Origin of the sequence: Aromatoleum evansii (assembly GCF_045689615.1) — a bacterium.
GTDB lineage: Bacteria > Pseudomonadota > Gammaproteobacteria > Burkholderiales > Rhodocyclaceae > Aromatoleum > Aromatoleum evansii.
In genome coordinates this window covers 3403101-3864473 of sequence record NZ_CP141259.1, presented here as the reverse complement: position 1 = coordinate 3864473, position 461373 = coordinate 3403101, and the positions used below count along the sequence as shown (strand labels likewise).

Genomic DNA, 461373 nt, shown 5'->3' with positions numbered 1-461373 from the left:
CATTTGTGTCGAGGATCGCGTCGCTCTCGGGCGAGCGGCTGGTGAAATTGCCGCGGGTGGCGGCCGGCATGTCGCCGGTGAGGGTGCCGGCGCCGAAGATCAGGGGGATCTCGGGGTCGAGGGCTTCGCGGCCGTCCTGCAGCAGGTTGTACAACAGGTACATATTGGCGCCGCGTCCGCCGAGGTAGGTGCGCAGCACTTCGAGCGGCAGGTACTTGCGCTGCGTTTCGCGCTTTTCGAGGTCGACGAACAGCACGGCACCCTGAGTATCGTACTGCGGCGTGTCGTGCAGGCGTGCACACAGTTGTTCGACCTTGTCCCTGATCCCCATAACTGTCTCCTGTTTTCCTGTTGGCTGGATGTAGTGTGGCTGTAAAACAGTTTGAAGTCAAACAAAAAGGGGGCGATTTCTTCGCAGGAGAATGCAGCGTACGCCGGATCGCGGGGCGCGACGGACGGGGATCTGTGGTGGATTCGGAGCGGTTGCGAGGCGTGGTGCAGGATGCGCTTCGGCCGGGGTCGGGAAATTGCCGCGTGCGGAATTTTAGTGCACTGCAAGATAATTTGACATCCATCAAAACAGGTGGAGAAAGTTCCCCCGGCGTATTGTGGGCCTGTCGCCACGGACCTATTGTGCGCAACAACCAGTTGCCGACAGACGCAGCAGGAGGAGGAGACAAATGAGCACACGTATCGGGAAGGCAAGAAGGATTTTCGGGGTTCTCGCTGGCGGGCTGCTGGCGGCGGTGTGTGGCGTGGCCGGCGCGCAGGAGGTGACGCTGAAGGTCGCGCATTTCCTGCCGCCGGGCTCGACGGCGCACGCGAAGTTCATCACGCCGTGGTGCGACAAGATCAACAAGGAATCCGCGGGGCGCTTGAAATGCCAGATCTACCCGGCGATGCAGCTCGGCGGCACGCCGCCGCAGCTGATCGACCAGGTGCGCGACGGTGTCGCCGACATCGTGTGGACCCTGCCCGGCTATAGCGCGGGGCGCTTCCCGGCCGTCGAGGTGTTCGAGCTGCCTTTCATGATCAACAAGGCGGAGGCGTCGAGCCGCGCGCTGTGGGAGTACGTGCACGAGAACAAGCTCGACCAGAGCGAGTTCAAGGACGTGCATCCGATCCTGTTCCATGTGCATGACGCGGGGCAGTTGCATCTGGTGAAGGGGCCGATCACGAAGCAGGCGAACTTCCGCGGACTGAAGCTGCGGGCGCCGACGCGCCAGACCAACAAGTTCCTTGCCGCCTTGGGTGCGACACCGGTCGGCATGCCCGTGCCGCAGGTGTCGGAGGCGCTGTCAAAGGGGGTGATCGACGGCGCGATGCTGCCGTGGGAAGTGGTGCCGGCGGTGAAGGCGCAGGAGCTCGTGAAGTACCACAGCGAGGGCGATGCGAAGGCCCGCGCGCTGTACACGACGGCCTTCATCTTTGCGATGAACAAGGCGAAGTACCAGTCGCTGCCTGCGGACCTGAAGGCGGTGATCGATGCCAACGGCGGTGCCGAGGCGTCGGCCTGGGTCGGCAAGGTGTGGGACGAGTCGGCGGCCAACGCGCGCAAGCTCGCCTCCGACCGTGGCAACCAGTTCAACGTCGTCCCGGCAGTCGAGCTCCAGGCATGGGAAAAGGCGGGGCAAGTGGTGTACGACTCGTGGGTCTCGGAGGTTTCGGGCAAGGGCTACGACGGCAAGGCGCTGCTGAAGAGCGCGCAGACGCTGGTCGGGAAATACGACCCGCTCTGAGTGCCGAGCAGGGCGGATGCGCCTGCGGGCGTCATCCGCCGCACGCACGTTTCCGGGCGTCGTTCGACGGCAGCCGATCCGGGCTGCCGTCCGGCGCCCCATCTCACGGGAGTGCCCGCACATGTCGGAACCCATCGCAACACCGATTTGCGCGCCGCCGGATCCGGTCGGGCGCGCCTTGTTCTTCCTGTCGCGGGCGTTCGCGGGCGCGGGTGGCCTGGTCCTGCTGTCGGTGGCGGTGATGTCCGTCGCCAGCATCGGCAGCCGGGTGTTCGTGGGCACGGCCCTGCTGGGTGACTTCGAGCTCGTCCAGATCGGCTCGGCGATCGCGGTCACAGCCTTCCTGCCGTGGGGGCAGATGCGCGGCAGCCATGTGCTGGTCGACTTCTTCACCACCGGCGTGTCGCCGCGCTGGCGCGCACGCCTGGACGGTGTCGGGGCGCTGCTGCTGGCCGCCTGTGCGGGACTCGTCGCCTGGCGCATGGCGATCGGCACCGTCGGGCTGAAGGACAGCGGCGAGACCTCGATGCTGCTCGGCGTGCCGATCTGGTACGCCTACGCCTGCATGACCCCGTCCTTCCTGCTGCTGGCGGCGACGGCCCTCTATACGGCGCGCTCGAAATTCCGGGGAGAAGGCGCATGAGCGGCATCGCGATCGGCGGAATCTTCTTCGGCATCCTGATAGTGCTTCTGGCGCTGCGCGTGCCCATCGCGATCTCGATGCTGCTCACCGGCATGGCCGGCTACGTCACGCTGGCGGGATGGGATCCGCTGCTGAGTTACCTCAAGACCGCGGCCTACGGGCGCTACTCGATCTACGACCTGTCCGTGGTGCCGCTCTTCCTGCTGATGGGCGGTTTCGCGTCGCGCGGCGGCTTGTCGAAGGCCTTGTTCGGCGCGGCCGAGTCGCTGATCGGCCATTACCGCGGCGGCGTCGCGATGGCGGCGGTCGGCGCGTGCGCGGGCTTCGGTGCGATCTGCGGCTCCTCGCTCGCGACGGCGGCGACGATGGGGCAGGTGGCGCTGCCGGAGCTGCGGCGACTGAACTATTCGCCCGCGCTGTCCACGGCGGCGCTGGCGGCCGGCGGGACGCTGGGCATCCTGATTCCGCCGTCGGTGGTGCTGGTGATCTATGCGATCCTCACCGAGCAGAACATTTCCAAGCTCTTCGCCGCCGCCTTCCTGCCGGGCATCCTCGCCGCGATCGGCTATATGCTCGTGATCGCGCTGTACTGCCGCGCCGTGCCCGATGCCGGCCCTGCGGGCGAGCGCAAGCCGTGGAGCGTCCGCCTCCGGGCACTGATCGACGTCTGGCCGGTGCTGGCGATCTTCGTCGTCGTGATCGGCGGCATCTACGGCGGCTTCTTCACGCCGACCGAGGCGGCCTCGGTCGGGACGATCGCCGCAGGCATCCTCGCCGTGGCGAAGGGAATGCGCTTCGCCGGGCTGATGGAGGCCCTCTACGGCGCCGCCGAGGCGACGGCGATGATCTTCCTGATCCTGCTCGGCGCGGACGTGCTCAACGTCTTCCTCGCCCTCACGCAGATGCCGGCCGAGCTCGCCGCGTGGGTCGCCCAGTCGGGCCTGCCGCCGCTGGTGGTGCTGTTCGCGATCATCACGATCTACGTCTTCCTCGGCTGCGTGATGGACAGCCTGTCGATGATCCTGCTGACCATCCCGATCTTCTTCCCGATGATCATGGGCCTGGATTTCTGGGGCCTCGACCAGACGGACAAGGCGATCTGGTTCGGCATCCTCGCGCTGATGGTGGTCGAGGTGGGCCTGATCACGCCGCCGGTTGGGATGAACGTCTACATCATCAACAGCCTCGCGAAGAACGTCTCGATGGCGACGACCTTCCGCGGCATCGTGCCCTTCCTGGCGTCCGATGCCCTGCGCGTGGTGTTGCTGGTGTTCTTCCCTCCGATTTCGCTGTTCCTGGTCCAGTACACCGGTTGAATCCGCGGACGCGCGCTGCCGCGTCCGCCTTGAATGGAGAGATGCGAATGAATGCTGCTGAGATCCTGCTGTCGGTCGGCGCCGATGGCGCAATAGCCATCGAATGCGACGAGCGGCGGGTGAGCTACGCCGAGCTGCGGGAGCGTGTGCGGCGCGCGGCCGGAGCCTGGCAGGCGCTGGGGCTCGCTCCCGGCGAGCGCGTCGTCGTGTTCGCGCCCGACAGCGATGACTGGGTCGAGGTCTACCTCGGCGCGATCTGGGCCGGCGGTGTCGCCATCGGCGTCAATCCGCGGCTGTCGATGGCGGAGCTCACGCCCATCCTGAAGGAATGCGAGGCACGCTTCGTGTGGTGCGAGCCGGCGCAGGCGGACGACCTGCAGGGTCTGGTCGCGACCCTTCCCGGTGCACCCGCGATGGTCGGCAGCGGCGTCGCCGACCGGGACTGGACGCAGGCGCTCGCACGTGCCGAAGAGGTCGAGCCCCTGCAACTCGACGCCGAGGCGCCCGCCCTGTGGATCGGCACCTCCGGCACGACCGGCACGCCCAAGGGGGTGATCCACGTCCAGCGCGTCGTCGACAACGCCCACTCCTTCGCCTGTAAGCTCGCCGGTCTGACATCTGCGGACCGGCTGTATGCAAGCTCCAAGCTGTTTTTCGCCTACGCGCTCGGCAACAGCCTGTTCGCGGGCCTGCGTGCCGGCGCCACCGTGATCCTCGACCGCGACTGGCCGACGGCCGAGCGCGTCGAGGAGATGGTCGCGAAGCATCGCCCGACGCTGCTCTTCAGCGTCCCGACGCTGTACAACAAGATGCTGCAGACGGGTGTGGCGGCACGGCTCGCGGATCGCGGCATCCGCCATTTCGTGTCGGCCGGCGAGGCGCTGCCGCTTGCGATACGCCAGGGCTGGCGCGAGCAGACCGGATGCGGCCTGATCAGCGGCTACGGCACCTCCGAGACGCTGTGCCTGATGCTCTACAGCGACGACGACTCCGGCTTGATGCGCCCGACGCCGCTGACCGAGGTGCGCTTCAATCCCGACATCGATGCGGATCTGCCGCAGCGCATCTGGGTGCGTCACACCACGGTCGCCGTTGGTTACTGGAAGCGCCCCGAGGCGCAGGTGGATTTCGACAACGGCTGGTTCTCGCCCGGCGACATGTTCCTGCGCCACGCAGATGGCCGTCTCGAATACGCGGGTCGCAACGACGACATGCTGAAGATCGCCGGCCAGTGGGTCAGCACGCTGTGGGTCGAGCAGGCGCTGGCGGCGCATTGCGGCGACGCCCTGCAGCAGATCGCGGCAGTCGGCGTCGATTCGGCGGACGGCCTGACGGCACTGGCGGTGCTGGTCGTGGCCGCGCCGGGACGCTGGGCCGAGGCACGCCAGCGGTTGGAGGACGGCATTGGCGCACTGCCGGGCCATCGACGTCCGCGCTGGGTACACTGGGTTGATGCGCTGCCGCTGACGCCGACCGGCAAGCTGCAGCGCGGCCGGCTGCGCGCGCTGCACGAGCGTCACGCCGCTGCCGCCGCCTGACGACCTCCATTGGGTGGCCTGGTTGCGGGCCGCCCACTGAAGCATAGAAGGCTGTCGCGGGAAGGCCACCCAGCAGCTGCCAAACCATTCGACCACCGAGGAGACAACATTGTCCAGTAAAGACGCCGTCGACGTTCAGTCCTTCATCGATCATCAGCCCTTCTCGGGCTTCCAGTGGCTCGTCTTCATCCTGTGCTTCCTGATCGTGCTGCTCGACGGTTTCGACACCGCGGCGATCGGCTACATCGCGCCGTCGCTTATCCAGGAGTGGGGCGTCACCAAACCGGACCTGGCGCCGGTGTTGAGCGCCGCGCTGTTCGGGCTTGCAGGCGGGGCGCTGATGTCCGGCCCGCTGGCCGACCGCCTGGGGCGCAGGTTGGTGCTCAATGTGGCCGTGCTGGTGTTCGCACTCGCGAGCCTAGTGTCCGCATTCGCCTCCGATCTGCAGAGCCTCACCGTCCTGCGCTTCCTCACCGGGATCGGCCTCGGCGCGGCGATGCCCAACGCGGTGACGCTGATCAGCGAATTCTCCCCGACGAAACGGCGCGCGCTGATCACCACGGCGATGTTCTCCGGCTTTCCCCTCGGTGCGGCGTTCGGCGGCTTCCTCGCGGCGTGGATGATCCCGCATTTCGGCTGGCGCAGCGTGCTGGTGCTCGGCGGGGTCGCTCCCATCCTGTTGCTCGCGGCGATGCTGGTGTGGCTGCCGGAGTCGGTGCGTTACATGGTGGCGAAGGGCGTGTCGACCGAGCGGATCCGTTCCGTGCTCGGCCGCATCTCCGCCGCCGCTGCCGGCGCCAGCGCATTCAGGCTCACGGAGACGGTCGCCGTGGCGCACGGCAAGAGCGGCCTGGGCGTCGTGCTGTCGCGCTCCCGCATCGTGGGGTCGGTGATGCTGTGGTTCGCCTATTTCATGGGGCTGGTGATCTTCTACGCGCTGATCAACTGGATGCCCATCCTGTTCAAGGAAGCCGGCCTCGATCCGAAGACGGCCACGCTGATCTCCGCGCTGTTCCCGCTCGGCGGCTGCGCGGCAGTGTTCGTCGGCTGGCTGATGGACCGCTTCAACGGCAACCGCATCGTCGCCATCGCCTACGCACTCACCGCGGTCTCGGTGTATTCGATCGGGCAGGTGGTCGGCAATGTCGGGGCGCTGGTGGTGGTGGTGTTCCTCGCGGGCACCATGATGAACGCCGCCCAGGTGTCGATGCCGGCGCTCGCAACCACCTTCTATCCGACCCAGGGCCGCGCCACCGGCGTTGCCTGGATGCTGGGGATCGGCCGCTTCGGCGGCATTGCCGGCTCCTTCCTCGTGGCCGAGCTCGCACGCCGGAAACTCGGGTTCAGCGAGGTGTTCATGGTCGTCGCCATCCCCGGCCTGCTGGCCACGGCGGCGCTCATCCTCAAGCAGTTCTTCCATCCCGAGACGGCCGCCGAGCAAGGCGAGACGCCGGAAGGCGGCGCACTGTACCTCAAGGAACAAGTGCAGGGCGCCCACTGAGCCCATTTTGCTTGCCGCCTCGATAACCGGGCTATGATCCGACCTGAGTCGTGAGAACCGGGACAAGATGCGCGCCGATCAGCTGGATTTCTACTCCCTGGTGGAGTTCTCGCCCGACAGCGGGGCGATACAGTTCAGCGGCCGGCGCGCGATCCTGCTGCACACCGACGCGATGGGGGCGCTGCGCAAGGAGCTGGTCGAGACGCTCGGCGCCGACATCGCGAAGGTCATCCTGACCCGCTACGGCTTCAGTTGCGGCTTCGAGGACGCGGGCCTGCTGCCCGGCTTCATGCACCCCGACACGCTGGAGGAGTTCGTCCGCGGCGGGCCGCGGGTGCATATGTTCTCGGGCATCGCCGAGGTCGAGACGCATAGCGTCGAGGTGGACCGCGAGCAAGGGCATTACCGCATGAGCGGCAACTGGCGCCGCTCGTACGAAGCCGAACAGCACCTCCGTCTCTTCGGGCGCTCCGACGAGGCCGTGTGCTGGACGCTGGCCGGCTACGCGTCGGGCTTCGCGTCCTACGTGTTCCAGACCGACATGATCTGCGTCGAGCACGAATGCGAAGGGCGCGGCGACGAGCACTGCTCGTGGACGCTGATGAACGCCGCGGACTGCGCGCCGGAATTCGAAGGCCTGCGCAAGTACTTCCAGCCCCTCAACATCAAGGACCGCATCAACGTCCTCGAAGGCAAGGTGTACGAGCGCACGCGCGAGCTGGAAGCGTCGGAACAGCGCTACCGCAACCTCATCGAGGACCTGCCCGAGATGGTGTTCGCGCTGCACGTCTCGGGCCGCATGCTGCAGCTCAACAAGGCCGGGCGGACGCGGCTGGGCATCACGCCGGAGCAGCTGCCCAACATGCGCCTGCGCGACCTCGTCCTGCCCGAATACCACGTGGCGGCGTCCAACTTCCTCAAGAGCATCGCCAACGCGCGCGCGGCTACGCGGCTCGACGTCGTCATGCGCGACGCCGCCGGGCTGCCGGTGCCGATGCGCCTGCAGGTCGAGCCGGTGTTCAAGGACGACAAGATCGTCGGCTACAGCGGACTCGCCATCGACATCACCGCGCAGCAGGAGCGCGAGCGCAAGCTCACCGAGTACGCCGCGCGCCTCGAGAACCGCGAGCAGCAGATCCAGGACATCATCAACGACGCGGTGTATGTCCTCGATCTCGACGGGCGCTTCAGCTTCGTCAACGCACGCATGGCCGAGCTGCTGGGCGTGCCTGCGGATCGCGCGATCGGCCGCAGTTGCGCGGAGCTGATGCTGCACTCCTCGGCATTGCGCGTCGAGCGCGACTTCCGGCGGCGTCTGTCGGGGGAGGGCGGGCCGCCGTTCGAGATCATGCTCGCACCGGGCGGCGCCCCGAACCGTCTGCTGGAAGTCAGCTCGGCCGTGCTGTCGACGGACGAGCGCCCCGAAGGCGTCATCGGCGTCGCCCGCGACATCACCGCCCGGCGCGAGATGGAACGCCAGCTCGCGCAGGCCAACCGGCTCAGCGCGCTCGGGCAGTTCGCGTCGGGCATCGCGCACGAGATCAACAACCCCCTCGGCCTCGTCTCCGGCTTCGCCGAGGAGCTGCAGGCGCTGATGGAGTCCATCCCCGGGGCGCAGTCGAACCCGGACTTCGACGTCCTGCGCCAGGGGCTCACCACCATCCAGGAACAGGCGCAGCGCTGCAAGGCCATCACCGACAACCTGCTGCTGTTCTCGCGCAAGCAGGCCGTGCCGCTGGAAATCGTCGATGTCGCGATGCTCGTGCGCGAGCGCCTGGAGTCATATCGAGAACTCGGCCTGACCCGCGGTCTCGACGTCGAACTGCGCACGGAAGGGCCGCTACCGCCGGTCGCGACCAACCCCACGCTGCTCGATCAGGTGCTGCGCAACCTCGTGAAGAACGCCCGCGACGCGATGGACGGGCGGGGCCGCGTCCTCGTCGCGCTGCGCCCGGCGAGCGGCGCCGTGGAACTCGACGTCCTCGACGAAGGCCCCGGTCTGCCCTCCGGCGTCATCGACCACGTCTTCGATCCCTTCTTCACCACCAAGGCGCCCGGGCGCGGCACGGGGCTGGGCCTATCGATCTGCTACGGAATCATGTCCGAACTTGGCGGGCGCATCGAATGCGGCAACCGTCCCGAAGGCGGCGCATGGTTCCGCATCCATCTGCCCGCCGACGAGGCGGGCGCCGACGGGGGCGCCGAGGCATGCATGCAATGAAAGGCCATGTACTGATCGTCGATGACGAAGCCCTGTACCGGCAACTGCTCACAAGTCGCCTCGGGCGAGCCGGCTACCGCCTGAGCGAGGCCGCCGACGGCGAAGCCGCGCTCGAATGCGCGCAGCACGGCGGCGTCGATCTCGCGCTCGTCGACATCAAGATGCCCGGCATCGACGGCATCGAAGTCCTCAAGCGCCTGAAACAGCTCGATCCCCTGGTCGAAGTCGTGATCCTCACCGGCCACGGCAACGTCGACAGCGCGATTGCTGCGATGAAGCTGGGCGCTTTCGACTACCTCTCCAAGCCGTACAAGCTCACCGAGCTCGACATCATCGTCGAGCGCGCGCTGGAAAAGCGCATGCTCGCGCGCCGCTGCGCAGCCCTCAGCGCCGAAGTCGCACACCTGCGCGGCGCTGACGACACCGCCGTGATCGGCGAGAGCGAAGTGTGGCGGCGCACCCTGGAGCTCGTGCGCCGCGCCGCGCCACTCGACCTGCCGGTACTCATCACCGGCGAGAGCGGCGCGGGCAAGGAGATCGTCGCCGGCCTGCTGCACCGCTGGAGCCCGCGGGCGCAGGAATCCTACGTCCCCCTGAACTGCGGCCTGCTCGACGACGACCTGGTCGAAAGCGAACTCTTCGGCCACAAGCGGGGCGCGTTCTCCGGCGCAAGCGCCGACAAGGAAGGGCTTTTCGACGTCGCGAGCGCCGGCACGCTCTTCCTCGACGAGATCGGCGAACTTCCTGCCGCCTGCCAAGCGAAGCTGCTGCGCGTGCTCGATTCGGGCGAGTTCCGGCAACTCGGCGCCACCGCGCTGCGACGCACCAACGCACGGGTCATCGCCGCGACCCACCGCGACCTCGACGCGCTGGTGGCCGAAGGCAAGTTCCGGCACGACCTGCTCTACCGGCTCAACGTCGTGCACATACCGGTGCCACCCCTGCGCGAGCGCACCGAGGACATCCCCCTGCTCGTCGACCACCTGATTCGCCGCAGCGCCCGCGGCGCGGCGCCTCCCCGGCTCGCGCCCGCTGCGCTTGCGCGCCTGTGTGCCTACAGCTGGCCCGGCAACGTGCGCGAACTGCGCAACGCCATCGAGCGACTCGTCGCCTTCAGCGATGGCCCGATCATCGACGAAGACAACGTATGCGCGATCCTGCGCCTGCCGCTCGAAAACCGCGCGCCGGAGCCGTCGCCCACGCGCATCTTCGGGGAAATCCTGCCGCTCGAACACATCGAGCGCGACTACGTCACCTGGGTGCTGGAGCAGCTCGGAGGCAACGTCAGCGCCGCCGCACAGGCGCTCGGCGTTTCGCGCTCCACCGTTTACCGCGTGTTGCGCTCGGCGGCGGTCGAATAGGAAAAGGGCAGGGCGCTCACTCCGCCGCGAGGTTGCGGCAGATCCGCTCGAGCAGCGCGATCGTCTGCGCGCGCTCCGCCTCGGTCATGCCGGCGAGCGCCTTTTCCCGCACGACGACCCCGGTCTGCGCGATGATCTCCAACTGCGGCCGCGCCGCCGCGGTCAGGTACAGCTGGTGCGCCCGCCGGTCAGCCGGATCCGGCCGCCGCTCCACCAGCCCCTCGTTCGCCAGCTGGTCGATCATCCGCACCAGCGTCATCGGCTGAATCTCCAGCCGCTCGGCAAGTGCCACCTGCCGGATCCCTTCGTTGCGCTCCAGGTGGATCAGCACGCGTGCCCGCGCGAGCGTCAGCGGGCTGTCCTGGAGCGTGGCGACGAAAGCGTGCCGCATCAGGCGGGCGGCGTCGGCAAGCAGGAGGGTGAAGCTGGTTTCGCTGAGGGTCACGGGAGCGGCGTCGAGATAATAAGCTCGGCTGATTATAAAACCGTGCAGAGGGCGCGTGAAGGGCGATCGACCTGCAAGGGCCGTGGCGCGGCGTGTCCGGTGTGCCTCCGCGTTCAGTGATCAAGGCGACAATCGAGAGCACCGTTTGCGCAGGGGAGTCAATGCTCGCTGGCTTAGCTCGCGGCCTCGAATGCAGGATGAAACTGAACATTGCCGCGAGCTGAGGAAGCACCGAGCGCGAGCGACAGGCAAAACTCCTGGGGCACACCATCAACCGTGAGCGCAGGATTGCTCTCAAACCCGAAATGCCTGTAGAACGCTGGGTCGCCTACGAGCACACACCCACTTGCTCCGATCTTCCGGAGTTCGGCGAGGCCCGCTTCCATCAGCGCATGCCCGATCCCTCGGCGCTGGTACTCCGGTTCCACCGAAATGGGGCCGAGCCCGTACCAGCCAACGGCGCCATCACTCACCCCTACTGGAGAGAGCGCGATATGCCCAAGGATGCGACCGCCGTCTTCGGCAACGAGCGAGACGGTCAGCGCGTCAGCGGCTCGCAGGGCACGGATGATGAACTGCTCCGTTTGATGGCTGTATGGATGAGAGAGAAAGGCTCGCCGAGTTAGCTGTTCAATTGAAGTCTCGTCGGCAGGTGTTTCAGAGCGGATAGTCAGAGTCATAGGAAAGGAGCGCTACCGTACCTTGGGCCAAGAATGGGCTGCATGTCGAGTCATTTGTGTTATTCCATTTGCTCAATAATTCAGTCCGCCCTGCGGCCTCCCGGAATACGGTTCCAGAGCCACCTTATGACGCGCAGGAAATAGTAGTCTGCCCTTATTTTTGTCTTTGCGTCCGGTCCTTCCCGTCAGTCACGAGGGGGATGCGGGCAAGCTCCGACAATGCACGAAAGTTATCACGATCTCCACGCATGGTGACAAGATGCGAACCTGCGGGGCCACGTAGATGCAGATCAAAGTAACTGATCTTCTTGAAGGCATTCGCCCGGGTGTATTCGCGAACATCGAAAAAGTATGGCGTACCGACCCTCGTTCTCAAGGAAATGCCGAGAACGTCTCGCGTCACCGTTCCGTCTCTGCGGATCGATAAAGTGGCTGGCAAATATACGAGGGCGAACATTGTGATCAGCAGTGCCAGGAAAACAGAAAATCCAAAAAATATCAGCAATGCTTTTTCAGCGCCTGGAATCGCGCCGAATCCTCCAGTCTTTCTCGTCATCAAATTCCATACGAACTCAAAGAGGTAGGCATAGAATGCGACTGAAAGTGGTGCGAATGCGAGGCATACAGTCCGCTCAGTGTGGCGGATCTCGCCGCCATTGAAATTTCGATTCCATTTCAAACTCATGATGGTGAGGTGGCCTTAACTGCTATGTGCTGCGTTGAATGGTCCGGTGCATTGTAGGGGTAGACGAATTATTGAACGTCATGGCTTTCCGCGCATTTCAGACACCCCGCAAGCTTCTCGTTCTTTCGTCCGATCATGTGGTAGAGGCCAAAAACAAGAAAGCCAGCGATCAACACAATAAATCTGGTTGCAGGTCCGCTTGATTCAAGAAAAATGAAGCAGATGAGTAACAATAATGGCACGCCAACCAGCGCCGCTCCAATCATGTCGGTAATGCAGTACCTATGCTTTACGGAGCTATGTAAGACGCCTCCGCACTTGGGGCACTTTTGATCAGCGACAGGTGGGATTTTTGCCATGCATATTGCCTAAAGTATGACATAACCGGCGCTGCGCGGCATCATCGCGCAGCGTCCGTGTTGTTGGATGGGTTAGCCGTTCGCCTCTTAGTCATTTGACCGACCCAAGCAAGCTCGTCACGTCAAGGCCGTCAAAGTCAGCAATGTCTCTCAGCTTTATAGGTTTTGAGAGGCTGAATTTCTTCCAGGTTTCTTTGAATTTCTCGTCTCCGCCTTCCTCTGCGTCTTGATTGACGTTTTCTTTTATCAACATCTTTTTCGTCATAAGGTTGATGCTGACCGATTTTTCAGTTATCGGCCCACGACTCTGATCGCTATCGAAACCAATTAGCTCGAAATCGGAATTCTGATACCGAAAGTTGTACGTCCAATAACCATACCTGCCATGCGCGTAGTGAACGAGTAGATTGCCTTTCTTTATAGAGACGTCGAGTTCAGGAGGAAAGTAAACGCCGCCATCTTCATTTTCAGATGAAAAACAGTCGCGATTTTCCAGCGCAAGCTCGTAACGATCATTATTTTTGAGTGCAATGATGATCCCTCTTCGGTTCCGATCCAATTCCCCGCGATACTCATCCTTGACGAAGCCGGCTTTATCCGTACCCTTGATAATTAGAACGTAATCCACTTGATTATCTTTGTTTAGGTCTCCCTGAATTTGCTGAAAAACAATATGTCCGACAGGGACAAACTCTGTAGGCGATTTTGCTGTTTTTGGTGTCACCTGTCCGAGGGCATTTGTTCCAACTCCTAGGAGAACGATAAATACAAGGTTTTTCATTCCATATCTCGATGGTTGGTAGAGATAAGACGGCTAACGTGGAATCTATGGACTCCCCCGATATTGCAAGACGATCTTGCGGATGTTCCGAACAAACCCAGCTGCAACAATCTATCCGGCCTACTGTGCAGCCCGTCGGCTGCGGCCCTGATGAATTTCGTGCCGCGCACGCCTCATTAGCTTAGCGGCCTGGTATCGGCCAACCACGTTATCAGGCTGGTGTGCGCGTCGGCTGGCGCCGTCATCCCATCAACACGTCTCGCTCGCAATACTCTGGCAGGAACCTCCTGGTTGAAATTTGTCTCTCGCTCATGCCGTCGCGGTCGCCGCTACACGGTAGTCGGTGCCGCGGGTGAGCATCGCCCAGATGATACGGGCATTTTTTGCGGCCAGCGCAACGGCCGCCACGTTGTTGCACGCGCGTGCCTTCAGGCGTTCCACCCACAGGCTCTTGCGGTCGGTTCGCGCCCCCGTCAGTCGCAGCGCCGAGCGGGCGCCGTGAATCAACAAGGTGCGCAGCACCACATCGCCGCGTTTGCTGATTCCGCCCAGCACGGTTTTGCCGCCGCTGGAATGCTGGCGCGGCGTGAGCCCCAGCCACGCGGCAAACTGCCGGCCGCTGGTAAAGGTGGTCGCCGGGCCGACGCTGGCCACGATGGCCGAGGCCGTTACCGGGCCCACGCCTTCGATTGCCATGAGCCGCCGCGCGGCTTCGCTCTGTTGCGCGAGGGTCGAGATCTTGCGGTCGTAGTCGAGGATGCGTTCGTCGAGGGTGCGCAAGCGGTCGTGCAGCTCGCCGAACGTTTCGCGTGCGAGTACCGGCAAGTTGCGCGCCCCGGCACCGATCTCGGCGAGCAGTTTGCGCGCACGAGCGATCCCGGCGCCGGCGACGATGCCGAATTCCCCGAGCAGGCCACGCACCTGATTGACCAGCGCGGTGCGCTCCGACACCGTCAGCGCCCGCGCCCGATGCACCGCGAGCACCGCCTGGGCTTCCTCGGACTTGACCGGCACGAAGCGCATGTTCGGCCGCCCGACCGCTTCGCAGATCGCTTCAGCGTCGGTGGCGTCGTTCTTGCCGCTCTTGCGGTACGGGATCACGAACTGCGCCGCCATCAGGCGTGCGTCATGGCCGAGCCTGATCAGTTCGCGCGCCCAGTAGTGCGAACCGGCGCACGCTTCGATGCCGATGAGGCAGGCGGGCCGGTTGGCAAAGAAACCGAGCACCCCGCCGCGCGCGAGCGTCTTGCGCAACACCGTCCTGCCATGCGCATCCACGCCATGGAGCTGAAAGACGGACTTGGCGATATCGAGACCGATGCGGGTAATCGTCATGGCACACCTCCTTCCTGCAGACCAGCAGCGGCTCACGCTGCGATACCGCCAGTTTCCCGAAGACGGGAGGGGGAGTCCATTTCATTAGCTTCAGCCGACGGCAAAAAGCAAAGCTTTTTGGCGGTCGGCTGCAAGCGCTTGTTAGGCAAAACGTTTCGCTCCATTGAAGGGATCGGCTATCAGAGTGTCCAATGCAGGCACCAAGTGCGATGGTATTTGGGCCATACCGGGCTGCTTGCTGGCGAGCCATTCGCGTAGGGCCCCGTGCTCAATGAGAACAGGAGAGTCGAAGTAAACACCATGGGCACCGGCTCCTGGAACGGCCGAGTTTTTGAATTTGAACTCGCCCTTCCATCGCCCACCGCCGGCGAGAGAGAATTTCTCTTGGGCTCTGTACATATAGCCGAGTGCGTAGGTTCGACCGCCATTTTCCGCGCGGACCTCAATAACGTACACGTCGCCGCCGCGGGCCGCGTGGGTGGCTTCAGGCTCCTTCGATGTGTACGAGTACGGCGTTTTCCGAACATCCTTCATGATGTCGGACAGGGGGCCGTGGTCGGAAACGATGTGCTTTACAGCATATGCTGGCAACTTGGCCTCCACTCTGTTCGCCTAAGGCCACAATGCGGCGGCGAAGCCGTCCGCCTTGACGTAATGTCTGGCACCGAAAGATCAGTAACTAGTTTCGCTAATATCCCAACCACCCCAACCCCATGCTGAAAGCGTTAAATGGATGTAGGTTGTTTTTTTATCACTAATTTCAGCCGCAATCTCTCGCGACGGCCTATTCTCAACGGTCTGAGTGCCAAATAGATGCCTCCCTGAAGGCAAATATGCCGTCAATATTTCGCCGCCACCAATTGATCCCAATTTGCGGCCATCAAAATAAACGTCAATCCGATAGGCATGCATCGGCCAGCTGTCGCGTTTGAATACGACCTTACCAGTCCCTTCTCGATATTCAGTGATATTCTTGTCTAGAATATTTGATTTGTCAGTTGCTATGGCGATTCTTTCGTCCGGTACTGATGCACATCCGACCAATCCGCCTAGCATTAACATTGCGACCAATGTGCGCATTATAGACTCCTCGTTGAATACAAAATTTGATATGGCGGGCGCAATAGGCACGAGTGCTTTGCGTGCGCTGGTTCAATCAATGCAGGCCATGAATAACTGCAAATGCCGTCATTTCTAGAACTGCCTAACGTGGAAATCACCGGACGGCAAAAGCGCAGCTTTTGACGGTCCGGTGCATTGCAGGGTTAGACATTAACTTCTTGGAGAGAAAGGACGCGCATCTTCCCGTTGCTTGAAATATTTTCTTCCGTGAGCATTGATCCGAATCGATCCATCCACTCGATTTGATTCTGTCTAATGCGATCTGAGCCGCCTTTTACCTCACAGAAGAACCAATCCTTCGTCACTGGCTGAAAAACGAAAAGATCCGGCTGTCCAGACTCGTTTTCGCAAAGCCATTGAAACGTTTTGGGTGTAAGGATTTGCTGCAGCGTCTTACGCTTGTTGGGATGGCTCTTTGATGTGTATTTTTCAACGAGGCTTATATAGCCAGTTGCCTCGAACAACAAGACTGCACTGAGCCACTCAAAGAAATGGTAGCGTCGTTGATGCTCGGTGTTCAGAACACGCTCATCATCTTCGTCGAAAATCTGTGGATACCGCCGTCGCCAGTCTCTTACCAAAGTTCCGTCACGAAAGCGCTCTCGTTGATCTGTATGAAAAGAAAAGAGAAAGTCTGACTGCATTTTTTCGAGTGATGTCTAACGTTCAAAATCACCGGCCTGCGCGGCTCTTCGCGTAGGTCAGGTGCATTGCAGGGTTAGCCGTTGCGTGCTCATACACCGAACTGAAGATCAGAGACTTTGAAGCCTCCGAGATACGGTAAAGGATTCAGCCATGCCCCCTCGACATTGCTGGTGGCAACGGTCAAAAGGACAAACAGGGAAAGCAGACTTCCCCGTTCAGAATTTGCAATTGCCCACCGGATTTCAGGATGTGTCTTTCGAGCCTCGGGCCGAACAAACCCGTATGGAGCATTGTCGTAGTTGAGAAAACCCTTACCGAGCACGAAGACGCCCTCAAGGGCCGGGCTTGCGATCGCAGAACGATCACCTTCCGCAGGCATTGCTGGCTCCACAATTCCTCCGACCTGATAGACCTCTTTGACCCAAGTATGAACAGTCTCCATCTTTGCAGGGCCATCGTACGCGACAACAAAGGAAAGGATACTTGGTGGAATATATCCGCTTGAAAAGCTCTTGATCTCATGCTTCTGGAGCGCCTTCGCGTTCCGGGCTGCGCCAACCGCCTGCGCGACCCCCGCCTTATCAAGAGTCGACTTAACTTCGATTGTCGCTACGACCGACTCGGCGAGAAAACCGCTTATGCCGCCGCCGAAATCAAGGCGCGGATAGTTTCGCTTGTATATGACAATATCGAATTGATTGCGCTTCCCACCGGGTTGGGATTGAGAGTCGATGATCTCGCCACTGCCGATAGCGACTGTGGAATTCAAATGCGATTCGAGAAATTCGCGAATAAAGGCTTCGCGCGGCGTCCCCTTGTGTAGAGAATGGCCAGAATTGGCAGGTATTTTCGAGATTGCGAGAAGGTGATCCTCGACGGCATTGATGTGAGCGATGAGCATCAGTGTTCTCTTGAAGAGGGCTAACGACGGTGTAGAAAAACCCGATTTCCGGGCAAGCGATCGATGTCGGCGATAGCCGACGATGACTTGTTCGTCATGTTGCGGTCCGGGTCAGCCTGATTCCGTCATACGATCGGTTTCCGTCGTTCGCACGCTGTCGCCCTGTATGTGGAGCGGCATGCTGCCGTGGCGTGCCGCCCTCATTGCGCATACCCGTGGTGCGCCAGCTTCTCGATGTTGTGCACGAGGCAGTAGAGCTTCCATTGCCCGTCGACCTTGCATCGGCCGCGCAAGGTGAAGCGATGGAGGCGCTTGTTGTTTCTCAGATTGCCGAAGACCGGCTCGACGGTGGCAAAGCGCGCGGTGATCATGCGCTTACCCGTGTCGGTGTCGATCCGCCGTTTCATCCGCTCGGTGTGACTCTCTTCGCAGGCGCGCTTGCCCTGGAAGAAGGCGACCTGGCGCGTCTTGGTCTTGGCGGGAGTGCGCAGGCACTGGTCGCGCAGCGCGCACGGCACGCAGTCGCGTTCGGCGCCGCGAAATTTCATCGCCGCGTAGCCGTTGAAGGTGCAGTTCGAGCCGTTCGAGTACAGTTTCTTGCCCGCCGGGCAGAGGCAGTGAGAGCGGTCGTCGGCCAGCGTGAAATCGGCAGGCCGGAAGCAGCGCGTCTTCCCGTCCACCTTCCGTTTGTCCCACAGCGGATCGGGCTTCGCCTTGTGACGCGCTTGCCCGGTATAACGGGCGTCTCGGCTGCGGTAATCGTTGTCGCAGATGTAGGCGTCGATCCCGCTGTCGGCCAGCGCCTTCAGGTTCGCTTCCGAGTGGTAGCCCGCGTCGGCACAGATCGTCGTCTCGGGCGTGCGGAACGGCCCGGTCGCCTCGACCACTGGCAGGAGCAGTTCCTGCTCGGAGCCCGTGCCGTGCGCCTGGGCGTCGACGACGATCTGGCTCTTCGCATCGACTGCGGCCACCCCGGTGTAGCCCTGGATCACGCCTTTGCCGGTCGCCATCTTGGCCGACTCATTGTCGGTGCGATTGCTCAGCCGCGGTTTGCCTTTGGCGCTGCGCCGCTCGTCGGGATGTGCGTCCAGCCAGGCGCGGATCTTCGCCGCCTCGGTGTTGAGGCGCGCGACGGTGCGTGCGGCGCGCGCGGCCTCGGGGTCTTCGCCGTTCAAGTCGGCCGTGGCGTGGCTGACCATGATGCGCTTGACGGCCGTCTCCATCTTGTCGGCCTCGCGCAGGAAGTCCGCACGGGTACCGCTCCTGGCCTTGCTTGCGTTGGCCGGCAGCTTCACCCCATCGATGGCGAAGAGTTCGCGTCCGATCAATCCTTGCCGATCGCAAATCATCAGCACCCGGGCAAAGATCCGGGCCGCTTCGTCACCAAGCTCGGCGACGAAGCCGGCGATCGTCGTGAAGTGCGGTGCGCTGTCGCCCGAAACCGCCATGAACAGCACGTTGTCGCGGCAGGCTGCGGCGATGGCACGCGAACTCACCAACCCGCGCGAGTACCCGAGCAGCACGATTTTCAGCAGCACGGCCGGGGAGAACGCCGGCGCGCCCGTCGTCTCATTGCGGTAGCGCGCGTGTAGTCCGGAAAGATCGATCTCGTGGTCGACCAGATGACAGAGTGCGTGCTCGAAACTCCCCGCAATCACCTGCCGGTCGAAGTCCACCGGGATCATTTTGAGACCATAGTCGGGTGTCTTGAAGCGGGGCATCGCGGAACTCCGGGAGGCGTTGCCGAATTATACCGGAGGCATTGACGCGTGCGCTGCGAACGGGGTTTTTCTACAGCCTCAACGTCGGGCTTCAGCGGACGGCGAAATGCGCAGCATTTTGACGATCCGCTGCAAGCAATTGTTAGACTTGATCGTTCGATTTCTCTTTGTTAACAAGACGTTTGATAACCTGCTCGACTATCTTTGCTTCGGTTTCCGTAAACTGGGCTTCATCACCACTTCCGGTGGTAGCGACTTTTTGTTTCAGTTTGAATAGCCGATAGCCCCCATAGCCAAGCCCTGCCGCTCCGCCAATTGCAGCACCGCCGACGGCGACAGGTACCCAGATGGGAGTGGAAGAAATTATTCCGGCTGACATCAGCGCGCCAGTGACGCCAGTTGCCCCGACCGTTGTTCCAAATATTCCGGCACTACCGATAACGCTACCCGCAATACCGGAAAGATATAAGGCTCCTGCTCCAAGTGCGGTAGTGCCAGCAGCGAGGAGGCTTCCGATAGCTGCGGTACTCAAATACGTTCCCGCGACATACCCGGCTGCCGAGGTGACGATCATGCCGCCGGCAGCATGTGGAACGAGCGTGCCACCTGCAGCAAGCGCGGAGATTATCGGGATAAGTGGCAGTGACATATGTACTCCTCCGAGTCGTTCTTTGCGCCTAACGTTGGGTGCAAGCACCGGTTAGGTAGCACGCATTACGGGGCAACGCATTTGAACTGAAGCGTCGCACTACTGGTTCTGACGAACGGGATCGCGTCTTTGAGCTCAAGATTCATCGTTTCGACGCCCTTGTTCGTGCGCGCACAAAATTCGTTGGCTTCTGTATAGATGTCGGCGCGAACGCCTCCTGATGTTCCGAAAATGCCGGCAGCGCTCTGCTTGGAGATCATGTAGGTACCACGATCCGCAGGGACGACGCCGGTAGACGCACAGCCAGCCAAGGCGATAGAAAGCAGAAAGACGGTGAATCGCATCTGCGGCCCCAACGAATGATGTAGTCGACGAAGGGTAAATAGTGTCATACGGGTTTTGCCTAACGACGGTGTAGAAAAACCCGATTTCCGGGCAAGCGATCGATGTCGGCGATAGCCGACGATGACTTGTTCGTCATGTTGCGGTCCGGGTCAGCCTGATTCCGTCATACGATCGGTTTCCGTCGTTCGCACGCTGTCGCCCTGTATGTGGAGCGGCATGCTGCCGTGGCGTGCCGCCCTCATTGCGCATACCCGTGGTGCGCCAGCTTCTCGATGTTGTGCACGAGGCAGTAGAGCTTCCATTGCCCGTCGACCTTGCATCGGCCGCGCAAGGTGAAGCGATGGAGGCGCTTGTTGTTTCTCAGATTGCCGAAGACCGGCTCGACGGTGGCAAAGCGCGCGGTGATCATGCGCTTACCCGTGTCGGTGTCGATCCGCCGTTTCATCCGCTCGGTGTGACTCTCTTCGCAGGCGCGCTTGCCCTGGAAGAAGGCGACCTGGCGCGTCTTGGTCTTGGCGGGAGTGCGCAGGCACTGGTCGCGCAGCGCGCACGGCACGCAGTCGCGTTCGGCGCCGCGAAATTTCATCGCCGCGTAGCCGTTGAAGGTGCAGTTCGAGCCGTTCGAGTACAGTTTCTTGCCCGCCGGGCAGAGGCAGTGAGAGCGGTCGTCGGCCAGCGTGAAATCGGCAGGCCGGAAGCAGCGCGTCTTCCCGTCCACCTTCCGTTTGTCCCACAGCGGATCGGGCTTCGCCTTGTGACGCGCTTGCCCGGTATAACGGGCGTCTCGGCTGCGGTAATCGTTGTCGCAGATGTAGGCGTCGATCCCGCTGTCGGCCAGCGCCTTCAGGTTCGCTTCCGAGTGGTAGCCCGCGTCGGCACAGATCGTCGTCTCGGGCGTGCGGAACGGCCCGGTCGCCTCGACCACTGGCAGGAGCAGTTCCTGCTCGGAGCCCGTGCCGTGCGCCTGGGCGTCGACGACGATCTGGCTCTTCGCATCGACTGCGGCCACCCCGGTGTAGCCCTGGATCACGCCTTTGCCGGTCGCCATCTTGGCCGACTCATTGTCGGTGCGATTGCTCAGCCGCGGTTTGCCTTTGGCGCTGCGCCGCTCGTCGGGATGTGCGTCCAGCCAGGCGCGGATCTTCGCCGCCTCGGTGTTGAGGCGCGCGACGGTGCGTGCGGCGCGCGCGGCCTCGGGGTCTTCGCCGTTCAAGTCGGCCGTGGCGTGGCTGACCATGATGCGCTTGACGGCCGTCTCCATCTTGTCGGCCTCGCGCAGGAAGTCCGCACGGGTACCGCTCCTGGCCTTGCTTGCGTTGGCCGGCAGCTTCACCCCATCGATGGCGAAGAGTTCGCGTCCGATCAATCCTTGCCGATCGCAAATCATCAGCACCCGGGCAAAGATCCGGGCCGCTTCGTCACCAAGCTCGGCGACGAAGCCGGCGATCGTCGTGAAGTGCGGTGCGCTGTCGCCCGAAACCGCCATGAACAGCACGTTGTCGCGGCAGGCTGCGGCGATGGCACGCGAACTCACCAACCCGCGCGAGTACCCGAGCAGCACGATTTTCAGCAGCACGGCCGGGGAGAACGCCGGCGCGCCCGTCGTCTCATTGCGGTAGCGCGCGTGTAGTCCGGAAAGATCGATCTCGTGGTCGACCAGATGACAGAGTGCGTGCTCGAAACTCCCCGCAATCACCTGCCGGTCGAAGTCCACCGGGATCATTTTGAGACCATAGTCGGGTGTCTTGAAGCGGGGCATCGCGGAACTCCGGGAGGCGTTGCCGAATTATACCGGAGGCATTGACGCGTGCGCTGCGAACGGGGTTTTTCTACAGCCTCAACGTTTGAATTCACCGGCCTGCGCGGCCTTTCGCGCAGGTCCGGTGGAATGAGAGGTTAGCCATCATGAGGTTACAGAGAGGGATCCGATGCGCTCACGAATCAACTCACAACATGCGTCGATTGCCTCAACGATCTTCTTGTTGTTTTCTCGGCTCTTCTCCCAATACTCTTTATGCCAGCCGGACTCCTTGTATTGGTATTCAATTGACTCGGTATGGCAGAGGTTGAATATATCTACCAAGGATTCATAAACAGAATGAGCGTAGAAGGGCCTGTTCTGTTCCATGGCATCTCTGAAGGAAAAGAACGCCTCTCCAAATGCCTTGAGGCGTCTTTGCATCCGATCTTCTTCAGATTCATTCGGATCGACATGGTCCATGACCGGACGCAGGGAGAGAGTTCTTCCCCGAAGCTCTACAAGCAATGCCCAAATAGTCTGGTAGATCGCGAATTCCTTATCGAATTGAGCCTTGCTGACATGAATAGAACTATCCATGGCTGCTTTCAACTTAGTGTTGGTTTCGGCCAAATCGGCTTTGAATTTCTCCATGCGCAGATTGCCAAAGTAGGCGATAAGCCCAGTAACTACGGCTGAAGCGCCACCGAGTGTGCCAAGAACGATGGATAAGAGTTCCATGGTGAGTGTCGTTGATGGCTAACGACGGTGTAGAAAAACCCGATTTCCGGGCAAGCGATCGATGTCGGCGATAGCCGACGATGACTTGTTCGTCATGTTGCGGTCCGGGTCAGCCTGATTCCGTCATACGATCGGTTTCCGTCGTTCGCACGCTGTCGCCCTGTATGTGGAGCGGCATGCTGCCGTGGCGTGCCGCCCTCATTGCGCATACCCGTGGTGCGCCAGCTTCTCGATGTTGTGCACGAGGCAGTAGAGCTTCCATTGCCCGTCGACCTTGCATCGGCCGCGCAAGGTGAAGCGATGGAGGCGCTTGTTGTTTCTCAGATTGCCGAAGACCGGCTCGACGGTGGCAAAGCGCGCGGTGATCATGCGCTTACCCGTGTCGGTGTCGATCCGCCGTTTCATCCGCTCGGTGTGACTCTCTTCGCAGGCGCGCTTGCCCTGGAAGAAGGCGACCTGGCGCGTCTTGGTCTTGGCGGGAGTGCGCAGGCACTGGTCGCGCAGCGCGCACGGCACGCAGTCGCGTTCGGCGCCGCGAAATTTCATCGCCGCGTAGCCGTTGAAGGTGCAGTTCGAGCCGTTCGAGTACAGTTTCTTGCCCGCCGGGCAGAGGCAGTGAGAGCGGTCGTCGGCCAGCGTGAAATCGGCAGGCCGGAAGCAGCGCGTCTTCCCGTCCACCTTCCGTTTGTCCCACAGCGGATCGGGCTTCGCCTTGTGACGCGCTTGCCCGGTATAACGGGCGTCTCGGCTGCGGTAATCGTTGTCGCAGATGTAGGCGTCGATCCCGCTGTCGGCCAGCGCCTTCAGGTTCGCTTCCGAGTGGTAGCCCGCGTCGGCACAGATCGTCGTCTCGGGCGTGCGGAACGGCCCGGTCGCCTCGACCACTGGCAGGAGCAGTTCCTGCTCGGAGCCCGTGCCGTGCGCCTGGGCGTCGACGACGATCTGGCTCTTCGCATCGACTGCGGCCACCCCGGTGTAGCCCTGGATCACGCCTTTGCCGGTCGCCATCTTGGCCGACTCATTGTCGGTGCGATTGCTCAGCCGCGGTTTGCCTTTGGCGCTGCGCCGCTCGTCGGGATGTGCGTCCAGCCAGGCGCGGATCTTCGCCGCCTCGGTGTTGAGGCGCGCGACGGTGCGTGCGGCGCGCGCGGCCTCGGGGTCTTCGCCGTTCAAGTCGGCCGTGGCGTGGCTGACCATGATGCGCTTGACGGCCGTCTCCATCTTGTCGGCCTCGCGCAGGAAGTCCGCACGGGTACCGCTCCTGGCCTTGCTTGCGTTGGCCGGCAGCTTCACCCCATCGATGGCGAAGAGTTCGCGTCCGATCAATCCTTGCCGATCGCAAATCATCAGCACCCGGGCAAAGATCCGGGCCGCTTCGTCACCAAGCTCGGCGACGAAGCCGGCGATCGTCGTGAAGTGCGGTGCGCTGTCGCCCGAAACCGCCATGAACAGCACGTTGTCGCGGCAGGCTGCGGCGATGGCACGCGAACTCACCAACCCGCGCGAGTACCCGAGCAGCACGATTTTCAGCAGCACGGCCGGGGAGAACGCCGGCGCGCCCGTCGTCTCATTGCGGTAGCGCGCGTGTAGTCCGGAAAGATCGATCTCGTGGTCGACCAGATGACAGAGTGCGTGCTCGAAACTCCCCGCAATCACCTGCCGGTCGAAGTCCACCGGGATCATTTTGAGACCATAGTCGGGTGTCTTGAAGCGGGGCATCGCGGAACTCCGGGAGGCGTTGCCGAATTATACCGGAGGCATTGACGCGTGCGCTGCGAACGGGGTTTTTCTACAGCCTCAACGTTCGTGCTCAGCGGGCGGCAAAAGCATAGCTTTTGACGGTCCGCTGCAGCTAATGGTTAGCAACGGTTTTCCCCTGTTCGTCACCTGAGGACAAGTGAAACCTTACGAGATGAATGGCCAAGAGAAATGCTGGGAAAGTCCAGATTATGGGGGCTATTAGCGCGAGAAAAAGTTTGCCGATTGTCAGAGATGCCCCGCCGGTGGACGACAGGACGTTCGCAAAATACAGAATGCTAAGAAGGGCAGCAACAGATCCCGACGCTGGCCAATAGGTCTCTAATCGCTTGTTTGCGATCCAGTTGATGCACATCACGAGATGAGCTATCCAGGCATAAAGTACGACGAAGCCGGCTAGAAAGAATAAATAACTTTGAGGAGAATCAAACATTGAGGGTCTGGCGATCATTACAAGGGAGAGTCCTGTTGCTCCCAAAGAGGAGAAGATCCCGACGGATGAGGTCGCATAGGCGACAATGGCAAGTAGTATTCTCATTTTGGCTAACGTATGGTCGACACCAAGTGTCGGCGTAAAAGTGTTATTGGACATGGCGGATAAACCGGCCACGGCTGGCAAGTCATTGGTCTAGCAGGTATGATGTGTATATCCATGCAGCATGCTGTCCGATAACATGGATCAAGACCTTCCTTCTGTCGGTTCGAGTGCGCCGTGCTTGCTCGATCTTGTTCGGGATCGGCTGCGGCTCAAGCACTACAGCCTACGTACCGAGCAGGCGTATGTTGGTTGGATCAAAAGATACATCATTCATCAGGGTCGGCGCCATCCGACGGACATGGGAAAGCGGGAGGTTGAGGCATTCTTGACGTCTCTCGCTGTCGAGCGCGACGTGAGTGCGGCGACGCAGGGGCAGGCTTTGTCGGCGATCCTGTTCCTTTACCGGGAGGTGCTCGAGCAGCCCTTGCCGTGGCTCGATGAGGTGACGCGGGCGAAGCGGCCCGCGCGCTTGCCGTCGGTGATGTCGCGCGAGGAAGTGCAGCGGCTGATTGCGGCGGTCGACGATCCACTGGTGAACCTGATTGTCGCGCTCCTGTATGGAACCGGGATGCGCCTGCTGGAGGGATTGCGGCTGCGGGTGAAGGATCTCGACTTCGCGCGCGGCGAGATCGTGGTGCGCGAGGGGAAGGGCGACAAGGATCGCGTGACGATGTTGCCGGGGAGCCTGGCCGAGCGGTTGCGCGCGCAACTGTCAGTGGTGCGTGCGCTGCATGCGGCCGAATTGCAGGCGGGGCGAGGGGAGGTGTGGCTGCCGCATGCGTTGGCGACGAAGTATCCAGCCGCCGGGAAGTCCTTGGGTTGGCAGTAGGTGTTTCCCGCGGCTGGACTGTCGGTGGATCCGCGTTCAGGGGCGGTGCGGCGGCATCATGTCGGTGAGAAGCGGGCGCAGCGCGCGGTGAAGACGGCTGCGGTGCGGGCCGGGATCGTCAAGCCGGTGAGCCCGCACACCTTGCGGCATTCGTTTGCAACGCATGTGCTGGAGGCGGGCTACGACATCCGCACGGTGCAGGAGCTGCTCGGGCACTCGGATGTGTCGACGACGATGATCTACACGCACGTCCTGAACCGGGGCGGGCGCGGCGTGCGGAGTCCGCTCGACGTGGTGGGCTGATCCGGTCGGACGCGCCTGTCGCAAATCTGGACACTGTCTGAATTTGCGAATCGAGCACCCCGGTCCGGCGGCGGCCCGTGTCACGGTAGCGAGGCGGTGCTGCCGCGGTGCAGGAGTGTCTGTATTTCAGACACGGTCACCGTCTTCCTGGTGCCGCGTGGTCGGCCGCGCATTAATCCCAAGTATCTGTAAATAAAGCAGAAGAGCGCATCCGTGCAAAACGGGCATTGCTCTTGCGTTGTCTCGTCCGAACAAGTTGGAAGGCCAACAATCAGGAGGAGACGAAGATGTACGCAAGGAGATTGGCCGTTTGCCTGGGAAGCGTGGCGGCGCTAGTGGCCGCGGGCGGGGCGCAGGCGGCGTGGCGGGACGGTGGCGAGGTGTACGACAAGGTGTGCCGCTATTGCCACGAGGCGAACGTGGGGCCGGTGTTGAAGGGGCGCGCTTTGCCGGTGGAGTACATACAGCGGGTGGTGCGCATGGGCAACCGGGCGATGCCGGCGTTCCGGCCGAGCGAGATCGACGAGGCGACGCTTGCGGACGTGGCGCGGCGGGTCAGCGGTAGTGCGGCGCTTGCGCAGGAGTGATGCGTCATGGATAGACGGATTTTCCTGAAAGGGGTGTTGGGGGGCGGCGCGCTGGGAGCGGTGCCGCTGGCTGCCACGGCGAAGCTGGGCGAGGTGGGCACCATGGAGTCGGCGGTGATGGTGGTGGCCCAGGCGGAGTCGCCCGAGGCTCTGGCGATGGCGCGTGGGTTGGCGGCGGAGCTGGGTGTGCGGGCGGTCGTGGCGAGCGTGTGCGAGCTGGGCAGTTTCCCGGGCGTGACGGCCTTGCTCGACCGCGCTGGGCAGGGGCGCGTGATCGGGGTGATGGACGACGCTTCGGCGCTGATCTTCCAGCAGATCGCGGCGGCGCGCGGTGCGGGCCTCGTGATGGATACGCATCAGCGCATCGGGGCGGCGAGCCTCGTTTCCTTCGCGATCAACACCTGACGCGACGCGCGGCAGGCACAAGTACAACGGAGACAATCGAATGGTTTCGAAGAGCAAGGCGCTACCGAAAGGCGTGAGTGCGGCGGATTTCGACAAGGCGGTGCGCGAGATCAGGGCCATCGTGGGCGACGAGCATGTGGTGGTCGATGAGGACAAGCTCGCGCCGTACCGCAAGATCATGATGCCGGTTCCGGACGAGCAGCACGAGCTGTCGGCGTCGGTGATGCCGGACGGCGTCGAGCAGATCCAGCGCATCATGAAGGTCGCCAACAAGTACCGCATTCCGGTTTATCCGGTGTCGACCGGGAAGAACCTGGGTTACGGTTCGGCGGCGCCGGTGCAGCGCGGGCAGATCGTGATGGACCTGCGGCGCATGAACCGCATCATCGAGGTCGATCCCGAGCTGTGCACGGCGCTGGTCGAGCCGGGCGTGACCTATCAGCAGCTCTACGACTACCTGCAGGAGCACAAGCTGCCGCTGTGGTTCTCGTGCCCGGCGCCGTCGGCGATCGCGGGGCCGGTGGGCAACATGGTGGACCGCGGTGTCGGCTACACGCCGTACGGCGAGCACTTCCTGTTCTCGTGCGGGATGGAGGTGGTGCTGGCGGACGGGAAGGTGCTGCGCACCGGCATGGGCGCGATGGAGAACTCGAACACCTGGCAGGTGTTCAAGTGGGGCTACGGGCCGACGCTGGACGGCATCTTCACGCAGTCGAATTTCGGCGTCGTGACCAAGATGGGCATGTGGCTGATGCCGGCGCCGCCGGATTTCCGCCCCTTCTGCATCCAGTACCCGAACGAGACCGACATCACCAAGATCGTCGAGGCGCTGCGTCCGCTGCGCATTGCGATGGTGATCCCGAACGCGGTGGTGATCGCGCACACGCTGTGGGAGGCGCCGTGCACGCCGGTGAAGCGCGCTGACTACCACACGGGGCCGGGCGCGATCAGCGACGAGGCGGTGAAGAAGATCCAGGCCGACCACAACATCGGCGCGTGGAACGTGTATGCGGGCCTGTACGGCACCAAGGAAACCAACGACGCGAACTGGAAGATCATCGAGGCCGTCGCCGCGGGCACGGGCGGCAAGATCATCACGCAGGAGCAGTCGAAGGGCAGCAAGGCGCTGGAGTACCGCTTCGACCTGATGAAGGGCAAGCCCAACCTCGGCGAATTCGGCCTGTACAACTGGCGCGGGGGCGGCGGCTCGATCTGGTTTGCGCCGGTGTCGCAGGCGAAGGGCGCGGAGACGCTCAAGCAGATGCAGATGGCGAAGACCATCCTCGGCAAGTACGGCTTCGACTACGTCGGCGAGTTCATCGTCGGCTGGCGCGACATGCACCACGTCATCGACCTGCTGTACGACCGCTCGAAGCCGGAGGAGATGGAGAAGGCGTACGCGTGCTACGACGAGTTGCTGCATACCTTCGCGAAGGAGGGATACGGCATGTACCGCGCGAACACGGCTTTCGCCGAGAAGGTCGCGGCGACCTACGGGCCGGTGAAGCGCGACGTCGAGAAGCGCCTGAAGAAGGCGCTGGACCCCAACAACATCATCGCGCCGGGACGGTGCGGCATCAGCCTGTAAGCGACGGTCTTGTGAGAGCGGCACAGTCGGATCGGCGCTGCGGGAGCTTCCCTGTGGGAGCGGCTTCAGCCGCGAACGGGCCGCGCAGCATGGAACGACGCCGATTCGCGGCTGAAGCCGCTCCCACGAAATGCAGGCATTAAATCGGGAGTGAATACATGAAGGAATACAAGCTGTTCATCGACGGTGAGTGGGTGCCGTCGTCGACCGAGACGATCCTGGACGACATCAACCCGGCGACCGGCGAGGTGTGGGGCCGGGTGCATCAGGCCTCGGCCGCGGACCTGGAGCGGGCGATTGCGGCGGCGTATCGGGCGCGCGAGGGCTGGGGCAACACCCTGGCGAACGAGCGTGAGGCGGTCCTGCTGCGTGCGGCCGACGAGCTGCAGAAGCGCATCCCGGAAGTGGCCGAGGTGCTGATCGACGAGGCTGGTTCGACCTTCGGCAAGGCGATGTTCGAGGCGAGCTTCGTCGTGAATCTGCTGCGCAGCGCCGCGGGCGAGTGCCGCCGCATCACCGGTGAGACGATGCCGTCGGACAGCCCCGGCGTGTTCTCGATGAGCGTGCGCCGTCCGCTGGGGGTGATCGCCGGCATCGCGCCGTTCAACTTTCCCTTCCTGCTCGCGACGAAGAAGGTGGCGCTGGCGCTGGCGGCGGGCAACACCTTCATCCTGAAGCCGGCGACGTACACGCCGGTGACGGGTCTGAAGATTGCAGAGATCTTCGAGGCGGCGGGGCTGCCGAAGGGCGTGCTGAACGTGGTGCCGGTGCAGGGCTCGGTGCTGGGCAACAAGTTCGTCGCCGATCCGCGCGTGCGCATGATCACCTTCACGGGCTCGACCGAAGTCGGGCGCGAGCTGTCGGCGGAGGCCGGCAAGCACTTCAAGCGCATCACGCTGGAGCTGGGCGGCAAGAGCCCGCTGATCGTGCTGAAGGATGCGGACGTCGACTACGCGGTGAATGCGGCGGCGTTCGGGATCTTCCTGCACCAGGGGCAGGTGTGCATGGCGAATTCCCGCCTGATCGTCGAGGCGCCGATCTTCGATGCCTTCTGCGACAAGCTCGCGACCAAGATCCGCGGCTTCAAGGTCGGCGATCCGCGCGATCCGCATACGGTGATCGGGCCGCTGATCGACCGCAAGCAGTGCGCGGTGCTGGACCGGCATGTGGCGGACGCGGTGGCGAAGGGGGCGAAGCTGCTGTCGGGCGGCAAGAGCGATGGCGCGTTCTACCAGCCGACCATCCTCGCCGGCGTGACGCCGGACATGGTGGTGTTCCGCGAGGAGAGCTTCGGCCCGGCGGTGTCGGTGATCCGCGCCGCGGACAGCGAGGAGGCGCTGCGGCTCGCCAACGATTCCTGCTACGGGCTGTCGTCGGGCCTCATCACCAACGACCTGCAGAAGGCCTTCGACCTGTCGCTGCGACTGGAGGCGGGGATGGTGCATATCAACGACGCCTCGATCATGGACGAACCGCATGTGCCGTTCGGCGGTATCAAGGACAGTGGCATGGGGCGCGAGGGCGGGCATCACTCGATGGACGAGATGACAGAGCTGAAGTGGATCACCGTGCAGATGGGCAAGCGGGCTTTCCCGTTCTGACCGGCATAAGAATCAGGGAGGAGACACGATGAAATTCAGATACATCACCGCAGCAGTCGCACTCGCAGTCCTCGCCGCCGGCAATGCCGTCGCGAAGGAGGGCGGCGACCAATATCCCAACGGCGCCGAAAGCTGGCTGGCGGGGGCGGTGCCGCCGCCGGGCAACTACTTCCTCAACTATTTCGGCCACTACAGCGGCAAGCTGCGCGACGGGAGCGGCGACAAGGTGCCGGGGGCCGAGGTGGACGCGTGGTTCGACGCGCTGCGCTTCATCAAGATGACTGACACGAAGATCCTCGGCGGCGACTGGGGGATGCATCTCATCGTGCCGGTCGTGCAACAGAAGGTGAAGCTGGGCGGGGACAGCAAGACGGTGACGGGGCTGGGCGACATCACCTTCAACCCGATCATCATCGCGTGGCACACCAAGAACCTGCACTGGACGGTGGCGCTTGACCTCAACATGCCGACCGGGGCCTACAAGTCGGGCGATCCGAGGAAGAGCATCGGCACGAACTACTGGAGCCTGGAGCCGATCTTCGCGGCGACCTGGCTGTCGGACGACGGCTGGGAGGTGTCCGGCAAGTTCATGTACAACATCAAGCGCAAGAACAAGGACTTCCGCCTCGCGCCCGGCATGCCCAAGATGGATTACGAGTCGGGCGACGATTTCCATATGGATTACGTCCTCGGCAAGCACTTCGGGCCGTGGGCGGTGGGTCTTTCGGGTTATTACCTGAAGCAGACCGAGAACGACAAGCTGGAGGGCGAGACTCTGCCGGAGGTCCCGGGGGTGTGGTCGAAGGGGCGCAAGGGCGAGGTGTTCGCGATCGGGCCGAGCGTGAGCTACACGAACAAGAACGGCACGATGTTCATCGCGCAGTGGCACCACGAAACGGAAGCCGAGAACCGTTTTCGCGGCGACAAGGCGTGGTTCAAGCTAGTGCTGCCGTTCTGAGGCCTGTGGCGTTCATTCCGTGCGATAGACGGTGAGGTGGTCGGTACCGGATTCCGGCGCCCACACCTCGCCGCGCCGCCCGAGGATCTGGCGGATTGCGGCGTTCGAGTCGAGGGAGGGGAAGGTCTCGAAGCGCTCGCTCGCCGGGTCGAAGCGGTGCATCGCGTTTGCGCCGAAGTCGCTGACCCACACGTGGTCGCGCGCGTCGACGTAGACGGCGTAGGGCTTGGGGCCGTCGCCGGGTACCCGCCACGCGCGCCATTCCCGGGTCTTGGGGTCGAAGCGCGAGAGTTGCCCCGAGTTCCATTCGCTGACCCAGATCCAGCCCTTGCTGTCCGACCACACGCGCCGTGCGCCCTGGTTCGGCGTCGGCGGCTCGATGACTTCGGCCTTGCCGGTCTGCGTGTCGATGCGCGCGATGTGGCTGCCGGCGAGCGAGGCGTAGTAGATCTCGCCGCCCGGTGTGGCCGTGATGCCGTAGGGGCCGCGGCCGCGCGGGGCGTCGAACACCTGCACCGCGCCGGTCCTGGTATCGAGCCGACCGTAGATGCCCGACTGGCCGGTGAACCACAGGATGCCCCTGCCGTCGAAGGCGGCGGTGTTTAGGTTGGCGTAGCCGCCTTCGGGCAGGGGGTAGCGCGTGACTTCGAAGGACCTGGGATCGACACGGACGATCGCATTGAGCCCGCTGTCGGTGATCCATGGCGCGCCGTCCGGGCCGACGATCACGCCGTGCGGCGCGGAGCCGCGGCCGAGCGGGATGTGGCGCGTCTTCCCGGTGGCGGGGTCGAGGACGCCGAGCGCGCCCTGCCGCTGCGCGGTGTACCACACCGGTCCACCGGGTTCCGATGCCGGCGCGATGTCGTGCGGGTGTGCGCCCGCGGGAACTGCAAAGCGCTCGACACGTACTTCGCCTGCCCCTGCGACGGACGTCGCGACGAAGAGCAGGGCTCCGATCCAGTTGATCCCGCGCATCGCCCGTCCTCCTTCCGCCGCTCATTGTTCCTGTGCGAGCCGGATCCACTCCTCCGGCCCCACATGTGCGACGACCTCGAATCCGCCGCGACCGTCCGGACGTAGCACAGCCGCACCGGCCTCCACCGGGCGTCGGTCGGAGACCAGCATGAATACGTTTCCATGCGCGACCAGCACGGTGTTCGTTCCCTTCGGCGGCGGAGTGGCCATCAGCCGTTTCGCGGCGTCGCGCAGCGCGGCGGTTCCGCCGGCATGGTCGGCATGGGACTCGTTGATCAATGCGCGGGTTACGGCGACGTCGCCAAGGCCGAGCAATCGTGCCGTCTCCTGGGTGCGGCAGAATTCGCTCGCGAGGACTTGTCCGACCGGGATCTTCAGTCGCCGCAGTGCGTCCCCGACCTGGCGGGCCGTTTCACGGCCGGCCTCCGAAAGCTGGCGCATTCGCGCTGGCGCGCAGCTTGCCCAGCCCGCATCCTTCGATCGGTCCGATTGCGTCCAGTCCGTCTGGGCGTGCCGGAAGTAGAGTACGTAGCCGCCCGTGCGCAGCGCTTCGATCAGCGCCGCATCGGCCGCGTGCGCCGTGGATGGCAGGGCCTGCAGCAAGAGGACAAGGGCCGCGGCAAGGCAGCGCAGCGAGGACATTTTCGACTCCGGGCCGGTCGATGTTCCGCTATAGCACAGATCGCGAACCTTGCCCGGCGCACGGGGCGCGCGCCGGGGTGAGCGGGCCTTGATCAGCCGAGGTCGAGCTCGACCTTGGCGGTCAGCGAATTGGCGATGAAGCAGCGCTTGTGGGCGCTGGCGTGGATCGCGGCGAGCGTGTCGGCGTCGGGTTGCTTGTCGACGAAGCCGACGCGCGGCGACAGGACGATGCGTGTGAGCGCCATGCCCTTGTCCGTCTTGCCGAGTTCGCCGACCGGATTGTCGCTGTAGTGGGCCACCGGGAAACCTTTCACGTCCGCGAGCGCGAGGAAGAACAGCATGTGGCAGCTGGCGAGGGCGCTGATGACCATTTGCTCGGGGTCGGCACAGTGCGGATCGCCGAGGAAGTCCGGCGACGAGGACATCTTCACCTGTTGGCCGCCGGCCATGGTGGCGACGTGGTTGCGGGTGAAGGTCTTCGGGTCGGCTTCGTGCGGGGCGCGGGACCATTCGATCGTGGCAGTGTGCATGGACATCGGGGGCTCTCCTCAACGGTACTTCTTGTAGACGGCCCGCGCGTCGGCGTGGGCGCGGTCGAGCGTGCAGATCGACGGATCGTCGTCGTGCAGCGTGAAGAAATCGTCCGCCTGGGCGCGCATCACCATGTCGATGGCGGCCTGGTCTTCGATGTTGTACTTCTCGGTGATCAGCGTCGTGACTTCATCCAGATGTTCTTCGTAGGTCATTTCGTATTCCTTGCCTGCGCGCGCAGCATGTAGAGGTACAGCGACTCCACCTTTTCGCGCGCCCAGGGGGTGCGCCGCAGGAATTTCAGGCTGGAAGGGATGCTGGGCTCGTGCGTGAAGCAACGGATGGCGATGTGCTCGCCGAGCGACGCCCAGCCATAGTGCTCCACCAGGCGGGTCAGCATGGCTTCGAGCGTGACGCCGTGGAGCGGGTTTCCGGGTTGTGGGGCTGTCACGATGGGGTCGTGGCTGCGTTCCGGATGACGCAGTCGTAGAGCACGTCGGGGCACAGGTCTGCGCCATTTGGCCAGACGATCGTGCCGAGTTCCGGAGCGACACGCACCGTGCGGAAGTAGCTGGCGTCGCTCAGCGGCGCAAATACTCCGTCGAATGTGCCGATGATGCTTGCGATGTCGACGACACCGATACTGCCGTCATCGAACCTGAGTTCGAGGCATGGTGGGGTGAGGACCTTCACGGCCGTTACGTCGTGCATCACCATGGCGTTCACTCCAATGGGGCAATACGCTTGAGTTCGGCATGAACCCTTGCAAGTTCCCAATCTTCCATCAAATCGGCGCGATGTGCTGCGGCCCATTCGATCAGGAGGCCGAGTGCCCGCGGCGGGAATGATCCGGCCAACACCGCAAGGGTTTCGATGGCGATCTCGACTTTATGTTCGCCGTACCGCGCATGAAAGTGCGGTGGCGCGTGGTCGTTGTAGAACATCGCCACGATGATGCCGAGAAAGCGGGAAATTTCGGGCATGCCCGGACGCCTCAGCGGTGCTCGGGAAAGATCTTCTGCAGCAGCGTGACCAGGGTCGTGCGTTCGTCCTCGTTGAGGTGCTCGACGAGCCGCTTTTCGTGTTCCTGCACGCGGCGCTTGAGCTTCTTGAGCAGGGCGACGCCATCGGCGGTGAGCACGAGGGAGTTCGAGCGGCGGTCGTTTTCGGCCGGACGGCGCTCGACCAGGTTGCGGCGCTCGAGGTTGTCGATGACGGAGACGACGGTCGAACGGTCGAGGTGGGCGGCGCGGGCGAGCTCGGTCTGCTTGAGCCCCGCGTTGGCCTCGATGATCACGAGAATGCCGAACAGGCCGGGGGTGACGTCGAATTCGCCGAGCCCTTCGGCAAAGTCACGGAAGATCGCGATCTGCGCCAAGCGCAGCTGGTAGCCAGCCAGGCTGGGGAGCATGCCGAAGTCGAGGCCTTTCCTTTCCGTCGATTTTTTTTGTGTCATGGAATGAATATGGGGAAAAACAAAACGTTGGGTCTCCCAAGTATGCCGTCCAAACGTTGATAAAAATAGTGGAACACAAACAATTTGACATGGAGCAATGCGATCGGTAGAGTTTGCTCATCGGGGCGCGTGCTTCACGCGCCGGTTCCAGTCGTCGCAGACGGAGGGTCGAATGAGCGGGCAGACGGTTTCCCTGGTGATGGCAGGCAGCGGCGGGGCGGGGGTGGTGACCGCGGGCAGCCTGCTGCTGGAGGCAGCGGCGCGCGCCGGCTGGTACGCGTACATGACGCGCTCGTCGGGCCCGCAGATCCGCGGCGGTGAGGCGGCGGTGATGCTGCGGCTGGGCACGGAGCCCATCGCCTCGCATGACGACTGCTTCCACCTCCTGGTGGGCGTCGACTGGCAGAACGTCGGCCGCTTCGCCGCCGAGATCCCGTTGGGGCCGCATAGCCTGATCATCGGCGACCCCGGCGAAGGCGAGACTCCTGAAGTGTTTACCCGCAGCGGCGCGCAGCAGATCGCGCTGCCGATGAAGGCGCTGGCGAAGAAGATCCCCGACGGACGCCCCAACATGGTCGCCTTCGGCGCGATCGCCGCCTTGATCGGCCTCACCGAGGATGTCGTCGTCGGCGTGCTGCGCGACACCTTGAAACGCAAGGGCGAGGAGGCGATTGCCGCGAGCCTCGCTGCCTTCCGCGCCGGCGTCGAAGCGGCGGCCGATTTCCCCGCCGTGCCGCGCCTGCCCGCGGGCAAGGCGGACACCAGCGAGCGCTGGAGCATCACCGGCAACGAAGCGACCGGCATGGGCGCGCTGCGCGGCGGCGTGCGCTTCGTCGCCGCCTACCCGATCACCCCGGCGACCGAAGTCCTCGAATGGCTCGCTCCCGCGCTGCCCAAGGTCGGCGGCGTGCTCGTGCAGGCCGAAGACGAACTCGCCTCCATCAACCAGATCATCGGCGGCTCCTACGGCGGCGTGCCCTCGCTCACAGCTACCTCCGGCCCCGGCCTCGCGCTGATGACCGAATCGCTAGGCCTCGCCGTGGCGGCCGAAGTTCCGATCGTCGTCATCGACGTGATGCGCGTCGGCCCCTCGACCGGTATCGCGACGAAGTCCGAACAGGCCGACCTCAACATTGCCGTGTATGGCCTGCACGGGGATGCCCCGCACCTCGTGCTCGCCCCGACCTCGGTCGCCGACTGCCTGTTCACGACCCAGTGGGCCGTGCATCTCGCCGAAAGCCTGCAGACCGCCGCCATCGTCCTCACCGACCAGGCGATGGGGCAGGCGCGGGCAGTTATGCCGCGCGCGGCCGCAGTGAGCTTCATCGGCCAGCGTGAGAGGCCCGCGGCGCTGGCCGAAGGCGTGCAGTACAAGCGCTACGCCAACACCGCCTCGGGCGTCTCGCCCATGGCCATTCCCGGCATGGCGGGCTTCATGTACACGGCCGATGGCCTCGAACACAACGAGACCGGTACCCCCTCGTCGCAAGCGTCCGATCACCAGGCCCAGCTCGATAAGCGCCTGAGAAAACTCACCGGCTACAACTACGGCGACCACTGGGCCGACATCACCGGCGATGAGGATGCCGACACCGCGATCCTCACCTGGGGCTCGAGCGCTGGCCCCGCGCGCGAGGCGCTCGCCCGCCTGCGCGCCGCCGGTCACCGGGTGAAACTCGTCGCCGTGCGCCTGATCTCGCCGGTGCAGCCGGAGAAATTCGCCGCCGCGCTCGAAGGCGTCGAGCGCGTGCTCGTCGTCGAGCAATCGCACAGCGGCCAGTTCCACCGCTACCTGCGCGCCCAGTACGACCTGCCGCGCCAGGTGCGCACGCTGCACCATCCCGGACCGCTGCCGTTTCGCCCCGGCGCCATCGTCGAACACATCACCCAGTGGAGCTGAGCATGGACGCCTGCGTCAAACAGCGGGAATACACCGCCAAGGACTACAAGTCGGAAGTGAAGCCGATCTGGTGCCCGGGCTGCGGCGACTACTCGGTGCTCGCCGCGATCACCCGGGCGCTCGCCTCGATGCAGCTCGCGCCGGAGAACGTCGCGGTGGTGTCGGGCATCGGCTGCTCCTCGCGCATCCCGGCCTACACCAGCGTGTATGGCTTCCACGGCGTGCATGGCCGCGCGCTGCCGGTCGCCACCGGCCTCAAGATCGCACGCCCCGACCTCACGGTGCTGGTGACGGGCGGCGACGGCGACGGCTTCTCGATCGGCGGCAATCACTTCCTGCACGCCTGTCGCAGGAACGTCGACCTCACCTACATCGTCATGGACAACCAGGTCTACGGCATGACCAAGGGTCAGGCCTCGCCGACCACCGAGCCGGACTGGGAGGGCAGCAAGCTCACCCCGGACGGCGCGGGCATCGAGTCCTTCCATCCGCTGGTGGTGGCACTGGCCGCGGGGGCGAACTTCGTTGCGCGTTGCTCGAGCTCGGACCCCAACAACGTCGCCGACATCATCACCCAGGCGATCCGCCACCCGGGCTTCTCGCTGGTGCAGGTCTTGAGCCCGTGCGTGACCTTCCGTCCCGAACAGCAGGAGTGGAAGCACATGGTGCGCACCGCGGTGGTGGATGTGACCGACGACGCCGCACGCGCCGCCCGGCGCCTGATGACCGACGACGGCTTCAACGTCGGCAAGGTGCTGTACAAGGGCAACCGCCCGGCCTGGCAGCCGGAGCCGAAGGGCGCAGTGGCGGTGGCGGAACTGGAAGCCGATTTCGCGCTGTGACGGCGATCAGCGCGGGGTGCGGGCCTATCGAGCGCACCCCCAACCCCAGCAGAGACAATCATTTCCAGAACAACGAGGAGATCAAGAAAATGGCGCTGCAAATCATCGACGACTGCATTACCTGTGACGTGTGCATTCCGGAATGCCCGAACGAGGCGATCTCGGCCGGCGGCGAATACTTCGTCATTGACGCTGGCAAGTGTACCGAGTGCGAAGGGCACTACGATACGCCGCAGTGCAAGGAGGTCTGTCCGGTCGAAGCGATCGTGCCGCTGGCGGCGTAATCACCGTGAACGTAGGGCGGGAGTAGCGCAGCGTATCCCGCCGCGCGGCCGTACCGCCATGCTCCACCCGCGAACGGCGGGATACGCCTCTGGCTACTTCCGCCCTACGAGAACATTCCCGTTACCCTTGGGCGAAGATCAATTTTCCGCCGTTTCCGTTTCCGTGGGCTCCGTTTCGAGTCCGCCGAAGCGTTTGTAGTAGTAGGGCGCCGCGGCCGGCAGTGCGCCGCTCGGTGTTTCGCACACCGCCATCAGGTGCTGCTGTGCATGCCGCCAGGTGATCTGGTAGATGGCGCGTGACAGTGCGCGTGCCGCAGTCCCGCTCCAGTCGCGCGGCATCAGTTGCACGGGGAGTTGCGGATCGTGCAGCAGCGCGCGGCGGAACTCGTGCATGGTCAATGTCTGGATCAGGAAGCACTGCTCGGGGTCGAGTGCGCGCGTGCTGCGCAGGGAGCGGAGGACGGGGCGCATGCGCTCCGAGAATTCGCTGTAGGTCGCCTCGATGGCGTCGAGATTCCAGCATTCGCGTGCAAGATCCTGCAGCGGCTTGGTCGACAGGGCGCCGATCGTCGACGCCTGCATGGGCACGACCTTGTCCTGCGTGCCGGTGTCCTGAAGGATTTCCTGCAGCGTTTCGGTGTCGGGCGATGGGTGGCCCATGACGCCCGGTGCGACGTTGCCGTAACCCGCCCACGACAGCTCCTTGCGCAGGGTGTCGCGCTCGGGCGAGCCCAGCGTGGACGGCAGCACGACCAGCTGCCATTCGCCGTTCCAGGTGTCCTGCGGGGTGTCGTAGATGCGGCGGTAGGCGTGCTCGAAGCGCCGGCGGCCCGAGGCCGTGAGGCTGTAGTAGCTCTTGCGCCCGATCTGTTCCGATTCCAGCCAGTTGTCCTGCGACAGGCGATACACGCTGGTGCGCACCATTCGCTCGTTCAGGCCTAGGGGCTCGACCAGCCGGATGAAGCTGCCGAGCCAGACGGTGCCGCCGTGCGGCGCGATGAAGTCGCCGTAGACGGTGATGATCAGGGAGTTCGCGCGCACCCGGCGCTCGGCCAGGTAGTCGTTGATCCACTGTTCGAGAAAACGGCTTTTCATTGATTTTTCACTGTTATTTCGTACGTCCGCGGGCCGCTGAGGGGATGGGGTGGGACGATTCTAACGCCATGTCGCAAGCGCTGGATACGAGCACGATGCGACGGGTGAAGTGAAGCGCGCCGGGGGTGTTGTCCGTTATTGATGTAAGTCAAACAATGAGGAAAAAAGCGATACAAAAAGATTGACCGCGTGACGTTCAGTTTGTATCGTGAACGCAAGTCGTAGGGGCCGTGGCGTCGGTATCGGCAGGCGACTCAGATCCGGTTAGCGAGGTGGACGATGCGGCACGGTGCGATTTCGATGGCAGATGCTCACGGGATTTACGGCGTGGATCGCTGGAGCGACGGCGCAGCGGTTCGCGCCGAGGATTCGGTGGCCGAGGAAGTGCCGGTCGCGCTGGTTTACAACGGTTTTTCGCATGCCGTGATGATGGCCACGCCGCAGGACCTCGAGGACTTCGCGCTCGGGTTCAGCCTGAGCGAGGGCATCGCCGGCGACGCCCGCGAGATCCTCGACATCGAGGTCCTCGAGCACGCGCATGGCACGGAAGTGCAGATGCAGCTGGCGGGCGAGCGCTTCGCCCAGCTGCGCGCCCGCCGCCGCGCGATGACGGGGCGCACCGGCTGCGGCATCTGCGGCGTCGAGAGCCTCGATCAGCTCGCCTGTCGGCCGATCGCGAAGGTCGGGGCGACCGGCATGCTCGATGTGGGCGCCCTGCAGCGCGCCCAAGGCGAGCTGCAGTCGCGCCAGCAGCTCTTCGAGCTCACTGGCGCCGTGCATGCCGCCGCGTGGTGTGGTTTCGACGGTCGGGTCGAGCTGGTGCGCGAAGACGTCGGCCGGCACAACGCGCTCGACAAGCTCATCGGCGCCATTGCCGGCGAACGCCGCTCCTTCGCCGACGGTTTCCTCTTCATGACCAGTCGCGCGAGCTACGAGATCGTGCAGAAGTCCGCGGCGGTCGGCATTGCGGTGGTGGCGGCGGTCTCCGCTCCCACCGGCATGGCGGTGCGCGTCGCACAGGCTGCGGGCCTCACGCTGATCGGTTTTGCGCGCGGCGAGCGCCACAGCATCTACTCGCATCCCGAGCGGGTTCACTAAAAAAGCAAACGGGGGAGACATGCCCACAACCACCAATCCGCAGTCGGTGCGAAAGGTCCCGAGCTACTGCTACAACTGCGTGGCAGGACCGGACTTCATGAACGTGAAGGTCGTCGACGGCGTCGCGACCGAAATCGAGCCGAACTTCGCCGCCGAAGACATCCACCCGGCGCGCGGCCGCGTTTGCGTGAAGGCTTACGGCCTGGTGCAGAAGACCTACAACCCGCATCGCGTGCTGCAGCCGATGAAGCGCACCAACCCGAAGAAGGGGCGCAACGAGGATCCGGGCTTCGTGCCGATCTCGTGGGACGAAGCACTGGACCTGGTCAGCGCCAAGCTGACGTCGGTGCGTGCGAAGGGGCTGGTCGATGATTCCGGCCTGCCGCGCGTCGCCGCGACCTTCGGGCATGGTGGCACGCCCGGCATGTACATGGGTTCGCTGCCGGCCTTCCTCGCCGCGTGGGGTCCGATCGACTACAGCTTCGGCTCGGGTCAGGGCGTCAAGTGCGTGCATTCCGAGCACCTGTACGGCGAATTCTGGCACCGCGGTTTCACCGTCGCGGCCGATACGCCGCTCGCGCGCTACGTGATTTCGATCGGGTCCAACGTCGAAGCCTCGGGCGGACCCTGTGCGGTGACGCGCCATGCCGACGCCCGCGTGCGCGGCTACAAGCGCGTGCAGGTAGAGCCGCACCTGTCGGTGACGGGTGCCTGTTCGGCCGAATGGGTGCCGATCCGCCCGAAGACCGACCCGGCCTTCATGTTCGCGCTGATCCACGTGCTGGTGTGCGAGCAGGGGCTGGACAAGCTCGACGTGGCCTTCCTGCGTGACCGCAGCTCGTCGCCGTATCTTGTCGGGCCGGACGGCCTGTACTTGCGCGACGCCGACAGCGGCAAGCCCCTGCTGTGGGACGAACGCAGCGGCCGTGCGGTGCCGTTCGACACGGAAGGGACGGTGCCCGCCGTGGCCGGACGTTTCCATGTCGAAGGCGCGATCAGCATCGACGCAGACGATGCGCGCCAGCAGTTCGACGTCGCCGAGGGCGTGACGGCCTACACCAAGCTCGTCGAGCACATGGAGAAATACACGCCGGAGTGGGCGGAGTCGATCTGCGACGTGCCCGCCGCGACGATCCGCCGCATCGCGCAGGAATACCTGGAAAACGCTTCGATCGGCGAGACCATCGAGATCGACGGCCAGACGCTGCCGCTGCGCCCGGTCGCGGTGACGCTGGGCAAGTCGGTGAACAACGGCTGGGGCGCCTTTGAGTGCTGCTGGGCGCGCACGCTGCTCGCGACGCTGGTCGGGGCGCTGGAGAACCCGGGTGGCACGCTGGGCACGACGGTACGGCTGAATCGCCCGCACGACAACCGTCTGCTGAGCGTGAAGGCAGGCGAAGATGGCTTCATGGCGCAGTACTTCAACCCGACGGACAAGGAGCACTGGGTCGCGAAGCCCACCGGGCGCAACATCCATCGCACGCTGGTGCCGATCGTCGGCAACACCGCGTGGAGCCAGGCGCTGGGGCCGACGCAGCTGGCGTGGATGTTCCAGCGGGAGGTGCCGGAAGACTGGAACATGCCCATGCCGACGCTGCCCGACGTGTGGTTCATCTACCGCACCAATCCGGCGATCTCGTTCTGGGACACGCGCACGCTGGTCGAGGAGATCGCGAAGTTCCCCTTCACGGTGTCCTTCGCCTACACGCTGGACGAGACGAACTGGATGGCGGATCTGCTGCTGCCCGAGGCAACCGACCTCGAATCGCTGCAGATGATCAAGGTCGGCGGCACGAAGTTTGTCGAGCAGTTCTGGGAGCATCGCGGCGTGGTGCTGCGCCAGCCGGCGGTCGAACCGCAGGGCGACACGCGCGACTTCACGTGGATCAGCACGCAACTGGCGAAGCGCACGGGGCTGCTGGAACAGTACAACAACGCGTTGAACCGCGGTGCCGGGGGCGGCGCGCCGCTGAAGGCGGATGGCTACGACTACAGCCTCGATGTGGGCAAGGAGCACGGTGTCGAGGAGATCTGGGACGCCGTATGCCGCGCGTCGAGCGCGAGCCTCTCCGAAGGGCGCGAGGTGCATGACCTGGAGTGGTTCAAGGAGCACGGCTTCTACACGGTGCCGATGTCCAAGGTCGAGTGGTACCTCAGCCCGACGCTGGCACAGCAGGGGCTGCGTTACGAGATGCCTTACCAGGAGCGTCTGCTGCGCATCGGCCGCGAGCTAGGCAATCGCCTGCACGAGCACGAGATGCACTGGTGGGACGAACAGCTTTCCGAATACGCCGCGCTGCCCGAATGGCACGATGTGCCGGGCCGCTGGGCGCAGCAGATCAGGAACGCCGGCGGCAAGCCGGAGGACTTCCCGCTGTGGCTGCTCGCGACCAAGAGCATGCAGTACCACACGGGCGGCAACGCGAGCATCGCGTTGATGCGCGAGGTTGCGCAGAACGTGCGCGGTCACACCGGCGTGATCATGAACGCGAAAACCGCGAAGAGCCTCGGCATCAGCGACGGCGACCGCATCGAGGTGCGCTCTCACATCGGCGCGACCTACGGCGACGCCGTGCTGGCGCAGGGCGTGCGGCCCGACACGCTGGTGATCCTGGGCCAGTTCGACCACTGGGCGACGCCGCTCGCCAAGGACTTCGGCATGCCCAGCCTGAACACGATTGCACCCATGTCGATGGAACTGACCGATGCAACCGGCTCCGGCTCCGACATCGTGCGGGTGGCGGTGCGCAAGGTCGCGCGCGAGGAGACCGCACAATGACCCGCTACGCGATGACCATCGACCTGCGCCGCTGCGTGGGTTGCCAGACCTGTACCGCCGCTTGCAAGAACGCCAACGCAACGCCGCCGGGTGTGCAGTGGCGGCGGGTGCTGGATCTCGAGACGGGCGAATTCCCGGACGTGCGCCGCAGCTTCGTGCCGGTCGCGTGCATGCACTGCGACGAACCTCCGTGTGAGGAAGTGTGCCCGACAAAGGCGACGACCAAGCGGCCCGACGGCCTGGTCGCCATCGACTACGACACCTGTATCGGCTGTGCGAACTGCGTGATGGCTTGTCCCTACGAGGCGCGCTCCATCGTGCATGAGGCGAAGTTCGCCTACGGCGACAAGCCGATCAAGTCGGAAGAGGTGCGCTTCGACCCGTCGCGCATCTCGGTGTCGATGAAATGCACCTTCTGCATCGACCGCATCGACCTCGCCGCGAAGACCGGCCAGGTGCCGGGGCGCGACCCGGAGGTCACGCCGGCCTGCGTCAATTCCTGCATCTCCGGCGCGATGGCCTTCGGCGATCTTGACGACCCGGAAAGCAAGGTCAGCCGCCTGATCGCCGAGAACAAGACCTTCCGCATGCACGAGGAACTCGGTACCGGGCCGGGCGTGTATTACATCTGGGACAAAGGATAAGCGGGCATGAAGACTCAGAAGATCCGGCCGGGAGAGCGCGTCGCGCCGCGGCAGCAGCACAACTGGGACTGGCGTGCGGCATCGAACTTCATCGCCGGTGGGGCGGGAGGCGGATTGCTCGCCTTCGCGGCCTTCGCCAGCCTGTGGGGCACGGACGTGCGCGCGCTGCTCGTCGCTGGCATGGCGCTGATCGGCGCGGGGCTCACCTGCGTGTGGTTCGAGATCGGCAAACCGTGGCGCGCACTGAACGTGTATCGCCACGCGGCGACCTCGTGGATGACGCGCGAGGCGGCGGTCGCACCCTTCGTGTTCGGCTGCGGCGTGCTGGCACTGCTGACGGAACAGCTGCTCTTCGTACTGCTGACCGGCGTGTTCGGTGCCTGTTTCGTGTACGCGCAGGCACGTATCCTGGCCGCGGACAAGGGTATCCCCGCCTGGCGCCATCCGCGCTGCCTCCCTCTGGTTGCAGCGACCGGATTTGCCGAAGGCGCGAGCCTGCTGGCGGTGGCAGCACCCTTCGTGATTCCGCAGGTTGCGGGGCAGATCGCCGTGGCAGTCTGTGCGCTGGTGCTGCTCCTCGTGCGCGTCTTGCTGTGGCGCAATTATCTGCGCGGGTTGCGCACCGACGGCGCCCCAATCGGCAGCCTGCGTGCGCTCTCGGCGATCGACGGGCAATTCCTGAAGTACGGCAACCTGCTGCCGGCCGCGCTGCTGCTGGTCGGCGTGCTCGGCGCGCCGCTTGCCGGGGCCGCGCTGGTGCTGGCCGGCCTCGCGGCGGTGGCAGGCGGATGGTGGGTGAAATACACGCTCGTGCGGCGGGCAGCCTTCACGCAGGGCTTTGCCTTGCCGCATCTGCCGGTGCGGGGGCGCGGCACCTCGGGTGCGGGCGTGAAACCAGGCTGGGGTGGCGTCTAGACGAGGGGACTAGCGCGTGAAATTGAAGCGGACAAGGTCGTCGTGACCCCGTGGGAGCGGCTTCAGCCGCGAATGCGCCCGGTGGCGCAAAGGCGGTCAATTCGCGGCTGAAGCCGCTCCCACGTGAAGCCTCTGCACAAGGTTCGCGGTACTGATTAATTACAACACAGGGGCTATCGAGCCCCGTCCCTGCACTGCAGGAGGAGACGAGATGTACGAAGTACGCTTCCATGGCCGGGGCGGCCAGGGTTCAGTGATGGCGTCCGGCATGCTGGCCGCGGCGATGGTCGAGGAGGGCAAGTACGCGGTGTCGATCCCGTCCTTCGGGTTCGAGCGCCGCGGCGCCCCGGTGGTGTCCTTCCTGCGCATGAGCGAGCGCGAGATACGCCAGCTCACCAACATCTACCAGCCCGACTGCATCGTGTGCGTCGATCCGACGCTCACCAAGTCCGTCGATATTTTCGCCGGCATGAAGGCGGGCGGCACGCTGGTGCAGGCGACGCATCATCCACTTTCCGAGCTCGCGCTTCCGGGTTGCGTCTCAACGGTCGGGCTGCTCGACGCGGTGAAGATCGCGCTCGAGATCTTCAAGCGCCCGATCACCAACACGCTGATGCTCGGCGCCTTCGCGAAGACCACCGGCGTCGTGTCGCTCGAATCGCTGAAGCGCGCGCTCGAAGATTCCGAGTTCCGCGACGCGGGGCTCGCGCAGAACATGACGGCACTGGAGCGCGGCTATGCCGAGGTGGCCGTGCATCACATCGAAAGGAGGGCCGCGGCATGAGCCGGCACCAAAGCTATCCGCTGTTCAACCTCGAACAGGCCGGCGTCCCGGACGACCTCTGTCCGGTCGCGACGGTCGTCAGCCCCATGCTGCCCGGCGACTGGCGCAGCATGCGGCCGGTGGTCGATCGCGACAAATGCGTGAAATGCGCGGTGTGCTGGCTGTACTGCCCGGTGCAGTGCGTCGAGGAGCACGCCGCCTGGTTCGACTTCAACCTCAACACCTGCAAGGGCTGCGGCATCTGTGCCAACGAGTGCCCGCAGCGGGCGATCACGATGATCGGGGAGGTGCAATGAGCACCGCGACGCTGGAAAAGGCAGTGGCGGCCGAAGCGCCGCGCAAGCAGAAGGTGATCCTCGCCGAAGGTAACGAGGCCGCCGCGCTCGGCGTCGCGCTCGCGCGGCCAGATATGGTGTCGGTGTATCCGATCACGCCGCAATCCTCGCTCGTCGAGCACGTCGCCAAGCTGATCGCCGACGGCCGCATGGATGCCGACATCGTCGACGCCGAAGGCGAGCACTCGGTACTGTCCGTGCTGCAGGGCGGGGCGCTGGCGGGCGCGCGCACCTACACCGCGACCTGCGGCCCCGGCCTCGCCTTCATGTTCGAACCGTATTTCCGCACCTCCGGCATGCGCCTGCCCATCGTGCTGACCATCGTCACGCGCGACGGCATCACGCCGCAGTCGGTGTGGGGCGGCCATCAGGACGCGATGACCGTGCGCGAGGCGGGCTGGATCCAGGTGTATTGCGAGAGCGTGCAGGAGGTGCTCGACACGACGGTCATGGCCTTCAAGATCGCCGAGCACCACGACGTGATGCTGCCGGTGAACGTGTGCCTCGACGGCAACTACCTCTCGTATGGCGCCTCGCGCGTCGAGCTGCCGGACCAGGCCGACGTCGATGAATTCATGGGCGAGAAGAACGTTAACTGGCACGTCGCGCTTGATCCGCTGCGCCCGATGGCGGTCGATCCGCTCACCGGTGGCACCACCGGCAAGGGCCCACAGACCTTCGTGCGCTACCGCAAGGGCCAGTGCCGCGGCATGCAGAACGCGCTCTCCGTAATCGAGGAGGTGCATGCGGACTGGGCCAAGCGCATAGGCCGCAGCTTCGCGCCGCTGGTCGAGGAGTACCGGCTCGACGACGCCGAGTTCGCGATCATGACGCTGGGCAGCATGACCGGCGCCGCAAAGGACGCCGTTGACGAGGCGCGCGAGGCCGGCAAGAAGATCGGCCTCATCAAGATCAAGACCTTCAGCCCCTTCCCCGTGGAGGCGCTGAAGAAGGCGCTGGGCAAGGTCAAGGCCCTGGGCGTCATCGACCGCTCGGTGGGTTTCCGCTGGAACTGCGGGCCGATGTACCAGGAGACGCTGGGCGTGCTGTACCGCCTCGGCCGCCACATCCCGTCGATCAGCTACATCGGCGGGCTGGCCGGTGCGGACATCACGATCCCGCACGTGCATCGCGTGATCGACGAGACCGAGGCGCTGCTCAATGGCGCCGTCGCGCCTACCGAGCCGGTCTGGCTCAACGAGAAGGATTAAGCCATGGCACGAACCGTAGGGCGGGAGCAGCGCAGCGAATCCCGCCAATCCAGCGGCAAGAACACGGCGGGATGCGCGTTGCTCCTCCCGCCCTACGCAACCTGCCGTGCCAACCGAGATTGAGGCCAGCATGGACCGAGCCATCGAACACACCAAATACCTGATCGCCGGCAGCAGCCACGCTGCGCTCGAGGCGATCAACGCGATCCGCATGCATGATGCGGAAGGGCCGATCACCGTCGTCACGCGCGACGCGCACCTGCCGTACTCGCCGACCGTGCTGCCCTACGTCGTGTCGGGCAAGTCGGCGCCCGAGCGCATCTTCCTGCGCGATGACGACTTCTTCGCGCGCAACAAGGTCGCCTACCGTCCGAAAGCCGCGCTGAAGGCGCTGCACGCCGATCGCAACACGGCCGAGCTCGCCGACGGCTCCAGCGTGGTCTACGAAAAGCTGCTGCTCGCGACCGGCGCCTCGCCTGCGATTCCGCCGATCCCCGGCATCGACACCGTCTCCTACCACGTGCTGCGCACCTTGGACGACGCGTTGAAGTTGCGCGGCGCGATCGCCGAGTCGAAGCAGGCCGTCGTCCTCGGCGCCGGCCTCGTCGGCATGCACGCCGCCGAGAATCTGGTGAAGGCGGGCGCCAGCGTCACCATCGTCGAGATGAGCGAACAGCTCACCTCCGGCTACTTCGACAAGGTCGCTGCGGACATGATCGAGCAGGCCTTCCGCGACGCCGGCGCGAAGATCATGACCGGCAGCCGCGTCGTGCGCCTGGAGCCGACTGCCGCCGGCGCGAAGCTGACGTTGGAGAACGGCACGACGCTCGAAGCCGACCTGCTGCTCGTCGCGACCGGCGTGAAGCCCGAGATGGACTATCTCAACGGCAGCGGCGTCGAGCACGCGCAGGGCATTCTCGTCGATGACCGCATGCAGACCACCGCGGAGAACGTCTGGGCCGCGGGCGACTGCGCCCAGGCGCGCGGCTTCTTCACCGGCACGAAAGTGATGAACGCGATCCTGCCCGACGCGACGATCCAGGGCCGCGTCGCCGGCATGGCGATGGCGGGTGACCCGGGCGTCAAGGACTACGCCGGCGGCGTGCCGCTCAACACCTACCACTTCTTCGGCCGCCACGCGATCTCGGTCGGGTCGAGCACGGTCCCCGAAGGCGGCGAGGTGGTCACGCGCTTCGACGAGGCCAGCGGCCGCTACCTGAAGGCGATCTTCGGGCCGGACGGACGTCTTACCGGCATCTTCGGCGTGAATGAATTCTTCGACGGCGGCGTCATGGCGCAACTGATCCTGCGCCGCACCGACCTCACGCCGCTGCGCAGCCGCTTCGTTGCGAATCCGCTCGCAGTTGGCCGCGAAATCATGTCGCAGACCTGGCGCTAAGGAGCCATCAATGGGACGAGCTTACAGCACCATCGCCTTCGACCCCGCCAAGTGCGACGGTTGCGGCGATTGCATGACGGCCTGCGCGCAGGCCAAGACCGGCACGGACGACATCGCGCGTTCGCGCATCCAGATCTACGGCAGGGAGGGCGCCGCTGACAAGACCTTCGAACTCGCGCTGTGCCGCCAGTGCGCGGACCCCAAGTGCGTGACCGTCTGCCCGGCCGGCGCGCTGAACAAGGACGGTACGAGCGGCGTGATCGGCTGGGATGCCACGAAATGCGTCGATTGCCTGTTGTGCACGGTGGGCTGCGCCTACGCCGGCATCGCGCTGGACGAAGCGACGGGTCACGTCGCCAAGTGCGATACCTGCGACGGCAACCCGGCCTGTGTGCCGGCCTGTCCGCACGGCGCGCTCAAGCACATCACCACCGCCAACATCTACAACGAGGTCGGCGACTGGGAAGACCTCTTCGCGCCGGGCCTCGCCGGCTGCCAGGGTTGCAACACCGAACTGCTGATGCGCCACACGCTGCGCCGCGTCGGCCCCGACACCGTGCTCGCGACGCCGCCGGGCTGCGTGCCGGGCATGGGCTCGGTGGGTTTCAACGGCACCACCGGCACCAAGGTCCCCGTCTTCCACCCGCTGCTCACCAACACCGCTGCGATGCTCGCCGGCATCAAGCGCCAGTACAAGCGTGTCGGCCGCGACGTGCAGGCGCTGGCGATCGCGGGCGACGGCGGCGCGTCGGACGTCGGCTTCCAGTCGCTGTCCGGTGCCGCCGAACGCGGCGAGCAGATGCTCTTCATGGTCGTCGACAACGAGGGCTACATGAACACCGGCATGCAGCGCTCGAGCTGCACGCCCTACGGCGCCTGGACCTCGACCACGCCGGTTGGCGAGACCTCGCGCGGCAAGACGCAGGACGCGAAGAACCTGCCGCTGATCATGGTGAACCACCGCTGCGCCTACGTCGCGACGGCCTCCACCGCGTACATGGAAGACCTGTACGACAAGCTCGACAAGGCCATCGCCGCCTCCAAGAACGGCTTCGCCTACCTGCACGTGTATTCGCCCTGCACGACCGGCTGGCGCTTCCCGTCGAACCTCAACATGGAAGTTGCGCGCAAGGCCGTTGAGACCAACTTCGTGATGCTGTGGGAATACACGCCGCAGGACGGTCTGCACTTCACGAAACCGGTGGATGACCCACTGCCGGTCACGGACTACCTCAAGGCGATGGGGCGATTCCGCCACCTCACGTCGGAGCAGGTCGAGCACATCCAGAAGAAGGTCGTCGAAAACCAGAAATTCGTTGAACGCATGACGGAGCACGCACATGTCGGCTAGGGATGGTTTTGCAGTACCGAAAGGGGCAGCACGGGACACACTGGATCCGATCGAGACCGCGAGCCGCGACGAACTCGCCGCGCTGCAGCTCGAACGGCTCAAATGGAGCCTGCAGCATGCCTACGACAACGTCGCGCACTACCGCCAGGCATTCGACGAGGCCGGCGTGCATCCGGCTGACCTGAAGCAGCTCTCGGATCTGTCGAAGTTCCCCTTCACGACGAAGAAAGAGCTGCGCGACAACTACCCCTACGGCCTTTTCGCGGTGCCGATGCGCGACATCGTGCGCGTGCACGCCTCGTCCGGCACCACCGGCCAGCCCACGGTCGTCGGCTACACGAAGAAGGACATCGCGATGTGGGGCACCGTGATGGCGCGCTCGCTGCGCGCGGCAGGCGGCACGCCCGACGACATCATCCTCAACTCGTACGGCTACGGCCTCTTCACCGGCGGTCTCGGCGCCCACTACGGCGGCGAAGCGCTCGGCGCGACCGTGATCCCGATGGGCGGCGGCAATACCGAGAAGCAGATCCAGCTGATCCGCGAGTTCAAGCCGACCATGATGATGGCGACCCCGTCCTACATGCTCACGGTCGCCGACGGCCTGCAGGAAATGGGCATCGACCCCGCCTCGACGACCCTGCGCGTGGGCGTCTTCGGCGCCGAACCCTGGACCAACGAGATGCGCCGCGAGATCGAGACGCGGCTGGGCATCGATGCGATCGACATCTACGGCCTGTCCGAGGTGATCGGCCCGGGCGTCGCGTGCGAGTGCATCGAGACCAAGGATGGCCCGCACATCTGGGAAGACCACTTCTATCCGGAGATCATCGACCCTGTCACCGGCGAAGTCCTGCCCGACGGCACGCCGGGCGAGCTCGTGTTCACGTCGCTGACGAAGGAGGCGCTGCCCATCGTGCGCTACCGCACGCGCGATCTCACCGTGCTGCTGCCCGGCACCGCGCGCACGATGCGCCGCATCGGCAAGATCACCGGCCGCAGCGACGACATGCTGATCATCCGCGGCGTGAACGTCTTTCCGACGCAGATCGAGGAAATCTTGCTGCGCCACGACAGCCTGTGCGGCCACTACCAGCTGCAGATCACGCGTCCGGGCCATATGGACGAGCTCACCGTGCTCGCCGAAATCCGTCACGACCTCTCCGACTCGGTCAATGAGGCACAACGCTCGAAGATCGCCGCCGAAGTCCGGCACGAGATCAAGAGCCGCGTGGGTGTCAGCGCGGACGTCCAGATCGTCGAGACCGGCCGCATCGAGCGCACTCAGGTCGGTAAGGCCAAGCGCGTGATCGACAAGCGGCCGAAGGAGTGATGCAGGGGTTTTGAGGCCAAGGGTCAGAAAACAAACAACGGCCACACCAGAAGTGGCACGGATGGAGACACACCAGTGAATGATCGGACCACCATCAGTCCCGGCGACGCGCTGAACGCAGCCACCGGCGATCTGTTCAAACAGGCAGCATCCGAAGGGCGCGACGCCCTCAACGCCGACGAGCTGCAGCGCTTCGTCGCGAGCTTCGGCGCAGCGCTCGCCGAAGGCGTTCCCGGCGGTGTCGACCTGCGCATCGCCCTCGAAAATACCCGCGAGTTCGGCGTGCTCCTCACGGCCGGGCAGGGCGGCCTCGACGGCGCCCTCGACCGCGCCAACTTCCGCAAGGACCGCGCCGCCGTCTCCGCGTCCGTCGAACTCACCGACGCGGCCGACTTCCTGCGTCTCTTCCGCCGCACCGTCGCCTACCAGAAGATGGCCGCGCTCGCGCAGCGCGACGGCCGCCGCGCCCCGGACCCCGTGCTCGAATTCTGCTTCGGCCTGATGCTGGGGCTCGGCCGCGAGTTTTCCGTGCAGAACCCCGAGGCCCTGTTCGTCATCCAGCGCATCGAACTCGACCAGGTGCAGTTCGCGAAGAAGCCGACCGTCGGCGCAGCACGTGTCGAGTTCGGCAAGCCCGTCGCCGGCCGCCTGCCGCGTCCCGTGAACAAGATCGACAAGCTAATCCACCCCCAGTCGATCGGCATCGTCGGCGTGTCCGCGAGCGGCATGAACTTCGGCCGCATCATCCTCAAGAACCTGATGGGCAGCGGCTACGCGAAAGAGAAGCTGACCATCATCCGCCCCGGCGAGACCGAGATCGACGGCGTGCGCTGCGTCGAGAGCCTTCGCGCGCTGCCCGCGAAGCTCGACCTCCTGATCGTCGCGGTACCCAACGACGCGGTATACGAACTCGTCGACGAGATCATCGCCACCGATGCCGTCGAATCCGTGATGCTGATCCCCGGCGGCCTCGGCGAAACCGCGAAGAGCCGCGAACCTGCTGCCGCACTGGCTGCGAAGATCAACGCCGCGCACGCCAATCCGGGTGGCGGGCCGGTGTTCCTCGGCGCGAACTGCCTCGGCGTCGTCTCGCATCCGGGCGGCTACGACTCCTGGTTCATCCCGCTCGAACGCCTGCCCAAGCCGCAGAAGAAGGCGCAGCGCAACTCGGTGATGCTCAGCCAGTCCGGCGCCTTCATGATCACGCGCATCTCGCAGAACCCCTGGCTCGACCCCGCCTACATGCTCGCGCTCGGCAACCAGACCGACCTCACGCACGGCGACATGCTGGGCTTCTTCGCCGAACGTGAAGGCATCGACACGCTCGGCATCTACATCGAAGGCTTCAAGGATGGCGACGGCCTCGACTTCGCGAGGGCGGTGCGCAAGGCGGTGCTCAAGGGCAAACAGGTCGTGGTCTACAAGTCGGGCAGGACCGAAGCAGGGGCGGGTGGCGTCATGGGTCACACCGCGTCGATCGCGGGCGATCCGGTCCTCTTCGATGCCGTGCTGCGCCAGGCCGGCGCGATCGTCGCCGAGGACTTCAACACCTTCGACGACCTCTTCTATATCGCCGGCGCGCTGCACGGCAAGAAGGTCGGCAAGCGCCTGGGCGCGATCAGCGGCGCCGGTTTCGAGGCCGTCGGCATGGCCGATTCGACCGCGACGGAAACGTCCTCGCTGGAAATGGGCGCGCTCGAAGCCGCGACCGTCGAGCGGGTGCAAACCATCCTCGCCGCCAAGCGCCTCGACGCGCTGGTCGAGGTGCGCAACCCGATCGACATCAACCCGGGCGCCGACGACGGCGTGCACCTGCAGATCACCGAGGCATTCCTCGACGACCCCAACATCGATGCCGTCGTCGTCGGCCTCGACCCGACCGCGCCGTCGATCCGCGGCCTCGAAACCAGCAAGCTGCGCCCCGGCTACGACCTCTCGGACCCGAACGGCACCGTGCATATCTACCCGCCGCTCGCAGCGAAGAGCGACAAGCCGGTCATCGGCATCGTCGACGGCGGCTCGCTCTACGACGCCATGGCCGCAAAGCTGATGGACCAGGGCGTATGCGTGTTCCGCAACTGTGGCCGCGGCACGAGGGCGCTGGCACGCTACGTCGAGGCCCGCGTCGAAGCGGACGCGATCCGCGCACGCGAAAACTAATCCGATCCGCAACGAACCCCGCGCCGGCATGGACCGGCGCCTCACACGAAGGAGACTGAAAGATGAGCGAACTGAAAGCCGGACTGACCTCCACCCGCCGCTACGACATCGACAAGGGCCGCACCATCGGCTTCATGGGCGACGACTGCCGTGTCTACTCGACCCCGGCGCTGCTTTACGACATCGAAGTCGTGTGCCGCGACCTCCTTCTGGAGAACATTGAGGCGGGCAAGGACTCCGTCGGCACGCGCGTCGAGCTCGACCACGTCGGCGCCACCTTGCTGGGCATGTGGGTCGAGATCACGGTGAAGCTGGTTGAAGTAAACGGCCCGGCCGTGACCTTCGAATTCACCGCCCGCGACGCCCTCGAGGAAGTCGCCCGCGGCAAGCACAGCCGCTTCATCGTCGGAGCAGAGAAGACCGCCCAGCGCCTCAAGGCCAAGCTCGAAAAGGCGATGGCCGCAGCCTGATCTGCCGAAACGAAGCGGGCGTCCTTTCGGACGCCCGTCGTCGATCGGCGGGGAACCTGCGCGCGTTCAGGCCGGCCTGTGCCGGCGTCGTCCGAATCCCAATCCGACAAGCCCGGCGCCGAGAAGCAGCAGCGATGAAGGCTCAGGAACCGCCTGCACCACGATCCCGTCAGTCGTCTCTGCCTCGAGCGGGGCCTTCGTCAGCCTGAACGTGGCGTAGATTTCGTTCGTGTTCGGTTTGCTCCATGTGCATTGGCCGCTGTTTCCTTCGCATAGCCAGACCGCCGGAGAGAGGCTGATCTCGATTTCGCCACCGTCGTCGAGCGCGAGCAGGAAAGAAAGGAAGGTCGCAGCAAGGTCGGTGTTCGCCGGGCCGGCGCCCTTGTCCCAGAACGGTCCCACAGTGGCCTGCACCGTTGCATCCAGATCCGCGGCGCCGCCACCAGGCGAATCGAACTCGATCAGGGCTGCGAGGTCCAGGTGATCGAGCTCCGATGCGCTGCCGTTGGCGCTGATCGCGGCATCCTCCTCGGCGAGGGTGCCCCAGCCGAAACGAATCGTCTCGAAGTCACCGTCGCCAGTGAGCATGAAGCTCGTGCCTGCAAGGTTCGGATCGATGCTCCAGGCGGCGTTGAGGTACCTATGTCCCTCATCGCAGCTCGCGCTCGTGCAGGCGGCGTCCCAACCTGAGCCCAGGCTCCAGCTGCCGCCGGAAATCTCCACACTGACGGGCGCCGCGCCGACAAATGCCGGTATCGATAGCGCTGCCGCCAGCGTGGTGCGCGCAAGCAGTCGATAAGCAGTCATTGTTCTTCTCCTTCGCGCGATCGCCCCGGGCGGTGGCCGTTCCGCGGTGCAGGCGTTCTCCCTGAAGCAGCACTGCCCCCTCAGGGGCTACTCCCGTCGTTTGAAACACTCTATTCGGGAACGGCACGAGGCAGTCGTGATATCGGCCACGGTTCCTGCAAATTGTGGATCCGTCGGCCATTTGCTGAGGATGTCGCGAGAATCTGGCTCAACGGGCGCGCGCTCCAGTAGACTTCGCCGCATGGAGAGCAAAGGATGAATGACGAAGACTACATGCGTGTCGCACTGGAGCAGGCGCGCGAGGCGGGGAGTTGCGACGAGGTGCCGGTTGGCGCCGTCGTCGTGCTCGATGGCGAGATCGTGGGCCGCGGATTCAATCAGCCCATCGGTCGGCACGATCCGACCGCCCACGCGGAAGTGATGGCCCTGCGTGACGCCGCCGCCCGGCTCGGCAACTACCGGCTTCCGGGTTGCGAGTTGTACGTGACGTTGGAACCCTGTGCGATGTGTAGCGGCGCGATCATGCACTCGCGCATTGCGCGCGTCGTGTTCGGTGCACGTGACCCGAAGACCGGCGTCGCCGGCAGCGTCATCGACCTCTTCGCCGAATCGCGCCTGAACCATCACGCGACCATATCGGGCGGGGTGCTCGCCGAGGAGTGCGGCGGCCTCCTGTCGAGTTTCTTCGCGGCGCGGCGCGGTCGCACCCTCGTCGCCTGACGCCCATGCGCATCCTGATCGACCTGGCTACCCAGCGCCTGAGCCTCTTCGGCGCCGACGGCGCCTGCATCCGCCGCTACAGCGTCTCGACCGCCCTCAACGGCCCTGGCGAAGTGCAGGACAGCGGCTGCACGCCGCGCGGACGGCACCGCATCCGCGCGAAAATCGGCGCAGGGGCTACAACGGCCGCAGTGTTCCGCGGACGGCGCCCGACGGGTGAAGTGTGGACACCGGAACTCGCCGCGGCCAATCCCGGGCGCGACTGGATCCTCTCTCGCATCCTGTGGCTCAGCGGCTGCGAGCCGGGTCGCAACCGCCTCGGCAAGGTGGATTCGATGCGCCGCTACATCTACATTCACGGCACCCCGGACGATCAGCCGATGGGCGAGGCGCGTTCGCATGGCTGCATCCGCATGCGCAACGACGACGTGATCGAACTGTTCGACCTGGTGCAGGCCGGGACGGAAGTGGATATCGAGGAGACGACGAACGTGGACGCGGCGCCGAGGGTCCGCATTCTCGACTGGGACGACGCTGCAGCGCTCGCGATGCCGCTGCGCGAACGGGTGTTCGTGATGGAGCAGGGCGTGCCCGCCGAGCTCGAGCGCGACGCCAATGACCCGCACTGCCGCCACGTCGTGGCCACGGCTGCGGCCGGCGACGTCGTGGGCACCGGCCGGCTGCTGCCCGACGGGCACATCGGCCGCATGGCCGTCGCGGCTGCATGGCGCAACCGCGGCATCGGCGGACGGATGCTCGAAGCCCTCGTCATTGAAGCCGGCCGTCTCGGATTCCGCGAGGTCGTCCTGAACGCCCAGATCGACGCCGTCGACTTCTATCTGCGGCACGGCTTCAAGCCGGAAGGCGATGTGTTCGTCGAGGCCGGCATCCGCCACCAGACGATGCGCCGCGCCCTGGTGCCGGCAGGCGCCTGACGCTTTCAGCCGGAGACGGCAGTGTTGAAGCGGTGAGTAACTTCGCTCGCGAATTCGCCGCGCTCGTTCCAGGTCCATTCGCGGAACGTCACCTTGCCATCCCGATCCTGCAGGATCAGCGTCGAGCAGCGCGTACCGTAACCCGGCGCGCGGATGAATGCCGGCGACAGCCAGCGCTCCCAGTCCGCGCTCACACCGGTTTCCGGCAGGTGATGATCGGGCGCAGGCTCGTCGTCGCGCAGCAGGCCGAGGAACGCGTCGGCGTCGGGCAGGCGGGCGAGCGCCGCGGTGAAACGTTCGCGCGCCAGCTCCACCTTGGGCCAGGGCGTGTCGAGGACATGGTTCGACAAGCCGTACACGCCGGGCTCGAGCAAGCGCACCGAACCCGTCGTGCTCTCATGGATTCCCAGCAGGCGGCCGTCGCTCACCAGCAGGTTGAAGGCCGCATATTGCGCGCTGACCTCGGCCACTAACCGCAAGCGCTGCTCCGCGTCATCGGTTCCGGTCAGGCAGTCGCGCACCAGCGTGCCGCGCGAGGGTGCGCCCGGACGGTGCCGGGTCGGATCACGGTAGTTCGTCAGCGCGGCGAAGCGGCCGCCGCGGCTGAGGCCCATCCATGTTCCACCGGCTTCCAGATCGCGCCCCGCAAGCAGCTCGGGCGCGTCGGTCCACCAGTGCGCCGGAACCGCCGGACGGGCTAGAAACTCGTCGCGATTGGCGGCGACGACCAGCGGGTAGTCCGGATGGGCGTGCCAGCCGACGACGATCAGGCACATTCGACGAAGCGTTCCGTGTGACGCGCGGCCCCGGGTTCGACGAGATCCGCGACCTGGTGCGCGTCAGTCTCGATGCGCAGGGCCGCCTCGAACGCCTCCGGATCGGCCACGCCCTCGTACACTTCCATCCACGTCACTGCGTCGTCGCGCCGCTCCAGCAGGCGTCCCGCGACGCCGGTGCGCCGTTCGAGCGCCGCCTGCATGGCGCGCACGGTCGCCTCCGCGTCCTCGTGCTCGGCATCGGCACGGACGCGGTAATAGACGTAGTAATGCACGCAGGCCACAGGGTCACCGCTCATTTTTCGGGCAGCGCGTAGGGTAGGTCGAGGAACTGCAGCTGCGGTCCCTGCGGGCTGCCCACATGGACCTCCCCGGCTTCGGCGCAGCTGATCTGCATCACCGCCAGCGCCTCGAAGCCCCCCTTGGGCGCGGGCACCACGTTCACCAGCTTGCCGGCCGACTGGTCGCCGAACTCGGGCGTGAACAGGTCGGCGCCCACTGCCGGAGCCGCATCACCGGACACATGCACGTGATACATGCGCTTCTTCAGTTTGCCGAGGTACTGCGTGCGGGCGACGATCTCCTGCCCCGGATAGCAGCCCTTGTTGAAACTCACCCCGCCGATCACCTCGAAATTGAGCATCTGGGCGACGAATTCCTCCTGCGTTGCCGCCGTAATCAGCGGCAGGCCGGCACGGATCATCGCAAGCTGCCAGGCCGCCGTACCGGCCTTTGTCGCGCCGCCCGCCGCCAGCTTCCGGAACACTTCGGGCGCTTCGGCAGTCGGCACCGCAACGACCAGGTTGCGCAGGTCGAGCCGGATGCAGCGCACTTCCCCCGCCACCGCCTGCGTCATCGGCGCGACCGGTGCGGCAATCCCGGCACTCGCGAGCGCGGCGTCCGCAGCAGCCCCGCTTACCCCGATCAGCACCGTGTCCGGCGTCGCGTCCGCAAGCTTCACCTTGCTGCGCAGCACATACATGGACAGCTTCTTCTGCAGCATCGGCTGGACGTCGGCCGAGGCTGCGATCATCTGGCCGGAGTCGTCGCTCCACAACAGCAGGCTCGCAAGCATGCGGCCCTTCGGCGTATTGAAGCTCGACCACTGCGCAGACTGCGGACCGAGCTTCTTGACGTCGTTCGACAGCAGGTTGTGCAGGAAGGTGACCGAGTCGTCGCCGGCGCAGCGGATCAGGCCGAGGTGCACCAGCGGCACCGCCACGGTGCCGGATTCCACGGCGCGCACTTCCGCTTCCGGAGCATCGAAACGGATGCCGGAGTCTTCCAGCGTGGCGCCTTCGCGTACCAGAAATTCTGTCCAGGTCGTGTTCATGTGCGTTTGTCGGGGCGGTGGAGGGATGTGGAATTGGGATGAAGTATTATAGGGCCCCGCAGACGCAATGGTTGCGGGCCAAACATTCCAGCCAGACCTCTCGCCGCGCGCCGCGCAACGATATCCGCCCTGATGAAGCCCTTCGTTATCCGCCTGCTGATCGCACTCGCGCTCGCCGTCGCGGCCGTATCCGCCGCCGCGTGGTGGTATGCGCAGCGTCCGCTGAAGCTGGCGCAGCCGCTCGTCGATTTCACGGTCCAGCGCGGACACACGATGCGCCAGGCAGCAGCGACGATCGCTGCTGCGGGCGTCGACGTCAATCCGCGGGCGCTGTACTGGATCGCCCGCATCACCGGCAAGGCCGGCCGCATCATGGCGGGCAGCTACGAAGTCCATCAGGGCATCACGCCTTGGCTGCTCATCCTGAAGCTGTCCAGCGGCGACGTCTCGCAGGCCGAAGTCCGCTTCGTCGAAGGCTGGAATTTTCGTCAGGTGCGCGCGGTGCTCGAATCCAACCCCCACCTCCTGCAGGACATCGCCGGTCTCTCCGATGCCGACATCCTGCGCGCCATCGGAGCGACCGAAACGCATCCGGAAGGTCTGTTCTTCCCCGACACCTACCTCTTCGACAAGCAGTCGAGCGCCATTGCGGTGCTGCGCCGCGCCTATTCCGCGATGAAGCAGCGCCTCGCGCAGGCATGGGAGACGCGCGATCCAAGGGTTCCGCTTGCGTCGCCCTACGACGCGCTGATCCTCGCGTCCATCGTCGAGAAGGAAACCGGCCGCCCCGAGGATCGCGGGCTGGTCGCCTCCGTCTTCGCCAACCGGCTGCGCATCGGCATGCGCCTGCAGACCGATCCCACGGTGATCTACGGTTATGGCGAGGGCTTCGACGGCCGCCTGAGGAAATGGCACCTCGAAACCGACCACCTCTACAACACCTACACGCGCGCCGGGCTGCCGCCGACGCCGATCGCGATGCCGGGTGCCGAATCGCTCAATGCAGCGGTACGCCCGGCCCAGACCGAATACCTGTATTTCGTCTCGCGTGGCGACGGGACCAGCGAGTTTTCCTCCAACCTCAACGACCACAACAAGGCGGTCAATCGTTATCAGCGGGGATCGGGAAGTTGAACCAGACGCGCGCCCGCGGGCGCTTCATCACCTTCGAAGGCATAGACGGCGCCGGCAAGAGCAGCCAGATCGCGGCCGTCGTCGCACTCCTCCAGGCACGCGGGCTGACCGTTGACCAGACGCGTGAACCGGGTGGCACGGCCCTCGGCGAGAAACTCCGCGAACTCCTGCTGCACGAGCCCATGCACCTCGAAACCGAGGCCATGCTGATGTTCGCAGCACGTCGCGAACATCTCGCCGCCCGCATCCATCCCGCGCTCGCAACCGGAACCTGGGTCGTGTCCGACCGCTTCACCGACGCCACCTACGCTTACCAGGTCGGCGGGCGCGGACTCGACGCCGCGAAATTCTCCGCCCTCGAGGACTGGGTGCACCCAGGGTTCCAGCCCGACCTGACCCTCGTCTTCGACCTCCCGCCGGAGGTCGCCGCGGCACGCGTCGCCAATACCGGCACCGCGCCGGACCGTTTCGAGCGCGAGCAGCGCGACTTCTTCGAGCGCGTGCGCACGGCCTACCTCGAACGGGCGCGCATGGCCCCCGAGCGTATCCGCGTCATCGCGGCCGATCGCCCGCCCGAACGGATCCGCGCCGAGATCGAGGCGATTGTCGCGGAGCGATTCTTCCGATGATCCACCCCTGGCTGCAGGAGAGCTGGCAGCGACTGGTCGGCCTGGGCGGGCGGCTGCCGCATGCGCTGCTCTTCGTCGGTCCCGAAGGCCTCGGCAAGCGCGAGCTCGCCGATGCGCTCGCGGCACGCCTGCTGTGCGCCGCCCCTGCCGCGGACGGCCACGCCTGCGGCCACTGTGTTCCTTGTCAGCTGCGGCTATCCGGCAATCACCCCGACCTGCTGCCCATCGTCCCCGAAGCCGACGCGGCATCGGAGAGCGAAGCAGGGGAGGGCGGCGACGCTGGCGAAGCCGGTAGCGGCAAGAAGAAATCCTCGCAGATTCGTATCGAGCAGATCCGCGACCTGCAGGAAGCGCTCTCCGTGACTGGGCACCAGAGCAGCCGGCGCGTCATCGTCGTCGATCCGGCCGAGGCGATGAACGCCTTCACCGCCAACGCCTTGCTGAAACTGCTCGAGGAACCGCCGGAGGGCTGCGTGTTCCTGCTCGTGTCGTCGGCCCCGCGCCGCCTGCTGCCCACCATCCGCAGTCGCTGCCAGCAGTGGAGCTTCGCGCGTCCGGCGGCGGACGTCGTCGCGCAATGGCTCGCCGGCCCTGACGCACCGCCCGCGGACCTGCTCGCGCTCACGGGCGGCATGCCGCTTGCAGCCCAGCGCCTTGCGAAGACCGGTTCCGATGCCCTTCTGCGGCGCTTCGTGAAGGACATTGCGGCGCTGCCCGCCGGTGATCCGCTGAAACTTGCCGGCCAGTGGGAAAGCTGGCTCAAGTCCAAGGAAGCGCTCGCGGCCGGCTTCGGCATGCCGCAGCTCGTCGAATGGCTGCAACGCTGGGTCACCGACCTTGCCTCGCTGCGCCTTGGCGGGCGCCTGCGCTTCTTCCCCGGTGAGGATGGCGTCATTGCCGCGCTCGCGCAGCGCACCAGCGTGGCGGCTGTGACGAACTGCTACAATGAACTCGCCCGGATCCGCCGGGTCGCACAGCATCCGCTCAATGCAAGGCTGATGCTCGAAGACATGCTCCTGCGCTATGCGCGCGCCGTGACCGGAACCCGCCGATGAGCGAAGCTCCCAAACAAAGCGTCGCACGCCCCAGCGTGCTGTCGCTGAACATCAACTCGAAGTCCGCGCTCTACGCCGCCTACATGCCCTTCCTGGCCAACGGCGGCATCTTCGTGCCGACGCCGCGCGTGCATGCGCTCGGAGACGAAGTCTTCATGCTTCTGCAGCTCATGGACGACCCGACCAAGCACCCGGTCGCGGCGACCGTCGTGTGGGTCACGCCCCAAGGCGCACAGGGCGGCAAGACCCAGGGCATCGGCGTGCATTTCAGCTCGGACGAGTCCGGCAAGGCCTTGCGCGCACGCATCGAGCAGATCCTTGCCGGTCACCTTGGCTCGAACCGCCCCACCCATACCCTCTGACCCCTCTGACGTTTCATCGATGTTCGTAGATTCACACTGTCATCTGGATTTCCCCGACCTGGCCGAGCGTGAAGAGACCATCCTCGCGGCGATGGCCCAAAACCGCGTCGGCCACGCGCTGTGCGTCAGCGTCAAGATGGAAGACTTCCCGCGCGTGCTCGCGCTCGCAGAGCGTCACCCCAACCTGTCCGCGTCCGTGGGTGTGCACCCGGACAACGACGGCGTCGAGGAGCCCGATGAAGCCCGCCTGCTGGCGCTTGCCGATCACCCCAAGGTCGTCGCCATCGGCGAAACCGGCCTCGATTACTACTGGCAGAAGGACGCGCCCGAGTGGCAGCGCGAACGCTTCCGCACCCATATCCGTGCCGCCTGCCAATGCGGCAAGCCGCTGATCGTCCACACGCGTTCGGCCGCCGACGACACCCTGCGCCTGATGCGCGAGGAGGGCGCCGGTGAAGCCGGCGGCGTGATGCACTGCTTCACCGAATCGCGTGAAGTTGCCGAGGCCGCTCTCGATCTCGGCTTCTACATCTCGTTCTCCGGCATCGTCACGTTCAAGAACGCCCGGGAGCTGAAGGCCGTCGCCCAATACGTACCGCTCGACCGCCTGCTCATCGAAACCGACGCCCCATATCTCGCACCGGTTCCGCATCGCGGCAAAACCAACGAACCCGCCTGGGTCGTCCACGTCGCCGAAGAGATCGCCCGCCTGCGCAACGAACCGCTCGAGCGCATCGAATCGGCCACCACCGAAAACTTCTTCCGCCTCTTTCGCCATGCCCAAGCCCACTGAATCGATGAAGCGCCTTCTCGTCTCCGCGATCCTCGCCTGCGCGTTCCTCGGTTCGACCGCGCAAGCCGACAGCTACGAAGACGCCCTCAGCTCGGCGCGTCGGGGAGACACGCCGCAACTCATGCAACTCATCAAACGCGGCGTCGATCCGAACACCGTCGACGCGCAAGGCAGCACCCTGCTGATCCTCGCCGCGCGCGAAGGCAACCTCGACACCGTGAAGGAACTGCTCAAGCACCGGCCCAAGGTCTCGCTGCGCAACGCCGCGGGCGATTCGGCCTTGATGCTGGCCGTGCTCAAGGGGGAGATCGCCATCGTCGACGTACTGCTCGAAGCGGGCGCCGAGGTGAACCACGACGGCTGGACGCCGCTGATGTACGCAGCCTTCGAGGGACGTACCGAGATCGTCGATCGGCTTCTCGCGCGCGGCGCCGACGTCGGCGCGCTTGCCCCGAACGGATCCACTTCGCTGATGCTCGCAGCACGCAACGGCCACAGCGACGTAGTCCGCCGTCTGCTGAAGGCCGGAGCCGATCTCGATCAGAAGAACGACACCGGCTTCACTGCCGAAAGCTGGGCGCTGGACAACGGCAACACCGACATCGCCGGCCTGCTGCGCGCCGAACGCAGCCGCCGGCAGGCCGCCGGCGCCCGCTGAACGCGCCTACGGGCGAGGCGGTGCGGAACTGTGTGCCGCTCGTCCGCGCACAACGGCTTGCAGCGCAGGCGCGAAGCGGGCCGCCGTCGCGATCGTCGCCGCGTGGATGGCGACCGTGTCCTCGATGATTCGCGCGTACCCGCCCGCCATCGCAATCGCGACCGGCGTGCCGTGCTCCACGCACCATTGCAGAACCATCTCGTCGCGGGCAGCCAGCCCCTCGAAGCTCAGCCCGAGTCGTCCCAGACGATCGTCGCGATACGGATCGGCGCCGGCAAGATAGATCGCCAGATCCGGCTTCATTGCCGCCTGAACCTCCTCCAGGCCACCGCGGAGCGTCGCGAGATAGGTCGCATCCCCCGTCCCGTCCGGGAGCTCGATGTCGAGGGTGGATATCGCCTTGCGGAACGGAAAATTCTTCTCGCCGTGGATACTCAGCGTGAACACATCCGGATCGCCGGACAGGATTGCCGCCGTACCGTCTCCCTGATGCACATCGCAGTCGATTATCGCCACGGTCCGCGCACGGCCCTCCGCCCGCATTGCCAGCGCCGCGATCGCCGCGTCGTTGAACACACAGAATCCCGAGCCGAAATCGCGGTGGGCGTGATGCGTTCCGCCGGCAAGATTCGCCGCGCAGCCTTCGACCAGCGCATGCCTGCAGGCGGCCAGCGTCGCCCCTGCCGAGCGCCGCGAGCGCTCCACCATTTGTAGGGACCACGGAAAACCGATCCTCCGCTGCTCCGCCTGATCGAGGGCTCCATGCGCGACGCGGTCGAGGTAGGCCGCATCGTGCGCCCGCCCGATGTCCGAGTCGCTGGCGGCTGCCGGAACGACGAAGTCGTCCGGTGAAAACCCGCCGCTGCGCATCAGCTGCTCGCGCAGGAGCGAATACTTCTCCATCGGAAAGCGGTGTCCCTCAGGCAGGGGAAGGACGAAGTGGTCGGCATAGAACAGTTTCACAAGACGAATCCTCGACGGGTTTCGAGTTGAGTGCAGCACAAACGGCTGCGACATCTCCCAAATAAAGCATGCCGCAAAAAAGCGCTTGACGGCTTGTTCAAGGTCTATATAATTCGCGCCTCTTTCAGCGCTGCAGCGGTTTCGAGGCAGCGGCGGGGAGCAGGAAAGAGGTGGTGGTGCGGTAGCGGTGTAAAAAATAAATCGCTGCGGTGCTTGACGAAGTGAAGCAAGTTTGTCAGAATCTCTTTCTCGCTGCTTCGGCGGCGGTTCTTTAAAAAATTGGACAACCGATAAGTGTGAGTGCTTGGTTGGCGCGACCGAGACTGCTTCGGCAGTTTTAATGTTGCAAAGATTGAGTGCTCAACTGTAAGTCAGTAATGATTTCTTTGAGTGCTTTGTTGGATTGAACTTAAGAGTTTGATCCTGGCTCAGATTGAACGCTGGCGGCATGCTTTACACATGCAAGTCGAACGGCAGCGGGGGCTTCGGCCTGCCGGCGAGTGGCGAACGGGTGAGTAATGCATCGGAACGTACCCAGTCATGGGGGATAACTACGCGAAAGCGTAGCTAATACCGCATACGCCCTGAGGGGGAAAGCGGGGGATCGCAAGACCTCGCGTGATTGGAGCGGCCGATGTCGGATTAGCTAGTTGGTGGGGTAAAGGCCTACCAAGGCGACGATCCGTAGCGGGTCTGAGAGGATGATCCGCCACACTGGGACTGAGACACGGCCCAGACTCCTACGGGAGGCAGCAGTGGGGAATTTTGGACAATGGGGGCAACCCTGATCCAGCCATGCCGCGTGAGTGAAGAAGGCCTTCGGGTTGTAAAGCTCTTTCAGACGGAAAGAAAACGCTTCCCCTAATACGGGAGGTGGATGACGGTACTGTCAGAAGAAGCACCGGCTAACTACGTGCCAGCAGCCGCGGTAATACGTAGGGTGCGAGCGTTAATCGGAATTACTGGGCGTAAAGCGTGCGCAGGCGGTTGTGTAAGACAGGTGTGAAATCCCCGGGCTTAACCTGGGAACTGCGCTTGTGACTGCACGGCTAGAGTACGGCAGAGGGGGGTGGAATTCCACGTGTAGCAGTGAAATGCGTAGATATGTGGAGGAACACCGATGGCGAAGGCAGCCCCCTGGGCCGATACTGACGCTCATGCACGAAAGCGTGGGGAGCAAACAGGATTAGATACCCTGGTAGTCCACGCCCTAAACGATGTCGACTAGTCGTTCGGAGAGGTAACTCACTGAGTGACGCAGCTAACGCGTGAAGTCGACCGCCTGGGGAGTACGGCCGCAAGGTTAAAACTCAAAGGAATTGACGGGGACCCGCACAAGCGGTGGATGATGTGGATTAATTCGATGCAACGCGAAAAACCTTACCTACCCTTGACATGCCTGGAATCCTTGAGAGATCAGGGAGTGCCTTCGGGAGCCAGGACACAGGTGCTGCATGGCTGTCGTCAGCTCGTGTCGTGAGATGTTGGGTTAAGTCCCGCAACGAGCGCAACCCTTGTCGCTAATTGCCATCATTTGGTTGGGCACTTTAGCGAGACTGCCGGTGACAAACCGGAGGAAGGTGGGGATGACGTCAAGTCCTCATGGCCCTTATGGGTAGGGCTTCACACGTCATACAATGGTCGGTACAGAGGGCTGCCAAAGCGCGAGCTGGAGCCAATCCCTTAAAGCCGATCGTAGTCCGGATCGTAGTCTGCAACTCGACTACGTGAAGTCGGAATCGCTAGTAATCGCAGATCAGCATGCTGCGGTGAATACGTTCCCGGGTCTTGTACACACCGCCCGTCACACCATGGGAGTGGGTTTCACCAGAAGTAGGTAGCTTAACCTTCGGGAGGGCGCTTACCACGGTGAGATTCATGACTGGGGTGAAGTCGTAACAAGGTAGCCGTATCGGAAGGTGCGGCTGGATCACCTCCTTTCAAGAGACAGGTCCGCTGTCCGAGTACTCACAACTTATCGGTTGTTCAGGCAAGAGCCTCGAGATGGACGAGAGGGTCTGTAGCTCAGCTGGTTAGAGCACCGTCTTGATAAGGCGGGGGTCGTTGGTTCGAACCCAACCAGACCCACCACCGCATCATGAGGGGGATTAGCTCAGCTGGGAGAGCACCTGCTTTGCAAGCAGGGGGTCGTCGGTTCGATCCCGTCATCCTCCACCACATGTTCAGGTGGGCTCGAGAGTAGGGCTAAGCCGTGCGCACGTTTGGTGTGCAGGGCTTAGGCCTAGTGCCAGTGTTCTTTAACAAAGTGGAAGAAGTAAAGTGTGCGATCTTCGTTGCGCTGTGTCAGCGGCGCGTGAAGACGAAGATCGAACATGGGTTGTGTGATTGCATTGCAATCGTCTGCGCTTTGAACCAGCAGCAGGCGGTTGCGCACAAGCGTGAGTTCGCCTATGACTGGGTCCCTGGCGACAGGGTCCAGGGTTATAGGATCAAGCGACTAAGTGCATGTGGTGGATGCCTTGGCGATCACAGGCGATGAAGGACGTGCAAGCCTGCGAAAAGCGGGGGGGAGCTGGCAATGGAGCTTTGATCCCCCGATATCCGAATGGGGAAACCCACTCCTTCGGGAGTATCCCGGACTGAATCCATAGGTCCGAGGAGGCGAACGCGGCGAACTGAAACATCTAAGTAGCCGCAGGAACAGAAATCAACCGAGATTCCCCAAGTAGTGGCGAGCGAACGGGGAGTAGCCTGCACGACTAAACCATTTACTTAGCAGAACGGTCTGGAAAGTCCGACGATACAGGGTGATAGTCCCGTATGCGAAAAGTAGGTGGCGGGTCTGAGCGTGCGACAAGTAGGGCGGGACACGAGAAATCCTGTCTGAAGATGGGGGGACCATCCTCCAAGGCTAAATACTCGTGATCGACCGATAGTGAACCAGTACCGTGAGGGAAAGGCGAAAAGAACCCCGGGAGGGGAGTGAAATAGATCCTGAAACCGCATGCATACAAACAGTGGGAGCCTCCTTGTGGGGTGACTGCGTACCTTTTGTATAATGGGTCAGCGACTTACGTTCAGTAGCGAGCTTAACCGAATAGGGGAGGCGTAGGGAAACCGAGTCTGATAAGGGCGACATAGTTGCTGGGCGTAGACCCGAAACCGGATGATCTATCCATGGCCAGGATGAAGGTGCCGTAACAGGTACTGGAGGTCCGAACCCACTAATGTTGAAAAATTAGGGGATGAGCTGTGGATAGGGGTGAAAGGCTAAACAAATCCGGAAATAGCTGGTTCTCCCCGAAAACTATTTAGGTAGTGCGTCGTACGGACACTTGCGGGGGTAGAGCACTGTAATCGTTGGGGGGGTCACTGCGATCTACCCCGCGATAGCAAACTCCGAATACCGCAAAGTGATATACGGCAGACAGTCCTGGGGTGCTAACGTCCTGGGACAAGAGGGAAACAACCCAGACCGCCAGCTAAGGTCCCAAATACATGGCTAAGTGGGAAACGAAGTGGGAAGGCATAGACAGCTAGGAGGTTGGCTTAGAAGCAGCCACCCTTTAAAGAAAGCGTAATAGCTCACTAGTCGAGTCGTCCTGCGCGGAAGATGTAACGGGGCTCAAGCCATGAACCGAAGCTGCGGATCTCGAAAGAGATGGTAGGGGAGCGTTCCGTAAGCCTGCGAAGGTGTCTCGAGAGGGATGCTGGAGGTATCGGAAGTGCGAATGCTGACATGAGTAGCGATAAAGGGTGTGAAAAGCACCCTCGCCGAAAGCCCAAGGTTTCCTGCGCAACGTTCATCGACGCAGGGTGAGTCGGCCCCTAAGGCGAGGCAGAAATGCGTAGTCGATGGGAAACGGGTCAATATTCCCGTACCGGTTTTAGATGCGATGGGGGGACGGAGAAGGTTAGGTCAGCCGGGTGTTGGACGTCCCGGTTTAAGCGTGTAGGCGTGCCCCGTAGGCAAATCCGCGGGGCTGAGCCAAGGCGTGATGACGAGGGCTCTTTGAGCCCGAAGTGATTGATACCATGCTTCCAGGAAAAGCCTCTAAGCTTCAGTCTAAAATCGACCGTACCGCAAACCGACACAGGTGGGCAGGAAGAAAATTCTAAGGCGCTTGAGAGAACTCAGGAGAAGGAACTCGGCAAATTGATACCGTAACTTCGGGAGAAGGTATGCCCCACTAGCTTGTAGGAGTACATCCGAAGGGCGAAGGGGCCGCAGAGAATCGGTGGCTGCGACTGTTTATTAAAAACACAGCACTCTGCAAACACGAAAGTGGACGTATAGGGTGTGACGCCTGCCCGGTGCCGGAAGGTTAAGTGATGGGGTGCAAGCTCTTGATCGAAGCCCCGGTAAACGGCGGCCGTAACTATAACGGTCCTAAGGTAGCGAAATTCCTTGTCGGGTAAGTTCCGACCTGCACGAATGGCGTAACGATGGCCACACTGTCTCCTCCTGAGACTCAGCGAAGTTGAAATGTTTGTGAAGATGCAATCTACCCGCGGCTAGACGGAAAGACCCCATGAACCTTTACTGTAGCTTTGCATTGGACTTTGACGGGACTTGTGTAGGATAGGTGGGAGGCTTTGAAGCGGTGACGCCAGTTGCCGTGGAGCCAACCTTGAAATACCACCCTGGTGTCGTTGAGGTTCTAACCTGGGCCCGTGAATCCGGGTCGGGGACCGTGCATGGCAGGCAGTTTGACTGGGGCGGTCTCCTCCTAAAAGGTAACGGAGGAGTACGAAGGTCGCCTAGGTACGGTCGGACATCGTACTGATAGTGCAATGGCAAAAGGCGGCTTGACTGCGAGACCGACAAGTCGAGCAGGTGCGAAAGCAGGTCATAGTGATCCGGTGGTTCTGTATGGAAGGGCCATCGCTCAACGGATAAAAGGTACTCTGGGGATAACAGGCTGATTCCGCCCAAGAGTTCACATCGACGGCGGAGTTTGGCACCTCGATGTCGGCTCATCACATCCTGGGGCTGTAGCCGGTCCCAAGGGTATGGCTGTTCGCCATTTAAAGTGGTACGTGAGCTGGGTTTAAAACGTCGTGAGACAGTTTGGTCCCTATCTGCCGTGGGCGCTGGAAGTTTGAGAGGACCTGCTCCTAGTACGAGAGGACCGGAGTGGACGTACCCCTGGTGTACCGGTTGTGACGCCAGTCGCATCGCCGGGTAGCTAAGTACGGAAGAGATAACCGCTGAAAGCATCTAAGCGGGAAACTCGCCTCAAGATGAGACTTCCCCGGGGCCTCGAGCCCCCTGAAGGGTCGTTGAAGACCACAACGTTGATAGGTCGGGTGTGGAAGCGCAGTAATGCGTTAAGCTAACCGATACTAATTGCCCGTGAGGCTTGATCCTATAACCCTGGATCACAGCGAACGACACGCTAAACAATCACACCCCCACACACTTCACTTCTCCCCCTTTGTCACCCCTTACAGTCTGACGACCATAGCGTCCCGGAACCACTCCTTCCCATCCCGAACAGGACAGTGAAACAGGACCGCGCCGATGATAGTGCTCTTCGTGAGTGCGAAAGTAGGTCATCGTCAGACTACCCATACCAAAAACCCGCTGACCTCACGTCAGCGGGTTTTTTGCGTCTACGTCGCCCGATTTCGCCATCAACAGAATTTGATGTATGTTGCTGTCAACTACCGGCACGCCCCCGTGCGTTTCCCTGAGCGGGTGCCGGAGATTTCGTGGCGCCATGGGCTTGCCCAATTTCAAGGAGATAGAGGATGCAACCAGTCCGTTTGCGCAAGGCGCAGGTGATGGCCGTGCTGCTTGCCGGCCTATTGGGATGTGGTTTCGCGTATGCGGAGAAACCCGATCACGCGGGTGGAGGTGGCAAGGGGGGGCATCAGGAGCGCGGCGACAAGGCACAGGGCGGCAAGGGGGGCGGGCAGCAGAAGGGCGATCGAGACGCGAGGGGACCCGCCGACCGTGATGGGCGGGATCGCGTGGTACGTTCGCGCGACGATGGCGGGCGCCATGTGGTGACGCGGTTCGAGACGCGGGAGCGGACGGTGATCCGCGAGTATTTCTCGCGCGAAGGAGCGTCGGGAAAATGTCCTCCGGGGCTTGCCAAGAAGGGTAATGGCTGCATGCCGCCGGGCCAGGCAAAGAAATGGTCGGTGGGGCGCACGTTGCCGCGGGATGTCGTGTACTACGACCTTCCTCCTTCGCTCGTCGTCGAACTTGGGGTACCACCCGCAGGCCACAAGTTTGTCCGCGTCGCGGGAGATATCCTGATGATTGCGATCGGCACGAGCATGGTCGTGGATGCAATCGAGGATCTGGGCGGACTTTGAACTGACTGCCGCGGTGCCGCGCTGGGCTAGTGGCGGAGTCGGCAGCAGTTTCGACTGCGTGTTGCCGTAGGCCGCGGGGGCGGTCGTCGTCGGTAGCGAGGGCTCGCCTGGGTTATCCCCGGCGGGCTCTGTTTCTTCAGGCGCTGCCCAGGTGCCGGCCGCCGCCGCTGGGTCGGGCGATGCCGGCGGAGTCGTAGAGCTGCGGTTTCCGGGCGGCGTCGAGCAGAATCGACATGGCGGCCTGGTTGTGCTGCAGGCGCTCGGAGATCAGCTTGCCGTTCAGTTCGTTGCGGGCCTGCGCATCGCGTGCGAGCGCGTGAATTTCATCCCAGCGCCTGATCGTGTCGGGCAGGGGCTGGCACACCTCGCGGATTGCCGCATCGGTGTTCGGGCGGCGCAACTTGCCAAGCAGCAGGGCGCGGTCGTTGTGGATGCGCTGCAGCTGATGGAAGCGCTCGGTCTTTTCGCTTGTCAGTACGAGCAGACCGTCGGCGTCGCCGGCGAGAAGCAGGGCTTCCTCGCGTTCGAGCAGCGCGAGGAAGCTGCGTAGCAGCACTGCCTCGCTGTCGATCAGCTGGACGAGCCGCTGAAGTTCGGGCTGCAGGCTCACGGTCACTACTTCTGCGCGTCGAGCATCTGGCGCACGCTGTCGATGAGTCCGTCCGCGATGCGGTTGGCGTCGATCTTGAACCGCCCTTCGCTGATCGCCTGGCGGATTTCTTCGACACGGCTGCGGTCGATCTCGGGGGTCGAGGCCATTGCGGCTTCGGCCTTGTTGAGGCTGGACGAGAGGGAGGACAGTTCGACCTTTCCATCCGATGCGCCGGCGGCCGTCGTGCTGGCCGGACGTTTTTCGCGGGCCTCTGCAACGGGGGCGGAACCCGGCGGTTTGAGCGTTCCTTCGATTTTCATGGCGCTACTCCCATTAAGCGGTCTCTGTTCGTGTTTACGACCGCCCGGGCGAAAACTTTAGGCAAATATTTCGAGTGGCCGTCAGATCAGAAGTCGAGCTCGACGGTGCCGTCGGCGCGCGCTTTGCCCGAGACGACCTGGCCGCTTCCCAGTCGCACGCGGACGGGGTCCCCGATGGCTGCGGCATTGAGGGCCCGTCCTTCATTGGTTACGGTGAAGCCGCTACCGGTTCCAATGACCTTGACGTTCTGGCCCTGCCGCACCGCCTGGGGCAGGCGGAGCATGTCTGTTCGCAGCGTATTGCCTGCGGCGATGGTGAAACGGGCGTTGTGTCCGACCGCCTGGGTCATGTCGGTCAGCGTGTTGGGTGCCTCGCCGGCGAGGTCTCCGCTGCGTCGTTCCAGATCTGCCGGTGCGATCACCTGGCCGGCACGGATCGGACGTGCGGCAACCAGATAGTCGCCGACAACGGAGATCTGTGCGGGTACGTAGATCGTCCAGCCGACGGGAGACTCGCAACGGACGCCGACGTTGATCCGACCCCAGGCGCGTGTGCCCGGCGGGAGGAAGGGAATGAGTTCGGCGCACGCTGGCAGCTGGTTGCGAGGGTCGACCCCGTCCACGGTGATGCCGACCTTGCCCGGCAGGCCCGAAGTCTGCTCAACGAGAAACGCCATTACGGCTTGGCGAACCGGCGGCAGGGGCTGCTGTGCAGCGGCGATGCTGGCCGCGAGCGCGGGGCCCAGGGCCAATAGGGCCATGAGCGCGTTGCGGAAGGAAATGCATAAGAGGTGGTTCGAAGGCATGGGGCGCATTCCACCATGCGGCCGGCCGAACGGCAACCGGCAAAGTTTTCCGCCTGTGCTTGCCGGGTGCTGCCGCTGCGCCGCGGAAAGCGGCGGAATTGGCCGGTATTTGCCGGTCTTATCGCGGCTAGGGGCTTGCCGGTGCGGGACTAAGATCGCTGGCATGGAAGGTGCAATGAACCCGGTGCCAGCCGATGAAGAGCTTAACGGCCGTCGGCGACAGAACTTGAGGTGATGCCATGAAGACCCAACTCGACAGCGCGCTGCAGTTTCACCAGTCGGCCCTGAACCTGCAGGCGCAGCGGCAGCAGATGCTGGCGTCGAATATCGCGAACGCGGATACGCCGAATTACAAGGCGCGCGACATCGACTTCCGCTCCGCGCTGAAGGGGGCGCTGGGTGAGCGCATGGGCCCGCTCGCGCTGGCGAGCACGTCTTCGCGCCACCTCGATGTGGCGGAGCAGATGCCGTTCGGCGCCTACGTCGGGTATCGCCGCGAGTTCCAGTCCAGCGTGGACGGCAACACGGTGAACATGGACGTGGAGCGTGCGGCCTTTGCCGAGAACTCGGTGCACTACGAGGCGAGCGTGACCTTCATCAACGGCCTGCTGCGCAGCATGCAGACGGCGATCACCGGCCAGTGAGCGGGAGGGAGGCGTCCATGAGCATGTTCAATGTATTTGCGATCGCGGGATCGGCGCTGCATGCGCAGTCGGCGCGGTTGAATGCCACGGCGTCGAACCTGGCGAATGCGGACAGTGTCGCGGGGCCGGACGGCCAGCCCTATCGTGCGAAGCAGGTGGTATTCACCGCTGCGCCGGTGTCGGGCCCGAACAGCGTCGGCGTCACGGTTTCGAACGTCGTCGAGAGCGCGGAGCCCGGACGCTTGACCTATGACCCGAGCAATCCGGCGGCGAACGCTGAGGGCTATGTCGAGATGTCGAACGTGAATGTGGTCGAGGAGATGACCAACATGATCTCGGCCTCGCGCGCCTACCAGAACAACGCGGAAGTGATGAACACGGCGCGCACGCTGCTGCAGCGCACGCTGCAGATCGGCCAGTAAGGTTGGGGAGCGATCATGGCAACGGTGAATAACAATGTGTCCGCTGCAGCCGAGTCAGCATTGGCTTTGCTTGGGCGCAAGGACAGCGCTTCGTCAAAGGACGAGGTGGATAGCCAGGGGCGATTCCTGACGCTGCTGACGGCGCAGTTGAAGAACCAGGATCCGATGAATCCGCTCGACAACGCCCAAGTCACTTCGCAGCTCGCGCAGATCAGCACGGTCGATGGCATCGAGCGGCTCAACACGATGCTGACCCAGCTCCTCGAAGGTCAGCAGTCTTCCGAGTCGATGCAGGCGGCTTCGCTGGTGGGGCGTGGCGTGCTCGTGCCCGGATCCGGCCTGAAGCTGGGCGACGCGGGGTCGATCGGCGGCTTTGCGCTCGACGTGCCGGCCGATGCGGTGACGATGCGGATCAAGGATGCGCAGGGCCTGGAGGTGGCGGCGGTGGACCTCGGCTCCTTCGATGCAGGGACGCACAACTTCCAGTGGGACGGCACGACGAAGGACGGCAGCCGCGCAGCCAACGGCAAGTACACGGTGAGCATCGAGGCGGTGACCGGCGGCAAGCCCGTCGCGGCGGAGGTCCTCGAGTTCGGGGCGGTGACGAGCGTGGTGCGGGGCACCAAGGGTACCGACCTGCAGGTTGGGGATATGGGCATCTTCAAGATGTCCGATGTCCGGCAGATTGTTTGAGATTGAGTTTCCAGGGAGACGGCCATGGCTTTCCAGCAAGGTTTGAGCGGACTTAATTCGTCCTCGAAGGCCCTCGATGTGATCAGCAACAACGTCGCGAACGCTAACACGGTCGGTTTCAAGGCGGGCCGTGCGGAGTTCTCCGATGTGTTCGCGGCGGCGCTGAACGGCGCGGCCGCTGGCGTGCAGGTCGGTATCGGCTCGGCGATCGGTGCGGTGACCCAGCTGTTCTCGCAGGGCAACATCACGACGACGAACAATCCGCTCGACGTCGCGATCAACGGCAACGGCTTCTTCCGCATGTCGGCGCCGGACGGCTCGATCGCCTATACGCGCAACGGCCAGTTCGACGTGAACAAGGACGGCTTCATCGTCAACTCGCAGGGCTACCAGCTCACCGGTTATGCGGCGACGAACGGCGTGATCCTGACCGGCGGCGAGCCGCAGCGCCTGCAACTGGATTTCTCGGACGTGCAGCCGAATCCGTCCTCGCAGATGACGCTGGCGATGAACTTCGACTCGCGCGAGCCGATCTCGCCGTCCTTCGATCCGACGAATCCGACGCCGCTGGACCGCACGAACCCGGCGGCGGGGGGGTATAACTTCTCGACCTCGGCGACCGCCTACGACACGCTGGGCAATGCGCACACCCTGACCTTCTTCTTCCAGAAGACCGCGGCGGGCACGTGGGACGGCTTCTACCAGGTCGATGGCACGGGCGACGCGATCGCGATCCCCGCTCCCGGTTCGCCGTTGCAGTTCGACACTGCCGGCACGATGACATCGGGCGGCCAGTTCGACCTCACCTTCCCGGAATTTGCCGGTACCGGTGCCTCGGCAACCCAGACGATCTCGTTTGATCTGGCGGATTCGTCGCAGTTCGGTAGCGCCTTCGGAGTGAATACGCTGCGCCAGGACGGCTTTGCCTCGGGGCGCCTGACGGGCATCACGATCGGTGATGACGGAGTGATCCTCGGGCGCTACAGCAACGGCCAGAGCCGCGATCTGGGCCAGGTGGTGCTGGCGAACTTCCAGAGCCCCAACGGACTGCTGTCGCTGGGCGGCAACCTGTGGGCCGAGTCGCCGGATTCGGGCCAGCCGATCGTCGGCGTGCCGGGCAGCGCCAACCTCGGTCTGCTCAATGCGGGCGCCATCGAGGAAGCCAACGTCGACCTGACCGCCGAACTGGTGCAGCTCATCGTGCAGCAGCGCGCCTACCAGGCGAATGCGCAGTCGGTGCGCGCCCAGGACCAGATCCTGCAGACGCTGGTGAACCTGCGCTGATCGGCATAGCCCGATTCGCGGGATAGGGAGAAGGGATCATGGATCGGCTGATCTACACGGCAATGACCGGGGCGAAGCACACGATGGGCCAGCAGGCCGCCGTGTCGCACAACCTCGCGAACGCCACGTCGACGGGCTTTCGGGCGGAGCTGCACAAGCTGCGCGCCGTGCCGGTGCAAGGCGAAGGGCTTGCGACGCGGGCCTTCGTCGTGGACGCGAGCGTGGCGTCGAACTTCGAGCCCGGGCCCATGCAGCACACCGGGCGAGCGCTGGATGTGGCGGTCGAGGGCAAGGGCTGGCTCGCGGTGCAGTTGCCGGACGGTCGCGAGGCTTACACGCGCGACGGAAGCCTGCAGCTGAGCGCGAACGGCGTGGTGCAGACGCGCAGCGGCCTGCCGGTGCTGGGCGATGGCGGTCCGGTGACGATCCCGCCCGACAATGAGCTCCTGGTCGGCAAGGACGGGACGATCTCCGCGCTGCAGGCCGGCGGCGCCGAGAACGTCGTGAACGTGATCGGCCGTCTGAAGCTCGTGAATCCGCCCGAGACCTCGCTGGTGCGTGGCGACGACGGGCTGTTCCGCCTGCAGGATGGTGCCGCCGCGCCGCAGGACGAGAATGTGCGCGTGGCCGGCGGCTACCTCGAAGGCAGCAACGTCAGCGTGGTCGACCAGATGGTGCAGATGATTTCGCTGGCGCGCCAGTTCGAGATGCAGACCAAGATGTTGCAGACCGCCGAGGCCAACGACCGCGCCGGCGCGCAGGTGCTTTCGGTCCGCTGACGGGCGGCGGGCGAGCAGGGGAATTAGCGGGGCTTTTCGGCGCGTGTTCCGGGGATCGAGTTGATCCGCCCCGCCGTAAACTGACCCCGAGACTGCAGGCAGACCGTCTGCCTGCGTAGGAAAGGGAGTCAGGATCATGATTCGCTCATTGTGGATTGCACGGACCGGCCTCGAGGCGCAGCAGACTCAGCTGGACGTGATCTCGAACAACCTCGCGAACGTTTCGACCAACGGTTTCAAGCGTGCGCGCGCGGTGTTCGAGGATCTGCTTTACCAGACGATCCGCCAGCCGGGTGCGCAGAATACGCAGCAGAACCAGATCGGCAGCGGCCTGCAGATCGGCACCGGCGTGCGCACGGTGGCGACCGAACGCATCCACACGCAGGGCAGCCTGCAGCAGACGGGCAATCCGCTCGACATGGCGGTGCAGGGCAACGGTTACTTCCAGGTGACGCTGCCGGACGGCACGTCGGCCTACACCCGTGACGGTGCGTTCCAGCTCGATTCGCAGGGGCAGGTGGTGACCGCGAGCGGTTATCCGCTCGAGCCGGCGATCATCATCCCGAACGACGCGCAGACGATCACGATCGGCAAGGACGGCACCGTGAGCGTGCTGCAGGCCGGGCAGACTGCGCCGACGGTGGTGGGCAACATCCAGATTGCGACCTTCGTGAATCCGGGCGGCCTGTCGAGCGCCGGCGAGAACCTGTTCCGCGAGACCGCCTCGAGCGGAGTGCCGACGCCCAATGCGCCCGGGACCAACGGCGCCGGGGTGCTCAACCAGCAGTACGTCGAGACCTCGAACGTGAACGTCGCGGAGGAACTGGTGAACATGATCACGACGCAGCGCGCCTACGAACTCAACTCGCGCGCCGTGCAGACGTCGGACCAGATGCTGGGACGGCTGACGCAGCTGTAAGGAGCGGATCATGAAGCGTCATGCGCTGGGGGCGATGGTGGTCGCGATGGCAGTGCTGCTGCTGTCGGGCTGTGCGTCGATCTACTCGACGCCACCGACGGTGGTGCATCAGCCGATGAGCGTGCGGCCCGAGGCGCGCACGCAGATGGCGCCCGCGAATGGGTCGATCTACCAGGCGGCACAGCTGCGGCCGCTGTTCGAGGACCGCCGCGCGCGCCTTGTCGGCGACACGCTGACGATCAATCTCGTCGAACGCAACACGGCGCAGAAGCGCGCCAACAGCAGCGCGTCGCGCGCTTCCGACGTCACGGGCGGCATCACGGCGGCGTCGAAGGTGCCGCTGTCGGGCCTTGCGGGCATGAATCTGCAGGCGGGCGTGGAGTCGGATTTCGAGGGGGCGGGCGCTTCGGCAGCGAACAACGTCTTCAACGGCACGATCACCGTGACGGTGATCGAGGTGTATCCGAACGGCAACCTGCTCGTGTCCGGCGAGAAGCAGATGGCGATCAACCAGGGCAACGAGTTCATCCGTTTTTCGGGCGTGATCAACCCGAACACCGTGACGGCTGCGAACACGGTGCAGTCGACGCAGGTTGCGGATGCGCGGATCGAATACAAGGGCAGCGGTTACATCGACGAATCGAACACGATGGGTTGGCTGCAGCGCTTCTTCGTGGCGGTGTCGCCGTTCTGAGCGCTTCGATGCGTCGCGGGAGTCGATGATGTTGGGCAATGGCAGAGGAATTCGCGCGCTCGCGTGCGCGCTGGCGATACTGGTGGCGGGAACGGCCTTCGCTGCCGAACGGCTGAAGGATCTGGCGACCATCGCCGGGGTGCGGGAGAACCAGCTCGTCGGCTACGGTCTCGTGATCGGCCTCGACGGCAGTGGCGACCAGACCACGCAGACGCCCTTCACGGTGCAGAGCATCATCAACATGCTCGGCAATATGGGCGTGACGCTGCCGCCCGGCACGAACCTGCAGCTCAAGAACGTCGCCGCGGTGATGGTCACGGCGAGCCTGCCGCCGTTTGCGCGCCCCGGGCAGCAGATCGACGTCACGGTGTCCTCGATCGGCAATGCGAAGAGCCTGCGCGGCGGCACGCTGGTGATGACGCCGCTGAAGGGCGCCGACGGCCAAGTGTATAGCGTCGCGCAGGGCAACCTGCTCGTGGGCGGCGCAGGAGCTGCGGGCGGAGGCGCGTCGCAGACGATCAACCACCTTTCGGCCGGGCGGATTCCCGGCGGCGCGACGGTCGAGCGGGCCGTGCCGACTTCGCTTGCGCAGGGCGAGTTCGTGACCTTCGAGCTCAAGGACACCGACTTCGGCACCGCGCGCCGCGTCGTCGATGCGATCAACCAGGCGACTTCCGGCGGCACCGCGCAGGCGCTCGACGGGCGCAGCATCCAGGTGCGCGCGCCGCTCGATCCCTCCGATCGCGTGGCCTTCCTTGGCAAGCTCGAGAACCTCGAGGTCACGCCGATGTTGCAGGCGGCGAAGGTGATCGTGAATTCGCGCACCGGCTCGGTCGTGATGAACCAGGCGGTGACGCTGCAGAACGTCGCGGTTGCGCACGGCAACCTGACCGTCACGGTGGGCGTCGATACCGCTGTGAGCCAGCCGGCGCCGCTATCCGGGGGCCGGACGGTGACGACGCAAAGCGGAACGGTGGATATCAAGCAGGGTCAGGGCACGCTGCACAACGTGCGCAGCGGCGCGAACCTCGCGGAGGTCGTGAAGGCCCTGAACGCGCTCGGCGCCACGCCGATGGATCTCGTGAGCATCCTGCAGGCGATGAAGGCCGCGGGCTCGCTGCGCGCGGAGCTGGAGGTGATCTGACATGGTTGCGGCCACCCAGATCAATGCGCTGGATCCGCGCGCGCTCGCCGACATGAAGCGGCTCGCGCGTGACGGCAATTCGCCAGAGGGCCTGCGCGCGGCAGCCAAGCAGTTCGAGGCGCTGTTCATGCAGATGGTGCTGAAGTCGATGCGCGATGCGGTGCCGTCGACGGGCATGTTCGACAGCGACCAGACGCGGCTCTTCCAGGCGCTGCAGGACCAGCAGATGGCGATGAACATGGCGCAGGGACGTGGTGTCGGCCTCGCCGACGCGATCTTGCGGCAGCTCGGCGGTGAAACCCCGGCGCAAGCCATCGAGGGTGAAGGCAGCCTCGATGTGTCGCGCATTCCGCGGCGGGCGGCAATCGTTGCCGGTGGCGAGTTGCCGCCGGCAAACGCCGCCGTCGATACCGACGATCTGGCGGAGTTTGCCGCCCGGCTGGGTGCTGCGATCGGCAAACCGCGCAGCGAGGCTGGCGGGTTTCGGGGGGCGGGCGACGCAGGTGAAGCGGCGGAGGCGTCGTCGTCGCGTGCAGTTCCCGAAGGCGCACGCGATTTCGTCAATCGCGTGTGGGCGCATGCCGGCGAAGCCAGCCGCAGCACGGGCATCCCCGCGCATTTCATGGTCGGGCAGGCGGCGCTGGAGACCGGCTGGGGGCGTGGCGAGCTGCGCCGCGCTGACGGTTCGCCGAGCCACAACCTCTTCAACATCAAGGCGGGGCCGAACTGGAAGGGCGCCGTGGTCGAGGTGTCGGTCACCGAGTACGCGAACGGCCGTCCCTATACGGAAAACGCGCGTTTCCGCGCCTACGGCTCGTATGCCGAAGCCTTTCGCGACTACGCGAACCTGCTGCGCGGCAATCCGCGCTATGCGGAGGTGCTGGGGCAGACTGACGCCGCGGGCTTCGCGCGCAGCCTGCAGCAGGCGGGGTACGCGACTGATCCCATGTATGCCGACAAGCTCACGCGCATCATCGGCGGAGCCACGCTGCGCACCGCGCTGGCGGGCTGAGTCCGTCGCTGGCAAAGATCTTGCTTAGTATTGCCGTAAGAGCAGCGGTAACGAGGGAAACATCATGGCTGGACTACTGAGCATCGGTCTGACGGGCATCAACAGTTCGCAAGCGAACCTGTTGACGACCAGCCATAACATCACGAATGCGAACACGCCCGGCTTTAACCGCCAGACGACGATCCTGACCACGGCGGATCCGTTCTTCTCCGGAGCCGGATTCTTCGGCCAGGGCGTGGAAGTCGATGGCGTGCGGCGCCAGTACGACCAGTTCCTCAGCCAGCAGGTGCTCAACGCCTCGGCACGCAAGGAGGAATTTTCCGCCTACAACACGCAGATTTCGCAGATCGACAACCTGCTCGCCGACACGAGTTCCGGCCTCTCGCCCGCGCTGGCGGACTTTTTTGCCGGCGTGCAGGACGTGGCGACGAACCCGTCGAGCGTGCCTGCGCGCCAGGCGCTGATCTCGAGCGCCGAATCGCTCGCGGCGCGCTTCAATGGACTCGATACGCGTCTCAACGAGATCCGCGACATCAACGAGGGGCAGATCGTCAGCGCGGTCGATTCGATCAACGCGTATGCGCGCCAGATCTCGGACATCAACGAGCGCATCGCACTTACCCAGGTGGGTGGTCCCTCGATCCCGGCGAACGATCTGCTGGACCAGCGTGACAACCTCGTCGCGGAACTCAACAAGCTGGTGAAGGTGAGCACCACGACCGAGTCGGACGGCTCGCTCAGCGTGTTCATCGGCAGCGGCCAGCCGCTGGTGGTCGGCACCGCGGTCTCGCAGCTCGTCGTCGCGGCGGATTCGTCGGTGCCGTCCGATCCCTTCCGCGGCGAGATCCGCCTCGCGACGCCCGGCGGCGGTTCGGTGCTGATGCCCGACTCGGTGCTCACCGGCGGCCAGCTCGGCGGATATCTGCGATTCCGCAACGAGACCCTGAACGCGGCGCGCGAGCAGCTTGGCGATCTCGCGATCGCGGTCTCATCGGAGTTCAACGCGATCCATGCCGCGGGATACGACCTCGACGGGACGACGACCGGCATCGCCTTCTTCAAGGATCTGAGCAGCTTCGCCGCCACCGACCTCGGGCGGCGCGAGGCGGCCGGGGCCTTTGCCGTCGTGCTTACCGATCCGCGCAAGGTTGCCGCTTCGGGCGCACCGACGGCCACCGTCGGAGCGGGCGGGAGCAACAACGAGAATGCGCTGCGGCTCGCCGCGCTGCAGACGGAAAAGGTCATGAACGGCGACACTGCGACCTTCCAGTCGGCCTACTCGCAACTGGTCAGCTTCGTCGGCAACAAGACCCGCGAGGTGCAAATCGGCGAGCGCAGCCAGGAATCGCAGCTGCAGCAGGCGATCGATGCGCAGCAAGCCCTTTCCGGGGTGAATCTCGACGAGGAGGCGGCGAACCTGATCCGCTTCCAGCAGTCCTACCAAGCCGCGGCGCGGGTCATGTCCGTCGCCGGGACGCTGTTCGACGAAATCCTGTCGATTTCGCGTTGAGCGGGGTGAAATCATGAGAATCTCGACCGGCATGATCTTCGACGCGGGCCGCAACTCGATGATGCGGCAGAGCGCGGATCTCCTGCACACCCAGCAGCAGCTTGCCTCCGGGCGGCGCATCCTGAGCCCTTCGGACGACCCGATCGGCGCCTCGCGTGCGCTCGAGGTGACGCAATCGCAGAACGTCAACACGCAGTTCCAGACCAACCAGGGCTATGCCAAGGATGCGCTCGCATCGCTCGAGAGCAACCTTGGCAGCATCACCGAAATCCTGACCTACATCCGTACGCGCGCAGTAGAGGCGGGCAACGGGGGCTTCAGCGCGAGCGAGCACCAGGCCATCGCGACCGACCTCGAGGCGCAGTTCGGCGCCCTCCTGGGCATCGCCAACGGCAAGGATGCGACCGGGGACTTCCAGTTTGCCGGGTACCAGACGGCGCAACCGGCCTTTTCCGGCGGCGCGTCGGTTCCCTCGGCTGGTCCGGGTCCCGTGATCTACGAGGGCGACGACGGCGCGCGCGCGATGCAGGTCGGTTCGACTCGCGTGATGGCGGTTGCCGAGCCCGGCAGCAAGGTGTTCATGGCCGATCCCGCAACCGGCGAGTCGCAGGTGTTCGGTGCGATCTCGCAGTTCATCACCGAGCTGCGCAAGGATCCGGCCGATCCGACGCGCAACATCGGCGCGGCGGTGTCGCAGGCGATCGGCGACATGGATGTCGCGCTGGAGAATGTCAGCACGATTCGGGCCTCGGTCGGTTCGCGCATGGTGGAACTCGACGCGCTGGGCGAACTGGCGGCGGTGCAGGACCAGCAGTACGCCGAGACGCTGTCGCGCTTGCAGGATCTCGACTACAACGAGGCCATCTCGCGTTTCACTCAGCAGCAGACCATCCTCGAGGCGGCACAGCAGTCCTACGTGCGCGTCACGGGCTTGTCGCTCTTCAATCTGCTCAGCTGAGGTACTGAACTTGTTCTGCATGCCCGTCCGCGTCGCGCTGTGCCTGATCCTGCCCGTGTTCACGGGCTGCGCGTTGCTGCAGGATCACGGCACGAAGGTGGCCGCGGGGGTGGGAGCTGCGCTCACGGCGTCGGAACTTGACCTGTTCGAGCCCGAGTTCATCGGCGGCGCCTTGATCGCCTATGCAATCTACGACCCCTTGGCGCCGACCTGGGACATTTCGGTAACCCGGCTCGACGAGGAGCGCGTGCGCTTCGACCTGCGCATGAAGAGGCTGGCCACGGGCGGGGAGGGCGAAGCGCATCAGGTCTTCGTCCGCAATGCGCGGGAAATCGCCGAATCGAAGGGATTTGCCGGGTACGACGTGATGCGCTTCGAGGAAGGCATCGATTCGACCCGCCCATTCGCGCACCGCGTCGCGAGCGGTGAAGTGCGCTACCGCCGCTCGCGGACCTTCCCAGGTATCTGAAGCCAGCCAGTCACGGCGGCAATCAAAGACCCCGTACGTCCTGAGCCTGTCGAAGGGCACCTGCAGGGCTTCGACAGGCTCTGCCCGCACGGAATATCCAGGTCGGGTTATCCGACAAAAGCCCGCAGCAGCCTGTCTATTCCGTCGAAGCCGGATTCGAAGATGCGTTGCAGCACCGGCGCGAAGCTGCCCAGGCTCAGCAGCAGCACCACGAAACCCACCGAAAGCGTCACCGGAAAGCCCACCGCGAAGAGGTTGAGCTGTGGCGCGGCGCGTGTGAGCACGCCGAGTGCCGTGTTGGTGATGAGCAGCGCCGCGACCATCGGCAGGGCCAGCAGCAGGCCCGAGGCGAACATCACGGCGGCGTATGACGCGATCAGCATCCAGCCTTCGCCCCTGGGCAGCTTGCCGACCGGCAGCCATTCGAAGCTCGCGACGACGACGTTCACGAGCATCAGGTGGCCGTTCATCGCAACGAACACGAGCAGGGTGAGCAGGCCGAGGAACTCGGCGATCACCGAGGTCTGGCCGCCGGTCTGCGGACTGAAGAACACCGCGAAGGACAGGCCCATCTGCAGGCCGATCATCTCGCCGGCGACGTCCACCGCGGCGAACATCAGCCGCATCATGAAGCCCATCGCGATGCCGATGAAGGCCTGCTGGGCGAGGATCGCCAGCGCCAGCATCGAGTCTGCAGGGACCTCGGGCATGGCCGGCAGGGCGGGCAGCACCGCCATCGCCATCGCCATGCCGACCGCCAGGCGGATGCGCACGGGCACCATGCGGTTGCCGAACAGCGGGGCCGCGCTCACCAGCCCGAGCAGGCGCGCGAGCGGGAACATCAGCGCCGCGAGCCAGGCGTCGAGCTGGGCGGATGTGACGCTCAGCATTGCCCGTGCTACCCGATCATCGTCGGTATCGACTCGAACAGGCGCCGCGTGAAGTCGGTGATCAGGGCGATCATCCAGTGGCCGGCGACGACCATCGTGACGAACACGGCGATCAGCTTGGGCACGAAGGTCAGCGTCATCTCGTTGATCTGCGTGGCGGCCTGGAAGACGCTGACGATCAGGCCGGTGATCAGCGCGGCGAGGAACATCGGCGCGGCCAGCATCAGGGTCATCTCGACCGCCTGGCGGCCGATATCGACAACGGTACCCGGGGTCATGGCGGAATCTCCTCTCTTACACCGCGAAGCTGCCGACGAGCGAGCCGACGAGCAGGGTCCAGCCATCGACGAGCACGAACAGCATGATCTTGAACGGCAGTGAAACGATCACCGGCGACATCATCATCATGCCCATCGACATCAGCACCGAGGCGACCACCATGTCGATGATGAGGAAGGGGATGAAGACAAGGAAACCGATCTGGAAGGCGGTTTTCAGCTCGGATGTGACGAAGGCCGGCACCACCACGCGCATCGGCAGGTCCTCCGCCTTCTCGACCGGGGGCGTCTTCGACAGCTTCGCGAACAGCGCGATATCCGGCTCGCGCACCTGCTTGAGCATGAAGGCTTTTACGGGCACCGTGGCGCGCTCAAGGGCCTGGTCGAACTGGATCTCGTTGCGCGACATCGGGAGCCAGGCGTCGTTGTACACCTTGTCGGCGATCGGTGACATGATGAAAAAGGTCAGGAACAGCGCCAGGCCGAGCAGCACCTGATTCGGCGGGGAAGTCTGCGTGCCTATCGCGGTGCGCAGCAGCGCAAAGACGATGATGATGCGCGTGAAGCTCGTCATCATCAGCACCACCGAGGGCAGGAAGCTCAGGGAGGTGAGCAGCAGCAGCGTCTGCACGCTGAGGCTGTAGGTCGTGCCTCCGCCCGGTGCCGGCGTCCCGGTGATGGCGGGCAGGCCCTGTGCGCCGGCCGCGACCGGCACGAGCAGCAGCGCAAACGGAGCGAGCAGGCGGATCAGTCCGGAGCGGGCGTCATTTCGCATCGTTGCGACGCTCCATCGAACGTTTCAGCCAGCCCTGGAAGTCGCCGAAAGGGTTTGACGTCGCGGGCGCGTCGGGCGATGTGTTTTGCAGCGCTTCGGCGGGCAGGGTATGCAGCGTGCGGACATTGGTCGGCGTGACCCCCAGCACCAGCACCTGACCGCCGACTTCGACGAGCACGACGCGCTCGCGCGGGCCGACCGGCACGGCGCCCAGCACGCGCAAGCCGGCCGCGGCCCCGTGCGGGGCCGAGAGCTTCTTGATCAGCCACAGGCAGCCGAGCAGGAGGCCGAGAACCACCGCGAGGCCGAGCAGCATCTGGCCCAGGCCGTCGGTGATGCCTGGGGCGGCCGGAGTCGCCGTGTCGGCGGCGAACAGCGGCAAGGCGGCGGCGCTCAGCGCGAGTGGCATGAGACGGACTGATTTTGGGAGTTTCGGAAATTGCTTCACGGCGGATCTGCGCTTCTTGGGATGGGAGAAGCATACCCGTGCGCATGTCTTGCCGAGGGTGCAATAAGACGGGCAAAAGAGGGGCAATTCGGCGCTTTGTAGCGGGGTCTTTCGCCCTGCGAACCCCGCAAGCAAGTCGCGTTCGGGCCGAGCCCGTCGAAGCCCCAGCAGTGCCCTGCGACGGACTCAGGGCGAGCGGATGTGCTTGATTACGCCTGAGAATTCAGCCGCGGATCTTCCGCATGCGCTCGGCGGGGGTGATGATGTCGGTCAGGCGGATGCCGAACTTGTCGTTGACGACCACGACTTCACCCTGGGCGATCAGCGTGCCGTTTACGAGCACGTCCATCGGTTCGCCCGCAAGGCCGTCGAGCTCCACCACCGAGCCGTGCGCCAGCTGCAGCAGGTTGCGGATCGAGATCTTGGTGCGACCGAGTTCGACGGTGAGCTGGACGGGGATGTCCAGGATCATGTCGAAGTCGTTGAGCCCGCCAGTGCGCGGGGCGGACGCGCCGAAGTCGGGGAAGATGTGGCTGGCCGGTTTCGCCTGGTAGGGCGATTCCGCGGCCGCCGCGAGGTCCGCGGCAACGCGGCGGGCCTCCGCGTCCGGGCTGGTTTCGGCCGCTGCCTGTTCCATCATCGCTGCGGCCCAATCGTCTTCGGTGACCTGGTTGTCGAGATCGTTGTCGTTGTCAGCCATTTCGGCCTCCGAATGTTGTGGAGTCGTCGTCGTTGGCGAGGAAGCGTTCCACCCTGATCGCGTAATTCGTGCCCTGCCTGCCGTAGGTCACTTCGAGAACGGGGCTGCCGTCGACTTCGGCCTCGAGTGTCTTGGGCACGTCGATCGGGATGACGTCGCCGACGCGCATATTGACGATATCGCGCAGAGTGACCTCCGCGCTGCCCAGGTTGCACACCAGTTCGACATCGGCGCTCTGCAATTGTCGCGAGAGCAGGCTGATCCAGCGGTTGTCCTGGCTCAGGTGGTCGCTCTGCATCGTCGAATAGAGCAGGTCGCGGATCGGCTCGACCATCGAGTACGGGAAGCAGATGTGCATGTCCGCCTGCGAACCGCCGAATTCCAGCGAGAAGCTTGCCGAGATGACGATTTCCGACGGTGTGGCGATGTTCGCGAATTGCGAGTTCATCTCCGAGCGGACGTACTCCATCTCGATCTTGAACACCGGTGCCCAGGCCCGCGTGTATTCGGCGAATACGACGTTGAGCATGCCCTGGATGATGCGCTGCTCGGTGGGGGTGAAGTCGCGCCCCTCGACCCGCGAATGGAAGCGGCCGTCGCCGCCGAACATGTTGTCGACGACGATGAACACGAGGTTCGGGTCGAAGACGATCAGCCCGGTGCCGCGCAGGGGCTTGGCCAGGATGAGGTTCAGGTTCGTCGGCACCACCAGGTTGCGGACGAATTCGCCGTACTTCTGCACTTTCACCGGTCCGACCGACACCTCGGCGTTGCGGTGCATGTAGTTGAACAGCCCGATACGCAGGTAGCGGGCAAAGCGCTCGTTGATGAGCTCCATCGTGGGCATGCGCCCACGGACGATGCGTTCCTGGGTGGCCAGGTTGTACGGGCGAACACCCGCCTGGTCCCCGAGTTCCTCTTCCTGTTCCTCGGGCTCCCCGGCGACGCCCTTCAACAGTGCGTCGACTTCATCCTGGGAGAGAAAATCGGAAGACATGACGTCCTCTTACTGGATGATGAACGAGTTGAACAGCACGGCCTGGATCGGTCCCGCGGGGGCCGCGCTCTTTCCGTCACCCGTCTTGGCGGGTGGCGTGCCGAGGACACCGTTGGTGCGACGGACGATCTCTTCCGCGAGCGCCTCGCGTCCTTCCATCGTAGACAGTTCGGACGGCAGTTTGCTCGACAGCAACAGGTTGATCTGGTGGCGGATCTCCGGCATGAAGGCCTTCAGGTTTTCGCCCGTCTTCGCATCGGCGACCCGAAGGGCCATGACGACCTGGAGGTAGCGCTCGCCTTCCGCCGGCGCGAGGTTCACGACGAAGGGATCCATCGGTACGAAGGTCGGCGGCTTGTTCAAATCCACAGTCGCGACGGCCGGTGCTTCTTCCGCATCGGCGTCGGCCGACTGGCTCTTCTTCATCAGCAGCAGGCCCACCACCGCAGCCGCGAGCAATGCCACAACGACGACGCCGGCGATCAGCAGGATGAGGAGCTTCTTGCTCCGTTTCGGCGCCGGTGCGGGGGCTTCAGCTGCTGCGGGAGGGGGGGTAGGGGCCTTGGCCATGTAGTTCTCCTGTTTCCACAACTGAATTATCCGCGATAACTCGTGTTACCCAATTGCGGAAAAGTGGGGAAGACCGGCCCCAATTCATCCCTCAGGCAAAAGTGTCGACCATGCCCAGGCCCGTGCGGGACCAGGACGCAGGGGCGAGGGGAGTAGTCCGGGCGTCGCCGACCGGATTCGATCCGTCGGCGCCGCGACGCCCGCGGCCCGATCCGCTTCCCGAATCCTGCCGGGCGCGCTGGTCGCCTTGCGTGCTCACGTTCGCCTCGCCGAGGTTGATACCCGCCTGTTGCAGCACTTCGCGCAGGCGCGGCAGCGCCTGTTCGAGTGCGTCGCGGGCAGCGGCCGAGGCGGCAACGAAATGCGCGGTCGTCTGGTCGCCGTTGACCTGGATCGAGACCTCGATCTTGCCGAGATGGGCGGGCGTGAGGACGAGTTCCGCCTTCGATTCGTTGCGTCCCACCATCCACATCATGCGGTTGCCCACGTCTTCGGCCCAGGCACGTTGACCGGCCGGGGTGTGGACCTGCAACTGCGGCGGCGTCTGTTCCGTGCGCGCCGTGCCGGGCGCAAACGCCGAGGCGTGCAGACCGGCTGCCTGCGCGTCGGCCTCGAGCGCCTGCAGGCCGGGTGCCGGTGGGGCAGATTGCTGTGTCGCCATCTGCAGGCGTGCACCGAAGGCTGCGGGCGTGTTTCCGCCGGCAATGTCGGCCTTCACCTTGGCAACCGCATCGGCGACGCTCCCCGCTTCCGCGCCGGCCTTTCCCGACGCCTCGTTCTGCGAGGCGGCTTCGGCAATCAGCTGGCCGAGCGTGAAGGCTCCCGGCTTGCGTTTCGGAGTGTCGAGGAGCACATCGGAGGTCAGCAGGGCATCGCTTTCCGCCGGAGCTTCAGCTGCCGGCAAGGCGGCAACGCCCGGCATCAGGGCGGCAAGGCTTGCCGCCTGGGCGGCGGGATCCGCCGTCGCGCTGTCCTGGCGGGCGCCCGTGCCCTCCTGCGCTCCGCCCTCCGCCGTTGCTGCATCCTGCGTAGCATCATCGCCGGTCTTTTCTGCGTCGGCCGTGTCGGCGGTGGCCCTATCCGCGTTGCGCGTGTCGTCGGTCCGCGCGGGTGCATTCGCTTCGCCGCTGCGCCGCGTCTCGCCCGATGCATCGCTGCGAGGACGCTCCCCCGTCTGTGCGGCGCGTTCCTGCGGTCTTTCCCGTTCCGGGCGAGCGGGTGGGCGTTCGGCCGCGTTCATGCGGCGGTCGAGCGCGCGGGAGAAACTGTCGTCGTTCAGCTCGCTTCCGCCGGCCCGGCCTTCCTCTGCGGCACGCTGGAGCGGCTGCGCCGCAGCAGACGGAGCATTCAGGCGCAACATGCTGGTCAAGACCTGATTCGACATGGTGGATTCCCTTTCACGGCTGTATCTGCCGTCACTTCAGCAAGCTGTGTGCCAAGCTTGGAAACGGCGGGCAACGACTCAGGATTCGTCGCTGTCTTCGCGATTGACGTAGCGTTTGGCCGAGTGCTCGTCGGACTGTCGCTGTTCGCGGCGCGCTTCCTTGCGCGCCTCGCCGAGGTCGTGGCGTTTCTGCAGCGTGTCGAAGGCCTTGACCTTGTTGCGCTGGGTCATCCACGCGTGCTGGCCGGCGGCTGTCATCTGGCGGGAACGTTCGACGTTGGCCTTTTGCACGGCGATGGCGTCGTCGATGCGGCCTATGAAGGCGCTGAAGTTGCGCCATTCGTCGGGGCTGATGCCGTTGCGCGCGGCTTCATGAAAACGCGACTCGTATTCGTCGCGATAATTCTGCAGCAGTTCGAGCTTGCGCGTGCCCTCCTGCTCGCTGGCGATGAGCTCGCCCAGACGGCGCGCCGCGTCGTCCATGCGCGTCTGGCTCAGTTCCAGCAGTGGCTTGAGGGGAAAGGGGTTGCTCATTGTGCGAAACGTCCGGCGCCGGTGGACGGCCCGGTGCGATGTGGTTTTGTAAGCATTCTAAACGAGTGGGGCCGCAAGGGCCCGTGACAACGCTCACCCCGGGGCGAACAGTGCGCCAAGGCCTGCAAGGGCGTTGGGGTAGCTTTCCTGTTCGTCGATCCGTTGTTGCAGGAAGGCTTCCAGTCTGGGATACATGGCCACGGCGCGGTCGAGCAGGGGGTCGGAGCCGGGCTGGTAGGCGCCGACGGCGATCAGGTCGCGCGAACGCTGGTAGCGCGAGAACAGTTGCTTGAAGTGCCGCACGAGCTCGAAGTGCTCGGGGCTGACGAGTCCGTGCATCGCGCGCGAGATCGACTGCTCGATGTCGATCGCAGGGTAATGCCCCTGGTCGGCGAGCGCGCGCGACAGCACGAAGTGTCCGTCGAGGATCGCGCGCGCCGAATCGGCGATCGGATCCTGCTGATCGTCGCCCTCGGCGAGCACTGTGTAGAAGGCCGTGATCGAGCCGCCGCCTTCGAGCCCGTTGCCGGCTCGCTCCACCAGGGCCGGCAGGCGTGCAAACACGCTCGGCGGATAGCCGCGCGTCACCGGCGGCTCGCCGATCGCGAGGGCGATCTCGCGCTGGGCCATTGCATAGCGCGTGAGCGAGTCCATGATCAGCAGCACCTGCTTGCCGCGGTCGCGGAAGTACTCCGCGATCGTCGTCGCATACGCCGCACCCTGCAGGCGCATCAGCGGGCTGGTGTCGGCCGGCGCGGCGACCACGACTGAGCGCGCGCGACCCTCGGGCCCGAGGTTCTGTTCGATGAATTCCTTGACTTCGCGGCCCCGCTCGCCGATCAGGCCGACCACGATTACGTCCGCCGACGTGTAGCGCGCCATCATGCCGATGAGCACGGACTTGCCGACGCCCGAGCCGGCGAAGAGGCCGAGGCGTTGCCCGCGCCCGACGGTGAGGAGCGCGTTGATCGCGCGAATGCCGACGTCCAGCGCGGTGTTGATCGGCGCCCGCGTCAGGGGGTTGAAAGGGCGGCTCTGCAGCGAGCGGCTTTCGCTCGCATCGAGGGGACCGAGGCCGTCGAGCGGGCGGCCCGCGCCGTCCACGACGCGACCCAGCATGTGTTCGCCGACCGGCAAGTGCTTGGCGCGGTCGGAGGTGCGGCGTCGGGGCACCAGCCGGGCACCGAGGACGATGCGTGGCGGGGCGGGCTCCACCGGCATCACGGCGGCCCCCGGCGCGAGGCCGAAGACGTCGTCGGTCGGCATCAGGTAGAGCTTGTCGCCATTGAAGCCGACCACCTCAGCTTCGACGGTTGCGCCGCCGCTCGCGAGGATTCGGCAATCCGCACCCAGGGGAAGGCGGAGCCCGGCCGCTTCCATGACCAGGCCGTTGATGCGCGTCAGGCGGCCGGACACCTCGAAGGGATTCACGTTCGCCAACTGGCGCCGGTGGGCGTCGAGGTAGCCGGTCCACGCAGCGGCGTGCGTCGTGTTCATTTGCTGTCATCCCAGTGGGGGGCGCGTTGGCCGAGACCCTCGAGGATTCTGCGCCAGCGCGTCTCCACCGTCGCGTCGATCTCGCTCGCGGTCCCCTGCAACCGACAGCCGCCTCTCGTCACGGAGTCATCCTCGATGATCTGGTGGTGCAGGTGAGTCGGCTGCTCGGCAATGTAGGTGCGAATCAGCGCGACGTCGTCGGGATGCACGTGGATGCGCACCTGCGCCTGCGGCAGCTGGTTCAATGCCGCGCGCACGGTTTCGATGAGCGCCTCTTCCGGATTTTCGGCCAGTGCGCGGCGGACCATCTGGCGCGCGACCTCGATCGCCAGCCCGACGACTTCGTCCGCGACCTCCTGGTCGAGCTGTTTCAGCGCCCCGTCGAGCCCGTCGGCCAGTTCTGCGAGGCGGCTCGCCTGCTGGCGGGCGAGTTCTGCCCCCTCCGCATAGCCGGCCTCATAGCCCTCGCGGCGCGCATCGTCGAACATCGCTTCGATCTCGGCCGCGGTTGGCAGCTGGATGCCCGGTTGCACTGCAGGGGGAGGCTCGGGCGGCGGAGCCGTCTCTGCAACGGGTTCCGGCGGAGCAGGGGGAGGGAGGTCGGCCTCGGGCGTCTCGGGCAGCAGTTCTTCCTGTTCGCCGAACGCCGGCGGCTCCCAGCGACGGTAGGCGCCGACCGCCTGATGGCGAGAGATGCTCATGACCGGCTCCCGAGCGCTTGGGGGGGCTTACACGAAGGCATCTTCGGACCCCTTGCCGCCGAGCACAATCTGGCCTTCCTCGGCGAGGCGACGCACCACCTTGAGGATTTCCTTCTGCTCCGCTTCGACCTCGGACAGGCGCACCGGACCCTTCGCCTCGAGATCCTCGCGCAGCATGTCGGCGGCGCGCTGCGACATGTTCTTGAAGATCTTCTCGCGCAGCTCGGGCGCAGCGCCCTTGAGTGCAGTGACGAGCGAGTCGGACTGCACTTCGCGCAACAGCGTCTGCACGCCGCGGTCGTCGATGTCCAGGATGTTCTCGAACACGAACATCTCGTCGAGGATCTTCTGCGCGAGGTCGGGATCGTACTCGCGCACGTTGTCGAGCACCGCCGTTTCCGCCGCGACGCCGACGAAGTTGAGGATCTCGGCGGCGTGGCGCACGCCGCCCATCGAGGCCTTCTTGACCGTGGAGGCGCCCGCGAGCATGCGTGCCAGCGCCTCGTTCAGTTCCTTGAGGGCGGCGGGTTGCACGCCGTCCAGCGTGGCAATGCGCAGGATCACGTCGTTGCGCAGGCGGTCGGGGAACTGCTTGAGGATTTCGCCCGCCTGGTCGAATTCCAGGTGCACGAGGATGGTGGCGATGATCTGCGGGTGTTCGTTCTTGATCAGGTCGGCCGCGGTCACGGCATCCATCCACTTCAGGCTCTCGATGCCCGCGGTGTCCGAGCCCTGCAGCACGCGCGCGATGATGTGGCCGGCGCGCTCGTCGCCGAGCGCCTTGGTCAGCATCGCGCGGATCTGCTCCTCGTCGGCCTCGACCGGTGCCCCCTTGATGCGATGCTCCTCCAGCTCGTCGAGCACCGCCTCGACCTTAGAGCGCTGTTGCGAAGGCAGGCTGGCCATCGCCATGCCGAGCTTCTGCACTTCCTTCGGGCCGAGCAGCTTGAGGACCTCTGCCGCCTCGTCCGAACCGAGCGCGAGCAGCAGCATCGCGCTCTTTTCGAGGCCTTCATCCATTGAGCTCATCTCTTGCCTTCCTCATTGACGCCCATCCATTCCTTGATCAGGTTCGCGACGACGCGCGGGTCGGACGTGGCGAGTTCCTTGGCCCGGGTCAACTTCGCGTCGAAGGTGTTTTCGGGTTGCAGGTGGGACAAGCTCACCACCGCGCCTTCCTCCTCCTCTTCCGGTGCCGGGGCCGGCGGAGGCGGCGGTGCCACCGTTCGCAGCAGCGGACGCACCACGCCGAAATACACGAAGGCGAGGGCGACGAGGATCACGACATACTTCAGCACTTCCTTGCCGAGGTCCACCATCTCCGGATCCTTCCATACCGGCACCTGTACCTGAGATTCGGCACGGCCGGCGGCGAACGGCGCGCTCGACACGTTCAGGCTGTCGCCGCGCGCCTGGTTGAAGCCCATCGCCTCGCGAACCAGGCTGGTGATGCGGGCGATCTCCTCATCCGAAAGCGCTTCCGCGCGCGACTCTCCATTTGGCAGCGTTTCGTTGCGGTGGTTCACGACGACCGCTACCGACAGGCGCTTCACCTGACCCAGTGCCTGCTTCGTATGCTGGATCGTGCGGTCGAGTTCATAGTTGATCGTCGCCGCACGATTGCCCGTGAAGGCGGCCCCCGGGGCTCCGGGTGTGCCTCCGGGCGCGACCGGAGGCGAGGTGATCGGCGCGGTGGCGGGAACGGGTGGCTGGTTGCTCAGCGCGCCGGGCACGCCTTGTGCGGCCGGCTCGCGCATCCCCTGCTCGTTGATCTGCTGGCTGCGGATCGCCTGGTCGGGCGAGGGGTTCGGCTTGTAAGTCTCGGCGGTCGCCTCGACCTGGTTGAAATCGACGTCAGCGGTGACCTGGGCCTTGAAGTTGTCATCGCCGACGATCGGAGCGAGGATCGTCTCGATGCGGCGGATATAGCCCGCTTCGACCTCGCGCACGTAACTGAGCTGGGTCGCATCGAGGCCCGCGTTGCGCAGCGGGTCGGGGCGGTTCGTCAGCAGGGTGCCGTTCTGGTCGATCACGCTGACGTGGTCGTTCGCGAGTTGCGGCACGCTCGACGCGACCAGATGGACGATGCCGGCGACCTGGGCGGAATCCATCGTCCGTCCCGGGTGCAGGTTCACCATCACCGAGGCGGTCGGCTTCTGCTCGTCGCGCAGGAATCCGGATTGCTTCGGGATCGCCAGATGCACGCGCGCCGACGCCACCGACGCGATCGACTGGATGGTGCGTGCGAGTTCGCCTTCGAGTGCGCGCTGGAAATTCACCTGTTCGTGGAACTGCGACACGCCGAGCTTCTGGTTCTCCATCAGCTCGAAACCGACCAGCCCGCCCTTGGGCAGCCCCTGCGCGGCAAGGCGCAGGCGCACGTCGTGCACCATCCCCGACGGGATCAGGATCGCGTTGCCGCCCGGGGCAAATTTGTAGGGGACGTTCTGCTGCTGCAGCGCGGTGACGATCGCGCCGCCATCGCGCTCCTCGAAATTCGAGAACAGCACTGCATAGTCAGGTGCCCGCGACCACAGCCAGACCCCCACCAGCATGGCGATGGCGATTGCCACGGCGGCGCCCGCGGCAAGCTTCTGGCGCTGGCTCAGCTCATTGAAGCGCTGCAGCGCCTGCTGGGCCGGCGGCGGGGTTCCCCGATCAACGGCGGTGTCGGCGGTGGCCATGGTGGAGTCCTTCGATCACGTCACTCTTACGGATGACGGCATTGTCCGTCTGCGCGCGCAAATCGCGCGAGTGGAAAAGCGGCATTTTTTGCCGCCTATTTGCCGGTTAACATGGACGCATGGGAGCTTAATCTGCCAGCCGTGAAAACAGGTCCTGCAAGCCATGTCCGCTGAATCACCTCCTGCTTCCCCGAATGCCGTGCCCGGCGTGGGGCAGCGCCTCGACGCGGCCCAGCTCGCCGAGGCGTTCGAGATGTTTGCGCGCGCGTCCGAAGAGCTGTCCACCGCCTACAACGCGCTCCAGGGCCAGGTCGCGCAACTCACCGAACGCCTCGCGGTGCTGCTCGGCGCGCTGCCTGCGGGGGTCGTCATGCTCGATCGCGGCGGCCGTGTCGGGCAGTGCAACAGCGCGGCGGAGATCCTGCTGGGCTGCGACCTTGCCGGCCGCCCGTGGGTTGAACTTGCCGCAGCCCTGCATGCCACAGAAACGCCGGGCGAAATGACCGTCGGCGAGGAGGCGGGTGCGCGCCGGGTTTCCTTGTCCGAGGCGGAACTCGAATCCGGCGAGGGGCGCATCATCCTGCTGCACGACGTCACCGACGCGCACCGCATGCGCCTGCAGGCCGAACGCAACGAGCGGCTGGCGGCGATGGGCGAGATGGTTGCCGGCCTTGCCCATCAGCTGCGTACTCCGCTTGCCGCCGCCTTGCTTTACACGGGCAACCTCAAGCAGCCCGAGCTGGCCCCGGCCGATCGGGCGCGCGTGGCCGAACGGGCGATCGAGCGCCTGCGCTACCTCGAACGCCTGATCCGCGACATGCTGCTCTTCGCGCGCGGCGACAGCCTCGGTCGCCAGCGCTTCGGCATCTGCGACCTCGCCGGCGAGCTCGTGCATACCCTGGAACCGCTGGCTCGGGCGCGACAGATTGCCTTTTCGTCGTCCTGCGAATGCGGCGACGCGACCCTGCTCGGCGACCGCAAGGCCCTGGGCGGGGCGATCACGAACTTGCTCGAGAACGCCATCCAGGCCACTGAGCCCGGTGGCGCGGTGGAACTCACGGCCAGGCTCGATGGCGACGCGGTGTACTTCCACATCCGCGACGACGGCCGCGGCATCGAGCCGGCCCACCAGGCGCGCCTGTTCGACCCCTTCTTCACCACCCGTGCCGACGGCACCGGCCTCGGGCTCGCGATCGCGCGCGGCGTCGCGCGGGCCCACGGCGGGGATATCGCCGTCGAATCCAGCCCGGGCAAGGGCGCCCTGTTCATCCTCAGCCTGCCGCTGCCCAGTCCCGAAGAGGGGGGCGAGGTCACGGCAACGAAGGAACCCTCATGATCGAACAGATCAACATCCTCGTGGTCGAGGACGACGCCGCGCTGCGCGACGCCGTGTGTCTCACGCTGGAAATGGGCGGGCATCGCGTCACCGGCGTCGATGGAGGACCCGCTGCGCTGGTCGAGATCGGCCGGCAGGCATTCAACCTCGTCGTCACCGACCTCCGCATGCAGCCGATGGACGGCCTGCAACTGCTCGGCGAGATCCGTTCGCGCCTGCCCCAGCTTCCCGTCCTGCTGATGACTGCCTACGGCGACGTCGACAAGGCGGTTGCCGCGATGCGCGGAGGTGCCTGCGATTTCCTCATGAAGCCCTTCGAGCCCGACGTCCTCCTCGAACACGTGCGGCGCTATGCCTCCCAGCCGCCGGGCGCCGAGGATACCGTGGCCGAGGATCCGCACACGCGCAACCTGCTCGCGCTTGCCGCCCGCGTCGCCGACACCGATGCCACGGTGCTGCTCACCGGCGAATCGGGTACCGGCAAGGAAGTCTTTGCGCGCTACATCCACGACCACTCGGCGCGCAAGACAGGACCTTTCGTCGCGATCAACTGTGCCGCCATTCCCGAGAATCTGCTCGAGGCGACGCTGTTCGGCTACGAGAGGGGCGCATTCACCGGCGCGCAGACGTCCCAGCCGGGCAAGTTCGAGCAGGCGCAGGACGGCACCATCCTGCTCGACGAGATCTCGGAGATGCCGCTCGCCCTGCAAGCCAAGTTGCTGCGTGTGCTGCAGGAGCGCGAGGTCGAACGCGTCGGCGGCAAGAAACCGGTCGAACTCGACATCCGCGTGTTGGCCACCAGCAACCGTGACATGGCGCGGGAGGTCGCCGCCGGCCGCTTCCGCGAGGACCTGTACTACCGCCTCAACGTTTTCCCCCTCGCGATCCCTGGCCTGCGCGAACGTCCCGGCGACATCCTGCCGCTCGCGCGCCACTTCCTCGCACGCCACGGCGAGCGCCTCAAGCGGCGCGCGCGGCTGAGCCCCGAAGCCGAGCAACTGCTCGTGCGCCATTCCTGGCCCGGCAACGTGCGCGAGCTCGAGAACGCCATGCAGCGCGCGCTGATCCTTGCCGCTGGCGACACGATCACGGCCGAGACGGTGCATCTGTGCCTGCCGAACTGGGTCGCGACGGAAGCGGCGCGGGCGGCTGAAACGGGGCCCCGGTTCGAAACGGCACCTGTGCCGGCAAATTTTGCCGTGTTGCCGGAAAATGTTGCCGCTTCCCCTGCGCAGAGACCCGATCCCGCCGGCGTCGGTCGGCCGGCAAACATGAGGGATCTCGAGCGCGAACACATACTTTCCACGCTGCGCGAAGTCGGCGGATCGCGCAAACGGGCGGTCGAAAAGCTCGGAATCTCGGAACGCACCTTGCGTTACAAGCTGCAGCAGTACCGCGACGAGGGCTACGAGGTGTAGCGCATGACGCTGAAAGCCAGGCGCAAAGTGGCTTGGTGGGTTTGCATAACGGCCGAGCGGGTTTTTGTGGGAGCGGCTTCAGCCGCGAATCAACCGACGGGGTCCCGTCAGGCGCCAATTCGCGGCTGAAGCCGCTCCCACGGAAGCCGGTTGCCGTTACAAGCTTTTGGCACGACGATTGCTCTGCTAGACTGAGGACAACGGATACTCGGTCTCGAGGTCGAGCGTATGGATACGCGTGGAATCAACCAGATGATCGGCGAGTTGCGTGCCACTGCCCAGGCGGCAGGGGCGAAGTCGTCCGCGCCCGCCAACCAGGCGGCTGGCGGCGTCGATTTTGCCGAAGTGCTGCAAGGGGCGCTGAAGGACGTGAGCGCCGCGCAGCAGGAAGCGCGCGGCATGGCCCAGGAGTTTTCCGCCGGCGACCCCAACGTCAATCTTCAGGACGTGATGGTCAACCTGCAGAAGGCCAACCTGTCGTTCCAGCAGATGGTGCAGGTGCGCAACCGTCTCGTCACTGCGTATCAGGACATCATGAACATGCCTGTTTGACCCGGTTCGGGGCATGCAGACGCAGAAGCCGCCCGCGAGGCGGCTTCTGCGTTTTTGGCGGTCGGTTTCAGTGTTCCTCGCGCATTCGCCGGTCGCGTTCGAGCTTGAACATGTAGCGCTGGATTCTCGCCGTCGCCGGGTTCGATAGGCCCATGAACTCGCAGCCGGCACGCAGCACCTTCACCCCGTTCGCCTTCTCGACCTCGAAAAGGTTCCTGACCTTCAGGCTCACCGGCAGGGGATTGCCATCGGGCAGGCGGAGCGAGCACTGGCTGTATTCGGTGCCCGGCTCGAAGGGGAGCTCCCTCGGCGGCACGAGCACCGCCAGTCCCCCGCCGCTGATATCCACGATGCGGACCAGCACCTCCTGTCGGCGGCCGTTCTCGGGTACGTGGGTGATCACGCAGACCAGCGGTTCGGTCTGGGGCGTCGGCAGGCGATAGAACTCGCGCCGTTGCAGGCGGATGATGCTCTCGGGAAGCGCCGCGCGCAGGGCAGGCCTGCCCGCGTAGTCGATGCGTGCCGGAGTTTCCAGCGCGAACTGCAGCTTCACGTTGTCGAGGCGCGTCGTGCAGACGAGGCGTGCGGCGCTGCCGGCCTTCGCGTTGCGGATTTCGTCGGGGCAGGCATCGACGATCACGGCCCCGTCGTCGGTCACCGCGAGCGTCAGCGTGATGAAGGATTCACCCCCGTCGATGAACGCGGTCAGGAGCAGGCGTTTCTCGACGAGCGCCTTGAGCAGGTGAGCGACCTCGAGCGGGTCACGCACTGCGTAGCGGGCGAAGGCGTCTGCATCCAGCGGTCGTTGCGTCGTCGTGGTTTCGGAGGGGGCGGGCATCGGCAACGAGTTGAGGCAAAACGGTGTTTATAGCACGACTATTAACGCGGCGACGAAGGAGCCCGGAGTCAAGGGTCGAGCTCGCGCGCAACGGATCGGTACCCTGGCGTCAGGGGCGAGTCGGTCCGCCAGGCTGGCCGGCCTGTGCGCCCGGAGTGCCCTGCTCGACGCGGTAGATCCACGCAAGCAGCTCGGCCACTGCGACGTACAACTCGGGCGGGATACGCGCGTCGAGGTCGACCTGCATCAGAAGGCCGACAAGCTCTGGGGATTCGTGCACGAACACTCCCGCTTCCCGCGCACGCTCGATGATTTCGCGGGCGATCAGTCCGCGCCCCTTCGCAACCACGCGCGGCGCCGCGTCGCCCTTGCTGTAGGCGAGCGCGACGGCCTCGCCGCGCGGCCCCTGATCGTGCTCAGTGTTCGCCATCGCGGCGCTCCGCGACGAAGCCCGTAAGCGGCACGTTGGCCGCTTCGAGGGCGCTGTCGAGAGCCGCCCGGGCGTTGGCCAGCGCCGCCACCGTGGCATCATCGTCGGCCATCAGGCGCAGGGCGACGCCCGCCGGCGTCAGTATCAGGCTGGCCTCCACGCCGCCGAGCCGCGGCAGGGTGAGACGCAAGGTGGTCTTCCATTCCGGCGGCTGTTCGTCCGAACCCGATTCGTCGTCGCGCTGCGGATCCTCGATCTCCCATTCCATCGTCTGACCCGGCCATACCTGGCCCTGCCAGACGTAGTTCTGCGTCGCCATCGCGTCGAGTTGCTGGTAGACGACAGGGACGAGGCGATCGGGAATGGCCGCTGCACGCGCGCCCGGTGCCGGCGGGGGGGGGGCGCTGGTCGCGGCGTCGGTTTCACTGGCTGCCGTGCCCGTAGCATTTGCGGATTGTGCGGCGGTATTCGGCGCCATTTCGGCAGTGGTCCGCAGCAGGCTGGGCGAGCGGGCGAGCGCCGCCGCATCGGCGGCGGGGGCGCCCGACGGCGTCGCCGCGGCACGCGATTGTTCGCCCTGGGGTTCCTGCAGCAGTGCCGAAGTCGCGAGCTTGCCGGACAACCACTGCAGCTGGTGCGATTCGTAGAACAGGCCGCTCTGCGACAGCGCCTGTTGCAGGGCTGGCGCCAGCGTCGCTGCGGCGTTGTTTGCTGGTGGCGCGGCGACGATGGGCTTCCCCGCCGCGAGGGTCGCGGGTTGAGGCGCGGGTTGTCCGGTGAGCAGGAATCCGATCAGCCGCCCGGCAGCGCTGAGTGTCGGGCGCGTGCCTTCATTGCCCGTGAGCATCGGATCGGCAAGCTGGGCGAAAACCGCCTTGGGCGTGCTCTGGGTGACGACCAGTTCGAGCGTGTCGCCGGCAGTCGCGGAGTGGTTGAGGGCCAGCGTGTAATCGCGCCCGCCGACGATGGCCTTGAAGGTGCCGTCGGGCAGTTTGCGGTCGATCGTCGCGACGAAGCGCTGGCCGGGCAGAAGTTCGGGAAGGCGCGCCTGAACCTCGCGTACGCGCGCCGTGCCGTTGATTGGCGGCTCGCTGTCGAAGAGGCTCGCCTCGGTGATCAGACGCAGGCGGGCGGCGAGGTCGGACGGAATCATCGTGTGCGCTCCTGTGTCATCTGACCGTCCGGAGGCCTGTCAGATCCTCAGGGGCCGAAAGCGCCGTAGGCGGCGCGTACGGCACGGTCGCGCACGTTGCCCGACAGCAGCTTGCGCACGCTGGCGAGCCACGGTTCGACGTGTTTGCGGATCTCGACGTCGTCCTCGAGCATGGCGGCGATCAGTTCCGCCTTACGTGCCGCCTCCGCATTGCCGAGGGCCTCGTGTGAGGCGCTTGTGGTGCGCATGATCTCGTCGCGCAACGCGGCCATTTCGCGCTCCAGCGTGACGAGGCGATCCCAGTCGTTTGCCCGCGCCGCCTCGACCATTGCCGCCGAGACGGTACTCATCGATTCGTACAGGGCGAGCGAGGACATGGCGCTCTCCTTAGGCGGCCGCGGTGGTTGCCGTCGCGCCCGGCGCGATGCCAGCCCAGGCTTCGCGCAGGCTTTCGAGTAGTCCGTGGACTTCGTCCAGGGCCGGACGGCTATTGTGCAGGTTGGCGTAGACCAGTCGCTCGCTCATGTAGTCGTACAGGGCAGACAGCCGTGCGGCGAGTTCGCCGCCTGCGTTGAGATCGAGGCTAGCCTTGAGTCCGTTGAGGATTATCTCGATCGCCTTGGAGATTGCTTGACCTTTTCCGGGGATGTCCCGGTTTTCCATTGCCGCGGAGGCGGTCCCGATGGAGAGCAGCGCGCCGTCGAAGAGCATCAGGATGAGCTTGTGCGGGTCGGCAGTGCTTACGCCGGTTTCCACGCCGACCTGAGCATACGCGGCCGCGCGATTTGGGAATGAGCCGAACATTACCTACTCCGATTTACTCGCCAATCTTTGGCAAGTTAGCAAGTTGTTGAGTCAGGAAATTACTCGTTTGTGTCAGATTAGCGATCATCGAGTCGAGTGCGGTGAACTGCGCACGGTAGCGAGTCTCGAACTTCTCGAGGCGGGTATTCAAGGCCTCGCGCTGCTTTTCCAGAGCCTTGATTGAAGCGTTGATACCGTCGGTGCGGCCGGCCAGCATGCCATCGCTGCGGATGTAGTTTTCCAATTTCGACGAGATCGCCTCGGCGAAACCGGTTGTCCCACTGACCCCGGCAAAGTAGCTCCCGATGTTCTTTGCCGGATCCTTCAATGCGGCGTCAAGCTTCGTGGAGTCTATCGTAAGGGTGCCGTCGGCCTTGAAGGACACGCCGATGTCAGACAGGCGGCTGACGCCGGACAAACCCGAAATGGAGTCGCCGACGAGGTTGCGCAGGTCGGTCTGAATAGAACGAGCCGTGGAGTCGCCCGTGAGAGTCGAGGCTTTTCGTGTCTCTGCATTGAACGCGGTCAGATCCTTGATCGCCTTGTTCGTGTCGTTGTATGCCTTGACGAACCCTTCGATCGCGCTGCGTGCTCCGGTCGTGTCTTCCGCGACGGTCACAGTCCCTGCTGTCGCGGTTTCCTTCGTAAGTGTCAGGGTTACGCCCTCAATAACGTCGTCAATCGTATTGCTCGCGCGCGTGATTGAGATTCCATCGACCGTCAGCGTTGCATTCTGGGCGGGCTGGATCTGGTAAAGGCCGGTTTCGATGCCCAGTCCGCTTACGGAAAATGCATTTGCCGTGCCGGTATTCTTTCCGGTCAGGACTAGTTGCTTTGCAGTTCCGTTATCGATGACGCTCGCCGAAATGCCGAGATCACCACCATTGATCGCGTCGCGCAGTTGTTCGATTGTGCCGCCGGCGAAGTCCAGAGTTTTCGTCGATGCGCCGATCGTCACCGAGAGTTGGCCGCTGGTTGGCGGGAAGGTGGTGTTCTTGTCGGTCGCGACGCGTTGTGCCGTGGCGAGGGTGTTCACGACCACGGAGTAGCTGCCCTTCGCTGCGGATGCAGTGGAGGTGGCAGTGAAGCCCGCGTCGGCACTGACGGTTGCCTTGGTTGCGGAAAATTTTGCCGCATCCTTGAGCGCGTTCGCGGCGGTTTGCAGCGCAGACAGGACGTTCTTGAGCTGACCGAACGCCGAAAGTTTGGTCTGGTAGCTCGCCTCCTTGGTGGCAAGCCCGGCGAGGGGGCGCCGCTCGAGCGACATCAGCTGGCCGACCAGCCCGTTGATGTCGAGTCCCGATCCGAGTCCGTTTGCGGTGAGCGCCATGTCCTTCTCCTCAAGCCTCTTGCCTGACCAGCAGTCCTTTCAGTTTATCGAGTGCCTTTGCGATTGCGAGCACTTCTTCCGTCGGAATCTGTTTGATCACTTCGTCGGTGCTAGAGTCGATGATCTTCACAACCGTGCGGCCCGTATCTTCATCGATGGAGAATCGCAAATCTCGTGCCACCGGGCCGATCGCCTTGCGAACTTCCTCCAGTGCCTGGTCGACTGCTGCGGGATCCGTGATTTGCGCGGTCTCAGAAGCGCTTTGCACTGAGGTTGGCGGAGTGGTTCCGACGGTGCCCGTCGGAGATTGCTGAACGGCCGTTGGAGTCGTTGCGGCGCGAGGAATCGGCGATGTGACGACGGAACTGGTCGGTGGGGTCGATTGAATGGCCATGATTCTTCTCCCTCAAGGGGCAACGGCGCAGGGCTCTTGCGAGCCCCGCGCCGTTCGATCGTCAGACTACCGGCTCGTTTAGCCGCGGAGCAGGCTCAACACGTTCTGCGGCAGCGAGTTCGCTTGGGCGAGCATCGCAGTACCGGCCTGCTGCAGGATCTGCGTGCGCGACAGGTTCGCAGTTTCGGAAGCGAAGTCAGCGTCGAGGATGCGGCCACGCGAGGCAGCGAGGTTTTCCGACGTGGTCTGCAGGTTCGCGATCGTGGAGGAGAAGCGGTTCTGGATGGCACCGAGTTGGGCGCGGCTGCTATTGACGGCCTTCAGCGCGGCGTCCATTGCCAGAATCGCGTCATTCGCGCCCGCGGTGGTCGAAATGTCGAGACTTGTAAAGCCGGTTTGGGCCGTAGTCGTCGGATTTGTCGTGGCTGCTGTTAGGCCGGAGTTGGTGACGGTGCCGCCCACGACGATACTTGCGCCGTCGTTGGCCGTGAGAATCACCGTGTCGGTGCTCGTCGATGCGACAACGTTAGTGAGACCAGCGTCCGCCATCGCGGTATTGATCGCATTGGCCAGAGCGGTTGCACCGGCTGCGTCAGCGGTTACGGTCGTCTTGGCAACAGCTACACCGTTGATCGTCAAGCCATTTACGTCGCCAGCGGTAACGGCTGCCCCGGTTACAGTTGCTTCGGTCGTAACTTTATTCCAAGAGCCCAGCGCTGCGATATTGGCATCGACAATATTCGAGATGCCGATCGTTTCGCCTTGGTTGGCGCCGATTTGGAAGACTTGGCTTTGGAAGGTTCCATCGAGCAGCTTCGTGCCGTTGAAAGAAGTCTGGTTCGCGACCCGATCAATTTCGCTCTTGAGCTGCGCAACTTCCTTTTGCAGTGCGGCACGGTCTTCCGTTGAGTTCGTAGCGTTGCGTGACTGGACAGCCAGTTCGCGGATGCGCTGCAGGTTGTTGCCGATTTCGCCGAGCGCGCCTTCGGCGGTCTGGGCGAGTGAGATACCGTCGTTGGCATTCCGGGCTGCCTGATTCAGACCACGAACCTGGGCATTCATCCGTTCCGAGATCGCGAGACCAGCGGCGTCATCCTTCGCGCTGTTAATGCGCAGACCGGACGACAGACGCTGCAGCGAAGTGGCGAGCGAGCTCTGGGAGGTCGTCAGGTTGCGTTGTGCATTGAGGGACGCAACGTTGGTGTTGATTGTCATTGCCATGATAATTCTCCTAGAGAGAGATGACTTCGGTTATCCCGGCTTCATGCCCTGTTTGCATCTGCGCGGGCGTTTTGTCTGCCGTTGAGTTCATTAACGGAGGTGCCGGAAAAATCTTTAGGGAATTTGCAAGGAGATTTTCCCAGGGCCTGGCGATGGATCCGTGAGGCGTTTGCTGACCGTGGCAATCGGCTGCCATCGTGCTTCGGACCTGATTCGTCAGGCCGCACAATACCGTCAGGATTGAGCCCTTCGACAAGCTCAGGGCGAACGGGGCTCCCTTAGTGCCACATAAACAGTCCGTTCAGGCGAGCGGATGGGCTACGACCTTGTTCTTGCCGGTTTGCTTCGCCCGGTACATTGCCTCGTCCGCACGCTGGATGGTGCTGTCCAGCGTGTCGTCGGGTTTCCACTCGGTGACGCCGGCGCTGAAGGTGATGAGTACTTTGCGGTCGTGCGTGAGGAAGAAGTTGCGCGTGAGTTCGCGCTGCAGGCGTACCAAGGCGGCCTGGGCCTGTTCGAGCGTGGTGTCCGGGTAGAGCAGGATGAACTCCTCGCCGCCGTGGCGGGAGATGGTGTCCTGCGGTCGGAGGCTTTGCCGGATGATGGTGGCGAGGTGGACCAGGGCTTCGTCGCCCGTGCGGTGGCCGAAGCTGTCGTTGAGCTGCTTGAAGTTGTCGAGGTCCAGCAGGGCGAGGCTTAGCGGGCTGCGGTGGCGGCGGGCGCGGGCGGCTTCCTTGTCGAAGGCTTCTTCCAGCCCTCGGCGGTTGAGCATGCCGGTGAGCTGGTCGTGGCGCATCAGGCGGCTGGCTTCGTCGAGCTGGTGCTGCAAGGCGTCCATCTTTGCTTCGGCATCGCGCACGCGTTCGCGCGTGGCCTGCAGCTCGTCGCGCGAGCGGGCCGCCTCGTCGCGCATCGTGCGGGTTTCGTGCATGACTTCGAGCAGCACTCCGCCGATCTCGCCGATGTCCTTGGCTGCGGAAATGCGGTCGGCGCAGCTGCCGATGCGGTCGTGGTAGGCGCCGGTGGAGGCGGCAAAGTCGGCGAGGTGGTCGATGAAGCCGGCAAGCATTTCCTTCAGCGAGCGCTGGGCCTCGGAGTGGTTGTGCTTGAGCTGGCTCTGCTTGTAGATGACTTCGCGCAGGCGCCGCTCGGCGTCGTCGATGAGGCGGACGTTGACGGGTTTGCCGACGAGCTCACGCAGAACCTCGATCTGCCCCTGCAGCCAGGTGTCGTCGACGACGATCTGGTCGATGTTCTCGAGCAGCAGGCGCAGAAGGTTGAGGACGCCGGTGTGGATCTCGGCGCGGTCGCCGGCGACGAGCTCGAGGCGGTAGCCGAATTTCCGCAGACGGGGAGACAGCGAGGCGAAGTCTTCGACGGTGGCGCTCGTGCGCGCGGCGCCGGCGAATGCGGCGGCTTCCTGGGCGAGTTCGGGTTGTTCGACCAGAAGGGGCGGCAGGACGGTTTCCAGCACCAGTTGGAGCGCCTCGCGCAGGGCGGCGAGGAGTTCGCCCGCTTCACCGGGTGCGAGAAGCCGGGGCGCGGGGGGCGCGGCGGAAGCGTCGGCCGGAGGTGCCAGGGGGGCGGCGGCACTGGGCCGAGGCGGGAGTATGGCCGTTTCGGACGGTGCCTCGGGACTTGCCGGCAGTTTCGACCAAGCGTCGACGAGTCCGCGCAGGCGGGTGAAGAGCGTCTTGGGGTCGTTTGCGGCGAGCACGCGTTCGAGCGATTCGCGCTTGCGCGCAATGGTCCAGCCGATCTGGCGCGTTTCCCATTGCCGGAGGAGGGTGGCTATGAGCTCGTTCCAGGCGGGTTCCTGGTCCGACTTGAGGCTTGCCAGGTACAGGCCGAAGGCCTGCCGCGCGTTGTCCGTGTTGCCGTCGGCGAGCGCCTGGTCGAGCGCACGCACGAAGCGGGCCCGTTCGGCGGTGTCGCGCGGAAGCTGGCGGGCGAACGAGGCGAGGAGGCGGGCTTCGGCATGCGCTGACGCGGGGGGCGTCCCTGCGACTTCGTGGTAAAGCGCGGTGAAATTCTCGGGTGTCGGCGGAAGGCGCCGGGCTGCTATGAGACGCAGGACTTCACGGGCGATTTCCGACGGCAGGGTGGGGGGCATGGGACGGCCGGCCAGATGGGGAACGGTAGGGGCCGGATATATTAACCCGGAGGATTTCATCCGGGTCGGAGCGCGCTATTGCGGTGGTGCGAATTCGTGCACGAGGGGGCGCGGGGTCACCCGACGATCGGGGTTGCGGCTGGCGGCCGGATATGCAGGGGGCGGCGGACTTCACTCCGCCGGGGGGAGGTTCAGCAGTCGTCGCTCAGGCGGGAGCGCATGCGGAGCATGGCGACCGCGACGATCGTTGCCGCAGCGAGGGTGGTGGCTTCGACGACCTGGCCGGTGCCGAGCATCAGGCCGGAGGCGCCGCCGCAGCCCATCAGAAGGCGATTGATCCACTGTTCCATGTCGGTCTCCGTCGGGAAAGGGCCCTCTGTGGGGCCGTATTGATCGAGTACTGTAAGTATATACAGTATTAGAGCTCGGCTGCAAGTTCATGGGGCGGTGTTCGCGCGTCGGAGGCGGGTTGGGCGAGCAGAAAAAGAAAAGGGGCGCCGAAGCGCCCCTTGATCATGATCCTGCCGTCCTTACTTCTTGCGCGGCGCCGGCACGTCGGTGCAGCTGCCGTGAGCGACTTCGGCGGCCATGCCGACCGTCTCGCCCAGCGTCGGGTGCGGGTGGATGGTCTTGCCGATATCCACTGCGTCCGCGCCCATCTCGATGGCGAGGCAGACTTCGCCGATCATGTCGCCGGCCGAGGGGCCGACGATGGCGCCGCCGATCACGCGATGCGTTTCGGCATCGAAGATCAGCTTGGTGAAGCCGTAGTCGGCGCCGTTGGCGATCGCGCGGCCGGAAGCGGCCCACGGGAACTTGGCGGTCTCGACCTTGCGGCCTTCCTTCTTCGCCTGTTCTTCCGTATAGCCGACCCAGGCCACTTCCGGATGGGTGTAGGCCACGCCCGGGATCACGGTGGCGTCGAAGGCGGACTTCTCGCCGGCGGCGACTTCCGCCGCGACGTGCGCCTCATGCACGGCCTTGTGCGCGAGCATCGGGTTGCCGACGACGTCGCCGATCGCGAAGATGTTGGGCACGTTGGTGCGCATCTGCGCATCGACCGGGATGAAGCCGCGGTCGGTGATGACGACGCCGGCCTTCTCGGCGCCGATCTTCTTGCCGTTCGGGCTGCGGCCGGCCGCCTGCAGGATCATGTCGTAGCGCTGCGGGCCTTGCGGCGCCTTCTCGCCCTCGAACGTGACCCACAGGCCGTCGTCCTTCGCCTCGACGGCGACGGTCTTGGTCTTGAGCATCACGTTGTCGAAGCGGTGGCTGTTCTGCTTCTCCCACACCTTGACGGCGTCGCGGTCGGGGCCCTGCATCAGGCCGTCGAGCATTTCGACGACATCGACGCGGGTGCCGAGGGTGGAGTACACCGTCGCCATTTCCAGGCCGATGATGCCGCCGCCGATGACGAGCATCTTCTGCGGCACGAAGCGGAGCTCCAGCGCGCCGGTCGAATCGACGATGCGCGGGTCGCGCGGGATGAAGGGCAGGTGCACCGCGGCGGATCCCGCAGCGATGATGCACTGCTTGAACTTGATGACCTTCTTCTCGCCGGTCTTGTCCTGACCGTCGCCGGTCGTGACTTCGACCTCGACGTGGTTCGGGTCGAGGAAGCTGCCGTAGCCGCGCACGACCTCGACCTTGCGGCCCTTGGCCATGCCGGCGAGACCGCCGGTGAGCTTGCCGACGACCTTGTCCTTGTGCGCACGCAGGGCGTCGATGTCGACTTCCGGCTTCGCGAATTTGATGCCGGCGGCCGACATGTGCTCGGCCTCGTCCATCACCGCGGCGACGTGCAGCAGCGCCTTCGACGGGATGCAGCCGACGTTCAGGCACACGCCGCCGAGGGTGGCGTAGCGCTCGACGATGACGGTCTTCATGCCGAGGTCGGCGGAGCGGAACGCGGCCGAGTAGCCGCCGGGGCCGGCGCCGAGCACGAGCATGTCGCACTCGATGTCGGCACCACCGGCGTGGCTCGCGGCAGCCGGGGCTGCCACAGGCGCAGCAGCCAGCGCCGCAGGTGCGACGGCCGGAGCCGGCGCGGCTGCGGGGGCTGTGGCAGCGGCCGCACCTGCAGCCTCCACCTTCAGCAGCACGGCGCCTTCGCCGACCTTGTCACCGACCTTGACCAGCACTTCGGTGACGACGCCGGCTGCCGAGGAGGGCACGTCCATCGTCGCCTTGTCCGATTCGAGCGTGCAGATCGCGTCGTCGACCTTGATGGTGTCGCCGACCTTCACGAACAGTTCGATCACCGGGACGGAATCGAAATCGCCGATATCCGGAACCTTGACTTCAACTTGGCTCATGGCATGGCCTCCTTACAGCATGACCCGACGGAAGTCGGCCAGCAGTTGAGCGAGATAGACGTTGAAGCGGGTCGCCAGCGCGCCGTCGATGACGCGGTGGTCGGCCGTGAGCGACATCGGCAGGGTCAGGCGCGGCGCGAACTGCTTGCCGTCCCACACCGGCTTCATCACCGACTTGTTGACGCCGAGGATCGCAACTTCCGGCGCATTGACGATCGGCGCGAAGTAGGTGCCACCGATGCCGCCCAGGCTGGAGATCGTGAAGCACGCGCCGGACATGTCGGCCGGGCCGAGCTTGCCGTCGCGGGCCTTCTTCGCGAGCTCGCCCGTTTCCGCGGCAATCTCGAACACGCTTTTCTTGTCGGCGTTCTTCACGACCGGCACGACCAGGCCGTTCGGAGTGTCCGCGGCGAAGCCGATGTTGAAGTACTTCTTCAGCACCAGATTGTCGCCGTCGAGCGAGGAATTGAACTCGGGGAATTGCTGCAGCGCGCGCACCGAGGCCTTGATGATGAAGGCGAGCATCGTGAGCTTCTTGCCCGACTTCTCGTTTTCCTTGTTGATCGCAACGCGGAAGGCCTCGAGGTCGGTGATGTCGGCGTCCTCGTGGTAGGTCACGGCCGGGATCATCACCCAGTTGCGGGAGAGGTTCTGTGCCGAGATCTTCTTGATGCGCGACAGCGGCTTGGTTTCGATTTCACCGAACTTCGAGAAATCGACCTTCGGCCAGGGCAGCAGATCCAGCCCGCCGCCCAGGCTCGCGCCTGCGGCAGCCGGAGCGGCCTTGCCCGGGACGACGCCGGTCTGCATCGCGCCCTTCACGAAGGCGGTGACGTCTTCCTTCAGGATGCGGCCTTTCGGGCCGGTCGCCTTGACCTGCGCGAGATCGACGCCGAGTTCGCGCGAGTAGGCACGCACGGACGGGCTCGCATGCACCTTGCCGCCGAGGGTGACGGCGGACGGCGCCGCGACAGCGGCCGGAGCGGAGAGCGCCGATTGGCTGAAGGCGGCCGTCGAAGCGGCCGGTGTCGCCTGGACGGCGGTGGTGCCGGCAGCGGCGGGGGCTGCAGGGGCAGACGGAGCCACTGCAGCGGCGGGAGCAGCACCCGCGCCTTCGACGACGATCAGCACGCTGCCCATCGACACCTTGTCGCCGAGCTTGACCTTCACTTCCTTCACGACGCCGGCGGCCGAGGAGGGCACGTCCATCGTCGCCTTGTCCGATTCGAGTGTCGCGATCGCGTCGTCGACCTTGATCGTGTCGCCGACCTTCACGAACAGTTCGATCACGGGCACGTCGGAGAAGTCGCCGATGTCCGGCACGGTGACTTCGATCGGGCCGGCGGCGGCCGGAGCTGCCGCGGGGGCAGCTGCCGGAGCCGGGGCGGCAGCGGCGGGCGCGGGAGCAGCCGCCGGAGCGGGGGCTGCGGCAGGCGCTGCGGCCGCTGCCCCGTTGGCCGTCTCGACCTTGATCAGCACGCTGCCTTCGCCGACCTTGTCGCCGAGGCCGACGAGAATTTCCTTCACGACGCCGGCGGCCGACGACGGCACATCCATCGTCGCCTTGTCCGATTCAAGCGTCGCGATCGCGTCGTCGACCTTGATGGTGTCGCCGACTTTCACGAACAGTTCGATAACCGGGACGGAATCGAAATCGCCGATGTCCGGGACTTTCACTTCAATGATTTGGCTCATGTTCTTGTCTCCCTCGCTCTCTTAGACGCTCATCGGGTTGGGCTTGCTGGGATCGAGGTTGTACTTCAGCAGGGCGGCGGCGACCTTGTCGCGCTCGATCAGCCCGTCGTCGGCGAGGGCTTTCAGTGCGGCAACCGTGACCCAGTGGCGATCCACTTCGAAGAAGTGACGCAGCTTCTCGCGGGTGTCCGAGCGGCCGAAACCGTCGGTGCCGAGCGTCGCGTAGGTGCGCTTGACGAAGGGACGGATCTGCTCCGAGAACATGCGGATGTAGTCGGTTGCGGCGATCACCGGGCCGGTGGTGTCCTTCAGGCACTTCTCGACGTGCGACAGGCGCGGCGCCTCCATCGGGTGCAGCATGTTCCAGCGCTCGGCGTCCTGGCCGTCGCGGGCCAGTTCGTTGAAGCTCGGGCAGCCCCAGATGTCGGACTCGACGCCCCAGTCGTTCTTCAGCAGGTCGGCCGCGGCGATGACTTCGCGGAAGATGGTGCCCGAACCCAGCAGCTGAACGCGCAGCTTGCCTTCACCGCCCTTACGGAACGCGTACATGCCCTTGACGATGTCGGCTTCGGCGCCGGCAGGCATCTCGGGATGCTCGTAGTTCTCGTTCATCACCGTGATGTAGTAGTACACGTCCTGCTGTTCGGCGAACATGCGGCGCATGCCGTCCTGCACGACGACGGCGACTTCGTACTGGAAGGTCGGGTCGTAGCTGACGCAGTTCGGGATCATGTTGGCCAGCAGCAGGCTGTGGCCGTCCTCGTGCTGCAGGCCTTCGCCGTTCAGCGTGGTGCGGCCGGCGGTACCGCCGATGAGGAAGCCGCGCGTGCGCTGGTCGGCTGCCGCCCAGCACAGGTCCATCGTGCGCTGCAGGCCGAACATCGAATAGAAGATGTAGAACGGCACCATCTGCACGCCGTGTACCGAGTAGGCGGTACCGGCGGCGATCCAGTCGGCCATCGCGCCGGCTTCGTTGATGCCTTCCTGCAGCACCTGGCCGGTCTTCGATTCCTTGTAGAACATCAGCTGGTCATGGTCTTCCGGCACGTAGTTCTGGCCCTGCTGGTTCCAGATGCCGTACTGGCGGAACATGCCTTCCATGCCGAAGGTACGCGACTCGTCGGGGACGATCGGCACGATGTGGCGGCCGATCTGCTTGTCCTTGAGCAGCGTGTTCATGATGCGCACGATCGCCATCGTGGTCGACAGCTCGCGGCCTTCGCCGGATGCCTTCAGCAGCGCGGCGAAGTTGTCGAGTGCGGGCACGGCCAGCGGGTCGGCGGTGCGGCGGCGCTGCGGCAGGAAGCCGCCGAGCGACACGCGGCGCTCCATCATGTACTTGTATTCGGGCGAATCCTCGGCGAACTTGAGGTAGGGCAGCTCGGCGAGCTTGTCGTCCGGCACGGGGATGCCGAAGCGGTCGCGGAAGCGGCGGATCGCCTCTTCGTCGAGCTTCTTCTGCTGGTGCGAGATGTTCATCGCCTCGCCGGCCTGGCCCATGCCGAAGCCCTTGACGGTCTTGGCGAGGATCAGCGTCGGGGCGCCCTTGTGCTCGACGGCGGCCTTGTAGGCCGAGAAGATCTTGAACAGGTCGTGGCCGCCGCGGTTCAGCTGCCAGACCTCGTCGTCGGTCCAGTCGGCAACCATCGCCTTCAGTTCCGGGGTGTTGAAGAAGTGCTCGCGCACGTAGGCGCCGTTCTTCGCCTTGAAGGTCTGGTACTCGCCGTCGACGCATTCCATCATGCGCTTCTTCAGCAGACCCTTGGTGTCGCGGGCGAGGAGCGCATCCCAGTGCGTGCCCCAGATCAGCTTGATGACGTTCCAGCCGGCGCCGCGGAATTCGGCTTCCAGCTCCTGGATGATCTTGCCGTTGCCGCGCACCGGGCCGTCCAGGCGCTGCAGGTTGCAGTTGATGACGAAGACCAGGTTGTCGAGCTTTTCGCGCCCGGCCATGCCGATCGCGCCCAGCGATTCGACCTCGTCGGTCTCGCCGTCGCCGAGGAAGGCCCAGACCTTGCGGTCCTGCGCCTTGGCCATGTCGCGGCTGTCCATGTACTTCATGAAGCGTGCGGCGTAGATCGCGCACAGCGGGCCGAGGCCCATCGACACGGTCGGGAACTGCCAGAAGTCCGGCATCAGCCAGGGGTGCGGGTAGGACGAGATGCCCTTGCCGTCGACTTCCTGGCGGAAGCTGTCCATCTGCTCTTCGGTCAGGCGGCCGAGCATGAAGGCGCGCGCATAGACGCCGGGGACCGAGTGGCCCTGGAAGAAGATCAGGTCGCCGCCGTGTTCGGCGGAGGGCGCGCGCCAGAAGTGCGAGAAGCCCACGTCGTAGAGGGCTGCAGCGGAGGCGAAGGAGGCAATGTGGCCGCCGACGTTGGTGTGCTTGTTCGCGCGCACGACCATCGCCATCGCGTTCCAGCGGATGTACGAATGGAGCTTGATCTCCATGTCCGGGTTGCCCGGGTACTTCGGCTGCTGGCTGGCGGGGATGGTGTTGATGTACTGCGTCGTCGCCGAGTAGGGGATGTCGATCCCTTCTTCGCGGCCGGCTTCGATCAGCTTCTCGATCAGGAAATGCGCACGGTCCTGGCCTTCATTGGCGACGACGGCCTGGAGGGCGTCCAGCCATTCCTGGGTCTCGATCGTGTCCGGGTCCGTCTGCAGCGTTACGTTGGGTGTCGCGGCCATGCTCTGTCTCCGTGTGTTGAGCTTCGCGGTTGGCGAATCCGCCCTTGAGAGGTGGTTCGGGTCGAATCCGTGAGGTGCCGGTCGAGGTCGTCGAGCAGCGTTTTTCGCATTCTAAAACGAGATTTCAGGATGTGCAATAACTCCCGATGCTCATTTCGGGCATGGAAACGGGCACGCGGAAAGCACGGCAAAAGCCGCAGCGCGAACGGCATCTGGCGCGTTCGTGGGAGCGGTGGCGGGACGAGTGCAACGGGGAACGGAAGAACCGCCGGGGTGGCGGCGGGGAAAAAAATCGGCCGGGAGAAAGGGAGGGAGAGGAAGATCTCCCGGCCGATTCGGAAAGCGGAAAGCAGAGGGGCTAGCGGCCCGATGCCCTGCGACGGTCTTCATCGTAGGCAAATACCACGCGACCGTCGCGTACCTCGCCCATGAAAATATCATGAACGCTGGTAATCGTCTCGTGGCGGTCCTTCGAAAAGGGGGTGCGATACGTCATGACCACGCCCTCGATCTTCTCGTTCAGGTTTTCCAGCGCCTCGCGGACGCGGTCGCCATCGGTGGTGCCTGCCTGGCGGATCGCTGCGGCGAGCAGAAGGAGGGAATCATACCCCTGAGCGGCCGCCGGGGGGACAGGAATGCGCCCGCTGCCGGTCGACTCGCGCCATGCCTCGATGAAGGCCTTGCGCCGGCTGCTTGTCGGCTCCGGAATGAATGTCTGCGGCATGCGTGCGCCTTCTGCGTTGGGGCCGGCGTTGTCGATGAAGTTCGACATCGCCAGAGTCCAGCTGCCGATCAGCGGCACACGCCAGTTGATGCGCGCCATGCCGTTGGCGATCTGGGCGAGCTCGGGCCCGATGCCGTAGGTGAGGATTGCCTCCGCTCCGGCCTCGCGTGCACGACGCAGCGGCATGGTCATGTCCGTCTGCTGCAGGTTGAAGCGTTCGACCGCCACCGGCTTCAGGTTGCGCTCGGCGAGCGTGCGTTCGAGATCCTCGCGTCCGAGCTGACCATAATTCGTCGCGTCGTGGAAGATCGCCACGCGCTTCAGCCCGCGCCGCTCGACGGCTTCGCTGACGATCATCGCGGCCTGTATCGTGTCGTTTGCCGAGATACGAAAGACGAAGTTGTCCGGATGTTGCGGCGGCAGGAATTGCCGGGTCACGATTGAGCCTGTCGCGACCGAGGTGATGACCGGGATGCGCGCCTCCTGATAGAAGCGCTGGCTCGCGAGGGCGACGCCGGTGTTGGCGATGCCCAGTCCGGCCACCACGCGATGCTTGTTGATGAGCTCCTGCACCACCTGGGCGCCGCGCTCGTTGCGCGCTTCGTCGTCGCGCTCGATGAGTTCGATCGGGCGGCCGAGGATGCCGCCTTTCGCATTCAGCTCCGCGGCGGCGATGCGGATGCCCTCGCGCATGGAGATCCCCATCGGGCTGGAGCCACCGGTGAACGGTCCGGACACCCCGATGCGTATGGGGTCGGCCGCGAGCGCGGGCAGGGCGAGGAGATACAGCAGTGCGAGGAGCAGGCGCAGCACGCGGAGATCTCTCATCAGGTGAGGAAGGCCAACAATGTACGTGGGGGGGCGGCCGGGCAGAATTGGCGAAAACCCCAAGCGCAGCGGCGGTGGCCTTCCTTAGGGGAAAACCCGACTGACGCCGCCGCGCCGCCCCCATGACAATTGCGGCGGACCGCGCCTCTTGTGCAGACGCGCGCGCGTTCAAGCTGCCGTCCGTCCCCGCCGCCTGCCCTGCATTCCGATGCCCGATTCCGCCGATTCCGTCCGCCTTGCGCGGACCCGCCTGTACTGGACCGCCCCCTACGTGGCGGTGGGCATCTTCGCGCTCACGATGCTGGGGCTGGTGTGGCTGCTGCAGTTGCGCGACGCGGAAACGCAGCGCAACGCGGTCGCGCGCGACGTGCAGTGGGCCGAGCAGACGATGCGCCTGCACATGCAGGGAACCGAGGAGTTCCTCAACCAGCTCGCCCGCGACCTCGCCGTGTCGGCGCTCGACCAGAACGGCTTCCAGGTGCGCGCCAACCAGCACATCGCCAACAACGGCGAGCTCGTGAACGTCGTGTGGGTCGGTCCGGAAGAGCTGGTGCGCTGGACCGCGCCCTTCGATACCACCGACTGGCTGACCGGCGATGCGCTGTCGCGTGTCCAGGCGACCGCCATGTATCGCGCACGCGACACGGGGCATGCGACCTATGGCGAGGCCTATCAGACGCCGGGCAAGCGTTACGTGCTGGATGTGTTCGTCCCGGTGCGCCACGGGCGCGAGTTCCTGGGGGCGATCGTCGGCGTGTATTCGATCGAGCGCGTGCTGCAGTATCTCGTGCCCAGCTGGTTCGGCGAGAAGTACCACCTGGCGCTGATCGGCCCGCAGGGCGAGACGCTGGCGGTCAACTCCAGCGTCGTGGACCTCGACCAGTCGATCTCGTATTCGATTCCGCTCGATCCTCCCGGCACCGGCCTGGTGCTGCGTGCAACCGCCTTCCGCACCCCCAGCCAGCTGCCGCAGGCCCTGCCGACGGCGATGATCGTCGGCCTGTCGGTGATCGTGTTGTGGACCCTGTGGCTGCTGCGGTCGCACGTGCAGCGGCGCGTGCGCGTGGAGAAGGAGCGCGACCGGCTGTTCAACCTGTCGCTCGACCTGCTGTGCATCGTCGGCCTCGATGGCGTGTTCCGCCGCGCCAACCCGGCATTCGAGCGCATCCTCGGCTACCTGCCGGACGAACTGCCCGGGCGGCCGCTGCTCGATCTCGTGCATGCCGACGACGTTCCCTTCGCCGTCGAGCAGATGCGCCGGCTCGCGGACGGTCAGCCGGTGAGCTTCGAGATCCGCTGCCGTTGCGCCGACGGCAGCTTCCGCTGGCTGGACTGGAGCATCAACCCGGTGCGCGAGGAAAAGCTGGTGTATGCCGTCGCGCACGACATCACCGGCCGCAAGGCGGGCGAGGAGGCATTGCGCGCGGAGTCGGCCTTCCGCAAGGCGATGGAAGAATCGGTGATGACCGGCATGCGCGCCATCGATCTCACGGGCCGGATCATCTATGTGAACTCCGCCTTCTGCCGCATGGTCGGCTTCGAGGAGGAGGAGCTCCTCGGAGCCACGCGTCCCTTCCCGTACTGGGCTCCCGAGGAGCTCGAGGCGTGCAGCCACAACCTGGACCTGACCCTGCTGGGCCGGGCGCCGCCGAGCGGCTTCGAGATGCACATCCGGCGCAAGAACGGCGAGCGCATCGACGCGCGCTTCTACCTCTCGCCGCTGATCGACGCCAATGGCGTGCAGACCGGCTGGATGGCCTCGGTCACCGACATCACCGAGCCGAAGCGCATCCGCGCCGCGTTGGAGGCTGCCCACGAGCGCTTCGAGGCGGTGATCGACGGTCTGGAGGCGGCGGTGTTCGTCGCGGATGCGCGTACCGACGAGATCCTGTTCGCCAACCGCGCGTTCAAGAACATCCATGGCTTCGACGCCGTCGGGCGGACGGTGCGCGTCGTCGCCGTGCCGCAGCCCGAGCGCGGCGATTATCCGGTCGACCCGCGTGGCCTGACCGCCGCCGACCTGCCGCGCGAACTCTTCGACGGCGAACTGCAGCATCCGCTTTCCGGCCGCTGGTATCACGTGCGGGAACACGCGACGCGCTGGGTGGACGGGCGCGTCGTGCGCATGGGCATCGCCACCGACATCACCGAGCGCAAGCAGACCGCCGAAGTCTCGCGCCAGCAGGCCGAGCGCCTGCAGCGCACCTCGCGCCTGATCACGATGGGCGAGATGGCGTCCACGCTCGCGCACGAGCTCAACCAGCCGCTGTCGGCCATCGCCAACTACTGCATGGGCTGCGTGACGCGCATCCAGTCCGGCAGCGCGCGCGAGGAAGACCTGCTGGCGGCGATGCAGAAGGCGAGCTTCCAGGCCGAGCGCGCCGGCAAGATCATCCGCCGCGTCCGCGAGTTCGTGAAGAAGAGCGAGCCGCGGCGCAGTGCGGTGCAGATCTCCGACGTGCTCGACGACGCGATCGGTTTCGCCGAGATCGACGCCCGGCGCATGAGTTCGCGCATCGTGTCGGAGGTCGATCCCGACCTGCCCGCGGTGTTTGCGGACCGCATCATGATCGAGCAGGTCGCGCTGAACCTGATCAAGAACGGCATCGACGCGATGGCCGACCTGCCGCCCGAGCTGCGCGTGCTCACGGTGCGCGCGCGCGCACTGGGCCCGCGGGCGGTCGAAGTGGCCGTGATCGACCGCGGCCACGGCATCGGCGAAGAGGAGCGCAGCCACCTGTTCACGCCTTTCTACACGACCAAGTCGGAAGGCATGGGCATGGGACTCAACATCTGCCGCTCGATCATCGAGTTTCATGACGGGCGATTGATTGTGGACTCCAATCCGGAAGGGGGTACCATCTTCTCATTCACCTTGCCTACAGAGTTCGCCAGTGACCGCACCGTCCGCCGCACCTGAACAATGCATCTACGTCATCGACGACGACGAAGCCCTGCGCGATTCACTCGTGTGGCTGCTCGAATCGAGCGGCTATCGCGTGCAGGCATGGGAGTCGGCCGAGAGCTTCCTGCGTGACTACCTGCCGACGATGACCGGTTGCGTCGTGCTCGACGTGCGCATGCCCGGCATGAGCGGGCTGGAACTCTTCGAGGAGCTCAAGCGTCGGCACTTCACGCTGCCAGTGATTTTCATCACCGGCCATGGCGACGTGCCGATGGCAGTATCGGCAGTGAAGAAGGGTGCCGTCGATTTCATCGAGAAGCCGTTCAGCGAGCGCGACATGCTGAGCCTGATCTCGGAATGCCTTGCGGCCGAGCAGGAGAGCCGGGACAAGCGACAGCTCGAGGCCGATACCGCACGGCGCCTCACTCACCTCACGCAGCGCGAGCGCGAGGTGCTGGATCTCATCATCGCGGGCAAGCTCAACAAGCAGATCGCCGACGTGCTCGGCATCAGCATCAAGACGGTGGAGGTACACCGTGCGCGCGTGATGGAGAAGATGGAGGCCAACTCGCTGGCCGAACTCGTGCAGAACGTGCTGGCGGTGCCCGGAGGTGGCGGCCGCTGACGGGTGTGCTGCCTGTTGCAGGAGGAGTCATGGGCGTCGGGAAGTGTCTGGTCGCAGTCCTCGTCCTCGGGTGCATGGCCCCGGCCATTGCCGCCCCCGACCGACCCGCGGAGCAGCTGGTGCGCGAGCGCTGTCGCAAGTGCCACGGCATGAACGGCCTGAGCGGCGAGGCGGAGTTTCCCAAGCTTGCGGGGCAGGACGTCGAATACCTTACCCGGCAGATGGCCAACTTCAAGACCGGCGTGCGCACGAGCAAGCGCATGAAACAGCGCGTCGAAGACCTCTCCGGCGGTGAAATGCGCGCGCTGGCCGAATATTTCAGCGCCAAGCCGATCGTGCCGGAGCGGGACGCCGACCCGGTGCAGGTCGACATCGGCCGCCACATCTATTATTCGGGCATCCCGGCGAAAGGCGTCACGGCCTGCACGACCTGCCATGGCCCGCAGGGCCGCGGCGCAATGTACCTGCCGCGCCTCGCCGGACAGCACGCGCAGTATCTGGCCTCGCAGTTGCGGGCTTTCCGCGAGCATTCCCGCACCTCGCCCAACATGGTCATGCACACGGTGGTGGAGAACATTGCCGACGCGGAGATCGAGGCAGTCGCGAAGTTTCTCAGCGTGATGGAGTGAAGGTCGTCGGCGGACGTGCCGCCGATCGTTTCCTGTTCGTCGCTGTGGCTCAAGTTTGGGGACGTTCACCCGTTAATGGCGCTTATCAATTTAATATTTGCGGCCATTAAAATTAGAGGGGATATCTTGTGCCGAATCTTTACGGACTGAGTGTGGGATTCCGTCTGCGGCTGATCGTGATCGTCGCTTTCGTCTTGTTCGCCGCGGTGATGGTCCAGGCCGTGGTCTCCTTCCGGGGAGCAATGGAGGACGAACGCAAGGGAACCGTCCGGCATGCCGTGGAGGCCGTCCATGGCACGCTCGAGTACTTCCACAAGCGCGAGGCGGCAGGCGAGATGAGCCGCGAGGATGCCCAGGCGGCCGCGAAGGCGGCGGTCAAGGGCTTGCGCCACGGTGATGGCGAGTACTTCTTCATCACCGACATGCATCCGCATACCCTGATGCACCCGATCAAGCCGGAGCTCGACGGGCGCGACATGAGCGACGCCGCCGATCCCAAGGGAAAGCGCCTGTTCGTCGAGTTCGTCAAGGTCGTGCGCAAGGATGGCGCCGGGTTCGTCGACTACCTCTGGCCCAAGCCCGGCGAAAGCGAGCCGCAGCCGAAGATTTCCTACGTCAAGGGGTTTGCGCCCTGGGGCTGGATCCTCGGGACTGGCGTCTACGTGAATGACATGGACCGCGTCTTCTGGCGTCAGACCACCGAGACCCTGATCTTCGGCGGCGTTGCCGCGCTGCTGCTGATTCTCGTTTCCTGGCGAATCGGTCGCGGCATCCTGCGCCAGCTCGGCGGCGAGCCGTCGGAGCTGCAGCGTGTCGCCGCACGGATCGCCGAGCGCGACCTGACGTCGCACGTCAAGGTGAAGGAGGGCGATTCTCGCAGCATCACCTACGCGATGGACCAGATGCAGTCGCGGCTCGCCGAGGTCATCCGGCGCGTGCGCGACAATGCCCACGACGTGACCGATGCCGTGCGCCAGGCGGCCGACGCGGGGCAGGCGATCCACGACGCGGCGCTGCACCAGACCGAGGTTGCCGGCAGTACCGCGGCCGCCATCGAGCAGATGGCCGTGAGCATCGCCCACGTGTCCGACAACACCGACGAAGCGCGCAACAACTCGCAGCGCACCGCGGAGGTCGCCCAGCGCGGCGAGGATCTCGCCCGCGACGCCTCGGAGGGCATTGCGCAGATTTCCGACACCGTGGCGAGCGCCGCCAAGCAGATCCAGGTGCTGCGCGACCGCTCCGGCGAGATCGGCGAAATCGCCGACGTGATCCGCGAGATCTCCGACCAGACGAATCTCCTGGCGCTCAACGCGGCGATCGAGGCGGCACGCGCGGGCGAGCAGGGCCGCGGTTTCGCCGTCGTCGCCGACGAGGTGCGCAAGCTCGCCGAACGTACTGGTGCGGCCACGGCGCAGATCTCGCAGGTGATCGTATCGGTGAAGGCCGAGACCGAGAGCGCGGTGGCAAGCATCGAAGAGATCGTGCCCAAGGTGGACTCGGGCGCCCGCCGTTCCAAGGAGGCCGCCGACGCATTGCGCCAGATCCGCGAGGGGGCGCACGACACGCTGGGTCGCCTTGAAGACGTCGTGCTGTCGATGAAGGAGCTCACCGCGGCGAGCAACAGCGTCGCGACCAACATGCAGGAGGTCGCACAGATGGCCGAGCGCAGCAGCAGCGAAATCCGCAGCAGCACCGAGTCGACGGAAAAACTGAAGCACAGCGCCGAGGCGTTGGAGGCCCTCACCGCGGGTTTCCGCGTCGACTGAAATCCTTCCGGTACGGGGCATTTTGCCCCGTTTGATCCTGGTCAATAGAGCAAAGTTGACCGGTCGGTAAACTTTGCTCTCCGATTCATATCGTCCAGGGTCACCCCATGCCTGTCACTCAGACCGTTCCCGCGGCCACCCGCATGTTCCTGTCCGGCAACGACGCGGTTGCGCGCGCCGTCTGGGAGGCAGGCACCCGCGTCGCCGCCGCCTACCCGGGCACCCCGTCGACCGAGATCCTCGAAGTCCTGTCGCGCTACCCCGGCCTGCACACCGAGTGGTCGATCAACGAGAAGGTCTCGATGGAAGTCGCCCTGGGGGCCTCGATGGTCGGCGCGCGCGCCTTCTGTGCGATGAAGCACGTCGGCCTCAACGTCGCCTCCGACGCGCTGATGACGATGACCGTCACCGGCACCGAAGGCGGCCTCGTGATCGCCGTTGCCGACGACGTCGGCATGTCCTCGTCGCAGAACGAACAGGACTCGCGCTACTGGGGCCGCTTCGCGCACGTGCCGGTGCTCGAACCCGCCGATTCGCACGAAGCCTACGCGATGACGCTTGCAGCCTTCGAGCTGTCCGAGCGCCTGAAGAGTCCCGTGATCCTGCGCCTGACGACGCGCATCTGCCACGTCAAGGGCGTGGTGCAGACCGGCGAGCGCATCGAGATCGAACCCGCCGGCTTCGTCAAGGATCCGCGCCACTGGGTCATGGTGCCCGGCAATGCCAAGCCGCGCCTGCCTTCGATGTTCGAGCGCGAGGCCGCCGCGCGTGCCGAGGCCGAAGTCTCGCCGCTCAATTTCCAGGTCGATGGCAGCGACCGCCGCATCGGCTTCGTCACCTCGGGCCCCACCTTCATGCATGTGCGCGAGGCCTTCCCCGATGCGCCGGTGTTCAAGCTCGGCCTCTCCTGTCCACCGCCGCTCGAAAGCCTGCGGCGTTTCGCCGCCACGGTCGATAGCGTTCTGGTGGTCGAGGAAACCGAGCCGCTGCTCGAAACCGAGATGAAGGCCGCCGGCATCGCATGCCATGGCAAGGACGTGCTGCCGCGTATCGGCGAACTCGCCCCGGACGTGCTCGAGCCCGCGGTCAGGCGACTGCGCGGCGAGGTCGTGCCGGAACCGGAGCATGTCCCGGCGCAACAGGTCTTCCCCCGCCCGCCGACGATGTGCGTCGCCTGTCCGCACCTGGGCGTGTATTACACGCTGTCGCAGATGCGCAACGTCATCATCTCGGGCGACATCGGCTGCTACACGCTCGGCGCCGGCCATCCGTGGAACGCCCTCGACACCTGCATCTCGATGGGCGCGTCGATGGGCACCGCACTGGGCATGGACAAGGGGCGCGGCAAGGTCGACGCGAACAAGAAGGTCGTCGCGGTGATCGGCGACTCCACCTTCATGCACATGGGCATGCAGGGCCTGCTCGACATCACCTGGAACCGCGGCAACGTCACCGTGCTGCTGCTCGACAACCGCGCCGTGGGCATGACCGGCGGCCAGGACAACCCCGGCACCGGGCGCGACATCCACGGCGAGGAAACCGCGCGTGTCGATTTCGCCAAGCTGTGCGAGGCGCTCGGCGTGAAAAAGGAGCGCATCCACGTCGTCGATCCCTACGAACTGCCGGTGCTGTTCAAGGCGCTGCGCGAGGAAACGAAGATCGAGGAGCCTTCGGTCATCATCACCAACCGTCCCTGCGTGCTGATCGACCACTACCAGCCGGCCAAGTCCTTTACGGTCATCGAGGATCGCTGCACCGGCTGCGGCAACTGCGTCGAAGTCGGCTGCCCCGCAATCCACGTCACGCGCCGCGACAAGGCCGTCAAGGCTTCGGGCAAGGAGGTCGATCTGTCCTTCGTGCGCATCGAGACCTCGGCCTGCACCGGCTGCGGCCTGTGCGTGCGGCCGTGTGCGCCCGAGGCCATCGTGCATGCCGACCCCGTCCAATCCGTCCAGTCCGTGCAGTTCGTCAGGAAGTGAGCGCCGCCATGTCCCAGATCACCAACATCCTCGTGTGCGGCGTCGGCGGCCAGGGCGTCATGACGGCGACCGAAATCCTTGCCGAAGCCGCCATCTCCCTCGGTTTCGACGTGAAGAAGACCGAAGTTGCCGGCATGAGCCAGCGCGGCGGGGTCGTCACCTCGCACCTGCGTTTCGGCAAGGTCGTGCTGTCACCGCAAATCGTGCCGGGCGAGGCGGATCTTCTCATCGGATTCGAATCGGCCGAGGCATTGCGCTGGAGCCACATGCTGCGCCCGGGCGGCGTCGCGCTGGTGAACTCCGGGCGCATCGTGCCGCCTATCGTCAATCTCGGCCTGTTCGACTATCCCGAGGATCCCGTCGCGAAGATGCGCGCGCTCGGGCTCACCGTACATGCCTTCGATGCAACGACGATCGCGACGGACCTCGGCAACATCAGGCTCGGCAACACCGTGATGCTGGGCGCTTGCGCCGACCACCTCCCATTCCCCGCTCAGGTGCTGCGTGATGCAGTGCTGGCGCGCTTCGGCACGCGCAAGCCGCATCTGGTCGAAGCCAACCGTCAAGCCTTCGAGGCTGGTCGGCAGGCTGTCGGCGGCGACGCGCTGGCAGCGTAGGATGCGGGGCGTCGGGCGTAGGGCGGGACGAGCGCAGCGCATCCCGCCGATCCCACGGCCGACGCGCGCTCAAGGATCGCAGGGCGGGATACGCCTGCGGCTCCTCCCGCCCTGCTAGTCCGTGCGGATAGGAAGAATCCTGCAGTAGCCCTCACGAGCACTGCAGTCGTGCGACTGCCCGGCGTCCTGCGCATAGCCTTCGCACAAGCCCCTGATCCTGCGATAAAATGCTCGGTTTTTCATCAGGGCATTTCTTCCATGACTGCTCGCATCATCGACGGCAACGCGCTCTCTGCGCACGTGCGCGGCGAAATTGCCGACCGCGCGGCAACGCTCAGTGCGCAAGGGGTGCAACCCTGCCTCGCAGTGATCCTCGTCGGCGACAACCCGGCCTCCGCCGTCTATGTACGCAACAAGGTATCCGGCTGCGAAAAGGCCGGCATCCGCTCGCTGCGCTTCGATTTTCCGGTCGATGTCGATGCCGCCGAAGTCATGGCGAAGATCGCGGCGCTCAACGCCGACCCCGCCGTGCACGGCATCCTCGTGCAGCTGCCGCTGCCCAGGCAGTTCAACGAGGCCGAAGTGCTGGAGGCGATCAGCGTCGACAAGGACGTCGACGGCTTTCACGCCGAGAACGTCGGGCGCCTGTCGCAGGGCCGGGAAGCCTTCCTGCCGTGTACGCCGCATGGTGTCATGAAGATGCTCGAAGCCGCGAACGTGCCGGTGCAGGGCGCCGAGGCCGTCATCATCGGCCGCTCGAACATCGTCGGCAAGCCGATGGCGATGCTGCTGACGAACGCCGGTGCCACCGTCACCGTCACGCACTCGAAGACGCGCGACCTCGCCTTCCATACCCGCCGCGCAGACATCCTCGTCGCCGCGATCGGCAAGCCGCGCTTCGTCACGGCCGACATGATCAAGCCGGGCGCGGTCGTCATCGACGTCGGCATCAACCGCCTCACCGAGGGCCCGGATGCCGGCAAGCTGTGCGGCGACGTGGACTTTGAAGCGGCGAAGGACGTCGCCTCCGCGATCACGCCGGTGCCCGGCGGCGTCGGTCCGATGACCATCACCATGCTGCTCGCGAACACCGTCGAGTCGGCCGAACGCGCGCTGCGCAGGAAAGGTTAATTCTCATGAGCGACAAACCCCTGATCGGGATCATCATGGGATCCAACTCCGACTGGCCCACCATGCAGGCCGCGGCGAAGATCCTCAAGGAGTTCGGCGTCCCCTACGAGGCGCGCGTCGTCTCGGCCCACCGCACGCCGGACCTGATGTTCGCCTACGCGGACACCGCCCGCAGCCGCGGGCTGAAGGCCATCATCGCCGGCGCCGGCGGTGCCGCGCACCTGCCGGGCATGGTCGCCGCGAAGACCACCGTGCCGGTGCTGGGTGTGCCGGTGCAGTCCAAGGCCCTGTCCGGCCAGGATTCGCTGCTCTCCATCGTGCAGATGCCCAAGGGCATCCCCGTCGCGACGTTCGCGATCGGCGAGGCCGGCGCCGCGAACGCGGGCCTCTTCGCCGTTGCGCTGCTCGCCAACGAGGACGCCGCGCTGGCGAAGAAGCTCGAGGAATTCCGCACGCGCCAGACCCAGGCGGTGCTCGACATGACCCTGGATGAACAATGATCCTGCCTCCCGCAACATTGGGAATGCTCGGTGGCGGCCAACTCGGCCGCTTCTTCGTTTCTGCCGCCCATGAAATGGGCTACAAGGTCTGGGTGCTGGATCCCGATCCGAACAGCCCCGCCGGCCTGATTGCCGACCGCCACGTCGCCGCCGCCTACGACGACTACGCCGCGCTCGACGAGATGGCGCAAGGCTGTGCGGCCGTCACGACCGAATTCGAGAACGTTCCCGCGACGACGCTCGACTACCTCGCCAAGTTCGTTCCCGTGCACCCGTCGGCGAGCGCCGTCGCGGTGTGCCAGAACCGCGTCGCCGAAAAGACCTTCCTCGCCGACAACGGCCTGCCTCACGGTCCCTTCGCGGTGATCCGCTGCGAGGAGAATGTGCGTGATGCGGACGAAGCGCTCTTCCCGGCGGTCCTCAAGGTCGCCCGCTTCGGCTACGACGGCAAGGGGCAGGCGCGCGTCGCCAACCGCGAGGAGGCGCTGCACGCCTTCCACCAGTTCGGCGGCGAATCCTGCGTGCTCGAGAAGATGCTCAAGCTCGACAGCGAGATGTCGGTCGTGCTCGCGCGCGATGAGGCCGGCGCGGTGCGCTGCTTCCCGGCCGGCGAGAACAGCCATCGCCACGGCATCCTCGACGTCACCATCATGCCGGCGCGCATCGAACCAGTGCTCGCCGAGCGCGCACGCGACGTGGCGCAGGCCATTGCAGAGCGCCTCGACTACGTCGGCACGCTGGGGGTCGAATTCTTCGTCTGCGGCGGCCAGCTCTTCGTGAATGAGATGGCGCCACGCCCGCACAACAGCGGCCACCACACCATCGACGCCTGCGTCACCAGCCAGTACGAGCAGCAGGTCAAGGCCCTGTGCGGGCTGCCGCTCGGCGAGCCGCGCGCCCACAGCGCCGCCGTGATGGTGAACCTGCTCGGCGAGCTGTGGTACGACGACAACGGCGACTACCGCGAACCCGACTGGTCGGTCCTGCAGGCGATCCCCAACCTGCGCCTTCACCTGTATGCCAAGCACCATGCCCGGCCCGGCCGCAAGATGGGCCACTTCACCGTGATTGGCGAGGACGCGGCACAGGTCCTCGCCACCGCGATGCAGGCTCGCGCGGCGATCGGCATCCGCGATGACGAGCACTGAGCACGCGCAGCAGCCGGACGAGTGCGAGATCCGGCGCGCCGCGGAGTTGCTGCGCGCCGGCGAGCTCGTCGGCATGCCGACGGAGACGGTGTATGGCTTGGCCGCCGACGCCCTGAACGTCGACGCCGTCGCCAGGATCTTCAGCGCCAAGGGGCGCCCGGCCGACCATCCGTTGATCGTCCACCTTCCCGATGCCGCGCACCTCGTACGCTGGGCGCGTGCCATCCCGAAGGAGGCGATCGCACTCGCGAACGCCTTCTGGCCTGGTCCGATGACCCTGATCCTCAAGCGCGAGGAGGGCGTCCCCGACGCCGTCACCGGCGGGCAGGACACGGTAGGCCTGCGCGTGCCGGATCACCCCGTCGCGCTCGCGCTGCTGCGCGCATTCGACTCCGGCATCGCTGCTCCGTCCGCCAACCGCTTCGGCCGCATCAGCCCCACCACGGCCGCGCACGTGCGCGAGGAACTGGGTGACAAGGTTGCGTTGGTGCTCGACGGCGGACCCTGCCAGGTCGGCATCGAATCGACCATCCTCGACCTCTCGCGCGGCACGCCCGTGATCCTGCGCCCCGGCGCGATCTCCGCCGACGACATCGCCCGCGTCATCGGTCGCCGGCCGGCGACGCGTACCGCGCATGCGGAGGAGGGCGCCGCTGCCGCCGAACCCGACCAGCCGCGAGTCTCCGGCTCGCTCGCGGCCCACTACGCGCCGCGTACGCCGCTGCAGCTCATCCCCGTCTCCCGGCTGATAGAGGAGGCCGCCACGCTCGCAGGGGAGGGAAGCCGCGTTGCCGTCCTGGCGAGAACCTGCCCCGATCCCCGGGACGCCCGCCTGACCTGGCGCAACGCCCCGGCGGAACCCGCGGGCTTCGCGCATGATCTTTACGCAAACCTGCGCGAACTGGACGCCTGCGGCGCCGATTTCATCGTCGTCGAGGCCCTGCCGGAAACGCCCGACTGGCAAGCCATCGCCGACCGCCTCGGCCGTGCGGCGGTAGGGTCGGGCGACGGAGAGGCTGTGCTCGACTTACACGACGAAACCTGAGTGAAGACTCGCCCTTCCAAAATGCCGGGAGCGTCGCTATAATTCGCCGCTCTTGGGCCGATAGCTCAGCTGGGAGAGCGCTGCGTTCGCAATGCAGAGGTCGGGAGTTCGATCCTCCTTCGGTCCACCAAATTCAAAAGGCCAGACATTGCTCTGTGTGCCGTTAAGCATAAAGTGGCCACCAGGCCAGTTTATGCTTTATTTCACGATTGGCCATATTTTGGTTTATCGGGTGCGGCATAGTAGTCTGGACGGTTTGCTTTCGCGGTCTGTAACCGCGGCTGTTACAAGAGTCAAAAAAACGGGACCTCGCGGTCCCGTTTTCTTTTAAGGCGGGGCGAGCTAGCTCGGCCGACGGTCCATCACCGCGCTGATGTGCCGGAAGATGCCTGAAACTGCCTGAGCTGCTGGGTCGAGCCGATTCCAAATGTCCCGGGCACTCATCCCCTCGTAGCCGGCTCCGAGGCGCTCATCCAGAACCTGCTCAATCTGCGCGTGCAGTCTCGCTTGGCTTTGGTCACCCTGGGAGGCACGATGGCGGAGGAAGCGGTCGGCCAGAGCCCGGGCTTCGGTGTTCGCACGGAGGTAAAGGTTTTTGCGGTCGACTCCCAAGCGCTCGCTGGCCTGGTGGACGGACACCGCCTCGGGTTCCTCTAGCATGGCGCGGAGCTGAGCCCGGATGTTCTCCCAGTCGAGCTCCCTGGACTTGATACCGGCCCGGGGCGATTCGGGTAGCTCGATGGCCAACTGCATCGGCACAAGAGGTGGCTCCCAACCTTCGATGTCGCCAGCAAATAGCTTGTCGAGGCCGATGCCGCCGTGGCCGGCAATGGTAAGCCAAGCCTTCAGGGCTGGAATTCCGCCCTTGTTGAGCCAGTGCGAGATGCCGCTCTTCGAGAAACCGTATCGGCTCGCGAAGGTGCTCGGTCGCCCGTCAGCCATCCGCTCGATGACTGTTTCCAATAGGGGAACCAGGCCAGTGGATGCAACCTTCGGGGGCTCCTGAAGCATCAGCCCAACCTGGCGGGCCACCCACAGGTCCTCCGGGGATGCCGGCTCAGTTTCCGCGTCGCCCAGGAATCCGCCGCAGGATGTGCAGTAGCCCGGCACTACAATCGTCGAACGGTTTCGAACGTTGCTGCGCTTGCAGTGCGGGCATGTGGAGGTGAGCTTGACCTTGTGGTGCAGGCATACGTTGACCGGGGCGATGTCCCACGACAGACGAAGATAGGGGTTGGTCCCGTTGGCCTTGTCTTCGGCCAGGCAGCATGGGCACCAACGGTCCGATTTCGGTGCCAGGCCCGGGGTGCCCAGGACGCTGCGCCAAGGCGACAGCGTGTGCCGGTCCAGTGCCCCGACGCCAGTGAGTTCGGACAGCCAGGCCGCCCACTGCTCGCTTTCCGGTGACATGCTCGACAGGTTGCGCTGGTGCCAGCCGTATTTCTCGCATACCGCGTTGTCGAAGCGCTCGAGCACCCAATCGGCGAGCTTCTGGGCAGTCATGCCGTGGGAGAAGGCGAGGCGGCAGAAATAGCTGGTGAGGCTTTCAACGTCAGGCGTGCCTTGTCCCAGCGGGGCCAGGGCATGCAGCGTTGAGCGTGGATTGTGCACTTTGCTCATTACGCGACCCTCCGGCCAGTGGTCGCATGCGGTGCAACCAAATTGCGCTTGAGCCCCGGTGCGATGCGCTCCTCGCCTTCGACGATTTCCCGCAGGATTTGCGTCACCTGGGCCTCGGTGAGAAGGGCCCTGCACAGGGTGTCCTCCGACCACCCCTGGCGGCCTACCAGCAGGTCCAGGCGAACCAGCACGTCACGCAGGATGCCGATGCAGCCGAGCGTGTTTTGGTGGAACACTTCTGCGTACTTCAGCAGGTCGACCTGCTTGAGCGCGGGCAGCGACTGCCCGAAGTGCTTGAGGCATCCACGGAAGGCGCGGACGTCGTCTGCGACGTCCTCACGGTAGCGGCTGAAGTGGATGATGTGCGAGCGACGCGCCAGCTGGCCGCTCAACGAAATGAGCTCGAAAAGGTCGTAGGAGCCCATCAGAATCCACTGGACTCCGCATTCGTTCGACAGCGACTTGAGCGTGTCGAACTGCAGTTCGAGCAGGGTCGGATGGCACTGGCGTGCGATGTGGGCGGCTTCATCGACCACGATGAAGCGTGTGCCGCGATTTTTCAGCGACCGTTCGACTGAGGTGCGCAGGCCGGCCAGGCTGTTGGGGTTCGTGCCGCGCGGGCGCACTACTCGCCCCGTGCCCGGGTCGACTCCGTACGCCGTGCGGGGCGCATCGAGTTCGCATTCAAGTTCATCAAGGATGCGTTTGAAGAAAAGCCGCCACGAGAATTCGCGCTCACCGGACGCAGGTGCCTCGACCCGTATCGCGGGGATGCAGCCAGGATTCGCGGCGAGGTTCTCTGCGTGGTGCTTCATCTCGGCTTCTACGAGAAAATTTCCGAGTGTCGTCTTGCCCGCACCGGTAGGGCCACAGAGCAGGATGAGGTCCGCGCCGTCGCCCGCTTCGAGCAGCAGACCGCATTCATCGATGGCCGAGGCGATGCGGGGGTGACGGATACGGTGGCCGGTTGGGCGGTGATGCTCGGTCGATACGTTATTCAAGTGGGTAGTCATCATGGTCTCGGTCAATGGTTAAAAGGTGTCGAATTCGGGAAGGTCGAGGGGCTGCGGTTCCGGCAGCGTGGGCGCGAGGGGTAGCCCTGCGGATGAGGGCGACGGGATGGCGAAGATTTCGCCGCCCGCAGTAGCGACTGAGGGCTGGGCCGCGCCGTGGAGTTGGGATGCGGGTATCGGCTTGGCAATCGCGCCGATGCCAACCGACCCGTACAGCTCGCGGTTTTCGCGCTGACGCTCCAGGGCGAGCTCGGCTGCCCCCTTCGGCGTGAAGACGCGCAGGAACTCGGCAAGCTGCTGCGTCGAGACCTCATCGTCGTCGCGCAGGCGGTAATGGCTGCGCATCTCCGTGGAGAACAGCTCGCGCTCCTTCTCGGTAAGCTGCCCCAAGGCAACCAATGACTTGCACTGTGCCGGCACCCACCGCTTGTCGATTTGCACGTACACCGTTGAGCTGTCCCACGGGTCGTAACGAACGGGCACTCTGCGGCCATGCAACTTCGGGTCGCGGAACTCGGGGCACCAGTAGAAGAAGTTGTTGTGCACCTTGATGCCGCGCTGCCGGTCGACTTTGCGCTGGCCGAGGCGCCCCGCCGTCGGACAGGTCAGGATGAGAAAATCCTGAGTCAGCGTCACGATGCGGTGCTCACGCGTCCCCGCCGAAGCCATGCTGCGGTTGAAGGCTTCGTACGGGCTCATCCCCAGCGTCGAATGTTCGGCGTTGTCGTAATAGGTGAAGGCCCAGTAATCGATTCCGTAGTAGAGGTACTCCAGCGTCCACTCGGCCAGCCGCGACGGAAGGAACTTGCCGGTCGTGCGGCGCACCTCTTTCAGCGCCTTCGTGTTGCCGGCCAGGTTGTGCACGTACTCGGTGTGCAGGCGGCCAAAAATGCGCTCCATCACCGACCCGTGTCGCGGCCGTCCGGCCGGACGGTAGCGCACGTGGATGCGCATGAGCTCCGCGAAGCGCGCGAAATCGTCAGAGCGGAAATCTGCCCCGTTATCGACCACGATGAACTGCGGCAGACGCCGATGGCGACGGACGATGTCGCGCAGCAGCATCATGTTCGACCGGTACGACGGCGGGTCAAAGGAGAGATAGATGCCGACAATCCGCCGGGTATGGGCGTCGATGGCGAGCGACATCCACGGACGGCCGAGCGGCTTGCCGGTTCTTAGGGATACCAGCTCGATGTCGAGCTCGGTATGGTCCATATGCACGTACTGCAATGCCCGTGAACCGTGCACCGGGGTGTCGGCAAAGAGGACGTTTACGAACTCGGCGTTCTGGTAGGCCACGCGATTGCCGTGACGCGCCCGGTCCTGCTGCTGTTGCGGGCGCGCCTTGGCGCGGGCGATGAACGTAGGGTAGGAGGGCGTCTGAATGCCGCGTTCCGTGCAGAGGTTCTTCAGCTGCCGGTGGCAGTGCTTCAGGTTCGGCGCGCGATTGCTCTCATATTCGCTGCGGATGACTTCATCTATCGCCGCTTCCTGTTCCGCGGTCAGGCGCGGCGTCCGGTTGCCCCGGGCGCGCAGGTTCGGAATCAGCGCGACGAGCTCATCGGTACCCGCGACCTTCGCCAGGGCCAAAACCCTCAGTTGCCGGCGCTGCGTGCGATTCGGTCGGGTGATGTTCTCGAGCTCGGTCTTGCGCTCGAGTGCCATGCTCAACTCGTCCGCCGTGAAGTCCGACAGCCGGATTGATGAGCCCACCGCAGGGCCCTGAGCCATCAGCACGTCCTGCTCAAGCGCCAGCGCTTCCAGCGTCTCGAGCGACACCTCGACGGACTTCTGGTGGTCGGACTGTAGAACCGCCTTGCTACCGCCGACCATCACCACCGTGTAGGGCTGCTGGTCGTACGTCAGGCGGGCGCCGACGGCGATGTCGACGGTGCCCAAGGGGGCAAAGGGCGCTGGAAGCTGACGGGCGTGTTCGAAGTTGCGTACGGCCGTGTCGCGAAACACTCGGCAGCGTGTCGGTTCGCTGAGCGCAGCATGGTCGACTTCGGCGACGAGCAGGCCGTCTGCAATCAGTTTGAAGACGTCGTCGGGCCGGCAGTTGGCCTTCTCGAAGAGCTCGCGCAGATACAGCGTCGCCTCTTCCGCGAGCGCCTCCTTTACGCGAAGCTCGACATCCACTGGGCACGGGGGCGCAGAGGGTTCGAGGTAGTCCTCCAGAAAAAGCGTGTTCTCGATGCGGCGCTGCGGAATGTCACGGTCGCTCAGGATGCGGTAGCCGATACCTCGTTCCGCGAGCCACTGTGCGATGCCTTCGGCCTGCCAGTGGTCGTCGGCGCCGAGCCGATACCGCCATGGGTAGCGCTGCGCGAGGCGTTCGAGCTTCGTCCAGGGCTTCCACTCTTCCAGCCAGACCTCCCGCTCGGTAATGACGAGGAAGTCAGGCGTGTGGTCGACGGCGTGAATCTCACCGTCCGCATCCACGATTTCGAACTTCAACCGGCAGGGTTGGGGGAAATACTCCAGCACCTGCGGGTCGTGTTCGTGCCCGACCGCCGCAGGGAACTCGAGATGGCGGCTTTCCGTCTCGATGGTCTGCTGCATTTTCCGGCTCTGGTATGGCGTCAGGACGTTGCCCCCGCCCTTGGACGCGACCTTTCGCACCGGCGCGTACTTCGCAGCGTCCAGTATCAGCCGCCTACCAGCAACTGGTAGTCCAAGCCGGTCGAGCAATCGCTCGCGTCCGGGGGTATCAAGCATTTCTGTCCTCCAAGGTGGTTGGATGGAGGTATAGAAAGGCGGACGCGACGTGTGCCAAAATTGACTTTAATTGGTATCGTCCCGACGAACCGTCATCGATTGAACCGACAAAATGAACCGTCCAGGCAGGCCGATTTCGCCTTCCACCATGCCGCCCGTTGTGCCGACCGAGTCGGAGGCCGTCGAGATGTGGGGACTCGAGGCGGGCGAGCTCATCAAACTCGCGCTGATGAAAAAGGGGTGGGGCTACAGCGAGCTTGCCGACGCGCTGAAGGCACAAGGCATCCGGCGGAGCGCCGCGGCCATCAATCGGCGCATCAACCGCGGCAACTTCAGCGCGGGATTCCTGCTCGCCTGCCTGCAAGCGATGGGGTGCGAGTTTGAGGTGAGGGGCCCGGACTGCTGAAGGCCTTCCTCGTCGTAGCAGGCGCAGGCTATGACATACCGAACGAAACGGTCCGGGCTCGTGAAAGGCTTTGCAAACGACTGATGTGCAAGGGAATATTCGCTTCGAGCGGCATTCGTTGGTCGAGCGGGTGAGCGCATCCATGAGCCGGCCCCATTTTGTGGTTCGTTCACAAAATGGGGCCTGGAGCGTTGTTGCCCCATGAATCTATGCCAAACGCGTCGACGGGTCAGATGCCCGTGTCGACCCTAGCGCAAATCAGCATCGTTGAAAATGCCGTTGCTTCAATGCGTTGGCGATTTCCTGGTGGGATTTTCATGTAATCGGGCCATGTCCGCGCGCTCGACCGTTATTTGCCTCTAGGTCTGGGCACAAGAGGTGTCCCGCAGCCGTCTGCTCACGCGCCCGACCCTGGTCGGCAGTGCTGCGCTCTCGTCGCCGGCGGTCACCACATTCAGTTGCACGTGCATCCGGACCACCAGGGACGATGTGCGGGTCGGTGTGTACGTCCTACCAAGGTGTCTCGGGGCGGCGCGCTATACGTCCAGGACCGTGCCGTCTGGGCCGCGGCTCCCGCCAAGCAGAACTGCGCTATCAAACGGCACTCGGCTGAGGCATCGGGGGCCGCGGGGGAGCGAGCTGCGCACCCGAGGGTGGGGATTACATGGTTACGAGATTACGGAGGTATCCACACAGAACTCCTGCATTCCCGGGGGATTTTCGATGCCGGCGGGAGGGGGGCGTGTTTCAGAGTCAAGTGGCGTGTGGGGCCACGGCGAGGGGGGCGTGGTTTCAGGTCAAGCAACGCGTGTCTTCAGGTCAACTGGTCGGGCGCGGCATCAAGTTCCATCTCGCATCCCGCACCGTCGGCGCTATACCTCCACGTGGGGGCCCATTCGCCGCCCCTGGAGACTCAAAATGGCAGTACACGTCCCGGTGAGCAACGACCGCCACCGCGCCGGCTCGGTGCAAATGAAGGTCTGGCTATCGGCCGACCTGAAGAACAACTTCGCTTCAGTCTGTGCCACCCAAGGGGTCAGCGCGTCGACCGTGCTGCGCGGGCTTGTGGCAGCGTACGTCGCACGTTCGTCGAGCAGGCAGCATGGGTAGGCCGCCCAGCGCCGAGCAGGTGGCCCAGCTCGAGGCCCAAGCGGAAGGCGCGCGCCGGGCAGCCGAATGTGTGGGTGATTTCCTGACGCAGGACCTCACCTATGCGGCGGCAGCAACCATCGAGTCCATGGCCCGCTATCAGAAGCGTCGCCTGAATGCGGACAAGCAGGCGGTGCTTGTTCTGCCGGACAACGCCTCGACCAATGAGATGCGCGAGGCGCGGTTGCGTCGCGCGGTCCGGCGGGGCGAGGACGTGTTTCTTCCGTCTTGGCGGGACGCTGCGGTTGGTATCCCAAACTTGTTTCTGCGTTCGGCCCTGTTCGCGGCAGCCGAGGTCAGCAGCAAACCGCTGATGAATGCCGAGATTGCCTCGCGAGGCGATGCTTCCATCACGATGACGGGGCATCCCCTCGGGGATTACGACCGCCGGGTCTTTGCGGCATGCCTCGACTACTATCGCGGCGACCGACCGCTGGACAGCTGCGACCAGCCTCGCTGGGTGAAAGTTACGTTCTGGCAACTGGCCAAGGACTTGCAGGTGGCCTACGGGGCAAACGTGCACAGAGCCATCCGCGACAGCCTGATTCGCCTCAACGCAGCCCATCTTCGCATCCGGGTGAAATCGGTCGACATTCCGATGCCCCGCCTCATGGACGTCGTCTTCGACGACGGTTACAAGGGGGCGGATACACCGGACCGCCTTCTGCGTGGGAGCGACCTGATTTCGTTCCGCGTGCAGGAGACAATGGCGAATCTCTTCGGGCCGGAGGACTGGAGCGCGGTCAGCAAGGCCGCCCTGAATGACCAGTCTGGCCTGCCGTCCTGGTTGGCCGCCTTCTACAGTTCGCACGCGGAGCCGTATGCAGTCAAAATCGCCGACCTGTACCGCTTCAGCGGGGTGGTGTGCGACACACGGGAATTCCGTCGTCGGCTCAAGCGGGCGCTCGGGCGCCTGCAGGCGGACGATGTCCCGCCCGAAATCCGAGTAGCCTCCTTTGAGTTCAGCGAGGAGCGCGTCACGGTCGCACTTGCCCGGTGGACATCTGATACCGCGCTAACTGGCATCGAGTAGCTGTCGAAGCGTTCGCCTTGCCGACGGTAAAGTAATCCGTTTACATCGGCCCAGTATCCGCGATACCTTCTTTACAATGTAAAGACACTAATCGCTCTGGGATATTTCCATGGCAAGGCACAAGACCGAGGCTATCAACCTCCGGATGTCCCCTGAAATGAAGGCGACGCTGAGGCTTCTGGCGGACCGCGAGCATCGAACGTTGAGCAACATGATTGAGCACCTGCTCATCGATTACTGCGAACGCAACGCCATCGCGCGTCCGGCCCAGGATTGTGCAGGGGCCGGCCCGCAAGCCCGAAAGAGCTGACCCCTTACTATGACATCGAACGAATCTCTCAATAAACTGGGCTATCGGCTCGGACGCGGTGGCACGCATGCCGCGCGCACCATGATGCTGGAGGAGCTGACGCTTCTCTTCGGACGCACTGCGCCGGACGCAGCGCGAGATGACTACCGGGAGCAGATTGTCAGCCTCAATGCGCTCGGCAAGCCCACGCAGAAGTCCCGTGAGCTCACGTTTGGCCACCTTGCTGAGCTATACGCCCTCGACCCCGCCATTCCCGTATTTCGGGTTTTTCGGAACCTGTGGGAGCGTGACGAGCTTGCGCGGCCCCTTCTGACATTGACGCTCGCACTGGCACGCGACCCAGTTCTCAGGTTGTCGGAGTCCTTTGTGCTCAGCAAAGCGGAGGGGGAACAGGTCCGTCGCGAGGACGTCGAGGCGCTCATCGTTGCCGCTGAGCCTGACCGCTTCAGCCCTGCCACGCTCAAGTCCATCGCCCAGAACATTAACGGTAGCTGGACTCAGGCCGGCTTCCTGGCCGGTCGGGTAAGGAAGACTCGAACCATGCCGACGGTGACCCCAACCAACATCACTTTTGCATTATTCTTGGGGCATCTCGAAGGTTTGTCGGGGCAGCGCTTGTTCACTTCGCGGTGGATGTCGCTGATGTGTGGCTCGCCGGGTGAGCTAGAAGCCCTGGCAAACTCAGCCTCACACCGGGGGCAAATCGTTTTCCTGAACGCGGGCGGCGTCAAGGAAGTTCGCTTCCCAGGCTTCCTGACTGCTGACGAGGAGCAATGGCTGGATGAGTAGCAAGGTTGCAAGACTGATTCGTGCGTACCGGGAGCACATGTCCGTTCCATGGGCCGGCGGGCTGGCAGCCATTCAGCGCGTCATCTTCGCGGTGTACGACAAGACGGATGAGTTGCGTCTGCGAGCGCAGGTCGAAGAATTTCGCCTCGCAACACTCGAGGCCGGCCATGAATGGCTCTTGATAGATGTAACCAACGCGTTCCCCGAGTGGATGGCATCGCAGGAGTACCGGGACGCCTATTTCGAATGCCCCGAGGACCTCACCGGCTACCAAGCCGGCGAAATAGTCGAGTTCATTCAGAGCCTCATCGAGCGCATCAAGGCGCGCATTGCGAACGAAGCCACGCCTAACACGGTTGTCGCCCTCATCGGCGTGGGCAGCCTGTTCGGGCTTGCCAGGGTCTCCTCACTGGTGGAGGGGGTCAAGGACGCGGTGAGTGGCCGCCTTGTCGTTTTCTTCCCCGGCGAATATCACCCGGAGAACCATGCCTATCGCCTGCTCGACGCGCGCGATGGTTGGAACTACCTCGCCGTGCCGTTGTTGGCTACGGAAGCCTGAGTGCCGCAGGCAGCAGAACGAGCAAGAACAAGGGACAACACAGTGCTGAACCGCGACATCTACGTTAAATCGCCCGACCAGAATCGCCTCGCCAACAACGGTGTGGCTGAGGTTTCCGAAGACCACTCCGCCGCTGCCCTAGAGGTGCTGCGCTACGAACTCGAGACTTTCGTGTGCGATGGCCAGTACGAGAAGGGCATCGAAACTATCCTCGAGACATTTCTTCGCAACCTGGGAACGAAGTCGGAGCAACCGGGTGTATGGATTTCCGGCTTCTACGGCTCGGGTAAATCGCATCTTGCCAAGATGCTTCGTGCCCTGTGGACAGACCTGCAACTGCCGGGTGGTGCCTCCGCGCGCGGACTGGCGCACCTTCCCTCGGGCGTGTCTGACCAGCTCAAGGAGTTGAGTACCCAAGGCAAACGCAACGGCGGTCTGCATGCCGCGGCGGGCAAACTTGGGGCAGGTGCGGGTGACAACGTTCGCCTGGCACTGCTCGGTATCGTCTTCAAGTCCAAGAGGTTGCCCGAGCAGTTCGCTCAGGCGCGATTCGTGATGTGGCTGCACCACGAGAAGCTCTTCGATGCCGTTCAAGCCGGCCTGCAAGCCGCTGGCCGTAGCCTGGCCCAGGAGCTTCCGCATCTGTACGTGTCGACCCATCTGTCGAAAGCGCTGCTGCAGGCCAATCCGGGGCTGGCCGACACGGAACCCGCGGTGCGCCAACTCGTCAAGGCTCAGTTCCCCCAGGTGACCGACGTCACCAACGACGAAATGGTCGCCGCTATCCAGAGCGCACTCGCGGATGACGGTAAATTTCCGCTCACCTTGGTCGTCCTCGACGAAGTCCAGCAGTACATCGGCTCCGATGCAGAGAAGGCCTACAAGGTGCAGGAAGTCACCGAGTCGCTCTCGAAGCACTTCAACGGCCAACTGCTGTTCGTCGGCACAGGCCAGTCTGCCCTGTCTGGCATGCCCAACCTGCAACGCTTGATGGGGCGTTTTCCCGTGCAGGTCACCCTCGGTGATTGGGATGTCGAAAACGTCACCCGCAAAATCATCCTCGCCAAAAAGCCGACTGCTATGCCGGAAATTGACCGGGTTTGGCGCGACAACCTCGGAGAAATCTCCCGTCACCTCCGCGGAACCAAGCTCGAACACGTTACGGACGATGAGGCATTCATCACCGCCGACTACCCCATCCTGCCGGTTCGCCGTCGCTTCTGGGAAAGCGTCCTGCGCACCATCGACGCCACCGGCACCGTCGCGCAACTGCGCAGCCAGCTCCGGGTTGTCCATGAGGCCGCGCTGGAAACTGCCGACCGGCCTCTGGGGCACGTCGTCTCCGGAGATTTCCTGTACGACCAAATTGCCGCCAACTTGGTCTCGACGGCGCAGCTTTCACGCGAAATTTTCGAGGGTGTGCAAAAGTTTGCCGCCGGCGATGAGCATGCTCAGCTCAAGGCACGGCTCCTCAAGCTCATCTACCTCATCAACAAGCTGCCGCCCGAGAAGGCGCTGGCTATCGGCCTGAAGCCCACGGAGGATGTGCTGGCCGATTTGCTCGTCACCGACCTCAAGCGCGGCTCCGCAGCCCTGCGCAAGGTTATTCCCGCGCTGCTCGACGAACTGCAAGAACACGACCACCTCGTCATGGCGCTCGATGGCCCGAACGGCGCCGAGTACCACCTTCAAACTCGGGAATCGAGCGCCTGGTACGACGAATTCCGTGCTCAGGAGTCCCAACTCAAAGCGTCGCCGCAGAACATCGAGGTCAAGCGCGCGGAATCCTTCAAAGCGCGCTTCCGTTCCGTGCTGAACAAGGTTCGCCCGGTGCAGGGGGTTGCGCCTGAAGTGCGAACCCTGCATGCCTGCTTCGACGAGTCCCTGCCCAAGGACAACGACAAGGCGCTGTACCTGTGGATTCAGGACGGCTGGCAGACCGACGAAAAGTCGATGATTGCCGAGGCGCGCGCCAAGAGCGCGGAGAACCCTACGCTGTTCGCTTTCATGCCGGCGCAGAGCAAGACGGACCTCGCCAACGCTATCGTTACGTTAGAAGCGGCCAAGGCCACCCTCAGCCGTAAAGGTACCCCCTGCACGGAAGAAGGACGCAACGCTCAGCGGTCGATGGAAAGCCGGCAGCGTAACGCAGAGAAGGAAATCGAGACTCTGCTCGACGCGCTCTTTGCGGGCGTTCGCGTGTTCCAGGCCGGCGGCCAGGAAGTCACCGAAGGCGCGGACTTGGCCGAGCGGCTCAACCGAGCGGTCAAGGCCTCAGTTATCCGCCTGTATCGCGAGTTTGACATCGCCGACCAGAAGGGATGGGACAAGGTTCTGGACGAAGCGCGCAAGGGCAATGGTGAAGCCATGCGTGCCGTCGGGCATCTGCAGGAACCCAAGGCTCACCCGGTGTGCCAGAAAATTCTGAGCTTCCTCGGTGCCGGCAAGAAAGGCAGCGACATTCGCGATAACTTCGAAGCGCCCCCTTATGGGTGGCCCCGCGACACCATCGATGGCGCCATTTACATCCTGCTCGCCACGGGGGAACTCAAGGGCCGCGACATGGCGCATCGTCCAGTCGATGCCAAGTCCCTCGAACGCAGCAAGCTCACCCAGGCCTTCTTCGAGCCGGAATCGGTCAACATCACGCCGGTTCAGAAAATCAAGATTCGCAGCCTTTTCCAGAGCCTTGGTGTGCCGTGCCAGCCGAACGAGGAGCTGACGAAGGCGCCAACCTTGATTTCCAAGCTCAAGGAAATGGCGCTTGAGGCAGGCGGACCCGCTCCGCAACCGGAGCCGCCGAAATGCGCAGCCATTGCAGCCCTGGCGCAGGCGAGCGGCAACGCATTGCTTCTGGAACTCTGCTCCCGGGCAGAGGAGCTCACCACGCTCGCCAAGCAATGGGCGCAAACCGCCAAGCTCATCAAGCAGCGGTTGCCGCTGTGGCACCAACTCGAGGCCTTGCTTGAGCATGCCACCCAACTCGGCCCCTATGCTGAACTGAAGGGTGAGGTCGGCGCCATTTCGTCACAGCGTAGCCTGCTCGCGGAGCCCGACCCCGTCCGGCCTCTGCTTGAACACACCGCAGACATCCTGCGCCAGGCGCTCAATGCGAAGCTGGATGCCTACCGCTGCGAATACGAGCAGCAGATGGCGCAACTCGACGCCGACAGCAACTGGCAGAAGTTGGATGCGACGAAACGTGGTGAGCTGATTGCCGCCCATCACATCGACGCGCCGAAAGGTATCGACCTCACCACGGCGGAAAAGCTGTCCGATGCGCTGGATGCATGTGACCTGCAGCGTTGGATTGAGCGGACGCAGGCGCTTGCGACCCGCTTCAGCGCGGTACGTATGAATGCAGCGAAGCTCCTCAAACCGAACGTGATTCAGGTAAAGCTGCCGCAACGGACGTTGAACGACGCAGACGAGGTGAAGGCGTGGCTCGTCGAGGTCGAGGGACTATTGCTTGGGAAAATTCAACAGGGGCCAATCGCGCTATGACAGCAATGCCGTGGGACAAGGCAAAACTGTCTGAGAAAACCCTTGAATTAAATTTTGCCAGTCAGCTCAATCATGCATGTGGAGGCAACCTACTGTGGTTCGGTCTAACGCAGAAACAAGAGGCAAAGCAGGGTTTTGATATTGCCACCCGTATTGGCAAGGGACTCTTCATCGTCCAGATGAAGGCCTCTGCGCATGTGCTGCAGTCCGGTGAACGCCAATTCAAGGCGCCCCATGAACAACTGGAAAATCTCCGCAAGCTTACGGTGCAAGGCGGAGGAACCATTCAAAAGGGAAGCATCTACTATGCGTTTCCCGTCATCGGGACGCTGCCTGAGCTTTCCGATTACCACAGTGTCTTGACGAACACATGGCTTTGCGACGTCGCAGATATCCCAGCGCTGGGGGTGCCTACCACCTCGAACGGGACTCCGCGCAAAGATGGAAACCACTATGTGAGAGTTTCACCGGGGTCGGCTCCCTTGGATTCAAGCAAACCTGGGACGGCAACATTTCACTCTGACCCGGTGCATGTTGAGGTCGTCAATGGGGAAAAGTTCGTTCACGTCATTTCACGTGAGGGCGCTGCACGTGGCCTGCTGGAAAACATGACGCACAACCAGTTCCGTCGTTTTTGGAAACTTTGTCAGCACTTCCATCGGAAGGCCTTCGCGGTCGCATTTGTCGAATAACTATGTCAGCACTTGCTAAAACACTTCGCTCCCAACTCGAAAACACCGTCAAATCTGCTCGCGACATCGCCGAAGCCGCAGCCTTAGGCGCGCTCCAACAGCTTGCGGTCGGGGAAGGAAAGGCGCCCGATTACCTGTCCGAGGAGCAGCGCGTACTCCGCCGTCGTCTGCGCGCCCACGGCCGCAGCCTTGGCGATGTTAAGCACGCCGATGACACCCAAGAGCTGCGCCGGCTGGTGTGGGAGGTGGCCTACGAGCACTGGCACCGCATGCTGTTCGCCCGCTTCCTCGCCGAAAACGGCCTGTTGTTGTGGGACCCAGGCGCGGCAGTGTCGCTGCAGGACTGCCGAGAGATGGTCGACCAGCATCCCGAGATGGCGATGGGCGCACGCAGCGAGTGGGAACTCGCCGGCAAGCTCGCAGCCCGCATGTTGCCGCAGGTGTTCAAACCGCAGCACCCGGTGTTCGAGCTGGTGTTCGCGCCGGAGCATCAGCGCGAGTTGGAGCGCCTGCTCGCCGCGCTGCCGCGCGAGGTCTTCCAGGCCAGCGACAGCCTTGGTTGGGTGTATCAGTTCTGGCAGGCGCGGCGCAAGGACGAGGTCAACGCCTCCGAGGTAAAGATTGGCGCGGACGAGCTGCCCGCCGTCACCCAGCTCTTCACCGAGCCCTACATGGTGGACTTCCTGCTGCACAACTCGCTCGGCGCCTGGTGGGTGACTCACTACCCGGAGACTCCGTGCCCGGTACTGCTTAATTACCTGCGCCGACTGGAAGATGGCACGCCCGCCGCCGGCAAGTTTGAGGGCTGGCCCGACACCTTGGCTGACTTCAAGCTGCTCGACCCCTGCTGCGGCTCTGGGCATTTCCTGGTGGCTGCCTTCTTGATGCTGGTGCCGATGCGCATCGCAGCGGAACATCTCTCCGGCCGCGAGGCAGTGGATGCGGTGCTGCGCGACAACCTGCACGGGCTCGAGCTGGACCCGCGCTGCGTGGAAATTGCGGTGTTCGCGCTGGCGCTCGCCGCCTGGCGATTCCCGAACGAGGCCGGCGAGCCGTTGGGCGTGCGCTCGGACATGCCCGCGCCCAACATCGCCTGCTGCGGGCTGAAGGTGGCGGCGCGGGCTGCGGACTGGATGGCTCTGGTCCCCGACGAGGTGCCCAACGCCGCCTACCTGCGCCAGGAGCTGCGCCTGCTGCACGACAGCTTCTCGCAGGCGCCGCTGCTGGGTAGCCTGCTCGACCCGGCGCGCAGCCTGAAGAACGACCTCGCCACCTCCAGCTTTGACATCCTGCGCGACCTACTGGAGCGGGCGTTGTCGACCGAGCGCCCGGCCACGATGTGGGGCGAGGGCAACGAGGTGCAGGACGAGGCCTGGGACCACGCCCTGAACGCCCGTGGCCTGCTCGATGCGGCGCGGCTGCTGGATGCGCGTTACCACTTAGTGGTGACCAATGTGCCCTATCTGGGACGAAGCCAGCAAGATACTCAGCTACGTGACTACTGCGATAAGAATTACGAGCATGCAAAGCACGACCTAGCGAACGTATTTCTTGAGCGATGCCTTGAGCTTTCACTTCAAAACTGCGGCGTGTTACAAGTTGTTATGCCTCAGGCATGGCTCTATTTGGGTAGATACAAAAAGCAGCGCTTGAAATTGCTCGCGGACGCGCATTGGCTGCTCGCGGGGAGATTGGGTTCTGGTGCGTTCGACGCAATTAGTGGTGAGGTGGTCAGCGTTGTTCTTCTCAGCATAGGAAACAGCCGCGTTGTTCAAGGCGCGGTTATGTCAGGTCTCGATGCAAGCAAACCTCGTTCTGCGGCTGAAAAGTCTGCACTCCTAATTAGTGGAGAGGTGCTTCGCATTGACCAAAAGGCTCAACTTAACAACCCAGACTCGCGGGTTCTACTTGGAGACCAAATTTCAGAAACGTTGCTCAAGCAATACGCGGATAGCCGGTATGGCCTCAGAACTTCCGACGGGCCACGCTTAATCCATTACTTCTGGGAAGTGGCGAGCGAGTGGGGATGGGTTAACCACCAAAGCACCGTTGCTCGAACTGAATACTACAGCGGTCGAGAGTGCGTCGTTAAATGGGACAACGGGAGTGGGGCGCTTAATGACCTAGCCGTACTTGGCCTGGCAAGTCTTCAGGGTGCTGATGCGTGGGGGCACCGTGGGGTGGCGGTAAGCCTCACAGGGGAACTCCGCAGCACCTTGTTTGAGGGAACTAAATTTGACAATAACTGCGCCGTGGTCTGGCCCCTTGATACAGCCGACCTGCCCGCTATTTGGTGCTTCCTGTCCGCTCCTAATTACAACACCTTGGTTCGAGATATTGACCAGTCCCTGAAAGTTACCAATCAGACACTTCTAAAAGTTGAGTTCGACCTCGCCCACTGGCAGCAAGTTGCCGCCGAGCGGTACCCCAACGGTCTACCAAAACCCTATTCCGACGACCCCACCCAGTGGCTGTTCCACGGCCACCCGCAGCCCGCCACTGACCCGCTACAGGTCGCCGTCGCCCGGCTGCTCGGCTACCGCTGGCCAGGCGAAACCGACGCCGACCTGGAACTCGCCGATGCGGCCCGCGACTGGATTGCGCACACTGAGAAGCTCGCCCCCCATGCCGACGACGACGGCATCGTCTGCCTGCCCGCCGTGCGCGGTGAAAAGCCCGCCCACGAGCGCCTGCTGGCCCTGCTCATCGACGCCTGGGAAACCGTCACCCCGGGCAGCTGGAGAGCCTCCACCCTCGACCGCATGCTGGCCGAGGCCGACTGCGCCGACAAAAGTCTGGAAGTGTGGCTGCGCGAAAAATTCTTCGAGCAGCACGCTAAGCGCTTTCACCATCGCCCCTTCATCTGGCACGTGTGGGACGGCCTCAAGGACGGCTTCGGCGCGCTGGTCAATTACCACAAGCTCGACGCCCGCAACCTGGAGCGCCTCATCCACACCTATCTGGGCGACTGGATTCGCATCCAGGAAGCGGGCGTGGCCAGCGGCCTCGACGGCGCCCCGCAACGCCTCGCCGCCGCGCAAGCGCTGAAGAAGAAGCTCGAAGCCATCCTCGAAGGCGAAGACCCTTACGACATCTTCGTGCGCTGGAAGCCTCTCGCCGAGCAGCCCATCGGTTGGCACCCCGACCTCAACGATGGCGTGCGCCTCAACATCCGCCCCTGGATGACCGCCGGCGTGCTGCGCCACAACAAGGGGCCGAAGCTCAACATCAAGTGGGACAAGGACCGCGGCAAGGACGTGGAAAGCGCGCCGTGGTTCAAGGTGTTCAAGGGTGACCGCATCAATGACCACCATCTGACAGTGGATGAAAAGAAAGCAGCAAGGGAGGCTGGCCGTGGCTGACTACGAGGGCATGCGCTGGTTTAAATGCGACTTTCAGGTTCAAACCCCCGAGGACGGTGCGCACTGGGGTGATGGAGACACTCGACTAGGGGACCCACGTCGCCCAATGCGCGCGCCGGCGCCAGATGCAAATGGTGTGGTAGGGCCAGCGAAACCTGACGAGCAGAGATTGCAGGAGGTGGCACGTGCCTATTTGAGGCGGTGCCACGAAGTCGGATTGGAGCTGATTGGCGTCACCGACCACAATTTTTCCCAGAAAACTGACTCGCGTGACTGGTTCCTTACGCACTTGGTGGAACAGAACAAGGCGGTTGCAACGGAGCTAGGACGCGAACCCCTCTATATCTTCCCCGGCTTCGAAGTTGATGTCGGCTACCACGTGCTGTGTCTTTTCGAGCCTGCGAAGAAAGTAAGTCACGTATGGCGGGTCAACAAACTGCTGTGCAAGCTGGGGCTGGATGAGAACGAGCGATTTCGGCAGGGACGTCCAATGCCCCTGCGCAGAAACAACGCCAACGTCAGCTTGAAGGAACTGATTGAACTGGTGCAAGGCGAGCACAACGGCATCGTCATTGCCGCTCATGCCGACCAAAACGATGGCATCCTCAGCGACCCGCGCCATATCGAGGACTACAAGAATCAGAAGTTGTTGGCGCTGGAGGTCACCTCAAATCCGGCCGCGAAGCGCATCCTCGAAATCGTTGAAGGGCGCGACAAGGCGTGGGCTCGGTCGGCATGTCATCCGGCATGTGTGATGTCGTCGGACGCCAAGTCCCTCAAGCAGGACGACAACGGCGCTCCAGGCCCGAATGCCATTGGCTACAGACACACTTGGCTGAAGATGTCCAAGCCATCCGTCGAGGCCCTTCGTCAGGCCTTCCTGGACCCGCAGTCACGTATTCAGCTCATGGGCGATTGCCCGAGCGATTCCCTCACACACCCCCGCATCACCAAGGTGGAGGTCAAGAGCGCCAAGTTCCTGGATGACCAGGAGATTACCTTCTCCGAGAGCTTCAACTGTGTCATTGGCGGACGGGGAAGCGGAAAGTCGTCACTGTTGGAATACATCCGCTTTGCAATTGGTTATGAGGACCCTGCAGTTCAGTCCGACGAAGATGACCGTGCATTGCAGCGCAAGCGAAAGGTGCTGAAGGATTCGCTGACCGTCGGCTCCCAGGTGCGGGTGACCTTCGAAGTCGGCAACGGTGTCTCGGACACTCTGGTCTATCAACCCGGACGCTCGGGTGGCCCAGAGCGTTGGTTGGACGGCCGCGAAGTGGCCGACCTGAAGACAGTCCTGCGGCAGTTGCAACTTCAGTTCTTCAGCCAAGGGGAACTCAGTCGGATGACCAGCGGTTCCCAGGGGCAAGCTCAAGTGCTATCGCTCATCGACGCAGCAGTGGGAGCACCCTTGCTGCAGCTCAATGCGCGTGAGCGCGAATGCAAGGCCAGGCTGAAGGCCCTGTTTCAGAGTACCCGGGACGCAGCCCGCGTTCAGTCGGAACTCGATGAGGCGAAGCAGGAAGCCGTGGAGTTGGAGCGCCAGCTTAAAGCTCGCGAGGCGGTCCAGGAGGACTCTCAGCAGAACCAGCTTGCCCTGCAGGCGCGGAGGCATCTAACACGTATGCAGGAAGAGGACGCACCCATTGTTGAAGCCATAGAGCGAGTATTGGCTGACCTAGCAGAAGCGCCAGTCGCGTTGCCTGCCACGGCGAATCAATGGCCGAATGCCGCATGGTTTGAGACAACCGCAGCACAGGTAGGCGAAGTACGAACACAACTTGCTGCCGCCATCGGGCAGGCCTTGCATGACTATCAGCAAGCCAGGGCCAGCTTTCTGGGTGCAGAAGCCCTCGAAGCGACCGAAAGCGCAATCGATGCAGTCCAGGTGCGTTTCAGGGAAGCCTGCGCGGAACGGGGCATTCGCGAAGATGACATCGCACGCATGCAGGAGCTTGAGGAAAAACGACAGGCGAAGTTGCGTCTAGTCGAAGAGCGCCAGAAACGTCTGGCTGACGTGCAGAAGGAGGCCAGTCAGTTTCCTCTGGTGCTCGGCGAGCTGCATGATGTTTGGAAATTACAATTCAATGCCCGAAGCGCGACAGCTACCGACATTCAAGCGTCCGTGGCATCGCAAACAGTGCGCCTGACAACAGCGTACATGGCCGATGAGGCTTCGTTCAGGTCAGCTTGGGGACGCCTCGCACCGCCCGACAAGCGCGGGAAGCTCTCCAAACGCTGGGACGACATCGGAGAAGACCTTTTCCGCACGTGGCGACGGCGTGCCGATGCCTCTGCATGGGAGACCATTGAGGCTGCTCGATTGGACTCGACGCTGTTCGAGACGGTGCTCCGCGAAAATCTCCATGAGCCACTGCTCGCCCACCTCGACAGCGAAAACGTGCGTCCGATATGGGAGGACGTACGCATCTCGCGTGTGAGCGACGGCATCGACGTCCAACTGCTGCGTGAGGATGGCTCCGTGGCCGGCGCGATGAGCGGTGCATTGTCAGAAGGCCAACGAAACACGGTATTGCTCAACATGATGCTGGCACGTGGTGAGGGCCCCATCGTGATTGACCAGCCCGAGGACGAGTTGGACTCCAGCTTCATCTATCGGACGCTGGTCCGGGACCTCCGCGCTGCAAAGACCAAGCGTCAGCTGATAGTCGCGACACACAACGCAAACTTGCCGGTAAACGCGGATGCCGAACAAATCCATGCGCTCGAAGCACGGGACGGCCGTGGGAAGCCGCGCGCAAGAGGCGGGCTGGACCGCAAGGATGTGGCTCAGGCAGTGCTGGACATCATGGAAGGGTCGGAGCAGGCCTTCAAGCGGCGCAGCGAGAAATATCACTTCTAACGCGTCATGGCCCGAGAACAACAAGGATAAAAATGTCAAAGAAAATCAGCGGGGCAGAATACCCCTTGGCGAAAATCTTCAGCTCAGACTTCGATTACGCAATTCCGACATATCAGCGCCCCTACGCTTGGACACATGTGCAAGCAGGCGAACTTTTCTCGGACCTGCACGATTTTTTCCTGAATGAAAAGGACGACACTTATTTTCTCGGGAGCATCGTGCTCATCAAAGAGGAAGGTCGTCCTCACGCCGAGGTGATTGACGGGCAGCAACGACTGACCACCCTCACGATTTTGCTGGCCGCGCTGACGTCTATGTTTTCAGGCGAGTTGCGCACTGACTTCGAAAACTACATCCGAGAGCCTGGGCGTGCTTCCCAGGGCTTGAAGCCAAAGCCTCGCCTCGCCTTACGGGAGCGGGACCGAGCCTTCTTTGCGGACTATGTGCAGGGCTTGAAACTGACCGAGCTGGAGGCGCTCGACCCCGCCCAACTGGATAACGAATCCAAACGCAATATCCGGCTTAATGCCTTGACGATGCTGGAGCGGCTGGATTCCGCGTTTGGGGGCGACCAGGAGCGGCTGTGTGAGTTTGGCGCGTTCTTGGTTCAGCGCTGTTTCCTGGTCGCTGTTTCCACCCCCAGTCAGCAGTCGGCGTTCCGCGTGTTTTCAGTGCTCAACAGTCGTGGATTGGACCTGCTGCCGACGGACATTATTAAGTCCGATGTCATTGGAAAGATACCTGCAGACAAACAGGATGCTTTTAACGATATCTGGGAGGAGCTTGAGGTCGAGACCGGTCGGGATGGGTTCGCGGAAGTTTTCGCCCACATCCGGATGATTCACGCGAAGGAAAAGGCACGTAAGGCTTTGCTCGAAGAGTTTCGTGAGAAGGTGATGCCGAAGGTGGCGACGGCCGAGGCGCTTATCTCCGACGTCATCGAGCCCTACACCGACGCGTACCTTATCGCCAAACAGTGCCAGTACACCTCGACAGCGGATGCAGCTGAAATCAATGCCTTGCTAGGTTGGCTGAATCGCATCGACAACTCCGACTGGCTGCCTTCCGGGATGCGTTTCCTGGCAGATAAGGGCGGCGACGCCGACTACGTGCTGTGGTTCTTCCGGAAACTCGAACGGCTCGCGGCCTACATGCACGTATGCGGCCTCGATGTGAATCAGCGTATTGAACGGTACGCTGAGGTCCTACGAGGGCTGGAGCAGGCCCACAACGGCAGTAATCCGGTAACCAGCGTAGAGCTGACCGACACAGAGCGGAAGCGGATGCTCGCGGCCTTGGACGGACGCATTTACGAACTGACAGCGCGTCGTCGCAATTACTTGATACTGCGCCTCGACTCATTCCTGACGGACGGAGCTGCGAGCTATAACCCGACTCTGCTCACCATTGAGCACGTGCTTCCGCAAACGGTCGCGCCCGGCTCCCAGTGGTCCGAGTGGTGGCCCGATGCCTCCCAACGAGATGAATGGGTGCATCGCATTGCGAACTTGGTGCCGTTGAATCAGCGACGCAATTCAGCCGCGCAGAACTACGACTTCGACCGCAAGAAGACGGCCTATTTCGTGGGGCGAAGCGGAGTGTCATCCTATGTGCTGACAACCCAGGTTCTGCATGAGGCGACCTGGAGGCCGGAGGCGGTAGCGCGTCGGCAGGCGGACCTCTTGGCGTTGATGCAGGACAAATGGATGCTGTGACGAGGCGCTCATGCAGCGTGGAGCCAAGTCAAGCATGAAGTGGTAGCCGGGATGGCTGCTACAAACTCCTCGTACCAAGACTGAGGAGTCCTCAGGGGGGCAGATGGTTACCAAAGATGACGCGCTGGCACTTCTGCGCACCGCGATGGCCGATGAGTCGTCGGAGTTCCGGTCTGGGCAGTGGGAAGCCATAGAAGCAATTGCCACCAAGCGTGGACGGGTGCTCTGCGTCCAACGTACGGGCTGGGGCAAGAGTATGGTGTACTTCGTGGCCGCCAAGCTTTTGCGACTCCAGGGCGCGGGGCCAACAATCATCATCTCGCCCCTTCTGGCCCTGATGCGTAACCAGATTGAGGCAGCGAACAGGCTGGGCTTGCGCGCGGAAACCATCAATTCGACGAATACCGACGCTTGGCCTACCGTGCGGCGCGACCTGCTTCGGGGCAGTATCGACCTGCTGCTGATTTCACCCGAACGCCTGGCCAACGACGAGTTTGTGACCGATGTACTCCAACCGATTGCGGGAAGCATTGCGCTGCTGGTTATTGATGAGGCGCACTGCATTTCGGATTGGGGTCATGATTTTCGACCGGACTATCGCCGCATCGGCCAGATACTGGCACTTCTCCCTGGCAATATTTCAGTGTTGGGCACGACAGCGACGGCGAATCGGAGGGTGCAGCAAGATGTCAGCGAGCAGCTTGGTGGGAGTGTTGCCGTCCAGCGCGGTCCGTTGGTTCGTAGCAGTCTAGCCCTGCAGCATATTCGGCTGAACAATCCTGCAGAGCGGCTGGCGTGGTTGGCGGATAACCTGCCGGGCATTGACGGAAGCGGCATCGTGTACGCCTTGACTCAACGGGACGCGGACCGGGTGGCCGCGTGGCTTCGGAGCCGGGGAATTGATGCATGTGCCTATCACGCAGACAAGGAGACGGAAGACAAGCTCGCTTTGGAGCAGCGCCTGCTGGCAAACGAAATCAAGTGTTTGGTCGCAACGACGGCCCTTGGGATGGGCTACGACAAGCCTGACCTGAGCTTCGTGGTGCATTACCAGACGCCATCCTCCGTGGTGGCGTACTACCAACAAGTGGGGCGCGCGGGGCGGGGTATCTCGAAGGCGTATGGAGTCTTGCTTTCCGGGGAGGAAGAGGACGATATCAACGAGTATTTTCGGGAGACAGCGTTTCCACCTGAGTGGCAGGTTGAGCAGATTCTAAATGCGTTGGCAGAGGCAGAAAACGGTCTGACGAAGCGGGAACTCGAGGGGGCTGTGAACATCAAGCCATCCCACATCGAGAAGGTCCTCAAGCTTCTGGTGGTCGAGCAGTTTGCGCCGGTCATGAAAATTGGCTCTTCCTGGTATCGCACAGCGAATCCATATCGAATGGATAAGGCGCGCGTCGAGCACCTGACCCGACAACGGGAACTGGAATGGGCCGAGATGAAGGCCTACCAGGCAAGCCAGACCTGTCTGATGGAGTTTCTTGCAAAGGCGCTCGATGATGAAAACGCTGCGCCCTGCGGCAAATGTGCGGTGTGTCTGGGGCAACCGCTGTTACTCACTCAGCCGAGCCGAGAGAGCCTGATTGCTGCGCAGCGCTTCGTCAGGCGAAGCGAGATGCTCTTGGAACCCAAGAAACAATGGGACGTTCATGCGCTACCGCGGTACCGTGCGACGTTCGGTTGGCCCGTCAAACTAACGATTCCCGAACGCCTTCGCGCTGAGCAGGGTCGGATACTGTCGCGATGGGGTGAGCCGATTTGGGGGGAGTTGGTACGGCAGGGGAAGGCTGAAGGCTATTTTTCTGATGAATTGGTGGCGGCGGCAGCAGAGACGATTCGAGAGCGCTGGCCGATGCAGCACCCGTTGAAAGGCATTTGTTGCGTACCCTCGATGCGGCATCCACGCTTGGTACCGAATTTTGCTCAGCGCTTGGCCGCTGAAGTTGGGGTGCCGCTTGTTGCCGCAGTCGAAAAAGTTCGGGAAACCGAGGCGCAGAAGGGGATGGAGAATCGTTTCCATCAGTGCCACAACCTCGACGGCGCATTTAGGGTTCGAGACGACCTTCTACCTCCGGGAGCGTTGTTGCTGGTCGACGATGTCTCTGACTCGGGATGGACGCTTGCCTTGATAGCGGCGCTGCTGCGTCAGGCGGGTGCCACCGCCGTGTATCCCTTCGCACTATCCAGCAGTGCGACAAAATGACAGGAACTCGATGATGAGCGAAGCAGGTTTGGGTGCGGATACCGAGGTTGTGCTGCTGTTGTGCGGCCGCTTCGGCGGAGAGCGGAAGGAGCCGCACGCGCCGCTTACCGCGACTGAGTATGGTGAACTGGCGCGCTGGCTGAAGGAGCGTGAATTGCGGCCGGCGGTCATGCTAACCGAGGCCGCACGGGGGCTGTTCGGCGAACTGATACAAGCGAAGCTCGACCGAGTGCGAATCGAGTATCTGCTCGGACGGGGTACCGCTCTCGCCCTTTCGGTTGAGCGTTGGCAACGAGCGGGCTTGTGGGTCATTTCCCGTGCGGATTCGGCTTATCCGCAACGCTATCGTCAGTTGTTCCGACATTCGGCCCCACCGTTGTTGTTTGGTGCTGGCGAGCAGGCTTTGATGGGGAGAGGTGGCTTGGCGATTGTGGGCGCCAGAAAGGCAACAGATGAGGCGCTCCGGTTTACCTCCCTGGTCGCTGCCCGTTGCGCGCGGGAGGGTATTGCGGTTGTCTCTGGCGGGGCTCGCGGAGTGGACTCCGCCGCTATGCAGGCGGCGACCGAAGAAGGGGGTGTGGCGTTAGGGGTGTTGGCCTGCGACCTATTGAAATCGAGCATGAATCGAGCAAATCGGGCGGGAATTCAGTCTGGTCAGCTCCTGCTGATTTCGCCGTTTTCACCGGAGGCCGGTTTTAACGCTGGCAACGCGATGGCGCGCAACCGGTTCATCTATGGGCTCGCAGACCACGCATTGGTGGTTGACTCGACAGCCGAGAGCGGAGGCACTTGGGCCGGTGCGATTGAAAACCTACGCCACGAGTGGGTACCAACCTTCGTCCGGGTACCTGACGAGGGCGGGGGTAACTCGGCCCTGGTGTCTCGCGGCGCGAAGGCCTTCGCATACGATTTTTCGTCGGGTGAGGAGCTGAGGCGCTTCCTCGAGAGGGGCTATCTTGCGTCGGAGGCGAACGATGCTGCGGTCTCGGGCGTTTCCGGGACGAGCGAGCAGCATGACAAACCTCAGCTCATATCAGGTCCGGAAATTGAGCCCGAAGTTGCACTTGCTGAGACACCACCGACCGAGTTCGTGTCAGAAAATCCAAGCATTACCGAAGTCGCTGACGACAGCGCTACTTCTGAGCAACAGTCGATGAGCTTCGACATGTATCCCGTGTTCGAGTCAAGAGTCGAGCTCCTGATAGGCGAAGGAATGGTGACCGAGGATGAGGTTGCCAAAGCTCTTTGTCTTGAGGATAAGCAGGTTAAAGCGTGGCTTAAGCGTGCGGTGGAGGCGGGGCGCTTGAAAAAGAAGCTGGTGAAGGTTCAGGCGGATGACAAACGAGGCGCTGCCCATTATCTGCTCAACCCGCAGACATCATTGTGCTGAGGAAGGGGTGCGCATGTTTGAGCAGGTCACGATGCAGGAACTGAGAGAGCAGATGGAACAGCATCTGCTGATGGTCGAGGAGGTGCTCGGAGGTCTGGACCAGTTCGTCCAAGGGCTCGAGCAGCGTGTATCAAGGATTGAAGAGGGTTTGGGTATCGAGCCAGAAGGCATTTCATCCAGTGGCTGGGTCGCAGAGCTACAGCGGGTCAAGGCGGAAATTCAGAAGCTTCAACGTTGAGGGCGAGGTCATGAACGCTGGGGAACGGTTAATGAGGCTGCATAGGCGTTACGCGAGGAGCCGCGGGATATCTGCGGGTGAAAATTTCTTGCGTGCCTATTCGCGTTTCTCCAGCCTCAACCGAGAATCGTTGTTCGACGTACTGCTCGCCGCAACAAGCGCCCAACTGGGCGCTGGGGGCGATGCCTCTGACGTCGACCCATTATTGCTTCGCGCGGTTGCCGATACGAACCCATCGCTGTCTGCTTTTCGCTGGTTCGAGCTGGACAATGATGCGGTGCAAGGAGCGGTGAACGCGGCAAAGGGCAAGTATTTCGAGTATCTCGTTGTCGAGCGGCTCAACAATGGGGAGCAGGTAGGGCCGTTGATGCTCGAGTCGGGGCAGCGGGCTGAACTTGCCGAGAGCTTCAATCAGCCGGGCTGGGATGTTCGCATCGTTGACGACCATGGGCAGGTCCTGGATTACCTACAGATGAAGGCAACGGATAGCATTGGGTATGTGAAGAACGCGCTGGAGCGGTATCCGGATATCCAGATTCTGGGTACTACAGAAGTGGCAGAAGGCGACTTCGTGATTGACAGTGGGATGTCCAACTCAGAGCTTCGAGATGTGGTTGGCCATGCAGTTCACTCGCTCGATGATTCCGTAACCGAGATGTTCCTGGACTATTTCAGCCCCTTGCTGCCTTTGGCGGTGATTGCAGGTGTGGAAGGTTACCGAATGACTGTTGGGAACCAGTCCATATCGGATTTCAAATTGACGCTGGCTCGGCGTGGCCAGCGTGTGGTGGCCACGCAGCTTGCGGGTGCTGCTGTTTTTGCGATTGGAGGTGGCTTGCTAAGCCTGCCGGCAGCTGTGGTCGGAGGCCTCTGGTATGACAGGGTCTTCAACCAAGCGTCTATCGGGAGAGCCTTTTCGACAAGCTGCGAACGGCTGCTGTCCCTCAGGCTGTATCAGCAAGAGCGTCTCCTTGGAGGGGCGCAACTGTGAGTTTTCTTCAGCGCATAGCTAATGGTTTGGGAACCCTTCTTGGGGTCCTCGTTGAAGCGACTGTGACCGTAATCCAGGGTATCAAGCAAGGTTTTGAGGATTATCAGCGAAGAACAGGGCTGAGTTCGAGTGATGTCAGAACCCAAGCGCAACGCGACCGCGAGCGCCTGCGTGTTGTAAATGAAGAAATCATTTACCTTCGCAATCGCCATCGGAGCTCAGGCGGCCTATCGGAACGGGAGAGGCGTCGCTGGCATGACTTGAAAGAGGAGAGGGACGCCCTGAATCAGGAATTGGGGCGAGCGAAGGAAGTTCAAGCGGCTGAAAAAATCATCGACAACGAATCGGTCATCGAGAAGGTCGAGATTGACCTGAATACCACACACGTCCTCCAGTACAACGCTTTTGCCGATTCTCTCAACAAGCGTTGCAGGGTCTGCGGGCGTCCGATGAAGCTGCAGTGGCGTAGAGATTTGGCGATTGCGGGGCCGCGTGATTTCTTTTGGGGATGTACCGGATGGTACTTGCCTGGAACAAATGATGGCCACGCTTGTAAGTTTCAGGAAAAGCTGGCGCGGAACGACTTCGGCTTGATGACCGATATTTCTGAGCCGGAATTCGAGCTATCTGCGGAGGAGTTCGGGATTATCGTTGACGACCCCGGAACATCATCGATTATCGCAGAGCGTGTGAGTGACCTTCAGTCTGACCTGAAAAAGAAGAAACATGGCGTGGAGTTGGTCACGTGCCCGGTACATGGTGAGAATATGGTACTTCGAAACAAGTCGGGGGCCTCGGGACTTTTGGATTCCTATTTTCTTGCATGTCCGCACTGGCGGCCTCACGACGATAATAGCTGCCCCTTCATGGAAAAGCTCAAATCTGGAGCTCAGCTTGCAGCATTGCTGAAATCGCAGACTGGTCGTGGAGTTCTGTAGGAATGCAAGGTCGATGAATTTACTCGAAGCAGTAGTGCAAGCACTGAGGGAAACGGGGAAGGTTAATAAGGCCATCCAGTCGCAACCTGAGGCGATACTTTGGACTGATGCCGAGCGCCAGTGGGGTGCCGTGGTTCAGGCGCTAGGCGCCTCTGGGCGCTCCATCCTGACGCTCGGCGACTATAAGCCCGATACCCTGCAGGGGCCGGCCATCTGGCTGAAGTGCGCGCTGGCCGGGAATTTCGAAGAGGTGTCGTTCGAGGGTGTGCCGGTGGTGTACATGCCCGGTGTGTCTCGTGCCGACCTCCGCGCCATCGAAGCCTGTCCGCGACATCTCCAGCCCCTTGCCGAACTGCAGTACCGTGGGGTGTTCTGGACTCAGGTGAACGCCAAGGACTGGACCATCAATGCCTTCCTGACCTCGAAGAAGGGGGGCTTGGGACTCGATGTCGCGCAGGACCAGGCCACTCAGCAGGCCTTGCTGCGCGCCATGTTGTCTGGCGAGTTGTTAGAAAAACCGATTTCAGAGCTTCAGGGGCGTCATATCGATGCGACGTGGCTTGATGGTCTGCTGGCACCCAATCCGACCCGCGACATCCTGATGTGGATGAACGACCCGCAGAGGACCACTGCCGGCTGGCAGAGCGGTCGGTGGGAGGTGTTTGCCAGCCGATGTCGGAATGATTATGGCTTCGACCCGGTGAAGGATGGTGAGTTGGTCGCGGCCGAGAAACTTGCAGGCCGTAAAGGTAGCTGGACTGCGGTCTGGGAGCTGTATAAAGACGCGTACGCGAGTTTTCCTGCCATAGCGGACCTACTTTCCAAGGTTCCGTACCAGACGGGTGACCTCTTCGCTGATGTGTCGGCCTACCCGAAGGCCAACGATGAAGGCGAGGCAGAACTGCGTTACCAGCTGAACGGGCTTGCTTCGATGACTGCTGCTGATGCACGGCTGGCCATTCAGGAGGCTGAGCGCCGACACGGCGAGCGTCGCAACTGGCTCTGGGCGAAGATGGAGCGCGCGCCGCTCGCGCAGGCACTCAGGCATCTGGCGTTTGTGGCGAAGCAGACCCCTTCGACCGCCCTGGGCAGCACGCCCGAAGCGCAGGCGGATTGGTACCGAACTCAAGGTTGGCAGGTGGATGCCGAGGCTATGCAGGCGCTCGCACAAATTCACACCAAAGCTGACCAGGATGCAGTGTCCGCAGCCCTGCGTGCCGTCTACGTGCCTTGGCTGGAGGTTTTGTCCGTTTCATTTCAGAAGGCGGTCGCCGCGAACGGGGGGTTGAACCCAGCTGGGGCACCAAATGCGTCCGACGTGGCTGGGACGTGTGTGGTTTTTATTGATGGTTTGCGCTACGACGTCGCCAAGGCGCTGGAGGAGCGTTTGTCGTCTACGGGGCAGGTGGTTCTTGGGGCAGGCTGGACCGCTCTGCCGTCGGTCACGGCGTCTGGCAAGGCTTGGGTTTCCCCGGTGGCGCCCCTGATTGTGGGCAAGCCGGACGATGCGGATTTCGAACCTAACGTTGCTTCTACGATGAAGCCGTTGAATACGCACAATTTCCGGAAGTTGCTTGCCGACGCAGGTTACGACCCGCTGACGGGAAACGAGACGGGCGACCCCACGGGCAGGGCCTGGGTGGAGTGTGGCGACCTTGACCATTTCGGTCATGAGCACGGACTTCGGCTCCCTCGGGACATCGATAACCAACTCGCCCAGGTTGTCGAGCGTGTGCAAGAGTTGGTGGATGCGGGCTGGCGCCGTTTCCGTATTGTCACCGACCACGGCTGGTTGTTGGTGCCGGGTGGCATGCCGAAGGTCGAGTTGGCCAAATCGCAGGCGGAGACCCGCTGGGGGCGTTGTGCGGTGCTGCGGGAAAGCGCCACTGCTACGCCGCTGACCTTTGGCTGGGATTGGTGCCCCCAGGTCCAGATTGGATTTGCGCCGGGCATTGCGAGCTTTGTGGCCGGAGCCGAGTACGCGCATGGCGGACTGAGCCTGCAGGAGTGTTTGGTGCCCGAGCTCTTGCTTGAGGTGTCCAGCGGCGCGCCGACAGTGAGCGTTTCCATTACGAAGGTGGCCTGGCGAGGTCTGCGGTGCAACGTCGAGGTGTCCCCGGCGATGCCGGGGTTGCGAGCCGACCTACGTACGAAGGTTGCGGCGGCGGATTCGTCGCTCGTTGCTGCAGTGAAGGACATCGTGGATGGAAAGGTTTCGCTCGCCGTCCCTGACGAGGAGTGCGAGGGCGCAGCAGCCGTGCTCGTGGTGCTAGACGACCAGGGTAAGCTGCTGGCGAAGATGAACACGACCGTGGGCGAGTGAGTCGTTCGCCCGTACTTTCCACGGACCAAGAAGAAGTAAGAGCTAATGAATCTCGACGAACTTGACCGCAAGGCGGCCTCCGCCTTCGACGGCTTTATCGTGCGCAAGGACCTCGTGCGTACCTTCAGTCGCCAGTTTCCGGTTCCGACCTACGTGGTCGAGTTTCTGCTTGGGCGGTACTGCGCGACGACCGAGGAGTCTGAGATTCAGGAGGGGCTTGAGATTGTCCAGCGCCAGCTCCAATCCCGCACGGTGAAAGCGGGTGAAGAAGAGCTTTTCAAGGCGCGCGCGCGGGAGAGCGGGTCGGTCAAAATCATCGACATCATCACCGCCCGACTCGATGCGAAAAGCGATTCCTACGTTGCGTCTCTCCCAAGCCTGCGTCTGAACGATGTGCGCATCTCGCCGGAGCTCATCAAGGAGCATGAGCGCATGCTCACCGGCGGGTTCTACGCGGAAATCACCCTCGGCTACGATGCGGCGATTGCGCAGGAAAAGGGCGGACGACCATTCGGCATCGATGCGCTGCGGGCGATTCAGCTCTCCAAGCGTGATGTGCTGGAGTCGTTGGCGGAAGGCCGCCGGCAGCTGCGTACCGCCGAGTGGCGCGATTTTCTGTTGCGGAGCGTCGGCTTCGAGCCGGATGGGTTGAGCGACCGCGCCAAGGACGCCCTACTGCTTCGCATGGTGCCCTTCGTGGAGCGGAACTACAACCTGGTCGAACTGGGCCCACGCGGTACCGGCAAATCGCATCTTTTTCAGCAGGTTTCCCCTTACGCGCATTTGATTTCCGGCGGCAAGGCAACGGTGGCGCGGATGTTCGTGAACAACTCGAACGGCCAGCGCGGCCTGGTGTGCCAGTACGACGTGGTCTGTTTTGATGAGGTTTCCGGCGTCTCCTTCGACCAGAAGGATGGCGTGAACATCATGAAGGGCTACATGGAGTCGGGTGAATTCTCGCGCGGCAAGGAGAGCATCCGTGCGGATGGCTCCATCGTGCTGGTGGGCAACTTCGATGTGGACGTCGAGCACCAGCAGCGTGTCGGCCACCTGCTCGGCCCGCTGCCGCCCGAGATGCGCGACGACACCGCGTTTATGGACCGCATTCACGGATTCCTGCCGGGATGGGACGTGCCGAAGATGAACCCGTCGCTCTTCACCGAACATTTCGGGTTGGTGAGTGACTTCCTGTCGGAGTGCTTCTCGCAGCTCCGAAACCAGAGCCGTGTGTCGGCGATGCAAGGGCGCGTATTCCTTGGCGGAGCCTTGTCTGGTCGGGACATCAACGCGGTGAACAAGACCGTGAGCGGCCTGCTGAAACTGCTGTATCCGGACGGAGAGGAAGAGGTCAGCGATGAGGACCTCGAATGGGCGGTGCGGCTGGCGCTTGAGGTGCGGCGGCGTGTGAAGGAGCAGCAGAAGCGTATCGGCGCGGCCGAGTTCCGCAACACCCACTTCAGCTACACGCTCGGGGCCGAAGGCGTGGAGAAATTTGTGACCACGCCGGAACTGCGTAGCCAGGAAGGTATTGGCGATGAGCCCCTTGAGTCCGGTCAAATCTGGACGCTGAGTCCGGGAGGTGCCGACGAGCACCCCGGCCTGTTCCGGCTGGAGGTGACCGAGGGGCCCGGTAGTGGCGTGCGGGTACTGAACAAACCTGTACCTCCTGCCTTCCAGGAGTCGGTGCGCTGCGCGGAGCAGAATCTTTACACGCGGGCGACCCAACTGGTGGGAGACCGCGACCCGCGTTCTCACGAGTTCTCTGTGCAACTTCGGGGTTTCGACGCGGCGAAGAGTGGCGCAAAGACGGGTGTAGCCTGCCTCATCGCCTTGTCTAGCGCCCTGCTTCGGAAGTCAGTGCGAGGCGGCTTGATAGTTGTGGGCGAGGTGACCATCGGTGGCACCATTGAGTCGATTTACAACGCAGTAACCGTCGCCGAGATTGCTGTCGAGAAAGGTGCGAAGTCACTGCTGATGCCCGTCAGTTGTCGGCGGCAGTTGTTCGACCTGTCCGATGACATGGCGACGAAGCTGGACATTGAGTTTTACCAGGATGCCCGGGATGCACTCCTGAAGGCACTGGTGGATTGAGCGAATACCTTTGTCCGGCGCTTCAGCTTCTCGGTCCAGCAAACTAGTAGAGCGGGCTGTGGTGCGATGTGTTCTCGGACTTCAGGTGCTCACAGCAAGGTGACGCAGTCGCCACTGTCTGCTTCACCTTGCAATTAGCCTTGATGGGATTATTCAGCTAGACCTTCTTCATTTGAAAATTCCTCACGGCCTTCTTCGATTGCCGTGCGCGCGCGCCTTACAGCGGATTCAGCTCTGAAGGCGGCTTCGATGTCTGCACTGACTCTACGTTTGAACTCGTCAAAATCATTACAACTGGCGAGCGTGTTCGTGATTGTTGCCAGAGTGTTGCTCAAGTAATGCAAGTAGCCGTCGACTCGCTTTTCAAGCTCATAGATTTGCGTCGGCAGTGAGTTGTAACTGGCCTCCTCCCACCGTTTGCGTGCCCGCTTTTCGCACTCAATTTCCGTGGTAGCCATCCCAACTTGTTTCTTGTCGTATACGTCATCAAGGAACTGTGGCTGTTGGGGAAACTCCTTCCTGTATTGCGCTAACTCTTCCAGGTGTCGCTTATTTTCTGGAGCTGCGAGATAGTCATGAATTGCCTTCAATGCCCATGCAGGGCATTTCCGGCTGCTAACCCGGCTTGGGTCGATGAGCCACGCTTGAATAGTTCGTTCTGAAACTTTCTTCCCGGTCACTTGAGTGATGGCATTAGCGACCCTGTGATTCTCGCCGAAGAATTCGCGTTGAATTAGGACGGCCAGGTCGTCACGAATCCGACGGTCTGTATGATGCTCCCACAGTTTTTCCTTCACTGCATGAAGCTCCTCTTCCGTCCATTTTCGAACAGAATTTCCTGTCGGCCGAACATCGAAATCATCAACTGACTGAATGTTCCTGCTCCGATAGGTAACTGCGAACTCCGCGCCGGATTCCATATCTTTCGCGGACGCGCCCCCCAAGATGAAATTCCATGCCATAGCGCACCTCTAATTGTGTCCGCACATTGTGCGCGCACAATGTGCGTTGGTCAACGAATGGTGTGTCTGGCTAGCTACTGCCCCAAGAAAGGGAAGGTCGCTTTATTGAGGTGGCGTTCGACCTCGGCCTCGTTCTTCAAGATGATTTGCTGCGCCTGCGGCGTCACCGCTTGGCGCCCGTCGAACCCGAGGTGTTTGAGTAGGTAGAAAAGCAGTGCCTGGCGACACTGGAGACGCGCTTCCCCGTCCTCCATGCCGTAATCAAGTTCAATGACTTTCCGCTGCGGCGGGGGCAACCCCGAATGCGGCGCGATGACCAAAGTAACCGCCGTATGCCAGGCGCGGTCGTCCTCCGGTGAAACGGTCGAGGCGCCACCCGGCCGAATGGCGAGCATGCGCGCAATCACAAAATCGCGGAACGACTGCCGTGCGTGGCAGAACGCACGGACGTGCCACCGAAAACCGTCGAAAGCGAGGGCATGTGGCGAGAGGGTTCTGTCCTGAGGTTCCTCGCTCGTGAGGGACTGGTACTTCACCTTGACCGTTTCACGGTTCCGTATCGCCTGCAGCAGTCGGCCGAGGGTCTCGGTCGATACGACCCGTGTCGGAATGGGCGTTACCCCGACGGGCGGAGCCCATCCAATGAACAAGCTCCCCTCCGAACAGAGTCCGGAAACGGAAACGAGCAGGTCGTTCAGGTACCGCTGAGGATTGTCGGTGTTGTAGAGCGGCGCGAAGGAGGTACCGGAAAGGTAGGTCCGTGCTCTGGTGTCGTAACGGATGTTGTTTGGCGCAAGTTCCGTGTACCGGGCGATGTCGAGCGAGGCCTGTGGCACCGAGATGCCGAAGAACTCGATGAGGTCCGACCGGTTGAGGTGGCCATCCCAACGCAAGCGGTAGTCGATGAATTCGAGCCGGCGTTCCTGGCTCCAGCGGCCCGACGGACGGGAAGCGCTTGGAGCGGCGGGGGCAGTAGAAGTGGTGCGCGCAGTCATGGCGGCAAGTCTATCGCGAATATAAAAACTATACGAGTATAGTTTTTATGCCTACAATGCCGATGTGATTTCACCGATAGTGCCTACTGCCGTGGATTCCTATACTTGCTATGGACCAAGCTGCTGAACTTCCGCATCTCGACGATGCGGTCCCCGCGCCGGATTCGGTCGCCGAACTGCTTGACCTCACCAAGCAGCAGCGAAACCTGCTCCTGCTGCGCCCGCTGTTCCAGCTCGAACTCAACAAGCACAGCATGGGTGCCGAGGCGGCGGGCGCCGTGCCGCTCTTCAAGGACCTCGACACGCACTACCTGGTCCTCACGGCGCTGGACCAGATGATGGAAGGCACCACCATCCACATGGGCTGCACGCCGGCGGAGGTCATTGACCGCTTGATGGCGGTTGCGCAGGCGATGAAATCCAGCCTCAACGCGGCGCAGGCGCGCCGGGTGGCCGAGGTCATCCTCGATACCCTCGACAACAAGGCCAATGCCTACCGTGAGTTCGCCTTCGATTTCTTCGACGGGCCTGCTCGCCAGACAAGAACCGTGCGGTTCAGGCTAGTCAGTTACGAACCGGACCTCGAGGATGTGTACCGCTATCGTCCGACGGCCGAAGGCTATCTCGTCTATCTGGGGATGCTGGACCTTGCACCCGAGGATGCGCAGGAGCTCATGGAGAAAATGCTCGACCTGTTGGTGCAGCGCGGGCGGTTCGATGCGGCCCTCGAAATCGCCAAGCGGGCGCGCACACTTTCTCTCGAGTATCGCCAATTCATCCGCGACCGACTGATGCAGGCCTACCGGGCGCCGGGTTCAGTGAACTGGACGAAGGAGGTGGCAGGGAAGCTCAAGGATGCCCGCGGCCACGTCGGCGCCCGCCAGGCCGAGGACCAGCGCATGACCGAGGCGGTGAGGGAAGCCTTGCAGTCTGCCGAGGAGGCGAAGACGCGGCAGGACCTCGTTCAGCTATTGAAAACGCTGCAGGGCGCGAGCGTGATACGGGCAAACCTCGTGAGCGACATTACGGTTGCGCCCGAGAAGTTTCTGCTGGCGCAGCGCGCGCTCTTCCGTGCCCGACGCCCATCGGGTTTGCCAGACCTGGAAACGCGCCTCTTGCCCGACCTGCTCAAGCTGGGTCGCCACGTGTTGTCGGACCATGCGGACGACGCCATCAGCGGCTTGTACCCGGCGAAATGGCCGAAGGTGTATGGGTTGAACAATGTCTTCGGCCTGCTTCTGGAGCGGCGTGCCGAGGCGCTCGAACCCGACGACGAAGAAGGCGAAATCGAGCCCTTCGTGCCTCTGCCCGAGCAGTTTCCCGCGGCCCTTGTCGCCGAGGTGCAGGCGTGGGTCGGGCGCAAATTCGAGGAAGCCGGGGCGTGCAGTGTCGATGCCCTGTTGGGCATGGCCGAGTCGGAAGGCTTTGACCGGACCAAGCAGCGCTGTCTCGTGCTCATGATGTTCCGTAGCTACTCGCAGGCCGAAACCCTCTTTCCTGCGATGTGCGCCGACGCCGATGGGCGCTTCGAGCGCGAGGTCGCGCAAGGCTCGAACCTGCACTTCTCCCGTCTCGAAGGGACCCGGTCATGACTACCTCCCCCGACATGGCCCGCAACGCCGCGCGCCTCGTCTACAAGGCCATCCAGCCAGCCCTCTCGCCGGTCAATGATGCGCAGTACCGTGAGCTGCTCGACCTCTACCGCGCTGAACCGAGCTTCGTCATCATGGTGGAGGAAATCGCCGACGGGCTCGAGCTTGCCGTGCTCGATTTCAGTGAACGGGGGCTGGTCGTCGTACCAGCATCGCGCGAGAGCAAGTTCGCCATGCGCATGACGGACATCCGCTCCGGGCTCAAGCCTGAGCAGAAGGCGGCGCTGGTCCTCGCACATGTTGCAGTGGCGGCGGTGTTCTACCCGACCACGAGCGGATTGGAGGACGACCGCTTCGTGCCACCACCGGCAAGTCTCGCGCAGTTTCGCGACACCTTGTTGGCGTTGGCGCGGCGCCTGAAGGAGAGCGCGGAGGAGGATGCCGACCACAAGGAAATTCCGGACGAGCTGGCTCCCGGCTGGGAGCTCATCTGTTCGATGCCTCTGATGCTGCCCGGTGCCCAGCGGGCATCGCCCGCTTCGGTGACCGGGCTCATCGGCCTGGCGCTCTTGCACATGGTGAACGGCGCCTTGGTGCGCGTCGACCGGGAAGCCGCCGAGGAGGCTTTGGTGACCTATACGCCGACTCACCGCCTGCAGGTGCAGCTTCGTGAGCTCACGTTGCGGCGTCTTTTCGAAATCGCCCAGGCGGGCGCCGCGGCAGGAGGGGTCTAACCATGCAGAAGATTTCGCGCATCTACGTGGGCAGCTACGGTGCCGATATGGCCTGGTACGACGGAGTGACTTTCGACCTCACCGACCCTGCCACCGGCGAGCCGACCGATACCATCCTGAACCTCGAGAACGGCGGCGGGAAGACCACGCTGCTGAGCTTCGTGTTCTCGTGCTTCGATACGCCGCAGGAACGCTTCCTCAAGCACATCCAGAACAAGAACCATCGCTTCAGCCAGTATTTCGCACGCGACGGCCAGCCCGGCGTCATCCTCATCGAGTGGGTGATGCCGCCGCGCATTGCGGGCGGACAGCCTTACCGTCTGGTCCTCGGACAGGCGGTCGCGGTGAAGGCGGGCGCCGAGCGCGATGAGGTCGAGCGACTTTTCTTTAGCTTCGAGGCCAACAGCGCCCTGAACTTCGAGTCGGTACCTGCACCAAAACTCAACTTTGCCCCCGTTGGCAGCATGCTCGAACTGTCGCGCTGGATTCACGACGCGCACAAGCTCGCCCCGGACTTCTTCCAGACCAAGGTGCAGCAGGACTGGCAGAAGCACTTGCGCGAGGAGCGCCTCATCGACGTCGACATGCTCAAACTGCAGGTGAATTTCTCCGCAGAAGAAGGCGGCATCGACTCCGGGTTTCTAACCTTCAATTCGGAACCTGAATTCATCCGCAAGTTCTTCGGCCTGACCCTCGATGAAGGGCTGGCGGCCTCCGTGCGCCAAAGCGTGGTCGATGTCTGTGACAAGCTTCGGCGCAAGCCTCACCTGCAGAGGTGCCTGACCGAACTCACGCGTCTGCGCACTTCACTGCTCACCTTCAACGATTTCGCGGTCGCATACAACGCATCCCGCAGCGCTCAGGATGCGGTGCTGCGCCGTGGGGCCGGTCTTGCGCGCGGCCTCGAGGCGATGGCGCTTGGGTTACGGGAGGAGGAAGAAGTCGCGGCCGCCAATGAGGCATCGCAGACCCTTTTGGCCAAGAACAAGGAACTCCTCGCGAAGCGGCACGCAGGGGAGGCCACGACGCTGCGTCTGCTACAGCTCACCCGCGCCCTGGAGAAAGCCTCCGAGCGCAAGGAGTCAGCCCAACGCGGCGTCGACGCCGCGCGGACGACCCAGCAGTGCGTCAGGGCGGCCAAGACTCGCGGTGAGATTGCCGCGCTCGAGGCCCGCTTGGAGGAGTTGGTTGCGAGTTCTGCCGCCGCGCGCGAAGCGCTCGAGCCTTGGCGAGACAAGGCAGAAACCCAAGGGGCGCTGCTGCGCCACGCGCTTCGCAGCGCCGAGCAGGCGCTGCGTGACCAGATGAGCGCAGCGGGTACTGAAGAGTCCGAAGCGGGCCAGCGTCTCGGCACGCTTGTGCAACGTCTGCGCGAGCTCGAGGCGGCCGTGCGCAAGCTCGATGCCGAGGAGGCGCGCCTGAACGCGGCCGAAGACGCCTATCTCACGGCGCTCGCCCAACTCATCGAGGAAGGCGTGCTCGACGAGGGTGAGGCCCCGTCGGCGGCCCTGTCACGCTACGCTGACCTCGCCTCTGAGAAACGCAGCGAGGAGCAACAGCGCCGCACTCAGGCCGCGACGTTTCGGGGGCAGGAGCGCGATGCACGTCAGCATGCCAAACAGGCCGAGCTTGATGCCGCCACGGCCGCGGGCAGCATCGCCCAGCATGAGGCGTTTGTCGCCGATGGCGAAGTCGAGCGCGAGAAGCTCTCGCAGCTGCCGATTCTGCGGCTGGTGGCCGAGGCCGACACCGCCGACCCCGAGTCGCCGGCTTTGTTGCCCGCCCTGGAGCGACTCATGCTGGCCGAGGAGCGCTCGGTGGCGCAACACGCGGTGCAGCTCTCGACGCTTGAAGCAAGCCGCAGCGCCATTATGGAGACCGGGGTCGCGGGGGGCTCGCGCGACGTCGATGAAGTCGTGGCGAGCCTTCGCGGACTGGGCGTGAAATCGGCCAAGCCTTTCAACACCTATCTCGCGCAAGCTATTCCGGACGCCGCGGCGGCCCGCACGCTGGTCCTGAGCAATCCGGCGCGCTTCCTAGGGGTGTCGGTTGCGTCCAGCGAGCTTACACGGGCCCGCGAACTCCTCGGCCAGGCGTTGCCGCTCGATGCTCCGGTGATGGTATCGGTAGCCGCGTTGGAGCCCGAGGTGGCGGGCGAGGACCGCTTCGTTCTGCCTGCGGCCGATGACGCCGCCTTCAACCAGGAGGCCGCCCAGGTTCTGCTCCGGCAACTCGATGCCAAGCTTGCAATCGCGGAACGGCAACGTAATGCACACGCATTGCGCCACAAGGAGGCGGTGACTGCTCAAGAGCAGCTGCTGGCGTACGCCAAGCGTTTTGGCGGCGGTGCGCTCGCTCGTGCGCAAGCCGAGACTGAGCGCTTGCGTGCCGAGTCGGCGGCTGCGTTGGCGAGGGCAAAGACATTCGAGGCGCAGGCCGAGGAGTATGACCAGCATGCCGAGGCGGCGACCGACGCTGCGGCCGGTTGCGCCCGTGCCGCGCAGACCGCCGAAATGCACCTGAGCGCAGTGCGCAGCTTCAGTCGGACTCACGATGCCGACCGACCGACGCGGCTCGCTCGTCTGCAGGCGATTTCCAACGAGCGCGCCGAACAGGACGCGCAGCGGGCTCAACTCGAAGCCGAGCAGACCGCGCTCGCCGCGGCGAAGGAGCGCGCCTTCCAGCGCAAGGTAGAACTTGACGCTAAGGCGGGCGAGTTGCTCAAGGAGCGGCTGTCCGTAACGTACCGGCGAGAGGGTTTCCCGGCGGAGGAATGGTTGCAGGCAAAGCCGCAAACGTTGGAGGTGCTGCGTGTCCTGTACGCGGACGCGGAGCGAACCTATTTGACCGAGGCCAGCCAGCGGCTGGGACTCCTTAGTTTGGAGGAGGAGCAGGCTCGTAAGGGACTCACCGAACGGGAGCAGGCCTTTGCGGTGGAGTTCGAAGAGGTGTGTCCGGAGGACTACGAGTCCTACCTCGCCGTTCAGGATTTCCCAGCGCAGCTCCGACAATGTGCCGATACGCTCGCCCAGGCCGAGCATGTGCTCAAAGGTGCGGAACGCGACGAAACAGAGGCTGCGACGGAACGCAAAGTGTTCCAGAAGGACAATCGCCAAGTCGAGCCGGCCTCGGCCCTAATGCTCGCCCTCAACGACGCCGCGCTAGAGGAAACGTTGTCTCGCACCCTCTTGGTGCAACAGGAGGCGAGCGCCGCGGCGCAGACTGCGCTGGCGGCAGCCCTCCGCCATAAGAGCGCAGCTCGTGACGCGGGTGACAAGGCGAGCAGCGCCGAGCAGTCGGCGGGGACCCTGCGGGCGTCGTTGGGATTGCCGGATTTGCTCGATGCCGAGCCGGAGACCCCGGAGAGCGCATTCGCCCTGCAGGCGAGGGCGCTCATCGCCGAGTTCAATCGCAAGCGCAACGACTCGGAGGCTGCGCGCAAGGATGCCACCAAAGCCTTCGAGCGGCTGAAAGCCGAGGCGGCGACGCCCGCCATGCAAGAGGTGGAGCCCGACATCGCCAGCCAATTGCTCCGCAACGAATTCGAGGAGGCCTGCGCGGACAGCGCGCGCCTGCTCGAGGGGCTCGACGACCGCATCGGCACGACGCAGTCCAGCCTCGATGGCATGCGCGAGGACTTCGATGCGTGCCTGGGCGAACTTCATAACCTCGCCGGTAGCGCCATTACCCTGCTCAACTCAGCCTGCACCAACAAGCGGGTGCCCGCCGGGGCGCCCTATGTGGGTGGCAAGCCCATCCTGAAGATGCGGGCACGCTTCAATGAGCTTGGGCATGATGTTCGCCGGCAGCAGCTTGGCAACTATCTCGACGACCTGATTGAGTCGAAGACCGTACCGGTCAAGGGGGCCGACCTCGTCGCCGACGCATTGCTGCGCATCCACGGCAAGCCGTTGGGCCTGCAAATGCTCAAGATGGTCCCGGACGAGGCCCTCCAGTATGTCGCCGTGGACAAAATTCAGAACTCCGGCGGCGAGGGTGTCGTGATGGCGATGTTCCTCTACATGCTCACCAACCAGCTGCGCGCCGAGACCCAGGCAAAACTCAAGAAGGCGGGCGGCGGACCGCTCATCCTGGACAACCCGTTTGCCAAGGCCACCACGCCCACCCTGTGGAAAGCGCAGCGATTGCTCGCGCAGGCGATGGATGTGCAGCTCATCTTCGCCACCGCACTGCCCGATTACAACACCGTGGGTGAGTTCGGACGCTTCGTGCGTTTGCGCAAGGCGGGCAAGAACACGAAGACCGGCCGCTGGCACATCGAAGCCGTGGACTTCAAGCTGAACGAGGAGCGTCCGGTTGCAGAGGTCGCGAGATGAGCGACGCATTCCTGGAAGCGATGCGGACCGGTACCCGAAAGCGCATCTCCCTGGATGACGTCCGACGGGCCTTCTTCGCCGCGCATCCGGAAGTCCTCGCCAATCCTGGTCGCAACGCGCTCCTGCTCGAGCGCCTGCGAGCCCTCGAGGAGGCGGGCGCACTCGTATTGCCGGCGGCCGGAAGCTGGGAGAAGGTGGGTAACCCGACATTGCCTAACTGGGTGCAGCTGACGCGCGAGCCGGCGTTGGTGCCGGCGGTGGACTACGCGGCGGTACCGTGGGTCCCGGAACTCGGATTCTGGCCTGAGTTGAAGCCCCCCGCCTTGGAGGCGGCCCGGACCATCAACGATTTTCTGCTGCGCCGGCGCACCACGCTGACGATGGTGCCCATCAAGGAGCGCTCACTGGAAATCTTCGGCGACGAAAAGCGCCTCGATGCCCTGCGCGCCAGCGGCGACAACAGTCTTTTTGGCGGTCGGCTCCCCCTGTCGGCCCTGGGCGCCTTCGTGGTGCCGTCCCCCTTGCCCTACCGCCTGGCCGATGCCGCGGGTCAGCCCGTGCTCGTTGTCGAAAACCACAACAGCTTCTGGAGCTTCGGCGAGTGGAACCAACAGGCGGGGCGCTACGCCGCCGTGGTGTACGGCTCGGGCAAGGCCTTTCAGGGCAGCGGCAAGGCGCTCGAGCAAGTGCTGCACGAGGTTGGCGGAGTAGGCGCGCTCTACTTGGGTGACCTGGACCCGGCAGGCGTACGCATCCCGCTGGAGTTCAACCTTACTCGTGGAGATGGCTACACCCCGGTCAGGCCGGCGGTTGAACTCTATCGCTGGCTACTCGAAAACGGGCGACGGAGGCCGCTCGAGGAACGACAAGAAAGAGCCGGGCATATTGCACGGAACTGGCTCGGCGCGGAGCTTGGCGACGAGTTGACCGCGCTGTGGGATGCGGGGCAGTGGGTTCCCCAGGAAGCCTTGGGTTTCGAGCGCCTGACGGCGGGGACAGGGGCTTTCCCCCCAAGCTAGCACAGGCAATCACGCTGAGAGCACCAAGCCCTGTCGTAAGGTTTTCGGCGGCGGGCTGGGCCCCGTCTCATGTGGCAGGGTCCGGCGCCTTCGAATTTAGTTCGTCCTGGCCAGGCAGCAGACGTGACAACGGGCCGCGCGTGACGTCCATGGCGTCGGCTTGGGAAAGCGCCCAGGCAACCCACCGCTCGAGTTCCTCGGGATGATGCGCCGCCTCCGGATGGTTCCGGATGGCCAGCACAAACGCGCGTATATCCGCCGCGCGTCGCCAGTTCTGTGCGTCCGATATCAGCCGGTCCCTCCGTTCGGCTTCTTTTCGGAGCAAAGCTTCGCGTCGTTCCTGCTCTGCGCGTTCTCGCGCGGCGCGCGCAGCCTCGTCCCGGCTTCGTTTTCGTTCGGCGAGCCACTCGTAATGCCGCAGCGTCCCCGCACGGTACTGGAGCTCACCGGAGACGAGGAGGTGAACGATGATTTCGTGAAGTCGGTCCTCCAGGGGCTCGGTCTCGGAGTCCTTCCATTCGCTGGGCACGCTGCCGAAATACTCCTGCGGGGCGGTCACGGCAATGCGAAGGGGCAGTCGGGCCTTGGTGTCGTCGGGACCGAATATCCTGTCGTTGCGACGAGACCGCTTTAGCGGCATCACGGAGAACGCCACGGCCTGGTCGCCGACCACAGCGAAGAGCTCTTCCGCCTCGTCACCACGACAGGATGGACGGCAGCTCGCTCTGGAAAGCCCCACGAAGATTGCGTTGATGAGGCGCAGCCGTCGCTTTGCCGCCGGTGTATCGAATTTAGGCGAGTGAATCGGGTAGCGCTGCGTTTCTGCCTGCTTTCTTCGCTCTTCGTCTTCTGCGAGAAGACGGGCGATGTGCGCGTGCGGATTCGCGAGCGACCGTGGGAGCGCTGCCTTCCCCGCCTGCTTCCTGGCCCGTTCGAAGACGACGTCCAATGTTTCAGCGAATTCGGGGCGAGGGGGAAGCTCGCCTATCGGTTCGTCGTGGTACCAGCCGGTACGGCGACCGATTTCGACACTCCCGGACTCTCCGAGTCCCCGGCGGGGCAGAGGAATGCGGCGGACCGTCTTGCCAGCCGCGTGGGCCGCCCAGTAGCCGCGGGGTGGAACCGGTACGCGGGCAGCGGCACAGGCTTTTCCGAGCGCAACGTCCGACAATCCGAATTCCTTGGCTAGGGCGGTTTTTGGCTTACTCCACACCAGTTCGTACAGGTCTTCGCGTGTCAGCGTTTGCGACATGTGACGTGCTCCTCGAGGCCGTAGGCGTAATGGTCTAACTTACCGACCACTGCGACTAGGGTGAGGGTCATGTCCCGTACTCGCTGTTGTGCGTTTCACGGAACATTGAGAGTCAGGGGGGCGGCTGAAGACGGCCTCGACGAGCCGCGTCGGGCGCGGCGGCCGCTCCGACATGAGTTGGCGGGCGGCTCCGCACGGCTACCCCGGTCGTCTTCGAGCCTGAAAAGAAAAAAGCCCGAGCAACGGGGCCCGGGCTTAAATCCACACCAAGGAGGAGGGTGGAGGAGACAGGTGAACGATACGCCTACGTATTGATGCGACGCAACAAATAATTTTTATCGCCCCATTGCACAAGCTTCGGTCGTCTCCGTTCCCCTACGCCAACGTCGGCTGCACGCATCAACCCACGTGCTTCCCGCGCGTGCTCGCGGTCGGTGAATGGATAATGGGCAACACGTCGGCGAAATGCTCGTGCATCTCCCTCACCGGCAGCATGTTTTCCGCAACTCTTGACAGGATGGACTGCAGCTGCGCGGTCAGTGCGACGACCGCGTTGGAATTGCGGATGACGTCGCAAATGAGCTGCGGCGGGTAACCCGTCATGGTGCGGGACAGGGGATGCAGACCGCCGTGCGCATAGCTGTTCATCGCCTTCCACGTGACTTCCTTGTACTCCCGCAGTTGCGCGACGATGGGCGCGGGCGCATCAGGATGGGCTTCTAACTCCTTGAGCATATCGGCCAATCCCAGCCCCTCATTGGCGCGCTTGGCGGTTTCCATCGTGAGGGGCTCGGAAAGCTTGGCGACCCAGTTGTCGCTGGCCGCGTGGAGGAGCCAGACGCCTCGAACCAAGCTCTCGAACTGCGGGCGGGTCAGCGCAATCGCTGATGAGAACAGCCCTTGGTCGACCAGCATCAAGGTACTGAGTGCGTGTTCCAGCGAAAGCAGGCCGGACTGGAATGCTGCCACGAAGCGCTCGTCCGGCGCGGGCAACAGCGACTGTACATGGCGCTGCACCTCCGTGTGGAACTGGGCGGTTCGGTCGAGGAGTCGATGAAGTTTTTCGTCGGTCATCGGTGTGGAACGAGTGGTCGTCGGACGGTGTTGGGGATGTTAGCGGAGCCGGCCGTCGTCGCGCCCGCCCGGAGGGTAAATTCCATCAGGGGAAGATATCGCACAAGCGTCAGGTTACTTCGTTCGGATTGTTGACGCAGTGCGCCGCTCCTTCGTAGGCCAGCCACTACTGAATGAATCGGTCGAGTCGCCTTAGAATGAACACCGGGTGCCGCAATCAGTAGATGGGGAGGTGAATCGGATGAAGAAATTGCTGCTCGCTCCGTTACCCGAACCCGTTGCGCCAGACTACGGGGCCCAGTTCCCGAACGATATCGCACGCCTCGTTGCGACCGCTGGAAATGCGGGATACGAGGTTTCTCCGGAGGTGGCGACGCAGCTTTGGGCTCGCTACTCCGATGGCCTGTGTGCGACTTGGCTATCGATGTCCGAGTGGAGCGATGAAACGGTGCTCGAGTGCCTGCTGAAGCACGCCGTAATCGTCGACACGCGCACCGGCGTGCCTGCGGTGCCCACCGGCTATCACACGTGGCTCGACTACGCCGTCGCGACCATGGAGTTGCCAGCGTCGGAGGCCTGTGTCCTGACGGACGAAGAATTGACCGCAGCGAGGCTCGCCATACGTGATGCAGCACGCACGGAGCTGAGCATCCTGCGGCGGGCGGTAAGTTGCGTGCCGCGCTGACGTCTCCCCGCACCGTGCGCGACAGCTCGCTGACGGTCGCCGGTATCGACATTGGCGGTGTACGGAAGGGCTGCCATCTGGTGGTCCTGCGCGGCAACGCCATTGTCTGCAACATCCGCAGGGGCGACCCGGAAAATTTGGCGCGCATGTGCGAGGAGCTTGGTGCGGTGGCGGTCGGCATCGATTCGCCCTGCCGGTGGGGGCAACCGCAATCGGGCCGGCTGGCGGAAAAGGCGCTCGCCAAGGAGCGGATATTTTCCTTTGCGACGCCGACGCGGGAACGCGCTGCGGCGAACACGTCTGGGTTCTACGGCTGGATGTTCTGCGGTGAGCGCGTTTATCAGGCCTTGGCTGCCACCCACCCGCTGTTGAGTGACGTGGGCTACGCCGGGGGGAAAGTCTGCTTCGAGACGTTCCCGCATGCCATCACCTGCGCGATGCTTGGCACCGCCGAGGCCTCGGCGAAACGCAAGCGTGTGCAGCGCCGACAGCTGCTGAGGGATGCGGGCATTGACCCGACACCATTGAAATCCATCGATGCAGTGGATGCGGCCCTGTGCGCGCTGACCGCCACATATGTGATTGCCGGTCGGAGCGAGGCATACGGGGATACCGAGGGCGGCTACATTTTCGTTCCCGCCTCCCTTAGGCCATTTGATTTTTGAAGGGCCTTGACCGGGCAGCGGAGCCGGCAATAGTGATTGCAATGATTGCGGTCCGCGCTAAAATGCAAGCATTGCAATCGTCAGGAGAGCGCCATGGCGACCAATCTTGTTGTGCGCAACGTCGAGCCCGAGGTCGCGCAGGCCTTGAAGGAGGCGGCGGCTCGGCACGGGCGTAGTGCTGAAGCGGAGCATCGCGAAATTTTGCGGGTGGCCCTTTCGCGACCGGCTCGCCGAACCTTCAAGGACGTGCTTGCGAGCATGCCCGACGTGGGTACCGACGAAGACTTCAACTTTAGGCAGGGCTGATGTACCTGCTCGACACCAACATCATCAGCGAGCTGCGCAAAGGCGGGCGCGCCAATCCCGGCGTTACCGCCTTTTTTGCGACTCTGGCAGCGGAAGACATCTATCTATCGGTGCAGACCGTCGGCGAGATTCGTCGCGGCGTCGAGACCATCCGTAAACGAGGTGACCGCGAGCAGGCGAATCGCCTCGAGGCCTGGCTGGACATGGTGATTGCCGACTACCCGGACCGGATACTGGGCTTCGACCTCGACTGCGCGCAGATATGGGGAAAGCTCATGTCGCCGAGTCCCCAGCATCCCATCGACAAGCAGATTGCCGCCATTGCGCTCATCTACGACCTGACGGTCGTCACGCGTAACACGGAAGATTTCGAGTCCACCGGAGTGCGGAACATCAATCCCTTCAGCTCGCCGCTGTCGGCGACCTGAGCGGCGGTCACACCGGCGGCCGGCTCGGCCACAGGCACCCTCACATGGAAAACGAGAAAAATACCTTGGTCTCGCGCGTCGCGGCCCATATCGCCGCAAGGTTCGCAGACGAGAGCTCCGGCCACGATTGGCACCACATCAACCGGGTCTGGAAGCTTGCCGGCCGCATTGCCAGGAACGAGGGGGCAGACCAAGAGGTGGTTGAACTGGCCGCACTTGTCCACGATATCGCCGACTGGAAGTTCCATGGAGGCGATGACGCCATCGGACCGCGTCAGGCGGAGCAGTTGCTCAGGCAGGAAGGGGCTTCCGAGGAAGTCATCGACCAGGTTGTCGATATCGTGGCGACCATCTCCTTCAAGGGAGCTGGCGTCCGTACCGAGATGAAAACCCTGGAGGGGAAGTGTGTCCAGGACGCGGACCGGCTGGATGCGCTCGGTGCCATCGGTATCGCCCGTTGTTTCGCCTACGGTGGACATGCCGGCCGCTCGATGTACGACCCGAATGTGCCGCCGGTCCTGCACGGTACCGCGGAGGCGTACAAGGCCGCCAAGGGGACGAGCCTCAATCACTTTTACGAGAAGCTCCTGCTTCTCAAGGACCGGATGAACACTGCGACCGGATACGCTCTTGCGCAGGAGCGTCACCGGTTCATGGAAGAGTTCGTGGAGCGCTTCCTCGAGGAGTGGAACGGGGCGAAGGACGTCCACGTGTAACGCGGGGCTAGCGGGGGCAAGCGGGTACGCTCGACAGGTCGAGCAGGTGGAAGTCTCCCTGCAAGAGCGCCTACGCCTCATCGCGTCACGAGTTGGGCGTGCAAAGGCATGTGGCGGCCCAGGGAACGGACGCGTTCGCCTTGCCATTCCGAGGATATCGCTCAGTACGCGCCCTGGCCCCCGTCGGTTGCAGCACTCAAAATCCGAAGCACGTCAGCGCCGTGGCCCGCGCGAATCTCATCGAGGGGCATGCGGCCGGCCAGCAAAGGCTCCGGGTACGTCAAGAAGTCGTGCGCCTGCCACGCCCGGTGCTTCCCGAAAGCCGCCAGGATGTCCGGCAAAACCCGCAGGACATCGGGTTCGAACTGCCACGCCGGGTAGCGAACGCACGACCTCACGCCGCGTATCGACAGCGCCAGGACCTGACCGGCGAAACGCATGCGACGGAGGGTTCGCTTCGGAATCGCGGAGAACCGGGCCGCTTCCTTGGGTGACAACATCCCTCGGACGCGAAGTTGCGCTCGTTGTTGTCGTCGGCCGCGAGCCAGCAGTGCGCGCTCAAGCCTCTTGCAATCCTCGTCGTCCAGGGACTCCTCATCGAGGTCGGTCCGGTCATTTTCCAGCATGTCGGTCTCGCTCTCGTCTGGGATGGCTATCGGTGCAGCCACTCGAGCTTCTTGCGCAAGTCCGCTTGCGCGGCGTTCGTGCCGAGCCCGAGAAGAGGGTCCGTGAGGGCAAGGTTGGCACGGTGCTCGTCTGCCCACCCCGCGTCGTTATCATCGACAGCGAGCCAGCGGGTATGGCGATGTCGCTGGACGGCGTGTCGAATTTGTTCGTAACGGGTCAGGTTGTCCCATCGCCGCGGAGCCGTTTCGTACCACCGTGGCCCCGACGACACGGCGTCGCAGGGACTCGGGCAGGTGCGAACGGACGGTGTCGAAACCCAGCACCCGCGCCCACGAGGTCGAGAGGACAATCTGGAGCGCAGGGTAGGGTGTGAGGAGGTCCTCCAGGACATCGGTCCATTCGAAGAGCCGGAAACCGTCAGTGCGCAGAACGATTCGCTCACCCTCGCGGTACACGGCGTCCGGATGGAGCACGCCGTCGTAGTCGAGGAAGACGGTCGGGCGCTGCGGTTCTCGCTGCCGTATTCCGCCACTGCTTGCCATTCCCGGTTCCCTCCTCGGTCGACTCCCGCTGAGTGTGCGCGTGAGGTGTCGGGAAGGAAATGCGGGATTGTCCTAACGTATTGTTTAAAATAGTAGTTTTGTCAAGCGGACGAACGATTGCAGTGCAAAGGTCGCGCTGGCGGGGTGTCTCGTAGTGACGGCCGCTCGAGCCGCTCAGTGGGTGGCCCGATAAGCCACACCGAAAGGGGCTGCTACGGCGAGCACCCGTTTGTCGCGTGTCCAGATTTTCGCGCCCGGCGCCAGTCGGACTGCGGCGAGAAGATGGGCGTCCGTGTATCCGATACCCCTCCCGAAAACCGCGTTCGCTTCGATGAACTGGAGCACCTCCTCATCCGTGGCCACCGGAGCCCGCGGCGGTTCTTTCAGTGCGCCAAGAACAGCATTGCGATTCTGCAGGTTTCCCAACGCAAGTTCACCGAACACATGCGGATGCGCAAGTACCCGTCCGTCACCGAGCAACTGGACGAGGTGCTCGTCGCCTCCCCGCAGGTGGTCAATCCAGATGGACGTGCCCACCAGAATCATTCGGTCGGCTCCGGCCTGTTATGCTTTATTTTCGGCTCAGAAATGCTTAACGGCACAGACGGCGGCGTACGCTCGCTGCGCGCCCTCAACCACGAGCTCGGGCGGCTCAAGTTCGGCACCGACAGCTTCACCATCGACTGGTCGAACTGGGGGCCGGAGTTCAAGGAGCATTACGACTTCTTCAGCGCCGCCTACGACCTCGCCGATGCGCAGGAGACGGGCGGGCTGTTCGGTGACGCGGTCCTCAGCCCCGAGGATTGCGTCGTGCGCGACCGGCTGGTGGCGCTGCTGCTCTCCAACAACCAGGGCCGTGCGTTGCGGGAGCTGCAGCGCATCGCCGACTACCGCAACTACCGGCGCTACGAAATCTGGAAGGAGTCCGACAGCGGCTCTCGCGTCGCGCTCTCCGAGTGGGGTACCGGCTCGGGCGGCCAGCTCGAGACCCCGGCCTACATCGTGCGTGCGGCGGTGGTGACCAACCGCCTGAAGCACTACGAAAAGGGGCCCCACCTCCACCTACTCGTGAACGACGAGTCCTTCGCCAAGATGGATGAGCGCCGCGCGCACGACGTGATGCGCTTCATCCGCGACAGCCTGGGCATGCAGCTGGTGTGCGCGATGCCTACCAAGCACGCCGGCGCACTGAAGTCCGAGTTCACCAAGGAGTGGTGCTTCACCCGCACCGACGCCGAGGGTAACTCGAGGTGCCACTCACCGGTCCGCAACCGGCGCAGTTCAGCCTCGTTGGCAAGCTGCTTCGCGTGGAGGCGCGGTGCAAGGCAAAGTGCATTTCGCTGCAATAGCAAAGTAATTTCACGAGCTATACCAAAGTGAATTTACTACTCATGCCAAAGTAGATTTCGCCGACCATGCCCATTTTGCACGCCCCTCTCAAACGGGCTCGCCCTTGCTGGCCGCTGCGTTCCACCGCGCCTTCTCTTCGGCGAAAAGGTCCTTCGCCTCCACAACGCCGTGATGCTTGTCCTGTAGGCGCTTCAGCGCTCGCACGCGGCGAGGACTACCGAACGCCGCCGCCCGGGTGAGCAGCGCGAGCGGGCGGATGTCGCATCCTGCTCGGTGAAGAAGCGCCGTGCGTCGTCTTGCCTTGCTGTGCTCGTCGCGGCAAATAGTCCGTAATCGCAGGCTTTATAGCTATACGGACCAGGATTGCAGACATGAAGTACGACGAAACCCCAATGATGACCCAGTCCCAAGTCGCTGAAGCCAAGTCCATAGGCGAAAAACTCGCCAGGCTGCGGCTCGCTCGCCGGCTTCGGCAGTCGGACGCTGCGGCACGTGCCGGCATGTCACGGTCGACGGCGGCTCTTATCGAGAGGGGCGACCCGGGACGCACGCTCGCCCAGGTTCTGCGTTACCTAGGGGTCGTCGCGCCGGGACTCACCCTCCTGGCGCTGCTGCAGGAGGAAGACCCCTCGCTGCACGCCCTCGCCGCGCGCGAAATCACCAAGCGCGCCCGTCCGCTGAGCGAGGCGGAACTCAGGGAGCTCGATTTCAGAAAGCTGCCGTCACGGCCCCTCGAGTGACGCTGTAGGCAATCTGACCCTGTGCGACAGCAACTATCGCGCTCAATGATATTCTCCCTTCATGTAACTGCGAGGAGCAGGCAGTGAATCGGCTCGTGAAAAGATTCTTGGTGGCGGCGGTCCTCGTCGGGACCCCGTTCATCGTGGTGAACGGACTCACGGTCTTCGGGAATGGTCCGTGGAGCACGCCCGGCGTCGAGCTGCTCGCGATTCCTGTCCTCTTCGGCCTCTTCGGCGTTTTGGCCGCGCCGCTTGCAGCGCTTTTCAAGTCGATGCGTCGCGGGGCCCTTGGTGTCTTGGCCGTCTGTGCCGGGCTCGTTGTCGGTGGGCTCGTCGGAATCGGTGTCGGTGGTTCGTTGAGGTCGTACGCGTTTGAGCGCGCAGCCGAGCGAGCAGTCCCGCTGGTGGCCGCGGTGCAGGCATTCGTTGCGCAGAATGGCGCGCCTCCTGAACAACTCGCGTTGCTCACGCCCGGCTACCTCCAGTCCTTTCCGGAAGGGGTGCCCCCGCTCGAGATTGTCGTCGGGGAAAAGGCACGAGAGCGCTACCTGGGGAACCCGTGGGCCCTGGTTGCCAAGGTTCCAGGCGGGCTGCTGAACTGGGACACGTTCATCTACCTGCCGAACCAGGAGTACCCGGCAGAGGGACTTGATGGCCGGCCGCAGCGGCTGGGGGCGTGGGCGTACTTGCATGAGTAGCCTTTCGACTGCCTCCCAGATGAGTCTGGACTTGCGGGACGCGTACAAGAAGACGCTTTTGTCCCATGACCTGACCGCGATGAGCGCGAAGCGGACGGAATACTCGGGATTGTTCCTGCCCGCAGCACAGCCTGAATTTCTGCACGCCAGCTTTAAGGTGATGCTGGTCGGCCAGGAAACGAAAGGTGGGTTCGGAAAGCTTGAAGGATTCCTGAACGCTCGCGACGAGGGCAGGGTCGATGAGTACCTTCAGAAACGCTACGCCCTGTACGGGGGCTACCGCGAGAAGAAGCCTGGGAAAAGTCGCTTCGGGCAGTTCCTCAGGATGTGTGAGCGAGAGCTCAATTTGCCATCCCGCGCGGTTCACTGGTCCAACCTGTTTGCGTGCGACTTCAAGCGCAAGACGCCCCGGCACCGGCCTACCAGCGAGCTATCCGAGCTTCTGCGGCTCTCCGGCGAGCTGTTGTCGCTTCAAATCGAGCATCTGAAACCCGACGCGATTCTCTTCACCACGGGACCGCAATACGACCGGTTTCTCAGGGAGATTGTAGGAAAGCTCGGCGGTGTGGAAGCGTCACACCGAGTGGTTCCGCGCAAATTGTGGACCTTCTCCGTCCGCGGGATTCCGTGTTTTCGGACGACGCACCCGCGCTATGGGAGCGACAATAGCCATCGCGGTGACGCGTTGAGCCGGATTCGGAACCTGCAGCGACAAGCGGCCGTCGCGTAGGCGACGATAGTCATTCGTCTCGGAGACCGAGGCGCGCGGCATCGACCGGCCGCCGCCGCATGAACCGTTGCCGACGCTCAATCCTCGCGGGTTCGCAGTCGGCAATCACCGAAGGTGCAGAGCGCATGGACCAGGCGCCCATCCGTGCAACGGGCCTCGTAGAAGTTCGTGTCGTGCTGTTGCTTGAACCGGACCGGCAGTTTCGTCGGCTGGCACCCGCTACTCGCGACGGCGACGCGCGCATTTTCCGCTTCCTTCTGGTCCGCCGCCCCTGCAGAACTACCGAGCGTGTACACCGGTGCGCCACGAGCGTCCTGAATAAGGCGCGAAGGTGCGGAATTTGCGTTCTGCGCCGGAGGCGGGGTGGGGGTGGGGGTGGGCGTGGCAGCGGGTGCGGGTGCGCTAGTTTCAGTGGCGGTCCCGGTCCCGGTGCATTGGAACTCCTTGGTCACTGTCCACTGGGAGCATCCGCTGAATCCGCCGAACTTCGTGCACTGGCGGGTGACTCCGCCAAACGCTTCCGCACCAGAGTAGCCCCAGGTCTTGCACCGTTGAGCGGCGAGCTTCACCGCTTGGGCCTCGCTGACCCGGACGTCCTCCATTTCGTGAGACTCGTACGCCAGGCGTACCACCCCGTCGGCACGACTGCCCCCGGTCGCGCTCCAGTCCCTCGTCACCGCACAGCCAGAAAGCAGCGCTGCCAGCGCAAGAGCGGCCAGTATCTTCGTCATCACACACTCCTCATCCGCAACAGTTCAGCTGCATAGATTGTAGGTTGGCGGGGATGATAGGTCGATAACCGGCGGGCCGTCTGGGCAGTAGGGACTGTGAGTTGGGTCACGCATGCACACTCAATGGCACCCTGGCCCGCTCTCGTGCCGTCACGGGAAAATGGCGCCGGCGTAGCGTCAAGCGAATGCCTCCTCCAGGCACCACTCTCCCGTGCGCAGCCGGCGCAGCTCCGCCTCCTTGACGAGCTGCAGCGCGTGGATGGCCTCCCGGTGCTGTTCTGCATCGGGGGCGTTCGGCAGGCGCGCGAGCTGTGCCTCATGCGAGCGCAGCGCACGCTCGACGGCCTCGAGATACGACGCGCAGCCTGGCAGGGGCGTCAGGCGCAGGCTCGTGTGGGCGAGCTCGATGACCTCACCTGGTCGGAATCCGCGTCGGCACACTCCCGACGGCTCCCAGTGCTGCGCCGGCTCGAGCACGCCGGTGATGCGCACGCGGCCGCGTCAGGGGCTCCCCGCGACGGCCTCCAGCACGCCCACGTAGACGCCATTGGCTGCCGTCCAGGCCCATACACGCTGTCCGATGTACCGCTCCGCTTCTTGGCTGGGCATGTTCCGTCTCCTTCCGCCGGAGGGCGAGGGCGCTCCGAATCGCAAACTGTACATTTGTACAGCATAACGGATTTTCAGGGCGGGGCGTGTTGTGGCGCCCTCAAGAGACGCTGTAGCCGAGCTGACGTTCATGCTTGACGGCCAGGAGCACGACTTCAGTGGGGGAATGGGCATAGAGCACGACGTGCTGTTCGACGACATACTCGCGCAGCTCCGGCAGCCCCGCCTGGGCCGCCAGCGCGAGCACGCGCTCCGCCCGCATCCGGGCCTGCACCGAGTGTCCCGATAGGAAGCGGGCGGGTCGGCCGCTGGCTGGCGCCCAGGTGAGCATAGCGACCATCTCGCGCAGGCGGCTGCGCAGCTGACGAAACCGCGCTGGGGCGGACGTCTCGTCCTGCTCAGTGAAAAAGCGCCGTGCGTCGTCGAGATTGGCGAGGAAGTTCGGCGCGGCCTCGACCTTGGCGCGTTGCGGCAGGGTCATTGGTCGGTGGAGTCGGCCAAGGCCTGCATCAGCTCCGCGGTCGACACCCGCTCACCTGAAAGCACCTGCCGCAGTCCTTCTTCTGCCTCCTGTAGCAGGACAAGCCCGGCGTGCTCCGCCTCGAGCGCATGGTAGTAGTCGAGCTTGCGGGCATCGACCAGCGCGACGAAGCTCGAACCGTTCTTCGTGAGAATTTTTTCGGCACCCGCGCCGACAACCTCTTCGGCGAGCTCTGTCAGGCGCGTGCGGGCCTCGCTAATCGGGACAATATCGCGGCTTCGCAAATTCATTACAGTATCCGTTAATGAATCCATAAATCCATTATAGTGCCCCGGCCAACAAAGTGGGAGCCGCGGTCGAGGATGCCGTCGCCCAGCAGGTGGTCGTCGAGTTCGTGGCGGAGGACGGCGGGACCTACACGCGGGCGTCGGTCCGCGCTCGAATCTTCTTCGACTCCACCGGGTAGAACGGTACCCGCGGCCGAACGTCCCGTTGAGCTTGTCGAGGCCGGCGGCCGAACTTGGAGCGGCTGTTCGGTATTTTTCAAGCGACCCCTGCCGTTCCACTCAGCTTTGCAGCGTGGAGGGCGAAGCAAGCGCGCACGGTTCCAGTTCGACGATTCGCCTGATGCCCCCTGACGCGTCGAATTCGCGAGACAATTTCCGCAGAGGAAGTGAGGACCTGCAGTGGGGAGGGAGGCGCCAATGAGGACCGCAATCGGCAAAACTCGAGCTTCTGGTCGGATGTTCGGCCCGACTCCACTCCCGGCCCGGGACGAAGGACCTCAGTCTTACACGGGCAGTCCGCCGGTGTGCCCGGGCAACGTGGCCGTTGAGTGCCCTCAGCGGGGGGGCGAACAAGAGCGGCTGCGGCAGGGGGCGAACGATAAGCTGTGCGCGGCGCTGAACCGCTTTCACGAGGAGCACGGTTCGTTTGCCGCCGAATATTCGAATCTATGGCACACGGTTGCCCGGTAATCGCTCCGCAGTAGCCGAAGTCATTCTGGGGTTGTTGGTCACGGTAGGGGTGGGGCTCACTCGCGATGAGGGCGCTCCGCGGGCGCCCGGCGGGGGTAGAAGTTGCGCGCTCACCTTCGGGTTCGCCTGACCAGCAGTCCGCTTCTACTTCCGCAGTGCGAGGATGAAACTGTGACCAAGCCCCTCGACCTTCGGGTCAGGGGCGAATTGAGATAAGCTGTCTGGGTCGGGCGCCCCATAGCGGACCGGCGGTGGCGTCCCGTTCCCGCAGGGTGTTGCGCGGACAGCTTGGTGGGTGATTGCGACGTGATTGTCGGTCGGTCCTCATGCGGTCGGAGACCCCTGGCGTGACTTCCGGGAGTGCGCCTTCATCTCGTCGAGAACAAAAACGGGGAAAAGCCACGTCGTTTCACGGAGATTTTTTTGGCCATGAATTGCTTTATTTCGTGCCGATTGGTCAGGTTATGGTTTTCGAGGTTCGGCGGCGTGGGTGGAAGTGACTCCTCAGTGCGTTTTCAGGCCCGTTGGTGGTCGCGAGTTCGGTAGTTCTTGGCCACTTTATGCTTTATTCCGTGCCAGGAAATGCTTAACGGCACACTCTGGCCTTTTTCACGTCTGCCCGAGGCGCCAGTTCTGGCGCGGGTTCTTGTATTTGTGCGAAAGGCGGGTCCCGCGCCGGCACCCTTGTTTCGGGCGTTCTTCTGCCCTCGCTGCTCTCCGTTCTCTGTTTCTGCGAAAGGCGCCTTTCGGATGAGGGCAATATTTTTCAACGGGTTGCGAACGAAGGTTTGAGTGGCAAGTCGAGTGGCAAGTGCAGGGAGCGCCATCGTCGCGTGCGCCAAGCCCGCTCGCAAAGGCGTCGCGACTCTTGCAGCGGAACTATAGGATTCCGATTTTGCGCATGTATTCGACGACGTTGCGGCTGCGGAAGCCGATCGCGATTCTGACGCAATCGAGACCTTGGGCATCTTGCTGATACGGGTTGCCACCGCGTCGCATCATCAGATCGAAAGCGTCGGCCGAGTCGTCCTCCGCGGCTAGCATGAGGGGTGTCCGGCCGGGTGTGGGGTACTCGTGTGCGGCGTTCGGATTGGCGCCAGCCTTCAAGAGCAGTTCAACGATGCGAAGGAGATTCGGCTCGGAGAGTCGGCCGAATTCCTCCTTCACCGTTGCCGCCTCCAATTTCTCGAAGATGGCTCGATGTTGGGGAGTCAGGAGTAGATCGCGGAGGGTGCGTTCGTCTCCGAAGACCCCGCCCATGCTGACATTGTAGCGACGGAGCATCTCTCGCCGGACATGATCCGGGTCAGCCAGTAATGATTGACGTAAGTACTGGCGAAACCGTGTTGGCTTGCGGATCGCGCCAAGATTGCTCAGGCTACGGTACAAGGGCGTGACTTCATCGACCTGCCCGCGTCGATCCGGCGTCGCCCCCATCGCGAGCAGTCGTTCGACGACGTCGGGCTCTCCGTAGCGCACGGCACAGATCAGCGGTGTATGTCGCTTGCGCGTGGTCGCGCTATCGAGGGTGGCCCTCATGTGCGCGTGCGCGAGGAGCAGATCCAGCGCCCGCCGATCTCCACCATCCTCTGCATGTTGTATGGCGCAAAGCAGGGCTGAGCCCCCAGCCTCGTCAAGCTGATCGACGGAAGCTCCGTGCTCCAGCAAAGCGTGGACCGCATCGAATCGCCCAACGGACGCAAAGAGTCGCAACTGCGGCCAGCGACGCTTCTGTCCGTCCAGAGCGTGCACGGTTCTCACTCGATCAGGCTTGCGCAGGTCGGGTTCGAGTTGCGCGAGCTCATCCTCGTCGAGCATGAGGAATGGTAAGTGCTCGTGGTCGCCTTCTAGATTCGGTGCCTCCGGAAATCTTCCCTGACGCGGGAAGATTCGATGGAACTGCTGGCGGAGATGGTCAATCTCCCAATCCTCGATCACATCACCGCCTCGTGGGTCGGTGAACAGGCCGAATACGATGGCGCGGTGCTTGAGGGTCTTGAGCAGAGGCTTCTTTCCGCCGACGAAGGCGGCGAGCACCAGCGTCTCTTCAACAATCTGCTTCTGCTGGTCGCCGGCGCGGTAGTTCGCGAGGTTCGCCGCCTCCTCGTAGTAGGGCAGCGCATCGCTAAACTGGCCGCACAAGGCGTGCCAGCGTCCGAGCAGCCAGGCAAGGTGAAACCGAGTCCGTCCCTCCGGGTCATGTGTTTCGCAAAGTCGTCGAAACGTATCCAGGCCATCCTTCGTACGTGCCTGCTCGCCAGGCGCTTTCGGAGTGGTGCGCTTCAGGTCTTCATAGAGCATCAAGGCCGGCATCGTCAGAACGGAGAAACGCTCCCCGGCTTTTATGTTGGCCAGGGAAAGCACCCGTCCGATGTCGATATCCGGGAGCCCGAGTAACAGATGCCGGCGCATGAAAGCCCTGAAAGGCTGGAGCGATTCGTTTTCCAGCCACGCGAGGGCGCGGCCTACAAGCAGCCAGTATCGGAGGTTGAGAGTCTGTTCCTTCATGGTGACGTCGCCACTATCCGACAACGCGCGGACAAAGCGCTTGATGCTTTGAAGATCGGGAAGCTGTGCGCCACTCGCCCAACGGGCGATCAACTCCCGATCGGACCTGTCGGTGCCGGTTGATCCCGGAAACGCCGCTTTCGCGAGATCACGACCGCCGGCCTTGTCAAAGCAGTCGAGGACAACCGCCAGGGGGTGTTTTTCCGGATCGAGGAGTGCCATGAGATCCGGGCCGCCGAAGGCCTGCTTGATACCAAGCAGCAGACCGGTTCCATGCGGCGCGAAGTAATGCTCCACCAGTAGAGGAAGCGCATCGCCCCGATTCAGGCTGTCGAGTGGGACGTTCGCCACCACGTGAAGATAGCTGGCATGCACGTGGTCGACAAACTGGGCAACGAGTTCGGCAAAATCGTGATCGCTTGCGTCTCGCAACGGGTTCGTGACGAGCGTCTCTCGAAGCGTGGGCAGAAGGGACCAGTCGTTTTCACCTTCGCGCGCCAGGCGATCAACGACGCGATCCCGGGCCTTGGTGTCGAGCGCGCCGGCCAACGCACGATACAGTTCCCCAAGGCGTGGGTACGGCGGGCGGATTTCCGCGGTTGTCGTCTGAGTCATGCGGCGCAGAGAGTAAGCAGTTTGCGGAGGTCCCGCTTGAAGTTCTGGAAGGCGCGGTGGTCGCTTGGCGTGCAGGGCACCGGTATCCTTCGGCCAGCCGGAGATGTTAGCTTTCCGTGTCGTCCGCCCCTATGATATCGCCATCCTTCTCGGGTCAGGTTCCGGACGAGCGCAGCGATGTCCTTGTCGTTGCAGTACTTCATGACTGGCTCCCGGTTTCCGGGCGGCTTGCCCGCCCGGGTGAACTTGATGGTTACTTCTTGCCGCCGCCGGAGTTGCGAGCAGCCGCAGCCTGTGCGCGAGCGGCGAAACTGCCGGCAGGTGTCTTGCCGCCATGGCTGCGTGCGGTGGCGGATTGGATGCGAGCAGCGGCGGCCGGGGTCATGGCGCCGGCGGAGGGGGTAGAGCCGGATTTCTGAGTCATTGCTTCACCTTTCGAAAGAGTCATTGCCGGGACTGGCAACGGGGTGAAGCGTATGGAATCGGTCGCGCGGCGTCGTCCGCGTGGATGGTCAGAAAATCTGGAAAAATGCAGAACTCCGAAGCCGACTCCGTCCTATCTGGACGCAGAGATCATCTCGTGCTGCCGATACCAGTCCAGCGGCACGGTGTTTCTCTGCAAGGCTTCGAGCGTGAAGGTCGGTGCCAGGCACCCTTCCAGTATCGCAGCCACGATGTCGGGCGCGAGCAGCGTGAATCGCAACGCGTCGTTGACCGTGACCCGATGCAGTCCTTCGCGCTCGGCGATCTCGGCTGCGCTCGTTACTGTCCCGCCGTCGAGGAGCTTTTGCCAGTAGAACCCGCGGGCGAGCGCCTTGAGCAGCGTTGGATCGTGGTTGGGCGGGATGGCCGGCATGAGTGTGCCGATCTTGACTGGCGCATCGACGCCCGCCGGCGCGACAACTACCTTCTGGATCCCTCTCTTCTTGAACGTGAGGGGCACGAAGGTGGTGACCCGCACCTCGCCGGCCTCAAGCGGATGCCGGCGATCGAAGGGTTGCCCGGCAGGGACGAGCTTTTTCCGCGTCCGGTTCATTGCGCAGCCTCCACTTCCAACATCTCGCCGCCGATGGTGTTGGATGCGAGTTCACCGGCCAGTTCCTCCCAGCCGACCTCCCGCCACACGATGTCGATCCCGTCCGAGAGCAACACCACGCGCTGGATGAGGAGATTGATGAGCCGCACCTGTTCGGCAGGGAACAATGCTTTCCACACCTCTGCCAGCCGGCGCATGGCCAGCACCACGGTCGGCTCGGCGATCTCCGGGTACTGCACCCGCACCTGGTTCCAGACTGCCTGCACGGACTCGGGCGACTGCAGCGCCTGCAGCAGCAGATTCACCACCACCTCCTCGATCTGATCGGCCGGAATCAGCCCGGTGGCGCTGGTGCGATAGCCGTAGCGCTTGTCCGCCTTCGGGATGTAGTAGCGGTAGCGCTTGCCGGATTTCTTGGTTGTGAAGGTGATGTGGTGTCCGCGCGCGTTGAATTTTGACCCCCCGTGTGCACCGAATTCTGACCCCGGGGGTTTAGCCGTTCATCATTGATTGGCTGGAGTGAAGTGTAGTCGTATCGACCGAGGGGGAGGAAGCGGCGAAGGGCGTAGCCCGCAGCCGCTTCCTCCCCCTCGGGGCTCAGAATGGCGCGTCCGGCTCCGCGGTCACATCCAGGGACTCGACGGGCCGCGCCGCTCGGCTCACCTCGCGCGCCCGGACGCGCGCCTTGGCCGTCTGACTGCTTTGCTGGAAACGGAAGGATTCGTTGCCCGTTTCCACGATGTGGCAGTGGTGCGTGAGACGGTCGAGCAGCGCAGTGGTCATCTTCGCGTCGCCGAACACGGCGGGCCATTCGGCAAAGGTCAGGTTCGTCGTGATGATCACGCTGGTGCGCTCGTAGAGCTTGGAGATCAGGTGGAAGAGCAAGGCTCCCCCGGCCTGGCTGAAGGGTAGATAGCCCAGTTCGTCGAGGATCACGAGATCGACGTGCATCAGCGCGTGCGCGAGCCGCCCCTGTTTGCCTGCGGCCTTCTCCAGTTCCAGACTGTTGGCGAGCTCGACGGTGGAGAAGAAGCGTACCCGCTTGCCGTGCTCAGTGATCGCCTTGACGCCCAGTGCGGTCGCCAGATGAGTCTTGCCGGTCCCGGTGCCGCCGATGAACACGACGTTGGCGGCGGCATCGGTGAAGGCGGCGGTGGCGAGTTCATCGATCAACTTCGCATCGACTTTCGACTTGCCGAAGTCGAAGCCGGACAGATCGCGGTGCATGGGGAAACGCGCCGCCCCCATCTGATAGCGGATTGAACGCACATGCCGGTCGGTGACCTCGGCCTCGAGCAGACACTGAATGAGCCAGCCGGCGCTCTGGATGCCGACCCCGCCTTCCGCGAGCAATTCATCGTAACGCTGGGCCATGCCGTGCAGACGCAGCGATTTCAGTTCGGCGACAATCTCACGCATGATCGTTCTCCGCGTGCAGACGGTCATAGCGGCCGGCGTCGGCAAGCGGTGCCTCGGTCACCGCGAGTACCGTGTCGAGTGGTGTCGGTGGGGGCGCCTGGCGCAGGCGGGCGAGCACATTCTTGACGTGCTCCGCGCTGGGCGTGCCGGATTCGAGGATCAGTTCGACCGCCACCAGCACGTTCTCCAGGCCGTGTCGGGGGACGTGCGCCAGAATGTCGGCCATCAGCCGATCGCCGCCCGGGCGTTTGACGAGCAGCGCCCGCAGTCGCTGTAGCGGCGCCGGCAAGCCCTCGAAGGGCGCACCGTTACGCAAGGCACCCGGCTTGCGTTCGAGCAGCGGCAGGTAGTGCTGCCAGTCGTAGATGACCTGGCCGCGCTCGAAGCTGCGCGCATGGGTGGCGACCAGGCCGTCCTCGGCATGGATCTCGATCCGCTCGGGGTACAGCCGCAGGCTCACCTTCTGGTTGGCGAAGGCGCACGGGACCGAGTAGCGATTGCGCTCGTTCGTCACGAGACTGGTACTGGACACCGGCACGATCGCCTCCACGTAGCCATCGAAGCTCGGCACCATTGGCATCAAGGCATCGCGCTCAAGCGTGAGGGCGTCGGCGATGGTGAGGTGCTCGGCGTCCGGGTACGCCAGTTCCGACCACAGCGCCTGGCAGCGCACCTCGAGCCAGGCGTTCAGTTCGGTGAAGCTGCCGAAGCGCCGTTGCAGCGCCTCCTGCCACAGGCGCCGCCGGCTGTCCTGCACGTTCTTCTCGACGACCCCTTTCTCCCAGCCGCTGGCGACGTTGCAGAAGTCCGGATCGAACAGGTAGTGCGACGCCATCGCCGCGAACCGCGTATTGACGATGCGCCGCTTGCCCACGCCAACCTTATCGACGGCGGTCTTCATGTTGTCGTAGATGCCGCGTCGGGGAATGCCGCCGAACACCCGGAACGCACGCGTGTGCGCATCGAACAGCATCTCATGGCTCTGCGTCGGGTAGGCCGCGAGCATGAAGGCGCGGCTCGCACAGAGCTTCGTGTGCGCGAGCAGCACCTTGCGATGGAAGCCGCCGATCACCAGCGACTCCTCGCTCCAGTCAAACTGGAAGGCCTCGCCGAATTCGAATTTGAGCGGGATGAAGCTCGATTTCGCCGGCTTCCCACCGGCCTCGCGCCAGCGTCGCACGTACTCGCTCACCCGCGAGTAGCTGCCCGTGAAGCCCAACTCCTGCAACTGCCGAAACAGCACCAGCGCCGTGCGCCGCTCCCGCTTCGCCCGGCGGGCGTCCGCCTCGAGCCACTGAACGAGGCGCGTCTCGAAGGGCGCCAGCACCGTCTCCCGCGCCGTTCGCCGGTACTTCGGTTCGGCCCCTTCGCCCGCCCTCAGCCATTGCCGCACCGTGTTGCGCGACAGCCCCGTGCGCCGGCAGATCTCCTTGATCGACAGCCCGTCGCGAAAGTGCAACCGCCGAATCTTGCCCAGCATGTTCATGGTGATCATCTCCTCGAACCCTGCTCAAACATCGAGCAGGCAGGTTAATCACCGGGGTCAATTTTCAGCGCGCATAACCCGCGAAAGGGGGTCAATTTTCAATGCGTAGCAACATCCGCCCGCATCCGGGCCTGCACCGAGTGTCCCGATAGGAAGCGGGCGGGTCGGCCGCTGGCTGGCGCCCAGGTGAGCATAGCGACCATCTCGCGCAGGCGGCTGCGCAGCTGACGAAACCGCGCTGGGGCGGACGTCTCGTCCTGCTCAGTGAAAAAGCGCCGTGCGTCGTCGAGATTGGCGAGGAAGTTCGGCGCGGCCTCGACCTTGGCGCGTTGCGGCAGGGTCATTGGTCGGTGGAGTCGGCCAAGGCCTGCATCAGCTCCGCGGCCGACACCCGCTCACCTGAAAGCACCTGCCGCAGTCCTTCTTCTGCCTCCTGCAGCAGGACAAGCCCCGCGTGCTCCGCCTCGAGCGCATGGTAGTAGTCGAGCTTGCGGGCATCGACCAGCGCGACGAAGCTCGAACCGTTCTTCGTGAGAATTTTTTCGGCACCCGCGCCGACAACCTCTTCGGCGAGTTCTGTCAGGCGCGCGCGGGCCTCGCTAATCGGGACAATATCGCGGCTTCGCAAATTCATTACAGTATCCGTTAATGAATCCATCAACCCATTATAGTGCCCCGGCCCACAAAGCGGGAGCCGCGGTCGAGGATGCTGTCGCCCAGCAGGTGGTCGTTGAGTTCGTCGCGGAGGACGGCGGGACCTACACGCGGGCGTCGGTCCGCGCTCGAATCTTCTTCGACTCCACCGGGTAGAACGGTACCCGCGGCCGAGCGTCCCGTTGAGCTTCTTGAGGCACGGCGGCCGAACTTGGAGCGGCTGTTCGGTACTTTTCAAGCGACCCCTGCCGTTCCACTCAGCTTTGAAGCCGGCGGAGGGCGAAGCAAGCGCGCACTGTTCCAGTTCGACGATTCGCCTGATGCCCCCTGACGCGTCGAATTCGCGAGACAATTTCCGGAGATGAAGTGAGGGCCTGCAGTGGGGAGGGAGGCGCCAATGAGGACCGCAATCGGCAAAACTCGAGCTTCTGGTCGGATGTTCGGCCCGACCCCACTCCCGGCCCGGGACGAAGGAACTCAGTCTTATACGGGCAGTCTGCCGGTGTGCCCGGGCAACGTGGCCGTTGAGTTCACTCAGCGGGGGGGCGAACAAGAGCGGCTGCGGCAGGGGGCGAACGATAAGCTGTGCGCGGCGCTGAACCGCTTTCACGAGGAGCACGGTTCGTTTGCCGCCGAATATTCGAATCTATGAATCGGTCAGGCCCGTCACGGCGGGCACCATCCGGAGCACGTCCGCGGCGAGGCCCACCCGTCCTCTTCGCGGGGCACACGGTCGCGCGGTAATCGCTCCGCAGTAGCCGAAGTCATTCTGGGGTTGTTGGTCACGGTAGGGGTGCAGCACACTCGCGATGAGGGCGCTCCGCGGGCGCCCGGCGGGGGTAGAAGTTGCGCGCTCACCTTCGAGTTCGCCTGACCAGCAGTCCGCTTCTACTTCCGCAGTGCGAGGATGAAACTGTGACCAAGCCCCTCGACCTTCGGGTCAGGGGCGATTTGAGATAAGCTGTCTGGGTCGGGCGCCCCATAGCGGACCCGCGGTGGCGTCCCGTTCCCGCAGGGTGCTGCGCGGACAGCTTGGTGGGTGATTGCGACGTGATGGTCGGTCGGTCCTCATGCGGTCGGAGACCCCCTGGCGTGACTTCCGGGGGTGCGCTTTCATCTCGTCGAGAACAAAAACGGGGAAAAGCCACGTCGTTTCACGGAAATTTTTTTGGCCATGAATTGCTTTATTTCGTGCCGATTGGCCAGGTTATGGTTTTCGAGGTTCGGCTGCGTGGGTGGAAGTGACTCCTCAGTGCGTTTTCAGGCCCGTTGGTGGTCGCGAGTTCGGTAGTTCTTGGCCACTTTATGCTTTATTCCGTGCCAGTAAATGCTTAACGGCACAACTCGGTTGGTTTTTTTTCGTCCGTCCCCCGGTTGTAGCGCACTGATAGGATCGGGAAATAATGCCGGGCCAATCAGCTCCTCGGGGGTGAAGCGCGGGTTGCACTCGCGACCCGCTCACCGTATTGATTGGCTCGAGGCCGAAATGACCAACAACACTGCTACGAAGCGCAGTAGGTCATTTGATGTTTGAAGGGCCTTGACCGGGCAGCGGAGCCGGCAATAGTGATTGCAATGATTGCGGTCCGCGCCAAAATGCAAGCATTGCAATCGTCAGGGGAGCGCCATGGCGACCAATCTTGTTGTGCGCAACGTCGAGCCCGAGGTCGCGCAGGCCTTGAAGGAGGCGGCGGCTCGGCACGGGCGTAGTGCTGAAGCGGAGCATCGCGAAATTTTGCGGGTCGCCCTTTCGCGACCGGCTCGCCGAACCTTCAAGGACGTGCTTGCGAGCATGCCCGACGTGGGTACCGACGAAGACTTCAACTTTAGGCAGGGCTGATGTACCTGCTCGACACCAGCATCATCAGCGAGCTGCGCAAAGGCGGGCGGCAGATTGTCGGCGAACAGTTTGTCGAGACAAATCCCGCCGTGCAGTGCGATGGTTAGCCATGCCTTCAGGGTGGGGATGCCGCCCTTGTTGAGCCAGTGCGAGATGCCGCTCTTCGAGAAGCCGTAACGGCTCGCAAAGGTACTCGGCCGTCCGTCGGCCATCCGCTCGATGACCGTCTCGAGCAGCGGGACCAGTCCGGCGGAGGCAATCTTTGGAGAAAATCGGGAACAACGAACCGACGAAGCTGATTGCATGGCGTATCCGTTCGTAGTGCGACGCACTCGGCCGATGCGGTGATTAGCAGTCTCATTCTCCGCGCTGAACGCGGAGAATGACTTGCCTGTGCGGTGAATCGGGCGTTTAATCTCCGCATGAATTGCGGAGAAAAACTCTACATCTGGCAGGCCGGCGACTGGCCGGCCTGGCGCTATGACCTGGCGGCGCTGACTGGGCCGTTGACCGAGGTCAGCCGCGCCCAGGGCCTGTTGCTGGGCCGTCTGGCCGACGTGGGCATGGCGCTGCGCGATCAGGCCAGTCTTGCCGCGCTCACCGAGGACGTGGTCAAGACCAGCGAAATCGAGGGCGAGGTCCTCAACGTCGAATCGGTGCGCTCGTCCATCGCCCGGCGTCTGGGCGTGGACATCGGAGCGATCGCGCCGGTGGATCGACACGTCGAGGGCGTGGTCGATATGGTGCTCGATGCCACGTCCCACGCCCCCTCCCCACTGACCGCCGAGCGCCTATTCGGCTGGCATGCAGCGCTGTTCCCCACCGGCTACTCGGGCATGAACAAGCTCGCCGTGGGCCAGTGGCGCGATGATGCCGCCGGGCCGATGCAGGTGCTTTCCGGCCCGGTGGGGCGACGCAAGGTTCACTTCCAGGCACCGCCCGCCGATGTGCTGCCCGTCGAGACGGCACGCTTTCTGGCGTGGGCCAACGCGGACACCGGTGAGCCTGCGCTCATAAAGGCGGGGCTGGCGCATCTGTGGTTCGTCACGCTGCACCCCTTCGACGATGGCAACGGACGCATCGCCCGCGCCGTGGGTGATCTGTTCCTGGCCCGCGCCGACGGCAGTCCGCAACGCTTCTACAGCCTGTCGGCGCAGATCCAGCGCGAGCGCAAGGACTACTACGACGTGCTTGAGCGCACGCAGAAGGGTACGCTCGATGTCACCGGCTGGTTGTCATGGTTCCTCGACACGCTCGGGCGGGCCGTCACCAGCGCGCAGATCACACTGGATGCCGTGCTGGTCAAGGCGCGCTTCTGGCAACGCTGTGCGGGCACGCCGTTGAACGAGCGGCAGGTGGAACTGCTCAACCGCCTGCTCGACGGCTTCGAGGGCAAGCTCACCAGTAGCAAGTGGGCCTCCATCGCCAAGTGTTCGCCCGACACCGCGCTGCGCGACATCACGCAGTTGCTGGAACTGGGCGTGCTGAAGAAATCGCCCGGCGGCGGGCGCAGCACCGGCTACGAGCTGGCGGGCCAGTCACGCCCGGCAGGCCCAGGGCAGTGGCTCAGCCAAGACCTTCGTCGTGGTCGATGATGACCGGGTAGCGGGCTATTTCAGTTTAACCGTCGGCCAGATCGATACGCTCGACGCGCCGGAGCGCATCAGAAAAGGGATGGGGCAGTACTCGTTGTCGGTGGTGATCCTGGCGCGGCTGGCGGTTTCGGCGCAAGATCAGGGGCGAGGCGTAGGCTTCGGTCTGCTTACGCTGAACCATGAGCTGAAGGCGCTCCATGCCTCGTCGGCGCTCGTTGGGAACGTGTTCGGCTACTGATCGGAACGCAATACAGCACCGCTGATGGCCGCGCTCGCCTCTCGTGGCCACTGTCGGGAGTGGGGTAGGCGTGATGCATCTTCGATGCCGCGTCCATAGTGCGAACTGCACTTGTACTTAAAGCATGTTTGAAGCGTGCCGTGGCGGGCGGGGGCGACGGTGATCGAACTTATGCCGTGAGCAAAACCGTGGAGGCCACGCCCCGATGCAATTGATCCACCCGGCCGCAGCCCCGACGCAGGACAACGCGATGACAGCACCCCAGCCCAACAATCCGCTGCACGGCCTTACCCTCGAGCGGATCATGACCGAACTGGTGGCGCGCTTCGGCTGGGCGGCGCTCGGGCGGCGGATCGACATTCGCTGCGTCAACCACGAGCCGAGCCTCGCCTCGAGCCTCAAGTTCCTGCGCCGCACGCCGTGGGCGCGCGAACAGGTGGAGGCGCTGTATCTTGACACGCTGCGCGCCAGGCCGGCCGAGCGGCGGCAGGCAAGACCTGAACCACAAGGCGGACACCGATGCGCCCCCACGTGACCGTCTCGCCCGACGAAGTCGAGATCACCGCGATCCGCGCCCAGGGCGCCGGCGGACAAAACGTCAACAAGGTGTCGAACGCGGTGCATCTGCGCTTCGACATCGCCGCCTCGTCCCTGCCCGAGGAAATCCGTGCGCGGCTGCTGCAGCTCGGTGACCAGCGCATCAGCAAGGACGGCGTCGTGATCATCAAGGCGCAGAAGTTCCGCAGCCTGGAGAAGAACCGGGCCGAGGCGCTGCGGCGGCTGGAAGAACTGATCAACCGCGTGGCGGCACCGCCCAAGGCCCGCCGCGCCACGCGACCGACGCGCGCCTCCGTGACCCGGCGCCTGGAGGGCAAGGCGCGGCGCGCCTCGGTGAAAGCGGGACGGGGGAAGGTGGGCGAATAGGGCGTGGGGCCGGCCGATGGCACTGAGCTTGCCCCCGAAAAACGGGCGCAGGTGATGCAGCTTCCATTGGAAGACTTTCTCGATGCTGAACCTGCCGGGGGCATCATTCGAGCAGGAAGTTCGTCGCGGGTGCGGCGAGGCGTTCATGCGGCGCCTGCGCTTCGTCCTTGAGTAATACGCCGGACAACTGTCTGCTGCGCGCCTCGCCCATCAGCCAGTGCAACTTGTCGGCTGCGTGCTCGATGTCGAGTCCTTCGCGCCGGATGTTGGAGATGCAGTTGCGCTGCGCGTCGATCGTGTCGATGCGGGGCTGCCATGTGAGGTAGATGCCCATGCTGTCGGGGGAACTGAGGCCGGGCCGTTCGCCGATGAGGATGGCGACCATGCGGGCGTGCAGCGTCATGGCGATGTCGTCGCCGAGGGCGACGCGGGCCTGCTCGGCGATCACGAGCGGCGCGAGCGTCCAGGCGGAGGCGCTTAGGCGAGGCAAGAGGGCGTCGAGGAAGGGCAGGGCGTTCTGTTCGATGGCGAAGGCGGAAAGGCCGTCCGCGAGCACGATGGCGAGGTCGTAGGCCGCGTCGTCTGCGGCGCCGAGTGTCGCGAGCCTTGCGCGCGAGGCTTCGTCGAGGCGCCGCCCGAGATCGGGGCGCTGCAGGTAGGTGCGGCGATCGGGGGCGGCGCTGCGCACCGTGGCGACGGCACGTCCGCGTTGCACAAGACCCGCGCGCAGGTCCTCCGTTGCGAGGATGTGATGGACGGCGTCACGCGCGCGGGCGTGGGCGAGCTGGAATGCGAGTTGGGCCTGGGTCGGGATGCTGGTGCCGGCACGTCCGAGCGCGATGCGGGCCGGGGTGAAGCGGCGGAGCCTTCCCCAGGGGGAGGGGAGGATGGGCGCGTCGGCGGGTTCGTCCATCACGGCATCCTCAGTCGAGCTGCGCCAGCGCATGGCGGAAGGGAGCGGGGAGGTCTTTCGCGAGCGCGAGTGCTTCGCCCGGTGCGAAGATGCCGATGTCGCGCAGCCAGGCTTCGAACTCGGGTGCAGGGCGCAGGCCGAGGAGCTGGCGGACGTACAGGGCGTCGTGGAAGGACGTGGTCTGGTAGTTGAGCATGACGTCGTCCGAGCCGGGCACGCCCATCACGTAATTGACGCCGGCGGCCGCGAGGAGCGTCAGGAGCGCGTCCATGTCGTCCTGGTCGGCATCGGCATGGTTCGTGTAGCAGACGTCGCAGCCCATCGGCACGCCCAGCAGCTTGCCGCAGAAGTGGTCTTCGAGGCCGGCGCGGGTGATCTGCTTGCCGTCGTACAGGTATTCCGGTCCGATGAAGCCGACGACGGTGTTCACCAGCAGCGGTTCGAACCTGCGTGCGACGGCGTAGGCCCGCGCCTCGCAGGTCTGCTGGTCAACGCCGTGATGGGCGTTGGCCGACAGGGCACTGCCCTGGCCGGTTTCGAAGTACATCACCTTGTCGCCGACGGTGCCGCGCCGCAGCGACAGCGCGGCGTCGCGTCCTTCGGCGAGCAGGGCGAGGTTGACGCCGAAGCCCGCGTTCGCGGACTCGGTGCCCGCGATGGACTGGAATACGAGGTCGACCGGCGCGCCGCGGCGGATCGCCTCGATGGTGGTGGTGACGTGGGTGAGGACGCAGGCCTGGGTGGGGATGCGGTACTTGGCGATGATGGCATCGAGCATGTGGAGCAGCGTCGTCACCGTCTGCACGTTGTCGCTGGCAGGATTCACGCCGATGACGGCGTCGCCGCAGCCGTACATCAGGCCGTCGACGATGCTGGCGGCCACGCCGGCGGGGTCGTCAGTCGGGTGGTTGGGCTGCAGGCGGGTGGCCATGCGGCCGGCGAGGCCGATGGTGTTGCGGAAGGCGGTGACGACGCGGCATTTCTTCGCGACGAGGATCAGGTCCTGCACACGCATGATCTTGCTGACGGAGGCCGCCATCTCGGGCGTGAGTCCCGGCGCGAGTGCCGCGAGCGTGGCCTCGTCGGCCGTTTCGGAGAGCAGCCAGTTGCGGAAGTCCCCGACGGTGAGGTGGCTGACGGGCGCGAAGGCGGCCTTGTCGTGCCCGTCGATGATGAGGCGGGTGACTTCGTCCGCCTCGTAGGGGATCGGCACTTCGCTGAGGAAGGTTGTCAGCGGCAGTTCGGCGAGCGCCATCTGCGCGGCGATGCGCTCCTCGTCGCTGCCTGCCGCGATGCCGGCGAGCTGGTCGCCCGAGCGCGCCGGCGTGGCCTTGGCAAGCAGGCTCTTCAGGTCGGCGAACCGGTGGCTCGTTCCATCCACGGTGTGCGCATAAGGCATGGTGTCCGGTTCCGGGGGCTGGGGCGGGATAGTCGTCGTGCGCGCCTCCGGGGCCGGCATCGGTGGCCTTGGCGCGGGAACGGCATGTATGGATTGTAGTCAATGCCCGGTCCCGGTCCGGGGCGCGCACGGGCCAGCGGCTCGGAAAGCGCTCCCCGATCGAGCCGAGGCGCCCGTACGGTCGAGCGAGGGGCGGTCGCCGAGCGTTGGGCGCATAATTATTATTTGTTCCCGACGAAGGAGACGCGCATGGAGCACGTGCTGGGCGTGATTTTGCTCTTCGGCATCATCGCCTGGGCCTGTGTCCGGGCGATGCGCGGACCGCGCTCGAAGCCGTAGCCGTGTGATCGTGCCAGCTGGTGGGCGCTGGTCGCAGCAGGTCACCGAAACCAGCCGCGCGCTGGATCTCGAGCCAGGGGTCTTTGCGCTCGAGGATCCGCGGGAAATCGCGTTGTCGTTGCAGCGGTCCGCCGAGGCGAGCGTGAGGCGGAAGACCGACCCCTTCCGCTCGGCGATGTCGATGCTGAACTTCTACATCAACCGCGCGGGCAGGAATCTCTCGCCGGAGCGCCGCGCCTGCCTGGAGGCGGCGAAGCACGAGCTGCGTCGCCTGTACGGCCGGACGAGCTCGCACGAGGACGGCTGAACCGGCGCCTCAGGGCGTTTCCGCGCTGCCGGCGCGGGCATCGACGTCCTCGGCGACGTAACGGCGCATCTGCGGGGCTTCGGGCCCGACATGGAAGGCGAGGCGGCGCTCGCGCAGGCCGAGATCGGCGGCGGTGAAGCGTTCTAGGCGCCGCTGGTGCTCGACCCAGTTCTCGTCGAGGAAATACTCGATGTAGCGCTCGGGGCGCGTCGTGTCGCGGAACAGGCCCCAGGACTGCGCCCCCTGGCGCAGCCGGGCGCGGCGGGTTTCCTGCATCACGGCACTGAATTCGGCCGCCCGCGCAGGGTCGATCAGGTACTCGACGGTCACCATCACGGGCCCCTCACCGGGCTGGATCTCGATTGCCGGCGGGGGGACGCGCGTGACCGGCTTGGCGGGCGTGAGGTCCTCGTCGTGGGCGCCGATCGTGACGTGGCGGCGTGTCAGCAGCAGAACGGCCGGGCCGACGACCGAGGCGACGAGGATGCTGACCGTGACCGACGTCAGGTTCGCGACGTAGCCCCACAGGGCGGCACCGGCCGCGCTGCCGCCCATCAGCGCCATCTGGTAGATCGACATGCCGCGTGCGCGCACCCAGTTCGGCAGCCCCATCTGCGCCGCCACGGTGAGCGAATTCGCCGTGGCGATCCACGCCATGCCGGCGACGAACATCGCCGGGACCGCGACCCACAGGGTCGGCACGAGCACGACGATGACCGCGCAGGCGGCATGCGCGAGCGTGCCCCAGCGCACGAAGGCTTCGCGCTCCAGCCGCTGCCGCAGGCGCGCGAGATTCAGCGCCGCGAAGATCGCGCCGCAGCCCATTGCCGCGAGCAGCGTGGTGTAGGTGCCGGCGCCGCCGCCATGAACGTCGCGGGCGACGAGCGGCAACAGCGCGGTGAGCGACGTGGATTGCAGGAAGAACAGGAAGATGCGGGCAAGCACCGCGCGCATCGGTGGCGACTGCACGACGTGCTGCAGGCCGAGGCGCATCGCGGCGAGGAAACGCTCGCCGGGCAGCGAGCTGGTTTTCGGTTCGGGGCGCCAACGCAGGATCAGCACGAACGCGAAGATCGCGAGGACCGCGTTGAGCAGGAAGACCCACGGGCTGCCGGCGCCGGCGAGCAGGGCGCCGGCGACGATCGGCCCGATCACGCGCGACATGTTCATCGCGACGCCGTTGAGCGCGAGCGCGGCGGGCAGGTCGTGGCGCGGCACCACATCCGGGATGATTGCGGCGAACACCGGCCAGCGCAGGGCGAGACCGATGCCGTTGGCGAAGGTGAGCGCGAGCAGCAGTTCGGCGGTCAGCAGGCCCGAGAAGGCGAGCCCGCTCAGCAGCACGGCGACCGTTGCGACCCACAGTTGCGTCGCGGCGAAGTATTTGCGCCGGTCGACGATGTCCGCGAGCGCGCCGCTCGGCAGGCCGAGCACGAACACAGGAAGGGTCGAGGCTGTCTGCACCATGGCGACCATGAAGGCGCTGCTGGTCAGCGAGGTCATGAGCCAGGCCGAGGCGACGTCGTTCATCCACATCGTGATGTTCGCGGCGAGCCAGGCGAGCCACAGCATGCGGAACATGGGTTGGCGCAGCGGCGCGAGGGCGGATGGACTGACGTCGGCTTCGTTGGGCAAGGCGATCTCTCCGGTGGCGTGTGGCCGCGGCGCCCGGGTGTGGGTCTTGTCGTGTTGTCCCGGCCGCGATGAGTATAGCGAGCCCCGCGGTTGCGCCGATCGCATATGCGGGTGGGGCCGCGTCAAGCGCACATGATAATCTCGCAGGTTTGCGGCCATCGCCCGAGAAATCCCGATAAGGAGTATCCATGCTGAAGCTGAAGAACGTCGCAGTCTCTCTCGCGCTGTGCGGCGCATTCGCCGCTCATGCCGAACCGGTCAAGGTCGGCGTCGCACTCGATATTTCGGGCCCCTTCGCGACGATCGGCGCGGAGACGCGCGACGGTCTGAACCTCGCCGTGGAGCGCCTGGGCAGCAAGCTGGGTGGGCAAGCGGCGGAATTCATCCAGCAGGACTTCGCGGGCAATCCGGAGCAGGCGACCCAGCTCGTCAACCGCTTCCTGCAGCGCGACAAGATCGACTTCTTCACCGGCCCGGTGGCCTCGAACTCGGCGCTGGCGGTGGGGCCGGCCCTGTTTGCGGCGAAGGTGCCCTTCCTGTCGAGCAATCCGGGGCCCAGCCTGTTCGCCGGCAAGCAGTGCAGCCCGTACTTCTTCGGCGTGTCGTACCAGAACGACACCTATGACGAGGCTGCCGGCAAGGTCGCCAACGAGAAGGGCTTCAAGAACATGGTCCTGATCGCGCCGAACTATCCGGCGGGCAAGGACCACATCGGCGGCTTCAAGCGTCTGTACAAGGGCACGGTGAAGGAGGAGATCTACACCAAGGTCGGCCAGATCGACTACGCGGCCGAGATCGCCCAGATCCGCGCGGCGAAGCCCGACGCGGTGTTCGTGTTCCTGCCCGCCGCGATGGGGATCAACTTCCTGAAGCAGTACGTGGGCAGCGGGCTGAAGGACATTCCGCTGATCTCGCCGGGATTCACCGCCGACCAGGACGTCATCGACGCGGTCGGCGAACCGACGCTGGGCATGCTCAACACCGCGCACTGGGCGCACGACCTCAAGGTGCCGGCCAACGTCGAGTTCGTCGAGGCCTTCCGCAAGAAGTACAACGGCCGCTACCCGACCGTGTACGCGGCCCAGGCCTACGACGTGGTGATGGCGATGGACGCCGCGGTGCGCGAGGTCGGCGGCAAGGTGGACAATCGCGAGGCGGTCGTCGCGGCGCTGAAGAAGGCGAACTTCAAGTCGGTGCGGGGCGAGTTCAAGTACGGCGCGAACAACTTCCCGGTGCAGAACTACTACCTGCGCGTGGTCGACAAGGATGCGAGCGGCAAGCTGACCAACAAGCTCGTCGGCACGGTGATGGAGAAGCATCAGGACGCGTACGTGGGGGATTGCAGGCAGTAAGGGGCTGGTCCCGTCGCCCGGTCTCGCCCGGGTTGCAACGAAGATGTGATCGGTGCGGGCGGGTGTCCCTCCCCCTTCAAGGGGGAGGACAGGTGGGGGATGGGTGGACTCCGCAGCGTCTGCAAGAAACCCATCCCCATCCTGACCTTCCCCTTGAAGGGGAAGGAACCTGCTAATCGGCTTCTCCGATGCACACGCGGGAACTCCTCCAGGCCTGAATCCGCACGCGCACAATAGGCTCCTTCAGAAGCGCACCATTACACCAAGATCTTTGCACCGTCCCCTTGAAGGGGGAGGAACACAGGCATCGGTCGAATATCCCCGCAGTCCCCATGGATCCAATCTTCATCTTCGAGCAGCTCCTCAACGGCGTCGGCTACGGCCTGATGCTGTTCCTGCTCGCTGCCGGCCTCACGCTCGTGTTCGGCATCATGGACACGATGAACCTCGCGCACGGCTCGCTGTACATGGCCGGTGCCTACATCGCGGCGCGCGTGCATGAGGCGGGTGGCAGCTTCGTCGGCGCGGTGCTGGTCGCGGTCGCGGCGACGGTGCTGGTCGCCTTCCTGCTCGAACTGCTGATCGTCCGCAAGCTCTATGCGCGCGACCACCTTGCGCAGGTGATCGCGACCTTCGGTGTGATCCTGATCGCCGATGACGCGGTGAAGGCCGTCTGGGGGCCTTCGCCGCTGATGGCGACGACCCCGGCCGCGCTTGCCGGGCCGGTGCAGCTGCTGCCCGAGCTGCCGTACCCCGCCTACCGGCTGGTGCTGCTGGCGGTGGGCTTGCTGGTCGCGGTGGGGCTGTACGTGCTCGTCAATCACACCCGTGTGGGCATGCTGGTGCGCGCGGGCGCATCGAATCGCCGGATGGCGGAATTCATGGGTGTGCGCGTCGGGCGCGTGTTCTCCTTCGTGTTCGCGCTCGGTGCGGCGCTTGCGGCGCTTGCAGGTGCCTTGATGGGGCCGATCTCGGCAGTGCAGATCGGCATGGGCGAGGCGATCCTGATCCCGGCGCTGGTGGTGATCGTCATCGGCGGCATCGGCTCGGTGCGTGGGGCTTTCGTCGCGGCGCTGCTGGTGGGGCTGGTCGATACCGCGGGGCGCGCCTTCCTGCCGCCGCTGCTGCGCTCGGTGCTGCCGCCTGCGCTCGCCGCCGACCTCGGCCCGGCCTTCGCGGGGATCGCGATGTACGTGCTGATGGCGGCGGTGCTGATCCTGAAGCCGGCCGGGCTATTCCCGGCGCGGGCGTGAGGGGGCGCGATGAGTGATGGCGTGATGTCTCGCACGCTGCCGGCGTCGGCGGCGGCACGCTGGCTGCCGTGGGCGCTGCTCGGGTTGCTGGCCCTCCTGCCGGTCGTCGGCGCGGAAATCGGCCTCGATTACTATGTCGGTTTCGTGCGCCGCATGCTGATCGTGATGATCGCGGCGACCGGCCTCAACTTCATCCTCGGCTACGGCGGCATGGCGGCGCTGGGGCATGCGGGTTTCATCGGCGTCGGCGCCTATACGGTCGTCGCGCTGGTCGATGCGGGCGCGAGTTCGGCGTGGTCGGCGTGGGGCGCCGCGGTGCTGGTGTCGGGGGCGTTCGCGGCGCTGATCGGGGCGGTGACCCTGCGCACGCGCGGGGTGTATTTCCTGATGATCACGCTCGCCTTCGCGCAGATGCTGTACTACCTCGCGGTGTCGCTGTCGGCATACGGCGGCGACGATGGCTACGGGCTGTATTCGCCGCTGGAGCTGGGCTTCGGCCGCACGACGGGCGACGCGGCGGTGTTCTTCTGGGTCGTGCTCGCGCTGGCCGCGCTGGTGTTCGCGTTTGCGAGCCGCGCCGCGGTGTCGCGCTTCGGCCACGCGCTGATGGGAATCCGCGACAACGAGACGCGCATGGAGGCGATGGGCTTTCCGGTCTATCGCCTCAAGCTCGTCGCCTTCACCGGCGCGGGCGCGCTCGCCGGGCTCGCCGGGGCGCTGCTCGCGAGCCACAACAACTTCGTCAGTCCCGCGACGATGCACTGGACCGAGTCCGCGACGCTGCTCGTGATGGTGGTGCTCGGCGGGCTCGGGCGGCGCTGGGGCGCGGTGCTGGGCGTCGCGGTGTGGCTGGCGCTGTCGGAGGTGCTGAAGCTGTACACGGAATACTGGCACTGGCCGCTGGGCCTGATGCTGATCGCGGTGGTGTTCGTCGCGCCGCGCGGGCTCGCGGGGCTGTTCGAGCGGAGGAAGGCATGACCCTCTTCGTCGCACAGGATCTCGTGAAACGCTTCGGCGGGCTGCTCGCGACCGACCACGTGAGCTTCGCCGTCGAGCACGGCGAAGTGCATGCGCTGATCGGGCCGAATGGGGCGGGGAAGTCGACGCTGGTGAATCTCGTCTCCGGACTGCTGCCGGCCGACGGCGGGCGCATTGTGCTCGACGGCATCGATCTGACCGCGATGAGCGCTCATGAGCGCGTGCGGCATGGCCTGTCGCGCTGCTTCCAGATCACCAGCGTGTTCCGCGGCGATTCCGTGCTCGATAACCTCCTGCTGGCCGCGCAGGCGCACGCAGGGTCGAGCTTCCGCTGCTTCGGGCGGCGCTCGGGGGAAGCGGCGCTAGGCGAACGGGCGCTGGAACTTGCGCACAAGGTCGGGCTGGAAGGCATGCTCGATCGAGAGGCCGGCACCTTGCCGCACGGCGTGCAGCGCAAGCTCGACGTTGCGCTGGCGCTCGCGGCGCGGCCGAAGCTGCTGCTGCTCGACGAACCGATGGCGGGCATGGGGCCGGAGGATTCGCAGCAGATGGTCGAACTGATCGCGCGCCTGCGGTCGGATGCGGCGATCCTGCTGATCGAGCATGACATGGACGCGGTGTTCCAGCTCGCCGACCGCATCTCGGTGCTGGACTACGGCAAGGTGCTCGCGTCCGGTGACACGACCTACATCCGCGAGCATCCGGAGGTGCAGGCGGTGTATCTGGGCACGGAGGAGGCGCGATGAGCGTGCCCGCCCGGCCGCCCGAAGGGCACGCTCTTCCTCCCGCGGGGAGGATGTCGCGTAGCGACAGGAGGGTAGTCCAGTGAGCCGCGACGTGCTGCTGAGCTGCCTCGGCCTGGAGGCCGGCTACGGCGCGAGCCAGGTGCTGTTCGGGCTCAACTTCGACATCCGCGCAGGCGAGGTCGTGACCCTGCTCGGGCGCAACGGCATGGGCAAGAGCACGACGATCCGCGCCGTGATCGGCGGGCTGCGCGCGCGCCGGGGCGAGATCCGCTTCGATGGTCGGGCGATCCAGGGCCTGTCCGCGGACGCGATCGCGCGCCTGGGCGTTGCGATCGTGCCCGAAGGTCGGCAGTGCTTTCCGAACCTGAGCGTGCGCGAGCACCTCGTCGCCTTCGCCGACAACCGCAGCGGCGTGCGCGAGCCGTGGACGCTGGAGCGGCTGTACGCGCTGTTTCCGCGCCTGAAGGAGCGCGCCGGCCACCTCGGCAACCAGCTCTCCGGCGGCGAGCAACAGATGTTGGCGATCGCGCGGGCGCTGTCGACGAACCCGCGCCTGCTGATCCTCGACGAGGCGACCGAAGGCCTCGCGCCGGTGATCCGCGAGGAGATCTGGCGCTGCCTCGACCGCCTGAAGGCGGAGGGGCAGACGACGCTGGTCGTGGACAAGTACGTCGAGCGGCTGGTGAGGCTCGCGGATCGTCACATCATCCTCGAACGCGGGCGGGTCGCGTGGACGGGGACGTCGGCGGAGCTGGATGCCGACCGGGGCGTGTGGCACCGGTATCTGGGAGTCTGATCGGCGCCCAACGAGAAGGCCGCGTTTGGTAAGCGCGCCGCCAGTCGAAGGGCCAGAAGCCGCCCGAACGCCGCGTGGCGGGATACGCTGCGCTGCTCCCGCCCTACGAGGGGCGCCGCATTTCGATACGCCCGTCGCAGGCACGGAAAGTAGGGCGGGAGGAGCCGCAGGCGGATCCCGCCGTGCGGCACCCGGGCAACCTCCACCCCTGGATTTGCGGGATGCGCTTCGCTCCTCCCGCCCTACGGTCCGGGGCTATCCGGCCAAGGCCGCCGCGTGATGCCGCAGGTGGTCCTCGATGAAGCTCGCGATGAAGTAATAGCTGTGGTCGTAGCCCGGCTGCGTGCGCAGCGTCAGGGGGTGGCCGGCGGCGCGGGCGGCGGCTTCGAGCGCTTCGGGCTTGAGCTGGGTCGCGAGGAAGTCGTCGCGGTCGCCCTGGTCGACGAGCAGGGGCAGGCGCTCCTTGGCGTCGGCGATCAGCACGCTCGCGTCCCATTCGCGCCAGCGCGCGCGCTCCTCGCCGAGATAGCGCGAGAAGGCCTTTTCGCCCCAGGGGCAGTTCATCGGGTTCGTGATCGGCGCGAAGGCGGACACCGAGCGGTAGCGGCCGGGATTGCGCAGCGCGCACACGAGCGCGCCGTGCCCGCCCATCGAGTGGCCGCTGATGCCGCGCGCGTCGGACACCGGGAAGCTGGCTTCGACGAGCGCCGGCAGCTCTTCGACGACGTAGTCGTGCATGCGGTAGTGGCGCGACCACGGGGCTTCCGTCGCGTTGAGGTAGAAACCTGCGCCGAGGCCGAAGTCCCACGCGCCGTCGGGGTCGCCCGGCACGTCGGCGCCGCGCGGGCTGGTGTCGGGCGCGACGATGACGAGGCCGAGCTCCGCGGCGACGCGCTGGGCGCCGGCCTTCTGCATAAAGTTCTCGTCGGTGCAGGTTAGGCCCGAGAGCCAGTACAGCACCGGCAGCGCACCACCCTGTTCGGCCTGCGGCGGCAGGTAGACCGCGAACGTCATGTCGCAGGCCAGCGTGCGCGAACGGTGGCGGTAGCGCTTGAGCCAGCCGCCGAAGCTCTTCTGGCAGGAGAGGTTTTCGAGGGTCATGGACGTGCCCTGCGCCGCGTCAGAAATGGATCACCGTGCGGATGCTCTTGCCCTCGTGCATCAGGTCGAAGGCTTCGTTGATCCGGTCGAGCGGCATGGTGTGCGTGATGAAGGTGTCGAGCGGGATTTCGCCCTTCTGCGCCTTCTGCACGTAGCTCGGCAGTTCCGTGCGGCCGCGCACGCCACCGAAGGCGCTGCCGCGCCACACGCGGCCGGTGACGAGCTGGAAGGGGCGGGTGCTGATTTCCTGGCCCGCGCCGGCCACGCCGATGATCGTCGATTCGCCCCAGCCCTTGTGGCAGCACTCGAGCGCCGCGCGCATCAGCTTGACGTTGCCGACGCACTCGAAGGAGTAGTCCACGCCGCCGTCGGTCATCGCGACGATCACGTCCTGGATGGGCTTGTCGTGCTCGGTCGGATTGACGAAGTCGGTCGCGCCGAGCTGCTTCGCAATCTCGAATTTGTCCGGGTTGATGTCGACGCCGATGATGCGCGAGGCCTTGGCCATCTTCGCGCCGATTATCGCAGCGAGGCCGATGCCGCCCAGGCCGAAGATCGCGACGGTCGCGCCTTCCTCGACCTTCGCGGTGTTGAGCACCGCGCCGATGCCGGTGGTGACGCCGCAGCCGAGCAGGCACACCTTCTCGAGCGGGGCATCCTTGGGGATCTTCGCCAGCGAGATCTCGGGCACGACCGTATATTCGGAGAAGGTCGAGGTGCCCATGTAGTGGTAGATCGGCTGGCCCTGGTAGGAGAAGCGCGTCGTGCAGTCGGGCATCAGGCCCTTGCCCTGGGTGGCGCGCACGGCCTGGCACAGGTTGGTCTTGCCCGACTTGCAGAACTTGCACTCGCGGCATTCGGCCGTGTACAGCGGGATCACGTGGTCGCCGACTTCCAGCGAAGTCACGCCTTCGCCGACCGCCTCGACGATGCCGCCGCCTTCATGCCCGAGGATCGCCGGGAAGATGCCTTCCGGGTCGTCGCCGGAGAGGGTGAAGGCGTCGGTGTGGCACACGCCGCTTGCGACGATGCGTACCAGCACCTCGCCCTTCTTCGGCGGTTCGACATCCACTTCGACGATCTGCAGGGGCTGCTTGGGGCCGAAGGCGACGGCGGCGCGCGACTTGATGGTCATGGCGAGGACTCTCTCTGTCAGGGTCAGGGGAATGCGGGGAGTCTAATTGATGCTTCAGGTCTGATAATCGAATTCTAGGCAATATACTGTTGCTTGTGAGCAATAATCCGGCAACACGATGCCGTTCGGGCTGAGTCCTTCGGCTGCGCTCAGGAGGCCTGTCGAAGCCCGGCTGAACCCGGCCCTTCGACAAGCTCAGGGCGAACGGCATCGGCTGTTTCGTCGTCTCGTTGTGCCGCGCCACTGCCGGGCTTACTAAACAGGAGAGTATCGAGGGTGAACCGTTGGGAAGGGCTGGACGAATTCCTCGCCGTGGCGGAGCACGCCAGCTTCTACCGTGCGGCGGAGCAGCTGCGCGTGTCGCCGTCGCACGTGAGCCGGCAGGTCGCGCGCCTGGAGGACCGGCTGCAGGCGCGGCTCTTCTACCGCACGACGCGGCGCGTGTCGCTCACCGAGGCGGGGCAGGTCTTCCTCGCGCGCTGCCAGCGCCTCGTCGAGGAGCGCGACGAGGCCTTCCTCGCGATCAGCGACCTGCAGAGCGCGCCGGCGGGCCTGCTGCGCATGAGCGCGGCGGTGGCCTATGGCGAGCGCTTCATCGTGCCGCTGGTGAATGAGTTCATGGCGCAGCATCCGCAGCTGAAGGTCGAGATCGAGCTGACGAATCGCAACGTCGACCTCGTGCATGAGGGCTTCGACCTCGCGATCCGGCTCGGGCGCCTGAGCGATTCCAGCCTCGTCGCGACGCGCATCGCGCCGCGCACGATGTACCTGTGCGCGGCGCCGTCCTACCTCGAACGCTATGGGCGGCCGCATACGCTGTCGGAGCTCGGGCGCCACAACTGCCTGCTCGGCACGAGCGACACGTGGATGTTCCAGCTCGACGGGCGCGAGTATCCGTTCAGGCCCAGCGGAAACTGGCGCTGCAACAGCGGTTACGCGGTGCTGGATGCGGCCTTGCGCGGTTTCGGTCTGTGCCAGCTGCCCGACTACTACGTGCTGGGGCCGTTCCAGCGCGGCGCACTGGTGCCGCTGCTGGACGCGAACCGGCCACCGAATACCGCCGTGTGGGCGGTGTCGCCGCAGCGCCGCCATCCGCTGCCGAAGGTGCGGCTGCTGGTCGAGGCGCTGAAGGGTGGGCTGGCGAAGTGCCCGGAGTATGCGGGTGTGCTCGCCTGATCAGAGTGTCGCATCCGGCTCGCCGCAGCGCTCGAGGATATCCCGACGGGCGGCATCGCGCAGCGCCAGCGCGGCGTTCCAGTCCTTGCCCTGCGGCAGGAGGGGGCGGCCGATCGTTACGCTGACGGAGCCGCGGCGCGGCCGCCAGGTCTCGTCGGGGAGCACCGCGCGCGTGCCGCGGATCGTGACCGGCACCACCGGCAGATCGGCCTCGCACGCGGCGAGGAAGGCGCCGAGGCGGAACTCCTGCAGGCCGGGTCTGCGTACGAACGTGCCTTCGGGGAAGTAGAACAGCGCCGAACCCAGCCGTGCGCGTTCGGCGAGCCGCCTGGCGGCGTCCGCGCTGTCCTGCACGGCGAAGCGTTCGATGAATTCGGTGCCCAGTCCCTGCAGAAAGCGGCGGGCGATGGCGTTGTCGAGCAGTTCGCGCTTGGCGACGAAGACGAAGGGGCGGGGCAGCGCAGCGGCGGCGATCAGGCCGTCAAGGTAGCTCGCGTGGTTCGCGACGACGATGCAGGGCGCGGACGCGGGCAGGTTTTCCCGTCCGCTGACGTCGATGCGGATGCCGATCAGGGTCGCGAGCAGCCGGGCGGCGTGGCGTCCGATCTGCCAGCCGAGCGCCGGGCGGTTCAGCGTCGCCACCGCAATCCATGTCGGCACCGCGAGCAGCACGAGTGCGGTCCATGCCCAGACCGCCCACAGCGTGGCGAGGGCACGGCGCAGCCCCTGCACGGCCTTACGCGTCGCGGCGGTCACGGCGAGGTGCAGCACCTGTACCCGGACGCTGTGCTGGCGGCCGAGCACGCCGCTCTGGTACAGCTCGCGCGTCGCGGCACGCCGGATCTTGCCGCTGGAGGTCTTCAGCACGCTGTGCGGCGGCGCGAGCACGACCTCGTCGAGCGGGACGCCCAGCAGGTCCACGGCGAGATTGCCGACATCGTGTTCGAGCCGGCGGCGTTCGGCATCGTCGGTCGTCCGTGTCTCGACGACTGCGACGAGGCGTTCACTTGCCGTCGCGGGATTGGCGACCCCGAACACGGCGACGCAGCCGCGGCGCACGCCGGCCATTTCGCCGATCGCGTCTTCCAGCTCGTAGGGGTAGAGGTTGCGTCCGCCACGGATGATCATGTCCTTGACACGACCGGTCACGAAGAGCTCGCCCTCGGCAAGGTAGCCGAGGTCGCCGGTGTCGAGCCACTTGCCGTGAATCAGCTTGCGTGTCTCTTCCGGATTGTTCAGGTAGCCGGCGGTCGCGGACGGGCCGCGGAATTCGATGCGGCCGACGCGGCGGTCGGGGAGTTCGTCGCCGTTCGGGCCGACGATGCGCAGCTCGTGGTCGGGCAGCGGGCGACCGCAGCCGACGAAACGGATCGCGCTCGCGTCCTCGGCGGCGGCGTGGCGCGCCTCGGTACGGAAGAAGGCTTCGCGCACGACGCGGTCGATGCGCGGACCGCGTCCGGGCGGCGGCACGGCGAGGCCGACCGCGTTCTCCGCGAGGCCGTAGGCGGGGGTCATGGTTTCGCGATGCAGGCCCCAGGGGGCGAGGCGTGCGGCGAAGTGTTCCAGCGTGTCCGGATTCACCGGCTCGGCGCCGTTCGCGGCGATGCGCCAGCGCGAGAGGTCCAGCCCGGCCAGTTCCTGTTCCTCGACGTGCTTGAGGACCAGTTCGTAGGCGAAGTTCGGCGCAGCCGAGAGCGTGCCGCGGTAGCGGTGCAGGGCGCGCAGCCAGCGCACGGGCCGCGACAGGAAGTCCAGCGGCGACATCAGCACGAGGGGGCAGCCGTTGTACAGGCTGCCGAGCCACGCGGCGATCAGGCCCATGTCGTGATAGAGGGGCAGCCAGCTCACCGTGACGTCCGCCGCGGTGATGGCGACGCTGCGGCTCCACGCGCGGATGTTGGCGAGCACGTTCGCGTGCGTGAGCATCACGCCCTTGGGGTTGCCGGTGCTGCCGGACGTGTATTGCAGCAGCGCGAGCTCGTCCGGCCGTGGTGTGGCGATCGTGGGCGCGGCTGTGCTTGCGGCGAGCTCGCGCGCGGTGACACTGTGACGCAGGCTTCCCGACGGCGTGGAGATCAGTCGGGCGACCGGCTGCACCTGTTCGTCGGTGATCAGCACCGGCGCGTGGCAGCTTTCGAGGATGCCGGACTGGCGGCGCAGGTGGTCCTCGAGCTGCGAGGGGCGCGTGGGCGGGTACATCGGCACCGGTACGCCGCCCGCGAGCAGCGCGCCGAAGAAGCTGGTGAAGAATTCGAGCGAGGTCGGCAGCATGATCGCCACAGCGTCGCCCGCCGCGAGCCCGCGCTGCCGCAGGCCCGCGGCGATGCGCTGCGCGCCTTGCAGCAGCTCGCGGTGCGTGAGGGTGCCGACCTCGGCGTCGTCGTGCAGCAGGCGGATGTGCACGTGTTCCGGCGAACGTTCGGCGTGCCACAGCAGGACGTCGACGAGCGTGGATGCGCCGGCAGGCGCCTCGATGTGTTCGGTGTCCGCCGTGTCCGCCGTGTCGGCGAGCTCGGGCGCGGACGAGCTCGCCTCCGGTCGCGCGGCGCGCAGCGCGGCGAAGAGCTGGCGCGGGGTTTCCGCCGCGGCGAGCGTGCCTTCGGGCAGGCGCGTGTGCGCGGCGCGCTCGATGCGCGCGAGCAGCTCGACCCGCGCAAGGCTGTCGAGCCCGAGGTCGCGTTCGAGGTGGCTGTCGAGTCCGGCTTCCGGTGGATTGCCGGGGCGCAGCTCGCCGACGAGCGTGCGCACGATGCCGAGCACCTCGGCCGCGTCGATTGCCGGACGGCTTGGATTCATGATGAGGTTCCGACCGCGAGGCCCGCCGCGGCGCGTACGGGTCGGGTCATTCCCCCTTTTTAGCTCCTGGTGGCGATGCCTGCCGTGACCGCGTCGCTCGCGGGCAGGGCCCGCACGGTACGGCAGTCGGTTGCGCGGATCTGCTGCAGCATGTAGTCGGCGGTCAGTGCGGGCAGCATCGCGCGCAGGTAGCGCGCCAGGTTGAGCATCTGGCGGTTGTCGAGTTCGGTGTCGCAGTTGGTGCGGCCGAAATCCTCGTCGGGCGGGATCTGCGTGAAGCCGAGCCGCGCATTGGGGGCGATCTCGCGCCGGGTGCCGGCGGCAAAGACGAGCAGGCACAGGGTGTGGCAGGTGCTGCCGGAGGCGATGCGGGTGTCGTAGCCGCGGTTGCGCAGCATCGAGCCGACGGTGATCGCCGCGCCCACGCTGCCGTCGGAGAGATCGAGGACCACGGTCTTGCCCCGGCACGAACGCTTCGCGAGCGCGTCGCTGGCCAGCCGCAGCGAGGATACGGCGTCCGGCGTGAGCGCGCCGCGCAGCGTGAGTTCGCAGTCGGCGCCGCGTTGCGCGCTCGCGACCTCGCCGCCCTTGTAGGCGAAACGTTCCGCCTTGGCCTCGGCCTGGGGCGCTACCGTCGGGGCGACGCCGCAGGCCGCAACGAGCAGGGCGGTCGCGGTGGAGGCGAGGAGCTGCCAGAGGAAGCGGGTGCGCATCGGGTCATTCTCCTGATGAGGTATGGCAAGCCGTTTGGCGGCCGCGGGCGGCATCTGCCACCGATATTGGCGCAGTGCGAACGTGCTGCCCTGCAGCTTACTAAAATATCATGGCAGGAGGCGCCCGCCTGGCGCGTGGCGCAGGGCAATCGCGAGAGCTGATGGGTTTGGTTTTTGTGGGAGCGGCTTCAGCCGCGAATCGGCGGTATCGCACGCATCGCGGCCGATTCGCGGCTGAAGCCGCTCCCACGGGAACATCGCTCCGTGCTGGGCCGGCGAACGATCGGGAGGGCGGCGGAATGGCGTGGCAGACCTTCGAACACGAGGCGGACGTCGGCGTGCGTGGGACGGGCGCGACGCTCGCCGAAGCCTTCGCCGGCGCAGCGACGGCGATGACGGCGGTGATCTGCGATCCGGCCGCCGTCGCGTCGCGCGAACCGGTCGGGATCGCCTGCGCGGCGCCCGATCCCGAACTCTTGCTGGTCGACTGGCTCAATGCGCTGGTGTTCGAGATGGCTACGCGCCGCATGTTGTTCTCGCGCTTCGCGCTGACAGTCGAAGCGGATGCGGGCGGCTGCCGCCTCGCGGCGACGGCCTGGGGCGAGGCGATCGAGGTGGGGCGCCACCAGCCGGCGGCGGAGGTGAAGGGCGCATCGTTCTGCGAGCTCCGGGTCGAACGCGGGGCCGACGGCATGTGGTGTGCGCAATGTGTGGTTGACGTCTGAGCCATGCCGGCCGGTTTTGGCTATGCTGAAAATGACAGGCGCTCGCAGCGCGGTTCCGGTCGCTGCAAGGGCGGGAGACAGACGATGGAACTCCGCAAATTCCGGCAACGCGGCCCGTTCGAATGGGAGATGCCCTCGACGGGGCGCATGCGCGTACCCGGCGTGATCTTCGCGTCGCGCGAGCTGATGGAGGCGATGGACGAGAAGGTCGCCGAACAGGTCGCGAACGTCGCCAGCCTGCCGGGCATCGTCACAGCCTCCTACGCGATGCCCGACGCGCACTGGGGCTACGGCTTCCCGATCGGCGGTGTCGCGGCCTTCGATGCGGACGAGGGCGGCGTGGTGTCGGCGGGGGGCGTCGGCTTCGACATCTCCTGCGGCGTGCGCACGCTGCACACCGGGCTCAAGCAGGCCGACATCGAGGCGCACAAGAAGCGCCTCGCCGACGTGCTGTACGCGCGCATCCCTGCAGGGGTCGGCAGCACCGGCGCGCTGCGCCTGTCCGGCCCGGAGACCGACGCGATGCTCAAGGGCGGCGCGCGCTGGGCAGTGAAGGAGGGATACGGCAGCGAGGCCGACCTCGCGCACATCGAGGAGTCCGGTTGTGTGGCCGGCGCCGATCCGCGTGCGGTATCGGACATGGCGAAGAAGCGCCAGCGCGACGAGATGGGCACGCTCGGGTCCGGCAACCACTACCTGGAGGTGCAGCTTGTCGACGAGGTGTTCGATGCCGCGGCTGCGCAGGCCTACGGGCTGGCGAAGGGCGATGTCGTCGTGAGCATACACTGCGGTTCGCGCGGTCTCGGCCACCAGATCGGCACCGACTACCTGCGCGAGATGGTGATTGCGGCGCCGGCCGCGGGCATCGCCCTGCCGGACCGTGAACTTGCCTGTGCGCCCCTGAAATCGGCCCTCGGCCAGCGCTACCTCGGCGCAATGCGCGCGGGGATCAACTGCGCGCTGGCGAACCGCCAGATCCTCACGCAGCTCGCGCGCGAGGCCTTCGCCGAAGTCTTCCCGCATGTGCGCCTGCCGCTCTTGTACGACGTGTCGCACAACACCTGCAAGGAGGAAACCCACCGCGTCGGTGATGAGCGGCGGCGCCTGTTCGTGCATCGCAAGGGCGCAACGCGCGCCTTCGGCCCCGGTCATGCGGAGTTGCCGCGCGAATACCGCGAGGCCGGCCAACCGGTGCTGATCGGCGGCAGCATGGGCACGGCGTCGTGGATCCTCGCCGGCGCCGCCGGCACCGAGGAGCGCGCCTTCGGCTCCGCCTGCCACGGCGCGGGCCGCGCGATGAGCCGTAACGAGGCGCTGCGCCGCTGGCACGGCCGCAATGTCGTCGATGAGCTTGCCGCGCGCGGCATCCTGATCCGCAGCCCGAGCTTTCGCGGCGTTGCCGAGGAGGCGCCGCTCGCCTACAAGGACGTCGGCGCGGTCGTCGATGCGGCCCACCGTGCGGGGCTTGCGGTGAAGGTTGCGCGGCTCTTGCCGCTCGTCTGCATCAAGGGCTGAAAAATACATCCGCATTGAACGGAGGAGGGAGTGATGGAACGGACGTCGATCATCAGCAAGGCGCCATCAGAACTTCGGACGCGGCCGAACCTCGTCGACTACGAGGCGACGCGGCGTGCCTTCACGTGGGACCTCGCGCGCGAGGCGCTCGCGGGCCTGCCGGGCGGGGCGCTCAACATCGCCTACGAAACGGTGGTGCGCCACGCGGGCGGACCGTTGCGCGACCACCTGGCGTTCCGCTTCCTCGGTCAGGACGGAGCCGTGCACGACCTGAGCTACGGCGACCTCGCGGTGCTCACGGCGCGCTTCGCCAACGTGCTGCGCGGGCTCGATGTCGTGCGCGGCGAGCGCGTGTTCGTACTCACCGGCCGCATTCCCGAACTCTACGCCGCGGTGCTCGGCGGCCTGCGCGCAGGCTGCGCGGTGTCGCCGCTGTTCTCGGCCTTCGGCCCCGAGCCGATCGCGACGCGCCTGAACATCGGCCAGGGCGCGGTGCTCGTGACGACCGAGTCGCTGTATGAACGCAAGGTCGCGAAGATCCGCGGCGAGCTGACGACGCTGCGCCACGTGCTGCTCGTGTCCGACGACGGAACCCCCACCGACGTGCCCGGCACGCACGACCTCGGCCGCCTGATGGGCGCGGCCTCGGACGACTTCCCGACCGTGCCGACGCGGCCCGACGAGCTTGCGCTGCTGCACTTCACGAGCGGCACGACGGGCACGCCGAAGGGCGCGATGCACGTGCATGGCGCGGTCGCGACGCACTGGGCGACCGGGCTCTATGCGCTCGACCTGCATCCCGACGACGTGTTCTGGTGCACGGCCGATCCGGGCTGGGTCACCGGCACCTCCTACGGCATCATCGCGCCGCTGCTGCATGGGGTGACCTCGATCGTCGATGAGGGCGATTTCGACGCGGAGCGCTGGTACCGCATCCTGCACGAGCAGAAAGTCAGCGTCTGGTACACCGCGCCGACCGCGATCCGCATGCTGATGAAGGCGGGGCCGGAGCTCGCGCAGCGCTTCGAATTCCCCAAGCTGCGCTTCGTCGCGAGCGTCGGCGAGCCGCTCAATCCCGAGGCCGTGTGGTGGGGCCAGGAGGTGCTGGGGCTGCCGATCCACGACAACTGGTGGCAGACGGAGACGGGCGGGATCATGATCGCCAACGTGCCGGCGCTGGACATCAAACCCGGCTCGATGGGCCGTCCGCTGCCGGGAGTGGAGGCTGCGATCGTGCGCGAGGGCAAGGATGGCCTCGTCGAGGTTGTCGAGGAGCCCGACGTCGAGGGCGAACTTGCGCTGCTGCGCGGCTGGCCGGCGATGCTGCGCGGCTACCTGAACAACGAGGAGCGCTACCGCAAGTGTTTCTCGGGCGTGTGGTACCTCACCGGCGACCTCGCGCGGCGCGACGCCGACGGCTACTTCTGGTTCGTCGGGCGCAAGGACGACGTGATCAAGTCCGCCGGCCACCTGATCGGCCCCTTCGAGGTCGAGAGCGCGCTGATGGAGCACCCGGCGGTCGCTGAAGCCGGCGTGATCGGCAAGCCCGACGAGATGGTCGGCGAGATCGTGAAGGCCTTCGTGTCGCTGAAGAAGGGCTACGAGCCGAGCGACGCGCTGCGCATGGAACTCCTCGCACACGCGCGCAGGAAGCTCGGCGCCGCGGTCGCGCCGAAGGAGATCGACTTCGCCACGACCCTGCCGCGCACGCGCAGCGGCAAGATCATGCGCCGGCTGCTGAAGGCGCGCGAGCTGGGTCTGCCGGAAGGGGATACCTCGACGCTGGAGGCCGGCGCATGAACGCCACCCGACACAAGGCGCAGGCCGGGACCGCGCCGTCCGCGCGGCCGTTCGCGCATCGACTGCTTGCCGACATGCTGCGCATCCGCCGCATGGAGGAAAAGTGCGCGGAGCTCTACGGCGCGCAGAAGATCCGCGGCTTCCTGCACCTCTACATCGGCGAGGAGGCCTGCGCGACCGGCGCGATGCACGCCCTCGACGCGGACGACAACGTCGTCGCGACCTATCGCGAGCACGGCCATGCGCTGCTGCGCGGTGTGCCGATGGACGCGATCATGGCCGAGATGTTCGGCAAGGCGGCCGGTTGCTCGCGCGGGCGCGGCGGCTCGATGCACCTCTTCGACACCGCGCGGCGCTTCTACGGTGGCAATGCGATCGTCGGCGGCGGCCTGCCACTTGCGGTCGGGCTCGCGCTGGCGGACCGCATGCAGGGCATCCGCCGCGTGACGGCGTGCTTCTTCGGCGAGGGGGCGGTCGCCGAGGGCGCGTTCCACGAAGGCATGAACCTCGCCGCGCTGTGGCGGCTGCCGGTGCTCTTCCTGTGCGAGAACAACCTGTACGCGATGGGCACCGCGCTCGATCGCTCCGAATCGCAGACCGAGCTGTGCGTGAAGGCGGCGAGCTACAAGGTGCCGACGCTCAAGGTCGACGGCATGGACGTGCTGGCGGTGCATGAGGCAACGCGCCGCGCCGCGCAGCAGGTTCGCGAGGAGGGCGGCCCCTTCTTCGTCGAATTCCGCACCTTCCGCTTCCGCGCGCACTCGATGTTCGACCCCGAGCTGTACCGCGACAAGGCCGAGGTCGAGGAATGGAAGAAGCGCGGGCCGATCCACAGCTTCTCCGCGCAGCTGAAGGCGGCGGGCGAGCTGAGCGAGGACGGTTTCCTCGAACTCGACGCCGAAGCCGAGGCGGAGGTCGCCGCCGCTGTCGCGTTCGCCGAGGCCGCAGCGTGGGAGCCGGTCGAGGACCTGCTGCGCGACGTCACGACACCGGGAGGGCGGTCATGAGGATCAGCTACCGCGAGGCGATGCGCCAGGCGCTGCGCGACGCGCTCACGAGCGATCCGCGCGTGTTCCTCATGGGCGAGGACGTGGGTCGTTACGGTGGCACCTACGCGGTGTCGAAAGGCTTCTACGACGAGTTCGGCCCTGAGCGTATCCGCGACACGCCGCTCTCGGAACTGGGCTTCGTCGGCGCCGGCATCGGTGCGGCGCTGGGCGGCATGCGGCCGATCGTCGAGGTCATGACGGTGAATTTCAGCCTGCTCGCGCTCGACCAGATCGTGAACAGCGCCGCGCTGCTGCGCCACATGTCGGGCGGGCAGGTGTCGGTGCCGCTCGTGATCCGCATGGCCACCGGCGCCGGGCGCCAGCTCGCGGCCCAGCACTCGCACAGCCTGGAGAACTGGTACGCCCACATCCCCGGCATCCGCGTGCTCGCCCCGGCGACGATCGCCGACGCCCGCGGCATGCTCGCGCCGGCGCTCGCGGACCCCGACCCGGTCGTGATCTTCGAGCACGCCCAGCTCTACAACATGGAAGACGAGCTGCCAGATGACTCAAATGAGGAGCCAAATGAGGACTGGCGGTGCGACATCGAGCGCGCGGCGATCCGCCGTCCCGGCAGTCAGGTGAGCGTCATCACCTATGGAGGCAGCCTGCCCAAGGCGCTGGAGGCCGCCGCCGAACTCGCGCGCGACGGCATCGACGTCGAGGTCGTCGACCTGCGCGTGCTGCGTCCGCTGGATACCGAGACCATCGCCGAATCGGTGAGCCGCACGCACCGCGCGCTGATCGTTGACGAGGGCTGGCGCAGCGGCAGCCTCGCCGCGGAGGTGATGGCGCGCATCGTCGAGCACTGCTTCTACGACCTCGATGCGCCGCCGGTGCGCGTATGCAGCGAGGAGGTTCCGATCCCCTACGCCAAGCACATGGAAGAGGCCGCGCTGCCGCAGCCGGCGAAGATCGTCGCGGCGGTCAGGGAGATGCTGAATGTTTGACTTCACGCTGCCCTCGCTGGGCGCCGACATGGACGAGGGCAAGCTCATCGAGTGGAAGGTGAAACCCGGTGACACGGTGCGCAAGGGCCAGGTGGTCGCGATCGTCGACACCTCGAAGGCGGCGGTCGACGTGGAGATCTGGCAGGACGGCGTCGTGCATGAATTGCTGATCGAGCCGGGCGAGCGCATTCCGGTTGGCACGGTGCTGGCGACCCTGCTCGAACCCGGCGAAAAGGCGCCGTCGAAGGGGGCGGCGTCGAAGGGGGTACGGGCCGGCGCGACGGAGGCGAGGCATGCCGCCGGGGCCGGTGCGGCAGTGGGGGAAAGACGGCCTCCCTCCGCGGCGGCCGTTCCCGCAGAAACCGCCCGTCTGCGCATCTCGCCGGCGGCGCGCAAGCGGGCCGAGGCGCTCGGCGTCGCCATCGTGCAGCTCACGGGGAGTGGGCCGGGCGGAGCCGTGACGCTTGCGGATGTAGATGCGGCGGCGCAGGCCGGCGTGCGGAAGGCCGTCGAGGCCGCGCCGGCCGTGCGTCCCGAGGTCGACAAGAACACCGAGATGCGGCGCGCGATCGCCGCGGCGATGAGCCGCTCGAAGCGCGAGATTCCGCACTATTACCTGTACGAGACGATCCCGATGGCGCGTGCGCAGCGCTGGCTCGCGCAGGCGAACGAAGGCCGGCCGATCACCGAACGGTTGCTGATGGCGGTGTTGCAGCTTAAGGCCGTTGCGGCGGCGCTCGCGCAGTATCCCGAGATGAACGGCTTCTTCCGCGACGGCCGCTTCGAGCCGGTGCAGGCCGCGCACATCGGCGTCGCGATCTCACTGCGTCAGGGCGGGCTGATCGCGCCGGCGCTGCACGATGTCGGCAGCAAGCCGCTCGACCAGCTGATGCACGAGCTCGCCGATCTCGTGAAGCGCACGCGCGCCGGCTCGCTGCGCAGCTCGGAGATGTCGGACCCGACGATCACCGTGACCAACCTCGGCGAGCAGGGCGTCGAAGCGGTGATGGGCGTGATCTACCCGCCGCAGGTCGCGCTGGTCGGCTTCGGCCGCATCATGGAGCGGCCGTGGGTCGAGGACGGCGCGCTGGTCGCGCTGCCGACCGTCGTCGCGAGCCTCGCGGCCGACCACCGGGTGTCGGACGGGCATCGTGGCGCGCTGTTTCTTGCCGAACTGCGCGAGCGTCTGCAGCGACCGGAGGAGCTGTGACGGTTCCGTAGGGCGGGAGGAGCCGAAGGCGTATCCCGCCGTGCGGCCCGAGGGCCGCTTGGAACGGAGGGATCGGCGGGATGCGCTGCGCTCCTCCCGCCCTACGGGAGCGTGTAATTGTCCGGCGTCCCGCTAAAGGAAAAGGGAGAACGCAATGACCGAAAAATACCCGGAGCTGCGCGCGAACGTGATCGCGATCCTGCGTGGCATCGCGCCCGAGGTCGAGGCGGACGAGTTGCGCGACGATCGCCCGCTGCGCCAGCAGGTCGACCTCGATTCGATGGACTGGCTCAACTTCCTGATCGGGATCAGCGATCAGCTGAAGGTGAGCATCCCCGAGGCGGACTACGGCCGCCTCGTGACGCTGGGGAACCTGCTCGACTATCTGCGCGCGAAGCTCGGCTAGTGGCGGCAGGGGTCACACCGCCCCCGCACCGCCAGGCGTTCAGGCGCCCGGCTGCTGCATGATCACCACCTGCGCCGGCATCGGCGCCGGGAAGCCGGCTGCCGCAAGGGTCTCGCGGATGACGCGGTTGCCGTCGAAGTACACCTGCCAGTAGTGGTCGTTGTGGCAGAAGGGGCGCACGGCGAGCACCGGGCCGACGAGGTTGAATTCGAGGATGTCGACCTCCGGTGCAGGCTCGGCGAGGACGTTCGGCACGGCGAGGAGCTTTTCGCGCAGCAGTTGCATCGCGGTGAGGTGGTCCGCGCTGCCGGCGAGCTGGCATTTGAGCTCGACGCGGCGATAGGGGTTGGCGGTGAAGTTCTGGATCGTGTCGCCGAACACTTTTCCATTGCCAACCAGGGTCATGACATTGTCGGGGGTGTTGATCGCCGTGGCGAACAGGCCGATCTCCTTCACGGTGCCGGTGACGCCGGCCGCGCTGATGAAGTCGCCGACCTTGAACGGGCGCAGCACCACGACGAAGATGCCCGCGGCGAGGTTGCCGAGCAGTCCGCCCCAGGCCGCGCCGATTGCGACGCCGATACCGGCGACCAGGGCGGCGAAGGTGGTGGTCTGCACGCCGAAGTAGCCGAGGATGGCGACGACCAGGATGATGTTCAGGGTCACCGAGAGAAAGCTGCCGACGTAGCGCATCAGCGTCGGGTCCACCTTCTGGCGTTCCATCGCCTGCTGCAGCAGGCGTCCGGCGAGGCCGATCAGCCAGCGGCCGACGATCCAGAAGATGATCGCCGCGACGACCTTCAGACCGATGTCGGTGGCGTAGGTCGCGGCGAGCTGGCCGTACGTGTCCATCTGTTCCATGGCAATGCTCCGGGTCGGGTGACGGGAAGTGGGGACGGCACCTCGAATTCACGAGATGTCGTGTGCGTCATGCAACAAGACTAGACCGGAAATATTGCAAATGCACGGTCAAACGTCATGGGACGTATGCATGGCCGTCCGTGCGTAGCCGTGAATGCGGGCGGGAGAGCGTGAGGTGTGCAGACATGACGCCGGCCCGAGCCGGGCGATGGCTCACCCGGGACGGGCCGGCGTTGCGGGGGGAAGTCTTCGTGGGGGGAAGTCTTCGCGGGTAATACCTTACTGCACCGCGATCTCGATCCTGCGCGGCTGCGCGTGTTCGGCCTTGGGGATGCGCAGCTTCAGCGCGCCCTGGTTGAATTCGGCCGAGACCTTGTTCGCGTCCAGTTCCTTCGACAGCGTGAACATGCGGCGATAGCGTGGCAGGCTCACTTCGGCGTGCGACGATTCCATGCCCTCGGGCGCCGTGAGGCTGATCTCGCCCTCGATCGTCAGCGTGTCGCCTTCGACCTGCAGGTTCAGCTTGTCCTTCGGCACGCCCGGCAGGTCGGCATACAGGGTGATCCCGCCCGCATCCTCGATGACGTCAACGGGCGGCAGCAGCGCCATGTCGCTGGCCGGGGCTTCGGGTTTGCGGGTGACGTTGGTGTGGTCGCTCATGTCCGGTTCCTCCTCATTCGATGCTGATGCGGCGCGGCTGGGCAGCCTGGCGGCGCTGGACGCTGATGTGCAGTACGCCATCGCGGTATTTCGCACTCACGGCGTTGGGGTCGGCGTCGTCCGGGAGGGTCACGACGCGGCGGAAGCGGCCCGCGAAGCGTTCGTCGATATGCACAGTGGCATTGGCTTCCCTGGGCGGCAGTACGCTGGCACGTTCGCCTGCGATCGTCAGCACGCCCTTTTCGAGCTGCACGTCGATGGTGGCCGGGTCGATGCCGGGCGCGAAGGCGTAGATCTCGACGGAATGCGGCGTGTTGCCGACGTTCATCGCCGGAAAACCGCCGCGCGCGAGACCGCGGATGCTGGGAGAGAACTCGTACGCCTGCTGCATCTCGCGCTGCATGCGGTCCAGTTCGGACAGCAGGTCGCGGGGAAACACGGATCGGTAGAACATCATCATCCTCCTTCGGTCAGGGACGGGCGTCCGCTCGCAACACCCATGCTTCCGGATATAGAGGCGGCCGCCCGGACTTCAAGTCCACGCGTCGATCGTCGGCGCCGAAGGAGGAGGGGGAGCCGCAGCGCGGCTCCGCGGGGCTGGTCAGGCGTAGTTGCCGAGCGTCTCGACCGATCCGTCGAGTGCCATCAGCAGTGTCTCGACCTGCAGGCCGGGGTGCTTGTCCTTGATGGCGGCGGCGAGGCGATCCAGATGGTCGCGATGCACGTCGGCTTCGCGCAGGGGATCCGGCGCCAGGTCCTCGCCGAGGATCGCCTTGTAGGCGCCGCAGTCGCGATGGTCCATGACCACGACCTTCTTCACGTCATGGAGCTGGATCGCGACGGCGAGGTGATCCCAGAAGGTGCGGTTCCAGGCCGGATACTTGTCGGTCAGTGCGCCGAGCGAGGCGCCGGCGAGCACGATGTGGTCGTACTTGTGCGTGAGGCCGCGGCCCGCCATGTATTGCTCGACGCTGTCCATGAGGCGGAAGTCCATGCAGGTGAGCAGCAGGATGTCGGTATGGCCCCCGGCCCGTGCGGGGCGGTTCTGTGCGAGCGTGCCGAGCAGGGCGACGCCGGCGGCGAGCGTGGCGCGCGTGAGGAAATTGCGACGGGCGCCGGAGTGATCTTCGCCCGCGGCGTGCCTGCAGTTGCAGTGGTCGTGAGTGTCCATTGTTCGATGTTCTTTTGATGGAGTTCGGATGGAGGCGGACGGAATGTTATACCTCGGCGCATTCTCGAGTTATGCATTAACCATATTTAATGTGCGCTGGGGAATATCGCCAATTCATTGACGCAAAAGGCTTGTTTCAGGTGATTGGCAAATCACGGAACGTGTCTCGTGGGGCGATGGCGAGGGCGAGGCCGTCGCACGCCCTCCCGTAGGGCGGGAGGAGCGCAGCGCATCCCGCCACCGCGGCGCACGGTGAACCTCGGCGGCTGCGAGGTCACGCAAGCGCGAATCCCGCCGATCGCCCGGCCGGCTGCAGCGGGCGACGATCGGCTTACGAGGGTTTGGCGCGACGCGAGCGCGCGCGCGTGCGCGGCGCGCCGGCGGCCGTGGTTGGCGCTGTCGGCGGAGGCGTCACGGCCGGCAGCAGGAGCCCGGGGCAATCCTGCTGGCCGAGGCTGCGCGCCAGTTCCCCCAGCACGCGGGCGTGCATCGCATCGCCGGGGTGGCCGCGCAGGGCGGCCAGGCGAGCGAGCAGGCAGATCTGCTTCACGACGGAGTCGAACTTGCGCGCGCTGCGCGGCACGCTGTCGATCGCCTCTTCATAGATGCGGACGAGTGCCGGCCCGTCGTCGGCATTCACGCCTGCGAGCAGCCGCGCTGCGAGTTCGGCGTCGGCCGGCTTCACCGCATCGAAGAAGTCGCCGCTGTGCGAGAACAGCGCGCGCGCAGCCTGCGCACACATGGCCGCCTGATCCATGCCGCGCTTGCGCGCGGCGGCGTCGTCGGCTTCGAGGAGCAGCCAGTCGAGCTGCAGCCGGTTGATCATCAGGTAGGGATCGAAACCCGCATCGCCCGGCGTGCCTTCGGCGCCGAAGTAGGCCTCGCGGGCCCGCGCGAGCAGCGCGCGTACGGTCGGCCAGTCGCCGCCCTTCGCCGCGAGCACGGCCGCTTCGCGCTTGAGGGCGCTGCCAAGCAGGGCGCAGCGTTCGGCGTTGGGTGGCAGGATCGTGCCGGCAGGCATGGGTTTCGCCAAGGCGATGAGGTTCTCGAGGCGCGCGACGGCCGATTCGATCAGGGCGGCGTCGCCCTGCGCCTCGCCCATGCGTGCCTCGAGGTTGGCGAGCTGTTCGACGACGCGCACGGGCACGCGGCCGCTGCGGTCCTCGCCGGCGAGCGCGATGCGATAGGCGGCACAGGCGCGTTCGAAGCCTTCGCTGCCGAGTTCCGCATAGATCGCACCGATGGCGGCCTGCACTTCGGGCAGATCCTTCCACGCCGCCGGGACGTGCGCGAGGATGGCCGCGATGTGGCGTGCGACTTCGGCCACGCCGCGTGCGCGGTGCGACAGGTCGACGCGCACGCGGGCGAGGGCGTCGGCGAGGTCGACCGGCGAGACGATGTTGGTGGGGACGCGCGCCGTGCCGTCGTCGGCGGGGGCTTCCAGCATGTAGTGCGGATCGCCGTAAGCCTGGTAGGCGCCCCAGGTGTTGTACTGCGGGAACTGCTCCCAGGCGCTCTTGCGGGCGGCGAAGACGGCCTGGCCGAACGGTTTGCCGTCACGCACGAAGCTCTCGAAGAAGCTCGTCGCGAAGAGGCGGGCGGCCTCGTCATTCACCTGCCAGCCGGCCGCGACGACGCAGCGCACGCCGATCTCGATCAGTTCGCATGCGATGCTGTAGGCGAGGCGGTTCGCCGTCTCGGGCGCCGCCGTCATCGCGCCGAGGTGGCAGCAGTTGAGGAACACGAGTTCGGGCACGACTTCGAGCTGCGACACCTCGGCGGCGGTGAGCAGCATGCCGTCGGACAGGACGACCCCGGTGCGCTGCGTGCCGTCGCGCGCCGTGGCCTCGAACACGCCGTGGGCGGCGACGACGAGCACCTTGCACGGCTGGCGGAAGAGGCGTGCGAACACGTCGAGCGCCTCGAGGCCTTCGCCGTAGCTGAGCTCGTAGCCGCATTCTCCGAGCAGGTCGCGGATCGCCGCGCCTTCGGCGGCCGCACCGGGCAGGTCGGGCAGATGGTCGTCCGGTGGTGCGGGCAGCGTTCGCGACGGATCGCCGAACTGGGCGTAATAGCCGTGGGTGGAGGGGTTGGCGATCACGCACGCGAGCTTGCGCGTGATGCTGAGCGGGTTGCGGCGGAAGCGCCCGGAGGCGAACTGGCGCACGATCGCCGTGTTGAGCGCCATCGGCTGCTCGTCGGCCTGCAGCATCTCCCAGGGCAGGTTCGCGGTGTAGCCGTCGACGACCAGGACGAGTTGTTCCGCCTCGCGCGCTGCGGCCTTGAAGTCCAGCGGCACCATCAGCTGGAACAGCGTGCGCGACAGGTCGGCGTTGTAGTGATCCTGGGTGATCGCGTTGCGCACCAGCGCCTCGATGAGGCCGGGCTGGCGCTGGTGCAGGACGCTTTCGGCGCGTGCGCGTTCGGACAGGAAGACGTATTTCAGGCGTGCGGCGATCGCGCGACTGCCGCCCGCCGCAGCCTGCCCACTGCCGTCCGCGGGGCCGTCATCCGCGGTGACGAGCATGCGCGGCCAGTAGCCGAAGGGCGCGAACACCGACAGGCGCGGCCGGGCGCCTTCGCCCTCGTTGAGCTGTTCGGCGACCTCGATGCGCGACTCCAGGCGGCGCAGGTCGCCGGCCATGCGCTCGGGGAGCTGGCGCACCGCGCGTGCGGCGCTGATCGCGGTGTCCATGAAGAGTTCGATCAGTTCGAGACGTGCCACCCGCAGCCGCGTCAGCGGCATCGCATCGGCGAACTGGTGGTTGGCGGCGAGCACGCCGCGCACGATGGATTCGATGGAGTCGTCGACGCTGATGTGGGCGGTGGAGTTGTAGCCGATCAGCAGGCTCGCGAGCGTGAGCTCGCTCGCCCCTTCGTCCTCGCCGTGGCCCTCGGTGCCCTGGCGGTCGTGCGAGTGGAGCAGGTAGCGCAGGACGCCGGCACGCACGGTCTCGACGATGTCGGCGGCGGACAGCTCGCCGAAGCGCCCGAGGCCGACGATCACGGCGCCGCGCCCGGTACCGCGCAGGCGGTCTTCCCTGTTGCGCGCCTGCAGCACGATGGCCGCCGAGCCGATATCGCCCGCATACACGCCGAGCCGCTCGCGCTGGCGCAGGGCGCCGTCGACCAGCGCGTCGTTGATCGCGGCCTCGGCGCCGGCGATCCCGTCGCCCTGGTAGTGGCCGCACAGGATGGGCTGGCGTGCGAAGCGCAGGTCCATCGCGCTGACGGACACCTGCAGGGGATGGATCGCGGCGACGGGACGACGCCGTCGCGGCCGCGTGCCGACGAGGCTGCAGGCGAGTTCCTCCTCGGTCGGCAGCACGGGTGGCGGGGCGTCGTAAGTCGCGGTCGGGGCAGCGGCGCCGCGCGTCGCGGGCAGACGCCCGAGGCGGCTCGTGGTGCCGGTCTGCAGCAGGTCCGCGACGGCGGGGAAGTATTCCTCGGTGCCGGTCAGCGCGCCGTGGTCGACGGGCATGTACCAGTATTGTTCAGCGGGCAGGTTCGCGAGCCGGCCGGATGCCCAGCTCACCGAGCCGTCGCCCTGCGGGGTGCCGATCAGCTTGATCTGGCCGCCTTCGAGCGTGGTGCCGCAGGGGGTGTTCTCGGCCTGGCCGAAGACGTAGCTCACGCGTTCAACGGGTTGCGGCGCATCGTTCGTTGCGAGGGGCCCCTCCCAGAGTCCGCGCGCGGCCGCGAGCGTGGCGCTGCTGGGTTGTCCGCCGATGCCGTCGCCGAACCAGCGGTCGCGGTTGGCCTTGGCGGCGGCCGGCCAGATGGGGGCGCGCAGCCAGTCGTCGTGCAGCGTCGGCCCCGTGTCGATGAAGCCGGGGCGCGGCAGCAGCTGCATCGCGCCGGGGAAACCCGCGACGATGTCGAGCACGCCCTGCATGCCGTGTCCGAGGTCCATGCGCGCGAGCTGGCGCATCGTGCCGGACTTGCCCAGCAGGGTCTCGACCATCAGGTGCGAGCCATTGTTGGGCGTGCCCAGCATCACCAGTCGACCGCCAGGGCGGCGCACGACTTCCGCCCACAGGTCGGGGCGCTGCGCGATCATCGTGCGGGTCACGAGGCCGCCCATGCTGTGCGCGAGCAGGCGCACGGGCTGGTTGGGGTGCGTCTCGAGCGCCTGTTCCAGCGTGCGGGCGAGCCGCTCGGCGGCGCCGCCCGCGGCATGGATGGGCTTGCGCCAGTCGTAGGGAAAACGGATCACCCAGTGCGTCGCCTCGAGGTGCTCGGCAAGGTCGCCGTAGAACATGTCGAACAGCGCTTCCTCGCGCACGTCGGCGCGGTCCATCGCAACCTTCGCGAGGCCGCCGGTCGCGAGGTCGAGGAAGTCGAACCACACGCGGTCGCCGTCGCCCGCATTGCGTCCTTCCTTGCGCAGCTCGAGGTGCGACCCCATGATGCCCGGCAGGAAGATCACCACCGGGCGACTGTCGGGACGCGGCGTCTCGCGCAATGCCGCGCGGCTGGCGGCGCGATCGCGCGCCTCGGCGGCGCCGGGTTCGCGACGGCGGGCGATGGCACTGAACGTGGGCAGGGCCGCCGGGTCGTTGCTCGTGAGCCAGTCGCGCAGCGCGCCGCGGGTGTGACGGTTGGCGAAGTAGCTGAAGTGATTGACCGACGCGCCCTGGTCGAAGAGGTAGCGCGCCTCGTTGCGCATCGCGAGGCCCGCGTACATCGAGTCGGTGTCGACGACGAGGTCGTTGTCGTGGCGGTCGAACAGCATCCAGTCGGTGAACATCACGCCGAGGCGTTTCAGGATGCTGGTCTCCTGGATGTCGCCGCTGATGACGGCCATCGCGATGCCCTGCTTGCGCTGCGCGTTGGCGAGCAGCCCCCCCATCGGGGCGTCGGTGAGCATCGCCTCGATGCCGGGCACCAGGCGCGCATCGACACGCTTGTCGGCAATCTCCAGCACGACGCGCTTGAATGCGGACAGCACCGCGCCGCCGGCCGGCCCGGTCACGGCGCCGACGAGCCGGGTGGTGAGGCTCAGGAGTCCGGACAGGAACAGATCGAGGTTGTCGGAGAGCAGCGTCGTGCCGCGCGCCGGGCAGGCGACGCGCACGTAGCGTTCGATGCGGAAGTTCTTGTCCGCGAGCTCCTGGCGCAGCGTGCGCAGCGTGTCCTGCTCGCGCGCGGTGAGCAGGTCGCGCAGGCGCTTTTCGCGCTCGGATTCGCTCGCGTTGGGCGGTGGGGCGTGGCGATAGGCGGCGATGGCGTCGTCGCTCAGGCCCGCGAGGCACAGCAGGTCGCCGACGAGGCCGCCGCGCGAATGCGTGACGACGGACAGGCGGGCGCCGGCGGGTAGCGTGCGGGCGAGTTGCAGCGCGTTGTCGATCGGGCTTTCCGAGAAGGTGCGATGCTCGAAGCCGAAGATGCGTTCGCCGAAGCGGCGGGCGAGCGGTTCCCAGTCGGCGGCGGCGCTGCCGGCGCGCAGATCCTTGAAGCTCCCCAGCGTGTGCGAGGCGGTGCCGTGGATGAAGAGCAGCGTCGGCGCGTCGCCGATCGCGGCGAGGCGCGGGTCGTTGGCGGCGCAGCGGTCCGAACTCCCGAGGCCGTCGCCGTCGCGCCACTGGTAGAGCCCCGGTTCGCCCGCGAGGCGGCTCTCGATCGCCCACATCAGCGCCTTGGTCCCCAGCCACGACGCGCCGGCGGAGGCGAGATCCTCCGCGCGCTCGCCCAGCCAGTCCTGCAGCCATTCCAGCGCCTTGTCGCGCGCGGCGTCGGCGATCGCGTCGTGCCCCAGCGTGAGCACCGATACGCCCGACCACAGCCAGTCGGGAATGCCGCGCGCGGCCGCGCCCGGGTCGCGCAGGGCGGCAAAATCGATTGAGCCGTCGGCGCGCACGGCGTCGGGGCGCACCCGTGCGAGGTCTTCCCTGAGCTTGTCGGCGCGGATGAAGACGGTAGTGCCGTCGCCCGTTTCCAGCGCGAGGAGGCTGTCCTCGCGCAGGCGTGCGTCGGTCGCGGCGGCCGCGTCGCGGCCCGGCGCGCTCAGCGCATAGCTGGCCTGCACCGCGACGACGCCGTCGAGGAAGGGATCGGGGGCCGCAGTGTCGGCCGCGCGCGTGCCGGCCTTCAGGGCTGCGGGCAGGGCGTCGGCTTCGCGCGCGGTGCCCGGCAGGTGGAAGACGAGCTCGCTCGGTTTGCGGGGTGCCGGCATCCGGGCCTCCTGCAGCAGTGGGGAAGGACGCGCCGGCCGTCGAGGGGCCGGCGCGGGGCGTTACGCGAAGACCTTGAAGCGGCGCGCGCTGCGGGTGCCGAAGATCTGCGGATCCTGCGGCAGGCGCGTGGACGGCAGGTAGTTGCGGATTTCCTTGAACCACTGCTCGTAGGTCGCCGTCGCAGGCAGGTTCTTCAGCGTCTTCAGCGCATAGAAGGTGAAGGCGCCATTGGGGCGGCCGTTGAAGCTCGTGTCCCAGCTGAACTGGGTGTCGAGGCAGCCCGCGAGCAGCAGATCGCCGCCGGCGCGCGTGAAGCCGCCGGACAGCCGCGTCGGGCGCACCGTGTCCGCGGGCAGGGCGTCGCGCTTCATCCATACGGCCGGGGGCAGGAAGCGGGCGCGCGGCATGCCAGGGTCGAGATCGCTCTCGTCGCCGCGCGTGACGGTGCCGGAATGGCAGCTGTCGGAGATCAGCACGATGCGCACGCCGCCGGCACGCCGGCTGAAGAGGTCGTGCAGTTCGTCGTCGAGCAGCACGTTGCCGCTGTCGATGTCCCACGGGCACAAGGCTTCGTCGCGGGCATCGGGCTCGTCGCCGTCGGTGTCGGGCAGCCAGGTGCCGTGGCCGGAATAGGTGAGCACGATCGTGTCGCCCTTCAGCGCGCCCGTGACGAGGGTGTCGATGGCCTGCACCATCGCCGCCTTGGTCGCCGCGGAATCGAGCAGCTTGTTCACCGTGAAGCCGCGTTCGGTGAGGGCGGCCGCCCAGTCGCTGGCGTCATTGACGCAGCCGGAGAGGTCGCTGTCGGTGCCGGGGTAGTTGTTGATGCCGATGCAGAGTGCGCGCCTTGCCATGAGATTCTCCTTCGGATGTGGAGCATCCCCGCCTCCCGCGGCGGCCCCTGTCGCCCGCATGCCGGGGCGATGCGGGCGGAATCGGGCGCAACCTTGCTGTCGGGGTGTGTGGGCTGCAGCTCCCGGAACGGGGCGGCGCCGCGCATTTATTCTGTTTAATTATCTGTGTAGAGCCCGCTTACCCCTTTGTCAAACCTCGACCTTGTCAAAGCGTAACGTCATCGAACGAGCACAGGCGCGCGACCTGCGCGATGTCCGCGACGCCGGTCGCGGGCAGGCCGTTCTTCGCCTGCCAGGCCTTTATGCAGCGTGCGCTGGTCTGGCCGAAGAGGCCGTCGGCCTTGATGTCGACGCCGCGCAGCGACAGACCCAGCTGCAGGCGGCGCACGTCGAGCCCGCGCATGATCGGCGAGCCGACCGCAAGCGGGCGCGAACCCGGGGCGGGGCCGTCGAAGCAGCCCGGCGGCAGGGCGGCCAGCGTCGCAGGCGAGATCTCGGCGTTGCGCACGACCAGCGGCAGCTCGAGGTTCCAGTAGCCCTGGTCGATCAGGCGCTGGAAGGCATCCATCCGATACACGGTGGGGCGCAGGTCGGCGCGCGCGTGACCGCCGAGCCAGGCGCGCCGCGTCGCCACGTAGCCGGCGACCCACTTCCGTTCGCCTGCGGCGGCGACGCTGCCATGCGCGGCATTGCAGCGGTCGCGCATCGCCTTCCACGCGCCATGCACGAAGCTGTCATACACCACGGCGCAGCCGAGCGGCGAGGCGATGCCTTCGCGGGCGGCCGCGCGCATCGCCGGCTGCCAGTAGTGCTCGTCGAAGAAGGCGTCCTGCACGTCGCGCATCACCGCGTCGTCGGCGCCGGCGCGCAGGATGTTGTGCAGCGCGCCGTCGCTGTCCAGCGCAAGGTCGACGGCATCGAAGCGCGGCAGGTAGCGCTCGAGCAGCGGGGCGAATTCGGCGCCGGGCGCCGTGCAGTACTGGCGCAGCAGCTTGGCGAGGTTGCCCGAGCCGAGCGTCGTCTGCGAGCGACCGTAGGTGAGGTGGCCGGTGTCGCCGCGGATGATCGTGACCATGCCGTAGTCCCCCAGCACCTGGCCGGTCTCGAAAAGATTGACGATGCTCTCGGCGGTCTTCTTCTGCGTGGCTGTCAGCATGGACTCGACTCCTGTCGTCGGGGAAACTCGCGGGTAAGGGATGGGGATGGTGCTCAGGCGTCCGGGCTGCTCCGGTCGTCGAAACAATCGATCAGCGCGATCACCAGGTCGCGCGATGCCGTGCGGAACTTCAGGCCGGCGAGCGCGCGGCGTGCCGAGGCCTGATAGCCATGGTTATAGTCGGCCACGATCTGGCCCGCCAGCTTGTGGAAGTCCCTGTGCATGCGTGTCAGGTGCGCAAGGCGATCGGTGGGCAGGGCGTCGTTGCGGTCTATCCAGCGGCCCAGCTGGCACAGGCTCGTCGAGCTGGCTTCGGCATCGTCCAGCGCGTCGGCGCTGGATCGCCCGCTGACGTAGGCGTTGAGCCGCTTGCGCCAGTTGAGGTGGGCCTCGATGGCCTGCTTCAGGTCCAGTCCGTGCCGCCTCCATTCTTCCCGTTCCAGGAACGCGGCCAGGTCGGGCGAGCGTTCGCCGAGCAGCCGGCGCAGCCATGCGTCGATGTCGAGGTCGTCGCGCCGCAGCGCGGTGAGCAGGCGCGACTCTTCCGGGCCGAGGTCGTCGACCGAGGCCAGCAGGAAGTGCTTCTGCAGCATCGCCTCGAACGCCTCCGCCGGCAGCGGCTTGCCGATGAGGTAGCCCTGCAGGAAGTCGCAGCCGAGCTCGCGCAGGAAGCTCACCTGTTCCACGGTCTCGACGCCTTCCGCGGTGACGTGCAGCCCGAGGCTGTGCGCCATGTTGATGATCGCCTCGACGAGATGCGCGTCGTTGCGGTCGTCCGGGCAGTCGTTGATGAAGCTGCGGTCGATCTTGACGATGTCGACGGGGAAGCGCTTGAGATAGGACAGCGACGAGAAGCCGGTGCCGAAGTCGTCCAGCGCGTAGCCGATGCCCAGCGCCTTGATGTCGCGCATGCGCGCCTCCATCGATTCGCTGCCGCCCATCAGCACCGATTCGGTGATCTCGACCATGAGGCTGCCGCGGTCCATGCCGAACTCGTTCAGCACGCCGGCGACCAGGTCGGGCAGCCCCGCTTCGCGGAACTGCACGCCGGACATGTTCACCGCCAGCCGCAGCGTCCCGTGCCCCTGTTCGCGCCACGCCCGGGACTGGCGCGCGGCCTCGCGCAGCGCCCATTCGCCGATGCCGATGATGAGGCCGCTGTCCTCGGCCACGGGGATGAACTCCAGCGGCGACACCGCGCCGCGCTCGGGGTGGGTCCAGCGGATCAGGGCCTCGGCGCCGACCAGTTCGCCGCTGTCGGCATCGACGATGGGCTGGTAGTGCAGCGAGAAGGCCTGCTGCTCGAGCGCCGTGCGCAGGTCCGCCTCGAGCTTCAGTCGCGCCAGCGCGTCGCTCTGCATCTCGCGGGCGTAGAACTGGAAGCGGTTCTTGCCGGCCTGCTTGGACTTGTACATCGCGATGTCGGCGTTGCGGAACAGCGTCTGCACGTCGTCGCCGTCGTCCGGGTAAACGGTGATGCCGACGCTGCCCGACATGCGGTGCTGCATGCCGCCCAGCGAGAACGGATCGCGCAGCACGCTGACGATCTTCTCGGCGATCGCGTTCAGGTCCTCGGGCTCGGCGAGGTCATGCACGACGATCGTGAACTCGTCGCCGCCGAAGCGCGCCACGGTGTCCTGCTCGCGCACGCAGAAGGTCAGGCGGCGCGCGACTTCGACCAGCAGTTCGTCGCCGGTGTCATGCCCCAGCGTGTCGTTGATCCACTTGAAACCGTCCAGGTCGAGGAACAGCAGGCCCACCCGGGTGCGGTAGCGCCGCGCGTGCGTCATCGCCTGGTCGAGGCGGTCCTGCAGCAGGCTGCGGTTGGCGAGGCCGGTGAGCGGGTCAAAGTTGGCCTGGCGCCAGATCGCTTCTTCCTGCTGCTTGCGCTGGGTGATGTCGTTGAACAGCGAGATGAATCCCGCGATCTTGCCGCGGTCGTCATAGATCGCGGAGATCGTCTGCCACTGCGGGTAGATATCGCCGTTCTTGCGCCGGTTCCAGATCTCGGATTCCCACAGGCCCTTGTGGGTCAGCGAATCCCACATGTTCGCGTAAAAGGTCGCGTCGTGGCGCCCGGAAGAGAGCAGCGATGGCCGGCGTCCCAGAACCTCGTCGGCGGCGTAACCGGTGATCGCGGTGAAGGCCGGATTGATTGCCGTGATCTTCGCGTTCGCGTCGGTGGTCATGATTCCCTGGTTCGACGCGTTGAACACCACCATCGCCTGTTTCATGCGGGTCTCGAAGCGCTTGCGCTCGGTGATGTCCTGCATGCTCAACTGCAGCAGCGTTCGGTCGCCGTGGCGGAAGCTCATGCAGCGGATCTCGGCGTCCCACTCCTCGCCGTCCGGGCGGCGGTTGCGCCACTCGAACACGCTCACGCGCGTGTCCAGGCAGCGCGCGAGCTGCTCGTTGCCGGCCTCGCCCGACGGGCGCCCGTCCGGCTGCACCGGCGCGGCGAGGTTGAGCGGGGAGCGGCCGATCATGCTGCGCCGGTCCGGGTAGCCGCACAGGGCCGCCGCGGCGTCGTTGCAGTCGATGAAGCGGCGCGTGCCGGGGTCGAGGATCACCTGCGCGATGTGCGAATGCTCGAACAGGGTCTTGTTGTACGTCTCGCTGTCGACCAGCGCCTGCATCGCCTCCTTCTGCCCGGAGACGTCGTTCATCACGCCGACGAACTGATGGGGTTCGCCGCCGGGGGAGAGGATGGGCGCGATGCGCAGGTCGCTCCAGTACAGCTCGCCGTCCTTGCGCCGGTTGAGCAACTCGCCCTGCCAGCTGTCGCCCCGCAGGATCACGTTCCACAGGTCCGCATACACCTCGCGCGGCGTCTTGCCGGAGCGGAACAATGCCGGCGTCCGCCCGACCGCCTCGTCCGCGGGGTAGCCGGTGATGCGCGTGAACGCCGGGTTCGTATATTCGATTGCCGCCGAGCGGTCGGTAATGACGATGCCCGAGGTGCTCGCATCGACCGCCACCTTGAACAGCCGCAGCCGGTGCGCCGCGCGGCGGCGCTGCTCGAGCAGCACGCCGGCCAGCACGATCAGCAGCAGCGCAATGATCTCGACGTGCATGTGCAGCAGCGTGGTCCGGCCCAGGGTCGAGCGATCCACCACGTGATACACCGTCCATGGCGCGCTGTTCAGGCGTACGCCCGCCAGCAGCCAGCCCTCATGCTCCCTGTAGCCCGACTGCGCGCCATCGACGAGATCCGGCAAGCTGCCCGACAGCTCGCGTGGAAGCGTGCGGTCGACGAGGCGGACCTCCGAATCCCCCGGTTTCACCACCTCGGGGTCGGCGATCAGCTGGCCCTGTTCGTTGGCGACGAAAATCCGGCCGATCTCCATCCCGGGGCCGGCGAGGTAGCCGTTCAGTGTGTCGAGCGTGATGTCGAGCGCGACGATGGCGCGGAAGTGGCCGGCTGAATCGTAGACCGGTGCGGTCACCGAACTCATGATGCCCTTGCCGGCTTCGTCGACGTAAGCCTCGCTCCACTTCAGCGCCCGCTCCGGATTGTTCTCGGGTGCGGCCCGCGTGACGACAGGGTGGGTGAGCATCTCGTCGCGCCACCACAGGTACTTCCATTGTGCATCCAGCGGGTAGACGCTGACGAAGCCCGCGCGCGACGTGTAATACACCCAGGCCGCCTGGGGGACGTTCTCGCGCACGCGCTGGAACACCGGGATCAGGTGCAGCGCGACTTCGATCTCGCGCTCCATCGGTGCGGGGAGGGCTGCGGGGTCGCCGCGACCGAAGACGTAGGCACCGAGGCCGGGCGGTACATCCTCGGGAACGCGCGTCGTGGCGAACAGGCCGGGCTCGGGGAATGTCGCGAAGGCCTTGCGCAGCGGGCTGCGTGCATGGACGACCTCGTCGCGCATCGCGCGCTCCGCCTCCACCCGCAGGATCGCGACGTGGTCGGTTGCGGACTTCGCCGTGGCATCGAGCGCGCCGCTCATCGCCTGCAGGCTCTCCCCCGAAAGACGCAGCGCCGCGGCGACGCGGAAGGACCACAGCTCGTAGAAGCCGAACCCCGCCAGCCCGATCACTGCGGCGTACGCGATGAGCACGACCCGGTTGAGCTGCGGAGCTTTCACACGCCACCTGATTCGCTGGGGGAATGACCGAACCCGGCAAATCTAACTTATTACGGTGACAGGGAGATGCCGAAATGACGGCGGGGCACTCAATTTCTCACGAAACGCGGGGCGGAGATGGCTGCCGCCTCGCAGCGAGCGGCAATCAGCGCCTCTGCCCTGCGTTGTCGACGGTGCGCTCCACGATGCGGCGCAGCAGGGCGCGCGCGAATTCGCCGGAGGGCGATTGCAGCGCCGGCGGCCGCGCGGCCAGGAATACCGTGCGCGGCCGGCCGGGCAGCGTGTACAGCGCCACCGTCATCGGGCACAGCGCGATGTTGCGCACGTCCTCGGCGATCATCCGGCCCGACACCTGCGCGCTGCAGAAGGAAAAGATCTCGGCCTCGCCGTAGAAGTCCGCGCGATGGCCGAGATCCGGCGCCGTGCGCGCGAGCATCTCGCCGAACTGGCTCACCGCCGGCGGAGCCAGCCCCTCATCGACGAACGCGTCGAGCAGGGCTGCACGGGCGTCTGCGTAGGCGAGCGGCTGCAGCTCGCGCACGATGACCTCGTCCGCGGCCCGCACCGCGGCGCCGGCCATGAGCAGGGCGGCGACAAAGAAAACGAGCCCCGCCCGAACGAGCCGGGCAGGGCGGATGCGGTCGCCGTGACGGATCAGGACGCCGCGAAGGAGGAGTGCGTGGCCGGTCAGAATCGGTAGCTCGTCTTGATGCCCGCATACACGCTGCGGGTCGGGCCGGGTTCATAGAAGCGGTCGTTGCCGTCGCCGACGATCACCGAGGCGACGTGTTCCTTGTCGAACAGGTTATCCACGCGCACCATTTCCTGGAAGGTCCAGTGCCCCGAACGCTGCTCGGCAGTCAGGCGCAGGTTGGCCAGCGTGTAACCCGGCGCGGTGCGCTTGGTGTTCGTATCCTCGACGTAGACTTTGCCCCGGTGCAGGACTTCGACAGCCGTCGCCAGACCTTCGCGCGGCTTCCATTCCAACTCGGCGTAGGCCGACAGTGCGGGGATGCCAGGGATGCGCTTGCCGTCCTTCACGAGTTTCTCGTTGGGCGATCGCCCGGTGATGAAATCCTCGTCGTAGATCGCGTGCAGGCGCGTCACCGACAGCTTTCCTCGCCAGTTGCGCGAGAACTCCGTATCGGCCGCAAACTCGACGCCCTGGCGCAGGGTCGAGCCCGCGTTCTTGAACACCGTGCGCCCGCCGGCTGCGGTGTCGACCACCAGTTCGTCCTTGGTGCGGATTTCAAAAACCGCGACATTCATGCGCGTGTTCTCGCCCACGAAGGCCTTCGCTCCGAGCTCATACTGCTTGCTGGTGGCGGGCTTCAGGCCGAAATTGAAACCGTCTGTGGAGGTCGTGCCGGAATAGGAGAGTTCCGTCAGCGTCGGTGTCTCGAAGCCGCGCGCGGCGCTCGCGTAAAGGTTCACGACCGGGCTCAGGTGATAGACGACGCCCAGCGCCGGGGTCGTCTTGCGGTAGCGTACGTCGCCACTGTCGTCGGGGTTGTTCGTCACGATGTACTTGTCGTCCACCTCGAACTTCACGTCGCTGTGGCGCAGCCCGGCCTGCAGCGTCCACTTCTCGAGCTTCCAGCTCGCCTGCACATACGGATCGACGCTGGTCACGGTGTCGGTCTCGTCGCGGCGCAGGGCGCCTTTCACGCCGAATACATTGGGGTTGCTGGAAAGGAAGTTCTGATAGCCCTTGCGCGCATCCTCCGAGCGGTCGTAGTCCATTCCGCCCGTGAGAGTCAGTTCACCCGGCCCGGCCGCGAGCGTATGGGTCCAGCGCGCACCGAGGCCGTGGAAGCTGCGGTCGAAATCGATCACCCCGCCCGAGTGGCGCGGTGCCAGTTGCGGTGCTCGGGGAATCGCCTGATATTGAATCACGCTGCGCTCGCCCGCATAGGCCGAGAGCTGCAAGCGCCCCGCACCGAAGCGCCGCTCGTAGGTCGCGCCGCCCTGGCGGTGGTCGATGCTCTTGCGCGTGTCGAAGCGTTCCGCGACCGTGCGCTTGGGCGTCTGCGGATCGTTCTGGTCGATTTCGCCGTCGCGCGGATCGTCGCGGAACGTCTCCCACTTGATTCCCAGCGGGTCATCCGTGTCGTCCTGCCGCAGCGCGTTCGCCACCAGCGTCAACTTGCTTTCCTGATCGGGCCGGAACACCAGCTTGCCGAAGAGCTGGTCGCGCGTTGCGGCGCTGTGGTCGCGGTAACCGTCGGTATCGAAGCGCGACGCATCCACGACATAACCCACGCCGTTCTTCTCGCCCTCCGCACCGATATCGACCTTGGTCGTGCCCCACGAACCGCCCAGCACCCCGCCGCGCACCGTCGGCGCACCCTTCGGGTCGCGCGAGAACAGCTGGATCACGCCCCCGGCATGGTTGCCGTACACGGTGGAGAAGGGGCCGCGCATGACCTCGATGCGTTCGGCCGTGTCGAGATTGAAGGTCGCCGCCTGGCCCTGGCCGTCCGGCGTGCTGGCGGGAATGCCGTCGGCGATCAGCTTCACGCCGCGCACGCCGAAGGCCGCCCGGCTGCCGAAGCCGCGCACCGAAATCTGCAGGTCCTGGGCGTAGTTCTGGCGGTTCTGCACCACCAGCCCCGGCACCCCCGCGAGCGCCTCCGACGCGTTCACGCCGAGATTGCCCGCCTGCACCGCCTGCATATCGACCGCGTCCACCGAGAAGGGCAGGTCGAAGCTTTCGGCCTCGACGCGGCTGCCGGTCACGACCACCGGATTCAGCGTCGGGGTCGGCTCCGCGGCAAGCGCATGGGATGCTCCCACACAGGCGAGCAGCGCCAGGGGAAGGGGCCGAAGCCGGGTATGCAGGGAGGCTGCGGGCGAATTGCGGGTGGAAGCGAACATGTTTCCGGATCCTGTCGGTTGGAGTACGCCGCGTGTGGCGTTTGTACCAACTTTAAGGATCCGCGCACAGTCCCGCGTCCTTAAGTCCGCGGAATCGACCTACAGAAAATCATGAGATCGTCCGGGCGGATCGCCGCCGGGTGCGGCCTCAGCCGTACCAGATCACGAAATACTTCTGCGGCCAGCGCAAGGTGCGCCACCAACGCTCCCCCGCCTCGTAAAGGGCGACTCCGTCGGCGGACAGGGTGTAATAGTGCGCGCGCGTCCCTTCCTTCGCGCAGGGCACGATGTAACCGTTGCGCTCGAGGAAGCCGAAGTAATGCACCGCCATGGGCGCACCTTCGAGATGCGTGAGACAGGAGAGATCCCACAAGTGGATGAACGGATGCCCCGCATGCATGGACCGCAGCATCTGCAGCACATGCCAGCGATGCGGCAGGGGCTCGCGGCGCGGGGCGTCATCGGAACGTGGAAGCATCACTCTCTCCAGGGGCTGCATTTCCAGGTCGGATCGACGGAGACCCCCGTCCGTTCCACTCGCCGGGGGCGGCAGCGGGGCGGAAGTCAGCCGCAAACTGCATGCAGCCGGCTGAGCGATGCCGGGGGAGCCTTCATCCCGTTTGATTGCGCAGCCGACACTTGATTTATAGCCCGTGGGAAGTGGCTTGTCTCCGCGTCGCGGAAGCTTGTTACGGATGGGGCGACGGTAAGGTCCGCAGGGGCATTTCTGCCCGAACGAGCGTGCGGGCAAGGCGATGCAGGGCGTGCCCGGGATCTCGCCCGTTGACATTTACTGAATTCAGAATACACTCGGCCGTGTGTTAGCGAATTCTGAATACAACGCACCCAGGATATCGCACGCAGGCATTGCCACCTGATCCGGTTCGGGCACCCGCTGCCTGCCGAGTCATAACGGAGGAGATAAGCATGGTCGGCTTCACCCACCGACAATTCGTGGCGGTCGCGACCCTCGCGGGCGCAACGGCGCGGTCGCGCCGGTCCTGTTTCCCGGGATGAAGGAACGGGGCGCGAAGCCGCGTGGCCGCGTCGCGCTGCTGTCCGCGATTGGCGCGCAGACCTGGACGATTCCGCCCAGCAAGGATGCTGGCGGCGGTGGGTGATCACTGCCGGCGCCGGCCCGAATACAGATCCAAAAACGCAAAGGAGCAGGTATGGATTTCTCCCTAAGCCCGGCGCTGCAGGAACTGCAGCTGCGAGTGCGCCGATTCATCGCGGACGAGGTGATTCCGCTCGAGAAGGATGCGCGCCAGACGGTCCATGGTCCGAGCGAGGACCTGCGCAACGAACTGGTCGCCAAGGCACGTGCAGCGGGCTTGCTGACGCCCCACGCCTCACGCGAGATGGGCGGCCTGGGCCTGTCGCACGTCGAGAAGGCGGTGGTGTTCGAGGAGGCCGGCTATTCGACGCTGGGGCCGACGGCGCTGAACATCCACGCACCCGACGAAGGCAACATCCACCTGATGGAAGTCGTGGCCTCGGAGGCGCAGAAGGAGCGCTGGCTGCGCCCGCTGGTGCAGGGCAAGACGCGCTCCGCATTCGCGATGACCGAGCCCCCGCCGGGCGCCGGCGCGGATCCCTCGATGCTCGCGACGACCGCGGTGCGCGATGGCGACGAGTACGTCATCAACGGCACGAAGTGGTTCATCACCGGCGCCGAAGGGGCCTCGTTCGCGATCATCATGGCGAAGATGGAGGACGGCTCGGCGACGATGTTCCTGTCCGACATGGACCAGCCGGGCATCGAGCACGTGCGCACGATGGACGCGCTCGACACCTGCTTCACGGGCGGGCATGGCGTGCTGCGCTTCAACAACCTGCGCGTGCCGGCGACCGACGTGCTGGGCGAGCTGGGCAAGGGCTTCCGCTACGCGCAGGTCCGCCTCGCGCCGGCACGCCTGACGCACTGCATGCGCTGGCTGGGCCAGGCACGCCGCGCCCACGACGCGGCGCTGGCGCACGCGCGCAGCCGCCAGGCCTTTGGCCGCACGCTCGGCGAGCACGAAGGCGTGAGCTTCATGCTCGCCGACAACGAGATCGACCTGCAGACCGCGCGCCTGCACATCTGGCATACCGCGTGGCTGCTCGACCAGGGCGAGCGCTGCAACTTCGAGTCGAGCCGCGCGAAGGTCGCGTGCTCGGAGGCCGAATGGCGCATCGTCGATCGCAGCGTGCAGATACTGGGCGGGCAGGGCGTCACCCACGAGACCATCGTCGCGCGCATCTTCTCCGACATGCGGGCCTTCCGCGTCTATGACGGCCCGAGCGAGGTGCACCGCTTCAGCATGGGCAAGAAGATCGTCGCCGGCCGTGGCGATGCGAGCGTGAAGCCGCAGGAGCAGCGCTGATGGACAAGGACTATCTCGGCGGGCTGTTCGCGCTCGAGGGCAAGGTGGCGCTCGTCACCGGGGCCTCCAGCGGCCTGGGGCGGCACTTCGCCGCGCTGCTCGCACGCGCCGGGGCACAGGTCGTCGTCACCGCGCGCCGCGCAGATAAGCTGCAGGAGCTCGTCGGCGAGATCGAGGCCGCGGGTGGGCGGGCGCAGGCCGTGTCGATGGACGTGACGGACGCGGCGAGCGTCAGAGCCGCGTTCGACGCGGCAGCGGCCGGGGCCGGCGTGCCTGACGTCGTCATCAACAACGCCGGCCAGACGATCACGAAGCCCCTGCTGCAGCAGACCGGGGCCGACTGGGACAATGTCATGGACCCCAACCTCAAGGGCTGCTTCCTCGTCGCGACCGAGGCGGCCCGTCGCATGGTCGATGCGGGCAAGGGCGGCAGCATCGTGAACATCGCCTCGATCCTCGGCGAGCGCGTGGGCGGCGGCGTCGCGCCCTACACGATCTCGAAGGCCGGCGTGCTGCAGGCGACCAAGGCGATGGCACTCGAACTCGCGCGCCACGGCATCCGCGTCAACGCGCTGATGCCGGGCTACGTGATCACGGACCTGAACCGGGATTTCCTCACGAGCGAGGCGGGCGACAAGCTGCGAATGCGCATCCCCAGCCGGCGCTTTTGCGAGCTGTCGGACCTCGACGGCCCCTTGCTGCTGCTCGCTTCCGATGCCGGCGCAGCGATGTCGGGGGCCTGCGTGGCGGTCGATCGCGCTCACCTGGTGGGCGGACTTTGAGCATGGTGGAAGGACAAATGGAAGAAATTTCACGCAAGGCGGTCGAACGCTTCATCGCGACCTCGGCCGGTGCCTCGTCGGTGGCGATCGTCGGGTCGAAGCTGTTGTCCGGCGGGGCGGTGCAGGAAAACTGGCTCGTCGATCTGGAGATCGAAGGCGGGCCGCGCGCCGGTCGGCTGGAATGCGTGCTGCGCTGCGACTCGCCGACGGCAGGGGTGGCGATCAGCCACGGGCGCTCGCACGAATTCGCGCTGCTGAAGACGGTGTTCGATGCGGGCGTGCGGGTGCCCGAGCCCCTGTGGCTGTGCGAGGACAAGGAGGTGTTCGGACGGCCCTTCTTCCTGATGCGGCGCATCGGCGGTACGGCCGCCGCGCATGTCCTGGTCAAGGATCGCCGCCTCGGTGGCGACCGCGTGCAGTTGGCCGAACAGCTCGGCCGCGAGCTGGCCCGCATCCACTCGGTGCGCCCGCCGCAAGCCGCGCTCGATTTCCTGCCGCAGTACGAGGATTCGCCCGCGCTGCACCGCGTGGCGCAGCATCGCGCCTTCCTCGATGGCCACCACACGGCCTACCCCGCGCTGGAATGGGGGCTGCGCTGGCTCGAGCGCCACGCGCCGGCGCGCGGGCTCGTCACGCTGTGCCATGGCGACTACCGCACCGGCAACTACATGGTCGACGAAAACGGCCTCACCGGCATCCTGGACTGGGAGTTCGCCAGCTGGAGCGATCCGCACGAGGACCTCGGCTGGCTGTGCGCCAAATGCTGGCGCTTCGGCAATTTCGCGGAGGAGGCCGGCGGCGTCGGCGCACGCGAGGACTTCTATCGCGGCTATGAAAGGGAGTCCGGGCGGCGCGTGGATCGCGACGCGGTGCGATACTGGGAAGTCATGGCGCACACAGGATGGGCGGTGATTGCGGTCCAGCAGGCGGAGCGGCACTGTTCGGGCGAGGAGAATTCGCTCATGTTGGCACTGACCGGCCATATCGTCCCCGAGCTCGAATGGGAAATCCTCAACATGACGGAGAACGACTGATGCGCGAGCAACCGAAGGGCGATGCGCTGCTGGCCACCGCGCGCCAGATCCTGCGCGACGATGTGCTGCCGGCGCTGCCGGCCGACCGCAAGTACGCGCTGCTGATGGTGATGAATGCGATGTCGATCGCCGAGCGCCAGCTGCGTAACGGCGATGCGCCCGAAGTGCAGGAGCTCGCCGAACTGCGCGAGCTGCTCGACGACTCGAAGGCAAGCCCGGCGGAAGGCAACCGCCAGCTCGCGCGGCTGCTGCGCGCGGGGGCAGGCGACCCCGGCGCACCGCAACGCGCCGCACTGTTCGCCCATCTGCGCGCGGCCGGCCGCAGGCGGCTGGCGGAAAGCAATCCCAAGGTGCTCCCCGGGGAGCCGCGATGAGCATTCTGCTCTTCATGCGGCACGGCCAGGCGGCGTTCGGCGAGACACGCTACGACGTGCTGTCCGAGGTCGGGGTGGCCCAGGCTCGGGCGACCGGGGCCTGGATGCGCGAGCGTGGCGACGCGCTCGCCACCGTATGGCACGGGCCGCGCCAGCGGCACGTGGAGACCGCGGCACAGCTGCTGTCGGGCGCCGGAACCGGCCGGGAAGCCCAGCTCGTGCCCGGGCTCGACGAATTTGCCGAGGGCGAGGAAGTGCTCGATGCGGCCAGCCTGCTGTTCGGCCGTCCGATGAGCGGGCCCGGGGCCCCTTCGCGCGCCGAGCAGTTGCGCTGCTATGAGGCTGCATACGAGGCGTGGTCCCGCGGCGAAGTCGACATCGCCGGACGGGCGTCCTACGGTGAGTTCCGACGAGGCGTGCGCCAGTGGATGCAGGACGTCGTCGCCGCTCCCGGCGCTCCCTCCGGCCAGCAGATTCTGGCGGTGACCTCGGGGGGCGTCATCGCCGCCGCCGTCTGCGACGTTCTCGGCCTGCCCGATACGCAGTGGTGCGCGCTCGTCCGCGTGATCAACAACGCATCCACCACCGAGATCGTGTTTTCGAAGGGGCGCGTCGGCCTGCGCACTTTCAACGGCTCCGCACACCTGAAACGTGAGCTGACGTCTCCCATCTGACTTCCTGCCGCGAGCGGAGCGGCGCGTCTTCGGCGTCCAGTTTCGAATTCGTCGCGCGTTCGCGGTGTCTTGCGGGAATGCTCTCGGATGGTTGGCGTCGGGACAAGAACGATGGAGATGCATCAATGCTGCGACGGTTTGTGCCCGCCTGGCCGCTGCCGGCCGCGCCGCTCAGGCGAGCGATGAAACGCCGCGGCCCGCAGGGCGAAGGGTGGCTGCGCGCGGTGTCGCTCGCCGCCTTCCTTGTGCTGTGGCAGCTCGCAGCAGCGCTCTTCGCCAGTTCCACGCTGCCCCCGCCGGCCACGGTGTTCGCGCGCATCGCCGCGGAGACCGCCTCGCTCGCGCTCCCCACCCATCTGGCCATCACCCTCGCGCGCGTGGCCGTCGCCTTCGGGCTGGCGATGGCGATCGGTGCCGCGATCGGCATCGCCATGGGACGCTGGCGCCGGCTCGATGCGCTGCTCGACGGCTGGCTCGTGCTCGGGCTCAACATCCCGGCGCTGGTGACCATCATCCTGTGCTACGTGTGGTTCGGCCTCAACGACGCGGCCGCCATCGTCGCCGTCGCCGTGAACAAGATCCCCACCGTCGTCGTCACCGTGCGCGAAGGCGCGCGCGCCATCGATGCCCGCCTGATGCAGGTCGCCCACGCCTACCGGCTGCCGCGGCTGCGCACCTTCACCCACGTCTATCTGCCCCAGCTCTATCCTTACCTGATGGCAGCGGCGCGCTCGGGGCTGTCGCTCATCTGGAAGATCGTCCTCGTCGTCGAGCTTCTCGGGCGCAGCAACGGTGTCGGCTTCCAACTCAACCTGTTCTTCCAGCTCTTCGACATCGCTGGCATCCTCGCCTACACGCTCGTGTTCGCCGCCGTCGTGCTCGTCGTCGAAGCGGCCGGCCTGCGCCCGCTCGAGCGGCGGCTCACGCGCTGGAGAAGCTGAATGCTCGACATCGCCATCGACCGCAAGACCTACCCCGACCGCGCCGGCGCCCCGCACCTCGCGCTCGCGGGACTGCACCTCACGGCCGCCCCCGGCGAGTTCGTGTGCGTCGTCGGCCCCTCGGGCTGCGGCAAGAGCACGCTGCTCAACGTCGTCGGCGGCCTCGACCGCGATGTCGAGGGCCGCGTGCGCCTGGCCGGCGCCGACAGCGCCCACGACATCGGCTTCATGTTCCAGGAGCCGCGCCTGATGCCCTGGCTCACCGTGCTCGAGAACGTCCTCCTCGTCACCGACGCGAGCCCCGCGGCGCGCCAGCGCGCGCGCGAACTCCTCGTCGCGATGGGCCTCGCCGACGTGCTCGACGCCTACCCCGGGCGGCTGTCCGGCGGCATGCAGCGGCGCGTCGCGCTCGCGCGCGCCTTCGTCATCGAACCGAAGCTGCTCCTCATGGACGAGCCCTTCGTCTCGCTCGACGTGCCCACCGCCAACCGCCTGCGCGCGATGCTGGTCGAACAGTGGCAGCGCTCGCGCGCGACCGTGCTCTTCGTCACCCACGACCTGCGCGAAGCGCTCGCGCTCGCCGACCGCATCTGCTTCCTCTCGGCCGCCCCCGGGCGTGTCGTGCTCGAACTCCCCCTCACGCTCGCACGTCCGCGCGCCCCCGATGGTGCTGCCGTGCAGGCGCTGCACGCCGAGCTTCTTGCCCGGCACCCCGAGCTCCTCGCCGGGCTCACCAGCGACCCGCACGAGACCCAGGATGAATGAACGCATGAACACGGCCGTCGACGTCTCCCCCATGACCCGCAATGCGACGCAGGCGGGCGCCGCGCTCGAGCTCGCCGACGTGCGCAAGGCCTACGGCGCGCGGGAAGCCCTGCGCGGCGTCACGCTCGCCGTGCGCCGCGGCGAGTTCGTCGCGCTGCTGGGCCCCAACGGTGCGGGCAAGAGCACGCTGTTCCAGCTCCTGACCGGCCTCTTCAATGCCGACTCCGGGCGGCTCGTCGTGTGCGGCCACGACATCCGCAAGGCGCCGGTCGCGGCGCTCGCGCACCTGGGCGTGGTGTTCCAGCAGAGCACGCTCGACCTCGACCTGGGCGTCGCCGCGAACCTCAAGTTCCACGCCGCGCTGCACGGTCTCGGCGGGCGCCACGCACGCGAACGCGTCGCCGACGCGCTGGCCCGCCTCGGCCTCACCGAGCGCGCAGGCGACCCCGTGCGCGAACTCTCCGGCGGCAACCGGCGCAAGGTCGAGCTTGCGCGCGCCCTCGTGCACGAGCCCGCGGTGCTGCTCATGGACGAGGCCACCGTCGGCCTCGACCCCGCCTCGCGCCGCCAACTCCTCGACGAAGTGCTCGCACTGCGCGACCGTGGGGTGGCCGTGCTGTGGGCGACCCACCTCGTCGACGAGGCCGAAGCGGCCGACCGCGTCGTCGTGCTGCACCGCGGCCAGATCCTCGCCGAAGGGCCGCCCGCGGCGCTCGCCGCACAGGCGGGCGCGACGACTCTCGCTGCGGCCTTCCTGGCGATGACCGGCGACGAGCGCAGCGACTGAACACCTTCCCGACATAAGAACCGACATTGAAAATCCGACCCCGAGAGGAGCCCCGCCTGATGTTCCGCCCCCGACTCATCGCCGCCTGCGTCCTCACGCTCGCCGCGGGCGCCGCCGCCGCCAAAGGCACCGGCTACGTCTTCGTCAGCAGCGAGAACGACCACGCCGTGACCGTGCTCGACAGCAAGAGCTGGCAGGTCGTCAAGACCATCGCCACCGGCCAGCGCCCGCGCGACATGCGTCTCGCGCCCGACCGCAGCCAGCTCTATGTGATCGCCAGCAAGGCCAACCGTGTCGACGTCATCGACATCGCGCAGCTCAAGGTGGCGCACAGCATCCCCGTCGGCGAGGATCCCGAAATGTTCGACCTCTCGCCCGACGGCAAGCGCCTTTACGTCTCCAACGAGGAGGACGCGCAGGTGTCGGTGATCGACGTCGCGACGAAGAAGGCCGTCGCGCGCATCGAGGTCGGCGAGGAGCCCGAGGGCGTGCGCCTGTCGCCGGACGGCAAGCGCGTGTATGCGACCTCCGAAGTCGCCAACATGGTGCACGTCATCGACACCGCGACGCACAAGATCGTCGCCAACGTCGTCGTTGCCAACCGCCCGCGCCGCTTCGCGATGACGCCGGACGGCGCCGAGGTGTGGGTCACCTCCGAGCTCGGCGGGAAGGTCAGCATCCTCGACGGCGCGACCCACGCCGTGAAGGCCACGATCGCCTTCACGCCCAAGGGCTTTCGTGCCGACGACGTCACTCCGGTGGGCATCGCGATGACGGGCGACGGCAAGACTGCATATGTCACGCTCGGGCGCGCCAATCACATCGCAGTGGTGAACGTTGCCAGCCGCAAGGTCGAGGATTACGTGCTGGTGGGCAACCGCGCCTGGGGCGCGACGCTCAATCGCGACGGCAGCCTCCTGTTCGTCGCCAACGGTCTTTCGGACGACATCTCCATCGTCGACACCAAGAGCCGCAAGGTGCTGCGTTCGGTGCCGGTCGGGCGCGTGCCGCACACGGTGGTGATCGACGATTGAGGGCGGCCCCATGCGCATGAACTTTGGACGACTCCTGCGGGTGAGCCTCGGCGTCACCGCGCTCGCCTTGACCGCCTCGGCCTTTGCCGCCACCAGCGTGCGCCTCGCTCACCTCGAGCTGGAGAGCGATGCGCGCTACGACGAGACGAAGCTCTTCTTCCGCGGCCTCGCCCAGCCCCTCGGGCGCCCCTTCGCCGGCGCCGAGGTCGCGCTGCGTGAAGCGCGCTTCGTCGGCCAGGCGGTGGGCGCCGAGTTCGCGCTCGAACGCGTCACGGGCGCCGACGCCAAGGCGCTCGCAGCAGCGATCGACAAACTCAACAAGGAAGGCGTGCGCTATTTCCTGCTCGATGCCCCCGGTGCGGTGGTGGCCGAGGTCGCGAAGGCGGTGCGGGGGAGGGAGCTGCTGCTCTTCAACGTTTCCGCACCCGACGATGCGCTGCGCCAGGCGCAGTGCCAGCCGAACCTCCTGCACACCCTGCCCAACGACGCGATGCGCATGGACGCGCTGGCGCAGTACCTGGTGTCGAAGAAGTGGAGGAACGTCCTCATGCTCGAAGGCCCGCGCCCCGAGGACAAGCTCATGGCGGACGCCTTCGACCGTGCCGCGAAGCGCTTCGGCGTGAAGCTCGTCGAGCGTCGCCCCTTCGTGCTCTCCAACGACCCGCGCCAGCGCGACCAGGGCAACGTCGCGCTGCTCACCGCCGGCAGTGATCACGACGCCGTCTTCGTCGCCGACACGGACGGCGAGTTCGCGCGCAGCGTCCCCTACCGCACGGTGCGCGCGCGCCCGGTGGTGGGCAGCGAAGGCCTCGCCGCGGCGGCCTGGTCGTGGGCGTGGGAGCGCCACGGTGCGCCGCAACTCAACAGTCGCCTGGAAAAGCACGCCGGGCGCAAGATGGCCGACCCCGACTGGGCCGCGTGGATCGCGGTGAAAGCGGTCGTCGAGGCGGTCGTGCGCACGCAGAACGCTCCCTTCGCCACGGTCGCGAAATACCTCAAGGGCGAGGAGATCACGCTCGACGGCTTCAAGGGCAACCGCCTGGGCTTCCGCCCGTGGGACAACCAGCTGCGCCAGCCCATCCTGCTCGCGACCCACAACGCCGTGATCGAGCGCGCCCCGATCGCGGGCTTCCTGCACCCGACCAACAACCTCGACACCCTCGGCTTCGACCAGCGCGACAGCCGCTGCGCGTTCTGAACCGGAATCGCTGCCCATGAGACTCTCCCACGCATGGCTCGCGCTGCAGGCGATCACCGGCCGCGAGCTCGCCAAGTTCGTGCGCCAGGGCGGGCGCTTCGCCTCGGCCCTCGTGCGCCCGCTCTTGTGGCTCGTCGTCTTCGCCGCCGGCTTCCAGAACGTCTTCGGCGTATCGATCATCCCGCCCTACGACACCTACATCCCGTACCAGGTCTACATCGTGCCGGGCCTGCTGGGCATGGTGCTGCTCTTCAACGGCATGCAGTCCTCGCTCGCGATGGTGTACGACCGCGAGATGGGGATGATGCGGCTGCTGCTCACCGCGCCGCTGCCGCGCGGGTATCTGCTCTTCGCCAAGCTCCTTGCCGGCACCCTGCTGTCGGTGCTGCAAGCCTACGTCTTTCTCGTGATCGCATGGCTCTTCGGCGTCGAGGTGCCGTGGTCGGGCTGGCTCACCGCCCTGCCGGTGATCGTGCTCGCGGGCATGATGCTGGGCGCGCTGGGGCTGCTGCTGTCGGTGCAGGTGCGCCAGCTGGAGAACTTCGCCGGCACGATGAACTTCGTGATCTTCCCGATGTTCTTCGTCTCGCCCGCGCTGTATCCGCTGTGGAAGCTCGAGGAGTCAGGTGCGGCCGTCGTGCATGCGGTGGCGCAGTGGAACCCCTTCACGCACGCGGTCGAGGCGATCCGCTTCGCGCTCTACGGCCAGTTCGCCGCCACCTCGCTCGCGATCGTCGCGGGCTGCTTGGCGGTGTTCTTCGTCCTCGCGGTGCGCGGCTACGATCCGCAACGTGGGATGCTCAGGCGGGCGGGGGGCAAGCCTGCTTGAGTTGCGGCGCCGGCAGCGGGACGTAAAAAAAAGCAGACCGATTTCGCGGCCTGCCCTGTTGGAGGATTGCCAGCTTACGCCGTGATCGAGTCGTCTTCCGTCGTCGCGCCGCTTTCCTGAAGACGCGCGATCATGAAGTCCGCCGCCTGCGAGATGTGCTGGCGGCCGAGTTCCTCCGCCTTCTGCGCGTCGCCGGCCGCGATCGCTTCGAGGATGGCTTCGTGCTGGCCCCAGACGTTGCGCGGCTGTTCCTCGTTGGTCAGCACTTCGCCCATCACGCGCTGCGTGTTCGTCCAGTGCGCCTCCATCGCCGGCGCGACGAAGGGATTCTCCGACATCGCGTAGATGAAGTGGTGGAAGGCCATGTCCGCCGCGATCATTTCGTTGTACGAGCCCGCCGCCACCGCCTTGCGGCCGGCGCGGATGAGCGCGGGCCCCTTGGCCTTCGCCTGCTTGGCGTTGAGTTCGGCGGCCCGGCGACATGCCAGGCCCTCGATCACGGCGCGCATGTCGTACATGTTGCGCACGTACCGCACATCGAGCGGGGCGACGAGCAGGCCGCGGCCGGGCGCGTCGCGCAGCACGCCCTGGTTGCGCAGCAGCGCCAGGGCCTGCTGGACGGGCTGGCGTGAGACCCCCAGTTCCTTGGCGATCTGCTCCTGAATGATCCGCGAGCCCGGGCGCAGCCTGCCGCCCGAAATTTCCTCGAGGATCGCCTTATGGACTTGCTCGACGAGCTTGGGTTGGGTTTCAAGGATTTTCATGGTGCATAACTCTATCGCGTCAGTGGGAGCTCAAGCTAGAGCCGACCAGGATCTACTCTGCGGCCTTGCCGTCGCGCCAGCGTCGTTCCGCGTCGTTCCACGCCGCCAGCGGCTGCAGGTCGGGCACCCAGGCGAGGCCGGACTTGGCGTCGGACGATGCGGCATCCGGCGTCACGAGCACGTCGAGCAGGGCCGGGCGGTTCGCGAGCGCGCGCTGGATCGCAGCAGGCAGATCTTCCGCCTTTTCGACGCGTTCTGCGTGCATTCCGAATGCGCGAGCCATCGCGGCGTGATCGGCGAACTGTAGCCGGGTTCCGACGACTTTGCCGTGCGTTTCCTGCTGGTCGCGCACCTCGATCGCCCAGGAGCCGTTATTCGCTACGACAACAAGGACGGGCGCTTTGTGCCGCGCTGCGGTGTCGAGCTCCATCGCGTTGAAGCCGAAGGCGCCGTCGCCGGTCGCAACCACGACGGTGCGGTCGGGGCAGGCCAGGCTCGCGGCGACGCCGAACGGGGTGCCCACGCCGATGCAGCCCAGCGAACCGGGGTCGAGATAGGTCGTCGCGGGCAGGCCGACGCGTGCGAAGCTCAGGAAGTCGCCGCCGTCCGCGACAACGACCGCGTCCTCCGGCAGCGCGTCACGCAGCGCGGAGACGAGGCGGTTGGGATGCATCAGGCCGTCGCTGCCTGCCGGCGCGTTGCGCATCGACTGCACGAGCTTTTCTGCGCGTTCGCAGTGCTTCGCGCGCAGGGCGCGCGTCCATTCGACGTCGGTTGCGGGGACGCGGTCGCCGGCGGCTTTCAGGATCGCGTCCAGCGCGAGTGCGGGCGTCGCCATCACTTCGACCGAGCCGCGACGGTTGTCGCGCAGCTCGGCGGCGCAGTCCGCGATACGCAGGAACTTGGCGTCGCCGAAGACGGCGGGAGAGCCGTAAGCGAGCTGGAAGTCCAGGCGCCGGCCGACGGTGATCACCAGGTCCGCCTGGCCCATCACCGAGCCGCGCATCGCTGCGACGACCGAGGGATGGTCTTCCGGAACCAGGCCGCGGCTCTCGCCCGTATCGAGGTAGGCCGCCTGCAGGCGCGACAGCAACTCGCACAGCGCGGGCCCGGCGCCCTGCGCGCCGCGGCCGGAGATCACGAGCGGGCGCTTGGCCGACCATAGCAGCTCGACCGCGGCCTGCACGGCACCGGCGTCGGGGGCCTGCTTCGGCATGGGCTTTGGCGCGAAGTGCTCGGGCATCTGGATGGCCTGCGGCACTTCGCCGCGCAGCGTGTCGACGGGGAAGTCGAGATACACCGGGCCCGGCTCTCCGCCCTGGCCGACGGCGCGCGCCACCGCCTCGTCGAGTTCCTGCAGCACCAGCTCGGGCTGGCGCACGGTGCGCGCGTAGCGGGTGATGGGGCGCACAAAATCGATGTGGACCACGTCCTGCAGCGCGCCGCGGTTTTCCTGCGCCTGTGGCGGCAGGCCCGACAGCACCAGCACCGGCACGCGGGCGACGTGGGCATTGGCGATGCCGGTCATCGCGTTGGTGACGCCGGGACCTGCGGTGACCAGGGCGACGCCGAAGCCGCCGTTCAGCTGGGCTTCGGCGTGGGCCATGTACACCGCCGCGCGTTCGTCGCGCACGTCCACGATCTGGATGCCTTCGGCGTCCAGCCGCATCCAGATCGGCATGATATGGCCGCCGCACAGGGCATAGACGCGCTTGACGCCGCGCTGCCTGAGAAAGCGCGCGATGACCGCCGCCGACGACTGCTCCGAAATTGCCATGGTGCTCATGTGTCTCCTCCTGTTGTTCGTGCCTGCGCCGCTACCTTGGGGTGGGGGGGCGGGTGGGGACGGTGCAAGGCGGTGTTGCAAAAGGCGTCGTTTCGCTTAGAATCCTATCGCATTCTGAATTCAGAAGTCCATAAAATCTTCGGTGTTCAGAATTCAGAACACGATGAAACCCCAAAGGAGACACCGCCATGAGCCACCTACTGACCATTTCAGACGCCGTTTCGACCCACGCCAGGCTGACGCCGGACAAGCTCGGCACACGCGATTCGAAGCGTTCGCTGACCTACGCGCAGTGGGACGAACGCGCGAGCCGGCTCGCGGCGGGGATGCTCGGGCTGGGCCTGGGGCGGGGCGACCGCGTGGCGGTGCTGGCCTACAACTGCGTCGAGTGGATGGAGATCTACGTCGGCCTGGCGCGCGCCGGGCTGGTCGCGGTGCCGCTCAACTTCCGCCTGACCGCGCCCGAGATCGCCTACATCCTCGGCAATTGCGAGGCCGGGGCGCTGATCGCCGGCTCCGAGTTCGTCGAGACGGTCGATTCGATCGGCGCAGAACTGGGCGCGCTGCGGGGTCGCTGCGTCGTCATGGGTGGCGAGGGGCCCGCGGGGGAGGGCTGGATCGCCTATGAGGACCTCGTCGCGCGGGCGAGCGCCACGGTGGAGTTCCCGCGCGTGAATCCGGAAGAGATGTGCGCGCTGCTCTACACCTCGGGCACGACGGGCAAGCCCAAGGGGGCGATCCGCGCCCACGCCGGCAGCACGCTGATCGCTCTGGCGACAGCGCTGGAGATGGGCTTCACGCGCGAGGATACCGGGCTGCTGGTGATGCCGATGTGCCACGCGAACTCGCTGTACTTCGGCACGACCTTCATCCACATCGGCGCGACCTGCATCGTCGACGACCGCCGCAGCTTCGATCCGGAAGGCCTCGTCGCGACGCTCGCGCAGGAAAAGGTCACCTTCACGTCGCTGGTGCCCACGCACTACATCATGGTCCTCGCGCTGTCCGAAGAGGTGAAGAAGCGCTACGACGTGAGCAGCGTCGGCAAGCTGATGATCTCGTCCGCGCCCGCGCGCAAGGACACCAAGCTCGCGATCCTCGAATACTTCTCCAACGGCAGGCTGTATGAGCTCTACGGTTCGACCGAGGCCGGCTGGGTCACGCTGCTGCGGCCGGAGGAGCAGATCGTCAAGCTCGGCTCGGTCGGTCGCGAATGGGCGGGCAGCGGCGCGATCCGCATGCTCGACGAGAACGGGCAGGAAGTGCCGGACGGCGAGGTGGGCGAGCTCTTCTCGCGCACGTCCTACGTGTTCGACGGCTACTGGAAGAACCCCGAGAAGACCGCCGAGGCCTTCCGCGGCGAATGGTGCTCGGTGGGCGACATGGCGCGCCGCGACGAGGACGGCTACATCTGGCTGGTCGATCGCAAGAGCAACATGATCATCAGCGGCGGCGAGAACATCTACCCGTCGGAAGTCGAAGGCGTGCTCGGTGGCCATCCCAAGATCAAGGACGTCGCCGTGATCGGCATCCCGCACGACAAGTGGGGCGAGACCGTGCAGGCGGTGATCGTGCTGCACGACGGCCAGAGCGCCGACGCCGAGGAGATGCAGGCGTGGTGCCGGGAGCGCCTGGCGGGTTTCAAATGTCCGCGATCGGTGGTATTCATCGCGGACTCCGAGATGCCGCGCACCGCGACGGGCAAGATCCTGCACCGCGTGCTGCGCCAGCGTCTCGTTCCCCCCGAGGCCCTTTCGGCCTGACGGGGCGAGGGCGGCGGTCCGCATGGAGCGCCGCCCCACCGATTTCCCGGCCTCGCGGTGAGGAGGCGATCCCGACAAGAGAGCGTGCATGCAACAGATCCTGCTGGTGACCTTCCCCTTCTTTGCGCTGGTGCTGTGCGGCTATCTCGCCGGGCGCCGCCGTATGCTGCCGCTGGAGGCGATCCCGGGCCTGAATACCTTCGTGCTGTACTTCGCACTGCCGTGCATGCTGTACCGCTTCGCCGCCGGCACGCCGATCGTGAAGCTCCTCGACGTGGGCGCTTTCGCGCTCTGGGTGGTGTGCGCGCTGGTGATGGTGGCGCTGACCATCGTCACGACGAAGAAGGGCGCCATCGGCTGGAACGATGCCTCCTTCGGCGCGCTCGTCGCCGCCTTCCCCAACTCGGGCTTCATGGGCATGCCGCTGCTGGTGTCGCTGCTCGGCGCCCGCGCGGCCGCGCCGGCGATGGTGCCGCTGGCCGTCGACATGGTCATCACCTCTTCGCTGTGCATCGCGCTGTCGCGCCTGAGCGCCGCTAATGCGGGCGGGGCGCGGCGGGCTGCCGTGAATGCCTTGAAGAGCGTGCTGGTGAATCCGCTCCCCTGGGCGATCATGCTCGGCGGGCTGTCGTCGGCGACCGGCTTCCTGCCGTGGAAGCCGCTGATGCGCGTGGTCGAGATGCTGGCCGATGCCGGCTCGCCGACGGCGCTGTTCACCATCGGCGCGGTGCTCGCGCGCTCGCAGATGTCCGTGCAGGCGCAGCACCCGGCGCGGCGCGGTGTCGGCGACGTGCCGCTGGTCGTGCTCTACAAGCTGATCGTGCACCCGGCGCTGATCTTCGGCGTCGGCACGCTCGCGATGTGGCTGGGCCTGCCGCTGGACCCCTTCACGCTGACCGTGCTCGTGCTCGTCGCGGCATTGCCCAGCGCGAGCAACGTGCCGATGCTCACCGAGCGCTTCGGGGCCGATACTGGACGGGTTGCGCGGATCGTCCTGCTGACGACCGCGTGCGCCTTCCTGACCTTCTCTGCCGCCGTTGCGCTGCTGGTAGAGTAGGGCAGGCAGGAGATCGAGGATCGCGCCGGCCCCGGTGGCGCTTTCCTGGCGGGTCGCCCGGCCCGATTTTCCCGGCTGATCGTCCCACCGCCGGGCCCGCTTCTGCGGGGGCTGCCGAAAGCCTTACGGGCATTGTGGAGTTCTGAATTCAAAAAATTTAGAAAATTTATTGCACTCTGAATTCAGAATTTGTAGAGTGTATCCACGATACCAATCAGAAGAACTCCCGCGCAAACCCTGGGCAGGGAGTCGAACCGATGGAGACGACTCGAATGAAACGCAAGCCCTCCCGCGTGGCCCTTGCCGCGCACATTCCCCAGCGATCGGTTCTCGCGCGAGCGTCGATACCGAGCTGAGCGACGCGTCCCGGCACGGCCGGGCACGATACCTGTTCGTGTCCGCCGGTCGAGCGATGGGTACCCAATGCCCTTCGTCCTTGCCGGGACAGCTGTCGCAACACCCGTACAAATCGCCCGTCGTCCCGCCAGTGGCGGGGAAACCCTGGCTTGGCACCGGCTCCTGGGGCTGGTCGACATTGCGCCCGCGCCGCGTTCAGCGCCGGGTGCTGATCGTCACCCCTTCCAGTTCGGGGCTCGCCGGGACAAGCCGGGTGGCAAGCATCCCATAGGCAATGGCCGATTGGATTCATCGAAGAAGTGAAAATCTGGAGACATCAATGCTGAAGAAACTGCTTCTCTCTGTCGCCGGTGCCGCAGCGCTGGCCCTCACGTCGCTGACGGCCGCCGCGCAGGACGTGAGCTGGCGCCTGGCCCACGTGTTCCCCGAGCAGAGCTCGGTGGGTGAGGCCGCGAACATGTTCGCGAAGCTCGCCGCGGAGCGCAGCAACGGCCGCATCAAGATCGCCGTTTTCCCGTCCGGCCAGCTCGGCGGCGACGAGGCGATCGGGCGCGAGCTGGTGCGCGGCACGATCGAGATGGGCTTCGTGAACCCGAACTCGATGGTGGGCATGGACCCGCTGTTCGACTTCCACATCCTGCCCTTCATCGCGACGAGTTATGCGGATGCGGATCGCATCTACTACGGCGAGGACAACATCCTCCGCCAGACGCTGCGCGAGACGATCGAGCGCAATCGCATGAAGATCCTGGGCTACTTCGAGAACGACTTCCGCGCGATCTCGAACTCGAAGCGCCCGGTGAAGACGGTCGATGACCTCAAGGGCCTCAAGCTGCGCGTCGTCCCCTCGCAGTCGCTGAAGATGTTCTTCGAGAAGGCCGGTAGCCAGGTCGTCATCATGCCCTTCCCGGAGCTCTTCACGGCGCTGCAGCAGGGCACCGTCGACGGCCAGGAGAACGGTGTCATCCTCATCAAGCAGGCGCGCTTCTACGAGGCACAGAAGCACGTCACGCTGCTCAACCACTCCTACGTGATGTCGACGATCACGGCGAGCCAGCGCGCGCTGGGCAAGCTGTCCCCGGCCGACCAGGAGCTGCTGCAGAGCATCGGCAAGGAAGTCGGCGAGTGGCAGGTGAAGCGCAACCGCGCGAATTCCAAGGTCGCGCTGGATGAGCTGCGCAAGGCCGGCATCGAGATCCACGAACCGACCGCGCAGGAGATCGCGCAGTTCCGCGCGCTGGGCGAGAAGGTGTGGGCCGAGATGACGCCGGTGTACGGCGAGAAGCGCATCGCCGAGCTCAGAAAGCTCGTCGCAGCGAAGTAAGTCCCGGAGGTCGCCATGAAATCGAGTTCCCCAGGCAAGGGTTCCACCTGGTTCCGCAGGACGAGAAGAGTGGAGCACGTGGTCTATTCGGTCGAAAAGGCCATCTGCGGCGCCTCGCTCTTCGTGATGTTGTTCGCGACGGCCTTCACGGTGGTCGCGCGCAACCTGAAGCTGTCCTGGCCGAACTACGGGGAACTCGGCCTGGCGGCCTTGATTCCGCTGACCCTGGTCGGCGGCGCGATGTGCACCTACCTCGGGTCGCACATCGCCGTGGAGCTTGCGCAGGCGGTGCCGTCGCGGCGGCTGAAGAATTTCTGTCACTTCGCCGTCGCCGTGGCGACGATCGCGTTTGCGGCCATCTATGCATACAGCGGTGTCGTGCTCGTCGATGAGTTCCTCCTCACCGGCGACAAGATGCTCGACCTCGACACGCCCTACTGGATCCTCGCGCTGTTCTTCCCGATCGGCATGGGGCTGATGATTTTCCACGCGTTGATGCAGATCCTGGCGATCCTCACCGGGCATTCGCTGAATGCGGAAGCGGAGGCCGCCCGATGATCGCCCTGCTGTTCATATTCCTGCTGGTCGGCGTCCCCGTCGGCATCGCGTTCTCGCTCGCGATCCTGGTCCAGGCCGACAAGTGGAACGTTTCCCTCGAGTTCGTCGCGCAGACGACGCTCGACGCGCTGCTGAATTACCCCTTCCTCGCCATTCCCCTGTTCATCCTGAGCGGCGAGCTGATGTCGCGTGGCGGCATCACGCGCCAGCTGGTGCGCTTCAGCACGCGCCTGTTCGGCTGGTCGCAAGCCGCGATGGGCCATGTGATGATCCTCGCCAGCGCCATCATGGGCGCGATCACCGGCTCGTCCGTGGCGGCGGTCGCCGCGATCGGCCGCGCCATCGGCCCGGAGATGCTCAAGCGCGGCTACCAGCCGGGCTACGTCGGCGCGTTGAACGCCTCCGCGGGCCTGCTGGGCGTGCTCCTGCCGCCTTCGATTCCCCTGATCCTGTATGGCTCCGCGGTCGGCGTGTCGATCACGACGCTGTTCCTTGCGACCCTGGTCCCCGGTCTCATGTTCGCCGCGGCCTTCATGATCGTGCATGCCCTGCGGGCGCGGCACGTGCTGCAAGGGGGCGTCGAATTGGCCGTCGATGCGAGCGCCGAGTCGGCCTCCGCCGGCGGAAACGGCAGATTCGGACTCGTCGCGGCGCTGTTCATGCCCATCCTGGTTCTCGGGGGCATCTATTCCGGAGTCCTCACGCCCACGGAGGCGGCGTCGGTGGCGGCGCTGTATGCGCTGTTCTATGCGATCCTGAATCGCAGCGTACGGATGATGGAGCTCGGCGATGCCTTCGTGAAGGCTGCGGCGAGCGGCGCCGCGATCATGTTCATCATCGGCTTCACGACCGTCTTCAACCGCGGCCTGGTCCTGCAGCAGATACCGCAGCAGATCGCGGCGCTGTCGACGAGCTACATCGACAGCCCCCTGGTGTTCCTGCTCGTCGCGAACCTGGTGCTGCTGCTGGTCGGCATGTTCATGGAGACCAGCGCGGCGACCCTGCTGATGGGCCCGCTGCTGGCCCCGGCGGCCGTGCAGTACGGCATCGACCCCATCCATTTCGGCATCATCCTCGTCATCAACATCGAGATCGGCCTGCTGACGCCGCCGCTGGCTGCGAACCTGTATGTCGCGGCACTGGTGAACAAGATTCCGCTGATCCCGCTGATACGCCAGCTGGCGTGGTTCCTCGGCGCCTGCCTGGTGTGCCTAGCCCTGGTGACCTACGTGCCGGAGATCGCGCTGTGGTACGAGTTCCTGCCGTGGAAGCCTTGAATGAAGACCATCGACACCTCCCTGCTGCGTGTCGGCTATGAGGAGTTCAACCCCGCCGCGACCCGCTCGGTCGTGCTGCTGCACGGCTGGCCGGACAGCATCCGCACCTGGTCCGAGGTCGCGTCAGGATTGGCCGAAGCGGGCTGGCGCGTCATCGTGCCCGCGCTGCGCGGCTTCGCGCCGACACGCTTCCTGCACGCGGACACGCCGCGCGCGGGCCAGCTCACGGCGCTCGGGCGCGACCTGCTCGAGTTCATCGATGCGCTGGGCCTGGAGCAGCCGGCCCTGGTCGGGCACGACTGGGGCGCACGCGCGGCGGGCATCGCCTGCGGGCTGCGGCCGGGCGTGGCGAGCCATCTCGCGATGCTGTCGGTCGGCTACGGGACCAATGATCCCTCTCAGCCCTTGAGCGTCGAGCAGGCCCGCAACTACTGGTACCACTGGTTCATGGCGACGCCGCGCGGCGACCGCATGGTCCGCGAGAAGCGGCGCGACTTCGCCCGCATCATGTGGGACACCTGGGCTCCTGCGGGCTGGTATGCGCAGGACGAATTCGACACGACGGCCGCCGCGTTCGACAACGAGGACTGGCCGGACGTCACGCTGCACTCCTACCGGCACCGCTGGGGACACGCCGAGGGCGATCCCCGCTACGACGCCGACGAGGCCGCGATGCGCCCCGCGCCCGTGCTGCAGGTCCCGACGCTGGTGCTGCACGGCGAGGAGGACGGGGTCAATCATCCCGACATGTCGGCGGGCAAGGAGTCGTACTTCACCGGCCCCTACGTGCGCCGGCTGCTGCCCGGAGTCGGACACTTTCCGCAGCGCGAGGCGCCGCAGCAGGTGCTGGACGCGCTCCTGCAATTCCTGAGGGAAGGCCGCTAAGGCCGCATCTACCTCGTCGAACGCCTATCCTTGCTCATAATGTGGGAATTCTGAATTCAAAAAAACGCAAAAACATCTTGCACTCTGAATTCAGAATTTGTAGAGTGTGCAACACACGAATCACCCACAAGAATCCTCACGCAAGGGATCGCGCAGGGGGTCAAACGATGGAGACGAGTCGAATGGAAGAGAAAGTCGCTTGTGGTTGCGCAGCGCCTGCGCCTGTCAATACGGAACGCCGCAAGATCTTCAAGATTGCCGCGGTCGGACTTGCTGCAGGAATGGGCCTTCAGGGGCGTAGCGCCCATGCCCTCGAGACGGTGCCCGAAGCGCTGCGCCACGCAACCGGCGATCTGTTGGTCGAGGAAGATGCCGAAGGTGAGCCCGCCCCGCTGAAGGTCGCGGACCTGCGAGTCGGCAAACCGCTGCTGGCATTCCCCTATCACCCCGAATCGAAGCTGGTTCGTTCCGAGACCCGCCTGAACAAGGTCGTCCTGCTCCGTTTCAAGGAAGAAGACCTTGATGCCGAGACCAAGGCGCTGTCGGCCGGCGGCGTGCTGGCGTTCTCGGCGATCTGTACGCACATGGGCTGCGACATCAAGACCTTCATGACCAGCGAGAAGGTGTTCGCGTGCTTCTGCCACGCGTCCAAGTTTCGTCCGCTCGAGCGCGGATCGGTTGCCGGCGGTCCTGCCCCGCGTCCGCTCCCCGTGCTGCCGCTGAAGCTCGACGGCGACACGCTCGTCATCGCGGGGCCGTTCGCGACTCCGCCCGGATTCACCGCGCAGGCCTGAGCCCGCCCCGGTTTTGCATCCCCGTGGCCTCGCTTGCGGCCGCGGTTTCCAACAAAAGAGAGGAGACAAGAAGATGAAGGGTCTGATGAAGGGCATCGCCGTTTGTGCCGTCGCCGTGCTGCCCGCGGCGGTGTCCGCTGCGCTCGGCGACTACGCGCCCGTTACCGATGCGCGGCTCAAGAACCCGGAAGCCGGCAACTGGCTGCAATATCGCGGCAACTACGCGGGTTGGGGCTATAGCCCGCTGTCGCAGATCACCGACAAGAACGTCGGCAAGCTGCAGCTCGCCTGGGCGTTCGCGACCGGCCAGAAGGAAGGCCACCAGTCGCCGCCGATCGTGAACAACGGCTACATGTTCGTCACGACCCCCGGCGCCCAGGTCATCGCCCTCGAGGCCAAGACCGGCAAGGAGCTGTGGCGCTACAAGAAGGAACTGCCGGGCGAGATGCTGCAGCTGCATCCGACCAACCGCGGCGTCGCGCTGTACGGCGACCGCGTCTATGTCGCGACCGTCGACGCGCACCTCGTGGCGCTGGACGCCAAGACCGGCAAGGAGCTGTGGGTCAAGCAGGTCGGTGACTGGAAGGCGCTGCAGTACATCACCCTCGCCCCGCTCGCGGCCAAGGGAAAGATCATGGTCGGCTCGTCCGGCGGCGAGACCGGCGTGCGTGGTTACGTCGCGGCCTTCGACGCCCAGACCGGCGAAGAGGCGTGGCGCACCTACACCACGGCGGCCCCGGGCGAACCCGGCGGCGACACCTGGCCGGGCGAAACCTACAAGAACGGCGGCGGCAGCATCTGGATCACCGGCACCTACGACCCGGACACGAACCTCGCCTACTGGGGCACGGGCAACCCGGCGCCGTGGCCGACCGAAGGGCGCAAGGGCGACAACCTGTACACGGGCTCCACCATCACGCTCGATGTCGACACCGGCGCGCTCAAGAGCTACTTCCAGTACAACCCCAACGATGCTTGGGACTGGGACGAAGTTTCCGCGCCGCTGCTGATCGACACCGAGGTCAAGGGCAAGAAGGTCAAGACCGCGGTACATGCCGGCCGTAACGGCTTCCTGTGGGTCCTGGATCGCGACGGCCAGAAGCTGAACTTCGTCGATGCCTACCCCTACGTCAATAACAACACGATCAAGTCGATCGACCCGAAGACCGGCCGCCCGACCTACATCGAGGAGCGCCGTCCGGGCATGGGCAAGGGCAACGTCCATTTCTGCCCCTCGCTGTGGGGCGGCAAGGACTGGACGCCGGAGGCCTACAACCCGAAGACCGGCCTGTTCTACATCCCGGCCAACAACAACCTGTGCGCCGAGCTGCCGGAACCGGAGCCGACCAAGTACAAGAAGGGTGACCTGTACATCGGCTACCCGATCGAGGCGATCCTGACCGGCCTGCGCTGGGAATCGGGCAAGAAGGACGCGCCGAAGACGATGGGTGAGATCCAGGCCTGGGACCTGAAGACCGGCAAGCAGGTGTGGGCGCACAAGTTCCCGACCTTCAACTGGGGTCCGCTGCTCACCACCGGCGGCAACCTCGTGTTCGGCGGCGGCACCAACGACCGCATGTTCCGCGCCTTTAACGCGACCACCGGCAAGCTGCTGTGGGAAGCGGCGACCCCGTCGGGCGTGACCGGCGTGCCGACCTCGTTCGAGGTCGACGGCGAGCAGTACATCGCCGTGCAGTCGGGCTGGGGCGTCGATGCGCAGCGCATGCAGGGCGGCGTCGATAACCTGGTTGGCTATCAGACCGTCGTCCCGCAGGGCGGCACGGTGATGGTCTACAAGCTGGCGAAGTGATCCTGGACGGGCCGTCTTTCGGCGGCCCGGTTTTTTTGTCCCGGTTCAATGAATTCAGAGTTCGAGCCGTGGGGCCGCGGCGATGCCCGCGGAGCACATGAGGACAGGCAAATGAACAAGTCGTACCGCAACTTCATCGATAACCAGTTCGTGGATGCCGAAGGCGGCGCCACCCTCGAGGTGCGCAACCCGGCGAACAACGAACTCCTGGGCGTCGTCCCGGCCTCCACCCAGGCGGACGTCGACCGTGCCGTCGAGGCCGCGCGTCGCGCCCAGCCGGCGTGGGAGCGCCTGCCGGCGATCGAGCGCGCGAACCACCTGCGCCGCGTCGCGAACAAGATCCGCGACAACAAGGAGCGCCTGGCGCGCACGATCACGCTGGAGCAGGGCAAGATCCTCGATCTCGCCCGCGTGGAAGTCGACTTCACGGCCAACTATATGGACTACATGGCCGAGTGGGCGCGCCGCATCGAAGGCGAGATCATCCCCAGCGACCGTCCGGGCGAGACGATCTTCCTGCACCGCAAGCCCATCGGCGTCACCGCCGGCGTGCTGCCGTGGAACTTCCCGTTCTTCCTCATCGCCCGCAAGATGGCCCCGGCGCTCGTCACCGGCAACACCATCGTCATCAAGTCGAGCGAGGAGACGCCGCTCAACGCGGTCGAGTTCGCCGAGATCGTCGCCGAGTGCGACCTGCCGACCGGCGTGTTCAACCTCGTCAGCGGAGCGGGCGCCACCGGTGCCGCGCTGTGCGCGCACAAGGACGTCGGCCTCATCAGCTTCACCGGCAGCGTCGAGACCGGCATCCGCATCATGGAAACCGCGGCGCGCAACCTGACCCGCGTGAACCTGGAGCTGGGCGGCAAGGCGCCGGCCATCGTGCTGAACGACGCCGACCTGGAGCTCACCGCCCGTGCGCTGCATGCGTCGCGCGTGCTCAACACCGGGCAGGTGTGCAACGCCGCCGAGCGCGTGTATGTGCAGCGCGGCATCGCATCGGCGCTGGCCGAGAAGGTCGCTGCGCTGATGGCTGAGACGCGCTACGGCAACCCGATCGCCGAGCAGGGCCTGCACATGGGGCCGCTGGTGAACCAGATGGGGCTCGACAAGGTCGCCGCGCTGGTCGAGAGCGCACGCAAGCAGGGCGCGGAAGTGCTCACCGGCGGCAAGGTCGCGAACCGCGAGGGCTACCACTTCGAGCCGACCGTGCTGGCGGGCTGCCGCGCCGACATGGATGTGATGACCAAGGAGATCTTCGGGCCGGTGCTGCCGCTGCAGATCGTCGAGGACCTCGACGAAGCGCTCGCGCTCGCCAACGACTCGGAGTACGGCCTGACCTCGTCGATCTTCACGCGCGACCTCAACGCCGCGATGAAGGCCACCCGCGAGCTGCGCTTCGGCGAGACCTACATCAACCGCGAGCACTTCGAGGCGATGCAGGGCTTCCACGCCGGCCGGCGCAAATCGGGCATCGGCGGCGCGGACGGCAAGCACGGCCTGTACGAGTACACCGAAACCCACGTGGTCTATCTCCAGACCCACTGAACCGACTCATCCAACTGGCAGGGAGCAGGGACCGGGACCGCATCGCGCGGGTCCCGGCGGGATGACTCACGTCCGCGCGATTGAAAAAGCGGTGCCTTCGGGCGCCATCCAATAGAAGAAGCAGGAGACCGAAAGTGAAAAACCAGACGAGCCTGAAGAAGTCGTGTGTCACCAAACTGATCCAGGGCGCGGCGGTGGCGGCTCTGTGTGCGGGGGCAACCGTCGCGAACGCAGAGGTCACGCGAGGGTTCATCGGGGCGCACGAATATGCGCTGCCCGATCCCAGCGGCATGAAGCCGTGGAACGTGTTCGTCGAATACACCACCTTCCAGAAGACCAGCAAGGTGTGGAACGACAGCGGCAGCAAGAAGAGCTCCGACGACATCGAATCCTTCGTCAGCCTGTCCAAGTTCGTGCACTTCTGGGAGATCACCAACGGCGTCGGAATCGCCTGGGAACTGATCGTGCCGAAGGTGAGCGTGCAGAACCGCGACACCGGCGACGGCGTGAGCGGCATCGCCGACCTGCTGACCGGCCCGGCGTTCTGGATCAAGCCGAACGAGAACTGGACGCTCGGCACCGACATGGCCTTCGTGCAGGTGCCGGTCGGCGACCGCGACCTGCGCAGCACGCGCTGGAACGTCGTCGCGTCGGTGTTCTGGGATGCGCAGTACGGCAAGTTCAACTACACCGGCAACCTCGGCACGACGATCAACGGTCCGACCGAACGCAAGGGCGCGGCGGATCCTGCCAACCCGTACTACTTCAACAACCGCTTCGGCTACCGCGTGTCGCAGCTCGTCGAGCCCTACGTCGGCGTGGACTACCAGTGGCAGGACAGCAAGGACGGCGTTGCGGAAGCGCACGAGCTGGCCGGTGCGGTCGGCGTGATGTTCCACATGGCACCGAACTACCACCTTTCCGTGCATTACCAAGGTGGCATCGACGGCAAGAACATGCCGGTGTCGAACAACCTGAACGTGCGTTTCGCGTACGTGTTCTGACCTGCGTGGCGGGGGAGCCCCGGCTCCCCCGCGCGCGTGAGTACATCCGGGTCGGCGGAAGGCGCTTCCGCCGCCCGTGCCAGCAAACAAGAAGATGCCGACAATGGAACGTGCGATCCGTATCCACTCTCCGGGAGGTCCGGAGGTGCTGCGCCTGGAGGAGGTGTCCGTGGGGATGCCCGGGCCGGGCGAAGTCCGCATCCGGCACCGCGCCTGCGGCCTGAATTTCATCGACGTCTATTACCGCAGCGGACTCTACCCGCTGGACATGCCGGCCGGTATCGGCATGGAGGGTGCCGGCGTCATCGATGCGGTGGGCGAGGGCGTGTCCCACCTGAGGGCGGGCGATCGCGCGGCCTACGCGTGCCAGCCTCCGGGCGCCTACAGCAGTGCCCGCGTGATGCCGGCGAAGAACGTGGTGCGCCTGCCCGACGAGATCGATTACGAGACTGGTGCGGCGATGATGCTCAAGGGGCTCACCGTGCAGTACCTGCTGCGCAAGACGCAGCCGCAGGGCGGTTTGCAGCCCGGCGATTTCGTGCTGTTCCACGCGGCTGCCGGCGGCGTCGGGCTGATCGCCTGCCAGTGGGCGCGAGCGATGGGCCTGCAGCTGATCGGCACGGCCGGCTCGCCTGAAAAGTGCGCCCTCGCGCTGCAGAACGGCGCCACCTACGCCATCGATTACCGCAAGGAGAATTTTGTCGCGCGCGTCGCCGAGATCACCGGCGGACGCGGCGTGAAGGCCGTGTACGACTCCGTCGGCAAGGACACCTTTGCCGGTTCGATCGAGTGCCTGCGGCCCTTCGGCCTGCTCGCGGTGTTCGGCTCGTCGTCGGGGCCGGTACCGCCTTTCGGGCTGCAGATGCTCGCGGCGAAATCCCTCTACGTCAGCCGTCCGACGCTGTTCACCCACCTCGCGAGCCGTGAGGCGACGCAGGAGATGGCCGACGATCTGTTCGGGATGGTCGCGCGCGGCGAAATCGTGATTCCCGTCGAACGCCGCTATGCGCTCGAGAACGCCGCGCGTGCCCATGCGGAGCTCGAGGCCCGTCTCACCACCGGCTGCAGCGTGCTGATCCCGTGATCAAGGCGGCGCCCTTCCTCCTCTGGTCATCGCTTGCGCCCGCCCGCGGCGTCGCGGTGCCGCGCAGCCCGGTGTCGCTCTCGTCGCGCGTCGGTCTCGTGCTCCTCGCCGTGCTGCTCGCCGCGCTGGCGGCGGGCACGGCGTGGTGGGTGGGGGAGACGCGTCGTGCGATCAAGGAGGAGGTGAACGCCGCGAGCCAGGTCGCCCAGCAGTGGGTCGTCGTCCTTGTGTCCGAAACGCTGCGCGATTCCGACGAAGGACAAGTGCGGCTGATGGAGCACCTGCGCGCGGTCGGACGGCTGCGCGCCAATCGCCTCGAAGTCGTGGGCGCCGACGGCCGCCTGCTTCATGTGTCGCCCGAATCGACCTACAAGGCGGGGCGTTTTGCGCCCGTGTGGTTTTCCGACTGGGTGGAGCCGACGCTGCAGGTGCGCCGTTTCGACGCCGGCGACCGCACTATCCTGCTGCGACCCGACGCCTCGCGCTCGGTGCTCGACGCCTGGGACGACCTGCGTGCCGGCTTGAGCACGCTGCTGCTGGTGCTGATCGCCGGCGTCGCGGCGTCGCGCTGGGCGGTGCGTCGTGCCCTGGCGCCCCTCGCCGAGATCGACCGTGCGCTGGCGCGCGGTACCGAGGGACGCTTCGACCAGCGCCTGCCCAATTACCGCGTCGCGGAACTCGACCGCGTCGCGAGCACCTTCAACCGCCTTGCTGCAGCGCTGGAGCAGAGCCGCGACCTCAATCTCCGGCTGGAGGAGGACCAGGCCTTCGCCGGGGCGGTGCAGGCGCGCCTGGAGGAGGAGCGCCGCCTCATCGCCCGCGAGCTGCACGACGAACTCGGCCAGGGGATCACCGCGGTGCGCGCGATCTCCGGCGCGATCCTGCAGCGCAGCGCCGACCAGCCGCAGATCCACGGCAGCGCCCAGGCCATCCTCGCGATGACCAGCCAGATGCAGGACGGCGTGCGCGCGATCCTGCAGCGACTGCGCCCCACGATCGGCGAGGGTGGCGGGCTCGACCGGGCGGTGACCGAATACTGCCGCCTGTGGTCGGAAATCCATCCTTCCATCGCGATCGAGTGCGCGGTCTGCGGCTCGGTCGCGACAAGCGGCCGCCTCGGCATCACTGTTCTGCGGCTGCTGCAGGAAAGCCTGACCAACGTCGCACGCCACGCCGGTGCGACGCGCGTCGACGTGCGCGTCGCCATGCGGGGCAGCGAACTGGAACTCGATGTGTGCGACAACGGTTGCGGACTGGCACCGCAGGCGGAGGAGGGATTCGGGCTGCGCGGCATGCGCGAGCGGGTCGCCGAACTGCGCGGTGAATTCCGCATCGAGACCGCCCCCGCGGGCGGCCTGCATATCGCGGTGCGTTTGCCGGTTCTGCTCGATCACGAGGAAAACGAACATGGCTGCCATGCTTGAAGGTCTGCGCCTGGTCCTCGCCGACGACCATGCCGTCGTGCGCATGGGATTCCGCATGCTGCTCGAAGGGGCAGGGGCCGAAGTCGTCGCGGAAGCCGCGTCCGGCGAGGCTGCGCTAGCCGCCTTCGCCGAGCACCGTCCGGACGTGCTGGTGATGGATGTGACGATGCCGGGCCTCGGCGGCCTGGGGGCGCTGGAGCGCCTGCTGGCCCATCACGAAGGGGCGCGCGTGCTGATGCTGTCCGCGCACGACGACATGCAGATTCCGACCCGCGCGCTGAAGGCAGGTGCGGCCGGTTACCTCTCCAAGCGCGCCCAGCCGACGGAACTGGTCCGGGCGGTGGCGCAGATTGCGCGCGGCCGGCGCTACGTCGACCCCGAAATCGCCTCGCATCTGGCGCTCGCCCAGTTCGGCGACGGCGCCGACCCGCTCGCCGTCCTCACCGACAAGGAGTTCGCCGTGTTCCTGCAGCTCGCCAAGGGCCGCGACGTCCGCGAGGTCGCGGATTCGCATGGCGTCAGCGCGAGCACGGTGGGAACGCATCTGTACCACATCAAGCAGAAGCTGCAGGCGGGGAATGCGGCGCAGCTCGCGCTGATCGCCGTGCGCGCGGGACTCATCGAGACCTAGCGGCCGCCGGTTCATACACAACAATCTCAATCAACAAATGGAAGGCAGTCGAATCGTGGGCATCAGGAACGTAGGGATCGTCGGGGCGGGCACCATGGGCAGCGGCATCGCGCAGGTATGCGCGGCCGCAGGATTCCGCGTGACCCTGCTGGATGTGTCGGCCGAGGCCGTCAGCAAGGGCGTGGAGACCGTCTCCCGCAACCTCGAGCGGCTGGTGGTGAAGGAAAAGCTCGCTGCGGGCGACAAGGCTACGATTCTCGAGCGCGTCTCCCCCACCACCAGCAACGGCGACCTCGCCGCGTCGGATCTCGTCATCGAGGCCGCGACCGAGAACGAGACCCTGAAACAGCGCATCCTGCGCGACATCGACGCGATCGTGTCGCCGACAGCGATCATCGCCACCAACACCTCTTCGATCTCGGTGACCCGGCTGGCCGCCGTGACCGGGCGCGCGCCCCAGTTCATCGGCATGCATTTCTTCAATCCGGTGCCGGTCATGGCGCTCGTGGAGCTGATTCGCGGACTGCAGACTTCCGACGAGACGCTCGCGACGGCCCGCGGCTTTGTCGAGGCGCTCGGCAAGACCGCGGTGGTGGCACGCAACAGCCCCGGCTTCGCCGTCAACCGCATCCTCTGCCCGATGATCAACGAAGCGATCTTCGCCTTGCACGAGGGGCTCGCGAGCGCCGAGGAAATCGACGCCGGGATGATGCTGGGCTGCAATCACCCCATCGGGCCGCTTGCGCTGGCGGACCTCATCGGCCTGGACACGATGCTCTCGGTGATGGAGGTGTTCTATGACGGCTTCAAGGATCCGAAATACCGCCCGGCGCCGCTGCTCAAGGAAATGGTCGACGCCGGCTTCCTGGGCCGCAAGAGCGGCCGCGGTTTCTTCAATTACGCATGACCGACGGTTTCGTACGGAAAGGTGCCTCGTCTAACGCTCGAATGGTGGATTCCTTCTCTCCTCCTGCCTTCTTGCCGGCACCTTTCTCTTTTTATTCTGTAGTCGTGGAGGGCGCATTGCATGACTCGTGAGTGACGCCGCGAGGGTACGTTTCGATAACGAGGTGACAAAATGAAAAAAATCCCGGCGATTTCCCCAATCTTTTCCGCCCGTGGCTCCAGCGTCCATCAAGGCTGGAAGACGATCTTCAGGTCCGTTGGCGTCGCGCTCTTGCTGAGCGTTGCCGTCAGCGGTGGAAATGAAGCGCAGGCACGGGAGCTGTCGATCGGCGATGGCTCATTCAAGTGCCTGAACGACATGGTCAAGGTACGCCATTTCTACGTGGACAATCTCCTGGGCAATCGCAAAGCCACGATCAAGGTCGCCGAGAAGGGAACCGGCGCGTATCCGCCGGGCTCCGTGGTGCAACTGATTCCCGGTGAGGTCATGGTGAAGCACCCGAAGGGCTTCAACCCTGCGACCAAGGACTGGGAATTCTTCGAGCTCGACGTCTCCAAAGAGGGCACGAAGATCCGCAAGCGCGGTTTCGTCGATGTCGTCAATCGCTTCGGCGGGAACTGCTTTGCTTGCCACGTCAAGGCGAAACCCGAGTTCGACCTCGTGTGCGAGGTCGAGCATGGCTGCGATCCGATCCCCATCACGCGCCGCATGCTGGCCGCGGTGCAGAAGACGGACCCCCGCTGCACAGCGCCTGCCGCCCTGACCGAGGACGATCAGCTCGCGCTGAAGGAACTGGACGAGGTGTTGAAGACCATGACGATGCCCGCGGCGCCGAAGTGAGCTGGCGGTGATCACGCGTGCGGGCGCCGTCCCGCACGAGGCGGGGCGCTCCCCCAGGTCCCGCGCCATTCCTGTCGAATCATGCAGAGACTGAACTCATGCGATACAAGAAATCCCTGACCTTGCTTGCCGCCGCGATGAGCTTCGGCGCGACGTTCGCTGCCCACGCCTTCGAGCTGAAGAGCAACCTCCGGAACGGCCAGGCGGTCCCGCCGGAGTATTACCAGAACAACTTCGGCTGCACGGGCCCGAGCCATTCGCCGATGCTGGAATGGAAGAATCCGCCCAAGGGCACCAGGAGCTACGCGATCACGTTCTTCGACAAGAGCGCACCGACCGGCTCCGGGTTCTGGCACTACCTCGCCTACGATCTTCCGGCGGACACGACGAGGATCGAGGAGGGCGACCTGACGACGGCCAAGCTGCCGGCCGGGGCCAAGGAAGGAAACACCGATCTCGGCAAGCCCGGCTACTTCGGCCCGTGCCCGCCGGTCGGGCGCAAGCATACCTACGTGTATACGGTGCATGCGCTGAAGACGGACAAGCTGGACGTGCCGGCTGGCGCGACGTCGGCGATCATTTCCTTCTATATCTGGCAAAACACGCTCGGAAAGGCGTCCCTAGAGGTGTCAGCCGGACCCAGGACGGGCAAGTAGGACTGAGTACGTGGCGCGATCACGCAATCGCGCCACTCATATGCCGCTTTCGCGCCAAGTCGCACCTCCATTGCGGTTCAGCGTTGTCGGGGCGGGTCGTGCATTGGTCCGGCGTCGATGCAGGCCGTGCTCTTCCGGAGCAAATGCAGCGCAACACGCCGAGCGCGATTTCGCACTGCTACTCCTCAACTAATAACTACGACTAAAATAGTCCACGTTTTTCTTGCGAATTCAAACGCGGAGTTATATAGTCTTAGTTATGGCGCACATCACTACCAGCGTTGAATACGCGATCCACTGTCTCCTCTGGCTCGTCGGCTCGGACGGCACCGCCCTGAGCAGCCGGGATCTCGCGGAGTTGCAGGGGATCTCGCCGAGTTTTGTGGCGAAGATCCTGCCCAAGCTGGAAAAGGCGGGCATTGTCGTGGCGAACGAAGGGGTTCGCGGCGGGTATCGCCTTTCGCGCCCGCCCGAGCAGATCAGTTTTCTCCAGATCGTCGATGCGATCGAAGGCGAGAAACCGCTGTTCGACTGCCAGGAAATCCGGAGTCGCTGCGCGGTCTTCGATGAGGAGCCGCCCGCGTGGTCGGTCGCAGGCGTCTGCGGGATCCACGCCGTGATGCTGAAGGCCGAGCAGGCGATGCGCGCCGAGTTGGCCGCGAATACGCTGGCGGATGTCGCGCGCACCTTCGAACGCAAGGCGCCGACCGAATTCTTCGTCCAGGTCCATGACTGGGTCCGCGACCGGGTCGACAGTCGCCGACCGGGACGTCCCCCCAAAGTACCGAAACCATCTTCCTGAGCCCATCCGGGCCGGGTTTCCCCGGGAACATCGCATCGATCTGACTCGCGGTCCTTCGCCGGACGGACCGGGAGCGTACTGCCGCGCGTCTCGGTGGCAGGGAGTCGTTCGTCCGGATCTTTCCAAAGGAATACGCAAAATGCGACACCACATCGTTATCGCCGGGTCGGGCTTCGCCGGTACGTGGGCTGCAATCTCGGCCGCGCGTGCCGTCGCCCTCGCCGGCAAGGAGAGGGAGGTGGATATCACGGTCGTTTCGCCGTCCGCGAATATGGTGATCCGTCCCCGTCTGTACGAAGCGGCGATCGAGAACATGAACCCGGATATCAAGCCGCTGCTCGACGCGATCGGCGTGCGGCACGTGGCCGGGATGGTGACGGAAATCAGTCCCGACGCGCACCGGCTTGCGGTCGCCCGCGCCGACGGCTCTCAGGTTCCCATGTTCTACGACAAGTTCGTCCTCGCCACCGGCAGCCAACTGTTCACGCCGCCGATCCCGGGACTCAGGGAACACGCGTTCAACGTCGATCAACTGGACAACGCGCGCAAGCTCGAGGCGCATATCGCAGGCTTGCCTGCCCGCGCGGCGACGCAAGCGCGCAATACGGTGGTGATCGCCGGAAGCGGCCTGACCGGCATCGAGACCGCTGCGGACATGCCGGCACGCTTGCGGGCGGTGCTGGGCGCGGATGTCGCGATTCGGGTCATTCTGGTCGAACAGGCATCGGCGATCGGCCCACACCTCGGTGCCGGCCCGCGCGCCGTGGTCGAGGAAGCGCTAGCCGAGTGCGGCGTCGAGTTCGTGGTGGGCGCCGCCGCCGTGTCGATCGACGCACAGGGCATCGAGCTGTCGTCGGGGGAGCGCATCGAGACCGAAACCGTGGTGTGGACAGCCGGCGCCAGAGCCAATGCCCTGGCCGCGCAGATCCCCGGAGAACATGATCGACTGGGCCGTCTGGTCGCCGACGCCTACCTCCATGCCCAGGGCACTTCGGACATTTTCGTGACCGGCGATGTCGCGCGCGCGGCCGCGGACGATCTCGGCAACGTTGCGCTGATGTCCTGCCAGCACGCGCTGAGCCTTGGCCGGGTGGCCGGGCATAATGCGGCGGCCGAGCTGGTCGACCTGCCGTTGCACCCCTACAGCCAGCCGAAGTACGTGACCTGCCTGGACCTGGGCCCCTGGGGCGCGCTGTATACGGAAGGCTGGGAGCCGCAAATCTCCTTGATGCGGGAGGAAGCCAAGTCGCTCAAGCGGGAAATCACGACGAAATGGATCTATCCGCCGGCGCCGGATCGTGACGCCGCCTTCGCGGTCGCCAATCCGGACTTCGTCATCGTGCCGTGATGGCAGGCTGATCCGATGAATTGTGGCGTTGCGGCACAAGAAGGCTGTCGTGCCTGACGAGACGACCAGGCATAAGCGGGCAGCAATGACTGAGCTGCCCCACGACGGGCTTCTTGGTCGTAAGCTTGTCCAAGGTGCCGCCGAGCCGTCCGTCAGCGTGCCCGCAACAACCACTATCCGACATCGGTCGCAGCACGTTTCGGCAATACCCATCCGGCCCGCGGGAAGTGGCAGGTGTAGCCGCCAGGGTATCGTTCGAGATAATCCTGATGCTCCGGCTCGGCCTCCCAGAAGTCGCCGACGGGCTTGACTTCGGTCACCACGCGACCCGGCCAGATGCCGGACGCGTTGACGTCCGCAATCGTGTCGAGGGCGATTTGACGCTGATGCTCATCGGCGTAGTAGATCGCCGAACGGTAGGACGTGCCGATGTCGTTGCCCTGGCGATTGCGGGTGGTCGGATCGTGAATCTGGAAGAAGAACTCCAGCAGACGACGGTAACTCAGGCGCTCGGGGTCGAACAGGATCTCGATCCCTTCGGCATGCGTGCCGTGATTGCGATAGGTCGCATGGGGCACATCGCCGCCGGTATAGCCGACGCGGGTGGCGAGGACGCCGGGCAGGTGCCGGATCAGGTCCTGCATGCCCCAGAAGCACCCGCCTGCGAGCACGGCGCGTTGTGGGTCGGCCATGATCACGCCTCCACCTGGCCGATGTACTCCCCGTAGCCCTCGGCTTCCATCCGGTCGAGCGGGATGAAGCGCAGGGACGCCGAGTTGATGCAGTAGCGCAGCCCGCCGCGGTCGCGCGGACCATCCGGGAAGACGTGGCCGAGATGACTGTCGCCGTGGGTCGAGCGGACTTCGGTGCGGAGCATGCCGTGGCTGGTGTCGCGCAGTTCGCTCACGAATTCAGGGGCGATCGGCTTCGTGAAGCTGGGCCAGCCGCAGCCCGATTCGAACTTGTCGCTGGATGCGAACAGCGGTTCGCCCGAAACGATGTCCACGTAGATCCCCGGGGCGTGATGGTGAAGATACTCCCCCGTGCCAGGCCGTTCCGTTCCGCTTTGCTGGGTGACGCGGTATTGCTCCGGCGTCAAAGTGGCGATGGCGGCTTCGTTTCTCATGTAGCGCTTCATTGCGTTCTCTCTCCGGTTGCGATGCTGCCGCAGCAGCGACGGGCGTGGGGTCCGGCGCGATTGTGAGCGGGCATATGCTTTGTCGTAGCAGGATCGCTGAATCTTACAAATGGCGGCGACCGATTTTGCGCGCATCGCGGCACTCGTGGGGCATCGCCGCGGTCTGAGTTTGCGGAGGCCGAGTTGCGGTCGTGTTGTGGAGGGAGGGAGCATGTCGAGCCCGTCGTCCCCGATGAATGCCGGTCGCGCAATGACACGGGCGGAATTCCTGCGCCTTGCTGCGGGTGCGGCGGTGGGGCTTCTCGTCGGCGGCGGGGCGAAGGCGCAGGCGCATGCGCCCGGCGAGTCTTCCGGAGGTGCGATGCCGACGCGCCCGATTCCTTCGACCCTGGAGCCCTTGCCCGTGATCGGCCTGGGCACCTATGTGGGTTTCGATGTGCCGCGCGACTCGGAGGAGTATCGCCGGCTGCCGGAGGTGTTGCGGGCCCTGTTCGAGTCGGGCGGGGCGGTGATCGACACGTCGCCGATGTACGGGCGGGCGGAAGCGGTGACGGGGGAACTGCTCGCTGCGGGCGGGCTGCGCAGCCGCGCCTTCGTCGCGACCAAGGTGTGGACGCGCGGGCGGGCCGAGGGGATCCGGCAGATGCAGGAGTCGATGCGGCTGCTGCAGGTCGAGCGCCTGGACCTGATGCAGGTGCATAACCTCGTCGATTGGCGGGTGCACCTGGCGACACTGCGTGAGTGGGAGGCCGCGGGGCGCGTGCGCTACATCGGCATCACGCATTACACGCAGGGCGCCTACGGCGAGCTGGAGGCGGTGATGCGCGAGGCGCAGTTCGATTTCGTGCAGGTGAATTATTCGGTCGACGAGCGCGAGGCGGAGCGGCGCATCCTGCCGCTGGCGGCCGAGCGCGGCATGGCGGTGCTGATCAACCGGCCCTTCGGCGGCGGGCGGGTGTTGCGCCGCCTGCGCGACCGGCCGTTGCCGCCGTGGGCGATGGAGATCGGGGCGACGAGCTGGGCGCAGGTGCTGCTGAAGTTCGTGCTGAGCCACCCGGCGGTGACCTGCGCGATTCCGGGCACCGGGCGGCCGGAACACATGGCGGACAACGTGCGTGCGGCCATCGGCACGTTTCCCGATGCGGCGTTCTGGCAGCGCCATGTCGATTCGATCGGCGCCTGAGCAACGGGGCAGGGCGCTGGGGGCCGTGCGGCCTGCTTTCATGCTGCGGAGGCAAGGATGAGTGCGCGAATTAGGTCCCGTTTAGGGGGGCATCTCCGACCCGGCTTTCCCTGTGATCCCGCATGCGGTCTTCCGCCCGATGGTCGGCGCCGCGAGCTGCTCTTCGCCGCCGCCGCAATGCTCGCGCTGGCCGCGCTGCCGCGCGCGGCGACCGGCGCGTCGGACGGATTCCGCATCGGTATCATCGGCACCGGGCGGATCGGGGGCGCGCTGGCGGAGCTGTGGGCGAAAGCCGGGCACGAGCTGCTGGTCTCCTCGCGCCATCCTGACGATCTGAAGCCGCTGGCGGCGCGGCTGGGTGCCAACGTGCGGGTGGGAACGCCGCGCGAGGCGGCCGGGTTCGGCGATGTCGTCCTGATCGCGGTGCCGTATGGGGCCCTGCCGCAGATAGGGCGCGACTATGCGGGCTTGATGGCGCGGAAGGTGGTGCTGGAAACCGGCAATCCGCGGCGCGAGCGCGACGGGCCGATGGCAACGCCGGCGCTGGAGCGGGGCACCGGCGTGGCGTCGGCCGAGTATCTGCCCGGCGTGCGCCTGGTGCGGGCCTTCACGTCGGTGCCGTATCTGGCGCTGCGCAGCGAGGCGCACCGCGCCGGCGAGCGCGTCGGGGTGCCGCTGGCGGCGGACGACCGCGATGCGCTGGCGGTTGCCGCACGCCTGGTCGAGGACGCAGGCTTCGAGCCGGTGCCGGTCGGAGGGCTGGCACGTGCGCGGGATTTCGACATCGGTTCGCCGGTGTTCGGTCGGGCGCTGACGGCGCGCGAGCTGCGACAGGTGCTGGGCCTCGCGCGTTGAGGGGGCTGGCGATGGCCGCGCGGGTCGAATCCTCGTTCGGTGCTTCGGCGGGCGGGTGAGGGATGTGGGCGACGCTCGTCCGCCGGGTGGTGCCGGTGCGCGAAGGCGAGACGCTGCCCCTGCTGCTCGCGACGGCCTACGGCTTTGCGATCCTGTATGCCTACTACCTGCTGCGGCCGGTGCGCGACGAGATCGGCGCGGCCGACCGCGGCAACCTGCAACTGCTGTGGACTGCCGTCTTCCTCGTCATGCTGCTGGCCGTGCCGCTGTATTCGGCGGCCGTGGCGCGCTGGCCGCGGGCGGTGTTCGTGCCGCTGGCGAACCGCTTCTTCGCCGCCAACCTGCTCGTCTTCCTTGCAGCGCTGTACCTGTTGCCGGAGTCCGCGCGGACGTGGATAGACCGCGTGTTCTACGTGTGGACGAGCGTGTTCGCGCTGTTCGTGGTGACGGTGTTCTGGGGCTTGGTCGCGGATCTCTTCCGTCACGAGCAGGGCAAGCGCCTGTTCGGCTTCATCGCGGTCGGCTCCTCGCTCGGCGGCATCGCGGGTTCGGCGACGACGGCGGCACTGGCACAGCACGTGCCGGTGTTCCTGCTCCTGCTGTTCGCGGTGCTGCCGCTGGAGGCGGCATCGTGGTGCGCACGGGCGCTCGACCGCCATGCGCAGCGCACGCCGGGGGTGCTTGCGCGCGAACCGCAGGCGCGGATCGGCGGCAGCGCGTGGAGCGGGGTCGGGCTCGTGTTCTGCTCGCCCGTCTTGCTGCGCATTGCAATTTGGCTGCTGCTGATGACCTTTGCCTCGACGATCCTGTACTTCGTGCAGGCGCACCTGCTGGGCGAGGCCTATTCCGACCGGGCGCTGCGGCGCGTCTTCCTGGCGCGCGTGGACCTCGTCGTGAATGGGCTGACGATCGCGACGCAGATCTTTCTCACCGCCCACATCCTGCGTCGTGTCGGGGTGGGCCTGACGCTGGCCCTGCTGCCGGCCGTGGCGCTCGTCGGTTTCGCGGTGCTCGGCATCGCACCGGCACTCGCCGCGTTGGTGGCCGTGCGCGTGCTCTACGACAGCACCCGCCATGCGCTCGCGAAGCCCGCGCGCGAGGTGCTGTTCACGCTGGTCGGCCGTGAGGAGCGCTACAAGGCCAAGGCCTTCATCGACGCCGTGGTGTATCGCGGCGGCGATCTTGCGAGCGGCTGGATCTACGCGGGGCTCGCCGCGCTGGGCCTCTCGGCTGGGGCGATCGCCTTGGTTGCGGCGCCGGTCGCGGGCGGCTGGATCCTCGTCGCGCGGCAGTTGGGGCGTGTGGAAGAGCGCGATTCCACCTGAACCCCGGCTGCCGGGCCCGCAGCGTTGAGGATTTCACCGAGTGGCGGGCCGCCGAATGCTACCGTGCATTCCACGACTATAATTGCAGATCGTGTCGAGGCTGGCATATTGCATATGACATATCATCGATGTTCCGGTTTGCGGGGCTTCCGACATTTTCCGTTCGAACGGTCATCGCGAGAGCTCTGAATGAATCTGCCAGATTTCCGGTGGCGAACGCTCAACACGCGCATCACCCTCGTCACCCTCCTCATCTTTGTCGTCAGCATCTGGTCGCTGGCTCTTTATGCGAGCAGTATCCTGCGCGAGGATATGCAGCGCCTGATGGGCGAGCAGCAGTCGTCGGCGGCAACCATCATGGCTGCGTCGGTCAACGACGATCTTGCCGAACGCCTGCATGCGCTGCAGGTCGTCGCGGCAACCCTGGGCGGCACCGTCGGGCGGGACCGGTCGGCCCTGCCGGCGCTTCTCGAGCGACAGCCCGTCCTCGCGGACCTGTTCAACGGCGGCGTGGTGATCGTGGATGCCGAGGGCACGGCGGTCGCCGACATGCCGCGTGCGATGGGGCGCATCGGGCTCAATTACATGGAACGGGATCACGTCGCCGCTGCGCTCCGCGAGGGGCGTTCGACGGTCGGCCGGCCGGTCATCGGCAAGAAGCTCTCGGCACCGGTGCTCGCGATGTCTGCGCCGATTCGTGATGCACGGGGGAGGGTGGTTGGGGCGATCTTCGGCGTAACCGACCTGTCGAAACCGAATTTCATCGACAAGATTGCCGGAAACGTCTATGGCCGTACCGGAGCCTACCTGCTCGTGGCGCCGCAGTCCCGGCTGATCGTCGCAGCGTCCGACAAGAGCCGGATCCTGGAGACCTTGCCCGCCTCCGGCGTCAGCGCGGCGATAGACCGCTTCGTCGAGGGCTACGAAGGGTCGGCGGTGTTCCGGACATCGGACGGTGTGGAGGTGCTCGGCTCGGCCAGGAACATTCCGCAGGCGGGCTGGTTCGCCTGGGTCGCTTCGCCCATCGAGGAGGCCTTTGCGCCCATTCGTGCCGTGCAGCAGCGCGTGCTGGCGGGGGCGATCGTGCTCACCCTGTTTGCGGGGGGGCTCACCTGGGCGATGCTGAGGCGCCAGCTCGCGCCCATGCTCAATACCGTAAAGACGCTCGCGGCGCTCTCCGACACGAGCCACTTCCCGCATCCCCTTCCGGTGGTCCGGCGCGATGAGGTGGGGGAATTGATCGGCGGGTTCAACCGGCTGCTGGATATTCTTTCGCAGCGCGAACGAGCCGTGCACGACAGCCGCATCTTCGTTCAGGGGGTTCTCGACTCCGTGCCCAGCCAGATCGCCGTGCTGGATGGAGACGGGGTGATCATCGCCGTCAACGAACCGTGGCGGCGATTCGCGATCGAGAATGGTGTGGAGCCGGGAACGGCCGCACCGAACACGGGGGTCGGCACGAGTTACCTGTCGGTGTGCGGTGACGACGAGCGTAGTGGAGGCGACGCAAGTGACGGGATACGGGCCGTGCTCGAAGGCCGCTCGCCGGGCTTCAGCCATGAATATCCCTGTCATTCCCGGCACGAGCAACGCTGGTTCCACATGACCGTGAGTCCGCTGGAAGGCGGGCGCAAGGGGGTGGTGGTGGTGCATAGCAACATCACTGCCCGCAAGCTCGCAGACGACCGGCTGCGCCTTGCCGCAAGCGTGTTCACGCATGCCGACGAGGGCATCGTGCTCACTTCGGCAACGGGACGGATCATCGAGGTGAATGACGCGTTCTGCCGCATCACCGGTTACAGCCGCGATGAAGTGCTGGGCCGCAATCCACGCATCTTCAAGTCCGGGCGGCACGACGATGCGTTCTATGCCGAACTCTGGCGGCAGATCACCCGGGAAGGCACCTGGAAAGGCGAGATCTGGAATCGTCGCAAGAACGGCGAGATCTATCCCGAGCAGAAGACCATCAGTGCCGTGCGCGACGATGGCGGCAAGGTTCGGCATTACCTCGCGCTGGGCTCCGACATCACGGAGCGCAAGAACATGGAGGACCAGATCCGCCGCCTCGCCTTCTATGATCCCCTGACCAACCTGGCGAACCGGCGGCTGTTCCACGACCGCGCGCGGCGGGCGCTGGCGGGCAGCAAGCGCACCGGTCGTCCGGGCGCGCTGCTGTTCATCGACCTGGACAACTTCAAGCCGCTCAACGATACGTATGGGCATGACGTGGGCGACCAGCTGTTGGTGGAGGTCGCGCAGCGGCTGCGCAAGTGCGTGCGCGAGGTCGATACCGTGGCGCGTTTCGGTGGCGACGAGTTCGTCGTGATGCTGTGCGAGTTGCCGCCCGAGGGTACGGAGCCGCGCCGTCAGGCCGGGGTGGTTGCGGAGAAGATCCTGGCGCGCCTGTCCGAGCCTTACGTGCTGGGCGCCGACCCCGCTGCGCCCGACGCCGCGAAGATCGAGCATCGCTGCTCGGCAAGCATCGGCGTGACGCTGTTCACGGGGAGCGACGCGAACGAGGATGAAGTGATCAAGCGCGCGGATGCCGCGATGTATCAGGCCAAGGAGGCCGGCCGCGGCGCCGTGCGCTTCGTGGATCCGGAGGCGAGGCCGTCGCTTCAGGCAGCGAAAGCGGTCGGTTGAGCGCGGCGCGGCGCCGCCGCGCCGCCGCGCGAAAGTGCCACGGGCGGGCTCACTTCCCTTTCGCCAGTAGTGCTTTCAGATCTGCGAAGGGGTTGTGCGTCGATACCGCGCCGTTTTCCGTCTGGATCGAGCTGCCCGCCTGCGCTTCGAGCTGGCGCTGGTGTTCGTTGTCGTGGCAGTAGATGCACAGCAGTTCCCAGTTGCTGCCGTCGGGCGGGTTGTTGTCGTGATTGTGGTCGCGGTGATGCACCGTCAGCTCGCGCAGGTTGGCTACGGTGAATTCGCGCGCGCAGCGGCCGCAGATCCATGGGTAGATCTTCAGCGCGCGTTCGCGGTAGCCGTCGCTGCGCGTGTCGGCGTTGCGCCGGGCATCGGCGACGATGCGGTCGAGCTTGCCGTGGTCGAATGTCTTCATGGCTGGACGATCTGCTGGTTGTTTATGGATGTTTCGATTCAGGGGGTAGCTGCCGGTTCATCGTGAGCAAAGGTGTCAGTCCCGGCGTGCTCAGAGCAGCGCTTCGATGTCGTCGGCGATGGCTTCCGGCGGCGTCATCGGGGCGTAGCGCTCGACCTGCGTGCCGCTGCGATCGACGAGGAATTTCGTGAAGTTCCACTTGATCGCCTCGGTGCCGAGCACGCCCTTCGCATGCGCCTTCAGCCACACATAGAGCGGGTGGGTGTTGTCGCCGTTGACCTCGATCTTGGCGAACATCGGGAAGCTGACGCCGTAGTTCGTCGCGCAGAACGCGGCGATCTCGGCGGCGTCGCCCGGTTCCTGCGCACCGAACTGGTTGCACGGGAAGCCCAGCACCACCAGCCCGCGCTCGCGGTACTTCCGGTAGAGCTGTTCAAGTCCGGCGTAGTGCGGGGTGAACCCGCACTGGCTGGCGGTATTCACGATCAGCAGCACCTTGCCGGCGTATTCGCCCATCGTCGTGCTGTCGCCGGCGAGGCGTTCGACGGTGATGTCATTGAGGCGCGTATCCATGGCTTGTCCCTCCTTGTTGCCCCTTAAACCAAATACAACATAGCAGCTTGGGTCAGCGCAGATGCTCCCTCCCCTTCAAGGGGAGGGCTGGGGTGGGGATGGGTTATGCACACGCGACAGAAACCCATCCCCCTCCTGACCGGTAGTCTCGGCTGCGCCTCGCCGAAACCCCTGTTCCGCCCCCCTTGAAGGGGGAGGAACCTGATGCCCGAGCCGATCTCGTCTATTTGTATGCCACTCTAATTGCCGTCACAGCAGCCCTTCGGCCTTCATCGCCGCGACGACCGCGGGGCGGGCGGCGACGCGGGCCTGGTAGGCGGCGAGCGAGGGCCATTGCGACAGGTCGAGCTCGATGTATTTCGCCCAGCTCATCACCGTGAACAGGTAGGCATCGGCCACGCTGAAGTCGGCTCCCATCAGGTAGTCCCTGCCGGCGAGCTGGTCGGCCACGTGGCCGAAGCGGCGCTCCAGGATCGCGCGGCACATCGACTTCCACTCGGCGGGCGTCGCCGGGTTGAAGAAGGGGCTGAAGTTCTTGTGGATCTCCGTGCCGATGAAGGTGAGCCAGCCCTGCAGCGTGTAGCGCTCCATGCTGCCGTTGGCCGGGGCGAGCTTCCTGGCCGGCACCTGGTCTGCGAGGTACTGGACGATCGCGGGGACTTCGGTGATCACGTCGCCGTTGTCGAGCTGCAGTGCGGGGACGTACCCCTTGGGATTGATCTTCCAGTAGTCCTGCCCCGATGCGGTGACCTTCTTCTGCAGGTCGACGGTTTCCGTCTCGTACTGCAGGCCCGCTTCCTCGAGGACGATATGGGAAGACAGCGAGCATGCACCGGGTTTCAAGAACAGCTTCATTGATGGGCTCCTTCGTGGGGTGGAGGGATGCGAGAGAATCCGTGCCGCGCGATGCGTGCGCGACGACGCGACATCTGGCGATCACGATGTCCGCGAACGCCCGCCGCAGGCGGCGCAGGCGTGTGGCAATGACTTCCGGATTGCGTTCCGGGTTCCCCGGAGCCTACTCGCCGGCCGCGCAGGTGGCAATCGGATGAGGCGCAGACCGCGCAGGCATGGCCGCGAGGCGCGGGAGTTTGCGATACTCGCGTCTCCGCAATCACGTCCCGCCGTAGCACATGAACCATCGCGAGCGCCTTCTCGAGCTGCAATCGGAGCTGCATGCACACGAGGCGTTCTGGCGCCCCTCGCCGTTCCAGGTGCGGCGGCCTGCCTGGTGCGAGGCACACCCGGCGCTCGCCGATGCGGTGCTCGGGCTCGACGAGGCGACGCTCGACCGTTTCATTGTCGATCCCGACGCGGTGCGCGCGTGGCTCGCGCCGCGCCTGTCCGTGGCCGAAAGACTGGAGGCGCTGTGCGCCGTGCGCGAGGTTGCCCCGCGCGGCCTGCCGCCCCGCGACCCGCGCGCCGACCTGTTCATCCCCGGCCGCAAGCTTGCGCAGATCGAGGCCTTCGCCGCACACGGGCCGGCCGCCGCTGCGCCGGTGCTGGAGTGGTGCGCGGGCAAGGGGCACCTCGGACGCCGGCTGGCGCTCCTCGACCGGGTGCCGGTGCGCCTGCTGGAGATCGATGCCGCACTGTGCCACGCCGCCGAGCGGCTGGCCGAAGGAAGCGGGGTGGAACAGCGCGTGACCTGCGGCGACGCGCTGGACGAGGGCGCCCGCCGCCATGTGCGCGGCCATGCTGTCGTCGCGCTGCATGCCTGCGGCGAGCTGCATCGCACGCTGGTCCGCCATGCCGCCCACGATCATGCGCATAGCTACCGCATTGCGCCGTGCTGCTATCACCTCGGAGCGGCGGACGGCTACCGGCCCCTGAGCCGCGAGGCGACGCTTGCGCTCGATGAGCGTGCGCTGCGGCTGGCGGTCACGGAGACGGTCACCGCACCGCGCAACGTGCGTCGGCGTCTGGCGCGCGACCAGGCGTGGAAGCTGGGCTTCGTCGCGCTGCGCAACGAGCTCGAGGGCGAGGCCGTGCGCAGCTTCAAGCCGGTGCCCGCGTCGTGGCTGTCGCTCGATTTCGCCGACTACTGCCGCGCGCTGGCCGTGCGCGAAGGCGTGCGCCTGCCGGCGACGGTGGATTGGGATCACTGGCTCGCCGTCGGCGAGCGGCGCCGCGACGAGGTCCGCCGCCTCGAGGTGGTCCGGCATGCCTTCCGCCGCGCACTCGAAGTCTGGCTGGTGATGGACCTTGCGCTCGGGCTGGAGGCGGCCGGGTTCCACGTGCAGGCGGGCACCTTCTGCGAGCGCGCGCTCACGCCGCGGAACCTGCTGCTGCTGGCGCGGCGCACGGCGTGACGATTGGAAACGTGCGATCGGTTCGGGCAGGAGGATAATATCCGGTCGTAATGATCCGGCTTGCCGGCGGGCTGCAGCGATGCGGGCGCCCGGCGATCGGCGGTGTCATCCGTTCGGGAGAATGCACATGTACAAGAAGCTCGTGCTTGCATCGCTCGCGGCTCTCGTGCTGAGCGCGTGCGTCGTCGCGCCACCGCGCAGCGCGGTGGTCGTGGCGCCGGCACTGCCGGCGATCGTCGAGTTCGACGTGGAGCCGTATTACTATCACCGCGGCTATTACTACTACTACGAGAATTCCCGCTGGCGCTACGCCAGCTCGCGCTCGGGCCCGTGGGTGGAGCTGCCCCGCAGCCACTACCCGCGGGAAATCCGCTTCAAGGCGCGCCGGGAAGAGTGGCGCGGCGACCGCTACGAGCGCTTCGAGCGCGATGATCGGCGCCGGGATCGCGACGAGCGCCGCTGGGAACGAGAGCAGGAGCGCCGCCGCGATCGCGACGACGATCGCCGGCGCGACCGCCGGGGTGACGACGGCGATCGCCCCTGGTGGGATCGCAACGACGATAGGAATTGAGCGTCGGGGCCGGTCGGGCGTCGCCTGATCCGTCCTCATCTTCGCTGTCCGGGCCTTGTCGACCCGTTTCAGGCCGGAAGTCCGGATACCCGTTCTACCAGATGTTGCGCGGGCTCCAGCAGCGGCGCCGGCGGGCTGAGTCATTGGCCGCGGTGTCCGCACCGCGCAGACGCCGGAACAGTTCGGTGGTGACCTGCTCGACCTGTGCAGCCGTCAGGACGTCGGTGTCGAAGAGGATGGCCCCCAGCAGACGGTGGCCCTGGCCGCTCAGTTCCTCGCGGACCTGGCGGGCCAGTGCGTCGGTGAGTTGCGATTCGGTGATGAAGCCGAGCTCGATGGCGATCTGGCCGAACCGGGGGCAGTACTTCCGGGATAAATCCTTGCGCAGTGAGCTGAACATGGTCCTGGGCTGGCAGCAAAGTCACTCTTGCGGTCCGGCGTGGCGGCGGTGGAATGCCCCGCGATACGACGGGAAGGTGCCAGCATACTACAACGTCGGCATTGCGACTGGATGACGAAGCGCTAACGCGTGGCCGTCGCGCGAACCCGCGTAGGGCGGGTGGAGCGAAGCAGATCCCGCCAATCCGATGTCCGAAGGCACCCTGCCGCCGCACGGCGGGATCCGCCTCCGGCTCCTCCCGCCCTACCTCCCACCGCGATTGACCCGGATAACAGTATCTACGGAATCCTGCCTTCACGAACAATCCGGCAACTCAGGTGACGACAAGCGCATTCGCTCGCGAGCCTGACGTCGTCTTGCGCGCCCGCTCAGGCTTCGATCAGGCCGGAGCGCACGGCGATCAGGGCGAGTTCGGCAGCATTCGCCGCGTTGAGCTTCTGCTTGATGTGGTAGAGGTGGGTGCCGACGGTGCTGGGGCTGAGCTTGTGCGTATCGGCGACCTGGGTCACGGAATTGCCTTTCGCGAGTTCGAGGAAGACGGCGAATTCCTTGTCGGTGAGCGCGTCGGCGGGGTCGTTGCTGCCGCCGAACTGTGCGAGGGCGAGCTGCGGCGCGAGTTCGGGGTCGACGTAGCGCTGGCCGCGCGCGACCTGGGCGACGGCGCGCACCAGTTCCTGCGGCTGCGCGCGTTTGGAGAGGTAACCGGTGGCCCCGGAGCGCAGCGCGCGCATCGGGATCTGCGAGTCCTCGTGCGCCGAGAGCATTAGCACGCGGGCGCCGGGGTGGCGCGCGCGCAGGCGGTCGAGGGCGCACAGGCCGCCCAGCCCCGGCATTGTCACGTCCATCACGAGGGCGTCGGGCTGGTGTTCGCCGAATGCGGCGATCGCGGCCTCGCCGCTGTCGGCCTCGGCGACGATGGTGGCGCCGGCGCCTTCGAGCAGCATGCGGAAGCCCATGCGGACGATGGCGTGGTCGTCGGCGAGGACGAGGCGGAGGTTCTCAAGACTGTTGGCCATGGGGGCTTTCCTCGGTGCGAATCTCGGGGGGGTTGGAGTGCGGCAGGCGGGCGCTGACGCGCAGTCCGCCGCCGGGGGCGGTGTCGAATTCGAGTTCGCCGCGCAGCTCGGCGACGCGCTCGCGCATGCCGGTGAGGCCGTAGCGGCCCGGGCGCGGGTCGGAAGGCAGGCCGCGGCCGTTGTCGCAGACTTCGAGCGCGACGGCGCCGGGCTGGAAGTCGAGTCGCACTTCGACCCGCGTGGCGCCCGAGTGGCGTGCGACGTTGGTGAGGCTTTCCTGCAGCAGGCGCAGCACGGTGAGGCCCAGTGCCTCGCTGGTGGGCGCACTGGCGGGGGCGGCGCGGCAGTCGACGCGGATGTCGGGGTGGTGGCCGGACCACAGGCGGCAATAGTCCGCGACGGCGCGGTCGAGCTCGCCGGCGCCGGTGCTTGCGGGACGCAGGCGTTGCAGGATCGCGCGCACGCCGTCCTGCATCTGGCCCGTCATCGCGAGGATGGCCTGGGCGCTGCCGTGAAGCTGAGGATGGTTGTCGCTGCGCTGCAGGATGGCGCCGGAGATCGCGCGCACCGCCGTGATCGCCTGGCCGAGCTCGTCGTGCAGCTCGCGCGCGATCAAGCGGCGCTCCTCTTCGAGGCGGGCCTGAACGGCACGGGCGAAGGCCTGGTCTTCCTCCAGGCGCAGGTTGTGCGCGCGGGTGTCGTCGAGCGTGTCGGCGAGGCGGTTGTAGCTGGCGGCCAGCCGGTCGAGCTCGGCGACGCGGTAGCCGGGCAGGCGTACATCGAAGCGGCCGTCGGCGCCGCGTGCGAGGGCGGCGTCGATCTGTGCCAGCGGCGCGAGCGCGCGGTGCAGCGCGAGGCGGGCGGCTAGTGCGAGCACCAGCAGCAGCGCGAGGGCGGTGCCGAGACCGGCGGCGAGATCGTCCCAGGCGTCGAGCACGGCGCGCGAGGCGTCCGGGCGCAGCACGATCTGGCGGTCGCCGGCGTCGAAGTGGCGCACGGGCAGCGCAGGTGTCATGCGCTCGGCGAACCAGTCGGGGGCGAAGCGGCCGGGCTTGTAGGTCGATTCGGGCGACACGTAAATGCGGGCGCCGTCGGGGGCGTGCACTTCGAGCTGGTTGGCGCGCAGCCGCCCGACCGCACGCAGGTGCGCCATCAGGCGCTCGGGGCCGTCGGCGCGGTCGCGCAGGGTCTCGGACACGAGCACCGCGACCCATTGCTGCGCGACGTGGCTGGCGGCGAGCACTTCTTCGTGGATCGACTTGCGCGTCTCACGCACCCACCAGCCGGTGCCGGCGAGCAGCACGAGCGCGAGGACCGCGGCCAGCACGAGGCCGACACGGGTGCCGAGGGTGGTCGATCTAGCGCGCACGGGCTTTCTCCAGCACGGCCTGTTCCTCGGCCGGATACAGATGCACGACCGAGCGGCGGTATTCGCGCTCCACCTCGGCGAGGCCGTGGAAACGCTGCGGGATGGGGCGGGCGAGCATCTCGGTCATGTCGAGGCCGGACTCGGCGCCGTCGCGCATCGTGGCCGCGAGCCATTCGAGGTAGCTGCGCGTCTGGCGGATCGGTGCGTCGTCGCCCGCAGGGTCGCCGTGGCCGGGTACCCACCGTTTCACCGGAATCGTTTCGAGGCGGTCGAGGGCGGCGAGCCAGTGTGCGAGGTTCGCATGGGGCGTCGTCGCGGCGCGGTCGTGGAAGAGCAGGTCGCCCGCGAACACGGTGCCGGTTGCGTGGTCGATCACGACGAGATCTGCCGGAGTGTGGCCGTCGAGCGCGACGATCTCGATGTCGCGTCCGCCAACGCTGCGCCGGCCCGGCGCGAGCGTCTGGGCGGGCGTCACGCGCTCGGTGCCCTTCATCCAGTCGCCCGACATGCGGTAGAGGTTCTCGTTGAAGGCTTCGCCGTCCTTCTGGATGCCGCGCAGCGTCTCGGGCAGCGCCGCGAGCGTGGCGGCGGGGAAGGCCTGGTTGCCGAGGAAGTGGTCCGGGTGGTGATGGGTATTGATCGTCAACACCACCGGCAGCGCCGTCACGCGCCGGATCGCCGCGAGCATCTGCTCGCCGTAGCGGCGCGAGGGGCCGGTGTCGATGACTATGACGCCGTCCGTGCCGACGAGGAAGCCGGTATTGACGATGTTGCCGCCGTTGGCCGGGGTGAAGTCCTCGCGCAGGCCGACGAAGACGTGCACGCCGGGCGCGATTTCGCGCGGATCGAGGCGGTAGTCGAAGTGCGCCGCGTCGGGAACCGCGGGAACGGCAGGGGGGGCGGCGGTCGAGGTCGGTGCGGGCGTCAGCGCTAGGCCGACGAGCAGCAGTGCGCGCGGCAGGGCGGGCGGCCTCATTGTGTCACCCATGCGTCGATGCGGTTGCCGTTGTTGTCGCGGCCTTGCGCACGGATGCGCTTGCCGGCGGCGGCCCCGCCGGGCATGTCGATCGTGAATAGCGGGTTCTCCGATACGGGTTCGTAGGCGCGGATGTGCATCAGCTCGGCGCCCGATTCGTCGGAGAGGGTCAGCTCCTCGATGTGGAATACCGGGATGCCGGGCGCAAGGCCGGTATCCATCGGGTGGATCACGCGCATGCGCAGGCGTTCGCCGCCGTCGATGCGCGGGAAGATGCGGCCGCTGACCTCGTTCAGTCGCTCCTGCCACTCGGGCGAGCCCGAGCCGGTCGAGGGGGCGGTGCAGCCGCCGCCGGTCGCCGTGATCCACGTGCCGCCGACGTGCCATACGCCGTCGGCAGTGCGGGCGGCGGCGCGCACCGGCGAGGATTGCTGCAGCTTGAGGCGGAAGCCGAGGGCAGGGCGCGCCTTCTTCGGCTCGAAGCGCAGCACCGCGAGGATGGGATTGAAGTCGGCGAACACGAGCACCTCCTCCACGCCGGGCAGCGCGCTCGCATCGACGGAAACCGGGACGTTGAGCGAGTCCTCGGCGATCGCAGGGGTGGCGACCTTCACGCGTGCATCGAACACCACGCGCTTGTTCGGGAAGAAGGTCTTCACCATGTCGCCCCAGCGCGCGGAGTCGAGCGGGTCCGCCGCGACCGCCTCATCGGCCGTGGCAACGGCCGGGGGGGCGGCCGGCGCCTCCGTCAAGGGGTACAGCCAAAACATCGCCAGCACGATCAGGGTCGAACTGCGCATCGGTCTCCTCCGCGGGGGCGGTCGATGCCGCCCTCCTTGTTTGTGCAACGATATCAGCAAGGGATGTGCCACGCGGCGGAGCAGCGCATCTGTGCAGGATGTCGACCGTAGTTGCTCCAAAATGGAACAGGTGCTGTCAATCAGAGCAATGAAAATCGCTAGCTGTTCCGATTGCGCCTTGAAAAAACCGTTCCTTGGGCCATGTTTCAGGAACCGGAGCGGATTTTCGCGGGGCGCGGCACGGTGGCACGCCCTTTGCGAATCCTGTAGCCGAATCCGGTCGCCCGGTCAGGGAGGCGGTTTCCAACAATACGACGAGATTCGAAAAGGAGGATTCAAATGGAGCAGATCCGGAAACGTGCAGGCTGGTCGGTCGCGGTATCCGCCCTCGCGCTGTCCCTGGCAAGCATGGGGAGCGTGCAGGCCAAGGAGGTGACCGACGCCGACATCCTCGCGGACGGCACCGGCAACACCACGCAGATCGTGACCTACGGCCTCGGCACCAAGGGGCAGCGTTTCAGCCCGTTGGCCAAGGTCAACCCGCAGACGGTGAAGAACCTCGTGCCGGTGTGGTCGTTCTCCTTCGGGGGCGAGAAGCAGCGCGGGCAGCAGTCGCAGCCGATCATCTTCGACGGCAAGATGTACGTGACCGCCTCCTACAGCCGCATCTTCGCGCTCGACGTGAAGACCGGCGAGAAGCTGTGGAAATACGAGCACCGCCTGCCCGACGGCATCATGCCGTGCTGTGACGTGATCAACCGCGGTGCCGCCATCTACGGCAACCTGGTGATCTTCGGCACGCTCGACGCGCAACTCGTCGCGCTGGACAAGGACACCGGCAAGGTCGTGTGGAAGGAGAAGATCGAAGACTACAAGGCGGGCTATTCCTTCACCGCCGCGCCCCAGATCGTCAAGGGCATGGTCATCACCGGCAACTCCGGCGGCGAGTTCGGCATCGTCGGGCGCGTGGATGCGCGCGACGCCAAGACCGGCAAGCTGGTGTGGACGCGCCCGGTCGTCGAAGGCCACATGGGCTTCAAGTACGACAAGGAAGGCAAGCAGGTCGAGAACGGCATCAGCGGCACGACCAACGCCACCTGGCCGGGCGACCTGTGGAAGACCGGCGGCGCGGCACCCTGGCTGTCGGCCTACTACGATCCGGACGTGAACCTGATCTTCATCGGCACCGGCAACCCCGCGCCGTGGAACAGCTGGCTGCGCCCGGGCGACAACCTGTACTCGTCCTCCACCGTCGCGATCGACCCCGACACCGGCAAGATCGTGTGGCACTACCAGACCACGCCGCACGACGGCTGGGACTTCGACGGCGTGAACGAATTCGTGTCCTTCGAGTACAAGGATCCGAAGTCCGGCAAGATGGTGAAGGCCGGCGGCAAGGCAGACCGCAACGGCTTCTTCTTCGTCAATGACCGCACCAACGGCAAGCTGCTCAACGCCTTCCCGTTCGTCAATCGCATCGACTGGGCCAAGGGCATCGACCTGAACACCGGTCGCCCGATCTACGATGACGCCAAGCGCCCGGGCAACCCCTTCACCGAAGGCGGCGGCGACGGCAAGAAGGGCGAGGTGGTGTTCAACGCACCGTCCTTCCTCGGCGGCAAGAACCAGATGCCGATGGCGTACAGCCCGAAGACCGGCTACTTCTACGTGCCGGCCAACGAGTGGGGCATGGACATCTGGAACGAGCCGGTGTCGTACAAGCGCGGCGCGGCCTACCTGGGTGCGGGCTTCACGATCAAGGCGCTCAACGAGGACTACATCGGCGCGCTGCGCGCGGTCGATCCGGTCAGCGGCAAGATCGTGTGGGAGGTGAAGAACAACGCTCCGCTGTGGGGCGGCGTGCTCACCACCGGCGGCAACCTGGTGTTCTACGGCACCCCCGAGGGCTACCTGAAGGCGGTCGACGCGACCAACGGCAAGGAGCTGTGGAAGTTCCAGACCGGTTCCGGGATCATCGCGCCCCCGATCACCTGGGAAGACGGCGGCGAGCAGTACGTCGCGGTCGTTTCGGGTTGGGGCGGTGCGGTGCCGCTGTGGGGCGGCGACGTCGCCAAGCGCGTGAACTTCCTCGAGCAGGGTGGTTCCGTGTGGGTGTTCAAGCTGCACAAGTCGTAAGCGCATCGCGGGACGGCGTCGTGCCGTCCCGCGCGCAGCCCCCCGGTTCGCCGGGGTGGCCGGCTGAGCCTGCCTGGGCCTGCCCGCTGGCGCCCGGGCGGGTTCAGCCGACCATCTCGCCAACGGTTCAAATTCCGCTTTTCCGCATATCGCCCGAAAGGATCTGCACGTGAAAAAACTCCCCCTGAAGTCGTTCGCCGCCGCGACCCTGCTTGCCCTTGCCGCGCAGTCCGCCACGGCGGTCGATCGCAGCACTCCGCGCGAAGCCCGCACGCTGTTCGAGCAGGCGGTCAAATACATGGAAGCGAACGGCCCGGAGCGCGCCTTCGCCGCCTTCAACGACCGCAGCGGCCAGTTCGTGCGCAAGGATCTGTACGTGTTCGTGATCGACGACAAGGGCGTGTACCAGGCGAGCGGCGCGGCGCCGGAGGCGCTCGTCGGCCTCACCGTGCTGAACACCACCGACGCGGCGGGCAACCCGCTGTTCCGCGAGATGATCGACAGCACGCGCGTGACGCCCGAGGCGACGGTGCGCTACATGTGGCTCAACCGCGTGACCAACAAGGTCGAGCCCAAGGTGAGCTACGTGCGCAAGATCGGCGGCTACGTGCTGGGCGTCGGCTACTCGGCTCCGCGTGCGAGCGCCGACGACGCCCGCGCGATGCTAGATCGTGCCGTCTCGCTTGCCCGCGCCGACGGCCATGCGAAGGCCGCTGCCGCCTTCAACGACCGCCGTGGCGCCTTCGTCAAGGATGACCTCTACGTGTTCATGGTGAACATCGACAACGGCAAGTTCGAGGCGATGGGCATGAATCCCGCGCTGTCGGATACCGACGCGCGCGGCCTGGCGGATGCCGAGGGACACAAGATCGTCGCCGAGATGATCGAGAAGCTGAAGTCCGCCGACGAAGCCACCGTCGATTACGTGTGGCGCAATCCGGTCACCAACCGCGTCGAGAAGAAGCGCTCCTACGTGCGGCGCGAGGGCGGCTCGCTGATTGGCGTCGGGCACTACATGGAGTAAGCACCCGGCGGCACACCGGGCGCCAGCACTCCGGGCGCCCGTGGCGGGCGAGCCACGCAGGCAGGGCAAGCTTCCGGGGAGAAGCTTGCCCTGTCTCAATTGGCCGCGTAGCCCGGCGGGTGCAGGGCCCTCCGGGCGCCTCCCGGGCCGCGCTCCAGTTGGTGCCACGCCGCGGCGGCCGGGGCATCGAGCAGTCCCGCCAGCTCATCCGCCGCCATCGGGCGGCCGAACAGGTAGCCCTGGGCCTCATGGCAGCCGTGGCGGCGCAGCAGCGCCGCCTGCTCGACGGTTTCCACGCCCTCGGCGATCACCCGGTGATTGAGCGAGCGGGCGATCTGGATGACCGCGCGCGCGATCGCCCTGTCTTCCGCGTTGCTGCATACGTCGGTCACGAAGGAGCGGTCGATCTTCAGCTTGTTCAGCGGGAAGCGCTTGAGATAGGCCAGGCTCGAGTAGCCGGTGCCGAAATCGTCGATCGCGAGGCCGTAGCCGGCGCGTTTCAGCGCGTCGAGCACTTCGCGCGCCGCGTTCACGTCTTCCATGAGGGTCGATTCGGTGAGCTCGAGCTCGATCATGCCGGGCGCCACGCCGGTATCGCGCTGTACGGCAGCGAGCGTCGCGATGAGGTCCGAGCGGTAGATCTGTATCCCCGACACGTTGATGCTCACCTGCATGGGCAGCCCCGCATCGCGCCAGCACCGCGCCTGGCGGAAGGCCTCGTGGATCACGTACTCGCCGATGGGCAGGATCAGGCCGCTTTCCTCGGCGACCGGGATGAAGCGGGCCGGGCTCACCGGCTCGCCGTCGCGCGGCGTCCAGCGCAGCAGGGCCTCGGCGCCGAATACGCGCCCGGTGCGCAGATTGACCTGCGGCTGATAGACGAGGCCGAGTTCGTCGCGCCCCAGCGCCTGCCGCAGGCGGCCGTGCAGGACCAGGCGTTCGGCCGCCTTGGCGTTCATCTTCTCGTCGAAGTAGCTGAAGGTGCCGCGTCCGCATTCCTTCGAGTGATACATCGCCGTGTCGGCCTTCTGCAGCAGGGTGTCGAAATCCCGCCCGTCGCCGGGAAAGACCGCCACCCCGATCGAACCGCCGATGCTCAGCACCTGGCCCTCGATCTCGACCGGCGCCTCCATGCAGGCCTCGATCTTGCGGGCGACGCTCACGACGTCCTCGGGGCTGGGAACGTGTTCCAGCAGGATCACGAACTCGTCGCCCCCTAGGCGGCTGATCATGTCGCTGCCGTACAGGGCATGGCGCAGGCGGTCGGCCACGGCGATCAGCAGCGCATCGCCCACCGGATGGCCGAGCGAGTCGTTCACGCGCTTGAAATGGTCGAGGTCGAGGAACAGCAGGGCGAGGTGGTGACCGGTGTGCAGGGCATGCTCGGCGGCCTGGGCGAAGCGCTCGCGCAGCAGGCTGCGGTTGGGCAGCCCCGTGAGCGCGTCGTGGCGCGCGAGGAAGCGCACGCGCTCCTCCGCCTGTCGGCGCCGCGTCACGTCCGAGAAGGCCCCGACGAAGTGCGCAACGCGCCCGGCGTCGTCGCGCACGACGGAGATCGACAGGCGTTTGGGATAGATTTCGCCGTTCTTGCGGCGGTCCCAGATCTCGCCCTCCCAGCGGTTCTCCGCCAGCAGGATCTCCCACATCCGGCGATAGAATTCGCCGTCGTGGCGCCCGGACTTGAGCAGGGCGGGCGTGCGGCCGATCACCTCCGCCGCGGCGTAGCCGGTGATGCGCGTGAAAGCCGAGTTCACGCTGATGATGCGGTTCTCCGCATCGCACATCATCAGCGCCTCGCTGCTGTTCTCGAACACCGTGCCCGCCAGTTCGAGCTGGCGCTGCTGTCGCTTGTGCGCGTCGATGTCCGAATACACCCAGATCGAACCGCCGTGGGGGCGCTGGGGGTCGAGCGGGCGGCCGATGCGGTAGCACCACATCTGCTGCCCGTCGCGCCGCTGCAGCAGCACCTCGTCCTCGCTGAAACCCTGTGCTTCGAGCCGGTGATAGAGGCGGATGCCGTTCTCGCGCCAGTCGCGGTTCGACGGGTAGAGCATCGCGGTCTTCTGGCCGACCAGGTCCTGCGGTCCCGCATAGCCGAAGAGCTCCGCCATGCGCGGATTGCAGCGCAGGATCACGCGATCCTGGATATAGGCGATGCCGACGTGCGCGTTGTCGAAGATCACGCGCTGCTCGTCCAGCAGCTCCTGCAGGCGGCGCTCCGCCTCCTTGCGCTCGGTGATGTCCTGCAGGGTCTCGATCGCCCCGATCACGCAGCCGCGCTCGTTGCGGATCGGCGCCGCGGTGAAATGCAGCCACATCCCGCCCTCGCCGAGGTGGGGGAAGAAGTCCTCCGCCTCGTAGCTGCCGGGGATGCTCTTCGACGGCCGATATTTGCCCGCGTAGTACGACGGGATGAGCATCTCGATGCATCCCGAGGCGACCAGGTCGGCCATGACGGGACGGCGCTCGGCGTAGAAGGGGCGCCACTGCTCCGTCGTGCCGACGATCTCTTCCGCGGATACGCCCAGCATCAGCTCGCACGCATGGTTCCAGTAGCGGACGCGGTGCTCGCCGTCTATGACGAAGGTTGCCACCGGCGAACCGTTGACCAGTTCGCCGACTCTTGTCTCCAGAATTTGAACCATCTCGGATCGGGGTAAGTCAGTTGTTTTATAGGAATTATTTATGGGGTTATATAACGAACAGCTTACTGGCAACTTGCAGTCCGAGGCCAGCAAGTTGCGTACCTCCCTCATCTCGCCGTGAAACCCGCGAATTCAACGGCTTTTTCCGGGACAGTCGCGACCGTGGTGACAGTTTTGCGACATTTGCTATCAGCTTTGCCCCCTCCCGCGCGGACGCCGCGCCTGCGGATGTGCCGGATTGACAAGGTGAGAGCCTTGTAGCAATGAGGCTTTGCGCGGATTGGCGATTTCGCCGCGCAAACATACTGCGCTGCAAAAACGGTGGAGAGCCCTCATTGAGGTGCGGGGGATTTTTTGCCACCATGCGCAGCGTTTACTGTTGTTGATCCAATGTTGTCGTGGTCTTTCCTGCGCCCCGACCCCGGGCGCGAAGCCGCTGTGAAGAACTCATGAGGAATTCCGGATGAAAAAGACTGCACTGATCTTCGCCATGCTCGCCCTGACCGCGGGCGGCGCCTTCGCAAAGGACTGGAAGGAGATCCGCCTGGCGTCCGAGGGCGCCTACCCCCCGTTCAACATCACCGCCGCCGACGGTTCGCTGCAGGGCTTCGACGTCGATATCGGCAACGCGCTGTGCGCCGAGATGAAGGCCAAGTGCACGTGGGTGAAGCAGGAATGGGACGGCATGATCCCCGCGCTGGTCGCGCGCAAGTTCGACGCGATCATCGCGTCGATGTCGATCACCGAGGAGCGCAAGGCCAAGGTCGACTTCACCGACAAGTACTACGCCTCGCCGCTGGCGCTGATCGCCAAGAGCGGCTCGCCGCTGCGTCCCGACACCGCCTCGCTGAAGGGCAAGAAGGTCGGCGTGCAGCGCGGCACCGTGTCGGACAACTTCGCCACCAAGTACTGGGAAGGCAAGGGTCCGGAGCTGGTCCGTTACGCCAAGCAGGATGAAGCCTACCTCGACCTGAAGTCGGGCCGTCTGGATGCGGCGTTCGCCGACTACCTCGAAGCCTACGGCGGCTTCCTCACCAAGCCCGAGGGCCAGGGCTACGACGTCGCCGGCGATCGCCTGTTCGGCAAGAACGCCGAAGAGAAGGGCGTGATCGGCGAGGGCATCGGCATCGCCGTGCGCAAGAAGGACAAGGAGCTGACCGCGCAGCTCAACAAGGCGCTCGCCGCCATCCGCGCCAACGGCAAGTACGAGGAGATCCGCAAGAAGTACTTCCCGATGGACATCTACGGCAACTGATCGCCGCCAGGAAAGAAGCGCCGGATTGCACCCGCAAGCGGCGCTTTTTCTTTTCCCGTTTTCCCGGAGTCAGGGCGAGCCCTTGAAGAAATCGTTGCGAGCATGGTCGAGTGCAAGGCCTCAGTTGGCAAATGACCGAGCGAACGACGAGACATATCAGATAGATAGGCGAGGAGTGAGAGAGTGAGCAACGCAGCAATCGACCAGCGCAGTAGATTTATTCAAGGGCTCTGAGCGATGGATGCCCTGATCGAATACTCCCCCAGCCTGCTCGGCGGCGCGTGGGTCACCCTCAAGGTGGCGCTGCTGTCGCTGGTGCTGGCGGTCGCCAGCGGCCTGCTGGGGGCCGCGTGCAAGCTGTCGAACCTGCTGCCGCTGCGCCTGTGGACCATGCTCTACACCACGATCGTGCGCGGCGTGCCCGATCTCGTGATGATGCTGCTGGTGTTCTACGGCGGCCAGCTGCTGCTCAACGAGGTCATCGATTACTTCGAGTGGGAGTTCATCGAGATCAACCCCTTCGTCGCCGGCGTGCTGACGATCGGCTTCATCTTCGGCGCCTACTTCACCGAAACCTTCCGCGGCGCCTTCCTCTCCGTGTCCGCGGGCCAGCTCGAGGCCGGGCGCGCCTACGGCATGACCGGCTGGCAGGTGTTCCGCCGGATCATGTTTCCGCAAATGTTGCGCTTTGCGCTGCCCGGCATCGGCAACAACTGGCTCGTGTTGCTGAAGAGCACCGCCATCGTCTCGATGATCGGCCTCTCCGACATGACCTCGCTCGCCGACCAGGCGGGCCGCTCGACGCACCAGCCCTTCACCTTCTACCTCGCCGTGTGCGCGCTCTACCTCGCGATGACGGCGGTGTCGGGCTACGTCCTCAACCGGATGACCACGCGCTACAACGTGGGCGTGCGCGAAGCCAACGTCTGACGGAGCCATCATGGAACTGTTCGATTTCCAGGTCATCACCACCAGCCTGCCGGAGTTCTGGCGCGGCCTGCTGATGACGCTGCAGCTCACCGGCATCGCGCTGCTGGCCGGCTTCGCCGGTGCCGTGCCGCTGGCCGTGGCGCGCGTGTCGAAGAACCGCTGGGTGAGCGGCCCGGTCGCGGCCTACACCTACTTCTTCCGCGGCACGCCGATGCTCGTGCAACTGCTGCTGATCTACTACGGCGCCGGCCAGTGGCAGTGGATGCAGGACGCCTGGCAGGCGGGCCATCCCTTCTGGCTGCTGTTCCGCGAACCCTTCTTCTGCGCGCTGCTCGCCTTCGGCCTCAACACCTGCGCCTACACCATCGAGATCATCGCCGGCGCGATGCGCAACACGCCCCACGGCGAGATCGAGGCCGCCAAGGCGATGGGCATGAGCCGGTACAAGGCGCTGCAGCGCATCGTGCTGCCGTCGTCGCTGCGCCGCATGCTGCCCTCGTACAGCAACGAGGTGATCCTGATGCTGCAGGGCTCGGCGATTGCCAGCGCGGTGACGCTGGTCGACATCACCGGCGCCGCGCGCAACGTGTACTCGCGCCATTTCGCACCCTTCGAGGCCTTCGTCTTCGCCGGCCTCGTCTACCTCGTGCTCACCTTCGTGCTGGTCGGGCTGTTCAAGTACGCCGAGGGCCGTTGGCTCGCGCATCTCGCGCCGCGCAAGGCCGGAAAGAAACTGGAGGCATAATGATGAATAACACCGCGACTCTCGGACGGATCAGCGTCGATGATACGCACAACTCCCGTGCCAGGCAGGACGTGCTCAGAAGCGCTGGGCCCGCCGTCACGCAAGGAAACGCAATGAACCAGACCGCTACCGTCGAACAGGTCCGCGTCGAAGACTTGCACAAGTCCTACGGCGACAACGAGGTGCTGAAGGGCGTGTCGCTGTCCGCGAACTCGGGCGACGTCATCAGCATCATCGGTTCCTCGGGCTCGGGCAAGAGCACCTGGCTGCGCTGCATCAACTTCCTCGAGAACCCCACCTCCGGCCGCATCGTCGTCGGCGGCAAGGAAGTGGGCCTGACACGCAACCGCAAGGGCGACCTCGTCGTCGCCGACCCGAAGCAGTTGCAGCAGATCCGCACGCGGCTGTCGATGGTGTTCCAGCACTTCAACCTGTGGAGCCACATGACGGTGCTGGAGAACGTCATCGAGGCGCCCATCCACGTGCTGGGCATCCCCAAGGCCGAGGTGATGGAGCGCGCCGAGCGCTACCTCGAGCGCGTGGGCGTGTGGAATCTCCGCAATGCCTATCCGGCCCACATGTCCGGTGGCCAGCAGCAGCGCGTCGCGATCGCGCGTGCGCTGGCGATGGAACCCTCGGTGCTGCTGTTCGACGAGCCGACCTCGGCGCTCGACCCGGAGCTCGTCGGCGAAGTGCTGAAGGTCATGCGCTCGCTCGCCGAGGAGGGGCGGACCATGCTCGTCGTCACGCACGAGATGGGCTTCGCGCGCGAAGTCTCCAATCACGTGATCTTCGTCCATCGCGGCCGCGTGGAGGAGGAGGGCAATCCGAAGGAAGTGCTGGTGCGCCCGCAGAGCGAGCGACTGCAGCAGTTCCTGTCGGGCAGCCTGAAGTAATCGCGCGTTCGCGTCGGCGGACGAGCGCAGCCAAGGGGCGGCCACGATGCGCTGGGACCGACCCGTCGACGCGGAGCGCGGTGCACCGCCGCTCGATGTCGCCGTGCTGCTGCTACCGCCGGTGTCGCTCGGCACCCTGGGCGCCATCGTCGACCCCTTCGTCGAGGCCAACCGGGTGGGCGGGCAGCGCTATTACGCCGTGCATCTCGTCTCGGCCGACGGCGCCCCGGTCGCACTGCCGGGCGGCGGACGCCTGTCGGTAGGCGGGGCTCTCTCGTCGCTGGTGCGTTGCGATGCCCTCGTCGTGGCCTCGGACCTGCACCAGCCCGGCGCCAACGCGGCGGACATCGTCTCGCAACTGAAGCGCATCGCGCGCGTCGGCGCCGCCTTCTGCGGCAACCGCGGCGGCGCCGGCTGGCTCGCCGCGGCGGGCCTGCTGGAAAACCGCCGTGTCGCCGTGCACTGGGAGGACATGACGCTCTACCGCGAGCGCCATCCCGAGCTGGTGCTGTGCGCGACCCTGTACGAGATCGACGCCGACCGCCTCACTGCCTCGAGCAGCCAGGCGACGCTCGACATGATGCTGTACGTCATCGCGCAGCAGCTCTCGCCGCGGCTCGCCGACGACGTCGCACGCCAACTCGGGCTGGACCGCATCCGCCCCGGCCACGAGAAACAGGCCGTGCCGGCGACGAGCCGCATCTCGCAGCATCCCCCGAAGCTCACCGAGGCGCTCCTGGTCATGGAAGCCAACCTCGAGGAGCCGCTCGGCTCGGACGAGATCGCCGAATGCGTGGGCATCTCGCGCCGCCAGCTTGAGCGCCTGTTCAAGCAGAACCTCGACATCCTGCCGTCGCGCTACTACCAGGAACTGCGGCTCGAGCGCGCGCGCCAGCTCATCGTGCGCACGCAGCAGTCCATCGTGCAGATCGGCCTGTCCTGCGGTTTCTCGTCCGGCTCGCACTTCGCGACCGCCTACCGCGCCCATTTCGGCATCACGCCGCGCGAGGACCGCTCGCGCGCCACGCTCACCGGCAGCCAGGCAACGGAAACCCGCGCCGCCGGCACGCCCCCCACGGAGCCCTCATGCTGACGATCCGCCCCGCCCGGCTTTCCGACCTGGAAGCCCTGGCCGAGACCGCGGCGCGCGCCGGCGCACCCGACGTCTCGCTGCCGAACGACCCCAGGCTGCTCGAACGCCTGATCGCGCTGAGCGAGGACTCGTTCGCGGCCGACATCGACTTCCCCGGCGAGGAGCAGTACCTGCTCGTCGCCACCGACGACGGTGCGCTCGTCGGTGCGATGCTGGTCGCCGCCGCCGCGGGCTATCCCGGCGCCGACTACTCCTTCCGCAACGAGACCATCATCCATGCCTCGCCCGAGCTGGGCGTGAATCACCGCATGTATGCGCTGACGCTCAGCCACGAGCTCTCCGGCTTCACGCTGCTGCGCCCGCCGCTGGTGGCCCATGATGGCCGCCGCGCCCGTGTCGAGCGCGCGCTCGTGCAGGCCGCGCTGGCCTTCATTGCGGCGCACCCCGGGCGCTTTGCCGAAGACCTGATCGCGCCGCTGCCCGGCATGGTCGACGACGAGGGCGAATCGCCGTTCTGGTCCGCCGTCGGCAGCAAGTTCTTCGGCGTCTCCTACCGCGAGGCCGAGCGGCTGGCGCTGGGCAAGGACCGCAGCTTCATGGCCGAGCTGATGCCGCACCATCCCATCTACGTGCCGCTGCTCCCCGAGGGCGCGCAGAACGTGCTCGGCCAGACCCGCGCCGGCTACATGCCGACCTACGGCCTGCTGATCGACGAGGGCTTCGAGGCCGAACGCTACGTGGATGTGTTCGACGGCGGGCCGACCTTCTGCGTCAAGCGCGGGCTGGCGCGCTCGATCCGCGTCGCGCAGCAGCTTCCGCTGGTGGTGGATGGCGCCATCGGGCGCAGCGAACCCGAATGCCTGCTTGCGAACGGGGAAGCGAGCCGCTTCCGCGCCGTGCTCGCGCCCGCGCTGCGGCGCCCCGACGGCCGCCTCGCGACGACCGCGGATGCGGCGAGCCGGCTCGAACTGATCGACGACGACGAGGTGTGCTGTGTCCCGGCATGAACAGGCTTCCCTTCCCGCTTCCGCCGGACGCTTCATCGTGCGCGTCGCGCGTGCGGACGACGCCGCGGCCTTCCATGCGCTCGTGATCGAGGCGGACGGCGCGCTCGAGCGCCATGCCGAATCGCCCGAGGCCAGCCGCGCGACGCTGGAGCGGGTGGAGCGCAGCCTGGCCGGCAAGGCGAGCGACGCAGAGCGCGGCTACATGCTGCTGCTGGAAGATTGCGCGAGCGGCGAAGTCGCCGGCTGCGTGCAGCTCGTGTGCAGCATCGGCCTCGACCAGCCGTTCTACGACTACCGCCTGGGCAAGATCGTCCATTCCAGCTCGCGCCTGCAGTCCTGGCGCTGCCACGACGTCCTGTACCTGTGCAACGACCTCACCGGCTGCAGCGAACTGCACAGCCTGTACGTGCGCCGCGACGCGCGCGGCATGGGCGGCGCGGCGCTGCTGACCAAGGCGGCGCAGCTTTTCATCGCCGGCCGGCTCGCCGAATTCGCCCCGCGCACCATCATCGAGATGCACGGCGTGCGCGGTCCCGACGACACCTCGCCGTTCTGGGAAGCGGTCGGGCGGCACTTCTTCAAGGTCGACCAGCGCGGCGCCGAGCGCCTCGTCGCGCAGGGTCGCAAGGCCTTCATCGCCGAGCTGATGCCCAAGCATCCGGTCTACCTGAGCCTGCTGCCCGAATCGGCGCAGGCCACCGTCGGCGGCATTCACCCGGTCGTCGCCGGACTCGTGCCGCTGCTGGAGCAGGACGGCTTCCACTTCGAGAACCATGTGGACATCTTCGATGCGGGCATGGTGCTGGAGGCGCACACGCGCACGCTCAACGGTGTCGCCAGCAGCCGCATCCTAGCCGCAGAGGAGGGCGATCCCGGCGCCGCCGCGCACGCGTGGTGGCTCGCGGCCGGCAACGGTGGGGATTTCCGCATGTGTCTGGGTAGCGGCGTCGCGGATGCGGACCGCCTGCTGCTGTCGCCCGACACCTTGCACCGCCTCGGCGTGGGCGCGCACGCGGACGTCATCGCGCTGAGCGCGGGCTGAGGGCGCAGGAACGTAGGGCGGGAGGAGCGCAGCGCATCCCGCCACAACGGCCTTGGAGTTGCTTCCCGCGTTCGATTGGCGGGATCCGCTTTCAGCTCCTCCCGCCCTACGAGTCCGTGCCTTCACACACAAATGATCGTCTATGCGCTCGAGTTGGCGAGTGCTTGCAGCCAGCGCCGCAACAGCCCTGCGTGGAGCGGTAGGCGGCTGAAAATCGCGATCGCCAGTTCCTCGTTGTAGGTGTGCGAGGTGAGATTGCGGTCGTCGATCATGTCCATTGCGGCGCGGGCGTCGTCTTCGGTCATGAGTCCATTCTGCGCACAGGCGCGGACAACCGGCTTCGGGCTGGCGAGTTCGGTTCCGTAGCGCTCGGACAACACGCCGCGGGCCGCTTTCCAGCACGCCTCGACGGTGTATTCGAAGCGCTGGATCGCCGCGTCGCGTTCGATCAGGCTCGGCGACGCGATGCCGGCGAGCTGCTCCAGCGAAGCCAGGGCACGCGCCGCCTGTTCCAGCCGGTGTGTCAATCGGTCCATGCGACTCCCTCATTCTTGATCGCGTCGCGCAAGGTCTTGCCGGCCTGCGACAGATCGATCAGATCGACGTCCAGAAGGATGCTGGATTCGACGAGACGTTCGCGCAGTTCGGCGAGCGTGCCGGCGGGAAGCTCGGTCAGCGGCTCCACCGCGATGTCGATGTCCGACCAGCGCCGCGCATCGCCGCGCGCGCGCGATCCGAAGAGCCACAGGCGTGCGTGATCGGCGGGCAGGAGGCTCCGAATGATGTCATGCGCGGTCTGGATATCGCGATCCATGGCCATTCAATGAGGCTCGCGTCAGCAGTGAATGAGTTGATCTTACGACAGCAGCGCGCCTCGATCAAAACACACGCGAAGCGCATCATCCCCTGGTCATGCCCGCGCCGCCCCGAGCGGTTAGAATCGACCGTTTCGCCGATCCGGACGCCTCCTCGTGACCACACCCGCAGTCGACCTCTTCATCCAGCGCTGGCACGGCAGCGGCGGGAGCGAGCGCGCGAATTACCAGCTCTTCCTCACCGAGCTGTGCGCGCTGCTCGACCTGCCGCAGCCCGAGCCGGCCGGCGACGACACGCGCGACAACGCCTACGTGTTCGAGCGCCGCGTCGTCATGCGCCAGGCCGACGGTGGCGCCAACAACGGCTTCATCGACCTCTACCGGCGCGGCAGCTTCGTGCTGGAAGCCAAGCAGACCGGCAAGACGCTGGACTCCTCCGGCTGGGACAAGGCCATGCTGCGCGCCCACAACCAGGCCGACCAGTACGCCCGCGCGCTGCCCGCCGACGAGGGCCGCCCGCCCTTCATCCTCGTCACGGACGTCGGCCGCAACATCGAGCTGTACGCCGAATTCAGCCGCTCCGGCGCCACCTACACGCCCTTCCCCGATCCACGCAGCCACCGCATCCGCCTCGAAGACCTGCGCCGCGAAGACATCCGCGAGCGCCTGCGCGCCGTCTGGCTCGATCCGCAGAGCCTCGACCCGGCGCGGCGCTCGGCGCGCGTCACGCGCGAGATCGCCGACCGCCTCGCCACGCTGGCCAAGTCGCTCGAAGCGGCCGGCCATGCGCCGCAGAAGGTCGCCGGCTTCCTCATGCGCGCGCTGTTCACGATGTTCGCCGAAGACGTCGGCCTGCTGCCCGTGCGTAGCTTCACCGACCTGCTGCATAGCCTGAAGGATTCGCCGCTCACCTTCGCGCCGATGCTCGAACACCTGTGGCAGAACATGAACGTCGGCGGCTTCTCGCCCATCCTGCGCGGCAAGGTGTTGCGCTTCAACGGCGGCCTGTTCAGCGACGCCACCGCGATCCCGCTCGACCGCGACCAGCTCGAACTGCTGCTGAAGGCATCGCAGGCCGACTGGCGCTACGTCGAACCGGCCATCTTCGGCACCCTGCTCGAACGCGCGCTCGACTCGCGCGAACGCCACAAGCTCGGCGCCCACTACACCCCGCGCGCCTACGTCGAACGCCTGGTGCTGCCCACCGTCATCGAGCCCTTGCGCGCCGAGTGGCGCGAAGTGCAGACCGCCGCGCTCGCCTTCGAGCAGCAGGGCAAGCACAAGGACGCCGTCGCCGAGATTCGCGCCTTCCACCGCCACCTGTGCGCCGTGCGCGTGCTCGACCCCGCCTGCGGCAGCGGCAACTTCCTGTACGTGACGCTGGAGCACATGAAGCGCCTCGAAGGCGAAGTGCTCAACCTGCTGCACGACCTCGGCGAATCGCAGGGCCTGCTCGAACTCGAAGGCGTCACCGTCGACCCGCACCAGTTCCTCGGCCTGGAGATCAACCCGCGCGCCGCCAAGATCGCCGAGATGGTGCTGTGGATCGGCTACCTGCAATGGCACTTCCGCACACACGGCAGCGTGAACCCGCCCGAGCCGGTGCTGCGCGACTTCCGCAACATCGAGCACCGCGACGCGCTGATCGCCTACGAGCGCGAGGAGTTCGTCACCGACGAGGCCGGCCGCCCGGTCACGCGCTGGGACGGCGTCACGTACAAGGCGAGCCCGATCACCGGCGAACCGATCCCGGACGAGACGGCGCAGACGGTGCAGGTGAGATACGTGAATCCGAGGAAGGCGGAATGGCCGCTGGCGGATTACATCGTGGGGAATCCGCCATTCATCGGCGAAAAGCGTATGCGCGATGCGCTAGGAAGTGGCTATGTGGACGCTGTTCGCGACGCCTATCCAGAGCTGCCTGCTTGTGATTTCGTCATGTACTGGTGGCACATCGCAGCCGAATCGGTAACGCGCCGCGGGGCAAAACGGTTCGGCTTCATCACGACAAACAGCATAACGCAAACGAAAAACCGTCAGATTCTTGAGCCGCACCTCGCGAACGACGTGGGGCTGGTTGTCGCGATTCCCGACCATCCTTGGGTCGATGCAAGTGACGGGGCTGCGGTCCGTATTGCGATGACAGTCGCCGCTGCCGGGCAACCAGAAGGCCGGATTTTGCGGGTGATCGAGGAGACCGAGTCTGGCGACGACGCACACGAAGTGCGCTTCGGACAGGCAAGTGGAGTTATCCACGCAAATCTTCGGGTTGGCGCCGCAGTAAATAGAGCCCAATCGCTGCGGAGCAACTGCGGACTGGTGTTTCAGGGCGTCAAGCTTGTGGGAAACGGATTCTTGGTTACACCCGAGAAACGCGAGAAGTGGCTTGCTGAGAATGCCGATTGGGCGACTTATTTGCCGCAATTGATCGCCGGCACAGATCTTACCAAGGGCCGCGAACCCCGCTTTTGCATAGATTTTTTCAGCCTCTCAGCGCAGGAAGCATCTCTCCGTTTTCCCCCCGGCTATCAGCAGGTGCTGACCGACGTGAAGCCGCTCCGCGATCAAAGCAATGACCGCTTCTTTCGGGAGAACTGGTGGGTCTTCGGTCGTGCGCGGGGTGACATGCGCGCAGCGCAGGTGGGTCTTGAGTGCTCGATTATTACCAGCGAGGTGTCGAAGCATCGATTTTTTGCGTTCCTGACGACGCGGAATACGTTGGTAGACGGGTCGATGGCCGCAGTGACAAGCTCCGATCCGCTGATTCTTGGAACGTTGAGCAGTCGCATTCATGTCTGTTGGTCGTTGTCGCAAGGCGGCCGCATGGGACTGGGAAATGACGCTCGCTGGCAGAACGGGTCCTGCTTCGAAACCTTCCCCTTCCCCGACGCTACCCCCGAGCAGCAAACCCGCATCCGCGAGCTCGCCGAACAGCTCGACGCCCACCGCAAGCGCCAGCAGGCGCAGCACCCGGACCTCACGCTCACCGGCATGTACAACGTGCTCGAAAAGCTGCGCAGTGGCGAGGCGCTATCCGCCAAGGACAAGCTCATCCACGAACAAGGCCTGGTGTCGGTGCTGCGCGAGCTGCACGACGCGCTCGACACCGCGGTGTTCGACGCCTACGGCTGGAGCGACCTCGCCGCCAGCCTCGTCGGCCGCCCCGGCGCGACGACCCCGCTGCCCGACAAGCCCGAGGCGCAAGCGGAAGCCGAGGAAGAACTGCTGCGCCGTCTCGTCGAGCTCAACGCCCAACGCGCCGCCGAGGAAGCGCGCGGGCTGGTGCGCTGGCTGCGTCCGGACTACCAGAACCCCGGCGCCGCGACCGCGCCGCAGCAGGTCGAAGCCGAGCTCGGCACAACGGACGAAGCGGAAGCCGCGCCCGCCGCAGCACCCGCCAGCAAGCTCGCGTGGCCGAAGAACATGCGCGAACAGGTCGCCGCCGTGCGCGCCGCGCTCGCCCGCCAAAGCCTGCCGCCGGAGGCGGTCGCCAGCCAGTTCAAACGCTCCCCGAAAGCCGCCGTGCTGTCGGTGATCGAGGCGCTGGAAGAGCTGGGCATGGTGCAACGCGAGGGCGAGGCGTACCGGCTGCAGGGGTGAGGCCCGCGAGCCGTGGTCGCTGTCGTAGGGCGGGAGGAGCCGAAGGCGGATCCCGCCATGTGGCGTTGGAATGCCTTCGGCCGGTGGATCGGCGGGATACGCTGCGCTCCTCCCGCCCTACGAAGGTCCGTGCAATTGCCTTGGGAGCGACATCGGTTCACGGATGCGTGTCTGACTGTGTAATCAATAACCCGGCAGGCAATGAGTCTCTTGTGAGCGTTTGACGGACAGGGCCGAAAAGGCTACGTTATCACTTGGTATTACCTAGTGATAAGGGGCCCGGTATGGCAACGTCCCTGAAGATCGACGACACGCTGAAAAGTCGCGTCCAGCACCTCGCCAGTCAGCGCCGCCGCTCGGCCCACTGGATCATGCTCGAAGCCATCCGGCAATACGTCGAGCGCGAGGAAGCCCGCGAGAGCTTCAAGCAGGAAGCCTTGGCATCCTGGGCGGCCTATCAGGAAACCGGCCGGCACCTGACCGGCCAGGAAGTGCGCACCTGGTTGAACACCTGGGGCACCGAAGACGAGAAGGCCGTGCCTGAGTGCCACAAGTAATCGTCACCGAAGGCGCAGCGGAAGGCTTGGAACGATGCCGGCGGTTTCTGGCCGCCAAGGATCCGGAAGCCGCCAGACGGGCCGGCCAGGCCATCGAGCGCCAAGTCCTGTTGCTGGAAACGGCTCCCGACCTTGGCCGGCCGTTCCCTGACATTCCGGAGTTGCGCGAATTGGTGATTGCCTTCGGGGACTCCGGCTATGTGGCGCTGTACCGCCATGAACCGGCCGACGGTGCGGTGTATGTCCTGGCCTTCCGGCGCCAAAAAGAGGCGGGCTACTGACGAGCATGGACGAATTTCGCCGACTGGCCGCGAGGATGGATCAGCAGCTGTCGCAGGGCGGATGAGCCGAAGGCTTAGCGCTGCCCCACGGCAACCCCGGTCATGTAGGTGACATCCTCGTCGACACGATAGACAAGCCGGTAACCGGCGTTTCTCAGCTTGATCTTGTAACAGTGCCCCATGCCCGAGAGTGTGCAGAGAAGGCACGCACCGGTTCATCGTCTATTATTACAGGTGTTATAACTCGTCGCGGGGATGCGGCCATGCACGCGCTGAAACTCACCCAGATCGGCAATTCCGTCGGACTCGTCCTGCCAAAGGAGATTCTTGCGCGCCTGAAGCTGGAAAAGGGCGACACGGTTTTCGTCACGGAAAGCCCCGACGGCTACACGATCACCCCCTACGATCCCACGCTCGCCGAGCAGCTCGACGCAGGCCGCGAGTTCATGCGGGAGTTCCGCGACACCTTCCACGAGCTGGCGAAGTGAACGTGGGTCCGCGATGACGCGCTGGCGCTGGATCGACAAGCGGGCGCTGGTCCTGCTGCACGACGAAAGTCTCGCCGAGCATGGTGGCGCGTCGGGGATGCGTGACGAGGGTTTGCTCGACTCCGCACTGGCGCGGCCGCTCAATCTCGTCGCATATGGTGAGCCTGACTGCGCCGCGTTGGCCGCATCCTACGGGGTCGGCGTGGCGAAAAACCCCCCCTTTGTCGATGGCAACAAGCGGGCGGCGTTTCTCTGCGTCGGTCTGTTCCTGCATCTGAACGGCTACCGCTTGCGTGCGACCCAGGCCGAGGCGACGGCGGCGATGCTCGCAGTCGCCGCGGGCGAGCTGGACGAGGCCGCGTTCGCCGAGTGGTTGCGGCGCCACGCGGTCGTCCGCAGCTGACTCAGGCCTTCGCGGGCGGCAGCCGGCGTAGAAACTATTCTTCGAGCCGCCCCTGCGCTTGCGTATAGACGTAGTTTCGGTCGCGTCTCCCGACGGCGATGACCGTCACGAAGACGATGTCGTCGTCGACACGGTAGACCAGCCGGTATCCGACGCTTCTCAGCTTGATCTTGAAACAGTCGGGCATGCCCGCGAGTGCCGCCGAGGGAACGCGGGGGTTGGCCAGCCGCTCTTCCAGCTTCTTCTTGAACTGTGCGCGCAGGCTGCCGTCGAGCTTTTTCCACTCCTGCAGCGCAAGTTCGTGAAAGCGCAGCCTATAGGTCATCGAGACCGACCTCGACGAACGGGCCGTCGGCGCGCTCGCGCACCGTCCGGGCGTCTTCGAGGTCTTCGAGGTACGCCATCAGCCGCTCGTAGTGGGCGGCCGAGAGCAGGTAGGCTTCGGGCCGGTTGTGGTTCAGCACCGCCACGGGACAGTCGTCGGCCTCCCGGAGAATGCCCGCGAAGTTGCGTTTGAGCTCGGTCACGCTCACCGTCATGCTGGCGATGATCTTGTCCATCGGGCACCTCGTTGAAAAAAGACATCAAATTTGATGGCAAATATAGCATGCCGATGCGTGGACGAAGGCACGTTCGCCGAGTAGTTGCGGCGCCACGCGGCCGTCCGCAGCTAACTCAGGCCGTCGCGGCCGGCAGCGGTGCGAGCAGGGCGGCGATGTCGTCCGCGCCGAACTTGGCGAGCGCGTCGGCGTCTTCCGACAGCACGCCGGCGGCGAGCGCGGCCTTGCGGTCCTGCAGCGCGAGGATGCGTTCTTCGATGCTGCCGGCGCAGATCAGCTTGAACACGAACACCGGCTTGTCCTGGCCGATGCGGTGGGCGCGGTCGGTGGCCTGGTTTTCGGCGGCGGGGTTCCACCACGGGTCGTAGTGGATCACGGTGTCGGCCGCGGTCAGGTTGAGGCCGACGCCGCCCGCCTTCAGGCTGATGAGGAACACGGAGGCGCGCCCCCGCTGGAAATCCTCGACCGGCGTGCGGCGGTCGCGCGTGTCGCCGGTGAGTCCGACCCAGCTGATCCTGGCGCGGTCGAGTTCGGCGGCGATCAGCGCGAGCATCTGCGTGAATTGCGAGAACACGAGGATGCGGCGGCCCTCGGCGACCAGCTCGGGGAGCATGTCCATCAGGTGGTCGAGCTTGGCGCGCTCCTTGACCCTGGCCGCGGCAGCCGTGCTCTTCAGCAGGCGCGGGTCGCAGCACACCTGGCGCAGTTTCAGCAGTGCGTCGAGGATCACGATCTGGCTGCGCGCGAAGCCCTTCGCGGCGATCTCGTGGCGGATCTTGTCGTCCATCGCCGCGCGCACGGTCTCGTACAGGTCGCGCTGCCCGCCTTCCAGGCCGACGCTGCGCACGATCACGGTCTTGGGTGGCAGCTCCTTCGCGACGTCTTCCTTGCGCCGGCGCAGCATGAAGGGCTTGATGCGGGCGGCGAGGAGGTCGCGCCGCTGGGTGTCGCCGCGCTTTTCGACCGGCGTGCGCCACAGGCGGGTGAAGTCCTTGCTGGTGCCGAGGAAGCCGGGCAGCAGGAAGTCGAATTGCGCCCACAGCTCGCCGAGGTGGTTTTCCAGCGGCGTGCCGGTCAGGCCGAGGCGATGGCGGGCGCGCAGCTGGCGGATGACCTGGGCGCCCTTGCTCGCGGCGTTCTTCACCGTCTGCGCCTCGTCGAGGATCAGCAGGCTCCATTCGTGCGCCTGCAGCGCGTCGGCGTCGCGCCACAGCAAGGGGTAGGTGGTGAGCGCGACGTCGATGCCGTCGAGCTGCTCGAAACGCCTGTGGCGGTCGGGGCCGTGCAGGTTCAGCACGCGCAGGCCGGGCGTGAAGCGTGCCGCTTCGGCCTGCCAGTTGAACACCAGCGAGGTCGGCAGGATCACCAGGGCGGGCCGGTCGAGTCGCCCGGCGTGTTTTTCCGTGAGGAGGTGGGCGAGCGCCTGCGCGGTCTTGCCGAGCCCCATGTCGTCGGCGAGGATGCCGGCCAGATTGTGACGCACGAGGTGTTGCAGCCACGCGAGCCCTTCGAGCTGGTAGGGGCGCAGCACGGCGTTGAAATCCGCTGGCGCAGCGACGGCTTCGATGCCGCGGGCGTCGCGCAGGCGGCGGGCGAGCTCGGCGAGGGCGTCGCGACCGCGCCCGGGCAGGTCGAGGTCGGCCAGCCGCGCGGCGTCCAGACGCGACACGCGCAGCGTGCCTTCGGGGCGGTCGAACAGGTCCACCAATGCACCGACGAGCGGTTTGAGGCGCCCGGCCGCGATGCGCAGCCGGCCGAGGTCGTCGTGGTGCAGGATGATCGCCTCCTCGTCGGCGATGCGATGGAGGCCGCCGCCCAGCCAGCGCCCGTCGCGCCCGAAGAGTTCGGCCAGCAGCGGCGCGAGGGCGAGCGTGCGGCCGTCGACCTCGATGCCGGGCGAGATGTCGAGCCAACCGCCATCGGCTTCATCCACGTCGAGCGTCACGTCGGTGATGTCGATGGCGTGGTGGCGGAAATCGGGCGGCAGTTCGATCGCCCAGCCTTCGGCGCGCAGGGCAGGGATTTCGTTTGCCGTGAACGGGCCCCAGGCGTCCTCGCTGGCGAGGCCGAAGGCATGTTCGGGGAGGGCGCCGTAGGCGCTGGAGACGCTGCGCAGGCCCACCTTGCCCAGCCCGGCCTGACCGAGGCGCCGGAGGGCGGCCGATTCCGCCTTGGTGTCGCGCTGCAGGCGGGCGCTGCGGCCGTCGGGCAGGGTGTGGAACATCGGCGCGTTGCCGGGCGGGATCGTCAGCGGGCCGTAGCGGAACGCGAGCGTCGCGTAGTCGAACAGCGTCGCGCCATAGCGCGGGTAGTTGCGGAAGTGGATGTCGTAGGTGGAGAGCGTGTCGATGCGCAGCACCGGCACGGGCGGGCCGGACAGTTCCAGTGGCGGTTCGCCGAGCGTGCTCGGCAATGGCAGGGCAGGGGCGAGTTCGGCCAGCGTCGCGCTGATCATCTCGGCTTCGACCGGCGTCAGCGGCGGCAGCCACAGCAGGCGCACGACATGTTCGGCGGGGGCGTCGAGGGTGACGGGGCCGATCTCGTTCGCCTTGCGGTCCACGTACCAGGGCGGCAGCAGCGGCAGCACGACCTCCGCCGGAGGCGTCAGGCGCAGTCCCGGCGCGCGTCGCCCGTCCGCAGTGCTGTGCCACTCCGGCGACCCGGCGCGTGCTTCGCCCAATCTCAGCGGGGTTGTGCCAAGGTCATTGAAATGCGTGCGTCCGCAGCGCGCGAGGCGTGCCATCAACTGTTCGGCGTTGCGGCCATCGAGCGGCAGCGCGTCCTGGAAGAAGCGCCCGCGCGGCCGCTGGCTCCAGAGCAGGCCCAGGATCTCCAGGTCCGCGTCATTGACGAAGGACGGCGGCGTGTCGAGCGCCCGCTCGATGTTCTGCCAGCTCTCGGTCTGTCGAACCGAACCGTCGCGGCCGAGCCTCGCCTTGAAGCAGGTGACGGCGTACTGCTGGTAGCCGTTGTGGAAACGGATCAGATAGAGGAGCGCGTGCTGCGCGGTCGGCGCGGGCTTGCGCGTCGTCGGCGGCTGCTGCGCCGTGATGCCGCGGAACGCCTCGATCCAGGCGAGGATCTGTTCGCGCGGGCGTGACGGATCGCTGCTGCGGACCGTGAGCCAGCGGAGCAGGGTGGCGGCGACGTGCTTGCAGTCGATGGCGACGGGGCAGGAGCAGTATGAGACGGGTCGCGCGGAACGGGAATGCGAGGCGCCCATGAATTGCACCACCACCTGGTAGGGCCGCGACCGTGTGCCCTGGACGCGGGCGCGCAGGGTTTCGCCATCGCGGGCGAGGTCGGATACCGCGCCCAGATAGGCGCGCCCCTTGGCGACCTCGTGGGGCCCGAGCCAGCGTGTGATGTCGGTTTCGGTGCAGGTGTCGAGGATGCTCATTGGGTCGGAGGCGAGGAGCAGGGGAGCGGGGCGCTTGCGTGACGCCGGTGTGTCAGTCGGGGCGGGAGTCGCGGCGCCGCCGTAGAACGAAGGATGGGCGGCTCACCGCCCTCGGCTCGGCTTACGTGCAAGTCGCACGGATCAGCCCGGCCGGTCGAGCTTCGTCGATAGCAGGATCGTCGAGAAGGTATCCACCACGCCCCGGATCGCGCGCACGCGGTCGATCACCGCGTCCAGCTCGTGCGTGGTCTCGGTTTCCAGCATGCCGCACAGGTCGTAGCGGCCGCTGACCGAGTACAGCTTGGTGATCTCGTGGCGCTTCCTCAGCGCGCGCACGACGTCCGGCTCGTTCTTCGATTCGATCGAGATCAGCACCATCGCCTGGATCGAACGCGTCGACTGCGGCTTCGTCACGCTGACCGTGTAGCCGCTGATCGTTCCCGAATCTTCCAGCGCCTTCAGGCGCAACTGCACCGTGCTGCGCGCACAGCCGAGCGCCTGGGCGATCTTCACGACCGGCAGGCGGGCATTCACTTTGAGCAGCTCGATGAGCTGGCGGTCGAGGTCGTCCATGGGTTTTGCAGGGTAAAAATCAGATTGTCCGAACGTCGGTCATTTTGACCGATTCACGGGCATATTCAAAGTCACTTTGCCTGTTCAGACCGGCGCGGCCCATCCCTAAACTCGTCTTCGTCAGGCCCCCGCGGCCATTCATAACGACGAACAAGAGGGACAGGAAAATGCTGCAGAAAGTCGTGATCTCGCCACGCCAGCTGCTGACGCGCGCCGAACTGGAAGCCTACGATCCGGCTTCCGAACCCTGGCAGAAGCAGTTCGCCCGCCGCTATACCCACCACTCCGAGCTGAAGGACGTCCTGAACAATATGGAGGACGTGAACGGGACCGTGTACGAGAAGTTCGCGGTGTCGATCACGCCCTACATGGCGCAGCTGATGGACCCGAACGACCCGAACTGCCCGATCCGTCTGCAGTACCTGCCGTCGCGCCACGAGGAGCAGAAACCCGGCTTCCACACCCTGCTCGACGAACTGGGCGAGGAGGGCGACACCGTTCCGGGCACCAGCGTCGTGCATCGATACCCGCGTCGCGTGCTGTTCCTCGTGTCGAACACCTGCTCGACGCTGTGCCGCTTCTGCACCCGCAAGCGCATGGTGTCGCAGCCGAGCGGTTCCGTGCACAAGGACGAGATCGAGCGCTCGATCGACTACATCGCGAGCAACAAGGGCATCGACGACGTGCTGCTGTCGGGCGGCGATCCGCTGACCTTCGACGACGAGCGCCTCGACTACATCCTTGGCGCCATCCGCGAACGGGCGCCGCACGTGCGCTTCCTGCGCATCGGCTCGCGCATGGTCGTGCAGCTGCCGACCCGCGTGACGCCCGAGCTGTGCGCGATCCTCGAGAAGCATCGCGTGCAGATGGTGAACATCCACATCAACCATCCGAAGGAGATCACGCCGCTGTTGCGCGAGCGGGTCAAGCTGATCCAGAAGGCCGGCATCATGATGGGGCTGCAGACGGTGTGCCTGAAGGGCGTGAATGACGACGTCGCGGTGCTGCGCGAGCTCTTCATGCAGGCGATCGAGATGGGCGTGCGGCCGTACTACGTCTATTCGACCGACATGGTCGAGGGCGCGCACCACTTCATCGTGCCCTACCACCGCATGCTCGAGCTGTACGAAGGCATCCGCGGCTGGATCAGCGGGCCGGCGGTGCCGACCTTCGTGGTCGATGGACTGGGCGGGCTCGGCAAGCTGCCGATCATCCCGACCTATGTGACCGAGGAGATCCGCCGCGACGGCCAGGGCACGACGATCAAGTGCCGCAACTACAAGGGCGACACCGTCGAGATGCCGGGCCTGGGCCTGGATTTCCGCGTCCCGTCGCAGAGTCGCGCGTAAGGGGGCCGGGATGAAGCACGGTTCCCCCTATGGCACGCATCGCGTCGTCGAGCCGCAAGGCGTGCTGCCGCAAGGCGCGTGGAAGATCGACAACACGATGGCGCTGTGCGACAACGAGATCCTGATCGACGTGTCGGCGCTCAACATCGACGCCGCGAGCTTCACGCAGATCAAGACCGAGGCCGAGGGCGACCTCGGCCGCATCGCGGCCATCGTGCGCGACATCGTCGGCCAGCGCGGCAAGATGCACAACCCGGTGACGGGCTCGGGCGGCATGCTGATCGGGCGCGTCGCGGCGATCGGTCCGAAGCTGGCGGGCAAGATCGACCTGAAGGTCGGCGACAAGCTCGCGACGCTGGTGTCGCTGTCACTGACGCCGCTGCGCATCGACGCGGTCCGCGCCGTGCACGCCGACAAGGACCAGATCGAGATCGACGGCCAAGCGATCCTGTTCGAGACTGGCCTGTATGCGAAGCTGCCCGACGACATCCCGGAGAAGGTCGCGCTCGCGATCCTCGACGTCGCCGGTGCGCCGGCGCAGACCGCGCGGCTGGTGCGTCCCGGCGACACGGTCGTGGTCGTCGGCGGGGGCGGCAAGTCCGGCACGCTGTGCACCTACGAGGCCAAGAAGCGCGCCGGTCCCGCGGGCTGCGTGATCGGCGTATCGCCCTTTGAAAAGGACTGCCGGCGCATGAGCGAGCTCGGCTGGGTCGATCACGCGCTGCGGGCGGATGCGACCGATGCGGTGGCGATGATGGAGGCCGTGTCCGAACTCACCGGCGGGCGCATGGCGGACGTCGTGATCAACTGTGTGAACATCCCGAACACCGAGATGGGCAGCATCCTGTCGACGCGCGACGGCGGCAAGATCTACTTCTTCTCGATGGCGACGAGCTTCACCGCCGCCGCGCTCGGCGCCGAAGGCGTGGGCAAGGACGTCGAGATGATCGTCGGCAACGGCTACGCGAAGGATCACGCGGTGTTCGCGCTGGAACTGCTGCGCGAATCGCCCACGCTGCGCCGCCTCTTCGAGACGCTGTATGTCTGAGGCGCTGGCCATGACCGGGAGCGCGCTGTGGCGCGAGATCCGTGCGGCCGGCATGACGACGCTGGCGGTGATGGGGATGACCAAGAACACCGGCAAGACGGTGTGCCTGAACCATCTCCTCGCGCATGCGCACGCCCAGGGCACGACGGTCGGCATCACGTCGATCGGCCGCGACGGCGAGGACCGCGACCAGGTGTTCTCGATCCCGAAGCCGCCGGTGCTCGTGTGGCCCGGCAGCCTCGTCGCCACCGCGCGCGACACGCTGTTGCGCGCGAAGGTGCGCTGGAAGCAGATCGGCGCGACCGGCATCGAGAGCCCGATGGGCGAGATCCTGATCGTGCGCGCGCTCGACCATGGCGAGATGGAAATCGCCGGCGCGTCGCGCAGCTCCGACCAGCAGAAGGTCATCGCGATCCTGAAGGGCTGCGGCTGCGCGCTCGTGCTGCTGGACGGTGCGCTGGGGCGCAGCCATCACGCATCGCCCGCGATCGCCGACGGTGTCGTGCTCGCGACCGGCGCGGCGATCGGCGGCGGCATTGCCGACGTGATCCGCAAGACGCGCGACCGGCTCGCGATCCTCGGCATCCCGGCCGCGGACGAGGTGCTGACCGCGCGTTGCATGGGCGTGTTCGCGCACGGCGGCATCGGCGTGTGGAACCGCGCCGGAGACTGCGTGTTCGACGCGCGCATCCCGACGCTCAATGCCGCATCGACGCTGCTGGGCCTAGACGAACCCGCGATCCAGACGGTTGCCGTCAGCGGCGCCGTCGGCCGCGCGCTGTGGCACGCGCTCAACACGCTGCTCGCGAAGCATCCGGCGCTCGCGGTCGTCGTTGCCGACGGCACCAAGCTCTTCATCGACGCGACCGACGTCGCGAGCTTCACGGCGAAGGGCGGGCGGCTTGCGGCTTTCAGGCGCATCCGCATCGCCGGCATCACCCTCAATCCGTTTTCGCCGCTCGGCGGCAGCTTCGACGCCGGGGACTTCCTCGACGCAGCACGCCGGGCCTTCCCCGATCACGTCGTCAGCGACGTGATGCGCGAGGAACACACCATGCAGGAAGGAGTTTTCGAATGAGTCAGCTCAATCTGGACCAAGGCCAGATCGACCGCGCGCGCGAATCTGCGCGCCGTATCGCGCACCGCGTGTTCGACGACATGAGCCAGTACACGACGACCACCGTCGAGCGCGCGACGCTGCGCCTGATGGGCGTCGATGGCGTGGACGACAATCAGATCCCGCTACCGAACCGTCTCGTCGCGCATCTGCAGGAGCAGAAGCTCTTGGCGCACGGCGCTGCGAGCGTTGTCGCGGGTGCGATGGCAGAACATGCACTGACCGCCCAGCAGGTCGCCGAAGCGGTCGCTGCCGGCAAACTCGTGCTCGCCCGTCCGAAGCACGACAAGGCCGCGCGCCAGTCCGCCGAAGCCATCGCCGCGAAGATGTGCGAACACATCGCCGCCCAGCGCGCCGTGCGCTCACAGCAGATCGACAAGGTCGGCGAGGCGCGCACGCCCTGGCTCTACCTCATCGTCGCGACCGGCAACATCTTTGAAGACATCGTCCAGGCGCGCGCCGCCGCGGAGCAGGGCGCCGACATCGTCGCGGTGATCCGCTCGACCGGCCAGAGCCTGCTCGACTACGTGCCCTACGGCGCGACGACCGAGGGTTTCGGCGGCACCTACGCGACGCAGGAGAACTTCCGCCTGATGCGCGCGGCGCTCGACGAGGTCGGCGCCAAGATCGGCCGCTACATCCGCCTGACGAACTACTGCTCGGGCCTGTGCATGCCCGAGATCGCGGCGATGGGCGCGATGGAGCGTCTCGACATGATGCTCAACGACTCGATGTACGGAATCATCTTTCGCGACATAAACATGAAGCGCACCTTCATCGACCAGTTCTTCTCGCGCATGGTCAACGCCTACGCCGGCATCATCATCAACACCGGCGAGGATAACTACCTGACGACCGCCGACGCGTTCGATGCCGCGCACACGGTGCTTGCGTCGCAGCTCATCAACGAGCAGTTCGCGTATATCTCGGGCCTCAAGCCCGACCAGATGGGCCTCGGCCACGCCTTCGAGATCAACCCCGACCTCGAGAACGGCTTCCTGTGGGAAGTTGCGCATGCGCAGCTCGTGCGCCAGGTCTTCCCCGAGGCCTGCCTGAAGTACATGCCGCCCACCAAGCACATGACCGGCAACATCTTCCGCGGCCACATCCAGGACGCGCTGTTCAACGTCGTCAGCACGCTCACGGGGCAGAACATCCACCTGCTCGGGATGATGACCGAGGCGATCCACACCCCCTTCATCCAGGACCGCTTCCTCGCGATCCAGAACGCGAAGTACGTGTTCGGCACCATGCGCGACCTGCACGACGAAGTCGAGTTCAAGGCTGGCGGGCGGATCGAGAGCCGCGCCCAGCAGGTGCTCGCCGAGACCGTCGGGATACTGGCCGACATCGAGAAGATCGGCCTGCCGGCGGCGATCGGCCGCGGCACCTTCGCCGACATCTCGCGCACGATGGAGGGCGGCAAGGGCCTCGACGGCGTGATCGCGAAGTCGCCCGACTACTACAACCCCTTCCCGGACCTGATGCTGGCGGGAGCGAACTGAGATGAGCGCCGACATGAGCAAACACCTCACTTTACACACGTCCGAAACGGTCGCCGAAAACCGGGTGGAGCCGAATTTCGTCAAACCTTATGGCGACACGATGAACGACGGCCGCGTGCAGCTTTCCTTCACGCTGCCGGTCGCCCTCGACGAGAACGCGAAGGAAGCGGCGCGCCAGCTCGCGCTGGAAATGGGCTTCGACGAACCGGCCGTCGTGCACGCCGAGGACATGGGGCAGGGCTTCTCGTTCTACGTCCTCTACGGCCAGTGCAAGCACCGTGTCGACCTCTCGCGCATCAAGGTCGCCAAGCCGGAGTTCGAGACCCTCGACAAGGACGCGATCAACGCGCTGATCGCCGAGAAGATGGGGCGCAAGATGGTCGTCGTCGGCGCCTGCATCGAGACCGACGCCCACACCGTCGGCATCGACGCGATCATGAACATGAAGGGCTACAACGGCCACAAGGGGCTGGAGAGCTACCACGAGGTGCGCGCGATCAACATGGGCGCGCAGGTCGACTCCGAGGAACTCGTCGCGCGCGCGATCGAGGAGCGGGCCGATGTGATCCTCGTGTCGCAGGTCGTCACGCAGAAGAACATCCACCTCGACAACCTCACGCGCCTGTCGGATCTCCTCGAAGCCGAAGGCATCCGCGACCGCGTGATCCTCGTCGTCGGCGGCCCGCGCATCTCGCACGAGCTCGCGAAGGAGCTCGGCTACGACGCCGGCTTCGGCACCAAGTCCTACGCGGAGGACGTCGCGTCCTTCGCGATCAACGAATGGATCAAGCGGCACGCCGCATAAGGGACACAACATGAATAATGAAATCACCAGCCTCATCCGCCTGCGCATCAGCGCCCACGACGCCCACTACGCCGGCGAGCTCGTCGACGGCGCAAAGATGCTGCAGCTCTTCGGTGATGTCGCGACCGAACTTCTGATTCGCAGCGACGGCGACGAGGGCCTCTTCGTCGCCTACGACAAGGTCGAATTCCTTGCGCCCGTGCGCTCCGGCGATTTCATCGAGGCCACCGGCCGCATCGTCGCCATGGGCAAGACCTCGCGCAAGATGGAGTTCGAGGCGCGCAAGGTCATCGTGCCGGCCGGGATCAAAGGCCAGCCTTCCGCTTGCGACGTACTGTCGGAGCCGATCGTCGTCTGTCGCGCGTCCGGTACCTGCGTGGTGCCGACAGAGTGCCAGCGCAACGTGCGTTGAGCGCGCCATGGACAAGCTCATCATCACCGCCGCGCTGACCGGCGCCGAAGTCACGCGCGAGCAGCAGCCCGCGCTGCCGGTCACGCCCGACGAGATCGCGCGCGCGGCCGAGGAGTGCGCCGCGGCGGGCGCCGCCATCGTGCACGTCCATGCCCGCTACCCGGACGGCACGCCGACGCAGGACAAGGCGATCTACGCCGAGATCATCGAGAAGATCCGCGCGCGCTGCGACGTCATCGTGCAGGTGTCGACCGGCGGTGCGGTCGGCATGACCGCTGCCGAGCGTCTCGCGCCGGTCGAGCTGCGCCCCGAGATGGCGACGCTGTCGATGGGCTCGGTGAATTTCGGCGACGACGTGTTCCTCAACCCGCCGGCCGACATGGAGCATTTCCTCCACACGATGAAGGAATTTCGCGTCAAACCCGAGTTCGAGATCTTCGACGCCGGCATGCTGCACAGCCTGCAGCGCTGGATCAACAAGGGTGTCGTCGCGGGTCCGGTGCATGTCGACCTCGTGCTCGGCGTCCCCGGTGCGATGGCCGGCACGCCCGAGTCGCTGATGTTCCTGCGTTCGCAACTGCCCCACGGTGCAACGTGGACGGTTGCCGGCATCGGCGCCGCGCAACTTCCGCTCGCCGCGATGGCGATCGCGCTGGGCGGGCATGTGCGCGTGGGCTTCGAGGACAACGTCTGGTTCCGCAAGGGGGAGCTTGCAACCAGCAACGCGCAACTCGTCGCCCGCATCGCCCGCATTGCGCGCGAAATCGAGCGCGCCGTCGCGACGCCCGGCGAAGCGCGGGCGCTCCTGCGCATCGAGTCCTGAGTCTTCCCAGAATGGGCCCGTCCTTGCGCAAGATTAGTCGGAGGTTTTGATGCCATTAGAAAATACTAAAGTGCTAACGAATTGCTGAATGCATAGGTAAATGGTATTTAAATCTTGTTTATGAAATGTTGAATCACTATCATGCGGAGCCCTGAAATTATGCGATAACGATTCGGCATCGAGCATACGACTGCCGACCGGGAGGAGACTGGCGGTATGCAGATGGTCCGCTTTTCAAGAGACTCGTTTCTCTGGGCTTTGAGCAGCCTGTGTCAGCTTCATCGTCGCCCGTTTTCTGCGGAACTGCTCCTGCGCGATATCGCTCCCGAGTACGATCTGGAAAAACTGGTTGCGGCACTTCCGCGTCTGGGACTCAAGGTCAGGACGCTGAGTGTCCCGGTGCGAGGATTCGACGAGGTCGCTGCGCCCCTTCTGGTTCTGCTTCATCCCGGTTCGCCGGATGCGGATCCGCAGCCCGCCACGGAAGGTGGCATGGATGGCGATCCGGTGCTGTCCTGTACCGCAGTTCCTGCACTCCTCCTGCGTGCGGACCGCGACAGGGTTCTGCTGCTACGCATGGGGGCAAACCAGCCCGAAACGCTGAACCGGGCCGATTTCGAGGGCGCATACGCCGGAACGGCCCTTCTCGCGACCCCGGATTCGACCGCCGGGCATCCCGATCCTGATTCGCAGGGGGTAACGCGTCGATTCGGGCTGCGCACGTTCGCCGCGGAGATGCTGAGGCACCGAATCGTGTGGCGCGACGTGTTGCTTGCATCCCTCGCGCTGCAATTGGTGGCACTGGCCACACCCCTGCTCACGCAGGTCATCATCGACAAGGTGATCGTCCATCATTCGACCAGCACCCTGCAGGTCGTTGCGGCAGCGCTCGTGCTTTTCGCAGTCTTCAGTGCGGCCCTCAACTGGCTGCGCCAGTACCTCATCCTGCATACCGGAAACCGCGTTGACGCCGTTCTCGGCAGGAGCCTGTTCGAAAAGCTGGTGCGCCTTCCGGTTGCGTACTTCGAGAAGCGCGCGACCGGTTTGATCACCACCCGCATCCAGGCAATCGAGACCGTGCGCCAGTTCCTGGGCGGGGCAGCCGTTTCGCTGGTCATCGATACGCCATTCCTGCTTCTCTTCGTTGCCGTGATGTTCTATTACAGCTGGCAACTGACCCTGATCGTCCTTTGCATCCTGACCGTCATCGTGGCAGCGAGCCTGCTCGTTACGCCGATCCTGCGCGACCGCATGAACAAGCAGTTCCAGGTCGGTGCACAGAACCAGGCATTCCTCACCGAGTACGTCAGTGGCATGAGCACGGTGAAAACCCTGCAGATGGAAGCCCAGGTAACCGAGAAATTTTCACGCAACCTCGCCGATTATCTTGAGGCGAGCTTCAATGCCCGCCAGCTCAGCAATACCTACAACGTATTCTCCGGCACCCTCGAGCAACTCATGACCCTGTCGGTGTTGTGCGCCGGGGCATGGATGGCGATGACCCGTGAAGGCTTCAGTGTGGGAATGCTGGTGGCGTTCCAGATGATCGCGGGCCGGGTGTCGGGGCCGGTGATGCGCATGGTCGGAATGTGGCTGGAGTACCAGCAAGTCAGCATTGCCGCCCGTCGCCTCGGGGACATCATGGATGCTCCCGCGGAGCCTTATTCACTGACGCCCTCGCGCGCGCGCAACTCGGACTCGACCGTCACGATGTGCGACGTGAGCTTCCGCTATGGGGACGATCGTCCCTACCTGTATCGGGGCTTCAACCTGACTTTGGCGCCTGGCAAATGTGTCGCCCTCATGGGGCCGTCCGGCGCCGGCAAGAGCACCCTGGCCAAGCTTCTGTTGGGCTTCGTGCAACCGACTGACGGCCAGGTGAAACTGGGCGAACTCGACATTCGCCATCTCGGCGCCAACGAATTGCGCGGCAACTTCGGCGTGGTGCCTCAGGAAACGGTGCTCTTCTCGGGGACGATATACGACAACCTGCTAGCGGCCGACCCGCACGCCAGCTTCGATCAGGTGATCGAGGCATGCAAGATGGCAGACATCAACGCCTATATCGAATCCCTTCCCCAGGGCTATCAGACCCGCGTGGGCGAGCACGGCTCCGGACTCTCGGGTGGTCAGAAGCAACGACTGGCCATTGCCCGCGCGCTGCTCAAGCGACCGCGCATCCTGATCTTCGACGAAGCCACCAGCGGTCTCGATGCGCCCGCCGCCGAGGAGATCGCTCGAACCATCAACCGCCTCAAGGGGCGTGTCTCGGTGCTCTTCATTGCGCATCACCTGCCGCGCGGCCTGCGTGTCGACGAGGTGGTCACGCTTGGCGATATGGGGCACGGGCAGCACCTGAGTGTGTTCGACCGGCGGGAGGAGCCGGTTCCGATGGCGCCCGCGACGACCTGATTGGCAGCACCTGCAGCACCCGTTCGACGGAAATTCTCAACGCAACAACTCTTCTGCAAAGGACTTTCAATGGCGACATACACCGGCACGCCACAGGCGGACTCCCTCAAGGGCGGCGTGGGCGACGACCAACTCTGGGGGCGCGACGGCAATGACACCCTCGACGGCGGCGCAGGCAACGACACGCTCTACGGCGAGATGGGCAATGACACGCTGCGTGGCGGAAACGGCAACGACCTGCTCGATGGCGGCAGCGGTGCCGACAACATGGCGGGTGGAACCGGCAACGACACATACGTCGTCGATAATGCCGCAGACGTGGTTACCGAGTCGCTAAACCAGGGTACCGACACAGTCCTGAGCAGCGTCAGCTATGCGCTGGGAGCGAACCTCGAGAACCTTTCCCTGACGGGAGCGGAGAATCTCAACGCGACGGGCAACACCGCCGCGAACGTACTTACCGGTAATGCCGGAAACAATATTCTCGACGGCAAGGCAGGCGCCGACCAGCTCGACGGTGGCGCGGGCAACGACACGCTGCTGGGTGGGACGGGCAACGACACCTACCTGTTCGGGCGCGGCGACGGTGTGGATACGATCAGCGACTCGGACACGACCGCGGGCAACGTGGACACCATCCGCTTCGAAGCCGGAATCACGCCGCAGGACGTGCAGCTCTATCGTGACAGCGCCAGCAACCTGTACCTGGTGCTGGGCGGCACGGGCGACCGGGTGGTGGTGAGCGGCTGGTTCGCCTCCGTGTCCAATCGCGTCGAGCAGGTGCAGTTCGCCGACGGCACCACCTGGAATGCTGACGTGCTCGCTGCGGCGGCGTTTGCGATCGAGGGCAGCGCCTTTGGCGAGGGGCTCAACGGCAACGGGTCGGCAAACCTGATCCTCGGGCGAGACGGCGACGATGTTCTGTCCGGCCAGGACGGCAACGACTTGCTGCTCGGCGAGGGTGGCAAGGACACGCTCTTTGGCGGTGCCGGCAACGACGCGATGGAAGGCGGAGCGGGCAACGACGTGCTGCGGGGCGACTGGGGCGCCGACGTGCTCAACGGCGGCCAGGGCGACGACTTCCTGGGGGGGGACGGCGGCTCGGACACCTACGTCTTCAACCGCGGCGACGGCCAGGACACGATTTACGACTTCGAAGACTGGCGCTCGACCGCGGTCGATACGCTCGCCTTCGGCGCGGGCATCAAGCCCGGTGACGTGACGCTGACGCGCATCGGCACGGAAGAAGGCTCGCTGAAGCTGTCGATCAACGGCAGCACCGACAGCATCACGGTCGCCAACTGGTTCATCGGCACGGAGTACCGCATCGAGCAGGTCACCTTCGCCGACGGCAGCGTCTGGGACACGGCGACGCTGGCGGCGGCCCCCTGGGAAGTGCTGACGGCGCCGATCGTGGGCACGGACAACGGCGAAATCCTCCATGGACGCAACGGCGGGGACGAGACGCTCGAGGCCCGCGGCGGCAACGACCTGGTGTACGGCTATGCTGGCAACGATGTGCTGCGCGGTGAGGCGGGCAACGACACGCTCTACGGCGGTGCCGGCAACGACGCGATGGAAGGCGGTGAAGGCAACGACGTCCTCTATGGCGACTATGACGCCGTGGCCGGTGCGGACACACTGAACGGCGGCCTGGGCAACGACACCCTCGCGGGCGGGGAAGGAGCCGACACCTACCTCTTCAACCTCGGCGATGGCCAGGACTTCATCGACGACTACGCCGACTGGCGCTCGACCGCCGTCGACACCATCGCCTTCGGTGCGGGCATCGATCCCGCGGACGTGACCATCCTGCGTCCGGCCACCGCGACGAACCAGCTCAAGCTGGTCATCAACGGCACGTCCGACAGCATCACCGTCCACAACTGGTTCCTGGGCCTGGGCAACCGCATCGAGCAGGTGACCTTCGCCGACGGCACCGTGTGGAATACCGACTTCCTCGCCGCGGCGCCGATCGCCATCGACGGCACCGAGGGCAACGATACGCTCCAGGGCGATGCCGCAAACAATCTCATCTCCGGCCTGGGCGGCGATGACGCGCTATACGGCCATGGCGGCGCCGACCAGCTCGACGGCGGTGCGGGCAACGACACGCTCGATGGCGGCGCCGGTGCCGATACGCTCAAAGGAGGCGACGGCGACGACCGCTATATCGTCGACAACGTCGGCGACGTGGTGATCGAGACAGTCCCTGTCGCCGCTCCCGGCACCACTGCGCCTGCGATCGCGCTCATTTCACGCGACGGGACCGGCGACCAGCTTGCCGCGACCTTCGAAGGGCGCATTGGCGTGTCCGCCGACGGCCGCTATGTCGTGTTCGGCGCGCAATACGCGGGTAGCAGTGGAATTGTCTTGAAGGACACCGAGAGCGGGGCGTTGAGCTACATCGCGAGCGGCAGCGAGAAGAGCATTTCTGCGGACGGCCGGTACGTAGTATTTTCCAGCGCCGATTCGACCCTCGTTGCCGGTGACACCAACGGCACGGACGACATCTTCGTCAAAGACACGCAAACGGGCCAGGTCGTCCGGGTCTCGACCAGCGTTACCGGCGAAGAGGCCAATTCGTATAGCGAATACGCGCAGATCAGTGCCGACGGCAAGTACGTGGCCTTTGTCAGTAGTGCGAGCAACCTGGTTGCCGGCGACACCAATGGCGAGGCCGACGTCTTCCGCAAGAATCTGGAAACCGGCGAAGTTGTCCGCCTGTCGGATACGCCTGCCGGCACGGATGGCAACAGCTATGTTGGTACGGTGACTGCAATCTCGGACGACGGTCGGTTCGTTACCTTCGAAAGCCGTTCCTCCAATCTCGTTGATGGTGACACCAACAACACTTCGGATGTGTTCCTCGCCGATGCGGAGCTGGATACGGTGATCCGTGTCTCGACCACGTCGAGTGGCGCGGAAGGCAACGACAGCAGCGGCTATCCGGAAATCTCGGCCGACGGACGTTACGTTGTCTTCGATTCTGACGCCCAACTCGTCGAGGGCGACACACCCGACACGGCCGACATTTTCCGCAAGGATACGGTGACAGGCGAAGTCCTCCGGGTGTCCACAAGCTTCGACGGCTCGGCACATGACTATGGGAATTACATTCCCGACGTGTCGGCTGACGGCCGCTTTGTCGTTTTCCAGAGCAGTTCGACCAGACTCGTTGCCGGTGACACGAACGCTGCTCCCGACATCTTTGTCAAGGACATGCTCACCGGGGAGCTTGCGCGGGTATCGGTAAGTGCAACCGGAGAGCAGGCGAATTCGTGGAGCAACAGTCCCAAGATTTCGGCTGATGGCCGGTTCATCACCTTTGTCAGTGATGCCAGCAACCTGGTCGAGGGCGACAGCAACGCCGGCGTCGACCTTTTCCAGGTCGCCAATCCCTTCCTTGCAGACATTCCGGAGAGCCACGATGTGGTCGAGGCATCGATCTCCTACTCGCTGACCGATCAGGTCGAAAACCTCGTGCTTACCGGGACCGCCAGCATCGACGGTACCGGCAATGCCCTGGACAATGAAATCGTCGGCAATGCCGCAGCGAACACCTTGCTCGGAGCCGGGGGCGATGATGTGCTGCGTGGAGGAGCCGGCAATGATCTGATCGTTGGCGCCGATGGTGTCGATATCCTCGAAGGCGGTAGTGAGCAAGATATCCTGGGCGGCGCAGACAACCACGATGCCATGTTCGGCGGAACCGGGTCGGACCATATCTACCTTTATCAGGGAGATGTGGTTGCTGGTGGTGCCGGCGTCGATTGGGTGAACTTCAATGAGGGAGCCGATGTCGCGCTGTTCAATCGTGGCGACGGGGCCGACATGTTCGTTGCAGACGGCGCAGCCCAGGACACGCTCTCGCTCGGAACGGGCATCAGCTACTCCGACCTGGCCCTGCGCCGTGATGCGGACAACCTGATTCTCGATGTCGGTGCAGGGGAAAGCATCACGCTGCTGGACTGGTACGTTCCCGCGAATTTGCGCAGCGTTGCCAATCTGCAGGTGATTGCCGAGGCCATGGCCGGCTTCGATGCCGCCGGTGCCGATCCGCTACTCGACAACAAAGTCGAACAGTTCGATTTTGCGGGCCTCGCAACCCGCTTCGATCAGGAAATGGCCGCTAATCCGGCCCTGACGAGCTGGAACCTGTCATCGGCCCTGCTCGAGTTCCATGTGTCGGGCAGCGATACCGCCGCGATCGGGGGCGATCTGGCCTACCAGTATGGCAAGAACGGCACCTTGGCCGGAATCGGGGTTGGTGCGGCGCAGTCTGTCCTTGGCGACGCACAGTTCGGTGTGGCGGCGCAGACGCTACAACCGCTCGCTCAGTTGCAGGAGGGCGTGGTCAAGCTGAGCTGAAAAACATGACCGGAGGCGCCGGTCGTTCGGCCGGCGCCGTTTGCCTATTTGATGATTGATTCATGTCCAATCTGAGCCGTGTATGTAGTTTGAAGGCCGAGGTCGGCGAGTTCGCGCCCGGCCTGTTGCGTTTTGACGCTCCTCCGTCGCCATTCCCGCGAGCGGTGATTCTCGTACTGGTGTCATTGCTCGCCGCGCTGATCCTCTGGGCCTGGTTCGGCAAGCTGGATGTGGTGGCGGTCGCCAATGGACGCCTGATCCCCGTCGGACAACTGAAGGTCGTGCAGCCGCCCGAGTCCGGAATCGTCACCGAGCTTCTGGTGCGGGAGGGTGACCGGGTGGCGGCCGGGCAGATTTTGATGCGGATGGACCCCTTGCTCAACGAAGCGGATCGCAAGTCGGTGACCGCCGAGTTCATGCACAAATCCTTGCAGTTGCGGCGTATCGACGCTGAGTTGTCCGGCGAGGCGCTGAAGCCGGGCGCCGACGATCCTCCGGCCCTCCATCTGGAATATGCCCGGCAACTTGCCGCGAATCGGCAAGCGCTGGACGATGCCTTGGCGCAGGAGGCCTCGAATCTCGAACGCGCCCGGCAGGAGTTGGCGGCGGCCGAGCAGATCAGGCGGAAGTTGGAGGCGACTCTGCCGGCTTATCAGGCGAGTGAAGAGGCATTCAGCCGGCTTGCAAAGGACGGATACGCGGGAAACCTGGCGGCCATGGACCGACAGCGTCTGCGTATCGAGCGGGAGCAGGATCTGCGTGCGCAGGAGCATACGATTACCTCGCATCGCGCGGCAATCGAGCAGTCGGAGCGGCGATTGAAGGAGATGAAATCGCAGCATCGTCAACAGTTGCTTCGGGAACGCGTTGACGTCTCGGCGGCTTACCAACGGCTGGAGCAGGAGGTGCGCAAGCTCGAGCACCGGGGTACGCTGCTGGAACTGAAGGCGCCGAGTGCCGGGATCGTGAAGGATCTCGCAACCCACACGGAAGGAACGGTAGTTGCGCCGGGCACCGTGTTGATGACGGTTGTGCCCGACAGCGATCCACTGGTGGCGGAGGTGTGGATCGATAACCAGGACATCGGCTTCGTTCACCCGGGACAGGAGGTGCAACTCAAGCTGGCAGCCTTCGCATTCCAGAAATACGGCATGGTCCGCGGAAGTGTGAAACATGTGAGCCCCGATGCGACGGAACCCGGAAAGGGGGCGGCGGACGGTTCGGGCCGGGCGCAGGGGGCGCCGATGTATCGGGCACTGATTGCATTGCCCTCACCCGTGCTCGTAGCCGATGGACGGGACTATCCGCTGACGACGGGTATGCAGGTCACGGCCGAGATCAGGATTGCTGAACGGACGGTGCTGGAGTATTTGTTTTCGCCCGTCGGCGGAGCATTTCATGAGGCTGCACGCGAGCGATAAGCCGTCATGGGGCAAGGCCGGGCGCGCGGGCGGCGTGTCGAGCATGGCAATCGGCGGGTCGCCGGAGAAGGATGCGATGACAGCCATCGCCGCTCGGCGATGCTCCCTTGCATTGCTTCCGCGGCCCCCGGCAAGCGCTCCGTTCGATAGGGCGTCTGACTGAAGCAGGCTAGCGTCGCTGACCTTGCTCCTCTATAGGGAAATTGATCTAGCAACACAGACGCTCATACCAATTCCTGCACAAATGCCATCCCTCTATTGTTCAAACCGTGGAAACGGGGTTCGGACGCAGCGATACCCGTAAGGATGACCAATCAGGAAGGAGGCTATGATGAGCGCGAAACTGAATGCATTGGCGGTCGCCCTGGCGGCAATCGCGGGAACTTCGATCGCAGCCGAACCGGCCCAGCCGGCGCCTGCAGCACCCGCAGCGGCCGCGCCTGCGGCACCGGCGGCGTATCCGTGGGTCGTGCCCGACGTCGAGAAACTGCCCAACGACAAGTACGGCCAGATGGTGCGCATGGGCCGCGATCTCGTGCTGAAGACCTACCAGTTCATCGGGCCGGAAGTGGCCGATCCCGCCAAGCGCTTTGCAGGCAACAACCTCGCCTGCGGATCCTGCCATGTCGATGGCGGCACGAAGAAGAACGGCAACGGCTTCGTCGGCACCTACATCGGTTACCCGGGCTACAAGGCGCGTGAAAACTCCGTGCAGACGATGGAAGACCGCATCAACGGTTGCATGGAGCGTTCGATGAACGGGCGCCCGCTTCCGCTCGACAGCGTCGAGATGAAGGCGATGATGACGTATATGCACTTCATGTCGTCGAACGTGCCGGTCGGTGCGAACGTGGCCGGCCTGGGCTTGCCGAAACCGAGCAAGTTCCCGGATCGTGCGGCCGACCCGGTCCAGGGCAAGCAGGTCTATGATCAGTTCTGCGTGGCGTGTCATGGCCCGGAAGGCCAGGGCGTACGGGTAGGGCAGGCCGGCGATGCGCAAGGCTACGTGAATCCGCCGTTGTGGGGGGCGGACAGCTACAACGATGGCGCAGGCATGAACCGCGTGATCATGGCTGCGCGCTTCATCCGCAACAACATGCCCAAGGGGGTGACCGCGGATGCACCGGTGTTGACCGAGGAGCAGGCTTTCGATGTGGCGGCCTACATCAACAGCCAGCCGCGGCCGACAAAGGCCAACCTGGAGGTGGATTTCCCGGCGCGCTTCAACAAGCCGGTCGATGCACACTTCCCGCCGTATCGCGAAGGCTTTACCCCCGAGCAGCACAAGTACGGACCCTTCAAGCCGATCATCGAAGCGATGAACAAGGAAGTTGCGGCGGCGAAGAAGAAGTAGGCGCGCACCTGCAGCTGCGAGCTCGAAGGGCCGGGTGCGAATGCATCCGGCCTTTTTGCATCGGGAGAGACGGGGAAGGGCTCGCCGGGCTCTGCTAAAATCGCGGCCCCTCAGCCTCATCGAGCCCGCAGCATGGTGAACCCGTCCGCCCTCCAACGGCAACTGGCCTTCCTGCAGGAGATCGACCGCCTCAAGAGCGTCGTGCGCCTGTCGCCGCTGATCGACCGTTCGCGGCGCGAGAACAGCGCCGAGCATTCGTGGCATCTCGCGCTGTACGCGCTGGTGCTGGCCGAGCACGCCGCCGGCACGGTCGATGTGGTGCGCGTCGTCAAGATGCTGCTGATCCATGACATCGTGGAGATCGACGCGGGCGACGTGCCCTTCCACATTCCATCGACCCACGCCGGGCAGGCCGAGCGCGAACGGCTGGCCGCCGAGCGCATCTTCGGACTGCTGCCGGAAGGGCAGGCCGCCGAATTCCGCGAGTTGTGGTTCGAGTTCGAGGCCGCCGAGAGCGATGACGCGAAATTCGCCAAGGCGCTCGACCGCTTCCAGCCGATGCTGCACAACGCTGCGACCGACGGCGGCACCTGGGTCGAATGCGAGGTCACGCTGGAGCAGGTCGAGGCCCGCTGCCGTCCGCCCATCGAGCGCGGCGCGCCGGCCTTGTGGGCGGTGGCGGCGCAACTCGCGGAAGCGCACTTCCGCGAACCTCCGCAGGATCGGTAGCGCAGGCAGTCGGAGCCCTGCGCCTGCCCTTCGACGAGCTCAGGGCGAACGGAGGTATCGGATTGCCGACTCGATCGTCAGGACATCAGATCACGAGCTGCGTGCCGAGCTCGACGACGCGATTGTTCGGGATGCGGAAGAAGTCCGTCGCGCTGGTCGCATTCTTGGTCATGAACGCGAACAGGCGCGCGCGCCACGCCGCGAAGCGGCTGCGGCTCACGCGCGGGATCACCGTTTCGCGCGACAGGTAGAAGGTCGTCTCCATCATGTCGAACGATTCGCCGAAGCGGCTGCAGTGGCCCAGTGCGCTCGGGATGTCGGGGTCTTCCATGAAGCCGTAGCGCAGGACCACGCGGATGAAGCCCTGCTTCAGGTGGTGCAGGTAGATGCGGTCGAGCTCGCTGACGTAGGGGGTGTCGGCAGTCTGCACTGTTACGAGGACGACGCGTTCGTGCAGCACCTGGTTGTGCTTGAGGTTGTGCAGCAGGGCTGCCGGCACGCCGTCCTTGGCGCTGGTCATGAACACGGCCGTGCCATGCACGCGATGGACACTGCCGATCATGGTCATGAATTCGTTCATCGACAGGCCCTGCCTGGCGATTTCCTCCTGCACGAGGCCGCGTCCGCGGCGCCACGTCGTCAGCACCGTGAAGGAGACGATCCCCATCGCGATCGGGAACCATCCGCCTTGGGGGATCTTGATCGCGTTGGCGGCGAAGAAGGCGATGTCGACGGCGAGCAACGAGCCGGCCACGAGGGCGACGAGCAGCCGGTTCCAGCGCCACAGCAGGATCATCACGAAGGCGATGAGCACGGTGTCTATCATCATCGTGCCGGTGACGGCGATGCCGTAGGCGGCGGCGAGGTTGGAGGAGTTCTGGAAGCCCAGCACCAGCGCGATCACGGCGAGGTAGAGCGTCCAGTTGGTGAAGGGGACGTAGATCTGGCCCTTTTCCTGGCCCGAGGTATGCACGATCAGCATGCGTGGCAGCAGGCCCATCTGGACGGCCTGGCGCGCCACCGAGAAGGCGCCCGAGATGACGGCCTGCGAGGCGATCACCGTGGCGAGCGTGGCGAGGATCAGCATGGGAATCATGGCCCATGACGGTCCGAGGTGGTAGAAGGGGTTCTCGATGGATGCCGGCTCATTGAGCAGCAGCGCGCCCTGGCCGAAGTAGTTGAGCACCAAGGCCGGCATCACGAAGCCGAACCATGCGAGGCGGATCGGGAAGGGGCCGAAGTGCCCCATGTCGGTGTAGAGCGCCTCGCCGCCGGTCACGGCGAGCACGACCGCGCCGAGGGCGAGGAAGGCCAGGGCAGTGTGATTGCCGATGAAGTGGAGTGCGTACGCCGGGTTCAATGCCGCGAGCACCTCGGGATGGCGGATGATTTCGTTGATGCCCAGCACGGCCAACACAGCAAACCAGCCCACCATGACGGGGCCAAAGAACATGCCGACGGCGCCGGTGCCGCGGCGCTGGATCATGAACAGTACGGTGAGGATGAGGACTGTCAGGGGCACCACGAAGGATTGCATCCCCGGCGCAACGATGCCGAGGCCTTCGACAGCGGACAGCACGGAGATGGCCGGCGTGATCATGCTGTCGCCGTAGAACAGCGCCGCCGCGAACACCCCGAGCATGGACACGACCCAGGTGAGCCGTCGGCTTTTCGCCTTGTCGACGATCAGCGCGAGCAGCGCCAGCGAACCGCCTTCGCCGCGGTTGTCCGCCCGCATGATGATCAGCACGTACTTGAGCGTCACCAGTGCCATGATCGACCAGAACACCATCGACAGGATGCCGAGGATGTTCTCGGGGGTGACGGGGATGGGATGGTGACCGTTGAAGATTTCCTTCAGGGCGTAGAGCGGGCTCGTGCCGATGTCGCCGAACACCACGCCGATCGCACCGACCGTGAGGGCCGGCAATGCCTTGCGCGAATGCATGCGCTTTATCCTGTGTTGTTGTTTTGGGTGCAGCGGGGCGCATTGTAAGGCCGCTGCAGGATATATCGCACGTGGGAGGCAGGCGGCAGGCAGTCGTGACGGCGGCGCATGCGGGCAGAAAAAAGAGCCCTGGACGGGCAAGCCGTCCAGGGCTCGGCCGACTCGAGCCGGCGATTCCGCCCCGGTCGGGGCGGAGAGCTGTGCCTCAGTAGTCCATGTCGGGCATCGCCGGCACGGCCGGCTTGTCGTCCTTCGGCGCCTCGGCGACCGTAGCGTCCGTGGTCAGGATCAGGCCGGCGACCGATGCCGCGTTCTGCAGCGCGGTGCGCGTTACCTTGGTCGGATCGATGACGCCGATCCCGACCAGGTCGCCGTACTCGCCCGTCGCGGCGTTGTAGCCGAAGTTGCCCTTGCCTTCCTCGACCTTGGCGATGACCACCGAGGGCTCGTCGCCGGCGTTCGCGGCGATCGCGCGCAGCGGCTCCTCCAGGGCTCGCAGCACGATCTTGATGCCGGCTTCCTGGTCGTGGTTGTCGCCCTTCACCGCCTTGATTGCGGCGCGGGCGCGCAGCAGCGCGACGCCGCCGCCCGGGACGATGCCTTCCTCGACCGCTGCACGGGTCGCGTGCAGCGCGTCGTCGACGCGGTCCTTCTTCTCCTTCATCTCGACCTCGGTCGCGGCGCCGACCTTGATCACCGCGACGCCGCCGGCGAGCTTCGCGACGCGCTCCTGCAGCTTCTCGCGGTCGTAGTCGGAGGTGGCTTCCTCGATCTGGCGCTGGATCGCCGCGACGCGTGCCTTGATCCGCTCCTCGTCGCCGGCGCCGTCGATGATCGTGGTGTTCTCCTTGTGCACCTCGACGCGCTTGGCGCGGCCGAGTTCGGCGAGCGTCGCCTTGTCGAGCTGCATGCCGGTTTCCTCGGCGATCACGGTCGCGCCGGTGAGGATCGCGATGTCCTCGAGCATGGCCTTGCGGCGGTCGCCAAAGCCGGGCGCCTTGACGGCGGCCACCTTGAGCACGCCGCGCATGCTGTTGACGACCAGGGTCGCGAGCGCCTCGCCGTCGACGTCCTCCGCGACGATCAGCAGCGGCTTGCCGGCCTTGGCGACTTCCTCCAGCACCGGCAGCAGGTCGCGGATGTTGGAGATCTTCTTGTCGTGCAAGAGGATCAGCGGGTCGTCGAGGACGGCCGTCTGCTTGTCGGGATTGTTGATGAAGTAGGGGCTGATGTAGCCGCGGTCGAACTGCATGCCCTCGACCACGTCGAGCTCGTTGTGCAGGCTCTTGCCGTCCTCGACGGTGATCACTCCTTCCTTGCCGACGCGGTCCATCGCCTGGGCGATGATGTCGCCGATGTCCTGGTCCGAGTTGGCCGAAATCGCGCCGACCTGGGCGATCTCCTTGCTCGTCGTGCAGGGCTTGGAGATGTTCTTCAGCTCATCGACGACCGCCTGCACGGCCTTGTCGATGCCGCGCTTGAGGTCCATCGGGTTCATGCCGGCGGCGACGTACTTCATGCCTTCCTGCACGATCGCCTGCGCGAGCACCGTCGCGGTGGTGGTGCCGTCGCCGGCGACGTCGGCGGTCTTGGACGCGACCTGCTTGACCATCTGCGCGCCCATGTTCTCGAGCTTGTCCTTGAGCTCGATTTCCTTCGCCACCGACACGCCGTCCTTGGTGATCAGCGGGGCGCCGAAGCTGCGGTTGAGGACCACATTGCGGCCCTTCGGCCCGAGGGTGACCTTCACGGCGTTGGCAAGGGTATTCACGCCCTTGACGATGCGTTCGCGGGCAGTGTCGTGGAACTGGACGATCTTGGCTGCCATAGGTTCTTGTCTCCTGAAAATGGTTTGCGATGGGGTCAGGCGGCTTTCTTCAGCGTGCCGGCGTCGCGCTCGACGACGCCCATGACGTCGTCCTCGCGCATGACCAGCAGCTCTTCGCCTTCGACCTTGATCGTCTGGCCGGCGTACTTGCCGAACAGCACGAGGTCGCCGACCTTCACTTCCATGGGGATGAGTTCGCCCTTTTCGTCGCGGCGGCCCGGGCCCACGGCGACGACCTCGCCCTGTTCGGGCTTCTCGGCCGCGGTGTCGGGGATCACGATCCCGGATGCGGTCGTGCGTTGCGCTTCGACTCGCTTGACGATGATCCGGTCGCGTAGGGGACGAATTTGCATCTCATTCTCTCCTTTACGAGTTCACCAATAAAGCAAGGGAATGGACCGCGTCGTCGTGGGCCACGGGCACAGGTCAGCGAAGCCCCGGCGAGCAGTCCGGCCGGCTGTGGTGCCGGCGAAAACCGATCTGGGGACGGCCCGCCGGGATTTCAAGAGGGGAGAATCGTCAGCGCAGGACGATGCGGTTGACCCGCCCCAGGCGATAGACGTGGGGGGCGCTGCGAGTGATGCCCGGAGCGCGCGGCGCGACGGGGCAGGGCGGCTCGCGGCCACCGTCGGGGCCCAGCGTGTCGTCCTCGGCGATCTCGCGCCACAGGCCGCCGCGCACCGGGCGGAACATCCAGCGCAGATAACCCTTCGCGGCGGCGAAGTGCATCATCTCGGCCCGGTCCGGCGCTTCGACGAGCAGATGCGAGTCGTCGCCGGGTGCGAGCGGGTTCTCGCCGAAGGCCTGGCGGCATTCGAGGGCCTCCTGCTCGGGCGCACCGATCTGGCTGCAGCCGCGGCGCGCGCGCCGTTCCATGTCCCATGCGCCGAGCTGCCACGCCGCGTCGAGCATCGCCCGATCGAGTTCCTCGATGCCGCGCCATTGGGCGTTGAGCTGCAGCGCCGAGCCGGGGACGGGCCGCCGCCGTGCGAAGGGATCGCCCGGCGCCGCGCGCTCGTCGGGCCGGAAGCCGTGCCAGTGCAGCATCAGCAGCAGCGGCGTGTCCGGGCGGGGCAGGGCCGTGAGGGTGACGGCGTACAACGGCAGTCGCACTGCATCGATCTGCGCGGCGATACTGGGCAGGATTTCCATTGCGATCCTCCTTGCAAGCAGGACGCCTGAAAAATTAGCAGAAAATCGTGCCGGCGTGCATTCACTCGGGCAGGTCGGGGGGCGTGTCGGTTTTCCCGGGCGGACGGTCGCGCTCGTACTGCCGCCGCAGGCGCGCGAGCCCGGCGCGGAAGGCCTCGCCGTCGCCATAGTCGAAGAAATGCGGATAGCGGTCGTGGGCCTGGTGGACGCGGCGCGCGTGCTTGATCGGGCACCAGTACTGTTCGGTACGGGCGGCGACTTCGCGCGTGTAGGCGGCGACGCCGTTGCCGTAGGAGCAGTAGAAGCAGTTGAACTTCTCGATCAGGTTCAGGTAGGGAAGTTCGCTGCGGTCGAACACCATGTAGTCGGAGCGGCGCGCCTTGGGAATGCGGTAGACCGGGAAGCAGATCGCCTGATAGACGGTCACGAAGAGATCCATCAGCAGGAACGGGATCCATCCGAGGTAGATCACCGGCGAGGTCAGCGCGACCAGCAACCTGGTGCGGCGCAGGTAGCGGAACAGGCCGATCTTGTAGCGCCGCTGCTGGCGCAGGAAGTTGTCGGCCAGCTCGAGGCGCTTGCGCTCGAGTTCCTCGCGACGTTCACGGTACTCCGCTTCCAGATCCTCTTGCAGCGCCTGGATTCGCGCCAGCAATTCGTCGAGCTGCTTCATCGTGGACTCCGGTCCGTTTCGGCCTCGGGATCACCGCGCGCCGCAGCTCCTGCGCCGGATCGGGTGCCTAGTATCGCCCGAGTCGCGCCCGCATGGCGTCCATTTCCTCCAAGAGATCGGCAACCAGGGCGGCGAGTTCCGGCACGGCGTCGAAATCGCGCTCGAGTTGGCGCATGCGCCGCGCGCGCGCCAGTCCGGCGGTAGAGAAGCGCCACACACCCGACACGCTCTCCGCGTGGGGGAAGAGCCCTTCCTCGATGTGGCGCCGCAGCCATTCGGTCTCGACCGCGCAGGCGGCCGCGACCTGTTCCAGCGTCAACCAGCTGTCTTCCAGCAGGCTACCGATGAGGATGTCGTCGTCACGCATGCTCAACTCCTCGTGCCGCGGCGCGGATCGAATGCGAGTTCACGCGCCATGGTTTCATAGATCTGTCTCGCCCCGGGATTGTCGGCCGGCGGCAGCACCACCTGCAGATCGAGCAGCAGGTCGCCGGGCGGGGTGCCGGGGATGCCCTTGCCGCGCACGCGCAGCTGCTGGCCGCTCTGGGCGCCCTCGGGGATGCGGACCTTGAGCGCGCTGCCGGGCAGTTCGGTCTGGATCACCGCACCCAGCGCGGCCTCCCACGGGGCGAGCGGCAGCGTCATATGCACGTCGCGCCCGTCCGCGCGCAGGCGCGGGTGGGGTCGGAAGCGCACCTCGAGCAGCAGATCACCGGCGGGGCCTCCGGCGGGGGCCGGGGCGCCCTGTCCGGCGAGCCGGATGATCTGCCCTTCGCGCACGCCGGCGGGAATCTTCACGTTGAGCGTGCGCGTCGCGTAATGCACCCGGCCAAGCTCATCGGGCTGCGGCAGGCGCAGGCTGAGCTGGCGGGGCGCACCGGTGTAGGCGTCTTCGATGTCGAGCAGCACCTGCGCGTGGTGGTCCTCGCCGCGCGCATGGCGCGCGCCGCTGCCGTGGCGGCTGAATCCGCCCATGCCGCCCATGCCGCCCATGCCCCCGAACAGCTGGCTGAAGAAGTCGCTGAATTCCTCCGCCTCGCGGGGCGAGAAACCGTGCGTGGTGAAGCTGAAGTCGCCGCTCCAGCCCGGTGGTGGCCGGAACTCGTCGCCCGCATGATAGGCGCCCCCGAGGCGGTCGTAGGCGGCACGCTTCTCGGGGTCGGAGAGTACGGTGTAGGCCTCGTTGACTTCCTTCATGCGCGCTTCGGCCTGGGTCTCCTTCGAGACGTCGGGGTGGTACTTGCGCGCGAGGCGGCGAAACGCCTTCTTGATCTCATCGGGCGTGGCATTTCGGTCCACCCCGAGAATCCCGTAGTAGTCCTGGTATTTCATGTGTCGTTCCGATGAATGGATGCCGGCTGGTCCGGCACATCCAAGATGGGTGACATCGACCCTGCAATCAAGTCCCTCGTGTGCATCGGAGCGTGCCTGCTGCCACGGCAAAGCCCGGACGTCGATTGACCGGGAGCGGGTGCCGCCCCGATACTCGCCGCTTCGAATCGCGACCAGGGGAGTCGTGTGCAGTCGGTCACAAGAATGTGCAGCGGAACCGCCCTGGCAGTCGCGGCGGTGCTCGGAAACGCGCCGGCGACGGCAGACGACAATCTATTCTTCAGCGAACTGCCCGTGGTGGCGAGCGTGAGCCGCTTGCCGCAACGCCAGGTGGATGCGCCGACGGCGGTCACCGTGATCGATCGCGAAACCATCCGCGCATCGGGAGTGCGGGCGCTGAACGACGTGTTCCGGCTCGTGCCGGGCTTCCAGACCTTTCCGCACAACACCGATCCGGCGCGGGTGACCTATCACGGCATCACCGACGAGGACTATTCGCCGCGCGTGCAGGTGCTGGTGGATGGCCGCTCGCTGCATTCGCCGCTGTTCCGCAGCGGTGTGAACTGGGCGCTGATGCCGGTCGCGCTCGAAGACATCGAGCGGATCGAGGTCGTGCGCGGCTCAAACACCACGTCCTACGGCACGAACGCCTTCCTCGGCGTGATCAACATCATCACCGTCGATCCCGCGCTCGTGCGCGGCGTGTCGGTGGCGGCCAACCACGGCAGCCAGGGCGTTCGCGACTACACGCTGCGCGGCGGCGCGCGGCTGGGTGAGGACGGCGAGCTGCGCCTGACCTACCAGCAGCTCGACGACGACGGGCTTGAGGACCGGTACGACTGGATTGACAGCTTCCGCTCTCGCCTGCTGGACCTGCGCGCCGCCTGGCGCCTCGGCGTGCGCGACGAACTCGACCTGCACGCGGGCCGGATCGAGGGGGTGATGACCGTCGGGCGCCTGGACAAGGACTTCGTGAACCGCAACGGCGAGCTGTTCCGCAGCGATCCGGGGAATCCGATCCGCGATTTCGACCAGTCGAGCACCTGGCTGCAGCTGCGCTGGCTGCGCACCCTGTCCGAGGATTCCGACTTCTCGCTGCGCTATGCCTATTCGGTGGACGAGGCGAGCGACGACTACGTCGATCCCGGTCTTCCGGCCGGTTTCGCGCATGTCGACGAATCCGGTGACCGCGGTCACCGCAACGAGATCGAGGCGCAGCATACGTTCTCGCCCTTCGACAAGACGCGGCTCGTGTGGGGGGCGAGCTGGCGGCAGAACGCGCTGCGCTCGAAGAGCATGCTGTACGGGGAGGGCAAGGTGTCGCGCGACGTCAGCCGCGCCTTTGCGAACGTGGAATGGGCGGCTGCGGCCTGGTTCACCGGCAACCTCGGCGTTTCGTCGGAATACGATTCGATTGCAGGCAATAACGTGTCGTCGCGCGCGAGCGGCAGCTTTCACGTGAACACCGCGAATACCGTCCGCGTCGGCTACACGCGGGCGTGGCGCACGGCGAGCATCCTCGACTACCGCGCGAACTTCCGCAGCAGCGCGACGCGCGCGGAGCTGACGGGAACACGCAACCTGCCGGCCGAGAGCCTGGATAGCTGGGAAGTCGGCTACCTCGGCGACTGGAAGGACTGGCGCATGAGCCTGGACGTGAGGGGTTTTCGCGAACGCGTGGGCGACCGCCTGTTCCTGATCGACCCCAACGTGCGCGACCGCCTGGGGGATCAGGTGACGCCGATCCAGGACATCCGCATCGACGGCATCGAATACCAGTGGAAGTGGCAGCCGGTCGAAGCGACGCGCCTGATGGTGTCGCAGAGCTTCATCCGCATCGACAGCGAATACACGGACGAAGCGCTGACGCCGGTGAGCAATCTCGTGACCCGACGCGGTCGCAAGGAGCTGGTCGACGCCTTCGCCGAGCAATCCGCACCGCGACGCGCCTCATCCCTGCTGTGGATGCAGAAGCTGCCGTACGGCCTGGAGGGTTCCATCGCGCGCTACTGGGTCGATCCGATGCGCTGGACCCGCAACACAGCGGTCGGGAGCTACGTGCGTACCGACGCGCGCCTGGCTTACCCGTTCCGCATCGCGGGGCAGGGCGGCGAGGTGGCTTACACGGTGCAGTCGCTCGATGGCGACCACGGCGAGTTCAAGTCCGACGGCAGCCCGGCCGACCGCGTCGTCGGCCGTCGTCACTGGGTGTCGCTGCGGCTCGATTTCTGAGCCCGTAAGCGGGCTGGAGACTGCCGCCGCTTCAGCGTTTGCCGCGCGTCTGCCGGTGCATGCGCATCAACGTGCTCTTGCCGAACAGGCTCTCGACGAGGTCGACGGCCAGCTCCGCCGTCATGTTGCGGTGGTCGAGCGCGGGGTTGAGCTCGACGATGTCGAGCGAGGCGAGCTGCTCGGTGTCGGCGATCATCTCCATGCACAGTTCTGCCTCGCGGTAAGTGGGACCGCCGCGCACGGTGGTGCCGACGCCCGGTGCGATGGTCGGGTCGAGGAAATCGACGTCGAGGCTGACGTGCAGGTGCGTGTTTTCGTCGACGCCGGCGAGTGCCTGTTCCATCACCGCACGCATGCCGACTTCGTCGATGTAGCGCATGTCGAATACTTCCACGCCGAGTTCGCACAGGAAGCGCTTCTCGCCCTCGTCGACGCTGCGGATGCCGATCTGGCGGATCTCGGCCGGGAGCATTGCCGGGATGTGGCCGCCGATGCGCGTCAGCACTTCCGGGCCGTGGCCGCACAGGCAGGCGACGGGCATGCCGTGGATGTTGCCCGAAGGCGTCATCGTTGCGGTGTTGAGGTCGGCGTGCGCATCGAACCACAGCACGCGCAACTTCTTGCCGACGCTGCGGCAATGGCGCGCGACGGCGCTGATCGAGCCGATCGCGAGGCAGTGGTCGCCGCCCATCATCACCGGCAGGCGCCCGGCACGCAGCTCCGCGTAAACGGCCTCGTGCAGGATCTCGTTCCACTGTGCGACCTCCTGCAGGTGACGGAAGCCGCCGACCGCGGGCAGGTTGGGGTTGGTGGGGCCGGCGAGGTTGCCGCAGTCGCGCACGTCGGCGCCGAAGGCCGCGATCGCCGCGTGAATGTCCGCCACGCGCAGGGCCTCGGGGCCCATGCTGGCGCCGCGCGTGCCGGCGCCGACGTCGGTGGGAACGCCGATCAGGCTAACGTTGAGATTCGTCATGGTCTTGGTCTGCCCCGGGGCACGCGTCGTACGCGGCGGTTTAAGGATTCGGTTCGACCGGGTCCGGCGAGGAGTGGTTCGCCGGGCCCGGTCGTAGCTTCACGGCCCTGGTCGATGCCGATTTGCAGGGCCGAACTTTGAAGGATGCGGGCGTCAAACAGAATCGATAATTTTGTAGCGAAATACCACCAATCTGGCGAAATGTCAGGATCGAATGTCGATATGTTCAAATGCGGCATCTTTCGACCGTCTGCGGCTACCTCAGCTCGGGTATAAAGGCGCCTCGGCCGCATCGCGGCGAGATGAATTGTATGGGAGCCGGTGAATGAAGCGCGCGCAGGCCAACGGCCTCCTGCTGGTTGCAGCACTGATCTGGGGAACGGCCTTCGTCGCCCAGCAGACGGGCATGCGCGACGTGGGGCCCTTCACCTTCACCGGCGTGCGCTTCCTGTTCGGCGCCGTGGTGATCCTGCCGCTGGTCGCGCGCGAGCTGCGCCGCCTCGGGCGGCGCGGCGTGTGGTTGGATGGCCGCGACCTGGCCGGCGGCCTTGTGCTGGGCGTGGTGCTGTTCCTCGGCGCGGCCTTCCAGCAGATCGGCATCGCCGGCACCTCCGTGAGCAACGCCGGTTTCCTCACAGCCCTGTATGTGCCGCTGGTGCCGGTCGCGAGCGCGCTGCTGTTGCGCGAGCGCCTGCATTGGTCGGTGTGGCCGGCGAGTGCGGGCTGCCTCGGCGGCACCTTCCTGCTCGGGGGGGGCAGCCTCGCGGCGCTGTCGACGGGCGACCTGTGGGTGATCGCGAGCGCGGTGTTCTGGGCGGCACACGTGATGATGGTCGGACGGGTCGCCGCGCGCCACGGGGCGCCGATCACGATCGCGTGCCTGCAATTCGTGATGTGCGGCGTGCTGGGCATGGCGAGCGGTTTTTACGCCGAGGTCGTCAGTCTGGACGCGCTGGAGCGCGCGCTGCCGTCGATCGCCTACGCGGGCATCCTCTCGGTCGGCCTGGGATTCACGCTGCAGGTGGTCGCGCAACGCCACACGCTCGCGGCCGATGCGGCGATCCTGCTGAGCTGCGAGACCTTGTTTGCTGCACTCGCTGCGCGCATCTTCGTCGGCGAGGTGCTCACGCCGATGCAATTGGTGGGCGGCGGGCTGATCTTCGCGTGTGTGATGGCGATCCAGCTGCTGCCGCTCGCCCGGGCGCGCAGCGAGGCGGTGCAGCCAGCCTGACTTGTCGGGGCTGCGATCAGATACCACCGTTCGCCCTGAGCGAAGTAATCCCCGCCGCGGCGAGGCAAAGCGAGACGAAGAAACAGCCTCCGTTCGCCCTGAGCTTGTCGAAGGGCGGGGTCTCGGCAGGGCTTCGACAGGCTCAGCCCGAACGGTATTGGGCAGTCTGCAATGACATATGGAAGCTGTCTCTTGAGAGCGTGTCGAAGGGCTTAGGGCGAACGGTATTGGGTTGTCGGGTTAGTAGCCGAGGCTCACGCCGCGTTCTCGAACAATTCCGGCGGGATGTCCTCGGGGCACAGCTGGCTGGCCTCGTCGCCCATCAGGGCGAGCACGAGGCGGAGTTGGTTGCGCAGTTCGCGCAGGTTGCCCGGCCAGCGGTGTCGGTGCAGCAGGGCGAGGGCTTCGGGGCAGACATAGATCGACCGCCCGCCGCCGGCCTCACGCACGAAATGGCGCACCAGCTCATCGAAGTCGTCGCGCTCGCGCAGGGGCGGCAGGCTGATGATGTGGCCGCCGGACGCCTCGAAGGTGCGCAGGTCGAGTCGACCATCGCGGCGCAGCTCGGCGAGCGGCTGCCGTGCGGCACCGATCACGCGGGCGCGGCTGCCGTCGTGGGCGTCGAAGAGCCGCGCCTGCAGCGTGGCGGGCAGGGCGTCGATCTCCACCAGGAAGAGGATGCCGTTGGCGGCCTGTGCCCAGGCGCGATCGAGTTCCGCCGCCGCGGCTTCGCCGTCGGGCAGGGCTGTGCAGTCGATGCCGATCAGCGGTGCGTCCACGGTCGGTTTGTGGTCTTCATGGAAGGCGCGCACGAGATGCGCCTTGCCGGTCCCCATCTCTCCTTCGATCAGCAGCGGTGTCCATTCGGTCGCGCAGTTGCGCAGCGTGTCAACGATGCGCGCCATGCGTCCGTCGCCGTGGGCAATCGCACCCAGGCGTGAGTCGTCGCGGCGGGCGGTTCCGGCGCCGGATTCCGTGTCGGCGCGGCGCCGCGTCCGCAAGTTGGCACGCGCGATGAGTGTGCGTCCCTTCAGGTCGTAGAGCGGGAAGGGGGCGTCGGGCGCCTGCGCGGCCAGCGCGACGAGACTGCTCCAGGGCGTTGCGAAGCAGGCTTCGTAGGTCGTCGCGGGATGTCGTGCGTCCAGCCCGAGCATGCCGCGTCCCTTGCGGTTGCTAGCGACGAGCCGGCCGCCTTCGTCGAATACGACGAGGGCGTGCAGGGGATCTGCGAGCGCATCGCGGCGTGTGTGGAAGTGCAGGGTCAGGAAGCCGTCGTCCAGCGTTTCGAGCAGGCGGTGTTCGATCAGTTCGGCCGTGGTGCGCAGCAGTGCCTCGGCATGGGTCAGGTTCTCGCGCGCGTCCGACGACACATCGAGGATGCCGAGCATGCCGCCGGTCGGCGCGAGGATGGGGGTCGCGACGCAGGTCAGGATGCGGTTGCGCGCGAGGTAATGCTGGTCGCCCTGAACGGTGACGACCGTGCCGGTGTGCAGCGCCGTGCCGATCGCGTTGGTGCCCATCACGGCCTCGCTCCAGTCGACGCCGGGCCGCAGCGCAACCCGGCTGGCGCGGTCGAGGAAATCCGTGTGGCCCAGCGCGCTGAGGATCATGCCCTGGCGGTCGGCCAGCAGCACCGTGGAGGACGGGCTGCCGATCTGGCGGTACAGGCCTTCGATCATCGGGCGCGAGAAGGCCAACAGGCGGTTGTTTGCCGCGATGCGGTCCGTGAGTTCGCCCGGCGCGAGCGCCGTGTCGTTGAGCGGTTCGTCCGGCCGCAGCCCGTGCTCGCGGCTGCGCTGCCACGATGCGATGAGGGATTCCGGCCGGGATGTCGGGGGTGAAGCTGCCATCATGGGGTGCGATGAAGCATGAATCATTCCTTTCGAGCTGAAACCCTCGTGCTACCAGGGGTTTCGCGCAAGTGAGGGAATCGTCGAGCCCGCGCATCTGTCCCGCATTGGGACAGGTGTTGTCTTGTTGAGCAGCGGAGGACAGGGGCGGACACGCCTGCGGAGCGTCGCCGGAATGTCCCGTTTTGAGGCGCAAATGTTTGTGCACAAAAGGAAAACCGCCTCCCCCGAGAATATTCGACGGGGCTGGCACGCCGCCTGCGGAAGGGATGGCGACGCGAGACAGCGTTTTGACCACCCAACACTTCTGGAGACGAGTTCAATGATCTACGAGATGCCCGGCAAGGCAGGCGCCAAGGTCCAGTTCAAGACGCGCTACGACAACTTCATCGGCGGCAAGTGGGTCGCCCCGGTGCGCGGGCAGTACATGGACAACATCACCCCCATCACCGGGCGCAAGTTCTGCGAAGTGGCGCGCTCCAGCGCCGAAGACATCGAGCTCGCGCTGGATGCCGCGCATGCCGCCGCCGACAAGTGGGGCCGCACCCCCGTCGCCGAGCGCGCCCGCATCCTGACCCGCATCGCCGACCGCATCGAGGAGAACCTCGAACTCGTCGCCTACGCCGAGACGGTCGACAACGGCAAGCCGATCCGCGAGACGATGGCCGCCGACATCCCGCTCGCGATCGACCACTTCCGCTACTTCGCCGGTTGCATCCGCGCGCAGGAAGGCTCGCTCGCCGAACTCGACGACAACACCGTCGCCTACCACTTCCACGAGCCGCTGGGCGTCGTGGGCCAGATCATCCCGTGGAACTTCCCGATCCTGATGGCGGCGTGGAAGCTCGCGCCGGCGCTTGCCGCGGGCAACTGCGTGGTGCTGAAGCCTGCCGAATCGACCCCGGTCGGCATCCTCGTGCTGATGGAGCTGATCGCGGACCTGCTGCCGGCGGGCGTGCTCAACATCGTCAACGGCCTCGGCCGCGAAGCCGGCGTGCCGCTCGCGACCAGCAGCCGCATCGCCAAGATCGCCTTTACCGGCTCGACCACCACCGGCCGCCTGATCATGCAGGCCGCGTCGCAGAACATCATCCCGGTGACGCTGGAACTTGGCGGCAAGTCGCCCAACGTGTTCTTCGAGGATGTCGCCGCGGCCGACGACGAGTTCTTCGACAAGGCGATCGAAGGCTTCGTGCTGTTCGCGCTGAACCAGGGCGAAGTGTGCACCTGCCCGTCGCGTGCGCTGATCCACGAGTCGATCTACGACCGCTTCATGGACCGCGCGCTCGCCCGCGTGAAGGCGATCAAGCAGGGCAACCCGCTCGACACCGAGACGATGATCGGCGCGCAAGCCTCGACCGAGCAGATGCAGAAGATCATGTCCTACATCGATCTCGGCAAGCAGGAGGGCGCGCAGCTCCTGACCGGCGGCGAGGCGGCACGCTTCGGCGGTGACATCGCGGAAGGCTTCTACATCAAGCCGACGGTGTTCAAGGGCCACAACAAGATGCGCATCTTCCAGGAGGAAATCTTCGGGCCGGTGCTGTCGGTGACGACCTTCAAGGATGAGGCCGAGGCGCTCTCCATCGCCAACGACACGCTCTACGGCCTGGGCGCCGGCGTGTGGTCGCGCGACGGCAGCCGCGCCTACCGCATGGGCCGCGGCATCAAGGCCGGCCGTGTGTGGACCAACTGCTACCACCTGTACCCCGCGCACGCCGCGTTCGGCGGCTACAAGCAGTCGGGCATCGGTCGCGAGACCCACAGGATGATGCTCGACCACTACCAGCAGACCAAGAACCTGCTGGTGAGCTACAGCCCCAACGCGCTCGGATTCTTCTGAGCGCGTTGCCAAGGTCTCGCGCTCGCGTCCTTCCGGGCGCGAGGCCGGTCGGGCGCATCCAAACGCCCGTCTTGCTCATGGTGTTCTTCTCTCCCTCTCTTCCGTCTACAGCGGTGGAGATTCACGGGCGGCCCAGGCCGCCCGTTTTTTTCGCCGCGTCGCGGCGTGCAAGGAGTCAGTCATGGTCCAGCGTGTCATCGCCACCGAAAGTGCCGAAGAACTCATCGCACGTCTCATCACGAAGCACGGCCCGGTGATGTTCCACCAGTCGGGCGGCTGCTGCGACGGCAGCGCGCCGATGTGCTATCTGCGCGCGGAGTTCCTGACCGGTCCTGCCGACATCCTGCTCGGCGAGATCGGCGGCAGTCCCTTCTACATCAGCCGCGCCCAGTATGAATATTGGCAGCATACGCAGCTGATCATCGATGTCGTCGAAGGTCGCGGCGGGATGTTCTCGCTCGAGGGGCCGGAAGGGCTTACCTTCCTCACTCGCTCGCGCCTATTTACGGACGAGGAACTGGATCAGCTCGCAAAGGCCGCCTGATCATGCTCTATGCTTGAAGGACGTGTCCGGGCCGCTTCAACGGTCCGTGACATGCGGCTCTCCACCGGGTGTTCCGAAATGGAGCAGGTGTTCCATCGTGGAGCAGGTGAATCGGCGTGGGGGCGAATGCGAACCGGTGACGCATTGCTGGATCGAATCCTGCATTGGTACTACGACCTCGGCCGGCTCGATCCGGCAGATGGCAACACAAGAACGATGGAGACACTTCGATGCTGCGCCACTTCACGCGTGCGTGCCTTGCGGCCGCTGCGCTCTTCGCCTGCCTGATCGCCCCGCTCGGCGCCGCCGATCCGGCCGTGATCCGCATCGGCGTGCTGCAGTACGGCACCGTGAGCTGGGAGCTCGAGGTGATGAAGCGCCAGGGCTTTGCCGAACGCGAGGGCGTGCGCATCGAGGTGGTGCCGCTCGCGCAGAAGGACGCGGCGAACGTCGCGCTGCAGGGCGGGGCGGTGGACCTCATCGTGAATGACTGGATCTGGGTCGCGCGCCAGCGCGCCGAAGGGCGCGACTTCGCCTTCGTGCCGTACTCGCGCGCCGTGGGCGGCATCATGGTGCGACCGGATGCAAATGTGCGCACGCTCGCCGACCTGCGCGGGCAGCGCCTGGGGGTCGCCGGTGGTGCGCTCGACAAGAGCTGGCTCTTGCTGCGTGCCTATGCGCGCAAGACCGTCGGCGAGGACGCCGCGACGCTGGTGAAACCCGACTTCGGCGCACCGCCGCTGCTCAACGCGCTGATGCTCAAGGGGGAGCTTCCGGCGGTGATGAACTTCTGGCACTTCTCGGCGCGTCTGCGCGCGGCGGGGATGCGCGAGCTCCTGTCCCTCGACGAGGTCCTCAAGGGGCTCGGCGTCGATGGCGAGTTGCCGATGATCGGCTGGGTGTTCCGTGACGAATGGGCGGCGAAGAACCGCGCGGCCTTCGAAGGCTTCCTGCGGGCGGGCGCGCAGGCGCGGCGCCACATGCAGACCTCCGACACGGTGTGGGAGGAGCTGCGCCCGCTCACGCGCGCCGAGGACGACGCGACGCTCGCGGCCTTGCGCGACGGTTTCCGCGCAGGCATTCCCGGCGAGGACGTCGCGCACGCTGAGCGTACTGCGCGGCGCGTGTTCGCGATCCTCGCGCAGGAGGGTGGAGCTGAGCTCGTCGGCGCCGCCACGGCCTTGCCCCCCGGCACCTTCTGGCGCACGGGCGCCCCGCGCTGATGAAGGCCGGTGCCGATGAATCCGCTTCCTGGCCGCTGCCGGCCGCGCCGCTCAGGCGAGCGATGAAACGCCACGGCCCGCAGGGCGAAGGGTGGTTGCGTGCGGTTTCACTCGCCGCCTTCCTTGTGCTGTGGCAGCTCGCAGCAACGCTTTTTGCCAGCCAGACGCTGCCCCCACCGGCCGCCGTTTTCGCGCGCATCGCCGCCGAGACCTCCTCGCTCGCACTACCCACGCACCTGGCCATCACGCTCGCGCGCGTCGCCGTCGCCTTCGGGCTGGCGATGGCCCTCGGTGCCGCGATCGGCATCGCCATGGGGCGCTGGCGCCGGCTCGATGCGCTGCTCGACGGCTGGCTCGTGCTCGGGCTCAACATCCCCGCGCTCGTCACCATCATCCTGTGCTACGTGTGGTTCGGGCTGAACGACGCCGCCGCGATCGTTGCCGTGGCGCTCAACAAGATCCCCACCGTCGTCGTCACCGTGCGCGAAGGCGCGCGCGCCATCGATGCCCGCCTGATGCAGGTCGCCCACGCCTACCGTCTGCCGCGGCTGCGCACCTTCACCCACGTCTATCTGCCCCAGCTCTATCCCTACCTGATGGCAGCCGCGCGCTCGGGGCTGTCGCTCATCTGGAAGATCGTCCTCGTCGTCGAGCTTCTCGGGCGCAGCAACGGAGTCGGATTCCAGCTCAACATGTTCTTCCAGCTCTTCGACATCGCAGGCATCCTCGCCTACACGCTCGTGTTCGCCGCAGTCGTGCTCGTCGTCGAGGCGGCCGGGCTGCGTCCGCTCGAACGGCGGCTCACGCGCTGGAGATCCTGAATGCTCGACATCGCCATCGACCGCAAGACCTATCCCGACCGCGCCGGGGCCCCGCATCTGGCGCTCGCCGGGCTCAAGCTCACGGCCGCGCCGGGCGAGTTCGTGTGCGTGGTGGGCCCCTCGGGCTGCGGCAAGAGCACGCTGCTCAACGTCGTCGGCGGGCTCGATCGCGACGTCGAGGGCCGCGTGTGCCTCGCCGGCGCCGACACCGCCCACGACATCGGCTTCATGTTCCAGGAGCCGCGCCTGATGCCCTGGCTCACCGTGCTCGAGAACGTGCTGCTCGTCACCGACGCGAGCCCCGCGACGCGCCAGCGCGCGCGCGAACTCCTCGTCGCGATGGGCCTCGCCGACGTGCTCGACGCCTACCCCGGGCGCCTCTCCGGCGGCATGCAGCGGCGCGTCGCCCTCGCGCGCGCCTTCGTGATCGAACCGAAGCTGCTGCTGATGGACGAGCCCTTCGTCTCGCTCGATGTGCCCACTGCCAATCGCCTGCGCGCGATGCTGGTCGAACAGTGGCAGCGCTCGCGTGCGACCGTGCTCTTCGTCACCCACGACCTGCGCGAGGCGCTCGCGCTCGCCGACCGCATCTGCTTCCTCTCGGCCGCGCCCGGGCGTGTCGTGCTCGAACTCCCCCTCGCGCTCGCACGTCCACGCGCCCCGGATGGTGCCGCCGTGCAGGCGCTGCACGCCGAGCTTCTTGCCCGGCACCCTGAGCTCCTCGCGGGGCTCACCAGCGACCCGGACGAGATCAAGGATGAATGAGCGCATGAATGCCACCCTCGACGCCTCTCCCGTGAGCCGCAATGCGACGCAGGCGGGCGCCGCGCTCGAGCTCGCCGACGTGCGCAAGTCCTACGGCGCGCGGGAAGCCCTGCGCGGCGTCACGCTCGCCGTGCGCCGCGGCGAGTTCGTCGCGCTGCTGGGCCCCAACGGTGCGGGCAAGAGCACGCTGTTCCAGCTCCTGACCGGCCTCTTCAACGCCGACTCCGGGCGGCTCGTCGTGTGCGGCCACGACATCCGCAAGGCGCCGGTCGCGGCGCTCGCGCACCTGGGCGTGGTGTTCCAGCAGAGCACGCTCGACCTCGACCTGGGCGTCGCCGCGAACCTCAAGTTCCACGCCGCGCTGCACGGTCTCGGCGGGCGCCACGCACGCGAACGCGTCGCCGACGCGCTGGCCCGCCTCGGCCTCACCGAGCGCGCAGGCGACCCCGTGCGCGAACTCTCCGGCGGCAACCGGCGCAAGGTCGAGCTCGCGCGCGCCCTCGTGCACGAACCCGCAGTGCTGCTCATGGATGAGGCCACCGTCGGTCTCGACCCGGCCTCGCGCCGCCAACTCCTCGACGAAGTGCTCGCGCTGCGCGACCGTGGGGTGGCCGTGCTGTGGGCGACCCACCTCGTCGACGAGGCCGAAGCGGCCGACCGCGTCGTCGTGCTGCACCGCGGCCAGATCCTCGCCGAGGGGCGCCCGCAAGAGCTCGCCGCCCAGGCCGGTACCGCGACGCTCGCCGACGCCTTCCTGCACATGACGGGGGGCGAACGCAGCGACTGAACGCTTCTGCCGCCCTCATCGACCACAAGAACCAGAAACCACCCCGAGAGGAGACCCCGCTTGATCCCCCGCACCCCCCGCACCCGACTCATCGCCGCCGCTGTCCTCGCGCTCGCGGCTACCACCGCCGCCGCCAAAGGCACCGGCTACGTCTTCGTCAGCAGCGAGAACGACCACGCCGTGACCGTGCTCGACAGCAAGAGCTGGCAGGTCGTCAAGACCATCGCCACCGGCCAGCGCCCGCGCGACATGCGTCTCGCGCCCGACCGCAGCCAGCTCTATGTGATCGCCAGCAAGGCCAACCGTGTCGACGTCATCGACATCGCGCAGCTCAAGGTGGCGCACAGCATCCCCGTCGGCGAGGATCCCGAAATGTTCGACCTCTCGCCCGACGGCAAGCGCCTTTACGTCTCGAACGAGGAGGACGCGCAGGTATCCGTGATCGACGTCGCGACGAAGAAGGCCGTCGCCCGCATCGAGGTCGGCGAGGAGCCCGAGGGCGTGCGCCTGTCGCCGGACGGCAAGCGCGTGTATGCGACCTCCGAGGTCGCCAACATGGTCCACGTCATCGATACGGCAACGCACAAGATCCTCGCCAACGTCGTCGTTGCCAACCGCCCGCGCCGCTTCGCGATGACGCCCGACGGCGCCGAGGTGTGGGTCACGAGCGAGCTGGGCGGCAAGGTCACGGTGCTCGACGGTGCAACGAACGCGGTCAAGGCCACCGTCGCCTTCACGCCCAAGGGCTTTCGCGCCGACGACGTCACCCCGGTCGGCATCGCGATGACGGGCGACGGCAAGACCGCCTACGTCACGCTCGGGCGCGCCAACCACATCGCCGTGGTCGATGTCGCCAGCCGCAAGGTCGAGAACTACGTGCTGGTGGGCAACCGTGCGTGGGGAGCCACGCTCAATCGCGACGGCAGCCTCCTGTTCGTCGCCAACGGTCTTTCGGACGACATCTCCATCGTCGACACCAAGAGCCGCAAGGTGCTGCGTTCGGTGCCGGTCGGGCGCGTGCCGCACACGGTGGTGATCGACGATTGAGGGCGGCCCCATGCGCATGAACTTTGGACGACTCCTGCGGGTGAGCCTCGGCGTCACCGCGCTCGCCTTGACCGCCTCGGCCTTTGCCGCCACCAGCGTGCGCCTCGCTCACCTCGAGCTGGAGAGCGATGCGCGCTACGACGAGACGAAGCTCTTCTTCCGCGGCCTCGCGCAGCCCCTCGGCCGGCCCTTCGCTGGCGCCGAGGTCGCGTTGCGCGAAGCGCGCTTCGTCGGCCAGGCGGTGGGCGCCGAGTTCGCGCTCGAACGCGTCACGGGCGCCGACGCCAAGGCGCTCGCAGCAGCGATCGACAAACTCAACAAGGAAGGCGTGCGCTATTTCCTGCTCGATGCCCCCGGTGCGGTGGTGGCCGAGGTCGCGAAGGCGGTGCGGGGCAGGGAGCTGCTGCTCTTCAACGTTTCCGCACCCGACGATGCGCTGCGCCAGGCGCAGTGCCAGCCGAACCTCCTGCACACCCTGCCCAACGACGCGATGCGCATGGACGCGCTCGCGCAGTACCTGGTGTCGAAGAAGTGGAGGAACGTCCTCATGCTCGAAGGCCCGCGCCCCGAGGACAAGCTCATGGCGGAGGCCTTCGACCGTGCCGCGAAGCGCTTCGGCGTGAAGCTCGTCGAGCGTCGCCCCTTCGTGCTCTCCAACGACCCGCGCCAGCGCGACCAGGGCAACGTCGCGCTGCTCACCGCCGGCAGTGATCACGACGTCATCTTCGTCGCCGACACGGACGGCGAGTTCGCGCGCAGCGTCCCCTACCGCACGGTGCGCGCACGCCCGGTGGTGGGCAGCGAAGGCCTCGCCGCCGCGGCCTGGTCGTGGGCGTGGGAGCGCCACGGCGCGCCGCAACTCAACAGTCGCCTGGAAAAGCACGCCGGGCGCAAGATGGCCGACCCCGACTGGGCCGCATGGATCGCGGTGAAGGCGGTGGTCGAGGCGGTCGTGCGCACGCAGAACGCTCCCTTCGCCACGGTCGCGAAATACCTCAAGGGCGAGGAGATCACGCTCGACGGCTTCAAGGGCAACCGCCTGGGCTTCCGCCCGTGGGACAACCAGCTGCGTCAGCCCGTGCTGCTCGCCACCCACAACGCCGTGATCGAGCGCGCCCCGATCGCGGGCTTCCTGCACCCGACCAACAACCTCGACACCCTCGGCTTCGACCAGCGCGACAGCCGCTGCGCGTTCTGAACGGAAAGGATGGCCCATGAGACTCTCCCACGCCGGGCTCGCGCTGCAGGCCATCGCCGGGCGCGAGCTCGCCAAGTTCGTGCGCCAGGGCGGACGCTTCGCCTCGGCCCTCGTGCGCCCGCTGCTGTGGCTCGTCGTCTTCGCGGCGGGCTTCCAGAACGTCTTTGGCGTCTCGATCATCCCGCCCTACGACACCTACATCCCGTACCAGGTCTACATCGTGCCGGGCCTGCTGGGCATGGTGCTGCTCTTCAACGGCATGCAGTCCTCGCTCGCGATGGTGTACGACCGCGAGATGGGGATGATGCGGCTGCTGCTCACCGCGCCGCTGCCGCGCGGGTATCTGCTCTTCGCCAAGCTCCTTGCCGGCACCCTGCTGTCGGTGCTGCAAGCCTACGTCTTTCTCGTGATCGCATGGCTCTTCGGCGTCGAGGTGCCGTGGTCGGGCTGGCTCACCGCCCTGCCGGTGATCGTGCTCGCGGGCATGATGCTGGGCGCGCTGGGGCTGCTGCTGTCGGTGCAGGTGCGCCAGCTGGAGAACTTCGCCGGCACGATGAACTTCGTGATCTTCCCGATGTTCTTCGTCTCGCCCGCGCTGTATCCGCTGTGGAAGCTGGAGGAGTCAGGTGCGGCCGTCGTGCATGCGGTGGCGCAGTGGAACCCCTTCACGCACGCGGTCGAGGCGATCCGCTTCGCGCTCTACGGCCAGTTCGCCGCCACCTCGCTCGCGATCGTCGCGGGCTGCCTGGCGGTGTTCTTCGTCCTCGCGGTGCGCGGCTACGATCCGCAACGTGGGATGCTCAGGCGGGCGGGGGGCAAGCCTGCTTGACCCCTGATGTCACGCCATGGAGCAGGTGCTCCAAAACGGAACAACAAGGTAAAAAAGGAAGCCGGATGTTCGGCAAAACCTTGCATAGGTTTGATCGAGCATCCGGCAATCTTTCGGGGCGCAGAGTGCCCCGAAGTGCGTTCAGGGAACCCTGTGGGTGACGCCGTGGGCCGAGAAGATGCGAGCGAGCTCGCCCGAGCGCTGAATGTCCGCCAGCGCCTCCGAAAGGGCAGCGGCCAGATCCTTGTGGTCTGCCTTCACGGCCATCCCCAGCGGCCAGCCTTTCACGCGCAATTCGGGCATGGTCAGCGTGTCGATTGCGAACTGCCGCTGCTCCTTGAATGCGCCCTCAAGCTGGCTGCGTGGCGCCATCACCGCGCTCACTTCACCCTTCGCCATCGCCGCAGCAGCTTCGGCGACACTGCGGAAATGCACGACGTTGTCGCGCAGGCGGCCGTTCATCACGTGGAGCATGAAGTCGCTCGCGTGGGTGTCGAGTTCGACGCCGATCTTCTCGCGCGTGAAGACTTCGAATGCGACCGCGGCCGAACCGGCGACCGACGGCACGCGCTCGGGATTGCGCGCGATCGCGATCGTCTCGAGGTGGTAGGGGCCGAAGATCGCCACCTTGTCGTTCTGGGCCGCGAACTGGGCATCCACGGGCACATGCATCATCACGTCGGCCGGGCGGTGGCCGAGGTAATGCCCTTTCCACACCATGTTGCGCAGGTCGTCGTTCATGTTCTCGTCGGCCGGGAACTCGACGATCTCCGCACGCAGTCCCAGGCGCTCGGCCAGCGACTGCGCGAGGGCCACGTCTATCCCCTTGCCGCGCGCCGAGAAGGGCGCGTAGTCGGCATAGACGGCCACCCGCAGGGTGCCCGCCTGCTGCACTTCGGGCTGTGCGGCCGCATGGGCCGGGAGCAGGGCGCCTGCCATCATGGCGCCCGCTGCGATCAGGAATGCGCGTCGGTCATTTTTCACGTACGGTCTCCAGCCAGGCCTTGATTGCCCACATTGCCTCCTGCGACAGCATGCCCTCGAACGGCGGCATGTATACGGCGCCGTTGCGGCTCACGCCATTGCGGATGCGCTGCAGGAAATACTCGTCCGTTTCGGGCGCGATGTCGAGCTTGCGCAGGTCGGGCGCGATACCACCGGATACCGCGCCAAGACCGTGGCAGCGCGCGCAGTTCTGGTTGTAGGCCGAATCGCCGATGCGGATCGCTTCAGTGTTGTCGCGGTAGGGGTTCACCTCGCGCCAGTCCTCGCCGAGCTTCGGCAGCGTCGATACATCCACCGCCTGCGGCGTCACGTCGCCGTGTGCGTGGGCCAGTCCCGCTCCGAGCGCGAGTCCCACGGCCAGGGCCGCGGCGCGCAGTTTGCGGGTCAATGTCTCCTTGTCGTTGTGCTTGTCCACCTTCTGATTCCTCATCTCTGATTGACGACGCCCGGGGTGCCGGATCTGCACAGTCCTTCGCAAGCCCTGTGCCACGTCGGTCGAGCGTGACGAAAACGGCCTATTTCCTTGGTAAGGCGCCTGAAAGCTGCTGGCAGGAAAATTGCTCCTCTGTTGTTGCCGAGTCGGATGACCGATTGCTTCGACCTGGTGCAGGTGCTACTTTCTGACACAAGGGACAAACAAAAAAATAGTCCCAAAAGTGACGCGCAGGAGAGGAGGAGAAGATGGCCGTATTGCCGCAGTTGCGGGATCGCCGCGAGAACACCATTTCGGACGCGCGACGATTTTTCTTCGAGCTTGGTCAGACGCCAGAGGCCGGGCTCGCCCCTCCTGTGCTGCGTTCCTGGCAGCGCTGTCGCACTGGCGGGCTCGACCACCTCGATGCCTACCTGATCGATCCTGCAGGCCGCGCCCAGCTCTCCGATGCGCGCGATCGCAGCGCGAGGCTGCTGGAGCACGCCGGCGGGATCATGGAGCACGTGTTCGAGCAGATCCGCGCCTCCGGCAGCATGGTCATCCTCGCCGACACGCGGGGCATGATCCTGCACTGCCTCGGTGATCCGGACTTCGTCGGCCGCGCGCAACGTGTCGCCCTGCAGCCCGGTGCGTCGTGGGACGAGGCGGTTCGCGGCACCAACGCGATCGGCACCGCAATCCAGGAAGGTGCCGCGGTCGAGATCCATGGTGCGGAGCACTACCTTGAACGCAACGGGTTTTTGACCTGCAGTGCGGCGCCGGTGTTCAACGCCCAGGGGCACGTTGCCGGCGTGCTCGACATCTCGGGCGACTCGCGCAACAACCAGCGCCATACGCTCGGCCTCGTGCGCCTGTCGGTGCAGCTGCTGGAAAAACGCCTCTTCGAGGCGGAGTTCGCCAAAGAGGTCCGCATCGCCTTCCATCCTCGCCCCGAATACGTCGGCAGCCTTCAGGAAGCGATGCTCGCGGTCGATGCCGATGGGCGGATCGTGGGTGCCAACCCGGTCGCGCGCGAATGGCTGGCCCTGCCGGCCGGGCTCGCCGATGCACCCACTTTCGGCAGCCTGTTCCGTACGGGCTTCGGTCAGCTGCTCGACCGCGCCGTCAATGCCCCCGACGACCTGCTGCTGCTCGAGATGCGCCGCGGCGAAGCCGTGTATGTGCAGGTGCGCGGCCATCGCCGCCCACGCGCCGAGGTTTCTGCGCCGCGACTGCAGCAGTCCGTGGCGGACCCGGCAAGACCGGCGGGCAAACCCTGCGACCGCTCCAAGTCGCTCATCACGCTCGATTGCCTCGCGACCGGCGACGCGCGCCTGCAACTGGCGCTTGACCGTGCGCGCCGCGTGCAGGGCAAGGACATCCCGTTGCTGATCCAGGGCGAGTCGGGCGTCGGCAAGGAGCTCTTCGCGCGCGCCTTCCACAACAGCGGTGCACGCAACGACGGCCCCTTCGTTGCGCTCAACTGCGCGGCGATTCCGGAAAATCTCATCGAGTCCGAACTCTTCGGCTATGTCGGCGGGGCCTTCACCGGTGCACGGCGCGAGGGGGCGGTCGGCAAGCTGCAGCAGGCGCACGGGGGAACCCTGTTCCTCGACGAGATCGGCGACATGCCGCTGGGCATGCAGGCGCGCCTGCTGCGCGTGCTGCAGGAGCGCAGCGTCACGCCGATCGGCTCGATGAAGTCGATCCCGGTCGATATCTCCCTCGTGTGCGCGACGCACCGTGTGCTGCGCGACGCCGTCAAGCAGGGCCTGTTCCGCGAGGACCTCTACTACCGCGTCAACAGCCTCACCGTGACCCTGCCGCCACTGCGCGAGCGCACCGACATCCGCCACATCGTCACCAACCTGCTCGAGATGGAAGCCGCGGACCGCCGCAGCGGCCCGATCGGCATTAGCGAGGAGGTCATGGGCTTCTTCGAGCGCTATCCGTGGCCGGGCAACGTCCGTCAGCTGCAGAACGTTATCCGGGTGGCGGTCGCGCTGCTCGACGACGACGAGCACGAGATCGCCTCGGTGCATCTGCCCGAGGAGCTCTTCGGCATCGACGGCGGCGACGAGGTCGCGGAGCCGCTTCAACGGCCGGTGGCGCTCGCGGCACAGGCGGCCGCCTCGCCATTCGCGGCCGCGTTGCCTGCAGCGTCCGCAGCGATCGTGCCTCAGGCAGCCGCTGCAAGCACGCCGCGCAGCCTCGATGAAATCGAACTCGAAGCGATCACCACCGTGATGCGCGAGGTAGGGGGGAACGTCTCCGCCGCCGCGCGTAGACTGGGCGTCAGCCGCAACACCCTTTACCGCAAACTGGGCAAGTTGAACTGAAGTGTGAAAACCATGCTTGCGGCATGGTTCGTGGCATGATATTTGCGATCTGCGACACGTTGTCCCGAAGCGAAACAAACGACGGAGGAGTACATCGATGTGGAAATCCCTTCACATTGACCCCGCAAAGTGCACCGGCTGCCTGCAGTGCGAAATGGCCTGCTCGTATGAGCACACCGGGGTCATCAATCCCAGCAACTCGCTGATCAAGGTCTTCAATTTCGAACACGAAGGGCGCAAGGTGCCCTACACCTGTACCCAGTGCACCGAGGCGTGGTGCATGCATTCCTGTCCGGTCGACGCCATCCGGCTCGACCTGACCACGGGCGCGAAGATCGTGTTCAAGGACACCTGTGTCGGCTGCAAGGTATGCACGATCGCCTGTCCGTTCGGCACGGTCAATTACAACCAGGCCAGCGGCAAGGTCCAGAAATGCGACCTGTGCGAGGGTGATCCCGCCTGTGCGAAAGCCTGTCCGACCGGCGCCATCACCTACATCGACGCCAACTGGACGGGGCTTTCCCGCATGCAGGCCTGGGCCGCCAAGGCCAACACCCCCGCATCGGCGGCCTGAGAGGAGAGGAATACCATGGGATGGAATCGCAAGCTCCTGCGGGTGAACCTCACCCAGGGCACGTGCAAGGAAGAGCCCCTCAACATGGAGTGGGCCAACGAATACCTCGGATCACGGGGCCTTTCGGCCAAGTATCTGGTCTCCGAGATCGACCCCAAGGTCGATCCGCTGTCGCCGGACAACAAGCTGATCATGGCCACCGGCCCGCTCACCGGCACGATGGCCTCCACCGGCGGCCGCTACACCGTGAGCTGCAAGGGGCCGCTCACCGGCGCGATCGCCTGTTCCAACTCGGGCGGCTTCTTCGGCGCCGAGCTGAAGTTCGCCGGCTGGGACATGATCATCTTCGAGGGCAAATCGCCCAAGCCCGTCTATCTTTTCATCGAGAATGACAAGGCCGAACTGCGCGACGCATCGCACCTGTGGGGCACCAGCTGCTGGCACACCGAGGAGCAGATCAAGGCCGACCACCAGGATCCGCTGATCCGCGTCTCCTCGATCGGCAAGGCGGGCGAGAACCAGGTCCTGTTCGCGGTTGTCATCAACGACCTGCACCGCGCGGCCGGCCGCTCCGGCGTCGGCGCCGTGATGGGCTCGAAGAACCTCAAGGCGGTCGCCGTGCGCGGCACCAAGGGCGTTGCGGGCATCAAGGACTTCCCGGCCTTCCTCAAGGCCACCCAGGACGCCAAGAAGGTGCTCGCCGACAACGCCGTCACCGGCCAGGGCCTGCCCAAGTACGGCACCCAGGTGCTGATGAACGTCATCAACGAGATCGGCGCGCTGCCCACGCGCAACCACCGCGACGTGCAGTTCGAGGACGCCTCCAAGATCTCCGCCGAGGCAATGCACGAGAAGCGCCCCACCGACGGCAAGTCGCACCTCGTCACCAATGCCGCGTGCTTCGGCTGCACGATCGCCTGCGGGCGCATCTCGCAACTCGACAAGAACCACTTCACCGTCAAGAACAGCCCGCAGTACTGGGGCGCCTCGGGCGGCCTGGAGTATGAAGCGGCGTGGGCGCTGGGTGCCGCCAACGGCGTCGGCGACCTCGAGGCGCTGCAGTACGCCAACATGCTGTGCAACGAGCAGGGCATGGATCCGATCTCCTTCGGCGCCACCGTCGGTGCGGCGATGGAGCTCTACGAGATGGGCGTGCTGAAGAAGGAAGAGATCGGCCTCGACACTCCCTTCGGTTCGGCCGAGGCGCTGGCGAAGCTCGCCGAGATGACTGCCAGTGGCGAAGGCTTCGGCAAGGAGATCGGCCAGGGCTCCGCGCGCATGTGCGCGAAGTACGGCCATCCCGAGCTGTCGATGAGCGTCAAGAAGCAGGAATTCCCTGCCTATGACTCGCGCGGCATCCAGGGCATGGGCCTCGCCTATGCGACCTCCAACCGCGGCGCCTGCCACCTGCGCGGCTACACCGTCGCCTCCGAAGTGCTGGGCATCCCGGTGAAGACCGACCCGCTCGCCACGGAGGGCAAGGCCGAACTCGTGAAGGCCTTCCAGGACGCGACGGCGGCGTTCGACGCGGCCGGCATCTGCGTGTTCACCTCCTTCGCCTGGACCCTGGCCGACGTGCAGCCGCAGGTTGCGGCGGCTTGCGGCGAGGAGTGGACGCTGGAAAAGCTCAACGAGGTCGGCGAGCGCATCTGGAACCTCGAGCGCCAGTTCAACAACGCGGCCGGCTTCACCGCCAAGGACGACAACCTGCCGCCGCGCCTCACCACCGAACCGGCGAAGACCGGTCCGGCCAAGGGGATGGTGAACCAGCTCGACAAGATGCTGCCCGAGTACTACAAGGTGCGTGGCTGGACGCCGGACGGTGTTCCAACCGACGAGACCCTGGCGCGACTCGGGCTCTGAGCATCCCCTGACGCTCGCCTGGCGAGCGTTCGAGCCCTTCCTGGCGCCGTGCCGCCGGGAAGGGCGTCTCATCGCCCAAACGAGGACGAACCGATGAAACACGTGATACTCGGCAACGGCCCCGCCGGCGTCGTCGCGGCCGAAACGCTGCGCCGCGCCGCCCCCGCGGACGAGATCCTGATGGTCGGCAGCGAGGACGTCCCGCCGTACTCGCGCATGGCCATTCCCTACCTGCTCGAAGAGAACATCGACGAGTCGGGCACCTACCTGCGCAAAGCCCCCGAGCATTTCCGCAGGCTCAACATCGGCGAGCTGCGCGCACGTGCCGTGTCGCTCGATACCGACAAACGCCGCATCCTGTTCCACGACGGCCACTTCGAGGACTACGACCGACTCCTGATCGCGACCGGCTCACACCCGGTGCGCCCGCCCATTCCCGGCGTCGACCTGCCCGAAGTGCAGACCTGCTGGACGCTCGACGACGCCCGCGCCATCGCCCGGCTCGCCAAGCCCGGTTCGCGCGTGCTGCAGCTCGGCGCCGGCTTCATCGGCTGCATCATCATGCAGGCGCTCGCCGCGCGCGGCGTGCAACTCACCGTCGTCGAGATGGGTGACCGCATGGTGCCGCGCATGATGACGCCCAAGGCCGGCGGCATGATCAAGCGCTGGGTCGAACACAAGGGCATCCGCGTCGTTACCAACGCCGGCGTGCAGCGCATCGACCGCAGCGGCAGCGAGGGGGGCGTCGATGTCACCCTGTCGACGGGTGAAGTCCTGCCGTGCGACCTCGTGATCGTCGCTGCGGGCGTCGCGCCCAACATCGCCTTCCTCGACTCGACGCCGGTCCATGTCGCCAAGGGCGTGCTGGTCGACGACAAGCTCGAGACCAGCGTCCCCGGCATCTTCGCTGCGGGCGACGTCGCCGAGGCGCCCGACCTGTTCACCGGTGCCCACCTCGTCGCAGCGATCCAGCCCAACGCTGCCGACCAGGCACGCGTCGCGGCATTGAACATGGCGGGACGCCCGACAAAGCTCAACGGCGTGCTCGCCATCAACGTGCTCGACACGCTGGGCCTGATCTCGGCGTCCTTCGGCCAGTGGTGGGGCGAAGGGACCGAAGCCGGCGGGGCGGGGGTCGAACATGTCGACGAGAATCGCTTCCGCTACCTCAGTCTGCAGTTCAAGGACGACGTGCTGATCGGCGCAACCTCGATCGGCCTCACCCAGCACGTTGGCGCGCTGCGCGGCCTGATCCACGGCCAAGTGAAGCTGGGCGCATGGAAGGACCGCCTGCTGGCCAACCCGTTGCAGTTCGTCGAGGCCTACGTCGCGCGCTCGCAGCAACCGATGGCGCTTGCGCGTTGATGCCGGAGTGGATGCGCTCATGAAGATCGGCTTCAAGCTCTTCGCCTCCCTCACCGACCACCTTCCGCCCGATCGCAAGGGCAACCGTATCGAACTGGAGGTCGGGGAGGGAACGACCATCGCCGAACTGATCACGCGCTTCAACGTCCCCGAGCGCAGCGCGCATCTCGTACTCGTCAACGGTCACTTCGTCCCGGCTGCGCAGCGCGCCTCGCGCGCGCTCGCGGACGGCGACGAACTGGCCATCTGGCCGCCGATCGCCGGCGGATGAACTCCCGCTAGAGAACACTTCCTGCCCGGCGTGGCAGCGACGCGAGGCTGGCGCGTGCGAGGATCATGGCGCGCAATGCCTTATCCTGCCACCCGGCGCAGTGACGCGCGAAGCATCGGTGCGCCTCTCGCAGCAGCGCGAACTGCAGATGCCAGTCGAGTTCGGTTTCCGCCAGCCTGCCGCCGCAGTGCGCCCGATAACGCGCGACGAAATTCGCCGCCAGCTGTGCCCAGTCGGCCTTGCCATCGTCGCGGCACAGCAGGTTGCTGACGAAGCCGGCGACGTCGCGCGCCGGCGAATCGATGGTGAAACTGTCATAGTCGAAGAGCGCAATGCGTCCGTTCCACCACTGCATCCGGTCCACGTGAAAGTCACCGTGCGTCGTCACCACGCGACGGGGCCGTGCCGCGCCGCGCTCGAGGTGAAACAGCAGTGCGTCCAGATCGGCAGCAAAGCGCCCGTCCTCGGCCCCGAGTTCGGCGCACCACGTACGAGCCTGCGTCACGGTTGCGGCCAGCTGACGCGCCTCGCGCACAATCAGCGGACCGGCATGCAGCGCCGCCAGCGCCGCGGCCACCGCATCCAGCGTCGCTTCGGCATGCGGACCGGCCAGGCGCAACGCGAGCGGCTCGCCGCGCACTTCCGCCTGCCACACCGCGTGCAACGCCGGGCACGAGCCGAGCGGTCGGCCGACGACGAAGGCCTGCGGATCGACGCAACCGGTGCACCACAAGGAATGCATGCAGTCGCGCGCGTCGCGCCATCTTTCCCCCGCGTAGCTCTTCCCGTAGATCGCTTTCTCGTCTGCTGCGCCGGGAATGGCGATTCGCGCGAGGCAATGCTCCTCGGGCTCGTAGCGCACCACGCTCACCTCGCCGATGCCTCCCGACCCCTTGGTCCCCAGCGCACCGGAAGGCAGGTGCGGTCTGACCGCAACCGGATCGAGCAGGGCAGGGAGTTGCTCCATCACCGGATCATTCGGCAGCGGCCACACCACGAGGTCGAGTTCCGGCATGTGCATCACCGGTTCCCCCAAGCCGGGAACCACGCATGCAGCGGGCAGCGCCGCCCGGAACGCATCGGCGCTGCGCCCAAGCGAGTAGGCCTTCGCATACAGCCACAGTGCCTGCCGTGCGCCGCGGCCCCGGTCCTGCAGGGCGAGCCGGTAACATATGTCGAGCCACGCGCTGCCATCGCCGGACGCGGGCCGTGCGGCGTGCCGGCGAGCCTGCACGACGCGGCATTCATCAATGTCCCAGCGCGTGTTGCCGTCTCCCGTCAGCCGCTGCAGCAGCGGGCGGGCCATCGCGTCTCCGTCGGTCAGCAGCGCGGCGATTTCCATGTCGCTCTCGTAGCACCGCGGAACTGGCACCACATGGGTAGCGGCGTTGCCGGGGCGCGGTGCGATGGGGTTGGAGGTTTGCGACCACATGACTGTTTCGCATGCGACCGTACGGGGCAGTCTTACTGCACCTGCAACAAGCAGGCCAGCTCAATAATTCGGCAAGTGACTGATTCGCAGATCGAATATTCTGAAACGGGTTGGCCGCGTGCCCCCGCTTTCGGGTGATATGCCCAGAATGTCGGGGACTGCATCCCCCAGATCAAAGGAGAGGATTCCATGGCTTTCGTAAGCGGCCCGGTGCCCGAGCGCTTCGAGCGCGAGGTGACTGCCTCTGTGGCCGAGTTCGAGCGCGATCTGCGCAAGGCCTCGCCGTGCGCAGTCGAAACCGTCGCCCCCCGGCACTTCCGCCTGCGCGTCGGGCCGACCCGGCTCGACATTCACGTTTCCGCGCGCGGTGTGCGGCGGCTCGGCATCCTCCAGTTGCAGACCCTCGGCGTGCGCTACGAGTTTTCCGGCGGCACCGAGTCGGACCGCAGGGCCATGCTTGTTCCGCTCGACCGCGCGATGCAGCGCGGCGGCGGGTGAGGCGGTTTCCGTTCTGCATGCCGCGCAGGGCTCCCGAAACGCAGCGCTTGCGCTATGCTCCGACGCATGTACGGACTCGCCGCGACCTTCGCTGACGCCTTCGCTCTACTTGCCACCTTCGATCACCGCGCGGTCGAAATCGCCGTCCTGTCGCTGCAGGTCAGCGGCTCGGCCGTGATCCTCGGCACAGTCATCGGCCTTCCCCTCGGCGCCTGTCTGGCGGTAGGTCGCTTCCCCGGCCGCAGTGCGGCGCTCGTCGTCGTCAGTGGCTTGATGGGGGCTCCATCCGTGGTGGTCGGAGTGGTCGTGTATCTGGTCCTGTCGCGCTCGGGCCCGCTCGGCGGGCTGGGCATGCTCTACACGCCTGCGGCGATGGTCGTCGCGCAAACCCTGCTGGTCGTGCCCCTGATGGCCGCCATCGCACGGCAGATCATCGACGATTCGTGGCAGCGCTATGCCGAAGAATTCAGGGCGATGCGCTTCACATGGATGCAAAGCGTCACGACCCTCTTGTACGACTGCCGCCATTCGCTGCTCGTTGCCGTCCTTGCCGGACTCGGGCGGGCCATGAGCGAAGTGGGTGCGGTGATGATCGTCGGCGGCAACATCGACCACGCCACGCGCGTCATGACCACCGCGATCGCGCTGGAAACCAGCAAGGGCGACCTGCCGCTCGCCATTGCGTTGGGCATCGTGCTCGTCGCGGTCATTCTCGTCCTCAATGCCGCGGCATTCGCGATGCGAGGCTGGGCGATGCGCAGGTACGGCTGAACATGTTTCCCCTGCGTCTGTGCGACATCCGATTCCAGCCCAACGGCCGCAGCGTCCTCGATGGCATCGAACTCGAACTCGGCGGCGAGGGCATCACGCTCGTGCTCGGCCCCAACGGTGCCGGCAAAAGCGTGCTGCTGCGCACGATCTGCGGCCTGCTCGAACCCACGGGCGGGCGGATCGACTGGGGCGGGGGCGCGCGCCCCCATCTCGGCGTGATGATGGTGTTCCAGCACCCGATGATGCTGCGCGCCTCGGTGCTGGAAAACGTCGCCCTGGCGCTCAAGCCCCACGGCATCCCGCGCGTCGAGCGCAGGCGTCGCGCCGCGCGGATGCTCGATCGCGTCGGCCTCCTGGCGCGTGCGTCCGAGAGTGCGCGATTGCTGTCCGGCGGCGAACAGCAGCGCCTGGCGCTCGCCCGTGCATGGGTCACTGCGCCGCGCCTGCTGCTGCTGGACGAACCCACCGCCAGCCTGGATCCCTCCGCGACTGCCGAAGTCGAGCGCATCGTCCGCGAGATCCGCACCGACGGAACGCGCATCCTCATGACCACGCACAATCTCGGCCAGGCTACCCGCCTGGGCGACGACGTCGTCTTCATGAGCGCCGGACGGGTGCGGGAGCACGCCTCGGTGCAGCGCTTCTTTTCCCGCCCCGCCTCGGACGAAGCCCGCCTGTTCATCCAGGGTGAGCTGCCGTGGCGGATGACCTTCTGAGCGGGTCAGTCCCAGTACGGAACCGGTCCGATGCGCTCGGCCAGATAATCGACTAGCGTGCGCACGCGGTGCGGCACATAGCGTGTGCCGGGAAACACCGCGTAAATGTGCAATTCCGTCGTCGAGTATTCCGGCAACAACACCTCCAGCAGGCCGGCCCGCACCGCCTGCGAGGTCAGGAAGCTCGGCTCGCGCACCACCCCCAGCCCGCGGATCGCCGCATCCAGCAGGGCATCGCCGTTGTTGGCTCGGAAACGCCCCTTTACCGGCACCGAATGGGTTTCCCCGTTTACAGTGAAATTCCAGCCCAGGCTGGACCCCAGCGTGTACGTGAGGCAGTGGTGCTGCAGCAACTCGTCGGGATGCTGGGGTCGACCGTGCCGATCCAGATAATCGGGCGAGGCGACCACCGCCAGCGAACTCCGGCTGAGACGGCGGATCACCAGAGACGGATCGATCTGTTCGGAGATGCGCACGGCGAAATCCATGCCTTCCTCGATCAGATTCACGCGGCGGTCGCTGAACTCGACGTCGACGCTGACTTCCGGATAGGTGGTGATGAAGTCCGCGACCAGCGGCATCAGGTGGCGAACACCGAAGCTCATCGGCACGCTTGCGCGAATCTGCCCGCGCGGCGCCTGCTTCTCGCCCGCCAGGTCCCCCTCCGCCGCCTCGACCATCGCCAGGATTTCGCGGCACTTTTCCAGGTAGGCAGAGCCGGACGAAGTCAGGCTCAGTCTCCGCGTGCTGCGGGCGAGCAGCTTGGTGCCCAGGTGTGCCTCCAGCGCCGCGATCTGCCGCGTGATCGCCGAGCGGGCGACATTCAGGCGGTCCGCGACCGCGGTGAAACTTCCGGCTTCCGCAACGCGCACAAACACTTCCATTGCCTGCAAGCGATCCATTGTTCTCCTCGGTGCAACAAAGAGTTTGCTTGGGTCCGCTATTTTAGAACCAATCAATCCCATAAAGTGCGCTTACACGCTAAGCACGCACCCCAAGGACGCCAATATGATTCTCGTAACCGGAGCAACAGGGCAGCTAGGACTGCACATCGTGCAGCAGCTCGCCGTGCGGCTGCCGGAGGCGGGAGTCGGCCGGCTCGCCGTCAGCGTCCGCAATCCTGAGCGCGCCGCGGCGCTTGCAGCACGAGGCATCGAAGTGCGCCGTGGCAACTTCGACGAAACCGAAGCCCTGCGTGCGACCTTCGCCGGCGCAACGCGGCTGGTGATCGTCTCCACCGACGGCCCCAAGGCGCAGCGCATCGCCCAGCACCGCAACGCAATCGAAGCCGCACGCGCCGCCGGGGTCGAACACATCCTCTACACCAGCTTCCTCGGCGCCGACGCAGCGTCGCCGTCGGAATTCGCGCAGGTGCATGCCGACAGCGAAGCGGCACTTGCCGCGTCCGGCGTCGCTTACACCATCCTGCGCAATGGCATGTACGCGGACTTCCTGCCCATGACCTTTGCCGGCGCGCTCAGTTGCGGCCTGCTGCAATTGCCGGCCGGGGAGGGCAGGGCGAGCTACCTGTCACGCAGCGAGCTTGCGGGGGCGATCGCCGCCGCCGCAGTCGCGCCGCGGCTCGAGAAACGCATCTACGAACTTACCGGCCAGACTGCCCAAGACTATCACGACCTCGCTGCGCGGGTCGGTGCCGCGACCGGCAAGACGCTGCGTTACGAACCGCTCGGCGAGGACGCCTACGCCGCCATGCTCGAGGGCGCCGGCATGTCCGCCTGGCTCGCCCGCGCCATGGCGAACATGTACACCGCGGTCGCCGCGAACAACATGGCGCGCACCACCAACGATTTCGCCGCACTGGTCGGTCATCCGCCCAAGTCGATCGACTGCCTGATAGCTGAGTTCTTCCGCGCAGTCTGAGCGCCGAAACGATAACAACGGAATCAGGGGGAAACGCAATGAATGCAAGCAACAAATACTCAAAACCGGCGGTGATCGTGCACTGGATGGTCGCCATCCTGGTGCTCGTTGCACTGCCGCTCGGCTACTACATGACCGACCTGTCCCTGTCACCGCGCAAGCTGCAGCTCATCTCGTGGCACAAGTGGATCGGCTTCACCGTGCTTCTGCTGTTCATCCCCCGCCTGTTCCTGCGCCTCACGCGACCGGTGCCTGCGCCGGTCGATACCATGCCCGGTTGGCAACGCGCGGTGGCGTCGCTGACCCATGTCGTGCTTTATGTGCTGATCATCGCCGTGCCCCTCACCGGCTGGCTCATGAGTTCGGCCAAAGGCTTCCCGGTCGTCTATCTGGGGCTCATTCCGCTGCCTGATCTCGTAGGCAAGGACGAGGCCCTGGGCGACCTGCTCAAGTCGGCCCACGAAGTCCTCACTTCCGGCCTGTTGATCCTCGTCGGCCTGCACATCGCGGCCGCGCTCAAACATCACATCATCGACCGCGACGAAACGCTGGTGCGCATGGTGCCCCTGCTCAAACGCTGATCCGGACAATCAAAGGAATCCACGCCATGCAAGGCAAGAAAATTCTCGCTGCCACCATCCTGTCGCTAGCGCTGCCCCTGGTCGGGATGGGCGCCCACGCGGCGCAACCCGCAGGTACCTTCGATCAGGTGCAGCCCGCCAAGAATCGCATCGACTTCGTCTTCAAGCAGATGAACGTGCCGGTGAAGGGGCACTTCAAGAAGGCCAAGGTGGATCTCGTCTTCGATCCGGCCGCCCCGGCGAATTCCACCGTGCGTCTCGACCTCGACCTCGCCAGCATCGATGCGGGCTCCGCAGACGCGAACAGCGAGGTCGTCGGCAAGCCCTGGTTCGACATCAAGTCCTTCCCCACCGCGACCTTCGTGTCGTCGTCCGTGAAACCCCTCGGCGGCGACCGCTACGAAATGACCGGCAAGCTCACGATCAAGGGCAAAACCCGCGACGTGACGACGCCGGTAACCGTCACGCAGAACGGCAACACCGCTGCGTTCGACGGTGGCTTCACCCTGAAGCGGCTGGAGTTCGCCATTGGCGACGGCAGCTGGTCGGACACCTCGATCGTCGCCGACGAGGTCAAGGTCAGCTTCCACGTCGAAGCCGAACGCCGCGCTGCGAAATAAGCCTCCCTGCAACAAGACCCACTTCCTATCCAAACCAAACCTGAATTCAGGAGATTCAAGATGAAGCAACTCAAGCGCCTCGCCCTCGCGTCCATCCTCGCCGCCACCGTCTCCGCCCCCGCGATGGCCGCCCCGGAAACCTTCGATATCGACGGCTCGCACACCTTCGCGCGTTTCGCCTACAGCCACTTCGGCTATTCGAAGCAGGAGAGCCGCTTCAACAAGACCTCCGGCACGATCAAGCTCGATCGCGCCGCCAAGTCCGGCGTGGTCGACGTCACGATCGATGCCAAGTCGGTCGATACCGGCTTTGAAATGTTCAACGGCCACATCCAGGGCGAGGACTTCTTCCACACCGAGAAGTACCCGACGATCGCCTTCAAGTCGACCAAGCTGAACTTCAGCGGCGACAAGCTCGCCTCGGTCGACGGCAACCTGACCATCAAGGGCGTCACCAAGCCGGTGAAACTCGAGGTCACCTCCTTCCACTGCATGGAGCACCCCATGCTCAAGAAGGAAGCCTGCGGCGCCAACGCCTCCGCCGTCGTCAAGCGCTCCGATTTCGGTGCCGGCAAGTTCGCCCCCCACGTCGGCGACGAAGTCACCCTCGAGATCGCCGTCGAGGCCGTCAAGCAGTAATCCGGTTTTCCGTCTCCATTGATCCCGCCCCCTGGGGATCACTTTCGCCACCCCGTAATCCGGGGTGGCTTTTTTATCCACCGCATGAGGAGTCGACGCATGTCGAACGAAACCGCAAAGATCGCCCAGAAATCCCCCTACGCAGTCGACATCGAGGCTGGCAAGAGCTACTGGTGGTGTTCCTGTGGCAAGAGCGCCAAGCAGCCTTTCTGTGACGGGTCCCATCAGGGCAGCAGCTTCACCCCGGTCGAGTACAAGGCCGAGGAAAGCAAGACCGCTTACTTCTGCGGCTGTAAGCAGTCGGGCAACGGCGTGATGTGCGACGGCGTCCACCAGAAGCTGTAAATAATCATCGCTCCGGCGCGAGACCGCTCATTCGCGGGTCTCGTGATCGGGCAAAACTCCCGTTCGTCCGGCAATTGTGGGGAATCTCACCCGCAACACCTCCCTTCTTGTGTGCAGTTGTAAAAGCAGTCCGATCAACTCGATGTCGATGTGATAATCGCGCCACGAGCACGCTCCGGCCTGCCCTCACCGCGGGATGCCCAATCCCCGGTATCGGCAACCCTCGCCGATCGCGTACTCCGTCTCCAACTGATCGGGCTGCAAACATGAGACGTTGCGCCGCGGCCTTTGCCGCATGTCTTCCGCTCCTTGCGCATGGCGCCTGGACTGCCGGCGAGCACAATCGTGATGCAGCGCGCAGCGACGCGCACGGAGCCGAGCACTTCGGCGCCCAGCTCGTGCTCACTCCTGACGAGATGCGCTTCCTGCAGGCGTGGCGGATGGCGAGCACGCCCCTCCAGTTGCCCGCCACTGCGACCGTCAAGCGCGGATCGTCGGTCACGGCCATGCTAGTCTTCCAGGGATGTGCGAGGGATGCGACCGGCCGATGCGATGTCGTCGCCGAGCTTGCGCTCGAGGGTCCGGACGGCGGCTACATTCCCGCCGGCTCGATGTCCCTGTGGTCTGCAGAATCCATGCCGGGGCGTCTCCATCTCGGCAACGGCAGCATGCAGGTCAGTTTCGATCCGCACGACCGTACCGGCCGGTACAAGGTGATCGCAACCGTCCGCGATCGCGTGTCCGGCCAATCACTCGTCCTGAGTTCGGGACTGCAAGTCCTCGAATAGCCGGCGGGCATCGCCCCGACCATCGCCGGCGCGTCAGGCTCTTCCGACCGCGGCGTTGCCGGAAGGCAATGTGTCGGCTGCCCCCATTACTACTTCCCGCAGTGACGACCGACCGGTTCCCGGATCGGCAAGGCCGCGGTCCGCTTGCTTCATGCGAACATCACAATGTGCTAATTAAGATGTGTTGCATATACATTCAATTAGCCATCAGTAATATGCAGCGGAGCAGTGAAATACGGATCCTGTATAAAAAACCGTCAGTGTGTCAAGGTCTTGTGTTGTAACGAGGCAATTGTGTCTTTTTGTACGCTCGTGTCGAACACCCTTTCAAAATTTGGGGGTATATTCCACCAGCAAAATATCCGGAGGGTCTCGCTCCGACGCCCACGGGTATTTGGATGTGCATATATCGAAAGGAGAATCAGCGTGAAGGCACGAATTCTTGCGAGCATGATCCTGGTCGGACTGACGGCAGCCCTCGCTACCCCGGCCGCAATGGCCGTGGACGCCGACGCGGCCAAGGCCACCGCCAAGCGCAACGACTGTTTCAAGTGCCATGCGGTCGACAAGACCAAGAAGGGCCCGTCCTACAAGAAGATCTCGGCGAAGTACAAGGACAAGGCGGATGCCGAGCAGAAAATGATCGAGCAGGTCACCAAGGAGCACAAGGTGAAGCTCGAGGACGGCACCGAGGAAACGCACAAGGTGATCGACACCACCGACAAGGCCGAGATCAAGAATCTCATCGACTGGATCCGCGCCCAGTAACACGCGGCAAGAGATCCGGCGCGCACCGCCACGGTGCGCGCCACTCATCAGCAAATCAGGGGGTTAATATGAAGCTGCTAGGAAAAGCGCTGCGCACGTGCGCATTCGCCGTCCTCGCCGGGAGCCTGTTTCCGGCGTTGACTGCGACCGCTGCCGAGAAGGAAGCGCCCAAGGACATCGTCCTCACGGGCGATGCAAAATGTACGAGCTGCCACGACGAGAACGACTCGCCCGAAGCCCTGCGCATCGGCAAGACCAAGCACGGCACCGTTGCCGACAAGCGCACGCCGGGCTGTACGAACTGCCACGGCGAGAGCGAGAAGCACGTGAAGGAAGCCGGTCGCGGCACCGGCCCGGCACCGCTCGTGGACGTCGGTTTCACGAAGAAGAACACCGCGACTTCGCCCGAGGCCCAGAATGCCGCCTGTCTGAGCTGTCACCAGGGCAGCACCCGCATCTTCTGGCAGAACAGCACCCACGCGCGTCGTGACGTGACCTGTGCTTCCTGTCACACGGTCCACGACGGCCACGACAAGGTTCGAGAAGCCAAGTCGCAGCCCGAAGTGTGCTCGAATTGCCACAAGGAGCAGCGCGCCCAGTTCGCTCGTCCCTCTCACCACCCCGTGCCGGAAGGCCAGATGAGCTGTTCGTCCTGCCACAACGTGCATGGCGACAATCCCTCGCAGCTCCAGAAGGCCAGCGTGAACGACACCTGCTATTCCTGCCACATGGAAAAGCGTGGCCCGTTCGTGCATAACCACCAGCCGGTGGCCGAAGACTGTGCGATCTGCCACAACCCGCACGGTACCAACGTCGCCAATCTCCTGAAGGCGCGCGCGCCCTACCTGTGTCAGGAATGCCACAGCCACAACAGCCACCCGAGCCAACTCGCCGGCCTGCCGACCGATCGCACGACCAACACGAGCCTCTTAGGTACCGTCGGACGCGGCTGCCTGAATTGCCATACGAATATCCATGGCAGCAACAGCACTGTGAACAATGCGACCGCTGGGCGCTTCCGTCGCTGATCGGGCCGAGGGAGATTGACATGAAAACTATCAACACGACATTCAGGCTGACCGCAGTAGCGGCTGCCATGCTTGCAGCATACGGTTCGGCTTTCGCCGAGGACGATGATCTCAAGGCGCTCACGAAGCCGGATAGTTCCATCTCGGTGGGTGCCGGTTACTGGACCAACGATCGTCCGCAACAGGGCATCTTCGACGGGATGCGGGATGATCACGGTTATGCCCTTATCGACGCCGATGTGGTGAAGCGCGACGACGCCACGGGTACCTGGTTCAAGTTCAAAGGCGATAGTCTTGGACTGGAGAGCCGCAAGATCTCAGTTGAGGTACAGCAGCAGGGCAACATGGGCGGTTTCGTGAACTATTCGCGCATCCCCCGCGAGAATCCGCTGGAAATCCGCTCCGGTATCCGTGGCGTGGGATCCGAGCGCATGACCATCAGCGGCGCAGGCACCAACGCGCTGCCGTTCCACGATGTGGATCTGGCAACGTACCGCGATCTCATCCATGTTGGCTTCAGCAAGAACCTGCTCAAGGACTTCGATCTCAAGCTCAGCTTCAAGAACGAGGAAAAGAACGGCAGCCGGCACTGGGGCCTTGGCAGCGCGGCACTCTTCGTTGCCGAGCCGATCGACAGTACCACCCAGCAGCTCGACGTCACGCTGGAATATACCGGCGAGAAGCTGCAGCTTGCCGGGGGCTATGCCGGTAGTTGGTATCGCAACAAGAATGACATGGTGTGCGCGGGCGTTAAGGTCAATAACAATCCAGTTAACTGCCTTACAGCGACTGGAAGCGCGAGTTCTCCTTCTTCGACTCCCTTGTCATTGCCGCTCGACAACGAGGCGCACCAGTTCTTCCTGAATGCGGGCTACGCGTTTACACCTTCTACGCGTGGAACGCTCAAGGTCTCGCGTAGCGTGGCCACTCAGGACGAGACCATTCCGAGCATCGGACTGGCGGGTGTGAATGCGCCGTTTGTCGGTGCGCCTCACAAGTTGGATGGCGAGATTGTCACCTCGCTTGTGGAACTTGGGCTCAGCTCGCGACCGACTAGCAAGCTCTCGTTGAATGCGAACCTGCGCTATCACGATGTCGACGACAATACCCCGCTTGCGACGTTCGTCGATGTTCCCGCGACGAGAACTTCGCCACGGGTCATTGTGCACAACACTCCGCATTCGAATGAAACCAAATCTGGTAAGTTCGAGGCCTCATACCTGCTGCCGGAACGTTTCAAGCTGATCGGTGGCGTCGACTTCAAGGATCAGGATCGCTCTGCTCCGAAGTTCCTGGACGAGCGTTACGTGCCGTTCGCCGAGAGCATCGAGGAAACGACGTATCGCCTGCAGCTGCGTCGTTCGATGTCGGAAACGGTTAACGGCTCGGTGGCTTTCCTGCACAGCACCCGTGACGGATCGGTACGCGTTACGCCGCATGATCCGCATATCTTCGATGCGATCAATCCGTTGCATATCGCCGACCGTACGCGCAATAAGTGGCGGATGTCGCTGGACTGGACGCCAGCCGAGGCCTTCAGCATGCAGTTCAACGTCGAGGACTCGCACGACGACTACGCTCGCGAAGATGGTCGTCCGTGGGGGCTGAAGGACGGTCGTGCGACGCTGGTCTCGGTCGATGCGCGCTATGCCTTCTCCGACAAGTGGGAGCTGACCGGCTGGGCATCGCACGACGTGACGCGTGCCAAGCAGCTTGCGGGCCGTTGGGACCGTGTCACCGAGATCTTCGAAATGTCGAAGGACGCCAAACTCGAAGATCGTGGCAATTCTGTAGGCTTGGGTCTGCGGGGAGCTCTGACCTCGAAGCTGAAGATCGGTGCCGACGTGCAATGGACTCGCACGGAAAGTTCATATGACGAGGATACGCAACTCAGTGGCCTCGGTGGTCTGCAGGCGACCTACCCGTCTGATACCACTGGATTCCGTGCGACCGGTGCGCGTCTGCCCGACATCGAGAACACGCTCACCCGTGTTTCGATGTTCGCGCGCTACGCCATCCGGAAGAACGCGGATGTCCAACTCGATCTGATCCATGAGCGCTGGAAGACCGACGACTGGACCTGGAACTTTGCGAACGGTTCGGACTTCACCTACGGTACGACGACCGACGGTACCGTCGTCTCGAACAAGCCCAAGCAGACCGCCAATTTCATTGGCGCACGCTACATCTACAAGTTCCAGTAAGCGGATCTTGTAACGTGGCTCAGGACGGGGCGGCGTAAGCCGCCCCGTTTTTTTTAAGTGCAAGTGTGTGGAAACGCTTAAGGCGCGGCAGCCAAGGGAGCGCTTCGGCTGCGGGGGGGCGACCGGCGCTAAACGGCTAGTGCTGGAGGTTGGGTAGGGTTATTGCCCCGCGACCCAGTGCCCCGACTTCCCGCCGAGCTTCTCCATCAGCTGGATGCCATCCATGCGCATGCCGCGGTCGACGGCTTTACACATATCGTAGATGGTGAGCAGGGCCACGTTCACGGCCGTCAGTGCTTCCATCTCCACGCCGGTCCGGCCGACCGTTTCGGCGGTGACGCTGCAATCGATGCGGCTTTGCGCCTCGTCCAGTGCGAATTCGACGGCGACGCGGGTGAGCGGGATCGGGTGGCACAGGGGGATCAGGTCGCTGGTCCGCTTCGATGCCTGGATCGCCGCGATGCGCGCGATGCCGATGACGTCGCCCTTTTTCGCATTGCCGGACTTGACCATCGCAAAGGTCTCGGGCTTCATGCTGATCGAGCCGCGGGCGACGGCAACGCGGCGGGTTTCGCTCTTGTCTCCGACATCGACCATGTGGGCCTGGCCCTGGGCGTCGAAGTGGGTGAGGGCGGAAGCTTTCTGCTCGGTCATGGCTCGGTGTGCGCGGTCTCGTACAGAGGGATACATTCCGCGCTGAACGGTTGGTGGTGGGCCGGTATCATAGCACCCGATGATCAGACGAATTCTTATCCTGCTGATGTGCGCCGCCCTCGTGCCGCCGGTGAATGCGGCCGGTTTGCCGGATCTCGGCGACGTGGGCGCCTCGGAACTTTCGCCGCTTGCGGAACGCAAGCTCGGCGAGTCGATCATGCGCGAGATCCGTTGGCGCGAGGCGAGCTATCTCGACGATCCCGAGGTTGAGGATTACATCAACCGCATGGGACGTCGACTCGTTGCGGCGAGTTCGGCACCCGAGCTTGAGTTCGAGTTCTTCGTCGTGCGCGACGGCACGCTGAACGCCTTCGCGATGCCGGGCGGCTTCATCGGTGTGCATACGGGGCTGATCGTCACGGCGGAGTCCGAGTCCGAACTGGCCTCGGTGCTCGGGCACGAGGTTGCCCACGTCACGCAGCGGCACATCGCGCAGATGTTCGGCAAGCAGAGCCAGACCAGCATGGTCATGCTGGCCTCCATGCTGGTGGCGGTGCTCGCGGCGCGCGGCGACGGGCAGCTCAGCCAGGCGGCCATCGCCGCAGGGCAGGCAGGGGCGCTGCAGGCGCAGCTCGGCTATACGCGGGATTTCGAGCGCGAGGCCGATCGGCTGGGCCTGCAATCGCTCGAAGGGGCCGGCTTCGACGTGCGCGGCATGCCCAGCTTCTTCGAGCGGCTGCAGCGTTCGAGCCGCTTGTACGAGAACAATGCGCCGAGCTACCTGCGCACGCACCCGCTTACCCAGGAGCGGATCTCCGACATGGGGAACCGCGTGGCGCAACTCCGTTACCGACAGGTTCCCGATTCGCCCGAGTTCGGTTTCGTGCGCGCGAAGCTGCGCGTTGGAGCGATGCCGCCGATCGATGCCGTGCGCGAATTCGAGGCGCAAATCGCGAAGAACGGCAGCGATGTCGCACAGCGGTACGGTTATGCGCGCGCGCTGCTTGCGGCGGGCCGTCTCGACGAGGCCGGCAAGCAGGTCGAGGCGCTGAGGCGCGAGGCGCCTCCGTCGTCCTTCGTCGACATGCTGGCAGCGGAGCTGCGGCTGGCGCAGCGCGATGCCGCCGGTGCGGTGCAGATCCTCGAAGCGGCGCAGAAACGCTTCCCCGAGAGCCAGGCGCTGCGGTACGCGCTGATGGATGCCATGCTCCAGGCGGGGCGCGCACGTGATGCCGGTGCAATGGCACGGACAGCAGTCCAGAATCGCAAGGAGGATCCGCGCTTGTGGGCCTTCCTGGCCCGTTCGGAGGCCGAGCAGGGGCGTCGTGCGGCACAGCATCGCGCACAGGCCGAAGTGTATGTACTGCGTGGGGCTGTGCCGGCTGCGATCGAGCAGCTTGAGCTCGCGCGCCGGGCCGGAGACGGCAATTTTTACGAACTTTCCGCGGTCGATGCGCGCCTGCGCGAACTCAAGGAACAGGAACGCGAACGCCGCCGCGAGGAGCGCAAGAACGGCCGTTCGGAGTGATATCCATGGGGTTCCGTTGCCTGGGCAATTGCATGAAACCGCGTAGGGCGGGAGTTGTGCAGCGGATCCTGCGAGTCCCGTGGTCGAAGGCGGCCCAAGGGCCGCATGGCGGGATACGCCTTCGGCTCCTCCCGCCCTACGTTCCGTGCCTGCGCCAGGCGTGTCGGAACGCTGTGCCCTCGTAGGGCGGGAGCAGCGCAGCGTATCCCGCCACGCAGCGTTCGGGTCGTCTCCTGCGCTTCGATTGGCAGTGCACTTGCCAAACTCGGCTTTCGGCTTTACCGCCCGACATCCCACGGCGCTTGACCCGGATAACAGTATCGACGAATCGGTGCTTCCATGAGCGTTTGCGCAAGCGATCCGACGAAATGCGCATTCATGCGACTGCGCCAGTTCCGTTGCAGGCCGTCGGCGACGATATGGCCTTGGGGTAGAATTGCGGTAACTGTCAGTGAGGGTTACGCGTAATGGAGTTTCAAAAGGAAGTCGATGCGCGCGGGCTGACTTGCCCGTTGCCGATTCTGCGGGCCAAGAAGGCGCTCGCCGAGATGAGCGCCGGTCAGGTGCTGCGGGTGCTGGCCACCGATCCCGGTTCGGTGAAGGATTTTCAGGCGTTTGCGCGGCAGACCGGGAACGATCTGCTGCAGCAGGGCGAAACGGCCGACAAGGCGTTCGAGTTCTATCTGAAGCGCAAGTAGGAGCCTGATCGTTCCGGCCGGTTCGGGCTTGGGACAAGAGAAAGGGGCCGCCCGAACGCCGGGCGGCCCCTTCCTTTTTGGCGCGATGTCGCTTAGCTGCGATCGAGCTTTTCGAGCTGCGGGCGCAGTTTTTCCAGCGTCGCGACGAAGGCGTCGAGGCGATCGCGTTCCTGCTGCACGACGGCGGCGGGAGCGCGTTCGACGAAGCTGGCGTTGCCGAGCTTGCCTTGGGCCTTGCCGATCTCGCCTTCGAGACGGGCGATCTCCTTTGCGACGCGCTCGCGCTCGGCCGCGATGTCGATCTCAACGCGCAGCATCAGCTTGAAGGCACCGGACACCGACACCGGGGCGAGTTCGTCGGCGCCGATGTCAGCGACGATCTCGACGCCCGAGAGGCGCGCGAGGCCGGCGAGGTAGGGGGCGTAGACGTTCAGTGCGGCGGCGTCGCCTGCCGCGACCAGCGGCATGCGCTGGGCGGGCGAGATGCCCATTTCGCTGCGCAGGTTGCGGCAGGTGCCGACGATGGCCTTGAGCTCCGCGATCTTCGCTTCGGCAGCTTCATCGATGCGGCCGAGGTCGGCTTCGGGGTAGCGGGCGAGCATGACGCTGTCGGCGTCCTTGCGGCCGGCGAGTGGTGCGACGGTCTGCCACAGCTCTTCGGTAATGAAGGGGATCAGCGGGTGGGCGAGGCGCAGCACGGTCTCGAGCACGCGCAGCAGGGTGCGGCGGGTGGCGCGCTGTTGGGCTTCGCTGCCGTTCTGAATCTGCACCTTGGCGAGTTCCAGGTACCAGTCGCAATACTCGTCCCACACGAACTCGTACACGGCCTTGGCGACGAGGTCGAAGCGGTAGTCCTCGAAGTGCTGCGCGATGTCGGCTTCGGTGCGCTGCACGCGGGAGACGATCCAGCGGTCGGCAAAGGAGAAGTCGAGCTTCTCGGCGTTGCACGCGGGGCTGCCGGCCGTGGCGTCGATGCCGCAGTCGTGGCCTTCGCAGTTCATCAGCACGAAGCGGGTGGCGTTCCACAGCTTGTTGCAGAAGTTGCGGTAGCCTTCGCAGCGCGACAGGTCGAACTTGATGTCGCGGCCCGGCGTGGCGAGCGAGGCGAAGGTGAAGCGCAGCGCGTCCGTGCCGAAGGCGGCGATGCCTTCCGGGAATTCCTTGCGCGTCTTCTTCTCGATGCTCTGCGCCTGCTTCGGGTTCATCAGGCCGAAGGTGCGCTTCTTGACCAGATCCTCGACGGAGATGCCGTCGATGAGGTCGATCGGGTCGAGCACGTTGCCTTTCGACTTCGACATCTTCTGGCCTTCGGCGTCGCGGATCAGGCCGTGCACGTAGACGTCGCGGAACGGGATCTTGCCCGTGATGTGCTTGGTCATCATGACCATGCGGGCGACCCAGAAGAAGATGATGTCGAAGCCGGTGACGAGGACCGACGACGGTAGGTAGAGGTCGAGCGCGTCGTTCGACTTCGCCGGCCACTCTGGTGTCCAGTCGAGGGTCGAGAAGGGCCACAGCGCGGACGAATACCAGGTGTCGAGGACGTCCTCGTCGCGGCGCAGCTTGCCGGTGTAGCCGTCCTTCGCCGCGAGCGCCTTGGCTTCGTCTTCAGAATGCGCGACCCACACGCGGGCGTCGCCTTCGACGTCGGCGTACCAGGCCGGGATCTGGTGACCCCACCATAGCTGGCGCGAGATGCACCAGTCCTGGATGTTGTTGAGCCACTGGTTGTAGGTGTTGACCCAGTTCTCGGGGTAGAAGCGGATCTCGCCCGAGGAGACGCATTCGAGCGCCTTTTCGGTGATGCTCTTGCCGTCCGCGCCGGGTTTCGACATCGCGACGAACCACTGGTCGGTGAGCATCGGCTCGATGACGGCGCTGGTGCGGTCGCCGCGCGGGACCATGAGCTTGTGCGGTTTGACCGCGGCGAGGAGGCCGAGGGCTTCGAGGTCCTGCGCGATCTGCTCGCGCGCGACGAAGCGGTCGAGGCCGCGGTATTTTTCGGGGGCCTCGTCGCTGACGTGGGCGTCGAGCCGCAGGATGCTGATCATCGGCAGCTTGTGGCGCAGGCCGACGGCGTAGTCGTTGAAGTCGTGCGCGGGCGTGACCTTGACGCAGCCGGTGCCGAATTCGCGGTCGACGTATTCGTCGGCGATGATCGGGATCTCGCGGTCGCACAGCGGCAGCGTGACGGTCTTGCCGATCAGGTGCGCGTAGCGCTCGTCCTCGGGGTGCACCATCACGGCGACGTCGCCGAGCATGGTCTCGGGACGGGTGGTCGCGACGGTGAGGCCGGGCAGGCCTTCGATCGGGCCGTCAGAGAAGGGGTAGGTGATGTGCCACAGGAAGCCGTCTTCCTCTTCGGACACCACTTCGAGGTCGGACACCGCGGTGCCGAGCTTGGGGTCCCAGTTGACGAGACGCTTGCCGCGGTAGATCAGGCCTTCGTTGTACAGGCGGACGAAGGTCTCGGTGACGATCTTCGACAGGCCGGCGTCCATCGTGAAGCGCTCGCGCTTCCAGTCGGGCGAGGTGCCCATGCGGCGCATCTGGCGGGTGATGGTGCCGCCGGAGTATTCCTTCCACTCCCACACCTTCTCGAGGAACTTCTCGCGGCCGAGGTCGTGGCGCGAGACGCCCTTGGCGTCGAGCTGGCGTTCGACGACGATCTGCGTCGCGATGCCGGCGTGGTCGGTGCCCGGCTGCCACAGCGTGTTGAAGCCGCGCATGCGGTGGTAGCGGGTGAGCGCATCCATGATGGTCTGGTTGAAGCCGTGACCCATGTGCAGCGTGCCGGTTACGTTGGGCGGCGGCAGCAGGATGCAGAAGGCGTCGGGGTTGGACTTGTCCAGTCCGGCGTCGAAGTGACCGCGCGATTCCCATTCCGGATACCAGCGGGCTTCGATGTCCGCGGGCTCAAAACTCTTGGCCAGTTCCATGGTGTGCTCTGGGGCTGAAGGCAAAGGGCGGATTATAGCGGATGGAGGCCGCCTGCCTTCCCGCCGGGGTGTTTGCGGTCAGGTAATCGCACGAACCCTCGCTCTGTGTCGCGCGCGATGAATTTTTCTCCGTCCGTACGAAGATCCCCGCCGTCCCCGGCGCGCGGGCGTTTCCCTGTGGGAGCGGCTTCAGCCGCGAATAGGCCGTGTGATGTGCACTACCGCCCTTTCGCGGCTGAAGCCGCTCCCACAGCGGAATATCCGTCCTTTCGAGGCTGAAACTCCCACACGAAGCCGTTCGTGCGATTGCCGCAAGCGTTTGCGGCGCTCAGGACTGATCCGGGGGGAGAACGTCGGTGTTCTTCTCGAGGTGGCGGGAGATGTGCGCGGACAGCTCCGGCAGCAGGGTGGCGCGCAGGTGGGCGAGGGCCTGTTCGCGGATGCTGGTGCCGATGCGGTCGAGTTCGCGTGCGACGATCTGCGGCAGTTCGGCGTGGAACCAGGCTTCGACGGCGCGCGACACCTCGGTGTCGAGGCTGATGAGCTGTTCCGCGAGTTCGCTGGCGGAGCGTTTCGGTTGCGGCGGACGGGGCGAACTCAGTTCGGCGGGCAGGTCTTCCGGGGCGACCACTTCGGTCAGGACGGGAATGTCCTCGTCGTCCAGTGAGACTACTTCCTCCGGGGCGGGCGGCTGCGGCTCCGGGACGCGGTGCCGCTTGAGCAGGGCGTCGGCCTTGCCGAGGAGGAGGTCGGCGGCCTTGAGGTCGTCGTCCGGTTCGAGGCGTGGTGGTAGGGGCCAGGTGCTCACAGTGCCTCCCTGCGGATCGCGTCGAAGGCCTGCAGGGGCAGGTCCTGTTGCTTGTAGTGCATCCAGCGTGCCCGTGCGGGGAGCTTCTGCGCTTCGCCCTGGCCGATGATCTCGATCACCATGCGGAAGCGTTCGTGGCCCGGCGGGATGTCGTCGGCGAGGTTGAAGAGGATCTCGCTGTGCGGCCATTCGTTCGGCGCTTCCGCATGGCCGATGACGACCGGCGTTTCGCCCGCGAGCGGCGAGCCGGCCATCACGTGCGGCACGAAGGACTGCTGCTCGAAGCTCCACAGCAGCTGGTCGAGTTGGCGGGCGGACGCCGCATCGCGGGTGCGCAACGCGACCTTGCGGCCGCTGCCGTAGGCCCGCGCGGCGAGTTCGCAGGCGAGCGCCAGCGGGTTCTCGGCGTTGTGGTAGAACTGCACCCGCGGTGCCATCGCGACCGTTCCCCGGTTCAGGCCGCTGCGCCCAGGCTGCGCGCGATCAGGAACTCGGCGAGCAGCGGCACGGGGCGGCCCGTTGCACCCTTGGCGTCGCCCGACAGCCAGGCGGTGCCGGCGATGTCGAGGTGCGCCCATTTGTACGCCTTGGTGAAGCGCGCGAGGAAGCAGGCCGCGGTGATGGTGCCGCCGTAGCGCCCGCCGATGTTGGCCATGTCGGCGAAATTGCTCTTCAGCAGCTCCTGGTATTCGTCCCACAGGGGCAGCTGCCACACGCGGTCGCCGGAAACGTTGCCGCAGTCAGTGAGTTCGCGCGCAAGGTCGTCGTCGTTGGCGAGCAGGCCGCTGGGAATCTTGCCCAAGGCGACGACGCAGGCGCCGGTCAGGGTGGCGATGTCGACGACGCAGGCAGGCTTGAAGCGCTCGGCATAGGTGAGCGCGTCACACAGGATGAGGCGGCCTTCGGCGTCGGTGTTGAGGATCTCGATGGTCTGGCCGCTCATCGAGGTGACGACGTCGCCGGGCTTGGTCGCGCCGCCGCCGGGCATGTTCTCGGTGGTCGGGACGATGCCGACGACGTTGATCGGCAGCGCCATGCGCGCTAGCGCCTTGAAGGTGCCCAGCACGCTCGCGGCGCCGCACATGTCGAACTTCATCTCGTCCATTTCGGCGCCGGGCTTGAGCGAGATGCCGCCGGTGTCGAAGGTGATGCCCTTGCCGACGAGCACGACGGGCTTGTCCTTGGCCTTGCCGCCCTTGTAGTGCAGGACGATGAACTTGGGCGGCTGGTGCGAGCCGCGTGCGACGGACAGCATGGAACCCATGCCGAGCTTTTCCATGTCCTCGCGTTCGAGCACCTCGACCTTGAGCTTGAACTGCTTGCCGAGCTCGACCGCGGTTTCGGCGAGGTGGGTCGGCGTGCAGAAGTTGCCCGGCAGGTTGCCGAGGTCCTTCGCCAGCGCCATGCCTTCGGCGATGGCCTGGCCGCGCTTGACCGCGGTTTCCAGGGCGGCGGAGACCTTGCTGCCGGTTGCGAGCACGACCTTGCGGGCGCCGCGCGGCTTGTCGTCCTTCTTTTTCGATTTTGTGGCTTCGTAACGGTAGCTGGCGTCAGCGAGCATGCGGGCGAGTTGCTGCAGCGCCCATTCGATGTCGCGTCCCGGAGGGGCGACGTCGGCGAGGCAGACCGCGGCGTCGTGGGCGGGCGAGGCGGCGAGGGTCTTGGCGACGGCGCCGACGGCGTCGCGCCAGGCGCGATCGGCGAGTTCGTCCTGCTTGCCGAGGCTGACGACGAGCACGCGCTCGGCGGCGCAGCCCGGTAGCTCATGCAGCGCGAGCAGCGCGCCGGCTTTTTCGTCGAGGTCGCCGCGGGCGATCAGGGCGGCGAGCTTGCCTTTGGCCGCCTTGTCGAGGGCAGCTGCTGCGTCGGTGAGCGTGCCGCCGGCAAACGCTCCGACGACCAGGCAGCCGGTCTTGAGCTTTTCCGGGGCTCCGGTCTTTATGGTAAATTCCATGCCCTGTTCCTTTATAAGACGCGTCGTTCGGATTGCCGCCGATTATGGCCCGTTCGCGGCAAACGCGTCAAAAACCCCGCACTCCAACGAGATCCAGGCTTTCGCGCGATGATTTTCAGCCGCGCCCTCCGGCGTGAATTCTCCCAGTCGGCAGCCGGTGTGTTCGTCGCCCTGTTTGCGATCGTCATCACCGTGGTGCTGGTGCGCCTGCTCGGCCAGGCGGCCGGCGGCCGCGTACCCCCGGACGCAGTGCTGGCGCTGATCGGTTTCGGCGCCCTGACCGAATTGCCCATCGTGCTGTCGCTGACCGTGTTCATTTCGGTGCTGATGCCGCTGTCGCGCTCTTACCGCGATTCGGAGATGGTCGTGTGGTTCGCCTCCGGCGTGCCGCTGACGGGCTTCATCCGACCGGTGCTGCGCTTCGCGCTGCCGATGGTCGTCGCGATCGCCGCGGCGACGCTGTTCCTGTCGCCGTGGGCGCATACGAAGAACGCGGAGTTCCAGGCACGGCTCGACTCGCGCGACGACGCGTCGCGCGTTGCGCCCGGGGTGTTCCGCGAGTCGGCTTCCACCCAGCGTGTGTTTTTCGTCGAGATGGGAGCGGGCGAGAACGGCAAGGTGCGCAACGTGTTCGTCAGCTCGGAGCAGAACGGGCGCCTGAGCGTCATCGTCTCGGCCGAGGGGTCCCTGCACACCGATGCGAACGGCGACCGCTTCGTCGTGCTCGAGAAGGGGCGGCGCTACGAGGGCGAGCCCGGGACGCCCCAGTATCGCGTGATGGAGTTCGAGCGTTACTCGGTCCTGATCGAGGAACGCAAGGTGGCGAGCCAGTCCTCGCGCACCCGCGTGATCCCGACGCTGGAGCTGCTGCAGTCGCCGACGGACCGTAACCTGGGTGAGCTGCTCGGGCGCATCGGGGTGCCCGTTGCCGCGCTGCTGCTGGCGCTGATGGCGATACCGCTGTCCTTCGTGAATCCGCGCGCCGGGCGGGCGAACAACCTGCTTTTCGCGATTCTGACGTATCTCGTGTATAGCAATGCGATCAGCATCTTCCAGTCCTGGGTCGGCCAGGGGCGGCTGCGTTTCGAACTCGCCGTGTGGTTGCCGCACGTCGTCGTGCTCGCGGTGCTCGCGCTGATGTTCTACCGGCGCCTGGCGGTGTCGCCGTTCTGGAGGGCGCGCGCATGATGAAGGTGCTGACGCGCTACCTCGCACGCGAGGTCGTGGGGGCGACCTTCACGGTGCTGCTCGCCTTCCTCGGCCTGTTCGCGTTCTTCGACTTCCTCAACGAACTCGATTCGGTCGGCAAGGGCGGGTACGAGCTGCATCATGCGCTGCTGTACGTGGCGATGATCCTGCCTGGCCGGGTGTATGAGCTGCTGCCGATCGCAGTCCTGATCGGGACCCTGTATTCGCTCACGACGCTCGCGCGGCATTCGGAGATCACCGTGATGCGCGCGTCGGGGATGTCGACGCTGAAGATGTTGCGCGTGCTCGCGGCGATCGGTTCGATCTTCGTCGTGGCGACCTTCGTCTTCGGCGAATACATCGCGCCGCCGGCCGAGCGGGCAGCGCAGCAGTGGCGCCTGACCGCGACCAATTCGACGGTTTCGAGTCAGTTGAAGTCGGGCCTGTGGGTGAAGGATGGCCCGCGTTTCGTTAACGTGCGGACCATGCAGCCCGACCGCAGCATGGAGAAGGTGCGGATCTTCGAATTCGACGAGCGTCACGTGCTGGTTTCGGTGACCGACGCGGCCACGGGGCGATACTCCGCCGACGAGAACAGCTGGCGCCTGAACGGCATCCGGCAGACGCGCTTCCTCGGCGATCGCACCGAGGTCGTGGACCTGCCGGAAATGGACTGGAAATCCGAGCTGACACCCGAGGTTTTGAGCGTGCTCATGGTGCTGCCGGAGCGGATGTCGGTGGCGACGCTGGTGGCTTACGTGAATCACTTGCGCGAGAACCAGCAGAACTCGGACCGCTACGAGATCGCGCTGTGGAAGAAGCTGATCTATCCGTTTGCCGTGCTGGTGATGATGGCGCTGGCGCTGCCTTTCGCGATGACCCACGACCGCATGGGCGGGGTGAGCGTGAAGGTCTTCCTCGGCGTGATGCTGGGGGTGGGCTTCCACCTTCTGAACGGGCTGTTCTCCAACCTCGGCGTGATCAACAGCTGGCCTCCGGTCCTCGCGGCGTCGACGCCGAGCCTGATGTTCCTGCTGGCAGCCGCCGGGCTGCTGTTCTGGGTCGAGCGGCGCTGAGGCCTGTCCCGGGGGGGCCGCTTGGTGGCGCCCTTCGACCTATGTTCGTGAGGGGCGGCGCCGAAGCGGCAAGCCGGTTCAACCGGCCGACATGTTGCCGAGCGCGTGGTGCGATGCGAGGCGCACGACGTATCCGATCTTGAAGAAGGCCGCGGAGATGGGCAGCACGAGGTGCCCCGTGATCTGCATCCCCATGCCGAATCGTTCCGCAAAGGGATAGGCGACGAGGGTGGCGGCGATCATGCCGATCACGGAAAGGACCATCGTTGCGCGTCCGAGCGCAAGGGTGTGGCGGGGGTTGAGACGGTCAGGGCGCATCGCTGTTCCTCCTGGGGCAAGAAATGGCGTGCGGCAGGCGGACGGGACCGGGTGCCGGCTTTAAGAGGAATATAAAATGACTCTTTAAAAAGAGTCAACAAATATGAATCTTTTGTCCCCGTTGCGTATAATGACTTTCATCGCCTGGCCCGATGGCCGCAGCAGGAACGCTCATGCATCTGACCCAGCACACCGATTACGCCCTGCGCGTGTTGATCTACCTCGCGGTGAACGCGGATCGTCTCGTCACGATCGCTGAGGTGTCCGAGCGCTTCGACATCTCGCGCAGCCACTTGATGAAGATCGCGAACCATCTCGTGCGGGACGGGTTCGTCGAAGGTTTGCGGGGCAAGGGCGGCGGCTTGCGGCTTGCCCGTACGCCCGAGGCCATCAATATCGGGGCGGTGGTGCGCAGCATGGAGCGCGGCATGGCGCTCGTCGAATGCTTCGGGAGCGGCAGCCAGTGCCTGCTGACGCCGGATTGCAGGCTGAAGGGGGTGCTGGGTCGTGCGCTGGAGGCCTTCATGCAGACCCTGGACGGGGTGTCGCTGGCGGAGCTGGTCGATGAGCCCCAGCGCGAGATCCTTCACATCCTGCGGCGTAGCGCCTGAGGGATGTGGAGCGTCGGAATATGTTCCCGGCTCTTCCCGAATATATCGTTTCCGGCGGGTCAGGCGGCCGGGGTGAGGGCGGGCGGTTGCGCCATGGGCTGTAGCGTGCGCAGTTGCCAGGCGCACAGCAGGCCCAGGGCGACGCACAGGGTGAGGGCGGCGGTGACGCCGGTCCATGCGGCGTATTCCCATGCGAGGCCGGAGAGGGTGCCGATGAGGCTGGCGCCGAGGTAGTAGCTGCACAGATAGAGCGCCGTTGCGAGGGCGCGCCGCTCGCCCGACCGGCGTGCGACCCAGCCGCTCGCCGTGGTGTGGGCGCCGAAGTACCCGAAGGTGAAGACGGCGACGCCGGCGATGATGGCCGCGAGGTGGTCGAAAAGGGTGATCGCGAGGCCCGTGCCGCAGAAGACGATCATGATCCACAGCAGGGCGCGGCGGCCGATGCGGTCGACCAGGCGCCCCGTCCATGCCGACGACAGCGTCCCGACCACGTACAGCAGGAAGACGGCGCCGATGGCGGTCTGACCCAGGGAGAAGGGCGCGGCGTGGAGGCGGAAACCGAGGTAGTTGTAGACACTGGTGAAGACGCCCATCATCAGGAAGGCGATCGCGAAGAGGCGCCGCAGCCCGGCGTCCGCAATCAGCGCGGTGATGTCGCCGAGCACCCGTGCAGGGAGGGCGGCCCGTGCGCGGAAGTGGTGGGACGGCGGCAGGCAGCGCCAGAAGACCAGGGTTGCGACGAGCCCGAGCACGCCGAGTGCTGCCGCGGCGATGCGCCATGAGCTCATGTCCGTGAGGCCGGCGACGAGGAAGCGCCCGCTCATGCCACCCAGGGCGTTGCCGGCGATGTAGAGGCCCATTGCGCGGCCCTGGGCGCTGGGCGCGATTTCCTCGCCGAGCCAGGCCATCGCCGAGGCCGGCAGGCCGGCGAGGGCCGCTCCCATCAGCATCCGCAGCACGAGGAGCTGGGTGAAATCCGCCGCGAAGGCGGTCGCAAATGCGATTACGGTCGCGAGTGCCAGAGATGCCTTCATCAGGCGCTGTCGGCCGTAGCGGTCGGACAGCACGCTGGCGGGCAGGAGCATCAGCGCCAAAGCGGCGGTGCCGAGCGATACGGACAGGCTGGCGCTTGCCGGTGCGACGCCGAAGTCGGCGGCGAGGCGCGGGAGGATGGGTTGCGTCGCATACAGCAACGCGAAGGTCGCGAACCCGCCGAGGAACATCGCGAGGTTGGCGCGGCGGAAGGCCGGGGAGCCGGCTTCGATCGGGGCGGGGGTGGCGGCGGGGGCTTGCATGGTGGTCGGGTGCGCTTTGCGGAGGCGATGAGGTTGCGTTGCACTGCTCCGGCGAATCCTAGGTTGCGATCAATGCATACGTCCAATATATTTTTAGGTGAAAGATCATCTATGGAATATATGAATGGAGCTGCGCCATCTTCGCTACTTCGTCGCGGTCGCCGAGGAGCTCAACTTCACGCGGGCGGCCGAACGGCTGCACATCGGCCAGCCGCCCTTGTCGATGCAGATCCGCGATCTAGAGGAGGAAATCGGCACGCCGCTGTTCGAGCGCAGCAAGCGTCGTGTCGCGCTGACCGAAGCGGGGCGGCGCTTTTTCGATCATGCGTGCGAGATCCTGGCGCGCTCGCAGGCTGCGACGGAAGACGCCCGTCGCGCAGGGAAGGGGGAGCTGGGCGAGTTGCGGGTCGGGTTCACGTCGTCGCTGCCATTCACGACCATGCTCTCGGACGTGCTGCATACGTATCGGCGCGACTTCCCGCAGGTGAGCCTGTCGCTGCGTGAAATGTTTACGGTGGCGCAGGTGGAGGCACTGCAGCGGGGGGAGATCGATGTGGGCTTCGTGCGCTACCGCGGCCTCGACGTGTCGGCGGGGATCGTCACGCGCGAGATCGGGCGCGACCCCCTGCGGCTCGTCGTCAATGCGGCGCATCCCCTGGCGCACCGTGCCGAGGTTTCGCTCGCCGAGTTTCGCGACGAGGGTTTCATCGCCTATCCGACAGACGTCGGGACCGGCTTGCCGGCGATCGTCGACGAGCTGTGCCGCAAGGCGGGCTTCGCCGCGCGCATCGTACAGCGAGCGCGCGAGGCGACGACGCAGATCGGGCTGGTCGCGTCCGGGCTCGGCGTCGCGGTGCTGCCGGCGCCGCTGGAGTGCGTGCGGCTACCGCGCGTGCGCTATCTCAGGATCGGCGACGAGGGCGCTTACCTTTCGCTGTCGGTCGCGCATGCGGACCGGCCACCCACGCCTGTGCTGGATACCTTTCTCGGCGTGATCGGGCGTATCGCGGCGCAGTCGGTCTGACGGCGCTGCGTCTTGTCGTCGAGCCTACGCGCTTGCCTTGGCCCAATCGGCGAACAGGCGTGCGAGGGCGGGCAGCCCTTCGCGGATCGCGGTCGGGCCCGGCGCGAGGATGATCGCGGACTTGATTTCGTGGATCTGCGCGTTGCGCACGGCGGGCACGTCCTGCCAGCCCGGTCGGGCGACGACCTTTTCGGGCCGGAAGCGTTTGCCGCACCAGGAGCCGATGACGATGTCCGGGGCGCGGCGCGCGGCTTCCAGCGGGTCGGCGAGGCAGCGGTCCTTGGCCGACGGGCGGCTGGCGAGCTCGGCGAAGATGTCTTCGCCGCCGGCGATCCCGATCAGCTCGGACACCCAGCGGATGCCGGAGATTGCCGGTTCGTCCCACTCCTCGAAATAGACGCGCGGACGCCGCGGAAGCCGTGCGGCGGCGGCACGTGTCGCGTCGATCAGCTGCTCCAGTTCGCCGACCAGCGCCCGCGCGCGGGGCTCGGCACCGACGAGGCGGCCGACTGTTTCGATCATCGCGAGGATGTCCTCGACGCTGCGCTGGTTGAAGACATGCACGGCGACGCCGGCCTTGACGAGATCGCGGGCGATGTCGGCCTGCAGGTCGCAGAAGCACAGCACGAGGTCCGGTTTGACGGCGAGGATGCGGTCGAGGTCGCCGGTGCTGAAGGCGAAGACCTTGGGCTTTTCCTTGCGGGCCTGCGGCGGGATGACCGTGTAGCCGGAAATGCCGACGATGCGGTCCTGTTCGCCCAGGGCGTAGAGGACTTCCACGGTTTCGGTGCTGAGGCAGACGATGCGTCGGGGTAGTCGGGGCATGTGTTTTCGATCCGGTGAGAAGGTCGGTATTCTGCCGCCAAAGGCGACGGATGCCTAAGCTGAGTGCGCGCGGGTTTGCCGGCGCGTGGGAATCCTGCTAAAACGCGGCGTCGGGTGACGGTTGACGAGGGGGTTCGGGCCAGGATTCCGTTGCGGTCAGCCGCGCATTTTCTTTTCCTGTTTGCCGCCATTGCTCCGCGCTTCCTGAGATCGTGCCCCACCTCGCTCCTGCCATCGTCTACGCCGACGACGCCATCGTCGTCGCGGACAAGCCGTCCGGTCTCCTGTCGCAGCCTGCGCGTGGCGAGGACCGGCAGGATTGCCTCGAGCTGCGCGTGCAGGCGCAGTACCCGGACGCGCTGCTGGTGCATCGGCTCGACATGGCGACATCGGGACTCATCCTGCTGGCGCGCGGCCCCGAGATGCTGCGACGGATGAATCATGCGTTCGCCCAGCGTACGGTCGGCAAGCGCTACGTCGCCGCGGTGCATGGATTGGTCGCGGGCGACCGGGGGGAAATCGACCTGCCGCTGGCAGCCGATCCGGACAACAATCCGCGCCAGCGGGTCGACCGTGTGGGCGGGCGGCGGGCGCTGACCCGGTATCGGGTCGTCGAGCGCCGTGGCGAGGGCGATGACGCGGTGTCGCGCGTCGAGCTGGAGCCGGTGACGGGACGTACCCACCAGCTGCGCGTGCACCTGATGTCGCTGGGGCATCCGATCCTGGGCGATGTGCTGTATGCACCTCCGCACAGCGCACAGCGCCATGCGCGCCTGCACCTGCATGCTGCGGCGATTGCCTTCATCCACCCGGAGCGGCGCGTCCCGCTCAGCTTCGAGAGCGCCGTGCCGTTCTGAGCGGCTGCGCCGGTTTGGCGGCGGTCAGCGCAGGCGCAGGATGCGGATCGCGCCGGCCACGACGACTCCGCCGATAATGCCGCCGATGATCCAGTCCGGCCAGGGACTGGCGGTGGCACTCACGAGCAGGCCCGCCGCGATCACGCCGGCGTTGGCGATGACGTCGTTGGCCGAGAAAATGTAGCTCGCGCGCATGTGGGCGCCGCGATGCCGGTGGCGGTGGATCAGGAGCAGGCAGCTGGCGTTGGCAAGCAGGGCGAGCGCGGCGATGCCGATCATCGCGATGCTCTCCGGTTCGGCGCGCGTGAGAATGTGCCGCGCGGTCTCGGTCAGGGCGCCGAGCGCGAGGATCAGCTGAAGGACCCCGGCCAGGCGCGCGGCGGTGAGCTTCATGCGGGTGGCGCGGCCGACGGCGTAGAGGGCGACGCCGTATACCGCTGCATCGGCGAACATGTCCATCGCGTCGGCGATCAGGCCGGCGGAGCGCGCGAACCATCCCGCTCCGATCTCGACGACGAACATCAATGCGTTGATCGCCAGCAGCAGCCACAGGACGCGGGCTTCCGCCGCGGGGTCTGCCTGGTCCGCGGAAAGCGTGGCTTCGGTCAGGGGCGTCGAGCCGGTGAGCGTCGCGCCGAAGCCGAGGGGTTCGAGTGCTAGCAGGATTGCAGCCGCTTCGCCTGCGTGGTCGACGGCCAGCCTCCGCGCCGGCAGGTCGAAGTGCAGTGCGCCCACCGGAAGTGGTGCGAGCCGCAAGCGGATCATCTGCTCCTCGGATGGGCAGTCCATGCCGGGGATGTGGAAGGTGGAGCGCAGTAGCGGGCCGTCGCCGGGTTGCGCCGCGCCGGCCTCGTTGTCGCATGGCGTTGGTGAGCTCTTGCAGCTGCACGCGGAGGAACACGGAGGGGCATCCACGGCCGGCAGTCCATCTGGATAATCATCAAATGCTAATTCTTGTCGAGCTGCGTGGCTAGCCCAGGCCATGCCAATCATCGGGTCGGAGTCCTCGCGGAGATGCGGCGTTGCGTCGGAAGCGCTGCGGTGGCGGTTGCATTGACGTCACTCACGTCTATCGATACGATATTTCAACAACTTTGGAAGTGTCGAAGAGATGGACGAAAAAGCCGCCCTTGCCGTATTCGAATGCCTCTCGTCGGGTGTCCGGCTCGGTGTATTCCGGCTGCTCGTGAAGGCGGAGCCGGTCGGCATCGTCGCCGGGGATATCGCCGCAGCGCTCGACGTCGCACCGAGCAGCCTGTCCTTCCATCTGCGCACGATGACGCAGGCCGGACTGCTGCGCGTGGAGCAGGAGGGGCGATTCCTGCGTTACCGGGCGAATCTCGCGCTGATGACCGAGGTCGTCGGCTTTCTCACTGAAAACTGCTGCAGCGGGGTGTCCGGCGGGTGCCGGGACGCGGATCTCCTATCCGGAGGGATTCCCGCTTGTGGCTCATCCAACCCTGTGCGGGAATCGAAAGCATGAATGTGTTGTTCCTATGTACCGGCAACTCGTGCCGGTCCATCCTCGCCGAGGCGACCTTCAATCATCTGGCGCCGCAAGGCTGGACGGCCGTGAGCGCCGGCAGCAAGCCCGCCGGTTACGTGCATCCGCGCTCGCTCGCCCTGCTGGCACGCGAGGGGATCGCCACCGAGGGCTACCACAGCAAGTCGTGGGATGCGCTGCCCGTGACGCCGGACATCGTCGTGACCGTCTGCGCAAGTGCCGCGGGCGAGACCTGCCCGGCCTACCTCGGCCCGGCGCTGCGCACGCACTGGGGCGTCGAGGATCCCGCGCACGCGACCGGCACCGACGCCGAGATCGACGCCGCCTTCATGACCGCATACCGCATCTTGCGCGCACGCATCGAAGCCTTCCTCGCGCTGCCGCTCGACGAACTGCAGGCCGACCGTGCCCGCCTCAAGGCCGGACTCGACCGCATTGGCACGCTGCTGCTCTGAATTCCCTTTTCGCCTCATTCGTCTTCCCAAGGAGCATCCGACATGAAATCGATCCAGATCTTCGATCCCGCGCTGTGCTGCAGCACCGGAGTGTGCGGCGTCGACGTCGACCAGCAGCTCGTCAGCTTCGCAGCCGATGTCGAGTGGGCGAAGCAGCAGGGCATCGCGCTCGAGCGCTTCAACCTCGCCCAGCAACCCTTGGCGTTCGCGCAGAATGCGGTCGTGAAGGGTTTCCTCGAGCGGTCGGGCGCCGAGTCGCTGCCGCTGATCCTGATCGACGGCGAGTTCGCGTTGGCGGGGCGTTATCCGACGCGCGACGAACTCGCCCGCTGGGCCGGGGTGCAGGCTGAGCCTGCCGGCAAGGCCGCCGGCGGGTGCTGCAGCGGCGGCCGCTGCTGCTGAGCGGAGCGCCTCCGACATGCGCTTCCTCGATCAGCCGCCGCGTTACCTCTTTTTCACCGGCAAGGGTGGGGTCGGCAAGACTTCGCTGGCCTGCGCCACTGCAATCCATCTCGCCGGACTCGGCCGCAAGGTGTTGCTGGTGAGCACCGATCCGGCCTCGAACGTGGCACAGGTGTTCGAGCAGGAGATCGGCAACCGGGTGACGCCGATCGAGGCGGTGTCGGGGCTTTCCGCGCTGGAAATCGACCCGCAGGCGGCGGCCCGATCCTATCGCGACCGCATCGTCGGTCCGGTGCGCGGGATCCTGCCGGATGAGGTCGTACGCGGCATCGAGGAGCAGCTTTCTGGCGCTTGCACCACCGAGATCGCGGCGTTCGACGAGTTCACCGGACTGCTGACCGATACGCAGCTCACGAGTGGCTTCGACCACGTCGTATTCGACACGGCGCCGACCGGCCATACGATCCGCTTGCTGCAGCTGCCGGCGGCATGGTCGGGATTTCTCGCGAACAACACCGAAGGGGCGTCCTGCCTCGGCCCGCTGGCCGGGCTGCAGAAGCAGCGCGAGCAGTATTCGTCCGCCGTTGCGGCGCTTGCGGATGCCACGCGCACGCGGCTCGTGCTCGTCGCACGTGCCCAGGTCTCGACGCTGCGCGAAGTGGCCCGTACGCATGCCGAGCTGGCGGCGATCGGGCTCAGTCGCCAGTTCCTCGTCATCAATGGCGTGCTTGCCGATGATGCCGCCGCGCGCGCGGACGGGCTGGCCGCGGCCGTGCTGCGTCGCGAACGGGACGCGCTCGCCGCGCTCCCCGAGCCGCTGCGCGGGCTGCCCACGGACTACGTGCCGCTGATGCCCTTCAATCTCGTCGGCTTGCGGGCGCTCCGCGCCTTGCTCGGCACGGGCGGTTTGCCGTCCTGCGACGTGTCGCGCGATGCGCGTGCGTCGGCCGCGCTCGCGTTGCCGAATCTCGCGGGCCTGGTCGACGGCATCGCTGCGGACGGCCACGGGCTCGTGATGCTGATGGGGAAGGGCGGGGTCGGCAAGACAACGCTCGCGGCCGCGATCGCGGTGGAGCTCGCGCGCCGGGGTTTCCCGGTGCATCTGAGCACCTCCGATCCGGCGGCGCACCTCGCGGAGACGCTAGAGGGCTCGCTCGGGAATCTCGCCGTGAGCCGCATCGACCCGCAGGTGGAGACGGAACGCTATCGCCAGCATGTACTGGAGACGAGCGGCAAGGACCTGGATGCGCACGGACGCGCGATGCTGGAAGAGGACCTGCGCTCGCCTTGCACCGAGGAAATCGCCGTTTTCCAGGCCTTCTCGCGCATCATCCGCGAAGCCGGGAAGAAGTTCGTCGTCATGGACACGGCGCCGACCGGACACACCTTGCTGCTGCTCGACGCGACCGGCGCGTATCACAAGGAAATCGCGCGCCACATGGACAAGAGCCGCGTCACGCACTTCACGACGCCGATGATGCAGCTGCAGGATCCGACGCAGACCAAGGTGCTCGTCGTGACGCTCGCCGAGACCACGCCGGTGCTCGAGGCCGCGAACCTGCAGGCGGATTTGCGCCGCGCGGGGATCGAGCCGTGGGCGTGGATCATCAACAACAGCCTCGCCGCCGCACGCACCGACGCGCCGGTGTTGCGTTGTCGCGCCGAGCAGGAGTGGCCGCAGATCGAGGCCGTGCGCGAACACCACGCCAAGCGGGTCACGCTGGTGCCGGTGCAGGCCGAGGAGCCGGTCGGCGTAGCGCGGCTGCATGCGCTGGCCGCAGGAAAGAACTGAAGGAAGACGTGAAACATGTCCGTTCAATGTGAAATTACCGCCAAGCATGCGGCGGCTGCCCCGATGAGCGTCTTCGAGCGCTATCTCACGGTGTGGGTGTTCCTGTGCATCGTCGCCGGAATCGCCTTCGGCCAGATGGCGCCTGCGCTGTTCCAGGCCATCGGTCGCATGGAGGTCGCGCAGGTGAACCTGCCGGTCGGCGTGCTGATCTGGGTGATGATCATCCCGATGCTGATGAAGGTCGATTTCGGTGCGCTGCACGAGATCCGCGGCCACGCGCGCGGCATCGGCGTGACGCTAATCGTGAACTGGCTCGTGAAACCGTTCTCGATGGCGCTGCTGGGATGGTTCTTCATCCGTCACCTGTTCGCGCCGTGGCTGCCGGCGGAGCAGATCGACAGCTACGTCGCGGGCCTGATCCTGCTCGCGGCGGCCCCGTGCACGGCGATGGTGTTCGTGTGGAGCCGGCTGACCAACGGCGACCCGATCTTCACGCTGTCGCAGGTCGCGCTCAACGACGCGATCATGGTGGTCGCGTTTGCCCCCATCGTCGGCGTGCTGCTGGGCATTTCGGCGATCACGGTGCCGTGGGACACGCTGTTCACGTCGGTGGTGCTCTACATCGTGATTCCGGTCGCGCTCGCGCAGGTTGCACGCAAGGCACTGCTCGCGCGCGGGCAGGCGGTGTTCGACGCCACGATGGAGCGCATCGGCCCGTGGTCGATCAGTGCGCTGCTGGTGACGCTGGTGCTGCTCTTCGCCTTCCAGGGCGAGGCCATCCTCGCGCAGCCGCTGGTGATCGCGCTGCTCGCGGTGCCCATCCTGATCCAGGTGTTCTTCAACTCGACGCTCGCCTACCTGCTGAACCGCATGGTAGGCGAGAAGCACAGTGTCGCCTGCCCCTCGGCACTGATCGGGGCGTCGAACTTCTTCGAGTTGGCGGTGGCGGCGGCGATCAGCCTGTTCGGCTTCGAGTCGGGCGCGGCGCTGGCGACCGTGGTCGGCGTGCTGATCGAGGTGCCGGTGATGCTGCTCGTGGTGCGCGTGGTCAATGCGAGCAAGGGGTGGTATGAGGCGGGGGTGGCGTCCCCGGCCGCGGCCGGCCGCCGCGGGGGCGGCTGATCGCGGGCAAGGCGCCTCGGGGCATCATTTCGCGCGGCATCCGGATGCCGCGCGCGACCATGCGCTGTACCCCTCTTGGCGTCAGAAGAAGCGATACGTGTAATCGAGGTACACGCGATGGTCGGTGTTGTCCTGCAGGACGCCATCCACTCGACCCGTCTTGTCGGACTTGTATTCAAGGTATCGGTATCGTAGGTTCAGGCCCTTGAGTAGCGGGATCTGGTAGCGCACATCGACTTCCAGTTCACTTTCGTCCGCCTTGCCCAGCGACGAAACGTGACTGTTCCTGGCTCCCGTGCCCTGCTTGTACTTGACCGTTGTCTTGAGTCCCTTGACGTAGTCTTTCCAATCGTAGCCCGCGCGGGCCATCCAGACCGTCTCGTCGTTGTTGGTCATGTCCGCCAGCACGCCGCCCGTGGGAAAGGGGTTCATGCCGTGGTCGCCGGTGAAATTGTCCTCGATCCACGCGCCATCGAACTTCGCTACCGCAGCCCCGAGCATGACGTTTCCGGCCGTCCACTCCGCATCCAGATAGACGCCGCGCCCGTCGTTGTCGCTGCGGGTCACGCCGGCACGCGAGCCGGGGACGTCCTCGTCGTCCAGTTCCGCCCCCTCGGCGGCCGTGACGAACAGCTTGCCCGCATCTCGCGAGGTATGCAGACCGGCACTCAGCTTCAGCTTGTCCTTGTCCGCCAGACTGAATGTATAAGCTCCCATGAGACCGACCTTGGTCAGGAAGTCCTTCGAATTCAGGTACTCGAGGTTGATTTCGTAGGGTCCCTTCGCATAGCGTGCGCCTGCGGCGGCGACGTAGTCGATGTCGCCCTCGTCGGAACGATCGGTCGCGAATTTCTCGAAATGCGCTTCGCCGCGCCGTGACCATTCGTCGAACATCGCGCCGTAGAGCGTGAGCCCCGGGATGAGCGTCAGCTGGCCGCTCGCACCGGAGTAGGTGTTGGGCACCGCACGGCTCGTCGAGCTGATCAGGAGCAGGCTGTCATAGAGTTGCCGGCCGATCTTGAGCTGGGCCTTGTCCTGGTACTTCAGTTTGACGAATGCTTGGGCGACCTTGCCGAAGGAGTCGTGCAGCTCTCCGTTGTTGTCGGCGGAGAGCACGTCCGTTGTGACAAAGCCGGTCGCATCGAGCTTGGTGACACTGTAGCCCGACACGCCGAATCCAACGATGTCGCCGAAGTACGGCGACTCGTAGTTGAGCTGCAAGCCGAGCCCGGTCTGGGTGCGATCCCTCGAGGATGTCTCGAACTCGCGGTCGAAATGCACGCCGCGCACTTTCAGTTCCAGCTTGTGCCCGTCCTCTTCGGCCGCCACGCAGATTGCCGGTGCAAACAGCCCGGCCACGAGCAGGGGTAGGACGCCCGCATTGATCTTCTTCATGCCTTCCTCCTTGGTTGGATTCGTCTTCTCGCCGTCGCCCCGGACTTCGGCCAGGGTCGTCATCAGCTCTTGCAGCCGCAGTGGATTTCTTCCGAGACTGTCGAGTGCAGGCGAAGTATGGGGACCGTACTTAATTGCGTGAAATGCAAAACTGCAATTGATTCATGCGTGATTAGCATCACTAGACCGGCGCGTGCCGACGGCAGCCTCCAGGCTTCCGACGACGCGCGCTTGGCTATTTCGGGACCGTTGCGCTTATGCGGCTTGGCCGGGTTCGCACAGAGGAACGTGAACGGCTCCCCGAAACAGTGGGCGGGCCGTCCGGATCAGGCCTGCGGACTGGATGAGCGGAATGCCGTCGGCCCCCTGCGCCGCGACGTCGAGGCGGATGTCCAGCGTTCCGGCAGGCTGCTCGATGCTCACGAGGTACGGGTCGTCAGACTTCGGCAGGGCGAGACCTTGCACCACGGAGCCGGGAATGATGCTCGCGGCCGCGAGGCACAGCGCGCCGGTCACGGCATAGGCCGAATGGCAGTTCCACGGGGTGAAATAGCGCGAGGCGATCACGCCTCGGCCCTGCGGCGACGCAACCAGCGCGATCTTCGGCAAGACCTTGTCGCGCACGTCGCCGAGTCCTGCCAGCAGCGCAACCTGCAGCCGGATGGACTCGAGTCGAATCTTCAGTTTCCGGTCGGCATCGAGTTCGCCCTTCGTCTCGTGGCCGGTCTTGCCCATCGCTTCGGCCGGGACGAAGATCAGCGGCGTCGAGAAGTCGATGCAGGACACGCCCACGCCATCGACGACATCGACCACACGCCCGGTCGGCAGCAGGCGTCCGGTCTTGGCACCGGCGGCATCACGGAAATTCAACTGGATCGGCGCGCCACTGCCGGGGACGCCGTCGATTCGTGCGAGTCCGTCGTAGCTCACCTTGCCGCCAGGAGTCTGGATTACGGCCTCGACGATCTTGCCGGTGTTCACGTTGAGGATGCGCAGGGTCGTGACGGGGTCGGTTGCGGAGACCAATCCGTTCTCGATTGCGAAGGGGCCGACGCCGGCGAGCATGTTGCCGCAGTTCGGTGTCGTGTCGACCGTGGCCGTTTCCACCGACACCTGGGCAAAGAGGTACTCGATGTCGATGTCGGCCCGGGACGCGGGGCTCACGATGACCACCTTGCTCGTGAGCGTGTCGCCGCCGCCGATGCCGTCGATCTGACGTGCATGGGGCGAACCCATCGCCGCGAGCAATACCCGATCGCGCTCGGCGGGATCGGCGGGAAGATCCGCGGCGTGGAAATACGGCCCCTTCGACGTGCCTCCACGCATCAGCGTGCAAGGGATGGTCAGCATCATGGTGGTGTTCCTCCGTCTGAACGATGGCGCGATTCTGGGCGCACGACGGAAAAACATGAAATGCAATAATCGCTACGATTTGTGCGATAACGGCATTATTAGGACCGCGCGGTTCCCTGGCCGGATGCCGCCTGTTCCCCGGCCACGAATCGCCGTACATGGGCGAATGCCTCGCGAAAGTAGGCCTCGTAGGTATCCTGATCGACGAAGCCCAGATGCGGGGTGCACAGGATTGCGGGGTGGTTCAGGTAAGGTGCCGCGCCATCCGGCTCGCCCTCGAAAACGTCGAGCGCTGCGGCGCCCGGTCGGCCACGGGCGAGCGCGTCGAGCAGGGCGCCCGGCGCGAGAAGTTCGGCACGGCTGGTGTTAACCAGTAAGGCATCCGGACGCATGCACGCAAGATCGTCGGCATCGATCATGTGGCGCGTGTCGGGGCAGAGCCGCAGATGCAGGGTCAGGACGTCGAGTTGCGCCAGGAACTCGCTGCGGTCGGCGATGAACTCGTATCCTGCACTCGCTGCCGCTTCCCGTGACTGCTCGCGCCCATGCACGACGATGCGCATCCCGAAGGCCCGTCCGATGGCCGCGACGCGAGCGCCGATCTTGCCGAGCGACCAGACGCCGAGCGTTCGACCGTGCACGGCTCGTCCGAGCTGTTCATCCTCGATGTGCTCGCGGCTCCGCTGCCACTGCCCCTGCGACAGCCGGGTCGCGTAGGGCAGCAAGCGCCGCGACGCAGCGAGGATCAACGCCCAGGTCAGCTCGGCCGGGGCGATCGGATTGCCGCCGCCGTCGCGGACTTCGACGCACCGCCGCTTGCAGGCCTCGAGATCGATGCAGCCGGAAAGCCGTCCGGTCTGGACGATCAGTTTCAGCCGCGGCAGGGCTTCGACGACACGAGCGGTGATCTGCGTGCGCTCGCGAATCAGCACCAGGCAGTCGGTATCCTGCAGCGCGGCGATCAGCGCGTCCTCGTCGGCGAGGCGTTCCGTGAGCGCCTGCAGGCTTACCGGGAGACCCGAGAGCTCCTTCGTCGCCGCGAGGCGCGGGACCAGGCCCTGATAGTCGTCGAGTACCGTCACTCTCATCATGTTGCTCCGGCGTCACTCGCTGCCGACGCCGACCGGATTGGGCGCGCGCTTCTCGATGGCCCATTTCAGCAGTGCGGCGGTACGAAAGATGCCGTGCGCGAACTTGCCGTAGGGCATCGTCAGGAACAGCGCCATCACCGCGCCGAGATGTGCGGCAAGGAGGAGTGCCATCGCCGCAGTGTCGCGTCCCGCGAGGAGCGCGAGGCCCGTGGCGCTGGTGAGCAGCAGCAGCGCGATGAAGCCGCGGTCCATCGGTTTTTGCGCCGCGTCCCCGTGTTGCGCATGGCGCCGCACGTTCAGCCACAGCAGGCCTGCCGGACCGATGAGCAAGCCGATCCCGCCCAGGGTGCCGAGCACGACGGGCAGACTCGTCAGCGCGTACGGTGCCGCCCAGCCGAAGACGTAGTGGTAGATCGTCGCCACACTCGTCGCCGCAAAGCACAGCATGAAGCCGTAGAAGGTCAGGTGGTGGAAGCGGCGGCGGGCGAGGGTGCTGGCGTCGTCCGCGTTCGGGCAGCCTTGCCCGTGGCCGCCGTCGAGGTACTTGAGCTTGAGCACGTCATGCGCCGTCTCCGCGATCGCCGCGGCATTGGGGTCTCCCGCCGAGATGCCGCGCCAGAATTTCGCCACGCCCAGCCCCAGCGCGACCGCGACGAACAGGAACACCGGCCCGAACATCGACACCAGCAGGTTGTGCGGGAAGATCGCGTAGAAATCGCCGGCGAGCGGGGCATGGAACAACGTGCCATTCTTCGCCAGTGCCATCATCAGGAAGAGCGCGAGGCCGGCCGCAAGCGCCAGCGCGACGGTCAAGCCATTGTTGCGGTAGAGCGTGCCGAGACTGCTCGGCCACGCGAAGTCCGAGTAGGTCTGGCCGCGTACCTTGGCCATCGCCTGCGGGATGTTGACCGCGAATTCGTGCGGCGGCGCGTACTGGCACGCGTGGAGGCATGCACCGCAGTTGTGGCAGAGATTCGCGAGGTAATGGATGTCGGCCTGAGCGAATTCGAGCCGGCGTGTCATCGCCGGGAAAACCGCACAAAAGCCTTCGCAGTAGCGGCAGGCGTTGCAGATCTTCATCACGCGTTCGACTTCGGCTTCCGCGGCGCTGGGCGCGATGACGCCCTCGGCGAGATCGCTCGCTTCGCGGAGCAGGGCTTCAAGCTGCTGCATGTTCGACTCCTTCCTTCCTGGTCGCCGCGGCGGCCGAGGCGCCCGCGATACGACCGAATACCGTGCCGATCGTCATGCCGACGCCGGCGGTGTAGCCCTGCCCGAGTACGTTTCCGGCCATCATTTCGCCGGCGACGAAGAGATTGCGGCTGGGCTCACCCTTGAAGTGGACGGCCGCCCGTTCATCGACCTTGAGGCCGAGGTAGGTGAAGGTGATGCCGGGCTTGAGTGCGTAGCCGTAGAAGGGAGCGGTATCGAGCGGCAAGGCCCAGTGGGTCTTGGCCGGCGTCACGCCTTCCGTATGGCAGTCGTCGAGCACCGTGTGGTCGAAGGTGCCGACGCGGCAGGCGGCGTTGTAGTCGCGCACCGTGCGCACGAAAGCCTGCTCGTCGAGACCGAGCTGGCGAGCGAGACCTTCGAGCGTGTCCGCCTTCGCACCGGGGAACACAGGGGGCATGAAGCGTCCGACGGCTTTCGAGTCGATGACCGAAAAGCCGACCTGGCCGGGCTGCTGGGCAACGAGCCGGCCCCAGATCGCGTAGCGCTTGGGCCAGAAATCCTCGCCTTCGTCGTAGAAGCGCTGCGCATGCTTGTTGACGACGATGCCGAGGGAGACGCAGTCGATGCGCGTGCAGATCCCGCCGTCGTAGAGCGGCGCACGCGCGTCGACCGCGACGCAGTGCGATTGCGAGGGATCGCCGATCGTGTCCGCGCCGGCCTCCATCATCGCTTTCAGCAGCACGCCACGATTGAAGCGCGTGCCGCGGATCGCGAAATTGTCCGCCGGCCACTCGCCGTCGGCGTTCTGACCCCAGGCTTCGCGCAGCCATTCGCGATTGGATTCGAAGCCGCCGGACGCGAGCACGCAGGCACGTGCCGCGATGCGCTCCTGCCCGATCCAGGCGGCACGGAACTGGCCATCGACCACTTCCAGGCGATCCACCGGCGCCTCGTAGCGGATCTGCACGCCGAGCGCTTCGGCGCTGCGGTAATAGGCGTTCACCAGCGCCTTTCCGCCCCCCATGAAAAAGGCATTGGTGCGCGAGAGATGCAGCGTGCCCGACAGCGAGGGCTGGAAATGCACGCCGTGTTTGCGCATCCAGTCACGGCAGCGCGAGGACTCGCGGATCGCCAGCCGCGCGAGTTGCTCGTTGGTGCGACCACCGGTCACCTTCTTGAGGTCCTGCCAGAACTCTTCCTCGGGATAGGCGTCGGTGAGGACGTCCTGCGGGGCGTCGTGCATGCACCGCAGGTTGCGCGTGTGGCTGGAGTTGCCGCCACGCCATTCGCGCGGTGCGGCCTCCAGCAGCAGCACGGAAGCGCCCGCCTCGCGGGCGGTCAGCGCTGCACACAAGGCCGCATTGCCACCGCCGATGACGAGCACGTCGGGGGTGCTCGAGGTATCTTGTTTCATGTCCTGAACTCCATTCGGGGCTGGTTCCTCGTCGTGCGCTCACCGCAACCTGCGGACTCCGCACGTCGACAGCTCCACTATCGTGTCTGGCGTACCGCTTGCCCTAAGCCGCTCCGATATCGCCTCATCTCGAATCGAGATGGCTGGTCGTGACGCCGCGCCAGCGCCCCTCGTCGATGAGCTGATTCACGACGCGGGTCACCATGCCGCGCGTCGCCAGCGCGGCCGGCGACAGCTCGTCGTCGGAGAGACTGCACAGGAGATTCCGCCGGGACGTCCCGTCGTCCGTGATCTCGCTCCAGCCCAGGCGCGACATTGCATCGGACTGGCGCGCGAGCGCTGCCCAGGGCTGCAGCGTTGCCGCCATGCCGCGCGCCACCATGTCCATCAGCACATAGAGCGAATCGACTTCGGCGATGACTGCGGGGCGCACGCCGAGCGCCGTGAACGCGGCGTCGATGACCCGGCGCAGACCGTGGCGCGGAGTCGGCAGCACAAGCGGGACGTCGACGATGTCCGCGAGGCGCGTCGGCAAGGCCGAGGGGCGTGCGTTGGCACCGCAGATGAAGAACAGACGCTCTTCCAGCAGGGGCTGCACACTGCAGCGGCTCGCAGGTCCGGTGTCGAAGAGGACGGCGAGATCGAGCTCGCGGCCGTTCAACATCTGGCCAAGGTGACCGGACATGCCCTCGACGAGGTGAATGCGGATGTCCGGATAGTGCTCGCGCATCGCCTCGATCAGAGGGAAGCCGAGCACCCCGGAGGTCGATGGCGCAAGGCCGATACTGACGATGCCCGACAGGCGCGATTGCTGCGCGGCCGTCGCCGCCTCCTTGGCATGGCGCAAGGCGAGCTGCGCATGGGCGAGGAAGGCGATGCCGGCATCGGTCGGCATCACCCCGGTCGCGGTACGCTGCAACAGCCGTGTCGCGAGTTCGCCTTCAAGGCGCTGAATCTGCAGGCTCACCGCGGATTGAGCGATCCCGAGATCGAGCGCAGCCTGGCTGATGCTGCCGAGCTCGATCGTGCGCACCAGATAGCGCAGCTGTCTGAGTTCCATGCTGTAGTCCTCCCTTGGCGACTTCTCTCCGCGACGCGTGTCACGCCGTGCTAGTTCGTGCTCAGCACTGCCACGGCTGCGAGTTCGTCGGATTCCTCACATCTGTCCGGCGTACGCTTGATGACCGGGGCCGACTCGCGGGCGAGAGACTCCCTCCCGCGGAACGGTTGTGACTTGCTTTCCGGCAATGACCTTGTCCGCGTCGCGTCGCTCATTGCACTGCCCCCGCTGCACGCTGCAGCACCTTGTCGACCATCACGCCGGCCTGCCCGAGGTAGTTCGCCGGGTCGCACAGGCGCGCGAGCGCGGCACGGTTGAGGTGGACATTGATCTCGGGGTGCTCGGCAAGGATGTCGAGCAGCGGCTGGTTCGTGCGGATCGCCTCGCGGCACAGGTCGTACACCAGATCGTGGGCGTATTCGCGGCCGATGTAGGGGCCAAGGCCCATCATGACCGCTTCGGACATCACGAGTCCGTTGGTGATGTCGATGTTCGCGCGCATCTTCCCTGCGTCGACCTCGAGCCCCTCGAGCACGAAGCGCGTCTGCTTCAATGCGCCGGCAAGCAGGCAGAAGGCCTCGGGCAGCGCGATCCATTCGATCTCCCACGGGCCGGTCGAGCGCTCGTGGTCGGCGATCATCGCGTCCATCAGCGCCGCGGCGTGCTGGCGCACGACCGACACGGCGGCGTGGATGTAGCAGCTCGAGATCGGGTTGCGCTTCTGCGGCATCGTGCTGCTCGAACCGCGGCCCGGGTGGAAGGGTTCGAACACCTCGGCCACCTCGTGCTGCATCATCAGCTTGACGTCCATCGCGATCTTGCCGAGCGAGCCGCCGACCAGGCCCAGGAAGGCGCCGACCTCGGCGATCGTGTCGCGCACCGTGTGCCAGGCGATGTCCGGCTGGGCGAGACCGAGTTCCTCCATCAGGCCGGCCTGGGTCTCCATCGCGCCCCGCTCGATCGACGCGAGCGTGCCGCAGGCGCCGCCGAATTCGCCCATCAGCACGCGCGGCTTGAGCTGCGTGAGGCGCTCGCGGTGGCGCTCGATGCCTGCCAGGATCGCGGCAGTCTTGAAGCCGAAGGTCACCGGAATGGCCTGCTGCAGGTTGCTGCGGCCGATCACCGGCGTGTCGCGATGGCGGCGCGAGATTTCCACGAGGGCCGCTGAAATCGCTTGCAGGTCGGCGTCGACGAGATCGAGCGCCTCGCGGATCTGCAGCACGGTCGCCGTATCGGTGATGTCCTGCGTCGTGGCGCCCCAGTGGCAGTACTCGCCAAGCTTGTCGCGGCACAGCGCGTTGAGTTGCGAGACGACGCCGAGTACCGGGTAGCCGATGCGCTCGGTCGCCGCGCGCAGCTTGTCCATGTCGATCTTGTCGATGTCGCAGTTCTTGACGATCTCGTCGGCGGCTTCCTGCGGAATGATGCCGAGCCGCCCCTGCACGACGGCGAGTGCGCGCTCGATCTCCACGTATTTGGCGGTGCGGTTGCGGTCGGACCAGACCTGACGCATTGCGTCGGTGCTGAAGATGTTGCCGAAGATGCTTGAATCGATGATGGTCGCGCCCATGGCACGTTCTCCTGAATGCTTGAAAGGTGGGAATGCTGGATTGGGGGCGTCCGGCTAGCCGTGGCTGGAGCGGCTGCGCGCCACGATCGCCTGCGCCCTGAGCACCACCGGACGATCGATCATGCGGCCGTCGAGCTGCACGGCGCCCTCGGAGTTCTGCGCCGCAGCGAGCACGCGCTCGGCCCACGCCAGCTCCTCGGCGGTCGGGCGGCAGGCTTCGTGGATGAGGGCAACCTGCCTGGGGTGAATGCACAGCTTCGCGCCGAAACCGAAGGCGCGCGCGGACGCGAAATCCGCACGGATGCGGATCTCGTCGTCGATGGCGGGCGTCACGCCGGCGACCGGGGAGGCGAGCTCGGCGCAGCGCGATGCGATCGCGATCCGGGCCGCCGCGTAGGCGAGGCCGGCCTCGTCGCCCGACAGATCGAGGTCGACCGCATAATCCAGCGTGCCGAACGCGAGCCGCAGCACGCCCTCGCTCGCCGCGATGTCGTCCACGTTGCGCACGCCGCGCGCCGTCTCGATCAGCGGCAACACCGCGACCGTCGGCGACGTGGCGTCGACGACCTGACGGACCTGCTCGCGCCATTCGGTCTTCGGCAGGATGACCTGACGGATCCCGATGGCCTTGAGTAGCGTGAGATCGTCCGCGAAGCAGGGCGACTGGGCGTCGTTGATGCGCACGACGATGCGTGAGGCATCGTCCGCGTGGCCGGGAAACCAGTCCGCGATCGCATCCCGTGCGAGGGATTTCTCGGCGGCGGCGACGGCATCCTCCAGGTCGAGGACGATTGCCCCGGCTCCGGCAGCCAGCGCCTTGTCGAAACGCTCGGGCCGGTTGCCCGGCACGAAGAGGTAGGTGATCGGCATCTGCATGGCTCGAACTCCCGCCGCTCAGATCACGCCGTCGCGGCGCAGCGCCGCGATGCGTTCGGCTTCGTACCCGAGTCCCGCGAGGATCGCCGCGCTGTGCTCGCCGAGCGCGGGCACGGGGTCCATGCGCGGCTCGCCCTCTTCCCATGACCCGGGGGGGAGCAAGGCCGGCACGACACCGGCGGCGGTGCCGACCTCACGCCAGCGCCCGCGCGCCTTGAGCTGCGGGTGGTCCCACACCGCGTGCATGTCGTTTACGTGGGCGTTGGCGATCTGGGCCTCTTCCAGGCGCGCGATGACCTGCTCGGCGGTCAGTGCGCTAAAAGCGTCGAGGATGATCGCGCGCAGCTCGTCGCGCGCGGCGCTGCGCCGCGAGTTGGAGGAGAACCGCTCCTCGCGTGCGAGCCCGGGCTGCAACAGCACCTTCTCGCAGAAGGCTCCCCATTCGCGTTCGTTCTGCAGACCGAGCATGACGACCTTGCCGTCGCCGGCCGGAAACGGCCCGTAGGGATAGATCGTCGCGTGCGAGGCGCCGGTGCGGCGCGGCGGCGAGGCGCCGTCGAACGCGTAGTAGAGCGGATAGTTCATCCACTCGACGAGGCTCTCCAGCATCGAGATGTCGAGGTGCTGACCGCGGCCGGTCTTCTGCCGCTGCAGCAACGCCGCGAGGATGTTGCTGTAGGCGTACATGCCGGCCGAGATGTCGGCGATCGACGGCCCCGCCTTGGACGGTTCGGCCTCCGTGCCGGTCACCGACAGGAAACCCGACTCGCTCTGGATCAGCAGGTCGTAGGCCTTCTTGTCGCGATAGGGGCCGTCACTGCCGTAACCCGAGATGTCGCAAACGATGATCTCCGGCTTGAGCGCAGACAGCTCGCGGTACGACAAGCCCAGGCGCGCGGCGGCACCGGGCGCGAGGTTCTGCACGACGATGTCGGCCTCCTCGACGATCAGGCGCTTGAGGATCGCCTGCGCCTCGGGATGCTTGACGTCCAGCGTCAGGCTTTCCTTCGAGCGGTTGGTCCACACGAAGTGCGACGCCAGCCCGCGCACGCGCTCGTCGTAGCCGCGGGCGAAGTCGCCGACGCCGGGGCGCTCGACCTTGATCACCCGCGCGCCGAGATCGGCGAGCTGACGTGTCGCGAACGGCGCGGCGATCGCGTGTTCGAGCGTGATGACGGTAATGCCTTCCAGGGGTCTCATCGCGCGCTCCTCACTTGATCACCGCGGTGGCTTCCATCGCCAGCCAGCCTTCGTGGTCCTTCGCCCACAGGCGAATCGTCTTGCCGTCCGCCTGCGGCTCGCCGCAGACGAAGAAGTGGTTGATGTCGAACACCGGGCGGATCGCGCGGAACTCGTACCGGACGACCTCGGCGTCGGGCATCTGGTGGCGCAGCAGGTCCAGCAGCAGCGTGGCGATCATCGGGCCATGGACGATAAGACCCGGATAGCCCTCGACCTCGGTCACGTACTTGCGGTCGTAATGGATGCGATGCCCGTTGAAGGTCAGCGCCGAGTAGCGGAACAGCAGCACGTCGTCCGGCACCCACTTCTTCTCCCAGGTCGAGCTCGCGGGGGCGGCCTTCGGCGGCGGGGCAACATCGTCCGGCTTCGGCGCCTCGCGATAGACGATGTCGTGGAATTCGGTCAGGGCGACGTCCGATTCCCCCTCGCGGCGGATCTCGTGGCGCACCTTCACGAACACCAGCGGACCGGTGCGGCCGGTCTTCTCGGTGACGTCGTGGATCGTCGAGGTGCGCGTCATCGCATCGCCGATGCGCAGCGGCTTGTGGAACTCGAACTGGCTGCCGGCCCACATGCGACGCGGCAGCGGCACGGGCGGCAGGAAGCCGCCGCGCTTGGCGTGCCCGTCGGGGCCGATTTCCGATTGCTTGTGCAGCGGCAGGAAGTACAGCCAGTGCCACAGCGCGGGCAGGGCGGTGCCGGCTTGTGGACGCGCCGGCTCGCGGTCGAAGGTCGCAGACAGCGCGGCATACGGGGTCGCCGTCGCGATGTCGGAGACTTCCTCCGCGCGGCCGATCCATTCTTTGAGGTTCATGTCGGGTTCTCCGTGGGGTATGACGAGGCTCAGTCGCTGGCCCGGCGCCCGGGCGGGGGGCGCCGGGACGCGCGTCACATCATTCCGAGGGTCTTGGGCAGCCACAGCGTGAGCGGCGGCCAGTAGGTGACGATCGCGAGGAACACCAGCATCGTCAGCAGCCAGGGGCCGACGGCCTTGCTCATGTCCGTCAGGCCGAGCTTGCTGATGCCGCTCGCGACGTAGAGGTTCAGGCCGACCGGGGGCGTGATCATCCCGATCTCCATGTTCACCGTGATCATGATTCCGAAATGCACCGGATCGATGCCGAGGCTCATCGCGATGGGGAACAGGATCGGCGCGAAAATCAGGATGATCGACGCCGGTTCCATGAAGTTGCCCGCGATCAGCAGGATGATGTTCGCCATCAGCAGGAAGCCGATCACTCCCAGCCCGCTCGCGACGATCCATTCGGACATCGCCTGCGGGATCTGCTCGTTGGTGAGCAGGAAGGAGAACATCACGGCGTTGGTGATGATGTAGAGCAGCATCGCCGAGAGGTTCGCCGACGAGATCAACACCTGCTTGAGATCGGACAGGCGCAGATCCTTATAGACGAAGGTGGCGATCACGAACGCATAGACCGCACTCATCGCCGCTGCCTCGGTCGCGGTGAAGATGCCGGTGTAGATCCCGCCCATGACGACGATGATCAGCAGCAAACCCCAGATCGACTCGCGGAAAGCCTTGGCGCGCTGGGCCCAGGTGGCTCGTGCGGCGCGCGGATAGTTGTTCTTGCGCGCAATCCACCAGGTCGTGAGCATCAGCATCGCGGCAAGCACAAGGCCCGGGATGACCCCCGCCATGAACAGTGCGCCGATCGAACTGTTGGTCGACACGGCGTACATCACCATCGCGATCGACGGAGGAATCAGGATGCCCAAGCCGCCGGCGGAGGCAACCACACCCGCGCCGAATTTGTTCGGGTAGCCCGCCTTGACCATCGCCGGCAGCAGGATCGAACCGATTGCCACGACCGTCGCCGGACTCGAACCCGACACTGCGGCGAACAGCGAACACGCGACCACTGCGCTCAACCCGAGACCACCGGGAAGATGCCCGACCATCGAGGTCGCAAACGCGATCATCCGTTTCGCTACGCCGCCATGCGTCAGGAAGTTGCCCGCAAGGATGAAGAACGGCACCGCCATGATTTCGAACTTCTCGATGCCGGTGAAGAGCTTGAGGGCGACACTCTCGATCGGCACCTGGGTCATGAAGAACAGGAAGCTCAGGACCGTCAGGCCGAGCGAGATCGAGATCGGCATGCCGCTGATCATCAGGACCAGCAGCAGCACGAAGATGACAGCGGCGCTCATCGCACACCCCCGGTTTTGTCATGGATTTTCTTGCCGAGGTCGCGCGGATACACGTCGCTCGGATCGGGCATGTCGAGCCCGACGTCGACCTCCTCGTCCATGCCTTCGACATGGCCGTGGTCGTGATGCGGCAGCTCGCCGGTGCGGATGAAGGACCGGCATACCTGCAGGAAGCGGAAACACATCAGGGCACTGCCGAGCGGGATCGCGGAATAGACGACCCAGGTCGGCCACTCGAGGTCGACCGTCGTCGGCCCCTCCAGCGCTTCGCCCGTATCGAGGCCGAGCGTGCTGAAGATCGCGTAGTGGGCACCGTTCTCCCACACGAAATGGCCGCCTAGCGTCGCGATGATGCCGGTGAAGAACGCGCCTGCGAGCAGGCCGAAGATGACGAACTTGGCGCGCGTGCGATCGGGCAGGCGGTTGATCAGCACATCGACGCCGACGTGGATGCCGGTGCGCACGCCGTAGGCGGCGCCGAACTTGGCCATCCACACAAACATGATGATCGTGAGTTCCTGTGCCCAGCTCATGTTGATCGAGATGAGCCAGTCCTGCACGACGGGAATCGGGAGTCCGGCGCCGTAGCGATGGACCACTGCGGCGAAGGTAATGACCGTCGCGCCGCCAATCAGGAGCGTGACGAGCCATTCCTCCAGAGCATCGAGGAATTTCATGGGGGTCTCCTTGCGGAGTTAGGGGGAGCGGCAGACGGACGATCGCGTCCGGCCTGCCGTGGGGGGATGCTTAGTTCTGTGCGACCGTCGCGGTTTCCTTGCGGATCGCGTCGATCAACTCACGCCCGACACGGGGGGCCATCTCTTCCTGAACGGGCATCATGGCCTTCATCCATGCGTCCTTCTCCTGCGGGGAGGGCGTATGGACTTCCGTCTTGCCGGAGGCCTTGATCGCGGCCAGAGACTTCGCATCGTCCTCGACGGCGACCTTGCGATTGAACTCCGTCGCATCCTTGACTGCAGCTTCGAGTTCCGTGCGGATATCCGCAGGCAGCTTGTCCCAGAAGGGTTTGTTGGCGACGACCACGTAACCGCTGTAAGTATGATTGGTCAGCGTCAGGTGCTTCTGCACCTCGTACTGCTTCTGCGTGTAGAGATTGGAGAGGTTGCCGTCGGCGCCGTCGACCACTCCCGTCTGCAGCGCCTGGTAGACCTCGGAGAACGCCATCGTCTGCGGCAACGCGCCGATCGACTTCATGATCGACTGATTCACCTTCGACGAGTTGATGCGGATCTTCTGCCCCTTGGCCTGGTCAGGCGTGCGGATCGGCTTGTTCGAGCTCAGGACGCGGAACCCGGCATCCCAGTACGAAAGCCCGACGAAGCCGCGCGGTTCGAGCTTCTTCAGCAGTGACGCCCCGATCGGCCCCTGGGTGATACGGTGCAGCGCGGCGTCATTCGGGAAGATGTACGGGAGATCGAAGACCTCGAACTCCTTCACGCCCGCAGGCCCGAACTTGCCCGCAACCGGCGCCAACATATGCACAGACCCCATCTGCAGCGCTTCGAGCTCCTCCTTGTCCTTGTACAAGGTGCTGTTCGCGTAGATCTCGACCTTCACGCGGCCCTTCGTGCGCTCCTCGGCCACCTTCTTGAAGTGCTCGGCTGCGCGCCCCTTGGGCGTGTCGGCGGCTGCGACGTGTGCGAACTTGATGACGATCGGGCTCTGCGCGAACGCCCCGCCGGAAAAGGCGATACCGACTGCAGCGGTCAATGCAATGATGGTTCTCATGTTTGGTCTCCTTGGTGTGAGCGTGAAACTGTTTTGATTACGGTGATGAATCAGGTCGCCGTCCGCACGTACACCTCGCCACTGAGCAGTGGTCGGGCCGACGTCACGATCGAGGCCGAGTCGATGACCGGCACGTCGTGGATGGCATGCGGTGCGATGTGCAGGTCACAGGCCATCTGGCCGCTCGGGTGTTCGATGACGATGCGGTACGGGGTGTTTTCGTCGATCTCTGCGAGTTCCTCGGCGACGGTGTCCGGCGTGTGACATGCAGCGGCCAGTGCCAATGCGCCCGTGGCCGCGTGCACCGGATGGCAGCTCGAGGGAACGAAATAGCGCGACGTAATGCTTCCACCGTTGCGCGGCGCCGCGATCATCGCGATTTTCGGTACCCCGCGATCCGGTGAGACCTCCAGCCTCATGAGGGCCGCGGCGGCAACGCGAATCGACTCCAGGCGCCGAAGAAACTCGGTGTCGCCGTCGAGCTCTTCCTTCGACTCGTGCCCTGTCTTGCCGAGAGAGATCGCCTTCACGAAAACGATCGGAATCGCGAAATCCATGCAGGTCACGGAAAGCCCATCGATCAGATCCTGGGCATTTCCGGTCGGGAGCAGGCGGCCGGTCCGCGTCCCCGCCGGATCGAGAAATTTGAGGGTCACGGGCGCGCTGGTGCCCGGCACGCCGTCGAGATGAAAACTCCCCTCGTAGGTCACTTTTCCACCCGGCGTCTGCACGATCGCCTCGACTTGCTTGCCGCTATTGATATTCAGGATGCGAACGCGCGTGACCGGGCTGGACGCCTTGAGCAGACCGCGTTCGAGTGCAAACGGCCCCACCGCAGCGAGCATGTTGCCGCTGTTGGGCAGCACATCCACCAGATCCCGGGCCACCGAGACTTGTGCGAAGAGATACTCCACATCGACATCGGGCCGGCGCGACGGCGCCACGATCACGACCTTGCTGCTGAGATCGTTCCCGCCGCCCATGCCATCGATCTGTCGAAGATCAGGGGACCCCATCGCTGCGAGCAGAAGGCGATCGCGGGCGGTCGTGTCGTCGGGCAGGCTCTCCGCCAGGAAGAACAACCCCTTCGACGATCCGCCTCGCATCAGCACACACGGAATGTGATCCACTTGCCTGTCTCCTTGTTGCACGTTCTGCTGTTTTGTGAGGCAATGTTAGTCACGCTGTAGTGATTACTGAAATGCAACGGATGTCGGTTTTATTGCGATTTGAGCATAGCCGAATCCCGCCGCCCTGCCTTGAGTGCGAGGACATGAGATGAAGATCGATTTCGACGGCATCCAGGCGTTCGTGGTGATTGCCGAACTGGGCGGATTCAGCAAGGCCGCGGAGCACCTCCATGTCACGCAGACGGCGCTGACACGCCGCGTGCAGAAACTCGAGAGCTACCTCGGATTGCGGCTCCTCGACCGCACGACGCGCTACGTCGAGCTCACGGCCGTCGGGCGCGAGTTTCTTCCCCAGGCCAAGGCCATCGTGGGGGAGATGACGCTTGCGGTGGGCCGACTGAAGGACATGTCGAAGAATGCCCGCGGGAGCTTCACCCTCGCCTGCGTGCCGACGATGGCCTCACACGTCCTGCCTGCGGCAATCCGGCGTTACCGGGAATCCCATCCCGGCAACCGGGTGCGTCTGATCGACACGACCGCCTTCGAAGTCCGCGACGCGGTACTCCACGGCCAAGCCGAACTCGGAATCGGAATTCCCACGGAGCGCCATCCGGAGCTTATTGAAACGCCGCTCCTGGAAGACCCGCTGATGTTCTTCTGCCGCGAGGAACATCCCCTCAGTCATCGAGAGGCCGTTACCTGGTCAGATATGCGCGAAACCGAGCTGGTCGTCGTCAGCAGCATGACTGCCACACGGGTCTTCATGGACTACCAACTGGCGAAGCGCGGAATCAGCCTCAGCGGGGCCTACGAAGTTCAGCACCACGCCACCGCCATCAGCCTCGTCGCCGCGGGTGTCGGGACGGCCATTCTTCCTGCATCGACGCTCGAGGAGGGGGCCCGGCCGGGCGTGTGCCGGATTCCGCTGGTCAGCCCGGTCGTCAAAAGAAGGATCACGCTGCTTCGTCGCAAGAACAGCACCCTGTCGCCTGCGGCAAACGCATTCTTCGAATTGCTGAAGAGCAGCGCCCAGTGAGGGGCTGCAGTACGGTGGTCGCGGCTAGCGAGTGCCCGGTCGCGCGCCGGCCGAATGACCGTGCCGGCGGTCCTTCCGCTGGCCTCATCCGTAACGCGACCCCGTGCGCGGCCCGGGCGGCGTGCCGCGCGAGTAGCCGCGAGCCTCGTCGCGCTGGTCCGGCGGAATGGCGAGGTGATCCGTCGCCAGCCCCTTCTCGCGCAGGCGTTGTGCGATGAAGTCGAGGTCTTCGGGTGTGACGCCGCGGATGGCCCGGTCGTGCCTCGCCTTCGTGATCGCCTTGTGGGTCCGCGCGTCGGCGGGTGTCAGCGGCGCAGCCTCCGCGTCGCGCGCGACCGCGAGGGCCAGCAGTCGGGCGAGCGGTAGCCACGGGTTCGGGGTGTCGGCCGCTGCGAGGTCACGCACGAAGGCGGGGAGCCAGCGCGTCACGTAGTCGTGGAGAAAGTGCGCCGGATTCACGGGCAGCGGCGTATCGGACCCCCTCGCCTCGGCGCTGCACAGGTAGAGCAGGGCGACGAATTCGAGCTGTACCGAGAGGTGGTCGGAGAGGTCGTGGAAGTTCGTGCCGCGTTCGACACCGCAGCGGCGGTAGGCCTCTTCCATCGCCGCGACGGTGCCGCCGTTGATCGCGCCGTCGAGGTAGGTGCCGGTGGTGATCTGGATCGTGCGCGGCGGACTCACGAACAGGGCGCTGTAGCGCTGCAGCAGCGCTGCATGGTCGGGGATTGCGGCGATCGCAGTGCGGTAGTCGGCGAGCGCGTCGGCGCCGCCGTAGCCGAGGAGGTCATCCAGTTCGGCGAGGTCGTCGGCGAGTGCGTCGCGCATCGCGGCGAAGTGTTCCGGCTGCAGCGGCGTCAGGAAGGCGCGCGCGAGGCACAGGTAGAACTCGCCGCGGGCGGTCAGGGATTCGATGTGGCGGGTGTCCATCATGGGGCGTTCCGGAAGTTGTGTAGGTGGGGGATGGGTTCGGCTAAGTCTGGTAACCCCATCCCCACCCCAGCCCTCCCCTTGAAGGGGAGGGAGCGACTGCGCTGACTCAGGCTGCCATCATGTAACTGTCGCCGGGTTAATAGCTGGTGGCCGGAGGAAGCGCTCAGTCCTGTGGCGCGGCGTCGAGCTTGAGCATCTTCTCGCCCAGCGCCCAGCCGAAGAAGGCGATGGAGAACGCCAGCAGGGTCAGCATCCACTCCGTCGTCGAGGGCGTGTAGGCGATCAGGTCCGGCACCCAGCTGCCCTTGAACAGCGGCAGGAGCTGCCCGCCGATGACGAAGTCGTAGCGGTCGATGAAGAAGCCGCCGATCACCATCACCGCTGCGACCGCCAGCGCCTTGCGCTGCAGCAGCAGGAAGAAGGCGCCGATCAGCAGGGCGGCTTCGACCCAGTACCACGGCGAGGCGACGACCGCGTCCCACACCTGCAGGCCGTCGGCGTTGCTCCACAGGCCGATCACGGTGCGGTAGCCGATCACGAGGATGGTGAGCCCGAGCAAGGCGGCGAAGGCCATCGGCAGCGAGCCCTGCATCAGCTTGCGCACCGGCTCCGGCATGTTGTCGGGGCCTCCGTAGCTGAGGCAGGTCACCAGCACGGCAAAGGCACCGCCGGTGCACGCGGCGGTGAGGATGAAGTACAGCGGCACGAGGTTGCCGTACCACATCGGCCGCATCGCCATCGCCCCGAAGGCCATGCCCAGCATGCCGCCGGCGAGCAGTTCGGTGACGAGGGCCGCCAGCCCGATCTGCTTGCTGCCGCTGCTGTTCCAGTCGCCGCCGTGGATGCGCATGAACTTGAGGATGCCCAGCACGAGGAAGACCGCGTAGAAGATCCCCATCCAGTTCAGCGGCGACACCAGTTGCGCGTTGAGCGGGATCGCCCACAGCATTCGGAAGGGGTGTCCCAGCTCCATCGCGAGCGAGGCGAAGCCGGCCACGAGCGTGACCAGCGACAGCCACACGCATCGCTTCGCGATCGGGTACCAGGCCTTGTTGCCGAAGGTCATTGCGACCGAAGCGACCAGCGTGAGGCCGGTCGAGGTCAGCGCGAAGAACACGTAGTTGACGACCGGCAGGCCCCACGACACGCCGTCGCTACCTGTATTGAAGGCACTGTGACCGCCCGAGACGAGGTTCGTGAAGGCGATCGCGAGGCTGATCACGAGGCCTGCGAGCCCTGCCATCATCACCGCGGTCACCGCCCCGCTGCCATGTGTTTGTGTTGCCATGGTTGTTTCCTCCTCAAGCCTTCTTGTTCGCTCGGGTGCCCGGGACCGCCGCAGCGGCCGCACCGCCGCCGGTCAGGTAGTACACCTGCGGCTTGTTGCCGGTGTGGTCGAGCAGGCGGGTGCCCTGCTTGTCTGAAATCAGTCGGCTGACCTGCGAGTTCGGGTTGTCGAGATCGCCGAAGTAGCGGGCCTTGGGCGCGCAGGTGCGCACGCAGGCGGGGACGTATTCGACGAGCTCGGGATTCGCCTCGTCCAGGTCCGGCGTGCCCTTCGGGGCCTTGCTGATCTTGTGGTAGCAGAAGTTGCACTTCGACACGACGCCGTTGGGCTGGATGCCCACGCCATGCTTCGGGTCCTGTTGCGGGCCCTTGTACGGCGGGTTCCACGACAGATCGCCATCGCCCTTGAACACCTGCTTGATGTTCGGCTCGATCAACGCCTTCTCGTCGGTGTAGAAGCGCACGCCGTACGGGCAGGCGATCATGCAGTACTTGCAGCCGATGCACTTGTCCCAGTCGATGAGCACGACGCCGTCCTCGGTCTTGTAGGTGGCCTTGGTCGGGCACACGTGCATGCACGATGGTTCCTCGCAGTGCATGCAGGGCCGCGGGAACCACTTCAGTTGCGGCGTCGGCTGCCTGCCTTCCGTGTAGTACAGGACGTCTTGGTAGTTCTCGCCGGGCAGGCGGCTGTTCTCCATCTGGCAGGCGGTGCTGCAGGCCTGGCAGCCGGTGCACTTTTCCAGGTCTATGACCATTCCCCATTTAGCCATTTTGGTGATCTCCTCAAGCCTTCTCGACCGACACCTTGCCGGTGTAGTAATTGGCCATGCCCGAGATGCGGTCGGACTGGTTGTCGATGATCGAATCCACGTGCGTGCCGCGCCCCTGCGCCCAGCGGCCGTGCGCCCAGTGGCCGTGCTCGAAGGGCAGCACGATGACGTCGGGGCGGGTGAGCTCGGTGACGCGCGCGATCGCGATCACTTCGCCGAGCGTCGACTTGATGCGGATGCGGTCGCCGTCCCTGAAACCCTTGGCCTTCGCGACCGAAGGATGCACCTCGGCGTACACCTGCCGGCGCCCGCCCGCGGTCGGCTGCATCAGCGAGATCGCGTTGGGGATGTTCGCGCTGCGGCCTTCGGCGTGGAGCGCGTTCTTCGGCGTGACAAAGTGCAGATCGCCGCTGCCGGTGTACTTCGGCTCTTCCCAGTGCGGGAAGTTGAATTTCGCCGGGTCGCGGCCGGTCTTGGCGATCACCCAGTCGCGCTTGTGGTCGAGATAGGAGGACTTGAACTCGAACTTGCCCGAGTCGGTCTTCAGCAGCGTCTTCTTCACGTCCTCGGCGCTCATCGGCTTGTTCCAGCCCTGGCCGTCCCACTCGAAGAATTCGCCGCGCACCTGCCGCCAGTGGTAGGGCTTCTTGTACCAGACGCCTTTCTCCACCCAGGACTCGAAGCTGTTCACGCCGTTGTCGCCGGGTGCGGCCTCGAAGCCCTTGGCAAGGTGGCGCAGGATGTTCTCGACGTTCTCGAGCTTGGCGTAGTACTCGCTCGCCGGCCCCTTGAGGCGCTTGCCGATCTCGATCAGCGTATTGCCGAAGGTCTGGGTGTCGTATAGCGGCTTGATCGCGGGGGTGCGGATCTGCGCGAGCGGCCAGCCCTGGAAGGGGTAGGTCGGTGCGTCCTGCCAGCGTTCGAGATAGGTCGAATCGGGCAGGATCAGGTCGGCCATCATCGCGGTCTCGCCCGGGAAGGGCGAGGTGTCGATGACGAAGACTTCGGCGAGCATCTTCTCCCAGGCAGTCGCATCGGGCGACGAGAACACCGGGTTGGTCATGTAGAACATCACCGTGTCCATCTTGTACGGCTTGCTCGCGAGATGGTTCTTCGGCACTTCCTGCAGCATGTTCTTCGCGAACAGGTAGCCATCCTCGTGCCCCTTCAGGTCGATGCGCGGCACGTCCTTGTGCGGGCCGTTCTTCGCGTAGTCGTCGAGGTGATCGTCCGGGTTCGCGGGCGCCGGGCCGTAGGCCGGACCCATCTGGTAGGCGAGGCCGCCCTCGGCGAAGAGCGAGCCGACCAGCGCGTTCAGCGAGTGGATCGCCATGCCGTTGAGCACACCGTTGCTGTGGTTGTGCGCGCCACGCTCGAACAGTGCGATCGCCGGTTTGGTGGTCGCGAACTCGCGCGCGGTCTTCACGATGAGGTCGGCGGGAATCGTCGTGACGCCTTCCGCCCACTTCGGCGTGCGGTCCTTCAGTTCCACGTTCCACCACTCGGTGAGGCCCTGCGTCCACTTCTCGTTGAACGCCGCATCGACCGGCTCGCCGGCCTTGAAATGGTTCTGGCCGTCCGCGAAATTGCCGACGAAGTTGCGGTCCCACAGCCCCTCGGTCAGGATCACGTGCGCGATCGCCAGCGCCAGCGCCCCGTCGGTGCCGGGCTTGATGATGAGCGCGCGGTCCGACGCGGAAAGCGTCTGGTTCATGTGCACGTCGACGGCGGTCACGCGCGTCTTCGGCGCCTTCTCGCCGCGGATGTAGCCCCATACCTGCAGGTTGTTGTTGTACGGGCGGAAGGACTCCAGGAAGTTCGCGCCGAACATCAGCAGGTAGTTCGCATTGCGGTAGTCGTAGGAGCTGTAGGACGCGTTGCCGTCGGTGCATTGCTTCGCGAGCACCGAGCCGTCCGAGCACATCGACGAGTGGCCGATGCCGATGTTGGGCGAGCCGTATAGTTTTGCCATCGGCGCGAGCGTCACGCCGACGTCGGTGGCGCCCCAGCCGCGGCCGAAGAACAGGCCGAAGCGGTGCGATTCACCCTTGTCGCGCAAGGTGTTCATGCGGTCGGCGACGGTCTGCCACGCTTCGTCCCAGGTGATCGGTACGAACTTCGGATCCTCGTCGCGGCCTTTCTTCGGGTTGGTGCGCTTCATCGGGCCCTTGAAGCGATCCGGGTCATACAGGATGTAGGTGCCCAGGTGCATCTTCGGACAGCCCTTGCCATTGGCGATCGGATGGCCGGCGTTGCCGTAGATCGCGTGCACCTTGCCGTTCGTGGTGTAGACGTCGATGCCGCAGCGCGCCGGGCATTGTGCGCAGATGCTCTTGTTCACCACGGTGTTGCTGTCGACGGTGGCTGCGGTCGCTTCCTTCAGCGTCGACAACTGCCCGATGCCAAGTCCGCCGCTGCCCACCACCGCTGCGCCGGCCGCTGTCCCCGCGCCGCTGACCTGCAGGAAGCGGCGCCGCGAAATGAGCTTCTTGAGTAGTTCCATTTTTGCTGACTCCTCCATTGACCGTCTTGGTGTGGCGTTCATGTCCGGCATAACGGGGGCTAAGGGCCCTCGGGAACTGCCGGCGTGTCTCGGTGTTGGCGGCTGAACAGGGCAAAACCCGCGCGTGCGAGGTTCTCCGTCTTGCGGCAGCGCTCGCACAGCGCTTCGTCTTCGTGCGCGTCGAACAGCGCGCCGCAGCGCTCGCACTCGCTTTGCCTGATCGTCGCGAGCACGACCGGCACATCCGCAAAGGGACGCCAGGCGCGTGGTTGGTGATCGAGCGCATAGGACGGGCAGATCCGCGCGCAGGCGCCGCAATCGACGCACAGCCATGCGTCGAACTGCAGGCGCGCCTGGCCATCGTCATGTCCGGTTTCGAGGTGCAGTGCTCCGGTCGGGCATGCGCGCGAACAGGCACCATGTGCACGGCAGGCGTCGCTCGCCATGAGCGCGGGTAGCAGGGCCGACCGGGGATGGGGCTGGCCACTGCTGCTTGCGATGTGCTGCAGCAGCACGCGGGTCTCGGCGCCGCGATGTGCGGCGACGCTGGCGTGGCGGCGTGCTTGCGCACCGGCGGCGGAACTCGACACGCGCTCGCCCGTTGCGGCCTGGCTGATCGCCGAGGCGAGCGAACGCGAGAGCCCGGCAAAAAAGCGACGGCGACCTTCGATGGGCAACTCGGCAATCGCGGTGTTGGAGCGGTTACTGTTCGGTAACGCGTCGGGCGTCATGGCCACGGGTAGGCGATTCGGCAGCATTCCTGCTTCGGACAGGGCGCGTCGCGCAATTTCCAGAGTGCTGCGCCAGGGCGCCTCGTGCGAGGGCGCATTACTGCAGCCCGCGCAGGCGCCGTCGTCCGCCACGCGGATCGGCGCATCGCCGGCGGCGATCGTCAGGCGCAGCCAGTCGTTGACGGCGAGGGCCCCGAGGCAGGCCAGACGGAGGACGGGCGCATCGGTCGCCGCGCGGCTACGTTCGCAGGCCAATACCAGCCCCTGTGCGGGGACGTGCGTCGGCAGCGTCACGCCGTCCACCGAGAGAGCCCCAGTCGGACATGCGGCTGCGCACATGCCGCAGGCGCTGCACGCGGTCGGCTCCAGCGTCGGGCCGCTCTCGCCGATCGTGAGGCAGGCATGGGGGCAGGCGATCTTGCAGCGCTCGCACATGCCCGCTGGCCGGCTTGCGGCGATGCACATGTTGCGACGCAGCCCGACCAGCCCGAGTGCGTGCAGGCGCCGATAAGCGTCTTCCCCGGAGAGGGATGCGGAGTTGGCGGCGGGACGGTGCGGATCGTGATTCATGCTCGGCTTCCGGAACGGTCGAGCGTGTTCCGCAAGAGACGGGCCATCCACTTCAAGTGCCGGAAAAATAAGGGGATATGTCTTTGAAGACCGTGCAGCGGGGGTCGCGCGTTACGGATCGGTAACCTAAACTCCAGTCACGATCAGGGTTTTGTTACGATCCGGTAACGGGGATGCCGGCGCGAGGCGCGGAGGCCGCCAGCCCCGCTCTTCGGCGCAGATCTTGCCTTTGCATGAGTGCCCGTTCTTTCACGTGAGAACGGCAAGCGGAAGGGAGGGGGAGGGATGCTGAGCTCGGAACCGCGTGGGCGATGGGGCGGGCGATGAACCGGCGACAGGCCTTGATCGGGCTGTGCGGACTTGCACTTGCCGGCTGCGCGCGGCGGGCGATGGCCGAGGCGGGCGCAGACCCCGTGCGCATCGGCATGACCCCGGTGTTCCTCGACGACCAGGTGGGGTTTCTGGGTGCCTGGCGGGATTACCTGGCGCAGGCTCTGGGGCGCCCGGTCGAATTCATCCAGCGCGGCAGTTACCGTGAGATCGTCGAGCTGATGCGCCAGGACAAGCTGCACTTCGCGTGGCTGTGCGGATACCCCTACGTGCGCGAGCAGCGCTGGATGCGGCTGCTGGCGGTGCCTCTGCATCAGGGACGACCGCTGTACCGCTCCTATCTGATCGTGCCCGCGAAGGACACCGCGACGTCGACGATCACCGAACTGCGCGATCGCGTCTTCGCGTTCTCCGACCCGGATTCGAACTCCGGCTACCTCTATCCCAGTTACCAGCTGAGTCGCGCGAACACGTCGCCGGCCAACTTCTTCCGCCGCAGCTTCTTCACCTATTCGCACAAGAAGGTGGTCGAGGCGGTGGCGCTCGAGGTCGCGCACGGCGGGGCGGTCGACGGCTATGTGTGGGACACGCTCGCGCGCACGCACCCTGACCTGACCGGGCGTACGCGCGTAGCCGACCGCTCGCCGCCGTTCGGTTTTCCGCCTTTCGTCGCCGGGCCCGCGGCATCGCCTGCGCTGTTCAATCGGATGCAGGAGATCCTTCTTGCGATGCACGACGACGCTGCCGGAGCGGGCTTCCTGCGCCAGCTCAACCTAGATCGCTTCGCCCTCGGCACCCCTGCGTTGTATGCCGACATCGAGCGCATGTTGCGCGCCATCGGCCAGCCCGGGGCCTAGGAGGACGCTTGCTTCAATTTCGCGACATCAGCTTCCGCTACAAGATCCCGCTACGCGCGACGGTGCTGGTGTTCGTGACCGCGACGGTGCTCACGGCTTCCCTGCTGCTGCGCGAGTACCGGGATCTGCGCAGGGACATGCTCGACGGCTCGGCGCGCTGGTCGGCGGTGTTGAGCCAGACGCTCGTTACGCCGATGCTGCACGACGACCTGTGGCGTGCCTTCGAGATCATTCGCGCGGCGACGGCCCCGGGCGGAGGTGAGCAGGCGAGCGCGATCACTCTGGTCGATCCGCGCCTGCGCATCTACGTGTCGACCGATCCGGCACGCTATCCCATCCTCGCGCCGCTGCACGAGCGCGGCGAGGCGGCGCGCGAGATCGCGAGCCGCATGGACCGGACGACCGGCACCGAATCGCACAGCGTGGAGATCGGCGACAAGCTTTACGTGATCACGCCGATCGACGCGGACGGCGTGCGCCTCGGCCACATGCTCATCGAGCACACCAACACCTTCATGCAGTCGCGCTTCGCGGGTATGTGGCTGAGCGCGACGCTGGTGACGCTGTTCGTGCTGCTGCTGATCCTTCCCGTGTCATGGTTCTGGGGGCGGCGCATGGCAGAGCCGCTGGTGCATCTGGCGGACTGCATCGGCAAGGCCGGCGCGACGATTCCACCGGCCGGCGCGCTGCAGTTCGAAGATTCGAAAGACGAGCTGGGGCAGGTCGGGCGAGCGGTCGAGCGCATGTTCGACGAACTGCGCGAGAAGGAGGGGATGGAGCGCGAGATGCTGTTTTCGGAGCGCCTCGCGGCGATCGGCCGGCTCACCGGCGGCATCGCGCACGAGATCAACAATCCGCTCGGCGGCATGCTCAACGCGATCGGCACCTACCGCAAGCACGGTGCGAGCGACCCCGAGCTGGCCGCGCGCACGATGTCGCTGCTCGAACGCGGGCTGCTGCAGATCCGCGATACGGTGTCGGCGCTGCTGGTCGAGGCCAAGGCGCCCAGCCACCCGCTGGCGCCGCAGGACATCGAGGACGTGCATATCCTGCTCAAGCCGGAGGCCGCGAAGAAGTCCGCGCGACTGGAATGGAACTGCGAGCTGCCCGACGAGATCCCGCTGCCCGCGACGCTGGTGCGGCAGGTACTGATCAACCTCGTGCTCAACGCGCTGCAGGCGGTCGAGGCGGGAGGCACGGTCGCCTGCGACATCGGCTTGTCGGCGGAGGGCATGACGATGGTGGTGCGCAACGACGGCCGCTATATCGAAGAGGCGCGCCTGCCCTATCTCTTCGAGCCCTTCGTCGGGGACGGCAATGGCAAGCATGGACTCGGGTTGTGGATCACCTACCAGATCGTCAGCGAACTCGGGGGGCATATCTCGGTGCAGAGCGAGCCGGGCCTTACCGTGTTTGCCGTCGATCTGCCGCTGGGGCTGGCCGTCGAATTGGAGTCCGCATCATGAATGCCACTGTGCGCGTGTGCCTTGTCGAGGACGATCCGATTATGGGCGAGTCCCTGTCCGAGCGCTTCCGCCTCGAAGGCTTCGACGCGCATTGGTGCACCAGCGGCGCCGAGGCGATGCGCAGCCTGCGCGAACAGGCCTTCGACGTCGTCATCAGCGACATGCGCCTGGGCGATACCACCGGGGAAGCGATCTTCGACTGGGCGGCCGGTGCGTTGCCGCAGGCCCCGCCCTTCGTGTTCATCACCGGCTACGGCACCGTCGACCAGGCGGTCGCGCTGATCAAGCGCGGGGCGTGCGACTACGTCACCAAGCCCTTCGACCTCGATGCGCTCATTGCCAAGGTGCAGGAGATCGCGACAGTTGCCCGGGCGCGGGAGGAGGGCGCGCCGGGGTTGGAGCCGCTCGGCGTGTCGGCTGCGATGCAGCGCATCGAGGCGATGCTGCCGCGGCTCGCGCACGCAGCCAGCACGGTGCTGATCGTCGGTGAATCGGGCGTCGGCAAGGAGCGCGTCGCGCAGCGCCTGCATGCGAGCCTGCCTGACGCTGGGCATCGGCCGTTCATTGCGCTGAACTGCGGTGCGGTGCCCGAAACGTTGCTGGAGGCAGAACTTTTCGGCCACGAGAAGGGTGCCTTCACGGGCGCCGTGCGCAGCCGGGCCGGCGTGTTCGAGCAGGCGCACGGCGGCACGCTGTTCCTCGACGAGATCGGCGAGATGTCGCTGGCGATGCAGGTGCGGCTGCTGCGCGCGGTGCAGGAGCGGCAGGTCGTGCGCGTCGGCGGCGACCGCCCGATCCCGGTGGACCTGCTGCTGGTCTGCGCGACACACCGCGACCTGAAGGCGATGGTCGCCGAGGGGACGTTTCGCGAGGACCTCTTCTATCGTGTCAATGTCGTGCAGATCCGCGTGCCGCCGCTGCGCGAGCGGCGCGAGGACATCCCTTGGCTGATCAGGCGCTTTCTTGTCGACATCGCGCGGGAAAGCGGCGAGGTGCGCCGCCACCTCACCCCCGCAGCGGAGGAGGCCGCGCTGGCCTACCCCTGGCCCGGCAACGTGCGCGAGCTCAAGCATGCGGTAGAACGCGCCTGCATCATGAGTCCGGCCGAATGGATCACGCCCGCCGCGCTGTTTCCCGATGCCGATCTCCCGCCGCCGGCGGGCGACGTGCAGGCGTCGCTGGGCGATTACCTGCGCGAATGCGAATGCCGCTACATCCGCGGTGCGCTCGAATCCTGCGACGGACACATCGGGCGCACCGCCGAGCTGCTCGGCATCAGCCGCAAGAACCTGTGGGAAAAGATGAAGAAGCTCGATATCGGGCACGCCTGAGATCCTCTCGGTGTCTCGCGTCGGCGTAGCGCAGTGCGGCATTTGTCAGATGCTTGGCATCGCCGCCGCTGTTTCGGGAGGATAATTAACAACAACTGATATAGGGCCCGTTGGCGATCCGTCGATGGGTGACCTGCGCGAACACGTGAGGGCGCAGGAAGCCAATCACGGGAACAGCGCCGATGCGCGAGTCTTGCGCGAGGCGCTGTCGTCGGGTCGGGGAGCAATGCCATGGAAACCGTCTCATCGTGGATCCTGCCGGTGTTCTACGGCGGGTTGGGAAACCTCGCGGCGTATCTCGCGGCGCACGTGCTCTTGTGCCTGCTGCCGGCCTTCTTCATTGCCGGCGCGATGGCGGCACTGATTCCCAAGGAAACGGTCACGCGCTTCCTCGGACGCAACTCCAGCAAGGCAGTGTCCTATCCGGCCGCGGCAGCGGCGGGGTCGCTGCTGGCGGTATGCTCCTGCACCATCGTCCCGCTCTTCGCCGGCATCTACAAGAAAGGGGCCGGGCTGGGGCCGGCGATCACCTTCCTGTTCTTCGCCCCGGCGGCGAACATCCTGGCGCTGGTCTATACGGGCGGCGTCATCGGACCGGATCTCGCCGCCGCGCGCTTCCTGCTGTCGCTGACCTTCGGCATCGGCATCGGCCTGATCATGGCGCTGATCTTCCGCGCCGACGATGCCGCGCACGATCTCGCCACCGACAGCCCCTTCGCGGCGCAGGGTGAGGGCATGGGCCGCGCGCCGCTGTTCTTCCTCTTCGTGTGGGTGGCGCTGTTGCTGGCCGGCACGCTGAAGCTCGGTGTGCTGACCGGCACCTACGCGCACTTCGAGCTGCCGCTCGCCGATGCGCAGGCTTGGCAGGGCGTGCTCGATCGCCTCGTGCCCTATGACGCGACGAAGGGCGAGGAGGGCGTATCGCTGCAGGGCGCGGTGCTGATCGCGCTGCTCGCGGTGATCGGATTCAGTGCGTGGCGCGGGCTCGAGAACATCCAGGACGGCGCGAACGCATGGACGTGGACCAGCCTTGCGACGATTGCCCTCACGCTGCTCGTCGCCGCGCTGTCGGTGCAGGCGGCGCCGGAAGGGCTGCGGATCGGGCTGACTGGCAAGTTCTTCGGCGTCGCGCTCGCGCTGGCCGGGGTGGGGCTGATCGCACGCGCGCACCTGTCACCGGACGAGCTGCGCGACTGGCTGTGGGAGTCGTGGCGCTTCGTGAAGCAGATCTTCCCGCTGCTCGTGGTCGGCGTGTTCATCGTCGGCATGATCCGGGTGCTGATCCGCCCAGAATGGATCGAGATGCTGGCGGGCACCAATTCCGCGATCGGCAACCTCGCCGGCGTGGCCTTCGGGGTGTTCATGTACTTCCCGACGCTGGTCGAAGTGCCCATCGCGAAGATGTTCCTCGACCTCGGCATGCACCGCGGGCCGCTGCTCGCCTACCTGATGTCCGACCCTGAACTCTCGCTGCAGAGCATCCTGATCATTTCGGCGATCATCGGCCGGCGCAAGACGGCGACCTATGTCGGGCTGGTGGCGCTGTTCAGCGCCGTGGCCGGCTTCACCTACGGCGCTTGGGTCGACGGCGTGTCGTTGGTGCGACTCGCGCTGTGGCTGGGCGCCTTCATCGGCGTGTTGGCCGTGCTGCTGTCCTTCGCTGGCCGGCGCGCCGCATCCACCCTCGTGAAAGGAGTCTGATCATGGTGAGCATCAAGGTTCTCGGCCCCGGCTGCGCGAACTGCCGCAAGCTCGAGGAGGTCGCACGCGAGGCGGTCGCGTCGCTGGGCGTGCAGGCGGAGATCACGAAGGTCACGGACATGAACGAGATCATCGCCCACGACGTCCTGAAGACGCCGGGGTTGGTGATCAACGAAAAGCTCGTGTCGTCGGGGCGCATTCCGACGCCCGCGACCGTTGCGGAGTGGGTGCGGGCGGCAATGTCCTGAACGGGGAATGCGCTCAGCGGGCCGGGGGCGTTGTGCGGCGCAGCCGCAGCGCGTTCGTGACCACCGACACCGAGCTCGCGCTCATCGCCAGCGCGGCGACCATCGGCGACAGCAGCAGGCCGGTGAAGGGGTACAGCAGGCCGGCCGCGAGCGGCACGCCGAGCGCGTTATAGACGAAGGCGAAGGCGAGGTTCTGGTGCATGTTGCGCACCGTCTCGACCGAGATGCGGCGTGCGGCGGCGATGCCGCGCAGGTCGCCCTTGACCAGCGTGAGCTGAGCGCTCGACATCGCGACGTCGGTGCCGGTGCCCATCGCGATGCCCACGTCGGCGCGGGCCAAGGCGGGCGCGTCGTTGATGCCGTCTCCCGCCATCGCGACCACGCGGCCCTCGCGTTGCAGCCGGGCGACCAACTCGTCCTTGTCCTTCGGCTTGACCTCGCCGAGCACTTCCGCGATGCCCAGCCGTGTGCCGACCGCGCGCGCGGTCGTCAGCCCGTCGCCCGTCGCCATGACGATGCGGCCGATGCCGTGTGCGCGCAGCTCGGCAAGGGCCTCGGGCGTCGTCGCCTTGACCGGGTCGGCGACCGCGACGATGCCCACGGCGACGCCGTCGACGGCCAGCATCATCACGCTCGCGCCTTCCAGGCGTAGCGCTTCCGCCTGACCGGCGAGTGCGTGCCAGTCAATGCCTTCGTCGTCCATCAGCGCGGTGTTGCCGAGCACGAGCTTGCGCCCGTCGACCGTGCCGCGCACGCCGATGCCGGACGAGGACTCGAAACCTTCAGGCTTCGACAACGCTAGCCCGCGGCTCCGAGCCTCGCCGACGATCGCATGGGCGAGGGGATGCTCGCTGCCCTGGTCGAGGCTCGCGGCGAGACGCAGCACCGCGTCCGCCTCCCAGCCGGGCGCGGCGATCGCGGTGTGGAAGGCGGGGTGTCCTTCGGTGAGCGTGCCGGTCTTGTCGACGATCAGGGTGTCGACGCGGCGCAGGTTCTCGATCGCCGCGGCGTCGCGGAACAGCACGCCCTGCGTTGCGCCGTTGCCGGTTGCGACCATCACCGACATCGGCGTCGCGAGCCCGAGCGCGCACGGGCAGGCGATGATCAGCACCGCGACGGCGTTGATGATGCCGTAGGCCCACGAGGGTGAGGGGCCGAAGAGGCCCCAGCCGAGGAAGGTGAGGGCCGCGATCGCGACGACCACGACGACGAACCAACCCGCGACGCGGTCGGCCAGGCGCTGCATCGGCGCGCGCGAGCGCTGCGCCTGGGCGACCATCTGCACGATCTGCGCGAGCACGGTCTGCGAGCCGATCTTCTCCGCCTGCATCACGAGGGCGCCGCTGGTGTTGAGCGTCGCGCCGATCAGCTTGTCGCCGGCCGCCTTCGATACCGGCATCGGCTCGCCGGTGAGCATCGATTCGTCCACGGCGCTCATGCCTTCGAGCACGACGCCGTCAACCGGCACCTTCTCGCCCGGGCGCACGCGCAGGCGGTCGCCTGGATGCACGTGGGTCAGGGGAATGTCCTCCTCGCTGCCGTCGGCGTTGATGCGCCGTGCGGTCTTGGGCGCGAGGCCGAGCAGCGCCTTGATCGCCGCACCGGTCTCCGATCGCGCACGCAGTTCCAGTACCTGGCCGAGCAGGGTCAGCGAGACGATCACCGCGGCGGCCTCGAAATAGACGGCGACGTGCCCGCCCATGCGGAAGGAATCGGGAAAGACGCCCGGTGCGATGGTCGCGATGACGCTGTAGCCGTAGGCCGCCGCCACGCCGGTGCCGATCAGCGTCCACATGTTGGGGCTGCGGTTCGCGATGGATTGCGCCCAGCGAACGAAGAAGGGCCAGCCACCCCACAGCACGACTGGCGTCGCGAGCAGCAACTCGACCCAGGGGCGCGCGCCACCGAGCAGGGGATCCAGGATGTCGCCCGACATCGCGATCAGGGTGACGAGGATCGTCGCCGGCAAGGGCCACCAGAAGCGTCGGCGGAAGTCGGCCAGCTCCGGATTTTCGCCCCCCTCGAGTTCGGGCAGCACCGGTTCCAGCGCCATGCCGCACTTCGGACAGGTGCCGGGGCCGGGCTGGCGGATCTCGGGGTGCATCGGGCAGGTGTATTCGGCGGCGGTCGGCGGCTCCGGGGCGGGAGCGGCCTGCTCCGCAGGGTGCAGATAGCGCTGCGGCTCCGCTCTGAACCTGGCGAGGCACTTCGCGCTGCAGAAGCGGTACTCGTGACCGGCGAAACTGGTGCGGTGAGGCGAATCGGGCTTCACGCTCATGCCGCAGACAGGGTCCGTCAGGGCGGCCGATTCCTGCGGTGCTGCGGGTGAGGGGTGGGCATGCGCGTGTTCGTGGCGCGCGGCATGTCCTTCATGCCCATGGTGTCCGTCGCCGTGACTTTCATGGTCGTGATGGACATGCGCTCGCATGGATCCGTCCTCAGTCATGCTCGTCCCCCTTGCCGCGCTGGCGGCGTGCCGCGTAGATCGCCGACGGCGAACTGCAGCAGCTGTCGGGCTTCGCGTCGCGGTGCGCGCGCTCGTTCTCCGCCATCCACGCGCGCAGCCGGCGCAGCAGTACCTTCAGCGATTCGAGCATCGCGTGTTTCTCCGTGTGGGTGCGCGCGCGCGGGAGCTCACTTCGCGGGGCGTTTGCCCGACGGGGCGGCCATGCGCTCCATCATCATCTGCATCATGTTCATGCGCTGTTCCATCTGGTGCATACGCCAGGCCATGGCGTCGGGGGACGCGCCGTATGCATCCGCTCCCATCATCCCGCCCATCATGCCCATGCCTCCCATCATTCCCTTGCCACCCATCATGTGGCAGCCCATCGGTGCGCCATCACTTGCGGCCATCTGCTGGCCGAGCATCATGTTCTCGCGCATGGTCTGCATGTGCTGCATGAGCAGCGTCTGGCGTTCCTCCGGGGTTTTGGCTGCGGCCAGGGCCTCGAGCTGGGACTGCATCGTGGCGGCGTTGTCGCGCATGCGCTGGACCGTCTTTTCCGGTGTCGGGGCGGGCGCCGCTGCGGGCGTCGTTGCGGCGGCGGCCTGGTCCGGGTGATGGGCGTCTTCGGCCCAGCCCGGCGAGCTTGTGGCGAGCGAGATGGCAGCGAGCGACAGTGCGAGTGCGTTGGTCAGCAAAGGTTTCATGATCGTTCTCCTGATGAATGCTCGCCGCGGTCGCCGGCGATGGGATGAGTGCGGGATTTCGTCCGGCAAGGGAAGAAGGCCGGGGTCGTCCGCGCGTAGCGCTGCCAGTCGGCACCGAAGCTCGCCTCCGCCTCACGCTCCTCGCGACGGGCGAGACGCACATAGGCGACGACGAGGACGGGGAACATCGCGAGCGTGATCAGCGTCGGCCACTGGAGCAGGAAGCCCGCCATGATCACGACGAAGGCCGCGTACTGCGGGTGGCGCAGGCGGGCGTAGGGGCCGGTGGTGGCCAGCGTGCCGGTGGCCTGCGCCGCGTAGAGCACCTTCCAGGCCGAGGCGAGCAGCCAGAAGCCGCCGCCGATCAGGATTGCGGAGAGGATGTGGAAGGGGCCGAAATGCGGGTTGGCGCGCCAGCCGAACATCACTTCGAGCAGGTGGCCGGCGTCGTGGGAGAGGAAGTCCACACCGGGAAAGCGGGCCGCAAGCCAGCCCGACAGGAGGTAGATCGTCAGCGGGAAGCCGTACATCTCGGCGAACAGCGCGACGATGAACGCGGAGAACATGCCCAGCGTGCGCCAGTCGCGCGACGAACGCGGCTTGAAGAAGCTGGCGGCGAAGAGGATGAAGATGGCCGAGTTGATCGCGACCAGCGACCACAGGCCATAGGCGGGACTCGATTCGGTCATCGCGGCTCACCATCCCTGGGGGCGTCGTGATGAGAGCCGTGGCTGCCGTGGCCGTGGTGCATGAAGAGATGCATCAGCGGGCAGGCAAGCAGGAACAGCCAGGGGAGGATGCCCAGCAGATGGATCCGGTGCTCGAAGGCCAGAAGGATGGCGGCGATTGCGAGGAAGACGCCGAATACCCAGCCGGCGCGCTTCGGACGGGGTGCGTCCCTCATCGGGGCGGGCACGGGAGAGTGCTGTGGGCGCATGGCATCGATCCGATGTTCCGATGAATTCATCATAGACCCCGGAGATCGACTTCACCCTGACGCGATGATTACATTCATGTCAGCATCGCGCGAGATGGTTAATTTTCGGTGATTCGGGGGGCGTTCAAGGATTTTCGGGATTATTTCCTGAAAATGACGATTAGCTGAACGAAGCGTAATTCCGCAGTCATCGTCCTGTCGGGGGGGCTTTCCTAGCATTCGATCATGGTTGCTCGTCGTCGAGCGCCAGATCCGATCACAGCAAGGAGAGTCATCATGAAACACACATCGATCCGTATTGTCTTTACATCCATTCTGCTTGCCGGCCCGCTGGCGGTATCGGCCCATACGGACTACTCAGAGGCCGGCTCGACCCATTGGCTCGAGCACCTCCAGACGGTTCCCGCCTTGTCTGCGGGACCCGCGCTGCGCGAGAACGTCCGTGACGGTGACGGCGCAAATTCCCTGGAGAAATCGTACGACCTCAAGGACGGCTCGACCCTTCACGTGTTCAGCGACGGCAAGATGGCCATGGAGGACAAGTACGGCCGCGCGTACTCCATGGATCAGGGGCACCCGATGGTGACTGCCGATGGCCAGAAGATCACGATGCAAGGCAACGAGGTCTGGCGCCTCGACGCTCTGCTCGACTCCAACTACCGCGGGCGCTGAACGGCCTGTCAGGAGGTCTTGCGCGCGTGCGGTGGGCGTCGTGCGGCAGGGGCGGCGGGCAGGCATACTTGCACGCTCGCAAGAATCCGACGGGACTCATGCGCAATCGTCGCCCGGCGCGGCGGGTTGCCCAGAGTCCCGTCCTCGACCCGCCTTGAGGCCGCACAACCAGAATGAGCCGTTCCGCACCGACGACCGAAAACGCCCCCGCAACCGCACCCGCGCCGGTTTCGTTCCGCGAGGCCTTGCTGTTTTGGCTGAAGCTCGGTTTCATCAGCTTCGGCGGGCCTGCGGGCCAGATCGCGATCATGCACCAGGAACTGGTCGAGCGCCGCCGCTGGATCTCGGAGCGACGGTTCCTGCACGCCCTCAACTACTGCATGGTCCTGCCCGGCCCGGAGGCGCAGCAACTCGCGACCTACATCGGCTGGCTGATGCATCGGGCGCGCGGCGGCATCGTCGCCGGCGTGCTGTTCGTGCTTCCGTCGCTGCTGATCCTGATCGGCCTGTCGTGGGTCTATGTGGCCTTCGGCGAGACGCCGCTGGTGGCGGGGCTCTTCTACGGCATCAAGCCCGCCGTGACGGCCATCGTCGTCCAGGCGGCGCACCGCATCGGCTCGCGCGCGCTCAGGAACAATGTGCTGTGGGCGATCGCGGCGGCGTCCTTCGTCGCGATCGCCGGATTCAACCTGCCGTTTCCTGCCATCGTCATCGGTGCCGCGCTCGTCGGGGTGATCGGCGGCCGCCTTGCACCTGACCGTTTCCGGGCCGGCGGCGCGCACGGCACGGCCGACAAGTCGTTCGGCCCAGCGGTGATCGACGACGCCACGCCGAGGCCCGAGCATGCGCGCTTTGCCTGGTCGCGCGTCGCGCGCGTGCTGGTGGTCGGCGGCCTGCTGTGGCTGGTGCCGATGGGGCTGCTGGCGGGCGCCCTGGGCTGGCAGCACACGTTGACGCAGATGGGTTGGTTCTTCACCAAGGCGGCGCTGCTGACCTTCGGCGGCGCCTATGCGGTGCTGCCCTACGTGTATCAGGGCGCGGTCGCGCACTACGGCTGGCTGACACCGGCGCAGATGATCGACGGACTGGCGCTGGGTGAGACGACGCCGGGCCCGCTGATCATGGTGGTCGCGTTCGTCGGCTTCGTCGGCGGCTATGTGAAAGCGGTGTTCGGGCCGGACAGCCTGTTCCTCGCCGGCGCCGTGGCTGCCACGCTCGTGACGTGGTTCACCTTCCTGCCGTCCTTCATCTTCATCCTTTTGGGCGGTCCGCTGGTGGAGACGACCCACAACGACCTGAAATTCACGGCGCCGCTCACCGCGATCACCGCCGCCGTGGTCGGGGTGGTGTTGAATCTGGCGCTGTTCTTCGGTTACCACGTGCTGTGGCCGCAGGGGCTGGAGGGCGGCTTCGACCTCATGTCGGCGCTCATCGCGCTGGGCGCGGCGGTCGCGCTGTTCCGCTTCAGGGCGAACGTCATCCACGTGATCGCCGTGTGTGCGGCGGTCGGATTCGCGTTGCGGATGTTCATGACCTGACCATCTGAAACACCCCCGTTACCATTCTTGCTGTATTGTGCAGTGCAGCAAGAGTGTGTCCCTGCATGGAAGGGGGTGGAACATGTTGCGCAAACGATGGTGGTCGGGCAGGCGCGGCGAAGTGCCTGCGATCAGCCTCGCGCTGCAAGGCGGCGGGGCGCACGGCGCCTACACATGGGGTGTGCTGGACAGGCTGCTTGAGGACGGCTGGAAGCTCGACGGCGTCAGCGGCACCAGCGCGGGCGCGATGAACGCCGTGGCGCTGGCGCAGGGCTGGACGCGCGGTGGCGCGGAGGGCGCGCGCGAGACCCTGTCGGCGTTCTGGGAGGCGATCGCGGCCAGCGCGCCGCTGGAGCTCGACCTGCTGCACAGCATGAACCCGAATGGCAACGGCGCGCTGCCCAATCCCCTCGGGATGATGCTGGGGATGACGCGGCTGTTGTCGCCCTACCAGTTCAATCCGCTGGAGCTGAACCCCTTGCGTGAGGTGGTCCACGCGCAGTTCGATTTCGAGTTCCTGCGCCGCGAGTGTCGCCTGCGCCTGTTCATTGCGGCGACGCGCGTGCAGACGGGCAAGGTGCGCCTGTTCCGCACCGCCGAGCTCACCGAGGACATGCTGCTGGCGTCGGCCTGCCTGCCCACCATCCACCATGCGGTCGAGATCGACGGCGAGGCCTATTGGGACGGCGGTTTCAGCGCCAATCCGGCTGTCTACCCGCTGATGTACGAATGCGAGACGCCGGACATCCTGCTCGTGCTGCTCAACCCGCTGCGCATTGCGGCGCCGCCGCGCAGCGCCGGGGAGATCGCGGATCGCACGGTGGAGCTCGGCTTCTCGGCGACCTTCCTGCGCGAGATGCGCATGATCGCGCATGCCCGCGCCTATCTCGAGGCGGGTAGCGGCTTTCTCCCGCACGGGCGCCTCGAGCGCAAGCTGCTGGGCCTGCGCTTCCACATGATCGAGGCGCAGGAGCTGGCCGAGAGCGGCAGCGGCAGCAAACTCAACGCGGCGCGCGCCTTCCTGCACGAACTGCGCGACCTGGGGCGCGCCCGTGCCGCGAAGTGGATCCGTACCAGGCGGCAGCATGTGGGCAGCCGGGGGACGGTGAATCTCGGAGAGGTGTTCGCGTAAACGAAAAAAGCCGCCCCCGGGGGAGGGGCGGCCAGCATTGCAGGGATTTCAGGCGCGATTGAGAGCGGTGCGCGGGAGGATGGTGGCCTCCTTGCCGCCCTTGCCCGTCTGCGCCTGCGGGGTTTCATCATCGACCGCGGCGAGATGCGCGACCCTGGTGCGGTCGGTCAGGAACAGGGCGGACACGAAGCCCAGCGCGGCGGCGAACATCACGTAGAAGACGGGGGCGATGACGACGCCCGTGTTCTGGATGAGCCAGGTCACGATGAACTGCGCGAAGCCGCCGAACACCATCACCGCGACGTTGTAGGCGAGCGCGAGGCCGGTCGAGCGCACGCCGGCGGGGAACTGTTCCGCCATCACGGCCGAGATCGGGCCGAAGAAGACCGCGAGCAGGATGCACAGCACGATCTGCATCGTGACGAGCCGTTCGAACGATGGGGCGGCATGCACCCACGACAGCAGCGGGTAGGAGGCGACGAGCAGGCCGGCGGCGGCGAGGATCACGAGGATCTTGCGGCCGACGCGGTCGGACAGCGCGCCGAACACGGGCATCAGGATCGTCATCAGCGCGACCGCGATGACCTGCGCGGTGAAGGCATCCGACAGCACCATGCCGAGCTGCTTGGTGGCGAAGGTCGGCATGTAGACCAGGATCACGTAGAAGCCGACCGTGCCGCAGACGGTGACGCCCATGACCGCGAAGACTTCGCGCAGGTGGTTCCGGAGCATGCGGGCGATCGACTGCTTCTCCGCCGGGGCCTTGTGGGCTTCCAGAAAGGCCTCGGTTTCTTCCAGGTGACGGCGGATCCATAGGCCGACCGGGCCGATCGCGAGGCCGATGATGAACGGGATGCGCCAGCCCCAGGCGTCGAGCGCCTCGGGCGAGAGGTTGCGCGTGACCAGCGCCGTGACCCCGGCGCCGGCAAACACCGCCAGGCCCTGGCCGAACATCTGCCACGAGCCGTACAGGCCGCGCTTGTTGGGCGGTGCGCTCTCGATCAGGAAGGAGGTCGCGCTGGCGAACTCGCCGCCGGTGGCGAAGCCCTGCAGCAGGCGTGCGAGCACGATCAGCAGCGGGGCGGCGACGCCGATCGCGGCGTAGGGCGGGGCGAAGGCGATCAGTGCGATCGACACGGTCATCATCGCGATGATGAGCTGCAGCGCCGCCTTGCGGCCCTTGCGGTCGGCGTAGATGCCCAGCAGCACGCCGCCCACCGGACGCATGAAGAAGCCCACGCCGAAGGTCGCGGTGGCCATCAGCAGCGAGCTGTACTCGCTTTCGGAGGGGAAGAACAGGCGCGAGATCACCACGGCGAGGAAGCCGAAGACGATGAAGTCGTACCATTCCAGCGCGTTGCCGATGACGGCGGCGACGATCTGCCGCGTGCGCGGCGCTGCGGTATTGGTGCTCATGATGCGTGTCTCCTCTTTAAGAGTCTGAGTTGTCGTTTTGGGGTCTTCCGCCAGCCGGCGGTCAGCCGCCGAAGAACCGGTTGGCGAGGGCGACCCAGAAGGCCGCGCCCGGCGCGAGGCAGGCGTCGTTGAAGTCGTAGTGCGGGTTATGCACGCTGCACGGGCCGAGGTGTTCCCCGCCGGCGAAGCCGTTGTCGCCGTTGCCGATCAGCAGGTAGCAGCCGGGCACCTGCTGCAGCATGAAGGCGAAGTCCTCGCTGCCCGAGAGCGGCGGGGCGTTGCCGTCCACCTTGTCGTCGCCGACCAACTCGCGTGCGACCTCGGTCGCGAAGCGCACCTGCTCGGCGGTGTTGATCAGCACGGGGTAGCCGCGCTCGTAGCGGATGTCGCAGCCGACGCCGTGGGCGGCGGCCTGTCCGCGGGCCAGTTCGCAGATGCGCTGTTCCAGGCGGTCGCGCACTTCGGGGCGTAGCGCGCGCACGCTGAGTTCCAGTTCGGCCGTCTCGGGGATCACGTTGTAGGCCTTGCCGGCGGACATGCGGCCGACGCTGACCACGGCCATCTCGACCGGATCGACGTTGCGCCCGACGATGCCTTGCAGGCCGAGCACGGTCGCCGCCGCCGGCAGCGTCGGGTCGGCGGCGAGGTGGGGCAGGGCGCCATGGCCGCCCTTGCCGTCGAAGCGGATCAGCACCTTGTCGGACGAGGCCATGAAGGGGCCGGGGCGGAAGCGGAAGTGGCCGGTCGGCACGCCGGGGAAGTTGTGCATCGCGAAGATGGCATCGCAGGGGAAGCGCTCGAACAGGCCTTCCTCGAGCATGCGCTTGGCGCCGCCGCCGCCACCCAGTTCCTCGGCGGGCTGGAAGATCAGGTTCAGCGTGCCGCTGCCGGGCAGGCGGCCTTCGCGGTGCAGGCGTCCGAACACCTGTGCGGCGCCGAGCAGCATCGCGGTGTGGCCGTCGTGGCCGCAGGCGTGCATCCGGCCCGGATTGCGGCTCGCCCAGGGCAGGCCGGTTTCCTCGTGGATCGGCAGCGCGTCCATGTCGGCGCGCAGCCCCAGGCGCGGGCCGCCCTTGCCGCCGTCCGTGCCCCAGCTCAGGGTGCCGACGACGCCGGTGGTGGCGATGCCGGCAGTCACTTCGAAGCCGCAGTCGCGCAATTGGTCGGCCACCAGGCGGCTGGTCTCGAACTCGTCGAAGCCGAGCTCGGGATGCTGGTGGATGGCACGCCGCCAGGTCTTCATGGCGGCTTCGTCGGGGAGGTGGCGATCAATAGTATTCATGGATTGATAATAGAATTTGCTAACGATCGCGGAAGGCGGTACTTTTTCCGGGGTGACAACCAAACGTGTTCACTGACCGCGATGAAGGACCATCAACTGAAGGCGCTCGTGCAGGTTGCCGATGCCGGCTCGATCCGGGCGGCGGCGCGGGCGATGCATCTCAGCCAGAGTGCGCTGACGAAGGCGCTGCGCGAGCTGGAGGAAGACGTGGGGGCGGAGCTGCTGACGCGCAGCTACAAGGGCGTGGTGTTCACGCCTGCCGGCCAGGCGCTGCTCGCGCGTGCGCGTCTCGCGCTGGCAACGCTGGAGAAGGCGCGCGAGGAGGTGCGCCTGCTGCGCGGCGGGGCGGGCGCGCGCATCGCCGTCGCGCTGACGCCGCTCGTCGCGGCGACGGTGCTGCCGCGCGTGTTGGCGGAATTCCGCCGCATCCAGCCGGACGCCGCGCTGAGCCTGGAGGAGGGGCTGCTGACCAACGTGGTCCCCGGCATCATCGAAGGGCGCCTGGATTTCGCCGTGGCGCTCGCCAATGCGCAGGATCTTCCCTATGAAGTGGATTTCGAGCCACTGGCGCAGATCCCGGCCTCGCCCGCGGGCCGCATCGGGCATCCGCTGGCCGCGGCACGGACCTGGGCGGAGCTCAAGGGCGCAAGCTGGGTGCTGAACCTGACCGGGGCGAGCCAGGGCAGCCACCTCGTGAACTGGCTGATGGCCAACGGCATCGACGTGCCGGACAGCACCGTGCGCTGCGCTTCGCCGACGCTGATGCTGGAGCTCATGCGGCGCACCGACCACATCGGCTTCGGCCCGACCGTGCTGATACGCGATCCGATCTTCGGCGTCGGGCTGCAGGAGTTCGCGGTCGAACCGCTGCCGCCGCCGATGTCGCTCGGCATCCTGAGCCTGCGCGGGGTGCCGCTGAGCGTGGCCGCCCGCCCGCTGGCGGCGCTATTCGCCCGCCAGCTGCGTGCCTGATGTGGCCGGGCGCCCCGCGCTCAGCCGGCGAACGCCCAGTCGCGCAAGAACAGCGCGATCTGCGGGAAGTAGATCAGCGTGATCGACACTCCGACGAGCATCAGGAAAAAGGGAGGGGTTCCCTTGATGCAGTCGAGATAGGGGCGGCGGAAGACCGCAATGGCGGTGAAGATGTCGCAGCCGAACGGCGGTGTAGCGGCGCCGATCGCGACCTGCAGCGTGATTACGGTGCCCACCAGCACCGGGTCGAGCCCCGACGCATGCACCAGCGGCATGAAGATAGGGATCAGGATCAGCATGACAACGATCGAATCGACAAACATGCAGCCGATGAAGAACGCGATCGTGATCGCATAGAGCACGCCGACCGGGCCGATGTGGTCAAGCCCCAGCGAACCGATGATCTCCTGCGGGATCTGAGCGTAGGACAGCAGCCATGAAAAAGCCGCGCCGGCGCCGACGAGTACGAACACGACCGACGTCACAAGACCCGTCGATAGTGCGATGTCGTATAGCTCGCGCAGCCCGATCGATCGGAATACCACCAATTCGAGGATCACTGCATAGAGCGCACACACCGCGGCAGCCTCGGTCGGACTGAACACCCCGCCGTAGATGCCGCCGACGACGATCAATGGAAAGCCTGCCGGCCAGGCGGCTCGGCGGATAGCCTGCCAGCGTTGGCCCCAGCTCGCTTTCGGCTCGGTCGGGATCCCGTGGCGCGTCGCGTACCACACGCTATACAGCGAGAACAGCATAATCACGAGCAGCCCCGGTCCGATGCCGGCGATGAACAGCTGAGCGACCGAGGTGCCGGACAGCACGCCGTAGATGATCATGCCGATCGACGGCGGGATCAGGTATGCGAGGTCTGCACCATTGACCATCAGTCCGATCGTGAAATCGTCCTTGTAACCGGCCTTCAGCATTTTCGCGCGCATGGGGCCGCCGATTGCGACCACGGTGGCCTGCGTCGAACCGGACACCGCACCAAACATGCCGCAGGCGACCGTCGCGGATACCGCGAGGCCGCCCCGCAGGTGACCAAAGAAGCGCATCACGAGATCGAGCAGGCGGTCGGCGGAATGGCCGCGCGTTACGATGTCCGCCGCGAAGATGAACATTGGCACGGCGACCAGTGATGCCGGTTTGACGCCACCGATCATCTGTTGCACGACCTGCTGCAGGTTGATGTCGGGAAAATAGAACACGAAGCCGATCAGCGTTGCGCCGATCAGGGTGACCATCATCGGAAATCCCGCGACGAGCAGGATCACCATTGCACTGAGCATCACGATTGCCATGGAGGTCTCCGTCGAGTCTGCGGATCAGGATTGCACCGAGGGTACCGACGGGCCCGAGGGGGGCGGTGCTGTCGGGTCCTGGCGGCCGTGTTGCAGTGCGTGGGCGAGTTCGGGGTCTTCGTATTCATCGACCGCGCTGTAGGAAGCGAAGACGCGGGGATCGCTGAAGTCGAGGTTGCGAAGGACGGTAAGCAAGTACTGCACGCCGCTCAGGACGAAGCCGAACAGAACCGGCAGGTAGGTCAGGTACAGCGGCACCTGCAGCGCGGGCGTGACCTTGCCGCGTGCGGCGGTGCGCTGCACGTACTCTAAGCAGTACCACGCCAGCGTGAACATCACCGCCGCGGTGACGGTCGCGATGACGATCATGACGACCTTCTTCGCGCGCGGCGGCAGTTGGTCGTACAGGGCCGTCATGCGGATGTGGCGGCCCTTGCGGGTTACGTAACCGAGCCCGAAGAAGGTGACCAGCACCATCAGGAATTCGCTCAGCTCCTCGATAAAATGGATGCTGGCGTCGAACACGAAGCGTCCGATCACGTTGGCGACCGTAAAGCTCGCCAGTACGAGGATGCTCCACCCCAGGGTCCAGGCCTCGATGCGCCCGACCGCATTGTCGAGCGCGCTCAGGGCGCCACTCACGTCTTGCGGCAATCCGCTCATTGTTTTATGTCTCCTCACGCTGCATGTCTGGCCATGGCGCGGGCGTGATCACACATGGCCTTTTCTTGAGGACATCCCGGACGCCACGGCGAAAACATTCGCGCGCGACGCTCGGGATGTTTGAAGCTTATTTCGCTGACAATGCGGTCAATGCGTTGACGTCCGCGAGGAAGCCATCGAGGATCTTCTTGCCCTCTGAGCCTACGTGCTTCTGGAACTTCGCGTGCGTTGCCATGCTTGCCTTGCGGAACTCGGCGCGTTCGGCTTCGTTGAGCTGCACCAGTTGGATGTTGGGCTTAGCCGCCTTGATCTTGTTTAACCGCTCACTGTTGAAGCGTTTGACGACGTCATTCACGTAGCCATGCATGTCGGCGACCGTCGCCTCGATCATCTTCTGGCGCTGGGGCGGCAATTTCGAGAACCAGTCGTTCCCCGAGACGATCGCGGTGACGAGCTCCTGCTCACCGGCCCAGATCAGGTAGTTCGTGACCTCGTAGAACTTCATCTCTTCGATGGCCGGTATCGGATTCACCTGGCCATCGACCTGCTTGAGCTGGAGCGCGCCGTACACCTCGCCGAAAGGCATTGGCGTGGGGCTCGCGCCAAGATCGGCGTAGGCGTCTAGCAGCACGGGCGACACCATCACGCGCATCTTGAAGCCCTTGAAGTCCGTCGGTTTGCGCACCAGGCGATTGGTCGTCCACACCTGTGGTCCTTCGGAATACAAGGCCTGAAGACGCAGGCCGCGCTTGTCGAAGGCCTTGCCCAGCGCGCCGCGGACCAGCTTGTCCGATGCGAGCACCTTGTTGACCGCGTCCGAGCCGTCAGGCAACACGTAGTTCATCAGGAACACCTGCGATTCGGGAACCAGCGTGCCGAGCGCGCCAACCGCGACATTCACGAAGTGAACGGTGCCGTCGATGGCCTGTTCGGCCATCTCGGCCGACGTGCCGAGTTGGCCCATATGGTAGATCTTGACCGTGACCTCACCGTTCGAGGCCTTTTCGATGCGGCGTTTGAACTCCTGTGCATAGGAATCCATGATCGAGCCAGGGACTTCCTCGATCGCATATTTCCAGGTCTCGGCTGCGAAGGTTGACAGGGAAACCAGTGCGATCGAGATGCCGGCGAACAGATGCTTCAGGGATAGACGGGTGCGTGACATGTGATCCTCCTTAAGGTGTGCGGATTCCTGCGGGGCTAGGCTCGGCCGTTCGGCTCTTGTTGCCCTTATGCGCCCGCCTTCGCGTTGCGTGCATGGAAGATGAAGCCGATGCTGTTCATCAGAAGTTGAGCGGCCAGGATGGATGTAGTTCCGGTCGGATCGTAGGCGGGAGCGACTTCGACGAGGTCCATGCCGACGATGTCGCCGCGGCTGCGTTTGGCGAGCGCCTGGATGATTTCCAGCACCTCGTAGTACAGGAAGCCGCCGTGGCTCGGCGTGCCCGTACCAGGCGCGATCGACGGGTCGAAGCCGTCGATGTCGATCGTGATGTAGTAGGACACCCCCTGCGGGATCTTCGCGAGCACGCCTTCGGTGCCCAGCCGGCGCACGTCGCGCACCGACAGGATCTGCGAGCCCGCTTCGCGCGCGGCCATGTAGTCGTCGCGGTTCGACGATGAGACGTTGCGGATGCCGATCTGCGTCATGCCGACGATGTGATCCATCTCGGACGCGCGGCGCAGCGGGTTGCCATGGCCGTAGCGCACGCCGTGGCGCTCGTCGACGAAGTCGAGATGGGCGTCCACGTGCAGGATGTGGATCGGCCCGCGGCCTTCGAAGGCCTTGATCACCGGCGCGTGGATCGAGTGGTCGCCGCCGAGCACGAGCGGCATCGCGCCCTTCTCGAGGAGCTTGCGCACTGCGAGTTCGATGTTCGCGTTGCTCTTCGCCATGTCGGTGTGGACGATGTCCGCATCGCCGACGTCGACGATGCGTACTTCGTCGCGCGTGAGGTACATCACGTCGTCCTCGAAATCGTACGCGCCGGAATGGCCGAACGAGAACAGCGTCGAGGCCTCCCGGATGCCGCGCGGCCCGAACCGCGCGCCCGAGCGCCATTGCGTACCCATATCGTTGGGGGCGCCCAGCACCGCGACATCCGCATCAAGGGCCTCCCAGTCAAGGCAGGGAGGCGCTTTCGCGAAGGTGCAGTGCCCCACGAAGGGCAGGTTGAGGCGTCCGGATTCGTATGAGTTCTTCGACATGCTGGGTCTCCTGGTTATCGATGCGTGAGGGCGCTGGGCCCGTCCGCAGATCCAGTGTAGGAAGCCGATTGCGTCGGAAAAATATGAACTATAGGATGCTTACATCGATCGGAATCAATGTAATACGGCGCCGCACGGGAGGGCACAATGATTCAGCTCCACAACGTCGACCTGAAGCTGCTGCGCGTCTTCGACGCGGTCGTGCGCTGCGGGGGACTCTCGGCAGCGCAGGCTGAGCTGAACGTCGGACAATCGACGATCAGCGCCCAGATCGGCCAACTCGAGGTCCGGCTCGGCGTGCGCCTGTGCGACCGCGGCCGTGGCGGCTTCCGCCTCACCGAACAGGGGCGGGCGGTCCATGACGCCACGCAGCGCCTGATGAGCGCGATAGAAAACTTTCGCATCGAGGCCGACCAGCTGAAGCGTAGTGTGGCCGGAACGCTCAGTCTCGGTGTCATCGACAACACCGTCACCGACCGCGGCTCGCCCTTGCGGGGTGCCATCAGCCGTTTCCTCGCGCGCGGGCCGGACGTGCATATCGACGTGTATGTCGGCAATCCGAGCGAGCTCGAACAACGCGTGCTCGACGGACGGGTACATGTTGCTATCGGGCACTTTCCCTTTCCCGTGCATGGCATCGCCTCGGTGCCCCTTTACGAGGAGGTTCACGGAATCTTTTGCAGCGCGCAGGACCCCCTCGCCGCGCCGTCGTGGTCGGATGAAGCGCTTGCCGCCCGGTTGCGCGGGGCTCGCGTCGTTGCGCGCGGATACCTTCGGCGGCGCGATCTGGATCTGATTGGTGCCTCTGTTGCGGCTTCTACGACCGACAGTGTCGAAGCGCAGGCGATACTGATTCTTGCCGGCGGCTGTGTCGGGTTCCTGCCCCTTCACTATGCGACGCAGTGGATCGATGCTGGCGAACTGCTGCAACTCATGCCCGAGCGGATGATCCTCACTTCGCCATTCAGCGCAATCATGCGGCGGCTGCCATTACCGCCGCTGCTGCGTTGCTTCATCGATGATCTGGAATTGACCCGTCGAGGTTAGTGCTGTTGCACACGTGCAGCGTGCAGCTGTCCTCTTGAGTGAATCGACGGTGGCCTGGCGCGGTGCCGACGGGAACTCGCTCAGTTCTGCCCAAGTCCGCTGGGTGTCCTGCACCCTTCGAGGCGCACCGCTGAGCGTGGCCGCCCGCCCGCTTGCCGGGTTATTCGCCCGCCAGCTGCGCGCCTGAAGACGGCGCCGTAGCCCCGACCAGCGTGGCATCCGACGAGGCGAAGCTGCTCGTGATGTAGTCGGCGAGGCAGCGCACCGCCTCGGTGACGCTTTCCCGCCGCTCGTACAGCCGTACGTCCAGTTGCCCCATCGCGGGGAAGCCGTCGCGCTCGCCCAGTGCCCGCACGCCTTCGGGCACGGTGCTGCCGGCGAGCAGGGTCACGCCGAGGCCGGCGCGCACCGCGGCGATGATGCCGCTGTAGCTGGAGCTCATATAGGCGATGCGCCACGGCCGCTGCTGGCGACCGAGCATCTGCAGCACGCGGCTGCGGTAGATGCACGGCGGCGGGGCGACGACCAGCGACAGCGGCCGCTGCGTGTGGCGTTCGTGGTCGGGGCTGGTGATCCACACCAGCGATTCGGTGAGCACCTTGGAGCCGCCACGCTCGTCCGGGTCGTCGTGCAGGGCGATGACGAGATCGAATTCGCCTTTCTCCTGCCGGGCAAGCAGGTTCTTGCTGAGGTCGCAGGTGACCTCGAGCATCACGCCCGGGTGCGACTGCGCGAATTTCCCGAGGATCACCGGCAGCAGCGAGGCGGTGTATTCGTGCGGCGCGCCCAGCCGCACGCTGCCCGCCACCTTGGGCCGGCGCAGGCTGCTCACGGCCTCGTCGTTGAGCGCGAGCATGCGCCGCGCGTAACTCACCAGCGTCGTCCCTTCCTCGGTGAGCTTGACGCGGTGCGTGCCACGCACGAACAGCGGTGCGTCCAGCAGCTCTTCCAGGCGCCGGATCTGCAGGCTCACGGCCGACTGCGTGCGTCCGACGATTTCGCCGGCACGGGTGAAGCTGCCCGTTTCGACAGCCTTCACGAAGGTGCGCAGCAGCTCGGTAGGGATGTTTTGCATCGTGCACGGACCATTAATGGTATCAATGATTTCATTTCAACTATCAAATTCGCTCATGTCAACACATTGATACCATGCGCTCCGTAACCTAACTTGAGTTTGTATCAATCAACACGCAACCAGGAGACACCATGAGCACGATCAAATTCACCGAAGACCACGAGTGGCTGAGCGTCGAGGGCGACGTCGCGACGGTTGGCATCACCGACTATGCTCAGAACGCGCTGGGCGACATCGTTTTCGTGCAGCTGCCGGACGTCGGCGCGAGCTTTGCGGCGGGCGATGAAGCCGCGGTCATCGAGTCGGTGAAGGCTGCCGGCGAACTGAAGATGCCGCTGGCCGGCACGATCGTCGAAGTCAACGGCGCACTGGCCGATGCGCCCGCGACCGTCAATGAAGATCCGATGGGTGCAGGCTGGTTCATCCGCGTCCGCCTCGACGATCCGTCCGCGCTTGCCGGGCTGCTCGACCAGGCCGCCTACGACAAGCTGACTGCCTGATCGACCCTCTTCCGGAAAACAGCCCAAGCCATGAACATGAACGACACCCGCTTCCCCGCGACGCTCGACCAGCTCGAGCAGCGCGATGATTTCGTCGGCCGCCACGTCGGCCCGGATGCGACCGAAACGCAGGCGATGCTCGCCGCGCTCGGCCTCGATTCGCTCGACCAGCTCGTCGACAAGGTGATCCCGGCTTCCATCCTGTCGCCCTCGCCCCTCCCTCTCCCCGAGAGCCGGACGGAAGCCGAAGCGCTCGCCATGCTGCGCGAGATCGCGGGGAAGAACCGGGTGTTCCGTTCCTTCATCGGCACGGGCTATTACGACACCTACACGCCGGGTGTCGTGCTGCGCAACGTCCTCGAGAACCCCGCCTGGTACACCGCCTACACGCCGTACCAGCCGGAGATCTCGCAGGGCCGTCTGGAAGCGCTGCTGAACTTCCAGACCATGATCACCGACCTGACGGGAATGGAGATCGCAAACGCCTCGCTGCTCGACGAAGCGACCGCCGCGGCCGAGGCGATGACCTTCTGCCAGCGCCTGTCGAAGAACCCGGCCAAGGCCTTCTTCGTTTCGAGCGACTGCCACCCGCAGACCATCGAGGTGGTGCGCACCCGCGCCGAGCCGCTGGGCTTCGAGGTCATCGTCGGCAATCCGGCGACCGATCTCGACAAGCATGAATTCTTCGGCGTGCTGCTGCAGTACCCGGCGAGCACCGGCGAAGTCGTCGACTACGCCGGCATCGTCGCCGCCGCCCACGCCAAGAAGGCGCTGGTCGTCGTCGCCGCCGACCTGCTCGCGCTGACGCTGCTGAAGTCGCCCGGTGAGCTAGGCGCGGACGTCGCGATCGGCACGACGCAGCGCTTCGGTATCCCGCTGGGCTTCGGCGGCCCGCACGCCGCGTATTTCGCGACCCTCGACGCGCACAAGCGCGTGATGCCGGGCCGCGTCGTCGGCGTGTCGATCGACAGCCACGGCAAGAAGGCCTACCGCCTCGCGATGCAGACGCGCGAACAGCACATCCGCCGCGAGAAGGCCACCTCCAACATCTGCACGGCGCAGGTGCTCCTGGCGGTGATGGCGAGCCTTTACGCCTGCTACCACGGTCCGAAGGGCCTGACCACGATCGCCCGTCGCGTGCATCGCCTGACCGCCACGCTGGCGGCCGGCCTGCGTCGCGTCGGTGCCGAAGTGGTGACCAACGCCTTCTTCGACACCATCGCCGTTCGTGTCGCCGACGCCGCTGCCGTGCATGCCGCCGCGCGTGCCAAGCAGATGAACCTGCGCGAAATCGACGCCACGACCGTCGGCATCTCGCTCGACGAGACCTCCACCCGCGCCGACGTCGAGGCGCTGTGGGCGGTGTTCGCCAACGGTGCCGCTGTTCCCTCGTTCGCCGACGTCGAGAACCTCGCGCCGGAGGCCCTGCCGGCCGGCCAGCTGCGCACCTCGGCCTTCCTGACGCACCCGGTGTTCAGCGCCTACCAGTCAGAGACCAAGATGCTGCGTTACCTGCGCGGGCTGGCGGACAAGGACCTGGCGCTCGACCGCACGATGATCCCGCTGGGCTCGTGCACGATGAAGCTGAACGCGACCACCGAGATGATCCCGGTCACCTGGCGCGAGTTCGGTGGCGTGCATCCCTTCGCTCCCACGGACCAGACGCAGGGCTACGCGCAGCTCACCGCCGAGCTGGAGCAGATGCTGTGCGCCTGCACCGGCTACGACGCCGTGTCGCTGCAGCCGAACGCCGGCTCGCAGGGCGAATACGCGGGCCTGCTGGCGATCCGTGCCTACCACGCGAGCCGCGGGGAAGGCCACCGCGACGTGTGCCTGATCCCGAGCTCCGCTCACGGCACCAACCCCGCGACGGCCAACATGGCCGGCATGCGCGTGGTCGTCGTGGCCTGCGACGAGAACGGCAACGTCGACGTCGCCGACCTCAAGGCCAAGGCCGAGCAGCACAGCGACAAGCTCGCCGCGATCATGATCACCTACCCCTCGACGCACGGCGTGTTCGAGACGGCGGTGCGCGAGATCACCGAGATCGTGCATGCCCACGGCGGCCAGGTGTACATCGACGGCGCCAACATGAACGCCATGGTCGGCCTGTGCGGCCCGGGCAAGTTCGGCGGCGACGTGTCGCACCTGAACCTGCACAAGACCTTCTGCATCCCGCACGGCGGCGGCGGACCGGGCGTCGGCCCGATCGGCGTGAAGTCGCACCTCGCGCCCTTCCTGCCGGGCCATGCGTCGGGCGGCCTGAAGGGCATCGGCGCGGTCTCGGCTGCACCCTACGGCAGCGCCAGCATCCTGCCGATCACCTGGACCTACATCACGCTGATGGGCGCCGAAGGCCTGCGCAACGCGACGGTGATGGCAATCCTCAACGCCAACTACATCGCCAAGCGCCTGGATCCGCATTACCCGGTGCTGTACCGCGGCGAAAACGGCATGGTCGCGCACGAATGCATCATCGACCTGCGCCCGCTCAAGGACAGCACCGGCGTGACCGTCGATGACGTCGCCAAGCGCCTGATCGACTTCGGCTTCCACGCGCCGACGATGTCCTTCCCGGTGCCGGGCACGCTGATGATCGAGCCGACCGAGAGCGAGTCCAAGGAAGAGCTCGACCGCTTCTGCGACGCGATGATCGCGATCCGCGAGGAAATCGCCAAGGTCGGCAGCGGCGAATTCGACGCCAAGGACAACCCGCTGGTCAACGCGCCGCACACCGCGGAAGCGATCGCCGGGGAGTGGAGCCATCCGTACAGCCGCGAACAGGCCGTCTATCCGCTCGCCAGCCTGCGTGCGAACAAGTACTGGTCGCCGGTGGGCCGGGTGGACAACGTGTATGGCGACCGCAACCTCGTGTGCGCCTGCCCGCCGATGTCCGACTACGAACAGGCCTGAGGAGAGAGCTGACATGAACGCATCCCTTGTTGTCACCCTGATCGGCGCTGATCGTCCCGGTCTCGTCAACGCGCTGGCCGAGTGCGCCGCCGACTGCGGCGCGAACTGGCTGGAGAGCAGCATGGCGCAGCTCGCCGGCAAGTTTGCGGGCATCGTGCGGCTGGAAATTGCCGAAGCCGATGCCGGCAAGCTCGAGGCAGCGTTGGGCGAGCTCGAAGTGGAAGGCCTGCGCCTGACGATCGAGCGCGGCGTCGCGGCCTCCGCTCCCGCGCTGCGCGTCACGAAGCTGACGCTGGTCGGCCACGACCGCCCCGGCATCGTGCGCGAGATCTCGGCCGCGCTGGCGCGCCACGGCGCCAGCATCAGCAAGCTGGAAACCGCGTGCGAGAACGCCTCCTTCAGCGGCGAACCGCTGTTCCGCGCCAGCATCGAGGTGCAGGTGCCGGCATCCGTCGAGCCCGCAAGCCTGAAGGCGGAGCTGGAAACGCTGGCGAACGAGCTGATGGTGGACCTCAACCTGGAGGGCGAGGCTGCCAACTGACGCAGTACCGCCCGCCGACCTAGACGGCAGTTCCAATTCCCCGTTCGCCCTGAGCTTGTCGCAGGGCTCCGGCAGGGCCTCTTGAGGCCCCGCCCGGGGAGGATTTCGCCGCAATTTCGCGAGGCGGGCGCATCCACCGGGGCCGGGCATCAAAAGGAGCGGGAAAATCCGCCGTGTCCGGTCTCCGATCAAAACTAGAAGTATGACGGAGACAACCTCATGCAGTTCCTGAACCAGTTCTTCACCGCCCTGAACGACCTCGTCTGGGGCGTCCCCATGATCGTCCTGATCCTGGGTACCGGTCTGTATCTGCAGCTTCGACTCGGCTTCATGCCGATCTTCAAGATTCCCTACGGCTTCCGAATGATCTGGCGGAGCCGCACGCCCGGCGCCAAGGCCGAAGGCGAAATTTCCCCGTTCGCCGCGCTGATGACGGCGCTTTCGGCCACCGTCGGCACCGGCAACATCGCCGGTGTCGCCTCGGCGATCGCGATCGGCGGCCCCGGCGCCCTGTTCTGGATGTGGATGACGGCGCTCGTCGGCATGGCCACCAAGTACAGCGAAGTCGTGCTCGCGGTGAAGTACCGCGAGGTGGACGACAAGGGCGAGCACGCCGGCGGCCCGATGTACGCGATCAAGAACGGCCTGGCGAAGCACTGGCACTGGCTGGGCACCGCCTTCGCGATCTTCGGCGGCCTCGCGGGCTTCGGTATCGGCAACATGGTCCAGGCCAACGGCATCGCCAGCGCGGTGCACAACGCCTTCGGCGTGGAAACCTGGATCACCGGCGTGGTGCTGGTCGTGCTCACCGGCGCGGTCGTGCTGGGCGGCATCAAGCGAATCGGCGCCGTGGCCGAATGGCTGGTGCCCTTCATGTGCATCGCCTACATCGGCTGCGTCGCGGTGATCCTGTTCGTCTTTGCCGACCGCATCCCCGATGCCTTGGCGACCATCTTCAGGCAAGCCTTCAGCCCCACCGCGGCCACCGGCGGCTTCGTCGGCGCGAGCGTGATGCTGGCGATCCAGAAGGGTGTGGCGCGCGGCATCTTCTCGAACGAGGCGGGCCTCGGCACCGCCGGCATCGCGCAGGCCGCCGGCGCCACCAGCAACCCCGTGTTCTCGGGCCTGATCGGCATGATGGGCACCTTCATCGACACCATCATCGTGTGCACGATGACCGGCCTGGCGATCATGGTCAGCGGCGTGTGGGATTCGGGTGCGACCGGCGCGGTGCTGAGCTCGGCGGCCTTCGAGGCGGCGATGCCCGGCGTCGGCAAGTACCTGCTCGCGGCATCGCTCGCGGTGTTCGCTTTCACCACCATCCTCGGCTGGGCCTACTACGGCGAGAAGTGCTGGGAATTCCTGCTCGGCACGGCGTCCGAGAAGCCCTTCCGCATCCTGTGGACCGTCGCAGTGTATTTCGGCGCGGTGCTGAGCCTCGATTTCGCCTGGCTGGTGGCGGACACGCTGAACGCGCTGATGGCCATCCCCAACCTGATTTCCCTGCTGCTGCTGTCGCCGGTGATCGTCAAGCTGACGCGCGAGTATTTCGCCGAACAGCGCGGTGAGGCGCAGCAATCCGAAAACCCGTCAGTGTCCGCGGCGCGGGCGACGCACTGACATCCCAGTCCGACAACCCAATCCGGAGTACCTAGATGTTCGACAAGCAAATGCAGATCGCCGGCTTCGACCCTGACCTGTGGGGGGCCATCGAGTCCGAGCGTCACCGCCAGGAAGATCACATCGAGCTGATCGCGTCCGAGAACTATGCCAGCCCGCGCGTGATGCAGGCGCAAGGCACGGTGCTCACCAACAAGTACGCGGAAGGCTATCCGGGCAAGCGCTACTACGGCGGCTGCGAGCATGTCGACGTCGTCGAACAGCTTGCCATCGACCGCGCCAAGCAGCTGTTCGGCGCGGATTGGGTGAACGTGCAGCCGCACTCCGGCTCGCAGGCCAACGCCGCAGTGTATTTCGCGCTGCTGCAGCCGGGCGACACCATCCTCGGCATGAGCCTCGCGCACGGCGGCCACCTCACGCACGGCGCGAAGGTGAACTTCTCCGGCAAGGTGTTCAACGCCGTGCAGTACGGCGTCACCGACGACGGCGTGATCGACTATGACGCGCTCGAGGCGCTCGCCGTCGAGTGCAAGCCGAAGATGATCGTCGCCGGCTTCTCGGCCTATGCCCGCCACCTCGACTTCCCGCGCTTCCGCGCGATCGCGGACAAGGTCGGCGCGCTGCTGTTCGTCGACATGGCGCACGTCGCCGGCCTCGTCGCCGCGGGCCTGTACCCCAGCCCGGTGCCCTTCGCCGACATCGTCACCAGCACCACCCACAAGACCCTGCGCGGCCCGCGCGGCGGCATCATCCTCGGCCGCGCCAATGCGGACATCGAGAAGAAGATCGCCTCGATGGTTTTCCCCGGCACCCAGGGCGGCCCGCTGATGCACGTGATCGCGGCCAAGGCCGTCGCCTTCAAGGAAGCGCTGGATCCCTCCTTCAAGGAATACCAGAAGCAGGTGCTCGCCAATGCGCGCGCGATGGCCGGGGTGTTCGTCGAGCGCGGCTACAAGATCGTGTCGGGCGGCACCGACGACCACCTCTTCCTGGTCGACCTGATCGCCAAGGGCATCACCGGCAAGGCTGCCGACGCGGCGCTCGGCGCGGCCCACATCACGGTGAACAAGAACACCGTGCCCAACGATCCGCAGTCGCCTTTCGTCACCAGCGGCATCCGCATCGGTACCCCGGCGGCGACCACCCGCGGCTTCGGCATCGCCGAGGTCACGGAGCTGGCCGGCTGGATCTGCGACGTCCTCGACGACGTCGAGAACCCGGAGGTCATCGAGGCCGTGCGCACGAAGGTGTCCGCGCTGTGCGCCCGCTTCCCGGTCTACGGCAAGTAATCGGCAAATAAAAAAAGCAGTACGCGGCGCCTGCGGGCGCCGCCTTCCAACGCCAGAGAGAGACCGTTGAATCAACCGAGGAAGGAAGGATGACACGTATCAGCGATATGCTCGACGAAGAGCAGAAACATGAAAGCAAGGACCTCGAACGAGGGCTCCAGGACAGGCACATCCAGCTCATTGCCATCGGCGGAGCGATCGGCGTGGGCCTGTTCCTCGGCTCGGCGAAGGCGATCAGCAAGGCGGGCCCCGCGCTGCTGGTGACCTACGCCTTCGCAGGACTGGCGGTGTTCTTCATCATGCGCGCGCTGGGCGAACTGCTCATTCACCGACCGGTTGCCGGCTCGTTCGCGACGTATGCCGAAGAGTACGTGAGCCCCTGGGCGGGCTTCGTCACCGGCTGGACCTACTGGTTCACCTGGGTCGTCACCGGCATGGCGGAACTGACCGCCGTCGGCGTCTACTTCCACTACTGGTTCCCGGACATCCCGCAGTGGATCCCGGCGCTCGGCACGCTGGTCGTGCTGTACGGCGCCAACCTGATCGCCGTGAAGGTGTTCGGCGAGATGGAATTCTGGTTCGCGCTGATCAAGGTGCTGACGATCGTCGCGATGCTGGTCATCGGCCTCGTCATCATCATCTTCGGCGTGGGTGATCTCGGCAAGACCGCGAGCTTCTCCAACCTGTGGTCGCACGGCGGCTTCGCGCCGATGGGCATGGTGGGGGTGGTGCTGACCCTGCAGATCGCGTGCTTCGCCTACACCGGTGTCGAGCTGATCGGCGTCACGGCGGGCGAGGCGCAGAACCCCGAGAAGGTGCTGCCGCACGCGACCAACAGCGTGACCTGGCGGATCCTGATCTTCTACATCGGCGCGCTGATCGTGCTGATGTCGCTGGTGCCGTGGAACGAACTCAACCCGAACATGAGCCCGTTCGTGACCGTGTTCGAGAAGATCGGCATCCCGGCCGCGGCGGGCATCATCAACTTCGTGGTCATCACCGCGGCGGCCTCGTCGTGCAACAGCGGCATCTTCAGTACCGGCCGCATGCTCTACACGCTCGCGCAGTTCAAGCAGGCCCCGGCCCCGCTCGGCAAGGTGAACAAGAGCCACGTTCCGGCCACCGCGATCACGTTGTCCGCTCTGTTCATGCTGGTCGGCGTCGCGCTGAACTATGTCGTGCCCGAGGAAGCCTTCGTCTATGTCACCAGCGTCGCCACCGTCGGCGCCGTGTGGACCTGGGGCATCATCGTGTGGTCGCACCTGAAGTACCGCCAGGCGGTGAAGCAGGGGCTCGCCACCGCGGTGTTCTTCCGCATGCCCGGCGCACCGTTCGCCAACTGGTTCGTGCTCGCCTTCCTGGCGCTGGTGGTCGTGTTCCTGGCAATGGACGCCGGCACCCGCGTGGCGCTGTTCGTCGCTCCGGTCTGGTTCGCTCTCCTGACCGCGGGCTATCTGCTCTCCAAATCGCGTGCCGCCCGTGACAACGGCGCGCTCGCATCCGAAACTTCGAGGTAATCCGTCATGGCCATCAGCGTTTTCGACCTGTTCAAGATCGGCATCGGGCCGTCGTCCTCCCACACCGTGGGGCCGATGCGCGCGGCGCAGGTCTTTGCGACCGGCCTCAAGGAGTCCGGCCTGCTCGCGCGGGTCGGAAGCGTGAAGGCCGAACTGTTCGGTTCCCTGGGCGCGACCGGCAAGGGGCACGGCAGCGACAAGGCCGTGCTCCTCGGTCTCGAGGGCGAGGCGCCGGATCTGGTCGATACGGATCTGGTCGAGGGCAAGCTCGCCCGCATCCGCGGCGAGCAGCGCCTGCATCTCGCCGGCGAGCACCCGATCCCGTTCGTCGAGCGCGAGCATCTGGTGATGCACCGGCGCCAGTCGCTGCCCTATCACCCCAACGGGATGCGTATCGCGGCCTTCGACGCGGCCGGCGAAACGCTTGTGAGCAAGGTGTATTACTCGGTCGGCGGCGGCTTCGTCGTCGATGAGAGCGCCGCGGGCGCCGACCGCATCGTCGAGGACACCACGCCGCTCGCGCATCCCTTCCATAGCGGCGACGAACTGCTCGCGCAGTGCCGCGAGAAGAATCTCTCGATCAGCCAGCTGATGCTGGAAAACGAGCGCGCCTGGCGCACCGACGCGGAAACGCGCGCCGGCCTGCTGCGCATCTGGGACGTGATGCAACTGTGCGTGCGCCGCGGCTGCGAGAAGGAAGGCATCATGCCGGGCGGCCTGCAGGTGAAGCGCCGCGCCGCGGAGATGTTCCGCAAGCTCTCCAGCACGCCCGAGGCGAGCATTCGCGACCCGCTCACGACGATGGACTGGGTGAACCTGTACGCGCTCGCCGTCAATGAGGAAAACGCCACCGGCGGTCGCGTCGTCACGGCCCCGACCAACGGCGCCGCCGGCATCGTGCCCGCGGTGATGCACTACTACAGCCGCTTCATTCCCGGCGCGAGCGAGGAGGGCATCATCCGCTTCCTGCTCACGGCTGCGGCGATCGGTATCCTCTATAAAGAAAACGCTTCGATCTCCGGCGCCGAGGTCGGCTGCCAGGGCGAGGTCGGCGTCGCCTGCTCGATGGCGGCCGGTGCGCTCGCCGAAGTGCTGGGCGGAACGCCCGAGCAGGTGGAAAATGCCGCCGAGATCGGAATGGAGCACAACCTGGGCCTGACCTGCGACCCCGTCGGCGGTCTGGTCCAGGTGCCCTGCATCGAGCGCAACGCAATGGCCTCGATCAAGGCGATCAACGCCGCACGCATGGCGCTGCGTGGCGACGGCAAACATTTCGTCTCGCTCGACAAGGTCATCAAGACCATGCGCGAGACCGGCGCCGACATGAAGTTGAAGTACAAGGAAACCGCCCGCGGCGGCCTCGCCGTGAACGTCATCGAATGCTGATGACCCCCTGACACTCAGACAAAGGAAACATGATGAGCGACAACCATTCCGACGCACCGCTGCTGCGCACCCCGCTGTACGACCTGCACGTGTCCCTCGGCGCCAAGATGGTGCCTTTCGCCGGTTACGAAATGCCCGTGCAGTACCCCGCGGGCATCATCAGGGAGCACACCCACACCCGCACCCAGGCCGGCCTGTTCGACGTGTCGCACATGGGCCAGGTCTTCCTCGTCGGCCCCGATGCCGCCGCGGCCCTTGAAACCCTGGTGCCGGTCGACATCATCGACCTGCCGCAGGGCATGCAGCGTTACGCGCTGTTCACCAACGAGACCGGCGGCGTCATGGACGACCTGATGGTCGCGAACTTCGGCGACCGCCTGTTCGTCGTGGTCAACGCCGCGTGCAAGGCGCAGGACATCGCGCACATGCAGAAGCACCTGTCCGGCCGCTGCAAGGTCGAAGTGCTCGACGACCGCGCGCTGCTGGCGCTCCAAGGCCCGGCCGCCGCGACCGTGCTGTCGCGCCTCGCGCCCGAAGTCGGCAAGATGGTGTTCATGAACAGCATCACCGTCGATCTGCTGGGCGTGCCGTGCTACGTCAGCCGTTCCGGCTACACCGGTGAAGACGGCTACGAGATCTCGGTGCCCGCCGACAAGGCCGAAGCCCTGGCGCGCGAGCTGCTGAGCCACCCCGAAGTGGCCCCGATCGGCCTCGGCGCGCGCGATTCGCTGCGCCTCGAAGCCGGCCTGTGCCTGTACGGCCACGACCTCGACGTGAACACCTCGCCGGTCGAGAGCAGCCTGCTGTGGGCGTTGTCCAAGCCCCGCCGTGCCGACGGCGCGCGTGCCGGCGGCTATCCCGGCGCCGACGTGATCCTCGGCCACATCGCCAACGGCGTGTCGCGCAAGCGCGTCGGCCTGCGTCCGAATGCCCGCGTGCCGGTGCGTGAAGGCGCGGAGATCGTCGACGCGGACGGCCGCAAGGTCGGCATCGTCACCAGCGGCGGCTTCGGCCCGACGCTGGAAGCGCCGGTCGCGATGGGCTACGTCGAAACCGCGTTGGCCAAGGTCGGCACCCAGCTCTCCGCGATCGTCCGCGGCAAGCCGGTCCCGATCGAAGTCGCCAGCACCCCCTTCGTGCCGCAGCGCTACTACCGCGGCTGATGTAAAGGGCGATCCGGCTCTCGATCGCACCAATCAATCCAGCTGTCCGCGCCGAGCCGGTCGATGTCCCGCGAGGGGCTTCGACGGGCTTGCTGCGGGCGAAATATTGGATCGCGATCCCGAGAGCCGGGTCGCCCGCCGGAGTCCCCCATGCAGAACGCAAGCACCCCCACACCCCAGACCGGAATCAAGCTGCGCGGCGCCGACAAGACCGCGCGCATCCCGGTCAAGATCGTCCCGATCACGCCCGCCGAGCAGCTGCGCAAGCCTGAATGGATCCGCGCAGCCTTCCGCGGCACCAAGAGCGTGCGCCAGCTCACCGGCACGCTGCGTGAAAACCGCCTGCACACCGTGTGCGAGGAAGCCAACTGCCCGAACCTGGGCGAGTGCTTCAACCACGGCACGGCGACCTTCATGATCATGGGGGCGATCTGCACGCGGCGCTGCCCGTTCTGCGACGTGGGCCACGGCCGTCCGCTGCCGCTGGACGCCGACGAACCGAAGAACCTCGCCGAGACCGTCGTGGGGATGCGCCTGAAGTACGTCGTGATCACCTCGGTGGACCGCGACGACCTGCGCGACGGCGGGGCGCAGCATTTCGCCGACTGCATCCGCGAAGTGCGTGCCGCCAACCCCGGCATCACCGTCGAAGTGCTGACCCCGGACTTCCGCGGCCGCGTCGAGCTCGCGCTCGACCTGCTCACGGCAGAGCCGCCCGACGTCTTCAACCACAACATCGAGACCGTGCCGCGCCTGTACCGCGAAGTGCGTCCCGGTGCCGATTACGAACACTCGCTCGATCTCCTCGCGGCCTTCAAGGCGCGCCGCCCCGAGGTCGCGACCAAGTCCGGCCTGATGCTGGGCGTGGGCGAAACGCGGGAAGAGATCGAGGCGACGCTGGCCGACCTGCGTGCGCACAAGGTCGACATGGTCACGATCGGCCAGTATCTGCAGCCCAGCCTGCACCACCTGCCGGTGCGCCGCTACGTGACGCCGGCCGAGTTCGATGAGTTGCGCGTCGTCGGCGAGAAGATGGGCTTTCGCCACGTCGCCTCGGGCCCGATGGTGCGCTCGTCCTACCACGCCGACCTGCAGGCGCGCGGCGTGATCGGAGGCTGAACGATGAACGGGATCTGGAGCGTCAAGATCGAACGGCTGGAAACCCGCCTGGCGGTGGGCGTCTACGAGGACGAGCAAGAACCGCAGCCGATGTGGGTGTCCGTGACCCTGACCGGCCTCGCGCCGGCGGTGCCGGATGGCCTCGGCGACTGCCTCGACTACGAGCCGCTGTGCCGCTGGCTCGCGAGCGAATGGCCGCGCACCGCGCACACCGGGCTGCTCGAGACGCGCGTGAACGAGGTCTTCGACTTCGCGTTCGGCCTCGATCCGCGCGTGCAGGAGGTGTCGGTCGGCCTCTACAAGCAGCGCGTCAGCCGCTATGCCGCCGCAATCGGAATCGAACGCACCACCAACCGCGGCGAACACACCCGCGCGATGCAGAACGCAAGCGCACGCAACTGCGAGGCAAGCGAAAATGTCGCAAGCATCGAATGAATCCGCGCGCTTCGCGCTGACCTTCGCGTCCGCGGGAGAGCGCGGCCAGACCGCAGCCGTCACCGCGCTGCTGGAAAAGCACGGCGCCTACATCGAGGAATTCACGGTCTTCGACGACGTCCTCAGCGGACGTTTCTACCTGCGCACCGCGTTCCGTCTCGTCGGCGCGACGCCGGCCGCGGTCGAGGCGCTGCGCGGCGAGTATGGCGAATTGCGCAAACGCTTCCGCGATCCCGAGGGCGCGATCCACGACCTGCAGCGCCCGATGCGTGTGCTGCTGATGGTGTCCAAGGCCGACCACTGCCTGCGCGACCTGCTCGACCAGTGGCGCCGCGGCGAACTACCGATGGAGATCGTCGGCGTGGCGTCGAACCACCCCACGCTCGGGCCGATCGCCACCGCCGAAGGGCTGCCCTTCCACCACCTGCCGATCACGCCGGACACCAAGCCGCAGCAGGAAGCGGCGCTGAGCGCGCTGATCGAATCGAGCGGCGCGGAACTGGTCGTGCTCGCGCGCTACATGCAGGTGCTGTCGGAGGACATGTGCGAACGCCTCGCCGGGCGCGTCATCAACATCCACCATTCCTTCCTGCCCGGCTTCAAGGGGGCGCGTCCGTACGAGCAGGCGCATGCACGCGGGGTCAAGCTGATCGGCGCGACGGCACATTTCGCGACCTCGGATTTGGACGAAGGCCCGATCATCGAACAGGCCGTCGAGCGTGTCGACCACGCCTACACGCCCGACCAGCTCCTGAGCACCGGCCGCCACGTCGAATGCCTGGCCCTTGGCCGCGCCTTGCGCTACGTGCTCGAGCATCGCGTGTTCATCAACGGCCTGCGGACCGTGGTCCTGCGCTGAGCGCGAAGATGAGGCTGCGCTTCGACTTCCCGGCGGATGCCATCGGCGCCACGCCGCTGCACTTCACGGCCCCGCGCGAGCAACTCGTTGCGCGCCAGCCGCAGGACGTGCGCGCGGTGCTCGAACGGGCCGACGCACTGGCACGCGCCGGCGCGTGGGTCGCGGGCTTCGTGTGCTACGAGGCGGGCGCCGCCTTCGACCCCGCCTTCCGCTTTCGCCAGCGTCCTGCCTTGCCGCTGGCCTGGTTCGGGGTGTTCGACGGACCGGCGGAAACGATCGAGCCACCGCGTGCGGCGGCGCGTTGCGACGGCTGGCAGCCGGGCGTGGAGCGTGACCGCTACGACGCGGACATCGGCCGCATCCTCGACCACATCCGCGCAGGTGACGTGTACCAGATCAACCACACGATCCGCCTGCACGGCCGCTTCGACGGCGACCATCGCGCGCTCTACGAGCACCTGCGTGCGGGTCAGCCGACGGGCTACTGCGCGCTGCTCGATCTCGGGCGCCACCGCATCCTGTCCTTGTCGCCGGAGCTCTTCTTCCGCCGCGACGGCGAACGCCTGGTCTCGAAGCCGATGAAGGGTACGCTCGCGCGCGGCGCAACCCCGCAGCAGGATGCCGAGCACGCCGAGGTCCTGGCGGCTTCGGAGAAGAATCGCGCCGAGAACCTGATGATCGTGGATCTGATCCGCAACGACATGTCGCGGGTCGCGCGACCGCACAGCGTCAGCGTGCCGCACCTGTTTTCCGTCGAGGCCTATCCGACGGTGTTCCAGATGACCTCGACGGTGGCGGCCGAGCTGCGCCCGGACGCGGATCTCGCGGACATCTTCGCCGCGCTCTTCCCCTGCGGCTCGATCACCGGTGCGCCGAAGATCAAGGCGATGGAAATCATCGCCGGGCTCGAGGCCGAAGCGCGCGGCATCTATTGCGGTGCGATCGGCGTGCTGAAACCGGGCGGGGACGCCATCTTCAACGTCGCGATCCGCACGCTGGCGCTCGACGGCCTCACCGGCCGCGCGGAATACGGCGTCGGCGGCGGCATCACGGCCGATTCGGTCGCGCATGATGAATACGAGGAGATGCGCGCCAAGGCCCGCATCCTGCGTTGTGCCGCATGAACGGGGCCGCGTCAGGCAGGGCCGGTCGGAACAATATTCCGCCGCAGGCTGAATACCGCAAGAACATGTCGCATACCGAACATCGAAGTAGGGGCATACGGCTTTAAATTCCCGAAGGGTCGCGGCCATGACGACGGCCGTGTTCGGCATCGGACTAACTCGTCAGTAACCACAATCAGCTAGAAGCCAGAAAAGCAGGGCAGCCACATGAAACCGATCAAGAGCATCCTCGTCGCCAACCGTGGCGAAATCGCGATCCGCGTGTTCCGCGCCGCGAGCGAACTGGGTATCCGCACGGTGGCGATCTACGCCAACGAGGACCGCTTCGCGCTGCACCGCTTCAAGGCCGACGAGTCCTACCTCGTGGGCAACGGCCAGAAGCCGATCGCCGCCTACCTCGACATCGCCGACATCATCCGCGTCGCCAAGGACGCCGAGGTCGACGCGATCCACCCCGGCTACGGCTTCCTGTCCGAGAACCCCGAATTCGCCGAAGCCTGCGCCGCCGCCGGCATCGCCTTCATCGGCCCGCAGCCGCAGGTGATGCGCGATCTGGGCAACAAGGTCGCCGCGCGCAACCTCGCGATCGCCGCCGGCGTGCCGGTCGTGCCCGCCACCGGCGCGCTGCCGCGCGAGCTCGACGAGATCAAGCGCCTCGCGCGCGAAGTCGGCTACCCCCTGATGCTCAAGGCCAGCTGGGGCGGCGGCGGGCGCGGCATGCGCGCGATCGAGAACGAGGAGGAGCTCCCCGGCCTGCTCGACGTCGCCCGCCGCGAGGCGCTCGCCGCCTTCGGCAACGACGAGGTGTACCTGGAAAAACTCGTCCGCCGCGCCCGCCACGTCGAAGTGCAGGTGCTGGGCGACACCCACGGCAACCTCGTGCACCTCTTCGAGCGCGATTGCTCGGTGCAGCGGCGTAACCAGAAGGTCGTCGAACGTGCCCCCGCCCCCTACCTGGATGACGCGCGCCGCACCGAACTGTGCGACGCCGCGCTGAAACTGTGCCGTGCCGCGCACTACACCCACGCCGGCACCGTCGAATTCCTGATGGACGCCGACACCGGCGCCTTCTACTTCATCGAAGTGAACCCCCGGATTCAGGTCGAACACACCGTCACCGAACAGGTCACCGGCGTCGACATCGTCAAGGCCCAGATCCGCGTCACCGAAGGCGCCCGCATCGGCGGCGAAGACGCCTACCTCCCCGCGCAAGCGGCCATCCGCCTCAACGGCCACGCGCTGCAGTGCCGCGTCACCACCGAAGACCCGGAGAACAGCTTCACCCCCGACTACGGCCGCATCACCGCCTACCGCAGCGCCGCCGGCTTCGGCCTGCGCCTCGACGGCGGCACCGCCTATACCGGCGCCGTGATCACCCCGTTCTACGACTCGCTGCTGGTGAAAGTCACCGCCTGGGGCCACAGCCCGGACGAGGCGATTGCCCGCATGGACCGCGGCCTGCGCGAATTCCGCATCCGCGGCGTGTCCTCGAACCTGCAGTTCCTCGAGAACGTCATCGCGCATCCGCTCTTCCGCTCCGGCGAATGCACCACGCGCTTCATCGACACCACGCCCGAGCTCTTCCGCTTCCAGAAGCGCCAGGACCGCGCGACCAAGCTGCTGAAGTTCCTCGGCGAAGTCAGCGTCAACGGCAACCCCGAGATGGCCGGCCGGCAGGCGCCCAAGCTCCCGCTCGCCAAGCCCATCAAGCCGCAGGTCGACCTCGCCGCCGCGCCGCCCGCCGGCACGCGCGACCGCCTCAAGGAACTCGGCCCGCAGCGCTTCGCCGAGTGGATGAAGAACGAACGCCGCGTGCTCCTCACCGACACCACGATGCGCGACGCCCACCAGTCGCTCTTCGCCACCCGCATGCGCACGCGCGACATGCTGGAAATCGCGCCGCACTACGCGCGCCTCGTGCCCGAGCTCTTCTCGCTCGAATGCTGGGGTGGGGCGACCTTCGACGTCGCGCTGCGCTTCTTGAAAGAGGACCCGTGGGAGCGCCTCGCGCGTCTGCGAGCCGCGGTGCCCAACGTGCTGTTCCAGATGCTGCTGCGCGCCTCGAACGCCGTCGGCTACACCAACTACTCCGACAACGTCGTGCGCTACTTCGTGCAGCAGGCGGCGAAGGAGGGCGTGGATGTGTTCCGCGTGTTCGATTCGCTCAACTGGATCGACAACATGCGCGTCGCGATGGACGCCGTGAATGAAGCCGGCGCCCTGTGCGAAGGCACGATCTGCTACACGGGCGACCTCTTCGACACGAGCCGTCCGAAGTACAACCTGCAGTACTACGTGGATCTCGCCAAGCAGTTGGAGAAGGCCGGCGCCCACATCCTCGGCATCAAGGACATGGCGGGCGTGTGCAAGCCGCGCGCCGCCAAGGCCCTCGTGAAGGCGCTGAAGGAAGAGGTGGGCCTGCCGATCCACTTCCACACCCACGACACCTCGGGCATCGCCGCAGCGAGCGTGCTCGCCGCGATCGAGGCGGGCGTGGATGCGGTCGACGGCGCGATGGACGCGATGAGCGGCCTCACGTCACAACCGAACCTCGGCTCCATCGCCGCGGCCCTCGCCGGCTCCGAGCGCGACACCGGCCTCGACCTGGAGGCGATGCAGTCGCTGTCGCACTACTGGGAGGGCGTGCGCCGCGCCTATGCGCCCTTCGAGGCCGACATCCGCTGCGGCACCTCCGACGTCTACAAGCACGAGATGCCAGGCGGCCAATACACGAACCTGCGCGAACAGGCCCGCGCGATGGGCATCGACCACCGCTGGCCCGAAGTCTCGCAGGCCTACGCCGACGTGAACCAGCTCTTCGGCGACATCGTGAAAGTCACGCCCACGTCGAAAGTCGTCGGCGACATGGCGCTCTTCATGGTCGCCAACGATCTGACGCCCGAGGAAGTGCGCGACCCCGCCAAGGAGATCGCCTTCCCCGAGTCGGTGATCTCGCTCTTCAAGGGCGAACTGGGCTTCCCGCCCGACGGCTTCCCCAAGGAGCTGGAACGCAAGGTCCTCAAGGGCGCCGAGCCCCTCAAGGGCCGCGCCGGCGACTTCCTGCCCGCGGTCGACCTCGACGCCGCGCGTGCCGAAGCCCAGGCCGCCACCGGCCGCCAGATCTCCGACACCGATCTCGCCTCGTGGCTGATGTACCCCAAGGTCTTCAAGGACTACGCCGCGCACCACGCGCGCTTCGGCGACGTGTCGCTGCTGCCGACGCCGGTGTTCTTCTACGGACTCAAGGACCGCGAGGAGATCAGCGTCGACATCGAGAAGGGCAAGAGCCTGATCGTGCGCCAGACCGGTAGCAGCGACACGCCGGACGAGGAGGGACGCGTGAAGGTCTTCTTCGAGCTCAACGGCCAGCCGCGCCTGCAGCGCATCCCCAAGGCGGGCGCCGCGCCGACCGGACGGCGCCATCCGAAGATGGACGAAGCCAACCCCAACCACATCGGTGCGCCGATGCCCGGCGCGGTCGTGACGGTGGCGGTGCATGTCGGGCAGAAGATCGCCAAGGGCACGCCGCTCGTCTCGATCGAAGCGATGAAGATGGAAACGGCGCTCACTGCCGACCGCGACGGCGTGGTGAAGGCCGTGTTCGTGAAGCCCGGCGACAAGGTCGCCGCGAAGGATCTGCTGGTCGAGCTGCAATAGTCGCCGGCACACAGTGTTCTCCCCCTTCTCTCCAGAGGGGTTTTGCAGGTCCGGGTTATGGTGCCCGGACTTTTTTTTGCGCGTCCGCGGCGTATGTGATCGTGCTGCCGCCGATGATGGCCCCGTCTCGTGGGGCGGGAGCAGCGCAGCGTATCCCGCCGTGCGGCGCTCGAGCACGTCCAGTCGCCTGGAGCGGCGCTGCGATGCCGGCGAACGGCCGCACATGGATTAGTATCCCCACACTGCCATCACCACGTTGCGAGGAGTTCGGATGAGAGTCTTCCAGGTCGAAAACGCGTGGTCAGACGACAACCTGCGCATCGGCGAGCGCCCCGACCCCGTCGCCGGGCCGGGTGAGGTGCGGCTCAGGATGCTCGCTTCCGCGCTCAACTATCGTGACCTGCTCGTGCCGCGGCGTGGCTACGGATCCCGCATGCAAGCGCTGCCGCTGATCATGCTCAGCGATGGCGTCGGACGCATCGATCAGGTCGGTAGCGGCGTTGACGCGTTCCACATCGGCGACCGTGTCTGCCCGCTGTTCTTCTCGACCTGGCCCGGGGGCGAGCCGAGCTCGGAGCACATGGCGCGCAGCCTCGGCTGCGAAAGCGACGGCACCATGGCCGAATACATGGTCGTCCCGGCCGCCACGGTTGCCCACGTCCCCGCGCACCTCGACGACACCGAGGCCGCCACCCTGCCCACCGCCGCGGTGACCGCATGGCGAGCGCTGGTCACGGAAGGGCGCGTGAAGGCCGGTGACACGGTCCTGGTGCAGGGCACCGGCGGTGTGTCGCTGTTCGCACTGCAGTTCGCCAGGCTGCTCGGTGCGCGGGTCATCTGCACCTCGTCCAGCGACGAGAAGCTCGAACGTGTCCGTGAAATGGGCGCCGACGTCACCATCAACTACCGCTCGACCCCCGAGTGGGGCCGCATCGCGCGCGATGCCGCGGGCAACGGCGGCGTCGACCACGTCATCGAAGTCGGCGGGCAGGGCACGCTCGCGCAATCGCTGCGCGCAGTCCGGCCTGGGGGCACGCTCAGCCTGATCGGCGTGCTCGGCGGCGGCGCCATGGACGCGCCGCTCGGCCTCGTCGTCACCCGCCACGTCCGCCTGCAGGGCATCACCGTCGGCAACCGCGAGGACTTCCTCGCCATGTCGCGCGCGATTGCACACAGCGGCATGCGCCCCGTCGTCGACCGCAGCTTCCCGTTCGAGGAGCTGCGCGAAGCGATGCAATACCTCGCCAGCGGCCGGCATTTCGGCAAGATCTGCATCCGGCACTGACAACAGGACATTTTCATGCACATCTGGGTCGACGCCGACGCCTGCCCCGGCGTCATCAAGGAAATCCTCTTTCGCGCCACCGAGCGCACCAAACGTCCGCTCACCCTGGTTGCCAACCAGTATCTGCGCGTTCCGGCATCACCGCTGATCCGGATGATCCAGGTCCCGGGCGGCCTGGACGAGGCCGACAAGTACATCGCCGCGCACGTGCAGGCCGGGGATCTGGTCATCACCGCCGACATCCCGCTCGCCGCCGCAATCGTCGAAAAGGACGCCCACGCGCTGTCGCCGCGCGGCGAACTCTACGGCAAGGAAAACATCCGCCAACTGCTCGACATGCGCAACTTCATGGACACCCTGCGCAGCACCGGCGTGGACACCGGCGGGCCGGCGGCATTCAGCGCCGGTGATCGACAGGCGTTCGCGAATCGGCTGGATCGTTTGCTGAGGTAGCGCGAACTGCGCGGGGGCAGCGGTCGTGCCCGGCCGGAAGTTGTCCTGGGCGGCAACATTTCACTTGATAGTCATTTGTCCGACGCTATGCTAAAAGGATCGATCCGCGACCGATCCGCTTCGGCATATTCCGGTTGTGTTCCCCGTCCGATGACGGCTCAATCCGCATGACTTACTGGCTGGCCATAGGTGAAAGAATGAAGAACAAACTGGGTACCTGGACGCGCCTCCTGTCCGCTGCACTGGTCCTGGCTCTGCCGGGAATCGCCAGTGCGCAACTGGATTTCAGCAACATCGTCGTCTTCGGCACGAGCATCTCCGATCCCGGTAACGGGTTTGCGCTACTCACGCATCCTGTGGACGGCCTGGATCTGGATAGCCCGGTTCGTCAAACCACGCCACCGCATTACGAGGGCCTGGACGAAACGCTCGTGCCCAGTGCGCCCTATGCCAAGGGTGGGCATCATCTGAGCAACGGCGCGACGTGGATCGAACAGTACGCCGTCGGGCGTGGGTTTGCCCGCGATGTGGGCCCGGCCTTCCGGGACAAAGGCAAGGCCTCGAACTATGCGGTCGGCGGCGCGCGCGCGGTGGATTTCCCGGGTCGGGTAAACCTGCCGGATCAGGTGCGGGTATTCCTCGAGGACGTCGGGAACAACGCCCCGGCTGACGCCCTGTATGCAATCGAGATTGGCAGCAATGACGTGCGCGATGCCATGGTCGCGTTCGCCGCCACGCTCCAGGATACCAGCGACCCCGCTCAGGCGATGGGAGCCGCGAACACGGTCATCGCGAATGCTCTGGGCAGCATCGCCTCTCATATTGAAACCTTGTACTTTGCCGGCGCCAGGAAATTCCTCGTCGTGAATGTGCCGCGCCTGGATCTGGTGCCGGCCGTCAGCTTCCTGGAGCAGTTCGCTCCGGGCACCGCCGCGCTGGCCTCCGGCCTGACGCAAGCCTTCAACCTGGCCCTGTCGCAGAACGTGCTGGCGCCGCTTGCCGGCCTGCCCGACATTCAGATTGCACGCATGGACATCGCGACACAGATGACGAGCATCGTCACGGCGCCGGGCAGCTTCGGTCTGACAAACGTGACGGATCCCTGCGTCACTCCCAACGTGCCTCCCTATACCTGCCAGCAGCCGGACAAATACTTCTTCTGGGATGGGATCCATCCGACCAAGGCTGTACACGGCATCTTTGCGCAGCAGGCAGCGGGTATACTGGCTCGTTATCCGGCTCCCTGACGCACTGGGGACGCCTCATCCGGAAGCGGCTGGCGTTGCATAGGCGCACCCCAGGTATCGCGTCTTGCTACTCCGGAAGAAGTTCATATCCCGACGGACTGGTCGGGCATTATGATGACTTCTTTGTCATACGATCCTGATCCGCGCAAGCCGGCAACAATGCTCGCCGCGGATTCGATCGGCGGAGCCGCGAGCGATGAAGCGTCAAGGAATCCTTGCCCTGCTGGCAGGCCTGCTGGCCTGCGTTTCCCTTGCCCACGCCGGCACCGGCCGGATGAGCCCGGAGGAGGTCCCGCCGCCGCTCCGCCCCTGGGTCGATTGGGCCCGCCATAATCCGCCGGCGCCGGAGTGCCCGCGCACGGCATCCGAACCGGAACCCGTGCATTGCATCTGGCCGGCGGGCATCGAGATGCAGCTCTCGGCCCGGCAGGGCGCCTTCACCATGACGGTCGACGCCTTCGGCGACGGGGCGGTGGAATTGCCCGGCGACATCGAGACCTGGCCGCGCGAGGTGCGCCTGGACGGCGAACCGGTGGCGGTCGTGCCTGCAAACGGGCGGCCGTCGCTGCGCGTGGGACCGGGACATCACGTGGTCGCCGGGCGCTTCGACTGGCAACGTCTGCCGCTGAACCTGCAGCTGCCGCGGCAGGTGGCGAAGGTATCCGTCACCATCGACGGCGAGCGCTTCACGAGTCAGCCGGATGCTTCCGGCCAGCTCTGGCTGCGCGCCGCGCCGGACAAGGATGGCACGGACGACTCGCTGTCCACACGCGTATTCCGGCAGTTCACCGACGACGTGCCGATGCTTTCGACGGTGCGCTACGAGTTCTCGATTGCGGGCCGGCAGCGCGAGGTGCGCGTTCCGCATGCAGTGCTTGAGGGCTTCGTTCCGCTGGCCGTTGAAGGGGGGCTGCCGGCGCGCATCGACGCCGACGGCAGCCTGAAGGTGCAGGCGCGCGCCGGTTCGTGGGTGCTGAACGTCACGTCGCGCAGGATGAGCCCCGCGAGCGAGCTACAGTTGCCGGAGGGGGCGGGAGAGCAGGAGGTGTGGTCCTTCGCGCCGCGCAACGCGGTGCGCGTGGTGAATCTGGAGGGGCCGCCCGCAGTCGATCCCAAATCCGTGGGCGTACCGGCGGAATGGGCCGGCCTTCCGACCTTCGTGCTGCAGCCGGGAAAGTCCCTGAGGATCGCCGAGGTGCAGCGCGGGGATGCGGGCGGGGCGGCGGATCGCCTGCAGATTCGCCGCACGCTGTGGCTCGACTTCGACGGTGGCGGATTCTCCGTGCAGGACAGGATAAGCGGAACGATCGGCCGCAGCTGGCGGCTGGACCTGCCAGAGCAGTTCGCGCTGGGGCGGGTGTCGGTCAACGGCGTCGATCTCCCGGTGACGCGTAGTGCGGCCGGCCGCGGCGTGGAACTGCGCGAGGCGTCGATCGCGCTGGAGGCCGACAGCCGCATCGACTCGTCGGTGCGGGAGATTCCCGCGAGTGGCTGGACCGTGCCGCTCAGCGGCTGGGCGGCCGAGCTCAACCTGCCACCGGGATGGCGCCTGATACACGCCGCGGGCGCGGATTCGGTGCAGGGCGAATGGCTGATGTCGTGGACACTGTGGGACATCTTCGGCGTTCTGCTGATCGCGGCGGTGACCTTCCGGGTCGTCGGCCCGCTGCCCGCCCTGATCCTGCTCGCGGGGCTCGTACTGACGTGGCACACGTGGGGGGCGCCGAAATTCATGTGGCTGGCGCTGGTCCTCTTCCGTGCGATTGCGGCAGCGGTTCCAGCCAATGCGAAGCTGCGCGGTTGGGCGGCACGCGGCGCGCTCTTCAGCGGGGTGTTGATCGCCGTCATGCTCGTTCCCTTCGCCGTCGATCAGATCCGCCAGGCCATGTATCCGGCCCTCGGGATGAGCTATTCGCAGGCCACCGCGGGAATGAGCCGGGCGGCACGTGCACCTGCGTCCGCCCGGCCGCCCGCGCCTCCGGTCGCACAGGAGGCGGAGAACTACGTCGAGCGCAAGCTGCGCGACGAGGCGGCCTCGCTCGTGGCTCCGCTCTCCCGGGAGGATACGGCACGCACCGCGGCGAGCCGGCCCGATCCAAACCTCAAGGTCCAGACCGGGCCCGGAATCCCGAGCTGGCGCTGGACGGTGATCGAGCTTGCGTCGCAGGGTCCGATCGCGAGCGGTCAGAACCTGTCCCTGACCTTGCTGCCCCCCGCAGGCTCTGCGCTGTGGTCGGTGCTCTCGGTGCTGCTGCTCGGGCTCGCGCTGTGGCGCTGCTGGGAGTTCGATCGCGCAGCCATGATGCGCAAGCTGCGCGGCGCGCTGAGTTCCGCGGCGGTGCTGGGTGTCGTGGCGGTTGTCGGGATGGGGGCGACGACGACCGATGCACGGGCGCAATCGGCATTTCCGTCGGAAGCGCTGCTCGGGGAGCTGCGCACGCGACTCCTTGCTCCCGATCCCGCGCCGGCGTGCGCGCCGGTGTGCGCAGACCTCGCCGACATGCGCATCGAGGCCGCCGGCAACACGATCACGCTGAAGCTCGAAGTTCATGCGCAGGCCCGCACGGTGGTGCCATTGCCCAGCCCCGGAGCGAACATCCGGCCCTCGTCCGTGCTCGCGGGCGGGCAGTCGCCGGCGCTGCTGCGCGACGACAAGGGAGTGATCTGGGCGAGCGTGCGCCCAGGCATCACGTCGATCGAGATCGTCATCCCGGCCCATCAGGACGAGGTGCCGGTCCATCTCCCGCTGGCGCCGCGACGCGTGAGCACGCTGCTCGAGCGCTGGAGCCTGTCCGGCATCGATGCAAGGGGGCTCGCGACCGAAACGCTGACGCTGTCACGGCTGCGTGAAACGCAGGCGAAGGCGGACAAAGAGTTCGCGGGCGGGGCCGATTTGCCGCCATTTGCCGAGGTCGAGCGGCACGTCATCTTCGACCAGACCTGGACCGTGCGCACCGTCGTGCGCCGTCAGGGACCAAGCGCGCTGCAGACCAGCGTGCGAATTCCGCTGCTGGCGGGCGAGGCCGTTACTGATCCCGGCATCAAGGTCGAGGACGGAGAAGCGGTCGTCGATCTTGCGCCCGGCGCATCGCGGAGCTTTACCAGCGTTCTCGAGCACGCCGACAGACTGCGACTGGTGACTTCGACGCACCCCGGCCAGATCGAGCGCTGGACGGTGTCGGCAACGCCGTCGTGGCATGTCGAATCGTCCGGGCTGGCGCCGGCGGTGTGGACCAGCGGCGGCACGTGGCAGCCGCGCTGGCAGCTCTGGCCCGGCGAAGCGGTCGAACTGACCCTGTCTCGCCCGTCGGGCATGGACGGCGGAACCCTCACCTTCGACGAGGTCCAGATCGACACCACCGTCGGACAGCGCTCTTCGGACGCATCCGCCAGGCTGCGACTTCGCAGCAGCGCCGGCGGCAATCACGTCATCGGCCTGCCCGATGGCGCGGAACTCCTGTCGGTACGGATCGACGGCCAGGTGCAGCCGCTACGGGCGGAGAAGGGCCGACTTGCGCTGCCGATCACGCCCGGCGAGCATTCCGTGCAGCTCGACTGGCGCGACGTCTCTGCGGCATCGAACCACTATCGTTCGTCGCAACTGGACCTCGGTGCACAGGCGGTTAACGCAAGCATCACCCTTGCCGTGCCGCAGGACCGCGTGGTGCTGTTCACCAAGGGGCCGCTGGTCGGCCCGGCGGTGCTGCTGTGGGGCGTGCTCATCGTAGTGGTCGCGATCGCCGCCGTCCTGTCCCGCGTCGTGCCGGGGCCGCTGGGGATGGTGACCTGGATCCTCCTCGGCGTCGGGCTCGTCCAGTCGTCCGTTGCCTCGGCGTTCTTCGTCATCGGCTGGTTCGTGTTGCTTGCGATCCGGCGCAACTATGTCGATCCCTCGCCTTGGCGCTTCAACCTGTTCCAGGCGCTGCTGCTGATCTTTACCCTGCTGGCGGCGAGCGCGCTGCTGTCGGCGCTGCGACAGGGCCTGCTCGGCTATCCCGAGATGCTCGTGACCGGAAACGGTTCGACCGCGTTCAGCTTGAGGTGGTACCTCGACCGCCTCGACGGAACGACACCGAGCGCGGAGTTCTTCAGCATCCCCGTGTTCGCGTATCGACTGATGATGCTCGGCTGGGCGCTGTGGCTCGCGATCGCGCTTACCGGCTGGGTGCGGTGGGCGTGGAGCTGCGTCTCGGCAGGCGGAAGCTACTGGCGCCCGCTTGATGTCCCGAAGATGCTGTCGCGCACAACCAAGGCAACAGTTGCGACCGGCGTGGATGAGTCGGGGAGGCCGGGAAGGGTGGAATAAGCTGCCGACATCGACTCATTGCCCGGCGCACGACGATGGCTCTTGCGCCGTATCTCCCGAGAAAAAGAAGTGTGTTGCGCCTTCGGCATAATTTATTATGCCGAAGTTCTTTGTTTGTCTATCTGTTTCCCGCCACGCAATGTTTTCGTGCTGATTGCGTGTGTATGGCTCATTCCCAGCCCCGATTCACATCAGATCATTTACCCATTACCGAGTATTCAATATGCTTGATAGCCTGATCTATATCGACAGCGCCAACCATCAGATCGTCACCGCGCCGTCGATTGGCCCGAAGCAGTTGGTGCTGTACCGTGATCCCGCTTCCAATCAGTACGTCGCGAAGCTGTTGGGCTCCGATGAAGAGTTGCGTTTCTATCCGGGCTCGATCCAGCAGATCCAGTTCGGCGACGGTACCGTTTGGGACCAGTTCGCCATCGATCAGGCGGTGTGGCAGACGCAGCTGCAGCAGGGCATGGCGGGCAACGACTGGCTGTGGGGCACGGAAGGTCGTGACGTGCTGCTGGGTGGCGCGGGCGACGACCAGCTGATGGGCAACGGCGGCGACGATGTGCTCGACGGTGGCGCCGGCGACGACCGGCTCGAGGGCGGCGCGGGCGCGGACACCTACGTCCTCGCCGCAGGCGGCGGCTCCGACACCATCTTCGACGGACCCTACTGGATGGAGAACAACCGCATCGTCACCGGGCCCACCATCGACCCGAGCAAGGTGATGCTGGTGCGCGAGCCCGGCGGCTATGACCAGTATGGAAATTGGACGGGTGACCAGTACGTGCTGCGCCTGCTCGGCTCGCAAGACGAGCTGCGCTTCAACCCGGGCTCGATCCAGGAGATCCAGTTCGGCGACGGCACGGTGTGGGACCAGTTCGCCATCGACCAGGCGGTATGGCAGACCCAGCTGCAGCAAGGCAAGGCGGGCAACGACTGGCTGGCGGGCACGGAAGGGCAGGACGTGCTGCTGGGCGGCGCGGGCGACGACCAGCTGATGGGCAACGGCGGCGACGACGTGCTCGACGGCGGCGCGGGCGACGACAAACTCGAGGGCGGCGCCGGTTCCGATACGTACGTCCTCGCAGCAGGCGGCGGCTCCGACACCATCTTCGACGGACCCTACTGGATGGAGAGCAACCGCATCGTCACCGGGCCCACCA

415 protein-coding genes, 3 tRNA genes, 3 rRNA genes and 3 pseudogenes (2 of these 424 running past the window's edge) are annotated in these 461373 nt (G+C 65.7%); 250 read left to right on the top strand and 174 right to left on the bottom strand.

The window, feature by feature from the left end; all coding sequences use genetic code 11:
* Window positions 1–331: the 5' portion of an aldehyde ferredoxin oxidoreductase C-terminal domain-containing protein gene (locus U5817_RS18095; RefSeq protein WP_407278323.1), read on the bottom strand. 1994 nt of this gene lie to the left of the window's left edge; only the first 331 of its 2325 coding nucleotides appear in the window; the start codon lies at window positions 329–331; the stop codon falls past the left edge of the window.
* 349 nt (window positions 332–680) lie between these two features.
* Here U5817_RS18095 and U5817_RS18090 point away from each other — a divergent pair, with 349 nt between their 5' ends.
* The 7 genes from U5817_RS18090 to U5817_RS18060 all read left to right on the top strand — a co-directional run bounded on the left by U5817_RS18090 (window position 681) and on the right by U5817_RS18060 (window position 10319).
* Window positions 681–1739, top strand: a complete 1059-nt coding sequence (locus U5817_RS18090) for a TRAP transporter substrate-binding protein (protein ID WP_407278322.1) — start codon at window positions 681–683, stop codon at window positions 1737–1739.
* Window positions 1740–1860: 121 nt separating this feature from the next.
* Complete coding sequence (locus U5817_RS18085; RefSeq protein ID WP_407278321.1) at window positions 1861–2382, top strand: TRAP transporter small permease; 522 nt, start codon at window positions 1861–1863, stop codon at window positions 2380–2382.
* A complete protein-coding gene (locus U5817_RS18080; protein ID WP_407278320.1) occupies window positions 2379–3698 on the top strand; it encodes a TRAP transporter large permease in 1320 nt (439 codons plus the stop codon). Before U5817_RS18085 ends, U5817_RS18080 begins: the two co-directional genes overlap by 4 nt.
* 47 nt (window positions 3699–3745) lie before the next feature.
* Window positions 3746–5236 carry an AMP-binding protein gene (locus U5817_RS18075; RefSeq protein WP_407278319.1) on the top strand — a complete coding sequence of 497 codons (1491 nt, stop codon included), beginning with the start codon at window positions 3746–3748 and terminating at the stop codon, window positions 5234–5236.
* 109 nt (window positions 5237–5345) lie between these two features.
* Window positions 5346–6737, top strand: a complete 1392-nt coding sequence (locus U5817_RS18070; RefSeq protein WP_407278318.1) for an MFS transporter — start codon at window positions 5346–5348, stop codon at window positions 6735–6737.
* 67 nt (window positions 6738–6804) lie between these two features.
* Window positions 6805–8958, top strand: a complete 2154-nt coding sequence (locus U5817_RS18065) for a PAS domain S-box protein (RefSeq protein ID WP_407278317.1) — start codon at window positions 6805–6807, stop codon at window positions 8956–8958.
* Entirely contained in the window at window positions 8955–10319 is a 1365-nt protein-coding gene (locus U5817_RS18060; protein WP_407278316.1) for a sigma-54-dependent transcriptional regulator, read from the top strand. The genes U5817_RS18065 and U5817_RS18060 overlap by 4 nt, the downstream gene beginning before the upstream one ends.
* A 16-nt stretch (window positions 10320–10335) precedes the next feature.
* Here the strand turns inward: U5817_RS18060 and U5817_RS18055 are convergent, their stop codons facing one another.
* From U5817_RS18055 to U5817_RS17980, 16 genes are all read right to left on the bottom strand, one after another.
* Window positions 10336–10764, bottom strand: a complete 429-nt coding sequence (locus U5817_RS18055) for a MarR family winged helix-turn-helix transcriptional regulator (RefSeq protein WP_407278315.1) — start codon at window positions 10762–10764, stop codon at window positions 10336–10338.
* Window positions 10765–10937: 173 nt separating this feature from the next.
* Complete coding sequence (locus U5817_RS18050) at window positions 10938–11444, bottom strand: GNAT family N-acetyltransferase (RefSeq protein ID WP_407278314.1); 507 nt, start codon at window positions 11442–11444, stop codon at window positions 10938–10940.
* Window positions 11445–11598: 154 nt separating this feature from the next.
* Window positions 11599–12129, bottom strand: a complete 531-nt coding sequence (locus U5817_RS18045; RefSeq protein ID WP_407278313.1) for a hypothetical protein — start codon at window positions 12127–12129, stop codon at window positions 11599–11601.
* Window positions 12130–12579: 450 nt separating this feature from the next.
* Entirely contained in the window at window positions 12580–13269 is a 690-nt protein-coding gene (locus tag U5817_RS18040; protein ID WP_407278312.1) for a hypothetical protein, read from the bottom strand.
* 309 nt (window positions 13270–13578) lie between these two features.
* Window positions 13579–14604: an IS110 family transposase gene (locus U5817_RS18035; RefSeq protein WP_407278311.1), complete on the bottom strand. Its 1026-nt coding sequence runs from the start codon at window positions 14602–14604 to the stop codon at window positions 13579–13581.
* Window positions 14605–14745: 141 nt separating this feature from the next.
* The gene (locus U5817_RS18030; protein ID WP_407278310.1) at window positions 14746–15207 is read right to left on the bottom strand and encodes a hypothetical protein; all 462 of its coding nucleotides are present in this window, start codon (window positions 15205–15207) and stop codon (window positions 14746–14748) included.
* 69 nt (window positions 15208–15276) lie between these two features.
* A complete protein-coding gene (locus U5817_RS18025) occupies window positions 15277–15684 on the bottom strand; it encodes a hypothetical protein (RefSeq protein ID WP_407278309.1) in 408 nt (135 codons plus the stop codon).
* 185 nt (window positions 15685–15869) lie between these two features.
* Window positions 15870–16370: a VRR-NUC domain-containing protein gene (locus tag U5817_RS18020; protein WP_407278308.1), complete on the bottom strand. Its 501-nt coding sequence runs from the start codon at window positions 16368–16370 to the stop codon at window positions 15870–15872.
* Window positions 16371–16459: 89 nt separating this feature from the next.
* On the bottom strand, window positions 16460–17272 hold the full coding sequence (locus U5817_RS18015; protein WP_407278307.1) for a DUF6602 domain-containing protein: 813 nt from the start codon (window positions 17270–17272) through the stop codon (window positions 16460–16462).
* 200 nt (window positions 17273–17472) lie between these two features.
* Window positions 17473–18993, bottom strand: coding sequence for an IS1182 family transposase (locus U5817_RS18010; protein ID WP_407278303.1), 1521 nt, complete (start codon window positions 18991–18993; stop codon window positions 17473–17475).
* Window positions 18994–19135: 142 nt separating this feature from the next.
* A complete protein-coding gene (locus tag U5817_RS18005; protein ID WP_407278306.1) occupies window positions 19136–19642 on the bottom strand; it encodes a hypothetical protein in 507 nt (168 codons plus the stop codon).
* 65 nt (window positions 19643–19707) lie between these two features.
* Complete coding sequence (locus U5817_RS18000) at window positions 19708–19986, bottom strand: hypothetical protein (protein WP_407278305.1); 279 nt, start codon at window positions 19984–19986, stop codon at window positions 19708–19710.
* Window positions 19987–20225: 239 nt separating this feature from the next.
* On the bottom strand, window positions 20226–21746 hold the full coding sequence (locus U5817_RS17995) for an IS1182 family transposase (RefSeq protein WP_407278303.1): 1521 nt from the start codon (window positions 21744–21746) through the stop codon (window positions 20226–20228).
* A gap of 144 nt (window positions 21747–21890) precedes the next feature.
* Window positions 21891–22466 carry a hypothetical protein gene (locus tag U5817_RS17990; RefSeq protein ID WP_407278304.1) on the bottom strand — a complete coding sequence of 192 codons (576 nt, stop codon included), beginning with the start codon at window positions 22464–22466 and terminating at the stop codon, window positions 21891–21893.
* A gap of 198 nt (window positions 22467–22664) precedes the next feature.
* Window positions 22665–24185, bottom strand: a complete 1521-nt coding sequence (locus U5817_RS17985; RefSeq protein WP_407278303.1) for an IS1182 family transposase — start codon at window positions 24183–24185, stop codon at window positions 22665–22667.
* A gap of 133 nt (window positions 24186–24318) precedes the next feature.
* Window positions 24319–24816: a hypothetical protein gene (locus U5817_RS17980; RefSeq protein ID WP_407278302.1), complete on the bottom strand. Its 498-nt coding sequence runs from the start codon at window positions 24814–24816 to the stop codon at window positions 24319–24321.
* A gap of 82 nt (window positions 24817–24898) precedes the next feature.
* Here U5817_RS17980 and U5817_RS17975 point away from each other — a divergent pair.
* From U5817_RS17975 to U5817_RS17950, 6 genes and pseudogenes are all read left to right on the top strand, one after another.
* Window positions 24899–25894 (top strand): annotated as a pseudogene (locus tag U5817_RS17975) (integron integrase).
* 287 nt (window positions 25895–26181) lie between these two features.
* Entirely contained in the window at window positions 26182–26481 is a 300-nt protein-coding gene (locus U5817_RS17970) for a cytochrome c (protein WP_169129758.1), read from the top strand.
* Between the two features lie 6 nt (window positions 26482–26487).
* Window positions 26488–26886, top strand: coding sequence for a hypothetical protein (locus tag U5817_RS17965; RefSeq protein ID WP_407278301.1), 399 nt, complete (start codon window positions 26488–26490; stop codon window positions 26884–26886).
* 40 nt (window positions 26887–26926) lie between these two features.
* A complete protein-coding gene (locus U5817_RS17960; RefSeq protein ID WP_407278300.1) occupies window positions 26927–28474 on the top strand; it encodes an FAD-binding oxidoreductase in 1548 nt (515 codons plus the stop codon).
* A 158-nt stretch (window positions 28475–28632) separates the two neighbouring features.
* The gene (locus U5817_RS17955; protein WP_407278299.1) at window positions 28633–30075 is read left to right on the top strand and encodes an aldehyde dehydrogenase family protein; all 1443 of its coding nucleotides are present in this window, start codon (window positions 28633–28635) and stop codon (window positions 30073–30075) included.
* 28 nt (window positions 30076–30103) lie between these two features.
* A complete protein-coding gene (locus U5817_RS17950; protein ID WP_407278298.1) occupies window positions 30104–31033 on the top strand; it encodes a transporter in 930 nt (309 codons plus the stop codon).
* 12 nt (window positions 31034–31045) lie between these two features.
* Here U5817_RS17950 and U5817_RS17945 read toward each other — a convergent pair whose 3' ends face one another.
* The 8 genes from U5817_RS17945 to U5817_RS17910 form a co-directional block, all read right to left on the bottom strand.
* Complete coding sequence (locus U5817_RS17945) at window positions 31046–32008, bottom strand: lyase (RefSeq protein WP_407278297.1); 963 nt, start codon at window positions 32006–32008, stop codon at window positions 31046–31048.
* Window positions 32009–32029: 21 nt separating this feature from the next.
* Entirely contained in the window at window positions 32030–32650 is a 621-nt protein-coding gene (locus U5817_RS17940; RefSeq protein ID WP_407278296.1) for a histidine phosphatase family protein, read from the bottom strand.
* Window positions 32651–32742: 92 nt separating this feature from the next.
* Window positions 32743–33186, bottom strand: coding sequence for an OsmC family protein (locus U5817_RS17935; protein WP_169131966.1), 444 nt, complete (start codon window positions 33184–33186; stop codon window positions 32743–32745).
* A 12-nt stretch (window positions 33187–33198) separates the two neighbouring features.
* Window positions 33199–33396: a hypothetical protein gene (locus U5817_RS17930; protein ID WP_407278295.1), complete on the bottom strand. Its 198-nt coding sequence runs from the start codon at window positions 33394–33396 to the stop codon at window positions 33199–33201.
* The gene (locus U5817_RS17925) at window positions 33393–33632 is read right to left on the bottom strand and encodes a VF530 family protein (RefSeq protein WP_169131968.1); all 240 of its coding nucleotides are present in this window, start codon (window positions 33630–33632) and stop codon (window positions 33393–33395) included. The genes U5817_RS17930 and U5817_RS17925 overlap by 4 nt, the downstream gene beginning before the upstream one ends.
* Window positions 33629–33898 carry a DUF2442 domain-containing protein gene (locus U5817_RS17920; RefSeq protein WP_211167284.1) on the bottom strand — a complete coding sequence of 90 codons (270 nt, stop codon included), beginning with the start codon at window positions 33896–33898 and terminating at the stop codon, window positions 33629–33631. The genes U5817_RS17925 and U5817_RS17920 overlap by 4 nt, the downstream gene beginning before the upstream one ends.
* Before the next feature lie 5 nt (window positions 33899–33903).
* Window positions 33904–34164, bottom strand: a complete 261-nt coding sequence (locus tag U5817_RS17915; protein WP_169131969.1) for a DUF4160 domain-containing protein — start codon at window positions 34162–34164, stop codon at window positions 33904–33906.
* Between the two features lie 11 nt (window positions 34165–34175).
* Window positions 34176–34592, bottom strand: coding sequence for a MarR family winged helix-turn-helix transcriptional regulator (locus tag U5817_RS17910; protein ID WP_407278294.1), 417 nt, complete (start codon window positions 34590–34592; stop codon window positions 34176–34178).
* A 217-nt stretch (window positions 34593–34809) separates the two neighbouring features.
* Between U5817_RS17910 and U5817_RS17905 the strand changes: the two genes are divergently transcribed.
* From U5817_RS17905 to U5817_RS17895, 3 genes are all read left to right on the top strand, one after another.
* Window positions 34810–36537: a 2-oxoacid:acceptor oxidoreductase subunit alpha gene (locus U5817_RS17905; protein WP_407278293.1), complete on the top strand. Its 1728-nt coding sequence runs from the start codon at window positions 34810–34812 to the stop codon at window positions 36535–36537.
* A 2-nt stretch (window positions 36538–36539) separates the two neighbouring features.
* Window positions 36540–37379: a 2-oxoacid:ferredoxin oxidoreductase subunit beta gene (locus tag U5817_RS17900; RefSeq protein ID WP_169131972.1), complete on the top strand. Its 840-nt coding sequence runs from the start codon at window positions 36540–36542 to the stop codon at window positions 37377–37379.
* Between the two features lie 89 nt (window positions 37380–37468).
* Window positions 37469–37663: a YfhL family 4Fe-4S dicluster ferredoxin gene (locus tag U5817_RS17895; protein ID WP_407281097.1), complete on the top strand. Its 195-nt coding sequence runs from the start codon at window positions 37469–37471 to the stop codon at window positions 37661–37663.
* Between the two features lie 138 nt (window positions 37664–37801).
* Here the strand turns inward: U5817_RS17895 and paaX are convergent, their stop codons facing one another.
* Window positions 37802–38758, bottom strand: coding sequence for a phenylacetic acid degradation operon negative regulatory protein PaaX (gene paaX, locus U5817_RS17890; RefSeq protein WP_169131973.1), 957 nt, complete (start codon window positions 38756–38758; stop codon window positions 37802–37804).
* Window positions 38759–39058: 300 nt separating this feature from the next.
* Here paaX and fdhD point away from each other — a divergent pair, with 300 nt between their 5' ends.
* The 12 genes from fdhD (at window position 39059) to U5817_RS17830 (ending at window position 53237) form a co-directional block, all read left to right on the top strand.
* Window positions 39059–39856: a formate dehydrogenase accessory sulfurtransferase FdhD gene (gene fdhD, locus U5817_RS17885; protein WP_407278292.1), complete on the top strand. Its 798-nt coding sequence runs from the start codon at window positions 39059–39061 to the stop codon at window positions 39854–39856.
* Window positions 39857–39875: 19 nt separating this feature from the next.
* Entirely contained in the window at window positions 39876–42635 is a 2760-nt protein-coding gene (locus tag U5817_RS17880; protein WP_407278291.1) for a molybdopterin-dependent oxidoreductase, read from the top strand.
* On the top strand, window positions 42632–43279 hold the full coding sequence (locus tag U5817_RS17875) for a 4Fe-4S dicluster domain-containing protein (RefSeq protein ID WP_407278290.1): 648 nt from the start codon (window positions 42632–42634) through the stop codon (window positions 43277–43279). Before U5817_RS17880 ends, U5817_RS17875 begins: the two co-directional genes overlap by 4 nt.
* A 6-nt stretch (window positions 43280–43285) precedes the next feature.
* Window positions 43286–44194, top strand: coding sequence for a DmsC/YnfH family molybdoenzyme membrane anchor subunit (locus tag U5817_RS17870; RefSeq protein WP_407278289.1), 909 nt, complete (start codon window positions 43286–43288; stop codon window positions 44192–44194).
* Between the two features lie 211 nt (window positions 44195–44405).
* Window positions 44406–44978, top strand: a complete 573-nt coding sequence (gene padE, locus U5817_RS17865; protein ID WP_407278288.1) for an NADH-dependent phenylglyoxylate dehydrogenase subunit gamma — start codon at window positions 44406–44408, stop codon at window positions 44976–44978.
* Window positions 44975–45274, top strand: a complete 300-nt coding sequence (gene padF, locus U5817_RS17860) for an NADH-dependent phenylglyoxylate dehydrogenase subunit delta (RefSeq protein ID WP_407278287.1) — start codon at window positions 44975–44977, stop codon at window positions 45272–45274. Before padE ends, padF begins: the two co-directional genes overlap by 4 nt.
* The gene (gene padG / locus U5817_RS17855) at window positions 45271–46524 is read left to right on the top strand and encodes an NADH-dependent phenylglyoxylate dehydrogenase subunit alpha (protein WP_169131980.1); all 1254 of its coding nucleotides are present in this window, start codon (window positions 45271–45273) and stop codon (window positions 46522–46524) included. The genes padF and padG overlap by 4 nt, the downstream gene beginning before the upstream one ends.
* 130 nt (window positions 46525–46654) lie before the next feature.
* Window positions 46655–47923 carry an NADH-dependent phenylglyoxylate dehydrogenase subunit epsilon gene (padH, locus tag U5817_RS17850; protein ID WP_407278286.1) on the top strand — a complete coding sequence of 423 codons (1269 nt, stop codon included), beginning with the start codon at window positions 46655–46657 and terminating at the stop codon, window positions 47921–47923.
* A 10-nt stretch (window positions 47924–47933) separates the two neighbouring features.
* Entirely contained in the window at window positions 47934–49274 is a 1341-nt protein-coding gene (padI, locus tag U5817_RS17845) for an NADH-dependent phenylglyoxylate dehydrogenase subunit beta (RefSeq protein WP_407278285.1), read from the top strand.
* On the top strand, window positions 49264–50607 hold the full coding sequence (paaK, locus tag U5817_RS17840) for a phenylacetate--CoA ligase PaaK (RefSeq protein WP_407278284.1): 1344 nt from the start codon (window positions 49264–49266) through the stop codon (window positions 50605–50607). The genes padI and paaK overlap by 11 nt, the downstream gene beginning before the upstream one ends.
* Before the next feature lie 75 nt (window positions 50608–50682).
* Window positions 50683–52767 (top strand): CoA-binding protein, encoded by a 2085-nt coding sequence (locus U5817_RS17835; RefSeq protein ID WP_407278283.1) that lies wholly within the window; start codon window positions 50683–50685, stop codon window positions 52765–52767.
* A gap of 62 nt (window positions 52768–52829) precedes the next feature.
* Window positions 52830–53237: a thioesterase family protein gene (locus U5817_RS17830; protein WP_169131984.1), complete on the top strand. Its 408-nt coding sequence runs from the start codon at window positions 52830–52832 to the stop codon at window positions 53235–53237.
* A gap of 66 nt (window positions 53238–53303) precedes the next feature.
* Here the strand turns inward: U5817_RS17830 and U5817_RS17825 are convergent, their stop codons facing one another.
* The gene (locus U5817_RS17825) at window positions 53304–54044 is read right to left on the bottom strand and encodes a PEP-CTERM sorting domain-containing protein (protein WP_407278282.1); all 741 of its coding nucleotides are present in this window, start codon (window positions 54042–54044) and stop codon (window positions 53304–53306) included.
* Between the two features lie 255 nt (window positions 54045–54299).
* On the opposite strand from U5817_RS17825, the gene tadA reads away from it, so the two are divergent.
* From tadA to U5817_RS17810, 3 genes and pseudogenes are all read left to right on the top strand, one after another.
* Window positions 54300–54764 (top strand): tRNA adenosine(34) deaminase TadA, encoded by a 465-nt coding sequence (tadA, locus tag U5817_RS17820; protein WP_169131985.1) that lies wholly within the window; start codon window positions 54300–54302, stop codon window positions 54762–54764.
* 5 nt (window positions 54765–54769) lie between these two features.
* A pseudogene (locus U5817_RS17815) lies at window positions 54770–55246 on the top strand (L,D-transpeptidase family protein); the annotation flags it as partial.
* Between the two features lie 66 nt (window positions 55247–55312).
* Entirely contained in the window at window positions 55313–55699 is a 387-nt protein-coding gene (locus U5817_RS17810; protein ID WP_246262406.1) for a GNAT family N-acetyltransferase, read from the top strand.
* A gap of 5 nt (window positions 55700–55704) precedes the next feature.
* Here the strand turns inward: U5817_RS17810 and U5817_RS17805 are convergent, their stop codons facing one another.
* The 3 genes from U5817_RS17805 to U5817_RS17795 are packed head-to-tail and all read right to left on the bottom strand — an operon-like array spanning window position 55705 to window position 57808.
* On the bottom strand, window positions 55705–56475 hold the full coding sequence (locus tag U5817_RS17805; RefSeq protein WP_169131987.1) for an NRDE family protein: 771 nt from the start codon (window positions 56473–56475) through the stop codon (window positions 55705–55707).
* A complete protein-coding gene (locus U5817_RS17800; protein WP_169131988.1) occupies window positions 56466–56774 on the bottom strand; it encodes a DUF4936 family protein in 309 nt (102 codons plus the stop codon). Before U5817_RS17800 ends, U5817_RS17805 begins: the two co-directional genes overlap by 10 nt.
* Window positions 56771–57808 (bottom strand): folate-binding protein YgfZ, encoded by a 1038-nt coding sequence (locus tag U5817_RS17795; protein WP_169131989.1) that lies wholly within the window; start codon window positions 57806–57808, stop codon window positions 56771–56773. Before U5817_RS17795 ends, U5817_RS17800 begins: the two co-directional genes overlap by 4 nt.
* A gap of 132 nt (window positions 57809–57940) precedes the next feature.
* Here U5817_RS17795 and mltG point away from each other — a divergent pair, with 132 nt between their 5' ends.
* The 6 genes from mltG to U5817_RS17765 are packed head-to-tail and all read left to right on the top strand — an operon-like array spanning window position 57941 to window position 62439.
* Window positions 57941–58942 carry an endolytic transglycosylase MltG gene (gene mltG, locus U5817_RS17790; RefSeq protein WP_407278281.1) on the top strand — a complete coding sequence of 334 codons (1002 nt, stop codon included), beginning with the start codon at window positions 57941–57943 and terminating at the stop codon, window positions 58940–58942.
* Entirely contained in the window at window positions 58939–59571 is a 633-nt protein-coding gene (gene tmk / locus U5817_RS17785; protein WP_407278280.1) for a dTMP kinase, read from the top strand. The genes mltG and tmk overlap by 4 nt, the downstream gene beginning before the upstream one ends.
* Window positions 59568–60626 (top strand): DNA polymerase III subunit delta', encoded by a 1059-nt coding sequence (holB, locus tag U5817_RS17780; protein ID WP_169131992.1) that lies wholly within the window; start codon window positions 59568–59570, stop codon window positions 60624–60626. The genes tmk and holB overlap by 4 nt, the downstream gene beginning before the upstream one ends.
* On the top strand, window positions 60623–60988 hold the full coding sequence (locus tag U5817_RS17775) for a PilZ domain-containing protein (protein ID WP_169131993.1): 366 nt from the start codon (window positions 60623–60625) through the stop codon (window positions 60986–60988). Before holB ends, U5817_RS17775 begins: the two co-directional genes overlap by 4 nt.
* Window positions 60989–61007: 19 nt before the next feature.
* The gene (locus tag U5817_RS17770) at window positions 61008–61781 is read left to right on the top strand and encodes a TatD family hydrolase (protein WP_407278279.1); all 774 of its coding nucleotides are present in this window, start codon (window positions 61008–61010) and stop codon (window positions 61779–61781) included.
* Complete coding sequence (locus tag U5817_RS17765) at window positions 61765–62439, top strand: ankyrin repeat domain-containing protein (protein WP_407278278.1); 675 nt, start codon at window positions 61765–61767, stop codon at window positions 62437–62439. The genes U5817_RS17770 and U5817_RS17765 overlap by 17 nt, the downstream gene beginning before the upstream one ends.
* Window positions 62440–62445: 6 nt before the next feature.
* Here the strand turns inward: U5817_RS17765 and U5817_RS17760 are convergent, their stop codons facing one another.
* Complete coding sequence (locus U5817_RS17760; RefSeq protein ID WP_407281096.1) at window positions 62446–63402, bottom strand: histone deacetylase; 957 nt, start codon at window positions 63400–63402, stop codon at window positions 62446–62448.
* A 405-nt stretch (window positions 63403–63807) separates the two neighbouring features.
* Here U5817_RS17760 and U5817_RS17755 point away from each other — a divergent pair.
* The 6 genes from U5817_RS17755 (at window position 63808) to U5817_RS17730 (ending at window position 69690) form a co-directional block, all read left to right on the top strand.
* Window positions 63808–65343 (top strand): 16S ribosomal RNA (locus U5817_RS17755).
* A 73-nt stretch (window positions 65344–65416) separates the two neighbouring features.
* Window positions 65417–65493 (top strand) — tRNA-Ile (locus tag U5817_RS17750).
* A gap of 11 nt (window positions 65494–65504) precedes the next feature.
* Window positions 65505–65580, top strand: a tRNA-Ala gene (locus U5817_RS17745).
* Window positions 65581–65850: 270 nt separating this feature from the next.
* Window positions 65851–68734, top strand: a 23S ribosomal RNA gene (locus U5817_RS17740).
* A gap of 83 nt (window positions 68735–68817) precedes the next feature.
* Window positions 68818–68931 (top strand): 5S ribosomal RNA (rrf, locus tag U5817_RS17735).
* Together the 16S, 23S and 5S rRNA genes with 2 tRNA genes alongside form the textbook arrangement of a ribosomal RNA operon.
* Before the next feature lie 219 nt (window positions 68932–69150).
* Window positions 69151–69690: a hypothetical protein gene (locus U5817_RS17730; RefSeq protein WP_407278277.1), complete on the top strand. Its 540-nt coding sequence runs from the start codon at window positions 69151–69153 to the stop codon at window positions 69688–69690.
* A gap of 136 nt (window positions 69691–69826) precedes the next feature.
* On the opposite strand, the gene U5817_RS17725 is transcribed toward U5817_RS17730, so the two are convergent.
* The 3 genes from U5817_RS17725 to flgA form a co-directional block, all read right to left on the bottom strand.
* Window positions 69827–70300, bottom strand: coding sequence for a flagellar protein FlgN (locus tag U5817_RS17725; protein WP_339380135.1), 474 nt, complete (start codon window positions 70298–70300; stop codon window positions 69827–69829).
* Between the two features lie 5 nt (window positions 70301–70305).
* Window positions 70306–70602, bottom strand: a complete 297-nt coding sequence (flgM, locus tag U5817_RS17720; RefSeq protein WP_169132580.1) for a flagellar biosynthesis anti-sigma factor FlgM — start codon at window positions 70600–70602, stop codon at window positions 70306–70308.
* 86 nt (window positions 70603–70688) lie between these two features.
* Window positions 70689–71408, bottom strand: coding sequence for a flagellar basal body P-ring formation chaperone FlgA (flgA, locus tag U5817_RS17715; protein WP_169132579.1), 720 nt, complete (start codon window positions 71406–71408; stop codon window positions 70689–70691).
* Window positions 71409–71647: 239 nt separating this feature from the next.
* Between flgA and flgB the strand changes: the two genes are divergently transcribed.
* The 12 genes from flgB (at window position 71648) to U5817_RS17655 (ending at window position 81936) form a co-directional block, all read left to right on the top strand.
* The gene (gene flgB / locus U5817_RS17710; protein ID WP_169132578.1) at window positions 71648–72052 is read left to right on the top strand and encodes a flagellar basal body rod protein FlgB; all 405 of its coding nucleotides are present in this window, start codon (window positions 71648–71650) and stop codon (window positions 72050–72052) included.
* A gap of 17 nt (window positions 72053–72069) precedes the next feature.
* On the top strand, window positions 72070–72474 hold the full coding sequence (gene flgC, locus U5817_RS17705) for a flagellar basal body rod protein FlgC (protein ID WP_169132577.1): 405 nt from the start codon (window positions 72070–72072) through the stop codon (window positions 72472–72474).
* Window positions 72475–72489: 15 nt separating this feature from the next.
* Window positions 72490–73167 carry a flagellar hook assembly protein FlgD gene (locus tag U5817_RS17700; protein WP_407278276.1) on the top strand — a complete coding sequence of 226 codons (678 nt, stop codon included), beginning with the start codon at window positions 72490–72492 and terminating at the stop codon, window positions 73165–73167.
* 24 nt (window positions 73168–73191) lie between these two features.
* Window positions 73192–74451 (top strand): flagellar hook protein FlgE, encoded by a 1260-nt coding sequence (flgE, locus tag U5817_RS17695; protein ID WP_407278275.1) that lies wholly within the window; start codon window positions 73192–73194, stop codon window positions 74449–74451.
* A gap of 38 nt (window positions 74452–74489) precedes the next feature.
* Entirely contained in the window at window positions 74490–75230 is a 741-nt protein-coding gene (gene flgF, locus U5817_RS17690) for a flagellar basal-body rod protein FlgF (RefSeq protein ID WP_407278274.1), read from the top strand.
* Window positions 75231–75366: 136 nt separating this feature from the next.
* Window positions 75367–76149, top strand: a complete 783-nt coding sequence (gene flgG / locus U5817_RS17685) for a flagellar basal-body rod protein FlgG (RefSeq protein ID WP_407278273.1) — start codon at window positions 75367–75369, stop codon at window positions 76147–76149.
* Between the two features lie 10 nt (window positions 76150–76159).
* Entirely contained in the window at window positions 76160–76843 is a 684-nt protein-coding gene (locus U5817_RS17680; RefSeq protein ID WP_407278272.1) for a flagellar basal body L-ring protein FlgH, read from the top strand.
* Window positions 76844–76871: 28 nt separating this feature from the next.
* Window positions 76872–77987 carry a flagellar basal body P-ring protein FlgI gene (locus U5817_RS17675; protein ID WP_407278271.1) on the top strand — a complete coding sequence of 372 codons (1116 nt, stop codon included), beginning with the start codon at window positions 76872–76874 and terminating at the stop codon, window positions 77985–77987.
* A gap of 1 nt (window position 77988) precedes the next feature.
* Window positions 77989–78999, top strand: a complete 1011-nt coding sequence (gene flgJ / locus U5817_RS17670; RefSeq protein ID WP_407278270.1) for a flagellar assembly peptidoglycan hydrolase FlgJ — start codon at window positions 77989–77991, stop codon at window positions 78997–78999.
* A 64-nt stretch (window positions 79000–79063) separates the two neighbouring features.
* Window positions 79064–80509 carry a flagellar hook-associated protein FlgK gene (flgK, locus tag U5817_RS17665; protein ID WP_407278269.1) on the top strand — a complete coding sequence of 482 codons (1446 nt, stop codon included), beginning with the start codon at window positions 79064–79066 and terminating at the stop codon, window positions 80507–80509.
* A 13-nt stretch (window positions 80510–80522) separates the two neighbouring features.
* Window positions 80523–81467: a flagellar hook-associated protein FlgL gene (gene flgL / locus U5817_RS17660; RefSeq protein ID WP_169132570.1), complete on the top strand. Its 945-nt coding sequence runs from the start codon at window positions 80523–80525 to the stop codon at window positions 81465–81467.
* Between the two features lie 19 nt (window positions 81468–81486).
* Window positions 81487–81936: a hypothetical protein gene (locus tag U5817_RS17655; RefSeq protein WP_169132569.1), complete on the top strand. Its 450-nt coding sequence runs from the start codon at window positions 81487–81489 to the stop codon at window positions 81934–81936.
* 107 nt (window positions 81937–82043) lie between these two features.
* Here U5817_RS17655 and fliR read toward each other — a convergent pair whose 3' ends face one another.
* The 13 genes from fliR to fliF all read right to left on the bottom strand — a co-directional run bounded on the left by fliR (window position 82044) and on the right by fliF (window position 93394).
* Window positions 82044–82826, bottom strand: coding sequence for a flagellar biosynthetic protein FliR (gene fliR, locus U5817_RS17650; RefSeq protein WP_169132568.1), 783 nt, complete (start codon window positions 82824–82826; stop codon window positions 82044–82046).
* A gap of 8 nt (window positions 82827–82834) precedes the next feature.
* Window positions 82835–83104, bottom strand: a complete 270-nt coding sequence (fliQ, locus tag U5817_RS17645; RefSeq protein WP_050414840.1) for a flagellar biosynthesis protein FliQ — start codon at window positions 83102–83104, stop codon at window positions 82835–82837.
* A 16-nt stretch (window positions 83105–83120) separates the two neighbouring features.
* Window positions 83121–83879, bottom strand: coding sequence for a flagellar type III secretion system pore protein FliP (fliP, locus tag U5817_RS17640; protein ID WP_169132567.1), 759 nt, complete (start codon window positions 83877–83879; stop codon window positions 83121–83123).
* Window positions 83869–84288 carry a flagellar biosynthetic protein FliO gene (fliO, locus tag U5817_RS17635; RefSeq protein WP_407278268.1) on the bottom strand — a complete coding sequence of 140 codons (420 nt, stop codon included), beginning with the start codon at window positions 84286–84288 and terminating at the stop codon, window positions 83869–83871. Before fliO ends, fliP begins: the two co-directional genes overlap by 11 nt.
* A 262-nt stretch (window positions 84289–84550) precedes the next feature.
* Window positions 84551–85027, bottom strand: coding sequence for a flagellar motor switch protein FliN (gene fliN, locus U5817_RS17630; RefSeq protein WP_407278267.1), 477 nt, complete (start codon window positions 85025–85027; stop codon window positions 84551–84553).
* Entirely contained in the window at window positions 85020–86024 is a 1005-nt protein-coding gene (fliM, locus tag U5817_RS17625; protein ID WP_407278265.1) for a flagellar motor switch protein FliM, read from the bottom strand. Before fliM ends, fliN begins: the two co-directional genes overlap by 8 nt.
* 9 nt (window positions 86025–86033) lie before the next feature.
* Window positions 86034–86594, bottom strand: coding sequence for a flagellar basal body-associated protein FliL (gene fliL / locus U5817_RS17620; RefSeq protein ID WP_407278264.1), 561 nt, complete (start codon window positions 86592–86594; stop codon window positions 86034–86036).
* Window positions 86595–86685: 91 nt separating this feature from the next.
* Entirely contained in the window at window positions 86686–87978 is a 1293-nt protein-coding gene (locus tag U5817_RS17615) for a flagellar hook-length control protein FliK (protein ID WP_407278263.1), read from the bottom strand.
* Window positions 87979–88056: 78 nt separating this feature from the next.
* Window positions 88057–88512, bottom strand: coding sequence for a flagellar export protein FliJ (gene fliJ / locus U5817_RS17610; RefSeq protein WP_169132587.1), 456 nt, complete (start codon window positions 88510–88512; stop codon window positions 88057–88059).
* Window positions 88513–88605: 93 nt separating this feature from the next.
* Window positions 88606–90009 (bottom strand): flagellar protein export ATPase FliI, encoded by a 1404-nt coding sequence (gene fliI / locus U5817_RS17605; RefSeq protein WP_407278262.1) that lies wholly within the window; start codon window positions 90007–90009, stop codon window positions 88606–88608.
* Window positions 90006–90710, bottom strand: a complete 705-nt coding sequence (locus U5817_RS17600) for a flagellar assembly protein FliH (RefSeq protein ID WP_407278261.1) — start codon at window positions 90708–90710, stop codon at window positions 90006–90008. The genes fliI and U5817_RS17600 overlap by 4 nt, the downstream gene beginning before the upstream one ends.
* 27 nt (window positions 90711–90737) lie before the next feature.
* Window positions 90738–91739: a flagellar motor switch protein FliG gene (gene fliG, locus U5817_RS17595; RefSeq protein ID WP_169132590.1), complete on the bottom strand. Its 1002-nt coding sequence runs from the start codon at window positions 91737–91739 to the stop codon at window positions 90738–90740.
* On the bottom strand, window positions 91736–93394 hold the full coding sequence (gene fliF / locus U5817_RS17590) for a flagellar basal-body MS-ring/collar protein FliF (RefSeq protein ID WP_407278260.1): 1659 nt from the start codon (window positions 93392–93394) through the stop codon (window positions 91736–91738). The genes fliG and fliF overlap by 4 nt, the downstream gene beginning before the upstream one ends.
* A gap of 163 nt (window positions 93395–93557) precedes the next feature.
* On the opposite strand from fliF, the gene U5817_RS17585 reads away from it, so the two are divergent.
* The 3 genes from U5817_RS17585 to fliE all read left to right on the top strand — a co-directional run bounded on the left by U5817_RS17585 (window position 93558) and on the right by fliE (window position 96700).
* Complete coding sequence (locus U5817_RS17585) at window positions 93558–94730, top strand: sensor histidine kinase (protein WP_407278259.1); 1173 nt, start codon at window positions 93558–93560, stop codon at window positions 94728–94730.
* The gene (locus U5817_RS17580) at window positions 94727–96148 is read left to right on the top strand and encodes a sigma-54 dependent transcriptional regulator (protein ID WP_169132593.1); all 1422 of its coding nucleotides are present in this window, start codon (window positions 94727–94729) and stop codon (window positions 96146–96148) included. Before U5817_RS17585 ends, U5817_RS17580 begins: the two co-directional genes overlap by 4 nt.
* A gap of 228 nt (window positions 96149–96376) precedes the next feature.
* Window positions 96377–96700 (top strand): flagellar hook-basal body complex protein FliE, encoded by a 324-nt coding sequence (gene fliE / locus U5817_RS17575; RefSeq protein ID WP_050414853.1) that lies wholly within the window; start codon window positions 96377–96379, stop codon window positions 96698–96700.
* Window positions 96701–96767: 67 nt separating this feature from the next.
* Here the strand turns inward: fliE and U5817_RS17570 are convergent, their stop codons facing one another.
* From U5817_RS17570 to U5817_RS17505, 14 genes are all read right to left on the bottom strand, one after another.
* Window positions 96768–97538: a flagellar brake protein gene (locus U5817_RS17570; protein ID WP_407278258.1), complete on the bottom strand. Its 771-nt coding sequence runs from the start codon at window positions 97536–97538 to the stop codon at window positions 96768–96770.
* Between the two features lie 109 nt (window positions 97539–97647).
* The gene (locus U5817_RS17565) at window positions 97648–97968 is read right to left on the bottom strand and encodes an EscU/YscU/HrcU family type III secretion system export apparatus switch protein (protein ID WP_407278257.1); all 321 of its coding nucleotides are present in this window, start codon (window positions 97966–97968) and stop codon (window positions 97648–97650) included.
* Window positions 97955–99121: a flagellar hook-length control protein FliK gene (locus U5817_RS17560; RefSeq protein ID WP_407278256.1), complete on the bottom strand. Its 1167-nt coding sequence runs from the start codon at window positions 99119–99121 to the stop codon at window positions 97955–97957. Before U5817_RS17560 ends, U5817_RS17565 begins: the two co-directional genes overlap by 14 nt.
* Window positions 99122–99168: 47 nt before the next feature.
* A complete protein-coding gene (locus U5817_RS17555; protein WP_407278255.1) occupies window positions 99169–99498 on the bottom strand; it encodes a flagellar protein FliT in 330 nt (109 codons plus the stop codon).
* 10 nt (window positions 99499–99508) lie between these two features.
* Window positions 99509–99925 (bottom strand): flagellar export chaperone FliS, encoded by a 417-nt coding sequence (gene fliS, locus U5817_RS17550; protein ID WP_407278254.1) that lies wholly within the window; start codon window positions 99923–99925, stop codon window positions 99509–99511.
* A 13-nt stretch (window positions 99926–99938) separates the two neighbouring features.
* Entirely contained in the window at window positions 99939–101255 is a 1317-nt protein-coding gene (gene fliD / locus U5817_RS17545) for a flagellar filament capping protein FliD (RefSeq protein WP_407278253.1), read from the bottom strand.
* 10 nt (window positions 101256–101265) lie between these two features.
* Complete coding sequence (locus U5817_RS17540; protein WP_407278252.1) at window positions 101266–101649, bottom strand: flagellar protein FlaG; 384 nt, start codon at window positions 101647–101649, stop codon at window positions 101266–101268.
* 78 nt (window positions 101650–101727) lie between these two features.
* The gene (locus tag U5817_RS17535; protein ID WP_407278251.1) at window positions 101728–102870 is read right to left on the bottom strand and encodes a flagellin; all 1143 of its coding nucleotides are present in this window, start codon (window positions 102868–102870) and stop codon (window positions 101728–101730) included.
* 301 nt (window positions 102871–103171) lie between these two features.
* Window positions 103172–104983: a diguanylate cyclase gene (locus U5817_RS17530; protein WP_407278250.1), complete on the bottom strand. Its 1812-nt coding sequence runs from the start codon at window positions 104981–104983 to the stop codon at window positions 103172–103174.
* Window positions 104984–105174: 191 nt separating this feature from the next.
* Window positions 105175–105333: a hypothetical protein gene (locus U5817_RS17525; RefSeq protein WP_407278249.1), complete on the bottom strand. Its 159-nt coding sequence runs from the start codon at window positions 105331–105333 to the stop codon at window positions 105175–105177.
* 180 nt (window positions 105334–105513) lie between these two features.
* The gene (lpdA, locus tag U5817_RS17520; protein ID WP_407278248.1) at window positions 105514–107298 is read right to left on the bottom strand and encodes a dihydrolipoyl dehydrogenase; all 1785 of its coding nucleotides are present in this window, start codon (window positions 107296–107298) and stop codon (window positions 105514–105516) included.
* Between the two features lie 12 nt (window positions 107299–107310).
* The gene (gene aceF, locus U5817_RS17515; RefSeq protein ID WP_169132272.1) at window positions 107311–108993 is read right to left on the bottom strand and encodes a dihydrolipoyllysine-residue acetyltransferase; all 1683 of its coding nucleotides are present in this window, start codon (window positions 108991–108993) and stop codon (window positions 107311–107313) included.
* Between the two features lie 21 nt (window positions 108994–109014).
* On the bottom strand, window positions 109015–111684 hold the full coding sequence (gene aceE, locus U5817_RS17510) for a pyruvate dehydrogenase (acetyl-transferring), homodimeric type (RefSeq protein ID WP_407278247.1): 2670 nt from the start codon (window positions 111682–111684) through the stop codon (window positions 109015–109017).
* Window positions 111685–112042: 358 nt separating this feature from the next.
* Window positions 112043–113236 (bottom strand): ABC transporter substrate-binding protein, encoded by a 1194-nt coding sequence (locus U5817_RS17505; RefSeq protein WP_407278246.1) that lies wholly within the window; start codon window positions 113234–113236, stop codon window positions 112043–112045.
* A gap of 208 nt (window positions 113237–113444) precedes the next feature.
* On the opposite strand from U5817_RS17505, the gene U5817_RS17500 reads away from it, so the two are divergent.
* The 11 genes from U5817_RS17500 (at window position 113445) to U5817_RS17450 (ending at window position 125714) form a co-directional block, all read left to right on the top strand.
* Window positions 113445–116156, top strand: coding sequence for a PAS domain S-box protein (locus tag U5817_RS17500; protein WP_169132275.1), 2712 nt, complete (start codon window positions 113445–113447; stop codon window positions 116154–116156).
* Window positions 116131–116766 (top strand): response regulator transcription factor, encoded by a 636-nt coding sequence (locus U5817_RS17495; RefSeq protein WP_407278245.1) that lies wholly within the window; start codon window positions 116131–116133, stop codon window positions 116764–116766. Before U5817_RS17500 ends, U5817_RS17495 begins: the two co-directional genes overlap by 26 nt.
* A 29-nt stretch (window positions 116767–116795) precedes the next feature.
* Window positions 116796–117395, top strand: coding sequence for a c-type cytochrome (locus U5817_RS17490; RefSeq protein ID WP_407278244.1), 600 nt, complete (start codon window positions 116796–116798; stop codon window positions 117393–117395).
* A 152-nt stretch (window positions 117396–117547) separates the two neighbouring features.
* Window positions 117548–119164 (top strand): methyl-accepting chemotaxis protein, encoded by a 1617-nt coding sequence (locus U5817_RS17485; protein ID WP_169132278.1) that lies wholly within the window; start codon window positions 117548–117550, stop codon window positions 119162–119164.
* Window positions 119165–119271: 107 nt separating this feature from the next.
* On the top strand, window positions 119272–121143 hold the full coding sequence (locus U5817_RS17480) for a thiamine pyrophosphate-dependent enzyme (RefSeq protein ID WP_407278243.1): 1872 nt from the start codon (window positions 119272–119274) through the stop codon (window positions 121141–121143).
* Between the two features lie 8 nt (window positions 121144–121151).
* On the top strand, window positions 121152–121760 hold the full coding sequence (locus U5817_RS17475; RefSeq protein ID WP_169132280.1) for an indolepyruvate oxidoreductase subunit beta: 609 nt from the start codon (window positions 121152–121154) through the stop codon (window positions 121758–121760).
* Window positions 121761–122018: 258 nt separating this feature from the next.
* Window positions 122019–122891 (top strand): bifunctional methylenetetrahydrofolate dehydrogenase/methenyltetrahydrofolate cyclohydrolase FolD, encoded by an 873-nt coding sequence (gene folD, locus U5817_RS17470; protein ID WP_407278242.1) that lies wholly within the window; start codon window positions 122019–122021, stop codon window positions 122889–122891.
* 5 nt (window positions 122892–122896) lie between these two features.
* Window positions 122897–123391, top strand: a complete 495-nt coding sequence (gene purE, locus U5817_RS17465; RefSeq protein WP_169132282.1) for a 5-(carboxyamino)imidazole ribonucleotide mutase — start codon at window positions 122897–122899, stop codon at window positions 123389–123391.
* A complete protein-coding gene (locus U5817_RS17460) occupies window positions 123388–124539 on the top strand; it encodes a 5-(carboxyamino)imidazole ribonucleotide synthase (protein ID WP_407278241.1) in 1152 nt (383 codons plus the stop codon). Before purE ends, U5817_RS17460 begins: the two co-directional genes overlap by 4 nt.
* Window positions 124526–125584, top strand: a complete 1059-nt coding sequence (locus U5817_RS17455; protein ID WP_407278240.1) for an L-threonylcarbamoyladenylate synthase — start codon at window positions 124526–124528, stop codon at window positions 125582–125584. The genes U5817_RS17460 and U5817_RS17455 overlap by 14 nt, the downstream gene beginning before the upstream one ends.
* A gap of 54 nt (window positions 125585–125638) precedes the next feature.
* Window positions 125639–125714 (top strand) — tRNA-Ala (locus U5817_RS17450).
* A 212-nt stretch (window positions 125715–125926) separates the two neighbouring features.
* On the opposite strand, the gene U5817_RS17445 is transcribed toward U5817_RS17450, so the two are convergent.
* The 3 genes from U5817_RS17445 to U5817_RS17435 are packed head-to-tail and all read right to left on the bottom strand — an operon-like array spanning window position 125927 to window position 130935.
* Entirely contained in the window at window positions 125927–127204 is a 1278-nt protein-coding gene (locus U5817_RS17445) for a TniQ family protein (protein WP_407278239.1), read from the bottom strand.
* The gene (locus tag U5817_RS17440; protein ID WP_407278238.1) at window positions 127204–128232 is read right to left on the bottom strand and encodes an ATP-binding protein; all 1029 of its coding nucleotides are present in this window, start codon (window positions 128230–128232) and stop codon (window positions 127204–127206) included. The genes U5817_RS17445 and U5817_RS17440 overlap by 1 nt, the downstream gene beginning before the upstream one ends.
* A gap of 3 nt (window positions 128233–128235) precedes the next feature.
* Window positions 128236–130935 carry a Mu transposase C-terminal domain-containing protein gene (locus tag U5817_RS17435; RefSeq protein WP_407278237.1) on the bottom strand — a complete coding sequence of 900 codons (2700 nt, stop codon included), beginning with the start codon at window positions 130933–130935 and terminating at the stop codon, window positions 128236–128238.
* Between the two features lie 112 nt (window positions 130936–131047).
* Here U5817_RS17435 and U5817_RS17430 point away from each other — a divergent pair, with 112 nt between their 5' ends.
* The 18 genes from U5817_RS17430 (at window position 131048) to brxL (ending at window position 157494) form a co-directional block, all read left to right on the top strand.
* The gene (locus U5817_RS17430) at window positions 131048–131341 is read left to right on the top strand and encodes a DUF6471 domain-containing protein (protein ID WP_407278236.1); all 294 of its coding nucleotides are present in this window, start codon (window positions 131048–131050) and stop codon (window positions 131339–131341) included.
* A 918-nt stretch (window positions 131342–132259) separates the two neighbouring features.
* On the top strand, window positions 132260–132451 hold the full coding sequence (locus tag U5817_RS17425) for a hypothetical protein (RefSeq protein ID WP_407278235.1): 192 nt from the start codon (window positions 132260–132262) through the stop codon (window positions 132449–132451).
* Window positions 132444–133523 carry a plasmid replication initiator TrfA gene (gene trfA, locus U5817_RS17420; protein WP_407278234.1) on the top strand — a complete coding sequence of 360 codons (1080 nt, stop codon included), beginning with the start codon at window positions 132444–132446 and terminating at the stop codon, window positions 133521–133523. Before U5817_RS17425 ends, trfA begins: the two co-directional genes overlap by 8 nt.
* Window positions 133524–133632: 109 nt before the next feature.
* Window positions 133633–133833, top strand: a complete 201-nt coding sequence (locus U5817_RS17415) for a hypothetical protein (RefSeq protein ID WP_407278233.1) — start codon at window positions 133633–133635, stop codon at window positions 133831–133833.
* Window positions 133834–133842: 9 nt separating this feature from the next.
* On the top strand, window positions 133843–134622 hold the full coding sequence (locus U5817_RS17410; RefSeq protein WP_407278232.1) for a hypothetical protein: 780 nt from the start codon (window positions 133843–133845) through the stop codon (window positions 134620–134622).
* Complete coding sequence (locus tag U5817_RS17405; RefSeq protein ID WP_407278231.1) at window positions 134615–135181, top strand: BREX protein BrxB domain-containing protein; 567 nt, start codon at window positions 134615–134617, stop codon at window positions 135179–135181. The genes U5817_RS17410 and U5817_RS17405 overlap by 8 nt, the downstream gene beginning before the upstream one ends.
* Before the next feature lie 42 nt (window positions 135182–135223).
* Window positions 135224–138685 carry a BREX system P-loop protein BrxC gene (gene brxC / locus U5817_RS17400; RefSeq protein WP_407278229.1) on the top strand — a complete coding sequence of 1154 codons (3462 nt, stop codon included), beginning with the start codon at window positions 135224–135226 and terminating at the stop codon, window positions 138683–138685.
* On the top strand, window positions 138682–139377 hold the full coding sequence (locus U5817_RS17395; protein WP_407278228.1) for a hypothetical protein: 696 nt from the start codon (window positions 138682–138684) through the stop codon (window positions 139375–139377). Before brxC ends, U5817_RS17395 begins: the two co-directional genes overlap by 4 nt.
* A 2-nt stretch (window positions 139378–139379) precedes the next feature.
* Window positions 139380–142739 (top strand): Eco57I restriction-modification methylase domain-containing protein, encoded by a 3360-nt coding sequence (locus U5817_RS17390; RefSeq protein WP_407278227.1) that lies wholly within the window; start codon window positions 139380–139382, stop codon window positions 142737–142739.
* Window positions 142702–145602 (top strand): TrlF family AAA-like ATPase, encoded by a 2901-nt coding sequence (locus tag U5817_RS17385; protein ID WP_407278226.1) that lies wholly within the window; start codon window positions 142702–142704, stop codon window positions 145600–145602. The genes U5817_RS17390 and U5817_RS17385 overlap by 38 nt, the downstream gene beginning before the upstream one ends.
* Window positions 145603–145634: 32 nt before the next feature.
* Window positions 145635–147317: a DUF262 domain-containing protein gene (locus U5817_RS17380; protein ID WP_407278225.1), complete on the top strand. Its 1683-nt coding sequence runs from the start codon at window positions 145635–145637 to the stop codon at window positions 147315–147317.
* A gap of 103 nt (window positions 147318–147420) precedes the next feature.
* Window positions 147421–149523 (top strand): RecQ family ATP-dependent DNA helicase, encoded by a 2103-nt coding sequence (locus U5817_RS17375; RefSeq protein WP_407278224.1) that lies wholly within the window; start codon window positions 147421–147423, stop codon window positions 149521–149523.
* Window positions 149524–149536: 13 nt separating this feature from the next.
* Window positions 149537–150913, top strand: coding sequence for a DNA-processing protein DprA (locus tag U5817_RS17370; RefSeq protein WP_407278223.1), 1377 nt, complete (start codon window positions 149537–149539; stop codon window positions 150911–150913).
* A 13-nt stretch (window positions 150914–150926) separates the two neighbouring features.
* The gene (locus U5817_RS17365) at window positions 150927–151151 is read left to right on the top strand and encodes a hypothetical protein (RefSeq protein WP_407278222.1); all 225 of its coding nucleotides are present in this window, start codon (window positions 150927–150929) and stop codon (window positions 151149–151151) included.
* 130 nt (window positions 151152–151281) lie between these two features.
* Window positions 151282–152142 (top strand): hypothetical protein, encoded by an 861-nt coding sequence (locus U5817_RS17360; protein WP_407278221.1) that lies wholly within the window; start codon window positions 151282–151284, stop codon window positions 152140–152142.
* Entirely contained in the window at window positions 152139–153080 is a 942-nt protein-coding gene (locus U5817_RS17355) for a hypothetical protein (protein ID WP_407278220.1), read from the top strand. Before U5817_RS17360 ends, U5817_RS17355 begins: the two co-directional genes overlap by 4 nt.
* Before the next feature lie 13 nt (window positions 153081–153093).
* Entirely contained in the window at window positions 153094–155403 is a 2310-nt protein-coding gene (gene pglZ / locus U5817_RS17350) for a BREX-1 system phosphatase PglZ type B (protein ID WP_407278219.1), read from the top strand.
* A gap of 45 nt (window positions 155404–155448) precedes the next feature.
* Window positions 155449–157494 (top strand): protease Lon-related BREX system protein BrxL, encoded by a 2046-nt coding sequence (gene brxL / locus U5817_RS17345; protein ID WP_407278218.1) that lies wholly within the window; start codon window positions 155449–155451, stop codon window positions 157492–157494.
* A 149-nt stretch (window positions 157495–157643) separates the two neighbouring features.
* On the opposite strand, the gene U5817_RS17340 is transcribed toward brxL, so the two are convergent.
* Together U5817_RS17340 and U5817_RS17335 are read right to left on the bottom strand one after the other, a co-directional pair.
* Window positions 157644–158456, bottom strand: coding sequence for a hypothetical protein (locus tag U5817_RS17340; RefSeq protein ID WP_407278217.1), 813 nt, complete (start codon window positions 158454–158456; stop codon window positions 157644–157646).
* Between the two features lie 74 nt (window positions 158457–158530).
* A complete protein-coding gene (locus tag U5817_RS17335) occupies window positions 158531–159451 on the bottom strand; it encodes a helix-turn-helix transcriptional regulator (protein WP_407278216.1) in 921 nt (306 codons plus the stop codon).
* Between the two features lie 110 nt (window positions 159452–159561).
* Between U5817_RS17335 and U5817_RS17330 the strand changes: the two genes are divergently transcribed.
* From U5817_RS17330 to U5817_RS17315, 4 genes are read left to right on the top strand one after another with little or no spacing between them, the layout of a single operon-like run.
* On the top strand, window positions 159562–161043 hold the full coding sequence (locus U5817_RS17330; RefSeq protein ID WP_407278215.1) for a hypothetical protein: 1482 nt from the start codon (window positions 159562–159564) through the stop codon (window positions 161041–161043).
* Window positions 161040–161777, top strand: a complete 738-nt coding sequence (locus U5817_RS17325) for a hypothetical protein (protein WP_407278214.1) — start codon at window positions 161040–161042, stop codon at window positions 161775–161777. Before U5817_RS17330 ends, U5817_RS17325 begins: the two co-directional genes overlap by 4 nt.
* Window positions 161778–161779: 2 nt before the next feature.
* Complete coding sequence (locus U5817_RS17320; protein WP_407278213.1) at window positions 161780–166114, top strand: hypothetical protein; 4335 nt, start codon at window positions 161780–161782, stop codon at window positions 166112–166114.
* Window positions 166111–167133 carry a Wadjet anti-phage system protein JetD domain-containing protein gene (locus U5817_RS17315; protein ID WP_407278212.1) on the top strand — a complete coding sequence of 341 codons (1023 nt, stop codon included), beginning with the start codon at window positions 166111–166113 and terminating at the stop codon, window positions 167131–167133. Before U5817_RS17320 ends, U5817_RS17315 begins: the two co-directional genes overlap by 4 nt.
* A gap of 67 nt (window positions 167134–167200) precedes the next feature.
* Here the strand turns inward: U5817_RS17315 and U5817_RS17310 are convergent, their stop codons facing one another.
* Entirely contained in the window at window positions 167201–168385 is a 1185-nt protein-coding gene (locus U5817_RS17310) for a hypothetical protein (RefSeq protein ID WP_407278211.1), read from the bottom strand.
* Window positions 168386–168784: 399 nt separating this feature from the next.
* The gene (locus U5817_RS17305) at window positions 168785–169459 is read right to left on the bottom strand and encodes a DUF6988 family protein (RefSeq protein WP_407278210.1); all 675 of its coding nucleotides are present in this window, start codon (window positions 169457–169459) and stop codon (window positions 168785–168787) included.
* A gap of 241 nt (window positions 169460–169700) precedes the next feature.
* Between U5817_RS17305 and U5817_RS17300 the strand changes: the two genes are divergently transcribed.
* From U5817_RS17300 to U5817_RS17280, 5 genes are all read left to right on the top strand, one after another.
* The gene (locus tag U5817_RS17300; RefSeq protein ID WP_407278209.1) at window positions 169701–170144 is read left to right on the top strand and encodes a hypothetical protein; all 444 of its coding nucleotides are present in this window, start codon (window positions 169701–169703) and stop codon (window positions 170142–170144) included.
* A complete protein-coding gene (locus U5817_RS17295; protein WP_407278208.1) occupies window positions 170129–170809 on the top strand; it encodes a DUF429 domain-containing protein in 681 nt (226 codons plus the stop codon). The genes U5817_RS17300 and U5817_RS17295 overlap by 16 nt, the downstream gene beginning before the upstream one ends.
* A gap of 93 nt (window positions 170810–170902) precedes the next feature.
* On the top strand, window positions 170903–171115 hold the full coding sequence (locus U5817_RS17290; protein ID WP_312662864.1) for a FitA-like ribbon-helix-helix domain-containing protein: 213 nt from the start codon (window positions 170903–170905) through the stop codon (window positions 171113–171115).
* Entirely contained in the window at window positions 171115–171543 is a 429-nt protein-coding gene (locus U5817_RS17285) for a type II toxin-antitoxin system VapC family toxin (RefSeq protein WP_407278207.1), read from the top strand. Before U5817_RS17290 ends, U5817_RS17285 begins: the two co-directional genes overlap by 1 nt.
* 44 nt (window positions 171544–171587) lie before the next feature.
* Window positions 171588–172259 (top strand): HD domain-containing protein, encoded by a 672-nt coding sequence (locus U5817_RS17280; protein WP_407278206.1) that lies wholly within the window; start codon window positions 171588–171590, stop codon window positions 172257–172259.
* 161 nt (window positions 172260–172420) lie between these two features.
* Here the strand turns inward: U5817_RS17280 and U5817_RS17275 are convergent, their stop codons facing one another.
* The 3 genes and pseudogenes from U5817_RS17275 to U5817_RS17265 all read right to left on the bottom strand — a co-directional run bounded on the left by U5817_RS17275 (window position 172421) and on the right by U5817_RS17265 (window position 173974).
* A complete protein-coding gene (locus U5817_RS17275; RefSeq protein ID WP_407278205.1) occupies window positions 172421–172885 on the bottom strand; it encodes a hypothetical protein in 465 nt (154 codons plus the stop codon).
* Between the two features lie 26 nt (window positions 172886–172911).
* Window positions 172912–173428 (bottom strand): annotated as a pseudogene (locus U5817_RS17270) (HAD domain-containing protein).
* Window positions 173429–173602: 174 nt separating this feature from the next.
* Window positions 173603–173974 carry a type II toxin-antitoxin system VapC family toxin gene (locus tag U5817_RS17265; RefSeq protein WP_407278204.1) on the bottom strand — a complete coding sequence of 124 codons (372 nt, stop codon included), beginning with the start codon at window positions 173972–173974 and terminating at the stop codon, window positions 173603–173605.
* Between the two features lie 42 nt (window positions 173975–174016).
* Between U5817_RS17265 and U5817_RS17260 the strand changes: the two genes are divergently transcribed.
* The 4 genes from U5817_RS17260 to U5817_RS17245 all read left to right on the top strand — a co-directional run bounded on the left by U5817_RS17260 (window position 174017) and on the right by U5817_RS17245 (window position 176946).
* Window positions 174017–174808 (top strand): SbcC/MukB-like Walker B domain-containing protein, encoded by a 792-nt coding sequence (locus tag U5817_RS17260; RefSeq protein WP_407278203.1) that lies wholly within the window; start codon window positions 174017–174019, stop codon window positions 174806–174808.
* Between the two features lie 341 nt (window positions 174809–175149).
* Window positions 175150–175518, top strand: coding sequence for a helix-turn-helix domain-containing protein (locus tag U5817_RS17255; protein ID WP_407278202.1), 369 nt, complete (start codon window positions 175150–175152; stop codon window positions 175516–175518).
* Window positions 175519–175601: 83 nt separating this feature from the next.
* Window positions 175602–176216 (top strand): hypothetical protein, encoded by a 615-nt coding sequence (locus tag U5817_RS17250; RefSeq protein ID WP_407278201.1) that lies wholly within the window; start codon window positions 175602–175604, stop codon window positions 176214–176216.
* Entirely contained in the window at window positions 176209–176946 is a 738-nt protein-coding gene (locus U5817_RS17245; protein WP_407278200.1) for a hypothetical protein, read from the top strand. Before U5817_RS17250 ends, U5817_RS17245 begins: the two co-directional genes overlap by 8 nt.
* Before the next feature lie 77 nt (window positions 176947–177023).
* Here U5817_RS17245 and yecR read toward each other — a convergent pair whose 3' ends face one another.
* From yecR to U5817_RS17185, 12 genes are all read right to left on the bottom strand, one after another.
* Window positions 177024–177677 (bottom strand): YecR family lipoprotein, encoded by a 654-nt coding sequence (gene yecR / locus U5817_RS17240; RefSeq protein WP_407278199.1) that lies wholly within the window; start codon window positions 177675–177677, stop codon window positions 177024–177026.
* A gap of 177 nt (window positions 177678–177854) precedes the next feature.
* A complete protein-coding gene (locus U5817_RS17235) occupies window positions 177855–178118 on the bottom strand; it encodes a hypothetical protein (protein ID WP_407278198.1) in 264 nt (87 codons plus the stop codon).
* A gap of 268 nt (window positions 178119–178386) precedes the next feature.
* Complete coding sequence (locus U5817_RS17230; protein ID WP_407278197.1) at window positions 178387–178767, bottom strand: type II toxin-antitoxin system RelE/ParE family toxin; 381 nt, start codon at window positions 178765–178767, stop codon at window positions 178387–178389.
* Window positions 178764–179057 (bottom strand): type II toxin-antitoxin system Phd/YefM family antitoxin, encoded by a 294-nt coding sequence (locus tag U5817_RS17225; protein ID WP_407278196.1) that lies wholly within the window; start codon window positions 179055–179057, stop codon window positions 178764–178766. The genes U5817_RS17230 and U5817_RS17225 overlap by 4 nt, the downstream gene beginning before the upstream one ends.
* A 1566-nt stretch (window positions 179058–180623) precedes the next feature.
* A complete protein-coding gene (locus U5817_RS17220) occupies window positions 180624–182867 on the bottom strand; it encodes an ankyrin repeat domain-containing protein (RefSeq protein ID WP_407278195.1) in 2244 nt (747 codons plus the stop codon).
* A gap of 253 nt (window positions 182868–183120) precedes the next feature.
* Entirely contained in the window at window positions 183121–183291 is a 171-nt protein-coding gene (locus U5817_RS17215; RefSeq protein WP_407278194.1) for a hypothetical protein, read from the bottom strand.
* Between the two features lie 132 nt (window positions 183292–183423).
* A complete protein-coding gene (locus U5817_RS17210; RefSeq protein ID WP_407278193.1) occupies window positions 183424–183903 on the bottom strand; it encodes a site-specific recombinase resolvase in 480 nt (159 codons plus the stop codon).
* Window positions 183900–184208: a hypothetical protein gene (locus U5817_RS17205; protein ID WP_407278192.1), complete on the bottom strand. Its 309-nt coding sequence runs from the start codon at window positions 184206–184208 to the stop codon at window positions 183900–183902. The genes U5817_RS17210 and U5817_RS17205 overlap by 4 nt, the downstream gene beginning before the upstream one ends.
* A gap of 292 nt (window positions 184209–184500) precedes the next feature.
* Entirely contained in the window at window positions 184501–185325 is an 825-nt protein-coding gene (gene istB, locus U5817_RS17200) for an IS21-like element helper ATPase IstB (RefSeq protein WP_407281012.1), read from the bottom strand.
* The gene (gene istA / locus U5817_RS17195; RefSeq protein WP_407278191.1) at window positions 185315–186808 is read right to left on the bottom strand and encodes an IS21 family transposase; all 1494 of its coding nucleotides are present in this window, start codon (window positions 186806–186808) and stop codon (window positions 185315–185317) included. The genes istB and istA overlap by 11 nt, the downstream gene beginning before the upstream one ends.
* Before the next feature lie 98 nt (window positions 186809–186906).
* A complete protein-coding gene (locus tag U5817_RS17190; protein ID WP_407278190.1) occupies window positions 186907–187152 on the bottom strand; it encodes a hypothetical protein in 246 nt (81 codons plus the stop codon).
* Complete coding sequence (locus U5817_RS17185; RefSeq protein ID WP_407278189.1) at window positions 187149–187442, bottom strand: type II toxin-antitoxin system Phd/YefM family antitoxin; 294 nt, start codon at window positions 187440–187442, stop codon at window positions 187149–187151. The genes U5817_RS17190 and U5817_RS17185 overlap by 4 nt, the downstream gene beginning before the upstream one ends.
* Window positions 187443–187859: 417 nt before the next feature.
* On the opposite strand from U5817_RS17185, the gene U5817_RS17180 reads away from it, so the two are divergent.
* From U5817_RS17180 to arfB, 6 genes are all read left to right on the top strand, one after another.
* Window positions 187860–188114, top strand: a complete 255-nt coding sequence (locus U5817_RS17180) for a hypothetical protein (protein WP_407278187.1) — start codon at window positions 187860–187862, stop codon at window positions 188112–188114.
* Window positions 188115–189089: 975 nt separating this feature from the next.
* On the top strand, window positions 189090–189302 hold the full coding sequence (locus U5817_RS17175) for a FitA-like ribbon-helix-helix domain-containing protein (RefSeq protein WP_312662864.1): 213 nt from the start codon (window positions 189090–189092) through the stop codon (window positions 189300–189302).
* 398 nt (window positions 189303–189700) lie between these two features.
* Entirely contained in the window at window positions 189701–190897 is a 1197-nt protein-coding gene (locus tag U5817_RS17170; protein WP_407278186.1) for a Fic family protein, read from the top strand.
* The gene (locus U5817_RS17165) at window positions 190887–191135 is read left to right on the top strand and encodes a hypothetical protein (RefSeq protein WP_407278185.1); all 249 of its coding nucleotides are present in this window, start codon (window positions 190887–190889) and stop codon (window positions 191133–191135) included. The genes U5817_RS17170 and U5817_RS17165 overlap by 11 nt, the downstream gene beginning before the upstream one ends.
* 250 nt (window positions 191136–191385) lie before the next feature.
* Window positions 191386–191670, top strand: a complete 285-nt coding sequence (locus tag U5817_RS17160) for a VF530 family DNA-binding protein (protein ID WP_407281095.1) — start codon at window positions 191386–191388, stop codon at window positions 191668–191670.
* The gene (arfB, locus tag U5817_RS17155) at window positions 191655–192059 is read left to right on the top strand and encodes an alternative ribosome rescue aminoacyl-tRNA hydrolase ArfB (RefSeq protein ID WP_407278184.1); all 405 of its coding nucleotides are present in this window, start codon (window positions 191655–191657) and stop codon (window positions 192057–192059) included. Before U5817_RS17160 ends, arfB begins: the two co-directional genes overlap by 16 nt.
* Window positions 192060–192162: 103 nt before the next feature.
* On the opposite strand, the gene eutC is transcribed toward arfB, so the two are convergent.
* Window positions 192163–192972 carry an ethanolamine ammonia-lyase subunit EutC gene (gene eutC, locus U5817_RS17150; protein WP_407278183.1) on the bottom strand — a complete coding sequence of 270 codons (810 nt, stop codon included), beginning with the start codon at window positions 192970–192972 and terminating at the stop codon, window positions 192163–192165.
* A 10-nt stretch (window positions 192973–192982) separates the two neighbouring features.
* The gene (locus tag U5817_RS17145) at window positions 192983–194371 is read right to left on the bottom strand and encodes an ethanolamine ammonia-lyase subunit EutB (RefSeq protein ID WP_407278182.1); all 1389 of its coding nucleotides are present in this window, start codon (window positions 194369–194371) and stop codon (window positions 192983–192985) included.
* A gap of 343 nt (window positions 194372–194714) precedes the next feature.
* Here U5817_RS17145 and U5817_RS17140 point away from each other — a divergent pair, with 343 nt between their 5' ends.
* Window positions 194715–195017 carry a DUF3175 domain-containing protein gene (locus tag U5817_RS17140; RefSeq protein ID WP_407278181.1) on the top strand — a complete coding sequence of 101 codons (303 nt, stop codon included), beginning with the start codon at window positions 194715–194717 and terminating at the stop codon, window positions 195015–195017.
* Window positions 195018–195026: 9 nt separating this feature from the next.
* On the opposite strand, the gene U5817_RS17135 is transcribed toward U5817_RS17140, so the two are convergent.
* Window positions 195027–196652, bottom strand: a complete 1626-nt coding sequence (locus U5817_RS17135; RefSeq protein WP_407278180.1) for an MFS transporter — start codon at window positions 196650–196652, stop codon at window positions 195027–195029.
* A gap of 188 nt (window positions 196653–196840) precedes the next feature.
* On the opposite strand from U5817_RS17135, the gene U5817_RS17130 reads away from it, so the two are divergent.
* From U5817_RS17130 to U5817_RS17110, 5 genes are all read left to right on the top strand, one after another.
* Window positions 196841–198004 (top strand): ABC transporter substrate-binding protein, encoded by a 1164-nt coding sequence (locus U5817_RS17130; protein WP_407278179.1) that lies wholly within the window; start codon window positions 196841–196843, stop codon window positions 198002–198004.
* Window positions 198005–198336: 332 nt separating this feature from the next.
* Window positions 198337–199257, top strand: coding sequence for a branched-chain amino acid ABC transporter permease (locus tag U5817_RS17125; protein ID WP_407278178.1), 921 nt, complete (start codon window positions 198337–198339; stop codon window positions 199255–199257).
* 24 nt (window positions 199258–199281) lie between these two features.
* Complete coding sequence (locus U5817_RS17120; RefSeq protein WP_407278177.1) at window positions 199282–200235, top strand: branched-chain amino acid ABC transporter permease; 954 nt, start codon at window positions 199282–199284, stop codon at window positions 200233–200235.
* Window positions 200232–200981 carry an ABC transporter ATP-binding protein gene (locus U5817_RS17115; protein WP_407278176.1) on the top strand — a complete coding sequence of 250 codons (750 nt, stop codon included), beginning with the start codon at window positions 200232–200234 and terminating at the stop codon, window positions 200979–200981. The genes U5817_RS17120 and U5817_RS17115 overlap by 4 nt, the downstream gene beginning before the upstream one ends.
* 79 nt (window positions 200982–201060) lie before the next feature.
* Window positions 201061–201777 (top strand): ABC transporter ATP-binding protein, encoded by a 717-nt coding sequence (locus U5817_RS17110; protein ID WP_407278175.1) that lies wholly within the window; start codon window positions 201061–201063, stop codon window positions 201775–201777.
* A 255-nt stretch (window positions 201778–202032) separates the two neighbouring features.
* Here the strand turns inward: U5817_RS17110 and fghA are convergent, their stop codons facing one another.
* On the bottom strand, window positions 202033–202878 hold the full coding sequence (fghA, locus tag U5817_RS17105; protein ID WP_407278174.1) for an S-formylglutathione hydrolase: 846 nt from the start codon (window positions 202876–202878) through the stop codon (window positions 202033–202035).
* A gap of 19 nt (window positions 202879–202897) precedes the next feature.
* Window positions 202898–204013: an S-(hydroxymethyl)glutathione dehydrogenase/class III alcohol dehydrogenase gene (locus U5817_RS17100; protein WP_407278173.1), complete on the bottom strand. Its 1116-nt coding sequence runs from the start codon at window positions 204011–204013 to the stop codon at window positions 202898–202900.
* 276 nt (window positions 204014–204289) lie between these two features.
* On the opposite strand from U5817_RS17100, the gene U5817_RS17095 reads away from it, so the two are divergent.
* On the top strand, window positions 204290–205189 hold the full coding sequence (locus U5817_RS17095; protein WP_407278172.1) for a LysR family transcriptional regulator: 900 nt from the start codon (window positions 204290–204292) through the stop codon (window positions 205187–205189).
* Here the strand turns inward: U5817_RS17095 and U5817_RS17090 are convergent, their stop codons facing one another.
* Window positions 205190–207985, bottom strand: coding sequence for an AMP-binding protein (locus U5817_RS17090; RefSeq protein ID WP_407278171.1), 2796 nt, complete (start codon window positions 207983–207985; stop codon window positions 205190–205192).
* Between the two features lie 59 nt (window positions 207986–208044).
* Entirely contained in the window at window positions 208045–208698 is a 654-nt protein-coding gene (locus U5817_RS17085; protein ID WP_407278170.1) for a hypothetical protein, read from the bottom strand.
* A 299-nt stretch (window positions 208699–208997) separates the two neighbouring features.
* Here U5817_RS17085 and U5817_RS17080 point away from each other — a divergent pair, with 299 nt between their 5' ends.
* The 7 genes from U5817_RS17080 (at window position 208998) to U5817_RS17050 (ending at window position 216353) form a co-directional block, all read left to right on the top strand.
* Window positions 208998–209423 carry an archease gene (locus U5817_RS17080; protein ID WP_407278169.1) on the top strand — a complete coding sequence of 142 codons (426 nt, stop codon included), beginning with the start codon at window positions 208998–209000 and terminating at the stop codon, window positions 209421–209423.
* Window positions 209424–209507: 84 nt separating this feature from the next.
* A complete protein-coding gene (locus U5817_RS17075) occupies window positions 209508–210938 on the top strand; it encodes an RtcB family protein (protein WP_407278168.1) in 1431 nt (476 codons plus the stop codon).
* A 33-nt stretch (window positions 210939–210971) separates the two neighbouring features.
* Window positions 210972–212738, top strand: coding sequence for an acetate--CoA ligase (gene acsA, locus U5817_RS17070; protein WP_169131789.1), 1767 nt, complete (start codon window positions 210972–210974; stop codon window positions 212736–212738).
* The gene (gene pdhA / locus U5817_RS17065; RefSeq protein WP_407278167.1) at window positions 212735–213745 is read left to right on the top strand and encodes a pyruvate dehydrogenase (acetyl-transferring) E1 component subunit alpha; all 1011 of its coding nucleotides are present in this window, start codon (window positions 212735–212737) and stop codon (window positions 213743–213745) included. The genes acsA and pdhA overlap by 4 nt, the downstream gene beginning before the upstream one ends.
* Window positions 213742–214737: an alpha-ketoacid dehydrogenase subunit beta gene (locus tag U5817_RS17060; RefSeq protein WP_407278166.1), complete on the top strand. Its 996-nt coding sequence runs from the start codon at window positions 213742–213744 to the stop codon at window positions 214735–214737. Before pdhA ends, U5817_RS17060 begins: the two co-directional genes overlap by 4 nt.
* Window positions 214730–215947 (top strand): dihydrolipoamide acetyltransferase family protein, encoded by a 1218-nt coding sequence (locus U5817_RS17055; RefSeq protein ID WP_407278165.1) that lies wholly within the window; start codon window positions 214730–214732, stop codon window positions 215945–215947. The genes U5817_RS17060 and U5817_RS17055 overlap by 8 nt, the downstream gene beginning before the upstream one ends.
* Before the next feature lie 154 nt (window positions 215948–216101).
* On the top strand, window positions 216102–216353 hold the full coding sequence (locus U5817_RS17050) for an acyl carrier protein (protein WP_407278164.1): 252 nt from the start codon (window positions 216102–216104) through the stop codon (window positions 216351–216353).
* A 39-nt stretch (window positions 216354–216392) separates the two neighbouring features.
* Here U5817_RS17050 and U5817_RS17045 read toward each other — a convergent pair whose 3' ends face one another.
* The 11 genes from U5817_RS17045 to U5817_RS16995 form a co-directional block, all read right to left on the bottom strand.
* Window positions 216393–217214: a mechanosensitive ion channel family protein gene (locus U5817_RS17045; protein ID WP_407278163.1), complete on the bottom strand. Its 822-nt coding sequence runs from the start codon at window positions 217212–217214 to the stop codon at window positions 216393–216395.
* 279 nt (window positions 217215–217493) lie between these two features.
* The gene (locus U5817_RS17040; RefSeq protein WP_407278162.1) at window positions 217494–217874 is read right to left on the bottom strand and encodes an Hsp20/alpha crystallin family protein; all 381 of its coding nucleotides are present in this window, start codon (window positions 217872–217874) and stop codon (window positions 217494–217496) included.
* A gap of 13 nt (window positions 217875–217887) precedes the next feature.
* On the bottom strand, window positions 217888–218328 hold the full coding sequence (locus U5817_RS17035; protein WP_407278161.1) for an Hsp20/alpha crystallin family protein: 441 nt from the start codon (window positions 218326–218328) through the stop codon (window positions 217888–217890).
* 147 nt (window positions 218329–218475) lie between these two features.
* Window positions 218476–219045 carry a carbonic anhydrase gene (locus tag U5817_RS17030; protein ID WP_169131805.1) on the bottom strand — a complete coding sequence of 190 codons (570 nt, stop codon included), beginning with the start codon at window positions 219043–219045 and terminating at the stop codon, window positions 218476–218478.
* A gap of 331 nt (window positions 219046–219376) precedes the next feature.
* Window positions 219377–225220: a CHAT domain-containing protein gene (locus tag U5817_RS17025; RefSeq protein ID WP_407278160.1), complete on the bottom strand. Its 5844-nt coding sequence runs from the start codon at window positions 225218–225220 to the stop codon at window positions 219377–219379.
* 60 nt (window positions 225221–225280) lie between these two features.
* Complete coding sequence (locus U5817_RS17020; protein ID WP_407278159.1) at window positions 225281–226075, bottom strand: caspase domain-containing protein; 795 nt, start codon at window positions 226073–226075, stop codon at window positions 225281–225283.
* A gap of 205 nt (window positions 226076–226280) precedes the next feature.
* Complete coding sequence (locus tag U5817_RS17015) at window positions 226281–227231, bottom strand: chitosanase (protein WP_407278158.1); 951 nt, start codon at window positions 227229–227231, stop codon at window positions 226281–226283.
* A 53-nt stretch (window positions 227232–227284) separates the two neighbouring features.
* Window positions 227285–231328 carry an EAL domain-containing protein gene (locus U5817_RS17010; RefSeq protein ID WP_407278157.1) on the bottom strand — a complete coding sequence of 1348 codons (4044 nt, stop codon included), beginning with the start codon at window positions 231326–231328 and terminating at the stop codon, window positions 227285–227287.
* Window positions 231329–231473: 145 nt separating this feature from the next.
* Window positions 231474–231908 (bottom strand): DUF302 domain-containing protein, encoded by a 435-nt coding sequence (locus tag U5817_RS17005; RefSeq protein WP_407278156.1) that lies wholly within the window; start codon window positions 231906–231908, stop codon window positions 231474–231476.
* Window positions 231909–232015: 107 nt separating this feature from the next.
* Window positions 232016–234205, bottom strand: a complete 2190-nt coding sequence (locus tag U5817_RS17000; RefSeq protein WP_407278155.1) for a TonB-dependent receptor family protein — start codon at window positions 234203–234205, stop codon at window positions 232016–232018.
* Window positions 234206–234353: 148 nt separating this feature from the next.
* On the bottom strand, window positions 234354–234683 hold the full coding sequence (locus tag U5817_RS16995) for a hypothetical protein (RefSeq protein WP_169132904.1): 330 nt from the start codon (window positions 234681–234683) through the stop codon (window positions 234354–234356).
* 694 nt (window positions 234684–235377) lie between these two features.
* Between U5817_RS16995 and U5817_RS16990 the strand changes: the two genes are divergently transcribed.
* The 11 genes from U5817_RS16990 to U5817_RS16940 all read left to right on the top strand — a co-directional run bounded on the left by U5817_RS16990 (window position 235378) and on the right by U5817_RS16940 (window position 244989).
* Window positions 235378–236571 carry an acyl-CoA dehydrogenase family protein gene (locus tag U5817_RS16990; RefSeq protein ID WP_169132903.1) on the top strand — a complete coding sequence of 398 codons (1194 nt, stop codon included), beginning with the start codon at window positions 235378–235380 and terminating at the stop codon, window positions 236569–236571.
* Window positions 236571–237353, top strand: a complete 783-nt coding sequence (locus U5817_RS16985; RefSeq protein WP_169132902.1) for an SDR family NAD(P)-dependent oxidoreductase — start codon at window positions 236571–236573, stop codon at window positions 237351–237353. The genes U5817_RS16990 and U5817_RS16985 overlap by 1 nt, the downstream gene beginning before the upstream one ends.
* A gap of 17 nt (window positions 237354–237370) precedes the next feature.
* Entirely contained in the window at window positions 237371–238387 is a 1017-nt protein-coding gene (locus U5817_RS16980) for a phosphotransferase family protein (RefSeq protein WP_169132901.1), read from the top strand.
* Window positions 238387–238761 carry a DUF6285 domain-containing protein gene (locus U5817_RS16975; RefSeq protein ID WP_169132900.1) on the top strand — a complete coding sequence of 125 codons (375 nt, stop codon included), beginning with the start codon at window positions 238387–238389 and terminating at the stop codon, window positions 238759–238761. The genes U5817_RS16980 and U5817_RS16975 overlap by 1 nt, the downstream gene beginning before the upstream one ends.
* Entirely contained in the window at window positions 238758–239435 is a 678-nt protein-coding gene (locus U5817_RS16970) for a histidine phosphatase family protein (protein ID WP_169132899.1), read from the top strand. Before U5817_RS16975 ends, U5817_RS16970 begins: the two co-directional genes overlap by 4 nt.
* Window positions 239436–239617: 182 nt before the next feature.
* Complete coding sequence (locus tag U5817_RS16965) at window positions 239618–240376, top strand: ABC transporter permease (protein WP_407281094.1); 759 nt, start codon at window positions 239618–239620, stop codon at window positions 240374–240376.
* Window positions 240377–241141 carry an ABC transporter ATP-binding protein gene (locus U5817_RS16960; protein WP_169132967.1) on the top strand — a complete coding sequence of 255 codons (765 nt, stop codon included), beginning with the start codon at window positions 240377–240379 and terminating at the stop codon, window positions 241139–241141.
* 4 nt (window positions 241142–241145) lie between these two features.
* The gene (locus tag U5817_RS16955; protein ID WP_407278154.1) at window positions 241146–241928 is read left to right on the top strand and encodes an ABC transporter ATP-binding protein; all 783 of its coding nucleotides are present in this window, start codon (window positions 241146–241148) and stop codon (window positions 241926–241928) included.
* 59 nt (window positions 241929–241987) lie between these two features.
* Entirely contained in the window at window positions 241988–242962 is a 975-nt protein-coding gene (locus U5817_RS16950) for a PQQ-dependent catabolism-associated beta-propeller protein (protein WP_407278153.1), read from the top strand.
* A gap of 16 nt (window positions 242963–242978) precedes the next feature.
* Window positions 242979–244160, top strand: coding sequence for an ABC transporter substrate-binding protein (locus U5817_RS16945; RefSeq protein ID WP_407281093.1), 1182 nt, complete (start codon window positions 242979–242981; stop codon window positions 244158–244160).
* A 16-nt stretch (window positions 244161–244176) separates the two neighbouring features.
* On the top strand, window positions 244177–244989 hold the full coding sequence (locus U5817_RS16940; protein ID WP_407278152.1) for an ABC transporter permease: 813 nt from the start codon (window positions 244177–244179) through the stop codon (window positions 244987–244989).
* Between the two features lie 74 nt (window positions 244990–245063).
* On the opposite strand, the gene U5817_RS16935 is transcribed toward U5817_RS16940, so the two are convergent.
* Window positions 245064–245753, bottom strand: coding sequence for a GntR family transcriptional regulator (locus U5817_RS16935; RefSeq protein ID WP_169133015.1), 690 nt, complete (start codon window positions 245751–245753; stop codon window positions 245064–245066).
* Window positions 245754–245805: 52 nt separating this feature from the next.
* On the bottom strand, window positions 245806–247539 hold the full coding sequence (locus U5817_RS16930; RefSeq protein ID WP_407278151.1) for a thiamine pyrophosphate-binding protein: 1734 nt from the start codon (window positions 247537–247539) through the stop codon (window positions 245806–245808).
* A gap of 188 nt (window positions 247540–247727) precedes the next feature.
* Here U5817_RS16930 and U5817_RS16925 point away from each other — a divergent pair, with 188 nt between their 5' ends.
* From U5817_RS16925 to U5817_RS16840, 18 genes are all read left to right on the top strand, one after another.
* Window positions 247728–249302 (top strand): class I adenylate-forming enzyme family protein, encoded by a 1575-nt coding sequence (locus U5817_RS16925; protein ID WP_169128601.1) that lies wholly within the window; start codon window positions 247728–247730, stop codon window positions 249300–249302.
* 88 nt (window positions 249303–249390) lie between these two features.
* On the top strand, window positions 249391–250359 hold the full coding sequence (locus tag U5817_RS16920; RefSeq protein ID WP_169128603.1) for an AEC family transporter: 969 nt from the start codon (window positions 249391–249393) through the stop codon (window positions 250357–250359).
* Window positions 250360–251035: 676 nt separating this feature from the next.
* Window positions 251036–252040, top strand: a complete 1005-nt coding sequence (locus U5817_RS16915; RefSeq protein ID WP_169128605.1) for a TRAP transporter substrate-binding protein — start codon at window positions 251036–251038, stop codon at window positions 252038–252040.
* A gap of 15 nt (window positions 252041–252055) precedes the next feature.
* Window positions 252056–252598, top strand: a complete 543-nt coding sequence (locus U5817_RS16910; protein ID WP_169128607.1) for a TRAP transporter small permease — start codon at window positions 252056–252058, stop codon at window positions 252596–252598.
* Complete coding sequence (locus U5817_RS16905) at window positions 252595–253875, top strand: TRAP transporter large permease (protein WP_169128609.1); 1281 nt, start codon at window positions 252595–252597, stop codon at window positions 253873–253875. The genes U5817_RS16910 and U5817_RS16905 overlap by 4 nt, the downstream gene beginning before the upstream one ends.
* On the top strand, window positions 253876–254760 hold the full coding sequence (locus U5817_RS16900; RefSeq protein WP_169128611.1) for an alpha/beta fold hydrolase: 885 nt from the start codon (window positions 253876–253878) through the stop codon (window positions 254758–254760).
* A 182-nt stretch (window positions 254761–254942) separates the two neighbouring features.
* Complete coding sequence (locus U5817_RS16895; RefSeq protein WP_169128613.1) at window positions 254943–255554, top strand: ubiquinol-cytochrome c reductase iron-sulfur subunit; 612 nt, start codon at window positions 254943–254945, stop codon at window positions 255552–255554.
* Between the two features lie 73 nt (window positions 255555–255627).
* Window positions 255628–257364 (top strand): PQQ-dependent dehydrogenase, methanol/ethanol family, encoded by a 1737-nt coding sequence (locus U5817_RS16890; RefSeq protein WP_169128614.1) that lies wholly within the window; start codon window positions 255628–255630, stop codon window positions 257362–257364.
* A gap of 111 nt (window positions 257365–257475) precedes the next feature.
* Window positions 257476–258909: an aldehyde dehydrogenase gene (aldA, locus tag U5817_RS16885; protein WP_407278150.1), complete on the top strand. Its 1434-nt coding sequence runs from the start codon at window positions 257476–257478 to the stop codon at window positions 258907–258909.
* A 134-nt stretch (window positions 258910–259043) separates the two neighbouring features.
* The gene (locus U5817_RS16880; protein WP_169128616.1) at window positions 259044–259913 is read left to right on the top strand and encodes a transporter; all 870 of its coding nucleotides are present in this window, start codon (window positions 259044–259046) and stop codon (window positions 259911–259913) included.
* Between the two features lie 103 nt (window positions 259914–260016).
* Window positions 260017–260997: a quinone oxidoreductase gene (locus U5817_RS16875; protein ID WP_169128617.1), complete on the top strand. Its 981-nt coding sequence runs from the start codon at window positions 260017–260019 to the stop codon at window positions 260995–260997.
* Window positions 260994–262421 carry a histidine kinase gene (locus tag U5817_RS16870; protein ID WP_407278149.1) on the top strand — a complete coding sequence of 476 codons (1428 nt, stop codon included), beginning with the start codon at window positions 260994–260996 and terminating at the stop codon, window positions 262419–262421. The genes U5817_RS16875 and U5817_RS16870 overlap by 4 nt, the downstream gene beginning before the upstream one ends.
* Entirely contained in the window at window positions 262405–263052 is a 648-nt protein-coding gene (locus U5817_RS16865) for a response regulator transcription factor (protein WP_169128618.1), read from the top strand. Before U5817_RS16870 ends, U5817_RS16865 begins: the two co-directional genes overlap by 17 nt.
* A gap of 55 nt (window positions 263053–263107) precedes the next feature.
* Window positions 263108–263959 carry a 3-hydroxybutyryl-CoA dehydrogenase gene (locus tag U5817_RS16860; protein WP_407278148.1) on the top strand — a complete coding sequence of 284 codons (852 nt, stop codon included), beginning with the start codon at window positions 263108–263110 and terminating at the stop codon, window positions 263957–263959.
* Window positions 263960–264130: 171 nt separating this feature from the next.
* Window positions 264131–264799, top strand: a complete 669-nt coding sequence (locus U5817_RS16855) for a hypothetical protein (RefSeq protein WP_407278147.1) — start codon at window positions 264131–264133, stop codon at window positions 264797–264799.
* A 98-nt stretch (window positions 264800–264897) separates the two neighbouring features.
* The gene (locus U5817_RS16850) at window positions 264898–265455 is read left to right on the top strand and encodes a YbhB/YbcL family Raf kinase inhibitor-like protein (RefSeq protein ID WP_169128621.1); all 558 of its coding nucleotides are present in this window, start codon (window positions 264898–264900) and stop codon (window positions 265453–265455) included.
* Between the two features lie 259 nt (window positions 265456–265714).
* Window positions 265715–266257, top strand: coding sequence for an RrF2 family transcriptional regulator (locus tag U5817_RS16845; RefSeq protein ID WP_407278146.1), 543 nt, complete (start codon window positions 265715–265717; stop codon window positions 266255–266257).
* A 139-nt stretch (window positions 266258–266396) separates the two neighbouring features.
* On the top strand, window positions 266397–267605 hold the full coding sequence (locus tag U5817_RS16840; RefSeq protein ID WP_407278145.1) for an NAD(P)/FAD-dependent oxidoreductase: 1209 nt from the start codon (window positions 266397–266399) through the stop codon (window positions 267603–267605).
* 173 nt (window positions 267606–267778) lie between these two features.
* Here the strand turns inward: U5817_RS16840 and msrA are convergent, their stop codons facing one another.
* Window positions 267779–268297 (bottom strand): peptide-methionine (S)-S-oxide reductase MsrA, encoded by a 519-nt coding sequence (msrA, locus tag U5817_RS16835; protein ID WP_407281091.1) that lies wholly within the window; start codon window positions 268295–268297, stop codon window positions 267779–267781.
* Window positions 268298–268299: 2 nt separating this feature from the next.
* Complete coding sequence (msrB, locus tag U5817_RS16830) at window positions 268300–268731, bottom strand: peptide-methionine (R)-S-oxide reductase MsrB (protein ID WP_407278144.1); 432 nt, start codon at window positions 268729–268731, stop codon at window positions 268300–268302.
* A 223-nt stretch (window positions 268732–268954) separates the two neighbouring features.
* Here msrB and U5817_RS16825 point away from each other — a divergent pair, with 223 nt between their 5' ends.
* The 4 genes from U5817_RS16825 to U5817_RS16810 all read left to right on the top strand — a co-directional run bounded on the left by U5817_RS16825 (window position 268955) and on the right by U5817_RS16810 (window position 274749).
* Entirely contained in the window at window positions 268955–269926 is a 972-nt protein-coding gene (locus tag U5817_RS16825; protein WP_407278143.1) for an aldo/keto reductase, read from the top strand.
* Window positions 269927–269983: 57 nt separating this feature from the next.
* The gene (locus U5817_RS16820) at window positions 269984–270781 is read left to right on the top strand and encodes an NADPH-dependent F420 reductase (protein ID WP_407278142.1); all 798 of its coding nucleotides are present in this window, start codon (window positions 269984–269986) and stop codon (window positions 270779–270781) included.
* A gap of 62 nt (window positions 270782–270843) precedes the next feature.
* On the top strand, window positions 270844–272106 hold the full coding sequence (locus U5817_RS16815; RefSeq protein ID WP_407278141.1) for an NTP/NDP exchange transporter: 1263 nt from the start codon (window positions 270844–270846) through the stop codon (window positions 272104–272106).
* A gap of 189 nt (window positions 272107–272295) precedes the next feature.
* Window positions 272296–274749, top strand: coding sequence for a diguanylate cyclase domain-containing protein (locus U5817_RS16810; RefSeq protein ID WP_169128629.1), 2454 nt, complete (start codon window positions 272296–272298; stop codon window positions 274747–274749).
* Window positions 274750–274798: 49 nt separating this feature from the next.
* Here the strand turns inward: U5817_RS16810 and U5817_RS16805 are convergent, their stop codons facing one another.
* The 3 genes from U5817_RS16805 to gstA form a co-directional block, all read right to left on the bottom strand.
* Entirely contained in the window at window positions 274799–275164 is a 366-nt protein-coding gene (locus U5817_RS16805; protein WP_407278140.1) for a YajD family HNH nuclease, read from the bottom strand.
* Between the two features lie 90 nt (window positions 275165–275254).
* On the bottom strand, window positions 275255–275737 hold the full coding sequence (locus U5817_RS16800; RefSeq protein ID WP_407278139.1) for a glutathione peroxidase: 483 nt from the start codon (window positions 275735–275737) through the stop codon (window positions 275255–275257).
* A 249-nt stretch (window positions 275738–275986) separates the two neighbouring features.
* Window positions 275987–276592 carry a glutathione transferase GstA gene (gene gstA, locus U5817_RS16795; protein ID WP_407278138.1) on the bottom strand — a complete coding sequence of 202 codons (606 nt, stop codon included), beginning with the start codon at window positions 276590–276592 and terminating at the stop codon, window positions 275987–275989.
* A gap of 278 nt (window positions 276593–276870) precedes the next feature.
* On the opposite strand from gstA, the gene U5817_RS16790 reads away from it, so the two are divergent.
* Window positions 276871–278049 carry a methyltransferase gene (locus tag U5817_RS16790; RefSeq protein WP_407278137.1) on the top strand — a complete coding sequence of 393 codons (1179 nt, stop codon included), beginning with the start codon at window positions 276871–276873 and terminating at the stop codon, window positions 278047–278049.
* Window positions 278050–278176: 127 nt separating this feature from the next.
* Window positions 278177–278620, top strand: a complete 444-nt coding sequence (locus tag U5817_RS16785; protein ID WP_407278136.1) for a hypothetical protein — start codon at window positions 278177–278179, stop codon at window positions 278618–278620.
* 94 nt (window positions 278621–278714) lie between these two features.
* Here the strand turns inward: U5817_RS16785 and U5817_RS16780 are convergent, their stop codons facing one another.
* The 5 genes from U5817_RS16780 to U5817_RS16760 all read right to left on the bottom strand — a co-directional run bounded on the left by U5817_RS16780 (window position 278715) and on the right by U5817_RS16760 (window position 283181).
* Entirely contained in the window at window positions 278715–279020 is a 306-nt protein-coding gene (locus tag U5817_RS16780; protein ID WP_407278135.1) for a hypothetical protein, read from the bottom strand.
* 368 nt (window positions 279021–279388) lie between these two features.
* Window positions 279389–280036, bottom strand: a complete 648-nt coding sequence (locus tag U5817_RS16775) for a response regulator (RefSeq protein ID WP_407278134.1) — start codon at window positions 280034–280036, stop codon at window positions 279389–279391.
* Entirely contained in the window at window positions 280020–281405 is a 1386-nt protein-coding gene (locus U5817_RS16770; protein ID WP_407278133.1) for an ATP-binding protein, read from the bottom strand. The genes U5817_RS16775 and U5817_RS16770 overlap by 17 nt, the downstream gene beginning before the upstream one ends.
* Window positions 281395–282393, bottom strand: coding sequence for a quinoprotein relay system zinc metallohydrolase 1 (locus U5817_RS16765; protein ID WP_407278132.1), 999 nt, complete (start codon window positions 282391–282393; stop codon window positions 281395–281397). The genes U5817_RS16770 and U5817_RS16765 overlap by 11 nt, the downstream gene beginning before the upstream one ends.
* A complete protein-coding gene (locus U5817_RS16760) occupies window positions 282378–283181 on the bottom strand; it encodes a quinoprotein dehydrogenase-associated SoxYZ-like carrier (protein WP_407278131.1) in 804 nt (267 codons plus the stop codon). The genes U5817_RS16765 and U5817_RS16760 overlap by 16 nt, the downstream gene beginning before the upstream one ends.
* Before the next feature lie 339 nt (window positions 283182–283520).
* On the opposite strand from U5817_RS16760, the gene U5817_RS16755 reads away from it, so the two are divergent.
* A complete protein-coding gene (locus tag U5817_RS16755) occupies window positions 283521–285317 on the top strand; it encodes a methanol/ethanol family PQQ-dependent dehydrogenase (protein ID WP_407278130.1) in 1797 nt (598 codons plus the stop codon).
* A gap of 169 nt (window positions 285318–285486) precedes the next feature.
* Window positions 285487–286341, top strand: coding sequence for a cache domain-containing protein (locus tag U5817_RS16750; protein ID WP_339380028.1), 855 nt, complete (start codon window positions 285487–285489; stop codon window positions 286339–286341).
* A 95-nt stretch (window positions 286342–286436) separates the two neighbouring features.
* Here U5817_RS16750 and U5817_RS16745 read toward each other — a convergent pair whose 3' ends face one another.
* Window positions 286437–288986 (bottom strand): EAL domain-containing protein, encoded by a 2550-nt coding sequence (locus U5817_RS16745; protein WP_407278129.1) that lies wholly within the window; start codon window positions 288984–288986, stop codon window positions 286437–286439.
* 463 nt (window positions 288987–289449) lie between these two features.
* On the opposite strand from U5817_RS16745, the gene U5817_RS16740 reads away from it, so the two are divergent.
* The 7 genes from U5817_RS16740 (at window position 289450) to U5817_RS16710 (ending at window position 295954) form a co-directional block, all read left to right on the top strand.
* Window positions 289450–290241 (top strand): ABC transporter substrate-binding protein, encoded by a 792-nt coding sequence (locus tag U5817_RS16740; RefSeq protein ID WP_407278128.1) that lies wholly within the window; start codon window positions 289450–289452, stop codon window positions 290239–290241.
* A gap of 237 nt (window positions 290242–290478) precedes the next feature.
* Complete coding sequence (locus U5817_RS16735) at window positions 290479–291171, top strand: ABC transporter permease (protein ID WP_169128659.1); 693 nt, start codon at window positions 290479–290481, stop codon at window positions 291169–291171.
* A 10-nt stretch (window positions 291172–291181) separates the two neighbouring features.
* Complete coding sequence (locus U5817_RS16730; protein WP_407278127.1) at window positions 291182–291916, top strand: ABC transporter permease; 735 nt, start codon at window positions 291182–291184, stop codon at window positions 291914–291916.
* A gap of 113 nt (window positions 291917–292029) precedes the next feature.
* Entirely contained in the window at window positions 292030–292812 is a 783-nt protein-coding gene (locus U5817_RS16725) for an ABC transporter ATP-binding protein (protein WP_169128669.1), read from the top strand.
* A gap of 46 nt (window positions 292813–292858) precedes the next feature.
* Window positions 292859–293905 carry a GlxA family transcriptional regulator gene (locus U5817_RS16720; protein ID WP_407278126.1) on the top strand — a complete coding sequence of 349 codons (1047 nt, stop codon included), beginning with the start codon at window positions 292859–292861 and terminating at the stop codon, window positions 293903–293905.
* Window positions 293899–294912, top strand: a complete 1014-nt coding sequence (locus U5817_RS16715; protein ID WP_407278125.1) for an arginine N-succinyltransferase — start codon at window positions 293899–293901, stop codon at window positions 294910–294912. The genes U5817_RS16720 and U5817_RS16715 overlap by 7 nt, the downstream gene beginning before the upstream one ends.
* Window positions 294899–295954 carry an arginine N-succinyltransferase gene (locus U5817_RS16710; RefSeq protein ID WP_407278124.1) on the top strand — a complete coding sequence of 352 codons (1056 nt, stop codon included), beginning with the start codon at window positions 294899–294901 and terminating at the stop codon, window positions 295952–295954. Before U5817_RS16715 ends, U5817_RS16710 begins: the two co-directional genes overlap by 14 nt.
* A gap of 140 nt (window positions 295955–296094) precedes the next feature.
* Here U5817_RS16710 and U5817_RS16705 read toward each other — a convergent pair whose 3' ends face one another.
* Both U5817_RS16705 and U5817_RS16700 read right to left on the bottom strand, forming a co-directional pair.
* Entirely contained in the window at window positions 296095–296490 is a 396-nt protein-coding gene (locus U5817_RS16705; RefSeq protein ID WP_407278123.1) for a nucleotidyltransferase substrate binding protein, read from the bottom strand.
* Window positions 296478–296768 carry a nucleotidyltransferase family protein gene (locus U5817_RS16700; RefSeq protein ID WP_407278122.1) on the bottom strand — a complete coding sequence of 97 codons (291 nt, stop codon included), beginning with the start codon at window positions 296766–296768 and terminating at the stop codon, window positions 296478–296480. Before U5817_RS16700 ends, U5817_RS16705 begins: the two co-directional genes overlap by 13 nt.
* 157 nt (window positions 296769–296925) lie before the next feature.
* Between U5817_RS16700 and U5817_RS16695 the strand changes: the two genes are divergently transcribed.
* The 5 genes from U5817_RS16695 to U5817_RS16675 all read left to right on the top strand — a co-directional run bounded on the left by U5817_RS16695 (window position 296926) and on the right by U5817_RS16675 (window position 302098).
* Window positions 296926–300369, top strand: a complete 3444-nt coding sequence (locus U5817_RS16695) for a class I SAM-dependent DNA methyltransferase (protein ID WP_407278121.1) — start codon at window positions 296926–296928, stop codon at window positions 300367–300369.
* A 284-nt stretch (window positions 300370–300653) separates the two neighbouring features.
* Window positions 300654–300926, top strand: a complete 273-nt coding sequence (locus U5817_RS16690) for a CopG family ribbon-helix-helix protein (protein WP_407278120.1) — start codon at window positions 300654–300656, stop codon at window positions 300924–300926.
* A 26-nt stretch (window positions 300927–300952) separates the two neighbouring features.
* The gene (locus U5817_RS16685; protein ID WP_407281090.1) at window positions 300953–301207 is read left to right on the top strand and encodes a type II toxin-antitoxin system RelE/ParE family toxin; all 255 of its coding nucleotides are present in this window, start codon (window positions 300953–300955) and stop codon (window positions 301205–301207) included.
* A gap of 263 nt (window positions 301208–301470) precedes the next feature.
* Window positions 301471–301695, top strand: a complete 225-nt coding sequence (locus U5817_RS16680; RefSeq protein WP_324127304.1) for an AbrB/MazE/SpoVT family DNA-binding domain-containing protein — start codon at window positions 301471–301473, stop codon at window positions 301693–301695.
* A gap of 13 nt (window positions 301696–301708) precedes the next feature.
* A complete protein-coding gene (locus U5817_RS16675; protein WP_407278119.1) occupies window positions 301709–302098 on the top strand; it encodes a type II toxin-antitoxin system death-on-curing family toxin in 390 nt (129 codons plus the stop codon).
* 34 nt (window positions 302099–302132) lie between these two features.
* On the opposite strand, the gene U5817_RS16670 is transcribed toward U5817_RS16675, so the two are convergent.
* The 4 genes from U5817_RS16670 to U5817_RS16655 all read right to left on the bottom strand — a co-directional run bounded on the left by U5817_RS16670 (window position 302133) and on the right by U5817_RS16655 (window position 306631).
* Entirely contained in the window at window positions 302133–302423 is a 291-nt protein-coding gene (locus tag U5817_RS16670; RefSeq protein ID WP_407278118.1) for a type II toxin-antitoxin system RelE family toxin, read from the bottom strand.
* Complete coding sequence (locus U5817_RS16665) at window positions 302413–302658, bottom strand: type II toxin-antitoxin system Phd/YefM family antitoxin (RefSeq protein ID WP_169128685.1); 246 nt, start codon at window positions 302656–302658, stop codon at window positions 302413–302415. Before U5817_RS16665 ends, U5817_RS16670 begins: the two co-directional genes overlap by 11 nt.
* Before the next feature lie 115 nt (window positions 302659–302773).
* On the bottom strand, window positions 302774–306058 hold the full coding sequence (locus U5817_RS16660) for an SNF2-related protein (protein WP_407278116.1): 3285 nt from the start codon (window positions 306056–306058) through the stop codon (window positions 302774–302776).
* Window positions 306059–306199: 141 nt separating this feature from the next.
* The gene (locus tag U5817_RS16655) at window positions 306200–306631 is read right to left on the bottom strand and encodes an Lrp/AsnC family transcriptional regulator (RefSeq protein WP_169128690.1); all 432 of its coding nucleotides are present in this window, start codon (window positions 306629–306631) and stop codon (window positions 306200–306202) included.
* A 167-nt stretch (window positions 306632–306798) separates the two neighbouring features.
* Here U5817_RS16655 and U5817_RS16650 point away from each other — a divergent pair, with 167 nt between their 5' ends.
* The 12 genes from U5817_RS16650 to U5817_RS16595 all read left to right on the top strand — a co-directional run bounded on the left by U5817_RS16650 (window position 306799) and on the right by U5817_RS16595 (window position 323977).
* Entirely contained in the window at window positions 306799–307980 is a 1182-nt protein-coding gene (locus U5817_RS16650) for a KamA family radical SAM protein (RefSeq protein ID WP_407278114.1), read from the top strand.
* A 10-nt stretch (window positions 307981–307990) separates the two neighbouring features.
* Window positions 307991–309028, top strand: a complete 1038-nt coding sequence (locus tag U5817_RS16645) for a zinc-binding dehydrogenase (RefSeq protein WP_407278113.1) — start codon at window positions 307991–307993, stop codon at window positions 309026–309028.
* 10 nt (window positions 309029–309038) lie between these two features.
* Window positions 309039–310106 carry a hypothetical protein gene (locus tag U5817_RS16640; protein WP_407278112.1) on the top strand — a complete coding sequence of 356 codons (1068 nt, stop codon included), beginning with the start codon at window positions 309039–309041 and terminating at the stop codon, window positions 310104–310106.
* Entirely contained in the window at window positions 310103–311650 is a 1548-nt protein-coding gene (locus tag U5817_RS16635) for a lysine 5,6-aminomutase subunit alpha (RefSeq protein WP_407278111.1), read from the top strand. Before U5817_RS16640 ends, U5817_RS16635 begins: the two co-directional genes overlap by 4 nt.
* A gap of 13 nt (window positions 311651–311663) precedes the next feature.
* On the top strand, window positions 311664–312455 hold the full coding sequence (locus U5817_RS16630; RefSeq protein ID WP_407278110.1) for an OAM dimerization domain-containing protein: 792 nt from the start codon (window positions 311664–311666) through the stop codon (window positions 312453–312455).
* A gap of 22 nt (window positions 312456–312477) precedes the next feature.
* Entirely contained in the window at window positions 312478–312867 is a 390-nt protein-coding gene (locus tag U5817_RS16625; protein ID WP_407281089.1) for a hotdog domain-containing protein, read from the top strand.
* Window positions 312868–312874: 7 nt separating this feature from the next.
* On the top strand, window positions 312875–313690 hold the full coding sequence (locus U5817_RS16620) for a 3-keto-5-aminohexanoate cleavage protein (RefSeq protein WP_407278109.1): 816 nt from the start codon (window positions 312875–312877) through the stop codon (window positions 313688–313690).
* A 216-nt stretch (window positions 313691–313906) separates the two neighbouring features.
* Window positions 313907–316102, top strand: a complete 2196-nt coding sequence (locus tag U5817_RS16615) for a peptidase domain-containing ABC transporter (protein ID WP_407278108.1) — start codon at window positions 313907–313909, stop codon at window positions 316100–316102.
* A gap of 69 nt (window positions 316103–316171) precedes the next feature.
* Window positions 316172–320473, top strand: coding sequence for a calcium-binding protein (locus U5817_RS16610; protein ID WP_407278107.1), 4302 nt, complete (start codon window positions 316172–316174; stop codon window positions 320471–320473).
* A 62-nt stretch (window positions 320474–320535) separates the two neighbouring features.
* Window positions 320536–321894, top strand: coding sequence for an HlyD family type I secretion periplasmic adaptor subunit (locus U5817_RS16605; protein ID WP_407278106.1), 1359 nt, complete (start codon window positions 320536–320538; stop codon window positions 321892–321894).
* A 331-nt stretch (window positions 321895–322225) separates the two neighbouring features.
* Window positions 322226–323248, top strand: coding sequence for a c-type cytochrome (locus U5817_RS16600; RefSeq protein ID WP_407278105.1), 1023 nt, complete (start codon window positions 322226–322228; stop codon window positions 323246–323248).
* 132 nt (window positions 323249–323380) lie between these two features.
* On the top strand, window positions 323381–323977 hold the full coding sequence (locus tag U5817_RS16595) for an HD family hydrolase (protein ID WP_407278104.1): 597 nt from the start codon (window positions 323381–323383) through the stop codon (window positions 323975–323977).
* Between the two features lie 85 nt (window positions 323978–324062).
* Here U5817_RS16595 and U5817_RS16590 read toward each other — a convergent pair whose 3' ends face one another.
* The 7 genes from U5817_RS16590 to U5817_RS16560 form a co-directional block, all read right to left on the bottom strand.
* Window positions 324063–325925 carry a potassium transporter Kup gene (locus tag U5817_RS16590; protein WP_407278103.1) on the bottom strand — a complete coding sequence of 621 codons (1863 nt, stop codon included), beginning with the start codon at window positions 325923–325925 and terminating at the stop codon, window positions 324063–324065.
* A gap of 205 nt (window positions 325926–326130) precedes the next feature.
* Window positions 326131–327753 (bottom strand): chaperonin GroEL, encoded by a 1623-nt coding sequence (groL, locus tag U5817_RS16585; protein WP_407278102.1) that lies wholly within the window; start codon window positions 327751–327753, stop codon window positions 326131–326133.
* A 35-nt stretch (window positions 327754–327788) separates the two neighbouring features.
* Window positions 327789–328106, bottom strand: coding sequence for a co-chaperone GroES (gene groES, locus U5817_RS16580; protein ID WP_407278101.1), 318 nt, complete (start codon window positions 328104–328106; stop codon window positions 327789–327791).
* A 166-nt stretch (window positions 328107–328272) separates the two neighbouring features.
* A complete protein-coding gene (locus U5817_RS16575; RefSeq protein WP_407278100.1) occupies window positions 328273–328905 on the bottom strand; it encodes a hypothetical protein in 633 nt (210 codons plus the stop codon).
* 61 nt (window positions 328906–328966) lie between these two features.
* Entirely contained in the window at window positions 328967–329578 is a 612-nt protein-coding gene (locus tag U5817_RS16570; protein ID WP_407278099.1) for a hypothetical protein, read from the bottom strand.
* A 67-nt stretch (window positions 329579–329645) separates the two neighbouring features.
* Window positions 329646–329945, bottom strand: a complete 300-nt coding sequence (locus U5817_RS16565) for a chaperone modulator CbpM (RefSeq protein ID WP_407278098.1) — start codon at window positions 329943–329945, stop codon at window positions 329646–329648.
* A gap of 2 nt (window positions 329946–329947) precedes the next feature.
* Window positions 329948–330910, bottom strand: coding sequence for a DnaJ C-terminal domain-containing protein (locus U5817_RS16560; RefSeq protein WP_407278097.1), 963 nt, complete (start codon window positions 330908–330910; stop codon window positions 329948–329950).
* 204 nt (window positions 330911–331114) lie between these two features.
* Here U5817_RS16560 and U5817_RS16555 point away from each other — a divergent pair, with 204 nt between their 5' ends.
* Entirely contained in the window at window positions 331115–333142 is a 2028-nt protein-coding gene (locus U5817_RS16555) for a TonB-dependent receptor plug domain-containing protein (RefSeq protein ID WP_407278096.1), read from the top strand.
* Between the two features lie 31 nt (window positions 333143–333173).
* Here U5817_RS16555 and rocF read toward each other — a convergent pair whose 3' ends face one another.
* Window positions 333174–334115, bottom strand: coding sequence for an arginase (gene rocF / locus U5817_RS16550; protein WP_407278095.1), 942 nt, complete (start codon window positions 334113–334115; stop codon window positions 333174–333176).
* Window positions 334116–334440: 325 nt separating this feature from the next.
* On the opposite strand from rocF, the gene U5817_RS16545 reads away from it, so the two are divergent.
* On the top strand, window positions 334441–335346 hold the full coding sequence (locus U5817_RS16545; RefSeq protein ID WP_407278094.1) for a DMT family transporter: 906 nt from the start codon (window positions 334441–334443) through the stop codon (window positions 335344–335346).
* Between the two features lie 254 nt (window positions 335347–335600).
* Here U5817_RS16545 and U5817_RS16540 read toward each other — a convergent pair whose 3' ends face one another.
* A complete protein-coding gene (locus U5817_RS16540; protein WP_407278093.1) occupies window positions 335601–337196 on the bottom strand; it encodes a sigma-54-dependent Fis family transcriptional regulator in 1596 nt (531 codons plus the stop codon).
* Between the two features lie 322 nt (window positions 337197–337518).
* Between U5817_RS16540 and adh the strand changes: the two genes are divergently transcribed.
* The 9 genes from adh to U5817_RS16495 all read left to right on the top strand — a co-directional run bounded on the left by adh (window position 337519) and on the right by U5817_RS16495 (window position 346253).
* Window positions 337519–339039: an aldehyde dehydrogenase gene (adh, locus tag U5817_RS16535; RefSeq protein WP_407278092.1), complete on the top strand. Its 1521-nt coding sequence runs from the start codon at window positions 337519–337521 to the stop codon at window positions 339037–339039.
* A gap of 181 nt (window positions 339040–339220) precedes the next feature.
* Window positions 339221–339583, top strand: a complete 363-nt coding sequence (locus U5817_RS16530) for a DUF779 domain-containing protein (RefSeq protein WP_407278091.1) — start codon at window positions 339221–339223, stop codon at window positions 339581–339583.
* Window positions 339584–339813: 230 nt separating this feature from the next.
* Entirely contained in the window at window positions 339814–340806 is a 993-nt protein-coding gene (locus tag U5817_RS16525; protein WP_407278090.1) for an ABC transporter substrate-binding protein, read from the top strand.
* A gap of 62 nt (window positions 340807–340868) precedes the next feature.
* Window positions 340869–341627: an ABC transporter permease gene (locus tag U5817_RS16520; RefSeq protein ID WP_407278089.1), complete on the top strand. Its 759-nt coding sequence runs from the start codon at window positions 340869–340871 to the stop codon at window positions 341625–341627.
* The gene (locus tag U5817_RS16515) at window positions 341628–342392 is read left to right on the top strand and encodes an ABC transporter ATP-binding protein (protein WP_407278088.1); all 765 of its coding nucleotides are present in this window, start codon (window positions 341628–341630) and stop codon (window positions 342390–342392) included.
* A gap of 4 nt (window positions 342393–342396) precedes the next feature.
* Window positions 342397–343179 (top strand): ABC transporter ATP-binding protein, encoded by a 783-nt coding sequence (locus tag U5817_RS16510; RefSeq protein ID WP_407278087.1) that lies wholly within the window; start codon window positions 342397–342399, stop codon window positions 343177–343179.
* Window positions 343180–343239: 60 nt separating this feature from the next.
* Window positions 343240–344226: a PQQ-dependent catabolism-associated beta-propeller protein gene (locus tag U5817_RS16505; RefSeq protein ID WP_407278086.1), complete on the top strand. Its 987-nt coding sequence runs from the start codon at window positions 343240–343242 to the stop codon at window positions 344224–344226.
* A gap of 16 nt (window positions 344227–344242) precedes the next feature.
* A complete protein-coding gene (locus U5817_RS16500; protein WP_407281087.1) occupies window positions 344243–345424 on the top strand; it encodes an ABC transporter substrate-binding protein in 1182 nt (393 codons plus the stop codon).
* 16 nt (window positions 345425–345440) lie between these two features.
* Window positions 345441–346253 (top strand): ABC transporter permease, encoded by an 813-nt coding sequence (locus U5817_RS16495; protein ID WP_407278085.1) that lies wholly within the window; start codon window positions 345441–345443, stop codon window positions 346251–346253.
* 141 nt (window positions 346254–346394) lie between these two features.
* Here U5817_RS16495 and U5817_RS16490 read toward each other — a convergent pair whose 3' ends face one another.
* Both U5817_RS16490 and pedF read right to left on the bottom strand, forming a co-directional pair.
* Window positions 346395–347237 carry a transporter substrate-binding domain-containing protein gene (locus U5817_RS16490; RefSeq protein ID WP_169127020.1) on the bottom strand — a complete coding sequence of 281 codons (843 nt, stop codon included), beginning with the start codon at window positions 347235–347237 and terminating at the stop codon, window positions 346395–346397.
* Entirely contained in the window at window positions 347227–347688 is a 462-nt protein-coding gene (pedF, locus tag U5817_RS16485; RefSeq protein WP_211167007.1) for a cytochrome c-550 PedF, read from the bottom strand. The genes U5817_RS16490 and pedF overlap by 11 nt, the downstream gene beginning before the upstream one ends.
* Window positions 347689–347939: 251 nt before the next feature.
* Between pedF and U5817_RS16480 the strand changes: the two genes are divergently transcribed.
* From U5817_RS16480 to U5817_RS16460, 5 genes are all read left to right on the top strand, one after another.
* Complete coding sequence (locus tag U5817_RS16480; RefSeq protein WP_407278084.1) at window positions 347940–350009, top strand: sigma-54-dependent Fis family transcriptional regulator; 2070 nt, start codon at window positions 347940–347942, stop codon at window positions 350007–350009.
* A gap of 97 nt (window positions 350010–350106) precedes the next feature.
* The gene (locus U5817_RS16475; protein ID WP_169127014.1) at window positions 350107–350583 is read left to right on the top strand and encodes a 4Fe-4S dicluster domain-containing protein; all 477 of its coding nucleotides are present in this window, start codon (window positions 350107–350109) and stop codon (window positions 350581–350583) included.
* 15 nt (window positions 350584–350598) lie between these two features.
* A complete protein-coding gene (locus U5817_RS16470; protein ID WP_169127012.1) occupies window positions 350599–352446 on the top strand; it encodes an aldehyde ferredoxin oxidoreductase family protein in 1848 nt (615 codons plus the stop codon).
* Between the two features lie 93 nt (window positions 352447–352539).
* On the top strand, window positions 352540–353811 hold the full coding sequence (locus tag U5817_RS16465; RefSeq protein ID WP_169127010.1) for an NAD(P)/FAD-dependent oxidoreductase: 1272 nt from the start codon (window positions 352540–352542) through the stop codon (window positions 353809–353811).
* A gap of 19 nt (window positions 353812–353830) precedes the next feature.
* Entirely contained in the window at window positions 353831–354082 is a 252-nt protein-coding gene (locus U5817_RS16460; RefSeq protein ID WP_169127008.1) for a MoaD/ThiS family protein, read from the top strand.
* A gap of 7 nt (window positions 354083–354089) precedes the next feature.
* On the opposite strand, the gene U5817_RS16455 is transcribed toward U5817_RS16460, so the two are convergent.
* Complete coding sequence (locus tag U5817_RS16455) at window positions 354090–355424, bottom strand: hypothetical protein (protein WP_407278083.1); 1335 nt, start codon at window positions 355422–355424, stop codon at window positions 354090–354092.
* A gap of 279 nt (window positions 355425–355703) precedes the next feature.
* Here U5817_RS16455 and U5817_RS16450 point away from each other — a divergent pair, with 279 nt between their 5' ends.
* From U5817_RS16450 to U5817_RS16440, 3 genes are all read left to right on the top strand, one after another.
* Entirely contained in the window at window positions 355704–356012 is a 309-nt protein-coding gene (locus tag U5817_RS16450) for a hypothetical protein (RefSeq protein ID WP_169127004.1), read from the top strand.
* A 66-nt stretch (window positions 356013–356078) separates the two neighbouring features.
* Window positions 356079–356783, top strand: coding sequence for an ABC transporter permease (locus tag U5817_RS16445; protein WP_169127046.1), 705 nt, complete (start codon window positions 356079–356081; stop codon window positions 356781–356783).
* Window positions 356784–356785: 2 nt separating this feature from the next.
* Window positions 356786–357499 carry a phosphate ABC transporter ATP-binding protein gene (locus tag U5817_RS16440; RefSeq protein ID WP_211167006.1) on the top strand — a complete coding sequence of 238 codons (714 nt, stop codon included), beginning with the start codon at window positions 356786–356788 and terminating at the stop codon, window positions 357497–357499.
* 5 nt (window positions 357500–357504) lie between these two features.
* Here the strand turns inward: U5817_RS16440 and U5817_RS16435 are convergent, their stop codons facing one another.
* A complete protein-coding gene (locus U5817_RS16435; protein ID WP_407278081.1) occupies window positions 357505–358464 on the bottom strand; it encodes a LysR family transcriptional regulator in 960 nt (319 codons plus the stop codon).
* A 43-nt stretch (window positions 358465–358507) separates the two neighbouring features.
* Here U5817_RS16435 and U5817_RS16430 point away from each other — a divergent pair, with 43 nt between their 5' ends.
* From U5817_RS16430 to U5817_RS16390, 9 genes are all read left to right on the top strand, one after another.
* The gene (locus U5817_RS16430) at window positions 358508–359380 is read left to right on the top strand and encodes an SDR family oxidoreductase (RefSeq protein WP_169127000.1); all 873 of its coding nucleotides are present in this window, start codon (window positions 358508–358510) and stop codon (window positions 359378–359380) included.
* Window positions 359381–359418: 38 nt separating this feature from the next.
* Window positions 359419–359961: a cytochrome b gene (locus U5817_RS16425; protein ID WP_407278080.1), complete on the top strand. Its 543-nt coding sequence runs from the start codon at window positions 359419–359421 to the stop codon at window positions 359959–359961.
* Between the two features lie 26 nt (window positions 359962–359987).
* Window positions 359988–360581: a YceI family protein gene (locus U5817_RS16420; RefSeq protein WP_169126996.1), complete on the top strand. Its 594-nt coding sequence runs from the start codon at window positions 359988–359990 to the stop codon at window positions 360579–360581.
* A 60-nt stretch (window positions 360582–360641) separates the two neighbouring features.
* Complete coding sequence (locus U5817_RS16415; RefSeq protein WP_169126994.1) at window positions 360642–361220, top strand: YceI family protein; 579 nt, start codon at window positions 360642–360644, stop codon at window positions 361218–361220.
* Between the two features lie 99 nt (window positions 361221–361319).
* Complete coding sequence (locus U5817_RS16410) at window positions 361320–361565, top strand: CDGSH iron-sulfur domain-containing protein (RefSeq protein WP_169126992.1); 246 nt, start codon at window positions 361320–361322, stop codon at window positions 361563–361565.
* Window positions 361566–361831: 266 nt separating this feature from the next.
* A complete protein-coding gene (locus U5817_RS16405; RefSeq protein ID WP_169126990.1) occupies window positions 361832–362353 on the top strand; it encodes a hypothetical protein in 522 nt (173 codons plus the stop codon).
* Between the two features lie 426 nt (window positions 362354–362779).
* The gene (locus tag U5817_RS16400; RefSeq protein WP_339379988.1) at window positions 362780–363121 is read left to right on the top strand and encodes a c-type cytochrome; all 342 of its coding nucleotides are present in this window, start codon (window positions 362780–362782) and stop codon (window positions 363119–363121) included.
* Between the two features lie 68 nt (window positions 363122–363189).
* A complete protein-coding gene (locus U5817_RS16395; protein WP_407278079.1) occupies window positions 363190–364149 on the top strand; it encodes a DmsE family decaheme c-type cytochrome in 960 nt (319 codons plus the stop codon).
* Between the two features lie 20 nt (window positions 364150–364169).
* Window positions 364170–366353, top strand: coding sequence for an MtrB/PioB family decaheme-associated outer membrane protein (locus tag U5817_RS16390; protein ID WP_407278078.1), 2184 nt, complete (start codon window positions 364170–364172; stop codon window positions 366351–366353).
* A gap of 159 nt (window positions 366354–366512) precedes the next feature.
* On the opposite strand, the gene moaC is transcribed toward U5817_RS16390, so the two are convergent.
* Window positions 366513–367007: a cyclic pyranopterin monophosphate synthase MoaC gene (gene moaC / locus U5817_RS16385; RefSeq protein ID WP_407278077.1), complete on the bottom strand. Its 495-nt coding sequence runs from the start codon at window positions 367005–367007 to the stop codon at window positions 366513–366515.
* A gap of 79 nt (window positions 367008–367086) precedes the next feature.
* On the opposite strand from moaC, the gene U5817_RS16380 reads away from it, so the two are divergent.
* Window positions 367087–368535, top strand: a complete 1449-nt coding sequence (locus U5817_RS16380; protein ID WP_407278076.1) for a M48 family metalloprotease — start codon at window positions 367087–367089, stop codon at window positions 368533–368535.
* Between the two features lie 467 nt (window positions 368536–369002).
* The gene (locus U5817_RS16375) at window positions 369003–369233 is read left to right on the top strand and encodes a sulfurtransferase TusA family protein (protein ID WP_018990453.1); all 231 of its coding nucleotides are present in this window, start codon (window positions 369003–369005) and stop codon (window positions 369231–369233) included.
* A gap of 92 nt (window positions 369234–369325) precedes the next feature.
* Here the strand turns inward: U5817_RS16375 and U5817_RS16370 are convergent, their stop codons facing one another.
* The 4 genes from U5817_RS16370 to U5817_RS16355 all read right to left on the bottom strand — a co-directional run bounded on the left by U5817_RS16370 (window position 369326) and on the right by U5817_RS16355 (window position 374934).
* Window positions 369326–372172 (bottom strand): valine--tRNA ligase, encoded by a 2847-nt coding sequence (locus tag U5817_RS16370; protein ID WP_407278075.1) that lies wholly within the window; start codon window positions 372170–372172, stop codon window positions 369326–369328.
* A gap of 328 nt (window positions 372173–372500) precedes the next feature.
* Window positions 372501–372980, bottom strand: a complete 480-nt coding sequence (locus U5817_RS16365; RefSeq protein ID WP_169126973.1) for a hypothetical protein — start codon at window positions 372978–372980, stop codon at window positions 372501–372503.
* On the bottom strand, window positions 372977–373417 hold the full coding sequence (locus U5817_RS16360; protein WP_407278074.1) for a DNA polymerase III subunit chi: 441 nt from the start codon (window positions 373415–373417) through the stop codon (window positions 372977–372979). The genes U5817_RS16365 and U5817_RS16360 overlap by 4 nt, the downstream gene beginning before the upstream one ends.
* Window positions 373418–373434: 17 nt before the next feature.
* On the bottom strand, window positions 373435–374934 hold the full coding sequence (locus tag U5817_RS16355) for a leucyl aminopeptidase (protein WP_407278073.1): 1500 nt from the start codon (window positions 374932–374934) through the stop codon (window positions 373435–373437).
* A gap of 108 nt (window positions 374935–375042) precedes the next feature.
* Between U5817_RS16355 and lptF the strand changes: the two genes are divergently transcribed.
* Window positions 375043–376122 (top strand): LPS export ABC transporter permease LptF, encoded by a 1080-nt coding sequence (lptF, locus tag U5817_RS16350; protein ID WP_169126967.1) that lies wholly within the window; start codon window positions 375043–375045, stop codon window positions 376120–376122.
* The gene (gene lptG / locus U5817_RS16345; protein WP_169126966.1) at window positions 376119–377198 is read left to right on the top strand and encodes an LPS export ABC transporter permease LptG; all 1080 of its coding nucleotides are present in this window, start codon (window positions 376119–376121) and stop codon (window positions 377196–377198) included. The genes lptF and lptG overlap by 4 nt, the downstream gene beginning before the upstream one ends.
* A 78-nt stretch (window positions 377199–377276) precedes the next feature.
* On the opposite strand, the gene U5817_RS16340 is transcribed toward lptG, so the two are convergent.
* The gene (locus tag U5817_RS16340; protein ID WP_169126964.1) at window positions 377277–377516 is read right to left on the bottom strand and encodes a hypothetical protein; all 240 of its coding nucleotides are present in this window, start codon (window positions 377514–377516) and stop codon (window positions 377277–377279) included.
* A gap of 173 nt (window positions 377517–377689) precedes the next feature.
* Here U5817_RS16340 and U5817_RS16335 point away from each other — a divergent pair, with 173 nt between their 5' ends.
* On the top strand, window positions 377690–378127 hold the full coding sequence (locus U5817_RS16335) for an RrF2 family transcriptional regulator (protein WP_407278072.1): 438 nt from the start codon (window positions 377690–377692) through the stop codon (window positions 378125–378127).
* 59 nt (window positions 378128–378186) lie between these two features.
* Here U5817_RS16335 and U5817_RS16330 read toward each other — a convergent pair whose 3' ends face one another.
* Entirely contained in the window at window positions 378187–379350 is a 1164-nt protein-coding gene (locus U5817_RS16330; RefSeq protein ID WP_407281085.1) for an MFS transporter, read from the bottom strand.
* 196 nt (window positions 379351–379546) lie between these two features.
* Between U5817_RS16330 and U5817_RS16325 the strand changes: the two genes are divergently transcribed.
* On the top strand, window positions 379547–380446 hold the full coding sequence (locus U5817_RS16325; protein ID WP_169126956.1) for a LysR substrate-binding domain-containing protein: 900 nt from the start codon (window positions 379547–379549) through the stop codon (window positions 380444–380446).
* Window positions 380447–380470: 24 nt separating this feature from the next.
* On the opposite strand, the gene U5817_RS16320 is transcribed toward U5817_RS16325, so the two are convergent.
* Entirely contained in the window at window positions 380471–381271 is an 801-nt protein-coding gene (locus U5817_RS16320) for an ABC transporter substrate-binding protein (RefSeq protein ID WP_169126954.1), read from the bottom strand.
* Window positions 381272–381483: 212 nt separating this feature from the next.
* Here U5817_RS16320 and U5817_RS16315 point away from each other — a divergent pair, with 212 nt between their 5' ends.
* Window positions 381484–382128: an RluA family pseudouridine synthase gene (locus tag U5817_RS16315; RefSeq protein ID WP_407278071.1), complete on the top strand. Its 645-nt coding sequence runs from the start codon at window positions 381484–381486 to the stop codon at window positions 382126–382128.
* A 24-nt stretch (window positions 382129–382152) separates the two neighbouring features.
* Here the strand turns inward: U5817_RS16315 and U5817_RS16310 are convergent, their stop codons facing one another.
* Window positions 382153–383043 carry a cation transporter gene (locus tag U5817_RS16310; protein WP_339379987.1) on the bottom strand — a complete coding sequence of 297 codons (891 nt, stop codon included), beginning with the start codon at window positions 383041–383043 and terminating at the stop codon, window positions 382153–382155.
* A gap of 196 nt (window positions 383044–383239) precedes the next feature.
* On the opposite strand from U5817_RS16310, the gene U5817_RS16305 reads away from it, so the two are divergent.
* Genes U5817_RS16305 through arsB form a run of 5 tightly spaced genes read left to right on the top strand, consistent with a single transcriptional unit; the run spans window position 383240 to window position 387403 of the window.
* Window positions 383240–383611 carry a helix-turn-helix transcriptional regulator gene (locus U5817_RS16305; RefSeq protein ID WP_169126950.1) on the top strand — a complete coding sequence of 124 codons (372 nt, stop codon included), beginning with the start codon at window positions 383240–383242 and terminating at the stop codon, window positions 383609–383611.
* Window positions 383608–384087, top strand: a complete 480-nt coding sequence (locus U5817_RS16300) for an arsenate reductase ArsC (protein WP_169126948.1) — start codon at window positions 383608–383610, stop codon at window positions 384085–384087. The genes U5817_RS16305 and U5817_RS16300 overlap by 4 nt, the downstream gene beginning before the upstream one ends.
* Window positions 384088–384129: 42 nt before the next feature.
* Entirely contained in the window at window positions 384130–384489 is a 360-nt protein-coding gene (arsD, locus tag U5817_RS16295) for an arsenite efflux transporter metallochaperone ArsD (RefSeq protein ID WP_169126946.1), read from the top strand.
* 16 nt (window positions 384490–384505) lie between these two features.
* Complete coding sequence (arsA, locus tag U5817_RS16290) at window positions 384506–386281, top strand: arsenical pump-driving ATPase (protein ID WP_169126944.1); 1776 nt, start codon at window positions 384506–384508, stop codon at window positions 386279–386281.
* A 15-nt stretch (window positions 386282–386296) separates the two neighbouring features.
* Window positions 386297–387403 (top strand): ACR3 family arsenite efflux transporter, encoded by a 1107-nt coding sequence (arsB, locus tag U5817_RS16285; RefSeq protein WP_407278070.1) that lies wholly within the window; start codon window positions 386297–386299, stop codon window positions 387401–387403.
* An 81-nt stretch (window positions 387404–387484) separates the two neighbouring features.
* Here the strand turns inward: arsB and U5817_RS16280 are convergent, their stop codons facing one another.
* The 14 genes from U5817_RS16280 to U5817_RS16215 all read right to left on the bottom strand — a co-directional run bounded on the left by U5817_RS16280 (window position 387485) and on the right by U5817_RS16215 (window position 403628).
* Window positions 387485–388861 carry an OprD family outer membrane porin gene (locus U5817_RS16280; protein WP_407278069.1) on the bottom strand — a complete coding sequence of 459 codons (1377 nt, stop codon included), beginning with the start codon at window positions 388859–388861 and terminating at the stop codon, window positions 387485–387487.
* Between the two features lie 192 nt (window positions 388862–389053).
* Entirely contained in the window at window positions 389054–390151 is a 1098-nt protein-coding gene (locus tag U5817_RS16275; protein ID WP_407278068.1) for a 4-oxalomesaconate tautomerase, read from the bottom strand.
* A gap of 98 nt (window positions 390152–390249) precedes the next feature.
* Window positions 390250–391242 carry a D-2-hydroxyacid dehydrogenase family protein gene (locus U5817_RS16270; RefSeq protein ID WP_407278067.1) on the bottom strand — a complete coding sequence of 331 codons (993 nt, stop codon included), beginning with the start codon at window positions 391240–391242 and terminating at the stop codon, window positions 390250–390252.
* A 12-nt stretch (window positions 391243–391254) separates the two neighbouring features.
* Window positions 391255–392415, bottom strand: coding sequence for a tricarballylate utilization 4Fe-4S protein TcuB (gene tcuB, locus U5817_RS16265; RefSeq protein ID WP_407278066.1), 1161 nt, complete (start codon window positions 392413–392415; stop codon window positions 391255–391257).
* A complete protein-coding gene (gene tcuA / locus U5817_RS16260; RefSeq protein ID WP_407278065.1) occupies window positions 392402–393829 on the bottom strand; it encodes an FAD-dependent tricarballylate dehydrogenase TcuA in 1428 nt (475 codons plus the stop codon). The genes tcuB and tcuA overlap by 14 nt, the downstream gene beginning before the upstream one ends.
* A 124-nt stretch (window positions 393830–393953) precedes the next feature.
* Window positions 393954–394889, bottom strand: coding sequence for a LysR substrate-binding domain-containing protein (locus U5817_RS16255; protein WP_407278064.1), 936 nt, complete (start codon window positions 394887–394889; stop codon window positions 393954–393956).
* 211 nt (window positions 394890–395100) lie between these two features.
* The gene (locus U5817_RS16250) at window positions 395101–396459 is read right to left on the bottom strand and encodes an adenylosuccinate lyase family protein (RefSeq protein WP_407278063.1); all 1359 of its coding nucleotides are present in this window, start codon (window positions 396457–396459) and stop codon (window positions 395101–395103) included.
* A 54-nt stretch (window positions 396460–396513) separates the two neighbouring features.
* Complete coding sequence (locus U5817_RS16245) at window positions 396514–397335, bottom strand: HpcH/HpaI aldolase/citrate lyase family protein (RefSeq protein WP_407278062.1); 822 nt, start codon at window positions 397333–397335, stop codon at window positions 396514–396516.
* Between the two features lie 18 nt (window positions 397336–397353).
* On the bottom strand, window positions 397354–398535 hold the full coding sequence (locus U5817_RS16240; protein ID WP_407278061.1) for a CaiB/BaiF CoA transferase family protein: 1182 nt from the start codon (window positions 398533–398535) through the stop codon (window positions 397354–397356).
* Window positions 398536–398545: 10 nt separating this feature from the next.
* Window positions 398546–399391, bottom strand: coding sequence for a MaoC family dehydratase N-terminal domain-containing protein (locus U5817_RS16235; RefSeq protein ID WP_407278060.1), 846 nt, complete (start codon window positions 399389–399391; stop codon window positions 398546–398548).
* A 74-nt stretch (window positions 399392–399465) separates the two neighbouring features.
* The gene (locus U5817_RS16230; RefSeq protein ID WP_407278059.1) at window positions 399466–400749 is read right to left on the bottom strand and encodes a TRAP transporter large permease; all 1284 of its coding nucleotides are present in this window, start codon (window positions 400747–400749) and stop codon (window positions 399466–399468) included.
* Complete coding sequence (locus U5817_RS16225; protein ID WP_169126917.1) at window positions 400746–401426, bottom strand: TRAP transporter small permease; 681 nt, start codon at window positions 401424–401426, stop codon at window positions 400746–400748. Before U5817_RS16225 ends, U5817_RS16230 begins: the two co-directional genes overlap by 4 nt.
* A 70-nt stretch (window positions 401427–401496) precedes the next feature.
* On the bottom strand, window positions 401497–402498 hold the full coding sequence (locus U5817_RS16220; protein WP_169126916.1) for a DctP family TRAP transporter solute-binding subunit: 1002 nt from the start codon (window positions 402496–402498) through the stop codon (window positions 401497–401499).
* Between the two features lie 50 nt (window positions 402499–402548).
* A complete protein-coding gene (locus tag U5817_RS16215) occupies window positions 402549–403628 on the bottom strand; it encodes a 4-oxalomesaconate tautomerase (RefSeq protein WP_407278057.1) in 1080 nt (359 codons plus the stop codon).
* 148 nt (window positions 403629–403776) lie between these two features.
* Here U5817_RS16215 and U5817_RS16210 point away from each other — a divergent pair, with 148 nt between their 5' ends.
* On the top strand, window positions 403777–404664 hold the full coding sequence (locus U5817_RS16210) for a LysR family transcriptional regulator (protein ID WP_407278056.1): 888 nt from the start codon (window positions 403777–403779) through the stop codon (window positions 404662–404664).
* An 84-nt stretch (window positions 404665–404748) separates the two neighbouring features.
* Here U5817_RS16210 and U5817_RS16205 read toward each other — a convergent pair whose 3' ends face one another.
* The 5 genes from U5817_RS16205 to U5817_RS16185 all read right to left on the bottom strand — a co-directional run bounded on the left by U5817_RS16205 (window position 404749) and on the right by U5817_RS16185 (window position 411458).
* On the bottom strand, window positions 404749–405594 hold the full coding sequence (locus U5817_RS16205) for a molecular chaperone (RefSeq protein WP_407278055.1): 846 nt from the start codon (window positions 405592–405594) through the stop codon (window positions 404749–404751).
* 163 nt (window positions 405595–405757) lie between these two features.
* The gene (gene nrfD / locus U5817_RS16200; protein WP_407278054.1) at window positions 405758–406882 is read right to left on the bottom strand and encodes an NrfD/PsrC family molybdoenzyme membrane anchor subunit; all 1125 of its coding nucleotides are present in this window, start codon (window positions 406880–406882) and stop codon (window positions 405758–405760) included.
* Between the two features lie 13 nt (window positions 406883–406895).
* The gene (locus U5817_RS16195; protein ID WP_407278053.1) at window positions 406896–407654 is read right to left on the bottom strand and encodes a 4Fe-4S dicluster domain-containing protein; all 759 of its coding nucleotides are present in this window, start codon (window positions 407652–407654) and stop codon (window positions 406896–406898) included.
* A 13-nt stretch (window positions 407655–407667) separates the two neighbouring features.
* Window positions 407668–410157, bottom strand: a complete 2490-nt coding sequence (locus U5817_RS16190; RefSeq protein WP_407278052.1) for a molybdopterin-dependent oxidoreductase — start codon at window positions 410155–410157, stop codon at window positions 407668–407670.
* A gap of 59 nt (window positions 410158–410216) precedes the next feature.
* Window positions 410217–411458 carry a 4Fe-4S dicluster domain-containing protein gene (locus tag U5817_RS16185; protein WP_407278051.1) on the bottom strand — a complete coding sequence of 414 codons (1242 nt, stop codon included), beginning with the start codon at window positions 411456–411458 and terminating at the stop codon, window positions 410217–410219.
* 323 nt (window positions 411459–411781) lie between these two features.
* On the opposite strand from U5817_RS16185, the gene U5817_RS16180 reads away from it, so the two are divergent.
* The 5 genes from U5817_RS16180 to U5817_RS16160 all read left to right on the top strand — a co-directional run bounded on the left by U5817_RS16180 (window position 411782) and on the right by U5817_RS16160 (window position 417391).
* Window positions 411782–412645, top strand: coding sequence for a PhnD/SsuA/transferrin family substrate-binding protein (locus U5817_RS16180; RefSeq protein ID WP_407278050.1), 864 nt, complete (start codon window positions 411782–411784; stop codon window positions 412643–412645).
* Window positions 412646–412653: 8 nt separating this feature from the next.
* A complete protein-coding gene (locus U5817_RS16175) occupies window positions 412654–414111 on the top strand; it encodes a sensor histidine kinase (protein ID WP_407278049.1) in 1458 nt (485 codons plus the stop codon).
* A complete protein-coding gene (locus tag U5817_RS16170) occupies window positions 414108–415442 on the top strand; it encodes a sigma-54-dependent transcriptional regulator (RefSeq protein WP_407278048.1) in 1335 nt (444 codons plus the stop codon). The genes U5817_RS16175 and U5817_RS16170 overlap by 4 nt, the downstream gene beginning before the upstream one ends.
* A gap of 231 nt (window positions 415443–415673) precedes the next feature.
* On the top strand, window positions 415674–417143 hold the full coding sequence (locus tag U5817_RS16165; protein ID WP_169126904.1) for a permease: 1470 nt from the start codon (window positions 415674–415676) through the stop codon (window positions 417141–417143).
* Window positions 417144–417145: 2 nt separating this feature from the next.
* Window positions 417146–417391, top strand: coding sequence for a thioredoxin family protein (locus U5817_RS16160; protein ID WP_169126902.1), 246 nt, complete (start codon window positions 417146–417148; stop codon window positions 417389–417391).
* 13 nt (window positions 417392–417404) lie between these two features.
* Here U5817_RS16160 and U5817_RS16155 read toward each other — a convergent pair whose 3' ends face one another.
* The 6 genes from U5817_RS16155 to U5817_RS16130 are packed head-to-tail and all read right to left on the bottom strand — an operon-like array spanning window position 417405 to window position 421481.
* Window positions 417405–419669, bottom strand: a complete 2265-nt coding sequence (locus tag U5817_RS16155; protein WP_407278047.1) for a heavy metal translocating P-type ATPase — start codon at window positions 419667–419669, stop codon at window positions 417405–417407.
* A 17-nt stretch (window positions 419670–419686) separates the two neighbouring features.
* Window positions 419687–419809 (bottom strand): hypothetical protein, encoded by a 123-nt coding sequence (locus tag U5817_RS16150; protein ID WP_407278046.1) that lies wholly within the window; start codon window positions 419807–419809, stop codon window positions 419687–419689.
* Window positions 419810–419829: 20 nt separating this feature from the next.
* Entirely contained in the window at window positions 419830–419988 is a 159-nt protein-coding gene (locus tag U5817_RS16145; RefSeq protein WP_169126898.1) for a hypothetical protein, read from the bottom strand.
* Window positions 419989–420025: 37 nt separating this feature from the next.
* Window positions 420026–420544, bottom strand: a complete 519-nt coding sequence (locus U5817_RS16140) for a hypothetical protein (RefSeq protein ID WP_407278045.1) — start codon at window positions 420542–420544, stop codon at window positions 420026–420028.
* Window positions 420541–421233: a methyltransferase family protein gene (locus U5817_RS16135; protein WP_407278044.1), complete on the bottom strand. Its 693-nt coding sequence runs from the start codon at window positions 421231–421233 to the stop codon at window positions 420541–420543. The genes U5817_RS16140 and U5817_RS16135 overlap by 4 nt, the downstream gene beginning before the upstream one ends.
* Window positions 421230–421481, bottom strand: coding sequence for a DUF2933 domain-containing protein (locus U5817_RS16130; protein ID WP_169126892.1), 252 nt, complete (start codon window positions 421479–421481; stop codon window positions 421230–421232). The genes U5817_RS16135 and U5817_RS16130 overlap by 4 nt, the downstream gene beginning before the upstream one ends.
* A 276-nt stretch (window positions 421482–421757) precedes the next feature.
* Between U5817_RS16130 and U5817_RS16125 the strand changes: the two genes are divergently transcribed.
* The 3 genes from U5817_RS16125 to U5817_RS16115 all read left to right on the top strand — a co-directional run bounded on the left by U5817_RS16125 (window position 421758) and on the right by U5817_RS16115 (window position 424823).
* A complete protein-coding gene (locus U5817_RS16125; RefSeq protein WP_407278043.1) occupies window positions 421758–422153 on the top strand; it encodes a CopK family periplasmic copper-binding protein in 396 nt (131 codons plus the stop codon).
* A 173-nt stretch (window positions 422154–422326) separates the two neighbouring features.
* Entirely contained in the window at window positions 422327–423691 is a 1365-nt protein-coding gene (gene chrA / locus U5817_RS16120; RefSeq protein WP_407278042.1) for a chromate efflux transporter, read from the top strand.
* Window positions 423692–423773: 82 nt separating this feature from the next.
* On the top strand, window positions 423774–424823 hold the full coding sequence (locus U5817_RS16115; RefSeq protein WP_407278041.1) for a patatin-like phospholipase family protein: 1050 nt from the start codon (window positions 423774–423776) through the stop codon (window positions 424821–424823).
* A gap of 48 nt (window positions 424824–424871) precedes the next feature.
* On the opposite strand, the gene U5817_RS16110 is transcribed toward U5817_RS16115, so the two are convergent.
* Both U5817_RS16110 and U5817_RS16105 read right to left on the bottom strand, forming a co-directional pair.
* Window positions 424872–426239, bottom strand: a complete 1368-nt coding sequence (locus U5817_RS16110) for an MFS transporter (RefSeq protein ID WP_407278040.1) — start codon at window positions 426237–426239, stop codon at window positions 424872–424874.
* Between the two features lie 61 nt (window positions 426240–426300).
* A complete protein-coding gene (locus U5817_RS16105) occupies window positions 426301–427482 on the bottom strand; it encodes a M20 aminoacylase family protein (protein WP_169127026.1) in 1182 nt (393 codons plus the stop codon).
* 120 nt (window positions 427483–427602) lie between these two features.
* Here U5817_RS16105 and U5817_RS16100 point away from each other — a divergent pair, with 120 nt between their 5' ends.
* Complete coding sequence (locus U5817_RS16100) at window positions 427603–428493, top strand: LysR substrate-binding domain-containing protein (RefSeq protein ID WP_169126882.1); 891 nt, start codon at window positions 427603–427605, stop codon at window positions 428491–428493.
* A 20-nt stretch (window positions 428494–428513) separates the two neighbouring features.
* Here U5817_RS16100 and U5817_RS16095 read toward each other — a convergent pair whose 3' ends face one another.
* From U5817_RS16095 to speB, 4 genes are all read right to left on the bottom strand, one after another.
* On the bottom strand, window positions 428514–429797 hold the full coding sequence (locus U5817_RS16095) for a TRAP transporter large permease (RefSeq protein WP_407278039.1): 1284 nt from the start codon (window positions 429795–429797) through the stop codon (window positions 428514–428516).
* A 24-nt stretch (window positions 429798–429821) separates the two neighbouring features.
* On the bottom strand, window positions 429822–430460 hold the full coding sequence (locus U5817_RS16090) for a TRAP transporter small permease (protein WP_407278038.1): 639 nt from the start codon (window positions 430458–430460) through the stop codon (window positions 429822–429824).
* A gap of 127 nt (window positions 430461–430587) precedes the next feature.
* Entirely contained in the window at window positions 430588–431625 is a 1038-nt protein-coding gene (gene dctP / locus U5817_RS16085; RefSeq protein WP_407278037.1) for a TRAP transporter substrate-binding protein DctP, read from the bottom strand.
* Between the two features lie 65 nt (window positions 431626–431690).
* Complete coding sequence (speB, locus tag U5817_RS16080) at window positions 431691–432668, bottom strand: agmatinase (RefSeq protein WP_407278036.1); 978 nt, start codon at window positions 432666–432668, stop codon at window positions 431691–431693.
* 147 nt (window positions 432669–432815) lie between these two features.
* Between speB and U5817_RS16075 the strand changes: the two genes are divergently transcribed.
* Window positions 432816–433715 carry a LysR family transcriptional regulator gene (locus U5817_RS16075; RefSeq protein ID WP_407278035.1) on the top strand — a complete coding sequence of 300 codons (900 nt, stop codon included), beginning with the start codon at window positions 432816–432818 and terminating at the stop codon, window positions 433713–433715.
* A 160-nt stretch (window positions 433716–433875) separates the two neighbouring features.
* On the opposite strand, the gene U5817_RS16070 is transcribed toward U5817_RS16075, so the two are convergent.
* The gene (locus U5817_RS16070) at window positions 433876–434790 is read right to left on the bottom strand and encodes a LysR substrate-binding domain-containing protein (RefSeq protein ID WP_407278034.1); all 915 of its coding nucleotides are present in this window, start codon (window positions 434788–434790) and stop codon (window positions 433876–433878) included.
* A gap of 131 nt (window positions 434791–434921) precedes the next feature.
* Between U5817_RS16070 and gcvH the strand changes: the two genes are divergently transcribed.
* From gcvH to U5817_RS15980, 18 genes are all read left to right on the top strand, one after another.
* Entirely contained in the window at window positions 434922–435290 is a 369-nt protein-coding gene (gene gcvH, locus U5817_RS16065; RefSeq protein WP_169126878.1) for a glycine cleavage system protein GcvH, read from the top strand.
* Between the two features lie 30 nt (window positions 435291–435320).
* On the top strand, window positions 435321–438203 hold the full coding sequence (gcvP, locus tag U5817_RS16060) for an aminomethyl-transferring glycine dehydrogenase (protein ID WP_407278033.1): 2883 nt from the start codon (window positions 435321–435323) through the stop codon (window positions 438201–438203).
* A 13-nt stretch (window positions 438204–438216) separates the two neighbouring features.
* Window positions 438217–438744, top strand: coding sequence for a glycine cleavage system protein R (locus U5817_RS16055; protein ID WP_169126874.1), 528 nt, complete (start codon window positions 438217–438219; stop codon window positions 438742–438744).
* Between the two features lie 219 nt (window positions 438745–438963).
* Window positions 438964–440364: an alanine/glycine:cation symporter family protein gene (locus U5817_RS16050; protein ID WP_407278032.1), complete on the top strand. Its 1401-nt coding sequence runs from the start codon at window positions 438964–438966 to the stop codon at window positions 440362–440364.
* Window positions 440365–440399: 35 nt separating this feature from the next.
* Complete coding sequence (gene glyA, locus U5817_RS16045; protein WP_407278031.1) at window positions 440400–441653, top strand: serine hydroxymethyltransferase; 1254 nt, start codon at window positions 440400–440402, stop codon at window positions 441651–441653.
* A gap of 89 nt (window positions 441654–441742) precedes the next feature.
* Window positions 441743–443170, top strand: coding sequence for an amino acid permease (locus U5817_RS16040; protein WP_407278030.1), 1428 nt, complete (start codon window positions 441743–441745; stop codon window positions 443168–443170).
* A gap of 6 nt (window positions 443171–443176) precedes the next feature.
* Window positions 443177–444556: an L-serine ammonia-lyase gene (locus tag U5817_RS16035; protein ID WP_407278029.1), complete on the top strand. Its 1380-nt coding sequence runs from the start codon at window positions 443177–443179 to the stop codon at window positions 444554–444556.
* Between the two features lie 32 nt (window positions 444557–444588).
* Window positions 444589–445719: a glycine cleavage system aminomethyltransferase GcvT gene (gene gcvT, locus U5817_RS16030; RefSeq protein ID WP_407278028.1), complete on the top strand. Its 1131-nt coding sequence runs from the start codon at window positions 444589–444591 to the stop codon at window positions 445717–445719.
* A 150-nt stretch (window positions 445720–445869) separates the two neighbouring features.
* Entirely contained in the window at window positions 445870–446838 is a 969-nt protein-coding gene (lipA, locus tag U5817_RS16025; protein ID WP_407278027.1) for a lipoyl synthase, read from the top strand.
* A 3-nt stretch (window positions 446839–446841) separates the two neighbouring features.
* A complete protein-coding gene (locus U5817_RS16020) occupies window positions 446842–447273 on the top strand; it encodes a dihydroneopterin aldolase (protein ID WP_407278026.1) in 432 nt (143 codons plus the stop codon).
* A complete protein-coding gene (locus U5817_RS16015; protein ID WP_407278025.1) occupies window positions 447254–448132 on the top strand; it encodes a formyltetrahydrofolate deformylase in 879 nt (292 codons plus the stop codon). Before U5817_RS16020 ends, U5817_RS16015 begins: the two co-directional genes overlap by 20 nt.
* 8 nt (window positions 448133–448140) lie before the next feature.
* On the top strand, window positions 448141–449256 hold the full coding sequence (gene pabB, locus U5817_RS16010) for an aminodeoxychorismate synthase component I (protein WP_407278024.1): 1116 nt from the start codon (window positions 448141–448143) through the stop codon (window positions 449254–449256).
* Between the two features lie 207 nt (window positions 449257–449463).
* On the top strand, window positions 449464–452913 hold the full coding sequence (locus U5817_RS16005; protein ID WP_407278023.1) for a pyruvate carboxylase: 3450 nt from the start codon (window positions 449464–449466) through the stop codon (window positions 452911–452913).
* 271 nt (window positions 452914–453184) lie between these two features.
* The gene (locus tag U5817_RS16000; protein WP_407278022.1) at window positions 453185–454198 is read left to right on the top strand and encodes an NAD(P)-dependent alcohol dehydrogenase; all 1014 of its coding nucleotides are present in this window, start codon (window positions 453185–453187) and stop codon (window positions 454196–454198) included.
* 15 nt (window positions 454199–454213) lie between these two features.
* The gene (locus U5817_RS15995) at window positions 454214–454651 is read left to right on the top strand and encodes a YaiI/YqxD family protein (RefSeq protein ID WP_407278021.1); all 438 of its coding nucleotides are present in this window, start codon (window positions 454214–454216) and stop codon (window positions 454649–454651) included.
* Window positions 454652–454848: 197 nt separating this feature from the next.
* Window positions 454849–455898 carry an SGNH/GDSL hydrolase family protein gene (locus U5817_RS15990; protein WP_407278020.1) on the top strand — a complete coding sequence of 350 codons (1050 nt, stop codon included), beginning with the start codon at window positions 454849–454851 and terminating at the stop codon, window positions 455896–455898.
* A 196-nt stretch (window positions 455899–456094) separates the two neighbouring features.
* Entirely contained in the window at window positions 456095–460204 is a 4110-nt protein-coding gene (locus tag U5817_RS15985) for a hypothetical protein (RefSeq protein ID WP_407278019.1), read from the top strand.
* A gap of 223 nt (window positions 460205–460427) precedes the next feature.
* A protein-coding gene (locus U5817_RS15980) for a hypothetical protein (protein WP_407278018.1) crosses the window boundary here: on the top strand, window positions 460428–461373 show its 5' portion. 4448 nt of this gene lie beyond the right edge of the window; the window shows 946 of its 5394 coding nt (coding positions 1–946); the start codon lies at window positions 460428–460430; the stop codon falls past the right edge of the window.

Bases quoted from the DNA above. Each gene is read 5' to 3' on its own strand.
- gcvP (WP_407278033.1), top strand. From the start codon at position 435,321: ATGAACATGAACGACACCCGCTTCCCCGCGACGCTCGACCAGCTCGAG.
- U5817_RS17775 (WP_169131993.1), top strand. From the start codon at position 60,623: ATGAGCGAAGCTCCCAAACAAAGCGTCGCACGCCCCAGCGTGCTGTCG.
- U5817_RS17185 (WP_407278189.1), bottom strand. From the start codon at position 187,442: ATGAATTTGCGAAGCCGCGATATTGTCCCGATTAGCGAGGCCCGCGCG.
- U5817_RS16940 (WP_407278152.1), top strand. From the start codon at position 244,177: ATGAGACTCTCCCACGCATGGCTCGCGCTGCAGGCGATCACCGGCCGC.
- U5817_RS18090 (WP_407278322.1), top strand. From the start codon at position 681: ATGAGCACACGTATCGGGAAGGCAAGAAGGATTTTCGGGGTTCTCGCT.
- U5817_RS16705 (WP_407278123.1), bottom strand. From the start codon at position 296,490: ATGGACCGATTGACACACCGGCTGGAACAGGCGGCGCGTGCCCTGGCT.
- U5817_RS17990 (WP_407278304.1), bottom strand. From the start codon at position 22,466: ATGGAACTCTTATCCATCGTTCTTGGCACACTCGGTGGCGCTTCAGCC.
- U5817_RS15995 (WP_407278021.1), top strand. From the start codon at position 454,214: ATGCACATCTGGGTCGACGCCGACGCCTGCCCCGGCGTCATCAAGGAA.
- U5817_RS16395 (WP_407278079.1), top strand. From the start codon at position 363,190: ATGAAGCTGCTAGGAAAAGCGCTGCGCACGTGCGCATTCGCCGTCCTC.
- U5817_RS17100 (WP_407278173.1), bottom strand. From the start codon at position 204,013: ATGACCATCAAGTCGCGCGCCGCCGTCGCCTTCGGCCCCAAGCAGCCC.
- U5817_RS17955 (WP_407278299.1), top strand. From the start codon at position 28,633: ATGAAGGAATACAAGCTGTTCATCGACGGTGAGTGGGTGCCGTCGTCG.
- U5817_RS16340 (WP_169126964.1), bottom strand. From the start codon at position 377,516: ATGCGCCCTGACCGTCTCAACCCCCGCCACACCCTTGCGCTCGGACGC.
- U5817_RS16510 (WP_407278087.1), top strand. From the start codon at position 342,397: ATGAATGCCACCCTCGACGCCTCTCCCGTGAGCCGCAATGCGACGCAG.
- flgG (WP_407278273.1), top strand. From the start codon at position 75,367: ATGATTCGCTCATTGTGGATTGCACGGACCGGCCTCGAGGCGCAGCAG.
- U5817_RS17265 (WP_407278204.1), bottom strand. From the start codon at position 173,974: ATGATTCTGGTGGGCACGTCCATCTGGATTGACCACCTGCGGGGAGGC.
- fliM (WP_407278265.1), bottom strand. From the start codon at position 86,024: ATGTCTTCCGATTTTCTCTCCCAGGATGAAGTCGACGCACTGTTGAAG.
- U5817_RS17000 (WP_407278155.1), bottom strand. From the start codon at position 234,205: ATGTTCGCTTCCACCCGCAATTCGCCCGCAGCCTCCCTGCATACCCGG.
- U5817_RS16825 (WP_407278143.1), top strand. From the start codon at position 268,955: ATGTCGAGCCCGTCGTCCCCGATGAATGCCGGTCGCGCAATGACACGG.
- U5817_RS16820 (WP_407278142.1), top strand. From the start codon at position 269,984: ATGAGTGCGCGAATTAGGTCCCGTTTAGGGGGGCATCTCCGACCCGGC.
- U5817_RS16380 (WP_407278076.1), top strand. From the start codon at position 367,087: ATGATCAGACGAATTCTTATCCTGCTGATGTGCGCCGCCCTCGTGCCG.
- purE (WP_169132282.1), top strand. From the start codon at position 122,897: ATGAGCGACAAACCCCTGATCGGGATCATCATGGGATCCAACTCCGAC.
- U5817_RS17035 (WP_407278161.1), bottom strand. From the start codon at position 218,328: ATGTTCTACCGATCCGTGTTTCCCCGCGACCTGCTGTCCGAACTGGAC.
- U5817_RS17130 (WP_407278179.1), top strand. From the start codon at position 196,841: ATGCTGAAGCTGAAGAACGTCGCAGTCTCTCTCGCGCTGTGCGGCGCA.
- U5817_RS16220 (WP_169126916.1), bottom strand. From the start codon at position 402,498: ATGAGAACCATCATTGCATTGACCGCTGCAGTCGGTATCGCCTTTTCC.
- U5817_RS16405 (WP_169126990.1), top strand. From the start codon at position 361,832: ATGAGACGTTGCGCCGCGGCCTTTGCCGCATGTCTTCCGCTCCTTGCG.
- U5817_RS16570 (WP_407278099.1), bottom strand. From the start codon at position 329,578: ATGAAGCAGCTCGACGAATTGCTGGCGCGAATCCAGGCGCTGCAAGAG.
- fliS (WP_407278254.1), bottom strand. From the start codon at position 99,925: ATGTTCGGCTCATTCCCAAATCGCGCGGCCGCGTATGCTCAGGTCGGC.
- lipA (WP_407278027.1), top strand. From the start codon at position 445,870: ATGCAGAACGCAAGCACCCCCACACCCCAGACCGGAATCAAGCTGCGC.
- U5817_RS18035 (WP_407278311.1), bottom strand. From the start codon at position 14,604: ATGACGATTACCCGCATCGGTCTCGATATCGCCAAGTCCGTCTTTCAG.
- U5817_RS16135 (WP_407278044.1), bottom strand. From the start codon at position 421,233: ATGACCGAATCGAGTCCCGCCTATGGCCTGTGGTCGCTGGTCGCGATC.
- U5817_RS17220 (WP_407278195.1), bottom strand. From the start codon at position 182,867: ATGACTCAGACGACAACCGCGGAAATCCGCCCGCCGTACCCACGCCTT.
- U5817_RS17825 (WP_407278282.1), bottom strand. From the start codon at position 54,044: ATGACTGCTTATCGACTGCTTGCGCGCACCACGCTGGCGGCAGCGCTA.
- U5817_RS17655 (WP_169132569.1), top strand. From the start codon at position 81,487: ATGCCCGTCCGCGTCGCGCTGTGCCTGATCCTGCCCGTGTTCACGGGC.
- U5817_RS17255 (WP_407278202.1), top strand. From the start codon at position 175,150: ATGAAGTACGACGAAACCCCAATGATGACCCAGTCCCAAGTCGCTGAA.
- U5817_RS16990 (WP_169132903.1), top strand. From the start codon at position 235,378: ATGGATTTCTCCCTAAGCCCGGCGCTGCAGGAACTGCAGCTGCGAGTG.
- fliF (WP_407278260.1), bottom strand. From the start codon at position 93,394: ATGGCCACCGCCGACACCGCCGTTGATCGGGGAACCCCGCCGCCGGCC.
- U5817_RS16300 (WP_169126948.1), top strand. From the start codon at position 383,608: ATGAATGTGTTGTTCCTATGTACCGGCAACTCGTGCCGGTCCATCCTC.
- arsB (WP_407278070.1), top strand. From the start codon at position 386,297: ATGTCCGTTCAATGTGAAATTACCGCCAAGCATGCGGCGGCTGCCCCG.
- U5817_RS17445 (WP_407278239.1), bottom strand. From the start codon at position 127,204: ATGAGCAAAGTGCACAATCCACGCTCAACGCTGCATGCCCTGGCCCCG.
- U5817_RS17320 (WP_407278213.1), top strand. From the start codon at position 161,780: ATGCAGAAGATTTCGCGCATCTACGTGGGCAGCTACGGTGCCGATATG.
- U5817_RS17580 (WP_169132593.1), top strand. From the start codon at position 94,727: ATGATCGAACAGATCAACATCCTCGTGGTCGAGGACGACGCCGCGCTG.
- U5817_RS16470 (WP_169127012.1), top strand. From the start codon at position 350,599: ATGGGATGGAATCGCAAGCTCCTGCGGGTGAACCTCACCCAGGGCACG.
- U5817_RS17995 (WP_407278303.1), bottom strand. From the start codon at position 21,746: ATGCCCCGCTTCAAGACACCCGACTATGGTCTCAAAATGATCCCGGTG.
- U5817_RS16460 (WP_169127008.1), top strand. From the start codon at position 353,831: ATGAAGATCGGCTTCAAGCTCTTCGCCTCCCTCACCGACCACCTTCCG.
- U5817_RS16640 (WP_407278112.1), top strand. From the start codon at position 309,039: ATGACCGGGAGCGCGCTGTGGCGCGAGATCCGTGCGGCCGGCATGACG.
- U5817_RS17430 (WP_407278236.1), top strand. From the start codon at position 131,048: ATGAACCGTCCAGGCAGGCCGATTTCGCCTTCCACCATGCCGCCCGTT.
- U5817_RS17435 (WP_407278237.1), bottom strand. From the start codon at position 130,935: ATGCTTGATACCCCCGGACGCGAGCGATTGCTCGACCGGCTTGGACTA.
- U5817_RS16280 (WP_407278069.1), bottom strand. From the start codon at position 388,861: ATGACGACCCTGGCCGAAGTCCGGGGCGACGGCGAGAAGACGAATCCA.
- U5817_RS16925 (WP_169128601.1), top strand. From the start codon at position 247,728: ATGAGCCACCTACTGACCATTTCAGACGCCGTTTCGACCCACGCCAGG.
- U5817_RS17425 (WP_407278235.1), top strand. From the start codon at position 132,260: ATGGCAGTACACGTCCCGGTGAGCAACGACCGCCACCGCGCCGGCTCG.
- gcvH (WP_169126878.1), top strand. From the start codon at position 434,922: ATGAGCACGATCAAATTCACCGAAGACCACGAGTGGCTGAGCGTCGAG.
- tcuA (WP_407278065.1), bottom strand. From the start codon at position 393,829: ATGAAACAAGATACCTCGAGCACCCCCGACGTGCTCGTCATCGGCGGT.
- U5817_RS16475 (WP_169127014.1), top strand. From the start codon at position 350,107: ATGTGGAAATCCCTTCACATTGACCCCGCAAAGTGCACCGGCTGCCTG.
- U5817_RS17880 (WP_407278291.1), top strand. From the start codon at position 39,876: ATGCCCACAACCACCAATCCGCAGTCGGTGCGAAAGGTCCCGAGCTAC.
- U5817_RS16170 (WP_407278048.1), top strand. From the start codon at position 414,108: ATGAATGCCACTGTGCGCGTGTGCCTTGTCGAGGACGATCCGATTATG.
- U5817_RS16145 (WP_169126898.1), bottom strand. From the start codon at position 419,988: ATGCTCGAATCGCTGAAGGTACTGCTGCGCCGGCTGCGCGCGTGGATG.
- fliE (WP_050414853.1), top strand. From the start codon at position 96,377: ATGGATACGCGTGGAATCAACCAGATGATCGGCGAGTTGCGTGCCACT.
- flgF (WP_407278274.1), top strand. From the start codon at position 74,490: ATGGATCGGCTGATCTACACGGCAATGACCGGGGCGAAGCACACGATG.
- U5817_RS17020 (WP_407278159.1), bottom strand. From the start codon at position 226,075: ATGGCAAGGCGCGCACTCTGCATCGGCATCAACAACTACCCCGGCACC.
- U5817_RS17370 (WP_407278223.1), top strand. From the start codon at position 149,537: ATGAGCGAAGCAGGTTTGGGTGCGGATACCGAGGTTGTGCTGCTGTTG.
- U5817_RS17525 (WP_407278249.1), bottom strand. From the start codon at position 105,333: ATGGAACAGTGGATCAATCGCCTTCTGATGGGCTGCGGCGGCGCCTCC.
- rocF (WP_407278095.1), bottom strand. From the start codon at position 334,115: ATGACGAATCTCAACGTTAGCCTGATCGGCGTTCCCACCGACGTCGGC.
- padE (WP_407278288.1), top strand. From the start codon at position 44,406: ATGTACGAAGTACGCTTCCATGGCCGGGGCGGCCAGGGTTCAGTGATG.
- U5817_RS17765 (WP_407278278.1), top strand. From the start codon at position 61,765: ATGCCCAAGCCCACTGAATCGATGAAGCGCCTTCTCGTCTCCGCGATC.
- flgK (WP_407278269.1), top strand. From the start codon at position 79,064: ATGGCTGGACTACTGAGCATCGGTCTGACGGGCATCAACAGTTCGCAA.
- U5817_RS17175 (WP_312662864.1), top strand. From the start codon at position 189,090: ATGGCGACCAATCTTGTTGTGCGCAACGTCGAGCCCGAGGTCGCGCAG.
- U5817_RS16720 (WP_407278126.1), top strand. From the start codon at position 292,859: ATGCGCTGGGACCGACCCGTCGACGCGGAGCGCGGTGCACCGCCGCTC.
- U5817_RS17365 (WP_407278222.1), top strand. From the start codon at position 150,927: ATGTTTGAGCAGGTCACGATGCAGGAACTGAGAGAGCAGATGGAACAG.
- U5817_RS16250 (WP_407278063.1), bottom strand. From the start codon at position 396,459: ATGGGCGCGACCATCATCGATTCAAGCATCTTCGGCAACATCTTCAGC.
- U5817_RS16540 (WP_407278093.1), bottom strand. From the start codon at position 337,196: ATGGCAGCTTCACCCCCGACATCCCGGCCGGAATCCCTCATCGCATCG.
- U5817_RS17045 (WP_407278163.1), bottom strand. From the start codon at position 217,214: ATGGAACAGATGGACACGTACGGCCAGCTCGCCGCGACCTACGCCACC.
- fliN (WP_407278267.1), bottom strand. From the start codon at position 85,027: ATGGCTGACAACGACAACGATCTCGACAACCAGGTCACCGAAGACGAT.
- eutC (WP_407278183.1), bottom strand. From the start codon at position 192,972: ATGGACGAACCCGCCGACGCGCCCATCCTCCCCTCCCCCTGGGGAAGG.
- pedF (WP_211167007.1), bottom strand. From the start codon at position 347,688: ATGAGGAATCAGAAGGTGGACAAGCACAACGACAAGGAGACATTGACC.
- U5817_RS17500 (WP_169132275.1), top strand. From the start codon at position 113,445: ATGCCCGATTCCGCCGATTCCGTCCGCCTTGCGCGGACCCGCCTGTAC.
- U5817_RS17945 (WP_407278297.1), bottom strand. From the start codon at position 32,008: ATGCGCGGGATCAACTGGATCGGAGCCCTGCTCTTCGTCGCGACGTCC.
- U5817_RS16725 (WP_169128669.1), top strand. From the start codon at position 292,030: ATGAACCAGACCGCTACCGTCGAACAGGTCCGCGTCGAAGACTTGCAC.
- U5817_RS15985 (WP_407278019.1), top strand. From the start codon at position 456,095: ATGAAGCGTCAAGGAATCCTTGCCCTGCTGGCAGGCCTGCTGGCCTGC.
- fghA (WP_407278174.1), bottom strand. From the start codon at position 202,878: ATGACCCTCGAAAACCTCTCCTGCCAGAAGAGCTTCGGCGGCTGGCTC.
- U5817_RS16185 (WP_407278051.1), bottom strand. From the start codon at position 411,458: ATGAATCACGATCCGCACCGTCCCGCCGCCAACTCCGCATCCCTCTCC.
- U5817_RS17490 (WP_407278244.1), top strand. From the start codon at position 116,796: ATGGGCGTCGGGAAGTGTCTGGTCGCAGTCCTCGTCCTCGGGTGCATG.
- U5817_RS18050 (WP_407278314.1), bottom strand. From the start codon at position 11,444: ATGACTCTGACTATCCGCTCTGAAACACCTGCCGACGAGACTTCAATT.
- U5817_RS16230 (WP_407278059.1), bottom strand. From the start codon at position 400,749: ATGAGCGCCGCTGTCATCTTCGTGCTGCTGCTGGTCCTGATGATCAGC.
- U5817_RS18010 (WP_407278303.1), bottom strand. From the start codon at position 18,993: ATGCCCCGCTTCAAGACACCCGACTATGGTCTCAAAATGATCCCGGTG.
- U5817_RS17930 (WP_407278295.1), bottom strand. From the start codon at position 33,396: ATGACCTACGAAGAACATCTGGATGAAGTCACGACGCTGATCACCGAG.
- padI (WP_407278285.1), top strand. From the start codon at position 47,934: ATGGGACGAGCTTACAGCACCATCGCCTTCGACCCCGCCAAGTGCGAC.
- padF (WP_407278287.1), top strand. From the start codon at position 44,975: ATGAGCCGGCACCAAAGCTATCCGCTGTTCAACCTCGAACAGGCCGGC.
- glyA (WP_407278031.1), top strand. From the start codon at position 440,400: ATGTTCGACAAGCAAATGCAGATCGCCGGCTTCGACCCTGACCTGTGG.
- U5817_RS16905 (WP_169128609.1), top strand. From the start codon at position 252,595: ATGATCGCCCTGCTGTTCATATTCCTGCTGGTCGGCGTCCCCGTCGGC.
- U5817_RS16240 (WP_407278061.1), bottom strand. From the start codon at position 398,535: ATGAGACCCCTGGAAGGCATTACCGTCATCACGCTCGAACACGCGATC.
- U5817_RS16165 (WP_169126904.1), top strand. From the start codon at position 415,674: ATGGAAACCGTCTCATCGTGGATCCTGCCGGTGTTCTACGGCGGGTTG.
- U5817_RS16935 (WP_169133015.1), bottom strand. From the start codon at position 245,753: ATGAAAATCCTTGAAACCCAACCCAAGCTCGTCGAGCAAGTCCATAAG.
- U5817_RS16875 (WP_169128617.1), top strand. From the start codon at position 260,017: ATGGAACGTGCGATCCGTATCCACTCTCCGGGAGGTCCGGAGGTGCTG.
- U5817_RS16985 (WP_169132902.1), top strand. From the start codon at position 236,571: ATGGACAAGGACTATCTCGGCGGGCTGTTCGCGCTCGAGGGCAAGGTG.
- U5817_RS16865 (WP_169128618.1), top strand. From the start codon at position 262,405: ATGGCTGCCATGCTTGAAGGTCTGCGCCTGGTCCTCGCCGACGACCAT.
- U5817_RS16115 (WP_407278041.1), top strand. From the start codon at position 423,774: ATGTTGCGCAAACGATGGTGGTCGGGCAGGCGCGGCGAAGTGCCTGCG.
- U5817_RS18075 (WP_407278319.1), top strand. From the start codon at position 3,746: ATGAATGCTGCTGAGATCCTGCTGTCGGTCGGCGCCGATGGCGCAATA.
- U5817_RS17215 (WP_407278194.1), bottom strand. From the start codon at position 183,291: ATGACTCAGAAATCCGGCTCTACCCCCTCCGCCGGCGCCATGACCCCG.
- U5817_RS17475 (WP_169132280.1), top strand. From the start codon at position 121,152: ATGTCCCAGATCACCAACATCCTCGTGTGCGGCGTCGGCGGCCAGGGC.
- U5817_RS16890 (WP_169128614.1), top strand. From the start codon at position 255,628: ATGAAGGGTCTGATGAAGGGCATCGCCGTTTGTGCCGTCGCCGTGCTG.
- padG (WP_169131980.1), top strand. From the start codon at position 45,271: ATGAGCACCGCGACGCTGGAAAAGGCAGTGGCGGCCGAAGCGCCGCGC.
- U5817_RS17565 (WP_407278257.1), bottom strand. From the start codon at position 97,968: ATGGCGAACACTGAGCACGATCAGGGGCCGCGCGGCGAGGCCGTCGCG.
- U5817_RS16630 (WP_407278110.1), top strand. From the start codon at position 311,664: ATGAGCAAACACCTCACTTTACACACGTCCGAAACGGTCGCCGAAAAC.
- U5817_RS17950 (WP_407278298.1), top strand. From the start codon at position 30,104: ATGAAATTCAGATACATCACCGCAGCAGTCGCACTCGCAGTCCTCGCC.
- padH (WP_407278286.1), top strand. From the start codon at position 46,655: ATGGACCGAGCCATCGAACACACCAAATACCTGATCGCCGGCAGCAGC.
- U5817_RS17290 (WP_312662864.1), top strand. From the start codon at position 170,903: ATGGCGACCAATCTTGTTGTGCGCAACGTCGAGCCCGAGGTCGCGCAG.
- U5817_RS17965 (WP_407278301.1), top strand. From the start codon at position 26,488: ATGGATAGACGGATTTTCCTGAAAGGGGTGTTGGGGGGCGGCGCGCTG.
- U5817_RS17085 (WP_407278170.1), bottom strand. From the start codon at position 208,698: ATGCGCACCCGCTTCCTCTGGCAGCTCCTCGCCTCCACCGCGACCGCC.
- U5817_RS16900 (WP_169128611.1), top strand. From the start codon at position 253,876: ATGAAGACCATCGACACCTCCCTGCTGCGTGTCGGCTATGAGGAGTTC.
- U5817_RS17385 (WP_407278226.1), top strand. From the start codon at position 142,702: ATGAAAAGAAAGCAGCAAGGGAGGCTGGCCGTGGCTGACTACGAGGGC.
- U5817_RS16850 (WP_169128621.1), top strand. From the start codon at position 264,898: ATGCGATACAAGAAATCCCTGACCTTGCTTGCCGCCGCGATGAGCTTC.
- U5817_RS16910 (WP_169128607.1), top strand. From the start codon at position 252,056: ATGAAATCGAGTTCCCCAGGCAAGGGTTCCACCTGGTTCCGCAGGACG.
- dctP (WP_407278037.1), bottom strand. From the start codon at position 431,625: ATGTCACGCACCCGTCTATCCCTGAAGCATCTGTTCGCCGGCATCTCG.
- U5817_RS16545 (WP_407278094.1), top strand. From the start codon at position 334,441: ATGAAGCGCGCGCAGGCCAACGGCCTCCTGCTGGTTGCAGCACTGATC.
- U5817_RS16355 (WP_407278073.1), bottom strand. From the start codon at position 374,934: ATGGAATTTACCATAAAGACCGGAGCCCCGGAAAAGCTCAAGACCGGC.
- U5817_RS16015 (WP_407278025.1), top strand. From the start codon at position 447,254: ATGTCGCAAGCATCGAATGAATCCGCGCGCTTCGCGCTGACCTTCGCG.
- U5817_RS17505 (WP_407278246.1), bottom strand. From the start codon at position 113,236: ATGAGAGATCTCCGCGTGCTGCGCCTGCTCCTCGCACTGCTGTATCTC.
- U5817_RS17935 (WP_169131966.1), bottom strand. From the start codon at position 33,186: ATGTCCATGCACACTGCCACGATCGAATGGTCCCGCGCCCCGCACGAA.
- U5817_RS16780 (WP_407278135.1), bottom strand. From the start codon at position 279,020: ATGTTCAGCTCACTGCGCAAGGATTTATCCCGGAAGTACTGCCCCCGG.
- U5817_RS17190 (WP_407278190.1), bottom strand. From the start codon at position 187,152: ATGACCCTGCCGCAACGCGCCAAGGTCGAGGCCGCGCCGAACTTCCTC.
- U5817_RS16075 (WP_407278035.1), top strand. From the start codon at position 432,816: ATGATTCAGCTCCACAACGTCGACCTGAAGCTGCTGCGCGTCTTCGAC.
- msrA (WP_407281091.1), bottom strand. From the start codon at position 268,297: ATGGCCGACCCACAACGCGCCGTGCTCGCAGGCGGGTGCTTCTGGGGC.
- U5817_RS16205 (WP_407278055.1), bottom strand. From the start codon at position 405,594: ATGATGGACACCCGCCACATCGAATCCCTGACCGCCCGCGGCGAGTTC.
- flgJ (WP_407278270.1), top strand. From the start codon at position 77,989: ATGGTTGCGGCCACCCAGATCAATGCGCTGGATCCGCGCGCGCTCGCC.
- U5817_RS16755 (WP_407278130.1), top strand. From the start codon at position 283,521: ATGGAGCAGATCCGGAAACGTGCAGGCTGGTCGGTCGCGGTATCCGCC.
- U5817_RS16360 (WP_407278074.1), bottom strand. From the start codon at position 373,417: ATGGCACCGCGGGTGCAGTTCTACCACAACGCCGAGAACCCGCTGGCG.
- flgA (WP_169132579.1), bottom strand. From the start codon at position 71,408: ATGCCTTCGAACCACCTCTTATGCATTTCCTTCCGCAACGCGCTCATG.
- U5817_RS16270 (WP_407278067.1), bottom strand. From the start codon at position 391,242: ATGATGAGAGTGACGGTACTCGACGACTATCAGGGCCTGGTCCCGCGC.
- U5817_RS16245 (WP_407278062.1), bottom strand. From the start codon at position 397,335: ATGCAGATGCCGATCACCTACCTCTTCGTGCCGGGCAACCGGCCCGAG.
- U5817_RS16960 (WP_169132967.1), top strand. From the start codon at position 240,377: ATGCTCGACATCGCCATCGACCGCAAGACCTACCCCGACCGCGCCGGC.
- U5817_RS18005 (WP_407278306.1), bottom strand. From the start codon at position 19,642: ATGTCACTGCCACTTATCCCGATAATCTCCGCGCTTGCTGCAGGTGGC.
- U5817_RS17615 (WP_407278263.1), bottom strand. From the start codon at position 87,978: ATGTCGAATCAGGTCTTGACCAGCATGTTGCGCCTGAATGCTCCGTCT.
- U5817_RS16600 (WP_407278105.1), top strand. From the start codon at position 322,226: ATGAGCGCGAAACTGAATGCATTGGCGGTCGCCCTGGCGGCAATCGCG.
- fliI (WP_407278262.1), bottom strand. From the start codon at position 90,009: ATGAACACGACGCACGCCGCTGCGTGGACCGGCTACCTCGACGCCCAC.
- U5817_RS16855 (WP_407278147.1), top strand. From the start codon at position 264,131: ATGAAAAAAATCCCGGCGATTTCCCCAATCTTTTCCGCCCGTGGCTCC.
- holB (WP_169131992.1), top strand. From the start codon at position 59,568: ATGATCCACCCCTGGCTGCAGGAGAGCTGGCAGCGACTGGTCGGCCTG.
- U5817_RS16635 (WP_407278111.1), top strand. From the start codon at position 310,103: ATGAGTCAGCTCAATCTGGACCAAGGCCAGATCGACCGCGCGCGCGAA.
- U5817_RS17555 (WP_407278255.1), bottom strand. From the start codon at position 99,498: ATGTCCTCGCTCGCCCTGTACGAATCGATGAGTACCGTCTCGGCGGCA.
- U5817_RS16915 (WP_169128605.1), top strand. From the start codon at position 251,036: ATGCTGAAGAAACTGCTTCTCTCTGTCGCCGGTGCCGCAGCGCTGGCC.
- U5817_RS16615 (WP_407278108.1), top strand. From the start codon at position 313,907: ATGCAGATGGTCCGCTTTTCAAGAGACTCGTTTCTCTGGGCTTTGAGC.
- folD (WP_407278242.1), top strand. From the start codon at position 122,019: ATGACTGCTCGCATCATCGACGGCAACGCGCTCTCTGCGCACGTGCGC.
- U5817_RS16450 (WP_169127004.1), top strand. From the start codon at position 355,704: ATGGCTTTCGTAAGCGGCCCGGTGCCCGAGCGCTTCGAGCGCGAGGTG.
- groL (WP_407278102.1), bottom strand. From the start codon at position 327,753: ATGGCAGCCAAGATCGTCCAGTTCCACGACACTGCCCGCGAACGCATC.
- U5817_RS16480 (WP_407278084.1), top strand. From the start codon at position 347,940: ATGGCCGTATTGCCGCAGTTGCGGGATCGCCGCGAGAACACCATTTCG.
- U5817_RS15990 (WP_407278020.1), top strand. From the start codon at position 454,849: ATGAAGAACAAACTGGGTACCTGGACGCGCCTCCTGTCCGCTGCACTG.
- paaK (WP_407278284.1), top strand. From the start codon at position 49,264: ATGTCGGCTAGGGATGGTTTTGCAGTACCGAAAGGGGCAGCACGGGAC.
- U5817_RS16375 (WP_018990453.1), top strand. From the start codon at position 369,003: ATGGAGTTTCAAAAGGAAGTCGATGCGCGCGGGCTGACTTGCCCGTTG.
- U5817_RS16320 (WP_169126954.1), bottom strand. From the start codon at position 381,271: ATGCCCCGACTACCCCGACGCATCGTCTGCCTCAGCACCGAAACCGTG.
- U5817_RS17730 (WP_407278277.1), top strand. From the start codon at position 69,151: ATGGCCGTGCTGCTTGCCGGCCTATTGGGATGTGGTTTCGCGTATGCG.
- U5817_RS17015 (WP_407278158.1), bottom strand. From the start codon at position 227,231: ATGCTGACAGCCACGCAGAAGAAGACCGCCGAGAGCATCGTCAATCTT.
- acsA (WP_169131789.1), top strand. From the start codon at position 210,972: ATGGAACGGACGTCGATCATCAGCAAGGCGCCATCAGAACTTCGGACG.
- U5817_RS16620 (WP_407278109.1), top strand. From the start codon at position 312,875: ATGGACAAGCTCATCATCACCGCCGCGCTGACCGGCGCCGAAGTCACG.
- U5817_RS17225 (WP_407278196.1), bottom strand. From the start codon at position 179,057: ATGAATTTGCGAAGCCGCGATATTGTCCCGATTAGCGAGGCCCGCACG.
- U5817_RS16520 (WP_407278089.1), top strand. From the start codon at position 340,869: ATGAAACGCCACGGCCCGCAGGGCGAAGGGTGGTTGCGTGCGGTTTCA.
- istA (WP_407278191.1), bottom strand. From the start codon at position 186,808: ATGAACATGCTGGGCAAGATTCGGCGGTTGCACTTTCGCGACGGGCTG.
- U5817_RS16090 (WP_407278038.1), bottom strand. From the start codon at position 430,460: ATGAGCGGATTGCCGCAAGACGTGAGTGGCGCCCTGAGCGCGCTCGAC.
- U5817_RS17530 (WP_407278250.1), bottom strand. From the start codon at position 104,983: ATGCCCCCCACCCTGCCGTCGGAAATCGCCCGTGAAGTCCTGCGTCTC.
- U5817_RS17275 (WP_407278205.1), bottom strand. From the start codon at position 172,885: ATGCTGGAAAATGACCGGACCGACCTCGATGAGGAGTCCCTGGACGAC.
- U5817_RS16465 (WP_169127010.1), top strand. From the start codon at position 352,540: ATGAAACACGTGATACTCGGCAACGGCCCCGCCGGCGTCGTCGCGGCC.
- chrA (WP_407278042.1), top strand. From the start codon at position 422,327: ATGAGCCGTTCCGCACCGACGACCGAAAACGCCCCCGCAACCGCACCC.
- U5817_RS18015 (WP_407278307.1), bottom strand. From the start codon at position 17,272: ATGCTCATCGCTCACATCAATGCCGTCGAGGATCACCTTCTCGCAATC.
- trfA (WP_407278234.1), top strand. From the start codon at position 132,444: ATGGGTAGGCCGCCCAGCGCCGAGCAGGTGGCCCAGCTCGAGGCCCAA.
- U5817_RS17040 (WP_407278162.1), bottom strand. From the start codon at position 217,874: ATGAGCGACCACACCAACGTCACCCGCAAACCCGAAGCCCCGGCCAGC.
- U5817_RS16000 (WP_407278022.1), top strand. From the start codon at position 453,185: ATGAGAGTCTTCCAGGTCGAAAACGCGTGGTCAGACGACAACCTGCGC.
- U5817_RS17700 (WP_407278276.1), top strand. From the start codon at position 72,490: ATGGCAACGGTGAATAACAATGTGTCCGCTGCAGCCGAGTCAGCATTG.
- U5817_RS16325 (WP_169126956.1), top strand. From the start codon at position 379,547: ATGGAGCTGCGCCATCTTCGCTACTTCGTCGCGGTCGCCGAGGAGCTC.
- U5817_RS17310 (WP_407278211.1), bottom strand. From the start codon at position 168,385: ATGTCGCAAACGCTGACACGCGAAGACCTGTACGAACTGGTGTGGAGT.
- U5817_RS16655 (WP_169128690.1), bottom strand. From the start codon at position 306,631: ATGGACGACCTCGACCGCCAGCTCATCGAGCTGCTCAAAGTGAATGCC.
- aceF (WP_169132272.1), bottom strand. From the start codon at position 108,993: ATGAGCCAAATCATTGAAGTGAAAGTCCCGGACATCGGCGATTTCGAT.
- U5817_RS16005 (WP_407278023.1), top strand. From the start codon at position 449,464: ATGAAACCGATCAAGAGCATCCTCGTCGCCAACCGTGGCGAAATCGCG.
- U5817_RS17060 (WP_407278166.1), top strand. From the start codon at position 213,742: ATGAGGATCAGCTACCGCGAGGCGATGCGCCAGGCGCTGCGCGACGCG.
- U5817_RS16800 (WP_407278139.1), bottom strand. From the start codon at position 275,737: ATGGATACGCGCCTCAATGACATCACCGTCGAACGCCTCGCCGGCGAC.
- U5817_RS16840 (WP_407278145.1), top strand. From the start codon at position 266,397: ATGCGACACCACATCGTTATCGCCGGGTCGGGCTTCGCCGGTACGTGG.
- U5817_RS18040 (WP_407278312.1), bottom strand. From the start codon at position 13,269: ATGAAAAACCTTGTATTTATCGTTCTCCTAGGAGTTGGAACAAATGCC.
- pdhA (WP_407278167.1), top strand. From the start codon at position 212,735: ATGAACGCCACCCGACACAAGGCGCAGGCCGGGACCGCGCCGTCCGCG.
- U5817_RS18080 (WP_407278320.1), top strand. From the start codon at position 2,379: ATGAGCGGCATCGCGATCGGCGGAATCTTCTTCGGCATCCTGATAGTG.
- U5817_RS16105 (WP_169127026.1), bottom strand. From the start codon at position 427,482: ATGAAGACCTGGCGGCGTGCCATCCACCAGCATCCCGAGCTCGGCTTC.
- U5817_RS18060 (WP_407278316.1), top strand. From the start codon at position 8,955: ATGAAAGGCCATGTACTGATCGTCGATGACGAAGCCCTGTACCGGCAA.
- U5817_RS16895 (WP_169128613.1), top strand. From the start codon at position 254,943: ATGGAAGAGAAAGTCGCTTGTGGTTGCGCAGCGCCTGCGCCTGTCAAT.
- U5817_RS16670 (WP_407278118.1), bottom strand. From the start codon at position 302,423: ATGACCTATAGGCTGCGCTTTCACGAACTTGCGCTGCAGGAGTGGAAA.
- U5817_RS17970 (WP_169129758.1), top strand. From the start codon at position 26,182: ATGTACGCAAGGAGATTGGCCGTTTGCCTGGGAAGCGTGGCGGCGCTA.
- U5817_RS17080 (WP_407278169.1), top strand. From the start codon at position 208,998: ATGGCGTGGCAGACCTTCGAACACGAGGCGGACGTCGGCGTGCGTGGG.
- U5817_RS17390 (WP_407278227.1), top strand. From the start codon at position 139,380: ATGTCAGCACTTGCTAAAACACTTCGCTCCCAACTCGAAAACACCGTC.
- fliJ (WP_169132587.1), bottom strand. From the start codon at position 88,512: ATGAGCAACCCCTTTCCCCTCAAGCCACTGCTGGAACTGAGCCAGACG.
- arsD (WP_169126946.1), top strand. From the start codon at position 384,130: ATGAAATCGATCCAGATCTTCGATCCCGCGCTGTGCTGCAGCACCGGA.
- U5817_RS17120 (WP_407278177.1), top strand. From the start codon at position 199,282: ATGTCTCGCACGCTGCCGGCGTCGGCGGCGGCACGCTGGCTGCCGTGG.
- U5817_RS16595 (WP_407278104.1), top strand. From the start codon at position 323,381: ATGGTGAACCCGTCCGCCCTCCAACGGCAACTGGCCTTCCTGCAGGAG.
- U5817_RS16110 (WP_407278040.1), bottom strand. From the start codon at position 426,239: ATGAGCACCAATACCGCAGCGCCGCGCACGCGGCAGATCGTCGCCGCC.
- U5817_RS17910 (WP_407278294.1), bottom strand. From the start codon at position 34,592: ATGCTCCCCAGCCTGGCTGGCTACCAGCTGCGCTTGGCGCAGATCGCG.
- U5817_RS16975 (WP_169132900.1), top strand. From the start codon at position 238,387: ATGCGCGAGCAACCGAAGGGCGATGCGCTGCTGGCCACCGCGCGCCAG.
- U5817_RS16055 (WP_169126874.1), top strand. From the start codon at position 438,217: ATGAACGCATCCCTTGTTGTCACCCTGATCGGCGCTGATCGTCCCGGT.
- U5817_RS17800 (WP_169131988.1), bottom strand. From the start codon at position 56,774: ATGAGCGGTGACCCTGTGGCCTGCGTGCATTACTACGTCTATTACCGC.
- U5817_RS16070 (WP_407278034.1), bottom strand. From the start codon at position 434,790: ATGCAAAACATCCCTACCGAGCTGCTGCGCACCTTCGTGAAGGCTGTC.
- U5817_RS16415 (WP_169126994.1), top strand. From the start codon at position 360,642: ATGAAGCAACTCAAGCGCCTCGCCCTCGCGTCCATCCTCGCCGCCACC.
- adh (WP_407278092.1), top strand. From the start codon at position 337,519: ATGATCTACGAGATGCCCGGCAAGGCAGGCGCCAAGGTCCAGTTCAAG.
- U5817_RS16810 (WP_169128629.1), top strand. From the start codon at position 272,296: ATGAATCTGCCAGATTTCCGGTGGCGAACGCTCAACACGCGCATCACC.
- U5817_RS17810 (WP_246262406.1), top strand. From the start codon at position 55,313: ATGCCGCTGCGCGAACGGGTGTTCGTGATGGAGCAGGGCGTGCCCGCC.
- U5817_RS16390 (WP_407278078.1), top strand. From the start codon at position 364,170: ATGAAAACTATCAACACGACATTCAGGCTGACCGCAGTAGCGGCTGCC.
- U5817_RS17280 (WP_407278206.1), top strand. From the start codon at position 171,588: ATGGAAAACGAGAAAAATACCTTGGTCTCGCGCGTCGCGGCCCATATC.
- msrB (WP_407278144.1), bottom strand. From the start codon at position 268,731: ATGAGAAACGAAGCCGCCATCGCCACTTTGACGCCGGAGCAATACCGC.
- U5817_RS17895 (WP_407281097.1), top strand. From the start codon at position 37,469: ATGGCGCTGCAAATCATCGACGACTGCATTACCTGTGACGTGTGCATT.
- groES (WP_407278101.1), bottom strand. From the start codon at position 328,106: ATGCAAATTCGTCCCCTACGCGACCGGATCATCGTCAAGCGAGTCGAA.
- pglZ (WP_407278219.1), top strand. From the start codon at position 153,094: ATGAATTTACTCGAAGCAGTAGTGCAAGCACTGAGGGAAACGGGGAAG.
- fliP (WP_169132567.1), bottom strand. From the start codon at position 83,879: ATGCGAAATGACGCCCGCTCCGGACTGATCCGCCTGCTCGCTCCGTTT.
- moaC (WP_407278077.1), bottom strand. From the start codon at position 367,007: ATGACCGAGCAGAAAGCTTCCGCCCTCACCCACTTCGACGCCCAGGGC.
- fdhD (WP_407278292.1), top strand. From the start codon at position 39,059: ATGGCAGATGCTCACGGGATTTACGGCGTGGATCGCTGGAGCGACGGC.
- U5817_RS17805 (WP_169131987.1), bottom strand. From the start codon at position 56,475: ATGTGCCTGATCGTCGTCGGCTGGCACGCCCATCCGGACTACCCGCTG.
- U5817_RS17920 (WP_211167284.1), bottom strand. From the start codon at position 33,898: ATGGTGATGCACGACGTAACGGCCGTGAAGGTCCTCACCCCACCATGC.
- U5817_RS16565 (WP_407278098.1), bottom strand. From the start codon at position 329,945: ATGCGTGACGACGACATCCTCATCGGTAGCCTGCTGGAAGACAGCTGG.
- U5817_RS17210 (WP_407278193.1), bottom strand. From the start codon at position 183,903: ATGAACCGGACGCGGAAAAAGCTCGTCCCTGCCGGGCAACCCTTCGAT.
- U5817_RS16500 (WP_407281087.1), top strand. From the start codon at position 344,243: ATGAACTTTGGACGACTCCTGCGGGTGAGCCTCGGCGTCACCGCGCTC.
- U5817_RS17245 (WP_407278200.1), top strand. From the start codon at position 176,209: ATGAGTAGCCTTTCGACTGCCTCCCAGATGAGTCTGGACTTGCGGGAC.
- U5817_RS17330 (WP_407278215.1), top strand. From the start codon at position 159,562: ATGGACCAAGCTGCTGAACTTCCGCATCTCGACGATGCGGTCCCCGCG.
- aceE (WP_407278247.1), bottom strand. From the start codon at position 111,684: ATGGCCGCGACACCCAACGTAACGCTGCAGACGGACCCGGACACGATC.
- U5817_RS17025 (WP_407278160.1), bottom strand. From the start codon at position 225,220: ATGCCGGCACCCCGCAAACCGAGCGAGCTCGTCTTCCACCTGCCGGGC.
- U5817_RS16745 (WP_407278129.1), bottom strand. From the start codon at position 288,986: ATGGTTCAAATTCTGGAGACAAGAGTCGGCGAACTGGTCAACGGTTCG.
- U5817_RS16410 (WP_169126992.1), top strand. From the start codon at position 361,320: ATGTCGAACGAAACCGCAAAGATCGCCCAGAAATCCCCCTACGCAGTC.
- lpdA (WP_407278248.1), bottom strand. From the start codon at position 107,298: ATGAGCCAAGTTGAAGTCAAGGTTCCGGATATCGGCGATTTCGATTCC.
- U5817_RS17900 (WP_169131972.1), top strand. From the start codon at position 36,540: ATGGACGCCTGCGTCAAACAGCGGGAATACACCGCCAAGGACTACAAG.
- U5817_RS16430 (WP_169127000.1), top strand. From the start codon at position 358,508: ATGATTCTCGTAACCGGAGCAACAGGGCAGCTAGGACTGCACATCGTG.
- U5817_RS17675 (WP_407278271.1), top strand. From the start codon at position 76,872: ATGTTGGGCAATGGCAGAGGAATTCGCGCGCTCGCGTGCGCGCTGGCG.
- U5817_RS18000 (WP_407278305.1), bottom strand. From the start codon at position 19,986: ATGCGATTCACCGTCTTTCTGCTTTCTATCGCCTTGGCTGGCTGTGCG.
- U5817_RS16970 (WP_169132899.1), top strand. From the start codon at position 238,758: ATGAGCATTCTGCTCTTCATGCGGCACGGCCAGGCGGCGTTCGGCGAG.
- speB (WP_407278036.1), bottom strand. From the start codon at position 432,668: ATGTCGAAGAACTCATACGAATCCGGACGCCTCAACCTGCCCTTCGTG.
- brxL (WP_407278218.1), top strand. From the start codon at position 155,449: ATGAATCTCGACGAACTTGACCGCAAGGCGGCCTCCGCCTTCGACGGC.
- U5817_RS17315 (WP_407278212.1), top strand. From the start codon at position 166,111: ATGAGCGACGCATTCCTGGAAGCGATGCGGACCGGTACCCGAAAGCGC.
- U5817_RS16930 (WP_407278151.1), bottom strand. From the start codon at position 247,539: ATGAGCACCATGGCAATTTCGGAGCAGTCGTCGGCGGCGGTCATCGCG.
- U5817_RS18025 (WP_407278309.1), bottom strand. From the start codon at position 15,684: ATGCGCACATTGGTCGCAATGTTAATGCTAGGCGGATTGGTCGGATGT.
- U5817_RS16305 (WP_169126950.1), top strand. From the start codon at position 383,240: ATGGACGAAAAAGCCGCCCTTGCCGTATTCGAATGCCTCTCGTCGGGT.
- U5817_RS18020 (WP_407278308.1), bottom strand. From the start codon at position 16,370: ATGCAGTCAGACTTTCTCTTTTCTTTTCATACAGATCAACGAGAGCGC.
- fliD (WP_407278253.1), bottom strand. From the start codon at position 101,255: ATGGCGCTCACCGCAAACGGACTCGGATCGGGACTCGACATCAACGGG.
- U5817_RS16575 (WP_407278100.1), bottom strand. From the start codon at position 328,905: ATGGAAATCCTGCCCAGTATCGCCGCGCAGATCGATGCAGTGCGACTG.
- U5817_RS17375 (WP_407278224.1), top strand. From the start codon at position 147,421: ATGGTTACCAAAGATGACGCGCTGGCACTTCTGCGCACCGCGATGGCC.
- U5817_RS17050 (WP_407278164.1), top strand. From the start codon at position 216,102: ATGACCGAAAAATACCCGGAGCTGCGCGCGAACGTGATCGCGATCCTG.
- U5817_RS17600 (WP_407278261.1), bottom strand. From the start codon at position 90,710: ATGAGCATCTCTCGCCATCAGGCGGTCGGCGCCTACCGTCGCTGGGAG.
- fliR (WP_169132568.1), bottom strand. From the start codon at position 82,826: ATGCTGAGCGTCACATCCGCCCAGCTCGACGCCTGGCTCGCGGCGCTG.
- U5817_RS17585 (WP_407278259.1), top strand. From the start codon at position 93,558: ATGTCCGCTGAATCACCTCCTGCTTCCCCGAATGCCGTGCCCGGCGTG.
- U5817_RS17795 (WP_169131989.1), bottom strand. From the start codon at position 57,808: ATGAACACGACCTGGACAGAATTTCTGGTACGCGAAGGCGCCACGCTG.
- U5817_RS16815 (WP_407278141.1), top strand. From the start codon at position 270,844: ATGTGGGCGACGCTCGTCCGCCGGGTGGTGCCGGTGCGCGAAGGCGAG.
- arfB (WP_407278184.1), top strand. From the start codon at position 191,655: ATGCGCCCCCACGTGACCGTCTCGCCCGACGAAGTCGAGATCACCGCG.
- U5817_RS16235 (WP_407278060.1), bottom strand. From the start codon at position 399,391: ATGAACCTCAAAGAATGGATCGGCCGCGCGGAGGAAGTCTCCGACATC.
- lptF (WP_169126967.1), top strand. From the start codon at position 375,043: ATGATTTTCAGCCGCGCCCTCCGGCGTGAATTCTCCCAGTCGGCAGCC.
- U5817_RS17870 (WP_407278289.1), top strand. From the start codon at position 43,286: ATGAAGACTCAGAAGATCCGGCCGGGAGAGCGCGTCGCGCCGCGGCAG.
- U5817_RS16605 (WP_407278106.1), top strand. From the start codon at position 320,536: ATGTCCAATCTGAGCCGTGTATGTAGTTTGAAGGCCGAGGTCGGCGAG.
- U5817_RS17940 (WP_407278296.1), bottom strand. From the start codon at position 32,650: ATGTCCTCGCTGCGCTGCCTTGCCGCGGCCCTTGTCCTCTTGCTGCAG.
- U5817_RS16555 (WP_407278096.1), top strand. From the start codon at position 331,115: ATGTGCAGCGGAACCGCCCTGGCAGTCGCGGCGGTGCTCGGAAACGCG.
- U5817_RS16455 (WP_407278083.1), bottom strand. From the start codon at position 355,424: ATGGAAATCGCCGCGCTGCTGACCGACGGAGACGCGATGGCCCGCCCG.
- U5817_RS16100 (WP_169126882.1), top strand. From the start codon at position 427,603: ATGAAGGACCATCAACTGAAGGCGCTCGTGCAGGTTGCCGATGCCGGC.
- U5817_RS17905 (WP_407278293.1), top strand. From the start codon at position 34,810: ATGAGCGGGCAGACGGTTTCCCTGGTGATGGCAGGCAGCGGCGGGGCG.
- gstA (WP_407278138.1), bottom strand. From the start codon at position 276,592: ATGAAGCTGTTCTTGAAACCCGGTGCATGCTCGCTGTCTTCCCATATC.
- U5817_RS18045 (WP_407278313.1), bottom strand. From the start codon at position 12,129: ATGAGTTTGAAATGGAATCGAAATTTCAATGGCGGCGAGATCCGCCAC.
- U5817_RS17570 (WP_407278258.1), bottom strand. From the start codon at position 97,538: ATGCCCGCCCCCTCCGAAACCACGACGACGCAACGACCGCTGGATGCA.
- U5817_RS16255 (WP_407278064.1), bottom strand. From the start codon at position 394,889: ATGGAACTCAGACAGCTGCGCTATCTGGTGCGCACGATCGAGCTCGGC.
- U5817_RS16740 (WP_407278128.1), top strand. From the start codon at position 289,450: ATGAAAAAGACTGCACTGATCTTCGCCATGCTCGCCCTGACCGCGGGC.
- tadA (WP_169131985.1), top strand. From the start codon at position 54,300: ATGAATGACGAAGACTACATGCGTGTCGCACTGGAGCAGGCGCGCGAG.
- lptG (WP_169126966.1), top strand. From the start codon at position 376,119: ATGATGAAGGTGCTGACGCGCTACCTCGCACGCGAGGTCGTGGGGGCG.
- arsA (WP_169126944.1), top strand. From the start codon at position 384,506: ATGCGCTTCCTCGATCAGCCGCCGCGTTACCTCTTTTTCACCGGCAAG.
- U5817_RS16785 (WP_407278136.1), top strand. From the start codon at position 278,177: ATGTACAAGAAGCTCGTGCTTGCATCGCTCGCGGCTCTCGTGCTGAGC.
- U5817_RS17180 (WP_407278187.1), top strand. From the start codon at position 187,860: ATGAGGACCGCAATCGGCAAAACTCGAGCTTCTGGTCGGATGTTCGGC.
- U5817_RS17090 (WP_407278171.1), bottom strand. From the start codon at position 207,985: ATGAATCCAAGCCGTCCGGCAATCGACGCGGCCGAGGTGCTCGGCATC.
- U5817_RS17260 (WP_407278203.1), top strand. From the start codon at position 174,017: ATGCTTAACGGCACAGACGGCGGCGTACGCTCGCTGCGCGCCCTCAAC.
- U5817_RS17875 (WP_407278290.1), top strand. From the start codon at position 42,632: ATGACCCGCTACGCGATGACCATCGACCTGCGCCGCTGCGTGGGTTGC.
- U5817_RS16040 (WP_407278030.1), top strand. From the start codon at position 441,743: ATGACACGTATCAGCGATATGCTCGACGAAGAGCAGAAACATGAAAGC.
- U5817_RS16180 (WP_407278050.1), top strand. From the start codon at position 411,782: ATGAACCGGCGACAGGCCTTGATCGGGCTGTGCGGACTTGCACTTGCC.
- U5817_RS16950 (WP_407278153.1), top strand. From the start codon at position 241,988: ATGTTCCGCCCCCGACTCATCGCCGCCTGCGTCCTCACGCTCGCCGCG.
- U5817_RS16155 (WP_407278047.1), bottom strand. From the start codon at position 419,669: ATGAGCGTGAAGCCCGATTCGCCTCACCGCACCAGTTTCGCCGGTCAC.
- U5817_RS17055 (WP_407278165.1), top strand. From the start codon at position 214,730: ATGTTTGACTTCACGCTGCCCTCGCTGGGCGCCGACATGGACGAGGGC.
- aldA (WP_407278150.1), top strand. From the start codon at position 257,476: ATGAACAAGTCGTACCGCAACTTCATCGATAACCAGTTCGTGGATGCC.
- U5817_RS16980 (WP_169132901.1), top strand. From the start codon at position 237,371: ATGGAAGAAATTTCACGCAAGGCGGTCGAACGCTTCATCGCGACCTCG.
- U5817_RS17830 (WP_169131984.1), top strand. From the start codon at position 52,830: ATGAGCGAACTGAAAGCCGGACTGACCTCCACCCGCCGCTACGACATC.
- U5817_RS16160 (WP_169126902.1), top strand. From the start codon at position 417,146: ATGGTGAGCATCAAGGTTCTCGGCCCCGGCTGCGCGAACTGCCGCAAG.
- U5817_RS17960 (WP_407278300.1), top strand. From the start codon at position 26,927: ATGGTTTCGAAGAGCAAGGCGCTACCGAAAGGCGTGAGTGCGGCGGAT.
- U5817_RS16590 (WP_407278103.1), bottom strand. From the start codon at position 325,925: ATGCATTCGCGCAAGGCATTGCCGGCCCTCACGGTCGGTGCGATCGGC.
- U5817_RS16130 (WP_169126892.1), bottom strand. From the start codon at position 421,481: ATGCGCCCACAGCACTCTCCCGTGCCCGCCCCGATGAGGGACGCACCC.
- U5817_RS18085 (WP_407278321.1), top strand. From the start codon at position 1,861: ATGTCGGAACCCATCGCAACACCGATTTGCGCGCCGCCGGATCCGGTC.
- U5817_RS16050 (WP_407278032.1), top strand. From the start codon at position 438,964: ATGCAGTTCCTGAACCAGTTCTTCACCGCCCTGAACGACCTCGTCTGG.
- flgC (WP_169132577.1), top strand. From the start codon at position 72,070: ATGAGCATGTTCAATGTATTTGCGATCGCGGGATCGGCGCTGCATGCG.
- U5817_RS17300 (WP_407278209.1), top strand. From the start codon at position 169,701: ATGAAGAAATTGCTGCTCGCTCCGTTACCCGAACCCGTTGCGCCAGAC.
- U5817_RS16775 (WP_407278134.1), bottom strand. From the start codon at position 280,036: ATGGCCAACAGTCTTGAGAACCTCCGCCTCGTCCTCGCCGACGACCAC.
- U5817_RS17395 (WP_407278228.1), top strand. From the start codon at position 138,682: ATGACAGCAATGCCGTGGGACAAGGCAAAACTGTCTGAGAAAACCCTT.
- U5817_RS16730 (WP_407278127.1), top strand. From the start codon at position 291,182: ATGGAACTGTTCGATTTCCAGGTCATCACCACCAGCCTGCCGGAGTTC.
- U5817_RS16445 (WP_169127046.1), top strand. From the start codon at position 356,079: ATGTACGGACTCGCCGCGACCTTCGCTGACGCCTTCGCTCTACTTGCC.
- U5817_RS17770 (WP_407278279.1), top strand. From the start codon at position 61,008: ATGTTCGTAGATTCACACTGTCATCTGGATTTCCCCGACCTGGCCGAG.
- U5817_RS17005 (WP_407278156.1), bottom strand. From the start codon at position 231,908: ATGGCCGGCGCCGCGGTGCGGGCCGCGGACGAGGTCATCGTGCGCGAG.
- fliQ (WP_050414840.1), bottom strand. From the start codon at position 83,104: ATGACCCCGGGTACCGTTGTCGATATCGGCCGCCAGGCGGTCGAGATG.
- U5817_RS17340 (WP_407278217.1), bottom strand. From the start codon at position 158,456: ATGGCATGGAATTTCATCTTGGGGGGCGCGTCCGCGAAAGATATGGAA.
- U5817_RS16560 (WP_407278097.1), bottom strand. From the start codon at position 330,910: ATGAAATACCAGGACTACTACGGGATTCTCGGGGTGGACCGAAATGCC.
- U5817_RS17410 (WP_407278232.1), top strand. From the start codon at position 133,843: ATGACATCGAACGAATCTCTCAATAAACTGGGCTATCGGCTCGGACGC.
- U5817_RS16035 (WP_407278029.1), top strand. From the start codon at position 443,177: ATGGCCATCAGCGTTTTCGACCTGTTCAAGATCGGCATCGGGCCGTCG.
- yecR (WP_407278199.1), bottom strand. From the start codon at position 177,677: ATGACGAAGATACTGGCCGCTCTTGCGCTGGCAGCGCTGCTTTCTGGC.
- paaX (WP_169131973.1), bottom strand. From the start codon at position 38,758: ATGAAAAGCCGTTTTCTCGAACAGTGGATCAACGACTACCTGGCCGAG.
- U5817_RS16420 (WP_169126996.1), top strand. From the start codon at position 359,988: ATGCAAGGCAAGAAAATTCTCGCTGCCACCATCCTGTCGCTAGCGCTG.
- U5817_RS16150 (WP_407278046.1), bottom strand. From the start codon at position 419,809: ATGTCCATCACGACCATGAAAGTCACGGCGACGGACACCATGGGCATG.
- U5817_RS17460 (WP_407278241.1), top strand. From the start codon at position 123,388: ATGATCCTGCCTCCCGCAACATTGGGAATGCTCGGTGGCGGCCAACTC.
- U5817_RS17075 (WP_407278168.1), top strand. From the start codon at position 209,508: ATGGAACTCCGCAAATTCCGGCAACGCGGCCCGTTCGAATGGGAGATG.
- U5817_RS18065 (WP_407278317.1), top strand. From the start codon at position 6,805: ATGCGCGCCGATCAGCTGGATTTCTACTCCCTGGTGGAGTTCTCGCCC.
- U5817_RS16805 (WP_407278140.1), bottom strand. From the start codon at position 275,164: ATGAAGACATTCGACCACGGCAAGCTCGACCGCATCGTCGCCGATGCC.
- U5817_RS16650 (WP_407278114.1), top strand. From the start codon at position 306,799: ATGCTGCAGAAAGTCGTGATCTCGCCACGCCAGCTGCTGACGCGCGCC.
- U5817_RS17325 (WP_407278214.1), top strand. From the start codon at position 161,040: ATGACTACCTCCCCCGACATGGCCCGCAACGCCGCGCGCCTCGTCTAC.
- U5817_RS17125 (WP_407278178.1), top strand. From the start codon at position 198,337: ATGGATCCAATCTTCATCTTCGAGCAGCTCCTCAACGGCGTCGGCTAC.
- U5817_RS16700 (WP_407278122.1), bottom strand. From the start codon at position 296,768: ATGGATCGCGATATCCAGACCGCGCATGACATCATTCGGAGCCTCCTG.
- tcuB (WP_407278066.1), bottom strand. From the start codon at position 392,415: ATGCAGCAGCTTGAAGCCCTGCTCCGCGAAGCGAGCGATCTCGCCGAG.
- U5817_RS17680 (WP_407278272.1), top strand. From the start codon at position 76,160: ATGAAGCGTCATGCGCTGGGGGCGATGGTGGTCGCGATGGCAGTGCTG.
- U5817_RS16920 (WP_169128603.1), top strand. From the start codon at position 249,391: ATGCAACAGATCCTGCTGGTGACCTTCCCCTTCTTTGCGCTGGTGCTG.
- U5817_RS17230 (WP_407278197.1), bottom strand. From the start codon at position 178,767: ATGACCCTGCCGCAACGCGCCAAGGTCGAGGCCGCGCCGAACTTCCTC.
- fliO (WP_407278268.1), bottom strand. From the start codon at position 84,288: ATGCCACTCGCGCTGAGCGCCGCCGCCTTGCCGCTGTTCGCCGCCGAC.
- mltG (WP_407278281.1), top strand. From the start codon at position 57,941: ATGAAGCCCTTCGTTATCCGCCTGCTGATCGCACTCGCGCTCGCCGTC.
- U5817_RS17405 (WP_407278231.1), top strand. From the start codon at position 134,615: ATGAGTAGCAAGGTTGCAAGACTGATTCGTGCGTACCGGGAGCACATG.
- U5817_RS16440 (WP_211167006.1), top strand. From the start codon at position 356,786: ATGTTTCCCCTGCGTCTGTGCGACATCCGATTCCAGCCCAACGGCCGC.
- U5817_RS16335 (WP_407278072.1), top strand. From the start codon at position 377,690: ATGCATCTGACCCAGCACACCGATTACGCCCTGCGCGTGTTGATCTAC.
- U5817_RS16665 (WP_169128685.1), bottom strand. From the start codon at position 302,658: ATGGACAAGATCATCGCCAGCATGACGGTGAGCGTGACCGAGCTCAAA.
- U5817_RS16530 (WP_407278091.1), top strand. From the start codon at position 339,221: ATGGTCCAGCGTGTCATCGCCACCGAAAGTGCCGAAGAACTCATCGCA.
- U5817_RS17540 (WP_407278252.1), bottom strand. From the start codon at position 101,649: ATGGCCATTCAATCGACCCCACCGACCAGTTCCGTCGTCACATCGCCG.
- flgE (WP_407278275.1), top strand. From the start codon at position 73,192: ATGGCTTTCCAGCAAGGTTTGAGCGGACTTAATTCGTCCTCGAAGGCC.
- U5817_RS16715 (WP_407278125.1), top strand. From the start codon at position 293,899: ATGCTGACGATCCGCCCCGCCCGGCTTTCCGACCTGGAAGCCCTGGCC.
- U5817_RS16735 (WP_169128659.1), top strand. From the start codon at position 290,479: ATGGATGCCCTGATCGAATACTCCCCCAGCCTGCTCGGCGGCGCGTGG.
- U5817_RS16495 (WP_407278085.1), top strand. From the start codon at position 345,441: ATGAGACTCTCCCACGCCGGGCTCGCGCTGCAGGCCATCGCCGGGCGC.
- U5817_RS16610 (WP_407278107.1), top strand. From the start codon at position 316,172: ATGGCGACATACACCGGCACGCCACAGGCGGACTCCCTCAAGGGCGGC.
- U5817_RS16680 (WP_324127304.1), top strand. From the start codon at position 301,471: ATGCACGCGCTGAAACTCACCCAGATCGGCAATTCCGTCGGACTCGTC.
- U5817_RS16225 (WP_169126917.1), bottom strand. From the start codon at position 401,426: ATGAAATTCCTCGATGCTCTGGAGGAATGGCTCGTCACGCTCCTGATT.
- U5817_RS17560 (WP_407278256.1), bottom strand. From the start codon at position 99,121: ATGATTCCGTCCGACCTCGCCGCCCGCCTGCGTCTGATCACCGAGGCG.
- U5817_RS16660 (WP_407278116.1), bottom strand. From the start codon at position 306,058: ATGAGCATCCTCGACACCTGCACCGAAACCGACATCACACGCTGGCTC.
- U5817_RS16515 (WP_407278088.1), top strand. From the start codon at position 341,628: ATGCTCGACATCGCCATCGACCGCAAGACCTATCCCGACCGCGCCGGG.
- U5817_RS16995 (WP_169132904.1), bottom strand. From the start codon at position 234,683: ATGCTTCCACGTTCCGATGACGCCCCGCGCCGCGAGCCCCTGCCGCAT.
- U5817_RS17030 (WP_169131805.1), bottom strand. From the start codon at position 219,045: ATGGACACTCACGACCACTGCAACTGCAGGCACGCCGCGGGCGAAGAT.
- U5817_RS16690 (WP_407278120.1), top strand. From the start codon at position 300,654: ATGGCAACGTCCCTGAAGATCGACGACACGCTGAAAAGTCGCGTCCAG.
- U5817_RS17160 (WP_407281095.1), top strand. From the start codon at position 191,386: ATGACAGCACCCCAGCCCAACAATCCGCTGCACGGCCTTACCCTCGAG.
- flgB (WP_169132578.1), top strand. From the start codon at position 71,648: ATGAAGACCCAACTCGACAGCGCGCTGCAGTTTCACCAGTCGGCCCTG.
- U5817_RS16955 (WP_407278154.1), top strand. From the start codon at position 241,146: ATGAACACGGCCGTCGACGTCTCCCCCATGACCCGCAATGCGACGCAG.
- U5817_RS17455 (WP_407278240.1), top strand. From the start codon at position 124,526: ATGACGAGCACTGAGCACGCGCAGCAGCCGGACGAGTGCGAGATCCGG.
- U5817_RS17415 (WP_407278233.1), top strand. From the start codon at position 133,633: ATGGCAAGGCACAAGACCGAGGCTATCAACCTCCGGATGTCCCCTGAA.
- U5817_RS16965 (WP_407281094.1), top strand. From the start codon at position 239,618: ATGAAACGCCGCGGCCCGCAGGGCGAAGGGTGGCTGCGCGCGGTGTCG.
- U5817_RS17115 (WP_407278176.1), top strand. From the start codon at position 200,232: ATGACCCTCTTCGTCGCACAGGATCTCGTGAAACGCTTCGGCGGGCTG.
- flgM (WP_169132580.1), bottom strand. From the start codon at position 70,602: ATGAAAATCGAAGGAACGCTCAAACCGCCGGGTTCCGCCCCCGTTGCA.
- U5817_RS17305 (WP_407278210.1), bottom strand. From the start codon at position 169,459: ATGACCGACGAAAAACTTCATCGACTCCTCGACCGAACCGCCCAGTTC.
- U5817_RS17535 (WP_407278251.1), bottom strand. From the start codon at position 102,870: ATGGCAATGACAATCAACACCAACGTTGCGTCCCTCAATGCACAACGC.
- U5817_RS16765 (WP_407278132.1), bottom strand. From the start codon at position 282,393: ATGGGTGACACAATGAGGCCGCCCGCCCTGCCGCGCGCACTGCTGCTC.
- U5817_RS16945 (WP_407281093.1), top strand. From the start codon at position 242,979: ATGAACTTTGGACGACTCCTGCGGGTGAGCCTCGGCGTCACCGCGCTC.
- U5817_RS17380 (WP_407278225.1), top strand. From the start codon at position 145,635: ATGTCAAAGAAAATCAGCGGGGCAGAATACCCCTTGGCGAAAATCTTC.
- U5817_RS16675 (WP_407278119.1), top strand. From the start codon at position 301,709: ATGACGCGCTGGCGCTGGATCGACAAGCGGGCGCTGGTCCTGCTGCAC.
- U5817_RS16370 (WP_407278075.1), bottom strand. From the start codon at position 372,172: ATGGAACTGGCCAAGAGTTTTGAGCCCGCGGACATCGAAGCCCGCTGG.
- U5817_RS16195 (WP_407278053.1), bottom strand. From the start codon at position 407,654: ATGGCTAAATGGGGAATGGTCATAGACCTGGAAAAGTGCACCGGCTGC.
- U5817_RS16790 (WP_407278137.1), top strand. From the start codon at position 276,871: ATGAACCATCGCGAGCGCCTTCTCGAGCTGCAATCGGAGCTGCATGCA.
- U5817_RS16190 (WP_407278052.1), bottom strand. From the start codon at position 410,157: ATGGAACTACTCAAGAAGCTCATTTCGCGGCGCCGCTTCCTGCAGGTC.
- U5817_RS17335 (WP_407278216.1), bottom strand. From the start codon at position 159,451: ATGACTGCGCGCACCACTTCTACTGCCCCCGCCGCTCCAAGCGCTTCC.
- fliL (WP_407278264.1), bottom strand. From the start codon at position 86,594: ATGGCCAAGGCCCCTACCCCCCCTCCCGCAGCAGCTGAAGCCCCCGCA.
- U5817_RS16275 (WP_407278068.1), bottom strand. From the start codon at position 390,151: ATGATGCTGACCATCCCTTGCACGCTGATGCGTGGAGGCACGTCGAAG.
- U5817_RS16125 (WP_407278043.1), top strand. From the start codon at position 421,758: ATGAAACACACATCGATCCGTATTGTCTTTACATCCATTCTGCTTGCC.
- U5817_RS17285 (WP_407278207.1), top strand. From the start codon at position 171,115: ATGTACCTGCTCGACACCAACATCATCAGCGAGCTGCGCAAAGGCGGG.
- U5817_RS16140 (WP_407278045.1), bottom strand. From the start codon at position 420,544: ATGAAACCTTTGCTGACCAACGCACTCGCACTGTCGCTCGCTGCCATC.
- U5817_RS17985 (WP_407278303.1), bottom strand. From the start codon at position 24,185: ATGCCCCGCTTCAAGACACCCGACTATGGTCTCAAAATGATCCCGGTG.
- U5817_RS17480 (WP_407278243.1), top strand. From the start codon at position 119,272: ATGCCTGTCACTCAGACCGTTCCCGCGGCCACCCGCATGTTCCTGTCC.
- U5817_RS16020 (WP_407278026.1), top strand. From the start codon at position 446,842: ATGAACGGGATCTGGAGCGTCAAGATCGAACGGCTGGAAACCCGCCTG.
- U5817_RS16435 (WP_407278081.1), bottom strand. From the start codon at position 358,464: ATGGGATTGATTGGTTCTAAAATAGCGGACCCAAGCAAACTCTTTGTT.
- U5817_RS16645 (WP_407278113.1), top strand. From the start codon at position 307,991: ATGAAGCACGGTTCCCCCTATGGCACGCATCGCGTCGTCGAGCCGCAA.
- U5817_RS16330 (WP_407281085.1), bottom strand. From the start codon at position 379,350: ATGTTCCTCGGCGGGTTCGCGACCTTCGCGTTGCTGTATGCGACGCAA.
- U5817_RS16760 (WP_407278131.1), bottom strand. From the start codon at position 283,181: ATGCGCAGTTCGACCCTGATCGTGCTGGCGATGTTTTGGCTGTACCCC.
- flgL (WP_169132570.1), top strand. From the start codon at position 80,523: ATGAGAATCTCGACCGGCATGATCTTCGACGCGGGCCGCAACTCGATG.
- U5817_RS17980 (WP_407278302.1), bottom strand. From the start codon at position 24,816: ATGTCCAATAACACTTTTACGCCGACACTTGGTGTCGACCATACGTTA.
- U5817_RS17915 (WP_169131969.1), bottom strand. From the start codon at position 34,164: ATGCCCGAAATTTCCCGCTTTCTCGGCATCATCGTGGCGATGTTCTAC.
- nrfD (WP_407278054.1), bottom strand. From the start codon at position 406,882: ATGGCAACACAAACACATGGCAGCGGGGCGGTGACCGCGGTGATGATG.
- pabB (WP_407278024.1), top strand. From the start codon at position 448,141: ATGAGGCTGCGCTTCGACTTCCCGGCGGATGCCATCGGCGCCACGCCG.
- gcvT (WP_407278028.1), top strand. From the start codon at position 444,589: ATGAGCGACAACCATTCCGACGCACCGCTGCTGCGCACCCCGCTGTAC.
- U5817_RS17145 (WP_407278182.1), bottom strand. From the start codon at position 194,371: ATGCCTTATGCGCACACCGTGGATGGAACGAGCCACCGGTTCGCCGAC.
- U5817_RS16210 (WP_407278056.1), top strand. From the start codon at position 403,777: ATGAAGATCGATTTCGACGGCATCCAGGCGTTCGTGGTGATTGCCGAA.
- U5817_RS16425 (WP_407278080.1), top strand. From the start codon at position 359,419: ATGAATGCAAGCAACAAATACTCAAAACCGGCGGTGATCGTGCACTGG.
- U5817_RS16845 (WP_407278146.1), top strand. From the start codon at position 265,715: ATGGCGCACATCACTACCAGCGTTGAATACGCGATCCACTGTCTCCTC.
- U5817_RS16095 (WP_407278039.1), bottom strand. From the start codon at position 429,797: ATGGCAATCGTGATGCTCAGTGCAATGGTGATCCTGCTCGTCGCGGGA.
- fliG (WP_169132590.1), bottom strand. From the start codon at position 91,739: ATGAGCTCAATGGATGAAGGCCTCGAAAAGAGCGCGATGCTGCTGCTC.
- U5817_RS16525 (WP_407278090.1), top strand. From the start codon at position 339,814: ATGCTGCGCCACTTCACGCGTGCGTGCCTTGCGGCCGCTGCGCTCTTC.